Source organism: Listeria sp. Marseille-Q6474 (assembly GCF_946902005.1).
Taxonomy (GTDB): domain Bacteria; phylum Bacillota; class Bacilli; order Lactobacillales; family Listeriaceae; genus Listeria; species Listeria innocua.
On record NZ_CAMPPS010000001.1, the window covers coordinates 1,785,942 to 2,123,700 of the forward strand.

General features: G+C 38.2%; 335 protein-coding genes, 5 tRNA genes, 3 rRNA genes, 2 other RNA genes, 1 pseudogene, 1 CRISPR repeat array, 1 riboswitch and 2 other annotated features (1 of these 350 running past the window's edge). Of the genes and pseudogenes, 297 read left to right on the plus strand and 49 right to left on the minus strand.

Going from position 1 to position 337,759, the window contains the following annotated elements; genetic code table 11:
• From OC533_RS08880 to OC533_RS08935, 12 genes are all read left to right on the plus strand, one after another.
• Nucleotides 1-5,536: the 3' portion of an RHS repeat-associated core domain-containing protein gene (locus OC533_RS08880; protein WP_194323918.1), read on the plus strand. 3,704 nt of this gene lie to the left of the window's left edge; the window shows 5,536 of its 9,240 coding nt (coding positions 3,705-9,240); its start codon lies beyond the left edge, outside the window; it ends in the stop codon at nucleotides 5,534-5,536.
• Between the two features lie 12 nt (nucleotides 5,537-5,548).
• Complete coding sequence (locus OC533_RS08885) at nucleotides 5,549-6,007, plus strand: hypothetical protein (RefSeq protein WP_185501256.1); 459 nt, start codon at nucleotides 5,549-5,551, stop codon at nucleotides 6,005-6,007.
• A gap of 252 nt (nucleotides 6,008-6,259) precedes the next feature.
• On the plus strand, nucleotides 6,260-6,679 hold the full coding sequence (locus OC533_RS08890) for a hypothetical protein (RefSeq protein ID WP_070751842.1): 420 nt from the start codon (nucleotides 6,260-6,262) through the stop codon (nucleotides 6,677-6,679).
• Nucleotides 6,680-6,703: 24 nt separating this feature from the next.
• Nucleotides 6,704-7,090: a hypothetical protein gene (locus tag OC533_RS08895; protein ID WP_070751841.1), complete on the plus strand. Its 387-nt coding sequence runs from the start codon at nucleotides 6,704-6,706 to the stop codon at nucleotides 7,088-7,090.
• 295 nt (nucleotides 7,091-7,385) lie between these two features.
• Nucleotides 7,386-8,345 carry a hypothetical protein gene (locus OC533_RS08900; protein ID WP_226894239.1) on the plus strand — a complete coding sequence of 320 codons (960 nt, stop codon included), beginning with the start codon at nucleotides 7,386-7,388 and terminating at the stop codon, nucleotides 8,343-8,345.
• Nucleotides 8,346-8,354: 9 nt separating this feature from the next.
• On the plus strand, nucleotides 8,355-8,837 hold the full coding sequence (locus tag OC533_RS08905) for a hypothetical protein (protein WP_185501255.1): 483 nt from the start codon (nucleotides 8,355-8,357) through the stop codon (nucleotides 8,835-8,837).
• 172 nt (nucleotides 8,838-9,009) lie between these two features.
• Nucleotides 9,010-9,360 (plus strand): Imm40 family immunity protein, encoded by a 351-nt coding sequence (gene imm40, locus OC533_RS08910; protein ID WP_185501254.1) that lies wholly within the window; start codon nucleotides 9,010-9,012, stop codon nucleotides 9,358-9,360.
• A 218-nt stretch (nucleotides 9,361-9,578) separates the two neighbouring features.
• On the plus strand, nucleotides 9,579-9,866 hold the full coding sequence (locus OC533_RS08915; RefSeq protein WP_149120381.1) for a hypothetical protein: 288 nt from the start codon (nucleotides 9,579-9,581) through the stop codon (nucleotides 9,864-9,866).
• Nucleotides 9,867-10,196: 330 nt separating this feature from the next.
• The gene (locus OC533_RS08920) at nucleotides 10,197-10,607 is read left to right on the plus strand and encodes a hypothetical protein (RefSeq protein ID WP_228465965.1); all 411 of its coding nucleotides are present in this window, start codon (nucleotides 10,197-10,199) and stop codon (nucleotides 10,605-10,607) included.
• 33 nt (nucleotides 10,608-10,640) lie between these two features.
• Nucleotides 10,641-11,036, plus strand: a complete 396-nt coding sequence (locus OC533_RS08925) for a barstar family protein (RefSeq protein WP_221769920.1) — start codon at nucleotides 10,641-10,643, stop codon at nucleotides 11,034-11,036.
• A gap of 161 nt (nucleotides 11,037-11,197) precedes the next feature.
• Nucleotides 11,198-11,557, plus strand: a complete 360-nt coding sequence (locus OC533_RS08930) for a hypothetical protein (protein ID WP_061665477.1) — start codon at nucleotides 11,198-11,200, stop codon at nucleotides 11,555-11,557.
• On the plus strand, nucleotides 11,550-12,107 hold the full coding sequence (locus OC533_RS08935; RefSeq protein ID WP_194323920.1) for an RNA 2'-phosphotransferase: 558 nt from the start codon (nucleotides 11,550-11,552) through the stop codon (nucleotides 12,105-12,107). The genes OC533_RS08930 and OC533_RS08935 overlap by 8 nt, the downstream gene beginning before the upstream one ends.
• A gap of 217 nt (nucleotides 12,108-12,324) precedes the next feature.
• Here OC533_RS08935 and OC533_RS08940 read toward each other — a convergent pair whose 3' ends face one another.
• From OC533_RS08940 to OC533_RS08960, 5 genes are all read right to left on the minus strand, one after another.
• Nucleotides 12,325-12,573, minus strand: coding sequence for a hypothetical protein (locus OC533_RS08940; protein ID WP_003772821.1), 249 nt, complete (start codon nucleotides 12,571-12,573; stop codon nucleotides 12,325-12,327).
• Between the two features lie 204 nt (nucleotides 12,574-12,777).
• The gene (locus OC533_RS08945; protein ID WP_070752392.1) at nucleotides 12,778-14,550 is read right to left on the minus strand and encodes an ABC transporter ATP-binding protein; all 1,773 of its coding nucleotides are present in this window, start codon (nucleotides 14,548-14,550) and stop codon (nucleotides 12,778-12,780) included.
• Nucleotides 14,550-16,271 (minus strand): ABC transporter ATP-binding protein, encoded by a 1,722-nt coding sequence (locus tag OC533_RS08950; protein WP_262265250.1) that lies wholly within the window; start codon nucleotides 16,269-16,271, stop codon nucleotides 14,550-14,552. Before OC533_RS08950 ends, OC533_RS08945 begins: the two co-directional genes overlap by 1 nt.
• Nucleotides 16,272-16,432: 161 nt before the next feature.
• Nucleotides 16,433-18,139: an aminodeoxychorismate synthase component I gene (pabB, locus tag OC533_RS08955; protein WP_194323922.1), complete on the minus strand. Its 1,707-nt coding sequence runs from the start codon at nucleotides 18,137-18,139 to the stop codon at nucleotides 16,433-16,435.
• Complete coding sequence (locus tag OC533_RS08960; RefSeq protein ID WP_194323924.1) at nucleotides 18,136-18,708, minus strand: anthranilate synthase component II; 573 nt, start codon at nucleotides 18,706-18,708, stop codon at nucleotides 18,136-18,138. Before OC533_RS08960 ends, pabB begins: the two co-directional genes overlap by 4 nt.
• Before the next feature lie 130 nt (nucleotides 18,709-18,838).
• Here OC533_RS08960 and OC533_RS08965 point away from each other — a divergent pair, with 130 nt between their 5' ends.
• The 3 genes from OC533_RS08965 (at nucleotide 18,839) to OC533_RS08975 (ending at nucleotide 21,148) form a co-directional block, all read left to right on the plus strand.
• Nucleotides 18,839-19,258, plus strand: a complete 420-nt coding sequence (locus tag OC533_RS08965) for a pyridoxamine 5'-phosphate oxidase family protein (protein WP_003772827.1) — start codon at nucleotides 18,839-18,841, stop codon at nucleotides 19,256-19,258.
• Nucleotides 19,259-19,310: 52 nt separating this feature from the next.
• Nucleotides 19,311-19,533: a binding site (T-box leader), on the plus strand.
• A 60-nt stretch (nucleotides 19,534-19,593) separates the two neighbouring features.
• Entirely contained in the window at nucleotides 19,594-20,877 is a 1,284-nt protein-coding gene (gene serS / locus OC533_RS08970) for a serine--tRNA ligase (protein WP_194323926.1), read from the plus strand.
• Between the two features lie 19 nt (nucleotides 20,878-20,896).
• Nucleotides 20,897-21,148, plus strand: a complete 252-nt coding sequence (locus OC533_RS08975; RefSeq protein WP_185484559.1) for a TfoX/Sxy family protein — start codon at nucleotides 20,897-20,899, stop codon at nucleotides 21,146-21,148.
• A 52-nt stretch (nucleotides 21,149-21,200) separates the two neighbouring features.
• Here OC533_RS08975 and OC533_RS08980 read toward each other — a convergent pair whose 3' ends face one another.
• Nucleotides 21,201-22,928, minus strand: a complete 1,728-nt coding sequence (locus OC533_RS08980; protein WP_003772831.1) for an ABC transporter ATP-binding protein — start codon at nucleotides 22,926-22,928, stop codon at nucleotides 21,201-21,203.
• Nucleotides 22,929-23,258: 330 nt separating this feature from the next.
• Here OC533_RS08980 and OC533_RS08985 point away from each other — a divergent pair, with 330 nt between their 5' ends.
• The 10 genes from OC533_RS08985 to OC533_RS09030 all read left to right on the plus strand — a co-directional run bounded on the left by OC533_RS08985 (nucleotide 23,259) and on the right by OC533_RS09030 (nucleotide 30,942).
• Nucleotides 23,259-23,948, plus strand: a complete 690-nt coding sequence (locus tag OC533_RS08985) for a Crp/Fnr family transcriptional regulator (RefSeq protein WP_003764343.1) — start codon at nucleotides 23,259-23,261, stop codon at nucleotides 23,946-23,948.
• A gap of 144 nt (nucleotides 23,949-24,092) precedes the next feature.
• Complete coding sequence (gene fsa, locus OC533_RS08990) at nucleotides 24,093-24,737, plus strand: fructose-6-phosphate aldolase (protein WP_194323928.1); 645 nt, start codon at nucleotides 24,093-24,095, stop codon at nucleotides 24,735-24,737.
• An 18-nt stretch (nucleotides 24,738-24,755) separates the two neighbouring features.
• Nucleotides 24,756-25,103, plus strand: coding sequence for an SH3 domain-containing protein (locus OC533_RS08995; protein WP_070752385.1), 348 nt, complete (start codon nucleotides 24,756-24,758; stop codon nucleotides 25,101-25,103).
• Between the two features lie 116 nt (nucleotides 25,104-25,219).
• Complete coding sequence (gene lde, locus OC533_RS09000; protein WP_194323930.1) at nucleotides 25,220-26,428, plus strand: multidrug efflux MFS transporter Lde; 1,209 nt, start codon at nucleotides 25,220-25,222, stop codon at nucleotides 26,426-26,428.
• Complete coding sequence (locus tag OC533_RS09005; RefSeq protein WP_194323933.1) at nucleotides 26,418-26,708, plus strand: helix-hairpin-helix domain-containing protein; 291 nt, start codon at nucleotides 26,418-26,420, stop codon at nucleotides 26,706-26,708. Before lde ends, OC533_RS09005 begins: the two co-directional genes overlap by 11 nt.
• Nucleotides 26,701-27,390 carry an NAD-dependent protein deacylase gene (locus tag OC533_RS09010; protein WP_194323935.1) on the plus strand — a complete coding sequence of 230 codons (690 nt, stop codon included), beginning with the start codon at nucleotides 26,701-26,703 and terminating at the stop codon, nucleotides 27,388-27,390. Before OC533_RS09005 ends, OC533_RS09010 begins: the two co-directional genes overlap by 8 nt.
• 92 nt (nucleotides 27,391-27,482) lie before the next feature.
• Complete coding sequence (locus OC533_RS09015; protein ID WP_003772838.1) at nucleotides 27,483-28,817, plus strand: hemolysin family protein; 1,335 nt, start codon at nucleotides 27,483-27,485, stop codon at nucleotides 28,815-28,817.
• A gap of 67 nt (nucleotides 28,818-28,884) precedes the next feature.
• Nucleotides 28,885-29,841, plus strand: coding sequence for a LacI family DNA-binding transcriptional regulator (locus OC533_RS09020; RefSeq protein ID WP_010991425.1), 957 nt, complete (start codon nucleotides 28,885-28,887; stop codon nucleotides 29,839-29,841).
• Between the two features lie 107 nt (nucleotides 29,842-29,948).
• Nucleotides 29,949-30,317, plus strand: a complete 369-nt coding sequence (locus OC533_RS09025) for a hypothetical protein (protein WP_003764329.1) — start codon at nucleotides 29,949-29,951, stop codon at nucleotides 30,315-30,317.
• 13 nt (nucleotides 30,318-30,330) lie between these two features.
• A complete protein-coding gene (locus tag OC533_RS09030; protein WP_070752383.1) occupies nucleotides 30,331-30,942 on the plus strand; it encodes an HAD family hydrolase in 612 nt (203 codons plus the stop codon).
• A gap of 43 nt (nucleotides 30,943-30,985) precedes the next feature.
• Here the strand turns inward: OC533_RS09030 and OC533_RS09035 are convergent, their stop codons facing one another.
• The 3 genes from OC533_RS09035 to OC533_RS09045 form a co-directional block, all read right to left on the minus strand.
• Nucleotides 30,986-31,390 carry a cupin domain-containing protein gene (locus OC533_RS09035; protein ID WP_185501246.1) on the minus strand — a complete coding sequence of 135 codons (405 nt, stop codon included), beginning with the start codon at nucleotides 31,388-31,390 and terminating at the stop codon, nucleotides 30,986-30,988.
• Nucleotides 31,390-31,845, minus strand: a complete 456-nt coding sequence (locus OC533_RS09040) for a MerR family transcriptional regulator (protein WP_003764326.1) — start codon at nucleotides 31,843-31,845, stop codon at nucleotides 31,390-31,392. The genes OC533_RS09035 and OC533_RS09040 overlap by 1 nt, the downstream gene beginning before the upstream one ends.
• An 84-nt stretch (nucleotides 31,846-31,929) precedes the next feature.
• Nucleotides 31,930-32,811, minus strand: coding sequence for a helix-turn-helix domain-containing protein (locus tag OC533_RS09045; protein WP_070752380.1), 882 nt, complete (start codon nucleotides 32,809-32,811; stop codon nucleotides 31,930-31,932).
• Between the two features lie 169 nt (nucleotides 32,812-32,980).
• Between OC533_RS09045 and OC533_RS09050 the strand changes: the two genes are divergently transcribed.
• From OC533_RS09050 to OC533_RS09060, 3 genes are read left to right on the plus strand one after another with little or no spacing between them, the layout of a single operon-like run.
• Nucleotides 32,981-33,430, plus strand: a complete 450-nt coding sequence (locus OC533_RS09050; RefSeq protein ID WP_003768632.1) for a MarR family winged helix-turn-helix transcriptional regulator — start codon at nucleotides 32,981-32,983, stop codon at nucleotides 33,428-33,430.
• Nucleotides 33,427-34,779: an MATE family efflux transporter gene (locus OC533_RS09055; RefSeq protein ID WP_003728607.1), complete on the plus strand. Its 1,353-nt coding sequence runs from the start codon at nucleotides 33,427-33,429 to the stop codon at nucleotides 34,777-34,779. The genes OC533_RS09050 and OC533_RS09055 overlap by 4 nt, the downstream gene beginning before the upstream one ends.
• A gap of 57 nt (nucleotides 34,780-34,836) precedes the next feature.
• Nucleotides 34,837-35,280, plus strand: a complete 444-nt coding sequence (locus OC533_RS09060; RefSeq protein WP_003772844.1) for a VOC family protein — start codon at nucleotides 34,837-34,839, stop codon at nucleotides 35,278-35,280.
• Nucleotides 35,281-35,297: 17 nt separating this feature from the next.
• On the opposite strand, the gene OC533_RS09065 is transcribed toward OC533_RS09060, so the two are convergent.
• Both OC533_RS09065 and OC533_RS09070 read right to left on the minus strand, forming a co-directional pair.
• A complete protein-coding gene (locus tag OC533_RS09065; protein ID WP_185482395.1) occupies nucleotides 35,298-35,759 on the minus strand; it encodes a GNAT family N-acetyltransferase in 462 nt (153 codons plus the stop codon).
• 53 nt (nucleotides 35,760-35,812) lie between these two features.
• A complete protein-coding gene (locus OC533_RS09070) occupies nucleotides 35,813-36,547 on the minus strand; it encodes a MerR family transcriptional regulator (RefSeq protein WP_194323937.1) in 735 nt (244 codons plus the stop codon).
• A gap of 78 nt (nucleotides 36,548-36,625) precedes the next feature.
• Between OC533_RS09070 and OC533_RS09075 the strand changes: the two genes are divergently transcribed.
• A complete protein-coding gene (locus tag OC533_RS09075; protein ID WP_070752377.1) occupies nucleotides 36,626-37,345 on the plus strand; it encodes a glucosamine-6-phosphate deaminase in 720 nt (239 codons plus the stop codon).
• A 41-nt stretch (nucleotides 37,346-37,386) separates the two neighbouring features.
• Here the strand turns inward: OC533_RS09075 and mbcS are convergent, their stop codons facing one another.
• Nucleotides 37,387-38,964, minus strand: a complete 1,578-nt coding sequence (gene mbcS, locus OC533_RS09080) for an acyl-CoA synthetase MbcS (RefSeq protein ID WP_194323939.1) — start codon at nucleotides 38,962-38,964, stop codon at nucleotides 37,387-37,389.
• Between the two features lie 195 nt (nucleotides 38,965-39,159).
• On the opposite strand from mbcS, the gene tadA reads away from it, so the two are divergent.
• The 10 genes from tadA to OC533_RS09130 all read left to right on the plus strand — a co-directional run bounded on the left by tadA (nucleotide 39,160) and on the right by OC533_RS09130 (nucleotide 50,940).
• Nucleotides 39,160-39,630 (plus strand): tRNA adenosine(34) deaminase TadA, encoded by a 471-nt coding sequence (gene tadA / locus OC533_RS09085; protein WP_003764308.1) that lies wholly within the window; start codon nucleotides 39,160-39,162, stop codon nucleotides 39,628-39,630.
• 382 nt (nucleotides 39,631-40,012) lie between these two features.
• The gene (locus OC533_RS09090) at nucleotides 40,013-41,419 is read left to right on the plus strand and encodes a cytochrome ubiquinol oxidase subunit I (RefSeq protein WP_003722078.1); all 1,407 of its coding nucleotides are present in this window, start codon (nucleotides 40,013-40,015) and stop codon (nucleotides 41,417-41,419) included.
• On the plus strand, nucleotides 41,406-42,419 hold the full coding sequence (cydB, locus tag OC533_RS09095; protein WP_003727651.1) for a cytochrome d ubiquinol oxidase subunit II: 1,014 nt from the start codon (nucleotides 41,406-41,408) through the stop codon (nucleotides 42,417-42,419). Before OC533_RS09090 ends, cydB begins: the two co-directional genes overlap by 14 nt.
• Nucleotides 42,419-44,143 (plus strand): thiol reductant ABC exporter subunit CydD, encoded by a 1,725-nt coding sequence (gene cydD, locus OC533_RS09100; RefSeq protein WP_194323941.1) that lies wholly within the window; start codon nucleotides 42,419-42,421, stop codon nucleotides 44,141-44,143. The genes cydB and cydD overlap by 1 nt, the downstream gene beginning before the upstream one ends.
• On the plus strand, nucleotides 44,143-45,882 hold the full coding sequence (cydC, locus tag OC533_RS09105) for a thiol reductant ABC exporter subunit CydC (protein ID WP_194323943.1): 1,740 nt from the start codon (nucleotides 44,143-44,145) through the stop codon (nucleotides 45,880-45,882). Before cydD ends, cydC begins: the two co-directional genes overlap by 1 nt.
• A gap of 141 nt (nucleotides 45,883-46,023) precedes the next feature.
• Nucleotides 46,024-46,986, plus strand: coding sequence for an LPXTG cell wall anchor domain-containing protein (locus OC533_RS09110; RefSeq protein ID WP_185501238.1), 963 nt, complete (start codon nucleotides 46,024-46,026; stop codon nucleotides 46,984-46,986).
• A gap of 41 nt (nucleotides 46,987-47,027) precedes the next feature.
• Nucleotides 47,028-47,966, plus strand: a complete 939-nt coding sequence (locus tag OC533_RS09115; RefSeq protein ID WP_194323945.1) for a GW domain-containing glycosaminoglycan-binding protein — start codon at nucleotides 47,028-47,030, stop codon at nucleotides 47,964-47,966.
• A gap of 111 nt (nucleotides 47,967-48,077) precedes the next feature.
• Nucleotides 48,078-49,592, plus strand: a complete 1,515-nt coding sequence (locus tag OC533_RS09120) for a gluconokinase (RefSeq protein ID WP_194323947.1) — start codon at nucleotides 48,078-48,080, stop codon at nucleotides 49,590-49,592.
• Nucleotides 49,593-49,877: 285 nt separating this feature from the next.
• Nucleotides 49,878-50,144, plus strand: an RNA gene (gene ffs / locus OC533_RS09125) — signal recognition particle sRNA large type.
• Nucleotides 50,145-50,298: 154 nt separating this feature from the next.
• Nucleotides 50,299-50,940, plus strand: a complete 642-nt coding sequence (locus tag OC533_RS09130; protein WP_010991411.1) for a hypothetical protein — start codon at nucleotides 50,299-50,301, stop codon at nucleotides 50,938-50,940.
• A 44-nt stretch (nucleotides 50,941-50,984) separates the two neighbouring features.
• Here OC533_RS09130 and OC533_RS09135 read toward each other — a convergent pair whose 3' ends face one another.
• On the minus strand, nucleotides 50,985-51,140 hold the full coding sequence (locus OC533_RS09135; protein WP_003768596.1) for a hypothetical protein: 156 nt from the start codon (nucleotides 51,138-51,140) through the stop codon (nucleotides 50,985-50,987).
• A gap of 442 nt (nucleotides 51,141-51,582) precedes the next feature.
• Between OC533_RS09135 and OC533_RS09140 the strand changes: the two genes are divergently transcribed.
• The 8 genes from OC533_RS09140 to OC533_RS09175 all read left to right on the plus strand — a co-directional run bounded on the left by OC533_RS09140 (nucleotide 51,583) and on the right by OC533_RS09175 (nucleotide 57,330).
• Entirely contained in the window at nucleotides 51,583-52,947 is a 1,365-nt protein-coding gene (locus tag OC533_RS09140) for a PTS sugar transporter subunit IIC (protein ID WP_010991410.1), read from the plus strand.
• A gap of 133 nt (nucleotides 52,948-53,080) precedes the next feature.
• A complete protein-coding gene (locus OC533_RS09145; protein WP_003721028.1) occupies nucleotides 53,081-53,302 on the plus strand; it encodes a hypothetical protein in 222 nt (73 codons plus the stop codon).
• A gap of 2 nt (nucleotides 53,303-53,304) precedes the next feature.
• On the plus strand, nucleotides 53,305-53,487 hold the full coding sequence (locus OC533_RS09150; protein ID WP_003728589.1) for a DUF3188 domain-containing protein: 183 nt from the start codon (nucleotides 53,305-53,307) through the stop codon (nucleotides 53,485-53,487).
• A 17-nt stretch (nucleotides 53,488-53,504) separates the two neighbouring features.
• Nucleotides 53,505-53,969 carry a DUF3284 domain-containing protein gene (locus tag OC533_RS09155; RefSeq protein ID WP_003739909.1) on the plus strand — a complete coding sequence of 155 codons (465 nt, stop codon included), beginning with the start codon at nucleotides 53,505-53,507 and terminating at the stop codon, nucleotides 53,967-53,969.
• 311 nt (nucleotides 53,970-54,280) lie between these two features.
• Nucleotides 54,281-56,020 carry a DNA polymerase III subunit gamma/tau gene (gene dnaX, locus OC533_RS09160; RefSeq protein ID WP_160464606.1) on the plus strand — a complete coding sequence of 580 codons (1,740 nt, stop codon included), beginning with the start codon at nucleotides 54,281-54,283 and terminating at the stop codon, nucleotides 56,018-56,020.
• A 29-nt stretch (nucleotides 56,021-56,049) separates the two neighbouring features.
• Nucleotides 56,050-56,367: a YbaB/EbfC family nucleoid-associated protein gene (locus OC533_RS09165; RefSeq protein ID WP_003772859.1), complete on the plus strand. Its 318-nt coding sequence runs from the start codon at nucleotides 56,050-56,052 to the stop codon at nucleotides 56,365-56,367.
• 109 nt (nucleotides 56,368-56,476) lie between these two features.
• Nucleotides 56,477-57,073 (plus strand): recombination mediator RecR, encoded by a 597-nt coding sequence (gene recR / locus OC533_RS09170; protein ID WP_003764287.1) that lies wholly within the window; start codon nucleotides 56,477-56,479, stop codon nucleotides 57,071-57,073.
• A 14-nt stretch (nucleotides 57,074-57,087) separates the two neighbouring features.
• The gene (locus OC533_RS09175) at nucleotides 57,088-57,330 is read left to right on the plus strand and encodes a YaaL family protein (RefSeq protein WP_003764285.1); all 243 of its coding nucleotides are present in this window, start codon (nucleotides 57,088-57,090) and stop codon (nucleotides 57,328-57,330) included.
• A gap of 43 nt (nucleotides 57,331-57,373) precedes the next feature.
• On the opposite strand, the gene OC533_RS09180 is transcribed toward OC533_RS09175, so the two are convergent.
• Nucleotides 57,374-58,216 (minus strand): aldo/keto reductase, encoded by an 843-nt coding sequence (locus tag OC533_RS09180; RefSeq protein WP_194323948.1) that lies wholly within the window; start codon nucleotides 58,214-58,216, stop codon nucleotides 57,374-57,376.
• Between the two features lie 119 nt (nucleotides 58,217-58,335).
• Between OC533_RS09180 and OC533_RS09185 the strand changes: the two genes are divergently transcribed.
• Nucleotides 58,336-58,782, plus strand: a complete 447-nt coding sequence (locus OC533_RS09185) for an NUDIX hydrolase (protein ID WP_185562787.1) — start codon at nucleotides 58,336-58,338, stop codon at nucleotides 58,780-58,782.
• A gap of 22 nt (nucleotides 58,783-58,804) precedes the next feature.
• Here OC533_RS09185 and OC533_RS09190 read toward each other — a convergent pair whose 3' ends face one another.
• From OC533_RS09190 to dhaK1, 5 genes are all read right to left on the minus strand, one after another.
• A complete protein-coding gene (locus OC533_RS09190; RefSeq protein ID WP_194323950.1) occupies nucleotides 58,805-59,644 on the minus strand; it encodes a Cof-type HAD-IIB family hydrolase in 840 nt (279 codons plus the stop codon).
• Between the two features lie 116 nt (nucleotides 59,645-59,760).
• Nucleotides 59,761-60,612, minus strand: a complete 852-nt coding sequence (locus OC533_RS09195; protein ID WP_033533796.1) for a MurR/RpiR family transcriptional regulator — start codon at nucleotides 60,610-60,612, stop codon at nucleotides 59,761-59,763.
• A gap of 105 nt (nucleotides 60,613-60,717) precedes the next feature.
• On the minus strand, nucleotides 60,718-61,092 hold the full coding sequence (gene dhaM1 / locus OC533_RS09200) for a dihydroxyacetone kinase phosphoryl donor subunit DhaM1 (RefSeq protein WP_003772863.1): 375 nt from the start codon (nucleotides 61,090-61,092) through the stop codon (nucleotides 60,718-60,720).
• 3 nt (nucleotides 61,093-61,095) lie between these two features.
• Nucleotides 61,096-61,692, minus strand: coding sequence for a dihydroxyacetone kinase ADP-binding subunit DhaL1 (dhaL1, locus tag OC533_RS09205; protein WP_003764276.1), 597 nt, complete (start codon nucleotides 61,690-61,692; stop codon nucleotides 61,096-61,098).
• A gap of 21 nt (nucleotides 61,693-61,713) precedes the next feature.
• On the minus strand, nucleotides 61,714-62,703 hold the full coding sequence (gene dhaK1 / locus OC533_RS09210) for a dihydroxyacetone kinase subunit DhaK1 (protein WP_160464603.1): 990 nt from the start codon (nucleotides 62,701-62,703) through the stop codon (nucleotides 61,714-61,716).
• Between the two features lie 183 nt (nucleotides 62,704-62,886).
• Between dhaK1 and OC533_RS09215 the strand changes: the two genes are divergently transcribed.
• The 3 genes from OC533_RS09215 to OC533_RS09225 all read left to right on the plus strand — a co-directional run bounded on the left by OC533_RS09215 (nucleotide 62,887) and on the right by OC533_RS09225 (nucleotide 65,382).
• Nucleotides 62,887-64,266, plus strand: coding sequence for an aminotransferase class I/II-fold pyridoxal phosphate-dependent enzyme (locus OC533_RS09215; RefSeq protein ID WP_194323952.1), 1,380 nt, complete (start codon nucleotides 62,887-62,889; stop codon nucleotides 64,264-64,266).
• A gap of 52 nt (nucleotides 64,267-64,318) precedes the next feature.
• Nucleotides 64,319-64,945 (plus strand): dTMP kinase, encoded by a 627-nt coding sequence (gene tmk, locus OC533_RS09220; protein ID WP_194323954.1) that lies wholly within the window; start codon nucleotides 64,319-64,321, stop codon nucleotides 64,943-64,945.
• Nucleotides 64,946-65,052: 107 nt separating this feature from the next.
• Nucleotides 65,053-65,382: a cyclic-di-AMP receptor gene (locus tag OC533_RS09225; protein ID WP_003739897.1), complete on the plus strand. Its 330-nt coding sequence runs from the start codon at nucleotides 65,053-65,055 to the stop codon at nucleotides 65,380-65,382.
• Between the two features lie 216 nt (nucleotides 65,383-65,598).
• Here OC533_RS09225 and OC533_RS14925 read toward each other — a convergent pair whose 3' ends face one another.
• A complete protein-coding gene (locus OC533_RS14925) occupies nucleotides 65,599-65,685 on the minus strand; it encodes a putative holin-like toxin (RefSeq protein WP_220089436.1) in 87 nt (28 codons plus the stop codon).
• A 751-nt stretch (nucleotides 65,686-66,436) separates the two neighbouring features.
• Entirely contained in the window at nucleotides 66,437-68,221 is a 1,785-nt protein-coding gene (locus OC533_RS09230; RefSeq protein ID WP_194323956.1) for a 1,4-beta-N-acetylmuramoylhydrolase, read from the minus strand.
• A 162-nt stretch (nucleotides 68,222-68,383) separates the two neighbouring features.
• Between OC533_RS09230 and OC533_RS09235 the strand changes: the two genes are divergently transcribed.
• From OC533_RS09235 to OC533_RS09250, 4 genes are all read left to right on the plus strand, one after another.
• A complete protein-coding gene (locus tag OC533_RS09235; RefSeq protein ID WP_003772870.1) occupies nucleotides 68,384-68,950 on the plus strand; it encodes a TetR/AcrR family transcriptional regulator in 567 nt (188 codons plus the stop codon).
• Nucleotides 68,951-69,052: 102 nt separating this feature from the next.
• A riboswitch (M-box (ykoK) riboswitch) is annotated at nucleotides 69,053-69,220 on the plus strand.
• Nucleotides 69,221-69,504: 284 nt separating this feature from the next.
• Nucleotides 69,505-72,075, plus strand: coding sequence for a magnesium-translocating P-type ATPase (mgtA, locus tag OC533_RS09240; protein WP_194322752.1), 2,571 nt, complete (start codon nucleotides 69,505-69,507; stop codon nucleotides 72,073-72,075).
• Entirely contained in the window at nucleotides 72,076-73,206 is a 1,131-nt protein-coding gene (locus tag OC533_RS09245; protein WP_194323958.1) for an FtsW/RodA/SpoVE family cell cycle protein, read from the plus strand.
• A complete protein-coding gene (locus OC533_RS09250) occupies nucleotides 73,203-74,306 on the plus strand; it encodes an FtsW/RodA/SpoVE family cell cycle protein (RefSeq protein ID WP_003734238.1) in 1,104 nt (367 codons plus the stop codon). The genes OC533_RS09245 and OC533_RS09250 overlap by 4 nt, the downstream gene beginning before the upstream one ends.
• Nucleotides 74,307-74,752: 446 nt before the next feature.
• Here the strand turns inward: OC533_RS09250 and OC533_RS09255 are convergent, their stop codons facing one another.
• The 3 genes from OC533_RS09255 to OC533_RS09265 form a co-directional block, all read right to left on the minus strand.
• Nucleotides 74,753-75,055 carry a PTS lactose/cellobiose transporter subunit IIA gene (locus tag OC533_RS09255; RefSeq protein WP_003722042.1) on the minus strand — a complete coding sequence of 101 codons (303 nt, stop codon included), beginning with the start codon at nucleotides 75,053-75,055 and terminating at the stop codon, nucleotides 74,753-74,755.
• Nucleotides 75,056-75,091: 36 nt separating this feature from the next.
• Entirely contained in the window at nucleotides 75,092-76,399 is a 1,308-nt protein-coding gene (locus OC533_RS09260) for a PTS sugar transporter subunit IIC (RefSeq protein WP_070752337.1), read from the minus strand.
• Between the two features lie 136 nt (nucleotides 76,400-76,535).
• A complete protein-coding gene (locus OC533_RS09265; RefSeq protein WP_003739890.1) occupies nucleotides 76,536-76,841 on the minus strand; it encodes a PTS sugar transporter subunit IIB in 306 nt (101 codons plus the stop codon).
• 253 nt (nucleotides 76,842-77,094) lie between these two features.
• Here OC533_RS09265 and OC533_RS09270 point away from each other — a divergent pair, with 253 nt between their 5' ends.
• From OC533_RS09270 to OC533_RS09300, 7 genes are read left to right on the plus strand one after another with little or no spacing between them, the layout of a single operon-like run.
• Nucleotides 77,095-77,184 carry a potassium-transporting ATPase subunit F gene (locus OC533_RS09270; protein WP_031649714.1) on the plus strand — a complete coding sequence of 30 codons (90 nt, stop codon included), beginning with the start codon at nucleotides 77,095-77,097 and terminating at the stop codon, nucleotides 77,182-77,184.
• The gene (kdpA, locus tag OC533_RS09275) at nucleotides 77,181-78,866 is read left to right on the plus strand and encodes a potassium-transporting ATPase subunit KdpA (protein ID WP_003772875.1); all 1,686 of its coding nucleotides are present in this window, start codon (nucleotides 77,181-77,183) and stop codon (nucleotides 78,864-78,866) included. Before OC533_RS09270 ends, kdpA begins: the two co-directional genes overlap by 4 nt.
• Before the next feature lie 11 nt (nucleotides 78,867-78,877).
• The gene (gene kdpB / locus OC533_RS09280; RefSeq protein ID WP_160466364.1) at nucleotides 78,878-80,923 is read left to right on the plus strand and encodes a potassium-transporting ATPase subunit KdpB; all 2,046 of its coding nucleotides are present in this window, start codon (nucleotides 78,878-78,880) and stop codon (nucleotides 80,921-80,923) included.
• A gap of 14 nt (nucleotides 80,924-80,937) precedes the next feature.
• Nucleotides 80,938-81,510 carry a potassium-transporting ATPase subunit C gene (locus tag OC533_RS09285; RefSeq protein ID WP_045552795.1) on the plus strand — a complete coding sequence of 191 codons (573 nt, stop codon included), beginning with the start codon at nucleotides 80,938-80,940 and terminating at the stop codon, nucleotides 81,508-81,510.
• An 18-nt stretch (nucleotides 81,511-81,528) separates the two neighbouring features.
• The gene (locus tag OC533_RS09290; RefSeq protein ID WP_194323960.1) at nucleotides 81,529-84,219 is read left to right on the plus strand and encodes a sensor histidine kinase; all 2,691 of its coding nucleotides are present in this window, start codon (nucleotides 81,529-81,531) and stop codon (nucleotides 84,217-84,219) included.
• Nucleotides 84,216-84,911 (plus strand): response regulator, encoded by a 696-nt coding sequence (locus OC533_RS09295; RefSeq protein ID WP_185541249.1) that lies wholly within the window; start codon nucleotides 84,216-84,218, stop codon nucleotides 84,909-84,911. Before OC533_RS09290 ends, OC533_RS09295 begins: the two co-directional genes overlap by 4 nt.
• A 40-nt stretch (nucleotides 84,912-84,951) precedes the next feature.
• Nucleotides 84,952-85,764, plus strand: a complete 813-nt coding sequence (locus OC533_RS09300; RefSeq protein ID WP_033533583.1) for an alpha/beta fold hydrolase — start codon at nucleotides 84,952-84,954, stop codon at nucleotides 85,762-85,764.
• 1 nt (nucleotide 85,765) lies between these two features.
• Here OC533_RS09300 and OC533_RS09305 read toward each other — a convergent pair whose 3' ends face one another.
• The 4 genes from OC533_RS09305 to OC533_RS09320 form a co-directional block, all read right to left on the minus strand.
• Nucleotides 85,766-87,022, minus strand: a complete 1,257-nt coding sequence (locus tag OC533_RS09305; RefSeq protein ID WP_194323962.1) for a Y-family DNA polymerase — start codon at nucleotides 87,020-87,022, stop codon at nucleotides 85,766-85,768.
• Nucleotides 87,023-87,034: 12 nt separating this feature from the next.
• The gene (locus OC533_RS09310; protein WP_003772882.1) at nucleotides 87,035-87,376 is read right to left on the minus strand and encodes a hypothetical protein; all 342 of its coding nucleotides are present in this window, start codon (nucleotides 87,374-87,376) and stop codon (nucleotides 87,035-87,037) included.
• A 198-nt stretch (nucleotides 87,377-87,574) separates the two neighbouring features.
• A complete protein-coding gene (gene rpiB / locus OC533_RS09315) occupies nucleotides 87,575-88,030 on the minus strand; it encodes a ribose 5-phosphate isomerase B (protein ID WP_194323964.1) in 456 nt (151 codons plus the stop codon).
• A 45-nt stretch (nucleotides 88,031-88,075) separates the two neighbouring features.
• Complete coding sequence (locus OC533_RS09320) at nucleotides 88,076-88,546, minus strand: universal stress protein (RefSeq protein WP_003739880.1); 471 nt, start codon at nucleotides 88,544-88,546, stop codon at nucleotides 88,076-88,078.
• A gap of 115 nt (nucleotides 88,547-88,661) precedes the next feature.
• Here OC533_RS09320 and OC533_RS09325 point away from each other — a divergent pair.
• The 34 genes and pseudogenes from OC533_RS09325 to OC533_RS09490 form a co-directional block, all read left to right on the plus strand.
• Nucleotides 88,662-88,789, plus strand: a pseudogene (locus OC533_RS09325) (AraC family transcriptional regulator); the annotation flags it as partial.
• Between the two features lie 75 nt (nucleotides 88,790-88,864).
• Nucleotides 88,865-89,227 (plus strand): MmcQ/YjbR family DNA-binding protein, encoded by a 363-nt coding sequence (locus OC533_RS09330; protein WP_194323966.1) that lies wholly within the window; start codon nucleotides 88,865-88,867, stop codon nucleotides 89,225-89,227.
• 73 nt (nucleotides 89,228-89,300) lie between these two features.
• Nucleotides 89,301-90,113: a putative ABC transporter permease gene (locus OC533_RS09335; protein ID WP_003772885.1), complete on the plus strand. Its 813-nt coding sequence runs from the start codon at nucleotides 89,301-89,303 to the stop codon at nucleotides 90,111-90,113.
• A gap of 369 nt (nucleotides 90,114-90,482) precedes the next feature.
• The gene (locus OC533_RS09340) at nucleotides 90,483-92,552 is read left to right on the plus strand and encodes a BglG family transcription antiterminator (protein ID WP_033533579.1); all 2,070 of its coding nucleotides are present in this window, start codon (nucleotides 90,483-90,485) and stop codon (nucleotides 92,550-92,552) included.
• A 33-nt stretch (nucleotides 92,553-92,585) separates the two neighbouring features.
• Nucleotides 92,586-93,050 carry a PTS sugar transporter subunit IIA gene (locus OC533_RS09345; protein ID WP_003724974.1) on the plus strand — a complete coding sequence of 155 codons (465 nt, stop codon included), beginning with the start codon at nucleotides 92,586-92,588 and terminating at the stop codon, nucleotides 93,048-93,050.
• A gap of 57 nt (nucleotides 93,051-93,107) precedes the next feature.
• Nucleotides 93,108-93,389: a PTS sugar transporter subunit IIB gene (locus OC533_RS09350; RefSeq protein WP_003722023.1), complete on the plus strand. Its 282-nt coding sequence runs from the start codon at nucleotides 93,108-93,110 to the stop codon at nucleotides 93,387-93,389.
• 60 nt (nucleotides 93,390-93,449) lie between these two features.
• Nucleotides 93,450-94,721 carry a PTS galactitol transporter subunit IIC gene (locus OC533_RS09355; protein ID WP_003739874.1) on the plus strand — a complete coding sequence of 424 codons (1,272 nt, stop codon included), beginning with the start codon at nucleotides 93,450-93,452 and terminating at the stop codon, nucleotides 94,719-94,721.
• A gap of 36 nt (nucleotides 94,722-94,757) precedes the next feature.
• Complete coding sequence (locus OC533_RS09360) at nucleotides 94,758-95,810, plus strand: galactitol-1-phosphate 5-dehydrogenase (protein WP_003739873.1); 1,053 nt, start codon at nucleotides 94,758-94,760, stop codon at nucleotides 95,808-95,810.
• Between the two features lies 1 nt (nucleotide 95,811).
• Nucleotides 95,812-96,843: a zinc-binding dehydrogenase gene (locus OC533_RS09365; RefSeq protein WP_045553821.1), complete on the plus strand. Its 1,032-nt coding sequence runs from the start codon at nucleotides 95,812-95,814 to the stop codon at nucleotides 96,841-96,843.
• 194 nt (nucleotides 96,844-97,037) lie between these two features.
• On the plus strand, nucleotides 97,038-97,478 hold the full coding sequence (rpiB, locus tag OC533_RS09370; RefSeq protein ID WP_003764201.1) for a ribose 5-phosphate isomerase B: 441 nt from the start codon (nucleotides 97,038-97,040) through the stop codon (nucleotides 97,476-97,478).
• A gap of 8 nt (nucleotides 97,479-97,486) precedes the next feature.
• Entirely contained in the window at nucleotides 97,487-98,161 is a 675-nt protein-coding gene (locus OC533_RS09375; RefSeq protein ID WP_185482380.1) for a ribulose-phosphate 3-epimerase, read from the plus strand.
• Nucleotides 98,162-98,194: 33 nt separating this feature from the next.
• Nucleotides 98,195-100,210, plus strand: coding sequence for a transketolase (gene tkt / locus OC533_RS09380; RefSeq protein ID WP_194323968.1), 2,016 nt, complete (start codon nucleotides 98,195-98,197; stop codon nucleotides 100,208-100,210).
• Entirely contained in the window at nucleotides 100,207-100,851 is a 645-nt protein-coding gene (rpe, locus tag OC533_RS09385) for a ribulose-phosphate 3-epimerase (protein WP_185547649.1), read from the plus strand. Before tkt ends, rpe begins: the two co-directional genes overlap by 4 nt.
• A gap of 132 nt (nucleotides 100,852-100,983) precedes the next feature.
• Nucleotides 100,984-101,463 carry a GNAT family N-acetyltransferase gene (locus OC533_RS09390; RefSeq protein ID WP_194323970.1) on the plus strand — a complete coding sequence of 160 codons (480 nt, stop codon included), beginning with the start codon at nucleotides 100,984-100,986 and terminating at the stop codon, nucleotides 101,461-101,463.
• A gap of 15 nt (nucleotides 101,464-101,478) precedes the next feature.
• On the plus strand, nucleotides 101,479-102,876 hold the full coding sequence (locus OC533_RS09395) for a deoxyguanosinetriphosphate triphosphohydrolase (RefSeq protein WP_003772902.1): 1,398 nt from the start codon (nucleotides 101,479-101,481) through the stop codon (nucleotides 102,874-102,876).
• A gap of 192 nt (nucleotides 102,877-103,068) precedes the next feature.
• Complete coding sequence (gene rpsL / locus OC533_RS09400) at nucleotides 103,069-103,482, plus strand: 30S ribosomal protein S12 (protein WP_003720973.1); 414 nt, start codon at nucleotides 103,069-103,071, stop codon at nucleotides 103,480-103,482.
• Between the two features lie 30 nt (nucleotides 103,483-103,512).
• Complete coding sequence (gene rpsG, locus OC533_RS09405) at nucleotides 103,513-103,983, plus strand: 30S ribosomal protein S7 (protein ID WP_003722012.1); 471 nt, start codon at nucleotides 103,513-103,515, stop codon at nucleotides 103,981-103,983.
• 65 nt (nucleotides 103,984-104,048) lie between these two features.
• Nucleotides 104,049-106,136, plus strand: coding sequence for an elongation factor G (gene fusA, locus OC533_RS09410; RefSeq protein WP_003772905.1), 2,088 nt, complete (start codon nucleotides 104,049-104,051; stop codon nucleotides 106,134-106,136).
• 108 nt (nucleotides 106,137-106,244) lie between these two features.
• On the plus strand, nucleotides 106,245-107,432 hold the full coding sequence (tuf, locus tag OC533_RS09415; RefSeq protein ID WP_003739865.1) for an elongation factor Tu: 1,188 nt from the start codon (nucleotides 106,245-106,247) through the stop codon (nucleotides 107,430-107,432).
• A 245-nt stretch (nucleotides 107,433-107,677) separates the two neighbouring features.
• A complete protein-coding gene (locus tag OC533_RS09420) occupies nucleotides 107,678-108,463 on the plus strand; it encodes a hypothetical protein (protein ID WP_194323972.1) in 786 nt (261 codons plus the stop codon).
• Nucleotides 108,450-109,148, plus strand: coding sequence for a hypothetical protein (locus tag OC533_RS09425; RefSeq protein ID WP_194323974.1), 699 nt, complete (start codon nucleotides 108,450-108,452; stop codon nucleotides 109,146-109,148). Before OC533_RS09420 ends, OC533_RS09425 begins: the two co-directional genes overlap by 14 nt.
• A gap of 1 nt (nucleotide 109,149) precedes the next feature.
• On the plus strand, nucleotides 109,150-109,899 hold the full coding sequence (locus OC533_RS09430; RefSeq protein WP_194323976.1) for a hypothetical protein: 750 nt from the start codon (nucleotides 109,150-109,152) through the stop codon (nucleotides 109,897-109,899).
• 11 nt (nucleotides 109,900-109,910) lie between these two features.
• Entirely contained in the window at nucleotides 109,911-110,555 is a 645-nt protein-coding gene (locus OC533_RS09435; RefSeq protein ID WP_033533572.1) for an ABC transporter ATP-binding protein, read from the plus strand.
• Entirely contained in the window at nucleotides 110,552-111,034 is a 483-nt protein-coding gene (locus OC533_RS09440) for a hypothetical protein (RefSeq protein WP_194323978.1), read from the plus strand. The genes OC533_RS09435 and OC533_RS09440 overlap by 4 nt, the downstream gene beginning before the upstream one ends.
• Before the next feature lie 154 nt (nucleotides 111,035-111,188).
• Complete coding sequence (locus OC533_RS09445; RefSeq protein ID WP_194317567.1) at nucleotides 111,189-113,255, plus strand: BglG family transcription antiterminator; 2,067 nt, start codon at nucleotides 111,189-111,191, stop codon at nucleotides 113,253-113,255.
• A 193-nt stretch (nucleotides 113,256-113,448) separates the two neighbouring features.
• Nucleotides 113,449-113,883, plus strand: coding sequence for a PTS sugar transporter subunit IIA (locus tag OC533_RS09450; protein WP_010991380.1), 435 nt, complete (start codon nucleotides 113,449-113,451; stop codon nucleotides 113,881-113,883).
• 2 nt (nucleotides 113,884-113,885) lie between these two features.
• Nucleotides 113,886-114,158 (plus strand): PTS sugar transporter subunit IIB, encoded by a 273-nt coding sequence (locus OC533_RS09455; RefSeq protein WP_003726309.1) that lies wholly within the window; start codon nucleotides 113,886-113,888, stop codon nucleotides 114,156-114,158.
• 26 nt (nucleotides 114,159-114,184) lie between these two features.
• Nucleotides 114,185-115,483, plus strand: a complete 1,299-nt coding sequence (locus OC533_RS09460; RefSeq protein WP_003726308.1) for a PTS ascorbate transporter subunit IIC — start codon at nucleotides 114,185-114,187, stop codon at nucleotides 115,481-115,483.
• Nucleotides 115,484-115,553: 70 nt separating this feature from the next.
• On the plus strand, nucleotides 115,554-116,546 hold the full coding sequence (locus tag OC533_RS09465; protein ID WP_003772912.1) for a phosphotriesterase: 993 nt from the start codon (nucleotides 115,554-115,556) through the stop codon (nucleotides 116,544-116,546).
• A 12-nt stretch (nucleotides 116,547-116,558) separates the two neighbouring features.
• Nucleotides 116,559-117,308, plus strand: coding sequence for a creatininase family protein (locus tag OC533_RS09470; protein WP_185354820.1), 750 nt, complete (start codon nucleotides 116,559-116,561; stop codon nucleotides 117,306-117,308).
• Nucleotides 117,268-117,987: a KDGP aldolase gene (locus OC533_RS09475; protein WP_003772914.1), complete on the plus strand. Its 720-nt coding sequence runs from the start codon at nucleotides 117,268-117,270 to the stop codon at nucleotides 117,985-117,987. Before OC533_RS09470 ends, OC533_RS09475 begins: the two co-directional genes overlap by 41 nt.
• On the plus strand, nucleotides 117,988-118,731 hold the full coding sequence (locus tag OC533_RS09480; protein ID WP_194323980.1) for an SIS domain-containing protein: 744 nt from the start codon (nucleotides 117,988-117,990) through the stop codon (nucleotides 118,729-118,731). It begins immediately after the preceding gene.
• A gap of 78 nt (nucleotides 118,732-118,809) precedes the next feature.
• Nucleotides 118,810-119,622 carry an SMI1/KNR4 family protein gene (locus tag OC533_RS09485; RefSeq protein WP_194323982.1) on the plus strand — a complete coding sequence of 271 codons (813 nt, stop codon included), beginning with the start codon at nucleotides 118,810-118,812 and terminating at the stop codon, nucleotides 119,620-119,622.
• A gap of 26 nt (nucleotides 119,623-119,648) precedes the next feature.
• Nucleotides 119,649-120,635: a DUF4003 family protein gene (locus OC533_RS09490; protein ID WP_045552810.1), complete on the plus strand. Its 987-nt coding sequence runs from the start codon at nucleotides 119,649-119,651 to the stop codon at nucleotides 120,633-120,635.
• Nucleotides 120,636-120,684: 49 nt separating this feature from the next.
• Here OC533_RS09490 and OC533_RS09495 read toward each other — a convergent pair whose 3' ends face one another.
• From OC533_RS09495 to OC533_RS09515, 5 genes are all read right to left on the minus strand, one after another.
• A complete protein-coding gene (locus OC533_RS09495) occupies nucleotides 120,685-122,016 on the minus strand; it encodes a metallophosphoesterase (protein ID WP_033533567.1) in 1,332 nt (443 codons plus the stop codon).
• Nucleotides 122,017-122,106: 90 nt separating this feature from the next.
• Nucleotides 122,107-123,087: a polyprenyl synthetase family protein gene (locus tag OC533_RS09500; protein ID WP_115848527.1), complete on the minus strand. Its 981-nt coding sequence runs from the start codon at nucleotides 123,085-123,087 to the stop codon at nucleotides 122,107-122,109.
• Between the two features lie 21 nt (nucleotides 123,088-123,108).
• On the minus strand, nucleotides 123,109-123,651 hold the full coding sequence (gene eetB / locus OC533_RS09505) for a flavinylation system FAD exporter subunit EetB (RefSeq protein ID WP_003723627.1): 543 nt from the start codon (nucleotides 123,649-123,651) through the stop codon (nucleotides 123,109-123,111).
• Nucleotides 123,652-123,683: 32 nt separating this feature from the next.
• A complete protein-coding gene (gene eetA / locus OC533_RS09510; protein WP_010991376.1) occupies nucleotides 123,684-124,118 on the minus strand; it encodes a flavin-based extracellular electron transfer system protein EetA in 435 nt (144 codons plus the stop codon).
• Nucleotides 124,119-124,294: 176 nt separating this feature from the next.
• Nucleotides 124,295-126,181: an FAD-dependent oxidoreductase gene (locus OC533_RS09515; RefSeq protein WP_003772929.1), complete on the minus strand. Its 1,887-nt coding sequence runs from the start codon at nucleotides 126,179-126,181 to the stop codon at nucleotides 124,295-124,297.
• A 445-nt stretch (nucleotides 126,182-126,626) separates the two neighbouring features.
• On the opposite strand from OC533_RS09515, the gene pplA reads away from it, so the two are divergent.
• The 34 genes from pplA (at nucleotide 126,627) to OC533_RS09685 (ending at nucleotide 146,712) form a co-directional block, all read left to right on the plus strand.
• Nucleotides 126,627-127,526 (plus strand): extracellular electron transfer flavoprotein PplA, encoded by a 900-nt coding sequence (gene pplA, locus OC533_RS09520; protein ID WP_033533564.1) that lies wholly within the window; start codon nucleotides 126,627-126,629, stop codon nucleotides 127,524-127,526.
• Nucleotides 127,527-127,688: 162 nt separating this feature from the next.
• Nucleotides 127,689-128,771 (plus strand): FAD:protein FMN transferase, encoded by a 1,083-nt coding sequence (locus OC533_RS09525; RefSeq protein ID WP_033533563.1) that lies wholly within the window; start codon nucleotides 127,689-127,691, stop codon nucleotides 128,769-128,771.
• Between the two features lie 81 nt (nucleotides 128,772-128,852).
• Nucleotides 128,853-129,812 (plus strand): 1,4-dihydroxy-2-naphthoate polyprenyltransferase, encoded by a 960-nt coding sequence (gene menA / locus OC533_RS09530; RefSeq protein WP_194323984.1) that lies wholly within the window; start codon nucleotides 128,853-128,855, stop codon nucleotides 129,810-129,812.
• A 19-nt stretch (nucleotides 129,813-129,831) separates the two neighbouring features.
• The gene (gene fmnA / locus OC533_RS09535) at nucleotides 129,832-130,632 is read left to right on the plus strand and encodes an FAD export ECF transporter transmembrane subunit FmnA (RefSeq protein ID WP_033533562.1); all 801 of its coding nucleotides are present in this window, start codon (nucleotides 129,832-129,834) and stop codon (nucleotides 130,630-130,632) included.
• Between the two features lie 360 nt (nucleotides 130,633-130,992).
• Nucleotides 130,993-131,301, plus strand: a complete 309-nt coding sequence (gene rpsJ / locus OC533_RS09540) for a 30S ribosomal protein S10 (RefSeq protein ID WP_003720954.1) — start codon at nucleotides 130,993-130,995, stop codon at nucleotides 131,299-131,301.
• Nucleotides 131,302-131,335: 34 nt separating this feature from the next.
• Nucleotides 131,336-131,965 (plus strand): 50S ribosomal protein L3, encoded by a 630-nt coding sequence (gene rplC, locus OC533_RS09545; protein ID WP_003772936.1) that lies wholly within the window; start codon nucleotides 131,336-131,338, stop codon nucleotides 131,963-131,965.
• A gap of 25 nt (nucleotides 131,966-131,990) precedes the next feature.
• Complete coding sequence (rplD, locus tag OC533_RS09550; protein ID WP_003727695.1) at nucleotides 131,991-132,614, plus strand: 50S ribosomal protein L4; 624 nt, start codon at nucleotides 131,991-131,993, stop codon at nucleotides 132,612-132,614.
• A complete protein-coding gene (gene rplW / locus OC533_RS09555) occupies nucleotides 132,614-132,898 on the plus strand; it encodes a 50S ribosomal protein L23 (RefSeq protein ID WP_003728540.1) in 285 nt (94 codons plus the stop codon). The genes rplD and rplW overlap by 1 nt, the downstream gene beginning before the upstream one ends.
• A 40-nt stretch (nucleotides 132,899-132,938) precedes the next feature.
• Nucleotides 132,939-133,772, plus strand: a complete 834-nt coding sequence (gene rplB, locus OC533_RS09560; RefSeq protein WP_003727696.1) for a 50S ribosomal protein L2 — start codon at nucleotides 132,939-132,941, stop codon at nucleotides 133,770-133,772.
• A gap of 87 nt (nucleotides 133,773-133,859) precedes the next feature.
• Nucleotides 133,860-134,138 (plus strand): 30S ribosomal protein S19, encoded by a 279-nt coding sequence (gene rpsS, locus OC533_RS09565; protein ID WP_003720946.1) that lies wholly within the window; start codon nucleotides 133,860-133,862, stop codon nucleotides 134,136-134,138.
• A 20-nt stretch (nucleotides 134,139-134,158) separates the two neighbouring features.
• Complete coding sequence (gene rplV / locus OC533_RS09570) at nucleotides 134,159-134,515, plus strand: 50S ribosomal protein L22 (RefSeq protein WP_003727697.1); 357 nt, start codon at nucleotides 134,159-134,161, stop codon at nucleotides 134,513-134,515.
• 3 nt (nucleotides 134,516-134,518) lie between these two features.
• Complete coding sequence (rpsC, locus tag OC533_RS09575; protein ID WP_003720944.1) at nucleotides 134,519-135,175, plus strand: 30S ribosomal protein S3; 657 nt, start codon at nucleotides 134,519-134,521, stop codon at nucleotides 135,173-135,175.
• Between the two features lie 2 nt (nucleotides 135,176-135,177).
• Nucleotides 135,178-135,612, plus strand: a complete 435-nt coding sequence (gene rplP, locus OC533_RS09580) for a 50S ribosomal protein L16 (RefSeq protein WP_003720943.1) — start codon at nucleotides 135,178-135,180, stop codon at nucleotides 135,610-135,612.
• On the plus strand, nucleotides 135,602-135,793 hold the full coding sequence (gene rpmC, locus OC533_RS09585) for a 50S ribosomal protein L29 (RefSeq protein WP_003720942.1): 192 nt from the start codon (nucleotides 135,602-135,604) through the stop codon (nucleotides 135,791-135,793). The genes rplP and rpmC overlap by 11 nt, the downstream gene beginning before the upstream one ends.
• A gap of 27 nt (nucleotides 135,794-135,820) precedes the next feature.
• A complete protein-coding gene (gene rpsQ, locus OC533_RS09590) occupies nucleotides 135,821-136,084 on the plus strand; it encodes a 30S ribosomal protein S17 (protein WP_003720941.1) in 264 nt (87 codons plus the stop codon).
• 79 nt (nucleotides 136,085-136,163) lie between these two features.
• Nucleotides 136,164-136,532: a 50S ribosomal protein L14 gene (gene rplN / locus OC533_RS09595; protein ID WP_003723686.1), complete on the plus strand. Its 369-nt coding sequence runs from the start codon at nucleotides 136,164-136,166 to the stop codon at nucleotides 136,530-136,532.
• Between the two features lie 37 nt (nucleotides 136,533-136,569).
• Nucleotides 136,570-136,881, plus strand: a complete 312-nt coding sequence (rplX, locus tag OC533_RS09600; RefSeq protein ID WP_003720939.1) for a 50S ribosomal protein L24 — start codon at nucleotides 136,570-136,572, stop codon at nucleotides 136,879-136,881.
• A gap of 26 nt (nucleotides 136,882-136,907) precedes the next feature.
• Entirely contained in the window at nucleotides 136,908-137,447 is a 540-nt protein-coding gene (rplE, locus tag OC533_RS09605; RefSeq protein WP_003720938.1) for a 50S ribosomal protein L5, read from the plus strand.
• A 30-nt stretch (nucleotides 137,448-137,477) separates the two neighbouring features.
• Complete coding sequence (locus OC533_RS09610) at nucleotides 137,478-137,663, plus strand: type Z 30S ribosomal protein S14 (RefSeq protein ID WP_003723684.1); 186 nt, start codon at nucleotides 137,478-137,480, stop codon at nucleotides 137,661-137,663.
• A 30-nt stretch (nucleotides 137,664-137,693) separates the two neighbouring features.
• Nucleotides 137,694-138,092, plus strand: a complete 399-nt coding sequence (gene rpsH / locus OC533_RS09615) for a 30S ribosomal protein S8 (RefSeq protein ID WP_003720937.1) — start codon at nucleotides 137,694-137,696, stop codon at nucleotides 138,090-138,092.
• A gap of 30 nt (nucleotides 138,093-138,122) precedes the next feature.
• Entirely contained in the window at nucleotides 138,123-138,659 is a 537-nt protein-coding gene (gene rplF, locus OC533_RS09620) for a 50S ribosomal protein L6 (protein ID WP_003749693.1), read from the plus strand.
• Between the two features lie 39 nt (nucleotides 138,660-138,698).
• Complete coding sequence (gene rplR, locus OC533_RS09625; protein ID WP_003764129.1) at nucleotides 138,699-139,058, plus strand: 50S ribosomal protein L18; 360 nt, start codon at nucleotides 138,699-138,701, stop codon at nucleotides 139,056-139,058.
• A 21-nt stretch (nucleotides 139,059-139,079) separates the two neighbouring features.
• Nucleotides 139,080-139,583, plus strand: a complete 504-nt coding sequence (gene rpsE, locus OC533_RS09630; protein WP_003772938.1) for a 30S ribosomal protein S5 — start codon at nucleotides 139,080-139,082, stop codon at nucleotides 139,581-139,583.
• Nucleotides 139,584-139,599: 16 nt separating this feature from the next.
• Complete coding sequence (gene rpmD, locus OC533_RS09635) at nucleotides 139,600-139,779, plus strand: 50S ribosomal protein L30 (RefSeq protein ID WP_003720933.1); 180 nt, start codon at nucleotides 139,600-139,602, stop codon at nucleotides 139,777-139,779.
• 57 nt (nucleotides 139,780-139,836) lie between these two features.
• The gene (rplO, locus tag OC533_RS09640) at nucleotides 139,837-140,277 is read left to right on the plus strand and encodes a 50S ribosomal protein L15 (RefSeq protein WP_003764125.1); all 441 of its coding nucleotides are present in this window, start codon (nucleotides 139,837-139,839) and stop codon (nucleotides 140,275-140,277) included.
• On the plus strand, nucleotides 140,277-141,572 hold the full coding sequence (secY, locus tag OC533_RS09645; RefSeq protein ID WP_003772941.1) for a preprotein translocase subunit SecY: 1,296 nt from the start codon (nucleotides 140,277-140,279) through the stop codon (nucleotides 141,570-141,572). The genes rplO and secY overlap by 1 nt, the downstream gene beginning before the upstream one ends.
• A gap of 59 nt (nucleotides 141,573-141,631) precedes the next feature.
• Nucleotides 141,632-142,279 carry an adenylate kinase gene (locus tag OC533_RS09650; protein ID WP_003768462.1) on the plus strand — a complete coding sequence of 216 codons (648 nt, stop codon included), beginning with the start codon at nucleotides 141,632-141,634 and terminating at the stop codon, nucleotides 142,277-142,279.
• Nucleotides 142,280-142,666: 387 nt separating this feature from the next.
• The gene (gene infA, locus OC533_RS09655) at nucleotides 142,667-142,885 is read left to right on the plus strand and encodes a translation initiation factor IF-1 (RefSeq protein ID WP_003720929.1); all 219 of its coding nucleotides are present in this window, start codon (nucleotides 142,667-142,669) and stop codon (nucleotides 142,883-142,885) included.
• A 103-nt stretch (nucleotides 142,886-142,988) separates the two neighbouring features.
• Nucleotides 142,989-143,102, plus strand: a complete 114-nt coding sequence (gene rpmJ / locus OC533_RS09660) for a 50S ribosomal protein L36 (RefSeq protein WP_003720928.1) — start codon at nucleotides 142,989-142,991, stop codon at nucleotides 143,100-143,102.
• A gap of 18 nt (nucleotides 143,103-143,120) precedes the next feature.
• Complete coding sequence (gene rpsM, locus OC533_RS09665) at nucleotides 143,121-143,486, plus strand: 30S ribosomal protein S13 (protein WP_003723677.1); 366 nt, start codon at nucleotides 143,121-143,123, stop codon at nucleotides 143,484-143,486.
• A gap of 22 nt (nucleotides 143,487-143,508) precedes the next feature.
• Nucleotides 143,509-143,898, plus strand: coding sequence for a 30S ribosomal protein S11 (gene rpsK / locus OC533_RS09670; protein ID WP_003720926.1), 390 nt, complete (start codon nucleotides 143,509-143,511; stop codon nucleotides 143,896-143,898).
• A 109-nt stretch (nucleotides 143,899-144,007) separates the two neighbouring features.
• Nucleotides 144,008-144,952, plus strand: a complete 945-nt coding sequence (locus OC533_RS09675; protein ID WP_003723676.1) for a DNA-directed RNA polymerase subunit alpha — start codon at nucleotides 144,008-144,010, stop codon at nucleotides 144,950-144,952.
• A gap of 16 nt (nucleotides 144,953-144,968) precedes the next feature.
• Nucleotides 144,969-145,376, plus strand: a complete 408-nt coding sequence (gene rplQ / locus OC533_RS09680) for a 50S ribosomal protein L17 (protein ID WP_003768456.1) — start codon at nucleotides 144,969-144,971, stop codon at nucleotides 145,374-145,376.
• Nucleotides 145,377-145,617: 241 nt separating this feature from the next.
• On the plus strand, nucleotides 145,618-146,712 hold the full coding sequence (locus tag OC533_RS09685) for a winged helix DNA-binding domain-containing protein (RefSeq protein ID WP_194323988.1): 1,095 nt from the start codon (nucleotides 145,618-145,620) through the stop codon (nucleotides 146,710-146,712).
• Nucleotides 146,713-146,753: 41 nt separating this feature from the next.
• Here the strand turns inward: OC533_RS09685 and OC533_RS09690 are convergent, their stop codons facing one another.
• Nucleotides 146,754-147,653 (minus strand): acetamidase/formamidase family protein, encoded by a 900-nt coding sequence (locus OC533_RS09690; RefSeq protein WP_185541270.1) that lies wholly within the window; start codon nucleotides 147,651-147,653, stop codon nucleotides 146,754-146,756.
• Nucleotides 147,654-147,770: 117 nt separating this feature from the next.
• The gene (locus tag OC533_RS09695; protein WP_003772952.1) at nucleotides 147,771-148,433 is read right to left on the minus strand and encodes an MgtC/SapB family protein; all 663 of its coding nucleotides are present in this window, start codon (nucleotides 148,431-148,433) and stop codon (nucleotides 147,771-147,773) included.
• Between the two features lie 130 nt (nucleotides 148,434-148,563).
• Here OC533_RS09695 and OC533_RS09700 point away from each other — a divergent pair, with 130 nt between their 5' ends.
• The 14 genes from OC533_RS09700 to OC533_RS09765 all read left to right on the plus strand — a co-directional run bounded on the left by OC533_RS09700 (nucleotide 148,564) and on the right by OC533_RS09765 (nucleotide 162,483).
• The gene (locus OC533_RS09700; protein ID WP_185323008.1) at nucleotides 148,564-149,403 is read left to right on the plus strand and encodes an energy-coupling factor ABC transporter ATP-binding protein; all 840 of its coding nucleotides are present in this window, start codon (nucleotides 148,564-148,566) and stop codon (nucleotides 149,401-149,403) included.
• Nucleotides 149,379-150,245 carry an energy-coupling factor ABC transporter ATP-binding protein gene (locus OC533_RS09705; protein WP_003764109.1) on the plus strand — a complete coding sequence of 289 codons (867 nt, stop codon included), beginning with the start codon at nucleotides 149,379-149,381 and terminating at the stop codon, nucleotides 150,243-150,245. The genes OC533_RS09700 and OC533_RS09705 overlap by 25 nt, the downstream gene beginning before the upstream one ends.
• Nucleotides 150,246-150,247: 2 nt before the next feature.
• Nucleotides 150,248-151,045, plus strand: a complete 798-nt coding sequence (locus tag OC533_RS09710; protein WP_003764108.1) for an energy-coupling factor transporter transmembrane component T family protein — start codon at nucleotides 150,248-150,250, stop codon at nucleotides 151,043-151,045.
• 5 nt (nucleotides 151,046-151,050) lie between these two features.
• The gene (truA, locus tag OC533_RS09715) at nucleotides 151,051-151,797 is read left to right on the plus strand and encodes a tRNA pseudouridine(38-40) synthase TruA (protein ID WP_003764107.1); all 747 of its coding nucleotides are present in this window, start codon (nucleotides 151,051-151,053) and stop codon (nucleotides 151,795-151,797) included.
• 194 nt (nucleotides 151,798-151,991) lie between these two features.
• Nucleotides 151,992-152,429 (plus strand): 50S ribosomal protein L13, encoded by a 438-nt coding sequence (gene rplM / locus OC533_RS09720; RefSeq protein WP_003764106.1) that lies wholly within the window; start codon nucleotides 151,992-151,994, stop codon nucleotides 152,427-152,429.
• A gap of 21 nt (nucleotides 152,430-152,450) precedes the next feature.
• Nucleotides 152,451-152,843, plus strand: a complete 393-nt coding sequence (gene rpsI, locus OC533_RS09725; protein ID WP_003726075.1) for a 30S ribosomal protein S9 — start codon at nucleotides 152,451-152,453, stop codon at nucleotides 152,841-152,843.
• A gap of 435 nt (nucleotides 152,844-153,278) precedes the next feature.
• Nucleotides 153,279-157,283, plus strand: a complete 4,005-nt coding sequence (cas9, locus tag OC533_RS09730) for a type II CRISPR RNA-guided endonuclease Cas9 (protein WP_194323990.1) — start codon at nucleotides 153,279-153,281, stop codon at nucleotides 157,281-157,283.
• Nucleotides 157,284-158,150 (plus strand): type II CRISPR-associated endonuclease Cas1, encoded by an 867-nt coding sequence (gene cas1, locus OC533_RS09735; RefSeq protein ID WP_185513340.1) that lies wholly within the window; start codon nucleotides 157,284-157,286, stop codon nucleotides 158,148-158,150.
• Nucleotides 158,147-158,488, plus strand: coding sequence for a CRISPR-associated endonuclease Cas2 (gene cas2 / locus OC533_RS09740; protein ID WP_045554502.1), 342 nt, complete (start codon nucleotides 158,147-158,149; stop codon nucleotides 158,486-158,488). The genes cas1 and cas2 overlap by 4 nt, the downstream gene beginning before the upstream one ends.
• On the plus strand, nucleotides 158,478-159,140 hold the full coding sequence (gene csn2 / locus OC533_RS09745) for a type II-A CRISPR-associated protein Csn2 (RefSeq protein WP_194323992.1): 663 nt from the start codon (nucleotides 158,478-158,480) through the stop codon (nucleotides 159,138-159,140). The genes cas2 and csn2 overlap by 11 nt, the downstream gene beginning before the upstream one ends.
• 127 nt (nucleotides 159,141-159,267) lie before the next feature.
• A CRISPR array of direct repeats spans nucleotides 159,268-160,162; the repeat unit is 36 nt; unit sequence GTTTTAGAGCTATGTTATTTTGAATGCTAACAAAAC.
• 61 nt (nucleotides 160,163-160,223) lie between these two features.
• Nucleotides 160,224-160,682, plus strand: a complete 459-nt coding sequence (locus OC533_RS09750; protein ID WP_185504977.1) for a hypothetical protein — start codon at nucleotides 160,224-160,226, stop codon at nucleotides 160,680-160,682.
• Between the two features lie 19 nt (nucleotides 160,683-160,701).
• Entirely contained in the window at nucleotides 160,702-161,067 is a 366-nt protein-coding gene (locus OC533_RS09755; protein WP_160464572.1) for a hypothetical protein, read from the plus strand.
• Nucleotides 161,068-161,187: 120 nt separating this feature from the next.
• Complete coding sequence (locus OC533_RS09760; RefSeq protein ID WP_010991366.1) at nucleotides 161,188-161,610, plus strand: MerR family transcriptional regulator; 423 nt, start codon at nucleotides 161,188-161,190, stop codon at nucleotides 161,608-161,610.
• Between the two features lie 21 nt (nucleotides 161,611-161,631).
• The gene (locus OC533_RS09765; protein WP_045552820.1) at nucleotides 161,632-162,483 is read left to right on the plus strand and encodes an aldo/keto reductase; all 852 of its coding nucleotides are present in this window, start codon (nucleotides 161,632-161,634) and stop codon (nucleotides 162,481-162,483) included.
• Nucleotides 162,484-162,526: 43 nt separating this feature from the next.
• Here the strand turns inward: OC533_RS09765 and OC533_RS09770 are convergent, their stop codons facing one another.
• On the minus strand, nucleotides 162,527-164,053 hold the full coding sequence (locus OC533_RS09770) for a GW domain-containing glycosaminoglycan-binding protein (RefSeq protein WP_194323994.1): 1,527 nt from the start codon (nucleotides 164,051-164,053) through the stop codon (nucleotides 162,527-162,529).
• Nucleotides 164,054-164,316: 263 nt separating this feature from the next.
• Here OC533_RS09770 and OC533_RS09775 point away from each other — a divergent pair, with 263 nt between their 5' ends.
• The 12 genes from OC533_RS09775 (at nucleotide 164,317) to mdrT (ending at nucleotide 175,218) form a co-directional block, all read left to right on the plus strand.
• Nucleotides 164,317-165,345 (plus strand): Mrp/NBP35 family ATP-binding protein, encoded by a 1,029-nt coding sequence (locus OC533_RS09775; protein ID WP_194323996.1) that lies wholly within the window; start codon nucleotides 164,317-164,319, stop codon nucleotides 165,343-165,345.
• A gap of 283 nt (nucleotides 165,346-165,628) precedes the next feature.
• Nucleotides 165,629-167,178: ribosomal RNA gene (locus OC533_RS09780) — 16S ribosomal RNA — on the plus strand.
• A gap of 129 nt (nucleotides 167,179-167,307) precedes the next feature.
• Nucleotides 167,308-167,381, plus strand: a tRNA-Ile gene (locus tag OC533_RS09785).
• Between the two features lie 46 nt (nucleotides 167,382-167,427).
• A tRNA-Ala gene (locus OC533_RS09790) sits at nucleotides 167,428-167,503 on the plus strand.
• A gap of 172 nt (nucleotides 167,504-167,675) precedes the next feature.
• Nucleotides 167,676-170,607: ribosomal RNA gene (locus tag OC533_RS09795) — 23S ribosomal RNA — on the plus strand.
• 77 nt (nucleotides 170,608-170,684) lie between these two features.
• Nucleotides 170,685-170,800: ribosomal RNA gene (rrf, locus tag OC533_RS09800) — 5S ribosomal RNA — on the plus strand.
• Together the 16S, 23S and 5S rRNA genes with 4 tRNA genes alongside form the textbook arrangement of a ribosomal RNA operon.
• A 10-nt stretch (nucleotides 170,801-170,810) precedes the next feature.
• A tRNA-Asn gene (locus OC533_RS09805) sits at nucleotides 170,811-170,886 on the plus strand.
• Nucleotides 170,887-170,910: 24 nt separating this feature from the next.
• Nucleotides 170,911-170,983, plus strand: a tRNA-Thr gene (locus OC533_RS09810).
• Between the two features lie 431 nt (nucleotides 170,984-171,414).
• Nucleotides 171,415-171,951 (plus strand): matrixin family metalloprotease, encoded by a 537-nt coding sequence (locus OC533_RS09815; protein ID WP_194324099.1) that lies wholly within the window; start codon nucleotides 171,415-171,417, stop codon nucleotides 171,949-171,951.
• A 16-nt stretch (nucleotides 171,952-171,967) separates the two neighbouring features.
• Nucleotides 171,968-172,615 (plus strand): hypothetical protein, encoded by a 648-nt coding sequence (locus OC533_RS09820; protein ID WP_070752257.1) that lies wholly within the window; start codon nucleotides 171,968-171,970, stop codon nucleotides 172,613-172,615.
• A 133-nt stretch (nucleotides 172,616-172,748) separates the two neighbouring features.
• Nucleotides 172,749-173,636: a bile-regulated transcriptional regulator BrtA gene (gene brtA / locus OC533_RS09825; protein ID WP_003769200.1), complete on the plus strand. Its 888-nt coding sequence runs from the start codon at nucleotides 172,749-172,751 to the stop codon at nucleotides 173,634-173,636.
• Between the two features lie 100 nt (nucleotides 173,637-173,736).
• Nucleotides 173,737-175,218: a cholic acid efflux MFS transporter MdrT gene (gene mdrT, locus OC533_RS09830; RefSeq protein WP_194324097.1), complete on the plus strand. Its 1,482-nt coding sequence runs from the start codon at nucleotides 173,737-173,739 to the stop codon at nucleotides 175,216-175,218.
• A gap of 48 nt (nucleotides 175,219-175,266) precedes the next feature.
• Here mdrT and OC533_RS09835 read toward each other — a convergent pair whose 3' ends face one another.
• On the minus strand, nucleotides 175,267-176,109 hold the full coding sequence (locus OC533_RS09835; RefSeq protein WP_003768432.1) for an S-adenosyl-l-methionine hydroxide adenosyltransferase family protein: 843 nt from the start codon (nucleotides 176,107-176,109) through the stop codon (nucleotides 175,267-175,269).
• A 68-nt stretch (nucleotides 176,110-176,177) separates the two neighbouring features.
• Nucleotides 176,178-176,427: a binding site (T-box leader), on the minus strand.
• A gap of 180 nt (nucleotides 176,428-176,607) precedes the next feature.
• Here OC533_RS09835 and fdhF point away from each other — a divergent pair.
• From fdhF to OC533_RS14905, 8 genes are all read left to right on the plus strand, one after another.
• Nucleotides 176,608-179,595, plus strand: coding sequence for a formate dehydrogenase subunit alpha (gene fdhF, locus OC533_RS09840; protein ID WP_185551136.1), 2,988 nt, complete (start codon nucleotides 176,608-176,610; stop codon nucleotides 179,593-179,595).
• Nucleotides 179,595-180,071, plus strand: coding sequence for a DUF1641 domain-containing protein (locus OC533_RS09845; protein ID WP_185541105.1), 477 nt, complete (start codon nucleotides 179,595-179,597; stop codon nucleotides 180,069-180,071). Before fdhF ends, OC533_RS09845 begins: the two co-directional genes overlap by 1 nt.
• 61 nt (nucleotides 180,072-180,132) lie before the next feature.
• A complete protein-coding gene (gene fdhD, locus OC533_RS09850) occupies nucleotides 180,133-180,918 on the plus strand; it encodes a formate dehydrogenase accessory sulfurtransferase FdhD (RefSeq protein ID WP_194324095.1) in 786 nt (261 codons plus the stop codon).
• Between the two features lie 46 nt (nucleotides 180,919-180,964).
• A complete protein-coding gene (locus OC533_RS09855) occupies nucleotides 180,965-181,642 on the plus strand; it encodes a response regulator transcription factor (RefSeq protein WP_194324093.1) in 678 nt (225 codons plus the stop codon).
• Nucleotides 181,639-183,018, plus strand: coding sequence for a sensor histidine kinase (locus OC533_RS09860; RefSeq protein ID WP_194324091.1), 1,380 nt, complete (start codon nucleotides 181,639-181,641; stop codon nucleotides 183,016-183,018). Before OC533_RS09855 ends, OC533_RS09860 begins: the two co-directional genes overlap by 4 nt.
• A 78-nt stretch (nucleotides 183,019-183,096) precedes the next feature.
• Entirely contained in the window at nucleotides 183,097-184,185 is a 1,089-nt protein-coding gene (locus tag OC533_RS09865; RefSeq protein ID WP_194324089.1) for an ABC transporter permease, read from the plus strand.
• A complete protein-coding gene (locus OC533_RS09870) occupies nucleotides 184,185-184,856 on the plus strand; it encodes an ABC transporter ATP-binding protein (protein ID WP_194324087.1) in 672 nt (223 codons plus the stop codon). Before OC533_RS09865 ends, OC533_RS09870 begins: the two co-directional genes overlap by 1 nt.
• A gap of 350 nt (nucleotides 184,857-185,206) precedes the next feature.
• Entirely contained in the window at nucleotides 185,207-187,960 is a 2,754-nt protein-coding gene (locus tag OC533_RS14905) for an InlB B-repeat-containing protein (protein ID WP_194324085.1), read from the plus strand.
• Nucleotides 187,961-188,196: 236 nt separating this feature from the next.
• On the opposite strand, the gene OC533_RS09895 is transcribed toward OC533_RS14905, so the two are convergent.
• Both OC533_RS09895 and OC533_RS09900 read right to left on the minus strand, forming a co-directional pair.
• Nucleotides 188,197-188,481 carry a putative quinol monooxygenase gene (locus OC533_RS09895; protein ID WP_010991351.1) on the minus strand — a complete coding sequence of 95 codons (285 nt, stop codon included), beginning with the start codon at nucleotides 188,479-188,481 and terminating at the stop codon, nucleotides 188,197-188,199.
• Nucleotides 188,482-188,493: 12 nt separating this feature from the next.
• Nucleotides 188,494-189,369, minus strand: a complete 876-nt coding sequence (locus OC533_RS09900; RefSeq protein WP_185561659.1) for an alpha/beta hydrolase — start codon at nucleotides 189,367-189,369, stop codon at nucleotides 188,494-188,496.
• A gap of 114 nt (nucleotides 189,370-189,483) precedes the next feature.
• On the opposite strand from OC533_RS09900, the gene OC533_RS09905 reads away from it, so the two are divergent.
• The 12 genes from OC533_RS09905 (at nucleotide 189,484) to OC533_RS09960 (ending at nucleotide 199,569) form a co-directional block, all read left to right on the plus strand.
• A complete protein-coding gene (locus OC533_RS09905; protein WP_185513243.1) occupies nucleotides 189,484-190,311 on the plus strand; it encodes a Cof-type HAD-IIB family hydrolase in 828 nt (275 codons plus the stop codon).
• 130 nt (nucleotides 190,312-190,441) lie between these two features.
• The gene (locus tag OC533_RS09910) at nucleotides 190,442-191,353 is read left to right on the plus strand and encodes a cation diffusion facilitator family transporter (RefSeq protein WP_185322948.1); all 912 of its coding nucleotides are present in this window, start codon (nucleotides 190,442-190,444) and stop codon (nucleotides 191,351-191,353) included.
• 48 nt (nucleotides 191,354-191,401) lie between these two features.
• On the plus strand, nucleotides 191,402-191,674 hold the full coding sequence (locus OC533_RS09915) for a hypothetical protein (protein ID WP_070752405.1): 273 nt from the start codon (nucleotides 191,402-191,404) through the stop codon (nucleotides 191,672-191,674).
• 96 nt (nucleotides 191,675-191,770) lie between these two features.
• Complete coding sequence (locus OC533_RS09920; protein WP_112120026.1) at nucleotides 191,771-192,769, plus strand: zinc-binding alcohol dehydrogenase family protein; 999 nt, start codon at nucleotides 191,771-191,773, stop codon at nucleotides 192,767-192,769.
• Nucleotides 192,770-192,771: 2 nt separating this feature from the next.
• Entirely contained in the window at nucleotides 192,772-193,296 is a 525-nt protein-coding gene (locus OC533_RS09925) for a dihydrofolate reductase family protein (RefSeq protein ID WP_003768405.1), read from the plus strand.
• Nucleotides 193,297-193,929, plus strand: coding sequence for a nicotinamidase (locus tag OC533_RS09930; protein ID WP_003764055.1), 633 nt, complete (start codon nucleotides 193,297-193,299; stop codon nucleotides 193,927-193,929). It abuts the gene before it with no gap.
• Nucleotides 193,930-193,952: 23 nt separating this feature from the next.
• Nucleotides 193,953-194,567 carry an SdpI family protein gene (locus OC533_RS09935; protein WP_003764052.1) on the plus strand — a complete coding sequence of 205 codons (615 nt, stop codon included), beginning with the start codon at nucleotides 193,953-193,955 and terminating at the stop codon, nucleotides 194,565-194,567.
• A gap of 135 nt (nucleotides 194,568-194,702) precedes the next feature.
• The gene (locus OC533_RS09940; protein WP_262265251.1) at nucleotides 194,703-196,373 is read left to right on the plus strand and encodes a peptide ABC transporter substrate-binding protein; all 1,671 of its coding nucleotides are present in this window, start codon (nucleotides 194,703-194,705) and stop codon (nucleotides 196,371-196,373) included.
• Between the two features lie 145 nt (nucleotides 196,374-196,518).
• Entirely contained in the window at nucleotides 196,519-196,842 is a 324-nt protein-coding gene (locus OC533_RS09945) for a YxeA family protein (RefSeq protein ID WP_003764048.1), read from the plus strand.
• A gap of 23 nt (nucleotides 196,843-196,865) precedes the next feature.
• Entirely contained in the window at nucleotides 196,866-197,069 is a 204-nt protein-coding gene (locus tag OC533_RS09950; RefSeq protein ID WP_003764046.1) for a hypothetical protein, read from the plus strand.
• A gap of 317 nt (nucleotides 197,070-197,386) precedes the next feature.
• Complete coding sequence (lipL, locus tag OC533_RS09955) at nucleotides 197,387-198,223, plus strand: lipoyl-[GcvH]:protein N-lipoyltransferase (RefSeq protein ID WP_033533660.1); 837 nt, start codon at nucleotides 197,387-197,389, stop codon at nucleotides 198,221-198,223.
• Between the two features lie 23 nt (nucleotides 198,224-198,246).
• Nucleotides 198,247-199,569, plus strand: coding sequence for an HD domain-containing protein (locus tag OC533_RS09960; RefSeq protein WP_070752411.1), 1,323 nt, complete (start codon nucleotides 198,247-198,249; stop codon nucleotides 199,567-199,569).
• A gap of 38 nt (nucleotides 199,570-199,607) precedes the next feature.
• Here the strand turns inward: OC533_RS09960 and OC533_RS09965 are convergent, their stop codons facing one another.
• Nucleotides 199,608-199,793 carry a 2-hydroxymuconate tautomerase gene (locus tag OC533_RS09965; protein WP_010991343.1) on the minus strand — a complete coding sequence of 62 codons (186 nt, stop codon included), beginning with the start codon at nucleotides 199,791-199,793 and terminating at the stop codon, nucleotides 199,608-199,610.
• Between the two features lie 73 nt (nucleotides 199,794-199,866).
• Between OC533_RS09965 and OC533_RS09970 the strand changes: the two genes are divergently transcribed.
• From OC533_RS09970 to OC533_RS09990, 5 genes are all read left to right on the plus strand, one after another.
• Nucleotides 199,867-200,520: a site-2 protease family protein gene (locus tag OC533_RS09970; protein ID WP_003764039.1), complete on the plus strand. Its 654-nt coding sequence runs from the start codon at nucleotides 199,867-199,869 to the stop codon at nucleotides 200,518-200,520.
• Nucleotides 200,521-200,597: 77 nt separating this feature from the next.
• Complete coding sequence (locus tag OC533_RS09975; RefSeq protein WP_003723610.1) at nucleotides 200,598-201,047, plus strand: DUF1934 domain-containing protein; 450 nt, start codon at nucleotides 200,598-200,600, stop codon at nucleotides 201,045-201,047.
• Complete coding sequence (argS, locus tag OC533_RS09980; protein ID WP_185312103.1) at nucleotides 201,044-202,714, plus strand: arginine--tRNA ligase; 1,671 nt, start codon at nucleotides 201,044-201,046, stop codon at nucleotides 202,712-202,714. Before OC533_RS09975 ends, argS begins: the two co-directional genes overlap by 4 nt.
• A 366-nt stretch (nucleotides 202,715-203,080) precedes the next feature.
• Nucleotides 203,081-203,617, plus strand: a complete 537-nt coding sequence (rpoE, locus tag OC533_RS09985) for a DNA-directed RNA polymerase subunit delta (protein ID WP_003728401.1) — start codon at nucleotides 203,081-203,083, stop codon at nucleotides 203,615-203,617.
• 365 nt (nucleotides 203,618-203,982) lie between these two features.
• Complete coding sequence (locus tag OC533_RS09990; protein WP_010991341.1) at nucleotides 203,983-205,581, plus strand: CTP synthase; 1,599 nt, start codon at nucleotides 203,983-203,985, stop codon at nucleotides 205,579-205,581.
• 49 nt (nucleotides 205,582-205,630) lie between these two features.
• Here the strand turns inward: OC533_RS09990 and OC533_RS09995 are convergent, their stop codons facing one another.
• The gene (locus tag OC533_RS09995; RefSeq protein ID WP_194324083.1) at nucleotides 205,631-207,943 is read right to left on the minus strand and encodes a GW domain-containing glycosaminoglycan-binding protein; all 2,313 of its coding nucleotides are present in this window, start codon (nucleotides 207,941-207,943) and stop codon (nucleotides 205,631-205,633) included.
• 315 nt (nucleotides 207,944-208,258) lie between these two features.
• Here OC533_RS09995 and OC533_RS10000 point away from each other — a divergent pair, with 315 nt between their 5' ends.
• The 41 genes from OC533_RS10000 to OC533_RS10200 all read left to right on the plus strand — a co-directional run bounded on the left by OC533_RS10000 (nucleotide 208,259) and on the right by OC533_RS10200 (nucleotide 247,307).
• A complete protein-coding gene (locus OC533_RS10000) occupies nucleotides 208,259-209,179 on the plus strand; it encodes a diacylglycerol kinase family lipid kinase (protein WP_194324081.1) in 921 nt (306 codons plus the stop codon).
• Nucleotides 209,180-209,347: 168 nt separating this feature from the next.
• Nucleotides 209,348-210,202 carry a class II fructose-1,6-bisphosphate aldolase gene (gene fba / locus OC533_RS10005; RefSeq protein ID WP_262265252.1) on the plus strand — a complete coding sequence of 285 codons (855 nt, stop codon included), beginning with the start codon at nucleotides 209,348-209,350 and terminating at the stop codon, nucleotides 210,200-210,202.
• Between the two features lie 322 nt (nucleotides 210,203-210,524).
• Complete coding sequence (locus OC533_RS10010) at nucleotides 210,525-211,808, plus strand: glycosyltransferase family 4 protein (RefSeq protein ID WP_003764025.1); 1,284 nt, start codon at nucleotides 210,525-210,527, stop codon at nucleotides 211,806-211,808.
• Nucleotides 211,801-212,826, plus strand: coding sequence for a glycosyltransferase family 4 protein (locus OC533_RS10015; RefSeq protein ID WP_194324079.1), 1,026 nt, complete (start codon nucleotides 211,801-211,803; stop codon nucleotides 212,824-212,826). The genes OC533_RS10010 and OC533_RS10015 overlap by 8 nt, the downstream gene beginning before the upstream one ends.
• Nucleotides 212,827-212,830: 4 nt before the next feature.
• Nucleotides 212,831-213,904 carry a YbhN family protein gene (locus OC533_RS10020; protein ID WP_010991337.1) on the plus strand — a complete coding sequence of 358 codons (1,074 nt, stop codon included), beginning with the start codon at nucleotides 212,831-212,833 and terminating at the stop codon, nucleotides 213,902-213,904.
• Between the two features lie 117 nt (nucleotides 213,905-214,021).
• Entirely contained in the window at nucleotides 214,022-215,293 is a 1,272-nt protein-coding gene (locus tag OC533_RS10025; RefSeq protein ID WP_010991336.1) for a UDP-N-acetylglucosamine 1-carboxyvinyltransferase, read from the plus strand.
• A gap of 113 nt (nucleotides 215,294-215,406) precedes the next feature.
• Nucleotides 215,407-216,678: a transcription termination factor Rho gene (gene rho / locus OC533_RS10030; RefSeq protein ID WP_003772265.1), complete on the plus strand. Its 1,272-nt coding sequence runs from the start codon at nucleotides 215,407-215,409 to the stop codon at nucleotides 216,676-216,678.
• A gap of 80 nt (nucleotides 216,679-216,758) precedes the next feature.
• Entirely contained in the window at nucleotides 216,759-217,706 is a 948-nt protein-coding gene (locus OC533_RS10035; RefSeq protein WP_010991335.1) for a glycosyltransferase family 2 protein, read from the plus strand.
• Complete coding sequence (gene gtcA, locus OC533_RS10040) at nucleotides 217,703-218,140, plus strand: cell wall teichoic acid glycosylation protein GtcA (protein WP_010991334.1); 438 nt, start codon at nucleotides 217,703-217,705, stop codon at nucleotides 218,138-218,140. Before OC533_RS10035 ends, gtcA begins: the two co-directional genes overlap by 4 nt.
• Nucleotides 218,141-218,154: 14 nt before the next feature.
• A complete protein-coding gene (locus tag OC533_RS10045) occupies nucleotides 218,155-219,648 on the plus strand; it encodes a DUF6056 family protein (RefSeq protein ID WP_070752424.1) in 1,494 nt (497 codons plus the stop codon).
• A 139-nt stretch (nucleotides 219,649-219,787) separates the two neighbouring features.
• The gene (locus OC533_RS10050) at nucleotides 219,788-220,033 is read left to right on the plus strand and encodes a type B 50S ribosomal protein L31 (RefSeq protein WP_003726356.1); all 246 of its coding nucleotides are present in this window, start codon (nucleotides 219,788-219,790) and stop codon (nucleotides 220,031-220,033) included.
• A 221-nt stretch (nucleotides 220,034-220,254) separates the two neighbouring features.
• Nucleotides 220,255-221,541: a homoserine dehydrogenase gene (locus tag OC533_RS10055; RefSeq protein WP_003768381.1), complete on the plus strand. Its 1,287-nt coding sequence runs from the start codon at nucleotides 220,255-220,257 to the stop codon at nucleotides 221,539-221,541.
• A 2-nt stretch (nucleotides 221,542-221,543) separates the two neighbouring features.
• Nucleotides 221,544-222,599 (plus strand): threonine synthase, encoded by a 1,056-nt coding sequence (thrC, locus tag OC533_RS10060; RefSeq protein WP_003768378.1) that lies wholly within the window; start codon nucleotides 221,544-221,546, stop codon nucleotides 222,597-222,599.
• On the plus strand, nucleotides 222,599-223,465 hold the full coding sequence (gene thrB / locus OC533_RS10065; protein ID WP_003772274.1) for a homoserine kinase: 867 nt from the start codon (nucleotides 222,599-222,601) through the stop codon (nucleotides 223,463-223,465). The genes thrC and thrB overlap by 1 nt, the downstream gene beginning before the upstream one ends.
• Nucleotides 223,466-223,586: 121 nt before the next feature.
• On the plus strand, nucleotides 223,587-224,162 hold the full coding sequence (locus tag OC533_RS10070; RefSeq protein WP_003764010.1) for a thymidine kinase: 576 nt from the start codon (nucleotides 223,587-223,589) through the stop codon (nucleotides 224,160-224,162).
• A gap of 22 nt (nucleotides 224,163-224,184) precedes the next feature.
• Nucleotides 224,185-225,261 carry a peptide chain release factor 1 gene (prfA, locus tag OC533_RS10075; RefSeq protein ID WP_003764009.1) on the plus strand — a complete coding sequence of 359 codons (1,077 nt, stop codon included), beginning with the start codon at nucleotides 224,185-224,187 and terminating at the stop codon, nucleotides 225,259-225,261.
• A complete protein-coding gene (gene prmC, locus OC533_RS10080; protein ID WP_194324075.1) occupies nucleotides 225,248-226,099 on the plus strand; it encodes a peptide chain release factor N(5)-glutamine methyltransferase in 852 nt (283 codons plus the stop codon). The genes prfA and prmC overlap by 14 nt, the downstream gene beginning before the upstream one ends.
• 299 nt (nucleotides 226,100-226,398) lie before the next feature.
• On the plus strand, nucleotides 226,399-227,436 hold the full coding sequence (locus OC533_RS10085; protein ID WP_185511496.1) for an L-threonylcarbamoyladenylate synthase: 1,038 nt from the start codon (nucleotides 226,399-226,401) through the stop codon (nucleotides 227,434-227,436).
• Nucleotides 227,433-227,840, plus strand: a complete 408-nt coding sequence (locus tag OC533_RS10090; protein ID WP_194324072.1) for a low molecular weight protein arginine phosphatase — start codon at nucleotides 227,433-227,435, stop codon at nucleotides 227,838-227,840. Before OC533_RS10085 ends, OC533_RS10090 begins: the two co-directional genes overlap by 4 nt.
• A 135-nt stretch (nucleotides 227,841-227,975) precedes the next feature.
• Nucleotides 227,976-229,217, plus strand: a complete 1,242-nt coding sequence (glyA, locus tag OC533_RS10095) for a serine hydroxymethyltransferase (protein WP_003772282.1) — start codon at nucleotides 227,976-227,978, stop codon at nucleotides 229,215-229,217.
• A gap of 137 nt (nucleotides 229,218-229,354) precedes the next feature.
• Nucleotides 229,355-229,984, plus strand: coding sequence for a uracil phosphoribosyltransferase (gene upp, locus OC533_RS10100; protein WP_194324070.1), 630 nt, complete (start codon nucleotides 229,355-229,357; stop codon nucleotides 229,982-229,984).
• Between the two features lie 117 nt (nucleotides 229,985-230,101).
• The gene (wecB, locus tag OC533_RS10105) at nucleotides 230,102-231,241 is read left to right on the plus strand and encodes a non-hydrolyzing UDP-N-acetylglucosamine 2-epimerase (protein ID WP_194324068.1); all 1,140 of its coding nucleotides are present in this window, start codon (nucleotides 230,102-230,104) and stop codon (nucleotides 231,239-231,241) included.
• A 470-nt stretch (nucleotides 231,242-231,711) separates the two neighbouring features.
• The gene (locus OC533_RS10110) at nucleotides 231,712-231,879 is read left to right on the plus strand and encodes a hypothetical protein (RefSeq protein ID WP_077904850.1); all 168 of its coding nucleotides are present in this window, start codon (nucleotides 231,712-231,714) and stop codon (nucleotides 231,877-231,879) included.
• A gap of 193 nt (nucleotides 231,880-232,072) precedes the next feature.
• On the plus strand, nucleotides 232,073-232,471 hold the full coding sequence (locus OC533_RS10115; protein ID WP_185324464.1) for an ATP synthase subunit I: 399 nt from the start codon (nucleotides 232,073-232,075) through the stop codon (nucleotides 232,469-232,471).
• 6 nt (nucleotides 232,472-232,477) lie between these two features.
• Complete coding sequence (gene atpB / locus OC533_RS10120; RefSeq protein ID WP_003723468.1) at nucleotides 232,478-233,194, plus strand: F0F1 ATP synthase subunit A; 717 nt, start codon at nucleotides 232,478-232,480, stop codon at nucleotides 233,192-233,194.
• A gap of 71 nt (nucleotides 233,195-233,265) precedes the next feature.
• A complete protein-coding gene (gene atpE / locus OC533_RS10125) occupies nucleotides 233,266-233,484 on the plus strand; it encodes a F0F1 ATP synthase subunit C (protein ID WP_003723467.1) in 219 nt (72 codons plus the stop codon).
• A gap of 87 nt (nucleotides 233,485-233,571) precedes the next feature.
• Nucleotides 233,572-234,084 carry a F0F1 ATP synthase subunit B gene (gene atpF / locus OC533_RS10130; protein ID WP_003739784.1) on the plus strand — a complete coding sequence of 171 codons (513 nt, stop codon included), beginning with the start codon at nucleotides 233,572-233,574 and terminating at the stop codon, nucleotides 234,082-234,084.
• Nucleotides 234,081-234,620, plus strand: a complete 540-nt coding sequence (locus OC533_RS10135; protein WP_003772291.1) for a F0F1 ATP synthase subunit delta — start codon at nucleotides 234,081-234,083, stop codon at nucleotides 234,618-234,620. The genes atpF and OC533_RS10135 overlap by 4 nt, the downstream gene beginning before the upstream one ends.
• Nucleotides 234,621-234,646: 26 nt before the next feature.
• On the plus strand, nucleotides 234,647-236,161 hold the full coding sequence (gene atpA, locus OC533_RS10140) for a F0F1 ATP synthase subunit alpha (RefSeq protein ID WP_003739782.1): 1,515 nt from the start codon (nucleotides 234,647-234,649) through the stop codon (nucleotides 236,159-236,161).
• Nucleotides 236,162-236,198: 37 nt separating this feature from the next.
• Nucleotides 236,199-237,071 carry a F0F1 ATP synthase subunit gamma gene (locus OC533_RS10145; RefSeq protein WP_003723463.1) on the plus strand — a complete coding sequence of 291 codons (873 nt, stop codon included), beginning with the start codon at nucleotides 236,199-236,201 and terminating at the stop codon, nucleotides 237,069-237,071.
• 60 nt (nucleotides 237,072-237,131) lie between these two features.
• Complete coding sequence (gene atpD / locus OC533_RS10150; RefSeq protein WP_003772293.1) at nucleotides 237,132-238,553, plus strand: F0F1 ATP synthase subunit beta; 1,422 nt, start codon at nucleotides 237,132-237,134, stop codon at nucleotides 238,551-238,553.
• Between the two features lie 21 nt (nucleotides 238,554-238,574).
• Entirely contained in the window at nucleotides 238,575-238,979 is a 405-nt protein-coding gene (locus OC533_RS10155) for a F0F1 ATP synthase subunit epsilon (RefSeq protein WP_003723461.1), read from the plus strand.
• Nucleotides 238,980-239,101: 122 nt separating this feature from the next.
• Nucleotides 239,102-239,338 (plus strand): DUF1146 family protein, encoded by a 237-nt coding sequence (locus tag OC533_RS10160; RefSeq protein WP_010991327.1) that lies wholly within the window; start codon nucleotides 239,102-239,104, stop codon nucleotides 239,336-239,338.
• A gap of 180 nt (nucleotides 239,339-239,518) precedes the next feature.
• Nucleotides 239,519-240,811, plus strand: coding sequence for a UDP-N-acetylglucosamine 1-carboxyvinyltransferase (gene murA / locus OC533_RS10165; protein ID WP_003772302.1), 1,293 nt, complete (start codon nucleotides 239,519-239,521; stop codon nucleotides 240,809-240,811).
• A 162-nt stretch (nucleotides 240,812-240,973) separates the two neighbouring features.
• Nucleotides 240,974-241,969: a rod shape-determining protein MreB gene (mreB, locus tag OC533_RS10170; protein WP_010991326.1), complete on the plus strand. Its 996-nt coding sequence runs from the start codon at nucleotides 240,974-240,976 to the stop codon at nucleotides 241,967-241,969.
• Between the two features lie 21 nt (nucleotides 241,970-241,990).
• Nucleotides 241,991-242,425 carry a 3-hydroxyacyl-ACP dehydratase FabZ gene (gene fabZ / locus OC533_RS10175; RefSeq protein ID WP_003763977.1) on the plus strand — a complete coding sequence of 145 codons (435 nt, stop codon included), beginning with the start codon at nucleotides 241,991-241,993 and terminating at the stop codon, nucleotides 242,423-242,425.
• Between the two features lie 254 nt (nucleotides 242,426-242,679).
• A complete protein-coding gene (locus tag OC533_RS10180) occupies nucleotides 242,680-243,045 on the plus strand; it encodes a single-stranded DNA-binding protein (RefSeq protein ID WP_003763975.1) in 366 nt (121 codons plus the stop codon).
• Nucleotides 243,046-243,434: 389 nt separating this feature from the next.
• A complete protein-coding gene (locus tag OC533_RS10185) occupies nucleotides 243,435-244,265 on the plus strand; it encodes a LysM peptidoglycan-binding and 3D domain-containing protein (RefSeq protein ID WP_070752434.1) in 831 nt (276 codons plus the stop codon).
• A gap of 121 nt (nucleotides 244,266-244,386) precedes the next feature.
• A complete protein-coding gene (locus tag OC533_RS10190) occupies nucleotides 244,387-245,121 on the plus strand; it encodes a WecB/TagA/CpsF family glycosyltransferase (protein WP_003772308.1) in 735 nt (244 codons plus the stop codon).
• Nucleotide 245,122: 1 nt separating this feature from the next.
• Nucleotides 245,123-246,247: an o-succinylbenzoate synthase gene (gene menC, locus OC533_RS10195; RefSeq protein ID WP_194324067.1), complete on the plus strand. Its 1,125-nt coding sequence runs from the start codon at nucleotides 245,123-245,125 to the stop codon at nucleotides 246,245-246,247.
• 7 nt (nucleotides 246,248-246,254) lie between these two features.
• Nucleotides 246,255-247,307, plus strand: coding sequence for a glycosyltransferase family 4 protein (locus OC533_RS10200; protein WP_194324065.1), 1,053 nt, complete (start codon nucleotides 246,255-246,257; stop codon nucleotides 247,305-247,307).
• 38 nt (nucleotides 247,308-247,345) lie between these two features.
• Here the strand turns inward: OC533_RS10200 and OC533_RS10205 are convergent, their stop codons facing one another.
• The 3 genes from OC533_RS10205 to OC533_RS10215 form a co-directional block, all read right to left on the minus strand.
• Entirely contained in the window at nucleotides 247,346-248,395 is a 1,050-nt protein-coding gene (locus tag OC533_RS10205; RefSeq protein ID WP_185312113.1) for an LCP family protein, read from the minus strand.
• 174 nt (nucleotides 248,396-248,569) lie between these two features.
• Nucleotides 248,570-249,115: a GNAT family N-acetyltransferase gene (locus OC533_RS10210; RefSeq protein WP_181469979.1), complete on the minus strand. Its 546-nt coding sequence runs from the start codon at nucleotides 249,113-249,115 to the stop codon at nucleotides 248,570-248,572.
• A gap of 1 nt (nucleotide 249,116) precedes the next feature.
• Nucleotides 249,117-249,752 carry a YigZ family protein gene (locus OC533_RS10215; RefSeq protein WP_003772318.1) on the minus strand — a complete coding sequence of 212 codons (636 nt, stop codon included), beginning with the start codon at nucleotides 249,750-249,752 and terminating at the stop codon, nucleotides 249,117-249,119.
• Between the two features lie 383 nt (nucleotides 249,753-250,135).
• Here OC533_RS10215 and degU point away from each other — a divergent pair, with 383 nt between their 5' ends.
• The 46 genes from degU to OC533_RS10445 all read left to right on the plus strand — a co-directional run bounded on the left by degU (nucleotide 250,136) and on the right by OC533_RS10445 (nucleotide 300,790).
• Nucleotides 250,136-250,822, plus strand: coding sequence for a two-component system response regulator DegU (degU, locus tag OC533_RS10220; RefSeq protein ID WP_003722647.1), 687 nt, complete (start codon nucleotides 250,136-250,138; stop codon nucleotides 250,820-250,822).
• Between the two features lie 20 nt (nucleotides 250,823-250,842).
• The gene (locus OC533_RS10225; RefSeq protein ID WP_003763963.1) at nucleotides 250,843-251,694 is read left to right on the plus strand and encodes a DegV family protein; all 852 of its coding nucleotides are present in this window, start codon (nucleotides 250,843-250,845) and stop codon (nucleotides 251,692-251,694) included.
• A gap of 196 nt (nucleotides 251,695-251,890) precedes the next feature.
• Nucleotides 251,891-253,210, plus strand: a complete 1,320-nt coding sequence (locus OC533_RS10230) for a DEAD/DEAH box helicase (RefSeq protein WP_185513255.1) — start codon at nucleotides 251,891-251,893, stop codon at nucleotides 253,208-253,210.
• Entirely contained in the window at nucleotides 253,203-253,859 is a 657-nt protein-coding gene (locus OC533_RS10235; protein WP_194324062.1) for a ComF family protein, read from the plus strand. Before OC533_RS10230 ends, OC533_RS10235 begins: the two co-directional genes overlap by 8 nt.
• A 193-nt stretch (nucleotides 253,860-254,052) precedes the next feature.
• Nucleotides 254,053-254,616, plus strand: a complete 564-nt coding sequence (hpf, locus tag OC533_RS10240; RefSeq protein WP_003722643.1) for a ribosome hibernation-promoting factor, HPF/YfiA family — start codon at nucleotides 254,053-254,055, stop codon at nucleotides 254,614-254,616.
• A gap of 229 nt (nucleotides 254,617-254,845) precedes the next feature.
• Entirely contained in the window at nucleotides 254,846-257,359 is a 2,514-nt protein-coding gene (gene secA / locus OC533_RS10245; RefSeq protein ID WP_003772328.1) for a preprotein translocase subunit SecA, read from the plus strand.
• A gap of 85 nt (nucleotides 257,360-257,444) precedes the next feature.
• Nucleotides 257,445-258,546 (plus strand): peptide chain release factor 2 gene (prfB, locus tag OC533_RS10250; RefSeq protein WP_115848561.1). Its coding sequence is split into 2 segments (ribosomal slippage): nucleotides 257,445-257,516 and nucleotides 257,518-258,546, totalling 1,101 coding nucleotides; the frame shifts between segments, so codons are not numbered across the junction.
• Nucleotides 258,547-258,551: 5 nt separating this feature from the next.
• Nucleotides 258,552-259,415 carry a YitT family protein gene (locus tag OC533_RS10255; protein ID WP_070752443.1) on the plus strand — a complete coding sequence of 288 codons (864 nt, stop codon included), beginning with the start codon at nucleotides 258,552-258,554 and terminating at the stop codon, nucleotides 259,413-259,415.
• Between the two features lie 504 nt (nucleotides 259,416-259,919).
• Nucleotides 259,920-260,606: a cell division ATP-binding protein FtsE gene (gene ftsE, locus OC533_RS10260; RefSeq protein ID WP_003772335.1), complete on the plus strand. Its 687-nt coding sequence runs from the start codon at nucleotides 259,920-259,922 to the stop codon at nucleotides 260,604-260,606.
• On the plus strand, nucleotides 260,596-261,480 hold the full coding sequence (ftsX, locus tag OC533_RS10265) for a permease-like cell division protein FtsX (RefSeq protein ID WP_010991316.1): 885 nt from the start codon (nucleotides 260,596-260,598) through the stop codon (nucleotides 261,478-261,480). Before ftsE ends, ftsX begins: the two co-directional genes overlap by 11 nt.
• A 75-nt stretch (nucleotides 261,481-261,555) precedes the next feature.
• Nucleotides 261,556-262,752 (plus strand): NlpC/P60 family protein, encoded by a 1,197-nt coding sequence (locus OC533_RS10270; RefSeq protein WP_003772338.1) that lies wholly within the window; start codon nucleotides 261,556-261,558, stop codon nucleotides 262,750-262,752.
• 120 nt (nucleotides 262,753-262,872) lie between these two features.
• On the plus strand, nucleotides 262,873-264,186 hold the full coding sequence (locus OC533_RS10275) for a murein hydrolase activator EnvC family protein (protein WP_010991315.1): 1,314 nt from the start codon (nucleotides 262,873-262,875) through the stop codon (nucleotides 264,184-264,186).
• A 121-nt stretch (nucleotides 264,187-264,307) separates the two neighbouring features.
• Nucleotides 264,308-265,756 (plus strand): cardiolipin synthase, encoded by a 1,449-nt coding sequence (gene cls / locus OC533_RS10280; RefSeq protein ID WP_003768327.1) that lies wholly within the window; start codon nucleotides 264,308-264,310, stop codon nucleotides 265,754-265,756.
• Between the two features lie 30 nt (nucleotides 265,757-265,786).
• Nucleotides 265,787-266,962 (plus strand): S1C family serine protease, encoded by a 1,176-nt coding sequence (locus OC533_RS10285; protein ID WP_045554280.1) that lies wholly within the window; start codon nucleotides 265,787-265,789, stop codon nucleotides 266,960-266,962.
• 140 nt (nucleotides 266,963-267,102) lie between these two features.
• Nucleotides 267,103-267,813 carry a response regulator transcription factor gene (locus OC533_RS10290; RefSeq protein WP_010991313.1) on the plus strand — a complete coding sequence of 237 codons (711 nt, stop codon included), beginning with the start codon at nucleotides 267,103-267,105 and terminating at the stop codon, nucleotides 267,811-267,813.
• Nucleotides 267,813-269,588, plus strand: a complete 1,776-nt coding sequence (gene pnpS, locus OC533_RS10295; protein ID WP_003772345.1) for a two-component system histidine kinase PnpS — start codon at nucleotides 267,813-267,815, stop codon at nucleotides 269,586-269,588. The genes OC533_RS10290 and pnpS overlap by 1 nt, the downstream gene beginning before the upstream one ends.
• Nucleotides 269,589-269,843: 255 nt before the next feature.
• On the plus strand, nucleotides 269,844-270,752 hold the full coding sequence (locus OC533_RS10300) for a phosphate ABC transporter substrate-binding protein (protein ID WP_003763937.1): 909 nt from the start codon (nucleotides 269,844-269,846) through the stop codon (nucleotides 270,750-270,752).
• Nucleotides 270,753-270,845: 93 nt separating this feature from the next.
• Nucleotides 270,846-271,769, plus strand: a complete 924-nt coding sequence (pstC, locus tag OC533_RS10305; protein ID WP_010990005.1) for a phosphate ABC transporter permease subunit PstC — start codon at nucleotides 270,846-270,848, stop codon at nucleotides 271,767-271,769.
• The gene (gene pstA / locus OC533_RS10310) at nucleotides 271,766-272,650 is read left to right on the plus strand and encodes a phosphate ABC transporter permease PstA (RefSeq protein ID WP_003739753.1); all 885 of its coding nucleotides are present in this window, start codon (nucleotides 271,766-271,768) and stop codon (nucleotides 272,648-272,650) included. Before pstC ends, pstA begins: the two co-directional genes overlap by 4 nt.
• Before the next feature lie 27 nt (nucleotides 272,651-272,677).
• A complete protein-coding gene (pstB, locus tag OC533_RS10315) occupies nucleotides 272,678-273,493 on the plus strand; it encodes a phosphate ABC transporter ATP-binding protein PstB (protein WP_003763935.1) in 816 nt (271 codons plus the stop codon).
• A gap of 14 nt (nucleotides 273,494-273,507) precedes the next feature.
• Complete coding sequence (gene pstB / locus OC533_RS10320; protein WP_194324060.1) at nucleotides 273,508-274,287, plus strand: phosphate ABC transporter ATP-binding protein PstB; 780 nt, start codon at nucleotides 273,508-273,510, stop codon at nucleotides 274,285-274,287.
• Nucleotides 274,288-274,299: 12 nt separating this feature from the next.
• Nucleotides 274,300-274,959 (plus strand): phosphate signaling complex protein PhoU, encoded by a 660-nt coding sequence (gene phoU, locus OC533_RS10325; RefSeq protein WP_003772348.1) that lies wholly within the window; start codon nucleotides 274,300-274,302, stop codon nucleotides 274,957-274,959.
• A 272-nt stretch (nucleotides 274,960-275,231) separates the two neighbouring features.
• The gene (locus tag OC533_RS10330; RefSeq protein WP_010991311.1) at nucleotides 275,232-275,537 is read left to right on the plus strand and encodes an ArsR/SmtB family transcription factor; all 306 of its coding nucleotides are present in this window, start codon (nucleotides 275,232-275,234) and stop codon (nucleotides 275,535-275,537) included.
• 106 nt (nucleotides 275,538-275,643) lie between these two features.
• The gene (locus OC533_RS10335) at nucleotides 275,644-276,030 is read left to right on the plus strand and encodes a hypothetical protein (RefSeq protein ID WP_003763927.1); all 387 of its coding nucleotides are present in this window, start codon (nucleotides 275,644-275,646) and stop codon (nucleotides 276,028-276,030) included.
• A 21-nt stretch (nucleotides 276,031-276,051) separates the two neighbouring features.
• Nucleotides 276,052-276,699 (plus strand): HD domain-containing protein, encoded by a 648-nt coding sequence (locus OC533_RS10340; RefSeq protein WP_070752447.1) that lies wholly within the window; start codon nucleotides 276,052-276,054, stop codon nucleotides 276,697-276,699.
• Nucleotides 276,700-276,720: 21 nt separating this feature from the next.
• Nucleotides 276,721-276,960: a CsbA family protein gene (locus OC533_RS10345; RefSeq protein ID WP_003763924.1), complete on the plus strand. Its 240-nt coding sequence runs from the start codon at nucleotides 276,721-276,723 to the stop codon at nucleotides 276,958-276,960.
• A gap of 247 nt (nucleotides 276,961-277,207) precedes the next feature.
• The gene (gene uvrB / locus OC533_RS10350) at nucleotides 277,208-279,184 is read left to right on the plus strand and encodes an excinuclease ABC subunit UvrB (protein WP_033533639.1); all 1,977 of its coding nucleotides are present in this window, start codon (nucleotides 277,208-277,210) and stop codon (nucleotides 279,182-279,184) included.
• 7 nt (nucleotides 279,185-279,191) lie between these two features.
• The gene (gene uvrA / locus OC533_RS10355) at nucleotides 279,192-282,062 is read left to right on the plus strand and encodes an excinuclease ABC subunit UvrA (protein WP_194324058.1); all 2,871 of its coding nucleotides are present in this window, start codon (nucleotides 279,192-279,194) and stop codon (nucleotides 282,060-282,062) included.
• A 208-nt stretch (nucleotides 282,063-282,270) separates the two neighbouring features.
• A complete protein-coding gene (locus tag OC533_RS10360; protein ID WP_033533637.1) occupies nucleotides 282,271-283,524 on the plus strand; it encodes a DUF4097 family beta strand repeat-containing protein in 1,254 nt (417 codons plus the stop codon).
• 67 nt (nucleotides 283,525-283,591) lie between these two features.
• Entirely contained in the window at nucleotides 283,592-284,803 is a 1,212-nt protein-coding gene (locus OC533_RS10365; RefSeq protein WP_010991307.1) for a DUF4097 family beta strand repeat-containing protein, read from the plus strand.
• A gap of 23 nt (nucleotides 284,804-284,826) precedes the next feature.
• The gene (locus OC533_RS10370) at nucleotides 284,827-285,027 is read left to right on the plus strand and encodes a PspC domain-containing protein (RefSeq protein ID WP_003763914.1); all 201 of its coding nucleotides are present in this window, start codon (nucleotides 284,827-284,829) and stop codon (nucleotides 285,025-285,027) included.
• An 8-nt stretch (nucleotides 285,028-285,035) separates the two neighbouring features.
• Nucleotides 285,036-285,389: a phage holin family protein gene (locus OC533_RS10375; protein ID WP_003763913.1), complete on the plus strand. Its 354-nt coding sequence runs from the start codon at nucleotides 285,036-285,038 to the stop codon at nucleotides 285,387-285,389.
• Between the two features lie 186 nt (nucleotides 285,390-285,575).
• Nucleotides 285,576-286,514, plus strand: coding sequence for an HPr(Ser) kinase/phosphatase (gene hprK, locus OC533_RS10380; protein ID WP_003763911.1), 939 nt, complete (start codon nucleotides 285,576-285,578; stop codon nucleotides 286,512-286,514).
• A 91-nt stretch (nucleotides 286,515-286,605) separates the two neighbouring features.
• A complete protein-coding gene (gene lgt / locus OC533_RS10385) occupies nucleotides 286,606-287,439 on the plus strand; it encodes a prolipoprotein diacylglyceryl transferase (protein WP_003772355.1) in 834 nt (277 codons plus the stop codon).
• Between the two features lie 42 nt (nucleotides 287,440-287,481).
• Nucleotides 287,482-288,135: a pyrophosphatase PpaX gene (ppaX, locus tag OC533_RS10390; protein WP_003763908.1), complete on the plus strand. Its 654-nt coding sequence runs from the start codon at nucleotides 287,482-287,484 to the stop codon at nucleotides 288,133-288,135.
• A gap of 3 nt (nucleotides 288,136-288,138) precedes the next feature.
• The gene (locus OC533_RS10395; RefSeq protein WP_003772356.1) at nucleotides 288,139-288,636 is read left to right on the plus strand and encodes an acyltransferase; all 498 of its coding nucleotides are present in this window, start codon (nucleotides 288,139-288,141) and stop codon (nucleotides 288,634-288,636) included.
• 84 nt (nucleotides 288,637-288,720) lie between these two features.
• Nucleotides 288,721-290,196 (plus strand): tetratricopeptide repeat protein, encoded by a 1,476-nt coding sequence (locus tag OC533_RS10400; RefSeq protein ID WP_194324056.1) that lies wholly within the window; start codon nucleotides 288,721-288,723, stop codon nucleotides 290,194-290,196.
• A gap of 77 nt (nucleotides 290,197-290,273) precedes the next feature.
• The gene (trxB, locus tag OC533_RS10405) at nucleotides 290,274-291,233 is read left to right on the plus strand and encodes a thioredoxin-disulfide reductase (RefSeq protein WP_003772358.1); all 960 of its coding nucleotides are present in this window, start codon (nucleotides 290,274-290,276) and stop codon (nucleotides 291,231-291,233) included.
• A gap of 115 nt (nucleotides 291,234-291,348) precedes the next feature.
• Nucleotides 291,349-292,332 carry a UDP-glucose 4-epimerase GalE gene (gene galE, locus OC533_RS10410; protein WP_194324054.1) on the plus strand — a complete coding sequence of 328 codons (984 nt, stop codon included), beginning with the start codon at nucleotides 291,349-291,351 and terminating at the stop codon, nucleotides 292,330-292,332.
• Nucleotides 292,333-292,347: 15 nt separating this feature from the next.
• Complete coding sequence (locus tag OC533_RS10415; protein ID WP_194324052.1) at nucleotides 292,348-293,409, plus strand: aldose epimerase family protein; 1,062 nt, start codon at nucleotides 292,348-292,350, stop codon at nucleotides 293,407-293,409.
• A 44-nt stretch (nucleotides 293,410-293,453) separates the two neighbouring features.
• Nucleotides 293,454-295,184, plus strand: a complete 1,731-nt coding sequence (locus OC533_RS10420; RefSeq protein WP_262265253.1) for a phospho-sugar mutase — start codon at nucleotides 293,454-293,456, stop codon at nucleotides 295,182-295,184.
• Between the two features lie 108 nt (nucleotides 295,185-295,292).
• Nucleotides 295,293-296,168, plus strand: a complete 876-nt coding sequence (gene rapZ / locus OC533_RS10425; RefSeq protein ID WP_003763899.1) for an RNase adapter RapZ — start codon at nucleotides 295,293-295,295, stop codon at nucleotides 296,166-296,168.
• Between the two features lies 1 nt (nucleotide 296,169).
• Nucleotides 296,170-297,138 carry a YvcK family protein gene (locus tag OC533_RS10430; RefSeq protein WP_003768284.1) on the plus strand — a complete coding sequence of 323 codons (969 nt, stop codon included), beginning with the start codon at nucleotides 296,170-296,172 and terminating at the stop codon, nucleotides 297,136-297,138.
• Nucleotides 297,139-297,145: 7 nt separating this feature from the next.
• Entirely contained in the window at nucleotides 297,146-298,117 is a 972-nt protein-coding gene (gene whiA / locus OC533_RS10435) for a DNA-binding protein WhiA (protein WP_003768282.1), read from the plus strand.
• 25 nt (nucleotides 298,118-298,142) lie between these two features.
• Nucleotides 298,143-299,159 (plus strand): NADPH dehydrogenase NamA, encoded by a 1,017-nt coding sequence (namA, locus tag OC533_RS10440; protein ID WP_194324048.1) that lies wholly within the window; start codon nucleotides 298,143-298,145, stop codon nucleotides 299,157-299,159.
• 239 nt (nucleotides 299,160-299,398) lie between these two features.
• Complete coding sequence (locus OC533_RS10445; protein ID WP_070752465.1) at nucleotides 299,399-300,790, plus strand: amino acid permease; 1,392 nt, start codon at nucleotides 299,399-299,401, stop codon at nucleotides 300,788-300,790.
• Nucleotides 300,791-300,839: 49 nt separating this feature from the next.
• Here the strand turns inward: OC533_RS10445 and clpP are convergent, their stop codons facing one another.
• Nucleotides 300,840-301,436, minus strand: a complete 597-nt coding sequence (gene clpP / locus OC533_RS10450; RefSeq protein ID WP_003768278.1) for an ATP-dependent Clp endopeptidase proteolytic subunit ClpP — start codon at nucleotides 301,434-301,436, stop codon at nucleotides 300,840-300,842.
• A gap of 157 nt (nucleotides 301,437-301,593) precedes the next feature.
• Between clpP and OC533_RS10455 the strand changes: the two genes are divergently transcribed.
• Both OC533_RS10455 and OC533_RS10460 read left to right on the plus strand, forming a co-directional pair.
• Nucleotides 301,594-303,030 carry a lytic polysaccharide monooxygenase gene (locus tag OC533_RS10455; RefSeq protein WP_194324046.1) on the plus strand — a complete coding sequence of 479 codons (1,437 nt, stop codon included), beginning with the start codon at nucleotides 301,594-301,596 and terminating at the stop codon, nucleotides 303,028-303,030.
• A gap of 120 nt (nucleotides 303,031-303,150) precedes the next feature.
• A tRNA-Arg gene (locus OC533_RS10460) sits at nucleotides 303,151-303,222 on the plus strand.
• 53 nt (nucleotides 303,223-303,275) lie between these two features.
• Here the strand turns inward: OC533_RS10460 and OC533_RS10465 are convergent.
• The gene (locus OC533_RS10465; protein ID WP_003772372.1) at nucleotides 303,276-303,611 is read right to left on the minus strand and encodes a DUF898 family protein; all 336 of its coding nucleotides are present in this window, start codon (nucleotides 303,609-303,611) and stop codon (nucleotides 303,276-303,278) included.
• A gap of 190 nt (nucleotides 303,612-303,801) precedes the next feature.
• On the opposite strand from OC533_RS10465, the gene OC533_RS10470 reads away from it, so the two are divergent.
• The 18 genes from OC533_RS10470 to smpB all read left to right on the plus strand — a co-directional run bounded on the left by OC533_RS10470 (nucleotide 303,802) and on the right by smpB (nucleotide 323,605).
• Nucleotides 303,802-304,200, plus strand: coding sequence for a hypothetical protein (locus OC533_RS10470; RefSeq protein WP_003772373.1), 399 nt, complete (start codon nucleotides 303,802-303,804; stop codon nucleotides 304,198-304,200).
• Between the two features lie 16 nt (nucleotides 304,201-304,216).
• On the plus strand, nucleotides 304,217-304,825 hold the full coding sequence (locus OC533_RS10475) for a TetR/AcrR family transcriptional regulator (protein ID WP_010991256.1): 609 nt from the start codon (nucleotides 304,217-304,219) through the stop codon (nucleotides 304,823-304,825).
• A 78-nt stretch (nucleotides 304,826-304,903) separates the two neighbouring features.
• Nucleotides 304,904-307,066 (plus strand): MMPL family transporter, encoded by a 2,163-nt coding sequence (locus tag OC533_RS10480; protein WP_194324044.1) that lies wholly within the window; start codon nucleotides 304,904-304,906, stop codon nucleotides 307,064-307,066.
• Nucleotides 307,067-307,144: 78 nt separating this feature from the next.
• Nucleotides 307,145-308,071, plus strand: coding sequence for a dipeptidase (locus OC533_RS10485; protein WP_185550931.1), 927 nt, complete (start codon nucleotides 307,145-307,147; stop codon nucleotides 308,069-308,071).
• 150 nt (nucleotides 308,072-308,221) lie between these two features.
• Nucleotides 308,222-309,565 (plus strand): RNA polymerase factor sigma-54, encoded by a 1,344-nt coding sequence (rpoN, locus tag OC533_RS10490; protein ID WP_003763875.1) that lies wholly within the window; start codon nucleotides 308,222-308,224, stop codon nucleotides 309,563-309,565.
• A 441-nt stretch (nucleotides 309,566-310,006) separates the two neighbouring features.
• On the plus strand, nucleotides 310,007-311,053 hold the full coding sequence (locus tag OC533_RS10495; protein ID WP_003727920.1) for a sugar-binding transcriptional regulator: 1,047 nt from the start codon (nucleotides 310,007-310,009) through the stop codon (nucleotides 311,051-311,053).
• 33 nt (nucleotides 311,054-311,086) lie between these two features.
• Entirely contained in the window at nucleotides 311,087-312,097 is a 1,011-nt protein-coding gene (gene gap, locus OC533_RS10500; RefSeq protein ID WP_003726583.1) for a type I glyceraldehyde-3-phosphate dehydrogenase, read from the plus strand.
• A 134-nt stretch (nucleotides 312,098-312,231) separates the two neighbouring features.
• Nucleotides 312,232-313,422 carry a phosphoglycerate kinase gene (locus OC533_RS10505; RefSeq protein WP_070752472.1) on the plus strand — a complete coding sequence of 397 codons (1,191 nt, stop codon included), beginning with the start codon at nucleotides 312,232-312,234 and terminating at the stop codon, nucleotides 313,420-313,422.
• 45 nt (nucleotides 313,423-313,467) lie between these two features.
• Nucleotides 313,468-314,223: a triose-phosphate isomerase gene (gene tpiA, locus OC533_RS10510; RefSeq protein ID WP_003726581.1), complete on the plus strand. Its 756-nt coding sequence runs from the start codon at nucleotides 313,468-313,470 to the stop codon at nucleotides 314,221-314,223.
• A gap of 1 nt (nucleotide 314,224) precedes the next feature.
• Nucleotides 314,225-315,757: a 2,3-bisphosphoglycerate-independent phosphoglycerate mutase gene (gpmI, locus tag OC533_RS10515; RefSeq protein ID WP_185590652.1), complete on the plus strand. Its 1,533-nt coding sequence runs from the start codon at nucleotides 314,225-314,227 to the stop codon at nucleotides 315,755-315,757.
• 134 nt (nucleotides 315,758-315,891) lie between these two features.
• Nucleotides 315,892-317,184 (plus strand): phosphopyruvate hydratase, encoded by a 1,293-nt coding sequence (gene eno, locus OC533_RS10520; protein ID WP_003727923.1) that lies wholly within the window; start codon nucleotides 315,892-315,894, stop codon nucleotides 317,182-317,184.
• 102 nt (nucleotides 317,185-317,286) lie between these two features.
• A complete protein-coding gene (locus OC533_RS10525) occupies nucleotides 317,287-317,460 on the plus strand; it encodes a hypothetical protein (protein ID WP_010991252.1) in 174 nt (57 codons plus the stop codon).
• Between the two features lie 131 nt (nucleotides 317,461-317,591).
• Entirely contained in the window at nucleotides 317,592-318,311 is a 720-nt protein-coding gene (locus tag OC533_RS10530; RefSeq protein ID WP_010991251.1) for an alpha/beta fold hydrolase, read from the plus strand.
• Between the two features lie 182 nt (nucleotides 318,312-318,493).
• Entirely contained in the window at nucleotides 318,494-319,237 is a 744-nt protein-coding gene (locus OC533_RS10535; RefSeq protein ID WP_003763862.1) for an alpha/beta hydrolase, read from the plus strand.
• 89 nt (nucleotides 319,238-319,326) lie between these two features.
• Nucleotides 319,327-319,560, plus strand: coding sequence for a preprotein translocase subunit SecG (secG, locus tag OC533_RS10540; protein WP_003739713.1), 234 nt, complete (start codon nucleotides 319,327-319,329; stop codon nucleotides 319,558-319,560).
• Nucleotides 319,561-319,963: 403 nt separating this feature from the next.
• Entirely contained in the window at nucleotides 319,964-320,710 is a 747-nt protein-coding gene (locus tag OC533_RS10545; RefSeq protein WP_185484864.1) for an alpha/beta hydrolase, read from the plus strand.
• A gap of 33 nt (nucleotides 320,711-320,743) precedes the next feature.
• On the plus strand, nucleotides 320,744-323,125 hold the full coding sequence (gene rnr, locus OC533_RS10550; protein WP_031649562.1) for a ribonuclease R: 2,382 nt from the start codon (nucleotides 320,744-320,746) through the stop codon (nucleotides 323,123-323,125).
• A gap of 15 nt (nucleotides 323,126-323,140) precedes the next feature.
• Complete coding sequence (gene smpB, locus OC533_RS10555; RefSeq protein WP_003723350.1) at nucleotides 323,141-323,605, plus strand: SsrA-binding protein SmpB; 465 nt, start codon at nucleotides 323,141-323,143, stop codon at nucleotides 323,603-323,605.
• A 55-nt stretch (nucleotides 323,606-323,660) separates the two neighbouring features.
• Here smpB and OC533_RS10560 read toward each other — a convergent pair whose 3' ends face one another.
• Nucleotides 323,661-324,569 carry a helix-turn-helix domain-containing protein gene (locus tag OC533_RS10560; RefSeq protein WP_185482628.1) on the minus strand — a complete coding sequence of 303 codons (909 nt, stop codon included), beginning with the start codon at nucleotides 324,567-324,569 and terminating at the stop codon, nucleotides 323,661-323,663.
• 382 nt (nucleotides 324,570-324,951) lie between these two features.
• Here OC533_RS10560 and OC533_RS10565 point away from each other — a divergent pair, with 382 nt between their 5' ends.
• From OC533_RS10565 to OC533_RS10595, 7 genes are all read left to right on the plus strand, one after another.
• On the plus strand, nucleotides 324,952-328,227 hold the full coding sequence (locus OC533_RS10565) for a TIM-barrel domain-containing protein (RefSeq protein ID WP_185511538.1): 3,276 nt from the start codon (nucleotides 324,952-324,954) through the stop codon (nucleotides 328,225-328,227).
• Between the two features lie 55 nt (nucleotides 328,228-328,282).
• Nucleotides 328,283-332,215 carry a TIM-barrel domain-containing protein gene (locus OC533_RS10570; protein ID WP_194324041.1) on the plus strand — a complete coding sequence of 1,311 codons (3,933 nt, stop codon included), beginning with the start codon at nucleotides 328,283-328,285 and terminating at the stop codon, nucleotides 332,213-332,215.
• Nucleotides 332,216-332,267: 52 nt separating this feature from the next.
• Entirely contained in the window at nucleotides 332,268-333,320 is a 1,053-nt protein-coding gene (locus OC533_RS10575; RefSeq protein WP_194324039.1) for an internalin N-terminal domain-containing protein, read from the plus strand.
• A gap of 115 nt (nucleotides 333,321-333,435) precedes the next feature.
• Nucleotides 333,436-333,805, plus strand: a transfer-messenger RNA (tmRNA) gene (ssrA, locus tag OC533_RS10580).
• 162 nt (nucleotides 333,806-333,967) lie between these two features.
• Nucleotides 333,968-334,537 carry a YdcF family protein gene (locus tag OC533_RS10585; protein WP_194324037.1) on the plus strand — a complete coding sequence of 190 codons (570 nt, stop codon included), beginning with the start codon at nucleotides 333,968-333,970 and terminating at the stop codon, nucleotides 334,535-334,537.
• 40 nt (nucleotides 334,538-334,577) lie between these two features.
• Entirely contained in the window at nucleotides 334,578-335,474 is an 897-nt protein-coding gene (locus OC533_RS10590; protein ID WP_194324035.1) for a helix-turn-helix transcriptional regulator, read from the plus strand.
• Nucleotides 335,475-335,528: 54 nt separating this feature from the next.
• Nucleotides 335,529-335,912, plus strand: coding sequence for a GyrI-like domain-containing protein (locus tag OC533_RS10595; RefSeq protein WP_194324033.1), 384 nt, complete (start codon nucleotides 335,529-335,531; stop codon nucleotides 335,910-335,912).
• Nucleotides 335,913-335,944: 32 nt separating this feature from the next.
• Here OC533_RS10595 and OC533_RS10600 read toward each other — a convergent pair whose 3' ends face one another.
• Nucleotides 335,945-336,286, minus strand: coding sequence for a YxeA family protein (locus OC533_RS10600; protein ID WP_010991240.1), 342 nt, complete (start codon nucleotides 336,284-336,286; stop codon nucleotides 335,945-335,947).
• 122 nt (nucleotides 336,287-336,408) lie between these two features.
• Here OC533_RS10600 and OC533_RS10605 point away from each other — a divergent pair, with 122 nt between their 5' ends.
• Nucleotides 336,409-336,921, plus strand: coding sequence for a ClbS/DfsB family four-helix bundle protein (locus tag OC533_RS10605; protein WP_194324031.1), 513 nt, complete (start codon nucleotides 336,409-336,411; stop codon nucleotides 336,919-336,921).
• An 18-nt stretch (nucleotides 336,922-336,939) separates the two neighbouring features.
• Here OC533_RS10605 and OC533_RS10610 read toward each other — a convergent pair whose 3' ends face one another.
• Nucleotides 336,940-337,350: a VOC family protein gene (locus OC533_RS10610; protein WP_185511548.1), complete on the minus strand. Its 411-nt coding sequence runs from the start codon at nucleotides 337,348-337,350 to the stop codon at nucleotides 336,940-336,942.
• Between the two features lie 268 nt (nucleotides 337,351-337,618).
• Here OC533_RS10610 and OC533_RS10615 point away from each other — a divergent pair.
• A partial coding sequence (locus tag OC533_RS10615; protein WP_316044170.1) for a CAT RNA binding domain-containing protein occupies nucleotides 337,619-337,759 on the plus strand: 141 nt, incomplete at its 3' end.

Sequence of the window (337,759 nt, forward strand, 5' to 3'; positions counted from 1 at the left end):
TGGTCGTTTGAGTGAGGAAACGAATCCACTAGGCGGCGTGACAAAGTATAAATATGACGGAAATGGCAATAAAATTAGCGAAACAGACCCACTCGGTAACACGGAGGAATTTAAGTATGACTCGCAAAATCGGATGATAGAAGCGATTGCGGCAGACGGCTCGGTCATTACTTATCGTTACGATGCACTTGGTCAAAAATTATCCGAGGAAACCGAAGATGGTCAAAAAACAAGCTATCTATATGATGCAAAATCAGGCTATAAGACACAAGAAACAGACCCACTTGGTAACAAGACAAGCTATGCCTATGATGCAGACGGCAATGTCACGAAAATCACCTATCCAGACGGGACAACAGAAGAGTTTAGCTATGATGCAATGGACAATATTACACGTTTTGTCGATCAGGCTGGTAACGTTCAGACGTATGAATTTGATGCGAACGGAAACACAACAAAATTAAAAGAATCCGGACGTGTTTCGACATACAGCTACGATGAAAATGGTAGTGTAACCTCAGAACAAGATGCAGCTGGAGGAGTAAAGCGCTATAGTTTTGATAAAGTTGATCAAATAGAAATCGAAACCGACGAACTTGGCGAAAAAACCCACTATGTATATGACGCAGACGGCAATGTCACGAAAATTACGGACGGAAATGGTCATACTATAACAATGGCATATGATAACGCTGGTAATATGATTCGCCAAACGGACGCAGAAGGTAATACCACAAAATATACCTATAATGCGCTCCATTTAGTCGAAACGGAAATTTCACCAACAAACGATATCACTCAATATCGCTATAACAAAAACGGCGATTTAATCAAAGAAATAGATCCATACGGTAACGAAACAAGCTATCGTTACACAAAAACGGGCGAAGTGTCTAAAATCATTGATGCCCTAGGTAACGAAACAACGTATGACTACGATAATCGTGGCAATTTGACAACAAGTACTGATCCACTCGGTCGAAAAACAACCTACAGTTACGATAAGGCGGACCGTATCATCGAACAAAAAAATCCAGATGGCACAAAAGCAACGTACACTTATGACAAAATGGACAGACTGCTAGAACAACAAGACAATACAGGTCAAAAAGAGAGCTACACATACAACGCAACTGGTGATGTGACCCGTATTGCCGATCGTAAAGGTCGCACTGAATCCTACACCTATGACACATTCGGCAATGTCAGCAGTAAAACCGACATGCGAGGCAATAAAACAAGCTACGAATATGATGCAGCCAATCGCCTAGTGAAGCAACAAAACCCAACAGGCAAGGCGCAAAGCATCGACTATAACAAACGTGGCGATATTACCTCGGAAGTTTTACCAAATACTGGGAAATACACTTATAAATACGATGCAGAAGGTAATTTGTTGTCAGAAACAAATCCGCTAGGCGAAACAACAAGCTATCAATACAATGGCAACGATGAGCTGATTACGACAACGAATCCAGCAGGCGCTAAATCTAGCGTAACTTACGATGCAAATGGCAATGTCACAGCAGTTACCGATGAAAATGGCGGCATAACAAAACAAACTTTTGACGCAACAGGTTTAGTCACAAGTCAGACAGATGCAGAAGGAAATAAAACACAATTCGGCTATGACCAATTAGGGCGCCTAACAACCGAAATAGATGCAGCAGGATTCAAACTCCTGAACAGCTATGACGCAGCGGGACGCCTTATCACCGAAACAGATAAGCGCGGCAACACAACGAAATACACGTATGACAACGCAGATAACATTTTGACAGTCAAAGAGCCTTATGGTACCACATCGAAATTTAAATATGATCTACGTGGTAATGTGACCAAAGAAATAGATGCAAATGGCAATGCGACCACTTATAGCTACGATAAAGACGATCAACTTTTATCTGAAACGGACCCGATTGGCTATAAACAAAGCTACAAATATAACGAATACGGCGACCTTATTGAAGAAAGTGATAATCAACAGAAAAAAGCGATTGCCAGCTATACGTATGACAAATTGGGTCAGCAAACGACGAAAAAAGATATTCAAGGTCGAATCACGCGCTACACATATGACGATACCCAGCGCATGACGCAAATTACGTATCCAAATAAACTTGCGGTCGGCTATACGTACGATAAACTAGACCGTGTTACTACAATGCGAGATGTTCGTGGCAATGATACTAAAATTCAGTATGACAAAGTCGGCAATGTTACCTCCATGATTGATCCAGGTAACCAAGTCTACAAATATACCTACGACAAAAAAGGCAACATGACCAAAGAAATCGACCCACTCGCAGCAAGCACAGAGTATCGTTACAATAAAAACGACCAAGTTATCAGCATCAAAGACCCAACAAACGCAATAACTAAATACCAATATGATGCGCGTAACTTGCTAACTTCTATAACAGATGCCAAAGGTCACACAACAAAAATGGCTTACGATGGCAACGAGAATCTTAGCGAAACAACAGACGCAAAAGGAAACAAAGAACGCTTCGAATACGACGCACTAAATCGCATGACAGCAGCACAAAACCGATTAGGACAAAAATCAACTTACACTTACGACAAAGTAGATAACGTCAAGGAAATCAAAGACGCCAAAGGTTTTGTCACAAAATATAGCTACAACGATCGCAGTGACCTCGTCAAAGAAGTAACACCAGAAGGCAAAACCGAAAAATACGAATACCAATTAGATGGTTCTTTAAAGTCTAAAACGAAGCCAGATGGTGAAAAAACAACTTTCAAATACGATGAATTAAACAATTTAGTCGAGCAACAATTTGATGGTGGCAGCTACAAATACACGTATGACAGTAATGACGACGTAAAAACCGCCACATCAAAAGACGGAACATCCAAGTTTACCTACAATAAATTCGGTGACGTACTATCAGTCAAAGATGCAAACGGCGAAACGTTGAAATACGAATATGATACAATCGGCCGCAAAACAGCGCTCATTTATCCAGATAACACACGCGTATCTTACCGCTACAATGACGCCAACTTGCTAACCGATGTCATCGAATCAGACGGCAAAAAAACCAGCTACACTTACGATGCGAACGGCCTACCACTGACCATTCATTACAGCAATGGCACAACGACCAGCTATAAATACACAGCAACTGGCGAAACCGAGCAAGTCATCACCAAAAATAAAGCTGGAGAAACCATCGCGTCATTTGACTACAACTATGACGAAAACGGTAACGTAGCCAAAGAAACCATCAATCAAAGTGGCGAAAAACAAACCAAGAGCCACACCTATGATGCCGATGACCAGCTGATGGAAACAACAATAACCAAAGGAAAAACTACCGAAAAAATTACGTATATCTATGATGCTAACGGCAACCGAAGTAAACTTTTACGTAATAAAAACGGTAAGAAAACCACGGAAAACTATCATTACGACGATGACAACGCGCTCACCATGATTAAAGCAGATGGTGATAAAGACACAACCTACACGTATGACAAAAACGGTAACATTACCAAAAAAGCCTTACGAAGTGGTAAAGTAGAAACATACACGTACAATGGCGAAAACCAACTGATTCAATCTGCCGACAACGAAGGCAACCAGACGACATACACATATGACGCATTTGGTAATCGCATAGGCAAACAAACCATCACAGACAAAACTAAGTCCTTCAAAGGGTCGCTCAGTGAATGGATTACAGAATACGACAAAGATAGTCAAAAAGGCAAAACAGAAACACTAGCGGCACAAATAGAAACTCGCGCCAATGAAACATCTAAAGGTTGCTCAGCGTATGCAGAAGCAAGTACACAAAAAGTTACTAAAGATGGCATGCAAGGGAAAACCGAGCTTAAAGCAAGCGATAGCAGCGGAAGCAAAACCAGTCAGCGCACCACGAAAATGACCCAAACAGTTGGCTATCAAACGGTAAATACCATTCGCTATGTCAACGATTTAACGCAAGAGTACACCCAAGTCGCTCAGCTTAACGAGACGACAGAAGACGACGGCGAAACAAGCACTACCAAGACCGCTTTCCGTTTTGGTGACGACAATCAAATAATCGGCACCGAAGAAGAAAGCTATCACGAAAACGGCCTAACCGACATCACAACAACAACTGACGGCGAAACAAGTACCGACTATGATTATACCGACTATGGTACCGCACTTGCGACAGCTCCAGTTGCGAATCAAATCGGTTATCGCGCGCAAATGCACGACACAAGCGATACACAAAACTTGCGTGCTCGAAATTATGACACAAACACCGGTCGTTTCCAACAAGCCGATAACTACAGAGGATCCCTAGACGACCCACGTAGCCAAAACCGCTACATTTACGGTGTCAACAACCCGATGTCATTCGGCGATCCAAGCGGAAACATACCAAAATGGCTTAAAAAAGCAACCAAAAAAGTCAAAAAAGCCGCGAAAAAAGTAAGCAAAGGCATCAAAAAAGCCAAAAAAGTCATCAAAAAAACCGTCAAAAAAGTAAAACGCGCCGTGAAAAAAGTCAAAAAAGCCATCAAGAAAACCACCAAAAAAATCAAGCGCGCTGTCAAAAAAGTAACCAAAAAAGTCAAAAAAACAGTAACGAAATTCAAGAAGGCAGCTAAGAAGTCGATTAAGCAAGCTCGAAAAACAGTCAAGAAGGTCTATAAAAAAGCCAAACAGACTGTCGTGAAAAAAGTAAATAAAATCAAGAAAACTACTAAAAAAGTTGTTAAAACAGTCAAAAAAGCCGGAACCAAAGTAATAAATAAAGCTACTAGCAAAATCAAAACAGTCGGCAAAAAAGCCAATGCAAAAATAGCCGCAAGTAAAGAAGCCGCAGCTAAAGCAAAAAAAGAAAAAGCTGATCGAAAAGCCGCAGCCAAAGAAGCCTTATGTAAAAACCAAGAATTCTTAGAAAGTCAAAAGAAAGGCTATAGCGATCCAACCTACGACTACAAAGCGGGCTATCCAAAACCAGATGAAGTATGGGCTTTTGATGCGAACGGAAATATTGATAAGGAAAAAAGCGCAGAACTTGCTGAAAAAATGGGCTTTTGGAGCTCTATTGCAGTTGGATTTATTCCAGGACCACTAGAAATAGTATTAGGTAAGGTTGCAGGCACAATTGTAGTTAAAGTTGGAGGGAAGATTGGTTCGAAAATAACTTCTTGGGGAGCGACTAAGTTTGGAGCTAAGGGAGCGGCTAAGACTGCAACTAAGGAAGCTAGCGAAATTATCATTCCAAAAGCAACTGATTTGAAAAATAGTAATACAGTTCAAAAGCATATAGAGGAAATTGTTAAGAAAGGTGCTAATAAGGGTCAGCTATCAAGGCCTTATATTGATACGGATGGGACAACTTTACTTTTAGACGAGATAATGAATGCAGCTTCCCCTGTGAAAGACAGTGTGTTATCAAATGGCCTTCGATGGGATGTGGAAGGGGTATTTAGAAATTCTAAAGGTACATGGGAACTAGTCGTTGATATGTCAACAAATACAATCGTTCATTTTAATTTTGTAAATTAATGAGGTGAGAAAATGTTTAAACTAAATGTGAAACTTGAGGATAAAATAATTAGTGGACAGGTAGAGTACAATAATGAAGATGGAAGTTTAGATTTTATCCCTAGAGTAAACTCGGATATTTCATTACTTATCAGTTATATAAATATAGGATTTGACTCTATTCTAATGACTGCTAATCAAGTATGGGGGTTTACACCAAGAGAAAGTTGGCATGAAGAAAAATTAACTTTACCGTCTAACATACAGAAGGGAGAAATCAGTCTAGAAGAGGATTTTGAACCAGGATCTTGGAGGTTAGATAAAAAAGAAATGTGGCTTGCTTACTATGATTCAGAACAAAAGTGGCTATGCTTTGGGAATTTTACAAATAATAGTGATGATAAATGCGTTGAGTTTCTTAAAAATGTAGTGGCTGTTATTGATAATGAGCAGCATTTAAAATCTTTGTGGATAAAACCAGATTTCAAATGAAAAAGAAACCTTAATCCCAATTGCTGCCAGGAAAGTAAAGCTTTAACTTTTTACTAATCAAAGAGCTTTCTTACTGGCATTGGCGGAATAGTAGGAGGCGGAACACTTGCGGGCGTAGGTGTAGGACTAGATACAACAGGAGTAGGAGCAGTAGCAGGAGTCCCAGCCAACATAGCAGGAGTCGCCATAGCCACAGGAGGAGCAGCACTAGCCTCAAACAGCGGAGCCAACTTTGTCCAAGACGCGAATGATTTGTTTTCGAATATTAAGAAAGGGAAAGACAAAGCGAAAAGTGACAACGCCACAAAAGCGGCAGAGGAAGCTAGTGAGGCTGATTTTTCAAAACCAAAACATTATTTAGATGATGCTTTGAAGCAACAAGGGTTAGATAAAGTACCTGAAAAATTGAAACAGAAATGGGAACACGGTGATTATAATTATGAGGTGAGAGTACATCCTGGAGACCCTAAATATACAGATGCTAAAACAATATATAGAGTTTCAAGAAAGGCAAAACCAGTCCAGGGAAAACAAGGGTCAGGTGTGGAGTATATGGATAAAAATGGAAAATGGTGGCATCAAAGTGAGTTAAGAGAATTTAATGGAGATGGTACTCTTAATCCACTCTTTAATCAGGATGCTGCAAAAAATACTCATATTCCTACAGACTAACAACTAATAAAAGGAGAATTTAAAATGGAAAAAAATGAAATTATAAATGAACTGGACAAAATTAATGAATATTTGAAAAAATGTATGTGGATGGATTTTGAATTTGCTCAAATGAACGCAAGTAATGTAACTATAGGTGGTAGAAAAGATGTAAGCTATGATGAATGGGCTATTAATATTGATTTTGGTAATCCTTTTTATGCTACAACTTTATTTTATTGGCAGTTAGATAATTCTAATCCTTTTATTAAATTAGTAGAAGGTGATGAAATGTGGGATATTATCAATAAATATCAAGTAGAAGAAGGTAATTATATTTTTAAAATTAACGCTGAAGATTTTGAAACGGCTCCAATAATTATTGCAAGTAAAAGCATTAAATGTGAAATTGTAAATGAAAAACCATTCTAAAAATAAAAAAGACACTCAAACACAAGACGGGTAATCAAGTTGCCAATAGCAAATAAAAGCTAGCGCATAAGGATTCATCTAAGAGAGCTTGAAAGAGCTCTCTTAAATGCGTATAAAGTAATACTTTTATTAAATTAAGATTCAAATAAAAAAATGCATTACGTTGATTCTTAATACAAGCACATCTCAAAATGGCTTTAAAAAGCAACCCAAAAAGTCAAAAAAAGTCATCAAAAAAACCGTCAAAAAAGTAAAACGCGCTGTCAAAAAAGTAACCAAAAAAGTCAAAAAAACAGTGACGAAATTTAAGAAGGCAGCTAAGAAGTCGATTAAGCAAGCTCGAAAAACAGTCAAGAAGGTCTATAAAAAAGCCAAACAGACTGTCGTGAAAAAAGTAAATAAAATCAAGAAAACTACTAAAAAAGTTGTTAAAACAGTCAAAAAAGCCGGAACCAAAGTAATAAATAAAGCTACTAGCAAAATCAAAACAGTCGGCAAAAAAGCCAATGCAAAAATAGCCGCAAGTAAAGAAGCCGCAGCTAAAGCAAAAAAAGAAAAAGCTGATCGAAAAGCCGCAGCCAAAGAAGCCTTATGTAAAAACCAAGAATTCTTAGAAAGTCAAAAGAAAGGCTATAGCGATCCAACCTACGACTACAAAGCCGGTTATCCGAGACCGGATGAAGCATGGGCCTTCGATGCTAACGGAAATATTGATAAGGAAAAAAGCGCAGAAGTTTCTGAGAAAATAGGTGAATGGAGCACTTATGCACTTATGCTTGTCATACCGGGTCCAGAAGAACTATTAATTGCTGGATTTTTAGTCAAAGTTGGAGGAAAAGGTGGCACAAAACTGGTTTCTAAGGCTGTGACTAAGGAAGTCAGTAAGTTGGATACTCCAAAACCACATGTGGGAATTGTTCAATCTAGAATTAATTTGGCTGAAAATCCAACAAGATTTAGTCCGTCTAATAATGCTGGAATGAAACATGTTAGAGATAGACATTTTGATCCATTAAAAAATGCTGGACAATTCTCAATATCTGAATTGGAGTTAAAGGCTATATTGCAATCCAAAAAAACGGTAAATACAACTGTAGTTAATTTAGGTGAAGGTAGATTTGAAAGAGTAGTAGACATTAGTGAAAGTATTGGGACTGTCAAACCTAGTTTAGGCGGAGAAAAGACAACATGGTTAAAAGTGATAACAGATAAAGCTGGAAATGTTATTACAACTTTTCCGATTCCAAAACCATAGGAGGTTATTATGAATACAGATATTATAAAAATCTATGATGATTTTGATAAAAATAAGTTAAATAATTTTTTTGATAATCTTATTCAATTTGTGAATAAATACGAATCTGAATTTCAGAAATACACATCATTAGATTACTTAAAATCAATTAGAAAATTTAAATCTCAAGATTTTATTCTAGGTCATTCAGATGATAATCTAGAAGCAGGTATATTTTTTTATAAAACAAAAGTCGAAGAAAACCGAGAAGATATTTGCAACCAAGTTGCAGCATTAATATGGGCACTGAGTGCATATATGATTGATGAAGTATGCCCAGTTTGCTCTGAAAGTAACATGCGTTTAACCGTTATTGCTGGAGAGAGTGATCCAATTATCAAATTTTGCGATGAATGTTTATATACAGGCGTGGATGGTAAGTATGTTGAAATTAAAGAAGAGTTAATTCCAGCATCTAAAAATCTGGTAAAATCTTATTTAAATATGAAATAGAAGACTCATGGAGCTATATGAGAATAAATAAGTAAATAAATGTAAATGGGATTCTAGTGGGTCTAATATTAAAGAAAGTGTCTAAAGCTTTACAACTTCAAAAAAGGCACTTTATCATTTAATTACTAATTAAGTGATAAAGTGCCTTAAATAATAGAAGGAGGAAATTGATATGAATAGTAATCATTTGAAAGCTATTCAAAAAATCATTCCAAAATCCACGTGGTCTAAAAAAATTAATTTAGAAGATAGCCTGGGCGTTAATGAAGTTGCTTGGCATTATAGTGATATCGTGCAGGTAATCAATATTTTAACGAGAAATGGATATATAATATTAGGTGGAGATGTGTATCAACTATTGAATGATAGTATTGAAGTAACATATGATAATTGGTATATTAATGCAGAAAAAAATAAAGAGGGCATTAGGCTTTCAGAGAAAAAAGCAAAAGATTATTTAGAATCTTATTATGAAAGATTTGGAGAGAATTTTATATACTCTATAGTTTATAAGAAAATATAAGATTGTGTTTATACAATTTGTTGGCATGGATAGAACCTGTTATTAAAATAAGTGTAGAATGTAATCGCGCGGAAGAGGAATTGTAACAAAATTATTCTGTAATAGTTGACGCTAGAAAAACTATAGGAATCAAGGCAGAAAACTTAATTAAAGTTGTATTATCAGAAGATGGAGGTATGTTATCATCTTATCCAGTAAAATGGAAAGGTGAGATTATTATGGATGTTTTAGAAGGATTTTTGCAGGCAGAAATTAATACACAGGAATTATATGAAGATATAATGTCTTTTATAACTTCATATCATATCAGATGTGGAGAATTTGAAGGAAATGAATATATAATAAAAAAAATGGATCAAACCAATTTTATTTTATTTCCGGAATATATAGATACAGATGGTGAAAGAGAAATACATAGAGCAAGATCAGTTTATAGAAACAATTTAATCAAAGAGATTAATGACTGTGCTCAGGTTAAAGGAATACAAGTAATTGATGTAAATTAGTAGTTACTAAGAAATGATTACAGTTCGAAAATGTAGTCTCATTGAAAAGAGAGATTCTCTTAGATAAACTTTCATAAGTGAACCTATAGGGCGAATTTTCTCTGTGGAGTATACTTGTGGGAGTTTAAGAGGTTGGAGGCTCGTTCAATTAGGAAACGGCTTTTGCAATCGGATGAATGATTATATGTATGATTAAAAATCCACTTTGAATATTAACTACATTGTGGATTTTCTTTTTTATTATCTTTCAACAGTTGACTATTAGTTTTATTTTCAAGCATTAAGCAGATTCAACTGTTTCCAAGACGCGAATGATTGGATAGTGATATTATGCAAAATGAATTTCAACTTTTAGAAGACAAGAAAAGTATAGATCAACTTATGTTAACGTATTTTTCAATAATAAGTGGAAGATATTTGAAAAAGGCTTTGTCTGCTTTTAAAGAAAAAGAAGGATACGGACAAGAAATAGTTTTTATTTCCTTTAAAAACGACTTAGATGATTATGATATAGCGCAATTACCAAGACCGTTAGATGATAAACATGTTTTAGTCGAATTAGGATTCCCAGCTGTAGAGATTGACCAAATAGCTTACTTAGATTTTAAAACATTTTATGCTTATTTAGATGAGAATGTAAAAAAAGAGGCAGAAAGAAATCCAGAAGGAAATGCCTATAAAGGACTGCTTGGAAATGTGTTGATTCCTAATACGAGAATAACGAAGCTGAAATGCCAATAGTACAGTGGAACGCCTTAAATAGAGGGAGTATCTATGATGAAAACTGAAATTTCAAGAGTAAATACAATAGATATTTTAGAGTTAGAGAAGAACGCAAAAGAGAATGAGTGCTATATTGTTAATATCCGGGGAGGTAATATTCAAACCAAAAAAAGTTTTCTTGAATTAATGACGGAAAAATTTTTACTGCCTGATAGTACTGGGTGGGATTCATTTACAGACTGGATGACTGATTTAAGTTGGATTGATAATCCATGTTTTTGTATTATAATTAAAGATTATACAGATTTCTTAAAAAAAGATACTGAGTCCAAAGAAATTGTAATGGAAATTTTTAAAGAAGATATTTTACCTTTTTGGGAAAACGGTGTAACTCAAACGGTTGTTGAGGGGAAACCTCGTTCGTTTAAAGTATATTTAGTTAAATAGCATATTCATGTAATTAAATGAAATAATAGTCCTTTGAAGAGTTATTATAAAGGACTATTATTTTTAGGTTATTATTAAAACAGGGTTTTCCCCACCCCAAGAAATCCAGTGGGGGTAGTTAGATTTAGAAAAAATGAAATAGAAGGAATGTGCTTATAGTTATGAAGAAATTTTATATTGAAGAAGATGTATTTATATACCCTGAAGCCTATAATAAATTAATTGAATTAAACTTGGTAGATTTTGATGTGTGGTATTTAATTGAGTCAGGTCAAGCAACTAGAAGGTACCATGATTTGAAAGAAAGGTATCCTAATAGAAAGTTAATACCCTTTGCAAGAAGAGGCGATAATGATGATATAGCTTGTTTTGAGATTGGAAAAGAAAATAGAGTTCAATTAATTCATGATTTCACTACAGAAGGTTTTGAACAAAGAGGTGAATTTGACGACTTATGGGAATGGGTAGAATCTGCTGTTAAAACAATGGTCGAATATAATCGGGAGGAAGAAAATGTCTAATAATATAAACTATACAAAATTGAGTAAAGAAGTTTCTTATGCATTGCGTCATGCTCCTTGGGAATATGAGTTAGAATTAGATAAAAATGGTTGGGTGCAGATTGACCAATTATTACAAGCCTTTCATCAGTTTAATGAATGGCAAAATGTAGAACTTGATGATTTAAAAGTAATGATCGAGAAATCAGAAAAAAAGAGGCACGAAATCCAAGGGAATAGTATTAGAGCTTTCTATGGACATTCTATACCAATGAAAATAGTAAAAGAAGAAGCTATTCCTCCTGAATTTCTGTACCATGGAACTGCACATAATTTTTTATCTGAAATTGAAAAAAAGGGTTTAGTCCCAATGTCTCGACAATATGTTCATTTGTCTGAAGATATAGAAACGGCAAATTTAGTAGGGAAAAGAAAAGATAAAAATCCCATTATATTGGAGGTAAGTGCATTAGAAGCACGGAATGAGGGAGTAAATTTTTACTACGGTAATGAAAAAGTATGGCTTGCAGATGCGATACCTAGTAAATTCATAGTAATCAAAGATAAATAAGCACGCGCTATTAGGAAAGGCTCATTTATAAAATAGGAGAATGGTTTAATCGTGAAGATAAAATATTTATGTGGAAACCAACTTCATGATGAGACTTTGGAAACAACGAATCCTTTAATGATTTTTCCAGATAATTTGCCTATACTTACATCAACGAAACTAGATTAAGAACTAATTTTAAAATGCTGGTTTAATTAACATAAAAAAGTCGATTTCCTTAACTAGGAAATCGACTTTTTTTATTTGTTTGATAGTCTTTATAAAACCATAGTAAGAAAAAAACAATACTAATAGTAAAAAATATAATTGGCACTATAATAAGCTTTGTGCCCAGTAAACTCTGATTGACGCTCCCATCCATAAAACCAGATTGAATCAATAACCCTCTTACAACCCCTAATACCTGGATGACAAAAAGTAAAATAAGACCAATAAAACCACTTCTAACAAAAAGATTAAAATTCATATGTATGTTCACCTCTGTTTTTATTTTTCTGTTCTAAATTACGTTAACATAAAATTGCTGACATGAAAATGAAAAGAAGACTTTGTATGCTAGAAAAAACCACTCAAAACTAAGAAACTGATGAAGTAAAAAAAGAAGTTCCCAATGTTTAACATTTGAGAACTTCCTTTTTTCTGTTTATTTCAGCCCGCAAAAAGCGTCTATCTACTCAATAACAAACTGATTATGATAAAGCTCAGAATAAAATCCTTCCGCCTTCATCAGCTCATCATGGTTACCTTGTTCAATCACTTCGCCTTGATGTAGCACGACGATATGGTCGGCATCAAGGATAGTTTTTAAACGATGGGCAATGACGAAACTAGTTCTACCGGAGATAACGTTGTCCATAGCTTTTTGAATGCGGCTTTCGGTTACGGTGTCTACGTTACTAGTTGCTTCGTCAAGAATAAGAAGAGACGGATTTGTAATAATAGTTCTCGCAATACTCATAAGCTGCTTTTGACCAACACTGAAAATATTGTTTTCATCACTGATTTCTGTTTCATAACCTTTTTCTAGGTTCATAATGAAGTCGTGGATGTTAGCTTGTTTTGCAGCGTTGATTACTTCGTCGTCGCTTGCTTCCGGCTTACCGAAAACAATGTTATCGCGAATGGTTCCCGTAAATAGTACGGAATCTTGTAGCACGATACCGACTTGTTTACGAAGGGAATCAAGGCGAATGTCGCGGATGTCGATATCATCAAAGAGAATCGCTCCTCCATCGACATTATAGAAGCGGTTAAGAAGGTTCATAACAGTTGTCTTACCAGAACCAGTTGGTCCAACAAGCGCCACCATTTTACCTTTACTTACATCAATTGACACGTCTTTTAGAACTGGTTTTTCAGGGTCATAAGCGAAATCAACATGATCTAGTTTAACACCTTTATTAATACCATCAATTGTTTGTAAGTTCTCGCGTTCAACTTCCTCTTCCTCTGCAAATACTTCACTAACACGGCGAGCACCAGTGATTGCTAGTTGTAGCAAGCTGTACTGGGACGAAATTTGTGTAAGTGGCATATAGAATTGTTGTGAATATTGAACGAACATAACGATTAAACCAAGAGCGGCTGTGCGTTCAAGGTCGCCGTTTAGAGCTAACCATCCACCGAAGAAGATAACGATAGCTGTATTTAATAATGAAATACCTTGCATCATTGGGAAAAGTAAACCGGAGTAAACTTGACCTTTGTAAGTTGCGTTTTTAACAACATTATTTTGTTTAACAAAGCCCTCAATAGTTTCTTCTTCTAAGCCATTTGTGATAATAATTTTTTGACCAGAAATTTTTTCGTCAATGTAGCCGTTCAAAACACCCAATTCATCTTGTTGAATATCAACGAATTTGCGGGCTTTTCGAATGATTATAGTCGCAATAATAATCGCAAATGGAGCAGATATTAAAGTAACAAAGGCTAGTTCCACATTTTGCTGGAACATCATGATTATGACACCAATCATTAATGCAATGTTTGATAGCACTTGAATCAATGCTTGGTTGAGTGTGTTAGAAATGTTATCCAAGTCACTAGTGAAGCGACTCAGCATTTCGCCATCATTGCGGCTATCGAAGAAACGAATCGATAGTTTTTCCATCTTGCGGAAAAGCCCTATACGCATTCTGTTCGTCGATTTACCAGCTACCCCTGTCATAATGATACTTTGGATAAAAGTGGCAGCAGCGAGCAGTACGTAGCAGAGAATCAGCATCCAAATGATATGGATGAAGTCGCTCTTGTCATCAACACCTGTTCGCATTAAACGAACAACATAATCACCAAGCTCTTGAACAGCATTACCAATATATTGTGGTGCTTTTACTTGAAGGTATGTCGCAAAAACTACAGCAATTAAAATGACAAAAAGTTGAGGTTTATAACCCCGCAGATAGTGCCAGAAAAAGCGGCTAATTTGTTTAAACTCTTTCATTATGCGGTTACCTCCTTGCCTTTTTGAGTGTCGTAAATTTCACGGTAAGTTTCATTTTCTTTCAGAAGTTCTTTGTGGGAACCAACGCCAACGAGTTTACCTTGATCGAGCACGAGAATTTTATCTGCTTGAATAACAGAAGAGATTTTTTGTGCAATGATGAAAGTAGTTGTGTCGTCTAGCTCTTTATTAAGTGCTTCTTTGACTAATTTCTCGGATTTTGCATCAAGGGCACTTGTGCTGTCATCAAGAATTAGTACTTTCGGCGAACCGATAACTCCACGTGTAATGGATAGACGTTGTTTTTGTCCACCAGAGAAGTTATTACCGCGCTCAGAAACAGGAGCTTCATAAAGTTTTGCTTGTTTATCAATAAATTCTTTCGCTTGTGCTATTTTACTTGCATGTTCCATTTCATCGGTTGTCGCGTCTTTTTTACCATGACGTAAATTGTCTGCGATTGTTCCTGAGAAAAGGATTGCGCGTTGGAGCACGAAGGAAACGGTGCTACGAAGTGTTTTCTTATTGATGTCTTTTAGGTTAGTACCACCAACAATAACTTCCCCTTCAGTTGGATCGTAAAGGCGTGGAATTAGCTGGGCAAGAGTCGATTTACCCGAACCTGTTGCGCCAACAATACCAACCATTTCACCAACATTTGCTTTAAAAGAAATATCTTTAAGAGCAGGTGTATCGTCACCATCATATTTGAAACTAACGTTACGGAACTCAACAGTACCTTCTAAATCTTGTTCAGGCGCATTTTCATTGTATGTAATATCTGGTTCTGTTTCGAGAACTTCAGTAATACGTTTCAAGGAAATAAGCGCACGAGAGGCCATCATCATTAGTATACCGCCGATAATAATTGCCATCATGATTTGCATTAAATAGTTCATAAATGATGCGATAGCTCCGATAACTTCTGGGTTTTCAGCAGCCATATCACCTACAAAGAAAATAGAAACAACAATTGCTAAGTTAGAAACGAGCATAAATGCAGGAATCATGACAGAAAAAAGAGTTCCTACAATGATAGTGTGACGAGTTAGTTTGTCACTGACAGTTGTGAAACGTCCGATTTCGTTATCTTCTTGAACAAAAGATTTAACAACACGCATTCCGGCAAGGTTTTCTTTTGCGATAGAATTTACGCGGTCAATTAACTTCTGGATAATTGCAAAGTGTTTACCCATAGAGCCAAATGTGAAGACAACAATCAGCACTACGAGTACAACAAGCACAATAATTACCCACCATAATTCAGGTAGAGTAAACATCGCTAAAATAAATGCCCCGATAAACATAATCGGAATTCTTGTTAGCGACTGTAGTGAAAGCATCACTAAATTTTGTACTTGGGTAATATCGTTTGTTTGTCGAACAACTAGATTACCTGTCGAAAGTTTTTCAATGTTACTAAATGAAAATGTTTGGATTTTACGGAAACTAGATTCACGAATATCTGCGCCGACACCTTGAGCGACTTTGGCAGAAAGAATCGTGTTTAGAATCCCAGCGATAAGGCCAACTGCGGCAATACCGATTAGAAGTGCGCCTATGGAAGAAATTTCATCCATATTATCTTTCATGATGGCGTCTAGGTCTTGCTGAAGTAATTTTGGTTGCCATAGTTGTGAGATAACCATGACTACTACAAACAAAGTAGATAGTGTTGCTTGTAGCTTGTAATTTTTAAGATGGTGAAACAATACTTTCATGATTTTCCTCCCTTGGAAAACGGAAATAAAGACGTGCGAACACATATTCTAATATAGTTTGTGAAAATTTGCAAGTAATTTTTTCACTAATTCTAAATATGGCGAAAATATGGCAAATATACTGTCGAAAATCGTTTTTTAATTGTGAAAAAACCTGTTGATTATTGTTGGATTTCTACTTCTACAAATCCTCTTACACTATTTATTAACCACACAAAGTCAGCCTCGAAAAGGTCTTTTTTCATTAGTGTTTTTTCGGAAATTTTGTTTTTTGCTAATAAATCTGCTCTCATAGTACCTGGGAGAAGACCTGAACTCACTAGTGGTGTGAAAAAACAGCCTTTTATACCTAGAACTATATTCCCGGTAGTAAACTCTGTCAGCTCGCCTCGCTCATTCCAAAGCAATGTCTCCTCGGTTTCAGTGCTTTTCATGTCTTCATAAACAGATCTATTAGTGGTTTTATGATAAAGGAATAAATCATCAGTTGAGACGGGACTTTTTGCCAGTTGCGCGGTTATTTGCTGATTTTGCGTACTTATTTCGGTTAGTTCTAAAAGGTGCGTGCCATTTGGATGGAGTAAAAATCTTAATTTATATGTTCCAGCTGGATTGTTTCGTGCTGTTTCCCGCCATAATTCCCCAATTTTTTCACCGTCAAAAGGAACACCGAAAAAATTTGCGCTTGCTTGAAGCCGTTTTAGATGAAAGTCTATCCGGGAAAGCGCTCCGTTTTCAAGGCGTAAACATTCAATTAAAGAAAACTTGGTTGCTTTTTCTAAAATGGCTGATTTTGCATGAATCTCGGAAAATTCACTTTCGGCATCAGAATCCCAAACAATACCGCCACCAACACCATAAGTTGCTTTATTATCTGCAATGGAAATCGTTCGGATTGGTACATTAAAAATTGCATTTCCATTAGGTTCTAGGAATCCAATCGCGCCGCAGTATACGCCTCGAGGTGAATCTTCTAGCTCTGAAATAATTTCCATTGTCCGGGCTTTTGGGGCGCCAGTTATTGAACCACAAGGGAAAAGCGCCTCGAAAACTGCGGTTAAACTAGTATCAGGAGGTGTTTCTGCGGTAACAGTAGACGTCATTTGCCACACTGTTGGGTAAGGTTCTAAAGTCATTAATTTAGGCACTTTTACGCTACCAGGCACCGCAATCATCCCAAGGTCATTTCGTAGTAAATCAACAATCATCACATTTTCAGCACGATTTTTAGGATCGTTTTTTAACCAATCATGTGCTTCTAAGTCAGCTTGTTCCGTACTTCCGCGGCGAATGGTGCCTTTCATTGGACGTGTCGTCAAAATGTTTTCCTTCCATTTAAAAAATAGCTCGGGTGAAGCTGAGATAATTTGAAATTCATCCGTTTCAAGTAGCGCTGTATAATTTGCTTTTCCAACTTGTTGCAGCGATTCAAAAGTGGCTTGAGCGGAAAAATCACTTGGTACATCACTTTGGAGCCGAACAGTGTAGTTGATTTGGTACGTGTTTCCAGCAGCAATTTCCGCTTTAATCTGTGCTATTTTTTCCGCATAATTCTGGTAATCCGTATCCATTTTAAAAGAAAGTGGTGCAGTGTCTGAGTTTTCGGTAGGTGCAGTCGTGAAATTATCGTATACACCAAACCAGATAAGCGGCATGTTCTCGGCAGGTTGTTTGGTTTTTAAATTGCTACGAAAAGCAGGAGCGGCCTCATAACTAACAAAACCAGCTACGTATTTTCCGGATTTTTGGGCTTCCTCGGCCGCTTTCATTATAGGAAGTACTTCCGATAAATCGCGTGCCACCAGTTCGCGAATTGGCTTTTCAAAAATCTTTACCGAACCTTCAAAATCAAAACGTAATAAACTCATTTGGCAGCTCTCCCCAGTCGTACAAAGTTTTCTAAAATTGCGTGTCCGTTTTCAGATAGGATTGCTTCAGGATGAAATTGGACACTGTAAATCTCTTTTGTTAGATGCTCTAACCCCATTAAAACCCCATCATCTGTTACAGCGGTCACTTTCAAATCAGCTGGCACAGTATTTGGGTCAATGACTAAAGAATGGTAGCGGGCAACTGAGAATCTCGAATCAAGTCCGGCAAATAATCCTTCACCGTGATGCGAGATAATACTAGTTTTTCCGTGAACAGGAAGGTCCGCCTGAACCACTTTTGCCCCGAAAAAATGACCAATCATTTGATGGCCAAGGCAAATCCCGAGAATGGGAACGTTAATTTTGTCTAGTAGAGCTAAACTTTCTGGATAATCATCTGGAGAACCAGGTCCGGGTGAAAGAATAACCATTTCAGGTGCTAATTGGTCGAATGCTTGAAGCGAAAAATCTCTAGCAGAAACTACCCGCACATCTTCCTTAAGCTCTAAAAAATATTGGTATAAATTATATGTAAATGAGTCATTATGATCGATTAATAAAATCACTTCAAATCCCCCTAGTTAAAACGGTTATACTCTTTTATAGCAAATAGCTACGGAGATAACAAGCCTGAAATGTTTGAAGCCTGAAAACAAGTGGAAATGTACACTAAATAACCAAAGGAAGGTGTTTTAGATGGAAAATGAACTAGAAGATAAAATTCTCGCCATTTTAGAACAACATCAAGTTGGGGTATTAACCTCTGTACAAGGCGATTTTCCGCACGCTAGATATATGACGTTTCTTCATGATGGCTTAACACTTTATACACCATCTGGAAAAGAACTACCGAAAACAGAGGAAGTCCGTAGAAACCCGCACGTATGCGTTTTAATTGGCTATGATAGCCCCGGATCTGCGTTTTTAGAAATTAATGGTTTAGCATCACTGGAAGAAGATGAATCTATCAAAGAACGCATCTGGGAAAACATCTCTAAAGACTGGTTTCAAGGCGAAGATTCACCATCCTTTGTCGTTATAAAAATTGTTCCGGAACAAATTAGAATACTGAATTCTGATGATGACGGTCCAGACACGCTCGATTTAATTGGTTAAAGATTTGCTTGTAATTTAAGCAGATATGCGATAGAATAACTTTAAATTAATACGAAAAGCGAAGACAAGAAGTAGTAATGAGGTAGAATTTCTAAAGAGAGCCAGTGGTTGGTGCGAACTGGTGAAGTTTCCTTATGAATCCATCTTGGAGTGAGTGGTGGAAAGCATAGTTTTGCGAGTAAATCATTCCGGCTGGGTCCGTTAAACCTAAATGAAGCTGGGGATTTTTTTAAGTCCCAATAAGGGTGGCAACGCGGTTAACTCTCGTCCCTTTCCTGTTAATTCGGGAAAGTACGGGAGTTTTTTATATGGAAAAAAATAAAGGAGGAGTTAGCATGTTAGATGTTAAATTGTTACGTAATAATTTTGAAGAAGTAAAACAGAAGTTGCAAAATCGCGGGGAAGACTTAGGTGAATTTGAGAAATTTGGCGAGTTAGACAAACGTCGTCGTACACTGATTGTGGAAACAGAAGCGCTAAAAAGCCAGCGTAATGAAGTATCTCAAGAAATCGCTAAATTAAAACGCGAAAAACAAGATGCTGATGCTAAAATTGAAGAAATGCGTGTCGTTGGTGATCGTATTAAAACATTAGACATCGAATTAAGAGAAATTGACGAGAAGTTAGATACGATTTTAATGTCGATTCCAAATATTCCGCATGAGTCTACTCCGGTCGGTGAATCGGAAGACGATAACGTAGAAATCCGCAAATGGGGCGAAGTTCGCGAATTTGGTTTTGAACCAAAAGCTCATTGGGATTTAGGAACTGACCTAGACATTCTTGATTTCGAAAATGCTGCAAAAGTAACTGGCAGCCGCTTCGTTTTTTATAAAAAATTAGGTGCAAGACTGGAACGAGCGCTAATTAACTTTATGATGGACTTGCATTCGAATGAACATGGCTATGAAGAAATGCTTCCACCGTACATGGTAAACCGCGCGAGCATGACTGGAACTGGTCAATTGCCGAAGTTTGAAGAAGATGCTTTCCTAATTGAAGCGGAAGACTATTTCCTTATTCCAACAGCGGAAGTACCAGTAACGAACTACCACCGCGAAGATATTTTAAAAGCAGAAGATTTACCAAGAAAATATACGGCATTTAGCGCTTGTTTCCGTTCTGAAGCGGGCTCTGCAGGTCGTGATACACGTGGCTTAATTCGCCAACATCAATTTAACAAAGTGGAATTAGTTCAATTTGTTAAACCGGAAGATTCCTACGCGGCGCTTGAAAAATTAACTGGATGCGCAGAAGAAGTATTGCGTCGCCTAGAATTACCATATCGCGTACTAAGCATGTGTACTGCTGACTTAGGTTTCACTGCTGCTAAAAAATATGATTTAGAAGTTTGGATTCCAAGCTATGATTCTTACCGTGAGATTTCTTCTTGCAGTAACTTTGAAAGCTTCCAAGCAAGACGCGCCAACATTCGTTTCCGCCGTGAACCAGGAAGCAAACCCGAATACGTGCACACATTAAATGGTTCCGGGTTAGCACTAGGTCGTACAGTCGCTGCTATTTTGGAAAACTACCAAGAGGAAGATGGTTCTGTACGCATTCCGAAAGTACTACAAGGTTATATGGGCGGTATCGAAAAAATCGAATTACCAAAATAAAAAGGAAGAAGGAACTGTAATGGCGAACCTTAGCGAATTACCAAACATTGGCAAAGTACTGGAGCAGGACTTAATAAAAGCTGGGATAAAAACCCCAGCTGAGCTAAAAGATGTTGGAAGCAAAGCAGCCTTTTTACGTATTTGGGAAAATGATTCAACTGTTTGTTTAAGTGAACTATGTGCGCTTGAAGGAGCCGTACAAGGCATCAGGTGGCATGATTTAGACGAAGCAAAGAAAATCGAACTCAAAAAGTTTCATCAATCCTTATAAAAAAACGACGATGCATATTCGCATCGTCGTTTTTTTATTTCCCGGGAAATAGTTATTTTAATTGTTGTTCCGCAAAAGAGGCGTAGAGCGGATGAGAAGCCACTAATTCGCTATGTGTGCCCCGACCAGTTATTTCCCCGTGTTCAATAAAGAGAATTTGATCGGCATTAACAATAGTGGAAAGGCGGTGAGCGATAACAAAAGTAGTGCGCCCCTCCATCAAGTTCGCTAAAGCTTGTTGAACTATTTGTTCGGATTGGCTATCTAAGCTTGCTGTTGCTTCGTCTAACATGAGAATATTCGGGTTGCGTAAGAAAGCTCGTGCAATTGCAATTCGCTGTCTTTGGCCTCCAGAGAGCTTCACTCCACGTTCGCCGACTTCGGTTGCCATTTTGTCAGGAAGTTCAGAAATAAAGCCGTCTGCATAAGCCAGTTTTGCTACATTCCAAAGCTCTTCTTCGTTAATTTCTCGATCCAGTCCGTAACAAAGATTGTCGCGAATGGTGCCTGAAAGCATAGCACTTTCCTGTGAAACGTAACCAATTTGTGAGCGCCATGAGTTAATAGAAATCTCAGAAAGAGGAATATCACCCACTAAAATTTCTCCCGTTTTCGGTTGATAGAAACGCTCTAAAATCGCAAACAAGGTAGATTTACCGCCACCACTTGGACCAGCGAATGCGATAACTTCCCCTGGTTTTGTATCAAAAGAAACATCTTTTAAAATCGGTTCACCTTCATTGTAAGAGAAGGAAATATCCGTGGCGCGAATCGTTTTTCCGCTCACATCCACTTTTTTACCAGCATCGAAATCTTCTTCTGCTTCATTTAAAATATCTGCAATGCGTTCTGTCGCTCCCTTTGCTTTTTGAAGTTGCGCGAAGAACGTTGCAAAAGAGGTTACTGGGACGATAATTTGGAATAGATATAGCAAGAATGCGATTAATGTACCAGTAGTCATAGTTCCAGCTGAAACTCGAATTCCGCCGTAACCGATGATACCAACAATAACTCCCATTACGACAAAGAAAATTAAAGGCCCAAGTACAGCAACAACTTTCGCCTCACGAATACCGAATCCGAATAGACGATTGATTCCTTTATGACCAGCTTCCGTTTCACGTGTCTCAGCGTTAGATGCCTTTACGAGTCTCGCTTCAGAAAGGGTTTGACTAATAGAACCAGTGAAGTCAGCTGTTTCATTTTGAAGACCTTTAGAGATTTTAAACATTTTCTGACCAAGCGGCGCAACGACTAGCGCTGTAATCGGAACAGCTATTAAGATAATTAGTGTCATTTTCCAGTCCATAAAGAATAGGATAATAATCGCACCAACCACAGAAATAATCCCTGTTACAAATTGCGGTAAATGATCGGCAATTAGTTCCTTGACTACGACTGTATCGTTCACCATGCGGCTCACCATTTCACCCGTTTTTGTATTATCAAAATAGGAAACTGGCAAGTGCACGATTTTTCGCCATAAACGTTCGCGGATGGTAGCTACAACTTTCTGCCCCATATAATTAAGCAAGAAAATCGAGAAACCGTTTGTTATAGCTTGCAAAATAAATGCAAGAACAATCAAAGCCACCATTTTTACATCTAATGAAGCTATTGAAAAGCCATCAATTAAGTTTTTTGTAAAAAGTGGGACTACAAGGCCAGCAACTGTAGTTACGACACTGGCGATTAAAGCGCAGAATATTATCCAATTTGCAGGTTTTGCACTAATAATTAACTGGAAAAAATTCCGCCAACTATATTTTTTCTGATCCATTTATTTCACCCTTCCTAATTTTCCCATCCATATAATGCTTACTTTTTAAGTATAATCAATTTACCAAATAATAAACCAGTCTAAAGTGGTAGTTATGGAATTATTTTCTCGATTTGAATATTTAAAGAAAAGTAACAAAAAATTCGAATTTATGTCAAAAGCTCACATTTATAAGTGATAAAAATTAAGAATTATAATAAACAATGTAATATAGTTATCTTAAATTGAGTTTTCAGCATTTTTTGAAAGCCTATGAATGAGATTTCCAATATAGTGTTTATGATATAATTACGAGTAGTTTTTTCAATATTATATAGCAAAGGAGAGAGTATGCTATTCTTAAAAGAGCTTGAATCCAATCTAACGGTTAGCAAATTAATGGAGCTGTGCTTTGAACATCCAAATTACAAAGACTACTGCTCGGTTATCAGCACGAAGAAGGGTGAGGTTCTAGAAAGTTTAAGTCCGACTGGGACAAAAGTATATTTTGTTCTAAGTGGCATATACGGGATGATTGTAGAAAAAGATGCAGAATTGGAAGAAGAAAACTGTAAAGAATGCATTGTTCGTTTCTTGCAAAAAGGAGATAGTTTTGGACTTTACCATTTGTTTTATGATGAATGGAGCCCGCATGTTTCGATGCAAAGTCTAGGTCATGGAGAGGTTATGGAAGTAGATAGTAATTTCTTGTTTTCCGTGTTTGATAAGGAAGATGAGAACAACTTTTTCATGATTAAAGTAATGGCAGAAGAACTACGGGAAGCACATACTTTTGCAAAACTAAGCTTTTTAAAGAAAGAAGAACGAATTCGCAAAGCCATTCTCAAATGCGCTCAAACTCTAGGAACGTTTTCTGATAACGGGATATTGCTACCAAAAGAAGTCACGCAAGAAGTTCTTGCAAGATACACCAATACATCACGTGAATATGTGGCTCACACAGTCATGCATTTAATTAAAGAGGATATAATTAGAAATAGACCTAAACCTCTACTAGTGATGGACAAAACTCGTTTATAACTTTGTTTCACGTGAAACTTTTTTAGAATGCTTCAGTTGCATTCTTTTTTTTGTGGAAAAAAGCACTTCGAAAGCATTATTTTATCTTTTGCGTTATAATGGCTCTGTAATTGAAAGCGCTTGATAGAAAAGGAGGATGTTTCAATGAGATTTTTTATCGATACAGCGAACGTAGAAGAGATTAAAAAGGCGAATAGAATGGGTTTTATTGCTGGTGTCACAACGAATCCATCACTAGTTGCCAAAGAAGGCCGCGATTTTAATGAGGTTATTCAAGAAATTACATCCATTGTTGACGGACCGATTAGCGGCGAAGTAGTAAGTTTGAAAGCGGAAGAGATGATTGAGGAAGGTCGAGTTATTGCTAAAATCCATCCAAATATGGTTGTTAAAATACCTATGACAGGTGAAGGTTTGGCAGCAGTAAAAGTTTTGACGGAAGAAGGGATTAAAACTAATGTCACGCTAGTCTTTTCTGCTACACAAGCATTACTGGCAGCGCGGGCAGGAGCGACATACGTGTCCCCGTTTTTAGGTCGTTTAGATGATATTGGTGACGACGGACTGTTGCTCATTCGTGATATAGCAGAAATTTTTGAAACACATGGTATCCCGACAGAGATTATTTCAGCAAGCGTGCGCCATCCGATTCATGTCATTGAATGTGCCAAGGCAGGAGCAGATATTGCTACAGTCCCTTATAAAGTATTTGAACAAATGTTAAAACATCCTTTGACCGACAGCGGAATTGATAAGTTTCTTGCAGATTGGGAAGCTGCTAAAAAATAACGAGGAAGGTTTCTAACTATGAATCAAACATTTATCGTAAAAAAAGAACACATTAGCAAGTATCCAAATCCACTTTTTGTTAATAAAAATGAGTCTATTTGGGTGTTTGATGAAGATACAGAATACCCTGGCTGGATTTTTTGCAAAGTGAAGTCATCGGATAAAGAAGGCTGGGTACCAAAACAAATCATTCAGTTAGGTACTGATGGAAAAAGTGGAACCGTGACAGAAGATTATTCGGCGCGCGAATTAAATGTAAAACCTGGGGATAAATTAGAAAGTAATCGAGAGCTTAATGGCTGGGTTTGGTGCGTAACGGAAGATAATGAAGCTGGCTGGGTACCACGAGAAAATCTTGAATCCTAAATTGTTTCACGTGGAACATTTTAAGTAAATATAGCAAAAAAGCGAAGGGTTTAGTTTTACTTTCGCTTTTTTTGTGGAATAATTAAGGATAACGATAGAAGAATCTAGGTGAACTTATGGAAAATTGGAAGAAGAATTTGTATGTTGTTTGGGTGGGGTGTTTTCTTACCGGGACTGGATTAAATTTAATCATGCCATTTTTACCATTATATATTGAAGAACTTGGCGTACATAATCCTGATCAAGTAAGTTTATGGTCAGGTGTGGCACTGAGCTCAACATTTTTAGTATCAGCAATTATGTCGCCGATTTGGGGCAAATTAGCGGATCAAAAAGGGCGGCGCATTATGCTTTTACGTGCTGCGCTTGGAATGGCGATAGCGATGATTTTGATGGGACTTGTCAGCAACGTTTACCAATTTGTAGGTTTACGTTTATTGATGGGGATATTTTCAGGATACATTTCCACGGCTAATGCGCTAATCGCCACACAAGTTCCGCGTCACCGCAGTGGATGGGCGCTCGGTGCTTTATCAACAGCAGCAGTATCAGGCGTATTAATCGGTCCATTAATTGGTGGAGCGCTATCTGACTCATTTGGCGTTAGACCAGTGTTTTACATTACAGGCGCTCTTTTATTAGGTAGTTTTTTCTTAACACTTTTCTTTGTTAAAGAGAAATTTACACCAGTAGAAAAAAAGGAAATGCGGTCAGGAAAGGAAGTTTTCTTATCATTAAAAAATCCTGGCTTAATTATCTCGCTGTTTATTACGACAATGATGATCCAAATTGCATCCAATTCCGTGAACCCTATTTTGACATTATATGTACGGGATTTAGCGGGAAATGCGCAAAATATTGCCTTTATTAGTGGGATGATTGCTTCAGTACCAGGGGTTGCAGCCTTGATTGCTGCACCACGACTTGGAAGGTGGGGCGACCGAATTGGCTCAGAACGAATACTGCTAGGCGCGCTCATCGGGTCCATGTTGCTGCAAATACCAATGGCTTTCGCTCAAAATCCGATGCAACTTGGTATTTTGCGTTTCTTATTAGGTCTCACAGATGGTGCTTTACTTCCAGCAGTTCAATCACTACTAACTAAAAATACACCTCGCGAAATTTCCGGTCGAATTTTTGGTTATAATCAATCTTTTCAATATATTGGGAATGTCATCGGACCGCTTGTTGGATCAAGCGTGGCGGCGCATTTTGGCTACGGAGATGTCTTCCTTGTAGTTGCTGGTTTTATTTTTATCAATGTACTAATCAGTTTTTATTTTAACCGAAAAATGCATAGAGAGAAGGGAAATCATGCCAACTGATCTAATAAAATTACCAGGAATAGGCAAGAAAATGGTATTAATGCTGAATGAAATTGGGATTGAAAAAGTTGCTGACTTAAGAGGAAAGAATCCACTTGTTTTATACGAAAACACTTGCGATAAACGAGGCGAAAGAATGGATCCTTGTGTGTTATATACGTATCGATGTGCGGTATATGTCGCAGAAACCGATGAAACCGAGCAAAATGCAGATTTACGAAAATGGTGGAACTGGAAAGATAAACAGCATACAAATGAAAGGAATTTAAAAGATGAATAATTTGAAAGAAGCGATTAAACAAGCAGAACATATTGTTTTTCTAACGGGAGCGGGCGTTTCAGTGCCCTCAGGAATTCCGGATTATCGTTCGGAAAATGGCTTGTATGCGGGGATGAGTAGCCCTGAATATATGCTTAGCCATACGTGTCTTGTGCGGGAACCCGAGAAGTTTTATCAATTTGTCACAGAAAATATGTACTATCCAGATGCTGTCCCAAACACTATTCATCGTAAAATGGCTGAAATCGAAGCGGAGAAAAACGTCACTGTTATTACGCAAAATATTGATGGCCTTCATGAAAAAGCTGGCTCTAAGAAGGTAGTTAATTTTCATGGTAGTTTGTATCACTGCTATTGCCAAAAATGCGGAAGAAGTGTTTCAGCAAGCGACTATTTACAGTCAGACATCCATGCTGATTGTGGTGGGGTCGTTCGGCCAGATGTGGTGCTTTATGAAGAAGCAATTTCTGAAAGTGCGATAGACCAGTCACTTGCAGCTACTCGGGAAGCGGATTTAATCGTTATTGTTGGCACTTCTTTCCGCGTGAGTCCGTTTTGTAATTTAACGGATTATCGGAATAAAAAAGCGCGAATTTTTGCTGTGAATAAAGAACGAATTTCGCTTCCATATCCTTTTGAAATGATAGAAAATGATGCTGTGAAAGTTTTTGCGGAGATTTGAAACCTTGCAGTAATGGGGGTGGCGTGATAAAATTTTCTTAACCGGGAAATTGTCCGGAATATTTTGAGAAAATAAGGAGTGGAGAGTTCCATATGAACCCTGACCCCGAGAGTCAGCAGATTATCTTGCAGTTAATTCTTATTGTGGTGTTGACAATGCTCAACGCGTTCTTTGCCTCAGCAGAGATGGCCCTTGTATCACTGAACAAAAATCGGGTGAAAAACCAAGCAGAAACCGGTGACAAAAAAGCCGTAATGCTTGCTAAACTCGTAGATGATCCAAGTAAATTTTTAGCTACTATTCAAGTTGGTATTACGCTTGCTGGATTCTTCTCCAGTGCGTCAGCCGCGACTAGTATTGCGACTAGACTTGAATCGGTTTTTGGCGGAAGCAGTTTTGCGAAAGAGTTATCCATTATTGTCGTAACTATTGTGCTATCTTATATCACGTTAGTTTTCGGTGAGCTTTATCCAAAACGTTTAGCACTCCAAAAATCAGAAAAAATTGCCCGTGTTTCTGTACGACCAATTATGGCAGTTGGTGTTGTGCTTCGTCCGTTCGTAAAATTCCTATCTTTTTCAACAGATATTCTTGTGAAATTAACGAGAATGGAGAAAAATACGGATAATGAAAAAATGACGCGAGAGGAAATGCAGCTACTGATTGAAACCGGTCGACGTGACGGCATTATTGAGGTAGAAGAATTACAAATGCTTCGTGGTGTATTTGAAATGGATAATAAATATGCGCGTGAAGTGATGGTACCACGGACAGATGCGTTTATGATTGATGCCGAAACAGAATCGGAAGAACTTTGTGACGCATTATTAAGTGAGAATTTTTCAAGAGTTCCCGTCTATACAGGCGACCAGGACTCGGTGCTAGGTATTCTGCATATGAAAGATTTTTTTGCGGAAGCGAGAAAGTCAGGCTTTGAAAACATTGATGTGAAATCGCTCGTTAAAAACGCGTATTTTGCCCAAGAGACGATGTTTATTGATGACTTACTTAAGAATATGCAAAGAACTAGAAATCAAATGGCAATTTTAATGGATGAATATGGTGGCGTAGCAGGTATTGTCACTGTAGAAGATTTATTAGAAGAAATTGTTGGCGAAATTGACGATGAAAATGATGTGTTTTCTGATGAAGTCAAAAAAATTGATGATAATACATTTATCGTTGAAGGCCGCATGCCACTAGATGATTTCAACAAAATGTTTCACGTGGAACTTCCAGCGCGTGGAGTTGATACTGTAGCTGGCTTTGTGCTTACTTTAACTGGGACAATTCCAGAAGAAGATGATAAAGTAGTAGTAGAATATGATACCCTTCGATTTACAGTAGAAGAAATGAATGATGCTAGACTGGTTTCGGTTCGTGTCGAAAAAGACATTCAAACAAGCGAACTCGAACAGCTGGCTTAATGATAAAAATAAAAGTGCGGTATGAGAAATCTGTCCGCGCTTTTTTCTTAGGAATGAGGTTTTTAAAATGCCAAATATTAAAGACATAGCCAAATTAGCGGGAGTTTCAGTGACGACAGTATCACGTGTGCTCAATAACCATCCGTATGTTGCGGAGGAAAAAAGAGCCCGTGTGCAAGCTGTTATTGATGAATTAGACTATTCTCCTAACCGTAGCGCCATGGATTTAGCGCGTGGTAAAACAAATACGGTTGGCGTGATTATACCTTATAATGATCATCCGTGGTTTGACAAAATTGTGAATGGTATTTTAGAAGCAGCTTTTAAAAATCGTTATTCGGTGACACTTTTCCCAACAGGATATGATCCGAAAGAAGAAGAAAAATATCTAATGCGCTTGAAAACAAAGCAAGTTGACGGACTAATTATTACTTCGCGTGCCAATAATTGGGATGTGATTTTGCCATATCTTGCTTATGGTCCGATTATTGCATGTGAATACGTGGAGTCCAAAGATGTATCTTGTTCCTATATTGACCGAGTAAAGGCCTACCGCGCGGGGTTTCAATTTTTACAAGATGAAGGTTATAAAAAAGTGGCATTCACAGCAGGACGGGCCTCGCGGGAAAGCACAAGTACATATGGGAAAATTAACGCATATGAGCAGGTTTTTGGTCCAGTTGGTGAAAATCGTTTTTTAAGTGAGTGCTATACGTTAGAAGATGGTGTAAAAGCTGGAAAATACTTTTTTGCTGAAGGGAAAGACTGGCCTGATGCGATTTATGCGAATGGTGATGAGGTTGCAGCAGGTGTTATGTACCATGTGAAGGAGCTTGGGTTACGCGTGCCAGAAGACGTCGCTATTTTAGGGCAAGAAAATCTCCCAATTGGTAAGGCTCTTGAAATCACAACGCTTGATCATAACCTAAAAAAATTAGGAGAAAATGCTTTTTCGATTTTTGAACAAGGAAAATTACAACGAATTAAAGTGGAACATGAATTAATTAGAAGGAAAACGGTATAAAAGCTAGTCGCCGCCTCATGTTTAAAATATTTTTATAAAATTGCTTGACATGAAACCCATTTCATCATTTAAAACTAATATATAAGGTGATGAAGGAGGCGAATGGTATGAAATTAGATGGAGTATGCAAAATTAGTTCAGCCCTAGGAATGGAATATCAATTCGGAGAGTTTTACATCGATAGAGATTATCTTGTTTTTGACCAAAACTTCAGCTTAGGTATGAAAAAACGGCAAACTTTTCCAGTTGCGAAATTAGGACAGATTGCTTTAGTTCGAGAAGAAGAGGAAATCCTGCTCACTTTTAGCTGCGATAATATCGAATTTGAAATAAATGGGAATTCTCATGCTAATTTGCGCGAATTTCGGGATTTGCTTCAAAATAAAGGCACTAATAGCTCAGATATTCAAAAGGCTGAAAATAAGAAAAAAGCGAGATACACAACTCACCATTATCACAACTTCGCTAAATCTTGAAGGAGGAAATTATATGTATAAAGCAATAATTTTTGACGTAGATGGAACGATTCTAGACACGGAGAGAGCTGTTTTGCATTCTCTTCAAGCGGTTTTAGCCGAAGAAGGATTAAGTTATGAACTAGATGAATTACGATTTGTACTTGGAATTACTGGGGCAGCTGCGGTTGAACAGTTAAATATTTTGGATCCAGAGAAAGTATTGGACAAATGGATTGAACGTGAAGCAACTTTTATTGAAGAAGTAGAGGTTTTCGAAGGTATTCATAAAGTTCTGCATGCCATTCCAGAAAGCGGCGTAGTTACTTCGAAAAATGCGTTAGAAATGGAAAAAGGTTTCTATCCATTTGATATTCAGGATCATTTTCAAGCAATTGTTTGTGCGAGTGATACGGAAAACCATAAACCTCATCCAGACCCACTTCTGAAAGGGTTAGAAATTCTTGGAAGAGAGCCACATGAGGTGCTTTATGTCGGTGATTCTTCTTATGATATGAAATGCGCCCATGCGGCCGGAGCTCATTTTGGCTTAGCGCTATGGGGTGCAAAGACAACTGATGGCTTTGAAAAGGCTGAACTTGTCTTCGAAAAACCAGAAGATATTTTAGCGTATGTAAGCAAATAAGTAAAACCCGCCAACCTTGAAATAAGGCAAGCGGGTTTTTTCATTATAAATTATTGTAATGTTCATCGGAAACGGGCTCTAGCCAAGTAGTTCCGCCTAAATACACATTTGTCGAAATGGCTAAGTGGACAAACCAACTATCTTTCGTAGCTCCGTGCCAATGTTTCACGTCTTTAGGAATAGTAACCACGTCGCCCTCTTTAAGTAACTGAGCGGGTTTTCCTTCTTCTTGATAGTAGCCAGTTCCGCCGGTTACAAGCAAGATTTGCCCGCCGTCGTGTTTATGCCAGTTGTTCCTGGCTCTCGGTTCAAACGTAACGTTCCCAATCGGACAATTGTAAACCGTATCTTCTGGGACAAGCATTTTTAAATAAGCATTACCGGTAAAGTAGTCATTTGTAATCAACTCACCTTTATCAAAAATAACGCTGTTTTCTAGTGTACTCATTATAAATTACCCCTTTCGACATTAAAATCTTTTAGTTCTTTTTGAGCCGGAATGAGGTGGGTATCGTAATTATCTATTTTGAAGTCAAGTCTATCAAGCGCTTCTTGCATAACATCAATGCGATTTTTCAACTCCATGCGTTGTTCTTTCAGCAATTCGGCGCGAGCTTCTAGCGTGTGTTCGCCTTCTCGGAAAAGTGCCAAGTAATCAATTAATGCTTCAATAGATAAACCAGCGCGGCGCATTTGACGACTAAACAAAATCCAGCGTATGTCTTCTGCGCCAAATTTACGAATGCCATTTTCATTACGATATATAGGTGGAATTAAACCAATGCGTTCGTAGTAGCGAATTGTATCAGCAGAAACACCACTTTTTTCACTCGCTTCTTTGATATTCATTGTTAAGTCTTCCGAAGCATCCACCACATAAAAGCTAATTTTATTTTTGGTCATAGCCATTCTCCTTTACTGATTTTCTATAATGATTGTATTCCTTGGAGTTAACTTTAAGTCAAGCGAAAAAGCAACCATGATCATTTATTCATGATTGCTACTATTTGTTTGAAGTGTAGACAGATAAGCTAAGAGCAACCCATCCATTTTGCGGAGTGATAAGTTTGTTTGTTCATAGAATTTGTCCAAACGATATTGAATTGTATTTCGGTGCATAAAAAGTTCTTTGGCAGTAAGGCTGATGTTTCCTTGGTTTTTAAATAACGTATGAATTAAAGGAATCCAAGTATCATCTTGATGGAAAAGGTTGTTGAGTTCACTCGTAATTAAACTTTCTTTCATCCTTAGCGCGATGACTTTTAAACTTTCGGAAGCGACAGTTTGGACAACTTCACGATTATTATGGTCAAAAATGGTACGTTCCTCTGCAAATAAGCCACGTAATTTAGCATTTAACGGGTGGAAGAGCCCCATAAAGAAAGTAGATTGAATATAAAAATCATTTTCAAGTGTACCGGCAACGGCAATAAGTTCTTCTTCCCCGAGCAGAGAACCGGTAGATTTTTCAATAATCACACCATAACTCGCCGAAAACATAATTAGTTCAGCATCTGGACTAAAGAAGCTGAGTAGCGCTTTTTGCCATTCTTGCAACATGCTTTTGGTGGTTGCGGTTTTAATATGAAACTGTGTTATCCGGTAAGTTTCTTTTTCACTCGTAATCGTGACAGCTTCATTTCCAAATAACAAATCGAACCAAAACTGAGTAGATTCTTTTGTAAATGTGGGTAAAGGTTCAGGAAATAACGTATGTAGTAACGCCGCTTCTTCTTCTGAAAGGTCACTTTTGGGGATAGTAAAATAATACGGTTCCTCGAAAAAAGAAAACGTATCTGTAGTTGATTTTATTGGGTTTTTTGAAACGACTATATTGGGATATCTATTTTTTAATATTTTAATCTGCACAGTGGATAGCACCCCTTCTCTACTCTTTATTTTTACAAAAGAAAGATAGGAAGTCAAATTATTGCCCGGGAAATAAAAAGGTTGCGCAGTCAACCAAATTACTGCTATACTATAATGGTTGACGCCGCAACTAATTATGTGGTGGATTTTTTTATGAGGAGTCGGATAAATGGCAGATAGACATGAAAGTTTAGCGAAAGCCATCGCAATTATTCATCGTTCGGAAAGCACTTTTAAAAATAAAAAGTTACTTGAAACTGGTCTTAATATAGGTCAATTGCGGTATTTATGGACGCTTTATAAAGAAGATGGTATTTCTCAAGAATCAATGGCAAAAAGGTTTATGGTGGATAAAGCCAGTGTGACGCGCCATATAAAGCGCCTTGAAGATCTTGGGATGATTCGCCGAGAAATGGATACAAGAGATAGACGTATTCAACGGATTTTCGTGACTGAAACAGGATTTAAAATGCGAGAATTAATTGAAGAAGTTACAGCTGAATGGTCTGCACTTTTAACGGCAGGGTTTAGCGAAGAAGAAAAAGATGACTTAATGCATTTGATAGGACGACTTTCTGATAATGCGATTATGGCAGTTGAAGGAGGAGAGGTCGAATGAAAGAACAGAGTAAACGATTAGGTGAAGATAGCATTCCATCACTCATGGCGCGTTTGTCGATTCCGGCATTTATCGGTATGTTTGTTATGGGAATGTATAATATTGTTGATACGATTTTCGTGTCATATGGCGTTGGTCCATCAGGGGTTGCAGCACTTTCGATTGCTTTTCCCGTTCAAATGATACTGATGGCGATGGCAGCGATGTTTGGTATCGGTGGCGCGTCGATTATTTCCCGCTCGCTCGGTGCTGGGGAACAAAAACATGCGGATAAAGTATTCCATCAAGTTATTTGGTTAGTACTTATTTCCAGTATTTTTATTGCAATTGTAACCTTTATATTTTTAGATCCACTTATTACGCTTTTCGGAGCACCGGCGGATATTCATGATATTGCGAGTGATTTCTTATCGCTTATTTTACTAGGCGCAGTGTTCCAAACCTTTGCGATGGCGATGAATAATATCGTGCGTTCGGAAGGTAATGCGAAAACAGCGATGTTAACCATGATTATTTCCGCTATTTTAAATATGATTTTAAACCCGATTTTCATTATGGGATTCGGTATGGGTGTTCGTGGTTCAGCGCTTGCAACCGTTATTGCGCAGGCTGTTGGCGCGATTTGGCTCTTGATTTACTTTTTATCAGGAAAAAGTACTTTATCTTTAAAAGGGTTCTCATTCCGAATGGATTTCCCGCTGATTCGCCGGATTATGGCAATCGGGTTCCCGTCATTTATTATGATGTCAGCAGGTAGTATCGTAACGGTTGCGGTAAACTGGATGCTTAATATTTATGGCGGAACAATGGCGATTGCGGTTTACGGAATTGCCAACAGAATTGCTTCTTTCGTAATTATGCCGATCAATGGTGTAACACAAGGGATGCAACCAATCGTTGGCTTCAACTACGGATCGAGACAATTCGAACGTGTAATGAAAGCTGTCAAAGTATCAATGATAGCAGCAACTGTCATGTCACTAATTGCTTGGGGCTTGGTAGAAATTTTCCCAGGAATGCTCGTACGAATTTTCTCTAATGACCCAGAATTGATTGCACAAGGAACAAATGCTGTTAGATTTATGCTTCTAGCTGCGCCAACAATTGGTTTCCAAATTGTCTGCGGAGGGCTATATCAAGCGCTTGGTCGAGCACGGATTTCCTTTATCATTTCCTTAATGCGCCAAATCATCTGTTTAGTACCACTTTTACTTATTTTGCCGCAGTTCTTCGGTTTAGATGGCATTTGGTATGCTTTCCCATTAGCAGATTTAGGCGCGTTCACCGTCTGTCTTGTGATTATGAGCAAAACATGGCGCCGAATTTTTAAAAATCCCGAGATAGTTTAAGGTAAAATGAATTGGGTATTTTCTAACTAGTGTCTCAAAAACAAAGGAGCGATTTTTATGGCAAAAATGTACCCGTATTTGGCTTTTGAAAATGCAAAAGAGGCTTTAGGATATTATGAAGAAGTGTTCGGAGCAACGAATATTTCAAGGCTTCCAGTAAGTGAGGAACAAAGCGAAATGTTTGGTCTAGCAAAAGAAAACCTAGAGAACACAACAGTTCACGGTGGCTTTACCGTCCTTGGGGCAAATTTATTTTGTTCAGATTCATTCGGCAAAGAAGTAAAACCATCCAACCAAATCTCGATTATGCTCGATTCTAACAGTGAAGACCCTGTGGCTGTAGCAGATGCAGATGCTTTCTTTGAAAAAGTAAGTTCATCGGGAAGAGTGACAGTAACTTTACCATTTGAAGAGCAATTTTGGGGCGGTAAAATGGGACAATTCGTCGATGAGTACGGAATTTCCTGGATGATTCATACGCAACCTTATTCTAAACTATAAAAAAGTGGACCGAGATATTAGCTATCTTGGTCCACTTTTTCATTTGGATTCAATTTTGTCATTAAGTAGTGTTCGCCAATGCCAGGAATGACAAACGATTTGCCAACTTTACGATAGCCATGTTTTTCATAAAAACCAACAGCGACAATCCGCGCATTGCACCAAATAATATCTGCGCCGTGCTTCCAAATTTCCGCTTCACCTTCTGCAAGTAATGCTGTGCCGAGGCCTTTCAAGCGCATCCGACGTTCTGTTGCCACACCGCGAATTCGGTACTGAGCAGGATTATTAATAATGGCTGATTTTTCCGGATAAAAACTCGCAACTCCAAGTAAAACATCCTTTTCAAAAGCGCCTAAATGAAAAGTACCTTTCATTTCATCATTAGGGTAAATTGCGTTTTCCTCAGGTTGTTCTGGGCGAAGAACCCGGTGCCTAATATCTTGCGTGTCTTTTGCTTTGATTTGCTTGATTTCCACGGCGCCCACCTCCACGTTATTTCTTTCTATTATAACCAATCTTTCTAAAATATCTATTCAAAAGTCAATTTTGTTTCATAGGAATAACCGTGAACCAGCTCTTGGTTAATCCAAGCCACCGTTTCTTGTAAAAGGTAATTTTCATTTTCTGGAGACGTTTCTAAGTTTTGCGGCGTGACAAAAGCTTGCCGCTCACTTGATAATAAACGCCGTTCACCAGGTGCGCCAATAGAATGATCTAGTTCAATGAAAAGGTAAGCCTGCCCATCTAACATAAAAAAACCTGGAAACTGCTGATAGCTTTTTGAAAGACCGAGGCGACTCACAGTTTTCTGAACTTCTTGATGGAAATCTGGGTCGTTTAAAATATCCACATGAACAGGTGTTAGAAGTGGCTCTGTAAGCAAAAGTCGGGCAGTTGTTAGGAGCTGTGTTGTTTCAGTTTCCCGTTTTAATAAACCTTGATAACGGTCAATAAGCCACTTTTTACGGGCAATGCGAGCTTCTTCATCCATTAGTTTTTGTTGATATTTAATAAGCAAATCGGGTAAGCTTTCCGATGTATTTTTGTCGAGATATTGTTTTAGTTCTTGCAAGGAAAACCCCATATACTGCAACGCTTGAATGAGGTTGAGTTGTTCTTCTTGAGCCGTTTTGTAGTAGCGATACCCAGAAGTCGGATCGGTAAAAGCGGGGACCAAAAGCCCAATTTTATCATAATAGCGCAGTCGTTGAATGGAGAGTTGGCTTTTCTTTGCCATTTCCCCAATGGAAAAAAACGGTTCCACATTTATCACCCTTTCGTCTTGACTCTATAGTTACTATACACTTTATCATAAAGGTAATTCAAAGCGAGAGGTGAAAAAATGAAAATTATTGTGGAAAAAGATTACGAAAATATGAGTAAAACAACGATGCAACTGCTTCTAGGGAAAATGTATCAAGACAAAAAGGTTCATTTGGCAATCACAGCAGGCTCGACACCGAAGCGAATGTATGAACTGATGGTAGAAGAATTGAAGGATAAAGCGCCACTGAAGAATGTCAGTTATTATAATTTTGACGAAATTCCAATTGGAAACGAAAAATATGGCGTAACTATTGGTAATTTAAAAGCGATGTATTTTGATCCGGCGGGCATTCCTGAAGAGCAAATTCACATGTTAGATACGAAAAACTATACAGAACATGAAGCGCATTTGAAGGAAGTTGGTGGCTTGGATGCGATTTTAATCGGGATTGGTGAAGATGGTCACTTCTGCGGAAACTTACCAGGTGTAACCAAATTCGGCGATGAAACGCGACTTGTTTCCGTCCAATCGCGCCCAGATATGTTCGATATTTTGCTCGGAGAAGTTGGCGGCGATGCAGAAAAAGTCCCAGAATACTACGTAACAATGGGACCAAAAAGCGTCATGCACGCAAAAGAAGTCATCCTATTCGCAAACGGCAAGAAAAAAGCAGCAATTATCAAAAAAGCACTACAAGGCCCAGTAACAGAAGACATTCCAAGCTCGATTTTCCAGTTGCACCCTAATTTCACAGTGGTGCTGGACGAGGAAGCGGCGAGTGAGTTAAATATTTAAAAGAAAACCCAACCTTCTGTTTAGGAAGGCTGGGTTTTTGATTATCCATGCACACTAGCAAACTCAGCATCACGTAACTCAACGCGGCGAATTTTACCAGAATCAGTTTTCGGTAACGCTTCAACAAACTCAATCCGACGCGGGTACTTATATGGAGCCGTTTGTTCTTTCGTAAATGTTTGTAATTCATGCACAAGGTCTTCTGTGCCGTCGTATCCATCTTTTAAGACGATGAATGCTTTTACGACCGTACCGCGGATTTCGTCAGGACTTGCGACAACGGCGACTTCTTTTACGGCTGGGTGATGTGTGAGCGCGTCTTCTACTTCGAACGGTCCAATCGTGTAGCCAGAGCTAATAATAATATCGTCATTTCGTCCTTGGAACCAGTAATAATTGTCTTCATCGCGGATAGCACGGTCACCAGACACAAAATAATCACCGCGAATCGCTTTTTGCAAACGTTCTGGTTCTTTATAATACTCTTTGAAAAGTGCTGGGAAGTCTCTGCGCATTGCGATGTCCCCAATTTCACCGACACCGACTGGATTTCCTTCAGCGTCAATAATTGCCATGTATTCTGGCATAATCGGTTTACCCATCGAACCAGGGCGGATTGGCGTATCAACCAGTGTCCCAATCAATAATGTACTTTCCGTTTGACCATAACCATCACGCACTTTAATATCAAAATTGTCTTGGAAAACTTGAATAACTTCGCGGTTTAAAGGTTCTCCTGCTGATACGGCGCTACGAAGTGAACTTAAATCATGTTCGCGTAAATTGTTTACTTTAGCCATTAAACGATATTCTGTTGGTGTACAGCATAGCACATTGATTTTTTCTTCTTCCAGTAAATGTAGTTGTTTTTCTGGAATGAAGCGACCGTTGTAAATGAAGCCAGTCGCACCTTTTCCAAGTACAGAAAGGAACGGAGACCAAACCCATTTTTGCCAACCAGGACCTGCTGTAGCCCAAACAATATCGTCCTCATGAATGTCTAACCAATGATCAGCTGCGATACGAATGTGCGCGTAACCCCAACCGTGAATATGTACAACACCTTTAGGATTACCAGTAGTTCCACTAGTAAATGCAAGTAGGCAAGCGTCATCGCGAGACGTTTCTACGCGTTCAAATTCAGTCGATGCAGTTTCCATTAGTGTTTCGTAGTGATCCCAGCCCGATAATTTTTCGCCAACAATAATTTTTTTCGATACAGAAGGAATATTTTCAATTTTATCAAATTCAGCAGTCATTCCATTGTAAGAAACGATAGCTTTTACGTTAGCGTGGCGGATGCGGTATTCTAAGTCATGTGCTTTAAGAAGCTCGGATGCCGGGATGATAATGGCACCAGCTTTCCATAAACCCATGTAAATGGCATAAGTTTCTAGTAGTCTAGGCGTCATAACAATGACATGATCGCCTTTTTTTACGCCCGCATCTTTTACAACGTTAGCAAATTTGTTCGCTTGTTCCAGCAAGTGGCGGTAACTCCAAGTTTTTGTTTCATTGTGTTCGTTTTTCCAAATTAAAGCAGTTTTTTCAGAACTAAATTTAGCAATCTCGTCGGTGATATTATAAAGTTCTGGAGCAATTAATTTCTCTGAATTCATAATGATTCTCCTTTGCAAGTAGATTGTATATTTTGATAATTTTGTTTTAGTACCTAGTATTAATATATGGTAATATAAATGCCTTATGAAAGCAACTAAAAGTATTCCTGTGAAAATTTGAGCAGATTATTCTTACATCTAATACAAGCTATGATAAAATGGCAGTGAGTGATTTTTGAGAAATGAGGTGCATAGATGGAACAAGATTTCTTTATGCAACAAGCGCTTGAGGAGGCGAAGAAGGCACGGGAAATTGGAGAGGTTCCAATTGGTGCAGTTGTTGTTTTAGATGGAGAAATTATTGGTCGCGCACATAATTTACGCGAAACTACCCAGAATGCTGTGACTCATGCGGAGTTACTTGCAATTGAAGATGCTTGTAAACACCAAAATTCTTGGCGTCTTAGTGGCGCAGAACTATATGTCACGCTAGAACCATGTCCGATGTGCAGTGGAGCAATTTTACTTTCGCGAATTGACAAAGTTTATTACGGAGCAAAAGATCCAAAAGCCGGAACAGCAGGCTCATTAATGAATTTATTACAGGATGATCGATTTAACCATACGTGTAAAGTAGAAGCTGGATTATTAGAAGCCGAAAGCAGCGCGATGTTAAAAAGTTTCTTCCGGGAATTGCGAAAACGTAAAAAAAAGAATAGGTCTTAATACTCATTATACTAAATCATGCTTTTACGATTTCTATTGTGAAATAAAAAGCAATAAGTCTTATCAACATTTACAGCCACTTAATAATTGCGAAATTTATCACAATCTCTCAAAAATAAAATAACATCTAAAGTACTAAATAAATTTACCTTAAAATAGGATAAAATATACTCCAGATAGAACTCATTATAAAGTAAAAATCTTTCTTAACTAGTTCCTAAACCCGTGAAAAATAAGGATTACATATTATTTTATTATGCTTTGTGAATTACAGAGCAACTGGGCGCATCACTTTGGGCGGTTTTTCACAAGGTTTTTAAGAAAGAAGCAAAAAAGCAAGGGACTAAACAGCAATTTTAAGCATAAAAAGGAGGAGAAAAGGGTGGATAAACTATTTTTAGCCCGTTTTCAATTCGCATCAACAACGATTTTCCATTTTTTATTTGTACCACTTTCAATTGGACTTGTATTTATGGTTGCTCTTATGGAGACGTTGTATGTCGTGAAGGGGAAAGAAATTTACAAAAAAATGTCGAAGTTTTGGGGACACATATTCCTTATTAACTTCGCGGTCGGTGTCGTAACCGGTATTATTCAAGAATTCCAGTTTGGGATGAACTGGTCGGATTACTCTAGATTTGTTGGGGACGTATTCGGAGCACCACTTGCTATCGAAGCGTTACTTGCATTCTTTATGGAATCTACGTTTATCGGACTTTGGATTTTTGGTTGGGACAAACTTGGCAAAAAGCTTCATTTAGCTTGTATTTGGCTTGTTTCAATCGGAACAATCATGTCTAGTTTCTGGATTTTAGCTGCAAACTCATTTATGCAACATCCGGTTGGTTTTGAATTTAAGAACGGCCGCGCAGAAATGAATGATTTCTTGCAACTTATTACTAATGGACAACTGCTCGTGGAATTCCCGCACGTTATATTCGGGGCATTTGCCACTGGGGCCTTTTTCATTGCTGGTGTCAGTGCGTATAAGATGCTCAAAAAACAAGATGTCGCCTTCTTTAAACGATCATTCCAAATTGCAATGGTCATGGCGGTAATAGGTGGTTTTGGTGTGGCTTTCAGTGGTCACTCGCAAGCACAATACTTAGTTAAAACTCAACCTATGAAAATGGCTGCAACAGAAGGGATATGGGAAGATACAGCCGACCCAGCCCCTTGGACAATGATTGCCAAAATTAATCCGGAAGAGAAGAAAAACGAATGGGAAGTCAATGTCCCATACGCGCTAAGTTTCTTATCTTACGGAACATTAACTGGTAGCGTGGAAGGTATGAACACGCTGCAAAAACAATATGAAGAAAAATATGGTGAAGGTGACTACATCCCACCAGTTAAAACAGCATTTTGGAGCTTCCGTATCATGGTTGGCGCAGGTATGTTAATGATTCTATTCGCATTAATCGGTATCGTGCTTGCTTGGAAGAAAAAACTCGTTAATGCAAAATGGTATTTACGTTTCATGATTCCAATGATTGGCTTCCCGTTCCTAGCGAACTCCATGGGTTGGATTATGACAGAAATAGGGCGACAACCATGGGTAGTTTTCGGTTACATGAAAACCGCTGATGCCGTATCGCCAAACGTTTCATCAGGACAAATTTTGTTCTCGATAATTGCGTTCTCGACAATTTATACGATTTTAGCCATTCTATTGGTTTACTTATTTATACGTGAAATTAAAAAAGGACCAGACGGACACAAACCAGAAAAAGCAGAGATTTCCGTAGATCCATTTGATAAGGGGGATGAAAGCTTTGTCACTAAATGAGTTATGGTTTCTATTAATCGCCATCTTATTCATTGGATTCTTCTTCCTTGAAGGTTTTGACTTTGGTGTTGGGATGTCTACACGATTTATGGCTAGAAATGCACTGGAACGCCGCGTACTCGTTAATACGATTGGACCGTTCTGGGATGCAAATGAAGTATGGCTATTAACTGCAGGGGGCGCGATTTTCGCGGCTTTCCCAAACTGGTATGCAACAATGTTTAGTGGGTATTATATTCCACTAGTATTCTTATTACTTGCTTTAATTGGTCGTGGGGTTTCTTTTGAATTCCGTGGTCAAAAAGATTCACCACTTTGGATAAAAACGTGGGATTGGGTTATTTTCTTCGGTAGTATTTTACCGCCATTCCTATTTGGTGTATTATTTGCTAGTTTGATTCAAGGTATGCCGATTAATAGTGATATGGATATGTATGCTGGTTTCTTTGATTACATTACCGTATTCTCCGTGTGGGGTGGCGTGACGATTACGCTTATGTGCCTACTTCACGGGTTACTATTTATTACTTTACGTACAGAAGAAGATATTCAAGACCGTGCTCGTCGTATGGCGAAACGTGTTTGGTTTATTACTGTACCAGCTCTAGTAATTTTCGTTGTACTTGCTTACTTCAATACAGATATGTTCCAAGTTAGACCTGTACTTGTACCACTGATGATTGGAATTGTAGTCGTTATGTACGTGCTATCTGCCCTGTTTATTTGGAAAGATCGTGATATTTTAGCATTTACATTCGGCGGACTTGGAATTGTCTTCACGATTGCGACGATTTTCGTGTCACTATTCCCACGTGTAATGATCAGCTCTATCAACAGTGCGTTTGATTTAACTATAGAAAATGCAGCTTCCGGACAATATTCGCTAAGTGTGATGACGATAGTTGCCGTTACGCTATTGCCGTTTGTTCTTGGTTACCAAATTTGGAGCTACTATGTTTTCCGTAAGCGCGTTTCTAGTAAGGAGAAAATGACGTATTAATGGGAAAAGATTTAAGGAACTACAAAGGAATTAAAAAAATAATGGCGATTCTCGCAGTTTTCACGCTTGTTCAAGGTGCTGCGATTATCGTGATGGCGATAACTTTAGCTCGTGCGATTACTGACTTATTTCACGAGCATCCATTTCAATCAGTCACAATACAAATAGGTCTCTTCGCGGGGGCCTATTTCTTGCGTCACTTTTTGAACGTATGGAAAAAACAAATCGTTTATCGCTATGCTGCAAAACTTGCGAAGACAATGCGAGAAGAATTACTAGATAGTTTGTTCGCGCTTGGACCGCGTTTTGCACGGGCGGAAGGAACTGGGAAAGTTGTAACGATGGTAATGGAAGGTGTAGCTGACTTCCGGAATTATTTAGAACTGTTTCTACCTAAAATGATGAATATGGCTATTATTCCAGCGATGATTTGGGTTTATATTGCTTTTCAGGACTGGACTTCCGCTTTTATTTTGATGATTACTTTGCCAATTTTAATTGTGTTTATGATTATTCTGGGATTAGCCGCGAAAAAACAAGCTGATTCGCAGTTTGAAACATATCGTGTGCTGTCCAATCACTTTGTAGATTCGTTAAAAGGCTTAGAGACTTTGAAATACTTAGGATTAAGTCATGACCATGAAGGAAAAATTGCTTCGGTTAGTTCGCGCTACCGGAAAGCTACGATGAAAACGTTACGTGTGGCATTTATGTCTTCATTTGCGCTAGATTTCTTTACAATGCTTTCAATTGCGCTTGTGGCTTTATTCTTAGGTCTTGGTCTCATTGATGGCAATATGAACTTGCCGATTGCGCTAAGTGTTTTAATCCTTGCGCCAGAATACTTTTTACCAGTTCGTGAAGTTGGCTCGGATTACCATGCTACACTTGACGGGCAGGAAGCGGGTCGAGTTATTCAAGGGATTATTGACCAAGCTAAAGCGGACAAGTCAGAAACGGACGCTTTACCGCTAACTCCATTTGCTGAAAATACCGAGTTCTCCTTTGAAAAAATTACTGTGAAGCACGGAGCGGATGATGCTGAATCGCTACATGAAGCCAGTTTTACTGTGAAAGGTTTTGAAAAAATTGGGATTATCGGTGCAACTGGTGCTGGGAAATCGACGTTAATCGACGTTTTGAGCGGTTTTTTGACGCCAACCTCTGGAGATTTTCGCTGGAATGGAAAAACTGGTGCGGCGCTTGCTTCAACTGATTGGCAAACCCAAGTAACTTATATTCCGCAACATCCGTACCTTTTCCATGATACAATCGCTGGAAATATTCGCTTTTATCATCCTAATTCTACCGAAGAGGAAATGAAAAAAGCAGCGGAATCAGCTGGTTTAAACAAACTTGTAGCCGGGCTTGAAGATGGCTATGAAACGCTTGTTGGGGAATCAGGGCGGATGCTTAGTGGTGGGCAAGAACAACGTGTTGCGCTTGCTCGGGCTTTCTTAACGGATCGTCCAGTTGTACTAATGGATGAGCCAACAGCGCACTTAGATATTGAAACAGAATATGAACTAAAAAAACCAATGCTAGACTTATTTGAAAATCGACTTGTCTTTTTCGCGACGCATCGCTTGCACTGGATGCTTGAAATGGACAGAATTATCGTTTTAGATCACGGGGCTGTGGTCGAAACAGGAACGCACGAGGAACTACTGGCGCGTAAAGGGTTCTATTACAATTTAGTCAAAGCCCAATTGGAGGAAGTATGATGCGGAAAAGTAGCTGGATTATCCCATATATTAAAGAAAATCGCGGCTTGTTTTTACTTGTCATTTTCCTTGGAACGCTAACTTTTGCCTCAGCTGGAGCGCTTATGTTTACATCGGGTCATTTGATTTCAAAATCGTCCCTGATGCCAGAATCAATTATGGCTGTCTATATTTCGACTGTCGGAGTGCGCGCATTTGGTATTATGCGCTCGGTTTCACGCTATGTAGAACGACTTTCGAGCCATTCGCTTGTCCTTCGAATTTTAGAAAAAATGCGTGTTCGACTGTATCGTTTACTTGAACCACAAGCTTTACTACTAAAATCACGCTATAAAACTGGCGATATTCTAGGTTTGCTTGCTGGTGATATTGAACATTTGCAAAACTTCTATTTGACTACGATGCTACCGGCAATTGTTAGCCTTGTACTCTACGCAATCGTCGTTATTTCACTTGGAGCATTTTCAATTCCATTTGCGGCGCTTTTCGTACTTTTAATTGGACTACTCGTGCTTGTGTTACCATGGGTCTCCCTTTTATATGCTCGCGGCAAGAATGCTTATTTAAAACAAGGTCGAAACAGTTTGTATCAAAAATTTACTGACGCTGTTTTTGGTATTAGCGATTGGAAATTTAGCGGTCGTGAAAAAACATTTATTACGAATTATGAAAAAGACGAGGCGGATATGCTTCGAACTGAAAATAAACAGTTTCATTTTGTTAATTGGCGTGATTTCTTTAGCCAGTTAGTTGTTGGTTTTATGGTTATCGTGATGGTCTATTGGAGCACAGCTGAGTCTCGTGATGGCGCGTTTTCTGGAACAATGATTGCTGCTTTTGTTTTAGCTATAATGGCTCTTGCAGAAGCGTTTGTACCAGTTTCAAGCGCTATTAGTGATAAATCGCTCTACCAAGATTCGCTAGCCCGTCTAGACAAAATAGAAGACCCGGCGCTTCCAACCTTTGAAGAAGAAACGAAAGAAATTGCCCGTATTAATACTGAAAATGTAGTTTTAAAAGCAGAAAATTTATCTTTCGCTTACGATAAAAAGTCGCCTAAAATCTTAGACGGTTTTGACTTTACACTTGAACAAGGTGAAAAAGTGGCGATTATCGGTCGAAGTGGTACAGGGAAATCAACTTTTCTTAAATTGGTTCAAGGAGCTTTACTACCAACAGCTGGAAAAGTAACAATGAACGGTGTTGAGGTGGAGAATTTAAGACCGCAAATCCCTGAAATTACATCAATGTTAAATCAAAAAGCACATCTTTTCAGTACAACGGTTTTAAATAATATTCGCTTAGGAAATCAAGATGCCACCGATGAGGAAGTTTATGCGGCGGCAAAAAAAGTTCAGTTACATGATTTTATTATGAGTATGCCAGATGGCTACCATACACAAATGAGTGAGATGGGCGAGCGTTTTTCTGGCGGGGAACGTGGTCGGATTGCACTAGCTCGGATTTTACTTCAAAATACGCCGATTGTTATTTTAGATGAACCGACAGTAGGACTTGATCCCATTACAGAACGAGATTTGCTAGCAACTATTTTCGAAACATTAGCTGATAAATCACTCATTTGGGTAACGCATCATTTAGTCGGAGCAGAGAAAATGGACCGAGTATTATTTTTAGAAGAAGGAAAAACATTGATGGAAGGCCGCCACGCCAAATTAATGGCAGAGGAACCAAGATATAAACGGCTTTATCAATTAGATAGACCTATTGAATTATAGAAAAAAGCTTGCTAAGAAAAAACTTAGCAAGCTTTTTTGTAGTACTTTCTTAACATTTGTAACAGTATTGTAATTTAAAATTGACTTTTGACTCATTTCTGCTTATGATTAATATATGAAAAAACGAAAGGGGAATTTATTATGAAAAAATTCCACGGGCTGGTACTTATAGCTTTGTTAACTAGTCTTATCATTCCATTTTCATTGGCAGCAAGCGCTGAAACAAATGAAAATGGTAACAATGTAACTCCAACAGAAGATAAATCAACAGATACTACTAAAAATACAATCACTGAAGATCCTTCAAAAACACCTGAACCGCCAAAAGAAGCACCAAAGACTAAAACTACTGAACCACAAAAGGCTACTGAACCACAGAAGAATACTACACCAACAACTATCGACATTACCGATTCAGCTGAAGTTTATTCCTATGAACAAAACGATAAAATTGCGCTAAAAGATTTTACAGACACATTAACAACACATACAGGTACTAAATTAGTAAATTATCGCTTAGCAGAGAATTCTAAACTGAATACAGCAGAACCAGGTATCCATGTCATCACCTTACTTGGGGAAAATGAAGAAGGCAAAACTACAGCAGTCAAATTAAATTATTTAGTAAAAGAAAAAACAGCCCAATTAACTGTCACAGATATGAATTTTGATTTAGAAACAAAGATTTTTACTGGAAAAACGAAACCATTCGCAAGTGTCTACATTACTTCTCCCGTAGATGAAAATTTTGGCGAGGGAGTAACAAAAGCAGATAAAGATGGCAATTTTTACGCTCAGTGGGGTACACTGCCGAAAAAAATCTTCGCTTATGCTTTCGATGAAGCGGGTAATTTCAGCGAAGAAGTAACCTATGAAGTTCCAACGAAAAAAGAAAATGACGTGGTTGTTAAAGCTCCGGCAAACGTGAAAAAAATCGAAACAACTAACGCAGTAAAAAGCGCAACGGCTAAACCAAGCACACCTAAAGCATCCAAAGAAGACTTACCTGCAACAGGGGATCAAGGCGTGGAATGGATTTTCGTTGTAGCAGGTGTTATAGTTATCCTTATAGCAATATTATTATTACGCAAACGAAAAAAATAAGCTAATTGTCATAGGGAATAACTCGAAAAAAGGAGCGAATAATGAAGAAGTTATTAAGCGGTTTAATTATTGTTCTAATGGTTAGCCTCCTTGGTCACTCCTTTAACGCCGAAGCAGCAACATATGAAAAAATCATTTACGACAAAGCAGTTAATTTAAAAGGAGTAGTCAATCAGTCGAAGCGAAACGATGGTATTAATAGCAAAATATACAAGACTAGTAGTAGTGTAAAATATCTCGGTTCGGCAAAAAAGTATGATAAAAAGACACTCATTATTACTCGCGAAGGAAAAACAGCTAGAGCAAAATGGTATTATTGCAAGCTCGGAAATACGAATATTGGTTGGATTGACGCCCGAGCTTTCACGAATATCGGCAAACCAACTATCGCTGACACCGTTCCAGCACTTTGGAATAGTAAAAAAGCAATTATTACAACAAAACCAAAAAGCACTACAGCAACGACTTACTTTTTCCAGAAAAATAGTGCCGGCAATTGGTATGAAGTTCGCCATTTTACGAGTCATATTGGAAAATGGGGTTTTGATCCAAAGTTCTCTGAAAAAAGCTCAGGGACACCAGTTGGCGTTTACCGCACAGGCATTGCTTTTGGTCAAAAAGGAAATCCAGGTACGAAATTAACTTTTAAAGCAATTACTAATCGCAGTTATTGGATTTCTAATTCTAAAGATAAAGCTTATAATACCTGGCAGGAACGTTCTTCTTCTAGTTCTGCCGACGAAAAAATGAAAATCCCACAATACATTTACGGGATGGAAGTTAAATACAATGCTAAACGTATAAAAGGAAAAGGTTCTGCTGTGTTTTATCACGTAGACTCCCCGAAATATAATTATACTTTAGGTTGTGTAGCACAAAGCATAGCAAACACAAAAGAAGTACTTAAATTCGCCGATAAAAACACATTAATAGTGCTAGGCGAAGAAAGCCGAATTAAAACATTTAATACGATAAACTAAGCTAGAGAATTTCTCTAGCTTTTTCTTTTGCAAAAATCCAAGTAGCCTAGCCCCAAAATTTATACTATTTGACGTATAATGAAAAGAAACAAAGATATGAGGTGAAATGTTTTGACGAGCAAATCTTACATAATGGGCGTAGATATTGGGACTTCAAGTACAAAAGCAGTACTTTTCAATGAACGTGGTGAGGTCATTTGCCGGGAAGCTACGCATTATGAATTAGTGACGGATGAAACGGGGAAAGCGGAAGAGAGTCCTACTGAAATTTTTGAAGCAGTCATAACATCTATCCAAGGCGTAATGAAGGATATAGATAAAACAGAACTAAGAGGCATATCATTTAGTTCGGCGATGCATAGTTTAATTATGGTAGGAGCAGACGGAGAGCTTTTAACTGAATGTATCACTTGGGCGGACGGACGAAGCAGTGAGGCGCTTGAAAATATAAAAAGGGATAATTACTTGTTTCAACTATATGAAGCGACAGGGACGCCAATACATCCAATGAGCCCCTTTGCTAAAATTTGTTGGCTAAAAGAAGATGAACCACAATTATTCCATCGCGCGGAGAAATTTGTCGATATTAAATCTTACATTCTGAATCGTTTGTTTGGCGTCTGGGTGATGGATGAATCGTTAGCATCAGGAACCGGACTTTATAACATTTTAGAACATGACTGGGAATTTGAAGCAATGGAAATCATCAAATTAACCCCAGATTATTTGCCAAAAGTAGTTCCAGAAACCTACCAATTACATGGCGTGAAAAAAGAATACGCGGACTTAATGGGTATTCCGGAAAACTTGCCATTTATTGTAGGTGGAAGTGATGGAGCGCTTGCGAATATTGGTATTCAAGCGACTGGACGAAATGATGTGACGATTACTTTAGGCACGAGCGGGGCAGTTCGGAAATTAACAAATGAATTTCAGGTGGACTCGCGTGGTCGGACATTTTGTTATGGTGCCGGGGATGGCTATTTTATCGCTGGTGGAGCCGTCAATAATGGCGGAAAAGTAGTGGAATGGGGATTACAGCAATTCGGATCTGAAAGTGAGATTATGAACCGCGATTTTGCAAGTTTCATTGCTCATATAGATGAAGTAGCTCCTGGCGCATCTGGATTGCTCTTTCAACCTTATTTACTTGGCGAGAGGGCTCCGTTTTGGACTAACGATATTCGCGGGGGCTTTGTTGGGCTTACGATTAATCATTCCAAAGCACATTTTGTTCGCGCGATTTTAGAAGGAATTGCGTTTAATCTTGCGGAAGTCTATGAAGCAGTTTCGGCTCCGGATGATATTATTTATGTGACGGGTGGTATTTCTGGGCATGAGGCTTGGTGCAGATTGCTGGCTGATATTTTAGACCGGGAAGTTCGCGTGCCACATACAATTGAAGGTTCTAGTTTAGGCGCTGCAATTATCGGAATGCGCTCGCTGGGAATTTTAAAAACGTTGAATTTGGAACAAACGCTTCCAATTAAAGCAGTCTATCATCCTAGTGAAAACACGAAGAAATATGCAGAATTACGCCCAATTTTCAAACAAGTAACAACACAATTAATGGCTAGCTACAGTATGCTAAATAGCTGGCAAAAGAAGTTTGATTATAACAGCTAATTTTTGTGTTTCATGATATAATCACTAAAAGAAAAGCGATAATGTGAAGTAAGGGGGAGAAGACTATGAATAAGAAAATAGTATGGATAGCTTTAACATTAGTAGGTATTTGCGTAGTTGGAACAATTATTGCAGCAATCATGAGTGTTTACTTACGTTAAAAAATATTTCCCCGTTTTCTACTTGCACTTTTTACACTAAAAAGGTACACTAGTAATTGAGCTCTTTTCAGAGTTTGCGCTAAATATCTTTTTATTTGGCACTTAATTATTGGTAGCAAATTTGTCGTGCTAGACGGGGAGGTAGCGGCGCCCTGTAACCCGCAATCCGCTCTAGCGGGGTTGAATTCCTCATTTGAGGCATCGTAATTGTTTGGTCTGCCCTTGACAAGTGGTGTTGAAGGTTGGGTCTTGCGCAATGGGAACCTGTGAACCATGTCAGGTCCGGAAGGAAGCAGCATTAATCAGTGCTTCTCATGTGCCGCGAGGTTGCCTGGCCCGAGCTAACTATCAAGGTAACGCAGGTGATTGCATGTCGATGTGAGGTGCGCGACACTAATTTTAAATATATTAAGGACTATTTTGCTTATCGCGAAATAGTCTTTTTTCTACAAAGCAGCTACTAAACTTATAAAAGTAATGTATAATCCTCCATAAACTGGTACAATATAATTTAGTAAAGCAATTCATGACAAAGGATGAAAATAATGCAACAACTAAAATCTAAAAAGAAATGGCTGCCCGCTTTAATCATTGCAGTTTTAATAGGAATCCTTGTAATCTTAGCAATTATGTTTGGCTTTTTTCAGCGCCAAGAAGTATTCGATAAATACGACGTTGCTTACGAAATAGACGGCAAGTTATATGAGGTTTTTCCAATTAGTGCAACCGATATCGGGGTAGATAAAAAATCTAAAGACAAGCACCTCTACTTCCGTGTAAATAGTTATTACAATATCGATTATTTATTCCGTCTAGCGTATAAACAATATGAAATAAATGAACCTTCGACAAATAAATATTACTCAGGTTTGATTGACTACAGCGTGGCCGATAATGCTTACGTTACACAAAAAGATGTGTATATCACAAACAATGAATCTTATGCAACATATGACTTTTTTGATAAAAATGGCAAGAAAATCTATTCTTATAATCCTGAAGAAACCTCAAACGATGATTATATCGTCCGGATTAAACCTACCATTTTACAAGGTTACGAAAAAAGCGACATTGGTAGTTATGATGATTACTTAGATATTACAAGCTTGTTTAAGGACAAACTTGGTATGAATGTAAAAGTTCGAATTGATGAGGATAAAGAAATGGTCATCTTTTCTATTAACTAAAAAAAGAGCCCCGGTAGCGGGGGCTCTTTTTTGTTTGAAGTGAGTTAATCGTCGTCTGTTTCACGTTCGGCTGGCTTTTTCTTTTGTTCTTCCGCGGTTTTTGGTTCTTTTATATCATCTGGAAATACAATCGAAAAATGCTCTTTTTTCACCACTTTACTATTTTTCGATTCTTCCGGCATATCTCGTTTTACTGCCATATTTATCACCTCGAATTGTTGGTATTACTTAGCTTATGCTCATTATAACACAGAAAGAAGAATCTATGAATTAAGTGAAACTGTGTAATGTTAGCGCTTACTTACACAGTTTTTTAGGTATGTGTGTAATAGTGCTTCGTTGGTATAAATGATAACGATTACAAGCGATAATCGTATATTTTCTTACTCTTAGATACTTGGCACGGAAATTGCAATAGATTAAAGTGAATCTAAATGTAAGCCTTATCATGAAGCGGAGAGGAGGACTCCCAAAATTTCACGAGGTCCTGCAAAGATTCCATCTGATTTGTTTTAGCAGTAGGGATTGCTAAAACAACGTAAACAGATATAGTTGATAAACCTAAAGGGGAAGATACATAGAAATTATATTTTGTTTAAAGAGATGAGCAGTAAATAAAAAAGGTTAATGGGAGGATAAAATATGAATGGTTTGACAGCATTTTTAGAGAAATATTTTGTACCAGTAGCTGCTAAAATTGGTTCGCAAAAACATTTAGTGGCGCTACGTGATGCTTTTATTTCTACAATGCCAATTACAATGGCTGGGTCAATTGCAGTACTTTTAAATGCGTTTTTTAGGGATTTTCCAACTGACTGGGGATGGACAGGATTTGTGGAAGCAATGCAACCACTTATCGGGATTAATGGATATGTATACAATGGGACGTTAGCAATTGTTTCAATTATTTTTGCATTTTCACTAGGTTACAATTTATCAAAAGCGTATGAAGTAGATCGATTAGCTGGGGGGCTAGTTTCTCTTGCTGCTTTTGTTATGAACTTAACTGTTACTGTAAGCTTAGACGCAGTAAAAGCTGCTATTGCGGCTTCTAATGCTAATTTTGATGTCAATACTTTACCAAAAGAATTTGCTGGGATTTACGGGTTCTTTAATCTTAGTCAAGTAAATGGTACCGGATTGTTTACTGCAATGATTTTCGGTTTTATATCAACTATTATTTATGCGAAATTAATGCGCAGAAATATTATTATCAAAATGCCAGATTCTGTTCCACCGGCTGTAAGTAAAGCTTTCGCGGCAATCATTCCTGCGTTAGTTGCACTTTATGTTGTTGGTATTATTGACTGGGCATTCTTCAAAATCACAAATATGGACGTTATTACTTGGATTTCCAAAACAATTCAAGAGCCGTTATTATCACTATCGCAAGGGTACGGAGCTGTTTTACTAGTTACTTTCTTAGTACAACTACTATGGTTCTTCGGGATTCATGGTCCGAACGTACTTGCTCCGGTTCTAGAGTCACTTTGGGGTACAGCACAACTACAAAACATTAGTGCAGCACAAGAAGGCGCTAAATTACCATTCGAATGGGTACGTGGTTCTTTCGATGCGTACGTATGGATGGGTGGATCAGGCGGTACACTTGTACTAATTATCGCTTTACTAATGTTCTCGAAACGAGCGGATGCACGAACAGTTGCGAAATTGTCTCTTGCACCAGGTATATTTAATATTAACGAACCAATCATGTTTGGTTTACCGATCGTATTAAATACAATTTACTTAATACCTTTCATTATCGCACCAATGGTAATGGTAACAATCGCTTACTTTGCAACAACACTTGGCATTGTCGGCCCAGTTAAAATTGCAGTAGTTTGGGTAATGCCACCACTTCTGAATTCCTTCTTAGCAACCGGGGGAGATTGGATGGCACCAGTAATTTCACTCATAAATATGGTCGTCGCGTTCTTGATTTGGGTACCATTTGTTATTACCGCAAATCGCGTTGGTGTACCAGAAGAAGAGATGAAAGCTTAGAAAATAATAAGTTTCTGGCTAGGTGCAGCTAATTGTGCCTAGCCAGTATATCATGTAGGAAATCCTGCGCCATTTTTATTCATTGCAAGAAGCGAAATATAACGTTAAACTATAGAAAAGGAGGTTTTTTTAAATGATTATTCTTAATTGTCCAATGAAACGTGATTATATTACTGAATTACTTGAAACATACGATAAAGACGGTGTAACTTTTAAAAAAATTGCTGAACAAGGTATGAAACTTACTTTTGAAACAAACATTGAAGACGAAGAAAAAGCAGCAAAAATCGCCAAAGAAACAATAAAAGCAACTGAAATAGGCTCTGTACTCTATTTCCAAGTTAGTGTGGGTTGAAAATGAAAATTGTTAATGCACTATTTATTATTAGTATAGGTCTTATTATTATTATGTTTAGTCCTTCTTATGGAAAAGATGGGATGGCTAGTGTACCTCTTCTAGTTACAGGACTTGCGGTTGTTTTAATTGGCTGTGTATTCATCGTGCTAAAAATCCGTAAAGATAAGAAAGAAAAGAATTAGAAGGAGTCGATTGAAAAGTGAATGTCACACAGAAATTATATATTTCTCAAAAAGAATGCTTTGATACACTAGTTAGCTCAGCCATTTATGATGTGAAAAATGCCACTGGTAAAACGCTTCAGATGCGCAAACTAGAAGGATATAAATACCAACGAACAATGTCTAACGGCGCACTTGCTACTACAAAAATTTTGAAAGTAACTCCTAATGAGTTATATCAATTTGAAACAAGCAGTCGAGTAAACACGCATACGACGACTTATACGATAAAGTCAACAAGTGAGACAACTTGCGAAGTGACTTATAACGAATTAATTGAAACGGAAAAAACAATGAATAAAATGAATAATATTATTGTTGGTTTTATGTTTGGCTTCTTCCGGAAAAAACGTGTGAAAAATTTGCTGAAATCAATTGAGCTTTCGGTTATTAATGAGAGTAAGAAGAAGCAGGAGAAATTGGCTGCTAAAAGTGAACAGTAAGGTTTGGAATCGGGCTTTTTCGGGGGTCTGGTTCTTTTTTTTGGGTTTTGGTGGTGGTGGTTGTTGAGGTTAGCCCGACTCAGGACGGTTTGAAAGTTCTGGTAGGGATTAAATCATCGCTGCGCTCGGATTTATATTGAAGAAGTAGATCAAAACAAAGTACGTTTTGAAACTTCTATTAGGGATTAAATCATCGCTTTGCTCAGATTTATATTGAAGAAGTAAATCAAAACAAACAACGTTTTGAAACTTCTTCAACAATACGTTATAATAAAACTACTAAAATGGTTTTAGGTGAAGGAGAGTGGCAGATGGCGTATCAGGCTTTGTATCGGGTTTTTCGGCCGCAGTCGTTTCAGGATGTTGTTGGACAGGAACATGTGACGAAAACGCTTAAAAATGCCATTGTGCAAAATAAAACTTCGCATGCTTATTTATTTTCTGGGCCTCGGGGGACGGGGAAGACTAGTGCGGCGAAGATTTTTGCGAAGGCGATCAACTGTGAACACGGCCATGACGGGGAGCCTTGTAACGAATGTGAGATTTGTAAAGGTACGACGGATGGTTCTATACCAGATGTTCTTGAAATCGATGCTGCCAGTAATAACGGGGTTGAAGAAATTCGAGATATTCGGGAAAAAGTAAAATATGCGCCCACTGTGGCGAAATATAAAGTATATATTATCGATGAAGTGCATATGTTGTCGACGGGAGCCTTTAATGCGCTACTAAAAACGCTAGAAGAGCCGCCGAAACATGTCATTTTTATTTTGGCAACAACAGAACCACATAAATTACCACTAACGATTATTTCACGGGTGCAACGGTTTGATTTTAAACGAATTACAACCCAAGATATTATCGGACGTTTGAAATTTATTCTAGAAGAAGAAAAAATTCCTTATGACGAAAAAGCATTGATGATTGTTGCGCGTGCCGCTGAAGGTGGAATGCGTGATGCGCTTAGTTTGCTCGATCAAGTTATATCTTACGGGTCGGAAGAAGTTACAGTGGAAGACGCGTTAGAAATAACGGGTTCGGTTGCTCAAAATCTCCTTACAAAACTAGTAAGTGCAGCGTTTGACGGCGACGCAGCAGAAGCGATTTCGACTTTAACAGCCTTACTTGCAGAAGGAAAAGACCCAGTTCGTTTAGTGGAAGACTTACTCGTATTCTTTAGAGATGTGCTGCTGTATCAAAAAGCGCCAAACCTTGAAGAAACATTAGAACGGGCTTTGATAGATGATGATTTTGTTGCTTTGGCAAAACGAGCTGATTCACTAAAAGTCTATGAGTTTGTTAAAATTTTAAATACAGCTCAGCAACAAATGCGTTTCTCGAATCATCCGGGAATTTATGTAGAAGTAGCGCTTGTTCAGTTAACGCAAGCCGGGCAATCAGCGGTAAGTGGCGGGAATGTATCAGCGGACGCAGCTTCTGGAAGTGACTTTGCGGACTTAAAACGCCAAATGGAGCAAATGCAGCAAGAACTTCAAACACTAAAAAAACAAATTGCGAGTGGAGCAGTTACCACCCAAACTGAAAAACCAGCACAAAATCGTGGTGGATCTAAAAAAGCCATAAACAACGGCAAGCAATTTAAAGCACCTATTGGTAAAATCAACCATGTGCTTGGTGAGGCTAAGAAAGAGAATTTACAGTTAATCCGTGGTTGTTGGGGCGAGCTTTTATCCATGTTGATGGCATCCCAGGCAGCACTTTTAAATGATGCAGAACCTGTAGCTGCATCTCAGGATACTTTTGTGTTAAAATTTAAGCATGAGATTCACTGTCAAATGGCGATGGATAATCCGAACTTTGTTGAAACGATCACGTCGAGTATTGCACGACTTACACAAGTAAATTATACTTTTATTGGAATCCCAGAAGATCAATGGGCTGAAGTAAGAGAAAATTTCCTTCATAGTCATGGTAGCGACGGTGATGCGGAGGAAGGTACAAATCCAGAAGCTAGAAAACCGGCGGAAGATCCTTTTGTTGCAGAAGCCGCAAAACTCGTTGGTGAAGATTTGCTTGAAATTAAAGATTAAAAAACAATAGAAGAAAGAGGAGATTATTCATGCGTGGAATGGGAAATATGCAAGGTATGATGAAACAAATGCAAAAAATGCAAAAGGAAATGGCGAAAGCTCAAGCTGATTTAGAAGCTCAAGAGTTCACTGGAACAGCTGGTGGCGGAATGGTTACAGTAAAAGCTACTGGTAAACGCGTCATTACTGATGTTGTTATAAACGAAGAAGTAGTTGATCCAGAAGACATCGAAATGCTACAAGATTTAGTACTTGCAGCAACAAATGATGTATTAAAACAAATTGAAGATACAACTTCACAAACAATGGGCAAATTCACACAAGGATTAAATCTCCCTGGAATGTAATATTGTTTGGTTTGAGACTCTTGGCTTAATTACAAGAGTCTCAACTATTTTTCAATAAAATGTTCCACGTGAAACATTGTGTATTTTGAAGGTGAGAGGAAGACGAGATATGCATTATCCTGAGCCGATAACGAAATTAATGGACAGTTTTATGAAATTACCGGGAATCGGACCCAAATCGGCAGCAAGACTGGCTTTTTACGTGCTAGATATGAAAGAAGACGATGTATTAGACTTTGCAAAAGCACTTGTGGATGCAAAGAGGAATTTAAGCTTTTGCTCTGTTTGTGGTCACATTACAGATAAAGATCCGTGCTATATTTGCTCGGACACATCCCGCGATCGCAGTGTTCTTTGCGTGGTGCAAGAATCTAAAGATGTTATCGCAATGGAAAAAATGCGCGATTTTCACGGGCTATATCACGTGCTTCACGGCACAATTTCGCCAATGGACGGAATTGGCCCAGAAGATATTAATATTCCTGATTTGCTTAAACGTTTGCAAGATGACACCATTGAAGAAGTTATTTTAGCAACCAACCCCAATGTTGAAGGGGAAGCCACTGCGATGTATATTTCGCGGTTGTTAAGACCTTCAGGCATAAAAGTAACAAGAATAGCTCATGGTCTGCCAGTAGGTGGAGATTTAGAATATGCGGATGAAGTCACGCTTTCTAAAGCCATGGAAGGACGAAGAGAAGTATAAACAGAGGTGATAAAATGGAGTCCAGAAGTAATAAGTTCGGTCGGAAGAAAAACAAGAAAATCGGAAAACTACACAAATCCTATGATGCTTATCTGATGGAATTGATTGAAGTCACGCAAGAAAAGTGGCATAAGCAGAAAGTTTTAATGCGAAAAAGTTTTGAGTACGATCCTAATTTAGAATATGAGGAGAAAAAGGCGGAAGCTCGCTATTTTTACCTCTTTAAAGAAGCTCGTGCACGTCAATTAAAGAAATAAAGAAAAAATCTACTAGACCATATTGGAATAGTAGATTTTTTTATTAAATTTCAGAACGGACATACATTACATCTGGCGCATGGCTAACTCGCTCACCACTATTTAAACGCTCGACTTGGCGCATATCTGCTTCTGTTAATTCAAAATCATAAATATCTGCGTTTTCTCTTATTCTTGAAGGCGTTTCTGATTTTGGAATGATTGAAATATTATTTTGCAAATGCCAACGAAGAACAATTTGGGCAGGAGATTTACCATGTTTTTTCGCTAAATCAATCAGAATTTGCTCTTGTAAAACGCCACCTCGGCCAAGCGGGCTCCAAGCTTGATGAACGATATGCAATTCCTCTAAATAACGATGTAACAGCTGATTTGGAAAGTGTGGATGTGTTTCCAGTTGATCGACTACTGGAAGAACGTTGGCACTTGTACGAAGCCGGTCTAAATGGTGCGCTTCAAAATTACTCACGCCAATCGCGCGAACAAGCCCTTCGTCATATAATTTTTCCACAGCTCGCCAAGTTTCGAAAAAAGTATCTTGTTTCGGCCAGTGGACTAAATATAAATCAACTTGGTCTAATTGTAGTTTTTTCTGAGATTTTTCAAAAGCACGGAGCGTTTCATCGTAACCTTGCTCCGTATTCCACATTTTTGTCGTTACAAAAAACTCGTCCCGTTTTAAGCCACTTGACGCAAAAAAGTCACCGAGTTCTTTTTCATTATGGTAAAATGAAGCCGTATCAAACAAGCGATAACCGACATCTACCGCAGTTTCTAGTGCAGTACGCATGCGCTGTTCGTCCGTTAGTTTGTAGACCCCAAAACCATGTCTAGGCATTTCGATTCCGTTGTTCAGTCTGTATGTATCCGAGAAAGAAAGTGTCATTTAATTAACCTCCTACTTTAGTTTACTAACTTAAGCATACCAGAAAATGGATAATTTCTGTAGAGTGAAGGGGTTGATTTGGAGGATTTTTTACAATAAAGAAAAAAGGAAGTGGGATAATGAGACAACCTTTTCAAATTTTAGTTATACCGTTTATTAAAAATGAAACCAATTATCAGTTTGGGACTTTATTGAGAACCGACGTAGCTGTTTGGCAGTTTGTTGCTGGCGGAGGGGAAGACGGAGAGACAATCATAGAGACTGCCAAGCGTGAAAGTAAAGAAGAGCTAAACTTGAAGGGGCCGTTTGAAATGTATAAATTGGATTCATATTCTACTATACCTAGTTTTCATTTTTCATTTAGTAAGCCTTATGTAGTTCCAGAATATTGTTTTGCCATTGATTTAACGAGTTTTTCAGGTTATATCGAATTATCCATAGAGCATCAAGAGTTAAAATGGCTTTCTTATGAGTCGGTGATTCAGCTGCTGGAGTGGGATAGTAATAAGACGGCGCTTTATGAGCTGAATGAACGTTTGAAAAATAATGATATGCAGCCAATATAAAAAAGGCTGAAACTCAGCCTTTTTAATTCGTAATTAAACTATTTAATACGTGCGCAATTCCGTCTTCATTGTTGGATAAGGTGATGGAGTTGGCAGCCGCTTTTAATTCGGGGACGGCGTTACTCATGGCGATTCCTGTTCCGGCGTATTCGACCATGGTGATGTCGTTGTGGCCATCTCCAAAAGCAATGATATTTTCAGCGTGTATTCCCATTGGTGTTAAAACCGTATCGAGTGCTTTGGCTTTATCGATGCCTTGAGCTGTGAATTCAAAGTAGAAATCTGCTGTGAAGACACAATTAAGTGTATTTTTGAAAGGCGCCATCATTGCTTGATAATTTTCTTGCATATAAGCTGGATCGCCTGCCGTTAGTATTTTACTTAGACGGTAATCTAAAAATGCGGCTAAATCATCTTTTTCACAGAGTTTAAAATTTCCTCCGCGAGACTCATATTGAATTATATTTATTACTTCGCCGCGGTAAGGGACGTAGCAGTCGTACACATCATTTGTATACATATAATCCTCTTTATCAATCATTACTTTCACTTCAAATTGTTTCATATGTTCCAAAACGGCTTTTCCTTCTGCAACCGTAAGAGCTTGGTTGAATAATTCTTCATTTGTCGCGCAATCCACTACTTTAGCGCCGTTGTATGAAACGAGCAAGCCGTGGTGTTTTTCCATTTCTAATTGTTCAGCGTATGCGTGCATCCCAGTTGTTGGTCTGCCGGATGCGAGGATAAGTTTCACGCCATTTTGTTGCGCGGTGATGAGGGCTTTTTTTGTTTCGGGTGAAATTTTTTTGTCGTCGTTTAATAAAGTGCCATCAATATCTAAAATAATTGCTTGAGTTGTCATGTAGTTTAGCTCCTTTTTTCTTTATTGTATCATTAGAAAACAAGAAAAAGGCAGGAGCGTCGCATATTGAGAGCTTTTTTTCATTTTGATAGGAAATAGGTGCTTTTTTTGAAAAATCATTCCAATTCGCTATTCATTTTTTGATAATTGGTTGTTTTATATTGAATGTTTTTTTCATAATCGTGATTAAAATAAACAGAATAAAGCGTGTCGAAAATACTTAGTAATGACTGCCGTGTTGAGAAGGAAGAGACTTTGTTGTAATGATTTTCGGCGGAGGCCATATAGATTTTATGAGTGGCAAATTCGACTAAAGGGTTTGCTTGCATGGAAGTAATTAAGATTATATCGACATCGTTTTCGGAGAGGATTTTGACTACTCTTTGAAGGGTTCGGCTTCGTCCGCCGTAGGAAACAACGATAGCAATATGATCTTTGTCACTATTTGCGGCGGACAAACTTTGAATATAATCTTCCTCAGGGACATTGACTAAAACACCGATTTCCTGCATTTGAAATTTGAAGTTTTGCGCGAAAAATAAATTAGCGGAAGCGGCGTAAACATCAATTGTTTTTGCCTTAATTAATTTTTCGCCAATTTTTACAAGTTCTTCTGGATCGGCGTTGTTTAATGTTTCGTCAATGGTTCCTTTGTAGATTTGGTTCAGATTGGTCATTATTTGATAAGGCGTATCTGACTCTAAAATAGGATAATCATAGTTTATTTCTTTTTCTTCGTTAGTTTCGCGAAGGCTTGAGGCGATTTCGATTTTTAGTTCGCCAATGCCGTTCAGCCCTAGTTTGTTGATTAAGCGATAGATTGTTGCAGCAGAGACGAATGCGGCTTGGGCTAGCTCTTTAGGCTTGAATTGAAGCGTTTTTTTCGGATTTGCCACAATGTAATTGGCAAGTTCTTTTTCACTATTAGTTAAATTAGTTAGTTCGCGTATTTTAATTAAAATATTCATCGTTTCAAATCCTAACTTTTTAGAATGGGAATTTATTTTAAGTAATTATACCATTAAATAAAAAAGTCCCTCTAGACAAAAAAGCATCTAAAGGGATTTTTTCAGTTATTTAATTTCGATTGTTTTAAGATTTGCTGCGATTACTTCCGGTTTTTCGTCCATTTGAATTTGAGCAGCAGTAGCATAAGCTCCCTCTAAAATGGGGGCGTTAAAAAGAATAATTTCTTTTTCACTAATTTCTTCTACTGTTTCAATGTTCATTTTGGCGCTTCCAAGGTCATAAAAAGTGTAGACTTTGTCGGCTTCATTGCTTTCAATCGCTTCGTTTACTGTGTCGAAACTTGTGCCAATGCGACCATCTTCTGTTCCACCAGCATGCGTAATAGATACGTCAGGTGCGATTTCTTTAATGATATCATGGACACCTTTTGCAACATCTTTGGAGTGAGAAATAATGACAACTCCATAAGGTTTAGCCATAATTCAGCTCACCTCCGTTTGAAGCATTGCGTGGAATAGGAGAGCAGAAGAGTAGGCGCCGGGATCGAGATGCCCGATAGACCGTTCACCTAGATAGCTGGCACGTCCTTTTGTTGCTTTTAAATCTTTTGTTTTTTGTAAAGCTGCTTCAACAACATCATCTGTTAAATCTTCCTGATGAAGGGCATTCACAACTGGTTCCCAAACATCAATCATTGTTTTCTCGCCAGCATGGGATTTACCGCGTTTTTCGATACCTTCAAGTCCTGCTTCAATCACTTTGGTTAAGCCTTCCGCGTCAATTGTTTCTGAATCGACCGCTTTACTCATGTTTAAAAAGGCTGTTCCATAAAGTGGTCCAGATGCGCCGCCGACCTTGCTAACCATTGTCATCCCAGCGGTTTTAAATACATCTTTTAAATCTGCTGGCTCTTTCTCGGTAAAAGCTTTTTTGAGTTCGCTTAGTCCGCGAGCCATATTGATTCCGTGGTCTCCGTCGCCAATCGCTTGGTCGAGATCACTTAATAATTGTTTATTTTCTTGTACGCGTTCGCCGAAATCATTTAACCAGCGTAACGCCCAATCTTTATCATAAGTCATTATTCATTCCTCCAAATCTTTTTACCAAGCAATTGTGTCTACTGGAAGTTTCAACATATCGACCCATTTTTCATCTTCTAATTTCAAAATGGTAAGGGATAATCCGGCCATTTCAAGTGAAGTCATATAATCGCCAACGAGTGTTTTTTCAACTTGAACACCGGCATTTTTTAGAAGTTCATGGACATCATTTGCGAAAACGTATTGTTCCATTAGTGGTGTTGCGCCCATGCCGTTAACAAGGACAACCACTTTATCTCCAGCTAGGAGTTTGCTTTCATTACTAATACGTTCATAAAGTTGTTTAGCAAGGCTAGCGGATGGCATAATTTTTTCACGCGTAAAGCCAGGTTCGCCGTGGATACCAATGCCAAGTTCAATTTCGTCGTCTCCAAGCTCAAAACCAGGATGTCCAACCTCGGGAACTGTACAAGGAGAAAGAGCAACACCAAGCGTTTTAACAGAAGCAATTACTTTTTCGCCGAGTGCTTTTAGTTCTTCAAGGGATGCGCCTGCTTCTGCGGCTGCCCCGATAATTTTATGCACTAGAACCGTCCCAGCAACACCACGACGTCCAGTTGTAAAAGTACTGTCTTCAACAGCAATATCATCATCTACTACAATTTGTTCTACTTTAATATCATCGGCATCCGCTAAATCTGCCGCCATTTCAAAATTCATTACATCACCGGTATAATTTTTTACGATTAAAAGCACACCAGCGCCTTGATCTGCGGCTTTAATACCTTCATAAATTTGGTCGGGAGTTGGGGAAGTGAAAACATCGCCGCACACAGCCGCAGATAGCATTCCGCGACCAACATAACCAGCATGAGCCGGCTCGTGACCAGAACCTCCGCCGCTTACTAGCCCGACTTTTCCTGGACGTTTATCATTTCTTGCAATGACGCGAGTTCCTTCGACACGGTGAACAACATCTGCGTGCGATTTAACTAAACCTTCCACCATCTGTTCTACTACTTGATCTGTACCGTTAAGAATCTTCTTCATCTGACAAAAAACCTCCTTTAAAATTGTCCTCTTACCTCAATTTCCCTTTACTAGAAAGTCAAAACGTGGTTGCTGTCTTTATTATACAACTTATAAAATGAAAACGCTTTAAAACTGCAAGAATGTGTCATAAATCCAGCAAAATGGTACAATGAAGAAGAGAATTTGAAAAGGGGAATTGTTATGCGAGATCAATCTAAAATGCCTTTAGTGGAACGGTTAGATGCTCATGCTAAATCCTGCCCAATATCACTCCATGTCCCAGGCCACAAAAGTGGAGCCATTTATCCAGCTGTATGGCAAAATTTATTAAAATGGGATGTAACAGAAATCACCGGGATGGACGACTTACATCACCCAGAAGACGTGATTTTGGAAGCAGAGGAGTTACTTTCTGAATGCTATGGAAGTAAAGAAAGCTATTTTCTAGTCAATGGGACAAGCGGAGGAAGCTTGGCGGTTATTATGGCAACGTTAAAGCGCGGGGAGAAAGTTTTAGTGCCAAGAGATGCACATAAATCAATCTTGCATGGCATCGAACTCGCCGGTGGAAAACCGATTTTCTTAACTCCGGCAACCAATAAAGAAGTCGGCGTCGCGAGTGGCGTGACAACCGAACTTCTCGAAGAAACATTACATAATCACCCAGATGTAAAACTATGTATTTTCACTTATCCGAGCTACTACGGAACGACTTTTAATTTGGAAAAATGTATTCGAATTGCGCATCAGTATGGCGCGGTTGTGTTTGTCGATGAGGCGCACGGGGCACATTTTTTAACGAGCTCTGAGTTTCCAAAAAGTGCAGTGGAGCTTGGTGCGGATGTAGTTGTTCAGTCGGCGCATAAGACGCTACCGGCGCTAACGATGGGATCCTATTTACATGTCGTGAATGATTTACCGGTTTTTGAAAAACTAGCTTATTATCTGCAAGTATTTCAAACGAGTAGCCCATCTTATTTAATCATGGCGTCACTGGATGCGGCGCGGAAATATGCGGCAACTTACACAGCAGCAGACGTTGAAGCTTTTTGGAAAATGCGCGCCAGATGGATTAAATGGCTAACAAAAAATAAATTTGAAGTTATTTTGCCGGATGATCCGCTTAAAATCATCGTCCGCAAAACAGGCTACACGGGCTACGAACTGCAAACGATTTTTGAAGAAAGTTCTTATTTCCCAGAGCTTGCCGACGAGTCACAAGTGTTACTGATTTTACCATTAATTAAAAAAGGGATTGATTTCACACCGATTAGTCGGATTCATTCTCCGTCGAAAAAAGAAATCGCGAAAGAACCATATGAAATGTCAGTGCCTTGCGCGTCAGGTCTTGCGTTAACTTACGAAGAAATGCACGCCCGCGCGACCGAATTTGTGTCATTAGATGAAGCTACGACACGCGTTTCGGCTGAAACAATCTCGCTTTATCCGCCGGGAATCCCAGCTATTATCCGCGGAGAAAGTATCACAGAAAAACATATCCGCGAACTAAAAAGTATTCGCACGCGGCACTACCAAGGCGGCGAAAAACTAGCCGAGAATTACATCCGTATATTCCGCTAATTTATGCTATAATCAAACAGAAAGCGACGCGAAAGGGAAAGGAAATTACGAAATGAAAGCAATTTTTATTACACTTGAAGGTCCAGATGGTTCTGGAAAAACAACTGTCGGCACCCTGTTAAACCAAAAAATGGAAGAAGCGGGCATTGATTTCATTAAAACCCGTGAACCAGGTGGCAGCCCGATTTCAGAAAAAGTAAGAAATATCGTCCTCGGAATTGGCAATGAAGAAATGGATCCAAAAACAGAAGTACTGCTTATTGCAGGCGCACGCCGTCAGCATGTTGTTGAAACAATTCGCCCAGCTTTAGCAGCAGGGAAAACAGTACTTTGTGACCGCTTTATGGATAGCTCTCTTGCGTACCAAGGAGCCGGACGTGACATGAATATGGAACAAGTTTTACAAGTGAATTTATATGCGATTGAAGATACAATCCCTGACCGGACTTACTATCTTGATATACCCGCAGAAGTCGGCTTAGCTAGAATTGCTGCTAACAAAGGCCGCGAAGTTAATCGCTTAGACAAAGAGGACATTACTTACCACGAAAAAGTACAAAATGGTTATGAGAAAATTATCCAAATGTTTCCAGATCGTTTCATGCGAGTGGATGCAACAAAGACGCCAGAAGAGATTACTAATATTATTTTAGCAGATATTTTAAAGCAACTAACTTAACATTCCATGTGACTTAAGTACCAATCCATAAGTGCATATCGCTCTTTAAAAAAGGATTTGTTTGCTATAATAGAAAAAAGATAGATTTTTAGGAAGGGTTGATTTCTTTGAAACTCATATTTGCGATAGTCCAAGATCAAGATAGCAACCGTTTGTCTGACGCACTAACAAAAGGCAATTTCGGTGCGACAAAATTAGCTACTACGGGTGGATTTTTAAAAGCAGGAAACACCACATTTATTATCGGAACAGAAGATGAACGTGTAGATGATGCACTAGCGATAATCAAGGAAAACTGTAAAGCACGCGAACAAATGATGACACCATCCGCTTCCTTAGGTGTGACGGTAGATACGTATGTGCCTTACCCAATCGAAGTACAAGTTGGCGGCGCAACAGTGTTTGTAATGCCAGTTGAGAGTTTCCATCATTTTTAGGACAGATAGTGGGAAAGCAGGTTTGCGATAAGGGCTACCTGTTTTTCTTTTTTTTCAGACCTTGGCAAATCAGTTTGAAATGTGTTACTATGTAAATGAAAAGAGAGCCATGCGCTAACATGACTCCCAAACAGCAGCACCGTTAAAAAGACGGTGGACAAGGTTTAAAAATTGATAGATAATCGTCTTTTCGCACCCGTCAAAGTGTAAAGACGATTATTTTTTTGGTTTATTAAAGTCTAGTATCAGCACAACCAATGTGGCAAAAGCCAACATTAAAGTCATTGCTTCAAATACAGACATGCTTTATTCCTTTCTAGGAGTAAAACCTTTGTAAACCATAGGCATCACCCCCTACTGAGGATTAGCCACCGTCTATTCACTTTGCTACTGCATTTACTATTAGAGCATTCAAAATTCTTTGACAAAAGTTATGTATTAAAAAATTTTCTTAATGACATACAGCAGAGATAAAATCTAGCCATACAATAAACTAGATAAAATATGGCATATACGCCTCCACTAGAAATAAGACGTGCACGATGGACTTAATTGCGAGTATAATATTTTCAATCAGATTAACTAAATTTAGATAGTAAGAGAAAATAAATATTATTAAGAAAGAAGGTTGTTATTCTGGGCTTAGAATGGTCAATAAAATCAAAAGAAGATTATGAAGAAATTTTGAAAATTATAGAAAAGAGTATTATTGATTCGGGGATAAAAGATGTGAGGTCATACTTCAATGGTTTTTGTGTGCCCTCTGGTATCGAAAAGTGGCCCGATTTAATGGATTTCAACATCTATCACACTAATGAAGAAACTTATATATATTGCTTATTAAATTCAAGCCTAGCAGAAGCCGAGTTAACGATGAAAAAGATTAAATGGGAATTGGATGCTTTAAACTATCAATGCGAGATAGATGAATTATAACCAATAGGCTCTGCTATTCAGGAACTGTTTAGTTTAATAAAAAAACCGCAGACAAAGCAATTTCTCGCTTTATCCGCAGTTTCAGACCTACCTCGCTCAGGAGTTAGGTTTTTTATATTCACTTAATCGTCAATTTCTGACCAACATGAATCATGTTGCTTGTTAATTTATTCCAAGCTTTAATATTATCTACAGTTGTTTTATATTGTCTTGAAATGGCCCAAAGTGAGTCACCTTTTTTGACAGTGTATGTTTTTACTGCGGAGTTGCTTGGTTTATTTGTGCTTGGTTTAGCAACGTTTGTGTTGTTTGTAGTTGTTCCAGCGCTAACTTTAAGTTTTTGTCCTGGGTAAATGAAATCGGATTTCAGGTTGTTCCAAGATTTTAAATTGGCGATTGTTACTTTATGGTTAGTCGCGATTCTCCAAAGCGAGTCGCCTTTAGCAACCGTGTAAACTTTAGCGTTGGTGCTAGTGCTTGGTTTTGATGTGTTGGTATTTGTGCTCGGTTTTGATGTGTTTGTGTTGTTTGTAGTTGTTCCAGCGCTAACTTTAAGCTTTTGTCCTGGGTAAATGAAATCGGATTTCAGGTTGTTCCAAGATTTTAAGTTAGCGATTGTTACTTTATGGTTAGTCGCGATTCTCCAAAGTGAGTCACCTTTAGCAACCGTGTAAACTTTAGCGTTGGTGCTAGTGCTTGGTTTAGATGTGTTGGTATTTGTGCTCGGTTTTGATGTGTTTGTGTTGTTTGTAGTTGTTCCAGCACTTACTTTAAGCTTTTGTCCTGGATAAATGAAATCGGATTTCAGGTTGTTCCAAGATTTTAAGTTGGCGATTGTTACTTTATGGTTAGTCGCGATTCTCCAAAGCGAGTCGCCTTTTACAACTGTATAAATTTTAGCGTTGGAAGTGTTTGTATTTCCAGTGTTTCCGGTATTACCAGTATTCCCTGTGTTACCAGAATTTCCGCCAGTTGTTTTGCCGCTATCGTATTGTGTTAAATTATATCGGCTAATTAGGTCGTTTAATTTCGTTGCATAGGCTGTATCCGTTGCATAAGTTCCCGTTAAAGCTTTGGTTGCGTCTTTGTAGGACTTAGTATTACTTTTCCAAACTTTGGAGTAGTAATTTGAATTCCAGCTTGGGCCGTTACGAATAACTTTGGCATAGTCTTCAAGTGATTGATGGTAAGAAGGGTATTTTCTGAACTTAGCTGTGATTGTGTAGTAGTTTCCTTTACCGTCATCTTCTAATGTTTGTTTAGTGTATGATTGGCCGTTGTAAGCTCCTTTAATTCCAAATAGGTTATAGTTAGGAGCAGAGCCTAATTCACTTGTTCCATAAGCACTTTCTAAAATTGCTTGGGCGATCATGACAGATGCGTATAAGTCATTAGCTGCTGCGATTTGGGAAGAGGATGCTTGGATAGAATTAATAAAGCTTTGGATTGTAGCTCCTGAACGTAGCGCTGTTTTTTGTACTAAATTATAAGTCGCTGGAGTAGGAGAACTTGTTTTGTCATCTGGATTGCTGACTGTTATGGGTTCAGCTGGTGCTTTTTCAACTTGTTTTGCAACTGGTGCTTTTTCTGTAGGCGTAGTGGCTTGTTCTTTTGTTTCGGTTTGTTTTGTTTCGGTTTTATTTTCTACTGTTTTATCAGGTGTTGCTGTTTCAGTATTTGTGTTAGTTTCTGTTGAAGCAGTTGGATTGGCTGTTTTAGAAGATTCGTCTGCGGGTGCTGTTTCATCAGCGCTAACCATTACTTCAATTCCTGGAACAGTAACAGAGGTCGCTATGGCTGTAACTCCAGCAATTGTTGCCCCAGTTTTGAATTTGTTACTTTTTTTATTCTTCTTTTCTTCTTTCAAAGCTTCTAAAATACGTTCTTTTCTCGTTTTTTGCATGGTAAGTCACTTCCAATTCTTTTAAATATTCTACCTCCATTATTACACACTTCACATATCTTATGACTGTTATCGACAAATTGTAATTAAATTGTCAAAAAGGTCGGTATTTGTTATACTTAATATAAGCAAGTGCTTACTTAGTTGAACGGGGGTAAAATAATGATTACAAACGAATCCATCATGGATGCAACGCTTTGTATGATGGCAAAAAATGGCATAAAAGGCTCCACAACAAGACAATTAGCAGAAGCCGCTGGAATAAATGAAGCAACAATTTTTAAAAAATTTAAGAACAAAGATAATTTAATTCATATGACTCTTGAAGTGCAATTTGAAAGTATGAAAGCCGAAATCAATCAATTTTTTGATAAAGATTTTGAAAGTACTAAAGTATTTTTACGTCAAGCAAGTCAGTTTATTTCAGATATTTATGAAAAATATCGTGATTTCATGGTGATTTCTGTTCGGGAAATGGGCAGTAAAGATATGGAATTTATTGATCCGTCAATTGTCGAATATCTATACGAACGGGTTAATCAAAAAGTACAAGAAATGGTTCCAAGTAAGAACTCATCCCAAGAAGCAGATGCAATTTCTTTAATTTTAAATAGTGTTATTTTACTAATCATGGTGGAGAAAGTGCGAGATGATATTTATAAACGCCCGCCAACGATTACGACAACTGCAGATGCCTTAGCAGATGTTTTGTTAAAATTATTGAAATAAATCACGAAAAGTTAAATAAAAGTTAAACATTTTACATTTTGTCTTGCGAGCATAGATTTTCTATGTTAAACTCGTAGACGATTAGAGCGATAATAAATATGTAGTTTTGCCTGTTAGGTGAGGCTCCTATGCAAACACAGGCCACTGCCCAAAAATGTCCAAAGACGCCAATGGGTAGAACAGGGATTGTCGGATTAAGGCTTTCCATAATGTGGCTAAGAGTAATTCTTTACGTTGTATAGTGCCAAAACTTTAGCGAGGGGAGTCTGTTTTAGTATGCGTATGAATTCAGAAGTCCTTGCCAAGGTTTTGGTAAGGACTTTTTTCATGTTTATTATGAAAATAATTATCTGGAAATGAAAATCTTTTTTTCAGACAATTACGCTTAAGTAAAATTCGGAAGGAGATGAAGGCAATGGCCCACCATCAGGAAGATGAAGTAGAAGAACCGGACTCGTATTATAGTAATCAAGCTGCAAGAGTGACTAACCTTCATCTCTGGCGCACATAAACGTTATTCTCAGCTTGCCTAGAAAGAATTGGAGGCAAGGAAAATGAAAAAAACACACGTAAAAATGCAAGGTAACAATTTGCTCAAAGAATCACAAATGGATAGAAATAAGATTTTAGAAAAATTAGGTGTAATGGAAACAGGACTAACGAACGTAGAGGTTACAGAAAGACTAGCCGAATTTGGTCCTAATCAAACAGTGGAAGAAAAGAAAGTATCGAATTTACGGTTATTTATCCGGGCGTTTAATGATCCTTTTATCTATATTTTAATCATGTTAATGGTGATTTCGTATTTAACAGATGATATGGAAGCGACAATAATTATGTCATTAATGATCTTAGCTAGTGGAATTCTTGGATTTGTTCAAACGAGTAGAGCAGAGCGGGCTAGCTACGCGTTAAAAAATATGGTGAAAAATAAAGTGAACGTTATTCGGAACGATGAAATGATTGTAGTAGCACAAGATGAAATCGTACCCGGAGATTTAATCGAAGTTTCAGCGGGGGATATTATTCCAGCAGATGCACGCGTTATTTCGGCGACAGATTTATTAATTAATCAGTCAGCACTTACAGGCGAATCAATTCCTTCTGAAAAATTTGTGGAAGACAAACGCGCCAATCCGGAGCTTTTTGAACGGGAAAACTTATTATTTATGGGGACAGATGTGTTAAGTGGGCACGGCAAGGCGGTTGTTTTACGAACAGGAAGCGCAACATTTTTCGGCTCATTGTCAATCGCAGCTACAGAACGTCGCGGCGACACTAGCTTTGATAAAGGCGTTAAGTCGATTTCGAAATTACTATTTTATTTTATGGTTGTAATGGTTCCGATTGTATTTATGATTAATGGTCTTATGAAAGGCGAGTGGTTAGAAGCATTTCTTTATGCGGTAGCGATTGCGGTTGGGCTCACACCTGAGATGCTACCGATGATTGTCAGCACGAACTTGGCAAAAGGCGCTATCAATATGTCGTCGAAAAAAGTAATTATGAAAGAGCTGAGTGCAATTCAAAATATCGGCGCGATGGATATTTTATGTACGGATAAAACAGGCACGCTCACAGAAGATAAACTAGAACTTGTAAAATACATTGATAGTGCTGGTGAAACTTCCGAAAGTGTTCTAAACATGGCTTATTTAAACAGCTACTTCCAAACTGGCTGGAAAAACGTATTAGATCATGCTGTTATTGCCAAATTGGATGAAAATACTGCATCAGGATGGACAAAAGTTGGTGAAATCCCGTTTAATTTTGATCGGCGTCGTCTGAGTGTAGTAGTGGAAAATAATACAGAGACAAAGATGATTACAAAAGGCGCGGTAGAAGAAATGCTCACAGTATGCACTCATAAGGAATTTGGCGGTACTATTTCTACACTAACTGAATTAGAAAAGAATGAGCTTCAAGAAATGTGTGCAGAAATGAATCGCTCAGGAATTCGAGTAATTGGAGTAGCGTATAAAACTGGAAAAGCCGGCGAATCATTCACTAAAAAAGATGAAGAACAGATGATTATTGCAGGATTCCTAGGGTTCCGCGACCCAGTAAAAGCATCGACGAAAGAAGCAATTACACAGCTATTTAAGAACCAAATTAACGTGAAGGTTTTGACAGGAGATAACGAAATCGTTACGAAACGGATTTGTGAGGAAGTAGGTATACCAGCGAATGGATTTTTACTTGGCGGGGATATTGAAGACTTATCTGATGAAGAACTCACGCGCGAATTACGGAAATACCACATTTTTGCTAAATTAACACCAATGCAAAAATCGCGTATCATTGGTTTGCTGAAAAAAGCAGGACATACTGTTGGCTTCCTTGGAGACGGGATTAATGACGCGCCAGCACTTAGGAAAGCGGATGTTGGTATTTCTGTTGATACAGCGGCAGATATTACAAAAGACGCAAGCTCAGTAATTTTACTGGAAAAAAGTTTAACGGTATTAAATGATGCGGTTATGGAAGGGCGTAACGTATTTGGTAATATTTTAAAATACTTGAAAATGACAGCTAGTTCCAATTTTGGTAATGTGTTTAGTGTTTTGGTGGCAAGTGCATTTATTCCCTTTTTACCAATGCTATCTTTACATCTTTTACTACAAAATCTGCTTTATGATTTCTCACAATTAACGCTCCCTTGGGATAAAATGGATCGGTCGTTTTTGAAAAAGCCGCATCAATGGGAACAAAAAGGCATGTTGCGCTTTATTCTATGTATTGGGCCAGTAAGTTCGATTTTTGATATTGCGACGTTTCTAATTATGTGGTTTGTATTTAGTGCGAACACGGTAGCAGAGCAAGCTTTATTCCACAGTGGTTGGTTTGTTGTCGGCTTACTCACTCAAACTTTAGTTGTGCACATGATTCGGACAGAGAAAATACCTTTCATTCAAAGTCGGGCAGCTGCTCCGGTAATGATTGCGACACTTATTGTGATGGCATTAGGTATTGTGATTCCGTTTACCGGATTTGGTCACAGTATCGGTTTTGTAAGCTTACCAGGTAGTTATTTCCCATGGTTAATCCTTATTCTTGTTGGTTATATGGCTACGATGCAACTAGTGAAAACTCTTTACATTCGGAAATTCCGGGAGTGGATTTAAATGCGTGCGGGCCGACTGCTCTTTGTAACGTATTTGCTTCTGGCAGTATGGAGTTTGCTACTTGTTTATAGCACGAGTTATGGGGTTGCAATCATGCGTTACAAAGTGGATCCTAGTTATTTCTTTAATAGGCAGCTCCTCTTTTATGGTCTTGGTCTTTTGGGCTTGCTTATTTGCTCGCGTATAAATGTGAAATTATTTTATCACCGGGTGACGTTGCGTATTCTTTCTTTGGGACTTCTAGGTCTATTAGTTTTAGTGCTTGTAACTGGTAATGCGGCTAATAATGCCCAAAGATGGCTGTCTATTTTCGGAGTGACATTCCAGCCTACTGAAACTGTCAAATTGCTATTAATACTTGTGATTGCGACTGTTTTCTTGCGGAAAGGCTGCGGGGTGCGAGTACAACATTGGGTGCTAGGCTTTTTGTTTCTTACTATAGCATTAGTCTTCTTACAGCCGGATCTCGGCACGGCTTTAATTTTAGGTGTTATTGGGGTCGCTTTGTTTTTAACAAGCGGAGTCGGCCTCTCGCGCCTTGTCCGGGTGTTTATCTGGGCTTTTGGTCTGATAATACTTGTAGCAACCCTGATTTACTTCTTTCATCCTGATTTTTTTAGCGCAGCAAAATTGGGCAGATTTGCTTTTTTGGATCCTTTTAACCTTGAAAACTTAGATGCTTCTTATCAACTTAGAAATGGCTACTATGCGATTGGAAGTGGTGGGGTATTTGGAACTGGATTAGGAGGTAGCATCCAGAAATTAGGCTATTTGCCGGAGCCGCATACGGATTTTATTATGACGGTTATTGCGGAAGAACTTGGTGTTTTTGGTGTTATTTGGACGATTTTTTTATTAATGTTAATTAGTTTTACCGCACTTTATATTGCTGTTTGTAGTCATTTTATTTTCGATTCGATGGTTTGTATTGGAGTTGCCGCTTGGATTTCGGTGCAGATGTTTTTGAATCTTGGAGGAGTGAGTGGGATTATTCCGCTTACTGGAGTTCCGCTACCGTTCATTAGTTACGGGGGTAGTTCGGTTGTCATGCTTTCGTGCGCAGTTGGGTTTGTAATGGCTGCTGCAAGGCGGAACTTATTAGCTAAATCTAGAGAGGTCGTGTATTTATGAAGCGGGATATTCAGTATAATCGAATTATTTTATCGGTGTTCTTACTGTCTTTAGTGAGTTGTGTAGCGATTTATTTTGCTCAGAAGACAAACCAGTATGATACCAATTTTTTAGGAATGCAGTTGGTGTTTTTGGTAATTGGGGCACTTACCTGTTTTGGTGTTTCGCGCCTGCCGGTAGAGTTTTTGCGACACCATGCGATTTGGCTCTACGTCATTATGGTGATTACACTACTTGGAATACTCATCCCAAACCCTTTAGTCCAAAATATAAACGGGGCAACGCGGTGGTATCGCTTCGCTGGATTGTCTTTCCAACCATCTGAAGTTGTCAAATCGATTTTTATTTTTGTATTGGCACATTTTGCTGTAAAATATCAAGCGCAGAAATGGAAACAGTTAGGCATTTTAGCGGCGCTTACTGGGGTTGTTTTGCTATTAATTATGAAACAACCAGATCTTGGTACGACAATTGTTTATGGAGTTACGGCACTTGCGATTATTTTGCTCGCTATAAAATCAACTAAATTGATGGTTGGCATTATAACTCTCATTTTAACGACAGTGACGGTTGGAATGTATGTAGTCGTTTATCATATTAGTTTACTGGAAAAAATCGGTTTTCATGCGTATCAATTTGCGCGAATCCAAACGTGGCTTGACCCTACTACTGACCCAGATGCGGTCTATCAACTTAATTTATCGATGAAGGCTGTTGGTTCGGGGATGATGACAGGTAGTTCTGGTACAAACGCTTATATTCCTGAAAGTCATACAGATATGATCTTTAGTACGATTGGTCATCAATTTGGCTTTGTTGGTGTCAGTTTGTTGTTAATTTTATTTATGCTACTTATTCATCAATTAATTATGGCAGCTCTTTTGATGAAGAATACTTTTTCTTCGCTAGTTTTAGCAGGTTTTGCTGTAAGTTTTGCATTTAATATTTTTGAGAACATTGGTATGACAGTCGGACTTATGCCGCTTACGGGGATTCCGCTTCCTTTTATTAGTTATGGTGGGAGCGCGGTGCTTGGTAATTTCATTGCAATAGGTGTTGTATTAGCGATTATCCGGTCAGACGCCGATTTAGTAGAGTAAAAAAACAGCTGTTTGAACTATCCCCTAAAAAACATTAATTTTAGGGGTAGTCCAGACAATGTTGATGAAGGATTTTTTGCTTGGATAGAGAATACTGTAATTATATGGTATAATCCTTGTGAAATAGAAAACAAACTCAGTAAGTGGAAATTAAATAAAGGGAGGCAAGAAGTATGTCTTGGATAACACCTTACGTCCCAATTATAATAGAAGCTGTGTTAGTTATTGGTATTGTTTTTATAGGATTTAAGCTTTATAAAAAGTTTCGATTATCAAAGAAATAACATGAATAAAAAAAGATTCCTAAAGTTAGTTCTGAAAATCTAACTCTAGGGATCTTTTTTTCATATTATTAAATAAAAAGTCACATAAAAATAGAGTGGAAAAAATCCACTCTATTAATAGTTTAACTTTAGGGGGTCACTACATATATGACAACCCTGTTTTTATTTGTTCTTATAAAGGTCTACAATTTCTTTCGCTAAATCTTTGAAAGTGATTGCATTCATTAAATGATCTTGTGCGTGAACGAGTAGAAGGGAAACTTCTGTTTTTTCGCCACGTGCTTCACCTTGTATAAGTTTTGTTTGAGAATGATGCGCTTCAAGTAGTGCTTGTTCTGCTTGGGCGATTTGTTCGTCTGCTTGAGCGAAATCCCCTTTTTTAGCGGAATCAATGGCTAACATAGCGTCACTTTTGGCATTACCACCGAACACGATCAAGCTCATAATAGTTTGCTCTAAATCCATCTGTAAACACGTCCTTAAAGTTTTGGTTTTTAAAAATTATTCAGCAGTAACGCCTTCAGCAGCAAGTGCTTCTCTTTCACGACGTAGCTCTTGGATTTGAGCGATTTTCGCGAATGGAAGGAAGATTAGGATAGATAGACCTAAGTTTACAGCTGCAAGTACGCCACCAGCGATACTTTGTGTTGCAAGTGCTCCACCGATAATTGGTGGTGTAGTCCAAGGAGTTACGATAGTACAAGCTGGTACCCAACCAATAGCTGTTGCAAAGTAAGCTACAGTTACAAGTACAAGTGGTGCCAAGATGTACGGAATGAACATAATTGGATTCAAGACGATTGGAAGACCAAACATCATTGGTTCGTTAATGTTGAAAAGACCTGGCGCTGCAGACAATTTAGAAACTGTCATGTACGCTTTGTGTTTACGAGCTACGATAAAGATAGCAATGATTAAACCGATAGTTGCCCCAGTTCCGCCTAAGTTAACGAAAGAGTCAAAGAAAGGTTTGTTAACGATGTAAGGAAGTTCTTTACCAGCTTCTAGTGCTTTTACGTTAGCTTCGATAGCTGGGATGTTGATTGTTTGCATGAACGGGTCGATAATGTTCGCACCGTGTAAACCAAAGAACCAAAGGAAAGCAGAAACGAATGCCAAGAGTAATGCTGCTGGCAAGGAGTTTGCAAGACCCATGAACGGTTCTTGTACTAATTCATAGAAAGAAATTACTAAGTTAGTCACACCAGCTGCTTGGAAGAACGCAGTGATAAGACCAAAGATAGAAACAGTGATCATTGCAGGGAATAAAGCTGCGAATGAACGAGAAACTGCCGGTGGAACACCATCAGGCATGTTGATAACTAGTTTCGGGCTACCACTTAAACGAGTGAAGATTTCAGTGGAAAGAATTGCAATAATAAGTGCTAAGAAAAGACCAGTTGATCCAAGACCACCAGTGTTTGCAACGCCGTCAGCACCTGGAGCAATTGCGCCAATAGTGAAGAAAGTTGCTACAGAAACTACTGCGGAAGAAAGTGGATCTTTGTCATAAGATTTAGCTAAGTTGTAAGCTACTGTGAAAGCGATAAGTAATGCTAAGATAGCAAAAGTACCGTTCCAAACGTTTCCGCCAAATGCTTGCCAAGTTCCTTCACCAAATAAGTTATTCATGAATTTTTGGTAAGCTGGAATTGGGAAGTTGTTAATTAAAACGGCGAAAGACCCTAGAATCATAAGTGGCATAGTTGTAATGAAACCATCACGGATTGCTACTAAATGACGTTGTCCACCAATTTTGGCAGCGTAGGGAATGAAATATTTCTCCATAAATGCGATAAAACCATTCATTTTTTATTCTCCTTTTTTGAGGGATAAAGTAATAGCCGGGTTAAGACGAATACATAATTTCTAAAACATGGCGTTATTACTATACCTCTTTAGTTTTTTATAATTTTCAGCTAGCTAGCTGTAATTACCCTCTTTTTTACTTCATTAAATCTAATGCTTGTTCTAAAACTTTGTCGCCTTTCATCATTCCATAATCAACACTGTTAATAACAGCTAATGGAATACCTTTTGGCTCCAATTTTTTCTTCATGTTTCCTTCTAAGAAACGTACTTGTGGTCCAAGTAATAAAACATCAATTTCGTCTAAATGGTTAGCTGCTTCTGCTTCGGCAACTGCAAAGATTTTTGCTTCAAGACCTTTTTCTGCAGCGGCTTTTTCCATTTTTGTAACTAGTAAGCTGGTAGACATACCTGCTGAACATACTAACATGATTGTTTTCATGATTATTTCCTCCTCTAGATAATTCTCTTAACACTTATTATATATGCAAGTACCGTGCCAACTTTAAATGTGGCTATAAAAGGGTTTTCATTTTGTTTTTTGCTTACACATTGGCTTTTTTTGTGTGTAAATTTTACACACATAGAGATATTAACGGAATCTTTATGCGGAGCTTTAGAATCTTAACACTGTCTTTATGCATTTGTTGTTAGGATAAAGGGGTGGAAAGAGTACTTTGAAGGGGTGAACGGAAATGGGTGTTGTTCTAGTGATTGCTGGAATAATCGGTTTAGGGTTATTGGTATATTTATTTTATGTGTTATTTAGAGGTGAGAACTTATGAAGTATATCGTGATGCAAGATGTGTTTTTTATTGTATTGTTATTAGTTTTAGCAGTACCTCTAGGAATTTATATGTATAAAGTAATGATTGGTGAAAAGGTGTTTTTGTCAAGGGTACTTGAGCCAGTTGAACGATTTGGTTATCGGTTGATGGGTGTGAACGCGGCTGGGATGTCAGCGAAGCGTTATGCTGGATCTGTTCTTGCTTTTAGTGCGGTTGGTTTTATATTTGTGATGGCGGTGCTGATGTTACAAGGGTTTTTACCGCTTAATCCAGAAGGTATGAAGGGGCTTAGCTTTAGTCTTGCGTTTAATACGGCGGCGAGCTTTGTGTCGAATACGAACTGGCAAGCTTACTCTGGTGAGGCGGCTTTATCGTATTTTTCGCAGTCAATTGGCTTAACTGTACAGAATTTTGTTTCAGCGGCGACGGGGATTGCGGTGTTATTTGCGGTAATTCGTGGCTTTATATGGAAGAAACAGAAAACCGTGGGCAATTTTTGGCAAGATTTATTTAGGGTGACGCTTTATATTTTACTACCGCTTTCGCTTGTTTTGGCAATTCTTTTGGTGTCACAAGGTGTGGTGCAATCATTCGCTGATTATTCGGTGGTTGAATCGCTTGAAAATGGAGCAAAACAATTGATTCCGCTTGGTCCAGCTGCAAGTCAAATTGCGATTAAGCAACTGGGAACGAATGGTGGAGGCTTTTTCGGGGCAAATTCGGCGTTTCCTTTTGAAAATCCGTCGAGTTTTACTAATTTATTAGAGATGCTTGCGATTTTGCTTATTCCTGTGGCACTTGTTGTGATGTTTGGACGTGCGGTGAAGGACAGTAAACAAGGGCGTGCGATTATGACAGCAATGATGATTGTGTTTGTTGTTGGGGTAGTTGCGATTACGATTTCAGAACAATTCGCTGGTCCAAGTTATCAAGGTGTTACTACTTCTGGAAGTATGGAAGGTAAAGAGGTGCGTTTTGGTGTTGGCGGATCGTCGCTTTTTGCGGCTTCTACGACGGCTGCTTCAAACGGCGCTGTGAATGCGATGCACGATAGCTTAACTCCGCTCGGTGGGCTAGTTCCAATGTTCTTTATGCAGCTTGGTGAAGTTATTTTTGGCGGTGTTGGTAGCGGGCTTTATGGAATGATTGGCTTTATTATTTTGACGGTGTTTATCGCTGGGCTTTTGGTTGGGCGGACACCGGAATATTTAGGGAAGAAAATTGAACCATATGATATGAAAATGGTTTGTTTACTCATTTTAGTTCCACCGTTATTAACTTTATTTGGAACTGCGGTTGCGGTAATGATGCCGAGTGTGCAAGCTTCCGTTTCGGCGAGTGGGGCGCATGGCTTTTCTGAGGTGCTCTATGCTTTCACCTCTATGGGAAATAATAATGGTAGTGCTTTTGCTGGATTTGCGGCAGATACGACGTTTACAAATATGGTCGGCGCGGTAATGATGTTGCTAGCACGATTTATCCCGCTGATTGCGGCACTTTACCTGGCTCAAAATATGGCTGGAAAGAGTCCGGTTGCAGCAAGTAGTGGAACGTTATCGACGAAAAATGGCATGTTTATCGGTCTTTTAATTGGAGTAGTAGTGCTTGTTGGCGCACTTAGTTTCTTGCCGGCGCTTGCACTAGGACCGATTGCGGACTTCTTTACAACTTTCAAATGAGGTGAATGGAAATGATGGAAAATGGTATTTGGAAAGATGCATTAATTCAGTCGATGAAAAAATTGTCTCCAAAACTACAAGTGAAAAATCCAGTGATGTTACTCGTATATGTTGGCGCGATTTTAGCAACAAGTCTTTATTTTCTTGGTTTTTTCGGAATTTCAGATGAGAAAGCTGGTTATACGCTCGCAATTGCGCTGATTTTATGGTTTACTGTTTTGTTTGCAAATTTTGCGGAGGCAATTGCAGAAGGGCGTGGCCGTGCTCAAGCAGACAGTTTAAAAATGGCTCGAAAAGACGTTTTAGCTCGGAAATTAAAAAATTTAGAAGATAAATCTGATGTTATAGAAGTAGCTTCGAATGATTTGAAAAAAGGGGATATTGTTTACGTGCTTGCGAATGAACAAATCCCGATGGACGGTGAAGTTATTGAAGGTGCGGCCTCTGTCGATGAAAGTGCGATAACGGGGGAATCCGCGCCGGTAATTCGCGAGTCTGGTGGCGATAGAAGCGCTGTTACAGGAGGAACTACCCTTGTTTCTGACTGGCTTGTTATTCGTGTGACGGCTGTTTCTGGGGAAAGTTTCTTAGATAAAATGATTGCGATGGTAGAAGGTGCTTCACGGAAAAAAACACCAAATGAGATTGCGCTACAAATTTTACTTGTGACACTGTCAATTATTTTCTTGGCAGTTTCAGCGACACTTTTACCATTTACCGAATTTGCGAGTAAACAAGCAGGGGCGGGATCGGCAATTTCGATTACAAATGTGATTGCTTTACTTGTTTGTTTAGCACCAACCACTATTGGCGCATTGCTTTCGTCCATTGGGATTGCTGGAATGAGCCGTTTAAATCAAGCGAATGTTTTAGCAATGAGCGGCCGGGCGATTGAGGCAGCTGGTGATGTGGATGTACTTTTGCTTGATAAAACTGGAACGATTACGCTTGGAAACCGGAAAGCGAGCGAATTTTTACCGGTGGATGGGGTGACCGAACAAGAGTTAGCAGATGCGGCTCAACTGTCCTCTATTGCGGATGAAACTGCAGAAGGTCGAAGCATTGTTGTATTAGCAAAAGAACGTTTCGACATTCGCGGACGAGATTTCGCGGAAATGCACGCAGAATTTGTACCTTTCACTGCAACGACACGAATGAGTGGAATCGATTATCAAGGAAACACAATTCGAAAAGGTGCGGCTGATGCAGTTCGTGCGTATGTATCTGCAAATGGCGGCACGTACCCAAAAGAATGCGATACGATTGTAAGCAAAGTGGCTGGCGCTGGTGGAACGCCGCTTGTAGTAGTCCGAAATAATAAAGTGCTAGGCGTTATTTATTTAAAAGACATCGTGAAAAATGGGGTGAAAGAACGTTTCCTTGATTTGCGAAAAATGGGTATTAAAACCATTATGATTACCGGTGATAACCCAATGACCGCGGCGGCAATTGCGGCAGAAGCTGGAGTGGATGATTTTCTAGCTGAAGCAACTCCAGAAGCAAAATTGGAATTAATTCGCGAATATCAACGAGAAGGGCATTTGGTTGCAATGACAGGAGATGGCACAAACGACGCACCAGCTCTTGCGCAAGCCGATGTTGCTGTGGCGATGAATACAGGGACGCAAGCTGCCAAAGAAGCGGGAAATATGGTGGACCTTGATTCTAGCCCAACTAAATTAATTGATATTGTTCGCATCGGAAAACAACTTTTAATGACTCGCGGAGCTTTGACTACATTTAGTGTTGCTAACGATTTGGCGAAATACTTTGCGATTATTCCTGTGCTTTTTTACGGGATTTTCCCACAACTTGAAGCACTTAACTTGATGAATTTAACAAGCCCTACGAGTGCGATTTTGTCCGCGATTATTTATAACGCAGTGATTATTATTTTCTTAATTCCGTTATCTTTAAAAGGCGTGAAGTATCGTGAAATGCCAGCTGGAAAATTATTAAGTCGCAATATGTTGATTTACGGCCTTGGTGGTTTAATTGCACCATTTATTGCAATTAAATTAATTGATATGCTGTTAACTGTTTTAGGAATCGTTTAAGAGGGGGAGAGAACATGAAAAGATTTATGCAAATTTGGAAGCCGGCAGTAGTGGGATTTCTACTTTTAACATTGGTATGTGGCGTGATTTATCCAGGGGTTGTCACAATTATTGCAGGTGCGGCTTTTCAGGACAAAGCAAATGGCAGTATAATAGAAGGAAAGTTAGCAGACGGGGAATCAGGAAAATATGGTTCTACCGAAATTGGCCAAACATTTACTCAGCCTGAATACTTAATCGGGCGAGCTGCGAGTGACGGGGCGGCGACTAATTTAAACCCAACTAGCGAAGAACAAAAACAATTAGTAGAAAAACGAATTGCTTGGTGGCACAAACTAGACCCAGCTAACAACCGCGTTATTCCAATGGATCTTGTAACTGCATCAGCAAGCGGAGTAGATCCAGACATTTCAGAGGCAGCTGCGGCTTATCAAGTAGACCGGATTTCTAGAGAACGTGGAATTTCTACCAAAGTGGTTAAAGAAATCATTGCTGAAAACACAAGCAAGCGATTGTTAGGTTTTTGGGGTGAGCCGACCGTGAACGTATTACAAGTGAATGTGGCATTAGATAGTTTGAAAATGTAAGTAGTTGGAGGCGAGCATATGGAGACGAATCGTCCAAGTCCGGATGCGCTACTCGTGAATTTGCAAGAAGAAGCAGATTCATCAGTAGGTAAATTAAAAATATATTTTGGATTTGCAGCAGGTGTTGGGAAAACTTACGCCATGTTAAGTGACGCCAAAGATCAGTTAGCAGCAGGTGTGGATGTCGTGGCGGGTTATATTGAACCCCATGCCCGCGAGGAAACTCTGAGAATGTTAGAAGGAATTCCGATTATCCCTCCTAAAGCAATCAATCATAAAAATATCGCGCTCAAAGAATTCGATTTGGACGAAGCGTTGAAACGAAAACCAGAACTTATTTTGGTAGACGAACTCGCACATACGAATGCATCAGGCGTACGCAATAAGAAACGTTTCCAAGATGTGGAAGAATTGCTTCAAGCGGGAATTGATGTGTATACGACTGTCAATGTACAACATATTGAAAGTTTAAATGATATTGTAGAAGGCATTACCAAAGTAGCTGTTCGCGAAACGATTCCTGACTATGTTTTTGATGAGGCGGACCGAGTTAAGTTAATTGATATTGAACCCGATGAACTTTTAAAACGGTTAGAACAGGGTAAAATTTACCAACCAGCACGCGCAAAAACAGCGATGCAGAACTTCTTCACTAGAAAAAACTTAAAACTCTTGCGTGAAATTGCGATGCGAAAAGCGGCCGATCGAATTAGCCATGAATACGATCAAACAGGGATTTATCCAGAAAAACGGGCGAGTAGTAAATGGCTAGTCTGTATTGGGACGTCGCCTTCGTCTGCAAAACTCATTCGCTGGACAGCGCGCACCGCCGAAGCTTTCCGCGCACCGTGGACTGCCCTTTATATTGAAAATGAAGAAAATGATTACATGACTAAAGCGGAGAAAAAATGTTTGCGGGAAACGATGGAACTCGCTGAACGACTTGGCGCGGAAATTGTTACCCTTGCCGGACACGACATTGCAGAAACAGTAGCTGAGTACGCCCGGTTGACTGGTGTGACAAATATCGTTGTCGGGAAATCGCGTCGCCGCATGGGTTTAAGGTCTTTATTTGAAGAGGATTTTGAGGATCGTCTCATTACGCACCTTGATAACGTCGATATGCATATTATTCCCTCAAGCCAACCGCAAACTAAAAAACGTCGAATGAAAATACGTTTTAAAAGCTTTCTATCCTGGCATGATATGGCGAAAATGATTTTACTTCTAGCATTGGCAACGGCGATTTGTGTCGGTTTAAGTGAATTCGGCATTGGTGATCAAAATGTTATTATGGTATATATTTTATCCGTGTTAATTATTTCTCGCGTAACAAGTGGCTATGTTTATGGCGTTATGGGTTCTATCATTGGCGTTATGTTATTTAATTTCTTTTTCACGACGCCACTTTATACGTTTAATACAATTCAAGCGGGCTATCCGGTGACGTTCGGAATTATGCTTTTAGTTGCTCTTATTACGAGTGCGCTAACTGTCCGAATTAAAACGCAAGCTAGCCTGGCCGTTGAGCGAGAACGTCGAACCGAAGTGCTTTATGAAATCAATAAGCGCCTATTAGTTACCCGTAATTTAAAAGGAATTATTGATTTAACCAACGAATATATTTTGCATTTATTTAGCCGCTCCGTTATTTTTTATTCTGCGGATCCTGCCAAAAGTAATAAAGGGATTTTCGTGCAAGCAGAAGGAAAAGAAGATGCGAGTGCGCTTCTTAGTGCGGATGAAGAAGCTGTCGCGCATTGGGTATTTAAAAATAAAAAGCGGGCGGGTGCCGGGACGGATACGCTAATGGGGGCATTTGGTTATTATATGCCAGTGATGTCACAAGGAAAAGTGCTTGGTGTGATTGGCGTTTCTTGCTCCCCAGAGGATGGTCCACTTACACAAGATAATCGGATCTTTTTACGAATGATTAGCTCTCAAGTGGCGCTAGCTTTAGAACGGCAATATTTATCCGAAGAACAACGCCAAATCGTCATCGAATCAGCAAAAGAAAAAATGAGAAGCAATTTACTTCGGGCGATTTCGCATGATTTAAGAACACCGCTAACTGGTATTGTTGGAGCAAGTTCTGCCTTACTTGAAAAAGAAACTGAGTTAGATAAAGAAACGGAACATAATTTAATTAAAGGTATTAAAGATGACTCTGGCTGGCTCATTCGGATGGTTGAGAATTTACTTTCTGTGACGAGAATTAGTGAAGGATTAGTGAGTTTGGAACGAGCTCCAGAAGCCGTAGAAGAAATTGTTGGTGAGGCTGTCGGTCGAATCAAAAAACGTTTTGCAGACCGAACAATCCATGTCAAAGTACCGCGCGACCTTCTTATGGTTCCGATGGATGGCACGTTAATTGAGCAAGTCCTTATTAATTTAATGGAAAATGCGTTGCGACATGGTGGATCTGATGCGGAAGTTTGGGTGAACGTGACGAAAACGAAGAAAAGTGCGATTTTTAGTGTTCGTGATAACGGAAAAGGCATTCCAGAAAATCGCTTGCCAGATTTATTTGATACTTTTGCTGTGGAAGCGAGAGAGCGTTCGGATATGTCACGCGGATTAGGACTTGGTTTATCGATTTGTATGTCGATTATTCGAGCGCATGACGGGACTTTAGAAGCGAAAAACAACGAACATGGTGGGGCGACATTCTGGTTCACTTTGCCACTAGACGGAGGAGATGGAAAATGAACAGCAAACGACTTGTGCTAATTGTGGAAGATGAAGAAGGCATTAGTAATTTTATTTCAGCTGTTTTGACGGCGAGCGATTATGCGGTAATTAAAGCAGTGAACGGTAAAGAAGCGCTAGAACAGACGGCCAGCCATTCGCCGGATGTAGTGTTGCTTGACCTAGGTTTGCCAGATGTGGAAGGACTAGACGTGCTTCGGGATATTCGCGTTTGGTCGAAAGTGCCGATTATTGTCGTATCCGCGCGCGATCATGAACGAGAAAAAGTAACTGCACTTGATCTTGGCGCAGATGATTATATCACGAAACCATTCGGCACATCGGAACTACTGGCACGCATTCGAACTGCCCTTAGACACATTCAACCGAGCAGTAAAGAAGCGTCAAATGACCATATTATTCGCATTCAAGACCTGTATATTGATGACGACCGCCGACTTGTCAAAATGGGCGATACGGAAATTCACTTTACGCCGATTGAATATAAAATTTTGCTCCTATTAGCACGTCACGCTGGAAAAGTCCTCACGCATGACTATATTATCCGAGAAATTTGGGGACCTTATTCAAGTGAAAATCAAGCACTTCGGGTAAACATGAGTAATATCAGGCGTAAAATCGAACAAAATCCTGCTGAACCTGCGTACATTTTGACAGAAGTCGGGGTTGGATACCGGATGGCAGAAGAATAATAATATGTTATGATAAAAATAAACGCCAGGAGGAATTAATATGCATAAAACAATCCGTAGCGTAGACGTTTATTATGAAAAATATGGTGAAGGAATACCAATAATAATGATTCATGGCTTTGCACCTGATTCGCAGCTGATGATTGGTTGCATGGAGCCAGTCTTTGATAAGGAAAGTCCATTCTCGCGCATTTATTTGGATTTACCAGGAATGGGGAAAACCGAGAATTACGACTCAATTCAAAATGCTGACCATGTACTCACTCTTTTACTAGAATTTATTGAAGCTGTAATTCCGGGCGAGCAATTTGTACTCGCCGGAGAATCGTATGGTGGTTATTTAGCTCGCGGAATCGCAGCGAAAATGCCAGATAGAGTACTTGGAGTCTTGCTTATTTGCCCAGTCATTTATCCTGAAAAGGAAAGAAGAACTTTACCCGAACAAAAAGTCATGTACCAAGATGATACGTTTGTACGGTCGCTATCCAAAGAAGACCGAGCGTACTTTTCAAAAAGTGGCGTTATTTTAACAGCAAGAAACTGGAATCGTTTCTTGGCGGAAGTGATGGCGGGAATGATTAATGCAGATGGAGAATTTTTAGACCGATTATCCGCGAATTATGCGCTTAGCTTTGATCCAGACGAAAAAGCGCAATTCGATGTACCGGGATTATTCTTGTTTGGTCGTCAAGATGATCACGTGGGATACGCAGACGGGCTTACATTGCTTGAAAAATATCCACATGCTTCTTTTGCTATCCTTGATTTTGCGGGACATAATTTACAAATTGAACAACCAAAAATATTTACAACAATGGTAGAGGATTTCTTGTTCCGCGTGAAACCAGAATAAGTTAACCTTTGTGACCACCAACCATTTCAGAACGTTTTAATCCAGTCGCTCCATTTAGTAAGCTACTCGCATGCATAAGTGATTTAAAACCATAGCGAGTGCGAATTTTATCGACAGTTACTTCTAATTGCTCGTGATTTAATGTGCGGGTGGCATCCTCAAATAGATTGAGTTGCAGTCCGGTTTTTAAAGTGAGTTTACCACACGAAATCGCAATGGAGCGCACGGGTTCTCGTTCATCGTAACGTCTGAATAGTTGCAGGAAATAAGGAATAAGAGCATGACTACTACTAGTAGAAGGGATTTTAGCTTGATGGCTGAATCCTTTTTTTATGCTGTATTTACTGTAGCCGATACTTAAATGAATAACCTCCGTATCCACATGGTTTTGTCGTAAGCGCATCGCTACTTCCTCAACCATTTCACGAATAACTATCTCCACTTCAGCGGGAATATGATAGTCTTTTTCAAGAATCTGGCTTTTCCCGTAGCTTTTACTAACTGGAACATATTTTTCGTTTAAAAGGCTGTAATCAATTCCGTGTGCGTGATAGTAAAGCTGTTCACCAACAACTCCCATTGCGTTTTTTAATACTTGCGGCGGAGTTTGACTAAGTTGATACATATTGAAAATCCCCATTTTTTGCAGTCGAATGGCAGTCCTCCGACCAATTCCGCATACATCATCCAAATGTCTGATTTTCCAAATGGTCTCGGGAACATCTTCATAGCGCCATTCAGCGATGCTGTCATCCCGGTTTTTTGCCACATTATCGAGCGCGAGTTTGGCAAGAAGAGGGTTGTCGCCAATACCAACCGTAACATACAGCCGCAATTCCTCTAAAATATCACGCTGGATTTTGCGAACAATTTCTTCCGTGCTACCGAATAACAGGTGCGATCCGGTGATGTCTAAAAAACATTCATCAATACTATAAACATGAATAAACTCAGCGGGAACATAACGTCTGAAAATAGCTTGAATCATCGCGTTTACTTTTAAATATAGTTTCATTCGCGGTGGTGCGATAATAATGCGCTTATCCCAAGTCGGGAGTTCATACATTCTTGAGCCAGTTTTAATGTGGTGTTCTTGTTTCATTTTTGGCGTTGCAGCTAAAACGAGACCACCAGCCCGGTCGGCGTTACTCATTACTACTAAATAAGCTTCAAGTGGATTCAGCCGACGTTTAACACACTCAACAGAGGCGAAAAAACGACTTAATATCGATGCACAAAATATCACGGCGCGGTGCACGGCTATAATCTTCTACTTGTACCATTTGTCGACACTCCTTTCTTCTACATTTCGAATAGCAGAGAAGGAAAGTGGGACAGTCCCCTCAGAGTTTTTAATGTAAATGGTGTTGTTCTCCACGCCTGAAATACGACCAATAATATCATTTTCAGGAGCAGATTCTGGGTTTAATGGCTTTTTCTGGATAACAAGCGTAGACTGATGTGTCATCGCGCTAGCTAGCACGCTTTCGATAAATTCTGTAGTCATAGCTTCTTTCCATACTAAAGTTGGTTCAGCGTCTTGCATTGCTTCTGTATGCTCGCTTAATAAAAAACCGCCCCATTTCTTCATGCCGCGATCTTGGTAGCTCATATGATGACATCTCCAATATTTTCAAATAATTAGCTGTTGCTTAAATATATTATACGAACAAACGTTCTTATTTACAATGTGTAAATGTCCTCATTTATGCTAGCAAAACGGGAATAAATTACTATTTGTGAACTATTAATAAAGTGGACATAAAAAAAGACCAAGCCTATAAAATTAGACTTGGTCGTTATTATTATTTTAAGCGTGTCTGTCTTCGTATGCTGTGATTTGCCCAACACGATTTGCGTGTCTGCCACCTTCATATGCTGTTTCTAACCAAATTTTGACAATATCTTCTGCTAGTCCCGGACCTATGACTCTCGCTCCAAGTGCAAGGACATTTGTATCATTATGTTCGCGCGTTGCATGGGCGCTAAATGTATCGCCAACAAGTGCGCAACGAATGCCTTTTACTTTATTGGCTGCGATACTCATACCAATACCTGTGCCACAAACTAAAATCCCGCGGTCGACTTCATTATTCACGACTTTTTCGCTGACCGTAATCGCGAGCCCCGGATAATCCACTGATTCTGGTGCTTCGGGTCCGAATTCTTCATAACTAATTCCAACGCTTTCAAGATAAGAAATAATACTTTTTCGTAACTCAATTCCGCCATGGTCTGAAGCAATGGCAACTTTACTAACTGTCATTTTTTCTCCTCCTGCCGTATAATCAATACCTTCATTATACATGAATTAGAGTTTTTCGACAGTCTTTCTGTTACGCCATGGTTTTGCATGAACAATAATTACGTCGCATGGTGCATGAGCGGCCGTATATTCAGAAACACTACCAAGAATAAATTGCTCTGTTGCTGAAAGTCCAGTTGCACCAACTAAAATTAAATCAGGTTCAAAATTTCGAGTTATTTTTTTATTAAAGGTAGTTTTTGGTGTGCCAAAGTGAACAAAAGTTTCTACATGCGTGACACCAGCTTTTTCGGCCTCTTTTTTGTACATTTCAACTAATTCTTCTCCGTATGCTTTGGCTTTTTTGGCATAGGTTTGTTCATAATCAATTAGTGGTGCAATTCGGCGTACATCGGCAACAAAACCAATACCAAGCGTGGCACCATCCATTTTGGCAAATTGAACAGCTCGTCTTAGTGCGGCTTCCGCTTCGTTTGATCCATCAACACCAACAAGAATCCGTTTGTAAGCAGACATTTTGTATCACCCTCTCAAAAGTTTTTCCCTTATTTACTTAATACCCGTAAATAAAAGAAAGAAGCATGATTGAAGATAAAAATTTGTGGTACTATGAGAAAAAGGAGGTTTCTTTATGGCAAAGCTAGAAACGTTTTATCCCATTGTAGCTACACCAAAGTGTGCTGGCTATAAAGAATATCTACCGAGTGTGCAGATGATAGAAATTTCCCGGGAAATAATTTAGTAGGTCCTGATTTATGTAATGCAACAAAATGTCGCATATATACAATGAAAAACGAACATGCTTTTTTAAAATAACAATATGGAGGGCTTACAATGATTAATGAATTTGCTTGGGTACGGGAGGAAATCAGTGGCCTTATAGGAGTCCAGTATTCTTTTAAAGAAGAATGGGGAGCGGAGCGCTATCATGTTTTGGATCAGCTAATGGCAATGCGCGGAACGAATAAAGAAGGACAGCCCATTTTAACCTTGAAGTGCGATGCCGGAAAAAGTGAGCAACTTCGCGCAGAAAATCCAGCCATCGTTCCCGGTTATTACATGAATAAACGAGTTTGGATTTCTGTTTTATTGGAAGAAGAACGAGATAAAGACTTGATTTGCGCATTAATCCAGCATGCATACTCAGAAGCGAAGAATAAGTTACCAAAATATAAACAAGCGGAACTTTTTGACTAATTTAGTTAAGAAGTTCTTATTTCTGTTATAATGAAATTGATTGTGAAAAAGAAAACAAAAAGGAGATGAAAAGATGGATATTAATATGTTTATCTTATACTTCTTTATTTATTCTGTTCTTGGATGGGCTTGGGAGGAAGTTTTTTGCTCGATTTCAGAGAAGAAGTTAGTGTATCGTGGTTTTCTTTATGGTCCATATTGTCCCATTTACGGGTTTGGGGTAACGACAGTTTTAATGATGATTTTACCGTTTCAAAACAATTTATGGGCTTTATTCATTTTTTCGATGATTATTTGCACAGTGATTGAATACATAACCGCAACGATTTTGGAAGCAATGTTCCATACAACGTGGTGGGATTATCACAACTGGCCGCTCAATGTAAAAGGACGGATTTGCTTGCCGATTTCGATTTTTTGGGGATTTGCTTGTATTATCGTTGTACGCTTCTTGCATCCACTTGTCACCGAATTCGCGGATTGGGTTTTAAGCTGGGGAGGCTGGATTATTCCTGCTCTCATCGTGGTTCTTATGCTTATTGATACGATTAAATCAGTCACAAGCATGCTGTCATTCCAAAAAGCACTTGCTGAATTTAATGAAAAACTAACTGCCCAAGCAAACGAACTAAAAGCGAGCGTAAAAGAACGTGCGAAAGAATTTGAAGAAGGACTTTTGAAAAAACAAGAAAATGTCGATATGAAAATTGCTGAAATGGAAGCAAAAAGAAAACAAGACAAAGAACTTGCTGCTAGTATGCGTAAACTTAAATTTAATGAGCGAAGAATGCTAAAATCTTTCCCTAAAATGAAAGTGAAACGCGCAGCACCATTTAAAAACTTTAATAAAAGTATTCTCAGAGTCGATAAACAAAAAAGAAAATAAAGCTATGGATTATGACGCAAATGGTAAAATTTATCATTTGCGTCTTTTTTTGTGCTATTTTTTACGAAACGTATAGAAAGAATAGACCATCTTTTGTATGATTAAGAAGAAAGAGCTCCTCGCAAAACTCCATTACTTGATTCTCATTTTTGTTTCAAAGCAGATTTCACACGTCATAAAAAAGTTTGCCAAATAGATGATAGGGCAAGCTTTGAAGGCAATAATTAATCATTTATAAATAGTGGGCTTGTTAAAAAAGTCACAAGTAAAGCCCAATGATGTACATTCTTTCCGCAAGTTATTGGGATGAAAGCGTGTACATTTTTATTAGAATTAGATTTATAATTAAAACGAACAGGAGGGAACGACATGTATTTGGATGAGAGAAGTAATTCACTTTTAAAAGAACTTTTACGACATCCTGACACATCGAGTACAAACTTACAAGCCAAATTCGGTTTAACTCGAAGACAAGTCGACTATAGTTTCCAAAAAATTAACAACTGGCTAGAAGAACAGACTTACCCGAAGATTCATCGTGCCGCAAATGGTCGATTTATCGTAGAACCTGACCTGTTTCAAATCATTGGTGAGGAAGATGGCGAAAAAACAGATTGGTACATTCCATCAGAAAAGGAACGCGCCAGTCTAATCATCCTCATGCTAACAACAGGAAGTGAAGAGTTATCCCTTAATCACTTTATAAGCGAGCTGGAGGTGAGCAAGAACACCGTATTACGAGACTTGAAGCTGGTACAAAAAACACTTGAAAAATTCAACCTCGAAGTTAAATATTCGCGGATGCGTGGATATTTAATTGACGGAGACGAGTGGAACCAGCGGACGGCACTCATTTATGCGGCAGAACACATCATAGAAAGTTTTGGCGGCGAAGAGTATTTACAGGATTTTATGCAAGTGGACGAAGCGAGAATTAAAGAGCTTCGGGAAAAATTGGAACAAGTCGAGCATCATCTGAATTTGCATTTTATTGACAATAAAATGCAAATACTGCCTTACATTTTAGAAGCTGTTTTTCGGCGGATGAAGAAGGGGCAAACAATTACGACATCTTTCCTGATTGACTACAATGAATTGTCAGATACTCGGGAATACGGAGCAGCAGAGATTTTTATTGAAGAAGAGCCGAATATGCCAGAAGCAGAGCGAATGTACATCACATTACAACTTTTAACTTCCAATGTACTTCCGAAACAATATTTGAAATCGGAGGAAACGCACAAGTTAAGGCTGGCACTGGAACAAGTTCTAAGTGAATTTGAGAAAAAGGCTTGTATTCAACTAGTAGACAAAGAATCGTTACTTGAAAAATTATTTGCACATATTAAACCTGCGTATTATCGGATTAAGTATCATCTTACAACAGATTACAGCATTTTAGACAAGATTGATCAAGAATTCCAAGCCGTGCATTACATCGTGAAAGAGTCGTTAGCACCATTAGAACGTTTTATTGGTAGCAAAGTTCCTGAAAATGAAAGTATATTTATTACCCTTTTCATTGGAGGACATTTAATCGAATCCACGGAGAAATTACAAACGAGACTTAAAGCAGTCGTGGTTTGTCCGAACGGATTGTCGATTTCGAGATTGATGGAAAAAACATTACGAAGCCTTTTCCCGGAAATATTTTTCTATCAAGCGATGTCGATTCGAGAATTTGAACAAACAAAGTTAGGTTATGACATTGTATTTTCCGCAGTGCCACTTTCGACCGATAAGAAATTTTTCCTAATTAATCAATTGATGGATGGAAAAGAGCGACTCGAGCTTAGGCGCCGGGTGATGCGGTCGGTTTACTTAGTGGATGAGGTGAATATCAGCGTCGATCAATTAATGAAAACTATTTCCAAATTTGCTGATATTAAAGATGCTGCCCGTCTTGAAAAAGTGTTAGCAGACTATTTAATGCCAGTTCCAGAAGAAAACACATCCAAACACGAAGGCAAAAGCTCACTCGCAGATTTGCTTGAAGTAACACGAATCACACGTAAGAAATCTGTGAAAGACTGGCATGAAGCAATTTATCATGCGGCTTTACCGTTACTTTCCGCGGGAGTGGTTGAGCCAGCCTACGTGGATGAAATGAAACGGCAATATCCGGCACCGATTATGAACATCATTCTCCGTAATACGATAGCTATCCCTCATGCTGAAACGGAAAAAGGAGTAAATAGCCTCGGAATGAGCTTGCTTTATCTAGAAGAAGGCCTGCCACTTGAAGGCGGTAAAGAGCTACATTTTATCGTTGTCATTGCAGCCGTAGATAAAAACGCTCACTTCACAGCTTTACTGCAATTGATGGAATTATCGGAGAACAAAAAAGAACTGAAAAAACTTGCGGATGCCAGAAACACAGAAGAAATGCACCAAATAATTAAAAACTTCACGGACTTGGAAACAAAAAAGACAATGTAGAGAAGTCAGAAAGAATTACAGGAGGATTTCGTAATGGATTTAGTACAATTTTTGAAAAAAGGAATGGTTTGGGTTCAATCGGATATCGAGAAACAAGAGGACCTATTCCAAATGGTCGCAGAAAGTGGAAAGTCTGAAGGGTATGTAACGGATGACTTTTTAACAAGACTAACAGACCGTGAACAAACCTTTCCAACGGGGCTAAAATTAGATGGATACGGCGTGGCATTACCGCACACGGATCCAGAATGCGTTACGGAACAATTTATCGCCGTAATCACTGTGAAAGATGGCATTCCATTCAAATTAATGGAAGATGCTGGTCAAACGGTTGAAGCGAATTTGATTTTCGTACTCGGACTAAATGAACCTCACAGCCAGCTCGCGGTACTTCAGCAATTGATGGGGACGATTCAGGATAAAGACAATGTAGCCGCATTACTCAGAGCGAAAGATGAAGACGAAGTAAAACAAATTTTAGAAACTATTACCGTTTAAAAAAAACAGGAAAATTAGCCGCGGGAAATCGCAGCAATTAATTAGGAGGAATTTATCATGGGACAATTTAAAATTTTGGTAGCTTGTGGAGCAGGAATTGCAACATCAACAGTAGTAACGGACAGAGTAGAACGTTTGGTAAAAGAAAACAATGTGGATGCAGAGGTAAAACAAATTAAAATCTCAGAAGCAGCATCCATGCAAGACGGAGCAGATTTAATCGTATCAACAACTATTTTACCAACAACTTACAAAATCCCAGCTATTATTGCAACTTCTTATATCACTGGTATGGGTATGGAAGAATTAGACGAAGAAATACTTGCGCACCTTAAATAAAGGCTGCGCAAGGGAGTTTAACATTTATCATTAAACAGAGAAAAAAGGAGGAAATATTAAATGGATACACTTCTGTCAGGAGTACAGTATGTTTTAAACTTGGGGCCTACAGTTATTTTGCCTATTATGATTTTCTTTATTGCATTAATTTTCCGAGTACCAGCAAAGAAAGCGCTTCGTTCAGCGATTACGATTGGTATCGGGTTTGTAGGTATTAACCTTGTTATTAGTTTACTATCTAATAACTTAGGTCCGGCAGCGCAACAAATGGTTGAGCGTTTTGGACTGAATTTAACAATTATTGATGCAGGTTGGCCAGCAGCAGCCGCGGCTTCATGGGCTTCTCCAGTTGCAGCGATTTTAATTCCAATCTGTTTGGTAGTCAACTTAGCACTTATTTTCTTCAAAGTTACGAAAACACTCGATATTGATATTTGGAACTACTGGCACTTTATCGCAGCAGGTGCGACTGGTTATATCGTAACTGGTGGTAACTGGTGGTTCGCGATTCTTTGTGCGATCATCTATGAAGTTGCTGTTCTTTGGATGGCAGACAGAACACAACCTATGGTAGAAGAATTTTACGGCTTAAAAGGGATTTCCTTACCAACAGGTTCCACAGCAGCATTCGGTTTCATCGGTATTCCAGTTGGTTGGCTAATCGCTAAAATTCCTGGTATTAAAAACATCCACGTTGACCCAGAAACTATTCAAAAACGTTTCGGTATTTTCGGGGAACCAATGATGATGGGTCTTATTCTAGGTATTGCAATCGGTATTCTTGCAGGCTATGACGTTGGGGCAGTTGCACAACTTGGTATGTCCATGGGTGCGGTAATGTTCTTAATGCCTCGTATGGTTAAAATTTTAATGGAAGGTTTAATTCCAATTTCAGAATCCGCTCGTGATTTCATGAAATCTCGTTTCAAAGGCCGCGAACTTTATATCGGGCTTGATGCAGCACTTTCAATCGGTCACCCAGCGAATATTTCTACTGGTTTAATCCTTGTTCCAATCACTCTTTTCTTAGCTGTTATCATTCCTGGTAACAAAGTACTTCCTTTTGGTGACTTGGCAACTATTCCATTCTACGTATCATTCGTAGTAGCATCTCGTAAAGGTAACATTCTTCACTCTGTTTTAGCTGGAACTGTAGTTATTGCACTAGCGCTTCTTATGGCAACTGACTTCGGTCTTGTTCATACAGAAATGATGAAAGGTGTTTACGAATTCCCTAAAGGAGCAACACAAGTTAGTACACTTGATATGGGTGGTAACTTCTTTAACTGGGCTATTCTTAAATTCTCTCAAGCTTGGGCAGCTATTTTCTAAGTTTTGTCTTAATGATATAGAAGAGGTGATAGTAACATGAGAGCAGCTGTGTTATACGAGAATAATGTAATAAAAGCAGAACAAATTGATGAAGCGACTTGTGGGAAAGATCAAGTTCGTGTTGAAGTAAAAGCAGTCGGCATCTGTGGATCGGATATTCATAAAATGCAGACTCGCTGGAAATACCCACTGCCTGCTGTAATGGGACATGAATTCGCAGGTGTAGTTACAGAAATTGGTAGCGAAGTAACAAATGTAGCTATCGGTGACCGTGTTGCAGGGATTCCGCTTGAGCCTTGTATGGAATGTAATTATTGTAAAGCAGGAGACTTCGCACTATGCGACAACTACCGGATGGTGGGATCACATTTCCACGGCGGATTTGCTGAAAATGTCGTAATGAAAGCAGACAATGTCATTTCTATCGGTGACCTTGATTTTGAAGAAGGTGCAATGATTGAACCACTTGCTGTATCAATGCACGGGGTACTCGGGATTGAACCGAGACTTGGCGATACGGTCATTGTCTTCGGGATTGGAACCATCGGAATCTTGGTTGTACAATGTTTACTTCTTGCGGGCGTGAAAGATATTATCGCCGTCGACATCAGTGATAAAAAGTTAGCAGATGCACGGGAATTTGGTTGTAAATATACCATTAATCCTAAAAACGAAGACTTAAAAGAACGCGTTTTTGCTTATACAAATGGTCTTGGAGCTGATATCGCGCTCGAGTGTGCTGGTTCAAAAATAACGCAAGAACAATGCCTTCTTGTAACGAAGAAAAAAGGTAAAGTTGGTTACTTAGGAATCGCCTACGCAGATGTACTTTTACACGAAGAAGCTTTTGAAAATATTTTTAGACGTGAACTTACGCTTAAAGGTTTTTGGAATTCTTACTCAGCACCATTTCCAGGTGAGGAGTGGCGTACGTCGATTGAATTCGTAAAACAAGGTCGAATTAAGCTGAAACCACTAATTTCGCATCGTTATAAGCTAGAGGAAACGAAAGAAGCTTTTGATATGATTCTTTCCAGAGAGCATGATTATAACAAAGTGATGATATTGCCGCAGAAAGGTGACGATTAATTTGAAAGCAGTAGTAAAAACAAACCCCGGATATGATCAAATGGAGCTAAGAGATGTAGAAGAACCACAAGTCTATGGCGACAAAGTAAAAATCAAAGTAGCTTTTACTGGTATTTGCGGATCAGACATCCATACGTTTAAAGGTGAATACAAAAATCCAACAACTCCCGTTACACTGGGACATGAATTTTCTGGTGTTGTTGTAGAAGTTGGGCCAGATGTAACGAGTATCAAAGTGGGAGACCGCGTCACAAGTGAAACAACTTTTGAAACTTGTGGAGAATGTATTTATTGTAAAGAACGTGATTACAATTTATGTAGCAATCGTCGTGGTATTGGTACGCAAGCAAATGGTAGTTTTGCAGAATTTGTTTTATCTCGCGAGGAAAGTTGTCATGTGCTTGATGAGCGAATTTCACTTGAAGCGGCAGCACTAACAGAACCGCTTGCATGTTGTGTGCATTCAGCGCTTGAAAAAACAACGATTCGTCCAGATGACACAGTACTTGTTTTCGGACCAGGTCCAATTGGTTTATTACTAGCTCAAGTTGTGAAAGCGCAAGGGGCAACGGTGATTATGGCAGGAATTACCAAGGATAGCGACCGCTTACGTCTAGCAAAAGAACTTGGAATGGACCGGATTGTCGATACTTTAAAAGAAGACTTGGCTGAAGTTGTGCTCGGCATGACAGATGGTTACGGAGCTGAACGCGTATTTGATTGTTCCGGCGCAGTACCAGCAGTGAACCAAGGATTACCTCTAACGAAGAAAAAAGGCGATTTTATTCAAGTAGGACTTTTTGCAGAAAAGAAAAATGCGATTGACGAAGAATCCATTATCCAACGTGAAATTGCTTATATCGGTAGCCGTTCTCAAAAACCATCTTCATGGATTTTAGCGCTCGACTTACTTGCTAATGGCAAAATTAATACGGATAAAATGATTACCAAAGTATACGGCTTAGATGACTGGCGCGAGGCTTTCGAGGCAGTTATGGCAGGAAATGAAATTAAAGTATTAGTGAAATCTTAATAATGGAGGATGGGCTGTATGAAAAAACATCAAAAAAAGGATAACCGTGCAAACGAATCCAAAGCTTCTCGGGCTCAGATGTTTTACAGTAGTCATCCTTAGAAATGAGCCGAGAACATATTCGCGTATGTTCTCGGTTCCATTTCATTATAAGACGTTAAAAGAAAAAAATCTATTAATGAAGGTGAAATTAAATGAAATTAACAATTGGTTGCGACCACGGCGGACGTAGACTAAAAGATGCCATTGTGAAACATTTACGTGAAAAAGATATTGAAGTTGTTGATATTGGAACATATACAGATGAAAGTGTCGATTTTCCATCCTATGCAGAAGAGGTTGCGAATCAAGTAGTAAGCGGGCAAGCTGATCTTGGGATTTTGTGCTGTGGAACTGGAATAGGTATGAGTATCGCTGCGAATAAAGTCGATGGAATCCGTGCAGCAGTTGTTTCTGATACTTTTTCCGCGCGTGCCACCCGTGAACATAATAATAGCAATGTTCTCTGCCTAGGCGAACGCGTCATCGGCGAAGGATTAGCACTTTTACTTGTTGATACTTGGCTTGAGGCGTCTTTTGCAGGAGATCGTCATAAACGTCGCTTGGATAAAATTACTGAACTTGAAAGAAAGTGAGGATGAAGATGAGGAAAATAGCCGCTTCAATTATGTGTGCAGACCAACTACATTTAGGTGAAGAGCTCCGGCGCCTCGAATCTGCTGGTGTGGAACTACTACACTGCGATGTGATGGATGGTATATATGTGAATAATCTAGCACTAGGTCCAGAATATTTGGAAATAGTACGAAATAACACAGAAATCCCCTTAGACATACATTTGGCTACGATTACCCCACTTAAATATATTGACATGTATGCCACTGCGAAACCTGAATATATCTCGTTTCATGTGGAAGTAGCAGAAGATGTGTCAGAAGTAATCCGGAAAATCCGTTCTTACAATATTAAACCATCGATCGCGATAAATCCGGAAACTCCTATTGAAGCCATTTATCCGTATTTAGATGAGGTCGAAATGGTGTTAATGATGACGGTAAATCCAGGTTTTGCAGGGCAAAAATTCCAAACAGATGTATTACCAAAACTGCATGATTTAAAAGCAAAACTAGAAGGAAAAGTGCATGCACCACTTATCGAAGTAGACGGCAATATTAATAAAGAAACAGTAGGCTTGATGCGAGATTGTCTACCAGATATTTATGTACTAGGCACATCCGCGTTATTTCATGACCGAGATAAAACGAGTTATGCAGAAAGACTAGTACACATTTGGTCAGACGTAGAGAAATATGTGTAATAAAGCACAAACAATTTAAGGGAGATGACAGTTTTGAAAAAAACATTAGATAGACAAGCTGTGGACACGATTCGTTCGTTATCCATTGATATGATTGAGAAAGCAAACTCAGGGCACCCAGGAATGCCGATGGGAGCAGCTCCAATGGCGTATATGCTATTTGCGAAACATTTAGTATTCAACCCAGCCAACCCAGAATGGTTTAACCGCGACCGATTTGTCTTATCAGCAGGGCACGGGTCCGCGCTACTTTATAGCATGCTTCATTTATTTGGATATGATGTAAAAATGGAGGACTTAAAACAGTTCCGTCAATTAGATAGTTTGACACCAGGACATCCTGAATTTGGATGGACTGCAGGAGTTGATGCAACGAGTGGCCCACTTGGACAAGGGATTGGTATGGCCGCTGGTATGGCGCTGGCAGAATCTCATTTAGCGGCGGAGTATAACCAACCAAATTATCCAATTGTCGACCATTATACGTATGCGATTTGTGGTGACGGGGACTTGATGGAAGGTGTGGCATCAGAAACAGCCTCACTTGCAGGACATTTAGGACTTGGAAAATTAATCGTATTGTACGATTCCAATGATATTTGTTTAGATGGTGATTTAAGTGCAACGTTCAGTGAAAATGCAGCAGATCGTTTCCGTGCATACGGCTGGCAAGTTTTACGCGTAGAAGATGGCAACAATTTAGCAGCAATTCAAGAGAAAATTGTTCAAGCAAAATTAGAAACATCAAAACCAACGCTAATCGAAGTGAAAACAGTCATCGGTTACGGTGCGCCAACAAAAGCAGGAAGCTCTGCAAGTCACGGTGCTCCGCTTGGTGAAAAAGAAGCGAATGGCGCGAAAGAACATTATGAATGGACAGAAGAACCTTTCACAGTACCAGCTGAAGTTCGTGATTATTTAAGAAATTACAAAGCTCGCGGGGAAAAACTAGAGGGCGCTTGGAACACAATGCTCGCTAATTACAAAAAAGAATTCCCAGAACTTGCAAGTCAATTAGACCGCGTGTTAGCGGGAGAAGTAGCTGCCGATTGGAACGCTAATTTGCCAACTTTTGAAGCAGGCACAAATATCGCAACACGCTCTGCTTCTGGAAAAATGATTAACGCAATTGCAGCCGAATTACCGGAACTTTTCGGGGGATCCGCTGACTTAGGTTGCTCGAACAAAACATTTATTGATGCGAGCCCAGCATACAGCATTCAAGACCCAGCTGGTAAAAATATCTGGTTCGGTGTGCGGGAATTTGCGATGGGAGCAATGTTAAACGGAATGGCGCTTCATAGCGGTTTACGAGTATTTGGCTCCACTTTCTTCGTCTTCTCAGACTATGTGCGTCCAGCGATGCGGATGGCTGCTTTAATGCAACTTCCAGTAACGTATGTATTCACGCATGACAGTATCGCTGTAGGTGAAGACGGCCCGACACATGAACCAATCGAACAACTAGCCTCGCTCCGTGCCATGCCAGGCCTAACAGTTATCCGCCCAGCCGATGCCAAAGAAACTCGCGCTGCTTGGGAAATTGCTGCAACTAACACGCACGGTCCAATCGCACTTGTACTATCACGCCAAGACTTACCAGTACTTGAAAATGCACAAGAAGAAGTAGATGCAGGCGTCGAAAAAGGTGCTTATATCGTAGCACCAGCAAATAGTTCCAAACCAGACGCTATCATTATCGCAACAGGGTCCGAAGTGTCCCTTGCAATTGAAGCGAAAGCCGAACTCGCGAAAAAAGACTTAGACGTGTCGGTTGTAAGTTTATCAAGCTGGGAACGCTTTGAAAAAACAACAGATGCTTATAAAGAAAGCATTTTACCAAAAGAAGTAACAGCGAGATTTGCGATTGAAGCTGGGGCAACATTTGGTTGGAAAGAATTTATTGGCTCAGAAGGCGATATGTTAGGAATTGACCATTTCGGCGCATCTGCCCCTGCGAAAGATTTGTTTAACGCTTATGGCTTCACGCCAGAAAATGTGGCGAATCGTGTCGAAGCTGTGATTGCGAAGGCCGGTGTGCGCGTATGACATTCGTAGCGCCATCTTTACTTGCAGCTGATTATATGAACATGGCAAACTCCATTAAAGAAGCAGAAGATGCCGGAGCTGACTACCTTCATATCGATGTCATGGATGGACATTTTGTGCCGAACCTGACGTTTGGAATTGATATGGTCGAACAAATTGGCAAAACGGCGACTATCCCACTTGATGTCCACTTAATGCTCTCAAACCCAGAAAACTACATTGAAAAATTTGCAGCAGCTGGGGCGCACATTATTTCCGTGCATATCGAAGCCGCACCGCACATCCACCGCGTCATTCAACAAATTAAAGCAGCGGGATGTAAAGCGGGAGTCGTGCTTAATCCGGGAACTCCGGCGAGCGTGCTGGATGCTATTTTGGGCGACGTAGATTTAGTTTTACAAATGACAGTAAATCCTGGATTTGGCGGACAATCATTCATTGATTCAACGATTGAAAACATGCGCTATCTGGATAATTGGCGCCGAGAAAATAACGGCAGCTATGTGATCGAAGTCGATGGTGGCGTAAATGCCGAAACCGCAGAAAAATGTAAACAAGCCGGCGTAGATGTCCTCGTTGCCGGATCGTACTTCTTTGGAGCAACAGATAAAGTAGCTTGTATTAAAGGCTTAAAAAAATAAAATACGAAAAAACTAGGTTGCCCAAAAAAAGCGCCTAGTTTTTTTCTATTATATAGAAGCTATTTTTTAATTGATACATCCCCCGCACTAGCCTATACTTAAATAAATACGACAACGAAAAGGAAGAGATATATGACACAACTAGCATTTCGAAACGGGACAGAAAAGGACACGAAGTTAATTCTTCGTTTTATTACCGAACTTGCAATTCATGAAGGCATTGAAAAAGATGTAATAGCAACAGAATCCGGCTTACACAAAGCCCTTTTTCAAGAAAAATCTGCCGAAGTAATTATCGCTGAATATGAAGGTGAGCCAGTTGGTTTCGCACTCTTTTTCCATAATTTTTCCACATTACTTGGCAAAAAAGGCTTATACTTAGAAGACCTTTACATCATTCCAGAAATGCGCGGAAAGGGCTTTGGGACACAATTTTTCAGCTATTTATCCAAAATTGCCCTAGCACGTGATTGCGGTAGATTTGAGTGGTGGTGCCTAAATGAAAACAAATCAGGCATGGATTTTTACGAAAAAATTGGCGCAGAAAAAATGTCAGAATGGACCGTACATAGGCTCTCTAAAGCCGAAATGGAAAAACTAAGCAACCTATGAAAGGATGAGATTTAAATGAAATGGGATAAACTATTAAATGACAAACGCCGCCGCGAATCCGGTGTCACTCGCTCGAAAAACACCGACGTACGTAGCGCTTTTGAAAATGACTTTCAACGTATCGTCATGAGCGCATCATTTCGCCGTTTACAAGATAAAACCCAAGTATTCCCACTAGAAAAAAGCGATTTTGTTCGTACACGACTAACCCATTCAATGGAAGTAAGTACGATCGCAAAATCAATGGGAAACATGGTTACACACACGATTCAAGAAGAAAAATTAGACCAAGATTTTACAAAAGATCATGCGGACAAAATTCCAGAAATCCTTGCTTGTGCAGGACTTTTACACGATATGGGGAATCCGCCGTTCGGTCATTTTGGCGAAGAAAGTATCCGTGAGTGGTTCCGCGACAATTTAGCAACCATCACTTACAAAAATAAAAGCCTAGCAGAAATCTTAACACCGCAAATGAAAGAAGACTTTTACTACTTTGAAGGTAATGCGCAAGTGCTCCGCGTAGTTTCCAAACTGCATTATCTTTTCGACCAATACGGCTTAAACCTAACATTTGCCACTTTAAATGCGGTCATCAAATACCCAGTTTCTTCCTTAAAAGTAAATAAAAAACAAATCAAAAGCAAAAAACTAGGCTATTTTTACGCGGATGAATCACTTTTTAATGAAATAACAACAGCGACAGAAGCGCTTGATAACCGTCATCCGCTCACTTATTTACTAGAAGTGGCAGACGACATCGCGTACCTAAATGCTGACCTAGAAGACGGCGTGAAAAAAGGCATCGTCAACATCACGCAAATCTTAAAAGGTTTTGAAGAAGTAGAAGAGCATAATAAAGTAACTGCCGCATGCTACAACGAACTCAAGAAAAAAAGCGAGCGTTACGAAGGACAAGAAGAAAGTTTCATCGTACAACAATGGCTCGCATCGAACGTCCGCGGTCAATTAATCAACCGCTCACTCGAAGTGTTTTACGAGAACTACGACGCAATCATGGCAGGCACATTCAACGACTCACTTATCGATGCTTCAAGCGCCGAACAACTCGTACAAATTTTACAAAGCCTATCATTCACGTATATTTACCAAGATAAAGGTATCGTCGAATCCGAAATCGCCGGCAACGAAATCATCTCCAAACTCCTTGAAACGTTCATCCCAGCTGTCATTTACTACGATAGCGAAACCCCAGAACGCCAAACAGCCAAAGATAAACGCCTACTAACCTTGATTTCCGACAACTACCTAGGCTGCTACCGCAAAAACGCAGAAGGAGAAAGCGAAACAATGAAACTTTACCTGCGATTACTTCTCGTAACAGACTTCATTTGCGGCATGACCGACAGCTACGCGAAAGATTTATATCAACGTTTGAATGGACTTAGCTAATTAACTAAATTTCAAGTAACACCTTGACATCTAAACCTCAAGGTGTTACTATATTCAAGGTGCCTCTACTATAAACAGAGGTCTGAAAATAAAACAGCGTTGTAGGTCGAACTTACAGCCATTTTATTTTACCGAAAAAATGAACCACCTGGATGTGTGGAACTACTAAACAAGGAAGGAGGAATTTATCCCATGCCTACAATTAACCAATTAGTACGCAAACCTCGTCAATCTAAAATTAAAAAATCTACATCACCTGCTTTGAACAAGGGCCTAAACAGTTTTAAAAGAGAACTAACAGACGTTAACTCTCCTCAAAAACGTGGCGTATGTACTCGTGTTGGTACCATGACTCCTAAAAAACCTAACTCGGCGCTTCGTAAATATGCCCGTGTACGTTTGAGTAATGGTATTGAAGTAACAGCTTACATTCCTGGTATTGGTCACAACTTACAAGAACATAGTGTTGTTCTTATTCGTGGTGGACGTGTAAAAGATTTACCAGGGGTACGTTATCATATCGTTCGTGGAGCGCTTGATACAGCTGGTGTTGAAAATAGAGGACAAAGCCGTTCTAAATACGGTACGAAAAAACCTAAAAAATAATACTTATAAAATATGAAAGGAGGATATCCGATGCCTCGTAAAGGTCCTGTTGCTAAACGTGACGTGTTACCAGATCCGATTTATAATTCGAAACTAGTAACTCGTTTAATTAATAAAATGATGGTTGACGGAAAACGTGGAAAGTCTCAAGCTATCCTATATTCCGCATTCGATATCATTGCACAAGAAACTGGTAAAGATCCGATGGAAGTATTTGAACAAGCTATGAAGAACATTATGCCTCTTCTTGAAGTTAAAGCTCGCCGTGTAGGTGGTGCTAACTATCAAGTACCTATCGAAGTACGTGCTGACCGTCGTTCTACTCTTGGTCTTCGTTGGTTAGTAAATTATGCTCGCCTTCGTGGAGAGAAAACAATGGAAGTACGTGTTGCTCGCGAAATCATGGATGCTGCCAATAATACTGGTGCTTCTGTTAAGAAACGCGAAGATACACACAAAATGGCTGATGCTAACAGAGCGTTCGCTCACTATCGTTGGTAAAAAAATCACTAACAAATTCCAGGCGTATTGCCTGAAAAATTGTTTTATGGAAGGAGAAATACAACATGGCTAGAGAGTTCTCCTTAGAAAAGACTCGTAATATTGGTATCATGGCCCACATTGATGCGGGTAAAACTACCACTACTGAACGTATCCTTTTCTATACAGGGCGTATTCACAAAATTGGTGAAACCCATGAAGGTGCTTCTCAAATGGACTGGATGGAGCAAGAGCAAGAACGTGGTATTACTATCACTTCTGCTGCGACAACAGCTCAATGGAAAGGCTACCGAGTAAACATTATCGATACACCAGGACACGTAGACTTCACAGTTGAAGTTGAACGTTCGCTTCGTGTACTTGATGGTGCTGTTGCGGTTCTAGATGCACAATCTGGTGTAGAACCACAAACAGAAACAGTTTGGCGTCAAGCTACTACTTACGGGGTTCCTCGTGTAGTATTCGTCAACAAAATGGACAAAATCGGCGCAGACTTCCTATATTCTGTAGGTACTTTGCATGAACGTTTGGCTGCCAACGCGCACCCAATCCAACTCCCAATCGGGGCCGAAGATACATTTGAAGGTATCATTGACTTAATCGAAATGAACGCGTTGTATTACGAAGATGATTTAGGAAATGACCCTCATATTAAAGAAATTCCAGCTGATCTGAAAGACTTAGCAGACGAATACCGCGGTAAATTAGTGGAAGCCGTTGCTGAACTTGACGAAGAGCTAATGATGAAATACCTAGAAGGTGAAGAAATTACAAAAGAAGAACTTAAAGCTGGTATCCGTAAAGGAACACTTAACGTTGAGTTCTATCCTGTAGTTTGTGGTACAGCATTCAAAAACAAAGGTGTTCAACCAATGTTAGATGCAGTACTTGATTACCTTCCAGCACCAACAGATGTTCCAGCTATTAACGGCGTATTGCCTGATGGAGAAGAAGCTGCTCGTCACGCTGATGATTCAGAACCATTCTCTTCCCTAGCATTCAAAGTTATGACTGACCCTTATGTTGGACGCTTAACTTTCTTCCGTGTTTATTCCGGTACTTTGAATTCCGGTTCATATGTACAAAACTCGACTAAAGGTAAACGTGAACGTGTTGGACGTATCCTTCAAATGCACGCTAATCACCGTGAAGAGATTTCGATCGTATACGCTGGTGACATCGCTGCTGCCGTAGGACTTAAAGATACAACTACTGGGGACACTTTATGTGATGAAAAAGAACAAATTATCTTAGAATCCATGGAATTCCCAGAACCAGTTATCCAAGTCGCTATCGAACCTAAATCGAAAGCTGACCAAGATAAAATGGGGCAAGCTCTTGCGAAACTAGCGGAAGAAGATCCAACTTTCCGTGCTGAAACTGACCAAGAAACTGGCCAAACTCTTATCTCCGGTATGGGTGAACTTCACCTTGACATCCTTGTTGACCGTATGAAACGTGAATTCCGCGTTGAAGCTAACGTTGGTGATCCACAAGTTTCTTATCGTGAAACATTCCGTAAATCTGCTCAAGTTGAAGGTAAATTCGTACGTCAATCCGGTGGACGTGGACAATATGGTCACGTTTGGATTGAATTCGGACCAAACGAAGAAGGTAAAGGATTTGAATTTGAAAATGCAATCGTTGGTGGGGTTGTTCCACGTGAATACATCCCAGCTGTACAAGCAGGTCTTGAAGGCGCACTAGATAATGGTGTACTTGCAGGCTACCCACTGATTGACATCAAAGCAAAACTTTACGACGGATCTTACCATGACGTCGATTCCAATGAAATGGCCTTCAAAGTGGCTGCTTCAATGGCATTACGTAATGCTGCTAAGAAATGTGATCCTGTAATCCTTGAGCCTATGATGGCTGTAGAGGTTGTTATCCCAGAAGAATACCTTGGTGATATCATGGGTAACATTACTTCCCGTCGTGGTCGTGTAGATGGTATGGAAGCTCGCGGTAACGCTCAAGTTGTTCGCGCATTTGTACCACTTGCAAACATGTTTGGTTATGCAACTCACCTTCGTTCAGGTACGCAAGGTCGTGGTGTATACACTATGCAATTTGACCACTATGAAGAAGTTCCTAAATCTATTGCTGAAGAAATCATTAAAGCTAATGGTGGAAACAACAAAGAAGATTAATTGATTTTTTTCGCAACATCAAGTATAACTTTAGTTAGAAGTATTACTTAGTTTAAATTTAAGCTAAGTAAAAAATAATTATTGAATTATCGAGGAGGATATTTTAAAATGGCAAAAGAAAAATTTGACCGCTCTAAACCCCATGTTAACATTGGTACTATTGGACACGTTGACCATGGTAAAACTACTTTAACAGCTGCAATTACAACTGTACTTGCTAAAAAAGGCTTTGCTGATGCACAAGCTTATGATCAAATTGATGGTGCTCCAGAAGAAAGAGAACGTGGAATCACAATCTCTACTGCTCACGTTGAGTACCAAACTGACAACCGTCACTATGCACACGTTGACTGCCCAGGACATGCCGATTACGTTAAAAACATGATCACTGGTGCTGCACAAATGGACGGAGCTATCTTAGTAGTATCTGCTGCTGATGGCCCAATGCCACAAACTCGTGAACATATCTTACTTTCACGTCAAGTTGGTGTTCCATACATCGTTGTATTCATGAACAAATGTGACATGGTTGACGATGAAGAATTACTAGAATTAGTTGAAATGGAAATTCGTGATCTATTAACTGAATATGAATTCCCTGGCGATGACATTCCTGTAATCAAAGGTTCAGCTCTTAAAGCACTTCAAGGTGAAGCTGACTGGGAAGCTAAAATTGACGAGTTAATGGAAGCTGTAGATTCTTACATTCCAACTCCAGAACGTGATACTGACAAACCATTCATGATGCCAGTTGAGGATGTATTCTCAATCACTGGTCGTGGAACAGTTGCAACTGGACGTGTTGAACGTGGACAAGTTAAAGTTGGTGACGAAGTAGAAGTTATCGGTATTGAAGAAGAAAGCAAAAAAGTAGTAGTAACTGGAGTAGAAATGTTCCGTAAATTACTAGACTACGCTGAAGCTGGCGACAACATTGGCGCACTTCTACGTGGTGTTGCTCGTGAAGATATCCAACGTGGTCAAGTATTAGCTAAACCAGGTTCGATTACTCCACACACTAACTTCAAAGCTGAAACTTATGTTTTAACTAAAGAAGAAGGTGGACGTCACACTCCATTCTTCAACAACTACCGCCCACAATTCTATTTCCGTACTACTGACGTAACTGGTATTGTTACACTTCCAGAAGGTACTGAAATGGTAATGCCTGGTGATAACATTGAGCTTGCAGTTGAACTAATTGCACCAATCGCTATCGAAGACGGTACTAAATTCTCTATCCGTGAAGGCGGACGTACAGTAGGCGCTGGCGTTGTTTCTAACATCAGCAAATAATATCTGATACGATTCAAACCGACAAAGTCATTTGGCTTTGTCGGTTTTTTTGTGCAAAAAAAATTGAAAAACTATTTATAAAGAATTGGGTTATATTTCAGAAAAATTAGTTATATACAAACTTTTCGAACTATGCTATATTTGTCACATACATAAATGACTTACAATAGGAGAGAGATAATGAAAAAGAAATTTAGTTTTTTAAGATTGGCAGGCACGCTATTTTATCGGGAATGGTTTTTAATATGAGTCGATTTTTAAAAATAGAATTTAATAGAGTTTTTAAAAGTAAATCATTTCTTGCTGCTCTTGCACTTGGATTTCTTATCGTGCTGGTGCAACAAATAACTGTAGCACGCTATTATTCCTTGGCAGAAGAAAATGTATTTTTATATTTAACGGGTTATGATACAACTGGGCTTGGGACAAACCTATATTATTTATTGTTACCATGTTTAGTGGCTTTAGCTGGTGCGGATTTATTAGGTGAAGATCGGCGTAGTGGCTTAGATATATTTTCGCGAATAAGAGGAAATGATAAACAGTATTATTTTTCGAAGAGCATCGTTGCTTTTATTGCTGGTGGGGTAGTATTTTGCTTGCCTTTAATTATGGAACTTTGTGCATTAATGTTAGTGTATCCCTCTGCACCACTTGATTATTTCGTAGCAGAAGTACCGGTTACATATGGCGCGATGTTTTCGAATATATTTTATAACAGTCCGCTTACGTATCAGTTGATATTCCTTGTAATGGGCTTTGCTTACGGAGGATTATTTGCCTTAATTGGAGTTCTAGTGTCCTTTTTTAGTTCTAGTAAATATGTAGTTTTATTGAGTCCACTAGCTATTTATTATGGTGTGTGGATAGTGTTTTCTTTGATTGGTTATCCAGAGTTTAGTCCGTTTGGTTTCTTAACTCCAAAGCAAGGTTACCCCTTAAATTTCCATATTATTTGGATAGAATTTCTACTTCTTTTAGTAGTGATAATTATGGGTATTATTTGGAGTGTGAAAAATGAAAAATCATAATTTAGTCCGGTTGAATTTTGATTTTGAAAGAAGAAAATATTTACTGCTTTTATTGATATTTGTTTTTATAATTGTATTACGCTTGTTGTACACAAGAAATGTCGAGACAGATGTCCTTTACATTGTACAGAGTTCCGTATCAGTTGAAGTTCTATTTATAATTTTGAGCCCGTTCTGTTTATGGATGAATCAAATATTGTGTTTTCAACATAGGGAACTAGCTGTTGTTCGGATTAAGAACAAATATACACTTTGGAAAGTTAATGTAACCGTCATTTTGTGGAATGCCTTTTTGCTTGCAGTATTAACTAATGCCTTAAATTATGCAAATAGTGTTATTGTATTGAATTCCCAAATAGTACAAATTTACATTTATTCTTTTATATTATTTGGTTTAGGTTTAGTTCTTGTAGGTGTTTTACAGAATATACTACTTGTTATTACAGGTAATAAGGCAATTGCTTTTTTTGTAGTATTTCTGGTATTTTTCTTTGATACTAGCACAATCAAATTGCAGCTAATTTCCAATCTGTTTATAGTGAATCCTAATGATCTTACTGATTTGTTGTCATTTGCTGGGCGAGTTTTTTGCTTGGTCGGTGGGATTATTGTTTTATTTTTAATAAGCTGGATACTTACAGAGAAAAAAGATATGTTTCGAACCTCGAAAAAGAAGGTGCGTTAATATGTGGTTATTTTTTAAACGGGATATATTATGGTTCCTTCAAGGGAATAAATTGAAAATAATAGGCTTGGTAATGCTTATGGTATTAGCGATTTTGATAAGTGTTGTTAATACGAAAAATGTATCGGGTACGATAGCAGATGTTTTTCTAGCCTTTTTAAAACAAGAAAATGGAGCAGAAAATCCACTCACAAGTAGCTTGAATTGGATTATCATTCAAAGTGTGCCGGTTTTTCTATTTGGAAGTTACTTTTATAAGGAATTGTTTGCGCTAGAGGAGTTTATTACTATTCGCTTTAATAATAGGATACTCCCCTTTCTTTCCAAAATTTTACTAATCATTACGCTGATGTTGCTTTATTATTTAGTAATTATTGGATTAGTGGTGTTTATTAGTTTTCTTTTTGGCATTCGTTTGGATATAGAGCCGACTGTATTGTTCATAGGTTTAAATATGCCACTTTATGAAATTGGGTTGTACTTTTTTGTTGGTGGGCTAGCGCTTACCATGCTTCAATTGTTGCTTTCAATAATAATTAAGCCATTTTACGCTATTACGGTAGTGCTTGTCATTATTGTCACCAACTGCTTTATTACTAACTCTTGGATTATAGGAAGCATTTCAAATGTTGCTGGATTTACTGATGCAAATAATTGGCTGTTATTTAGTATTCAATTGGTATATATTATTTTGGCAATACTCATTGGCGGAAATATTTATCGAAAGACAGATTTATATAAACTAAACTAGGGAGAATATCGATGAATTATATAAAAGTTAACCATTTAACAAAAGTAATCAATAACCATACTATCTTAGACGATATTGATTTTGAATTAAAGCAAGGTGGAATTTATTCGTTCATAGGTCATAATGGCTCCGGGAAAACAATGTTATTTAGAGCTCTGTGCGGTTTTATTGCGCCAACAAGTGGTGAGGTTACAATTAATGGCGTAAGTATTAGTAAAACTAAATCTTTCCCAGAAAAGACCGGAATTATTATTGAAACGCCAGGTTTTTTAGCGAATTATACAGGTTATAAAAATTTGGAATACTTGGCTTCTATTAGAAATCAAATAGGTGAAAAGGAAATACTTGATGCATTAGAAAAAGTTGGGCTTTCTGGAAAAGAGGATTTAAAAGTAAAAAAATATTCACTTGGAATGAGACAACGCCTGGGTATTGCTCAAGCTATCATGGAGAATCCAGATTTATTAATATTTGACGAACCAACAAATTCACTAGATAAAGCTGGTAGTCAAAGTTTTATTGACTTGATTTTAGAGTTAAAAGAAAGAGGAAAAACGATTCTCTTGGCAAGTCATCACATTGCCGATATTGATGGCATATCAGATGAAATATTTGAAATGGAAGCAGGTCAGATAATAAATAGGAGAAAAGCATGAAAAAAATACTTGGAGGGATCTTAATTATTTTAGTAATAGGCCTGTTTGCTTGGCGTGTGTATGATGTAAACGCTAATTCTTTTTCATATGAAAATAAGACACATGCTGAACAGGAAAAATTTCAACTAGGAAGCGCAACAATCAGTGCTAGAAAAGCATTTGTTGTGAGTGATGCGGACTTAAATAAATATGTGACAAACGATTATTTTAAACAGGAGAATAAGACTCTTTTGCTCGTTCAACTAGAATCTACAGAAAAAGAGATAAGAATTTCTGATTTTCAGTTAGGGTATAAAGAATTTGTAACGTTGTCAGATACTTCGGCATCAAGTTATGAATTCGAAGACGGGGTGTATAAGCATTTGGTAGGTTTTAATATCCCTAAAGAATTACTAGCAACTAAAAAGACATTCACATTAGTTACTCCAAGTAAATATTGGAAGAACGGGGCAAGAGATGTTGTGAATATTAGTTTATAAAAAATAATACGATTCAAACCGACAAAGTCATTTGGCTTTGTCGGTTTTTTTGTGCCTGAAATAAAAATTAACTTGAAAAATATCACATTTTCGCATAACCTTAAAGTAGACATATCTTTTTACCTTCTAGACCGAAATCAAGGAGGTAGGCCAAGTGGTACAATTTGATGCTAGAAATATGATGCTGCTCGAATCGCTCGTCGTGGCGAATGTATATCTTGCACCCGAGAAATTACAAGAAGAACTAGGCATTTCCAAACGAACACTACAATATGATGTTGAAAAAATTAATAAAGAATTAGACGATATAGGGCTCGATGGTATTCAATCCGTTCGCGGACAAGGTTATTATTTATTAGAAGATGAAAAATCGACAATTAAAGAAATCCTTGGAAATAGGGAAGCGAGCCACAAAGTCTTTTCAGCAAGTGAGCGTCGTATCCGTATTTTATTTTTTCTGCTTGTAACAGATGCGCGAGTAATTATTGACACAATTAATGAGTGCAATGAAGTTAGTCGTAACACTAGTTTACAGGATATTAAACAGTTAAAATTAGCGCTCAAACAGTTTAACTTAGAGCTCGCTTATGACCGGAAAAATGGTAATATGGTTCTTGGTGATGAACGTAGTATTCGTCAGTTTTTCATTCATTATTGTATGAATAACGAAGAAATAGCCACAGCAGACCAGTTACTCGATTTAATGAAAATAAATCCAATGATTAAAAATAAAGAACTTTTCCCACATTTAGATACAATTTTTGAAATATTGGCAGTGACAGAGAAAAAAATCGGTATTCGTTATACAGACGAGGTCATTGAACGAATCGGAATTATGATTTTCTTCTTTAAAGAACGAATGAAACGCGATTGTTATTTAAATGAGCACGAAGAACATGAGGTAGAATCTTTTAATATTGCTCAGGAAATTTACGAGCAATTACAGCAAAAAGAGCATTTTAAGATCAATCATGCGGAAATTACTTATTTAGGCAAACTTTTACTTGGCGCTAGTCGCTTGAATGATGATGCAGCTGTTGAAGGAAAGTTAGATATAATTGTTGAGAAAATTATTGCCGAATTTGAACGCCTTGCTTGTGTGAATTTTGAAGACCACCGTAATTTAAAAAAAGATTTATTGCTCCATTTACAACCAGCATATTATCGGCTTAAATTCCAAATTGAATGGATTAATCCGCTGCGAACAGATATTAAGCAAAGTTATAGTGACGTGTATGAGATTACGAAAAAATCATTAGAACCACTAGAAGATTTACTCGGTGAAAAAATCCCCGAAGATGAGATAGCGTACGTAACAATTTTGTTCGGCGGTTATCTTTCTCGCAAAAACAATACTTTAGTTGAACGGAAGAAACTTTTAATTGTTTGCTCGAAAGGGGTAGGAACGTCGCGGATGATTGAGCGGCAACTTGCACAATTACTCGGTGAACGTGTTGAGATATTAGAACCAATTTCCATCCGTGAATTTGAAAAAGGGTTATACGCGCCAGACTTTATTGTGTCGACTTTGCCAATTATGGAACCGAAAGCACCAGTTTTCATTGTTAGTCCGATTTTGACTGAGGCGCAGAAGCAACAACTGATGAAGGCGATTGCCCCGCACGTTTTGCAAAAGGATTCGGATGCGCGCATGTTGTCTTCTGTGCTTGATGTAGTGGATCAATATGCCAAAGTGGAAGACCGCGAAAAATTGGCGGCCAAGCTGAAGTCGGTATTGTTCCAAGTGCAATCGGACAGCCAACTTGAAAAATCGCCAACACTTGAAGAACTGTTGCCAAAAGAACGAATTATTTTTAAAGATAGTGTGGCGGATTGGCATGAAGCTATCCGAGTTGCGTCAAAACCACTACAACAAGAAGGCTATATATCAGGAAACTATCAACAAGCTATGATTGAAAACATTGAAAAGCTAGGACCATATATCGTTATTGCACCAGGGATAGCACTGCCACACGCGTCGGTGGATGACGGCGCATACCGAGTCGGAATGAGCTTACTGCGCTTAAATCAGCCAGTATCATTTTCAAGTAAAGCGAAAGATCAAGTGAAGTTAATTATTGTGCTCGCTTCCATTGACTCCTATACACATATTAATGCGCTAAGCCAGCTCACTAATTTAATCATGAAACATCACTTACTTGAGCAGATTGAACAAGCCGAATCAGCAGCAGAAATTGCCGCAATGTTAACCATAAAATAAGCGATAAAGCCAGTGGGGCACCAAGATGCCGCGCTGGCTTTTTTGTACGCTCGCTAACAACGAAATGTAACAGTCTATTCTTTGCACTTTCGAAAAGAAAGGAATTGGGCTTTTTTAAACAGAGAGGCTACAGCTATAATAAGAGTGTAAGTTATTGATAGCGCTATCAATTAGTTAGAAGGGATGAAGAGATATGTCTTTTTTGGATAAAGAGCTTGTGAATCTGCACGGATCAGCTAAAAATGCTGATGAAGCTATCATGCAAGCAGGAGAATTATTAGTAAATGCAGGTTATGTGAGCGAACAGTACGTAGAAAAAATGGTGGAATCTTATCATGAAAATGGTGCGTACTTTGTCATTGCACCTCAAATAGCAATTCCTCATGCAAGACCAACTGATGGTGTTGAAAACTCTGCAGTATCGCTTGTCGTACTAAAAGATGGCGTGAATTTCGGACACGCCGCGAATGATCCCGTACGATTAGTATTCGGACTTGCAGCAACTTCAAGTGAGGCACATTTAAAAGTCATTCAAAAAATTGTCTCCTTGCTTAGTAACAGCGATAACATTGAAAAAATGATTCATTCAGAAGATTATCAAGCAATTGGAGAATTAGTGGAGGGATAACGATGAAAATTTTAGCAGTGTGTGGACTTGGTCAAGGAACAAGCCTAATTTTAAGAATGAATGTAGAAACAGTTTTACGCGACATGGGAGTAGATGCAGACGTGGAGCATATTGATGTATCAGCTGCGCGCTCGATGAATGTGGATATTATTGTAACAAGTCAAGAATTGGCGGAAACACTTGGAACAGATACAAGCGCCAAAGTAGTCATCGTCAACAACTATTTTGACAATGCAGAAATTAAAACGGCTTTATCTGAAGCAATCAATAGTTAAATAAGACAAAAAAAGGTGGGAAAAAAATGGAGATTATTACGTGGATTGCCAATAACTTTTTTGGAACCCCAGCCATACTTTTAGGTTTTATCGTACTTCTCGGGTTACTTTTACAGAAGAAAAATTTAAGCCAAGTTATTAGCGGAACGTTCAAAGCAATTATCGGATTCTTAATTATTAACGCTGGTGCGGCTGTTATTACTGGTTCCCTTGGGATTTTTGAACCAATGTGGAAAGAAGTATTCGGACTTGAAACACCGCCACTTGCAGGGTTTTTAGGACAAGAAGCCTTTAATGCTAAATTTGGTAGTGCGGTAACGCTTGCGATGACACTCGGATTTTTAGTCAACGTATTATTAGCAAGATTTACACCATTTAAGTATATTTATTTAACTGGTCATATGATGTTCTGGACAACAACGATTTTTGCTGGGATTACTGTTCAAGCTGTCGGTGGAGATATTCCATTCTGGGGCCTTGTACTCTTCTTAGCGGTAATCATGGGTCTTTACTGGACATTACAACCAGCGATTACACAACCATTCCTACGTAAAATTACTGGAAATGATAATGTTGCATTAGGGCACACTTCATCCAGTGTAGCGATTCTATCGGCTTTACTAGGAAAAGTATTTGGAAATAAGAAAAATGATGCAGAACATATCAATTTACCGAAAAAATTAGAGTTCCTACGTGACTCTAACGTTATTACAGCTCTTACAATGGGAATTCTGTTCGTAGTTGGTGCAGTGATTCTGATGGTGAAAAAAACACCAGGAGCAGAAAAATTAATCGCAGAAGCTGGAAATCAAAGCTTTATCGTATACTCCATCGTTCAGTCCTTTACGTTTGCAGCTGGTATCGCCATCGTTCTTGTAGGTGTGCGGATGTTTATCGGTGAAATCGTACCGGCCTTCAATGGTATTGCAACAAAACTTGTACCAGGTGCGAAACCTGCACTGGATGCGCCAATCGTTTATCCATATGCGCCAAACTCCGTAATTATCGGTTTCGTGGGTGCGTTCATTGGAGCGATTATCTGGTTAGTAGTACTTGGAAATACAGTTGGTTACGTGTTTGTGCCAACAATGATCGTTCTCTTCTTCCACGGGGCAGTTGCTGGTGTATTCGGTAACTCAACTGGTGGTGTGAGAGGAGCATTGATAGGTGGATTCCTAACGGCAACAGTTGTCGCCTGGGGTCAATATATCATGGTTACATTCTTTATTAATACGACTGTGCCAGATACAGCAATGTGGGCAGCCGACTCAGATATGTTTATCCTCGGCCCAATTGTCAGCATGTTAGCGAAGTTATTCTTTTAAGTAAAAATCAAAACCTCTTCCTTGTCTAGCATTCAAGAGGAAGAGGTTTTTTGAAAGGAAGTTTTAGAAAATGAGTTTTATTCGTACTTTTTATGGAGATATTGCCCCTGAACAACTAGGATTTACTTATTCACATGAGCATATTGTATGTGTGCCGGCTTACTGGCAAGAGCGAGATGCCGACGATTTACTTTTGGATGATAAAGAAAAATCACAACTTGATGTACAAGATTTCGCGGATTTAGGCGGAAAAACAATTGTCGATGCAACCGCGGTTGATTATGGCAGACGCGTCTTAGATGTGGCGCAAATTTCCAAAGAAACAGGCATTCAAATTGTTGGAACAGCTGGTTTTAACAAAAGTTTTTTATGGGACGGAAAAATTAAACCAGAACTGAAGCCGATCATAGGCGATTTTGAAACATACTATGAATGGATTGAAAACACTTCTATAGACAAACTAACGGAATTCGTTGTAAATGAAGTCGAAAATGGGCTTGAAGGAACGCCATATAAGGCCGGTCAGGTGAAATTTGGAACTGGCTACAATATGATTACACCTTTAGAAGAAAAGACGATACGCGCGGTTGCAAGAGCACATCACGAGACAAAAGCACCAATACATTCTCACACCGAAGCAGGAACGATGGCTTTAGAGCAAATTGAGATTTTAAAACAAGAAAATATCCCGTTAGAATACCTCTCTATTGGACATATGGACCGCAACTTAGACCCGTATTATCACAAACAAGTTGCTAAAACAGGCGCATTCATGTCATTTGATGGCATCGCAAAAATCAAATACGCACCAGAAAGTGCTCGGATTGCAGCGATTCTATATCTAGTCTCGGAAGGCTTTGAAGATCAAATTTTAGTCAGTGGTGATACAGCGCGCAAAACTTATTATAAACATTACGGCCACGGACCAGGACTTGAATATATTGCCAAAAAATGGGTGCCACGCTTTATTGACGAAGCTAACGAAAAAGGCTTTGACGGAGAAAAATTAGTTAAAAAATTCTTCGTGGATAACCCGGCAAGATGTTTTACTTTTAAAAAATAGGAGGCGAAATCTGTGTTATATGCAGATGAAAATTCTTTTGATATTGGCGCAAAAATCACGAAAACAAAACCAGTCCTTTTGCCAATAGGAGCAGTTGAAGCCCACGGACCGCATTTGCCGCTAGGGACAGACAATATTTTAGCGTCAGAATATTCAGCAAAAATAGCGGCGGAAACAGATGGATTTGTGCTTCCCGTATTACCCTATGGCCAAGTTTGGAGTTTGCAAGATTTCCCGGGAAGTTTAACGCTATCAAATGAAACGGTAACGAAAGTAGTTGTAGAAATCGGTGAAAGTCTATATAAACAAGGATTCCGCCTGTTTGTCCCAGTGAGCGGACATCTTGGAAATATGGCGGCGCTAAAAGATGCAGCGCGCGAACTATATGCCAAATTTCCGGATATGATTATCTTGCACATTTTTTACCCAAATATCCAAAAACTTGCAATGGACGTGCGCGAAGGAAAAGCAAACCATCATACCTATATTCATGCTTGTGAAATCGAAACATCCCTCATGCTCTACTTATCACCGGAAAATGCGGATATGAGTCGTGCCATTGATGACCCGCCAATTTTACCAATTGATGCGGATTTCACACCAACACCGTGGCAAAACTTCACCAAGACAGCAGTTTTAGGAGAAGCAACTTTGGCAACAGCAGAAAAAGGCGAATACTTGATCGAAAAAACGTTAAAAACATGTGTGGAGTTGATAAAGCTTGAACAAGAAAAAATTCGAAAATCTACCGAAATGGAATAATTTTGCGCTATTTAATTTTTTAGCGAAAGATAAAGAAAATAGCTTGGAAGTCATGGAAGCATCACGCGGTTTTGCAGTACCAGGAATCGTGGCGACAAATTATGAAACACCAGAAGAAGCTGCAAATGTGGTGAAAGAACTACAAACAACAGCTGAGGTCATCAGTGTTGGTCTTGGTGGTGGCGGCGACTGGCACAATTGGCGGGATGTTCTTCATATCGCGCGCCTCGTACCGAATAGTCATATTAACCAACCAATCGAAACAGCGGGTTTAACAAATGACTTGCTTCCAGAAACATACACCAATGCACTCGTTCGACCAACCGGAAAAGTCGGTATTGTCAAACTATCTTCCGGCGACGAAATTACCGCTGAAGAAGCTGTCGATTATTGTCTATCCGCAAATATTCCGTCAATCAAATTTATGAGCATCGAAGGAACAAAGTATTTAGACGAACTTGTTTATTTAACAAAAGTTGCAGCGGAAAAAGGGATATACGGCATTGAGCCAGCAGGAGGGATTGGCGCCGAGAATATCCTTGAAATAACAACTGCCATCAAGACGACCGGCATTCCGTTTTTCATGCCACATATCTTTGGAAAAACAATTGATAAAGCTACAGGTCGCACTAAACCAGAAGAAATCGAGAAAATTTTTGCAGCTTTGGAGGGGAAATAAATGATTAATAACTATATCGATATTACGATTCGCTTATTAGAAAATATTCTTGATAATGAAGCTGATTATGTAAAAGAAGCAGGAGCGAAGGTAGCCGAGTCCATCGAAAACGACGGTGTGATCCATTTATTTGGCTGCGGTCACTCGCATATTTTAACAGAAGAAGTATTTTACCGAGCTGGTGGACTTGCTGCGATTCATCCGATTTTACACGAACCACTTATGCTTCACGAAGGTGCTGCGGCTTCTTCAGTACTCGAGCGTAAAAATGACTACGCAAAAACATTTATGGCTGAGGAAGATATTCGCTCGGGTGATGTGATGATTGTATTATCCACATCTGGCCGCAATCCTGTTCCAATAGATGTTGCTGAAATTGCCCGTGAAAAAGGCGCATTTGTCATCGTTATTACTTCATTACAATATTCAGCTAGCCAAAAATCACGCCACACATCTGGTAAACGCTTATCCGATACAGGTGACATTGTAATTGATAACGGCGCTGTTAAAGGGGATGCAGTATTAAAATCAGCTAACTTTGACATAGCATTCGCGCCGACTTCCACGGTAACTGGCGCTGTCATCTTGCAGTCCATTTTTGCCGAAGCGATTGAAAAAATGGTGAACGATAACTTCACACCACCAGTATTTATAAGTGGTAATGTCGAAAATGCCGATGAGCACAACCAAGCACTTGTTGATAAATACAATAAACGAATTCCGTTACTTGGAATGAATTTATAAAAATAGCGTCCCTAGGGTTTTTGTTTCCCTAGGGTTTTTTTAGTATAATAAAGTTAATAAGATTAGTGGAGGAATAATATGCTTACAACAAGAAAAGCATTATATTATTTAGATAAAGGAAAAACAAAAGAGGCGATTCATTTACTTGAAACTTGTTGGAATCAAAAAGTGACAGCCGAAAATAAAAGAGATATATTTACAGCAACGGTATTACTTAGCGATGTGCTCTACCAAAGCGGTGAACGTTTTCCAGAAATCTATCAAAAGCTCATGTCGATTTTAGAAGAGATGCAAGATTTAGAAGCAGTCGATTTCGAACGTGAAAAAGCTAAGCAAATTTTCGCCGAGTTAGATGAATATTTTAGTGAGGTCGGGACATTTTTCCAAGGGCATAGTTTAGCAGAGCTTTGGTTGAAGTTTGACTCTGAAAATGACTATAAAGATGTGTACCCTACGCCTCAAAGAGTGGCTGCAATCGAAGCAGAACTAGGATATAAGTTACCTAAATCCTATATCTATTTAATGCGTCATACACAAAATGGAGGCATAGTTTCAACGGGTTCTGTCCCTACGACAGAGCCAAGTTCATGGTCGGAGAATTGTGTAGCTATTACTGGCATTATGGGAATAGGAGACTGTGGAGAATCTACATTGAATGGTATGCACAACACAAATTTTTGGACAGAAGAGTGGGGTTATCCCGATGTTGGTTTAGCTATTGCTGATTGCCCATCAGCCGGACATGACATGGTTTTCTTAGATTACCGAAATTGCGGAAAAACAGGTGAGCCCGCAGTCGTTCATATTGATCAAGAAGGTGATTATAAAATACTTAAGCTAGCTGATAATTTTGAAGAGTTTATTTTGAGTTTGTACAGAGAGGAATATTAATTCAAAAACAAGAAGGAGTGCGGCCGATGGATTCAGCATATGTATTTGATAGCGAACAAGCAACGAAATTATTAATGAAGAACTACGAGTTAGTAAAAACAAGTGGCGTTAGTTTTATTGATAAGCGGATTCGATTTTTGATTGCTCGTCTTTTTGCGGGAAATAATGAAATCGTTCAACCAGAAAAATTCTATGAAATAAATAAAGAATTTAAACGACAACTAGGTATGTTTACAGCGTTAAATGGTAATGTTCGCGCATCGCTTGTCGGCTTACTGATGGCAAGTGATAATGCGAAACGGGATAGTGTTCGTCAAGTGATTTCCAATTACAACACACTCATCGAAGCCGGCTTTAAACGCACAGAATACACCTATTTCGCCGCTTACTTATTACTAGAATCAGAAAATCCAACTCTGACAGCCAAAAAAGCCAAAACCATTCACCAACTTTTCAAAAAAGACCACCCATTTTTAACCAAAAGTGAGGACGTAACAACAGCTGTTTTCTTAGCTAATCTTAAAGAAGAGAATGTAGAAAAATTAGCTGAAGTCACAGAATACTATTTCCAAGAATTTGCCGCAAAAGGGTTCCGAAAAAATGATAGCTTGCAGTTTTTAGCTACAACAGGAACACTTTTATATGGTGAAAAAGACAGCAAATTTATTAGAAGAGTAGACAATGTGGTGGAAGAATTGCGTCAAAAAGGTGTGAAAATCAAGCCATTACATTACTCAAGTATCGGAATTTTAGCATTTGTGATGGATGGGCGCAAAATTGACTCTGGCTTGGTGAACTTAATTGATGACTTGCAAAATCAACCTGGTCTGCGCTTTGGCCGCGAGTTTGTAACAGCACTGGCAATCAGTCTTTATACAGAAAAACAATCGGGTCAAATGAGCAAAGAACAATTAGAAGGATTAATGGTTAATGTGCATATTTTAATTGCGATGGAACAAGCAGCCGCAATGAGTGCAGCCGCAGCAGCAAGTGCGGCCGCGGCATCAAGTTAATAAAAAAATCTGGAAGCAGAATAAGTATGCTTCCAGGTTTTTTATTATTTTAAGGACTAACATAATAATCATTACTTTGTTTTGGAGGAACAGAACTACTTAAAACATAATCTTTTAAAAATGAATTAGGAGCACTATCCCATAAATCCATTCCAGCCGATTTAGGTGGAGCGATGCCTGCAAAGAAAGCCATGTTGTTTAAAGCCATGGTATCGGCCATTTTTTCTTTATCAGTTTGACTATAGTTTTTATAAGATTCACTCGTCATTAAGTCCATCATAGCTTTATCATAACCACTATTATAAAAAGTCTCATAATCGTATGCATCAAAGTTAAGCAGATTTTTGTCTGATGTTCCAGTTTCTTTTGCCCAAGCTTCTATGTCTAATTTTTGAGATTGGTAGGTGAATGTTTTGTTTTTTGCGCTGTAGGTAAGGTTCCCATATTTATGTGGATAGACGGAAAGAGCATTTGTCACAATATCAGTAATTTCTTTGCCGTCTGAACTTTTGGCAGATCGAATGTTTTGGGTGTGAATATGCCCACTCAAAGAAAAATTCATATTGCCAGCTGTCAGAGCATCGATCACTTGTTGATTGTAATTGATTGTGTAGCCCTTTTGAATAACATCATTATGATCGGTTAAATTGTGGTGCATAACTGGAACAAGTTTCACGCCATTTTTTTTCGCTAAGGCGCTACATTCTTTAATCCAATCTAACGTGCCAGCTGTTAAACCGCCTTCTGTCGTTGGGGAGCCTTGCTGCATATTGGTTTTATAAATAGCTGTATCAAGCATGAGGAGCCAAACCTTGGATGAAGGTGCTGCTAAATAGCTTAGCGAAAAATCATCTTCAGAAATAGCATCTTCGTAACCAAAATGATTATAAATTTTGCTGAAATCTGCTGGTGATACAGTATCGGTCGGTAGTTGTTTGTCTTTCTCGAATTTTCGAGCCCATGGATTGTTTATATCGTGATTACCAGGAACAACGAATACTTGGGTGCCTGTTTTTTCTACTTGCGCTAGTTTTTTAGCTAATTCTTCATGGCTAGTTTTTTCGCCATTATTAGTCAAATCACCGCTAATAATTAAAACGTCAGCCTTTTTAGTCTCAACATCTGCTAAGAAAGCATTGGTTATTTCATCGCTATATGCCAATTGCTTTCCATCTCCAGCGGCTAGATATTTTTGGAATGCCTGCCCGCCATCAGTGAGTGATGGAGCAAAATAATGAACATCGGTCGTTTCAATTATTGATAAATCACGGTCTTTTTCAATCGGAGCAGTAATTTTTTTCGTTTCTTCACTTGCAGAACTACAGGCAACTAAGGAAAAAGATAAAAGAATAGGTGTCACTATTTTAAAAAATCGAATCACGTTAAATCACGCTTTCATGTTTGTATTTTCACAAATTGAGGTAAAATTTAGAACAAAACTCGGTAAGCAAAGAGCAATGTTCTAAATGTATTAAATATCTCTATCTAATATGCTTTTCGTCAAGCGGTACATATCATCACGATACGCGCCAGCTGGTAGTTTTTTAATTTCACGAAGGGCTTTATTCGTATATTTACTTGCAAGTTTGAATGCCTGTTCGACACCCTTATATTTAGAAATAAGTGCTAAAACTTGTTCAGAAGCATCATCAGTCATATCTAGTTTTTGAGAAAGAAGCGGCTCAAATTCAGCCAAGTGACCTTTCATTGCATAAATTAGCGGTAGCGAATAAATACCTTGCTTCATATCATTTAAAACAGGTTTACCAAGACCTTCATCAGTACTTGTATAATCCAAGACGTCATCAATAATTTGGAAAGCCATGCCAAGATAATGACCGATATTATAACATTTCGCTACAGTCATGCGTGGTGCTTTACTGCCCGTTGCACCAGAGTAACAACTAAGAGCAAATAGTTGAGCTGTTTTGCCAGAAATACGCGATAAATATTCGCGAACTGTTACATTCATTTTATAACTTGTGCGCATTTGATCCAGTTCACCCATTAAGATTTTTTCGATATTTTTACTGTTAAATTCGATATTTTCAACGGAAGAAGCATGTGCGGAAAGAATCTTAAAACAAATACAGAATAAATAATCCCCTGTATAAACGGCATAATTACGACCATATTTTGAATGGATAGTAGGGATGCCGCGACGTAATGGTGAATCATCAACGACATCATCATGAATCAACGTCGCCATATGGAGCACTTCAAGAGCAGCTGCGATAGAAACCGCGCGTTCTTTATCAAACTCAGGTCCAGCTTGAGCAGATAATAGCGCAAAAGCAGGGCGGAGTAATTTTCCACCAGCATGAATTAAATCTTTCACGTTTTTCTCTACATGTTTATCGCGAATTTGAATGTTGCTTTCAATTGTTTGTAATACTTCTTGTAAATCTTTGGAAAGTGCAGGATAATCATCCCACATAGCATGAAGTTGCATATTGAACTCCTTTTTTTAAAATTATTTTTGTGCTGCTTGACTTTGTTTAGCATCAGCGAACATCCGCAAAGTTTGGACATTTTTCAGCAAGTAGTTTGCCGCAATCCCAACCGCGATTCCAGAAAGAATACCGATAAAAGATAATACAGGTAAATAGAGCATAACCGACCAAGTCCCCGCAATCCAACTTGCAATAACGAGTTGTCCGACGTTATGTAAAATCCCACCGGTAACACTAACGCCAATGATGCTCACACGTTTCGGTCCAAGTTGTTGTACAAGCCACATCCCAAGAAAACTCAAGATAGCTCCCGCCGCACTATACATAAATGTTGAAATAGTCCCACCAAGCAAAGTGGACAATACCAATCTAATACATATAATCATAAATGTATCTTTTGCTGATAACGTATAAAGCGAAATACAAGTAATAATATTAGCAAGACCGAGTTTCGCTCCAGGAGCAAACGCAAATGGAAACGGAATGGCTCTCTCAAGTAAACTAATAACAACAGCTTGTGCAGCCAGTAGCGCTATATATACTAATCGTCTGTTTTTTGTCATAAAAACACTTTCCTATCTATTAGAGGATAAGGTCAGGAAGAGATAATTGGATCATCTGCATCTCCTGAACTCCCGTCACTCGCTTTTACTTCAATCACTAACTTATGTGGAAGACAAACGACTGTATCACCTTGTTTATCAATTGCCCCAGTTCGAACGCAAACTTGATCGTTGCAATTAGCTTTACTGATTCGAATTTCTTCCCCCGAAACCTCAATCGTGTTAGTATGTCCATCTGGCTGTTTCACATCAAAGCTTTCAGTCCCTTTATGCCCAGTAAGCGTAACGGTTTTATATTCCTTACTATCAACCGAAATAACCGCAACAAGCTCTTTTTTTCCATTAGCTGGAGCAGGTTCATTCGCTTTTACATATGAAAAAATAGCAATCGGCAAAAAGGAAAGTATGCAAAGAGATAAAATAATTATAATATCCCAGCGTTTCACCATATAAAAGTACTTTTTCACCGCATTGCCTCCTTTCCAAATGTCATGTACAAATCCTATTTTAAAGGATAACGCCTAAATATAATAGGAAAAAGTTCATAAAAATAAACAAATAATAAAAACGGAAGCACCTCCTATGCCAAAACTGGCTTTTGGATGCACTCCCGATTTTTAATTTAAAATTTTAACTAGCTAATTTACTTGTCTCTGTAAACGGACCTCGGCTTACCGTACCACCAGTGACCAAGATGTTTTTGGAACCAAGGAACAGCCCAATAATCAAGACCGAATGTACGTCCAGCACCATTTAGAAGTGCGATAGAAGCTGGTAACGCCCAGAATTTGTCCCAACCAAGCATAGCGCTTAGAGTGAACATTACTAGGAATCCAGCACTTCCGATACTTACAAGCCAAGTGAATAGACCAACTACCATAGCAAGACCAATTGCAAGTTCAACAAAAGGTACAACTTTTTGCATTACTAGAGCAACGTCAAGGTTTGGCATAAGAAGTTTCATAATCCATTCAAACCAACCAGGCATATGGCTAAGAATTGGTGTAGTTACGTTTGTCGCAGCGGCACCAGCAGCATCACCGGCAGCTTGACTAGCGCCAGATGTTGCAGCAGTTTGTAACCATTCAAAAGGCATTTTTGAACTAGTTGCTGTTAACCAAGAATCAGAACCAATACCATTAAATAGAGGTTTTAAGTTAGTAATACTTACTTTATCCCATGTAGTTTCACCGTAGATTTTAGAAAGAGCTTCGTCAATCCAGAACCAACCTAGATATACACGTAAAGGAAGAACCCAAAGTACGTTACCGTAACGAGAAGTCCAACCACGGAAGATGTTACGGTGATCTTTAATGTGGAAGAATTCGTGCATAATATATTGCCACATGTAATAACCACTGCGAATACCAAAGAAGTAATAAAGGTTAACCATATGTTTCATTAAAATAGCGAACCAACCAGATAGATGCATGCCACCAAGGTGAGCAACACCGTATTTAGCCCCGATAGATACCATGACACCATGATATTTACCTTGGAATGGTTCTTTTTCGCCAGTACCACTCATTTCAACGATGATGCTTTTCGCTGCAGTTAATGCAGTTTGTTCAGCACCTTCAACGATTTGTGGAGTTGGCTTGCCATCTTCATCTTCAAAGTAAGCAAGGTCACCAACAACATAAACGTCTTTAAGACCTTCTGCTTCCATATATTGATTTACTTTCAAACGTCCTGCACGAGCAGATTCCATGCCATAATCTTTTGTATCAGAGTTAGCACGAACACCAGCAGTCCAAATTAATGTACTTGTTGGAAGCTCTTCGCCAGATTTAAGAACGATGCTTTCAGGTTTAACTTCAACAATTGCAGCGTTTTTCATGATTTCAATACCTTTTTTAACCATGTAACGTTCTGCTTTGTCAGCGTCTCTTCTTTCAAGCATGTTTAGGATTGTTGGAGCAGCTTCTACTACAACTAGTTTAATTTCAGATGCGTCAATTTTGTTATCTTTAGCTAGACGATCTTTCCATTCTAAAAGTTCCCCAACCATTTCGATACCAGTAAATCCAGATCCACAAACAACGAATGTTAACATTGCTTTACGTTTTTCAACGTCTTGTTCGCGGGATGCTTTAGTTACTGTTTCTTCAATATGATTGCGTAATTTAACAGAATCTTCCCAAGACCAAAGTGTAAAGCCGTTTTCGCCAACACCAGGAGTCCCGAAATCATTAGGTTCGCCGCCCATACCAAGTACTAGGTAATCGAACGGATAGCTTCCGTGTTCTGTTGTTACAACTTTCTTATCGTGATCTACATGTGTCACGTTGTCAGTTACAAGATTAACTTTTGTTCTATTAAACAAGCGACGTAAATCATATTGAATTGCAGTTGGTTCAACACGACCACCAGCAACCTCATGAAGTTCAGTCATCATTGTGTGGTACGAATGACGATCGATTAATGTAATATTGACGTCTTTGTCTTTCTTGTATTTCTTAGCTAATTTCTTAGCAGCGTGTACACCTGCATATCCTGCCCCAATTAAAACGATATTCTTTTCAGGCATATGCTTCCTCAACTCCTTGTAAGTTTATTCACAAAAATAAAATGAGTCCAAAATTCCCCACAGTATTATTATAACCTATCATAGTTTAACAGAAACATCCTACTAATGTCTAGATAGTAAAGAACAATTCTAATCTAAAAACCGAAAAATAGGACTTTATACAAAATTTATATATTTGAGCAGGCTAAAAGTCCTTGTTTTATCTAGGTTGTTAGACATTTTTGTATGCTATTTTGCTAGAAAATGATGGTTTTACCCAATTTTTATGTATCAATAGTCATTATTTTGAAAATTAGATGAATTATGTCTTTAGAATTACAGTAGACAAAAGCGCACGCTGATGGTATCATTTGTATTGTAAAAGTGATATCGCTTTCGCAGACTATCCGTTTGTGTTCACGTTATCACAAACAAGGTTTTAATAAAACAAAAGGTGGGAGCAAATATGAAATTGAAAAAAGTAGCAATGGGTATTACCGTAGTAATGGCTTCAAGTTTATTACTAGTAGGTTGCGGTAGTAACGATGACAGCAGCAAAGATAAGAAGAGCACAGATACAAAACAAACAGAAACAAAGAAAACAGCTAAAACAGACGGTACTATGACTGATGGTACTTACAAATTAGAAGAAAAGAATTTCGACGACAAAGGCTGGAAAGGTTTCATGTCAATCGAAGTTAAAGATGGTAAAATCACTAAAGCTAACTACGATTACAAAAACAAAGACGGCAAACTTAAATCTGAAGATGCAGACTACGAAAAAGCAATGAAAGACAAAGTAGGAACTGGTCCTCAAGAATACTTGAAACAATTAAGCGATTCCCTTGTTAAAGGACAATCTGCATCATCTGTAGAAGTAGTTTCAGGAGCAACTCATTCCTCTGACGCTTTCATCAACTATGCAAACCAATTAATTCAAGCAGCTCAAAAAGCTGATACAACTACAATCTCCATCAACAACCTAGCTAAAATGGAAGATGGAACTTATAAATTAGAAGAACAAAACTACGCACATGGTTACCGTGTAGTATTCAGCATGGACGTTAAAGATGGCAAAATCACTAAATCTGATTACAACTATGTTGACAAAGACGGTAAACTTAAATCAGACGACGCTGACTATGAGAAAAACATGAAAGCTAAATCTGGTACTGGTCCAAAAGAATACATCCCAGCACTTAATAAATCTCTAGTAGAGAAACAAGATGTTGCTGCAGTAGACACAGTTTCTGGTGCTACTAACTCTTCTAACCAATTCAAAATCTACGCAGCTCAACTTCAAAATGCTGCACAAAATGGTAACACTGATACTATCAAAGTGTACAACCTAGTAGAAGCTGAATAATTAGCACAATGAAAAGCACAAAGCGGCTGGCCCTAAATCTGGGGCTAGCCGATTTTTTTATCGCAAAACAGAGGAATTAAGCCTTTTTACTGTAGATTTATTCCTTTTTTTACGCTATAGTTATTCAAGTAAAGATCACGGATTAGAAAGGTGAAAAAGCTAATGAAGAAATGGAAAATAATACTTTCAGTTATCGTATTGGCACTTGTTGTGTCGGCATGCGGAAATTCTAATAACGATTCAAAAAAAGAACCAAGTGATTCTAAAACACTTTTGGAACAGCCTTACTCTAAAACTGATTTCCTAATGGGAACAGTAGTCACACTTAAAATCTATGACAAAGGCAAAGAAGACGTTCTAGACAAAGGTTTCGATCGCATTAAAGATTTAGCTGCTAAAATTACTACAAGCGATGCAGAAAAAACATCGGAAGTTGACAAAATAAATGAACAAGCTGGAAAAAAACCAGTAAAAGTTTCTAAAGATGTCTACTATTTAATCCAAGAAGGACTGAAATACTCGGAAAACTCTGGTGGTAGCTTTGACATTACCATTGGACCTCTTACTTCTTTATGGCATATCGGTTTTTCCGATGCGCGCAAACCTTCGCAAGCGGAAATCGATGCAGTTTTACCATTAATTAATTATAAAGACGTAAAAATGAACGACGAAGAGCAAACAGTCTACTTGGAAAAAGAAGGCATGGAGCTTGATTTAGGAGCAATTGCAAAAGGGTTCATCACTGACGAAACATTAAAAGTGTTCAAAGATAACAAAGTAACTACTTCCATAATTGATTTGGGCGGAAATATTTATGTTCAAGGGAAAAATCCTAATGGCAATAAATGGAATGTTGGAATACAAGATCCGTTTTCTCCGCGTGGTAGTGTGATTGGGAAGCTTCCAGAATCTGATATGTCGATTGTAACTTCGGGTATTTATGAACGTTACCTAGAAGTGGACGGAAAAACATATCATCACATTTTAGACCCAAAAACAGGGTACCCGTTTGATAATGATATTGCTGGCGTGTCTATCGTATCTAAAAAATCTATTGATGGCGATGGCTTATCAACAGCTACTTTCTCCAAAGGAATTAAAGGCGGAATGGATTACATCGAGCAGTTTAAAGGTGTAGACGCTATCTTTATTAGTAAAGAGAAAAAAGTATACGAAACATCCGGCCTAAAAGGGCAATTTGAATTAACAGATAAAAATTTCCAAATGGACACTTTGAAAAAATAGACTATTATATATAGAAGAAAGTGAGCAGACTTCTAACCGAGGTCTGCTCATAATAAGGTAGAGAGGGGTTAAAAAGGGGTTATGTCAATATCATCATTCCTGAAGTTGGTTGAAATCCAGACGAAGATAGCTAGCGTATTTCCGTTTATGTTAGGGATGCTATTTGTTGTGTATCAATATGATATGTTTAAGCCTATTAATACGTTGATATTTTTTGGCTCTATGCTAATTTTTGATTTAACAACTACCGCAATTAATAATTATATGGATTACCGTAAAGCCACAGATAATCATGACTACGACTACAGGACAACAAGCAACGTTATCGGGCAACAACAAATTCCAGAACGAACAGTTATTATTACTATTTTTCTGATGTTTTTCATTGCAACTGGTTTAGGTGTTTGGCTTGTTTTCCGCACTGATTTGCTAGTGCTATTAATTGGATTTGTATGCTTCTGTATAGGTATCTTGTATACATTTGGTCCTGTGCCACTTTCGCGTATGCCGCTTGGAGAGATTTTTTCAGGGGTTACGATGGGATTCGGGATTTTCTTCTTAGCTGTTTATGTAAATGCGTACGATGCCGGAATTGCGAATTTACTTTGGCAAGGAGAAATGGTAACCATCCAGTTCAATCTAATAGAAATCATCCGGATAGGTGTGGTATCCTTACCATGTATTTTCACGATAGCGAATATTATGCTAGCCAATAATTTGTGCGATTTAGATGAAGATATTAGAAATCATCGTTATACACTTCCTTATTATATAGGTAGAAAAATGGGCGTTCTTCTTTTTAATGCACTGTACTATGCGTCGTTTTTAGCAGTGGTTGTTTCGGTATTTATTCATTTCTTGCACCCAATCATGCTAGTGTCCGTGCTGGCTGTTTATCCGGTCTATCGTAATTTAGTTAAATTTAATAAAGAACAAGTGAAATCAAAAACATTTGTTATTGGTATACGCAATTTTGTGCTGGTTAATGCGACGTTAACAATCTTAATGGCGGTTAGCGTTGTAATTCAACAATTGACGTGAGTGAAGGGGGCTTCTTTGAATGATAGAAAAACTGATATTAGGTCGTTTTGTTCCAGGGGAGTCCTTAATTCACGGACTTGATGCGAGAACGAAATTGCTAGCTGGGTTTTATTACATTGGAATTTTATTTCTAGCGAATAATTGGTGGACATACGCTTTAATGGTCTTATTCACGCTAATGATTGTTCAAATGACGGGGATAAAGTTGAAAGTGTTCATAAAGGGAGTTAAACCGCTTATTTGGTTAATCTTATTCACCGTTGTGATGCAAATTTTGTTCGCGAGTGGTGGAACAATTTATTTTGACTGGGGTCCTTTTACAATTTCGTCTTTCGGTCTTTTGAATGGTGTTTTTGTGTTTTTACGCTTTGTATTAATTATTATTATGTCGACAGTCATTACTTTAACAACTACCCCGATGAACTTAACAGATGCAATTGCGTATATCCTTCGTCCTTTTGCGGTGCTCAAAGTACCTGTTAACGACATCGCCTTAATGATCTCCGTTGCGCTACGTTTTATTCCGACACTTATGGGTGAAACGGATAAAATTATGAAAGCTCAGCGCGCACGTGGAGTTGATTTTGGTGAAGGAAACTTATTCGAACAAATGAAAGTGGTTGTTCCGATTTTTATTCCGCTTTTCGTTAGTTCCTTTAACCGGGCCGAAGAGCTAGCCGACGCAATGGAAGCTAGAGGTTATCAGGGCGGGGAAGGACGAACTCGTTTTCGGATACTTCACTGGCACTTTGGCGATCTTGTTGCGCTATGTGTCATGTTGCTTCTAACAGCCGGACTTATATTGCTTCGTACTTCTTAAAAACATTCGAATTATCGGATGTTTTTTTATTTTATTTAAAAACCAAAGAATACTGCTATGAAGCGTTTTTCGTCAGATAATAAACCGAGATTCTTCTATATAATAGCTTCTATGAAAATAACTTAAAACTTTTTTCAAAAAGCGGTTGATTACTACCCCTAACCCGTGTATAATAGATAAAGTGCAAATGGACAGGCATTGGTCTGCCCTTTTGACAACGAGCACCCCGGTATTGCCGGGAATGCCCATGTGATGAAGTGAAAGGTTGCTGACACACCCGGCCGCTTTGCCATGGCGGATGTTCAGGTAATTTTCACGGAGAATGTCTACTTTGAAAGTAGGCGAAAAGGAGGGAAAGTAATGGCAAAACAAAAAATTCGTATTCGTTTAAAAGCGTATGATCACCGTATTTTGGATCAATCAGCAGAAAAGATCGTAGAAACAGCGAAACGCTCAGGTGCTTCCGTATCTGGTCCGATTCCACTTCCGACAGAGAAGTCTATCTACACAGTCTTGCGTGCGGTCCACAAATATAAAGATTCTCGTGAGCAATTCGAAATGCGTACACACAAACGTTTAATCGACATCGTTAATCCAACACCACAAACAGTTGATAGCTTGATGCGTTTAGACTTGCCAAGCGGTGTGGACATCGAAATCAAACTATAATAAGAATATATTAAATTAACAGGAGGTGTGACTCATGACCAAAGGAATCTTAGGTAGAAAAGTAGGGATGACACAAGTTTTCACTGAAAACGGCGAACTTATTCCAGTAACAGTAATCGAAGCAGCACAAAACGTGGTACTTCAAAAGAAAACTGTTGAAACTGACGGCTATGAAGCTGTACAAATCGGTTTCGAAGATAAGAGAGCAAAATTGTCAAACAAACCCGAACAAGGTCATGTAGCAAAAGCCGATACTACTCCTAAGCGCTTCATTCGCGAATTCCGCGATGTAAACTTAGACGAGTATGAGATTGGTGCAGAAGTAAAAGTAGACGTATTCGCAGAAGGTGACATCATCGACGCGACAGGCGTATCGAAAGGTAAAGGATTCCAAGGTGTTATTAAACGCCACGGACAATCACGCGGCCCTATGGCCCACGGTTCCCGTTACCATCGTCGCCCAGGTTCAATGGGTCCAGTAGCACCTAACCGTGTTTTCAAAAATAAACTACTTCCAGGTCGTATGGGTGGAGAACAAATCACTATCCAAAACCTAGAAATCGTTAAAGTAGACGTTGAAAAGAACGTTCTTTTAGTAAAAGGTAACGTTCCAGGCGCTAAAAAAGCATTAGTTCAAATTAAAACTGCTACTAAAGCAAAATAATTCATTTGGAAAGGAGGACTAACGAATGCCAAAATTAAGCTTACTTAAACAAGATGGAACAAACGCTGGCGAAATTACTTTAAACGACACTGTTTTCGGTATCGAACCAAATGAAAAAGTTGTTGTTGACGTAATTTTGAGCCAACGTGCATCCCTACGTCAAGGGACTCATAAAGTGAAAAATCGTTCAGAAGTACGTGGTGGCGGACGTAAACCATGGCGTCAAAAAGGTACAGGTCGTGCCCGTCAAGGTTCAATCCGTTCCCCACAATGGCGCGGCGGTGGTGTCGTATTCGGCCCAACACCTCGTTCATATGCTTACAAATTACCTAAGAAAGTTCGTCGTTTAGCGATTAAATCGATTCTTTCTTCTAAAGTAAATGAAGAAAAATTAGTTGTACTTGAAGGTTTGACTTTCGATGCACCTAAAACAAAAGAATTTGCGGCTTTTCTTAAAAATATCTCTGTAGATACTAAGGCACTAATCGTAGTTGCTGGTGAAAGTGAAAATGTAGAATTATCTGCACGCAACTTACAAGGCATTACAGTTATTCCAGCTGAAAGTATCTCAGTACTAGAAGTTGCTAAACATGATAAGTTAATTATCACTAAAGCAGCTGTCGAAAAAGTAGAGGAGGTGCTCGCATAATGGATGCACGCGACATCATTAAGCGCCCAGTTGTAACTGAAGAATCTACAAGCATTCTCGACGATAAGAAATATACATTTGAAGTAGATACTCGCGCAACTAAAACGCAAGTAAAATACGCAATTGAAGAAATTTTCGACGTGAAAGTTGCTAAAGTAAACGTAATGAATTACAAAGGCAAACTTAAACGTATGGGCCGTTATGCAGGTTACACTAACAAACGTCGTAAAGCGATTGTTACTGTTACAGCTGACAGCAAAGAAATTCAATTCTTTGAAGTATAATTCGACTAACTTTAAATAATTCTAACGAGGAGGGGAAACAATGGCGATCAAAAAGTATAAACCTACCACTAACGGGCGCCGGCATATGACAAGTTCAGATTTCGCTGAGATTACTACAAGTACTCCAGAAAAATCTTTACTACGTCCTCTTAAAAAGAAAGCCGGACGCAATAACCAAGGTAAGTTAACTGTTCGTCATCACGGCGGTGGCCATAAACGCCAATACCGCGTGATTGATTTCAAACGTAACAAAGATGGTATTCCTGGACGCGTTGCAACGATCGAGTACGATCCAAACCGTTCTGCTAATATTGCTCTAATCAACTATGCTGATGGAGAAAAACGCTACATCATCGCAGCGAAAGGCCTTGAAGTAGGTCAAACAATTTATTCAGGAGCAGAAGCTGACATTAAAGTTGGTAATGCACTAGAATTAAAAGATATTCCAGTGGGTACTGTTATCCACAATATCGAAATGAAACCTGGTAAAGGTGGACAATTAGTACGTTCTGCTGGAACAAGTGCTCAAGTACTTGGTAAAGAAGGCAAATACGTATTAATCCGCTTAAACTCCGGTGAAGTTCGCATGATCCTTGCTACTTGCCGTGCTACAATCGGTCAAGTTGGTAACGAACAACACGAACTTATCAACATCGGTAAAGCAGGTCGTTCACGTTGGATGGGTAAACGCCCAACTGTTCGTGGGTCTGTAATGAACCCGAACGATCACCCACACGGTGGTGGTGAAGGTAAAGCTCCAATCGGTCGTAAATCGCCAATGTCTCCATGGGGTAAACCAACTCTTGGATACAAAACACGTAAGAAAAACAACAACTCCGATAAATTTATCGTACGTCGTCGTAAGAAAAAATAATCGGATTAATAGATTGAATAAAATTGGTAGCAGGATAGCGAGGACAAGCGTTCTCAGCTTCCTGACTATGCGAAGGGAGGTTCCGTCATGGGTCGTAGTTTGAAAAAAGGACCTTTTGTTGATGACCACTTGATGAAGAAAGTGGAAGCAGCAGCAGAAAGCGAAAAGAAACAAGTAATTAAAACTTGGTCTCGTCGCTCCACGATTTTCCCAACTTTTGTTGGACAAACAATCGCAGTATATGATGGACGTAAACACGTTCCTGTTTATGTTCAAGAAGATATGGTAGGACACAAACTGGGCGAATTCGCACCAACTCGTACGTACCGCGGTCATGCGGGCGACGATAAAAAAACTAAACGCTAATTTGAGAGGAGGATATCCTAATGGCAAGTGAAGTTACAAGCGCAAAAGCCGTTGCCAAAACGGTTCGTATTGCTCCTCGCAAAGCTAGAATCGTCATTGATTTAATTCGAGGCAAGCAAGTTGGCGAAGCAATTGCAATCTTGAAGTATACTCCAAGATCAGCTTCCCCAATTATTGAAAAAGTATTAAAATCCGCTATTGCTAACGCAGAGCATAACTATGATTTAGACATTAACAACCTTGTAGTAGAGGAAGCATTTGTTGACGAAGGTCCAACACTTAAACGTTTCCGTCCACGTGCACAAGGTCGTGCAAGTGCAATCAACAAACGTACTAGCCACATTACAGTTGTGGTATCTGAAGTGAAGGAGGGATAATTCGTGGGTCAAAAAGTACATCCAATAGGTATGCGTATCGGTGTCATCCGTGATTGGGACTCCAAATGGTACGCGGAAAAAGATTATGCGGACTTCTTACATGAAGATTTACGCATCCGTGATTATGTTGCAAAACGTTTATCTGACGCTTCTGTTTCTCGCGTAGAAATCGAACGTGCAGCTAACCGTGTGAATATCACTATTCATACTGCTAAACCTGGTATGGTTATCGGTAAAGGTGGTTCTGAAGTTGAAGCATTACGCAAAAACTTAAACGAACTTACTCAAAAACGTGTTCATATCAATATCGTAGAAATCAAACGTGCTGACCTAGACGCAAAATTGGTTGCTGAAAACATCGCTCGTCAATTGGAAGGTCGTGTATCTTTCCGTCGTGCGCAAAAACAAGCTATCCAACGTACTATGCGTGCTGGAGCAAAAGGTATCAAAACTCAAGTATCTGGTCGTCTTGGCGGAGCGGATATCGCTCGTGCTGAACACTATAGCGAAGGAACAGTACCTCTTCATACATTGCGTGCCGACATCGACTACGCATGGGAAGAAGCTGACACAACTTATGGTAAACTAGGCGTTAAAGTCTGGATCTACCGTGGTGAAGTCCTTCCTACGAAGAAAAACAATGTGGAAGGAGGAAAATAATAATGTTAGTTCCTAAACGTGTAAAATACCGTCGTGAATTCCGCGGAAACATGCGTGGACGCGCGAAAGGCGGAACTGAAGTTGCATTTGGTGAATATGGTCTTCAAGCAGTTGAAGCTTCTTGGATTACAAACCGTCAAATCGAAGCAGCTCGTATCGCAATGACTCGTTACATGAAACGTGGCGGTAAAGTTTGGATTAAAATTTTCCCTCATAAATCTTACACTTCTAAACCAATCGGGGTTCGGATGGGTAAAGGTAAAGGTGCTCCGGAAGGTTGGGTAAGCCCAGTCAAACGTGGCAAAATTATGTTTGAAATCGCAGGTGTTCCTGAAGATGTAGCGCGTGAAGCATTACGTCTAGCAGCACACAAACTGCCGGTCAAAACTAAGATCGTTAAACGTGAAGAAATTGGTGGTGAAGCAAATGAAAGCTAATGATATCCGTGATTTATCCACTACCGAAATCCAAGATCAAGAAAAAGCTTTGAAAGAAGAGCTCTTCAACCTGCGCTTTCAATTAGCTACTGGTCAATTAGAAAACACCGCACGTATTCGTGAGGTTCGTAAAGCAATTGCCCGTATGAAAACAATCGTTCGAGAAAGAGAACTTGCTTAAAAAAGAATCGTAAGGAGGTTTTAATACATGGCTGACCGTAACCAACGTAAAGTTTATACTGGTCGTGTTGTATCCGATAAAATGGATAAAACAATTACCGTGGTTGTTGAAACGTACAAGAAACATGGTTTGTACGGTAAACGCGTGAAGTATTCTAAAAAATTCAAAGCGCATGATGAAAATAACATTGCAAAAACTGGCGATGTAGTTCGTATTTCCGAAACTCGTCCATTGTCTGCAACTAAACATTTCCGTTTATTAGAAGTTGTAGAAGAAGCAGTAATTATCTAAATCAAAAGTTAAAAATAGATTGTGAAAAGTTGCCGAGTGCAATTTTTCCGACCCGTTATTCTGGAAGGAGGGTGTCCTAATGATTCAACAAGAAAGTCGTATGAAAGTGGCTGATAACTCTGGCGCACGTGAAGTGTTAACTATTAAAGTGCTAGGTGGATCAGGACGCAAAACTGCTAACATTGGTGATGTTGTCGTGTGTACCGTTAAACAAGCAACACCAGGCGGCGTTGTCAAAAAAGGTGAAGTTGTTAAAGCAGTAATCGTTCGTACTAAGAGTGGAGCACGTCGTCAAGACGGTTCTTACATCAAGTTTGATGAAAATGCATGTGTCATTATCCGTGACGATAAAAGTCCTCGTGGAACACGTATTTTTGGACCTGTTGCTCGCGAACTTCGTGAAAACAACTTTATGAAGATCGTTTCTTTAGCTCCAGAAGTTCTTTAAAAAATAAGTTCCAAGAAATCAAGGAGGTGCTATACCAATGCATGTCAAAAAAGGTGATAAAGTAAAAGTTATTACTGGTAAAGATAAAGGCAAATCCGGCAAAGTGCTCGCAGCATTTCCGAAAAAGGACCGCGTACTTATCGAAGGAATCAATATGGTTAAAAAACATACTAAACCTTCCAACATCAACCCGCAAGGCGGAATCTTGAATGTTGAAGCACCAATCCATGTTTCAAACGTAATGCTAATTGACCCTAAAACTGGCGAACCTACTCGTGTAGGCTACGAAGTTAAAGGTGATAAAAAAGTACGCGTAGCAAAAAAATCCGGTGAAGTAATAGATAAATAATAGTCGTAGGAAGGAGGGAATATTACATGAATCGCCTTAAAGATCAATATCTTAAGGAAATTGTTCCTGCTTTAATGAGCAAATTCAATTATGACTCCGTAATGGAGGTTCCAAAAATAGATAAAATCGTAATCAACACTGGTGTTGGTGACGCTACAGCAAATGCGAAAGTGTTAGACAGTGCAGTGGAGGAGTTAGCTCTTATCACTGGTCAAAAACCTGTTATCACAAAAGCAAAAAATTCTATCGCTGGTTTCCGTCTTCGTGAAGGAATGCCAATCGGTGCTAAAGTAACATTGCGTGGTGAACGCATGTATGATTTCTTAGATAAATTAGTTACTGTTTCACTTCCACGTGTTCGTGATTTCCGTGGCGTATCGAAAAAAGCTTTCGATGGTCGTGGTAACTATACGTTGGGTGTTAGAGAGCAACTTATTTTCCCTGAAATTGATTACGATCAAGTATCAAAAGTACGCGGTATGGACGTAGTAATCGTTACAACTGCCAAAAGTGATGAAGAATCTCATGAGTTACTTACTCAACTAGGGATGCCATTTCAAAAGTAATCAAAACTAATTTAGTAGGGAGGCGAAAACGTGGCTAAGAAATCCATGATCGCGAAGCAAAAACGTACACCAAAATACGCTGTTCAAGCATATACTCGTTGTGAACGTTGTGGTCGTCCACATTCCGTTATTCGCAAATTTAAATTATGCCGTATTTGTTTCCGTGAACTTGCCTATAAAGGTCAAATTCCCGGCGTGAAAAAAGCAAGCTGGTAAGAAAGAGTTTAAGGAAGGAGGGTATTATACATGGTGATGACAGATCCAATTGCAGATTTTCTAACTCGCATTCGTAATGCAAACATGGTTAAACATGATAAATTAGAACTGCCTGCATCCAAAATCAAAAAAGAAATTGCTGAAATATTGAAGCGTGAAGGTTTTATCCGTGACGTTGAATATATTGAAGATGACAATGCTGGAACAATCCGTGTTTTCTTAAAATATGGAGCGACTGGCGAACGTGTAATCACTGGTTTGAAACGTATCAGTAAGCCAGGTTTACGTGTATATGCAAAATCAACTGAGGTGCCTAAAGTACTTAACGGTCTAGGTATCGCAATCGTGTCTACTTCCCAAGGCGTTTTAACCGACAAAGAAGCCCGTGCTAAACAAGTCGGCGGAGAAGTACTAGCATACGTTTGGTAAGAAAAAGTAAACCATAAGGAGGTGCAATAAATGTCCCGTATAGGTAAAAAAACTATTGTGATTCCTGCAGGTGTAACAGTTACACTTAATGGATCAACAGCAACAGTTAAAGGTCCTAAAGGTGAACTTGTAAAAGAGTTCAACCCAGAAATTACTATTAATATTGAAGGCAACGAAATTAACGTTTCTCGCCCGACTGATAATAAAAACCACCGTGCACTTCATGGTACAACTCGTGCTATTCTTAATAACATGGTTGTCGGAGTTTCCGAGGGTTATGAAAAGAAATTAGAACTTATCGGTGTTGGTTACCGTGCGCAAAAACAAGGAGACAAACTTGTTCTTAACGTAGGGTACTCTCATCCAGTAGAGTTTGTTGCTCCTAAAGGCGTAGAAATTGAAGTTCCTGCAAACACTCAAGTGATTGTTAAAGGATACAACAAAGAACACGTTGGCGAGTTAGCTGCAAACATTCGTGCCGTACGTCCACCAGAGCCATATAAAGGTAAAGGTATTCGTTACGAAGGCGAACATGTACGCCGTAAAGAAGGTAAAACTGGTAAATAATGCCGCTTAATTAGGCAAATGAGAGAAGAGGTGAGTCGTGTGATTACCAAAATCGACAAAAATAAAGTACGTAAAAAAAGACATGCTCGTGTTCGTTCTAAGATTTCTGGAACTGAAAGTCGTCCACGTTTAAACGTATTCCGTTCAAACAAAAACATTTATGCTCAAGTTATTGATGATGTAAATGGTGTGACACTTGCAAGTGCGTCTAATTTAGATAAAGATTTCGGTTCTGCTGAATCCAAAGTTGATGCAGCAAGCAAAGTTGGCGAACTAGTTGCTAAACGTGCTTCCGAAAAAGGTATTACTTCTGTCACTTTTGACCGTGGAGGATACTTATATCATGGCCGCGTAAAAGCTCTTGCTGAAGCAGCTCGCGAAAATGGACTAGAATTTTAATAAGAAGGAGGGACATATTACATGCCTGAGCAAATTGATGGAAACAAATTAGATTTAGAAGAACGCGTTGTTACAATCAACCGTGTTGCTAAAGTAGTTAAAGGTGGACGTCGTTTCCGTTTCACAGCACTTGTTGTTGTTGGAGACAAAAATGGTCATGTTGGTTTCGGTACTGGTAAAGCACAAGAAGTTCCAGATGCAATCCGCAAAGCTGTTGAGGATGCTAAAAAGAACATGGTGTTTGTACCAACTGTAGACACAACTATTCCACACACTGTAGTCGGACATTTTGGTGGCGGAGAAATTCTTCTTAAACCAGCTAGTGCCGGTTCTGGTGTAACTGCTGGTGGTCCCGTTCGTGCGGTCCTAGAACTTGCTGGTGTTGCTGATGTATCTTCCAAATCGCTTGGATCTAATACACCAATTAACATGGTACGTGCTACAATCGACGGAATTAAACAACTTAAAAACGCTGAAGATGTTGCGAAACTTCGTGGCAAAACAGTAGAAGAATTGTTAGGATAAGGAGGGAATTATCATTATGGCGAAGTTAGAAATTACTCTAAAACGTAGCTTAATCGGACGCCCTCAACCACAACGCAAAACTGTTCAAGCATTAGGTCTTGGTAAAACAAATTCTGTAGTGGTTAAAGAAGATAATCCTGCAATTCGTGGGATGATCACTAAAGTAAGTCATTTAGTGGACGTCAAAGAAGTTTAAGCTTAATATAATAATATGTAATTGATAGAATTTGTTAAATAGGAGGAGGTGCTTGACATGAAACTACATGAACTTAAACCTTCAGAAGGTTCTCGTAAAGAACGTAATCGTGTTGGTCGTGGAACAGGCTCTGGTAACGGCAAAACTTCTGGACGCGGTCATAAAGGACAAAAAGCTCGTTCCGGTGGTGGCGTACGCCTAGGTTTTGAAGGTGGACAACTTCCACTTTTCCGTCGTATTCCAAAACGTGGATTCACAAATATCAACCGTAAAGAATTTGCTATCGTTAACTTAGATGTTTTAAACCGCTTTGAAGATGGTACAGAAGTAACACCAGAACTTTTAATCGAAACTGGAATAATTCGTAACGAAAAATCCGGGATTAAGATTTTATCTGATGGAAATATCGAGAAAAAACTTACTGTGAAAGCGAACAAATTCTCTGCAGCTGCAAAAGAAGCTATTGAAGCAGCCGGCGGAAAAACTGAGGTGATCTAATGTTTCAAACGTTAGCGAACTTCTTCAAAGTAGCAGACATCCGTAAAAAAATACTATTTACATTAGCTATGCTAGTTATTTTCCGTATTGGTACATTCGTGCCAGTACCGGGAGTTAACGCAGCTGCTTTACAATCTAGTATGGATGGCGGTATTTTGGGGTTCTTAAACACATTTAATGGTGGGGCTTTAAAAAACTTCTCAATTTTTGCCATGGGTGTAATGCCTTACATTACATCTTCCATTATTGTTCAGTTACTTCAAATGGATGTTGTTCCCAAGTTAACTGAATGGTCTAAGCAAGGGGAAATGGGTCGTAAAAAACTCAATCAACTTACTAGATACATGACGATTGGACTTGGTTTAATCGAAGCATTCGGTATGGCATACGGGTTTAACCGCATGTCATCTGCTGGTTTGGTTATCGAACCGTCCATCGGTAGATATGTGATTATTGCAATCGTATTAACTACCGGTACAATGTTCTTAATGTGGTTAGGGGAACAAATCACTGTTAAAGGCGTTGGTAATGGTGTTTCCATCATTATCTTTGCAGGTATTGTTGCTCGTATTCCTGATGGAGTGCGTCAATTATATGTTTCGCAAATTGAAAACGCTGGTGATCAACTGTTCTTACACATTTTAACGTTAGCAGGTGTGGGAGTTGCGATTCTAGCTATTGTTGTAGCTGTTATCTTCTTCCAACAAGCACTTCGTAAAATTCCAATTCAATACTCTAAACGTGTAGCAGGAGCAAAACAATCGGGCGCGCAAGCAACTCATTTGCCATTAAAACTTAACTCTGCTGGAGTTATCCCAGTTATCTTTGCAAGTGCATTTATTATTACACCGCAAACAATTCTTACTTTCTTTGATCAAAGTAACGATATTGTAAAAGTATTGAAAGACGTGTTTGATTACACAAAACCAATTGGTATGATTTTATATGTTGCACTAATTGTTGCTTTCACTTATTTCTATGCTTTCATTCAAGTGAACCCTGAGAAAGTTGCGGACAACTTGAAAAAGCAAGGTGGGTATATTCCTAGTAAACGTCCTGGTCGGGAAACACAAGCTTATCTTACATCGGTACTTTATCGATTAACATTTGTTGGTGCGATTTTCCTTTCAGCGGTTGCTATACTTCCAACTATCGGTACTACTGTGTTTAGTTTACCGCAGTCACTTGCCGTTGGTGGTACAAGCCTACTAATTGTTATCGGGGTAGCATTAGATACTACGAAACAACTCGAAGGACAACTTGTAAAAAGGAACTATCGGGGATTTATCAAATAACACGCGGTTCTTGTTAGGATTTCCTAGCAGGAGCTAGCGCGTAATAAGGGGCGAAACAGTTGAAATTAGTATTAATGGGACTGCCCGGCGCCGGAAAAGGCACACAAGCGGAACAGATTGTTGAGAAATACAACATTCCTCATATTTCCACTGGAGATATGTTCCGAGCAGCTATGAAAAATAATACGGAATTAGGAAAGAAAGCTAAATCCTTTATGGACAATGGCGACCTTGTTCCTGATGAAGTAACAAATGGTATCGTTCGTGAACGTTTGGCCGAAGATGATGCTAAGAATGGTTTCTTGCTTGATGGTTTTCCGCGTACAGTGGAACAAGCAGAAGAGCTAGAAAATATTCTAAGTGATTTAGGGACAGAACTTGATGCTGTCATTAACATTGAAGTTGATAAAGATGTTTTAATGAAACGTCTTACAGGTCGTTGGATTTGTCGGACTTGCGGTAAAACTTACCATGAAATCTATAACCCACCAAAAGTTCCTGGGAAATGTGATTTAGATGGCGGAGAACTTTACCAACGCGAAGATGACAAAAAAGAAACTGTTGAGAATCGACTAAATGTCAATATGAAACAGACCAAGCCGCTTCTTGATTTTTACTCTGAAAAAGGTAAACTTCATAGCATAAACGGCGAGCAAGATATTAATGACGTTTTTGTAGATGTGGAAAAAATTCTTGCTTCTTTTTGAGGGGTAAGCTGTGCTGAAATCACTGTCAAAATCAATGCGTGCAAATTGATTTGATTTGTAGTATAATGGATAATTGGCAGTGGAATTAAAGGCATCTAAGCAAATCATGATGAACGAGAGAACCGTTTGAAGATCATCCGAATGACGTATATGTTCTACCCTGATCTGTTCAGCCGCAATGCTTTTGCGAGTGACAGTTCTTCTGGTTTTTACGGATTTCACTTTTACAGGTTGTCTGCAAAGCTGGCGAAATGTGTTGCCTTTTATTGAAGTGCATCCATTTTTGCATGTTTTACGTTTTTTTCATGTAAGAGAAATAGTTACACTGAAAGGATTAGGCCTGCATCAGGAACAAATCCAAGAATACAAGAAGGAGGTAGCAAACATATGGCAAAGGAAGATGTTATTGAAGTAGAAGGCGTTGTGCAAGAAACTCTACCAAACGCGATGTTCAATGTTGAACTCGAAAATGGTCATAAAGTACTGGCAACTGTTTCTGGTAAAATTCGCATGCATTACATTCGTATTTTACCTGGAGATAAAGTGACAGTAGAGCTTTCTCCATACGACCTGACACGCGGAAGAATTACTTATCGTTTTAAATAATTTGCACTCCGAAATTGAATTTATATACCGGTCTGGTTTATCCAGCTTAGAAATTATCGGTTTATAGAGACATTTTCTCTAATAAACAAGGAGGTATATCTATATGAAAGTAAGACCATCAGTGAAACCTATGTGCGAAAAATGTAAAGTTATTCGTCGTAAAGGTAAAGTAATGGTAATTTGTGAAAATCCAAAACATAAACAAAAACAAGGATAAGAGGAGGTGCTTAAGTAAATGGCACGTATTGCAGGTGTGGACGTTCCACGTGAAAAACGTATTGTTATTTCCCTGACTTACATTTATGGTATCGGTAAACAAACAGCTAAAGAAGTTCTTGCTGAAGCTGGTGTTTCTGAAGATACTCGTACTCGTGATTTAACTGAAGAAGAGCTAGGTAAAATCCGTGAAATCTTAGACCGCATTAAAGTTGAAGGTGACCTTCGTCGTGAAGTAAACTTAAACATTAAACGTCTAATCGAAATCGGTTCTTACCGTGGCATGCGTCACCGTCGTGGACTTCCAGTTCGCGGACAAAATACAAAAAATAATGCCCGTACTCGTAAAGGCCCGTCCAAAACAGTAGCAGGTAAAAAGAAATAATAGTAAAGGAGGTAGTTAGTGAATGGCTCGTAAAACAAATACTCGTAAACGTCGTGTGAAAAAGAATATCGAATCTGGTATTGCACACATTCGTTCTACATTTAATAATACGATCGTAATGATTACTGACACACATGGTAATGCTTTAGCTTGGTCAAGTGCAGGTTCTCTAGGATTTAAAGGTTCTCGTAAATCTACTCCTTTCGCAGCGCAAATGGCAGCTGAAAGTGCAGCAAAATCAGCACAAGAACATGGTTTAAAAACATTAGAAGTAACTGTTAAAGGTCCTGGTTCAGGTCGTGAAGCGGCTATCCGTGCACTACAAGCAGCTGGTCTTGAAGTAACAGCTATTAAAGATGTAACTCCAGTTCCACATAACGGATGTCGTCCTCCAAAACGTCGTCGCGTATAAGTGGTCGTTTTCTTTTGCCAATAGTAGATTTTTACTGTCTTAACTATCAAGGCAGAGAGTTTGACATAAAGACTGATATTCTAGACGTTTTGAAGGAGGGTAAATTTGAATGATCGAAATTGAAAAGCCAAAAATCGAGACGATTGAGATCAGCGATGATGCCAAGTATGGAAAGTTTGTTGTAGAGCCACTTGAGCGTGGATATGGTACAACTTTGGGTAACTCCTTACGTCGTATTCTATTATCTTCTCTTCCAGGTGCAGCAGTAACCTCTATCCAAATTGATGGAGCTTTACATGAGTTTTCTGTAATTGAAGGTGTAGTAGAAGATGTAACAACCATGATTTTAAATATTAAAAAACTTGCGCTAAAAATCTATTCTGATGAAGAAAAAACATTAGAAATCGATATGCAAGGTCCTGGTGTAGTAACTGCAGCTGACATTAATTATGACAGCGACGTTGAGATTTTAAATCCCGACTTACACATTGCTACATTAAGTGATAATGCTAAATTTCATGTGCGTTTAAATGCGACTCGTGGTCGTGGTTACACACCTGCTGATCAAAATAAACGCGAAAATATGCCAATTGGTGTACTTCCAGTCGATTCAATCTTTTCACCGGTTATCCGTGTGAACTATCAAGTGGAAAATACACGTGTTGGACAATCAACTAATTATGATAAGCTTACGTTTGATGTGTTAACTGACGGAAGTATCAGCCCAGAAGAAGCAGTTTCACTTGGAGCTAAAATTCTTTCTGAGCACTTAAGTATCTTCGTTAATTTAACAGATGAAGCACAAAAAGCTGAAATTATGATTGAAAAAGAAGAAAGCCATAAAGAGAAAGTGCTTGAAATGACTATTGAAGAATTAGACTTGTCTGTTCGTTCATATAATTGTTTGAAACGCGCTGGAATCAACACAGTACAGGAACTTGCTGACAAATCCGAAGACGATATGATGAAAGTCCGTAACTTGGGCCGTAAATCGCTTGAGGAAGTTAAAGTAAAACTGGCTGACCTTGGCTTATCTCTAAGAAACGAAAACTGATAAAGGAGGCAATTCCATGGGTTACAGAAAATTAGGTCGTACAAGCTCACAACGTAAAGCGTTACTACGTGATCTTGCAACGGATTTAATCGTACATGAACGTATTGAAACAACAGAAGCTCGCGCTAAAGAGATTCGTAAAGTTGTTGAAAAACTAATCACTTCTGGGAAAAAAGGAGACTTGCACGCTCGTCGTCAAGCAGCTGCTTTCATCCGTCATGAAGTTGTAGAAGTAGTACAAGTAGATGCTAAAGGTAAAGATGGTTCTACTGTGAAGAAAAACCGTCCTGTATACGCTCTACAAAAACTATTTGATGATGTTGCTCCACGTTACGCGGAACGTCAAGGTGGTTACACTCGTATCTTGAAAAAAGGTCCACGTCGCGGTGACGGCGCACCAATGGTTATTATTGAATTAGTTTAATAATAAAACGTTTAAAGCAAGTGGAGTGTCATGATATGGAGACTTCGTGTTTCCTTGTCTAGCTCTGTGTTTCCTAGTCTATTTAATCGTAGGCTAGGAGGCAGGCTTTTTTTGTTTGACCTGCTTTACGGACATGCTTCGTGTGTGGGTCAAACTTGAAAAGCTATATTTTTTCACTTGCCTTTTATTCTGAAAGCATCTATAGTAAACCTCAAAGATTTGTTTCGAGGGGGAACTAGGTATGCAATCAGTCACTAACTCGCAAATAGCTCAAAATCGGTTATACAATTCAGGTCTATTACAAAATAAATTTTCTAGCGCACCGGATGCTTCTCGTGCGTTATTTGGCATTCAATCACAGTATCAACAGTTTGGTGAAATCAGTTTGTTTAACCGGGTGCCTGATCTCACAAAAGAAAAACTTCAATATGATTATGATCAAAAAGATTTAATTAAAATATGGGGTCAAAGGATGACTGTACATATGTATACGCCTTCTGACTGGTTTTTTGTGCATGATGTTTATTCGGATAAGAATAATTGGTTAAAAAAGCACGCTGACTCTCTAGGGCATGATTTAGACTTACTGCTGGAGGATATGGAGCAACTTCTTTTAAGCGAAGAGAAAATACCGAAAGAAGCATTTGCCGAATTATTAGGACAGCACGCTAAAGAACTTATGCTATGGGGTGGTGTTTTTATTCAAGGATCGCTTGATGGCACGCTCTTTTGTGTACCGGAATCACCTAAAACAAGATTTTATAGTCATAGAAATTGGATTAGTGCAGAAAAACAAACTAATTGGCTAGAAACTGGTCGTAATGAAGGTGGACTTGAGGTAATGATTGACCGTTACTTTAGCGCGTACGGTCCAGCTACAATTCGGGATTTCAAACACTGGACAGGCCTGCGGAAGTATGAATTCCAACAAACACTTGAGGAGGCTCTTGAAAATTATTTTAGTTACTTAGGTGAGGATGGTCAGGTTTACTATAGCAAAACAGAAATTCAAACTGACTTAGAACAACAACGGCCACTTTTATTAGGAAAATTCGATCCACTTTTTGTTAGCTACGGGAAAAAAGACTGGTTAGCTGATGCAACTGAAACAAGTTTGATTTGGCGTCCGGCTGGGCAGATTGAGGCTGTTCTAATTGTAAATGGCTTATTTTACGGAACTTGGAGATATAAGATAACAGGGGATAACGTAACGTTCACCTTCTTTCTTACTAAAAAAATGACGAAGAAAAACCAAAAATTTGTTGAAACGGAAGCGAGAAAATTAGCGAAATTTCTTCATAAAAAATACCAAGGAAGTTTTTTTGAACAAATTTAAAAGAAGCCCGTTCGCAAAAGCTATCGCGAACGGGCTTCTTTTTATAGGAAAGGCATCTCTGGGAAGCTACTTAATGGAAGCTTGATACTTGTTGTGACGTTTGCTTTATTCAGCCTGCAAACTTCAAAATCAGCTTGTAAAGATAATAAAAATATTGCATCTTCTAGTGTTATTTTATCTGATTCCATTAGTACGTTTAACATGTTTTGTAATGCCTTTTTTGTTGCCTTTTCGGTAGTAAGTTCAGAGCCGAGGCAGATTAGGTTGTTTTTATGAATAATAATCGGTGTTGGGGCTGTTTTGTTTTTGAGTAATTGTAGCCGTAATGTTACTTCTGCAGGGACTTCTGCGCTGGTTGATGTTGTTTTTCCGAAACCTGTAGTTGCTCTTATATCAGCTACATGGAGCATTGCCCCGAATTTTTCTACTGGTAAAAATATTGTAGCGCCTTCTGTTATATCGGGAGAGTCAAGTGTCCCGCCGTGTTTAGTAGGCATATGAAATGGTTTTGTTTGATGAATGGATTCGGTTTTTAATAGACCAATTGTTTTTTGTAATTGTACGTGGATTTCATCGGAATAAATAATCTTATTCTGTTTGATTTTATAGCGGCGGATACAATTATTTGGTAGTAAATCATCTGTTACACCGATAGTAGGTCCATTTAATAAAACGACATCTTTACTTGTGAGGGTGATTTTTTCAATGGTTACTGCGAGTAAGTCCCCTGGGCGCGCTTCTTCAATACAGATTGGGCCTGTGGTGGGCGAAAACTGCTTCCAATCTATTTCCCCGTAGTGAAGCTGTTCTTTGTTGATTTGGCCATTGAAGTGATCTTTTATTTTTATTGTCACAACGGAGCCATCTTTGACTGTAAGCACAGGTTGTGTTGATTCATCCATCTTATGAATCGAACGTTCTGAAGTTACAAAGTTTTTCATCTCATCCCTTCTCTCTATTCTGTTAGTGTTGACGGGTGAATTATAGCAAAACGAGAAGATGTAAGTAAATGGATATTCTGTGAACAAATTAATTAAAATGTGCTATAAATATCTAATTTATTCCATTTTTTCAATCGTGACATCGGGAAGCGTTTGAATAAAGTGAAATAGTTCATATTCGTCGTTCTTATTCTTGGTTTTTACAACGATATTGACCCGGATAAATAGACTTTTTCCGACCAATTCTTTTTCACTAGAGTACGAAATTATTTGTTGTTTATTTTGCTGGATTTTGTCAGTGATTTTTACTAAGTTTTCTTGTTTATCAGTGGAATAAATAAGTGACGTTGTATGGAGCGAAACGGATTTAAAGACGATACTGAGAAATTCTAAACCAATTAGTGTGAGTAATGTCGCGGCAATTCCAACCCAATACATACCAGCACCAACAGCGAGACCAATCCCTGCTGTAGCCCAAAGTCCTGCCGCTGTCGTTAATCCACGAACAAATTTCTTTTGAATAATAATCGTACCAGCGCCAATAAAGCCAATACCACTTACCACTTGGGCAGCGACACGACTAGGGTCAAATGATACAGTTTGCATAGTGGCGATTTCGGAAAAACCGTACTGAGAAACAATCATAATTAAAGCACTACCAAGTGAAACGAGAAAATGTGTCCGGAAACCGGCTTCTTTTGCCCGAATTTCTCGGTCAAGTCCAATAACTGCTCCAAGGAGACCAGCAACAACAAGGCGTAAAATAAAATCTGCTAACATAGCTATCACATCCTTAACGTTAATATATTCCCGTTAGCTAAAAAGCAAAACAATCAAAAAGGAAATTTTGCGCCAGATGGATGTTTATACTATAATAAACAATGAATGGTCAAAAAGTGAGGTGTTAAGCGTGGCAGAAAGTTTTGTGAGATTAGAGCACGTTTTTTATAAATATGAGGATACGGAAAAATATGCAGTCAAAGATGTATCAATTTCTGCTCAAAAAGGGGAATGGGTCGCGCTAGTTGGTCATAATGGTTCAGGTAAATCAACTATTGCAAAATTACTAAACGGCTTACTTTTTCCGGAAGATGGCTTAATTAAAATCGGACACTTTGTTTTGTCTGAAAAAAATATATGGGAAATTAGACGACAAGTGGGAATGGTTTTTCAAAATCCAGATAACCAATTTGTCGGTGCAACTGTACAGGATGATGTTGCGTTTGGGCTAGAGAATCACGGAGTCCCACATGATACGATGGTGGAGCGAGTGGAATCGGCGCTTAATGAGGTTGGTATGCAAAGCTACGCGCTACATGAACCCGCTAGACTTTCTGGTGGTCAAAAGCAACGTGTCGCTATTGCGGGTGTTTTGGCGCTTCAACCAGATGTGATTATTTTGGACGAAGCAACTTCCATGCTTGATCCAAGAGGGCGCGCCGAAGTAATGGAGACTATTCGGATTATGCGCGAACAAGAAGATATTACCGTTATTTCTATTACGCATGATTTGGATGAAGTGCTTTTTGCGGACCGGGTCATTGTTATGAATAATGGAGAAATACACAGTGAAGGCACGCCGCAAGAAATTTTCGAGCAAGCAGATGCAATGCGCGCAATTGGCTTAGGTGTTCCATTTATTATTGAATTACAAGAAAAATTAGTTGCAGGTGGCTTTGAAACAGGGAGTACCGTGCTATCGGAAGGAGCATTACTAGATCAATTATGGAAATTAAACTCGAACAACTAGGTTATTGTTATCAAAAAAATAGCCCTTTTGAAAAGAGAGCATTGCTTGATGTAAATGTTTCCTTTGATTCTGGTAGCTATTCTGCAATTATTGGTCATACTGGCTCTGGGAAATCAACATTGCTACAACATCTTAACGCGCTTTTGATGCCAACTGAAGGTAAAATCACGGTTGGCGATAGAGAAATTGTCGCGGGAGTTAAACAAAAGAAACTGCGCGATTTACGCAAAAAAGTTGGGATTGTTTTCCAATTCCCGGAAGCACAACTTTTTGAAGAAACGGTGGAGAAGGATATTTGCTTTGGTCCAATGAATTTTGGCGTTTCTGAGGAAGATGCGAAACTTCGGGCTAAAAAAGTAATTTATGAAGTAGGGCTGACAGAAGAAATTTTATCTCGTTCGCCGTTTGAACTTTCTGGTGGACAAATGCGCCGGGTAGCAATTGCTGGAGTTTTAGCGATGGATCCAGAAGTACTTGTGTTAGATGAGCCAACTGCAGGACTAGACCCTCATGGCCGCGAAGAAATTATGGAGATGTTCTATAACCTTCATAAAGAAAAAGGACTAACGACAGTCCTTGTCACACATAGTATGGAAGATGCTGCACGTTACGCTGAAAAGATTGTTTTAATGAAAGCTGGAACGGTTCTGAAAATTGGATCGCCGCGGGAAATTTTTGCGAAGCCAGATGAACTTGTGGACCTTGGCTTATCTGTTCCGGATGTGGTGAGATTCCAAGGGCTTTTTGAGCGCAAGTTTAATGTTAAATTAACAAAAACTTGTTTAACAATTGCTGAATTAACAGCTGAAATGGCGCCTTACTTAGCGAAGGGCGGGGCTTAATTATGATGGATAAAATGATTCTCGGGCGTTATATCCCGGGAAACTCTTGGTTACATCGAATTGACCCACGTGCGAAAATCACTGCTGTTATGGCGTTTATCGCGATTGTCTTTTTAGCGAACAATTGGCTGACTTATGCGCTTATGTTCGCGTATGTTTTGTATTTAGTCCTAACCTCGAAAGTGCCATTTTTATTTTTTATTAAAGGGTTACAACCGATTTTTTGGCTTATTTTAATTACTTTATTGCTGCAAGTCTTTTTTACAAAAGGCGGGACAGTTTTAGTTGATTTAGGACTTTTACAAATAACAACACTCGGACTGGCGAACGGGGCGATGATGTTTTGTCGTTTTGTTCTCATTATTTTTATGACGACGCTACTAACATTAACAACAAGCCCGATTGAGCTGACAGATGGTCTTGAGAAAATTTTGGCGCCGTTTCGATTGGTACATTTACCAGTGCATGAACTGGCTTTAATGCTTAGTATTTCCTTGCGATTTATTCCAACATTGATGGATGAAACGGAGAAAATTTTAAAAGCGCAAAAAGCTCGTGGCGTTGAATTTACGAGTGGAAAATGGAGTGACCGGATCAAGGCGATTATTCCGCTACTCGTGCCACTTTTTATTAGTGCGTTTAAACGTGCGGAAGATTTAGCGATTGCAATGGAAGCCCGCGGTTATCGTGGTGGTAAAGGGAGAACGAGATTTCGTTTGTTACGCTGGCGATTCGCGGACACATGCTTGTTAATTTCTTTAGCGGTGTTAAGTGGATTATTATTTTGGTTGCGGAGTTGAAATGGATGACACGATATAAAGCAATAATTTCTTATGACGGAAGTGGTTTTTTCGGATACCAAGTGCAGCCGAATACACGGACGGTTCAAGCAGAAATTGAAAAAGCGCTTGAAAAAATGCATAAAGGTAAGAGCGTTCGGATTACAGCTTCAGGAAGAACAGATACCGGCGTTCATGCGAAAGGTCAGGTAATCCATTTTGATTCGGAACTGGATATTACAGCAGAAAAATTCCAAAAAGCTTTGCAAGTGATGACGCCGTTTGATATTAGTTTTTTAACGGTTGAGGAGGCCCCGGCTGATTTTCACGCTAGATTTGGCACGGTTGGAAAAGAATATCGTTATGTTATAAAACGGACGAAAATTTTTGATCCTTTTAGTCGAAACTTTGCGCTACATTATCCATATGAATTAGATATTGCAAAAATGAAGCAAGCAAGCGAACGCCTAATTGGCGAGCATGACTTTACTAGTTTTTGTTCGGCTAGAACGGAGCGGGATTCTAAAGTGCGGACGCTTTATAGTATCGACTTTTATGAAGAGGATGCCGAGACATTAGTGATTGCGTTTCAAGGGAATGGCTTTTTGTATAATATGGTGCGGATTTTGACAGGGACTTTGCTTGATGCAGGTCAAGGTCGGATTTCTCCAGATGATATTACGAAGGCCTTATTAGCGCATGATCGCCAAAAATTAATTAGTAAAACTGCGCCGCCACAAGGGTTGTATTTATGGCGAGTTGATTATGAATAAAAATTGGATGTTTTTTTACAGAACGCATTGACTTTTCACTCTAAAAACTGTATTATGGACTATGGTATTGTTTGCCCCACAATAAGCCCCGGAAGGTTGTTGTGTTTAAACAATAAAAATATAGAATAGCATTTCGGGAATTAGGAACAGTTTTCGGGAGCTAATTTGTTTCAATTTATTTAGGAGGGTAATTCATGCGTACAACTTATATGGCGAAACCCGGCGAAGTAGAACGTAAATGGTACGTTATCGACGCTACTGGTGTTTCTTTAGGACGTTTATCCAGTGAAGTTGCTTCAATTCTTCGCGGAAAAAACAAACCACAATTTACTCCACATATCGACACTGGAGACTTTGTAATCATCATCAACGCTGGTAAGATTGGTCTTACTGGTAAAAAAGCTACTGACAAAATTTACTACCGTCACTCTCAATATCCAGGCGGTTTGAAATCTCGTACTGCAGGTGAAATGCGTACAAACAATCCTGAGAAATTATTAGAACTATCTATCAAAGGTATGCTTCCAAAAAATTCTCTTGGACGTCAATTATTCAAAAAATTACACGTATATGGTGGATCTGAGCACGAACATGCAGCTCAAAAACCAGAAGTATACGAATTACGCGGTTAATTAATAAAGGAGGAATACTAAGTGGCTCAAGTACAATATTACGGAACTGGTCGTCGTAAAAGCTCTGTAGCTCGCGTACGTTTAGTACCAGGCGACGGCAAAATCGTTATTAACAATAGAGACTGGGAAGATTACATCCCATTTGCAGCTCTTCGTGAAGTTATCAAACAACCTTTAGTAGCTACAGAAACTTTAGGTAACTATGATGTACTAGTAAACGTTCACGGTGGTGGTTACACTGGTCAAGCCGGTGCTATCCGTCATGGTGTAGCTCGTGCACTATTACAAGTGGCTCCTGAGTACCGCCCAGCACTTAAATCTGCTGGCCTACTTACTCGTGACCCACGTATGAAAGAACGTAAAAAATACGGACTTAAAGGCGCGCGTCGTGCACCTCAGTTCTCAAAACGTTAATCAAATCGTTTCAAAGCACCAGCTTTTGCTGGTGCTTTTTTTGTTTGCTTAAATATACGAGAAAAGTAAAAAAGAACCATGCAGAAACACGATTCCGAAAAAATTTGGTTTGAATGTTTTATTGTGATTATTATAACAAATTTATCCAAATATGCTATAATAATTTAAGGTTCATAATAGTTAGATAAATAGATGGATGAAGTGATTACTAGTATAAATGGTATATCTTAATATACATAGAAATAAGGGATTGTTGCAATTTTTAGTTCTTAAAAAATGCACAAAAAAAGCGCCGAAACAGCGCTACTTAATTAAAAGTTGATAACGGACAAAGCCTTATTTTAACTTGCTATGTTATTTTGAATACTAACAATACATACATTGTACCAAATTATAAAAAGAATGCAACTAAAAATTATTGAAGGGATGAAAAAAATGAAAAAACCGTACACGATTGGACTAGACATAGGAACAAACTCGGTTGGATGGGCAGTGTTAACAGATCAATATGATTTAGTGAAGAGGAAAATGAAAATTGCTGGAGACTCTGAGAAAAAACAGATAAAGAAAAATTTCTGGGGAGTTAGACTATTTGATGAGGGTCAAACGGCAGCTGATAGAAGAATGGCTAGAACAGCTAGAAGGAGAATAGAGAGAAGACGCAATCGTATTTCGTATTTACAAGGGATATTTGCGGAAGAAATGTCTAAGACTGATGCAAATTTCTTTTGCCGATTAAGTGATAGCTTTTATGTTGATAACGAAAAAAGAAATAGTCGTCATCCTTTTTTTGCGACTATAGAGGAAGAAGTAGAATACCACAAAAACTACCCGACCATTTATCACTTGAGAGAAGAACTCGTTAATTCTTCAGAAAAAGCTGATTTAAGATTAGTTTATTTAGCTTTAGCTCATATTATAAAATATCGAGGGAACTTTTTAATTGAGGGGGCATTAGATACCCAAAATACTTCTGTTGATGGAATATATAAGCAATTTATACAAACATATAATCAAGTATTTACAAGTGGTATTGAAGATGGTTCGCTAAAAAAATTGGAAGATAATAAGGACGTAGCTAAAATTCTCGTTGAAAAAGTTACGCGAAAAGAAAAACTTGAGAGAATTTTAAAATTATACCCTGGTGAAAAATCTGCCGGAATGTTTGCTCAGTTTATCAGCTTGATTGTAGGCAGTAAAGGGAATTTTCAAAAGCCTTTTGATCTTATTGAGAAATCGGATATTGAATGTGCGAAAGATAGCTATGAAGAAGATTTAGAGTCTTTGTTAGCGCTAATTGGAGATGAATATGCGGAACTTTTTGTTGCAGCGAAAAATGCATATAGTGCTGTGGTGTTATCTAGTATTATCACAGTGGCTGAGACTGAAACAAATGCGAAGTTATCCGCAAGTATGATTGAACGTTTTGATACACATGAAGAAGATTTAGGGAAATTGAAAGCATTTATCAAGCTTCATCTACCTAAACACTATGAAGAAATATTTAGGAATACCGAAAAACATGGTTACGCAGGTTATATAGACGGTAAAACAAAGCAAGCAGATTTCTATAAATACATGAAAACAACATTAGAGAACATTGAAGGCGCCGATTATTTTATTGCTAAAATAGAAAAAGAAAACTTTTTAAGAAAACAACGGACGTTTGATAATGGGGCTATTCCGCATCAATTACATTTAGAAGAATTAGAAGCCATTTTGCACCAGCAAGCAAAATATTATCCTTTTTTAAAAGAAAACTATGATAAAATCAAAAGTTTAGTAACTTTTAGAATTCCATATTTTGTTGGTCCATTAGCTAACGGACAGAGCGAATTCGCATGGTTAACAAGAAAAGCTGATGGTGAGATTAGACCGTGGAATATAGAAGAGAAAGTGGACTTTGGTAAGTCAGCGGTCGATTTCATTGAAAAGATGACCAATAAAGATACATATCTGCCTAAAGAAAATGTATTGCCTAAACATAGTCTCTGTTATCAAAAATATTTGGTTTATAATGAGTTAACCAAAGTTAGATACATTAATGATCAAGGGAAAACTAGCTATTTTTCTGGGCAGGAAAAAGAACAGATTTTTAATGACTTATTTAAGCAAAAGCGTAAAGTTAAAAAGAAGGATTTAGAGCTATTCTTACGCAATATGAGCCATGTTGAAAGTCCGACTATTGAAGGGTTGGAAGACTCGTTTAATTCAAGTTATTCTACCTACCATGATTTACTCAAGGTGGGGATAAAACAAGAAATCCTTGATAACCCAGTAAATACAGAAATGCTAGAAAATATAGTCAAAATTTTAACTGTGTTTGAAGATAAACGTATGATTAAAGAGCAGTTACAGCAATTTTCTGATGTTTTAGATGGGGTTGTTTTGAAAAAATTAGAACGACGACATTATACAGGATGGGGAAGGTTATCAGCTAAGTTATTAATGGGAATTCGTGATAAGCAATCTCACTTAACTATTTTAGATTATTTGATGAATGATGATGGACTTAATCGTAATCTGATGCAACTTATAAATGACAGTAATTTATCATTTAAATCAATAATTGAAAAAGAACAAGTAACTACAGCAGATAAAGATATTCAAAGTATTGTGGCAGACCTTGCTGGTAGCCCGGCTATAAAAAAAGGTATTCTACAAAGCTTGAAAATTGTCGATGAACTTGTTAGGGTAATGGGCTACCCACCTCAAACTATTGTTGTGGAAATGGCAAGAGAAAATCAAACAACAGGAAAAGGGAAAAATAATTCTAGACCACGTTATAAATCATTAGAAAAAGCGATTAAAGAATTTGGTAGTCAAATTCTAAAAGAGCATCCGACTGATAATCAAGAATTAAGAAATAATAGATTGTATTTATATTATTTGCAAAATGGTAAGGATATGTATACTGGACAAGAATTAGATATTCATAATCTTTCTAATTATGATATTGATCATATTGTGCCACAGAGTTTTATAACAGATAACTCCATTGATAATCTTGTGTTAACGAGTTCAGCTGGGAATCGGGAAAAAGGGAATGATGTTCCACCGCTAGAAATCGTTCAGAAGAGAAAAGTATTCTGGGAGAAGTTATACCAAGGGAATTTGATGAGTAAACGTAAATTTGATTATTTAACTAAAGCTGAACGTGGTGGTCTTACAGAAGCGGATAAAGCGAGATTTATCCATAGACAATTAGTGGAAACCCGTCAAATAACGAAAAATGTAGCTAATATTTTACATCAACGTTTTAATCATGAAAAAGATGATCATGGGAATAGTATGAAGCAGGTTCGAATTGTAACATTAAAATCTGCGCTGGTTAGCCAATTCCGTAAGCAATTTCAATTGTATAAGGTGCGTGGAGTTAATGATTATCACCACGCTCATGATGCTTATTTAAATGGGGTAGTCGCGAATACGTTATTAAAAGTATATCCTCAATTAGAGCCGGAATTTGTTTACGGCGATTACCATCAATTTGATTGGTTTAAAGCGAATAAAGCTACGGCGAAAAAACAATTTTATACAAACATCATGTTATTCTTTGCGCAAAAAGATCGAATAATAGATGAAAACGGTGAAATTCTTTGGGATAAAAAATATTTGGATACTGTCAAAAAAGTCATGAGTTATCGACAAATGAATATTGTTAAGAAAACAGAAATTCAAAAAGGAGAATTTTCAAAAGCTACAATTAAGCCCAAAGGAAATTCCAGTAAATTAATTCCTAGAAAAACTAATTGGGACCCGATGAAATATGGTGGTCTTGATAGCCCTAATATGGCATATGCAGTGGTTATTGAATATGCAAAAGGGAAAAATAAATTAGTTTTCGAGAAAAAAATTATCCGTGTTACTATCATGGAACGTAAAGCATTTGAAAAATATGAGAAAGCCTTTTTAGAAGAACAAGGTTATCGTCAGCCTAAAGTCCTCGCGAAATTACCGAAATATACGTTATATGAATGTGAGGAAGGACGCCGGAGAATGCTGGCTAGTGCTAATGAAGCTCAGAAAGGAAATCAGCAGGTATTGCCAAATCACCTGGTAACATTACTACACCATGCGGCAAATTGTGAGGCAAGTGATGGGAAAAGCCTTGATTATATTGAAAGTAATAGAGAAATGTTTGCTGAACTACTAGCGCACGTATCAGAATTTGCCAAAAGATATACGTTAGCCGATGCTAATCTAAACAAAATTAATCAGCTTTTTGAGCAAAATAAAGAAGGTGACATCAAGGCAATTGCACAATCTTTTGTTGATTTAATGGCATTTAATGCGATGGGCGCGCCGGCGAGTTTTAAATTTTTTGAAACCACTATTGAGCGCAAAAGATATAACAATCTTAAAGAACTATTAAATTCCACCATAATCTACCAATCAATCACAGGACTATATGAATCACGAAAAAGGCTGGATGACTAAATGGGATGGCGGACAGTTGTTGTAAATTCTCATTCGAAACTATCGTATAAAAACCACCATCTTGTTTTTAAATCTGCCTATCAACAGGAAATGATTCATCTATCAGAAATTGATGTACTTATATTAGAGACAACAGATATTACTTTGACTACGATGTTAATTAACTGCTTAGTAGCTGAAAATATTTTGATTCTTTTTTGTGATGATAAGCGACTGCCTATTGGAAAGGTGCTTCCTTTTTATGGGCGGCATGACAGTAGTTTGCAATTATCGAAGCAATTGGAATGGAAGTTTGAGTCGAAGGCAACTGTATGGACTGAAATTATTTCTCAAAAAATCTTAAATCAGAGTACATTTTTATCTATGCTAAATTACGATGAGAAGGCAGATTCATTGATAAAGCTACATGAAACTTTAGAGACATTTGATCCGACCAATCGTGAAGGACACGCAGCTAGAATATATTTTAATCAACTTTTTGGAAATGATTTTACAAGGGAACAAGAAAATGACATTAATAGCGGGTTGAATTATGGTTATACATTATTGCTAAGTGTTTTTGCGAGAGAATTGGTGAAATCTGGATGTATGACGCAATTTGGTTTAAAGCATTCTAATCAGTTTAACGATTTCAATTTTGCCAGTGATTTAATGGAACCATTTAGACCACTAGTGGATCAAATCGTGTATGAAAAACGCAACGAGGATTTTCAAGTAATCAAACGCTCATTATTCGAAATGTTCATCAAGCAGTTTGACTATAATAACCAGCATATGTTTTTAACCAATATTGCAAGTGATTATACTAAGAAGATAGTAAAGGTCTTAAATGAAGAAAGGGAAGGAGTTCCTGAATTTAGGATATGAGTTATCGATATATGAGAATGTTATTAATGTTTGATATGCCGACAGATACCGCAAAAGAAAGAAAAGCCTATCGTCAATTTCGACGCTTTATATTAAGTGAAGGCTTTATTATGCATCAATATTCCGTTTATAGTAAAATTTTATTAAATGGCACAGCTAGTAAAGCTATGCTAGCTCGCTTGAAACAGCAAAATCCTAAAAAAGGGTTGATTACTTTATTAACTGTGACGGAAAAACAATTTGCGCGCATGGTATATTTAAGTGGAGAACAGAATAAAAGTGTAGGTAATTCGGATTCGAGACTTATTTTCTTGGGAGATGATATGGATGAATTTTAATTTCAAACTGCTTGACGAACCTGTAATTATTGAAGATTCGACCATATTTGCAATAGAAGATGTGCGTGTTTTTGCCAATGTTACTAAGTGGTTGTATCAATACGACGAAACAGAAGAATTAACGATTTTTGGTGCGAAACAACAGCCTTTAAAAAGTAGCGAACTAATGTTGATTACAGATGTATTGGGACATGATATTAATTCTCTGGCAACTTTAAAATTAATTTATGCTGATTTAGAACAGCAACTTAATGAAAAGCCGGAAGTAAAATCAATGATTGATAAGCTGACTGCGACGATTAGTGAGTTGATTGGTTATGAGCTTCTGGAGCATGAACTGGATTTAGAGGAAGATGAAATTACAGTTATTGAATTATTCAAAGCTTTAGGTATCAAGATAGAGACAAAAAGTGATACCGTTTTTGAAAAATTAATTGAAATAGTACAAGTCTATAAATACTTATCAAAGAAAAAATTGTTGGTTTTTATTAATGTATGTGCCTATTTAACAGAAGATGAGTTACTAGAGCTAAGGCGCTATGTCTCGTTAAACCAAGTAAAAGTTTTATTTGTTGAACCTAGAAAAAAAGAAGGATTTTCGCAGGTTATTCTAGATTCAGATTATTTTTTACAAGTGGAAAAAGGAATGTAGAGTTCAAATGATCTTTGAAAACTAAATAGATTTTATGTGAACCATAAAATAAGCATTCAAAATTGAAATCTTGCTATGGATAAGTGGCGCGATTACGAAATCTAGGAGAATAAAAAAATTCTACGAGGTTTTAGAGCTATGTTATTTTGAATGCTAACAAAACAGCTTGGCACGGAACTGTTTAGAGTTGGTTGTTTTAGAGCTATGTTATTTTGAATGCTAACAAAACGAAGGCTGTTATTGAACTGGCGACTACTTTGTTTTAGAGCTATGTTATTTTGAATGCTAACAAAACAGGCGACACAAGCGTTAACACAGGACTCGAGTTTTAGAGCTGTGTTATTTTGAATGCTAACAAAACAAAAATATCAGCGCCGACAATGTTCTGGCTGTTTTAGAGCTATGTTATTTTGAATGCTAACAAAACATTCAGTTAACAACTCAATTCCATAAAATAGTTTTAGAGCTATGTTATTTTGAATGCTAACAAAACACAACAATAAGCTAACAGGGGAAAACAACAGTTTTAGAGCTATGTTATTTTGAATGCTAACAAAACTCTTGACACAGATTACTTATTAACTACGTTGTTTTAGAGCTATGTTATTTTGAATGCTAACAAAACCCGCGGCAATCTCGGCTATTTTTGGAAGTCAGTTTTAGAGCTATGTTATTTTGAATGCTAACAAAACAATTAAGACAAGATTCAAGCTATATTGTAGGTTTTAGAGCTATGTTATTTTGAATGCTAACAAAACTCAATGCAGAGGAAAAAGTAAAAGAATTGGGTTTTAGAGCTATGTTATTTTGAATGCTAACAAAACCGTGATCGTATCACGTAAAAACAACGTAGGGTTTTAGAGCTATGTTATTTTGAATGCTAACAAAACTCTGAGCTTTACGAAAACGATGGTCAACTTGTTTTAGAGCTATGTTATTTTGAATGCTAACAAAACACAAGTGGAAACATTAGTATCTATGCAATAGTTTTAGAGCTATGCTATTTCGAATACTAAAAACCACATCTCTTAATCTACTCCAGCTAGAAAAAGTTACACCATTATGAAAGAGAAGCCCCAACAAATGACACAATACCACTACCTCGCCTCAAAAGCAGCACTAAAAACTACGACACACGAAAATAAGACAGATTTTATATATCAAAACGACTTAGACTTCCTGAGTTTGAACTTTGAAGAAAACGTTGATGAGCGTACAAATGAAAAATTTTCCTACTCCAAACATTTTAACCCAACTTGCAATTTTCAAGTCGCTATAAGTGAAGGGAAATTACCGTTAAAAGGTGAAGAGCAAAATAATGATTATGAATCTAAAAGTTTAAAAATACTACACGATTACATTATAAAAGCTAGTAAAGAAAGCGATACTCTTGAACTATACACTTCATGGAACGGCGAAGAAAATTTACCTTTGACGAATAAAACAGAATTAACCATAGAAAATTTAACCCCAGAAAATTTGATTTTAAGAGACAGAGAACTATTAATAATTAAAAATAAGACATTTACATACACCACTTAAAATAAAAAGGAGAAACCTCATGAAAAAAACCTCAATCATTTTTATTTTATGTATAACCGTACTACTGACAGCATGCTCCACCACTGAAAAGCAAACAAAAATAGAATATACAGAAGCAACAGGTACCATAGAGCAAGTAGAAACGAATGCAATTTTAATTAACAATTTCAAAGAGAAAAATGATAAGGATAATCCGGAATCCGCCATACGTTTTGGCATCGGGGACAAATATTACGACAAAAACGGAAACAAAATAAAACTAACCGAACTAAACAAAAACGACAATGTCAAAATCATTTTAACCAAAAATTACCCAATCCAAGAAACCTCGCCGGGACAAATAGACCCCAAATACATTCAAAAAATCATCTTGCTAAACAAATAAAACTCTCTCACCCGCAGAGAGTTTTTTCTTTCCTTAAAAAAATAAACCTAAAACCCTTGCCTTGGTGTGAACTCCAGGGTTTATAATTCAATATGTAAAGACGAAGTGAGGTGATCGATGATGAATATCAAACAAGCGGCCGAGATGTTTGGGCTTACGGTCGATACATTGCGTTACTATGAGCGAGTTGGGGTTATTCCGCCTGTCCATCGTAATGAAAGTGGCTATCGGGACTATAAGACAAGTGACTTGAACTGGGTTTATCTTGTGAAGAGTTTGCGGAATGCGGGGTTGTCGGTAGAATCTTTAATTGAGTTTGCGACACTTGCCCAACTAAGAGAAACAGAGAATGTCGAAGCTGCTCAAAAACAAGTTTTAATTGACCAACTAAAAGAATTAGACGAAAAACTAGCTGAGATGAAACAAGTTAGAGATTTACTTGTATACAAAATCGATACGTACGATAGTCACATTGCCCAGTTTAAAACAGGGGAACTAACTGCAGATAATGTAGAAAAATTATGGGAACGGGACAAATTTTAAAGATAAGAGGAGGATTTTTAAATGAAAACAGTGAAATTAAATAATGGTGTAGAAGTACCTATTCTTGGTTTTGGAACGTACCAAATTACCGATGCTGGTGAAGCGGAACAAGCAGTAAAAGAGGCGATTGCTGCTGGGTATCGTCATATTGATACTGCGCAAAGTTATATGAATGAAGAAGCGGTAGGACGCGGGATAGCCGCATCTGGTGTGGATCGCAAAGAGTTATTTATCACAACAAAGATTTGGGTGGAAAATGTTAGTTATAAAGGAGTCATGAGTTCGTTTGATCGCTCATTAAAACGTCTTGGGCTAGACTATATTGACTTATTACTAATTCACCAACCATATAATGATGTGTACGGCGCTTGGATGGCGATGGAAGAATTACAAGCTCAAGGTAAAATTAAAGCTATTGGTGTATCGAATTTTGGTGTAGATCGGGTAGTTGATTTAGCGGCGTTCAATGATATAACACCTCAAGTTAATCAAATCGAAATCAACCCTTTCCAACAACAATCAAAGAATATTGAAGCTTTACGAAAAGAAGGCGTGGCTGTTGAAGCATGGGCGCCGTTTGCGGAAGGGAAAAATGATATTTTCACCAATCCGATTTTGACTAAAATTGCCGAAAAATACGGAAAATCAGTAGCACAAGTGATTTTACGTTGGTTAATAGAACAGGATATTATTGTTTTAGCTAAGTCTGTAAAACCTGAACGAATGGCGCAAAATTTAGCTGTATTTGATTTTGAACTGTCCGAAGAAGATAAGAGTGCGATTGCGACCCTTAATCAAGGCGAAAGTCAATTTTTCTCTCATGCAGATCCAGAAATGGTTAAATGGATGGCGAGTCGCAAAATAAATATTTAATACAAGAAAAGAGACCCGAGCATTTATCTGGGTCTCTTTGTTATTAACTTTGAATATCTGTTGCTTTAATCCAACCGAGGGAGTTATTATTTTCTTTAATATGCACCCACTGTTCGTCTTGAATCGTCGCTTCTTTATCCACTATTAGCAGTTTACCATAATAGAAACCGACTGCTTTTGTTTCAGCACTCGCTGCTTCGACTGGTTTGTTGTAAAGCATTGCTGCGGGATTTTTTAAATAGGAGACTTGGGTTGTTGGTTTTTCGGATTCAGGAGTATAAATGATATTTACATCTTTTTCACTAACCCAACCAACTACTTCGCCATCTATTTTAAATTCGTACCATAGCGTGTTTCCGACTTTAGCTCGTGTAACTAATTCTAGTTTTTGAGTGTCATAGTCACTAAGCGGGGCAAGTTTCTCCGCATTTTTTGTATTGAAAGGGGCGCTCCAGACATTATCTGTTGCCGCCTTACTTACAGTTGCGTAGCCATCAAAGCTATTTTGTTCCGTGATACGATCATATAAGCGGTCGTTCAATTTGTCTGAGCGAACCCAGCCGATTACTTTACTACTTTCGGAAAGACGGAACCATGCATAACCATCACGTGTTATTTTCTTATCAGCGTGAAGTGCTTTTCGGTCATATTTTGCAATTGTACCATTGTCAAACTGCTGTTCCGGATTAGGTAAGCGATAAATATGAGCATTTAAGTCATCTACATATTTTGTTGTATCAACATTTTCGTCGTTATTTTGATGATAACTCAAAGTAAGCGCCGAGCTATTTACCCAACCAATGTCTTTATTGTTTTCACGTAAAAAATACCACAAACCTTTTTCTGTTTTCGCTTCCCAAGAAATTTCTAAATTGCGATTTGTATAGTTCGCTAATGTTCCGACTTCCTCAGAATTAGTAGTATTAAATGGTGCAGACCAAATCGTTTCTTGTTCTTTATTTGCATTGACTGTACCTATAGCAGTGATTTTATTTTGGTATTCAATTTTATCATAAACAACATCGTATTGATCCAGATTGTAACGTTCAATAATAGCAACTAATTTAGAAACATAATCGGGCGCAGTAGCATAACCGCCATCTTTTATCGCTTGTAAGGCTTTACGATAATCAGTTTCGCCTACAGCACCTTGATAGCGTGCATTTTGCGTAATTAAGTTTGTATGGTCTTCAATTGATTCTTTCCAGCTAGGATAAACGCGGAAATCAGCCGTAGTTGCCCCAGATGCTTCCATCGTCCCCATAGAAACAGATTTACCTTCATACTGACCTTTAATACCAAATAAGTTATTAGAATTCTTGCTTAAACCACTTTTACCCCAGTTAGATTCTAAAATAGCTTGGGCAAGAGTTACACTAGTCAAAAGCTTGCCATCTCGGTAACCGTCTTCTGCAGCAGGTAAAATCTCATCGATAAATGCTTGTTGCGAAGAAGTTAATGAATTTTGAGCAACTCTTGAATTTCCCGTTTCTGCTCCAACATTTAAAGAAACTACTAAAAATGCCACAATGAGCAAGATAATCCCTGGTTTTATAAACTTTCTCTCCAAAATCGAACGCACTCCTTTTTACTATAACTGCGCTTATTTTAGCAATAAATAAAGAAATAGTTCTATTACAGTTCGATGACGAAACAAAGACAAAATGCTGAAGTGACTGGTATATATAGCTTTAACGTCAATTGCCAAAATGTGTAAAATTTGTGAAATTATTTATAGAGTGAAGTACATAAATATTGAATATGTGAAAAAAAGAAGGAGCCATGCTATAATATTCAGTATGTCAGCGCATTCATTTATGGAGGTTTGTAACTATGTTAAACGAACAACAAATTACTAGATTATTATATCGACTGCAAGATCCTGTTTTGGAAGCTAGTTTGGAAGAAACAGAAGGTATTTTAGAAGTGCAAGTCCTTGGAGAAAGCGCAAATATCAAAATTGCCTTAGCGGATCCAGCGATAGAAACAGATCATTTTGTTCATAATATAGAAGAACTTTTAACACAATTCGGTGTAAATGAAATCAATATTGAACTTGAATACTTGCCGGCTGCAGTAATTGACCGTATTTTTCAAGCGAGAGATAACATCCTTTCAGAAACTAGCCAAACTAAATTTTTAGCAATAGCAAGTGGCAAGGGAGGCGTTGGGAAATCGACTGTCGCAGCAAACCTAGCGATAGCCTTAGCTCAACAGGGTAAAAAAGTAGGCTTACTTGATGCGGATATATATGGTTTCAGTATCCCAGTATTACTTGGAACAACAGAATCCCCACGTAAAGAAAATGGACAAATTATCCCTGTAGAAACAAACGGTATCCAAATGATCTCGATGGATTTCTTTGTAGAGTCTGGCGAACCAGTTATTTGGCGTGGTCCGATGCTAGGAAAAATGATAAAGATGTTTTTAGAAGAAGTGAGATGGGGAAAATTAGATTACTTGTTAATTGACTTGCCACCTGGAACTGGAGATGTCGCTCTAGATATTCACACCTTAATTCCAAAATGCAATGAAATTATCGTTACAACACCACATTTCGCAGCGGCATCAGTTGCATCACGTGCGGGATATATGGCTTCGAAAAACAACCATAACATTATTGGCGTAATTGAAAATATGTCTTATCTAAAACTTGAAGATGAACAAACCTTAAAAATATTTGGACAAGGTGGCGGAGAAAAAGTTGCTGCTGACCTAGAAACACAACTTTTAATTCAATTACCAATCGAACAACCAGATTTCAATGGAAATGGCTATACATCAGCTATCTATAGCGAGTCTAGTGAAGCGGGAAAAGCCTATAAAACTCTAGCAGAGAAAATAATTCCATATTTATTATAAAAACTTTGTAAAAAGTATTGACGAAAGGCAAAAATCTTGGTATATTTATAAACGTTGCTGATACGGACAAACGCTTTAGCAGCAAAAGAAACTGACCTTTGAAAACTGAACAAAAAAGAAGACGAAAAGCAATGAGACGTAAAGTCTCACTGGTAATCGCAGGGCAGAAAACAGAAAGCTGTTTTCAACAAAAACAAACTAGTAATTTAATTGCTAGCGAAGTCAATTTGACGCAAGGAATCTTATTCACGGTGTTGAATAAGTATTCAAATTCAATTTATATTTTAAAGAGAGTTTGATCCTGGCTCAGGACGAACGCTGGCGGCGTGCCTAATACATGCAAGTCGAACGAACGGAGGAAGAGCTTGCTCTTCCAAAGTTAGTGGCGGACGGGTGAGTAACACGTGGGCAACCTGCCTGTAAGTTGGGGATAACTCCGGGAAACCGGGGCTAATACCGAATGATAGAGTGTGGCGCATGCCACGCTCTTGAAAGATGGTTTCGGCTATCGCTTACAGATGGGCCCGCGGTGCATTAGCTAGTTGGTAGGGTAATGGCCTACCAAGGCAACGATGCATAGCCGACCTGAGAGGGTGATCGGCCACACTGGGACTGAGACACGGCCCAGACTCCTACGGGAGGCAGCAGTAGGGAATCTTCCGCAATGGACGAAAGTCTGACGGAGCAACGCCGCGTGTATGAAGAAGGTTTTCGGATCGTAAAGTACTGTTGTTAGAGAAGAACAAGGATAAGAGTAACTGCTTGTCCCTTGACGGTATCTAACCAGAAAGCCACGGCTAACTACGTGCCAGCAGCCGCGGTAATACGTAGGTGGCAAGCGTTGTCCGGATTTATTGGGCGTAAAGCGCGCGCAGGCGGTCTTTTAAGTCTGATGTGAAAGCCCCCGGCTTAACCGGGGAGGGTCATTGGAAACTGGAAGACTGGAGTGCAGAAGAGGAGAGTGGAATTCCACGTGTAGCGGTGAAATGCGTAGATATGTGGAGGAACACCAGTGGCGAAGGCGACTCTCTGGTCTGTAACTGACGCTGAGGCGCGAAAGCGTGGGGAGCAAACAGGATTAGATACCCTGGTAGTCCACGCCGTAAACGATGAGTGCTAAGTGTTAGGGGGTTTCCGCCCCTTAGTGCTGCAGCTAACGCATTAAGCACTCCGCCTGGGGAGTACGACCGCAAGGTTGAAACTCAAAGGAATTGACGGGGGCCCGCACAAGCGGTGGAGCATGTGGTTTAATTCGAAGCAACGCGAAGAACCTTACCAGGTCTTGACATCCTTTGACCACTCTGGAGACAGAGCTTTCCCTTCGGGGACAAAGTGACAGGTGGTGCATGGTTGTCGTCAGCTCGTGTCGTGAGATGTTGGGTTAAGTCCCGCAACGAGCGCAACCCTTGATTTTAGTTGCCAGCATTTAGTTGGGCACTCTAAAGTGACTGCCGGTGCAAGCCGGAGGAAGGTGGGGATGACGTCAAATCATCATGCCCCTTATGACCTGGGCTACACACGTGCTACAATGGATGGTACAAAGGGTCGCGAAGCCGCGAGGTGGAGCCAATCCCATAAAACCATTCTCAGTTCGGATTGTAGGCTGCAACTCGCCTACATGAAGCCGGAATCGCTAGTAATCGTGGATCAGCATGCCACGGTGAATACGTTCCCGGGCCTTGTACACACCGCCCGTCACACCACGAGAGTTTGTAACACCCGAAGTCGGTAGGGTAACCTTTATGGAGCCAGCCGCCGAAGGTGGGACAGATAATTGGGGTGAAGTCGTAACAAGGTAGCCGTATCGGAAGGTGCGGCTGGATCACCTCCTTTCTAAGGAAAAGGAAACCTGTGAGTTTTCGTTCTTCTCTATTTGTTCAGTTTTGAGAGGTCACTCTCTTGTATGTCAGATAAAGTACGCAAGGCAACATGCATGGAGCATAGCGCCACTACATTTTTGACGGGCCTATAGCTCAGCTGGTTAGAGCGCACGCCTGATAAGCGTGAGGTCGATGGTTCGAGTCCATTTAGGCCCACTTTTTCTTTCTGACACGAAGAAAACATTCAATTTAATTCCTTTTAGGGGCCTTAGCTCAGCTGGGAGAGCGCCTGCTTTGCACGCAGGAGGTCAGCGGTTCGATCCCGCTAGGCTCCACCAAAATTGTTCTTTGAAAACTAGATAAGAAAGTTAGTAAAGTTAGCATAGATAATTTATTATTTATGACACAAGTAACCGAGAATCATCTGAAAGTGAATCTTTCATCTGATAGGAAGTATCATCGCTGATACGGAACATCAGAAAAACAACCTTTACTTCGTAGAAGTAAATTGGTTAAGTTAGAAAGGGCGCACGGTGGATGCCTTGGCACTAGGAGCCGAAGAAGGACGGGACTAACACCGATATGCTTTGGGGAGCTGTACGTAAGCGTTGATCCAGAGATTTCCGAATGGGGGAACCCACTATCTTTAGTCGGATAGTATCCTTACGTGAATACATAGCGTGAGGAAGGCAGACCCAGGGAACTGAAACATCTAAGTACCTGGAGGAAGAGAAAGAAAAATCGATTTCCTGAGTAGCGGCGAGCGAAACGGAAAGAGCCCAAACCAAGAAGCTTGCTTCTTGGGGTTGTAGGACACTCTATACGGAGTTACAAAAGAAAGTTATAAATGAAGCGGTCTGGAAAGGCCCGCCAAAGACGGTAACAGCCCGGTAGTTGAAATGGCTTTCCCTCCAGAGTGGATCCTGAGTACGGCGGAACACGTGAAATTCCGTCGGAATCCGGGAGGACCATCTCCCAAGGCTAAATACTCCCTAGTGACCGATAGTGAACCAGTACCGTGAGGGAAAGGTGAAAAGCACCCCGGAAGGGGAGTGAAACAGTTCCTGAAACCGTGTGCCTACAAGTAGTTAGAGCCCGTTAATGGGTGATAGCGTGCCTTTTGTAGAATGAACCGGCGAGTTACGATTTGTTGCAAGGTTAAGCGGAAAAAGCGGAGCCGTAGCGAAAGCGAGTCTGAATAGGGCGCATAAGTAACAGGTCGTAGACCCGAAACCAGGTGATCTACCCATGTCCAGGATGAAGGTAAGGTAATACTTACTGGAGGTCCGAACCCACGCACGTTGAAAAGTGCGGGGATGAGGTGTGGGTAGCGGAGAAATTCCAATCGAACTTGGAGATAGCTGGTTCTCTCCGAAATAGCTTTAGGGCTAGCCTCGAGGTAAAGAGTCATGGAGGTAGAGCACTGTTTGGACTAGGGGCCCTTCTCGGGTTACCGAATTCAGATAAACTCCGAATGCCATGTACTTATACTCGGGAGTCAGACTGCGAGTGATAAGATCCGTAGTCGAAAGGGAAACAGCCCAGACCACCAGTTAAGGTCCCCAAATATATGTTAAGTGGAAAAGGATGTGGGGTTGCTTAGACAACCAGGATGTTGGCTTAGAAGCAGCCACCATTGAAAGAGTGCGTAATAGCTCACTGGTCGAGTGACCCCGCGCCGAAAATGTACCGGGGCTAAACATATTACCGAAACTGTGGATGAACCTCTTCGGAGGTTCGTGGTAGGAGAGCGTTCTAAGGGCGGTGAAGTCAGACCGGAAGGACTGGTGGAGCGCTTAGAAGTGAGAATGCCGGTATGAGTAGCGAAAGAAGGGTGAGAATCCCTTCCACCGAATATCTAAGGTTTCCTGAGGAAGGCTCGTCCGCTCAGGGTTAGTCGGGACCTAAGCCGAGGCCGATAGGCGTAGGCGATGGACAACAGGTAGAGATTCCTGTACCAGTGCTAATTGTTTAACCGATGGGGTGACACAGAAGGATAGGGAATCGCACGAATGGAAATGTGCGTCCAAGCAGTGAGTGTGAGAAGTAGGCAAATCCGCTTCTTGCGAAGCATGAGCTGTGATGGGGAAGGAAATTAAGTACGGAAGTTCCTGATTTCACGCTGTCAAGAAAAGCCTCTAGGAAGAGTAGTACTGCCCGTACCGCAAACCGACACAGGTAGATGAGGAGAGAATCCTAAGGTGAGCGAGAGAACTCTCGTTAAGGAACTCGGCAAAATGACCCCGTAACTTCGGGAGAAGGGGTGCTCTATTAGGGTGCAAGCCCGAGAGAGCCGCAGTGAATAGGCCCAGGCGACTGTTTAGCAAAAACACAGGTCTCTGCAAAACCGTAAGGTGACGTATAGGGGCTGACGCCTGCCCGGTGCTGGAAGGTTAAGAGGAGTGCTTAGCTTCGGCGAAGGTACGAATTGAAGCCCCAGTAAACGGCGGCCGTAACTATAACGGTCCTAAGGTAGCGAAATTCCTTGTCGGGTAAGTTCCGACCCGCACGAAAGGCGCAACGATCTGGGCACTGTCTCAACGAGAGACTCGGTGAAATTATAGTACCTGTGAAGATGCAGGTTACCCGCGACAGGACGGAAAGACCCCGTGGAGCTTTACTGCAACCTGATATGGAATGTTTGTACCGCTTGTACAGGATAGGTAGGAGCCGAAGAGACGTGTGCGCTAGCATACGAGGAGGCAATGGTGGGATACTACCCTGGCTGTATGACCATTCTAACCCGCCACGCTAAGCGCGTGGGGAGACAGTGTCAGGTGGGCAGTTTGACTGGGGCGGTCGCCTCCTAAAGAGTAACGGAGGCGCCCAAAGGTTCCCTCAGAATGGATGGAAATCATTCGCAGAGTGTAAAGGCACAAGGGAGCTTGACTGCGAGACTGACAAGTCGAGCAGGGACGAAAGTCGGGCTTAGTGATCCGGTGGTTCCGCATGGAAGGGCCATCGCTCAACGGATAAAAGCTACCCCGGGGATAACAGGCTTATCTCCCCCAAGAGTCCACATCGACGGGGAGGTTTGGCACCTCGATGTCGGCTCGTCGCATCCTGGGGCTGTAGTCGGTCCCAAGGGTTGGGCTGTTCGCCCATTAAAGCGGCACGCGAGCTGGGTTCAGAACGTCGTGAGACAGTTCGGTCCCTATCCGTCGCGGGCGCAGGAAATTTGAGAGGAGCTGTCCTTAGTACGAGAGGACCGGGATGGACACACCGCTGGTGTACCAGTTGTTCCGCCAGGAGCATCGCTGGGTAGCTATGTGTGGCAGGGATAAACGCTGAAAGCATCTAAGCGTGAAGCCCCCCTCAAGATGAGATTTCCCATTTCTTCGGAAAGTAAGATCCCTGAAAGATGATCAGGTAGATAGGTTTGGAGTGGAAGTGTAGCGATACATGGAGCGGACAAATACTAATCGATCGAGGACTTAACCAAAAAATGAAACGAAGTTACCTAACTGAACCCTTTCTTCTCTAGTTTTGAGAGAGCAATCTTTCAACAACTTCATATTGTCTGGTAGTTATGGCGAGAAGGTCACACCCGTTCCCATCCCGAACACGGTAGTTAAGCTTCTCTGCGCCAATGGTAGTTGGGGGCTTCCCCCTGCGAGAGTAGGTCGCTGCCGGGCAATTTATTATTCCACAGTAGCTCAGTTGGTAGAGCAATCGGCTGTTAACCGATCGGTCGCAGGTTCGAGTCCTGCCTGTGGAGCCATTTTTTTATTTGAAAGGCTTTGCTGCCGCTTTAGCTCAGTTGGTAGAGCACTTCCATGGTAAGGAAGGGGTCGTCGGTTCAAATCCGACAAGTGGCTTAATATAATATGCTTGTACTTAGAATGTTTCGCTAGTATGCGAGGCTTTTTTTATTTGTCTAAAAATAATAAACTCCTTATCAGAAGTATACATATGCATTATTATTCAATGTGTTTTTATAGAAAATGTTAATTAATTAAATAAGTATCCAATTTTCTTGGATTTATTATTATTATATTGAGGAAAATATGTATTTTTCGACATAAGTAAAAGGTTGGTTGTATAAAATATGAATAACAAGCTAATATGTGTAGGATTTTAACAATGAAACAATTATAAAAGTCAATTTGTGTGGAAATAAAACAAAATTTTCTTTATTTTTTAGTAGTCCGTTACAAGAAACAGCCCTTTTCTTTCGTTTTCGGTCATACATCGCATTATTATGATACCTTATATATGTGTAAGAAAATTTTAAAAAGGAGATAACATCATGAGAAAAAAAACTGCGGTAATAATTTTGCTTTTTATTGTACTATTGACAACGATTCTAATGCCAACGAATGCAAATGCCTATACTAAATTAGGTTATTCTTTAAGTAAATCAAATGCTAAAAATTTTAAATTTTATATTAATGGGTCGGCGATGGGTTATAAAAATATAATTATTAATGGAGCAAAATCTTGGAATGCTTCTCCATATTTAAATACGGTAAGTAAGGGACAAGATGCAAAACCTCACTTTATAATTAGTAGTTCAACTCAGGACAGAGGGGCAACTATTGCTGTCTGCGAAACTTGGGCATATAAAGGGTCTAAGTTAGTAGCCAAAAATGAAATAACTACTTTTAAAGCTTTTAGATCTTTATCTGTAGGTGATAAGACTGAAACTATAGCTCACGAATTTGGCCATGGCCTTGGTTTAGGACATGTGAAAACGAAGAATGCAATCATGCTAGATGTTGGTTTTACAAAGAAAATAAAACCACAAAGGGATGATTTAAACGGTATTAAAGCAATATATAAATAAAAAGGAGGATTGAAAAATGAAGAAAAGCATTATAGTTATCATAGGATTATTGATTATAGTTGGATTGATGGGTTGTACTAATGATAAAAATATAAATGAAAAACAAATAGTAGGAAAAGAAATCGAAAAAGTGGAACAAAAAAGTAGTATAGTTTCTTATAATGGAAAGTATCTGGATCTTGCAGAAAATATTGAAGAACTAGAAGAAAGTTCCCCTATTATTGTCACTGTAACGAAACGCTCTGAAAAAAAATCTATTACAAAAGAATCAAAAAATAGTAATGTACCCACAGAATTTTATACTATGAGTGAAGTAGTTATAAATAATATAGAAAAAGATGAAACGAAGACTTTAAAAGAAAATAAAACGATTAAAGTATTAGAAGATAGTGTTGAAAATGTTAAAATCGATGGACAAGAATACGATTTAACGATTGATGGGTATAAAAATATGAAAGAAGACGAAGAATATACGCTATTTATAAGGAAAAGTACATCTGGAGATAATTATGTACTTACAAATGCTATGTTAAGTAAATATCCTGTTGCTGAGTTGAGTGAAAGTGAGCTGTTCCTTGAAAATGAGGAAAACAAGGAAGAAGCGATAGATATGAAAGATACGTATAAGGATATATATAAGGAAGTTCTAAGTGATTATAACTAAAAAAATAAGTATCTTATGACCCTGGGAATAAAACTGGGGTCTATTTTTATGGAGGCTTTATTACATATCTTGAATAGGTCGTATAAATAGATTATACTAGGGGTATAAATACAAGGACGGATGGGGTGTTTTTTTGAAGGAGAAGAAGCAGCGGATTATTAAGTCAGCTAAAGAGGTGTTTCAAAAGCAAGGGTACTTGAAGACTTCTGTACAAGATATGGTGGATGCGGCTGGGATTTCTAAGGGGACTTTCTATAATTATTTTACTTCGAAAGAGGAGCTGGCCATTGTCATCTTTAAGCAGGAGTATTCTGTATTGCATCAGCGTTTGGAATATACGATGGCGCTAGATGGGACGAAGAAAGATAATTTTACGGAATGCTTGAAAATTATTATTCATTTTTATACGGAAAATGGGGAGATATTGAATATTACTTTTTCGCAGACGATGATTGATGATGACTTTAATGCGTTCTTGCAGAATGTTCGACTTAAGAATATGGAATGGGTTAAAAATCAGCTTTTAGAGGTTTATGGAAAGGAAACGGAGCCTTATATTAACGATATTACGATGCTCTTGAGTGGGATGGCGGCGATGTATGTCTTTGCGAGCGGTAGTAAAAATGTTGACTCTGGTTTAATTGAAAGAGCCATTCCGTATGTTGTGAGAAGGCTAGATGCGCTTGTTAAAGATATATTGGAAAGCGGAGAAATTATTTTTACTGAGGCTGATACAGAGAACTTGGTGCCAGATCAAACGATGATCCGCAAGAAGCGTCTTGCTAAGTTACGAGAAGCGCTTGAGGAGCTTAATGTAGGAATTGAGAATGCGGATATTGCTGATTCGGATAAGTGGCAGTATAAAGAATCGATGAATGCACTTGTTGGCGAGATTAATAATAATGAAGCGCCGAGAGATTTCATGGTTCAAGGCACACTTTTATATCTTAAACAGCACGTACCGGCGACTTTAACCAAAGAAGTGAATAAATTAGAAGCGTGCGTGAACGGGCTTTTATAAATTTTAGACTAACTAGTCACTTTTTATTGACTTGTTGGTCTTTTTTTATTATACTTCTATTATTCATCTGGAAATTTCCACATGGGAAGGGGTATTAATTTTGAATAGTATAGCAGTAGAACGGCCCGTTGATGTTAATGGGAAATCTTATAGTAGAAGTTTATTAGTAGTAACAATGATTATTGGGGCATTTGTAGCGATTTTAAATCAGACGTTACTAGCAACGGCGCTTCCAATGATTATGGATGATTTGCATATTACAGCAGCAACAGGGCAATGGTTAACAACAGCTTTCTTGCTGACAAATGGGATTATGATTCCGATTACAGCACTTTTAATTGAAAAAATTAGTTCAAAAACGTTATTTATTACGGCGATGACTGTATTTACAATTGGTACAATTATTTCGTCTGTGGCGGGTTCATTCCCGATTTTACTTACTGGTCGTATTGTTCAAGCGGCTGGTGCAGGTATTATGATGCCTTTACTTCAAACGATATTCTTGCTGATTTTCCCTCGTGAAAAACGTGGGGCAGCGATGGGGCTGATGGGACTCGTTATTGCGTTTGCTCCAGCGATTGGTCCAACATTATCAGGTTGGATTGTGGATTCATATGATTGGAGAGTATTATTTATTATTTTAATTCCAATTGCGGTTATTGATATTATTTTAGCCTTTTTTGGAATGAAAAAAGTAGTGAAGTTAACTGATACAAAAATTGATTTTCTTTCCATCGTGATGTCTTCAATTGGTTTTGGGGCGTTACTTTACGGATTTAGTTCAGCTGGTAATGATGGTTGGGGAGATGCGACTGTTATTACGACATTAATCATTGGTGTCGTTGTTATTGCGTTATTTGTATGGCGCCAACTTGTTATTGAAAATCCAATGCTTGAACTGCATGTGTTTAAATATCCAGTATTTTCATTGTCTGTTATTCTTGGTTCAATTGTAACGATGGCAATGATTGGTGCGGAGATTGTATTACCACTTTATATTCAAACGATTCGCGGGGAGTCTGCGCTTCAATCTGGATTACTATTACTTCCAGGTGCGATTATTATGGGGATAATGAGTCCAATTACAGGGATTATTTTTGATAAAATTGGAGCGAAATGGTTAACGATTACTGGGGTTACCATTTTGACTATCGGTACGATACCATTTATGTTTTTAACAATGGATACGCCGCTTTGGTATATTGTTGTGTTTTATGCCGTGAGATTCTTCGGGATTTCGATGGCGATGATGCCAGTTTCGACTGCGGGGATGAATGCACTTCCTAACCACTTGATTAACCATGGTTCAGCGGTAAATAATACAATTCGTCAAATTGCTGGTTCGATTGGGACTGCGGTGCTGATCACTGTGCTGACGAATGTGACGAAAGATAATATGCCTGGTAAAGCGCTTATGGCGACTGATCCAGCTGGTTTTGCTCAAAAAGCGCAAGATGCTAGTCTGGACGGAATGCGTGCGGCGTTTATGGTTGCAGCAATCTTTGCGGCTTTAGGGATGATCTTAAGTTTATTCCTTAAAAATAAAAAACAAGAGCCAATCGTCAAAGAATATACCAAATAATATCAAAACAGGGTCAAACATCCAATTTGGATAAATGACCCTGTTTTTTTATATTTTTTTAAGAGAAACTTTCCAGCTGGTGCCTGTTCCTACCGAATATGCGTCTACGAAGGAACCTTGATTGATGCCGAGCCCAAGATTATCAAGTGAGTTTACATAGATGAGTGCTTCTCCAATGCGTAAGTCTGCGAATGAGCGGCTATAGGTAACGAAATTTTTATAAACTACGCGGTCGTGGTGTTTGATCAGAACTTCGATGGAATCGCCGTATTTTGCGCCAAGTTGCAGGAAATCAGTCCGACGAATATTTGTCCAAAGGTTGCCAAATGGGCGGTCGATTATATCAATTGTTCCATAAGCCTGTTCATCTTCTAAATAAGAGTCACTTAGGCTTAACGAAACAATGGATTCAGGTGTGGCTTCAGGACCAATATCTTCAAAACTAATCACACCAGCAGCAAGTCTCGCCGCAGTATAGGCAAAAATATCTCTACCGTGGAATGTATGAGAAGCACCTGACCTTGGAAGGCGATTTTTCTCTTCATCAATCAGACGAACCGCTTTAATCGTTCCGTAATGGGCAATATGTGTTAAAGTTCCGTTATCTGGTGTAATAATATAATGACCATCCTCTGTTAAAACAACTACACTACGACGTTTCGAACCAACACCTGGGTCGACAATAGATACAAAAATCGTAGCTTCAGGCCAGTAGGGAACAGTTTGTAAAAGACGATAAGAAGCTTCCCAAATATTAAATTGAGGAATTTGATGCGTTAAATCGTATATTTGTAAATCACTACTAACACTATTAATCACACCATACATAGCACTAACTGCACCATCACTAATACCAAAATCAGATTGTAAAACAAGTAGCTGTTTTGTCATTTTAAACTCCTCCATTTCGGGCAATTTAGGGTAAAATAAAAACTCGCCCTCGTCCAAAAAACTCTTGGAATAAGGGCGAGAAAAATTTCACGCGGTACCACCTTAATTTATTTTCAGCTTACACTGAAAACCTCAAATAAGCATTTATGTAAAATACTTAGGGCGTTTGATAACGGACGCCAAATCCGTTGTGGCTTACTTATTTTCAGCGACAAAGCTCAGAGGCCATTTTCGGACATTGTTTTTTGTTCCTTTTCAGCAGTGGGAACTCTCTTTTTGAAAAAACGGATGTCGTACTTTTCTCATCATAGCTTTGTTATAAAGAATACAGAAAAGTTGGATAAGTGTCAATGAATATAGCATGATTTGTGAGGGAAATCGCATAGTAGTGCTATTTGAGAACGATTATCAACTGTCTTTTTACTGTGATTTTTAAGTAAGAACTGTTATAATATAAGCGAAAATTGTAAACGCTTTCTCTATTTAGGAGGTAATGTGATGGGCGCAAAAGTATCAGTGCGAATTAATGGTGAGGCGCGGGATGTGGTGGAAGGAACGCGAATACTGGACTATTTAAATGCAGAAGGAATACAGCATCCGCATATTTGTTATAGTGAGCAAATCGGTCCTATTCAATCTTGTGACACGTGTATGTGTGAGGTTGACGGGGAGCTTATGCGGGCGTGCAGCACGAATCTTACAGATGGGATGGAAATTAAAACAAATTCAGAACTAGCTAAAGATGCTCAGTTAGAAGCAATGGACCGGATTTTGGAAAATCATTTACTGTATTGTACGGTTTGTGATAATAATAATGGCAATTGCAAAGTACATAATACAACAGAACTGCTTGGCGTCGAGAAACAAGACCGCCCATACCGGGAAAAGGGCTACTTAAATGATTTTTCGCATCCATTTTATCGCTATGATCCGGATCAATGTATTCTTTGTGGGCGCTGTGTGGAGGCTTGTCAACAAGTTCAAGTGAATGAGACGCTTTCGATTGATTGGGAAAGAAGTCAGCCGAGGGTTATTTGGGATGATGATCGTCCAGCGAATTTATCATCTTGTGTTTCGTGCGGACTTTGTGCGACAGTATGCCCATGTAACGCTTTAATGGAAAAATCAATGCTTGGTCAAGCTGGCTTTATGACCGGACTTGATGAAGACATGCTAGAACCAATGATTGATATGGTGAAAAAAGTCGAGCCGAATTATCAAACCGTTTTTGCAGTGTCGGAAATGGAAGCGGCAATGCGGGAAACGCGGACGAAAAAAACGAAAACGGTTTGTACATTTTGCGGGGTTGGTTGTACGTTTGAAGTATGGACGAAAGACCGTAAAATATTGAAAGTCGAGCCAACTGGGGAAGGTCCTGTGAACAAATTTGCTACGTGTGTGAAAGGGAAATTTGGTTGGGATTTTGTTAATAGTGAAAAACGCATTACGACCCCACTGATTCGCGAAGGAAATGAATTTGTGCCAGCGAGTTGGGAAGATGCTATTCACCTAGTTGCAACCAAACTACGCGAAATTCAAGCTAAATATGGAAATGATTCGCTTGGTTTTATTAGCTCCTCGAAAACGACCAACGAAGAAAATTATTTGATGCAAAAACTAGCGCGCCAAGTCTTTGAAACGAATAATATTGATAATTGTTCGCGTTATTGTCAGGCGCCTGCTTCGGATGGACTTACTCGTACAGTTGGTATTGGCGCAGATTCAGGGACTGTAGAAGATATTGAAAGTGCGGGACTCGTGATTATTGTTGGCGCATCTCCAGCAGATGGCCATCCGGTACTTGCCAGCAGAATTAAACGAGCACAAAAAACACGCGGTCAAAAACTGATTGTTTCAGATTTGCGGAAACACGAAATGGCGGAGCGCTCAGATTTATTTATCCATCCAAAACAAGGAACTGACTTTGTTTGGTTAACAGCAGTCGCTAAATATATTATTGACCAAAATTGGCATGATCAGGTCTTTATGGAAAATCGAATTAGCAATGTGGCGGATTATCTAGCATTTTTAGAACCATTTACACTGGAATACGCGGAAAAAGAAACGGGATTACCGGTTGAAACACTTAAATTAGTGGCGGAAATGATTCATGAAGCAGATGGGACAGCGGTTTGTTGGGGAATGGGAGTTACGCAAAACATTGCGGGATCGCATACATCATCAGCTATTGCTAACTTGCTTCTTGTAACTGGAAACTTTGGAAGACACGGGGCGGGTGCTTATCCGCTTAGAGGTCATAATAATGTTCAAGGCGCTTGTGATATGGGCTCATTACCAAATGTTTTACCAGGAATTCAGCCACTTGGAAATGATGAAGTTCGCGCTCGTTTTGAAGAAGCTTATGGGGTGTCAATTTCACCAGAACCAGGATTGAAAAATAACGAGATGCTTGATGCGATTGAAGCAGGAACACTTCATTCTATGTATGTCATTGGTGAGGAAATGGCTTGGGTTGACTCTAACTCCAATCACGTGCAAGAAATCCTTTCGAGCCTTGATTTCTTTGTTGTTCAAGATGTATTTCTATCAAAAACGGCTCAATTTGCCGATGTTGTTTTCCCAGCTGCTCCATCACTTGAAAAAGAAGGAACATTTACCAATACAGAGCGCCGTGTACAACGACTTTATGAAGTTTTAGAGCCGCTTGGAGATTCTAAACCAGATTGGTGGATTATTCAAGAAGTGGCAAGAGCATGTGGAAGAACAGATTGGAATTATGACCACCCGAGTGAAATTATGGACGAAATTGCAAGTTTAGCACCATTTTTTGCAGGTGTTCGTTATGATCGGATGCAAGGATTTAATAGCCTTGTGTGGCCAGTTAGTGCGGACGGGAAGGATATGCCGCTACTTTATGAAGAACGATTTAATTTCCCTGATGGCAAAGCACAGTTCTCGACATTGCCATATATTGCGCCGATTACTTTCCCGGAAGAATTTAATTTAACGCTTAATAATGGCCGTTTATTGGAACAATTCCATGAGGGTAATTTGACGGATAAATCAAAAGGCTTGGATTATAAATTACCGGAAGTATTTGTGGAGGTTTCGCATGAATTAGCTAAAGAACGCGATATTGAAAGTGGTTCGCTCGTTCGTTTAAGTTCGCCGTATGGTCGCATCAAGCTTCGGGCGGTTGTTACTGAGCGGATGAAAGGCAATGAAGTCTATGTACCGATGCATTCAGTGAGTAGCGAAACAGCGGTAAACCTTTTAACTTCAAGTGCTGGGGACGTTCGGACAAAAACACCAGCATATAAACAAACCAAAGTAAATCTAACTGTACTTGAAAAAACTGGGAAAAATCCACTTCCAGATCACAATCCGCGGAACCGTAAAAGATTCCCGCAAAATGGGGCTGAGGTGGAGCGCAAGTGGTCAAGAGAAGATTATCAACCGATTTCTAAAGTGAACTGCGCCTGTGGTGGAAACTGCGGATGTGGGGGGAAAGGGAGGAATCATTGATGGCGGAACCAATTTCAACGATTCGTGATACAAAAAAGACACCAGAAGAACTGGAGCAAGAACGTTTAGCGCAAATGAAAGCTGACATTGCTGAACAAGATTCTGGTTTTATCGAAATAGTAGAAACGGTAAAATTATTGCAAGAGTCTGGAGCGCTAGAAGCTTTAAATAGCGCGATTAAGGCACGGGGGGATATTACGAAAACATTTTTAAATGAATGGCGTAAAGAACCAATGACAAATGCGATAAATAATATGATGATTTCAAGTAAACTGCTAACCGATACAAAACCAGAGCAGACCGAGGAAATGATTTCAAATTTAAAGGATGCAGCGAAAAAAGCAGAAGAAAGTGCAAAAAACGACGAAATCATGGGTATGTTAGCGATTATGAAGGCGCTGAAAGACCCAGATATTAACCGGGCGCTCCGTTACGGCATGACTTTTTTGAAAGAAGCAGGGAAAACATTAAAATAATCATTTGAAACAGCGAGACTTTCTAGTATCGCTGTTTCGGCTTAGAGAGGAGTGGTTTTTGATGGATATTGTATCGCGTCAAAAAATCCGCCGTTTTGAAGCTGGCACTTTTCAAGAAATCGAATCAAGTGTTGCGACCGAGTATCCGCTAACTATCTACGTTAACGACCAAGAACTCGTGACCATCGTTTGCACACCCGAGCATTTAGAAGATTTAGTCGTAGGGTTTTTAACTTCGGAAGGCATTGTTCGTGGGCCGGGAGACATCGATTCCGTGGATATTATTGAAGCGACTGGTCATGCCAAAGTTAGCGCCAACTTTGTGAACAAATTCAATGCCAAATACCGCGGCAAACGTTATATTACCTCATGTTGCGGCAAGTCGCGGGAAAATTTCTACTTTCAGTCAGATGCCTCACTCGTCAACGTGAAGAAAAACTCAAATCTGAAACTCACAACAGACAGGATTTTCCGCCTAATGGAAAAATTTGAGCAAAATTCCGCAACGTTTCACCAAACAGGCGGGGTTCATAATGCGGCGCTATGCAGTTCGGCGGATATTATTTATAGCCGGATGGACATTGGACGTCATAATGCACTTGATAAAATATATGGTCGTGCTTTAAAAGACGGGACAGCTACAGATGATAAAGCGATTATTTTTAGCGGGCGAATCTCCTCAGAAATCCTCGTTAAGACAGCTAAATTAGGATGCGGAATTATTTTATCTCGCTCTGCACCTACTGAACTGGCGATTAATATGGCAGAAGAATTGAACATTACGACAGTCGGCTTCATCCGCGGGGATCGGTTAAATGTCTATTCTGGATTTGAACGAATCACTTAAGTTTGATATGATGCAGTAAAATAGGACGGTAAGGTGAATAGAGAAAATGAAACAAATTTTAGTAGTAGATGATGACCGGCACATTCTTAAACTTGTAGGGCACTATCTCCGGGCAGAAGGTTTTCATGTGTTAGAAGCTAGTGATGGCGTAGAAGGAGAAAAGATAGTGGAAACGGAGCAAGTTCATTTGGCGGTGATTGATGTGATGATGCCCAACATGGATGGCTTTGAACTATGCAAAAAACTGCGCATAAGCTATCCTGATATCCCCGTTATTATGCTGACAGCCAAAGATGCACTTGCAGATAAATCGCGCGGTTTTGAAGTGGGAACGGATGACTATGTCACTAAACCCTTTGAACCCGAGGAGTTGATTTTTCGAATACGGGCTTTACTTAGACGTTCCAATCAGGCTAGTGAAGCAAAAATCACTATCGGAAATATCACCATCGACCAAAAAAGCTACGGCATAAAAATTGGCAACCAAGAGCGAATGATTCCCGTAAAAGAATTTGAACTGTTATATCAATTAGCGAGCTACCCCGGTCGGATTTTTACTCGGGAAGAATTAATTGAACGGATTTGGCAACGAGATTACGACGGCAGTGACCGAACAGTAGATGTACATATTAAACGTTTGCGCAACCATTTTGATGAGGAAAAGGACGGGATTCGGATTGTCACGGTTCGCGGTGTTGGCTATAAATTGGAGGAAACAACATGAAGTCATTATATAGTCGAATAGTTGTGACGATGCTAGTTGTCATTCTTTCCAGTAGCCTGCTCGGTTTTTTCTTTGCGAACATTTATTACCAGATAAAATTAAAACCTTTTAATGATGAAAAAACGGCTAAGATAGCGCAGGAAGTCCAACAATTTTATCAGTCGAATAGGGCGATTTCTCTAAAAGAGTACTTGGAAAATGTAGGTGAACTTGGCTATGAACTGTATCTGACGGATGGCAAAGATCAATCGAGTTATTTCGGTGGTGCGTTTCGAAAAAAAGATTTACCTAACAAAACAGTTCAACAAGTGTTAGCGGGCGAGACTTATCACGGGATTGATACGTTTGATACGGGCATTTTTATCACAGGATTTTTTGATAATGATGTTAGGAATACAATTGGTGTTCCAGTTAAGGCGGACGGGGAGCAATTGGCGCTTTTTATACGTCAAGATCCGGAACAGCAATTCGGTGAACTTAGAATCTTTTTCGCGATGATACTTGTTTTCACATCTATTATTAGTATCTTATTTGTGCTTATTAGTGGCAGATACATAGTGAAACCAGTTGTGAAGCTTACGAATGCTACGAAAAAAATCCGGAGAGGAAATTACGATGTGGCGCTCGAAGTCCGGCGTAAAGACGAGATTGGTCAGCTGGCGGACTCGTTTGCCAAAATGGTGAGCGAACTCGAAAAATCTGAAGCAGCCCGTCAGGAATTTGTCGCAAATGTTTCTCATGAACTACAATCACCACTTACATCGATGCAAGGTTTCGCCAGACTTTTAGGTTCAGGAACACTAACCGAAAAAGAACAAAAAGAATATTTAACTGTTTTATCCGAGGAGACGACACGCCTTTCTTCTTTAACGAAACAGTTACTTACACTTGCTTCACTTGACCAAGAATCTGAGTTACGGAAAAAAGAACCAGTGCAATTAGCGAAACAGTGGCGCCAACTAATCCAAATGACTGAATGGAGTTGGCGAGAGAAAGAACTAACAATAAATCTAGAGTTAGCTGATATAAACTATTCTGGAGATGCCGAATTACTTTATCAAGTCTGGTCTAATTTATTAAACAATGCAATTAAATATACACCACAGGGCGGGGATATTCAGGTACGCCTTTATGAAGAAACGACCAATGTTTTTGTCGAAGTCTGGAATAGTGGCGCTGGCATCAGCAAAGAAGATATGGCGAAAATTTTCGAACGTTTTTATAAAGCAAGTCAAAGTCGCACCCGAGAAGAAGGTTCAAGCGGCTTAGGCTTATCCATTTGCAAAAAAATAATTACGTTACATCATGGTGAAATCAGTGTTGAAAGTAATACTGAAAAAGGCACCTCATTTATTGTTAGACTACCTAAAAACTAAATTTGTAAAATCCGATTCACATTCCGTTTACAAAACTTCTTTAAACTAAGTATATGATCTTAGAAGGAGTTGAACGGAATGTTTTTGGCATTAAGAGAATTAAAACACTCAAAACTACGCTATATTTTAATCGGATTAATTATGGTATTAATTGCTTGGCTCGTTTTGTTTGTTACAGGACTAGCGAATGGACTTGCAAATGATAATGGAGCAGCGATTTCATCAAATAAAGCAACTTATTATGTACTGCAAAAAGACTCAGATAATCGCTTAACGAGGTCCAATTTAACCGCGTCCGAAACAGAAAGCGTAGCAAAGCAACTTAAAAAATCTGAAAGCACCAACTTAGGTGTGCAAATGGGTACAATCACACCACCCAACAAAGACAAGAAAACAGACATCACTTTTTTCGGTATAGATAAAACAGGCTTTATGAAACCGACCATCTCAGAAGGAACAGAGCCAGAGAAAACAAAAGAAGTAGTAGCTGATATTTCTTTAAAAGAGTCTGGTTATAAATTAGACAGCAAACTCAAAGACAGTGCAACAGGAGAAACGTTCACTATTACTGCCTTTACGAAAAATAACACATTTAGCCATTCCCCGGTTATTTTCGTTGATTGGGATGCTTGGAAATTAGTTCACCAAACAAATCAAGCCGCAGAAGGAGAATATAACGCTGTAGCACTAAATGTCTCTCGGGATACTGCTAAAAATCTATCAATCGGCTCGATGGAATTGTCCTCAAGTAAAGAAGTACTCCAAGGCATTCCAGGTTATTCAGAAGAACAAGGATCGCTACTGATGATGATTGCCTTTTTATTCGTTATCGCTGCATTTGTTCTAGCTGCTTTCTTTTATGTCATTACGATTCAAAAAATCAATCAATTTGGTATTTTAAAAGCAGTTGGCGCACGAACAGCCTATTTAGGTCGGAGCATCGTTACCCAAGTTGTTTTCTTATCAGTCGTCAGCTTATTGATTGGAAATGGCCTAACATTTGGACTGGCGGCAATTTTACCAGCTAGCATGCCGTTCACACTTAGTCCAATACTTGCAATCGGTTGTTCCGCATTATTCCTAGTTGTAGCAGTCATCGGATCAATGTTATCACTCTACCGTGTAGCCAAAGTGGACGCGTTAGAAGCAATTGGGAGGGCAAACTAATGACTTTAATGATGAAAAATATTTCTAAAAATTATCAAGATGGCGAGCAAGTCATCGAAGTATTGAAAAATGTTTCTTTAGAAGTAGCGCAAGGAGAATTTGTTGCAATCGTCGGCCCATCTGGTGCGGGGAAAAGTACCTTTTTATCAATCGCGGGAGCTTTATTATCACCAACAGAAGGCAAAATTGCCATTGGTGGAACGACATTAAATAACATGTCTGGAAAAGCATTAACGAAGGTGCGACTCGACAAAGTTGGCTTTATTTTCCAAGGTGCCAACTTAATTCCTTACCTAAATGTTCGTGACCAACTACTCGTCATTGCGGAATTGTCCGGTGAAAAAGGTAGCGCTGCGAAAGAAAGAGCGGATAAATTGCTTCAAGAATTAGGCTTAACCGCTCGTCAAAACAATTATCCAGAAAGCTTATCCGGCGGTGAAAAACAACGTGTTGCTATTGCTAGAGCGCTGATGAACGACCCCGATATTATTTTAGCAGACGAACCAACAGCTAGTTTAGATGCAAACCGCGGGCACAAGGTAGTTCAAATGATTGCAGATGAAGTAAAACGGAAAAATAAAGCTGCCATCATGGTTACACATGACGAACGAGTATTAGATTTAGTCGATCGTGTAATTCGAATTGAAGATGGCTATTTAAAAGCAGAATAAAAATTTGGTCCTCTTGTGGGGGCCAAATTTTTTTAGTTATTTATTGAAATCCTAGCTTAGAAACAGGCCATGAAATGTAAGAGTACTAGAAAAAAGTCTTGAAATAGTACACGAAAATAACGGATTTTAAGCTATTTACTTAAAAATAGCTTATTTCGTCACTGAACCGTCACAAAAAACATAACAATAAGTCTGTTTTTAGTATTCTTTAACGACCTTACTCAAGATATAATCTTAAAGTGAATAAATAATTGGACGCCTTTAACGAAAATGCAGGTGCTTTTTAATTATGAACAATGAAATAAAATTAATTATAAATCTAATTTTGCAACCTAGATGAGGAGGATCATATGAAAAGAAAAATATGTTTACTAATTGCAGTAGGAGTAATCCTTTTACAATTAAGCGCAGACCCATTTGCTATATGGGCTTCAGAAAATAATGGAAACAACGTAAATGCGGCAGAAACAGAGACGACAAAATACAAATTGATATTATCAACCCCTACACGTGATCATTTAATGGGAGAATATGAAGCAGGTGAAGTAATTAAATCTGCCCCAGCAAATCCAGTTCTTGAAGGGTATAAATTTTGGGGATGGTTTGAAGAACCAAATGGTTACGGAATAAGATGGTATTTTCAGGACAATAAAATGCCGGATCATGATGTAACTCTATACGCAAACTTTACAATAGAGTCCTACAAAGCTACATTAATCAATGAAGAAAAAACAGCTACGCAAACAGTTGTTTATCAAAAGAAAATTAATGAACCTACAAAACCAGTAAAAGATGGTTATACATTTATTGGGTGGTATGATGCAGAAACAGGCGGAAAAAAATGGGATTTTGCTAACGATTTAATGCCGGGGAAAAACATCACACTATATGCTCAATTTGCTTCTAAAACATATCCTATGACCTTTGATAACGGCGGGGTAACAACGACAGAAACAGTGGACTATGATGGTCTTGCAGAAGAACCAACAACGCCAACGAAAGCTGGTTACACATTTGATGGTTGGTATGATGCGGAAACAGGCGGTAAAAAGTGGGATTTTGCTCAAGATAAGATGCCTGCAAATCCAGTAACTTTATATGCCCGTTTTACAATGAATAATTACACTGCGACTTTTAATAACGATGGAACAACGACAACGCAAACAGTCGATTATCAAGAAGCGCTTACAGAACCAACTGAACCGACAAAAGATGGTTATACGTTTGAAGGTTGGTACGACGCACAAACTGGCGGAAACAAATGGAATTTCGCGACGAACAAAATGCCGGGGAACAACATCACACTATATGCTCGTTATAGCGCTAAATCTTATACAACAACATTTGACAAAGAAGGAACAACAACGACACAAACAGCTAATTATGATAGTCTTCTGACAGAACCGACAGCCCCAACAAAAACCGGTTACACATTTGATGGTTGGTATGATGCGGAGACGGGCGGAAACAAATGGAATTTTGCAACCGACAAAATGCCTGCCAAGAACATCACACTGTACGCTCGTTTCACAGTCAAATCATATACAGCGACATTTGATAAAGACGGAACGACAACGACACAAACAGCTAATTATGATAGTCTTCTGACAGAACCGACAACGCCAACAAAAGAGGGTTACACATTTGATGGTTGGTATGATGCGGAGACAGGCGGAAACAAATGGAATTTTGCAACCAAAAAAATGCCTGCCAAGAACGTCACACTGTACGCTCGTTTTACAGTCAAATCATATACAGCAACATTTGACAAAGACGGAACGACAACGACACAAACAGTCAATTATGATAGCCTGATTCAAGCACCGACAGAGCCAACAAAAGCCGGTTATATATTTACTGGTTGGTATGATGCCGAAACAGGTGGAAACAAATGGGATTTCGCTGCGAAAAAAATGCCAGCGAAAAACGTCACATTATATGCCCGTTTTAGTGCAAATGCTTATACAGCAACATTTGATAAAGACGGAACAACAACGACACAAGCTGTTGATTACGATAGTCTAATTACAGAACCAACAGCCCCAACAAAAGACGGCTACACATTTGATGGTTGGTATGATGCCGAAACAGGTGGAAACAAATGGGATTTCGCAGCGAAAAAAATGCCAGCGAAAAACATCACATTATATGCCCGTTTTAGTACAAATGCTTATACAGCAACATTTGATAAAGACGGAACAACAACGACACAAGCCGTTGATTACGACAGTCTGATTACGGAACCAACAGCACCGACTAAAGACGGCTACACATTTGATGGTTGGTATGATGCCGAAACAGGCGGAAACAAATGGAATTTCGCAGCGAAAAAAATGCCAGCGAAAAACGTTACATTATATGCCCGTTTTAGCACAAATGCTTATACAGCAACATTTGATAAAGACGGAACAACAACGACACAAGCTGTTGATTACGACAGTCTGCTTACAGAACCGACTGCACCAACAAAAGAAGGCCACACATTTGATGGTTGGTATGATGCGGAAACAGGCGGCAGTAAATGGGACTTTGCAGCAAATAAAATGCCAGCAAAAGACGTTACGCTATATGCTCGCTTTACCGTTAAATCATATACCGCCACTCTTAATGGTGAAGAAGTAACAACACAAACAGTTGACTACCAAGGATTACTACAAGAACCGCTAGCACCGACAAAAGCTGGTTATACATTCGATGGTTGGTATGATGCAGAAACAGGCGGTAATAAATGGGATTTTGCTACAAACAAAATGCCTGCTAATGATTTAGCCTTATATGCGCACTTTACCCAAATTCCAGTAGTTCCGGTAGACCCGGTAAATCCGATAAACCCAGTAAACCCAGTAAAACCAGTAAAACCAGTAAACCCGATTCAACCAGCAGATCCAGCACATCAAGACGATCTGATGGATGACATTTTACCGGCAACTGAGAATACAAACATTACTGCTACGATAAAACCAGCTAATGACCCTGTTAAGAAAACAAAACAAAGTAAAGAATTACCAAAAACAGGCGACCAAGAAAATATCCTTTATCTATTAATAGGATTATTACTAATCGCTGGGACGTTTGGCCTTTTCAAAAAAATGTCTCATAAATAAAAATTGAAAGCCGCGTATGAAGCACGATGTTCATATGCGGCTTTTTTTCTCTTTTACTAGTTAAATTAGTCTCTGTAGGGAATTATCGGAAAAACTAGTTTGATTTAACAAAAACTTTGCAGCACCAACTGTTTTCGTGCGCCTGGAAAGATTGTAATTCTTGTAAAAATACTTCGTTTACAAAAAAAGATGGCCTCTATGAAAATAGAGGCCATCTTTTTTAATAAAATCATTTTTTAAATTTTAGTGAGTACATCCACTTCGGTCGGGAATGCTAAAAATGCAGGAATTTCCCGTTTAAATCGTTTATAATGCTCTGTTGAATTATGGAATTGAATAGCAGCTTCATCTGCCCATTTTTCTAAGAGATAGAAGGTAGATGCGTTTTTCACAGAACGAACTAATTCATAGCCATGGTTTCCGGCTTCTGAGAGCGAATTTTGGATGACTAGCTCCACTTCTTTTAAAAATGATTCTATAAAGTCTGGTTTCACTTGGATTTTCGCTTCTATGTGTATCAACTGCTATACCTCCTATTTGTAATCTAATTGGATAACTGTTTCATCTGTTTTGAATTTTTCTAAAAACCAATATGTTTTCTCGATGCTTTTAGGTGTTTCGTGTAATGTTTGGTGAACCGCGTCTTCTCCAACTTGAATATCTTCTATATAAGCTTTGGCACTTCCTGGTATAAAGAGCCTGGTTGCGAGTGAACTAATCGTTGGGACAATCCCGTCTGTTGGGTTGTCTTCGCTTAATTCACCTGCAATTGCAAGTACTTCTAAATCAGGACTTACCTCTGTCTGATTTTTAATAAAATAATCCATTTGAGGAGTACTATTTGGCAACTTTTTAAATGATAGATCCATTCCGTTATCGTTTGGGTCTAAGTCATTAAATGGTGAACCAATTGCTACTAACTTACGCAAACTTGGCACGGTTTTATCTCCCGCGTAATCTTCCGCGTAATAAGTTAGTGCTAAACCTCCATTGGAATGCCCTACACCGTCCATTTGTGTAAAGCCGTATCGTGATTTTAAATCTTCCATCGCGATTTTTAACCATTTGGACCAATCGTCGGGGGTTGCTTGATTTTGCTCGAAGCCGAATTTTATAATTGGGCGTTTGGCATCTTTTGTAAGCTTACCTTCGAACTTGATTTTTCCTTCTGAATTAACAGACATAGTCAATGCTTCATTAGAACTTCTATATTCGTTCATTAGTTGGTCTGCCATTTTATCAAGAGAACTTGTATTACCACCGCTCCCATGAATTAAAATAATTGGTATTTGATCTTTCAAATCTACTTTAGGAGGCTCGTAATTATCTGCCTCATCGCTATTTTGGCATGCAGCAAGAATTAGCGTACCAAAAAGCAAAATCATGATTGTAATAAAATATTTCTTCACTAAGTATCTTCCTCCATTCCAAATTATTATACCAAAAATCAACGTGACAATCATGTGAAACTCGTCTATAATCGAAATACATACTAACGGAATTATAGAAAGGTGCGAAAACTATTGACAAATATAGCGATTGATACAGTTATTACAGACATGGACGGAACATTACTCGTAAAAAAAGGAGATCAAATTCATCCCCTAAATAAAGAAGTTTTAATAAATTGGCAAGCAGACGGGAAAAAACTTTTCCTTGCGACAGGTCGACTAGACTTAGCTATTTTGCCATTTATCCATGAACTCAATATTAAAACACCTGTTATTTCTTGTAATGGTGGATTAGTACGTGATTTTACGACTGGAGAAATTTTATATAAAAGTAATATTGAGTTAGACCTAGTGCATACTATATTAGAAACGCTTGAACCATTAGGTGTTAACTACCATATTTATACAACAGAACGAATTCTCGGACCAACAAATACTGGCAAAATCGCTTTTTTCAATGAGCTAAATAAAACTTTACCAGAAAATGAGCAAGTTCCAATTACTTTAACAACAGATCCTTTCAGCGTGCTCCGCGAAGGTGAGTTCCCGCTAAAAGTTCTCGTAATTGAGTCTGACTTAGAAAAACGAGCAGAAATCAAAGCAGCTCTGCAAGGTTTACCGCTATCTGTCCTAGCTTCTGCGTCTAATTTAATTGATATTATGAATGAAGGTATTGATAAAGCAAAAGGCCTTACATACCTAGCAGATAATGGTTACATTAATTTAAATTCAACTATCGCTTTTGGTGATAATGAAAATGATGTTGGCATGATTGAACTAGCAGAGATTGGCGTAGCTATGGAAAACGGTATTCCGCTTGCTTTAGAAAAAGCTGATAAAATTGCAAAACATCATGATATTGGTGGATTAGGCTTATTTATGCAAGAAGAAATTTTATAAAATATGTGTGAAACTTCCACTTAAATCAAGAGTGGAAGTTTTTTCTTTGAAGAAAGCTTGCGTTAAAAATGTATATATGCTAACATATGCATATAAAGAAATTAGGTCTTTACAGAGGGGAAGTAATCATATGGCACATAATCACGATCATGCACATGGTCACAACCATAACCATACGCATAATGCCAACAAAAAATCATTATTTATTAGTTTTATCCTAATCGCTACTTTTATGATAGTTGAAGTTATTGGTGGAATTATGACCAATAGTTTGGCACTACTTTCTGATGCTGGACATATGCTTTCTGATGCTGTGGCATTAGGTTTAAGTTTGGCTGCATTTAAGTTCGGTGAAAAAGCAGCAAGTTCTGATAAAACCTATGGCTATAAACGCTTTGAAATTTTAGCAGCATTTCTGAATGGATTGACGCTCGTTGGGATTTCTGTTTTTATTTTCTATGAAGCAATTGGACGTTTCTTTGATCCACCACAAGTAATTGGAGCAGGAATGATGACTATTTCTGTCATTGGATTGCTTATTAATATTTTAGTTGCTTGGATTTTAATGAAAGGTGATACGAGCGAAAACTTGAACATGCGTAGTGCTTTCTTGCATGTGCTAGGTGACTTGCTTGGATCTGTTGGTGCTATCACTGCTGCACTACTCATTATTTTCTTCGGCTGGAATATCGCTGACCCAATCGCTAGTGTTATCGTTGCAGCGCTAATTTTAGTTAGTGGCTGGCGCGTGTTAAAAGACGCTATCCATATTTTGATGGAAGGGAAACCTGCGAACGTTGATACAGAAGAAATCAAAACTTTCTTCCAAGAACAAGATGGCGTGACTGAAGTGCATGATTTACATGTATGGGCGATTACTTCTGATTTTAACGCTCTTACAGCTCATTTAACCGTAGCTGAAGACGCAGACCGAGATAAAATTTTAAGTGATATTGAGCATTATTTACAAGAAAACTTCTCGCTAGAACATAGTACGATTCAATTAGAAGGAAGCCATGCTCACCATCATCACTGCAATTAATACAACTTCATGATATGATTACTATATCAATTAGAGGAGTTGGTTTAGATGGAAGAACAAGTTGATTTAGGTCATTTTTTGAAAAAAACTTTTATCGCTGTAGTTGCCGTAACCTTAGTATTTATCGGGGTTCTAGCAATGTTCACAATCATCGGTGTTATTATCGCTATCCCACTACTAAAAAAAGCTGGCAAAATGCTTCTTACTAAAAAAGAAGATAGCGACCATACTCATTCACACGGCGGCAAAATAAAAATAAAATGCCCAGCTTGTAATGCAAAAATGAAATTCAAAGATAGCGAAATACTCGACGAAAAATAACTTTTAAAGCCTTCTCTATAAAATTGAGGAGGCTTTTTTATGTAAATGTGCATTATTTTAAGAAATTCGGGAAAAGGAAACGAGAGGTGTTGTCAAATGAAAGTGGTAGGATTAACAAAGGCATCAACTGATTTCGTGGATATGGAAATTAAACAACCAGTGCCAGAAAATCATGATTTATTAGTAAAAATTAAGGCGATTTCCATCAATCCAGTAGACACTAAACAACGCGAAGCAACCAAACTAACCGGAGATGAAGTAAGGATTTTAGGTTGGGATGCAGTTGGTGAAGTAGTGGAGATTGGTTCAGAAGTGACTTTATTTAAAACAGGACAAGAAGTGTATTTCGCAGGTGATGTTACAAGGCCTGGCGCATATGCTGAATTCACGTTAATTGATGAACGGCTAGTCGGTTTAAAACCCAAACATTTAAGTTTAGAAGAAGCCGCTGCGATGCCACTGACAACTATTACTGCATGGGAAGCTCTTTTTGACCGTTTGGGAATTGTTGAAGCCGATAAAGGAAAATCCATTTTAATTATTAATGGAGCTGGTGGAGTGGGTTCGATTGCGACTCAACTAGCTGCCAACATTGGGCTTAATGTCATTGCTACAGCATCACGTGAAGAAACAATAGAATGGACGAAGAAACACGGTGCAAATCACATCATTAATCACCGAGAAAATTTAACAAAACAATTGAAAGAACTTGGTTTTGAACAAGGTGTCGACTTTATTTTGTGTTTGCATAATACAAATGCTCACTGGGATGACATGCAAGAAGCAATTCGACCACAAGGAAAAATTTGTTCGATTGTGGAACTTGCTGAACCAGTGAAGATGTCTCTTTTAAAAGACAAGAGTGCTACTTTCAGCTATGAATTTATGTTTACTCGTTCGAAATACAATACAGAAGATAAAATCAAACAGCATGAAATTCTTACAGAAGCGGCGCGCATGCTAGATAAAGGAGACTTAACATCAACATTAAATAAAGTCTTATCTCCTGTAAATGCAAAAACGATAGAAGAAGCTCACAAAATTATCTCATCCGGAAAAATGATTGGAAAATTAGTAGTGAAAGGATTTGAGTGATTATGAGTGAAAAACAAGTTGCGCTATATATCGCAGTGAGTTTGGACGGCTACATTGCGGATGAAAACGGCAGCGTAGAATGGCTAGAATCTGTTGATAGTGAAGGTGATGCAGGTTATGAGGCCTTCTTTGATAACGTGGATACAGTCGTAATGGGACGAACTACGTATCAACAAATTTTCTCGCTTACAGATACTTTTCCATATAGTAAAAAAGATGTCTATGTTTTTTCTAACACAAAAGCAGGGACAAAAGACGAATACGCTGATTTTGTCGCTGGCACAGTAGATACGTGGCTAAACAACATCGATGGTGAAAAAGTCTGGCTTGTCGGCGGCGCGCAGTTAGTGAAACAATTTTTAAAAGAAAAGGCGATTGATCGGTTTGTTATTACGATTGCGCCTATCATTTTAGGAAAAGGAATTCCGTTATTTGAAGAAGACCAAGAACATGCGTTAGAACTTGAAGAAGTGACTCGTTTCGGACAGTTTGCACAACTTACTTATAAAAATTTGGAGGAAAAGTAAATGAAAATTGCGGCTTTTGATATTGATGCACAAAAAGGCTTTACACCACTTTGTCCGGATGAATTACCAGTTTCGGGCGGTGACAAAATTGTGCCTGAACTTAATTTTATGGCAAGTCTTGCTTCTCTGCGAATTGGTAGTAAAGACGCGCATCCGCATAATGCCGTATGGGTAGTTGATTCCAAAGACGAAATGCTGGCTGAACTCGAATATCCAAATGCGGACCGGACTTGGGTTAGACACTGCGAGCCCGGTACGAAAGGTTTTGAATTATTAGACGGATTGCCAGTTGTGACGGATTATGATTACTTTATTTGGAAAGGGATGGAGCCAGATATTCATCCGTACGGCGCTTGTTATCACGATATTGTCGAACAGCTTTCAACAGGTGTACTAGAATATTTAAGAGAACAACAGGTGGATTTAGTTCTTGTTGGAGGTTTAGCATTTGATTTTTGTGTGAAAACTACGGTTATACAGTTAAGTAGGGCAGGCTTTTCTGTATTAGTTTATTTACCAGCGACACGTGCATTATCTGAACAAGGTTTTGATGAAACAAAAGAGCAATTAGCGAATACCGAGAAAGTTCAACTTATCGAAACAAGGGAGGAACTTGTCGCCTACTGCCAGTAATTATATTGGAAGAGGTGAGGGGAATGAGGAAAGTTGGTTTATTTCCTAGTATGATAATTCTTTTCACAGTAGGAATTTCTGCTGTGTTATATCCGCTACTACCTTCTGAAGTGGCGGTGCATTTCGGTACGGACTTCTCCCCAGATATGTTTATGCAAAAGTGGCTCGGCTTAATACTGATTCCCTTTTTAATGATTATGTTTACAGGAACGGAATACTACGGGAAAGAAAAAGTGAATCAAGAGAGTTTATTAGAATTTGAATACTGTTTTAGACTGTTACTCGTGTTACTTACGATTATTCAAATGAGTATAATTGTATATGCGCTAGGTTATGATATTCCAACTGGCAGACTATCGCTAGTGACAGCAGGAGCATTTATGTTTGTTGTCGCAGCTTACATTCAATATTCTAAAAAACTCTTTAAATTTTTAACGATGATTGGTTTTAAAAAGATTGATGCATGGTCAAGAAATCTACTTAGAAAAATTACAACTGTTACACTTAATATAGCTGGTACAATCTGTTTTATCCTAGCTTTGTTTATGCGAAATGATCCCAGCTACTTAATGTTAGCAATGTTAATGACGATGTGTGTTATTGTTGTTGGCTCTGGAGTTTATCTTAATAAGAAATAAAAATATAACAGTTTTTATTTACAATTGATACAGTTTCGGTTTATAATGGTGGCGGAAGTTCTGCGCGAATTTGGCAGGAAATCCGTCATTTTTTTGCGTAATCAAAAAGCGCTTACAAAAAGAGGAGGAGAAATTTTGCATAAAACAGCCAGAAAAATGGTAGTGGCACTCAGTTTGTTATGTTTACTAGTACTTACAGCATGTCAGTCTGGCGATAAAGGGGAAAGTGAAAAAGTAACATCAGAAAAGAAAGCAAAAGTTGTTAACATCATGGAAACGAGTGGAATTCCAAATGCAAGTCCAACACTCGCAGACAATAGCGTAAGTTTTCGAGTAATCAATCAGATTTTTGAAGGATTATATCGATTAGATAAAAATGGGAAACCTGCGCTAGCACTAGCTGCCAGTGAACCAGAAGAAAAAGATGGCGGGAAAACACTTATTTTCAAAATTCGCGATGATGCGAAGTGGTCTAACGGCGACCTAGTGACGGCCCATGATTTTGAGTATGCTTGGAAAAAAGTAGTTGATCCAAAAACAGCAGCCGCATACGGACCGCAAATGGAAGAAATCGTCAAAAACGCAACCCAAATTTTAAAAGGTGAAATGTCCCCGGATGAACTTGGGATTAAAGCGCTAGACGACAAAACACTTCAAATCGAATTAGAAAATCCTGTACCAATTTTCAAAGAGCTCTTAACGACTGGCACGTTCTTCCCACAAAACCAAGCATTCGTGGAAAAACAAGGTGACCGTTACGGAACAAAAAGCGACACTTTAATTTCAAATGGTCCTTACAAACTAGAAAATTGGAATGGCACAAATATGACTTGGGACTACGTTAAAAACCCAACTTATTGGGATAAAAAGAATGTTCCTACAGAGAAAATCCATGTAACTGTCGTCAAAGATACCAATGCGGCCTTAAATTTATACAACACAAATAAATTAGACCGAGTAGAGCTTGACGGCGAATTTGTTAAACAATATAAAGATGATAAAAATTTCCATAAAGAAGCAACTGGACGCTCTGTCTATATGAAGATGAATCAAGGTAAAGATGGCGTGAAAACGGATTTAGCCAACTTGAATTTACGTCGAGCTCTAGCAATGGCTATTGATAAAACAGGCATGGTCAACACACTTCTTGCTAATGGTTCTAAAGCTTTAAATGGCGACGTTCCTGCTGATATTATGTTTGATCCAGAAACAAAAGAAGATTTCCGTAAACAAAATGGTGATTTACTCAAATTTGATCAACAAGAAGCAATAAGCGCTTGGAAACAAGGCTTAAAAGAAATTGGGAAATCAGAATTAACACTGACTTTAACAAGTGGTGATACGTCCTTACAACGCAAACAAACAGAATTTATCCAAAATCAATTGGAAGAAAACCTTCCTGGACTAACTATCAAACTAAAAAATGTTACGAACCAAGCTAGTTTCCAAGCGGACGTTACGCAAGACTTTGAACTACTACTTGGGGGCTGGGGAGGCGATTATCAAGACCCACTAACATATCTCAACCTATTCCTTACAAACAGCCCAGGAAACCATACAGGCTTCTCAGACGCGAAATACGATGAACTAGTCCTTGGCGCGAAAGGTAAACTCTCAGCAGACCCGGAAAAAAGATGGCAAGCCCTACTGGAAGCTGAACAAATCTTGCTGAAAGATAACGCCGTCCTCATTCCGCTATATCAAGGCGGCCGAGCATACTTGCAAAAAAGCAATCTTAAAAACTATACAACCTATCCAATTGGATCAGAAAACTACAAATGGATTGAAAAAATTAATTTAAAATGAGTCTAGTTAACTTTACTAGACTCATTTTTTTGTACCCGAATGAAAATAAGACTTAGGATGTACCAATTTTCAGCCTAGAGCCGTTCGTTCCTTTTTTGAATCTCCCCTATAATAAACCTATCAACAAAAAAGGACGGTAAAAACAATGAAAAAGGGACTTTTCGGTTTACTGGCTGCAATTTTTGTATTAACAATGGTTGTAATTGAATTTTCGGCACCAGTTGGATCAGCAGCAAATACATATTACGTTACAATCAAAAACGATGGAAAAGAAGTTACCAAGTCAAAGTTCAAAGGGTATTCTTTCCGCGAATCGTGTCTAGATAATCAAGGAAACAGTCACAAAGTTAACTTCATGTCAACCACTCAACTTAAAAAGAACAAACAGTATAAAATCGTCGTTCAAGACAACGAACTACTCGTTCAAGCCAAGGAAATAAACAGTGTTCCACTTGCAAGTAGTAAATAAAAATTAGAAATGAGGAATTGAAAATGAATAGTTTTTGGAAAATATTTTTTACAGTTATTTTAGGATTTATTGCACTTAATATCGTACTTGATATTGTTGGAATTACACTTCACTTCTTATTCCCAGTCCTTGTATTAGGTGGAATTGGATATTTACTTTATCGCATGTGGGGAAATTCCCCGAAACATACAAGTCAACGCGACAATAAAGACCGTTACGACTGGTAATCTTTTGCTAAATAAGCTCCCTAGGCTTTTAGATAGACAGAACCTAATTTCTTTTACAGAAGTTAGGTTTTTTTGTATGGTAAGTTTGTTATAATAAGGTAGAGGAAATGAGGCGATGAAAATGAAAAAAGATATAATTACCAAATCTATTGTTATATCAATCATTACAGCCCTAGTTTTCAACATCAGACGTAAAAAAGTAAAATAACTACCCAAAAATCAAAAATAACGATTAAATGGCTATTTTAAGCCGTTTGTAACTAAAGTCGGAACGGATATGCTATAATAACAAAAAGAAATTCTTGGAGGACATAGAGATGGACATTGAAAATACACTACTAAAGCAAGAAGCATGGCGTTTCATTGATAACACGACAATCAATCCAGCTTTTGATGCTATTCAATCTTTTGCGACTGACGATACGTTATGTCGTTCAGTTGGAGCAAGAATGGTGCCGCCCACTGTTCGAGGCTGGGTTCATGAAAAAACAGTTTCCCTTGGAATACAAGATTCCAAGTTACCGGATATAGATAAAGGAATTGCTTTTTTGCAAGAACAAGGTTATCGAGTCGTTGTTCGAAATTCCGGTGGTTTAGCGGTTGTTCTTGATTCAGGAGTGCTTAACTTGTCAATGGTACTTCCAGATGCCGAACGTGGAATTGCGATTGAACGAGGTTACGAAACCATGTTTACCCTAATTAAAGATATGTTTGTAGATTGTAATGAAGTAATTGAAGCGAAAGAAATCGTGAATTCTTATTGTCCTGGAAGTTATGATCTTAGCATTCAAGGGCAGAAATTTGCTGGTATTTCACAGCGCAGAATGGCTAAAGGCGTCGCTGTTCAAATTTATTTAGCTGTGGAAGGCGATCAAGCTGCGCGCTCGGAACTAATTCGTGATTTCTATACAATCAGCGGAAAAGATAAGCAAATCAAATACAGTTTTCCAGACGTAAAGCCAGAAGTTATGGGTACATTGTCAGACTTAATGAAAGAGAATATGACTGTTAATGGATGTTTAGTACGATTATTTAATAGTTTGCGTCATTATGCAGGAAAACTTGAATCAGGCACTCTGACTTCAGAAGAACTCGATTTATTTCCAGCCTACTATGAACGTTTAATTGCCCGAAATGATAAAGTGCTTTCTTAAATTACATAAAAGGAGAGGGTAGCGTGAGTTATTTAACGGAAAAATTAATTGAAGAAAAAGTGTTCAAAGATCCTGTTCATGGTTACGTACATGTTTCTGATAAGTTAATTTGGGATTTAATTGCAACAAAAGAATTTCAGCGGTTGCGACGAATACACCAATTAGGCACGACTTCGCTTACATTCCACGGAGCCGAACATAGTCGTTTCAATCATTCTTTAGGTGTGTATGAGATTGTTCGTCAAATTATTGATGTGACTTTTGCAAAAGAACCACAATTAGATTCTGAAGAACGAATGGTTGCTTTATGTGCCGCGCTTTTACACGATTTAGGTCATGGTCCGTTTTCTCATGCATTTGAGAAGGTTTTTGGCACGGATCATGAGGAGTATACACAAGCGATTATTATTGGCAATACAGAAGTTAGCGAAGTGCTTTCACGAGTTAGCGATGATTTTCCGCTCAAGGTGGCCTCGATTATTAAGAAAAACTATCCTAATCAAACGCTAGTTAAGTTGATTTCAAGCCAAATTGACGCTGACCGAATGGACTACTTACTACGGGATGCGTATTATACAGGGGTTAGTTATGGGAAGTTTGATTTAGAACGGATTTTACGAGTACTTCGACCTAGCCCTGATGGTAATGGAGTTATTGTGAAGTACTCCGGAATGCATGCTGTGGAAGATTATATTATGAGTCGTTACCAAATGTATCAGCAAGTGTATTTTCATCCAGTGAGCCGTAGTGGGGAAGTATTGTTATGGAAAATCCTCGAACGAGCGAAGAAGTTGTATTGCGCGGGTTATGATTTTAAAGTTCCTCCAATACAAGTTTTACCGTTTTTTGTAAATGAAGTGAGTTTGAAAGACTATATTGTGCTTGATGATATTGTTTTAATGTACTATTTCTCAATTTGGCAAGAGGAAACGGATCCGATTTTGAGCGATTTATGCAGCCGCTTTTTAAATAGAAGATTGCTCAGGTATCTTAATTATAATCCGAAAGAAGATGCCGAACTATACGCTGAATTAAAAGGATTGTTAGAAAAAGCTGATATCGATCCCTCGTACTATTTAGTAGTTGATTCCTCTAGTGACCTGCCGTATGATTATTATCTTCCAGGCGTTGGTGGTGGAAAAGAACCTATAAAACTGCTCATGGGAAATGGCGAACTGCGTGAACTGTCGACTGAATCACCAGTTGTTGAGGCAATCGGGCGGGAACGTCGAACAGACATCAAGCTATATTATCCGCTTGACTTCATTGAAAGTGGACGAGTGGAGCCAGAGATAGCCGAAAGAATGATTTCATTAATCCATGCACATTCATTAAAAGAAAAATAAAAGAAGCAAGGCGATTAAAACCTTGCTTCCAGTAATGCTTAAATATCAGATTTTCTTACGCCGCCAACACCGTAATCAGTTTTTTTCATTTCTTCTAAAATTACGTGAATATTTTCTTTTGGCGCCTTTAGGTTTTTAGAAACTACGTCAGTTACTTCGCTGACTAAAGCTTTCTTTTGGTCATCACTACGACCTTCTAAGAATTGAATGGTAACAAATGGCATTTTCTCACCTCGATAAAAGTTTTTTTCATTATAGCACATAAAAATTACTCTATAAAAGATAAAGGAGGCGCTTATGCCTAGTTTTCTCGCTTATCCACTTGAAATGATACCTTATGTTGTAGTTACACTTTTAATTGCCTTTACGATTCACGAATGGGCGCATGCGTTAGTAGCTCTAGCGTTTGGTGATGATACCGCAAAAAATCAAGGTCGTTTATCCCTAAATCCACTTGTACATATTGATTTGTTTGGCTTATTAATGATTTTAATTGCTGGATTCGGTTGGGCGAAACCAACCCCAGTCAATCGTTTTAAATTAAAGAAAAGACGTCTTGGTAGTATTCTTGTCACTCTTGCTGGTCCAGTAAGTAACCTTCTACTAGCAATGATTGGTGTTGGTTTGTACGCTCTTTTTCTGAACTATGCATTTTTCACTTACGGTTCAGTGACGGAAACGTTTTTAATGATTTTTGTGCAATTAAATCTTGTTTTATTTGTATTTAATTTAATTCCAATTCCACCGTTAGATGGTTACCAAATATTAGTAGAATTCTTACCGATGTCAGCTAGAGCTAAACTTGAGCCAGTGGAACGCTATGCAATGCTTATTTTCTTAGTTATAGCTTTAACACCAATTTCCAATTTTACTATTCAACCAATTTTCGACACTGTTATTCCGTTTGTTTTTGATATAATATTGATGATTTTCGGACTATCAGCATTTTAACCTGTTGCTTTTCATGCTATTTTTCACTATAATATAATGCGTCTATTCTTCTGACCGGAAAGGGGTAAATAAGCGATATGACAGCCAATCAAATGGAACGAAAAAAAGTAACTATTCATATCACCAATGTCATCCGTCAGATGGATGCAGAAGAGAAATCCGATATGTCTGTTTCGGGTGTTTTCTACCGCGATAAAGGGAATCGCTATCTGCATTATGAGGAAAAACAATTAGCTGGAACGATTCGAACAGTGCTTAAAATTGCTGACAACGAGCTGCTTTTGATGAGAAGCGGTGCTGTAAATATGAGAATGCACTTTTTCCGAGATAATAGGAGAAGTACTGCTTCTGTTGATTCAGGGGCGGGGAAATTACAATTAGAATCAGAATTAGTATCAATGGAAGAACTATATGAAAATAAGCCAGATGTGCTTAGTGAAGTTGCATTTCAATATGATTTGCTTAGTCACGGCGAATACATCGGCTCATATACTGTTTTAATGAAAATAGAGGAGGACGCAGAATGAATGTCATGCAAGAGAACCAAATCAAACTAATTGAACATATCAAACAAGCAGTTGTTCAAGCGGTTGGTTTAGAAGAAACAGAAGTACCAGAAATTTTACTCGAAGTACCAAAAGACAAGAAGCATGGAGATTATTCGACTAATATTGCGATGCAGCTTGCTAGAGTTGCTAAGAAAGCGCCTCGTCAAATTGCCGAAAGTATCGTCCCTGAGCTAAAAAAAGATAACAAATTAATTAAAGAAGTAGAAATTGCTGGACCTGGTTTTATTAATTTTTATTTAGATAATGCTTACTTAACCGATTTAGTACCAGTCATTCTAACGGAAGATAAAAAGTACGGAGAGTCAGATTTTGGTAAGGGTGAAAAATTCCAAATTGAATTCGTTTCGGCTAATCCAACTGGCGACTTACACCTTGGACATGCCCGTGGAGCTGCAATTGGAGATTCTCTTGCAAACATTATGAAAATGGCCGGATTTGATGTTTCCAGAGAATATTATATTAATGATGCTGGAAATCAAATCAATAATTTAGTTCTTTCAGCAGAAGCGCGCTATTTTGAAGCGTTAGGCTTAGAAGCTGAATTTCCAGAAGATGGTTACCGCGGTTCAGATATTATCTCACTTGGGAAAGATTTAGCCGCTAAATACGGGGATAAATATGTGAATGCTAGCGAAGAAGAGCGCCGTTCCGTTTTCCGTGTGGATGCACTTGCATTTGAAACAGGAAAACTACGGGCTGACTTAGAAGAATTCCGTGTTTCTTTTGATGAATGGTTTTCAGAAACGTCATTATATGAAGAAAACAAAGTACTACCTGCCTTAGAACGTTTACGCGAAAACGGCTATATTTATGAGCAAGACGGAGCTACTTGGTTAAGAACAACTGATTTTGAAGATGATAAAGATCGAGTTTTAATCAAATCAGATGGTAGTTACACTTATTTCTTACCAGATATTGCTTATCATTTAAATAAATTAGAGCGTGGTTTCGATGTATTAATTGATATTTGGGGAGCGGATCATCACGGTTATATTCCGCGGATGCGTGCTGCGATTGAAGCGCTTGGTTACTCACCGAATCAATTAGAAGTAGAAATCATTCAGCTGGTTCACTTATTTGAAGACGGCGTGCAAGTTAAAATGAGTAAACGTACTGGTAAATCTGTTACAATGCGTGACTTAATTGAAGAAGTTGGTCTGGATGCGACGAGATATTTCTTTGCAATGCGTAGTTCTGATACTCATATGAACTTCGATATGAGTTTAGCAAAATCAACGTCCAATGATAATCCTGTTTATTATGTACAATATGCCCATGCGAGAATTTCTAGTATTTTACGTTCTGGCAAAGAGCAAGGCTTGGAAGTTTCAAAAGATGCTAATATGAGCCTTTTAGAAACTGAAGCAGAATATGACTTATTAAAAGTATTAGGTGAGTTCGCAGATGTTGTTGCTGAAGCCGCAGTAAAAAGAGCGCCACACCGTATCGTTCGCTACTTAAATGATTTAGCGACAGCATTCCACCGTTTTTATAATAGTAATAAAGTGCTCGATATGGATAACCTAGAAGTTACAAAAGCGAGACTAGCACTGATTAAAACAGCACAAATTACCCTTCGAAATGGTTTGACCCTTCTTGGTGTATCTGCACCAGAAAAAATGTGATATCCTAAAAATATAGGTTACTCGTTGACGTCATAACCAAAATGTACTAAAGTTAAAAGAAACATAGGTAATTGAAAAAAACGGGGAGAGCATATGATGAAGCGATTAATAATTTTGGCGCTGCTTTTCGTGTTTCTGTGCGTCGCAGTCTATATTCTCTACGACTTTCAACTTGGATCAATCCCAATTCTTTTAATGGCCATCCTATTCTTTTACATCGGATATAAAATAGTCAAGAAGAATTGATGTAATTAAGAAAATTTAGGTTGTACTTGCCAGAAATAACATGTAAAATAGTGAAGTTGGGCTGAACGAAAAAATAACAGCTAAATAAATTGGAATTACGATAGAAAGGGCGTGCCAGTTTTGGATTTAAAGAACTTAACGCAAGAAGAACGTAGTGAACTATCTTTAATTGATGTTGCACATTTTATTTTGGAACAGCGGAAAGAAACCATTCTTTTCCCTGAATTAGTGAAAGAGATTCAAGCGTTCCTAGGTTTGAAAGATGCAGAAATAAGGGAGCGTCTTGTTCAATTTTATACAGATATGAATATTGATGGTAACTTCATTTCACTAGGAAATAATACGTGGGGACTTCGTGCATGGTATCCAATGGATGCAATTGATGAGGAAGTTCAAACGCAAACAACTCCGAAGAAAAAACGTAAATCAGATGATGATGACGATGAAGATGAAGAAATCCTGGACGATGACGTGGACTACGATGATGAAGAAATCGTGGAAGAGCTTGGTGAAGAAGAAATCTCTCTTGCGGATGTCTTACTTGATGAAGACGAAGATGACGATGACCACTTGCCAGACGGTATCGAAGGCGATTTAGCTACAGTAGAAGATGATTATACTGATGGAGATTATACAGAAGACCCAGAAGATAAATAATAACTAAATGTTAATCAGATAGATGCGTCCATTTTTATGGAAAGCGTCTATCTGATTTTTTTTAACGTGTTTAATGGGTTGATGGCGGTTTCAAAAAATAAAGACTTGACTTCTATCGCTATCATTAGTAGTATTTTATTTGGGCTCCCTTTTATAGGGACGGATATTTATGAGAATCAGCGCTCCCTTACTTTTAAAAAGTAGGCGGAGTGTTTTTTATTTTGGTTTACAAAATACTTGAAATTGTGATTAGTACGCTAGCAAGATAATCACAATATTGTTTTATCTGGCAATTTCCCACCCCAGCAGGAAAATCGTCAGACCCTGCAAGTTTTTCATTTCAGGAAGGAGTAGATTTTTTTAACATGACAAAGTATATTTTCGTTACAGGTGGCGTAGTTTCGTCAATCGGAAAAGGAATCACAGCAGCATCGCTCGGACGTTTGCTGAAAAATCGTGGACTTAGTGTAACCATTCAAAAATTTGATCCATACATCAACGTGGATCCAGGAACAATGAGCCCATATCAACACGGGGAAGTTTATGTGACAGATGATGGCGCAGAAACAGACCTAGACCTTGGCCATTACGAACGTTTTATCGATATTAACTTAAATAAATACAGCAATGTAACAACTGGGAAAGTTTACTCAGAAGTTATTAAAAAAGAACGTCGCGGGGATTACTTAGGTGGAACAGTGCAAGTTATTCCACACATTACAAACGAATTAAAAGATCGTGTTTTCCGTGCAGCTCGCATGACCAATTCAGATATTATTATCACAGAAATTGGTGGAACTGTTGGAGACATCGAATCATTACCATTCTTAGAAGCAATTCGTCAAATTAAAAGTGATGTTGGTGCGGAAAACGTACTTTACATCCACACAACTTTAATTCCTTATATCAAAGCAGCTGGTGAAATGAAAACTAAACCAACTCAACATAGCGTTAAAGAACTTCGTAGCTTAGGAATTCAACCAAACATTATCGTTGTTCGTACAGAGCAACCAGTTTCTCAAGAAATGAAAGATAAGATTGCGCTATTTTGTGATATTAAAGCTTCAGAGGTTATTGAATCTCGTGATGAAGAAACACTTTATAACGTACCGCTTTCTTTACAAAAACAAAAAATGGATGATATTGTCCTAGAACACTTGCAATTAGAAGCACCGCAAGCTGAAATGACTGATTGGAAAAACTTAGTACACCGCGTGAAAAACCTATCCAAAAAAGTTCGTATCGGTCTAGTTGGTAAATATGTATCCTTACAAGATGCTTATCTTTCTGTAGCAGAAGCACTTCGTCATGCAGGATATGAGCACGATGCGGAAATCGAAATCGACTGGATTGATTCCGAAAAAGTAACAAAAGAAAATGTTGCTGAAATAATGAAAGACGTTGATGGTATTTTAGTTCCTGGTGGTTTTGGAGATCGTGCCATCGAAGGTAAAATTGCTGCTATCGAATATGCACGCGTAAATAAAGTGCCTTATTTTGGTATTTGTTTAGGTATGCAACTAGCAACAGTCGAATTTGCTCGTAACGTGCTTGGCCTTGAAGGAGCACATTCAGCAGAAATCGAACCAGAAACAAAACATAACATCATTGATTTATTACCAGAACAAAAAAATATCGAAAACATGGGTGGAACACTTCGTCTAGGACTGTATCCAGCACGTATTAAGCAGGGCACTAAAGCTGAGGCTGCTTATGGTACAACTCTTGTAGAAGAGCGTCACCGTCACCGTTATGAGTTTAATAACGAATATAGAGAACAAATGGAAGAAGCTGGCATGATTGTGTCTGCAACAAGCCCAGATGGCCGTCTAGTTGAAGTAGTTGAATTAGCTGATCATCCTTGGTTTGTCGCTTGTCAATATCACCCAGAATTCATTTCCCGTCCAAATCGTCCGCAAAGCTTGTTTAAAGATTTTGTTGGTGCTGCGCTTAATAACAAATAAGGTAATAAAAAAATCTCCCAGCCATTTATGGCTGGGAGATTTTTTATTATTATTTAGTAGCACTAAGGTTCGAAGCTTTTGTCCAACCAATAAAGGTGGAGCTTGTTCTTATTCGATACCAAAGTTGTCCTTCGACCGTTGCTTGTTTATCCACGGTGAGTTTTTGACCTTTGTAAGCAGCTAAAGTGCCCCATCTAACATCCGCATCTACAACAGGAACTTTGTAGTACGCTTCGTTTACTTTGTTCGCAATCACATAGCGAGTTAAATTAGTATCTTTCTCCATGCTTTGTTTGTAGAAGGTATCAAGTGCACGCGTGTCGACCCAACCGATTACTTTTCCATCAATACTAAATTGATACCAAGTAGTAATTACGGTTTTAGCTTCGCGCAGAATCCGCATGTTTTTGCCTTGGTAGACCGAAAGTTGATTAACAAGTTTAGAGCCTTCCGTTCTGTAAGGTTTCGTCCAAACAGCGTTGCCTGGAGCAGTTTTCACTCTAGCATAGGCTGTGACACCTTTATCATATTCGATTGCATCGAATGGAGGGGTAGTTGTTAAGTTTTCAGCTTTAGTCCAACCGATAAAAGTAGTGCTTGTTCTAACTCGGTACCAAAGTTGACCTTCAACAGTCGCTTGACTATCTACGGTTAACTTCTCATTTTTATAAGTTGCAAGTGTACCCCATTTGACATCTGAATCAGCTACTGGAACTTTGTAATAAGCTTCGCCTGTTTTATTGGCAGTGACATAACGAGTTAAATTAGTCGATTGCTCCATGCTTTGCTTATAGAATGTATCAAGTGCACGAGTATCGACCCAACCGATTACTTTTCCATCAATGCTAAATTGATACCAAGTAGTGATTGGTGTTTTAGCTTCGCGCAGGATACGCATGTTTTTGCCTTGATAGACCGAAAGTTGATTAACAAGTTTAGAACCTTCCGTTCTGTAAGGTTTCGTCCAAACAGCATTGCCTGGCGCCGTTTTTACTCTAGCATAGGCTGTGACACCCTTATCATATTCGATTTTATCAAATGGAGAGGTAGCTGTTAAGTTGGATGCTTTCGTCCAACCAATGAAGGTAGACCCAGCTTTTACACGGTACCAAAGTTGACCTTCCACAGTTGCTTGTTTATCGACGGTTAGTTTTTCGCTTTTATATGTGCCTATAGTGCCCCATTTGACATCTGCATCTACAACCGGAACTTTGTAGTACGCTTCACCTGTTTTGTTGGAAGCGACATAGCGAGTTAAATTAGCATCTTTCTCCATGCTTTGTTTGTAGAACGTATCAAGTGCACGAGTATCGACCCAACCAATTGTTTTGCCGTCGATGCTAAATTGATACCAAGTAGTGATTGGTGTTTTAGCTTCGCGCAGTATCCGCATGTTTTTGCCTTGGTAGACCGAAAGTTGATTAACAAGTTTAGAGCCTTCCGTTCTGTAAGGTCTTGTCCAAACAGCATTGCCTGGTGCTGTTTTTACTCTAGCGTAGGCTGTTACTGCTTTATCGTATTCGATTTTATCATAAGTAATTTTGCCGCTTTGAATTGCTTTGTATTTTTCATTAATCAACGTAACAAAACTGTTGAAATTATAGCCCCATTGGTTGAAATAACCTACAGGATCGGTATGTGTAGTTCCACCTAAATAGCGTGTAACTGCATCATGAGACCAAATTGTTCCTTTACCATCACTGTGCGCACTATCCACTGGAAGTTTATATTGATCCAATAGGTAGGCCGCATAATAAGCATAATTATTGATAGAGCGTGCAAATTCATCAAATGTCTTCGAACGAACTAATTCCACTTGGATAAAACGAGCGTTGGCATATTGACCTGCTCCCCATACCCCATTTTCAGTTGGGTGGATTTGAATGATACGAGATTTATCTACAAATGAATGAACGAATGCATTATTGTAGTTTCTGCTCATATAACTAATTTCGCCCTCAATAGTGGATGAATTATTTGCTGTTTCATGAATGACGACGCCTTCTGGTTTCCCGTAACCATTACGGTAATTAAATTTAGGGAATTGGCTTTTTAATTGTTTTTCAATGGAAGCTGTTGAAAATTTATTCGATTTAATATAGGCATTTACATCAGGATATCCTGTTGTGGCGCGAAGTAAAGATGTTGTCTTTAGTACGCTATTAGTTTCATCTTCAAAGCCGTCATGTTCTTCCGTAGCAGTTCCATCCCTAATGCCTTGGGGAATGTAAATAGATTGATCATCTACCTTTTGTACTGTTTCGATGGAAGAAGCACTTGCTTTCTCTGTAATCAAGGTAGCGGACGTGCCAATTAAAGCAAGGCCAGCAATAACAACTGCCGATTTTACTAATTTTTTCAAATTTTAAATCCTCTCCTAACTGCTATATTTATTGCTAATAAATAAAATTATTCTACATTAATTATGACAACACGTTAAGTGGTAGTCAATGGCTAAAAGCAACAATGAACCTAATTGCACATGTTTTTTAATGTAAAAGTAATATAATTAAAAAATGGGGCGAAAAATGTAATTTAAAACATGATGAAAGATGTATTTTGTAATAGGTATAAAGGCTCGTTTGGCGACTTGCTCCCACATCCAGTCAAACAAGTTGACATCGCCCATTTAAAATAGGAAACTAAACAATATCTAAAGGAAAGAGGGAGCAGCAATTTGCAGAAGAAAGCGATGATTATATATAACCCAGCAGCGGGGAAAAATAAATTCAGAAAATTACTTCCAGATGCCGAAAAAATTTTAACAAATGCGGATTTCGAAGTAACTTTAGTCCCGTCAACACCAGCGCCAAAAAGCACAACTTTAATCGCGAAACAAGCAGCAGAAGCAGGATATGAGGTAGTGATTGCAGCAGGTGGAGATGGGACTGTGAATGAAGTTGTTAACGGACTAATGCAAGTAGAGAAAAGACCAAAATTAGGTATCTTGCCAGTAGGTACAACAAACGATTACGCAAGAGCACTAAATTTTGCAAAAGATCCGCTAGAAGCGCTTCAAATAATAGCTAAGCAAGAAACAATCCGAGTAGATATTGGAAAAGCAAATGAGACGGAATTTTTTATTAATAATGCAGCAGGTGGACGAATTACGGAAATAACTTATGCCGTAAAAGAATCAATGAAGTCTAAATGGGGCAGACTTGCATATCTCTTTAGTGGATTAACCGTTCTTCCTAAGTTGTCCCCTGTTAACGTTGAAATAACTTACAATGAAGAAACTTTTAAAGGTGAGATATTACTATTTTTCGTAAATAAAACTAATTCTGTTGGCGGGATGGAAACGTTATGTCCACCAGCTCAATTAAATAGCGGTATGTTTGAGCTTTTAATTTTAAAGAAGGTTTCTCCTAAAAAATTATTCCAATTATTTGCTTCTATAAAAAAAGGGATACATCTAAATAGTCCTCATGTTATTCATGCCCGTACAAATAAAGTTACTATTAAAAGTGACGCAGATTTAAATGTAAGTTACGATGGGGTTTATGGTGGAAAAGCGCCTTATACGTTAGAGGTGATTCCAGAAGCGTTAGAAGTATTTGCTGATGAAAAAAGAATTTCAACCCGTCTTAGAGGCTAAAGCGTTTTCACCAGAAAATTTTCTAGTTTTTATGGTAAATTCATCACAAATCTGTTATCATAAGTTTGTTAGGGGAAAATAGCTGCCACTATTTTTCACGGCGGAAATTCAAATCTTAGGGGAAATCAAAAATGGTTTTCCTAAATTCCTGAGGGAGGAAATTGTATTATGCCTATCGTTAACATGACAGACATGCTGAAAAAAGCATTAGCTGGAAAATATGCTGTTGGTCAATTCAACATCAACAACCTTGAATGGACTCAAGCTATTTTGAAAGCTGCAGAAGCAGAAAAATCACCAGTTATTTTAGGAGTTTCTGAAGGAGCTGCTAAATACATGGGAGGATTCAAAACAGTTGTAAAAATGACTGAAGGACTTGTAGAAGACCTGAAAATCACTGTACCTGTTGCGATTCACCTTGACCATGGTTCAAGCTTTGATTCTTGTAAAGCAGCTATCGATGCAGGATTCTCTTCTGTAATGATCGACGGCTCTCACCACCCAATTGATGATAATATTGCAATGACTAAACAAGTTGTTGATTATGCGCATGCTAAAGGCGTATCTGTAGAAGCTGAAATTGGAACTGTTGGTGGAGATGAAGACGGCGTTACTGGTGGAATCAACTATGCTGATCCACAAGAATGTTTACGTGTTGTTAAAGAAGCTAACATTGATGCACTTGCTGCAGCATTAGGTTCTGTTCACGGTCCTTACCACGGCGAACCAGCTCTTGGTTTTGACGAAATGAAAGAAATCTCCGAACTTACAGGTGCTCCACTTGTACTTCATGGCGGTTCTGGAATTCCTGAACACCAAATTAAAAAAGCAATTGAACTTGGTCACAGCAAAATCAACGTTAACACTGAATGCCAAATCGTTTGGACTGCAGCTGTTCGCGAAAAATTAGCTACTGATGACAAAGTTTATGATCCACGTAAAGTAATCGGCCCTGGTGTGGACGCGATTATCAAAACTGTAACAGAAAAAATTCAAGAGTTTGGTTCTAACGGTAAAGCGTAAGACGAACTTTATGATGATATAAAAAATAACTGGTTAGAATCACTTGTTGATTTGGCCAGTTATTTTTTATGTAAAGTTTAAGTACTTATAGAAGGAAATTAATTATCGTTATCAAGATGAATATGGTATGATAACTATAGCTTTCGGTCAAAAGAAATCAAGATTTGTAATTTCCCGATTAAAAATCATGCTTCAGGCGCATGTTTTATCTAGATAAATGAGCCATAATGTAGTTAGTTATGTGATACGACTTACTATAGTTATGTTATAATAGTATATTAAATGATGAATGAACCAACGAGGAAGAGAGTAGGCGATAGTAATGAATATAGGGATTTTTACGGATACCTACAGTCCGCAAATTAGCGGTGTAGCTACATCGATAATGATTATGGAAAACGAACTAAGAAAACAAGGGCACACTGTATATATTTTTACAACGACGGATCCTAACGCTGATAGAGAAAGCGAAGAAGGACGTGTGTTTCGTTTACCTAGTATACCGTTTGTCTTTTTTCCAGAACGTCGCGTAGCAATTGCAGGAATGAATAAGTTTATTAAGCTAGTAGGTCGCTTAAATTTAGATATTATCCACACACATACAGAGTTTTCATTAGGTCTTTTGGGTAAGCGAATTGCTAAAAAATATAATATTCCATCTATCCATACCTACCATACAATGTATGTTGATTACTTGCACTATATTGCAAAAGGTAAAATTTTAACGCCTTCAATGGTTGGTAAAATGACAAAATCTTTTTGTGATAGCTATGATGCCATAATCACTCCAACTGCAAAAGTAAGACATCACTTAGAAGAGCAAGGCATTCATAAATTAATGTATACAGTTCCAACTGGTACAGATATTTCGTCATTTGCTCCGGTTGAAAAACAGCGAATTCTGGATTTGAAACAATCACTTGGAATTGAAGAAGATGATTCTGTTATTCTTTCGCTTGGAAGAATTGCTCATGAAAAAAATATCGATGCCATTATTAATGCGATGCCAGAAGTCCTTGAAACGAAACCTAATGCAAAACTAGTGATTGTTGGAGACGGGCCGGTACGCAAAGACTTAGAAAAATTAGTAGAAACCAAACAATTAGAAAATCATGTTATTTTCACAGGGGCAGTTGACTGGGAAAACATTAGTTTATATTATCAATTAGGTGATTTATTTGTTAGTGCTTCAACGACAGAAACACAAGGTTTAACTTACGCAGAAGCAATGGCGGCCTCGTTACCAGTTGTTGCAAAACGTGACGAAAGTATTGAAGGCTTTTTAGCAGATAAAGAAACAGCCTTTTTATTCGATAAAGACGAGGAACTAGCAAGCCTATTAATTAAAATATTTTCTGATAAAGAAATGGCGACTTTAGTAGCTACAAATGGAAGAGTAAAAGTAGAATCAATTTCCGCGGAACAATTTGGCATCAATGTTGAGTCTACATACAATGAGGTTCGCGAAATATACCGTGTAAAGCGACAAAACGGCACGATTAAAGTAAAGCCGACATTAATAAAAAGTAAAATTGCTTCTCAAGTATTTTCACTTTCGTCCTCTACGCACGTACAAAGGAAAGAGAGGTCATCGCGGCGTGATTAAGTTGACAATGCTATCTTCAGCAGAAAAAGTAAAAGGACAAGGTGTAGCATCAGCTTATCGCGAACTTGTGAATTTACTAGAAGAAAGATATACAAATGAGATTGATATGAAGATTAATAGTTTTGAGAAATCGGATATCACGCATTATCATACCGTTGATTTCCGTTTTTTTCTTTCGACCTTTTTTAAGAAGAAACGCGGAGTGCGAGTTGGTTATGTGCACTTTTTGCCAGAAACAATGGAAGGTAGTTTGAAATTACCTTGGATTGCTCGCGTTGTGTTTTATAAATATTTAATTAGTTTTTATAAGCGAATGGATGAAATAGTTGTTGTTAATCCCTCGTTCATTCCAAAATTAACTGCATATGACATCCCGGAAGAAAAAATCCATTATATACCTAATTTTGTCTCGAAAAAAACTTTTTTCCCAATTTCTACGGCAGAAAAAAAGCTTGCTCGTGAAAAATATGGAATTCCGGCTGATAAATTCACCGTAATTGGGATAGGGCAAGTTCAACATCGAAAAGGTGTACTCGACTTTATTGAAGTGGCAAAACAATTGCCGCATATCCAGTTCGTGTGGGCGGGAGGATTTTCTTTTGGGAAGATTACTTCGGGGTATGAAGAACTTAAGAAAATTTATGATAATCCGCCAGCAAATGTGAAATTTATTGGTATTATCGATCGTTCAGAAATGAATGCTTGTATTAATATGGCGGATTTATTCTTTATGCCATCGTATAATGAGCTGTTTCCTATGGCGATTTTAGAAGCAATGAGCGCGGATGTTCCTATATTGCTTCGAAATTTAGAATTATATGAAGAAATTTTAACTGGCTATTATGTAAAAGAAGTTGATAATCCTGGTTTTATACGGGCTATAGAACGCTTGGAACATGATACTGATTATTATAACGAAATGTTGCAAGCTGCTAAAGAGGGCGCAACCTATTATTCAGAAGATCGTTTGGCAAAAATATGGTTTGCCTTTTATCAAGGATTATTAACGAAGGAGTGAGCATATGAGTGGAGGCGCGAAGAAGAATCTATTTAATATAGCTATTGTACTGGCGATTAGTATCGGCTTCATTATTTGGCAATTTCAAGGCGTAGATATTTCCACATTCTTTGCTTCGATGTTAAAAGTCAATCCGTGGTGGCTTCTAGGTGCATTTGCGGCGATGTTTATTTATTGGTTTTTAGAAGCAGTCGTTTTACAAACCGCTTCAAAGCCTGCAAATAAAGACCAACGATTCTTTTCTTCTTTTCGGATAACGATGATTGGTCAATTTTTTAATACGATTACTCCGATGGCGACGGGTGGGCAACCGGCACAGCTCGTAATGTTAACAAAACAAGGCATGGATGCTGGACGAGGAAGTTCTGTGTTACTCGTGAAATTTATTATTTATCAAGCGATGGTTGTACTTAATTTTTTAGTTATTTTGATTTTCGGTATTCATTACTTGATGACAGGGGTAACGCAACTTAAATTTCTTGTTTTGCTTGGTTTTGGCGTCCACGTGGTAGTTATCGTAGCCTTAATTTTAGTCGGTAGAAGTCAGAAATTCACCACAAAATTAGTACATGTGCTATTACTTCCGACTAGATTATTTATGAAAAAAGAAAAAGTCGCGAATTTAAAAAATACACTAGACGAAAAAATTATTACTTTCCATGAAGAAAGTAGTCGGATTGGGAAAGATTGGAAATTAATTGTGCGCTGTTGTTTTTATACGACGCTCCAATTATGGATATATTTCTCAATACCTTTCTTCATTTTACAAGCAATTGGTGTAACTGGCATTGGGCTGTATATGGCGATTACTTATCACGCCTTTATTATTATGTTTGCTACTGTTATGCCAACTCCTGGAGGCGCAGGTGGTGCTGAGTATACATTTACGTTGTTGTTTGGTATGTTGCTTGGACCAGCAAAACTATTGATGGCGCTCGTTTTATGGCGAATTATTACCTATTATAGTTGCATTGTTTTTGGGGCAGGAGCCTTATTAATTAAAGACACAGCTTCTAAAAAAATTAAACCTCATATAGAAGCATTAACAAAAGCACCAGTAAAAAATATTTCGTCGTAATGAAAAGCTTGGAATGAACTGTTCCCGGCTTTTTTTTGAAGAAAGAATCTTGCAAAGTAAAACAATTTAATGGATAATGAAAAAGTATTACATGCTTCAGGAAAGAAGGGTACATTTGTGACGAATAAATTGATTATACAAGGTGGCAAAAAATTAGCCGGAACTTTGCAAGTAGACGGTGCAAAAAATAGCGCAGTTGCCTTGATTCCAGCTGCAATTTTAGCGGAATCTGAAGTAGTTTTAGAAGGTTTACCAGATATTTCAGATGTTTATACACTTTATGATATTTTAGAAGAACTTGGCGGCAGTGTCCGTTATGATAATAAAACAGCGGTAATTGATCCAGCAGATATGATTTCTATGCCACTTCCAACAGGAAATGTGAAGAAATTGCGTGCGTCTTATTACTTAATGGGAGCAATGCTAGGTCGGTTTAAAAAAGCAGTTATCGGGCTTCCAGGTGGCTGTTATTTAGGTCCGCGTCCAATTGATCAACACATTAAAGGTTTTGAAGCATTAGGCGCAAAAGTAACGAACGAACAAGGGGCTATTTATTTGCGGGCCGATGAATTAAAAGGAGCTCGTATTTACTTAGACGTTGTAAGTGTAGGCGCGACTATAAACATTATGTTAGCAGCTGTTCGTGCAAAAGGAAAAACGATTATTGAGAACGCTGCGAAAGAACCAGAAATTATTGATGTTGCAACGCTTCTTTCCAATATGGGAGCGATTATTAAAGGTGCTGGGACAGACACTATTCGAATCACTGGTGTGGAGCATCTTCATGGCTGCCATCATACAATTATCCCTGACCGAATTGAAGCAGGAACTTTTATGGTACTTGCCGCAGCATCGGGGAAAGGCGTACGAATTGAGAATGTTATCCCAACTCATTTAGAAGGAATTATCGCAAAAATGACAGAGATGGGAATTCCGATGGATATTGAAGAAGACGCTATTTTTGTTGGGGAAGTAGAAAAAATCAAAAAAGTAGATATTAAAACATATGCGTATCCAGGTTTTCCGACTGACTTGCAACAACCGTTAACCGCACTTTTAACCCGTGCAGAAGGCAGCAGCGTTGTTACCGACACGATTTACCCGAGCCGTTTTAAGCATATAGCTGAGATTGAGCGAATGGGCGGGAAGTTCAAGTTAGAAGGTCGATCGGCGGTTGTAAGTGGGCCTGTTAAACTCCAAGGTTCTAAAGTTACAGCAACTGATTTACGTGCCGGAGCTGCTCTAGTTATTGCAGGGCTTTTGGCGGAAGGAACAACAGAAATTCATGGTGTTGAACATATCGAACGCGGTTATAGTAAAATTATCGAAAAGCTTTCTGCAATTGGCGCTGATATTACTCGTAGCACTGCAGCAGAAACTAAATTATAAAAAAGAGAGGCTGAGCGAATCAGTTCGCTTCAGCCTGCCCTCGATTTCACCTCATTTTCCACTTATTCCTAAAAACTTATAAAATATTATTAACTCAAAAAGGTGGTACACATATGGCAAAACTGTCCATTGCATACTTAGAAAGTTTAACAATAAAAGATATTTACGCTTTGGCAAAAGAACATAAAATCGCATATTATAGCAAACTAACAAAAAGAGAACTTATTTTTGCTTTACTAAAATCAAATGCCGAAAAAGAAGGTTTCTTTTTTATGGAAGGCGTTTTAGAGATTATTCCGAATGAAGGTTTTGGTTTTTTACGGCCAATTAATTATTCTTCTAGTTCGGAAGATATTTATATTTCGGCTTCTCAAATTAGACGTTTTGAATTAAGGACTGGGGATAAGGTTTCTGGAAAAGTACGTCCTCCGAAAGAAAATGAACGCTATTTTGGCTTGCTACATGTGGAAGCAGTTAACGGTGAAAATCCGGAAGTAGCCAAAGAAAGAGTGCATTTTCCAGGACTTACTCCGCTTTATCCTGATCGTCAAATTCATTTGGAAACTGGAAAAATGCCAATTTCGACACGGACAATTGATTTGATTTCGCCAATTGGTTTTGGACAACGTGGGCTGATTGTAGCGCCACCAAAAGCAGGTAAGACTGTTTTATTAAAAGAAATTGCGAATGCGATTACAACTAATCATCCTGAGTCTGAACTGATCGTTTTACTAATAGATGAACGACCTGAAGAAGTAACTGATATTGAACGCTCTGTAAAAGCAGATGTTGTTAGCTCTACCTTTGATGAAGTTCCAGAAAATCATATTAAAGTAGCAGAATTAGTACTGGAACGTGCGATGCGTTTAGTAGAACAAAAACGAGATGTTGTTATTTTAATGGATAGTATTACTCGATTAGCAAGAGCATATAACCTTGTCATTCCGCCAAGTGGTCGTACACTTTCTGGTGGTATTGATCCAGCTGCTTTCCATCGTCCTAAACGCTTCTTTGGTGCAGCACGTAATATTGAGGAAGGCGGAAGTTTGACTATCCTTGCAACCGCACTAGTTGATACCGGTTCACGAATGGATGATGTTATTTACGAGGAATTCAAAGGTACTGGTAACATGGAATTACATCTTGACCGACAACTTGCTGAGCGCCGCGTCTTTCCTGCCATCGATATGCGCCGTTCTGGAACAAGAAAAGAAGAATTGCTATTATCTAAAGAACGCTTAGAACAACTTTGGAAAATTCGGAAGGCAATGCCAAAACAAAGTGATGGATTAGATATTTCAGAACGATTCGTCAGATACTTGAAAAAAACCGAAAACAATGAAGCGTTTTATGAATTATTACAAGAGGAAATGTTTAAAAAATAAACCAAACCTGTACTTTTCTTATTAATTTTGATACTATCATTTGTAGGGTAATGAGCGAAGTAATAAGAAGGAGAAAGATAATGAAACTAATTACAATATCTGTTCCTGCATATAATGAACAAGAATCCGTTGTTAAATTGTATGAAACTATTGTCGAAGTAATGGGAGCTATTAAAGATAAATATACGTTTGAGTTATTATTTATTAATGATGGTAGTAAAGACAATACACTGGAAATAGTAAAACAGTTACATGAAAAAGATGATCGAGTAGGTTTTGTGGATTTATCGAGAAATTATGGGAAAGAAATAGCAATGGCTGCTGGTTTTGACTATGCCAAAGGTGATGCTGTTATTACTATGGATGCAGACTTACAACATCCACCAGAGTTGATTACACAAATGGTTGAGCTCTGGGAATTAGGTTATGAAGATGTTTATGCAAGACGAAATAAACGTCACGGAGAAAGTTGGTTAAAAAAAGCAACATCAAAATCTTATTATAAGATGTTACAAAAAGTAACTAAAACGCCGGTTCTACCAGATACTGGTGATTTTCGTTTGCTTGATCGACGTTGTGTAGATGCTATAAAAAAATTAAGAGAAACTCAACGTTATACAAAAGGGCTTTACAATTGGATTGGATTTAAGAAAGTAGAAGTGACTTTTGATGCTGCGCCGAGACATGCTGGTGAAACAAAATGGAATTATCGTTCATTGATTAATTTAGCTCTTGAAGGAATCACATCCTATACCACATGGCCTCTAAGATTGTCTACTATTGCAGGTTTTGCAATATCACTTGGAACGTTTATTTATTTGATTTACATCTTAATTAAAACATTAATTATGGGTTCTAACGCTAGTGGATTCCCGACATTAATGATTACAATACTATTTTTAGGTGGAATTCAATTAACAAGTATAGGTATAATTGGAGAATACTTAGGCAGAATTTTTAATGAAGTGAAAAAACGGCCGCTTTATTTTGTAGAAGAATATAACGGAGAGAAAGAAGATGTCAAATGAGTAGAGTAAGGCAGTTGCTAGACAAATTACCATGGTATACAGACAATATACATAGTATTTTGATGTATCTAATTATGGGTGGATTTACAACACTTATAAATATTGTAACTTTTTGGTTATGTACAGATGTATTAAACTGGGATTATAGAATTGCGAATACTATAGCATGGGTAGCATCTGTACTGTTTGCATATTTTTCTAATAAAAAATATGTCTTCGAAAGCTACACACCTACTTGGAAAGAAAAGGCGAGAGAAGTATCCTCTTTCTTTGGCTTTAGATTTTTAACATATATTGTTGATTTCTTAGTAATGATTCTGTTAATTAGTGGACTAGGAATAAATGAACTATGGGCAAAGATATGGACAAATGTAATAGTATTAATATTAAATTATGTATTTAGTAAATGGATTATTTTTAAAGTGAGAAAATAAAGGGATGTGTATCTATGATAAATAGCATAAAAAAAGATGGCGTCAAGATTGGAATTTTTAGTTTTATTGTTTTTTTGTTTTACTTATATCTGTCTTATTGTACCCCGTTAACTCATGATGACTGGACTTGGGGCATACGACTTGGAATGAATCGTTTTTATGATGGTTTTAAAGACTATAATGGTCGTTATTTTGGTAATATATGTGAATTAATAATTACTAGAGTAGATTGGTTCCGCTTTTTAATCATGGGAGTATTTGGAGCTGCAATAGTAGTAATACCCCTTTTAATTGCAAAAGCAACAAAGTTAACTATCGCTTTTCTAAGTCTATTCTTGATGCTAGGTGTTTCCAGTGATATGTTTTCTTCTACTTTTGCGTGGGCAGCTGGTTTTGCTAACTATAATACTGCAACGATTTGTATTTTAGTATATTTACTAATTGTGAAGAATATTTTTTATGAAAAAAATCCTAGTTATTCAGTTTGGTTGGTAATATTTGCTGTTCCACTTGGGATTGGCTCTCAATTGTTTGTAGAACATGCTACAATTTATAATGTATTTGCTGGTGCGTTTGTTATAATTTATAGCTTTATGAAATTTAGAAAGTTCTTCTATTTCCATGTTGTATACCTTATTTCAGCCCTCATCGGAGCAGTTATAATGTTTTCTAATGGTGCCTATGTAAAAATATTTACTGGCGCAGATAATTATCGAACAATTGATACTGATATGGGAATTTTTGAAAAAATTTATTCAATTTTCTCAACTAGCATGTATAAGTTTTTAATTATGAACAATATTTTATTGAACTTTGCATTGGCTATATTTTGTATTTTCTTGTTAGTGAAAATTGGAACTAATCTACCTATTTGGAAGGTATGGGTTAAAAACATTTTCATGGTAATACTAACTATATATCCTTTCTATCGACCACTTATTGTTGATAGAATGCAGTTAAGTATTTTTACGGATGTAGCTAAGACTTCAGAACTTGAAGCTTGGATTTCATTATTATTTTACTTAACTATTCTATTTACTATTATTTTATTTTTCCGAAAGAGTTCTTTAAAAGTGGAGCTAAGTTTTTATCTAATTTCTGCAGTATTCGTTGCAGGACCGTTATTCTTTGTAACTCCTTTTGGATCAAGATGTTTTATTATTTCCTATACATTTTTTGTTTTATTTATTATACGACTTCTTGTTTATTTTGTGGATGAGGGATATGTTAATCTAAATGCTATCAGTGTTCCGATTATAACTCTTTCTTTATCTTTAGTAGTCGCGTATGGTATTATTTTTGCTCAAATAAAAATATCTGATAATGACAGAATGGATAGTATTCAAAAACAAATTGACGAAGGTAAAAAAGTGGTAACTGTTAAACCACTAAAACATGAGAAATTCTTATGGAATAGTAGGTTAATGATTCCTGGATTCCAAGCAGATAACTTCAAGATTTTCTTTAACTTACCTAAAGATATAGAACTTAAAAATGCGCCTAAGTAAAAATTAAAGCAAATGGATTATCTAAAGCACAAAAATAATCTTGCTTGTTTGCTTCAACATTGTTATAATATTTATACTGTGTGTAAAAGCACTTAATTACTCTGTTTCAGATGATTCAGGGCGAAGGAGTTGAAAAGAAATGAAAACTGGAATTCATCCTGAGTACCGTCCAGTGGTATTTGTTGATACTAGTACTGATTTCAAATTTTTGTCAGGTTCTACTAAGAGCTCAAGCGAAACAATTAAATGGGAAGATGGCAACGAGTATCCATTACTTCGTGTCGAAATCTCTTCTGATTCGCACCCGTTCTATACTGGTAAACAAAAACATGCGACTGCAGATGGCCGTGTGGACCGCTTCAACAAAAAATACGGTCTCAAATAAGACTGTATGTAACGAACGAAATAATTTGCGCACTCAGCTTTTGCTGGGTGTGTTTTTTTATGGAAATTTTCCCCGTAACTACTAAAAATAAAAACTTTCCCTTCAAGGGTTTACTTTTCCCTGTGAAGTTGCGTATAATATCACTAATTACTTTTTTTATGAGTAGGTAATAAAAAAGTTAAATTTTCTGTTTTGTTAAACAATAATAAGGAGGTTTTCAAGTGGAAGCAAAGTTACAAGTAGGTGTGTTAGGATTTGGAACGGTAGGTAGCGGTGTTATTCATATTTTAGAAGAGCATCAAGAAAAAATTAGTCAAGTAACTGGCTATCATATTTCTGTAAAGAAAGTGCTAGTTCGTGACTTAGAGAAAAATCGCCGTTATGAAACAAAAGGTTTTGAACTAACCACCAATCCGTCTGATGTACTGGATGATCCAGAAATTGCTGTTGTTGTCGAGGTTATGGGCAGCATCACAACTGCGCGGGAATACATTTTGCAGGCCTTGAAAGCTGGAAAGCATGTTGTAACTGCGAATAAGGATTTGATTGCGCTACACGGCGACGAATTAGTGGCAGTTGCACAGGCTAATAACTGTGATTTGTTTTATGAAGCAAGTGTTGCAGGTGGAATTCCAATTTTACGTACAATCGTAAATAGCCTTGCAGCTGATAAAATTCAAAAAGTAATGGGAATCGTCAACGGGACGACCAATTTCATGCTAACAAAAATGACGACAGAGAAAAAGTCATATGAAGAAGTTTTAGCAGAAGCCCAAGCATTAGGTTTTGCAGAATCCGATCCAACAAATGATGTGGACGGCATTGATGCAGCAAGAAAAATGGTTATTATGACAAGACTTGCATTTGGTATGAATGTGAATTTAGATAATGTAGAAACTAGTGGTATCCGCGGAATTTCTCCAGAAGATATTGAAGTGGCATATCAACTAGGCTATAAAATTAAACTAGTAGGTACAGCAGAAGAAACAAATGGAACAGTTAATGTAAATGTCGGACCAGTGTTATTACCAAAAGCACATCCGCTTGCAGGCGTTAACTATGAAAATAATGCTGTATTTGTAACCGGTGCAGCCGTTGGGGAAACCATGTTTTATGGCCCTGGAGCTGGTGAATTACCAACAGCAACCAGTGTTGTTAGTGATTTAATTACCGTTGCAAAAAACAGCCGTCTAGGTACAAACGGCAATGCTTTCAATAGTTATAAACATGAAACGAAACATACGCCGAAAGAGCAAGTTTTCTCAAAATATTATCTACGTCTAACAATGGATGATAAAACAGGAACTTTCCTTAAGTTAACACAAATTTTTGCAGAAGCAGGCGTCGGTTTTGATAAAATTTTACAACAACCATATGATGATTTTACAGCGACAGTTGTTATCGTCACACACTCAACAAGTCAAGCGCAATTAGAACAAGCTATTACTAGAGTGAAAAATGAGCCAGAAATGCAAATGCTCGCAAAATATTCCGTTGTGGAGGGTTAATTATGTATAAAGGTTTGCTAGAAAAATATAAAGAATATCTACCAGTAACTGAAAAAACGCCAATGATCTCACTTGCGGAAGGAAACACACCACTTATCCCCTTACCAAACTTATCAAAAGAACTTGGAGTAACTTTATATGGAAAATATGAAGGGTTAAATCCAACTGGTTCTTTTAAAGACCGCGGAATGGTTATGGCTGTGGCTAAAGCGAAAGAAGAAGGTGCGGAAGCGGTTATTTGTGCATCGACTGGGAATACTTCAGCAGCGGCGGCGGCATATGCAACACGTGCGGGATTAAAAGCATATATTGTTATTCCAGAAGGTAAAGTTGCTTTAGGGAAATTAGCACAAGCAGTCATGTATGGCGCTGACATTATCTCGATTCAAGGTAATTTTGATGAAGCTTTAAAATCTGTTCGTGAACTTGCTGAAACAGAAGCAGTAACGCTTGTAAACTCAGTAAATCCTTATCGTTTAGAAGGCCAAAAAACGGCTGCATTCGAAATCTGTGAGCAATTAGGTTCTGCTCCAGATGTTCTTGCAATTCCAGTCGGTAACGCCGGAAATATTTCTGCATACTGGAAAGGTTTTAAAGAGTGGAATGAGGCCAAAGCTTCTGGACTTCCACGGATGCATGGATTTGAAGCAGAAGGAGCGGCTGCAATTGTCCAAGGGAAACCGATTGATAACCCGGAAACAATTGCAACAGCGATTCGTATCGGAAATCCAGCTAGTTGGGAGCTTGCAGAAGCAGCTCGCGACGAATCTGGCGGATATATCCATTCTGTAACAGATGATGAAATTGTTAATGCTTATAAAAAAATTGCAGCACAAGATGGAGTCTTCATTGAGCCAGGTTCTGCTGCATCACTAGCTGGAGTTATTCAACATGTGGCGAATGGAACAATTAAACAAGGGGAAAAAGTCGTTTGTGTCTTTACTGGAAATGGCTTAAAAGATCCAGATACAGCAATGAGCGTACATGAAATTCCGATTTCCCATGTAGATGATATTGAAGCAATGCGTACACATTTACGTTCAGGAGTGAAAGCTTAATGCGTATTCGTGTCCCGGCAACAACGGCTAATCTTGGGCCTGGTTTTGATTCGTGTGGTTTAGCATTAACGTTATATCTTACTTTAGACATTGGCGAAAAAGCGGACTCTTGGTATATCGAACATAATATTGGCGGTGGGATTCCGCATGATGAAACCAATGTGATTATCGAAACTGCCTTAAACCTAGCGCCTAATTTAACACCGCACCATTTAGTGATGACATGTGATATTCCGCCCGCTCGTGGACTTGGTAGTAGTTCGGCAGCGGTTGTTGCGGGAATTGAATTAGCCAATACACTTGCTGAACTTAACCTTTCAAAAGAGGAAAAAGTCCGGATAGCTGCTGAAATAGAAGGTCATCCTGATAATGTCGCGCCAGCTGTTCTTGGAAACTGGGTAGTTGGAGCAAAATTAGACGGAGAAGATTTCTACGTACGTCATTTATTTCCCGATTGTGCTTTAATTGCTTTTATTCCAAAAGCAGAACTGTTAACTTCGGAAAGTCGCGGCGTTCTTCCTGAAACACTTCCTTTCAAAGAAGCGGTCAAAGCAAGTAGTATTGCGAACGTGATGATTGCAGCTATACTGCGCAATGATATGACTCTTGCTGGAGAAATGATGGAACGCGATTTATGGCATGAAAAATACCGTAGTAAATTAGTGCCACATTTAACACAAATTCGAGAAGTTGCTAAAAACAATGGTGCTTATGCTGCTTGTTTAAGTGGCGCTGGCCCAACTGTCTTAGTATTTGCTCCGCGAGACGTTGCAGATACGCTTCAAACATCTTTACAAACACTTGAAATTGATGCAGACGTTCTTCTTCTTGATGTTGAAGGAAGCGGCGCAGAAGTTTTTCGTTAAAATCAAGCTATGTCCACTTGCGGCATAGCTTTTTTCATGAAGACAAAACTATATGTCCCAATTTGTACGGCTCTATGATAAAATAGGAAAAGAGTTTATAAAGTTAAAGGGAGCGGTCTTAATGGCACAGTTATTTTTCCGTTATGGTTCCATGAATAGTGGGAAAACCATTGAAATTTTAAAAGTCGCACATAATTATGAAGAACAAAATAAAACAGTCGCTATCTTTACTTCAGGTATTGATGATAGAGACCAAGTAGGTTTCATTTCAAGTCGAATTGGACTGAAACGAGAAGCAACCCCTATTTTTAGTGACACAAATATTTTTGAAATCGTAGCGAATATTAAACCGAAACCAAATTGTGTTCTTTTAGATGAATCCCAATTTCTAGAAAAAGAACATGTTTTTCAATTAGCAAAAATAGTGGATGACTTAAATATCCCAGTAATTGCTTACGGTCTGAAAAATGATTTTAGGAATGAATTATTTGAAGGCTCGAAATACCTGCTGCTATACGCGGATAAATTAGAAGAAATGAAAACAATTTGCTGGTTTTGTGCAAAAAAAGCAACGATGGTTCTGCGCGTTGATGACAAAGGAAAACCAGTTTATACAGGCGAACAAATTATGATTGGCGGAAATGACCACTATTATCCAGTGTGTCGCAAATGCCATGCCAATCCACCAATAAAATAATTAAAAGAGGTGTTGAAATACAATGTATGATCGATTACAGGCGGTGGAAGACCGTTACGATGAACTAAATGAATTATTAAGTGATCCAGATGTAGTATCTGATCCAAAGCGACTACGCGACCTTTCCAAAGAACAGTCAGGAATCACAGCAACAGTCGAAACCTACCGTGAATACAAAAACGTGAATGAACAAATTGATGAAACAAGAGAACTTCTAGGAGAAAAATTAGACGATGAAATGCGCGAAATGGCAAAAGAAGAATTCGCGGAACTTCAAAAAGAAAAAGCTGAACTAGAAGAACGTCTAAAACTATTACTCGTTCCAAAAGATCCTAACGATGATAAAAACGTTATTTTAGAAATTCGCGGGGCAGCTGGTGGAGATGAAGCGGCTTTATTTGCAGGCGATTTATTCCGGATGTACAGCAAGTACGCTGAATCTCGTGGTTGGAAAGTCGAAATCATGGACGCTAACCCAACTGGTATTGGCGGTTACAAAGAAATTATTGCGATGATGAACGGCAATGATGCTTTTTCTCGTATGAAATATGAAAATGGGGCGCACCGTGTTCAACGTGTTCCAGAAACCGAATCTGGTGGCCGAATTCATACTTCCACAGCGACAGTAGCCATTTTGCCAGAAGCGGAAGAAGTGGAGATTGAGCTACACGACAAAGATATTCGCACAGATACATTTGCTTCTACTGGTGCAGGTGGTCAAAGTGTCAATACGACGATGTCAGCAGTCCGACTAACCCATATTCCAACCGGGATTGTTGTTTCGATGCAAGATGAACGTTCCCAGTTAAAAAATAAAGATAAGGCGATGAAAGTATTGCGCGCGCGTGTTTACGATAAATTTGAACGTGAAGCTCGCGAAGAATATGATGCAAACCGTAAATCGGCTGTAGGAACTGGTGACCGTTCAGAGCGAATCCGAACTTACAATTATCCGCAAAACCGCGTAACCGATCACCGTATTGGCTTGACTATCCAAAAACTAGATCAAATTATGGAAGGTAAACTCGATGAAATCATTGATGCACTTATCCTGGAAGATCAAACAAGTAAATTGGAGCATTTAAATGACGCAAATTAATCAATTGCTAAAAAATGCAGAAGCCATCCTTCTTGAAAAAGGATTGGATCAAAATGCAGCGGAAATTTTACTAGAAACGAGAATGGGACTTACGCGTTCTGAACTTTGGATGGAAATGAGCCGCGAACTTGAACCAAATCACGAAAAACAGTTTCAAGAGGACTTTGCAAGATATTTAGCGGGAGAACCGGTTCAATATATTTTGAAGACAGCGCCTTTTTATGGATATGATTTTTTAGTAACAGAAGATGTGCTAATTCCACGACCTGAAACAGAGGAACTTGTAGCCACAGCAGAAGCTTTTTTGAAAAAACATCCGCTTGTGAGTTTGCTTGATGTTTGTACTGGAAGCGGGATTATTGCCATTGCGCTAAAAAAAGCATTTCCTGATATGACAGTGACAGCTTCGGATATATCGGCCGCAGCACTTGCGATTGCTAAAAAAAATGCTTTATTACTAAATGCCGATGTGCGTTTTGTAGAAACTGATTTACTCGAATCCTTCAAACAAAATAACGAGCGATTTGATATGATTGTTGCTAATCCTCCATATATTTCTGAAGCCGAAAAAGCAGAAATGTCGGATTATGTCTTAAAAAATGAGCCATCGATTGCTTTATTTGCCGAAAATGATGGGCTAGCAATTTATGAACGTTTTGTGGATAACTTAAAATATGTGCTGAATCCGTCCTTTTGGGTGGGTGTGGAGATAGGTTATACACAAGGTGAACGAGTAAAACAACTATTTGAAAAAAGTTATCCACATGCAACGGTCCTTATCCACAAAGATATTAATTCAAAAGATCGTTACGTAACATGCTCTAATATACTGGTATGAAGACGTTTCTGTAAAAGGGACGTCTTTTTTTAATGAAAGTTATCCACAAAACTGTGGATAAAATGTTGTGCAAAAAAATATTTTAATCAAATCTTAATAAAGAAAATGGCTTTTTTACTTAGTTTTAAGAATTATCCACATTTCACAAGAAGTTATCCCCATTGACAAAGTTATTATCCACAGTTTGGGGATAACTCGTGTTCAAAACTTAGCATTTTCCAAAATAAAAAACAATACTGTAAAAATAGCTTAGAAAACGTTAAAATATAATAGAAGTTATGTAAAGGGGACTGGAAATCATGCAAACCATCCATTGGAAAATAAATAAGCAACAATCAAATAATTTAATCTATCAAAAAGCAGCAGAACTACTTCAAAATGGAGAATGTGTGGCTTTTCCGACCGAAACTGTTTATGGACTGGGAGCAGACGCGACAAATCAAGCTGCCATTCAAAAAATATACGCAGCAAAAGGGCGTCCGTCAGATAACCCGTTAATCGTCCATATTGCTAAGCGTGAACAAATGGATCAATTTATCGCGAGTTATCCACCAAAAGCGCTCCAACTAATGGAAGCATTTTGGCCAGGTCCGCTAACGGTTATTCTCCCTTTAAAAAAAGACAGTCTAGCAGCTAATGTTTCTGCTGGGTTATCCACAGTGGGCGTCCGCATGCCGGAACATCCAGTAAGCCTAGAATTAATAGCAACAGCGAATATTCCTATAGCAGCCCCGAGCGCCAATCGTTCCGGAAAACCAAGCCCAACCACAGCCGAACATGTAATAGAAGATTTAGACGGAGAAATTGCCGGTATTATTGACGGCGGTCCTACGGGTGTTGGTTTAGAATCAACTGTGATAGATTGCTCGCTTGATGTACCCATTATTTTACGTCCGGGTGGCATTACTAAAGAACAAATCGAGCAAGTCATCGGCGCAGTTGATTTATCGACCAATAGCACGACAGAAACAGAAAAACCAAAAGCGCCAGGCATGAAATACACTCATTACGCGCCAAAAGCACCAGTTTATCTTGTAGAAGGTTCTAGCCAATTTTGGCAGAGTGAAATTAATAAAGTGGAAATCGCGGGGAAAAAACTGGGTATTTTAGCTACAAAAGAATTGACGAGCAAATTGGCTACAAGTGCGGTCATTCAATCAACCGGCAGCATTAAAGCAATGGATGAGATAGCTACGAGTCTTTACAAAGGCTTACGGGCTTTTGACCATGCTGATGTTGATATTATTTTTGCCGAAGTCTATCCAGAAACAGAACTCGGAGCAGCGATTATGAACCGATTAGAAAAAGCTGCTGGGAATAGGAGGATTAGCGAATGAATATTTTATTTGTCTGTACGGGAAATACTTGCCGAAGTCCATTAGCCGAAAAAATTTTACAAAATATGCGACCTGATTTAGAAGTTCGTTCAGCAGGGACGCGCGCATTAGACGGGGACACTATATCGGAAAACGCTCGCGAGATACTTCTGCAAATGAATTTACCAGGGGCACATGCCGCAAAGAAAATTACAGAAGCCGATATTGACTGGGCTGACGAGATTTATGTAATGACCAAAAATCACCAAGCTGAGCTAAAAAGTATTTTTCCGGCCGCGAGCAACAAAATTCAATTGATTTCTGAAGATGAAACAGATATTACAGACCCATTCGGAGGACCAATTGAACAATATGAAATTACCTATTACGAACTTAAAAGTGCAATTTCCGAACGTTTTCAATAAGTGAAGCGCTTCACTATCGGAAATTGCGTTTTTTTACTCCAAAATACTTGCTTTTCTACCCAATTTAAGTAATTATTAAAGATAATACATAACAGTTCACTTGAAAAATTTATCAGAAAAGGATGGGGTCCACAGATGGTCTATTTACAAAAGCAAGATAAGGAAGTTTTTGATGCAATTAAGTTAGAACTTGGTAGACAACGCGCGAATATCGAATTAATCGCATCTGAGAATTTTGTTAGTGAGCAAGTAATGGAAGCAATGGGTTCTGTATTAACGAATAAATATGCAGAAGGTTACCCTGGAAAACGTTACTACGGCGGATGTGAATTCGTGGATATTGTGGAAGATTTAGCACGCGACCGGGCGAAGAAATTATTTGGCGCTGAATATGCGAATGTTCAACCACACTCAGGCGCTCAAGCGAACATGGCAGTTTATCATACTGTGCTTGAACCAGGCGACACAGTGCTTGGTATGAACCTTTCACATGGTGGCCATTTAACACATGGTAGTCCAGTGAACTTCAGTGGTGTTTTATACAATTTTGTTGAATACGGTGTTCGTGAAGATACGAAAGAAATTGACTATGAAATCGTTCGTGAAGCAGCATTAAAACATAAACCGAAAATGATTGTAGCTGGTGCAAGTGCTTACCCACGTAAAATTGATTTTGCTAAATTCCGTGAAATTGCTGATGAAGTTGGCGCATACTTAATGGTTGATATGGCGCATATTGCTGGTCTTGTTGCAGCAGGTTTACATCAAAATCCAGTTCCTTATGCTGATTTTACAACTACAACCACTCATAAAACCCTTCGTGGACCTCGTGGCGGAATGATTTTAGCAAAAGCTGAATGGGAACAAAAATTAAATAAATCGATTTTCCCAGGAATTCAAGGTGGACCATTAATGCACGTAATCGCAGCGAAAGCCGTGGCATTTGGTGAAGCATTACAACCTGAATTCACTGCGTACTGTGAACAAATCATTCGCAACTCTAAAAAATTAGCAGAAACACTTCAAGCTAATGATGTTGCTGTTTTAACAGGCGGTTCGGATAATCATTTACTATTAATTGATTTAAAACCACTTGGCTTAACAGGAAAAGCTGCTGAAAAAGTATTAGATGAGGTTGGTATTACCGTGAATAAAAATACCATCCCATTTGAAACAGAAAGCCCATTTGTAACAAGCGGTATCCGTGTAGGAGTTGCGGCAGTTACAACACGTGGCTTCGATGAAGTAGCTATCGAAAAAGTGGGAGTGCTTATTTCTGAAGTGCTACACAACTTAGAAAATGAAGAAGTTTTAGCAGATGTAAAAGCTCGTGTAGCTACTTTAACAAATGAATATCCGCTTTATCCAAGTTTATAAAATAAGTGAGCCGGTTTTTTCTGAATTTTAGAGAAATCCGGTTTTTTTCATGTATAGCAAATTAATCCTTGCACTTGTGTCTTGTTCTGATACAATAAGAGAAGGAAATTTTCAATATCAAAGGAGCGAACTAATCGATGGCAAACGTACACGTAATTAATCACCCTTTAGTACAACACAAATTAACAATTATTCGAGATAAAAATACGGGAACAAAAGCATTCCGCGAACTTGTAGATGAAGTCGCTACATTAATGGCGTACGAAATTACACGTGATATGGAACTTGAAGACATCCAAGTTAAAACACCACTACAAACAACAACTGCAAAAACACTTACAGGTAAAAAATTAGGTGTAGTGCCTATTTTAAGAGCTGGTCTTGGTATGCAAGATGGCATTTTAAAACTTATCCCTGCTGCTAAAGTAGGTCATGTAGGTCTTTACCGTGATCATGATACACTTGAACCAGTGGAATATTTTGTAAAACTACCTTCTGATGTGGAAGAACGTCTTTTCATCGTTGTAGATCCAATGCTTGCAACTGGTGGATCAGCAATTATGGCTATTGATTGCTTGAAAAAACGCGGCGCTCGCAACATGAAATTTATGTGTCTAGTAGCAGCTCCTGAAGGCGTTAAAGCTCTTCAAGAAGCACATCCTGATGTAGAAATCTATGTGGCTGGCTTAGACGAGAAGCTAGACGAAAATGGTTATATCCGTCCAGGCTTAGGAGATGCTGGCGATAGATTATTCGGAACTAAATAATTAACAATCTCCTCGGTTTAGTGAGATAAGGAATTATAAACAGTGCTGCTTTTTGGCAGACTGGAAAATTTTTTGTCGAGCTATTTCTGAGGAGTTTTTTTATAAGGAGGTTCGCAATTGGCTAAAATCAAAGTAATGAGTATCTTTGGAACAAGACCAGAGGCAATCAAGATGGCGCCGCTCGTTTTGGCATTAGAAAAAGAATCAGAAACGTTTGAGTCAACGGTAGTTATTACCGCGCAACACCGTGAAATGTTGGATCAAGTCTTAGAAATTTTTGATATAAAACCTGATATTGACTTAGATATAATGAAAAAAGGGCAAACCTTAGCTGATATAACTTCACGCGTAATGAACGGAATTAATGATGTTATTGCTAAGGAAAATCCTGATATTGTCCTAGTTCACGGTGATACGACTACAAGTTTTGCCGCCGGACTAGCTACTTTTTATCAACAAAAAAAGCTTGGACATGTCGAAGCGGGACTTAGAACTTGGAATAAATATTCGCCGTTCCCAGAAGAAATGAATCGTCAATTAACTGGAGTAATGGCGGATATGCATTTTTCTCCGACGAAGCAAGCTAAAGAAAACCTGCTTGCGGAAGGGAAAAATCCAGCTACTATTTTTGTAACAGGAAATACTGCCATTGATGCCCTTAAAACAACCGTTCAAGAGGATTATCATCATCCTATTTTAGAGAATCTTGGTGATAATCGCTTAATACTGATGACTGCTCATCGGAGAGAAAATCTGGGAGAACCTATGCAAGGTATGTTTGAAGCTGTTCGCGAAATCGTCGAAAGTCGTGAGGATGTGGAACTTGTATATCCGATGCATTTGAATCCAGCTGTCAGAGAGAAAGCGACGAATATTTTAGGCGGTCACGAACGTATCCATTTGATTGAACCACTGGATGCTATTGACTTTCATAATTTCTTACGCAAATCTTATCTTGTTTTTACTGATTCAGGCGGCGTACAAGAAGAAGCGCCTGGCATGGGAGTACCTGTTTTAGTTTTACGAGACACAACAGAACGCCCAGAAGGCATCGAAGCAGGCACGTTAAAACTAATTGGGACGAGTAAAGAAAATCTCATAAAAGAAGCATTAGAATTACTTGATAATAAAGAAAGCCATGATAAAATGGCGAAAGCGGCCAATCCATATGGTGATGGACTTGCTGCAAATAGAATTTTAGCAGCAATTAAAAGTCAGTTTAATGGAACGGAGCGACCAGAAGATTTTATCGTGTAAAACACAGTGGAAAACTAGGCGTTAAAAGTCTAGGTTTCCTCTTTTTTTAGAATGAAAGCGCCTTATTGTTACAGATATGTTACACGCTCGATTTTCACTAGTTCTTTTATGTTACATGTGATAAGATGGTCAATGTTATTAATATAAGAGCCCAAAAAATAGCTTGTTTTTAGCATAGGGATAGAAGACTGCGCTCAGTATTCACTACAATCCCGCCGACGCTAGGTTTCGCGTTGACTGAATTGGAATTTATACGGGCACTCTATATCAAAATGCAACTCATGATAAGTGAGTCCGGCTGTTTTTTCCGTTCTTTTTCTTGGGAAAAGAACTTTCGGTCGCGTAATTTGCGAATAATCGTATCGAATTCTTTTACCAAAAGTGGTAGAAGTTTTTTTATTTGTGCGAAAGAGAGTTTTTGTCACCTTTTTTGTGAAATATCACACGAACAGGAGACGAGTTTTCCAACGATTACGGAGGTGTTGATTGCTGTTAAATGGACAAAAATAATTCTGGCGGAGCAATCTAAGAAACGACTAGATTTTGAAATCAAAAAAATCTCAGAAATAATGGGCTATTCTTTTATGGATAGGGTCAATTGTGGTACTATTAGTAATAGATGTACGCACAATTTGTGAAAGTGTATTGACTTTTCTCTTTTGGCTGTTGTATGCTAAGAACTGACACGCTGATAAGGCTTTCATGTGTGTTTGGGATTGGGATGAATTGGGAAAAATGTGCTTGTTTTCACAAACCAAACTTACTCCCTGAGATTTCAAAATGGTCATCTGGAAAGAAAAATCTTTTGAAAAAGAAAGGATTGCGCCCCGAATGTTAGAATCGCTAATTGGCATGTATCATCGTCATCAAAAGTATATGGTTCTTTTTATTGCTGTTTGTCTTTGTGGATGGTTTTTAACCCCTTACATACATATTTTCTTGGGACTTAAATTGGGTTTAATCATCGGCTGGTTTAACTACTGGTTATTAATGAGGCGTACACAATCAATGACTAGAGCTTTGGCTGAAAATCGTTCTTTTTATGGTATGGGAATGCCATTTAGAATGGGGAGCGTGTTATTTGCTACTATTATAGCGACGCAACTGCCGGAATATTTTCATGTTTATAGCATGGTAATCGGACTTGGGCTTGCATATGCAATTATTTTTCTAGATTTTTTTGTGTATTCCATGTACCGCAGAAAAAAGTTTTTAAAAAGAGAGGGGTGAACCTAATTGGAAGAGGAATTTCCAACGATAAGCCTATTAGGGATCGACTTTAATCTATCTAATATTTTGATGATTACTGTGACTTGTGTCATCGTTCTTCTAATAGCCATTATCTGTACCAGAAATCTGCAACGCCGACCTACCGGAAAGCAGAACTTCATTGAATGGGTTATGGATTTTGTCAGAGGTATTATTAATAGTAATATGGATTGGAAAACCGGTGGGAGATTCCATGTGCTTGGTATTACGCTACTAATGTTTATTTTCGTAGCTAATATGCTAGGATTGCCATTTCAAATCGCGATTAACGATGAAGTATGGTGGCGTTCACCTACAGCGGATCCAATTGTCACATTAACACTTGCGATAATGGTTCTTGGCTTAACGCATTACTATGGTATTAAAATGCGTGGTTTCAAGCACTATTTTGTTGGTACTTACTTTAGTCCAATGAAATTTTTATTCCCACTTAAATTAGTAGAAGAATTTGCTAATACTTTAACGCTTGGTTTACGTCTTTACGGTAATATTTTCGCCGGCGAAGTTTTGTTAACCATCATTGCAACACAACTTGCTCATATGAACATATTTGTAGGTGTGCTAGCAATAATTCCTGCGTTACTATGGCAAGGATTCTCAATTTTCATTGGGGCAATTCAAGCGTACATTTTCACTATGCTGACCATGGTTTACATGTCGCATAAGGTAAGTGACGAACATTAAACTAACTTTCAAATAAGTCATTTATAAAAGTAATAAAAAATAATATTTAGAAAAATTAGGAGGATAATTATATGTCTTTAGGTGTTATTGCAGCTGCTATCGCTGTTGGATTAGGTGCATTAGGTGCGGGTATTGGTAACGGTCTTATCGTATCAAAAACTGTCGAGGGTGTTGCGCGTCAACCAGAAGCGCGTTCTATGCTACAAACAATCATGTTCATTGGTATCGGTCTTGTTGAGGCCCTTCCTATCATCGCTGTAGTTATTGCGTTCATGGTTCTTAATAAATAATTTGAAGGAAGTTGAGGAAATAAAACCTCATCTCTTTCGTTTTGAACGAATAATTCAAGCGAATGTATAGAAAGGAGTGAAACTGGCGTGTTACAACCACATTTAGTAATTGGTTCCGCATTTACGTTTGGTGATGCATTCTTCACACTTTTTGCTTTCGCGATTTTGCTAGTTTTAATCCGAATTTATGCTTGGAAACCTCTTATGGGAGTTATGAAAGAGCGTGAAGAGCATATTGGTTCTGAAATTGATGCGGCTGAAGAAAGCCGTGCTCAAGCAGAACAACTACTTGCCGAACAAAAAAGTGTTTTACAACAAGCTCGTGTTGAATCTCAAACAATGATTGAGAATGCAAAACAGCTTGGTGAAAAAGAACGCGAAGAAATTGTCAAAACTGCTAGACGTGAATCAGAACGTATAAAAGAAGAAGCAAAAGCCGATATTGCACGTGAAAAAGAAGATGCTATTTCTGCTCTTCGTGAACAAGTCGGTTCCTTATCTGTTCTTATTGCATCGAAAGTCATCGAAAAAAATCTGGATGAAAAAGAACAATCTAACCTTATCCAAGATTATATCGAAAGGCTAGGGGATGACAAATGAGTAAAGATTTGGAAGTTGCAGGTCGCTATGCCAATGCGCTTTTTCAAGTAGCTCAAGATAAAGATTTAGTCGACGTTTTTTCAGAAGAACTAACTGAATTAAAAGCGGCATTAAATGCAAATAAAGATTTTGTAAAACTACTTGAAAATCCTACTTTCACGACCGAGCAAAAGAAAAATCTTGCCAGCGCTGTTTTTGAAAAAATCAATCCGACATTAAGAGATTTTATTTATCTTTTAATTGACCGTAGCAGAGAAGATTATCTTTCTGTTATTGCGGACGTTTACCAAAAACGCGTAAATGACTTGCGCGGAGTTGCGGATGCAGATGTTTATTCTGTTGTCCCGCTTTCTGAACAAGAACTTACGGCGCTCTCGAGAGTATTTGCTGCGAAAATGAACAAAACAAAATTAAACATTCAAAATCACATTGATAAATCCCTTCTTGGTGGAGTCAAAGTGGTTATTGGAACCCGTATATATGATGACAGTCTAAAAACGAAATTAAAGGACATGGAACGGCAAATTAAAGCCTAGTTTCCGTTTAACGAGGGGTGAAATCAATGAGCATTAAGGCTGAAGAGATCAGCTCAATCATAAAACAGCAGATTGAAAATTATCAATCTGAACTAAAAGTGAGTGATGTTGGTACGGTTACCTACATTGGTGACGGTATTGCGCGTGCTCATGGACTCGATAATGCAATGGCTGGTGAATTGTTAGAGTTCTCAAATGGTGTAATGGGTATGGCCCAAAACTTAGAAACAAATGATGTTGGTATCATTATTCTAGGTCCTTACACTGAAATCCGTGAAGGCGATGAAGTTCGTCGTACCGGTAAAATCATGGAAGTTCCTGTTGGCGAAGCGCTTATTGGGCGTGTAGTTAACTCATTAGGTCAACCAGTTGATGGTTTAGGACCTATTGAAACAACTGGAACTCGTCCGATTGAAGCAGTAGCACCTGGTGTTATGCAACGTCAATCGGTAAACGAACCACTACAAACAGGTATTAAAGCAATTGATGCACTTGTTCCTATTGGTCGTGGTCAACGTGAGTTAATCATTGGTGACCGCCAAACTGGTAAAACATCTGTAGCAATTGATACTATTCTAAACCAAGCTGACCAAGACATGATTTGTATTTATGTTGCTATCGGTCAAAAAGAATCTACTGTTCGTAATGCCGTAGAAACATTACGTCATCACGGTGCGTTAGATTATACAATCGTCGTAACTGCAGCAGCATCTCAACCAGCGCCACTTCTTTATTTGGCACCTTATGCTGGTGTTGCTATGGCTGAAGAATTCATGTACAGCGGTAAACACGTTTTAGTTGTATATGATGACTTATCCAAACAAGCAGCTGCTTATCGTGAGCTGTCTCTATTACTTCGTCGTCCTCCAGGTCGTGAAGCTTATCCAGGGGATGTTTTCTACTTGCACTCCCGTTTACTTGAACGTGCTGCAAAATTAAATGATAGCTTAGGTGGCGGATCCATTACGGCTCTTCCATTCGTAGAAACACAAGCCGGAGACATTTCCGCTTATATTCCTACAAACGTTATCTCGATTACTGACGGACAAATCTTCTTGCAATCTGATTTATTCTTCTCCGGAGTACGTCCAGCGATCAACGCCGGACTTTCTGTATCCCGTGTAGGTGGATCAGCGCAAATTAAAGCAATGAAAACTGTTGCCGGAACACTTCGTCTAGATCTTGCCGCTTACCGTGAGCTAGAATCCTTCTCACAATTCGGTTCTGACTTAGACGCAGCTACTCGTGCGAAACTAGAACGTGGTAAACGTACAGTAGAAGTTCTAAAACAAGATTTGCACAAACCTTTGAAAGTTGAAAAACAAGTATTGATTCTTTATGCACTTGTTCATAAATATCTGGATGATGTACCAGTTCATGATGTTCTGCGTTTTGAGTCCGAAATGAATACATGGTTTGATCATAATCACCCAGAGCTTTTGGAAGAAATTCGTACAACGAAAAAACTTCCTGACGAAGCGAAACTTGAAGCAGCATTAAAAGAATTTAAAAATACATTTGTTCCTTCTGAAGAAAAATAATTTAGACTCGGAATAAATTCAAAGGTGGTGAAAATCTTTGGCATCTTTAATCGATATTAAACAACGAATAACTTCTACTCGTAAAACAAGTCAAATTACAAAAGCAATGCAAATGGTATCAGCAGCAAAACTAGGTCGTGCAGAATCAAACGCTCGTTCATATGAGCCTTACGTTTCTAAAATTAAAGACGTAGTAACACATGTTGCTAGCACTGGTAACAGCAGCGACCATCCAATGCTTGTATCTAGACCTGTTCACCGTACTGGTTATATCGTACTTACTTCTGATACTGGACTTGCAGGTTCTTACAACAGTTCCGTAATCAAAGAAGTATTTCAAGAAATTAATAAAAAGCATACGTCAAGTGATGAATATGCAATAATCACTGTAGGTAGATCTGCTCGTGACTTCTTCAAAGCGCGCCAAATGAACGTGGTTTTAGAAGTACAAGGTATTACAGATCACCCGATATTTGCGGAAATTAAAGATATTGCTAGTAACACAGTTCAAATGTTTGAAGATGGTGTTTATGACGAGGTTTTCATTTATTATAATCACCATATCAATTCTATTTCTAGTGAACTGAGAAAAGAGCAACTACTACCACTGACGGAATTTCACGAAAAAGGTAAAGAAACGGATGTAGATTTAACTACTTACGAATTTGAGCCTTCCGAACAAGAAATCCTGGAAGTATTATTACCGCAATATGTGGAAAGCCTAATTTTCGGAGCACTTCTGGATGCCAAAGCCGCTGAACATGCTGCTCGTATGACTGCCATGAGAAGCGCGACAGATAATGCATCCGATTTAATCAGTGACTTATCACTACAATATAACCGTGCTCGCCAAGCTGCGATCACGCAAGAAATTACCGAAATCGTCGGAGGAGCAGCCGCACTAGAATAGAAGTCGGCGTTTCTTGTAACGTCCCAATAAATGGGAAGGTAAGTGAGGAGGAATAATTGCATGTCTAAAGGACAAGTAATCCAAGTTATGGGTCCAGTTGTAGACGTTAAATTTGAAGGTGGAAACTTACCTGAAATCTACAACGCCCTAGTTATTGAATATAAATCTGATGCAGAAGAAGCACCAACTAGCCAACTTACTTTAGAAGTAGCCATCCAATTAGGTGATGACGTTGTTCGTACAATCGCAATGGCATCAACAGATGGTGTTCAAAGAGGTATGGAAGTTATTGATACTGGGAGCCCAATTACCGTTCCAGTTGGTACAGTAACTCTTGGTCGTGTATTTAATGTATTAGGAAACACCATCGATTTGGACGAACCACTTCCAAGCGATATTAAACGTAATAAAATTCACCGCGAAGCTCCAACTTTTGATCAATTAGCAACAACAACAGAAATTCTTGAAACAGGAATTAAAGTAGTTGACTTGCTAGCTCCATACTTAAAAGGTGGTAAAATCGGACTGTTCGGTGGTGCCGGTGTAGGTAAAACCGTTCTAATTCAAGAGCTTATCCATAATATCGCACAAGAACACGGTGGTATTTCAGTGTTCGCAGGCGTTGGAGAACGTACTCGTGAAGGGAACGACCTTTACTTTGAAATGAAAGATTCTGGCGTTATTGAAAAAACAGCGATGGTATTCGGTCAAATGAACGAGCCACCAGGTGCGCGTATGCGTGTAGCCTTAACTGGTTTAACAATTGCTGAGTATTTCCGTGATGAAGAACATCAAGACGTACTTTTATTCATTGATAACATTTTCCGTTTCACACAAGCTGGTTCAGAGGTTTCGGCTTTACTAGGTCGTATGCCATCTGCGGTAGGTTACCAACCAACCCTAGCTACTGAAATGGGTCAATTACAAGAACGTATTACATCTACTAACGTTGGATCCGTTACTTCTATCCAAGCGATTTATGTGCCAGCCGATGACTATACTGACCCGGCTCCGGCTACAACTTTCGCCCATTTAGATGCAACAACTAACTTGGAACGTAAATTAACGGAACAAGGTATTTATCCAGCGGTAGATCCACTTGCTTCTACATCCCGTGCTCTTTCTCCTGATATCGTAGGTGAAGAACACTATGAAGTAGCAACGGAAGTACAACGTTTACTACAAAGATATAAAGAACTTCAAGACATTATCGCTATCCTTGGTATGGATGAGTTATCTGATGAAGATAAACAATCTGTTTCTCGTGCGCGTCGTGTACAATTCTTCTTATCTCAAAATTTCCACGTTGCAGAACAATTTACAGGCCAAAAAGGTTCTTATGTCCCTGTTAAAGAAACAGTTAAAGGATTCAAAGACTTATTAGCCGGAAAATACGACCATATTCCTGAAGATGCATTCCGTTCAGTTGGACGCATTGAGGATGTTCTTGAAAAAGCAAAAGATATGGGCGTTGAAGTCTGATAAAAACAGGAGGAAATACGTATGGGTTCATTAAATGTTAGTATTGTTACTCCAGACGGCCCTGTTTATGAAGGCGTTGCTCAAATGGTTATTGCTAGAACAAAAGCAGGTGAACTCGGTATTTTACCTGGCCATGTTCCACTAGTTGCTCCACTCAAAATCGACATCGTTCGTTTAAAAGTTGAGTCTGGTGAGGAATGGGTCGCTGTAAATGGTGGCTTTATGGAAGTAAACGGTGAAGAAGTTAACATTCTCGCGGATACTGCTGAACGCGAACAAGATATTGATATTGATCGCGCTGAAAAAGCAAAACAACGTGCAGAAGAAGAACTTAGCCGAGCAAAAGAACAAAAAGTGGATGAAGTAATGGCTCAACTAGCACTACAAAGAGCTATCAACCGAATTCACGCGAAAGAACACAATTAATAATAATTTAGCTTCCTGGTTTTTAGCCAGGAAGTTTTTTTATATAACCATAAGTGCATTAACTGTTTTTTCCTCCCTGTATTTGTTAAAATGAGTAATAGCAAAAAATGAGGAGCGAACACATGTATAATATTATTATGGAATCACCATATGTCATCATCATTTCACATTTACTATTTATCGTTATTACTTTTTGGTCCTTGCAAGCAATCAACTACGAAAAATTCATTAAGAAAAATCATGTAACGCAAGCTAGACTACTATTTGTGATTATTTCGATTGTGCTCGGTTATACATTAAGTAACTTTTTCTTAGACTACTTAGCGGCATCTAAGCAGTTAATTAATTTTTTTGGTTAGAAAAAGTACTATTGTAGTAAAAATTTAATATAAGCTTATAACAAGTTTAATATTAGGTTAAAATCAGTTGATATTTTAGGGTGATAAGTGGTAGAATTACTAAGATATGTTTTAATTTTAAATTTTGATTAATAAAATTCGATAAATGATTTAGTTATTAGTAACGCGGAGGGGTTCTTTTTGGAAAAAATTATTGTACGCGGTGGAAAACAGTTAAATGGTTCTGTAAAAATGGAAGGTGCCAAAAATGCTGTATTACCGGTAATAGCTGCTACATTACTTGCGAGTAAAGGTACTAGCGTATTAAAAAATGTCCCAAATTTGTCTGATGTATTCACAATTAATGAGGTACTTAAATATTTAAATGCTGATGTTTCTTTTGTAAATGATGAAGTAACAGTTGATGCAACAGGAGAAATCACTTCTGATGCACCTTTTGAGTATGTTCGAAAAATGCGTGCTTCTATTGTTGTCATGGGACCACTATTAGCTCGTACTGGTTCAGCTCGTGTAGCTTTGCCAGGTGGATGTGCAATTGGCTCAAGACCAGTAGATTTACATTTAAAAGGCTTTGAAGCAATGGGCGCAATTGTAAAAATCGAAAATGGTTATATTGAAGCTACTGCTGAAAAATTAGTAGGAGCTAAAGTATACTTAGATTTCCCAAGTGTTGGAGCAACTCAAAATATTATGATGGCTGCTACATTAGCTGAAGGAACAACAGTGATTGAGAATGTTGCTCGCGAACCTGAAATTGTAGATTTAGCGAATTTCCTTAACCAAATGGGTGCCAGAGTTATTGGAGCAGGAACTGAAGTAATTAGAATTGAAGGAGTTAAAGAATTAACTGCTACTGAACATTCTATTATTCCTGACCGTATTGAAGCTGGTACGTTTATGATTGCTGCAGCGATTACAGGAGGAAATGTTTTAATTGAAGATGCAGTTCCTGAACATATTAGTTCATTAATCGCTAAATTAGAGGAAATGGGCGTTCAAATTATTGAAGAAGAAAATGGCATTCGTGTCATTGGACCAGATAAATTGAAAGCAGTGGATGTTAAAACAATGCCACATCCTGGTTTCCCAACTGATATGCAATCACAAATGATGGTTATTCAAATGCTAAGTGAAGGTACAAGCATTATGACAGAAACTGTTTTTGAAAATCGCTTCATGCACGTTGAAGAAATGCGTCGAATGAATGCAGATATGAAAATTGAAGGACATTCTGTTATTATTTCCGGTCCAGCAAAACTACAAGGAGCTGAAGTTGCGGCGACTGATTTACGTGCAGCAGCAGCACTTATTCTTGCAGGTCTTGTTGCGGATGGTTATACACAAGTAACGGAACTTAAATACTTAGACCGTGGCTATAATAATTTCCACGGAAAACTTCAAGCGCTTGGTGCAGATGTAGAACGTGTAGATGATTCTAAAATCGATGTAACGAATTTAGCTTCTCTATTCTAAAATTAAATTTGTTAAAACCGTATCTTTTGGTACGGTTTTTTTTATTATCGTGAAAAAAACCACGTTGTCATGAAATATACATTTCAGCATAACGTAAATTATGCTATAATTCAGAATGAGATGTAAAATTAGGTGTACACCACGAAAGGAGTTAAAATGTAAATGGCAAAAGATGTTGGTATCGATTTAGGTACAGCTAATGTATTAATTCATGTTAAAGGAAGAGGAATCGTTGTTAATGAACCTTCAGTTGTCGCTATAAACAATAAGACTGGACAAGTTCTAGCAGTTGGAACAGAAGCTAGAGATATGGTTGGTAGAACTCCAGGGGATATTACAGCAATCAAACCTATGAAAGATGGGGTTATTGCTGATTTTGATATTGTTCAAGAAATGCTACGTTTCTTTATACAAAAGTTGAACCTGAAAACCTTTTTTTCGCGTCCTCGCATTTTAATTTGTTGCCCAACGAATATTACTTCTGTTGAGCAAAAAGCAATTAGAGAAGTTGCTGAAAAAAGTGGTGGAAAACAAGTGTTTCTTGAAGAAGAACCTAAAGTTGCAGCTATTGGTGCTGGCATGGAAATCTTTGAGCCTTCTGGTAATATGATTATTGACATCGGTGGTGGAACTGCGGATGTAGCCGTATTATCTATGGGCGACATCGTAACAAGCCAATCCGTAAAAGTGGCCGGCAATAAATGGGACGCTGATATCTTAAATTATGTTAAAAGAAAGTATAACGTACTTATTGGTGAAAGAACTGCTGAAAATATTAAAGTAACTATTGGAACTGCTTCCCGAGGTACTAAAGAAGAAACTATGGAGATTCGCGGTAGAGACTTAGTAAGTGGCTTACCTAAGACTATCTCCATTACTAGTTCTGAAGTAGAAGAAGCTATTCATGATTCATTGAACTTAATGGTTTTAGCAGCTCGACAAGTTTTAGAGCAAACACCTCCAGAACTTTCAGCAGATATTATTGATAGAGGAATTATTATGACTGGTGGCGGTTCATTATTACATGGTTTAGACGAATTAATGTCTGAACAATTAAAAGTTCCGGTTCTAATTACTGAAAATCCTTTAGATGTTGTAGCTCTCGGTACTGGCATTTTGCTTGAATCACTAACAAATAAAAAACGTGGTCGTATCTAAATTTGAATTTGGGGGATTTATATGTTAGATATTAAGAAAATCAAAGAAATTTTACCTCATCGTTATCCATTTTTATTAGTGGATAGAGTTATTTCTGTTGAAGAAGGAAAAAAAGTAACTGCTATAAAGAATGTAACAGCTAATGAAGAATTCTTTAATGGCCATTTTCCGGAGTATCCAGTAATGCCGGGTGTCCTAATTGTAGAAGCACTTGCTCAAACAAGTGGGATTGCAATGATGCAAAGTGAAGCTAATAAAGGCAAAATTGGTTTGTTTGCGGGAATTGATGGATGTCGCTTTAAACGCCAAGTTGTGCCAGGTGATCAACTCTTACTTGAAGCAGAAATCACTCGAATGAGAGGCGCTATTGCCAAGGCCAAAGTTAAGGCTACAGTAGAAGGCGATTTGGTCTGTGAAGCTGAAATTATGTTCGCCTTGTCAGATTTACCACAATAGAAATAATGAGCACTGAAGTCCAAAATGGATTTTGGTGCTTTTTTGATGTTCTCAGAATAGCATGTGCTAAAAAAAGTTGCAATTTAGTAAAATAGTGTTTTGCATTCATTAGCTCTCTAGAAAAGTATGATTTTCTTCTAGCAGAAAACGGCTTTTTTGTTTCTTTAACCCCCATGAAAATGGAACTTTAGCTATTTTACAAAGAAATTTTTATCAAATATAATCGCTTTACACCAAAAGAAAGAGGCGATTATATGATTAATCAAGTAACTTTAGTAGGACGTTTAACAAAAGAGCCAGAACTGAAATGGACCACAGAAGATAGGGCTGTTTTGAATTTGACAATAGCTTTAAATCGTTTTGGAAAGAATAAAAGAGTCGACAATGATGCAGATTTTATTCAATGCGTTATTTGGGGAAAGCGAGCAGAAGCAACTGCTGAATTTTGTAGTAAAGGACAATTAGTAGGTGTAATCGGAGAACTACAATCTAGACAATATTTGAATAAAGAGGAACAGAAAGTCTATATTACTGAGGTGTTAGTTCACCAAATTAGGTATCTATCAAGTAGAGGTAAAGGCGAAAATGTAGTTAATATCTCTCATGAAGAAGATGAATGATGTAATACTTTGTTATAAAAAGCTAGATTTAACTTATAATTTATAAAAATTTGGTTGAAATAGCGATTAAAAGCGTTGATTTTAGGAGTTATTTGTAATGGAAAAATTTTCCAATTCTATCTTTTAAATATAAATAGTTTATTTTATGAAGTATTTAATTGGGATATAAAAGAGGCGTGAACTATAACGGCGAGTTATGTTGAAAGAATTTGAGAACCAATTGAAGGTGTAAACAATAAAAATCAGACAATAATGGTAATTTACAAATATTGCAGGATTCTCGGGGCTATTCAGGCGCCTGTCATACATGCTTAATTTTTTAGTAACCAAGTCTAAAGTTTCATGTGGTACGATTGTTCTCGAAAGTAATCAAGGAGGGAATTAATTACATGAAGAAAACAGTAGTAGCCATTGCGGCTGGTTTAATTATTGCAGGATCTGGTTCAACTCAAGCTTTTGCGGCTGAGTATAAAGTTCAAGACGGTGACTCACTTTGGAAAATCTCAAATGAAAATAATATCTCTATAAAACAATTGAAAGAAGATAACAACTTAAGCTCAAACTTAATTTTTCCAAACCAAACGTTACAAGTAAATAGTGGCGAGAAAAAAGCTGCTACTAGTAACGGTGCGAAATATACAGTTGTAGCTGGTGACACACTAGGACATATTGCATTAGATAACGGTGTGACAGTTAACCAATTAAAGGAATGGAATAATCTTTCATCTGATTTAATCATAGTTGGTCAAAAATTGTCTGTAGGTGAAAATGCTAAAGCTAGTGAAAGCACACCTTCTGAAAACAACAAATCAGAAAGTAATGCTACAGAACAACCAGCACAGCAACCAAAAGAAGAAAAATCAACACAAACAACTCAAAAATCAACAACATCTAATGAATCGTCAAATAACTCTTCGTCAGCTCAAGGAAATGTTTCAAAAGAGCTAACAGTTACAGCAACTGCTTATAGTAAAGCTGAACCAGGAATGAGCCATATGACAGCAACAGGAATTGATTTAAACGATAATTCACGTGTTATTGCAGTTGATCCATCTGTTATTCCTCTAGGTTCAAAAGTGTATGTTGAAGGATACGGAGAAGCAATTGCAGCCGATACTGGTGGCGCAATTAAAGGTAATAAAATTGATGTACATTTAAACTCAGTACAAGAAGTTAATAACTGGGGTGTAAAACAAGTTAAAGTACAAATTTTAGATTAATCTACTCCATATCGAAAAGCTGCAAATGGCTATGCTATTTGCAGCTTTTTTTGATTAAAAATAGGAAGAGGCTCTTTTTTATGATAAACTTATACATAATAAAGTTTTTTAGGAGATTCAAATGAAAAAGCAGGAAATTTCAATTTTAAATATACCTTTTTATAATACAACCCAAGCTGAATTTATTGAGGAATTACATAATGTTGCTCAAAATGGGGAAAGACGTTTTGTTGTAACTGCTAATCCTGAAATTGTAATGCATGCTCGGACTGATAAAGAGTTTGAGGGGATTTTACGTCAAGCTGATTATATTGTTCCGGATGGTATTGGTATTATCATGGCTTCTGAAAAACTTGGGAATCCGCTAAAAGAACGAGTGACTGGTTATGATACAATGATTGGTTTATTAGAAAAGCCGCTACGTTGTTATTTTTTAGGGGCGAAACCAGAAGTTAGTCAAGGCGTGGAGAGTAAAGTGAACGAAAAATACCCGCAAGCAATCGTTTGTGGTGTTCATCATGGTTATTTTGATGCGCTTGAGAGTGAGGCTATTGCTAAAGAAATAATCGCTGCTGAACCGGATGTTATCTTTGTTGCTCTAGGTTCACCTGCTCAAGAAAAATGGATTTTATCTCAGATGGCTAATTTTTCCAAAGGTATTTTTATTGGTGTTGGTGGGAGTTTTGATGTATTAACTGATAATGTAAAGCGAGCGCCTAAAATTTGGATAAAGCTGAGACTTGAATGGGTATACAGATTGCTAGCGAATCCTTCTAGATGGAGACGTTTTTTTGCAATACCTCAGTTTATGCTTGTTATTCGAAAAGAGCGTAAACGTTTGAAAAAGGGTGAGTAGAATGTATTTTCAGAAGGCAAGGTTAATTCATGCTGAACTACCGCTTTTGGCGCCGTTTAAAACTAGTTATGGCGAATTGAAAAGCAAAGATTTTTATATTATTGAATTAATAAATGAAGAAGGAATCCACGGATATGGTGAATTAGAAGCATTTCCGTTACCAGATTACACTGAAGAGACACTTAGTACAGCTATTCTAATTATTAAGGAGCAGCTACTACCTCTCCTCGCTCAAAGAAAGATTCGTAAGCCGGAAGAAATACAGGTGTTATTCAGTTGGATTCAAGGTAATGAGATGGCAAAGGCGGCTGTTGAACTCGCTGTTTGGGATGCTTTTGCTAAAATGGAAAAAAGATCATTAGCTAAAATGATTGGGGCTACTAAAGAATCTATCAAAGTTGGAGTCAGTATTGGTTTACAACAGAATGTGGAAACTTTACTTCAATTAGTTAATCAATACGTCGATCAGGGCTATGAACGAGTGAAACTAAAAATCGCACCAAACAAAGATATTCAATTTGTTGAAGCTGTTCGTAAAAGTTTTCCAAAACTAAGCTTGATGGCAGACGCGAATTCAGCGTATAATAGAGAAGATTTCTTGTTATTAAAAGAACTAGATCAATATGATTTAGAAATGATTGAGCAGCCATTTGGAACTAAAGATTTTGTGGATCATGCCTGGTTGCAAAAACAATTAAAAACGCGAATTTGTTTGGATGAGAATATTAGATCCGTAAAAGATGTAGAGCAAGCGCATAGCCTTGGTAGTTGTCGGGCTATTAATTTGAAGCTGGCACGTGTTGGAGGTATGTCATCTGCCCTTAAAATAGCAGAGTACTGCGCGCTAAATAAAATACTAGTTTGGTGTGGGGGAATGCTTGAAGCTGGTGTCGGCAGAGCTCATAACATTGCACTAGCAGCGAGAAACGAGTTTGTTTTTCCAGGGGATATATCTGCCTCGAATCGTTTCTTTGCAGAGGATATTGTAACGCCTGCTTTTGAATTAAATCAAGGTAGACTCAAAGTGCCAACGAACGAAGGCATTGGTGTAACGCTAGATTTAAAAGTATTAAAAAAATACACTAAATCAACAGAAGAAATTTTGCTAAATAAAGGATGGAGCTGAAAAAATATTGCTAATATGGAGTATATTGATTAGCTTTGCTGTTGGTATTATCATGGTGCCAATAATTAGAAAGTTTGCATTCAGAATCAATGCGGTTGACACGCCGCGTGAAAGACATAAACATACAAAAACAACAGCCACACTAGGTGGATTAGCTATTTTTATAAGTTTTTCAGTGGGGATGTTCTTAGTACCAATCGATAAATCAGGGTTTGTTCCAATTTATTTTGGTGCTCTAATCATTATTGCAACAGGGTTTATTGATGATATATTTGATTTATCTCCTAAATGGAAAATGGTAGGGCAGATTTTAGCTGCTCTTTGTGTCACTGTTTGGGGCGAAATAACAATTAATTTTATTAATATTCCTTTCTACGGGGAATTGGACTTTGGATATTTTGCGATACCATTATCTATTGTTTGGATTGTGGCCATAGTCAATGCACTTAATTTGATAGATGGGTTAGATGGGCTTGCTGGTGGGATTTCTATTATTGCTTTAATGACAATTGCAGGTATGGCTCTACTTCTTAAAGATGCATTTGTTGCTCCAGTCGCACTTATTCTTGCCGCATCAGTTGCTGCATTTTTAATTTACAACTTTCCGCCTGCAAGTATTTTTATGGGAGACACCGGAGCTTTATTTTTAGGCTATATGATAGCTGTTTTATCACTTATGGGCTTTAAGAACGTAACTTTTATTTCTTTGTTAGTGCCACTTATTATTTTAGGTGTTCCTTTATCAGATACATTTTTCGCTATCGTAAGGCGGTTGAAAGAGCGCATGCCTATATCATCTGCGGATCGCTCGCACATCCATCATAGATTAATGGCACTTGGTTTTACAGAAAAACAAACAGTGTTGTTAATTTACTGCATGGCGCTACTATTCTCTATGACTGGTTTTGTATTCTCTTTTTCTACAACTTGGGGAGCATTACTATTACTCTTATTACTAATTTTTTGTATTGAAATTATTGTTGAATTTATCGGTTTAATTGGCGAAGATTATCGACCAATCTTAAATTTACTTCAAAAAATACATCGAAAACGCAAATAAAAAAGCCAACAACTAATTATTAGTTGTTGGCTTTTTTGTTAATTTGATGCAGTGGAACTTTCATCTGAATAAGGTGCTGCGCCAGGGAATGGTTGTTTAATTCCCAACTCACTAGCAAATTCATTCGAGATGCTTTGAACGGAGGATTCATTCAGTTTGTAATAATAAATGCCGTCCATTGGATTACTATCGCCTTTAAGGTTGAGCGATTTAACATCAATCTTATTAGACATTCCGAATTTTGCAATTGAAAGCATTTGGTTGAAAGTTAGGTTGGTTTTCATGTTATCGCCAACTACTTCAATAATATCAGAGTATTTGCTAACGGAAGAAACAGAAGTCGCTTCACTAAGAATAGATTTAATAATAAGTTGTTGTCGTTTACCACGTTCAATATCACTATCAATATGTCTAGTACGTGCAAGGGCTAAGGCTTGTTCAGCATTAAGGTGTTGAGGTCCTTTTTTAAGCGTAATTGCATTTTGATTATCTTTTGAATCTTGTTCAGTAAAGTTTACTGGCACATCTACATCGATACCATCTAAAGCATCAATGATTTTGAGGAAAGCATCAAAGTCAAATCGAACATAGTAATCGATGGGGATTTTGAATTCTTCTTCTACTGTTTTCATGGTAAGTTCTGGACCACCATATGCATGAGCTGCATTGATTTTCGTGTATTTATTAATCTCTTTTGCAGAATCTTCAATGTGTACATAAGAATCGCGGGGAATACTTGTCATTTCTACGCGCGCATCTTTTACATTAAATGTTGCTAGGATAAGCGAGTCGCTACGAGGGTTTCCGTTAGCTGCTCTTGTAGTACTTGTATCAACGCCAATAATTAAAATAGAAAAACTATCTTTTATAGGTTCAACATCATTTGTTCGAAGTGTGGAAGCTTTTCCGTTCCTCACGTTATCGAAAGAGTTGTCTGCTGCGAGTTTCGTCTTGCTAAAAAGGTAAGTGCCGTATCCGACACCTGCAAGTACTAAACACATCACAGGAATTAGAATCCAGAATAAAATTTTTCTTCTACGCTTGTATTTCTTGCTGCTTCTTCGGCTATCATCAGTGCCTTTACTCATATATTAATTCTCCTTATAGTCACTTTTCTAAGTTTTATTGTATCATTTGTTGAACTAAAGAATGTTACGTGTTATTTACGGTTTCTTTAATTTTTCAACTTTGATGTTATTATACAGAATTTCATTGAAAAAAAATACAAAAAAGATGATATCTTTCAAAAATGTAATATTTGCCTACTCGAGTATTAATTGGTAATTACTAATTTCACAAATTTTGCCGGAGTGTAAATCGAGTTCTTGTCCCGTTGAAACGAGCTCAAAACCAAGCTTAGTAAGTAGTTTTATGGAAGCAATATTTTCCGGGAGTACTTTGGCGGTAATTGTTTTGTATGGGAGGTGAGTTTTAGTTGTATTTAAAAAGGTTGTTAAAATCTCGAACATAAGCCCTTGCCGCCAATGACTTTTGGCTAATTCATAACCGATTTCAATTGTTTGGTTGTTTTTGTTAATATCGTTTATGCCCAGTGAGCCGATTGCTTTTAAAGAATTATCCATAGTAAAAATTGTATACCTACAAGCATTTGGTTCGTTTTCGATGGCTTGAATCATTTCCTCCGCTTGAAGGATGGTAGAAAATTTTTCGATATTCATAAACTGAGCAACGTCATTGTCAGACCAAATATCAAATAAGGTAGTTGCATCTGCAAAAGAAGTTTTTCTCAAAATAGTTCGTTCCGTAGAAATAGTGGTGGGTAAATGTAAAAATATGTTTGTGGACATTCTAAGTAACATCCTTTTCTCTATATTTTTGTGGGCCTTCTTTGTAAGTAACTTGGCCATTTGAAACCTCTGTTATCCAAGTGGAAAAAGTTGAAAGATCCTCATTATCAACAAATACTTGAAGTACGACTTTTTCTGTGAATTCTTTATGAACGATTTGATAATTTTTCTGCTCAAGTGCATTCTCTATTTTTCCTAAAAGTGGATAAGCAAAAGAGCACTCAATAATAGTAGCTAATTTGCATTCGACTATACCGATAGTTTGGATTGCTTCACTGACAGCACCACCATATGCACGGACAAGGCCCCCTGCGCCGAGCTTAGTTCCTCCGAAATAGCGAGTAACAACCACAACAACATTTTTTAAAGCTTTCTTTTTTAAAACTTCTAACATAGGAACCCCTGCTGTTCCACTTGGTTCACCATCGTCATGTGCTTTTTGAAATTGGTCATTTTCTCCTATAATATAGGCAGAGCAATTATGAGTAGCATCACGGTGCTCTTTTTTGATTGTTTGTATGAATGTCTGTGCTTCGGATTCTGTTTTTATTCGCTTAATATGGCAAATAAAGCGAGATTTTTCAATTATTATTTCATGTTTTCCATCGCTACGAATGGTTAAATAATGATCCAACATAAGGAACCTCCATAAGTTGATACATTCAGTCTGCTTTTATTTTATCCGAAAGCAAAGCGATTGTATAGATATTTTTCTAAGTGCAGCGGGTGAAGTGGTGGCAAATTCGTGTTATAATAAAAACTACTATTACTTTAGACTGGTTTTCGATTGCATTTTATAGGCATATAGAAGTAATTTTCTAAAACTTTGCTGTATAATTGAGCTACAGTTTGTAATGAAAATAGGTTAGTTTGAGTAAATAGTACTTAAAAGAGAAAAGTTTATTTGCCAATTTTATGGCAGGGATTATAAGGTTAAGCGTTTTGCTACTTAAAAAGGATGATGTTTTCGATTGCAAAGTGGCTTGGTGAAATTAGATAAGTGAAGGAGGAGTAGTCATTATGGCACTCAAAATCATGATTGTAGATGATCATCAGTTGTTTCGCGAAGGTATCAAGCGAATTTTAGAGTTGGAAGATTCTTTTGAAGTCGTAGCGGAAGCTGAAAATGGTAAGAATATCGTAGCAAAAGTTCGCGAATATAAACCAGACATCGTTTTAATGGATATTAATATGCCAACTGTTAATGGGTTAGACGCAACAGAAATGTTAGTACGTCAATTCCCTAGTATCAAAGTTATCGTATTGACTATTCACGATACAGATGAGTACGTAACAGAGGCACTTAGAGCAGGAGCAGTAGGTTATTTATTAAAAGAAATGGATGCACATGAACTCGTAGAAGCTGTTAAAATAGTAGATAATGGGGGCGCGTATATTCATCCGCGTGTAGCGATTAAATTAATTCGCGAATATCGACATTTAGCAAGCACGAATACTTCGCAAGGGGTTTATGGTTACCAGCAACCCGAAGTGAAAATGCCTTTGCATATTTTAACGCATAGAGAGTGTGAAGTATTACAGCTTCTTACCGATGGAAAAAGTAACCGCGGAATTGGGGAAACGCTTTTCATTAGTGAAAAAACAGTAAAAAATCATGTTAGCAGTATTTTACAAAAAATGAAAGTGAATGATAGAACTCAAGCGGTGGTAACGGCAATTAAGCACGGCTGGGTTTATATTCGCTAAAGAAATTTCAGGGGGACTATATGAACGAAAAAATAGCAGTGGTTACTGACAGCACCACTTATTTGCCAGATGAAGTGAAAGAGCAGCTACGAATTAATGTCGTACCACTTTCCGTAATAATTGATGGAAAATCTTATCGTGAAGGAGAAGAACTTTCTACGGCTGATTTTTACAAAAAAGTAAAAGAAGCAGAAAATTTTCCAACTTCTTCGCAACCTGCCCCTGGTGAATTTATTCAATTGTTTGAGAAACTAAAAGAACAAGGTTTTGATACAGTAATTAGTATTCATCTATCCAGTGGCATCAGCGGGACTTTCCAAAACGCAGCTTCTGCAGGTGAACTAATTGATGGCTTGAATGTAGTTGCTTATGATTCAGAGCTTTCATGTATGGCGCAAGGGATGTTTGCTGTTAAAGCGGCTGAAATGGCTTTAGCAAATGAACCTTTAGAACGAATTATTTCCGAATTAGATAAGATTAAAAAGGCGCAAGATGCATATTTTATGGTAGATGATTTAAATAACCTGCAACGCGGTGGTCGCTTAAATGGGGCACAAGCGCTTGTCGGTAGTTTGCTTCAAATTAAACCAATCCTTCATTTTAATGATAAGCAAATTGTTCTTTTTGAAAAAGTTAGAACTCAAAAAAAGGCATTAAAACGGATTGAAGATATTCTTGAAGTAGCTATCAAAAATAAAAATGCAGAAAAAGCCTACGTTATCCATGGAAATGATCCGGAAAAAGGAGAAACATGGCGCAAACATTTAGAATCCAAGTTTCCAGAAGTGGAGTTCGAGTTGAGCTATTTTGGCCCAGTTATCGGCACGCATTTAGGTGAAGGCGCACTGGGATTAACCTGGTCAATAAAATAATAGAATCTCTAGCTTTTTAGCTAGAGATTTTTTTATTTAGGCTAAAGTTGTATTTTCGCCAATTTCACCTATTGAAAATGGTTGTTTTGCCTTTAGCGAAAATAGTATTTTATGGTCATATTGAGGCTGGAAAATAAGAAATTAACTTCTGCAAAGAAATCTAAAAAAGTGTATAACTTAGGAGAGGTGAAAAGTGATGGATATTTTTCCTGGAAGGTTATATCTAAAGAAGGAAGTCGAAACAGTTGAGGGACTACAGGAAATTCTTGCTATTTCAGCTAATCGTTGTTTTCGTTGTGGAAATACAAATCCATTTTTATTCGGCAAAATGACATGTGCTTCTTGTGATAGGGAGGATTGTTTGTACTGCAGAAACTGTATAGTTATGGGGCGGGTAAATAGTTGTCAGAAGTTATACTATCAAAAAGCAGACATTCTGCCGGAAAGAATAGAATCTTGTTTGGGCTGGGAAGGAACTTTATCGCCAGGACAAAAAAAGGCTTCAAGTGCAGTTGTTTCAAGTATTAAGCAGAAAGTTGATATGCTTTTATGGGCAGTCGCTGGGTCTGGTAAAACAGAAATGATGTTTGAAGGAATGGATTTAGCATTAAAGCAAGGTTTTAGAATTTGTATAGCTTCTCCGAGGGTTGATGTATGTTTAGAATTATATCCGCGTTTGCAAGCTGTTTTCAAAGAGGTAGATATAGTTTGTTTGTATGGAGATTCCAAAGACAAATATCAAGGTGAACAATTTGTGGTTGCTACAACACATCAATTAATCCGTTTTTATGATACATTTCAAGTTATTTTTATAGATGAAGTAGATGCTTTTCCATATGCAAAAGATCCTTTTTTAGAATACGCTGTTAGAAAGGCTAGAACTAAAGTAGGTTCAACAATTATAATCACAGCAACTCCAGAGAAAAAGTGGCAACAAGAATGCGCGGCCGGTAAACGGAACTTTGTAAAAATCCCTGCCCGCTACCATAGAAAGCAGCTACCTGTTCCTAGAACTTGCTGGATTGGTCCGTGGAAGAAAAATTTAGCTCAAGGAAAAATAACCCTTAAGTTGATTAATTGGATAAAAAAAGCAGAACTTAAAAATCAACCAGTATTAATCTTCTTTCCAGAAATTGAAGCAATGAATCAATTTGCTGAAGCGCTCGTAAATTATGATTTTACTCGCCCAGTGACCGTTCATTCGGCAGATCAGTTACGCAAAGAAAAAGTTGAGTGGCTACGTGAAGGCAAAATCAAGCTACTACTTACGACAACTATATTAGAAAGAGGGGTCACTTTTAAAGATGTTCAAGTAGCTGTTTTTGGAAGTGAGGGGAGGATTTTTACAGAAGCTGCATTAGTGCAAATAGCTGGGCGTGCGGGAAGGAAATTAACTCATCCAACTGGCGATGTTTGTTTTTTTCATTATGGCAAGACTACAGAAATGAATCGGGCTATTACGCATATTAAAAAAATGAACCAATTAGGTTTTAAAGAAGGATTATTAGATGATTAACTGTTTGCTTTGTTTACAACCTGTTAAACAAGCAGCTAGTTGGGAAATTAGTTGGTTTCTTAGCGAGGAAGTTTTGTGTTGTTCCGATTGTATAGCGGGCTTTGAAAAATTAACTGGACCGCTTTGTAATATGTGTAGCAGGGAATCATCTGATGAATTTTGTAAAGATTGCCAAGGTAGAGAGTTTTTTCTAGATAGTAATCGATCTTTGTACCAATATAATGATTTTGCCAAAGAATATATGAAAAAATTTAAGTTTCAAGGTGATTATATCATCGGAGCTATTTTTCAAAAGGAACTAAAAAAATACTTCGCCGCGAACAAAACGACTATTGTCCCAATCCCGGTAAGTGAAGTCCGCAAATTAGGGCGAGGATTTAATCAAACAACAGCAATATTGAAACAATCTAATCTTCACTATGAGGAAATTTTAGCAAAAAAACACTCTGAAAAACAATCTAAGAAAACAAAGCGAGAACGATTAGAAACAGAACAAGTATTTTATGTAGCTGAAGAGATTGGAAGCAGTGAAAAGGAAATAATTTTATTTGATGATATATACACTACAGGTAGTACTCTTAACTTAGCGGCGCAAGCGTTAAAAGAATCAGGCATGAAAAAGGTAACCTCTTTAACCATATTTAGATAGTTGAGATTTATCGCCAAAAGAGGTTTGCGAAAGGCTTTTTAGTGGAATAAAATACTAAATAAAGATAAGTAGATAAACGCTTCTTTACTCTTTGTGCAAATGTTTGCAAAAGGTATCGTTTTCACGTAGACTAAGGGTAAGAAGAATACTCTTCTTTATCGTTATTTTGTTTTATTTCAAAGGAGGAATTGCTATGCTTAAGTACAACATTCGTGGTGAAAATATTGAAGTAACGGAACCGATTCGAGATTACGTAGAAAAGAAAATCGATAAACTAGAACGATATTTTACAGAAACTCCAGACGCTAACGTTCATGTTAATTTAAAAGTATATTCCGATAAAAATGCGAAGGTTGAAGTGACCATTCCTCTCCCAAATCTTGTGCTACGTGCAGAAGAAACTAGTGGAGATTTATATGCTAGCATCGACTTGATTGTGGATAAATTAGAGCGTCAAATCCGTAAACATAAAACAAAAGTAAATCGTAAATTCCGTGATAAAGGTGCAGAAAGAGATTATTTTGCATATTCGGATGTTAACGGCAGCACACCACCAGAAGAAAATGAAGGAGATTTTGATCTTGAAATTGTAAGAACAAAACAATTTTCTTTAAAACCTATGGACAGTGAAGAAGCTGTTTTACAAATGAACTTGCTAGGACATAGTTTCTACGTATATACTGATGCTGAAACGAATGGAACTAACATTGTGTATTCACGTAAAGACGGTAAATATGGATTAATTGAAACTAATTAATAGTACAAAGATAATGAGCATGGGGGCCAAAATTTTGGCTCCCATTTTTATTAGGAATGAAGAATCTATGACGTTTTTGCATTTTTATTTGTTAAAAAGAGATAACCAGTTGTATATTTTATCTAATAAGTGATAGAATTAGTGTGTATATTTTAAGAGAAGATAATTCCTGAAAGTTATCATAGATGAAACTGCGCGACGACAGCGAAAACAGTAGAGGAGAATTTAAATGGCTGGACTATTGAAGAAGATTTTTGAATCAGGAAAAAAAGATGTTAAATATTTGGAGAGAAAAGCAGATGAAATTATTGCTTTAGCAGACGAAACTGCGGCTCTTTCAGATGAAGCTCTACGCGAGAAAACAGTAGAGTTTAAAGAACGTGTTCAAAAAGGTGAAACGCTAGACGACTTATTGGTAGAAGCTTTTGCTGTTGCCAGAGAAGGTGCTAAGCGTGCCCTAGGACTGTATCCATTTAAAGTTCAATTAATGGGTGGTATCGTTCTTCACGAAGGTAATATTGCTGAAATGAAAACTGGTGAAGGTAAAACATTAACAGCGACATTACCAGTTTATTTAAATGCGCTTTCTGGTGAAGGTGTACATGTAGTTACGGTCAATGAATACTTGGCTCACCGTGACGCAGAAGAAATGGGTGTTTTATATAATTTCCTAGGTCTTTCTGTAGGGCTTAACTTAAATGCTTTATCTAGCACAGAAAAACGAGAAGCTTATGCATGTGATATTACGTATAGTACAAATAATGAATTAGGATTTGACTACTTACGTGACAACATGGTGGTTTACAAAGAAGAAATGGTACAACGTCCATTAGCGTTTGCCGTTATTGATGAAGTCGATTCTATTTTGGTCGATGAAGCTAGAACACCTTTAATCATTTCTGGTGAAGCTGAAAAATCCACTATCTTATACGTTCGTGCTAATACATTCGTACGAACTTTGACAGAAGAGGAAGATTATACAGTTGATATTAAAACTAAATCTGTCCAATTAACCGAAGATGGTATGACAAAAGGGGAAAACTACTTTGATGTAGAAAACCTTTTTGATTTAGAAAATACGGTGATTTTACATCATATTGCTCAAGCGCTTAAAGCAAACTACACGATGAGTTTAGATGTAGATTACGTAGTTCAAGATGATGAAGTTCTCATTGTTGACCAATTTACAGGTCGTATTATGAAAGGACGCCGTTTCAGCGAGGGCTTACACCAAGCGCTTGAAGCAAAAGAAGGCGTTACTATTCAAAATGAATCTAAAACAATGGCAACTATTACATTCCAAAACTATTTCCGTATGTACAAAAAACTTGCTGGTATGACCGGTACTGCGAAAACGGAAGAAGAAGAATTCCGCGATATTTATAATATGCGTGTTATTGAAATTCCAACAAACAAAGTAATTATTCGTGATGATCGTCCAGATTTAATTTTTACAACGATTGAAGCGAAATTTAATGCAGTAGTAGAAGATATTGCTGACCGTCATGCAAAAGGACAACCAGTTCTTGTTGGTACTGTTGCGATTGAAACATCAGAGCTTATTTCGAGCAAATTAAAACGCAAAGGAATTAAGCACGATGTCTTAAATGCCAAACAACATGAACGTGAAGCGGATATTATTAAAAACGCTGGTGAACGTGGTGCAGTAACAATCGCAACCAATATGGCTGGTCGTGGTACGGATATTAAACTTGGTGAAGGTACTATTGATGCTGGTGGTCTAGCTGTAATTGGTACAGAACGTCATGAATCACGTCGTATTGATAACCAATTACGTGGTCGTTCTGGTCGTCAAGGGGATCCGGGTGTAACACAATTCTATCTTTCTATGGAAGATGAACTGATGCGCCGTTTTGGCTCTGATAACATGAAGAGCATGATGGAACGTTTTGGTATGGCTGAAGATGCAATCCAAAGTAAAATGGTGAGTCGTGCCGTTGAATCAGCCCAAAGACGTGTGGAAGGAAATAACTTTGATTCACGGAAACAAGTTTTACAATATGATGATGTACTTCGCCAACAACGGGAAGTTATTTATAAACAACGCTATGAAGTAATTAATGCAGAAAACAGTCTTCGCGAAATCATTGAACAAATGATTCAGCGTACAGTGAATTTCATTGTTTCTAGTAATGCATCAAGCCATGAACCAGAAGAAGCGTGGAATTTACAAGGTATTATCGATTATGTCGATGCTAACTTACTTCCAGAAGGTACAATTACGCTAGAAGATTTACAAAACAGAACAAGCGAAGATATTCAAAACCTTATTTTGGACAAGATAAAAGCGGCATATGATGAAAAAGAAACATTGTTGCCTCCTGAAGAATTTAATGAGTTTGAAAAAGTAGTATTGCTTCGTGTTGTTGATACGAAATGGGTTGATCATATTGATGCAATGGACCATTTACGCGATGGTATCCATTTACGTGCTTATGGTCAAATTGATCCGCTTCGTGAGTATCAATCAGAAGGTTTCGAGATGTTTGAAGCAATGGTATCATCCATTGATGAAGACGTGGCTCGTTATATCATGAAAGCAGAAATTCGCCAAAACCTTGAGCGCGAACAAGTAGCTAAAGGTGAAGCAATCAATCCTGCTGAAGGAAAACCAGAAGCGAAACGCCAACCTGTTCGTAAAGACCAACATATTGGACGTAATGATCCTTGTCCTTGTGGTAGCGGCAAAAAATATAAAAATTGTCATGGTAAAGAAGCATAGATTGAAACAACTAAAAAAGCGCCTGCAAGACGGCGCTTTTTGCTATGAAAGTTTGTAAGTAAATTCAAAAAAGGTGGAATTAAGAATGGAATTAGCAGAAATTCGTAATGAACTAGAAAAAACAGCACAGCAAATCAAAGACTTTAGGGGGTCTCTTTGACTTAGACAGCATGGAAGTTCGAATTGCTGAGTTAGAAGACCAGATGTTGGATCCGAATTTTTGGAACGACCAACAAGCGGCTCAAAAAGTAATTAATGAGTCAAATGGATACAAAGAAACATATCAAGCTTTTCATGCGCTTGAAGAAGAACAAGAAAGCATGGAAATCAGTTTAGAACTACTAAAAGAAGAAGCGGATGAAGATTTACAAGCAGAATTAGAAAAAGATATTAAAGCATATATGGCGACGATAAGTGAATTTGAACTTAAGTTAATGTTAAGTGATCCATATGATAAAAATAATGCTATTTTAGAATTGCATCCAGGTGCTGGTGGAACAGAATCACAAGACTGGGGCTCAATGTTATTACGCATGTATCAACGTTGGTCTGAGAAAAAAGGTTTTAAAGTCGAAATGCTCGATTATCAAGCGGGTGATGAAGCGGGTATTAAAAGCGTTACATTACTCATCAAAGGACACAATGCATACGGCTATTTGAAAGCAGAAAAAGGTGTGCATCGTTTAGTTCGTATCTCGCCATTCGATTCATCAGGTAGGCGTCATACATCTTTTGTTTCAGTGGATGTTATGCCAGAATTAGATGATGATATTGAAATTGAAGTACGTACAGAAGATTTGAAAATTGATACGTATCGTGCAACTGGTGCTGGTGGACAGCATATTAATACAACCGATTCAGCAGTTCGGATGACACATATTCCATCCGGGATTGTAGTAACCTGCCAATCAGAGCGTTCGCAGCTTAAAAACCGTGAACAAGCAATGAAAATGTTGAAAACAAAACTATATCAAAAAGAACAAGAAGAAAAAGAACGCGAGCTAGCAGAAATTCGTGGTGAGCAAAAAGAAATTGGTTGGGGAAGCCAAATTCGTTCGTATGTTTTCCACCCTTACTCCATGGTGAAAGACCATCGTACAAATTACGAAACCGGTAATATTCAAGCGGTAATGGATGGAGATTTAGACGACTTTATCAATGCATATTTGCGTTCTAGGATTGGATAAGAACGATGACAAATAAAAGGAAAAAGCAACCTTTATCCCCAATGGTTTCTAAATTAATTGAGTATTTATATGTTATTATTGGTGCTGCTTTAATTGCACTAGCCTTCAATGTTTTACTCTTGCCTAATCATGTTGCTTCTGGCGGTGTGAGTGGGATAAGTACGATTATTAACTATTTAACTGGTTGGAATCCAGCATTTATCCAGTGGGCTTTTAATATCCCTTTATTTCTTGCTGGATTATTCTTCTTAGGGTATCAATTTGGTTTGAAAACTTTTGTTGGTACAATGCTTTTACCTTTCTTTGTGTATTTAACACAAGGATTAACCCCGTGGACACATGAACCGCTAGTCGCTGCTCTATTTGGGGGTGTGCTAGTAGGAATGGGACTTGGAATTGTTTTTCGTGGCAAGGCCTCAACTGGTGGCACGGATGTGGCTGCCCAAATTTTGCATAAATATTCTCATTTAACATTGGGGATATGTGTAGCTTTAATTGATGGCTTTGTAGTTATCTCGGCAATGTTTGTTTTTGATATTGAATCTGGACTTTATGCACTTATTGGTCTTTTTGCAACTAGTAAAACAATTGATTTAGTGCAAGTGGGGCTTAATCAATCCAAAACAGTGTTTATTATTTCAGAGAATCAAGAAGCTATCAGACAAGCAATCCTCTTTAAAATTGATCGTGGTATTACTCGCCTTTCAGCAAAGGGCGGCTATACTGAAGATGACAAGCAAATCTTACTTTGTGTTATTGCTCAAAGTGAGTTTTCTAGACTAAAAGAAGTAATAAAAGAAATTGACCCAGAAGCTTTTGTCGTTGTAATGAGCGCAAGTGAAGTAATGGGGGAAGGTTTCACGTCATAAAAGGCAACATTTTCTCCTCTTTTTAGGGGAGAAATGTTGCCTTTTTCAAGTTTTTTACCTCCCTATTTAACAATTTGATGACAGGAACCTTTAGCGTAATAGTAGACTTGAAGCAGTTTTGTTCTAATTGGTCTATTCCGGTAGCGATAACTGTAATGTTTTTTAATCTACCTGTAATGTTATTTAGGATAAAAACAAGTTACAATGTTAGCAGTAGAAAAGACCAACACAGGTGCTTTTTTATTTTGTCTTAGAAAATAAGAACCACGGATAACTTTTCAAAAGAATTTAAAATCAAAAATTGTGTTTCCTATTACAATAATCGAGATATTGTCATACCCTGAAATATAATTGTAATGCAATTAACCTATAGATGAAAAACTGTCATGGTATAATTAAGCTTATGTTGTGAGTTTAAATTCGAGCCAACAAACAGTTCATCTTCATGGTTACCATGCATTACCTAAAATGTAACTCAGTAGAAAGGCATAGTAAGGTGATAAAATGATATTAATGGAAGATGTTTATAAGAAATACCCCAATGGCATAACTGCCGCTAATGGACTCAATATTAACATTGGCGAAGGGGAATTTGTTTATGTAGTAGGCCCGAGTGGTGCTGGTAAATCAACCTTTATTAAAATGATTTACAGAGAAGAACGAGCGACGAAAGGCAAAATCATCGTAGACAAATTTGATTTGATTAATATGAAAAATCGTGAAATCCCATATTTACGTAGAAACGTAGGCGTGGTATTCCAAGATTACAAATTACTTCAAAGCAAAACTGTTTATGAAAACATTGCTTATGCGATGGAAGTGGTTGAAACTGAGCCAACCGTAATTAAAGAACGTGTTATGGAAGTGCTAGATTTAGTCAACCTCAAGCATAAAGTAAGAATGTTGCCGGATGAACTTTCCGGTGGTGAGCAGCAGCGGATATCCATTGCCCGCTCGATTGCCAATATGCCTAAAGTATTAATAGCAGATGAGCCGACCGGTAACCTAGATCCTGATACTTCATGGGAAATCATGAATATCCTTGAAGAAATAAGCAATCGCGGAACAACCATTGTAATGGCAACCCACAACAAAGAAATTGTTAACACGTTGAAACACCGGGTAGTAGCTATCGAGAATGGAAGAATTGTTCGAGATGAGCAGCAAGGAGAATATGGCTATGAAATTTAGGACTGTAGGAAGACATATAAGAGAAAGTTTTAAGAGCCTTTACCGGAATGGTTGGATGACCTTTGCAGCAGCAAGTGCAGTAACAGTAACACTTATCTTAGTCAGCGTGTTTTTTGCAATATTGATCAACATGAACAAGCTTGCAACAGATGTAGAAAACAATGTACAAATTAACGTACATATTTCTCTAAGCGCAGACAAGAAACAGCAGCAAGAACTTGAGAAAAACATTGAGAAGATTAATGGAGTTGATAGTGTCAGTTTTTCTTCCAAGGATGATGAGTTGAAGAAATTAGTTGGCGCGTACGGCAAAAACTTCGAATTGTTTAAACAAGATAATCCACTATACGATGTGTTCGTTGTAGAGGCTAAAGAGCCAACACAAACGAAGGCGATTGCTCAAAAAGTAGAAAAATTACAGTACGTAGATAATGTAGAATATGGTGAGAAAACAGTCGACAAATTGTTTGATACCTTAAAATGGGGACGATATGCTGGTATTATCCTAAGCATTGGATTATTACTAACAGCGATGTTCTTAATATCAAACACAATTAAGATTGCGATTTTCTCCCGTCGTAGAGAAATAGAAATTATGAAATTAGTAGGAGCGACCAACTGGTTCATACGCTGGCCTTTCGTTTTAGAAGGTGCATGGCTTGGGTTAATTGGTTCGATTGTCCCGGTTGTATTAACATTTATAGGCTATGTTAATATTTACAACTTGGTAAATCCGAAGTTGGTGACAAGTTCACTATCACTTCTGCCTCCAACACCGTTCGCCTATCAAATCAGTGCTTTGATTATTGCAATCGGAGTTCTAATAGGAATTTGGGGTAGTGTTATCTCTATCCGTAGATTCTTGAAAGTCTAACTAAGAAATTACTTAACTTGAAATAAAAATAATTTAAAAGAAAAAGCTTAGGGAGCTTTTTAGGAGGTAAACTTTTTGAAAAAGAATACGTTTATTGCGATTTCACTCGCAGCAGTTATCAGTTTGACGCCAGCCTTTACAACAAATGTTTTTGCAGACGTAAATACAGACATTCAAAATCAAGATAAAAAAATCAATGACATTAAGTCTAAAAAAACAGGGTTACAATCAGATCTTTCTAGTTTAGTAGCAGATCTTGAGAAAGCTCAAGAAAAAGCGAAATCTTTACAAGGAGAATTTGACCAAACAGGCAAAGAACTTAAACAACTTAATCAAGATATTAAAGATATCAATGAACGTATTAAAGAACGCGAAACTGTTTTAAAAGAACGCGCTCGTGCAATGCAAAAAACTTCTAATTCTAATGCCTATCTTGAAGTAATCTTAGATGCAGAAAACCTTTCTGACTTAGTAGGTCGTGTTTCTGCAGTAAACCAATTAGTTGATTCTGACAAATCTATTTTAGAAGATCAACAAAAAGATGAAAAAGCTTTAAAAACTAAACAAACTGCAGTAAAGAAAAAACAAGAAGAACAAGCAACTGCAATTCATGAATTCGAAGCACAACAAAATAAAATTGAAGCACAAAAAGCTGAAAAAGAAGCAATCGTTGCTCAATTAGCAGCTGATCAAGCAAGTGCTGAAAACGAAAAAGCTGGTCTTGTAAGTGAACGTGATAAAGCAGCGAAAGAAGCAACTGCTCGCGCAACTGCTTTACGTGAAGCTACTGATGCAAATGTTGGACAACAAACAACAAACACTAATGCTTCATCTAACAGCAAAACTTCAAACAAAGTAGAATCAACTAACAATAGTGAAGCACCAAGCGCTGCAACTCCATCAGGTGGTGGATATTCTGCAATGATCGCAGCAGCAAGAGCTCAACTTGGAAAACCTTATAGCCTTGGAGCAACTGGCCCGAGCGCATTTGACTGTTCTGGATTTACATCTTATGCTTTCCGCGCTGCAGGAGTTTCTCTACCAAGAACTTCTGGCGGACAATATGCAGCAGCTTCCAAAATTAGTGCTAGCCAAGCAAAACCAGGTGACTTAGTGTTCTTCAACTACGGTGGCGGAATTGCTCACGTTGGAATTTATGTTGGTGGTGGTCAAATGATTAACGCTCAAAACAACGGTGTTAAATATGACAACATCACTAGCGGTTACTGGGCTAAATATCTTGTAGGATATGGCCGCGTAGCTAACTTCTAATAAGTATTGAAAAGTTAAGAAGCACCTTTGTCGTTTTAAAAACAAAGGTGCTTTTTTATATGGAACGTTAAGGGAATGAAGAAGTTCCTAGTCAAATAGATAATAGAAAAGGAGCTTATTATGCTTAAAAAATATGGGGTAGTAACAGCACTTAGCCTTTTGATTATTTCTGCACCATTAACAAGTGTTAAGGCGGAAAGTATTAATGACATGCAAAAACGCCAAAGCGAAATAGAGCAAAAAAAATCAGAGCTAAATAAGAATCTAGACACAAAAAACTCAGAATTAAACCATTTAGAAAACGCTGAAAAAGACGCTGCTAAAGAATTAGAATCACTTTTAAATAGCATTGATGAAACAAATAAAAAGTTGAAAGAACAAGAAGATAAAGTTGATTCTGAAAATGAAAAGCTGAAAAAACTAAAGAAAGAAATTGAAAAGCTACGCAATGATATTCGCGACCGTCAAAAAGTGCTTGATAGTCGAGCGAGAGCTATTCAAACAACTGGAACTGCCACATCATACTTAGACATGATTTTTGAAGCTGATGATTTTAAAGAACTTATCGACCGCGTGACAGTTGTATCCGCAATTGTTAAAGCGGACCAAAATATAATGCAAGATCAAAAAGACGATCAAAATAAACTAAAAGTAGCAGAAAATAGTTCAGAAAAAAAATTAGAAAACTTAAAAGTGCTAGCAGTTGAGCTAGAAGTATCAAGAAACAACATGGAAAGCCAAAAACAAGAAAAGAATGACTTAGTGATGGCTCTTGCAAATAAAAAAGACTTAACGAAAAGTGAACAAACACTTTTAACTAATGAACAAGGTGCTCTTTCAGACGAACAAAAGAAACTTGCTTCTAATATTGCTGGTGAAAAAGCAAAACAAGAAGCTGCAATTAAAGCGGCTGAAGAAAAACGCATGCAAGAAGCAGCGGCTAAAAATGCCACTGTCGCAGCGCAGCAACCAAGCTCTGTAACATCTTCAGCAGGAACTGGCGCAACAGATACAGTAAGTTCTGGTGGCGGGCAGTTTATCAAGCCAGCATCAGGAATGTTAACATCTGGATTTAGTGAGCGTACTAACCCAGTTACTGGAAAATATGAATCTCATAAAGGTCAAGATATTGCGGGCGGAGGTACGATTACAGTATCCGCTGCGGCATCTGGTAGAGTCGTATTTTCAGGATTTGGCGCAACAGGTAGTGGCTTTGGAGGTTACGGTTACGTCGTGAAAATTGATCATGGTAATGGCTTCCAAACATTATATGCTCATATGCGTGCCGGTAGCTTGAAAGTAGTAACTGGTCAACAAGTATCACAAGGACAACCAATTGGTATTATGGGATCCACCGGTCAATCAACCGGACAACATCTTCATTTTGAGATTCACAAAAATGGTATTCCAGTTGATCCAGCACCTTATATTTAATTTGAAAACCATTGATGATAAATCAATGGTTTTTCTTAGCTAAAAACGAACTGGAATAGGCTAAATACGGTTTTTATGATATGATACTACTATCAGTTTGTGTAAGAAAAGGGGGAACACAATGGGACTATTAGCTTATTTATTAGTCATTTTGCTGATTTTAAACGTATTCTTTGCGGCAGTGACGGTCTTCTTAGAAAGACGCGATACATCCGCCACTTGGGCTTGGTTACTAGTCTTAACTTTTGTTCCAATATTTGGATTCATTATCTATTTAATTTTTGGGAGAAAGCTTTCAGGGAAGAAGATTTTTGATTGGAAGGGACAAGAAAAAATCGGGATACAAGAGTCAACAGCAAATCAAATAGAAATGATACGTCAAAAAGAATTTCCATTTAGCGATCCAAATGTAAAAAAACATCGCGATTTAATTTACTTATTGCTTGTTAATGATGGAGCTATTTTGACGCAAGATAATGAAGTAGAGCTTTTTATTGACGGTCACGAAAAATTTGATGCTTTAATAGCAGATATTGAAAAAGCAAAAGATCATATTCATCTCATCTACTATATTTTTCATTCGGATGAGCTTGGAAACCGTTTGATGCGAGTGCTTGAAAGAAAAGCAGCAGAAGGTTTAAATGTAAAAATTATTTATGATGCAATGGGTTCACGGACGACGAAAAAATCATTTTTCCGTACTTTTGAAAAAAATGGCGGTTTAGTAAGACCATTTTTCCCATCTAAATTACCATTAATTAATTTCCGTTTAAATTATCGTAATCACCGAAAATTGGCGATTATTGACGGAGATGTTGGTTATATTGGTGGCTTTAATATTGGTGACGAATATCTTGGTCGTTCGAAAAAATTTGGTTATTGGCGCGATACACATTTACGCGTGCATGGTAAAGCGGTATATGCTATGCAAACCCGGTTTATCATGGACTGGAATTCGGCATCATCTACTCATAAAATTGACTATAAAGCGAGATATTTTCCAACATTTCACGGTAAAGGCCATACAAGCATGCAAATTGTGTCTAGTGGTCCTGATTCCGAATGGCAACAAATCAAGAATGGTTACATTAAAATGATAAATGCTGCTAAAAAAACGATTTACTTGCAGTCTCCATATTTTATTCCAGATGCGAGTTTGCTTGAGGCGATAAAAATTGCAGCACTTTCAGGAGTCGATGTTCGTGTCATGATTCCGAATAAACCTGACCATGCTTTTGTTTACCGAGCAACAACTAATTACGCCGGTGAACTTATGGAAACAGGAGCTAAAATCTTCATTTATGATAATGGTTTTATTCATGCAAAAACCTTAGTAGTTGATGGCGAAATTGCTTCTGTAGGAACTGCCAATATGGACTTTAGGAGTTTCCGCTTGAATTTTGAAGTCAATGCTTTTATTTATGAAAAGAAAATGGTTCAAAAATTAGAAGATGCATTTTTAGAAGATATTTTGAAATCGTACCAATTAACACCTGAATTATATGCAAAACGATCTTTATGGATTAAATTTAAAGAAGCGGTAAGTCGACTTTTATCGCCTATATTATAGAAGTAACTTAAGGGAGAGCTGGTGTAGAAAATGGATATTTTTAGTGAAATACTTAATGGAATAGGGAGACTACTTCTACAACCAGCATTGTATGTAGGAATTATTTTAGTGATAATTGCTGGTTTTAATCGAGTGAAGTGGGAGCGGAAATCGTTTAGTATTAGCATTTATTCGCCGTGGTTAGAACTGAAGAATTTCTTTGGCGTGAGTTTGTTGTTTGGTCTAGTGCTATCCATTATTACTACACTTATTGGATTTAGTGTAATGATTGAATGGATTGCGATTTTTAATGCCGTTGCTTGTTTCTTATTAATTGTCGGGATGTTCCGACTTAGCTCTACTGCTTTTACTATTGGAATTACAAGCTTAATCTTTTATTTCTGCTATTATTTCGATGTTAACTTGTCACCATTTACCAATCTAGAGTTTACATATGATGCAATATTTATAGATAATTTTATGATTTCGATGACATTTTTACTGGCGATTTTGCTGTTTGTAGAAGCTTTCTTGATTCAATATACAAGCGCGAAAAATCCGTCACCATCTCTTCGTAAAAGTAAACGCGGTAAGTTAGTCGGTTCATTTCAGTTAAGAAAATTATGGTTTGTACCACTTGTTGTTTTTATTCCTGGAGATGTGTTTACGAAGATTTTTGAGTGGTGGCCTGTGTTTACAATTGGGTCCGAGTCATATTCGTTAATTATTTTGCCATTATTCATTGGTTTCCAGCAGCAAGTACAAGCGCAATTGCCAGAAGAAGCTAGTAAAAAAATTGCCGTTCAAGTAACTACACTAGCAACGATTATTGCTGTAGCTGGTTTGATTGGAATCGTAATGCCAGTACTAACACTTTTTGCGTTTATGTTCGCTGTGATCGGTCGATTTTGGATTTCCTATCGTCATTACCGCTCCGAACAATTACTACCGAAAAAATTTGGTCCGCAACCTGATGGGCTTGTAGTTCTTGGTGCCCGTGAAAGCACTCCTTCAACCCGTTTGAATTTAAAAGCAGGCGAAAAAATTACAGAAGTTAACGGACAAAAAGTGCACAATCGTGAAGAACTATACGAGGCGCTTAACTTAAACCGCGCATTTTGCAAGTTAAAAGTAATTGATAACGCTGGTGAGCCACGTTTTGAACAAACAGCACTTTATGAAAATGAATCTTTTGAACTGGGTTTATTATTAGTTGAACCGAGATGATTTTAAAACACCAGTGGCAGCATTGGTGTTTTAAGTTTTTGTAAAGATAAGATTAATATAAATGCATTTCTACCCGAAAATAGTTAATTCATGCTATATTTTAGATAAAAGGGTTACATAAAGAAGGGATGGGAAGTAAGTTGGTAAAAATTCTTGTAGTTGATGATGAGGCTTCTATTGTTACCTTGTTGCAATTTAATATTGAAAAAGCTGGGTTTGATGTAGTCACAGCTGAAGATGGTAGAACTGGGTACGAACTTGCTCTATCGGAAAAACCAGATTTAATTGTACTTGATTTAATGCTTCCTGAAATGGACGGAATTGAAGTAACGAAAAAACTCCGCCAAGATAAAGTTGGAGTTCCAATACTAATGTTAACTGCCAAAGATGAAGAACTAGATAAGATCATTGGTTTAGAGTTAGGTGCAGACGATTATATGACAAAGCCGTTTAGCCCTAGAGAAGTTGTCGCAAGGATTAAAGCTATTTTAAGACGGACAGAAGGCAAGGCCGAAGTTACCGAAGAAAAAACGGAAGATACAGAAGCGACTATTTTAATTGGTGATTTGAAAATTTTACCGGATAGTTATGAAGTATATTTGCAAGATGATTTATTAGATTTAACGCCGAAAGAATTTGAGCTGCTCTTATTCCTAGCCAATCATCGCGGCAAAGTTTTTTCGAGAGATCAATTGCTTGATACGGTTTGGAATTATGATTATGTAGGTGAAACGCGGATTGTAGATGTTCACGTTAGCCATTTACGCGATAAAATTGAACTAGATACTAAACAACCGAAATACATTAAAACAATACGTGGATTCGGTTATAAAATGGAGAATGTAAAATAATGAAAAAATTATGGCTGAAAATCGGGTTATCTTTTTTTATCTTATTTTTCGTTGTGATGGTTATTGTAGGTATTTTCTCTGGGGAATTAATGAAATCCACTTATTTAACGATGAAAGAAAACCAGCTAGAAGATGACGCGAAAATCTTACTGCAAACAACTAACATTGAGAATTTAAATTTGGATGAAGATGCAGGAACGATTCAAAAAACACTTGATCCGCTTGGGGATGAAATTGATGCTCGTATTACGGTGATTGATAATGATGGTGATGTTGTAGCTGACACCAAAAAAGATCCTGATAACTTAAACAATCATATGAACCGCCCGGAAGTAGCTGATATTCTTGAAAAAGGAAAGAGTGTTGGCATTTCAATTCGGGAAAGTGATTCACTTGGTTATAGTATGCTTTATGTTGCGGTTCCCGTTAAACATCAAGGGAAGACAGACGGCGTTTTAAGGATTTCAATTTCCCTTGAGTCGGTGGATGCAGCAGTTGCTAAACTTTGGGGCAATTTAGCTCTGATTTTCGGTATTGCTCTAGTCATTATCGCAGCCATCAGTGTTTTCATCGCCAGAAAAATTACTAGACCAGTGAATGAAATTATTGAAGTTTCGACCGATTTGGCTAATCATAAATACGACAGCCGCATTCACGGTAAAGTAAGCGGCGAACTTCAAGACCTTTCTGTCAGCGTTAATATGTTAGCAGAAAGTTTAGAAACACAGATGTTCGAAATTAAGCAAAATGAACAACGACTGAATGCTATTGTTCAAAACTTAGTGAGCGGCGTAATGCTTATCAATGTCGATAAACAAGTAATCATGACTAACCGAACAATGTACCAAATTTTAGGAGAAACCGAAATTACTGGAAAACCATTTTATGAAGTAATTAAAAGTTTCGCACTTAGTCAATTAATCGATGCAACTTTTGAAACAAAAACGATGCAACAAAAAGAAATCATTCTTTATTTCCCGCGGGAGATGATTTTAGATGCAAGTGTTTCGCCAATTTTAGCAGAAAACGGTGAAATTACCGGGATTATCTTACTACTACATGATATTACTCAAATCCGCCATCTGGAAAATGTCCGTTCTGAATTTGTAACAAACGTATCCCATGAACTAAAAACACCAGTAACTGCACTAAAAGGATTCGCGGAAACACTACTAGACGGCGCAATGTACGATGAAATGCTACTCAAAAAATTCTTAACGATTATCAAAGAAGAAAGTGATCGACTTCATCGATTGATAATGGATATTCTCGCACTTTCTAGAATTGAACAAAATCCTGTGGCAGAAAACACTGAGCCAGTAGATGTAGATGAAGTTATCGAACAATCTTCCCGGACTATTTTTGAAATGGCGACCGAAAAAAATATCCAAGTATCTGTTCCAGAAAAAACAATTCCTCCAATCATTATTGAAACTGATCGTGATAAATTGCAGCAGATTTTAATTAATTTACTTTCTAACGCGATAAACTACACCCCAGTAGATGGGAAAGTTGAAGTTAAATTAATTAATCAAGAAGCAGAGGTTATAATAGAAGTAACCGATAACGGAATTGGAATACCTGCTAAAGATATTGACCGCGTGTTTGAACGATTCTACCGAGTGGACAAAGCGCGTAGCAGACACTCTGGTGGTACTGGACTTGGACTTTCCATCGTCAAACATTTAGTTGAAAACTGTGGCGGACGAATCGAAGTAGAAAGCCAAGAAGAAGTTGGCTCGACCTTCCGCGTCACTTTACCAAAAAAAGCCTAATAAATATCCTGTTTGAAAGAATGTAATCTTTCGGACAGGATATTTTTATTTTATTTACGAAAGACACAAATTTGGTGTAATAATTTACCAGTTTGCCTTTTATTTGAAAGATATTCATAAAAAAGTTTACATTTTCGACAAAAAATGCGGTAATTTACAATTACTTAACATTAGCTACACACCACCTTAAATCTCACGCGTTATAGTGATACTTGTAAGGAATAACTATTAAAAAAACAAGGTGGGAATAAGATAATGAAAAAGAAGTATTTGGGAATAGTAGCAATGTTAGCAGCAGTAATGCTTGTCTTCGCAGCATGTGGAAGTGACAGCAGTTCAAAAGATAAAGCAAACGGATCAACAAAAGGGGATAAAGAAGTTTCTGGCTCATTAACAGCAGTCGGATCCACTGCACTTCAACCACTCGTTGAAGCAGCTTCCAAAGAATTTACAAACACTAACCCTAAAGCTCAAATCAATGTTCAAGGCGGCGGTTCTGGAACTGGTTTAACACAAGTACAACAAGGTGCAGTTGAAATTGGTAACTCGGACGTATTCGCTGAAGAAAAAGACGGCGTAGATGCTTCAAAACTTGTTGATCATCGTGTAGCAGTTGTTGGAATGGCACCTGTAGTAAACAAAGATGTAGGCGTTAAAAACATTACTAAACAACAATTAATCGACATTTTCACTGGTAAAACAACTAACTGGAAAGACGTTGGCGGTAAAGACGAAAAAATTACAATCATCAACCGTGCGGAAGGAAGCGGAACACGTGCTACTTTCGAAAAATGGGGACTTGATGGTAAAACACCAGTTAAAGCACAAGAACAAGATTCATCCGGTACAGTTCGTAAAATCGTAAGCGAAACTCCAGGAGCAATCAGCTACCTAGCATTCTCTTACATTGACGCTTCCGTAGTTGGTCTTTCATTAGATGGCGTTGAACCAACAGAAGAAAAAGTTGCAACTAACGATTGGAAAATCTGGTCTTATGAACATATGTATACAAATGGCGAACCAAAAGGCCTAACAAAAACTTTCTTAAAATATATGACTTCTGATGAAGTACAAAACAATATCGTACCACAACTTGGTTACCAATCAATCAAATCCATGAAAGTGGAACGCGATGCATCTGGTAAACTAACTGACGTAAAATAAAAAGAATGAAATGGGCGTCTATCCTAGTAATATCAGGATAGACGTATACCCATGTTAGGAGTAAACATGGGAGGAGAAAGGAGCTTACGTGACTTGGAAGCGATAAAAGAAAAGAAGCTTACACAAACTTCTAAAAAGGCGCATCTAGAAACTAGAGGCAAAATTATTACATTCATCTGTATTTCTATCATGGTTATTGCCGCAGCGTCTATTTTGTTTTTTGTTATATCGAAAGGTTTAGCAACATTTACTGTCAATAAAGTGTCTTTTGTTGATTTTATAACTGGAACAGACTGGAACCCTTCGCAAAAAGATGCAAGTGGAAATCCATTAGTTGGCGCTTTGCCAATGATTATTGGTTCTTTTGCAGTAACGCTTTTTGCCGCTTGTATTGCAGGACCACTTGCAATCGGTGCAGCCATTTTTATGGTAGAAATTTCACCTAAGTTTGGTAAGAAGATTTTGCAACCAGTTATGGAACTTTTAGTTGGTATTCCATCTGTTGTTTATGGATTCATTGGACTAAGCGTTGTCGTTCCATTTATTCGCGACCATATTTCGGGAAGTGGGTTTGGTATTGCAGCTGCGACCGTTGTTTTAACAGTAATGATTTTGCCTACTGTTACTTCACTCAGCGTAGATGCGATTAAATCAGTTCCGCGTCATTACCGAGAAGCTTCTTTGGCGCTTGGAGCAACACGTTTCCAAACGATTTGGAAAGTAGTGCTTCGTAGTTCGCGTTCAGGGATTTTGACGGCGATTGTATTTGGGATGGCTCGTGCATTCGGTGAAGCCCTTGCTGTACAAATGGTTATTGGGAACTCTGCTGTTATTCCAACATCCTTATTTGAACCAGCTTCCACGTTAACTAGTATTTTAACAATGGGAATGGGAAATACGGTTATGGGTACGCTTGATAATAATATCCTTTGGTCACTTGCAATGGTGCTACTCGCAATGTCACTATTTTTCATCATTGTGATCCGTTTCATCGGACGTAGGAGGAAAGTCAAATGAATGTAAAAACAAAAGATAAAATCGCGACAGGCGTTTTCTATGCCATTGCTGTATTAATTGTCATTATCTTAGCTGGTTTACTCGGCTATATTTTAGTAAAAGGTGTTCCGCAACTTAGCTGGAAGTTTTTGACGACCCCACCACAGTCGTTCCAAGCTGGCGGCGGAATCGGTCCTGAAATCTGGAACTCATTTTATATGCTCGTTATCACGATGATTATTTCTGTTCCTATCTCGCTCGGTGCGGGAATTTATATGGCAGAATATGCACGTAAAAATTGGATTACAGATTTAATTCGTACAACGATTGAAGTGCTTTCCTCACTTCCATCTATTGTCGTAGGGCTATTCGGTTTCCTTGTTTTTGTTATTCAAATGGGGTGGAGCTTCTCCGTTATTTCCGGGGCGCTTACACTAACGATTTTCAATTTACCACTATTAATTCGTGTTGTCGAAGAGGCGCTTAATGCTATTCCAAACACGCAACGTGAGGCAGGACTTGCTCTAGGGTTATCCAGATGGGAAACAATTACGCGAGTACTTGTTCCAGCGGCATTACCAGCAATTATTACCGGGGTTATTTTAGCAGCAGGACGGGTATTTGGTGAAGCAGCAGCGTTAATTTTCACAGCAGGACAAAGTACACCTATTCTTGATTTCACTGACTGGAATCCGGCCAATCCAGCTTCACCACTAAATATTTTCCGCCCAGCAGAAACGTTAGCTGTTCATATTTGGAAAATTAATGGTGAGGGAATTATGCCAGATGCGCAAGCTGTTTCTGACGGAGCATCTGCTGTATTAATTCTTTCCGTATTACTTTTCAACGTTCTAGCTCGCTTGCTTGGAAAATTTGTTTATAAACGCATGACCTCGTCTTAAAAAGCCAGGAAAAGGAGATTTTAAATGATGTTAACGAAGAAACCTGAAATTAATACAATTTTACAAACAACACCAGATCCTCACTCACTTCCTGCTGCGATGGCGACAGAGGATTTGCACGTATATTATGGCGATAATCACGCAATTAAAGGTGTCGATTTAACCTTCCCGGAAAATAAAGTAACAGCTTTAATCGGACCATCTGGTTGCGGGAAATCAACTTATTTAAGAGCATTAAATCGGATGAATGATGAAATTGACGGTTGCCGTATGGAAGGACAAATTTTATACGATGGCATTAATATTAACCGCAAAGAAGTCGACTTATACAATGTTCGTAAAGAAATAGGCATGGTATTCCAAAAACCAAATCCATTCACGAAATCTATCTATGAAAATGTTGCTTTTGGACTTAAACGCCATGGTATGAAGAACAAAAAAGAAATCATGGAGCGTGTTGAAAAAAGCCTGCGCCGTGCTGCTCTTTGGGACGAAGTAAAAGACGATTTAGGAAAAAGTGCACTATCACTTTCCGGTGGACAGCAACAACGCCTTTGTATCGCTAGAGCTGTAGCAATGCAGCCTAAAGTATTGCTACTTGATGAACCTGCTTCAGCCCTAGACCCAATTTCCACAAGTAAAATTGAAGATTTAATCAATGAATTGAAAAATAAATATACCATTATTATCGTAACGCACAATATGCAACAGGCAGCACGGGTTTCAGACTATACTTCTTTCTTTTATCTAGGAGAAGTCGTGGAATTCTCAGGAACATCCGAACTATTTACGAATCCACAAGAAAAACAAACCGAAGACTATATTTCTGGTAACTTTGGCTAGAAAGGAGCTTTTTTATGACAACCGAAACTGCTGAAAAAGTAGAGTACATTATTGAAACAAAAGACGTAGATTTATTTTATGGTTCCAAACAAGCACTACAAAAAATCGATTTAAATATTAAAAAGAATCAAGTTACCGCATTAATTGGGCCGTCGGGATGTGGAAAATCTACTTTTCTAAGGACGCTTAACCGGATGAATGATTTAATCCCAAATGTAAAAACAACTGGCGAAATCCATATTGGCGGAGAAAATGTCCAAGATCCGAAAATTGATATGGTTAATTTACGAAAAAAAGTGGGTATGGTCTTTCAACAAGCCAATCCATTTCCATTTTCAATTTATGATAATGTAGCTTATGGTCCACGGATGCACGGTATAAAAGATAAAAAAGTGTTAGATGAGATTGTTGAGAGAAGTTTGCGTCAGGCGGCTCTTTGGGAAGAAGTTCATGATAGATTAGATCGTTCGGCAATTGGCATGTCAGGTGGGCAACAGCAACGACTTTGTATCGCACGTGTACTTGCAGTTAAACCTGATGTTATCTTGATGGATGAGCCGACTTCTGCACTAGATCCGATTTCGACAGCGAAAGTAGAAGATTTGATTTTAGAATTAAAGAAAGACTATACGATTGTAATTGTGACGCACAATATGCAACAGGCATCCCGGATTTCGGATGAAACAGCCTTTTTCCTTAATGGCCGCATCGTGGAATTCGCGGATACGACAAGTATTTTTACCAACCCAGCAGAAAAAGAAACTGAAGACTATATTTCAGGAAGATTTGGATAAAGGAGTGTTATTATGGTAGTCAGAAAAATTTTCACAGAACAGTTAAACGACTTACATCAACATCTAATGGAAATGGGAATGCTTGCGAATGAAGCGATCTTTAAAGCAGTAAAATCACTCGTACATCGTGACACGGAGCTTGCTAAACAAGTAGTCGCAGAAGATAAGGCAATTAATAATATGGAGCTCTCACTGGAACAACGCTCTTTTGAGTTAATCGCTTTGCAACAACCAGTCGGTATGGATTTACGGAAAATTGTTACCGTGCTCAAAACAAGTTCGGATTTAGAACGTATTGGTGATCACGCAGTAAGTATTGCCAAAACAGCTATTTTAATTGGCGAAAGTAAAGTTTTAAAGCCGATTCCTGAAATTCCAGAAATGGGTGAAATTGTAAAATCAATGCTGCAAGATGTCTTAAAAGCATATCTTTCGGAAGACGATGAGGCTGCTCGTGAAATAGCAGCACGTGATAATGAAGTAGATAAACTGCATAAAATCGTTTATCAAAAATGTATTAATTTTATGCAAGAAGAACCAGAGCACATTGAAGACGTATCGCAATTACTTTTAGTTTCTCAATACATTGAACGCATTGGTGATTATGTGACGAATGTTTGTGAATGGATTGTTTACTTGAAGAGCGGTGAAATTGAAGATTTAAATAGATAAAAAAAAAGCCCGATTTTCCTTTCCACAGGTTAATCGGGCTCTTTTTGGTGTGTGTTAGGCGGTTTAAATAACTTCTCAAATATTTAAAACCTTAGCTATCCTCCAATACTCCTTTCGTTGTTATAAAGAAATTGTATCATTTTAAGAGAGAATATTACTTTTTTGCTCATATTTAATCATTTTTGAATGAAGAGGTAGTTAAACTTGCGGAATCATTCCTATTTAAGTATCATATGAATATATGACCATATATGAAGAATGGGGTGATTCTGATGGAAAACGCAAAACAAACTTTAGATGAAGAGACGCTTTTTAGTGTAACGCAAATTTTCAAGGCGCTTTCTGATCCGACACGTGTTCAAATTTTAAATCTGCTTCAAGAGCGAGAATACTCTGTGAACGAAATTGCGCGAACGCTGACTTTTAATCAAACAACGGTTTCACACCAGCTCCGTTTTTTAAAAAACTTAAGGCTTGTGAAATCAAGACGTGAAGGCACTACAATTTATTATATGCAAGATGATAATCACGTATTAGAATTACTGACCCAAGCAATTCGCCACGTGCACCATCACTAACAACAAGCGCTCAGAAAACCTTTTTAGGAATGATGGGTGTTTTTTATGCCAAATAATGAGAGATTATGATAAAGTAGTTAACAAATAAAAATTTGGAGGAAACATTTTGAGCAAATTATCGCCAGTGCAAAAATTTATCGTCATTGCGGGAATAGTTGTCATGGTTATTATTTCTATTTTAGCAGTTATTTGGAATAGCAATCTTGCGGCAGTTATTGGTTTGTCGGTTGCACAATTTATTATTATTCAGTTGGTATGTTATGTAGGAATATATTCGCATATGAAAGTAGGAACAGCACGAGGTACGAAACTTTTTAGTTGGGGAATATTAACGACACTTCTGTTTTCAGCAATTATTTTTATTTTTGCTACAGATAATTTTAGAACCTATTCCGCAGCAATGATCGCTCTAATTGGTTACTGTGCAGCATTAATGATGCGCGAAATCGAAAATACTAATCCTGCCAATAAAAAACAAAAAAGAGAGGAATAAAACGAAGAATGGAGTGATAGTATGGGAATTCATCAATATTTCCAAAGTTTATCGGATTTAGAGAACATTTATCGTTGCCCGGGAAAATTTAAGTATCAGGAGCATTCAGTTGCAGAACACTCTTACAAGGTTACTTCTATTGCACAATTTTTTGGAGCTGTAGAAGAAGATGCGGGCAATGAGGTTAATTGGCGTGCTTTATATGAAAAAGCATTAAATCATGACTATTCAGAGCTTTTTATTGGTGACATTAAAACACCTGTAAAATACGCAACGACAGAACTAAGAGAAATGCTCTCTGAAGTGGAAGAAAGCATGACTAAAAATTTTATTAGCCGCGAAATACCAGCAACTTTCCAACCTATTTATCGGCACTTGTTAAAAGAAGGGAAAGACAGTACGTTAGAAGGGAAAATTCTCGCTATATCTGATAAAGTAGACTTGTTATATGAGTCCTTTGGCGAGATCCAAAAAGGTAATCCAGAAAACATTTTTGTTGAAATTTATAGTGAAGCACTTGCGACTATTTATGAATACCGAGAAATGGCCAGTGTAAAATACTTTTTAAAAGAAATTTTACCAGATATGCTTGCTGAAAAAGGTATTGAAAAGACGGAATTACCACAACTTACTACAGAAATAACGACAAAAGCATTGCGTGAAGAGTAAAAAATTGGGGAGGGAAGTAAGATGGATCAAATTATATCTGCACTTATTTTCCCTTGTCTGCTTGTCATTCTCTTTGCGCGCATCACGTATAACCGTTATGTCGCCTTAGTGCTTATGGTGGTTTTGATAGCCGCTTCTGCCAAATTGGGTTACACAAGTTCGTTTTGGCTAATCACGATAGACGCCTTTTCGATGACAATTGGTTTTGTCGTAGCCACATACATGTTACGACGTTTAAAGAAAAGCGGCAGTGACTTTTAAAGAGCAAATAGATAGGTAGAATACTTTAAAAGTGATAAAATAAAGAAAAGCGTAATCTACAGGTTGCGTTTTTTATTTTCAAACGAATACGAAAATATGTTCGGTTTTTGCTAGGCTAATTAAAATATTTATGATAAAATAGAAACATTAACGGATCTGAAAAATCCGCTTTTTGCTTTGCTGGATATTTTACAGTTAAAGCTTTTAGATGCCAGAATCGGACCGATAAGGAATGGGGGAATCCGAGTTGAAGGATAAATTTGAGTTAGTTTCTAAGTATAGCCCACAAGGAGACCAACCTAGAGCAATAGAACAATTAGTTGCGGGATTAAAAAAAGGCTTAAAACACCAAACCTTACTTGGGGCAACCGGTACAGGGAAAACTTTTACTGTATCTAATGTAATTCAAGAAGTAAATAAACCAACTCTTGTTATGGCACATAATAAGACGCTAGCGGGACAATTATATAGTGAATTCAAAGAGTTTTTCCCGAATAATGCAGTGGAATACTTTGTTAGTTACTATGATTATTACCAGCCAGAAGCTTATGTACCGCAGAGTGATACCTACATTGAAAAAGACGCTAGTATCAATGACGAAATAGATAAGCTTCGTCACTCCGCTACAGCAGCACTTTTTGAACGTAGAGATGTAATTATTATCGCCAGTGTATCTTGTATTTATGGTTTAGGTTCGCCGGTCGAATACGGAGAAATGCTAGTTTCGCTTCGGGTAGGCATGGAGATTAGCCGAGACCAATTGTTACGCAAGCTGGTTGATATTCAATATGACCGAAATGATATTGATTTCCAGCGCGGTCGTTTTCGTGTCCGCGGAGATGTGGTCGAAATTTTCCCGGCATCTAGAGATGAACACTGTATGAGAATTGAATTTTTTGGCGACGAAATTGAACGTATTAGAGAAGTAGATGCCCTTACTGGAGAAATCATAGGCGACAGAGAGCACGTTTCTATTTTCCCAGCATCTCACTTTGTTACTAGACCAGATATTATGAAAAAAGCAATTGTTAATATAAAAGCAGAACTTGAAGACCGCCTTAAAGTCTTAAGAGCAGAAAATAAACTACTGGAAGCACAGCGTCTTGAACAGAGAACCAATTACGATTTAGAAATGATGGAAGAAATGGGTTATTGTTCAGGCATTGAAAACTATTCAAGACATTTATCGCTGCGTCCAGCGGGAGTAACTCCATATACATTGCTAGATTATTTCCCAGATGATTTCCAAATGGTTATTGATGAATCACACGTAACGATGCCTCAAATCCGTGGCATGTTCAACGGGGACCAAGCCAGAAAGCAAATGCTAGTCGATCATGGTTTTAGGTTGCCAAGCGCACTTGATAACCGTCCACTTCGATTAGAAGAATTTGAAAAGCATATTAATCAAATTATGTTTATCTCTGCAACCCCAGGCCCATACGAATTAGAAAAGAATCCAGATGTAATTGAACAAATCATTCGACCTACCGGACTACTAGACCCAATTGTCGAAATACGTCCTATCCAAGGTCAGATAGATGATTTAATGGATGAAATCAATGATCGAGTTGAGAAGAACGAACGAGTTCTAATCACTACCTTAACGAAAAAAATGTCGGAGGATTTGACGAATTACCTAAAAGAAGCCGGCGTAAAAGTTCAATATTTACACTCTGAGGTAAAAACATTAGAGCGAATTGAAATTATTCGTGACCTTCGATTAGGGGTATACGATGTTATTGTTGGGATTAACTTACTTCGTGAAGGAATCGATTTACCAGAGGTGTCCTTGGTAGCAATTTTAGATGCCGACAAAGAAGGTTTCTTACGTTCAGAACGTTCCTTAATCCAAACGATGGGACGAGCTGCCCGTAATGAAAATGGACGAGTAATTATGTACGCAGATAAAATGACAGATTCCATGCGCAATTCGATTAGTGAAACTGAACGTCGTCGTAAAATTCAAATTGAATATAACGAAAAACATGGCATCACACCAAAAACAATTAGAAAAGAAATTCGTGGCATTATCGCAGCAACTTCTGCCGCAGATGAACGAGAAGCAGTAAAACAACATGATTTAAGTAAAATGTCTAAGAAAGAACGAGATATTTTCATTGAAGGTATGGAACACGAGATGAAAGAAGCAGCCAAAGCACTTGATTTCGAACGTGCAGCTGAACTTCGTGATGCTTTACTGGAAATAAAAGCGGAAGGATGAAGCGGAATTGGATAAAGAAAAAATAGTCATTCAAGGTGCAAGAGCCCATAATTTAAAAAACATTGATGTAGAGATTCCAAGAGATAAATTAGTGGTGATGACCGGGCTTTCTGGTTCAGGAAAATCTTCGCTAGCTTTTGATACAATTTATGCAGAAGGACAAAGACGTTATGTAGAGTCTTTGTCTGCTTATGCTCGCCAATTTTTAGGTCAAATGGATAAACCGGATGTAGATTTAATTGAAGGGTTAAGCCCAGCTATTTCTATAGATCAGAAAACTACTAGCCGTAATCCGCGATCTACCGTTGGGACAGTTACAGAAATACATGATTACTTGCGTTTACTTTATGCGCGAGTGGGGCATCCAGTGTGTCCAAACCACGGCATTGAAATCACTTCGCAAACAATCGAACAAATGGTAGATCGTGTGCTCGAATACCCAGAAAAAACACGTATTCAAATTATGGCGCCTATTGTTTCTGGTAAAAAAGGAACACATAAGAAAACGATTGAAGAAATTAAAAAAGAAGGCTACGTACGTATTCGTGTTGATGGAGAAATATACGATATTAACGACGAAATCGAAATCGAAAAAAACAAAAAACATTCCATCGAAATTATCATCGATCGTATTGTCATTAAAGAAGGAATAAATACCCGACTATATGATTCTATTGAAGCTGCTCTTCGCCTGGCTGATGGATACGCAGTAGTGGACATTATGGGCGATAAAGAATTACTATTTAGCGAACATTATGCATGTCCTTATTGTGGTTTTTCAGTTGGTGAATTAGAGCCAAGAATGTTTTCTTTTAATAGTCCATTTGGCGCTTGCCCTACTTGTGATGGTCTTGGAACAAAATTAGAAGTAGATGTGGACACGGTTATTCCAGACAGAAGTTTAACATTAAATGAAGGCGCGATTGTTCCGTGGAGACCAATTAGTTCCCAGTATTATCCACAAATGTTAGCTTCTGCTTGTAAAGAATTTGGAATTGATATGGATACGCCAATAGAAAAACTATCAAAAGAAGCATTAGATATTATTCTAAATGGTTCAAAAGATAAAGAATTTTACTTTGAATATAAAAATGATTTTGGTATGACACGAGAAACTTGGATTCCGTTTGAAGGAATTCTGCCAAACATCGAACGTCGTTACCGTGAAACTAATTCAGATTTCACTCGCGATCAAATGGCGCAGTATATGACAGATTTGCCTTGCCCATCTTGTAAAGGATATCGTCTTAAAGAAGAAACACTTTCTGTCAAAGTGAACAATCATCACATAGGGCAAATTAGCGAGTTTTCCATCAATGAAGCTCTTGATTTCTTTGATAGCCTAGAGCTTTCAGAAAAAGAAACGCAAATCGCGGCGCCAATTTTCAAAGAAGTGCGTGCTAGACTAGGGTTCTTAAAAAATGTTGGACTTGATTATTTAACAATGAGCCGTGCTGCTGGAACTTTATCAGGAGGAGAGGCACAGCGAATTCGACTAGCAACCCAAATTGGTTCGAGATTGACTGGCGTACTTTACATTCTTGATGAGCCTTCCATTGGACTTCATCAGCGTGATAACGATCGATTGATCAACACACTTCAAAGTATGCGAGATATTGGAAATACGCTTATTGTCGTGGAACATGATGAAGACACAATGATGGCAGCAGATTATCTGATTGATATTGGTCCAGGTGCTGGAGAACATGGCGGGCGAATTGTTGCAGCCGGAACGCCAGAAGAAGTGGCGAAGAACAAAAACTCTATCACCGGGGATTATCTTTCTGGCAAAAAATTCATTCCTGTTCCTGCCAAAAGAAGAAAAGGAAACGGACTTGAATTAGAAATCATCGGAGCAAAAGCAAACAACTTAAAAAATGTAAATGCCAAAATACCACTTGCTACTTTTTCATGTGTGACTGGGGTATCCGGTTCCGGAAAAAGCTCATTAGTCAATGAAGTACTAAGAAAAGCACTAGCGAGAAAACTTAATCGGAATCACGCCAAACCAGGCGAACATAAAGAAATAAAAGGAATCGAAAACCTAGAAAAAATTATTAATATCGATCAATCACCAATCGGTAGAACACCAAGATCTAATCCAGCAACTTATACTGGTGCGTTTGATGATATTCGTGATCTATTCGCGAGTACCAACGAAGCCAAAGTTCGTGGTTACAAAAAAGGCCGTTTCAGCTTCAACGTAAAAGGCGGTCGTTGCGAGGCATGTAAAGGCGACGGTATTATCAAAATCGAAATGCACTTTTTACCAGATGTTTATGTACCTTGTGAAGTTTGTCATGGTAAACGCTATAATGGCGAAACTTTGGATATTCGCTACAAAGGGAAAAACATTGCCGAAGTGCTAGAAATGACTGTGGAAGAAGGGTTAGAATATTTCACTAACCAACCGCGAATTGCTCGCAAACTGCAAACCATTGTCGATGTGGGACTTGGCTATATCCGTCTCGGTCAACCAGCAACAACTCTTTCTGGTGGTGAGGCGCAACGTGTGAAACTAGCGTCCGAACTTCATAAACGCAGCAACGGTAAATCATTCTATATCCTTGATGAACCAACGACTGGACTCCATGCAGATGACATCGGTCGTTTACTAAAAGTATTGCAAAGACTTGTAGAAGAAAACGGCGATACAGTTCTTGTTATTGAACATAATTTAGATGTTATTAAACAAGCTGACTACTTGATTGACTTAGGTCCAGAAGGTGGCGATGGCGGCGGTCAAATTATCGCAACTGGCACACCAGAAAAAATTGCTCGTTCTAAAAAATCATACACAGGCAAATACTTAAAACCAATTTTAGAACGTGACAAAGAACGCACAGAAGAACGTATTGCAACAGCTAAGAAAAAATAAATCTAAATCCCGCTTATATTTTAATAAGCGGGATTTTTTTCTTGTGCCGAAGACCAAACCACCCAAAGTCTAAACAAATAATCATCCTCTGGTTGTATGACAGAAATTATTTTTTCCTTCATAATAGAGTCATAGATAAAACAGATAGATTACTTGCACATGAAGCAAGCCTAAAATAGCTAAACCGAAAAATTAGGAGGAAATGAAAATGGAAAATGAACGTAAACGTATTCTCGAATTAGTGAAACAAGGTATCATTTCTACTGAAGAGGCCCTTACCCTACTTGAAAATATTTCTAAAAAAGAAGGTAAATCCGCAGCAAAAGAAAATATCCGTCGTTCTACAGCACCAAGAGAAGAACGTGTTGAAGAACCGGAAGAAGAACCAACTTATGATTATAGCAAAGGTTGGAACAATGAAGGAAATCCTTACACTGCTCCGAAAAGCCGTAAGAGACGCCCAGAACCAACTCCAGAAAACCATGAGCACCAAGAAGAAGGAAATGAAAATTCTTCTAAAGACCGTGAAGACTCCATGCGCAATATGGTCAATGACTTATCACAAGCTGGTGAGAAAATCGGTTCTTTCCTAAACAGCGCATTTAAACAAGTAAAAGATATGCCGTTTCCATTTCTTACATCTACTAAGATTGAACGTGATTTCATTTACCACGACACAACGCTTTCAATTTTAGAATTTGAAATTGCTAATGGTAATGTTGAATTTAAACCATCCGACTCAAATGATATTAAAGTTCACGCGATGATTAAACTTTTCAAAGAATATCCAGAAGATGAAGCACTTAAAATCTTTTTTGATAAAACGACTTTACGTGTAGATGAAGAAACATTGCGTTTTGAATCAACATCGAAACAAATCGTTACGAACTTAACTGTGTACTTGCCTCGTCGTGAGTATGATTATGTTTCTGTAAAAATGCTGAATGGTAATTTCCACATGGATGAATTATCAGGCCGCGATTTATTTGTAAAAACAACAAACGGTAATGTTAGCATTGGTACACTAAACGCTACTTTAGCTGAAATTGAATCGATTAATGGGAATGTTCGTATCCAAAATGGTGAAATCCGTGATGTAGCACTTAAAACATTTAACGGTAATGTAGCAGTAAAAGGTAATTATTACTCAACAAACTTGCAAACTAAAAATGGTAACGTTAATTATCAGCTAACTGGCAATGAAGCTACTTTCTTAAAAGCTAAAACGGGTGCCGGTAATATCGAAGTAATCGTACCAACAACTATTGGTGTAGATGGTCGCTTCCATACAAACCTTGGAAAACTATATTTAGACTTAAAAGATGCCGAAGTACTTCAATCAAAAACTGAATCAGTAAGTAAATCAATTGTATTTACTAAACTACCAACAGCAGCTGATTCTTCACTAAAAATCGAAGCAGAAGCAACTACAGGTTCCGTTAAGATTCGTGATGCAAAATAATAAATTGAAATCTAGCGCGGAGAAAGCGCGCTAGATTTTACATAGAAATAAGAAAGGAAGAGCTAACATGGATAAAAAATTAAGAAGATCAAGAGTGGACCGGAAAGTCGGCGGTGTTTTTGGCGGACTAGCCGAATTTCTAGGAATAGATGCCACACTTCTACGCCTTATCTATATTATCATCACGATTATTACGATGAAAACCGGTATTGCGATTATTGCTTACATCGTTGCCTTGTTTGTGATTCCTTCTTCTGACACAAGTAATGAGGAAGTACTTGAACGGCACCGTCGCCGCGTTGATGAAAAAAGAAGACGCCACGCTGACCGGAATGAAGCGAGACAGGAAGTGCGAGAAGCGATGAGAAATAGCCGTCATCACAACAGACAAAAACCAGTTAGGCCAGAACCAATCCATCACGGAGCAAGAAGAAAAGAAGCTCGTCCTCGTCCAGTGCGAGAATTCAATTTTGACGATGCAACTTTCCGCTCTTTTACAATTAGAGTAGCTACCGGAGATGTTATTATCCGTTCTTGGGACAAAGATCAAATGAAAATTCGTGCCGTACTAGCTGTACACGAAAAAGCACGCTCCATTCGTCAATTAAGTGAAGAAAAACTCTGGGATTACTTCTTTAGCCAAACAATGCTAGACATTTCACCAGATAGTTTCACTTTTGAATCAAAAAATGAATTACTAAAAACAGATTTAGTTGTTACTATTCCAAAACGTTTATATGAACAAGTAAAAATTCAATTACTTAATGGTAATTTGAAATATGATGATACAGCTGCAGAAGATGCTATTATCAAAACACGTCACGGCGATATTCGTTCTTCAGGAGCTAGTGGTAAATTCCTCAGCACGGAATCCAAAGACGGCGAAATTTTCTTCAAACGCAGCTCAGTTGAAAATGTAGATATGTCTACTGCTAAAGGAGACATTGCTCTTCAAGGTAATTTCCATACAACAATTGCTAAGGCGGCTCAAGGGGATGTTGAATATATTCTCGAAAATGAAACTTCCTCAGCTGCAGATTTAGAAGCACCAAATGGCGATATTCGGATTCAAATCCCGCCAACGTGGAATGTTGATGGAACACTCGGAACGAAAAAAGAAAAAATTTACTTCGACTTAAAAAATGCAAAAATTTGGGATGACGCAGAAAGAACTTTTGTTTTCACTCAAAATGCAGAAGAAATAAGCATGGCAACACTTCAAGCGAAAGTAGGAAATGGAATTATCAAAGTTTCTGAACTCGAAACAAAGAACGTTTAATAAAATGAAAGGAAGGGAAAACAATGAGAAAGTTATATAAATCTTCATCACAAAAAATGTTTGCTGGTGTTTGTGGTGGGCTTGCAGAATACTTTGGTATTGAAGTAACAATCATTCGTTTAATTTGGGCTGGATCAGTTCTATTCTTAGGTACTGGGATTTTACTTTATATTCTAGCTGCGATTATTATGCCAAAAGCAACACCTGAATCAGAATGGGAGTGAACTAAAATATGCGTTGGATTATAGGCGTAATCATTAACTCGGTGCTTTTTGTAGCATTATCTGGATTCTTTACAAGTTTCCACGTAGATGGATTCACGACGGCGCTACTAGCGAGTTTTATATTAGCAATTCTTAATATGCTAATTAGACCTATTTTACTCCTTTTAACTTTACCGATTAATATATTTACACTTGGGCTTTTCACCTTTGTGATTAATGCAATTATGCTTGAAATGACTACTTTCTTTATTGGAGATTCTTTCCAAATTGATGGTTTTGGTACAGCGTTGATTATTGCAGCAATTATGGCTTTTGCAAACATGATTATTAATTCCGTTTTATGGGGTAATAAAGAAAATTAAACATTCCAGTTACATTTTTAGGCTTCAAACGGCCTTTTAAATGTAGCTGGTTTTGCTGTGTAGAGCCATTTGGGAAGAAAGAGGTAGCTTGATTCTCTCTAAAGTGCTAAAATGATAAGGAGCTTTCTAAACAATATTTTGTAGCGAACAGTAATGGACTTTTATAATTCATTTGGAGGTACTTGCATGACAAAATCGGTTACGGTAAAGGATTTAAAGGAACGACTTAATTTAGAGCTAATTTGTTCAGAAACGGGACTTGAAAGACCAATTTTAACAAGTGATTTATCTCGGCCTGGTTTGGAACTTACTGGATTTTTCTCGTATTATCCAGAAGACCGTGTGCAGCTTTTTGGAATGACGGAAATTTCTTTTTCAGAAGGTATGGAGCCGGAAGAACGACTTAAAAGATATAAGCAAATGTGTACGAAACGGACGCCTGCTTTTGTGATTTCTCGAAATTTAGAAGTGCCGAAAGAATTAGTAGCAGCAGCGAAAGAAGCAGATATTCCAGTTCTTCGTTCGCGCTTAAAAACTACGCGTTTATCCGTTTATATTACGAACTATTTAGAAAGCAGATTGGCACCTGTTATCTCAATGCATGGTGTTTTAGTAGATATTTACGGACTTGGCGTTTTAATTACAGGTAGTAGTGGTGTTGGTAAGAGTGAAACAGCGCTCGAACTTGTAAAACGTGGACATAGACTCGTAGCAGATGATAATGTAGAAATTCGTCAAGAAGATGAAATGACGCTCATCGGTTCATCGCCAGCAATTATCGAGCATTTACTAGAGATTCGAGGCCTCGGAATTATTAATGTAATGACTTTATTTGGAGCAGGAGCTGTACGTTCCAGTAAAAAAATTACTATCGTTGTGCACCTTGAAAACTGGGACCCAGATAAGCATTATGATCGCGTTGGGTTGGACCAAGAGAAGACTAAAATCTTTGATATGGACATTCCAAAAATTACTGTTCCTGTTCGTCCAGGGCGAAATTTATCTGTTATTATAGAAGTAGCAGCAATGAATTTCCGTTTGAAAAATATGGGCTACAATGCGGCAGAACAATTTACACAAGACCTAAACAATTTAATAGGTCATAATAGTAGCATGAATGATTAAATAAATAGAGAAAAGTTCTCCGCAGCCTAAACAAACAGTACGATAATCTTGTTTGGTTGCGGAGTTGTCTTTTTTTGAAAGTAGGGGAATTATGGGTAATGGTGTTCAGCCACTTGATCCGGTGGCGATTCAAATTGGTAGTATTTCCGTAAAATGGTACGGAGTTATTATCGCTTCAGCTGTTGTAATTGCGTTACTTCTTGCACTTAGTGAAGCAAATAAACGCAAAATGGACAAAGAAATTATTGTGGATCTACTAATATGGGCGATTCCAATTTCGATTATCAGTGCTCGGATTTATTATGTTATTTTTGAGTGGGATTTTTATAAGAATAATTTGGGCGAAATAGTGAAGATTTGGCATGGTGGAATCGCGATTTATGGTGCGTTAATTGGTGCCGTGCTAACTGCAGTCATTTTCTCGCGGATTAAGAAAATTTCGTTTTGGAAACTTGCGGATGTTGTTGCACCTAGTTTGATTATTGCTCAGGCGATTGGTCGTTGGGGTAATTTTATGAACCAAGAAGCTCACGGGGCGGAAACGACTCGAGCATTTCTTGAGGGCTTACATTTGCCAGAATTTATTATCAACCAGATGTACATAGATGGTGCTTATTATCAGCCGACATTCTTATATGAGAGTTTATGGAATGTTCTTGGTTTTATCGTGTTATTAATTATTCGTCGGACCAAGATACGTAGTGGGGAACTTTTTCTTAGTTATGTAATTTGGTACTCGTTCGGAAGATTCTTTATCGAAGGAATGCGAACAGATAGTTTAATGTGGGGCGACTTTAGAGTTTCGCAGGTTTTATCTTTACTGCTAATTGTGTTATCCATTGGTTTAATTATTTATCGTCGCGTGAAAATGAATCCGCCGTATTATATGGAAGATAAATTGGGTAAAGTAGCTAAAAAGAAATAAAAAGTTGGAGATTTTCGAGTTTGTATAAGAAAGGAAGAAATTATGACTGGGAAAATTACTACATTGTTATTTGACTTAGATGGGACACTGATAAATACGAATGAGTTGATTATTAAAACTTTCCAAGCAACATTACAAGAATTCTTACCTGACCGCGTTTTTACAAGAGAAGATATTTTACCGTTTATCGGTCCTTCACTAATGGAAACGTTTCGGGAAATAAATCCAGCACATGCGGAAGAAATGCGTGTGTTTTACCGGGAATATAACTTGAAACATCATGATGATTTAATTTTAGAGTATGATGGAGTGTATGAAGCGATTCGAGCTTTGTATGAAGAAGATTATAAACTAGGAATTGTATCGACGAAAATGTACGATACGATTATGCGAGGTCTTAAAGTGACTGGCTTGGATAAATTTTTCCAAGTGGTGATTGGGTTAGATCAAGTATCTAATGCGAAACCAGATCCAGAAGGTATTGAGATGGCTCTTTCTCTGCTAAATGCAACGAAAGAAGAAGCCATTATGATTGGTGATAATTATCATGATATTGAAGCTGGGAAAAATGCGGAAACGTTAACTGCTGGAGTAGCATGGGCGATTAAAGGGCCAGAGCATTTGGCTCAGTTCCAACCAGACTTTATGTTAGAAAAAATGAGTGACCTGCTTGCTATTGTAAGGGACGAGGAATAAATTTTGAGACGGCTGAATAGGTTTAAGGCGCCGGATGAGAAAGTCAACACGCTTTTCCAGGTTTATAAAACCATTTCTTTTTGGAAAGTCGTAAAGAATACTGTAGTAGTTGAATTTGGACGTTTTTTTCCTTGGATGGGTGGTAAACGTAATATTTACCGTGCTTGTCTTGGAATGAAAATTGGTAAGAAAACTGCTATTGCCTATAAAGTTATGCCGGATTTATTTTTTCCTGAGAAGATTACGATTGGAGAAAATTCTATTATTGGCTATCATACGACAATTTTAACTCATGAATATTTGTTGTCTGAGTATCATGTTGGAGAAGTCGTTATTGGTAAGAATGTGATGGTTGGGGCAAATGTAACCATTCTTCCTGGAATCGAAATAGGAGACGGGGCGATTGTTGCTGCTGGGGCAGTCGTTTCGAAGGATGTTCCACCAGAAAGTTTTGCGTATGGTAATCCTTTAGTAATAAAAGAAAAAGCTGCTTTTGAGTGAAATCAGAGTAGCTTTTTTTCTTGCCCAAAGAAATAAATTCTATGTTATACTCAGAAGAATAAGGATATTGTTGGAGGTGGGAAAATGGAAAAAGACAAAAAAACAACTGCAAAAATTTATCCATTTTATCCAAATGGTCAATTTTATTTTGAGCGTGGAGTAGAGGCGTTTCGTGAGCAAAGAATCAAAGAAGCGATTCGTTATCTAGTACGAGCGTCAGAACTTGAACCTGGAGAGCCAGTGATACTTTGTCAATTAGCAATTTGCTATACGGAAATCGGTCAATTTCATAAATCAAATCAATTACTAAGAGAGATAATGGAAAAACGTCTTGGTAATATGGAATACTGCTATTATTTTATAGCCAATAATTTTGCTTATATGAAAGATTATCGTAGGGCGCTTCAATATGCAAGTCGTTATTTAGAAATAGCAGCTGATGGAGACTATGCCGAAGAAGCTAAAGATTTAATTGAAGTATTACTTGAAGAAACGCCATTTGGTGAAACAATTGAAAATGGTTTTTCTAAATTAGAACAGGAATTTTATTCATATAAGAAAGAAATTAATCGTTATTTAGCGGAAGAAGATAGTGCTTCTGCATGTGATATTTTGAAAAAAGTTATTGATGAGAAACCAAACTTTTGGCCTGCCTATAATCAGCTAGCTGCACTTTATTTTGAGCAATTAAAAGAAGAGGAAGGCGTTAAGGTATTAAGTGATTTAATTGCAAGAAACCCGGGGAATTTATTGGGTTTATGTGACTTGTTTATTTATCATTTTTATAAAGGTAATCGGGAAGAAGCTGACTCACTTTACTCGGAGTTGCGGGATGTTTTGCCAGTTCTCTCGCATCATAAAGAAAAAATCGGTTTAATTCATGCGATGATGGGCGACTACGAAGAAGCAGATGATTTACTTGAACAAGTGGCGGATTTGGAAGTTACGGAGCGTAGTAAATACTATTATTATCGCGCAAAATCAGCATATTATTTAGATGAAGTTGAAGAGGCGAAAATGTTTTGGCATTCCTTTTTAGAGTGCGATTTATATGAAGATACTAGATTTCCTTGGGAGCAAGAGGCGGATTTAACCAATGATACTCGTTTAGTTTTAGAAATGCTTCAAGCGGAAAGTGATATGACGCATCTTCTTGGAGTCTACGCGATGACAGTCTCGGGAAATCGACCGGAATTTGTCCTGTTTCATCCACTGCTTGATATGAGTAGTTGGTCGTATATGGAGCACTTGATGTTTACCGATTTTGATTATTTTCCAGATGGGAACGTAGAACAGAACTGCTACTTAATTATGAAAGCAATGACTATTTTACGAGAAAATGGGCTTTTGTTAAATGAAGAAAATCTTTCTTTATACGAAATGGTTTTTTCATTAGTCTTGATGGAAAATAGAAAAGAGCTCATTCTTGGTCGCTATACGATTGAAACGGTTGCTAGCGCGATCGCAAAAATATTTTTACCTGAAATGAAACTCGCTTCGGTAGATGAATTTGAATGTAGCAAGTGCGCAAGAGATATTGAGCAAGTTCTGAGCAGATAAATAGACCTTTTTGCTATTCCGTATTAGGATTAATTTAGACTAACTATTGTATACACATTAATGAGGAGGGCAAAAGGATGGCTAGTGAAGAAAAAATTTATGATGTGATTATTATTGGGGCGGGACCTGCTGGAATGACAGCGGCTTTATATACTTCCCGTGCAGATTTAGATACATTAATGATTGAACGTGGTGTACCAGGCGGACAAATGGTAAATACAGCAGAGGTAGAAAATTACCCTGGCTTTGACAGTATTTTAGGACCAGATTTATCCGACAAGATGCTTAGCGGGGCGAAACAATTCGGCGCTGAGTACGCTTATGGTGATATTAAAGAAGTTATTGACGGCAAAGAATTTAAAACTGTAACAGCAGGGTCAAAAACGTATAAAGCTCGTGCGATTATTATTGCGACAGGAGCTGAACACCGTAAACTTGGCGCAGCTGGTGAAGAAGAGCTTAGCGGACGCGGCGTTTCTTACTGTGCAGTTTGTGATGGAGCATTCTTTAAAAATCGTGAGTTAGTCGTTGTTGGTGGCGGTGACTCGGCGGTTGAGGAAGGAACTTATTTGACTCGCTATGCGGATAAAGTAACAATTGTACACCGTCGTGATAAATTACGTGCACAACAAATTCTACAAGATCGTGCTTTTAAAGATGAAAAAGTTGATTTTATTTGGAATAACACGGTGGAAGAAATTATTGGCGATGGCAAAAAAGTTACAAGTGTTAAACTCGTTTCTACTGTTGACGGTTCAGAATCAATTATGCCAGTTGATGGTGTCTTCATCTATGTTGGTCTTGTACCACTTACGAAAGCATTTTTAAGTTTAGGTATTACTGATGAAGAAGGATATATCGTAACAGACGAAGAAATGCGTACGAATCTTCCTGGTATTTTTGCAGCAGGGGATGTACGTGCGAAAAGCTTACGCCAAATCGTTACAGCTACAGGCGATGGCGGACTTGCTGGACAAAATGCGCAAAAATATGTGGAAGAATTAAAAGAAGCTTTGGAAGCAGAAGCAGCTAAATAATAAAAAAACAAAAATGGATCTAAAGATTATTTATCTTAGGTCCATTTTTTTGCGTGACTACCTTGACCTGGGTAGTGTAAAATGAAATACAAAGACTAGTTAGGAGAGATAAATGATGAGTATTGTTGTACTTGGTGGAGCGGGCTATATTGGTTCTCATGCTGTAGATGAGCTGATTAATCGAGGTTATGAGGTAGTTGTGGTAGATAATTTAAGGACAGGTCATAAGGAATCTATTCACAAAAAAGCAAAATTTTATGAAGGTGATATTCGGGATAAAGCTTTTTTAAGTACTGTTTTTGAAAAAGAATCTATTGATAGTGTGATTCATTTCGCTGCGAGTTCGCTTGTTGGTGAGTCGATGGAAGTTCCTTTAGAATATTTGAATAATAATGTATACGGTACGCAAGTTCTTTTAGAAGTTATGGAACAATTTGGTGTTAAACATATTGTATTTTCTTCTAGTGCTGCGACATACGGGGAACCAGAGCGAGTTCCAATCACAGAAGATATGCCGACAAGTCCAGAAAGCACTTACGGTGAGACAAAGCTAATTATGGAAAAAATGATGAAATGGTGCGATAAAGCTTATGGAATGAAGTTTGTCGCGTTACGTTATTTTAATGTCGCTGGTGCAAAAGCGGATGGATCAATTGGTGAGGATCATAAACCAGAAACTCACTTAGTACCGATTATTTTACAAGTTGCTCTTGGTCAACGAGAAAAATTAGCAATTTATGGCGATGATTATAATACACCTGATGGTACATGTATTCGTGATTATGTCCAAGTAGAAGATTTAATTGATGCGCATATCCGCGCGCTTGAATATTTGAAAAAAGGTGGAGAAAGTAATATTTTCAACCTCGGCAGCAGCAAAGGCTTTTCAGTGAAAGAAATGCTTGAAGCAGCTCGAATTGTAACTGGTAAAGAAATTCCAGCTGAAGTGGTGCCGCGCCGGGCTGGTGACCCAGGGACGCTTGTTGCTTCTAGCGATAAAGCGCGTGAAATCCTTGGCTGGCAACCAACGTATACGGATGTAAAAGATATTATTGCTACTGCTTGGAACTGGCACGTGTCACATCCAAATGGCTATTAATAACTACGAAAGAATGTGGTTTATATCAAAGTATTAAAAGAACATTTTGGACGGTTTGAAGAAAATGATGTATGGCAATGGACGTTAATAAATGACCATGGGATGAAAATGAGCGTTTTAAATTATGGCGCGATTGTTACTTCCATTGAAACGAAAGATAAATTTGGTGAATTTGCTAATATTAGTCTAGGTTTTTCGAATTTAGAGGATTATTTAGCATATTCGCCGTACTTTGGTGCAACGCTTGGTCCGGTGGCTGGGCGTGTCACTAAAGGTCAATTTTCTTTGGACGGTAAAAAGTTTCAATTAACGCAAAATGAAGGCGCTAACCATCGTCATGGCGGGAAGCTTAATTTTAGTAAAAAGCTTTGGGATGTTTCAGTCGAAGAGAAATTAGATGAAGTGATTATGACGTTTACATATCACATGGCAGATGGCGAAAACGGCTATCCCGGGAATATTGATGCTACAATGACTTATACACTGAATAATAAGAACGAATGGCTAATTCACTATGAAGCAAAAACGGACAAACCAACTATTTATAATCCAAGTAATCATATTTATTTTAATTTAACAGGCGAGGCTGGTACGGATGTGTTAGCGCACCAACTTTGGGTAAGTAGTGAGGCGTTTCTACCAATAAATAATGAATCTTTGCCAACTGGAGCTATCGTGCCGACAGAAAATACTATTTTTGACTTGCGAGCAGGTCGTGAAATTGCTGAAATTACTAGGAGTCAAGACGAACAAATAAAACTAGTTGGCAGTGGACTGGATCATGCCTTTATTCTAAAACATGAAAACGGGCGACCTGATGCAGTGTTGTTTGATACGCAGTCGGGGCGGCGAGTAGAAATGGAAACAGAAGCTGACTCCGTGTTAATTTATACAGCTAATAGTCTAACTGGTAACTTTTCTATTCAAAACAAACCAGTACCGAAATATGCGGGTATCACGATGGAAACACAAGGATTGGTGGATGCGATTAATCATGAAGGATTCGGCAATATCATTTTAAGACCAGATCAACCATTTAAATCGAAAACAGCTTTTCGTTTTGCGGTTGAAAGCTAAGAATGATAAAAATGAAAGTAGCATAATGTGAAGGAGTGTCGGGAATGAACTGGCAAGAGGAATACCAAAAATGGATTACAAATAAAGAATTAGATGAGTCGCTAAAGAAACAATTAGTAGATATAGAAAAGAATGAAAAAGAATTAGAAGATAGTTTTTATTGTAATATGGAATTTGGTACGGCGGGGATGCGTGGTGTTCTAGGAGCTGGAACAAATCGGATGAATATCTATACTATTCGAAAAGCGTCACTTGGTTTAGCGCAATTTGTAGCTGAAAACGGTGAAGAGGCTAAGAAACGCGGAATTGTTATTGCTTACGATCCTCGTCATATGTCGCGTGAATTTGCCTTTGAGTCAGCGGCGGTTTTAGGGCACCATGGTGTTAAAAGTTATGTGTTCGATGCGCTTAGACCAACACCGGAACTTTCTTTTGCAGTTCGATTTTTAAATGCATTTGGTGGGATAGTAATTACAGCAAGCCATAATCCACCAGAATATAATGGCTATAAAATTTACGGAGAAGACGGTGGTCAAATGCCACCAACTGGTGCAAGTGCCGTAATAGATTACATAAGTGCCGTGGAAGATATTTTTTCTGTAGAAGTAGCAGACCAAGACGAATTAATTGAAAAAGGTTTACTTGAAATAATTAGTGAAAAAGTGGACCGCCCTTATTTGGAAAAGTTAAAAGAAGTAATTGTTAATAATGAGTTGGTGCAAGAACGTGGTAAGGATTTGAAAATTGTTTTCACGCCATTACATGGTACAGGTGGGATTTTAGGCGTTCCTGCGCTTGAAAGTGTCGGCTTCACGAATATCGTTAAAGTAGAGGAACAATTTGTGAACGACCCTGATTTCGGTACTGTAAAATCACCTAATCCAGAAAATAAAGAAGCATTTTCGCTCGCAATTGAATATGGCAAAAAACATGATGGCGATATATTAGTAGGAACTGATCCGGATGCTGACCGTTTAGGAGTTGCAGTACGGAATAATGACGGGGAATATGAGATTTTATCCGGTAATCAAATTGGTGCGATAATTTTACATTACTTGTTAAAACAAAAGAAAGCGCAAAATGAACTACCAGAAAATGCGGCTGTTTTAAAATCAATTGTAACAAGTAATCTTGGGACGGAAATCGCGAAACACTTTGGCGCACAGATGATTGAAGTTTTAACAGGGTTCAAATTTATCGCGGAACAAATCAAGCATTTTGAGGAAACAGGGAAGCATACATTTGAATTTGGTTATGAAGAAAGTAATGGTTATATGGTTAAGTCGTTTACTCGTGATAAAGATGCTATTCAGGCAGTTCTTGCGATTTCTGAAGTGGCACTTGTGAGCAAAACGGAAGGGCGGACTTTGCTAGAAGAGTTAGAACAAATTTATGCTGAATTTGGTTATTATAAAGAAGATTTAGTTTCGCTTACTTTAAGTGGAAAAGATGGATCAGAGCGCATCAAAGAAATTACAAGTGGCTTTAGAGAGCAACTTTCTACAAGTATGGGTGGTTTCCGAATTGAGCGCGCGGAAGATTATTTAAGAAGCGAAACTACTTGGATTGAAACAGGTAAAACTGAAGAAATCCATTTACCGACCGCAGATGTAATTAAATGTTATTTTGAAGATGGTTCATGGTTCTGCTTGCGTCCATCAGGCACCGAACCGAAAATCAAATTCTATTTTAGCATTCGCGGTGAAAATGAAGCAGAAAGCACGCAAAAACTTGAAAAAGTAAAAGCTGATTTGATGCAATATATCGAAGCTTAAAAAAGAAAAATCCCGGAAACTCTATTTAGAGACTTTTCCGGGATTTTCTAGTGGGAAGTGTGCTAAAATGAAAGGTAGATATTATTTGTGCGAAAGGATGAGGCGTATATGGCTTCTAAACAATTAAAATTAGTAATTATTACTGGGATGTCTGGGGCAGGGAAAACAGTTGCAATGCAGTCTTTAGAAGATCTCGGTTATTTTTGTGTAGATAATTTACCGCCAAGTTTACTTCCAAAATTCTGGGAGTTAATGAAAGAAAGCGATAAGATGGATAAAATCGCGCTCGTAATGGATCTTCGTGGTCGTGAGTTTTTCGACTCCATTGAGCCAGCGCTAGATGAACTAGATAATACCAATTTTATAACAACGAAAATCCTCTTTTTAGAGGCTGATGATAAGGTACTTGTTTCGCGTTATAAAGAAACTCGCCGCCACCATCCACTGGAGCCTAATGGTTCTGTGCTTGACGGAATTAATGCTGAGCGTGAACTGCTTAGTGATTTAAAAGGGCGCTCACAGTTAGTAATTAACACTTCCAATATGGCGCCGCGTGAACTTAGAGAACGAATTAACAATGAATTTCAAACAGAAGACAAGGATGTTTTCAATGTCCAATTAATGTCGTTTGGTTTTAAATATGGTATTCCAATTGATGCCGATTTAGTATTTGATGTTCGTTTCTTACCAAATCCGCATTATATTGATAAGATGCGCCCACTGACAGGCCTTGATGAAGATGTTTATGAGTACGTGATGAAATGGCCAGAAACAATGGCGTTTTTAGATAAATTAGTTGATTTATTAATGTTTACTCTTCCTTTTTACAAACGAGAAGGAAAAACGCAGCTTGTGATTGCAATTGGATGTACGGGAGGACAGCATCGTTCTGTTGCTTTAACAGAATATGTTGGTAAAGCAATCCAGCAAAAATATGAAACAACGATTTCACACCGAGATATGAAACGTAGAAAGGAACGCTAATATGAGCAAAGAAACGAAGCCGAAAGTAGTCGTTATAGGCGGCGGAACAGGTCTCCCAGTCGTTTTAAAAGGGCTTAAGAAAAAAGAGATTCATTTAACAGCGATTGTTACAGTTGCTGATGATGGCGGTAGTTCTGGTAAAATTCGCGAACAAATGGACGTTCTTCCTCCTGGAGATATTCGTAACGTCATGCTTGCTTTATCTAATGTTGATCCGCGTGTAGTAGACTTGTTCCAATATCGTTTTGCTGTAGATGGGGATTTATCAGGTCATGTGATTGGTAACTTGATTTTGACAGCATTATCGCAACTTAATGATAGTTACGTTGATGCAATAAATGTTCTTGCTACCGTACTAAAAATTCGTGGTAAAGTCATTCCAGCAACCGACCAACCACTTATTTTAAATGCAGAAATGGAAGATGGATCAATTGTCCACGGCGAGTCGCTTATTCCACTTCAAGGCAAACATATTAACCGAGTATTTATAGAACCAGAAAATGTGAAACCATATCCAACAGCAGTAGAAGCAGTCAAAGAAGCAGATTTGATTGTTATTGGTCCTGGAAGCTTATATACAAGTATTTTACCTAATTTATTATTAGAAGAATTAGCTGATGAAATTACAGCAAGTAAAGCCCAGAAAGTATACATTACGAACATTTTAACGCAAATTGGGGAAACGGACTTTTTCTCAGATGCGGATCATATTAAAGTCATCCACGAACATGTTGGTAAATCTTTTATCGATAAAACATTAATTAACACTACAACTGTTCCAAAAGAATTACTATTTCCTGAAGATGTGGCCCAAGTGGAGCATAATGCGGAAGAAATGGAAAAACTTGGAGTAGAAGCTATTTATCAAGATTTTCTTTCTACAGAAGATGGCCTTGTGCGCCATGCAGCTGATAAGGTGGCGGATGCGCTTTTAGCAATGTTGCCTAATAAAAATAATGAAAAGGAGTGAGTAAGCCATGTCATTTGCATCGGAAACGAAGAAAGAATTAACCCATATGGACGTAAGTGATAGCGATGCAAAAGTGGAACTCGCAGCTTTTATTCGAATGAATGGCGCAATCTCGTTTTCGAATCAATTAGTTATAATGGATGTCCAAACAGAGAATGCAGCTATAGCTAGACGAATGTACCAATTACTAAAAGATTTGTATGAAGTGCCAATTGAACTTCTAGTACGTCGTAAAATGAAACTTAAAAAAAATAATGTCTATATTGTGCGATTAAAGTCTGGCACGCGGGGGATTTTAGAAGATTTACGAATTCTTGAACCTCCAATGACGTTTACGAAGTCGATTGATAGGGGATTTGTTAAGAAGAGGAGCGCCAAACGTGCTTATTTACGTGGAGCCTTTTTGGCAAGTGGATCAGTTAATAACCCGGAAACTTCATCGTATCATTTAGAAATTTTTTCTGTTTATGAGGAGCATAATGAGGCGATTTGCGCTTTAATGAATCAATTCGACCTCAATGCGCGAACGCTTGAACGAAAAAACGGTTTTATTACCTATTTGAAAGAAGCGGAAAAAATCACGGAATTCTTAAGTATTATTGGTGCAACTAGTGCGCTTCTTCATTTTGAAGATGTTCGGATTATGCGCGATATGCGGAATTCAGTGAATAGGTTAGTTAACTGTGAAACAGCGAATCTCAATAAAACTATTAACGCTGCTGTTAGGCAAATTGATAATATTAAGTATATCCAGTCAACAGTTGGACTTGAAGCTTTACCAGAACGACTGCGTGAAATTGCCGCGCTTCGGATTGCAAATGAAGATGTTACTTTAAAAGAGTTGGGTGAAATGCTAACAACTGGCCAAGTAAGTAAATCAGGCATTAACCATCGTCTTCGCAAACTGGATCAAATTGCAGAACGACTCAGAAGCGGTGAAACTCCAGCGCAAGTAGGGTTAAAAGTTAGCAATAGTTAATTAAAAGAAAAGGATGCGAATTAGAATGTCAAAATTATTTTCAGAATATAAATTAAAAGATGTAACGCTAAAAAACAGAATTGTTATGTCGCCAATGTGTATGTATTCAGTGGAAAATAAAGACGGGATGGCAACAGACTTTCATTTTGCGCATTACGTTTCAAGAGCAGCTGGCGGTACCGGTCTTGTAATATTAGAGGCTACTGCGGTTCAAGAAGTAGGTAGAATTTCTGAATTTGATTTAGGTTTATGGAATGACGAGCAAGTACCAGCTTTAAAACGACTTGTAGATGGACTTCATTATCACGGAGCAAAAGCAGGTATTCAATTAGCGCACGCTGGTCGAAAAGCTGTTTTACCAGGCGAAATTGTAGCTCCTTCTGCAATTCCTTTTGACGAAAAATCTGCTAAACCAGTAGAACTTACGAAAGAAGCAATTAAAGAAGTTGTCGCTGATTTTAAACGGGCAGCGTACCGGGCTAAGGAAGCTGGCTTTGATGTAATCGAGATTCACGCCGCACATGGTTATTTAATTCATCAGTTCCTTTCCCCAATTTCAAACCGTCGCGAAGATAATTACGGTGGACCTGCTGGCAATCGTTATAAAATTTTAAGTGATATTATTAAGGCGGTAAAAGAAGTATGGGATGGCCCGATTATTGTTCGAGTTTCCGCTACTGATTATGCACATGGCGGCTTGCAATTAGAAGACCACATTCCTTTTGCCAAATGGATGAAAGCAGATGGCGTGGAATTAATTGATGTAAGTACAGGTGGTTTGGTCAACGTAGCACCACCAGTTTTCCCGGGTTATCAAGTACCGTTTGCTGATGAAATTCGCCGCGGGGCTGGCATTGCAACTGGAGCGCTTGGGCTGATTACACGAGGTGAGCAAGCAGAAGAAATTTTATGCAACGAACGAGCAGATTTAATTATCATCGGTCGAGAATTATTACGAAATCCTTATTTTGCCAAAGAGGCTGCTGAAACATTAGGTGAAACAATCGAAGCACCGAAACAATATTCACGAGCTTGGAAGTAATTAATAAAGCTTGAAGACGACAAGTTGTGGTCTTCAAGCTTTTTTATTTAAACGGATTGGATGAAAATGTAATTTCAAGTAATACAACACTAAAAAATTTTTTACATTTTAAATAAAGTTATACATATGTGGTATATTTTTCAGTATGTTTGTGGTAGTATGAATAATAGTTTTCTAGTTAGTTTAAAAATACACAAATAAATTAACTGAAAATTGGAATATAAGTAGGAGGGATTTTTATGACGAAAGTTAATTCTTTTTTCAGAAAAAAGAGTTTTCATAACCCATCGACAGATAAACATCATTTAAATAAAACTTTAGGCGCATTTGATTTAACAATGCTTGGAGTTGGAGCGGTTGTTGGGGGTGGGATATTCATTCTTCCAGGACAGGTAGCTTCTGTCATAGCAGGACCAGGAATTATTATTTCATTTATTATTGCAGGCATTGCTTGTTGTTTGGCGGCTCTTTGTTATTCGGAATTCGCTTCAAAACTGCCAGTCGCAGGTAGCGCTTATACATACAGCTATCACGTGTTTGGAGAAGGAGTAGCGTGGATTCTTGGATGGTCGCTTATTTTGGAATACGGGCTTGCGGTTGCAGCGATTGCAAGTGGTTGGTCATCTTATATGAAGAGTTTGCTAGCGGGTTTTGATTTACACATACCAACAGCTATATCTTCCGCTTATAACCCAAGCGCAGGTACTTACTTTGATTTACTCGCTTTTGTAGTAGTTATGGTTATTGGAATTTTACTTAGTTTTGGTATTCGCGAATCTACGAGAGTAAATAATATCATGGTGTTAGTAAAAATTGCTGTTGTTGTTTTATTTATTATCGTAGGTGCATTTTATGTGAAACCAGATAATTGGACACCGTTTTTACCATTTGGAGTGCAAGGTGTGATTACGGGAGCTTCTACCGTTTTCTTTGCTTATATTGGTTTTGACGCCGTATCTAGTGCAGCAGAAGAAGTGAAAAATCCACAAAAAAATATGCCGATTGGGATTATCGCTTCATTGGCAGTGTGTACGTTGCTTTATATTTTATTATCGGCAGTTCTAACAGGCATTGTTCCGTACACTGATTTAGTTGGAGTTAGTGCACCAGTTGCTTTTGCGCTTCAAGCGATTAATCAAAACTGGATTGCAGGCTTGCTTTCAGTTGGAGCAATTGTAGGAATGACAACAGTTGTGCTTGTTATGTCATACGGTGGAACTAGATTATTGTTTGCGATGGGACGTGACGGACTACTACCAAAATCTTTTTCAAAAATCAGCAAGAACGATACCCCGGTTAGAAATACGATGATTTTTGCGACAGTAATGGGCTTGATTGCCTCAACAGTACCAATGGAAGATTTGGCACAATTAATTAATATCGGTACACTATTTGCTTTTGCGATGGTTTCAGTCGGAATTTTCTTCTTACGTCGCAACCCTGAGCTTAATCAAAAAGGCTTTAAGACACCGTTTTATCCAGTGGTACCAGCACTTTCGTTTTTACTTTGTGTCTACTTAATGCTTAATTTATCTAAAACAACTTGGATTGCATTTGGTGTTTGGTTTGTACTTGGGATTATTGTTTATACATTCTATGGAAGAAAACATTCTGCTTTACGTATAAAATAAGGCAAGAAAAAAAGTGGGCTTGTAATTACAAGCCCACTTTTTTATTTAATTAGCCTTTTAAGCCGGATTTGTTAACGATGATGTCATCAATTAAACCGTAATCTTTTGCTTCTTGAGCAGTCATGAAATTATCACGATCGGTATCGCGAGCGATTACTTCATAAGGTTGCCCAGTTTTTTCAGCCATAATCGTATTCATACGTTCTTTGATTTTTAGAATATGACGAGCAGCAATTTCAATTTCAGTTGCTTGACCTTGAGCGCCGCCTAGTGGTTGGTGAATCATGATTTCTGCATTCGGTAAAGCGAAACGTTTACCATTTGCACCGGCTGTTAATAAGAATGAGCCCATGGAAGCAGCCATCCCCATACCGATAGTTTGCACGTCAGCTTTAACGAAATTCATTGTGTCGTAAATTGCCATCCCTGCTGAAATACTTCCTCCTGGAGAGTTGATATATAAGAAAATATCTTTTTCAGGATCTTGTGCATCTAAGAATAATAATTGGGAAACAATTGAGTTAGCAACGTTATCATCAATTGCAGAGCCTAACATAATAATTCTGTCTTTTAATAAACGAGAATAAATGTCGTATGCGCGTTCACCGCGGCTAGTTTGTTCAATTACTGTTGGAATTAAGTTCATATCAAGATTCCTCCTGTTAAATTGTATATTTTAATTTAGCTTTGTTTATATCATACACGAATGGTCAAATTAGGTCAAATGATAAAGTTTGGAGCAAACTATTTTAAAAAAAATTAACAAAAAGGTATAATGAACTATACTGAAAGGAAGGTGCACCATGAATAAATTTTCAAAAATTGGAATGTTTTTTGTTGTTGCAATATTATCTGTCGTCCTCTTCGAAACAAGTGCCGCTGCCCATGGATACATATCTAAACCAGCGAGTCGGGTATACTTAGCTAATCAAGGGATTAATACGGGAGTTGGAGCAGCACAATACGAGCCACAAAGCGTAGAAGCACCAAAAGGTTTTCCAGCAAGTGGCCCTGTTGATGGCAAAATTGCAGGCGGAGGAAAATACTCACTGTTAGATGCTCAAACACAAGATCGATGGGCAAAAGTAGATGTAGAATCAGGCCCATTAACTGTAGAATGGACTTTAACAGCGCCACATAGAACAAGTAGTTGGGATTATTTTATTACCAAAAAAGGTTGGGATCCAAATAAACCTTTAACACGAGCAGACTTTGAACCGTTAGCGACAATTACAGCTGATGGTAGCGTACCTGATAGACTATCAAAACAAGAAATAACTATTCCAAATGATCGTTCTGGTTATTATGTTATCTTAGGTGTTTGGTCAATTGCGGATACTGGAAATGCATTTTACCAAGTTATCGACGCAAATATCATTAATTCTGATATTGAACCAATTGTAGACAATGAAGCACCTACTGAACCGACTAATTTAACAGGAACAACCACTGCTAAAAAAGTAAGTTTAACATGGACTGCTTCTAAGGATAATGTAGGAATTAAAGGATATGAAATTTTACGTGATGGAAAAGTAATCGGGGAAAGTCAAGTTGCCGCATACGAAGATACAACTGTAAAAGACAATACAACCTATACGTATACAGTGCGTGCAAAAGATTTTTCTGGTAATGCATCTTCACTTAGTAACAGCGCTAAATTAACAACGAAAGAAGCACCAGCCGCTGATAAAGAAGCTCCAACAGCACCAAAAGGTTTAATGTCACATGCACAAACAGACACTACTATTGCACTTTGTTGGCAAGCGTCAACGGATAATGTTGAAGTGAAAAATTATGAACTATATCGAAATAATACGAAAATCGCAACAACGACTTCCACGATGTTTGAAGATACAAAACTAGAAAGTGATACAAGTTATAGCTACAAAGTATATGCAGTTGATACATCAGGTAATCGTTCACTAGTAAGTAACGAAATCACAGCCAAAACTAAACCACTAGACCCAATGAACACTTGGAAAGCTGATCGAATTTATAATGCAGGCGACCAAATTTATTATAATGGGATAGCTTACACAGCGAAATGGTGGACTAAAGGTAACGCACCAGATACGAGCGATGTATGGAAATCAAACAGCACCGAATTGCCAGTTTGGAACACCCAAAAAGCCTATAATGGCGGAGAAAAAGTTTCATACAATGGTAAAATCTACCAAGCAAAATGGTGGGTACGAGGTGAAAAACCAGATAGTTCATCTATTTGGATAGTGGTAAATTAACTATTGAAGCCAGCAAATCTCAGGATGCGCTGGCTTCTTCATTCAAAATAAAGCTTGTAAAAACATACGAATTTCGCTATAATTATTATTCGTACGGTAAACATTTTCTTTGTACATAAAGCCCTCGTGGTGCAACGGATAGCACGTAAGATTCCGGTTCTTAAAATGGGGGTTCGATTCCCTCCGAGGGCATAAAAAAACATCTCACAATTGGCGAAAGCTCATTTGTAAGATGTTTTTATTTTTTATTTAAAAATCGTATTTTTTACTTTCCAATCTTCTAGCTTAATAAAAACCCAGAAACCATAAATTCCGATAGTAATAATAGTTAGAAGTAACCATTTAATCCAATGTCCAAAAAGTCCAAAGGCTGATCCTTGGAATTTCAAACGTTTGCCTTCGATAACAGTATGATTAATTTTCCAACCATAAACCATGCATAAAGCCCATGGATAGCAAATCCCAATGGTACAAATCGTCACCAAAGTGCCAAGTATTGTCCAACCAATATATTGCAGTAAACCTCCATCGAAAAATGATGTTCTCCCGTTTCGTGTTTCAATGATGTGCTGTTCTTCCATTCTCTTACCAACTTCCTTTTTAATATTTATATAATCGCAATAACGTTTATACTAACTTTTTAAATGCCAAGATTGATATTACCATGTTTAGTAGAAGAGATAAATACCTTATTTAACTTTCTGCTAAAATTAGTCTACTTCAACCCAGCATTTTCTGGTAAAATATAAATCAGCAAGGGAGGCGCTTATTTTGGCTGCTAGTTTGAAAGAACGCTTAGAAAAAGAAGTAAGAACATATAGCGAAGATAATCATTTGAACGTTCAAACAATTGATTTTTTATATGCAGGACCTCATATGCGAGGACGCCACTCGCTTATTTTAGCCTTTACGGAAGCTGGAATATTTACATTTGTTTTCAAATTAAGTGACGCAGAAATGCACTTTTTAGATGCAAAAACGATTCAACAAATTGCGCTAGTTAAAAAGAAATTGGTGTACCGTTTATTTATCCGTGCGGTAACAGAGGACGGCGAACTAGAAGAAGGAAAATATCTTGTAAGTAAACGAGTTCTAGGACGGAAATGGCACAAAGAAACTTTACAAAAATTAATTGATAAAAACATACAACTACTTACTACAAACAAATGAGAAAGGTGGGGTAATGATGGAAAAGAAACGAACTCGGGCAGAAGAACTAGGAATAACAAGAAGAAAAATTCTCGACACAGCGCGGGATTTATTCATGGAAAAAGGTTACCGGGCAGTGTCAACAAGAGAAATTGCTAAAATCGCCAAAATTACCCAACCAGCACTTTATCATCATTTTGAAGATAAAGAATCACTTTATATTGAAGTAGTTCGTGAACTGACGCAGAATATTCAGGTGGAAATGCATCCGATTTTACAATTGAATAAGCCGAAAGAAGAACAGTTACATGATATGTTGATTATGTTAATTGAAGAACATCCGACTAATATTTTACTAATGATTCACGATATTCTTAATGAAATGAAGCCGGAAAATCAGTTTTTACTATATAAGTTATGGCAACAAACATATTTAATGCCGTTTCAACAATTTTTTGAGCGCTTAGAAAATGCAGGAGAGTTGCGCGCGGGTGTCAGTGCTGAAACGGCCGCACGATACTGCTTGTCAACTATTAGCCCACTATTTTCTGGTAAAGGTAGTTTCGCGCAAAAACAAACGACTACAGAACAAATCGATGAATTAATCAATTTAATGATGTTTGGTATTTGTAAAAAAGAGGTATAATTTAGCGTGCTTCTTTTTTTGATGTTTCACTTATCGTTTGATAAACGAAAAAACAAGCAAACTAAAGGGGGATTTATAATGAAAGATGGATTTTTAAGTAAAATAGCCAGTTTTGTAGGTGGCAAGAAAGGTCGATTTATAACACTAGGTATATGGATTATCGCTATTATTATTTTACAGTTTTTCTTTCCAAAGGCTGCTGATTACAAAGACGATGCAGCGAAAGATTTACCTAGTTCAGAGCCTTCTGTAGTTGCTCAAAAACTAATTGATGATAAATTTGCTGGGACAGACGGGACGCCCGCACTTATTACTTGGTATCGTTCAACTGGTTTAACAACAGCAGATTTAACTAATATTCAAAAATACAGCAAAGAATTAATTAAAAACCCAGTTGATTTCCAAAAAATGGCAGTTCCATACGATAAAATGCCACCGGTTGCGTTAAAACAACAAGTTTCTAAGGATGGGACCACTTTTATTCAAACCGTTATTATGAAAGATAGTGCGACGTCAGATCAACTAGCTGAGAGCTTTAAACAACTCGAAACAACTGCTAAAGAAACGATTGGCGAAGATCCTTTTGCGAAGAAAGTATCAGCTGATGACACGCTTGTTGCTCGGACAACGGGGCCAGCTGGCATCAGTGTGGATGCGAGCGGATTATTCAAAGACGCAGATGTTTCACTGTTAATTGGGACGGTTCTACTTGTTCTAGTCTTTTTATTAGTTATTTATCGTTCGCCAATTTTAGCATTAATTCCTTTGATTGCAGTAGGGTTTGCTTATTTAGTAATTACGCCGATTCTTGGATTACTCGCAAAAGAAGGGATTATCACATATGGTTCACAAGGACTCTCGATAATGACCGTATTACTATTTGGTGCTGGAACAGATTACTGTTTATTCTTGATTGCTAGATTCCGAAGCCATTTACACACAGAAAAAAATCGTTTCCAAGCATTTAAAGAAGCTTTTAGTGGGACAGCGGGCGCAATTGCGCTTAGTGGCTTGACTGTTATGGCAGCGCTACTTCTACTTTTAGCTGCCGAATATGGTTCGTTCCATAACTTTGCTGTACCTTTTAGTTTAGCGATTTTCATTATGATGATTTCTTCGTTAACACTTGTACCAGCGCTACTTGGCTTATTTGGTCGTGTTTCATTCTGGCCATTTATCCCAAGAACAATAGAAATGGAAGAAGCCCGTGCAAAGAAAAAAGGGAAAACACCGAAACACCACAAAGAAAACCGTTTTTGGCATAAAATTGGTGAAATGTCTGCAAAACATCCCGTGCGTATTTTGATTATTACTTTAATCATTCTAATTGGCTGTGGAATTTTCACGACTCAAGTCAAATATACGTATGATACACTTTCGACATTCCCAGAAGACATGCCATCTCGAGAAGGTTTCACGCTAATTAGTGATCATTTCGGTGCTGGTATGCTCGCACCAATGGAAGTGGTTGTTAATTCCAAAGAATCGATGAAAAGTTCGCTTGAAAACGTGAATGGAGTAGCTTCGGTTACTGGGCCAGAACGAAGCAAGGGGTATCAAAAATACACACTTATTTTGAAAGACAATCCTTATAGTAATGAAGCAATGGATGTCGTACCAAAAGTTCGCGCCGCTGCTGATAAAGGTAATGATGTTTATATAGCTGGCCAAACAGCAACACAATATGATGACCGGGCAGTGACACAACATGATGAAAAAGTGATTATTCCACTCGTGATTGCCTTAATTGCCATTTTACTACTTTGTTATTTACGTTCAATTACAGCAATGCTTTACTTAGTGGCAACAGTTCTACTTTCATTCGTTGGAGCACTCGGACTTGGTTGGGTCATTATCCATTATGCAATGGGAGTAGAGGCTATTTCTGGCTTGATTCCACTATATGCCTTTGTCTTTATTGTGGCACTCGGAGAAGATTACAATATCTTTATGATTTCTAGTATTTGGAAAAACAGCAAGACAATGCCGCTTCGAAAAGCCATTACAGAAGGTGTTGGTCAAACTGGTGGAGTTATCACTTCCGCAGGTTTAATATTAGCGGGAACGTTTTGTGTCTTAACCACGCTGCCAATCCAGCTATTAGTACAATTCGGTTTAATTACTGCGATTGGTGTATTACTAGACACATTTATCGTTCGTCCATTCCTTGTTCCATCAATTACCGTACTCCTTGGAAAATGGGCGTTTTGGCCAGGTAAACAACATAAAATGACAAAATAATAATGTCCTAAATAAACTTCTTGTCTATTCCTCTGAAAGGTATATAATAGATGTATCTAAAAGGAGGAACGACAGAAAATGAGAGTAATTGATACCCACTGTGATGCGCTTTATAAGTTACAGGCTGGAAAAGGAAAATACACTTTCCAAGATGCTGAAGAACTTGATGTGAATTTTGAACGGCTTATAGAAGCTAAAATGTTATTACAAGGATTCGCCATTTTTCTTGACGAAGAGGTTCCTGTTGAACATAAATGGAAGAAAGCAGTTGAGCAAGTTAATATTTTTAAACAACACGTTCTTCATAAAGGCGGAATGATTCAGCATGTGAAGAAATGGTGCGAATTAGAAAATCTGCCGGAAGATAAAATCGGTGCAATGTTAACATTAGAAGGCATTGAACCAATCGGACGTGACCTAGATAAACTAACACAATTGCTTGATGGTGGAGTATTATCTGTCGGTTTAACTTGGAATAATGCTAACCTGGCAGCGGATGGAATCATGGAAGAACGCGGTGCAGGCTTAACTCATTTTGGCAAAGAAATCATCCAGCTTTTAAATAAAAGAAAAGTATTCACAGATGTTTCGCATTTGAGTGTGAAAGCTTTTTGGGAAACTTTAGATAAAGCTGAGTTTGTTATTGCCAGCCATTCAAGCGCTAAAGCAATATGCTCTCATCCAAGAAACTTAGATGATGATCAAATTAAAGCGATGATAGAGCATGATGCAATGATTGATGTTATTTTCCACCCGCTATTTACTACGAACTCCGGTGTGGCTGATATGGAAGATGTTATTCGCCATATTGATCATATTTGTGAACTTGGTGGATTGAAAAATATTGGTTTTGGCTCGGATTTTGATGGTATCCCAGATCATGTCAAAGGACTGGAACATGTCGGTAAGTACCAAAGCTTCCTCCAAACATTAGAGAAACACTATACGAAAGAAGAAGTAGAAGGATTTGCATCTCGCAATTTCTTAAACCATTTACCAAAATAAAAAAAGTCCAAGCACTCTAACTGGTGCTTGGACTTTTTTCAAATATAATGTGCTGTATTTTGAAAAATGGCATGTTATAATGAAGACTAGAAATGGAATATAATCCAGTTTGGTAGTAGTATCAGACTGATTTTTAATGGAGGTTTTAATGTGCGTTTAGAATCTAATTTCGTCCAAAAGCAACAACAAAAACAATCGCTGAAATTAAATATGACGCAACAATTGTCACAGTCTATTGCTATGCTTCAATTTGCGACAGCTGATTTAGTGGCATTTTTAGAAGATAAAGCACTCGAGAACCCATTAATAGAAGTGATTCCAGGCTCGGATTTTGCAACAGATTTTTCCTATAGTAGCCGTAAAAGCTCTGGAAGCTCTGATGATACAGATTGGTTAGAACAAATAGCCGATAACAAGCTGACGTTGGCCGATGCGCTGAAAGAACAGTTGCATTTAATGGATGTAACGCAAACCCAAAAAATTATTGTTTTATATTTAATAGAAAGTTTAAATGACAATGGTTATTTACAAATAGATTTAAAAGACGTCAGTGCAGCACTTCTGATGGACGATTCCAGTGTTTTAGAAGGACTTGAAATTTTACAAGGGATGGAACCTGCTGGGGTTGGAGCGAGGGATGCGAGAGAATGTATTTTACTACAAATCGAACGTTCGCCTGATGCTCCATATATTGCTTACGATGTCATCCAAAAATTCTTCACGGAATTCGCGGAGAAAAAATGGAAGAAAATCGCCTCAGAAATGGATGTAAGCTTGCAAGATATTCAAGAAGTTTCCGATTACATCCAAACATTAAATCCTAAACCTGGCTCTGAGTTTGAGTCAGAACGTGTCCAGTATGTAGTCCCAGATTTAATTTTACTCCAACATGGAAATGAATTTACAGTATCTTTGGCAAAACAATTTCTACCACAAGTCAGGTTCCAAGAGGCTTATTATGAAACAATGCGAGCAACAGAAGAAAAAGACGTGGCCCAATTTCTCCGTGAAAAAGCGGGTGAATTTGATTGGATAAAAAAAGGAATTGAACAACGGGAAAACACATTACAAAGAGTTGGTGAGGCAATCGTAAGTCACCAAAAAGCCTATTTTCTCGACAATTCAGCCCATTTACAACCCCTAACTTTAAAAGAAGTGGCAGAAGAACTTGGGGTGCATGAGTCTACTGTAAGTCGTGCGGTAAATGGTAAATATATGGAAACAAATACCGGCGTGTACGAACTAAAACGCTTTTTTGCATCTGGTTTACAGAAAAAATCTTCGGAAAACGAAAATGTTGGCGACATCTCGAGTACCACGATTAAAAAACTAGTACAAGAATTCGTAGCAGCAGAAGATAAACTAAAACCACTTTCAGATCAAAAAATAGTTGATATGCTCGCAGAAAAAGAAATTCAAGTTTCAAGAAGAGCTATCGCTAAATATCGCTTGGAGTTAAATATTCCATCATCTTCCAAAAGAAAAAGATTTTAAAAGACATTTTTTGCCTCACAACTAGGCTGTGGGACAAAAAATGTCTTTTTAAAATAAAAAAATCAGCAAGAGCATGTTTCATTTTTAATAGACGTGGAAAACAACTAGTATAGCCTAGTTAGAAGTTTACATTTTAAAACTTAATTGTAAATTTCAGGTGAATATTTCATAAATGTCCCACTTAACACTTGAAGATTTGTGCCAAGACTGTTAGAATAGGGAACGTAGGGTAGTTAAAGAACATTAAAAAAGATTCACCAGCGTAAGCAGAAAGAGAAGGGGTAAAAATCACATTGAGAGACACTTTGTTAACAAGCTGAAGTAGCTAGTTTAATAGTCTTGAAAGTTGTAAAAACCTCTATCTCTACTTTTTTTAGTTCTAACGGGACGCCAGATGACTAAGTGGGTCGTAAAGCGTCCAAAGATGAGGAGCAATTAAAAATGTCAGACTTAATTAACATTCAGAAAAAGTTATTGCCCGACGTTTTAATGATTATGCAAAAACGCTATCAAATCCTACGCTCGATATATTTTTCTGAACCAGTTGGGAGACGGACACTTGCCGGAATGTTAGGCATGAGTGAACGCGTCCTGCGCGGCGAAGTAGAATTTTTGAAAGCACAAGGTTTAGTAGAAATTGCTTCTTCCGGAATGACCGTTACTAAAGAAGGCTTGGTCGTTTTTCGTGATTTGGAAAATGTCATGAATCAGCTTTCAGGGTTACATTCAATGGAAGAACAATTAGCGAAAAAATTGCAAATCAAAAAATGCTTGGTAGTGCAAGGTGATAGCGATGATACTCCATGGGTCCGCGAAGAAATGGGACGTGTGGCGGTAGAACAATTAGACATGGCGCTCACCGAAAAAAGAAACATCGTCGCAGTTATGGGCGGCTCTACAATGGCAACTGTTGCCGAAATGATGACAACTGATTTCGCAAAAGGCAGAGAACTACTTTTCGTTCCCGGTCGTGGAGGTATTGGTGAAGACCTTGACAATCAAGCGAATACAATTTGTGATAAGATGGCAACAAAGACAAACACAAAACACCGCGTTCTCTATGTTCCAGAGCAATTAGGCGAAGAAGCCTATCGTTCTTTACTGAAAGAACCGGCAATTCAAGAAGGCTTACGATTAGTACAATCCGCAAATGCTATTATTTTAGGCATAGGTGATGCGCTCGCGATGGCGAAACGCAGACATACCGGCGAAGATGTACTTGAAAAAATCATCCGTCGTAAAGCTGTTGGTGAAGCATTTGGTTATTATTTTGATGAACAAGGCGAGGTTGTACATAAGGTCCCTACATTCGGTCTTCAGTTCGAAGACTTAGCGCAAATCCCGCACATTATCGCTGTTGCAGGCGGTACATCAAAAGCCAAAGCAATCAAGTCGTATATGAAAAGCGCTCCGAAAAATACGATTTTAATCACGGATGAAGGAGCAGCAAAATCGCTTTTAAAAGGGAGTAATACCCTTTTGAAATAAAAAAAACACTATTTTCAAGGAGGAAATTGACTTATGACAGTTAAAGTTGGTATTAATGGTTTTGGACGTATCGGACGTCTAGCATTCCGTCGTATTCAAAATGTGGAAGGAATTGAAGTTGTTGCAATCAACGACTTAACAGACGCTAAAATGTTAGCTCACCTGTTAAAATATGATACAACTCAAGGCCGTTTCGACGGTGAAGTAGAAGTACATGATGGTTTCTTCAACGTAAACGGTAAAGAAGTTAAAGTATTAGCTAACCGTAACCCAGAAGAACTTCCATGGGGGGACCTAGGAGTAGACATCGTTCTAGAATGTACTGGTTTCTTCACAGCACAAGACAAAGCTGAATTACACATTAAAGCTGGCGCTAAAAAAGTTGTTATCTCCGCTCCAGCAACTGGCGACATGAAAACAATCGTTTACAATGTAAACCATGAAACATTAGACGGAACTGAAACAGTTATCTCTGGCGCAAGCTGTACTACTAACTGTTTAGCTCCAATGGCTAAAGTTTTAGAAGACAAATTTGGTGTTGTTGAAGGTCTAATGACTACAATTCACGCTTACACTGGTGACCAAAATACATTAGATGCTCCACATCCAAAAGGTGACTTCCGTCGTGCACGTGCTGCTGCCGAAAATATTATCCCTAATACAACTGGTGCTGCTAAAGCTATCGGTGAAGTATTACCAACACTTAAAGGTAAATTAGACGGAGCCGCTCAACGTGTTCCAGTTCCAACTGGTTCCCTTACTGAGTTAGTAACAGTTCTTGACAAAAAAGTTACTGTTGATGAAGTAAATGCAGCTATGGAAGCAGCTTCTGATCCAGAAACATTCGGTTACACTAGTGACCAAGTTGTTTCTTCTGACATCAAAGGTATGACTTTCGGTTCATTATTTGACGAAACTCAAACAAAAGTTCTTACAGTTGGCGATCAACAATTAGTTAAAACTGTAGCTTGGTACGATAACGAAATGAGCTACACTGCTCAATTAGTTCGTACTTTAGAATACTTTGCAAAAATCGCTAAATAATTAGCAGATTAATTTTACTGAAGTGCTAGTCACATCAGCAATAACAAGAATAAGCGGAGACACTATTGTTTCCGCTTATTTTCTGAAATAACGGGGGCGACCCCAATCCTTTAAAATTAATGGAGGAACTTTAAATGGCTAAAAAAGTTGTAACTGATTTAGATTTAAAAAACAAAAAAGTTTTAGTTCGTGTTGACTTTAACGTGCCAATGAAAGACGGCAAAATCACTAACGACAACCGTATTGTAGCTGCACTTCCAACAATTAAATACATCTTAGAACAAAACGGTAAAGCAATTCTATTTTCTCACCTTGGAAAAGTAAAAACAGAAGAAGATAAAGAAGGAAAATCTCTTCGTCCAGTAGCCGCTCGTTTAAGCGAATTACTTGGAAAAGAAGTGAAATTCGTTCCTACTACTCGTGGTCCAGAACTTGAAAAAGCAGTTGATGAGTTAAAAGACGGCGAAGTACTTCTTTTTGAAAATACACGTTTTGAAGATATTGATGGTAAAAAAGAAAGCAAAAATGATCCAGAACTTGGAAAATACTGGGCTAGCCTTGGCGACGTTTTCGTAAATGACGCTTTCGGTACTGCTCACCGTGCGCACGCGTCTAACGTTGGAATCGCTTCTAACTTAGAATCAGCGGCCGGATTTTTGATGGAAAAAGAAATTAAATTCATCGGCGGTGTAGTTGATAATCCAGCACGTCCACTAGTAGCAATCCTAGGTGGCGCAAAAGTTTCTGACAAAATCGGTGTTATTGAAAACTTACTTACAAAAGCAGACAAAGTTCTTGTCGGCGGCGGAATGACTTTCACTTTCATGGCAGCTCAAGGTCAAGAAATTGGTAAATCTCTTTTAGAAGCAGATAAAGTTGAACTTGCTAAAGGCTTACTTGAAAAAGCTGGCGATAAATTAGTATTACCAGTTGATGCAGTTGTATCTAAAGAATTCAGTAACGATGCTCCTTTCCATACAGTGAGTGCAGATAGCATTCCAGCTGATGAAATGGGACTAGATATTGGTCAAGCTACAATTGACTTATTCACAAAAGAACTTCAAGGCGCTAAAACAGTTGTATGGAATGGTCCAATGGGCGTATTCGAACTTAGCAACTTTGCTAAAGGTACAATTGGCGTTTGTGAAGCTATTGCAAACTTAACGGATGCAACAACAATCATCGGTGGTGGGGATTCCGCAGCAGCAGCTATGGACTTAGGCTTTGCTGACAAATTCACACATATTTCCACTGGTGGCGGCGCATCTTTAGAGTATCTTGAAGGTAAAGAGCTTCCTGGCGTTGCTTCTATTAGCGACAAATAAGCTGAACCAAAAATAATTTTTAATATCGAGAGGATGTTTATCCAAATGCGTAAACCAATTATTGCTGGTAACTGGAAAATGAACAAAACTGCTGCAAAAGCAGGACAATTTGCAGAAGACGTAAAAAATAACGTGCCATCAAGCGATGCTGTTGAATCAGTAGTTGCTGCACCGGCTCTATTTTTACAAGAATTAGTTCGTCTTACTGAAGGAACTAATCTTCGCGTTGCTGCACAAAACTGTTATTTTGAAGACGAAGGTGCTTTCACTGGCGAAATTAGCCCGTTTGCACTTGCTGACTTAGGTGTTTCTTATGTTATTATCGGACACTCTGAACGTCGTGAGTATTTCCACGAAACAGACGAAGATATTAACAAAAAAGCACACGCAATCTTCAAACACGGCATGACACCAATCATTTGCTGTGGTGAAACATTAGATCAACGTGAAGCTGGTCAAACAGATACTTGGGTACGTGGTCAAATCCGTGCAGCTCTTGCTGGATTAACGGAAGAACAAGTAATCAAATCTGTTATTGCTTATGAACCAATTTGGGCAATCGGTACTGGGAAATCTTCCACAAGTGCTGATGCAAACGAAACTTGTGCAGTTATTCGTGCAGAAGTTGCTGACGCTGTATCTCAAAAAGCAGCAGACGCAGTTCGTATTCAATACGGCGGTAGCGTAAAACCTGAAAACATTGCTGATTATCTTGCAGAGTCCGACATTGACGGCGCTCTTGTAGGTGGAGCAAGCTTAGAACCAGCATCGTTCTTAGCATTATTGGAGGCAGTAAAATAAAATGAGTAAATCACCTGTAGCAATTATTATCCTCGATGGTTTTGGTAAACGTGCGGAAACAGTAGGTAATGCTGTAGCTCAAGCAAACAAACCAAATTTTGACCGTTACTGGGCTAATTTTCCTCACGGGGAACTTAAAGCTGCTGGCCTTGATGTTGGTCTTCCAGAAGGCCAAATGGGTAACTCTGAAGTTGGCCATACAAACATCGGAGCTGGACGTATTGTCTACCAAAGCTTAACTCGTATTGATAAAGCAATTGAAGAAGGCGAATTCCAAGAGAACAAAGCCCTAAACAATGCTTTCACTCATACAAAAGAAAACAACTCGGACCTACATCTTTTCGGTTTACTATCAGACGGCGGCGTGCATAGTCACATTAATCACCTCGTTGCACTTTTAGAAACTGCGAAAGATAAAGGCGTGAAAAACGTTTATATCCATGCATTCCTTGATGGACGTGACGTGGCTCCACAATCTTCACTAGAATATTTAGAAACACTAGAAAAAGCTATTAGTGACTTAAACTATGGTGCAATTGCTACTGTTTCTGGACGTTTCTACGCGATGGATCGTGATAAACGCTGGGAACGTGTTGAAAAAGCATACAAAGCAATCGTAAGCGCTGAAGGTGAAAAATTTGAAGATCCAATCGAACTTGTCAAAGCTTCTTACGCTAATGACAAAAATGATGAATTCGTTGTTCCTGCTATCATTACTAAAGATGGCAAACCTGTTGCAACAGTTAAAGACAACGATGCAGTGATTTTCTTCAATTTCCGTCCTGACCGTGCGATTCAGCTTTCTAATGCATTTACTGATAAAGAATGGGATCATTTCGACCGCGGGGCTAACCACCCTAAAAACATCAAATTCGTTACAATGACTCTTTACAACCCAAGCATTGATGCTGAAGTTGCTTTTGAGCCAATTGAAATGAAAAATGTAATCGGCGAAGTACTTTCTAATGAAGGCTTATCGCAACTGCGTATCGCTGAAACAGAAAAATATCCACACGTAACATTCTTTATGAATGGCGGACGAAATGAAGAATTCCCTGGTGAAAACCGGATTCTAATCAATTCGCCAAAAGTAGAAACATACGATTTAAAACCTGAAATGAGTGCATATGAAGTAACAGATGCGCTTGTTGAAGACATTAAAAACGACAAACACGATGCGATCATCTTAAACTTCGCTAATCCAGATATGGTTGGACATTCAGGTATGCTTGAGCCAACGATTAAGGCAATCGAAGCAGTAGATGAAAATCTTGGTCGTGTAGTAGACCTTATTTTAGAAAAAGGTGGCTCAGCTATTATCTTTGCTGACCATGGTAACTCTGAAACAATGTCTACTCCAGAAGGAAAACCGCACACTGCGCACACTACCGTTCCAGTTCCAGTAATTGTAACGAAAAAAGGTGTAACGCTTCGTGAAGGTGGTCGTCTGGCTGACGTTGCGCCAACAATGCTTGATTTACTTGGCATTAAAAAACCTGCCGAAATGACAGGCGAAAGTTTAATTCAAAAATAATTTTAGTTATTACTTTAGTTTTTTTGCAAACAGAGCTACAATAAAAACGAATTTAAAAACGGATGGGTCTTTGATTTGAAGTGAATATCTTGTTCATTTCGTTCAATTAATCCCAACAAAGGAGAGAATTATAAATGTCTATTATTACTGAAGTTTATGCTCGCGAAGTCTTAGATTCCCGCGGTAACCCAACTGTTGAGGTTGAAGTTTATACTGAAGCTGGTGCGTTTGGTCGCGCTTTAGTTCCAAGTGGTGCTTCAACTGGTGAATACGAAGCTGTAGAATTACGCGATGGCGACAAAGCTCGTTACCTTGGAAAAGGTGTTTTAAAAGCTGTTGAAAACGTAAACGACATTATTGCTGACAAAATTATCGGTTTTGACGTAACTGATCAAATCGGAATTGACAAAGCAATGATCGAACTTGATGGTACACCTAACAAAGGTAAATTAGGTGCTAACGCTATTCTTGGTGTTTCTTTAGCTGCTGCTCGTGCTGCTGCTGACGAACTAGGCGTACATTTATATGAATATCTTGGTGGAGTGAACGGTAAAGTTCTTCCAGTTCCAATGATGAACATCCTTAACGGCGGAGAACATGCTGATAACAATGTCGACGTTCAAGAATTTATGGTAATGCCTGTTGGAGCTCCAAACTTTAAAGAAGCTCTACGTATGGGTGCTGAAATCCTACATGCACTTAAAGCGGTTCTTAAAGGTAAAGGCTTAAACACTGGTGTTGGTGATGAAGGTGGATTCGCTCCAAACCTTAAATCCAACGAAGAAGCTCTTGAAACAATCATGCAAGCAATTAAAGATGCTGGTTACAAACCTGGCGAAGAAGTTAAACTTGCGATGGATGCTGCATCAAGTGAGTTCTATAACCGCGAAACTGGTAAATACGAACTTAAAGGTGAAGGCGTAACTCGTACTTCTGAAGAAATGGTAACTTGGTATGAAGAAATGATTACTAAATACCCAATCATCTCTATTGAAGATGGCCTAGACGAAAATGACTGGGACGGATTCAAACTACTTACAGAACGTATTGGTGACCGCGTTCAATTAGTAGGTGACGATCTATTTGTAACTAACACAACTAAACTTAAAGAAGGTATCGAAAAAGGTATCGCTAACTCCATCCTAATCAAAGTTAACCAAATCGGTACTTTGACTGAAACATTGGATGCAATTGAAATGGCTAAACGCGCTGGCTACACTGCAGTTATCTCTCACCGTTCTGGTGAAACAGAAGATTCCACAATCGCTGACATTGCAGTAGCTACAAACGCTGGTCAAATCAAAACTGGTGCGCCTACTCGTACTGACCGTGTTGCAAAATATAACCAATTACTCCGCATCGAAGACAATTTGGCTGATCTTGCTGAATATCATGGTAACGACACTTTCTACAACTTAAAAAAATAAGTTGATTGAATAAAACGCTAAACTCCGCGAAAAGTAACATTTTCGCGGAGTTTTTTCTGTTTTAAAAATAGATAGAGGGGTAATGATTTGGAAGAGGAGGTAATGCTGATGAAAGTAAAAAATAGTCAGGCCTCAAAAGTGCTCGAAACTCCGAAAATCAAAGACGCTGTGGTGCATGAAAAAAGCCACCCCTTAGCCGAAAAGCGCTCTGTACCAAAGAAAATTATTGATGCAGACGTACCGCAACAACAATACCATCGTAGACTTATGAAATAAATAGTGCGCCTGATTCTAGCTTGATTAGAATCAGGCGTATTTTAATATATTAGAAGCATTTTTATATGAAATCAAGTATAATCAGGTGTAAAATAAGAGTATTAGAAGTCTCGAGCAAGGAGAAATGCTTTATGATAACAAAAATCAATGGAATTAACTTGTTTTATCAAATATACGGGACTGGCGAACCGATTCTTCTTATCCACGGGAATGGTCAAAGTCACCGTTCCTTAAAACGAATTATTGATGACTTAGCACTTGATCATCAAGTAATCGCTGTAGATAGTCGCGCACATGGTAGAAGTGACGCAGGAAATATGCCGCTTGATTTTGAAATAATGGCTCTCGATATGCTTTCATTACTCGATTTTTTGAAAATTGATAAATATAAAGTCGTTGGTTATAGCGACGGTGGTATTGTTGCTCTTGTCATGGGTAAAATGCAACCAAAACGTCAAATCGCCTCAGTCGTTATTGGCACAAATTATCATGTAAACCAAATCCGCTTTTTACCAGATTTGTTTTGCCGCGTTGCTTATGGAGCTACAGTTCTCTTAGCTCCGTTTAGCCGTTTTTTTGAACGTATGAAACAGCAACTTGCTTTAACCATCTATCATCCACATATGTCAGAAGCGGATTTAAAGAAAATAAGCGCACCCCTTTTGGCTGTTGTTGGTGAATACGATTTGATTTCTTCTAAAGATACGAAGAAAATGGTACATTCTGTTCAACACGGCGAAATGGTTATTGTTAGAAATGGGCTTCATTATTTACCTAGGCAAAAACCAAAACAATTGTTACGATTAATTCATACTTTCTTTTCCAATTTAAGCGCGGAAATTCACAAATAGAAACACCTTAAAACCCTTTAATACCAACGTGTTTGAGGGGTGCGAAAAAAGTATTTGACAAGTTCCTTGGATAGCGTTAATATTGGTCTATTGGTCAGAACTCAAAAGGTAGCTTATTTAGTTCAGATGGGCTACAATAGAGTGGATTATAAAAGTGATGATATTAGGAGGATTGCGTAAAAATGAGTGCGGATCGTAGCTTTACGTTAAAAGCGGGAAATCGTGCTGTTTTGCTCTTGCATGGCTTTGCAGGGACTACAGAAGACGTAAGAGAACTTGGAGAAACTCTAGCAGAAAATGGATACACAGTACATGCACCAAACTTCAGAGGTCACGGGGATGAACCCGCTATTTTCTTGAAAACAACACCGGAAATGTGGTATGAAGATGCGGTGGCTGGATATCGTCAACTTGAAAAAGACGGATATAATGAAATTGCAATTGTCGGTGTGGCAATGGGCGGTGTTTTTGCGCTTAAAATGGCAGAATCGTTTTCACCAAAAGCGATTGTTCCTTTATGCGCCAATGTAAACCGTAAAATGCGCTATATCCCAATCGAAAACTATTTAACTAAACAATTAAAGAAACAAGGTATAGTAGAACAAGAAGCAGATGATATGTTAAAAAACTACCTTCCTGAAATAGACGTAATGACGGAAGCACGTGCTACTTTCTACAAAAATGTTGCGCGTGATATTGAAAAGATTCATGTGCCAACGATGATTGGTCAAGGCTGTCAAGACGAAGAAATCGACGCAGATAACGCCAATTATATCTTCAAACACATTCATACAAACGATAAACAACTATGCTTCTATGCAGGTTCAGGTCACGATATTGTGAACGACTGTGAAAAAGATATTTTAGAAGAAGACTTGATTTACTTCTTAGACGATCTAGTTTGGCTTGAGGAAAAAGTTGTTTAACTATTGTATAGAAACAAACCTTTACGTATAATACCAAATATGGTAAAATTAACCTTAGTCAAATTGGGCGGTTTTAGGAGGAAAGAACAATGAGTACAGTTTTAACGGTCTTACTCATCATCGTATCAGTACTGTTAATTACAGTTATCATACTTCAACCAGGTAAAAGTGCTGGGCTATCCGGTGCCATCTCTGGTGGAGCTGAGCAATTATTCGGTAAGCAAAAAGCAAGAGGACTAGAACTTATTCTACATCGTACAACCATCGTTCTATCCATTGTTTTCTTCGCAATACTAATTGCACTGGCATATTTTGTACAGTAACGAGATGTTAACCACCTGAATGAAAATTTAGGTGGTTTTTTATTATTGTAGTTCTCCAGAAGCGTAGTCCGCTTCCCTAGAACTACAATACAAGGTGTAGCGTAGCGGAACGTTGTTTCCATTAAAAAGTGGACGAACAACCCAAAAAGGGGAGCACAAATTTTTAAGTACAACAAATCCCCTAGAACTACAATACAAGGTGTAGCGTAGCGGAACGTTGTTTCCATAAAAAAAGTGGACGAACAACCCAAAAAGGGAAGCACAAATTATTAAATACAGCCAATCCCCTAGAACTCCAATACAAGGCGTAACGTAGCGGAACGTTGTTTCCATAAAAAAGTGAACCACAAACCCACCCCAGATCAACCAAAACTCCAAAAAGAACCAAGGAGCGATATTTACTATGAAAATAACACCACCACAACCATTCCTATTCGAAAAAGGCAAAAGAGCAGTGTTACTCTTACACGGTTTCACAGGTAGCTCAGCGGATGTACGAATTTTAGGTAGGTTTTTACAAGAAAACAATTATACTTGCTATGCGCCTCAATACAGAGGCCACGGTGTATCTCCCGACCTACTGTTAAAAACAGGACCAAACGATTGGTGGGAAGATGTTCTTGAAGCCTATGATCACCTAAAATCACTTGGCTACACTGAAATTGCTGTAGCGGGACTTTCGCTCGGTGGACTTTTTTCACTAAAATTAGGTTTTTCTAGGCCGTTAAAGGGAATTATAGCCATGAGTACTCCAACAAGAATGGACAGCTCATCGCCAATAATTCAAGGCTTTTTAGATTATGTGCGTAATTATAAAAAATTAGAAGGTAAAACGCCTGAACAAATCGATGCAGAAATGGTCGCCTATAAAGACGCGCCAATGAATACTATCGCTAAACTAAAAGATGAAATTAATGGCGTCGTGTCTGAAATAGATATGATTTATGCACCAATCATGGTCGTTCAAGGTGAAAAAGACGATATGGTTGATGTGAGCGGGGCACAGCTGATTTATGATACAGTAGAATCAACAAAGAAAGAGTTACACTGGTTTAAAGAATCTGGTCATGTCATAACATTAGACAAAGAAAGAAAAGACGTAAACCAAGCAATTTTAACATTTTTAGATAGCTTAGATTGGCAAGAATAAACAATTTTTAAAACAGAGAGAGGAGGGATAGAAGTGGAACAAAAACAAATGGAAGAAAAAATTATGAATCTATTAACTTCAGCGCCTGATAAAACATTTGCGCTAGAAGATTTAGAAATAGAAATAGCTTTAAACAATGCGGATGATTTTAAATTAATGGTGAAAGCTTTAGTAAAACTGGAAGATTCCGGAACTATTGTCCGCTCAAGGAAGAATCGGTATGCATTACCAGAAAAAATGGACTTAGTAAAAGGAACATTTCGCGCACATGAACGAGGTTTTGGCTTTGTTCTCCCAGAAGAGAAAGAAATGGACGATATTTTTATCCCGCCAAATGAAGTTAAAGATGCAATGAACGGTGATTTAGTTTTTGCGACGATCACGAAACGTAAAGGCGATAATTTGGCAGAAGGTACGATTAAGAAAATTGTCGAACGGAAGACAACACAAATCGTCGGAACTTATATGGAAGACTTAGCTGGTACTCCAATTGTGATGCCAGATGATAAACGACTTTTCGGTGAAGTAGAAATTGATTTAGAGGATGGCTTAAAACCGGTAGATGGTCATAAAGTTATCGTGGAATTAACTGAATATGCAACTGGACATGCTAGGGCTCGAGGTGTTGTTAAGTCAATTATCGGCCACCGTAATGATCCAGGAGTAGATATTTTATCGATTATTCATAAACATGGAATTTCGATTGCTTTTCCGGAAGAAGTTATGGAACAAGTAAGTAAAGCACCTGATGTGGTCGATGATTCTGATATTGGCAATCGTCGAGATCTTCGTGACCAAATGATAATTACAATTGACGGGGCAGACGCCAAAGACTTGGATGATGCAGTTACTGTCAAACAATTACCAAATGGCAACTGGAAGCTAGGCGTGCATATTGCAGACGTAACGCATTATGTAACAGAAGGCTCGCCACTTGATAAAGAGGCGCAAGACCGCGGTACAAGTGTTTATTTGGTCGACCGAGTAATTCCAATGTTGCCACATAAACTTTCGAATGGCATTTGCTCACTTAACCCACAAGTAGACCGTTTTACAATGAGTTGTGAAATGGAAATTGATCAAGAGGGCCACGTGGTTAATCATGAAATTTTTGAAAGTATTATTAAAACAACGGAACGAATGACTTATACAGACGTTAATGATATTTTAGTTGAAAAAGACGAAGCGTTGCGTGAAAAATATGCGCCAATCGTTCCAATGCTTGAAGCGATGCAACATTTAGCTGAAATCCTTCGCCGTAAACGTGAAAAACGTGGTGCGATTGATTTTGATTTTAAAGAAGCACGTGTAGTCGTTGATGAAGAAGGTCATCCAGAAGCAGTCGTTATGCGCGAACGTTCAGCGGGAGAGCATTTGATTGAAGAATTTATGCTTGCTGCCAATGAAACAGTTGCAGAACATTTCCACTGGATGGATGTACCATTTATTTATCGTATTCATGAAGATCCAAAAGAAGATAAATTAGCACGTTTCTTTGAATTTATTACTAATTTTGGCTTAATTGTCAAAGGAACTGCCAATGATATTCACCCAGCAGCCCTACAACAAGTACTAGAAGAAGTAAAAGGTAAACCAGAAGAGATGGTTGTTTCGACTGTAATGCTACGTTCGATGCAACAAGCGAAGTATGATACAGTAAGCGCGGGACACTTTGGCTTGTCTACTGATTTTTATACACATTTCACGTCGCCAATTCGTCGTTATCCGGATTTAATCGTTCATAGGCTTATTAGAGAGTATTTAATAAACGGGGATGTTCGTCCGGAAACTTTAGAAAAACGCGCTGAGGAGCTTCCTGAGATTGCTGAACACAGCTCGAAAATGGAGCGACGTGCAGTAGAAGCTGAACGTGAAACTGACGAACTGAAGAAAACAGAATTCATGGTTGATAAAGTGGGCGAACGTTTCATCGGAATCATTAGTTCGGTAACCAATTTTGGTTTATTTATCGAACTTCCAACTACGATTGAAGGTTTAGTTCATGTGAGTGCAATGAAAGGCGATTACTTCAAATTCCATCAAAATCAATTAGCGATGATTGGCGAAAGAACAGGCCAAATTTATCGTATTGGTGATGAAGTGGAAGTAGAAGTAACAAAAGTCGACGTAGATGCTCGTGAAATCGATTTTGCTCTTCGTAGTGAAGGCAAACCAGGTCCAGTGAGCGATAAACAAAAACGTCAACGTGAAAAACCGATTGATAAAACTAGAAACTTTAAGAGTAACCAAAAAAAAGGTCGTAACAAACGTAGAACTGGTAAATCAGAAGACGTGAAACCAAAATCAGAACGTAAAGAAGACGAATGGTATACAAAACCTAAAAAGAAAAAGAAGAAAAAACCTTTTTATCAAGGTGTAGCAAAAGAAAGCCCGAAGAAGAAAAAACGTCGCTAGAAAGGATGGGGAGTTATGCCAAAAGGTGATGGTAAACTAGTCGCGCAAAATAAAAAAGCGCGCCACGATTACGCAATTGAAGAAACTTTTGAGGCTGGCATTGTCCTGCAAGGTACTGAAATCAAATCCGTCAGAAACGCACGGGTAAACTTAAAAGATTCCTATGCACGTATCGACAAAGGGGAAATTTTCTTACACAATATGCACATTAGTCCATATGAACAAGGGAACCGTTACAATCATGATCCACTAAGAACGCGCAAGTTGCTTTTACATAAGAAGCAAATCAGCCGTTTAATTGGAGAAACGAAAGAGTCCGGTTATTCGATTGTTCCACTAAAAATGTATATTAAAGATGGCTACGCAAAAGTACTCATCGGTGTAGCTCGAGGTAAAAAGAAATACGATAAACGCCAAGACTTAAAACAAAAAGAAGCAAAACGTGATATTGAACGTGCCTTTAAAGAGCGCCAACAATAAAAGCCTGAATCTAGTCATTCAACAACCGTTGAAAAAGCTAGATTCAGGCTTTTTTTTATATGTCTATTTTTGTAAATTCATTCAAAGAGAGGTTATGCATCTCATCATGAAGAAAATAATCGATTTCATTTTTAATCCCGCTTAAAATACGTTCTTCTTCAAGTACTTTAGCCACTCTGAGTGCTCGTTGCATAAAGTGTTTACCTTTTTGTTTTTGACCTAGCTTATACAGCACAATTCCTTTTTTCGCAACAGCCATGCAAAATTGTAAGTAATAATGGTTATGCTTAGCGATTTTAATAGATAATTCAATGTAGTGCAAAGCTAGTTCATATTTTTCGTCCAGAATTAAATAAGTAGCACGATTAACATGAAGCGAAATCTCAATCGAAAGGGTTGGATATAAGTAACGATATTTTTTAAGTTGAGAGATAAGACGATTTACAATATGTTGAGCGGTTTCATTTTCAAAAATAAAGAAAATGTTTCTTAATATTAATATGTCATTCCAAAATAATTCATCAGCTTCCGAAAGCCTGTCCCAAATGTAGGTTACTTTCTTTCGAGCAAGTTCAAAATTATGTTCTTTTTCAGCTAGTAAAATGCCTTCAAGTGAGGCTTTAATGTCAGAGATAAAAATATCGTTGTGGGTTTCTAAGTAGTCGTCGCATTTGGAAATAACATTAAGTATCATATCTGTTTCTGAGGAGGTAATAATCTTGGAGTATAGATAAAGGATATTTTCTTTTGGAGAAGGTGTAAAGTCTCGTTTTATAAATTCAAATTCTTCTAATGTCATATTGAAATTAAGTAAGATTTGAATAAAACGGTCCATACTAGGCATGATTTTATTATTTTCGATTTTTTGATAGTTAGAACGACTGAGAGCATTCGTACAGGCCTCTTGTTGTGTTAAGTTTTTACTTTTCCGAATAAATTTTAATGTATCACCAATATTTTGCATAAAACTCAGCTCCATTTGTTCAAATTTGATGCTTTTTAATTTTATGTAAGATTTGTGAGTTAGTATTTCAGTATAGATGAAAAAGGAGGGAGAAGACATGTTAACTTTGTTAAAAAGTATTAACTGGTTGTTTTAAAGTTTTTTAAGCAAGGTCTTCTGATGAACGCAATTATTGTTTTTCCATGAAGAATGGTCTGGCATAGTTGCGTTTTTTTGTAGGATTATTAGTAATTTGAACTTTTTTAGTGTATCTGTGAAAGAATTATAACATTATGTGATTATTTCTACAATCATAGATATGCAAAAATTAATAATTTTGCGAAATAATACATCAAAAGTAATATGTTTTTAGTAAAAATATACATTAAGGGAGGAAAGAGAGATGAAGCAAAAGGGAAGAAAATCTAGTTTGATTTTCATTTTGACCATACTAATATTTAGTTGTTTAAGTGGATTTGGGACAAACGTTTTCGCGATGGATGGGGAATATCACTCGCCATATGGGGATGATGATCTATATACTGTCCAACCAACAGAACGTTCTCCTAGAGATCCAAAAGCTGGTGAAGACGTGACATTAAATATTACTACCTGGCCAATTGAAGATGGACAAAGTGTTTGGGTAGAATGGACTAAAAACGGGGTAGCACAAGAAAATGTTACAGCAGCTTATGATTATAATAGCGGGAACAATACTTACTGGAAAGCAGATTTAGGAAAATTTGAAAAAGGCGATGAAATTACTTATACAACAAAAGGTTCTACTGACGGAGGAACTGAATATGAAAGTGGTCCGTTTACATTTTACGTGACGGATTGGGAGTATGTGCAAGATGTCAGCAGCGTCGTAGATAATGGAGATTCTATTACATTAAATATGACAGCTACTGCAGGTGAATTCACTCCAAAATTATATCTTTCGTTTGAGGATTTAGATACACTTCGTATGGAACTATCACCAACCGGTAAAGAAACTGGACATGCTGGAAAAACTGGTTACACAGTAGATGATGGTGCAGATAAAGTAACAGTTACAACTGACGATTTGCGAGTAGAAATCCAAAAGTCTCCTTACCGCATGGAAGTGTACCAAGCAGATGGAACTTTACTTACAAGTGAATATACAACTGCCAACAGCTTAGGTTGGTTGACAGATGGCAAAAATGTTATCAATCAATATCAAAATAATTTTATGACGCCAAGTGATGAGGCGTTCTATGGTTTTGGTGAACGTTACGATACTATTAATCAACGAGGCAAAGATGTTGAAACCTACGTTTATAATGAGTACCAAGACCAAGCACAAACTGAACGAACTTATTTAGCAGTACCGTTTTTTGTAAGTGCAAATAAATATGGTATGTTTGTGAATTCTGATTTTCATTCACAATTCCAAATGGCTTCAAAAGTAGAAGACAAATATAGCTTTATTTTAGATAATGATGGCGATATGACGAATATGCTTGATTATTATGTCATCAGCGGAAAAGATCAAAATGATATTGTAAATAACTACACAGATATTACTGGAAAAACTACATTATTACCAAAATGGGCATTCGGACTTTGGATGTCAGCAAATGAATGGGATAGAGAATCTGATGTAAGTACAGCACTTTCTAATGCAAAAGAAAATGAAATTCCAGCAACGGGATTTGTATTAGAACAATGGAGTGATGAAGAAACTTACTACATTTGGAACGACGCGACATATACTGCGAAGAAAAATGGTGAACCTTTTGCCTATGATGATTTTACATTTAACGGGAAATGGACAAATCCAAAAGCAATGGTAGACAGCGTACATGATGCAGGAATGAACATTGTATTATGGCAAGTTCCTGTATTAAAAGATGATAATACAGTGTATGAACAAAGAGATAATGATGAAGACTACATGATAAGTCAAGGGTACAGTGCGGACGATGGAACAGGGGCGCCTTACCGAGTTCCAGCATCTCAGTGGTTTGGTAACGGGATTTTACTAGATTTCACAAATAAAGATGCGGTAAATTGGTGGACATCTCAACGTGAATATTTACTAACAGATGTCGGAATTGATGGATTCAAGACAGATGGTGGAGAAATGGTTTGGGGCCGTGATACAACTTTTTCTAACGGGGAAAAAGGGCAAGAAATGAGAAACCGTTATCCAACAGATTATGTTTCCAGCTATTTCGATTTTGCAAAAAGTATAAATCCAGAGGCAGTTTCCTTTAGCCGTTCTGGAACTTCAGGGGCACAAAAATCGGGCATTTACTGGTCTGGAGATCAAACTTCTACATTTGATTCTTTCCAAGCATCCGTAAAAGCAGGTCTTAGTGCATCAACATCAGGCGTTTCTTACTGGGCATGGGATATGGCAGGATTCACAGGAAATTATCCAACAGCAGAACTTTATAAACGCGCAACAGCAATGGCAGCTTTTGCACCGATTATGCAGTTCCACTCGGAAAAATCAGATCCATCGCCAAGTGAAGAACGCTCACCGTGGAATGCAGTAGCTAGAACTGGCGACGAAACGATTTTACCAACATTCCAAAAATATTTATATACACGTATGAATTTACTTCCTTATATTTATACAGCGGCAAAAGATACTGCTGATAATGGAAAATCTATGATGCGTCAAATGGCTATGGATTATCCAGAAGATATTAATACGCGTAATTTAGATGAACAATATATGTTTGGCGATGATTTACTTGTAGCACCAATTGTACAAGAAGGCCAAACAGAAAAAGAAGTTTATTTACCAGAAGGCGAATGGATAGATATTTGGAACGGCGGTATCCATCCAGGTGGCGAAACAATTTCTTACTATGCAGATGTTGATACGCTACCTGTATTTGCAAAAGCTGGAGCGATTATTCCAATGAATATGACAGATGGTTATCAACTAGGACAAAATGTAGGTAACGATTTAAAAGCATATGATAATTTAACGTTCCGAGTTTATCCATCAGGAAACAGCGAGTACAGTTTCTATGATGATGTAAATGGTGGCGAGATGCGTGATATTAGCGTTTCTGAAGACTTTGCAAATGAAAAAGTTACGGTCAATCTTCCGGCAATGGCAGATGAAACAACGATGCAAGTTTTCAGTACAGAGCCAACAAGTGTAACAGTTGCAGGAACTGAGGTAGCTAAAGCAGACACACTAGATGCCTTTAATGAAGCAACGAGCGCTTATTACTATGACACTGTACAAAACTTAACTTACATCAAAACTGCAGCAACAGACACTACTCAGGCTATCGTTTTAAATGGTGTAAATCATGCACCTTATGAAGCGGAATTCGGGCATTTAACAAATGTATCAACTGCAAGTGATCATGCTGGCTACACTGGAACTGGTTTTGTAGCTGGATTTGATGAAGAAAAAGAAGCAGTTGAGTTTGATATTGATGCAGTTGATGGCGCATCCGATTATACGATGGAAGTGCGTTATAGCGCGGGTGTGGAAGATGCTACAAGAACGGTTTATGTAAATGGCAACAAACAACAAATTGCTTTACCGAAAACGACTGACTGGGATACTTGGGGCGTAGTGGAAGTGCCAGTAACCTTGCAAGATGGTATTAACCAAGTCGTCTTTGATTTTGAAGCAGGCGATACAGCGGGAATTAACTTTGATCATGTTGTAATTAAAAAATAAACACATTGCCACCCTTTTCGAGTGAAGAGGGTGGTGCTTTGAAAGGAGCGAGATGATGAAAAAAGGGATGAAGCAAGTTTGTGTCAGTATGGCTGTTGTGCCGCTTGTTTGGTTGAATTTAGGGATAACACAACCATTAGAAGTGGAAGTTAACGCAGAAGAAACAGAGAAAAAAGAAGTGAAACAACAAGCGAATGGAGAAACTGCAAAACAACTTAGTAAAGAAGAATATGCGAAGTTAAGTGCAGAAGAAGGGCTTGGAAATGTTTTAGAGGCAACTGTAACAGACAATGTTATCACGCTGAAAATTGATAACGGGGATGAAGCAGAAGATGACTACTTAGAAATTTCACCACTTGCCAATAATCTGCTTAAAGTTAATTTACGACCGCGAAATATCGAAAATAGTGAGTCGACACCGATGATTGATCCTAATGCAACTTTTACAGCAATTGGGGCTAAGATTGATTTAGAATCCGATCCTATGGTTATTTCAACGGATGAATGCACACTTGAAATTTCTAAAGAACCAGCGCGAATGACTTTTAAAGATAAAGAGGGAAAAACTTTATTATCTGAGTCGGTTGATGGTGGGATTTTCGATGGTGGTGTGAGATTTAAACGCGGTGCAGCTGACCATGTTTATGGGGCTTATGGTATTAGTTTTAGTGACGGAGACCTTGGGATGGAGCGAGATAATACAGCTGCAAATAGCGGAAAGACAGCTCAAGCAGGTCAACAAGGTAATGCTGGTGGCCCGTTCATGTGGTCTACAGCAGGTTATGGCCTTTTAGTAGACAGTGACGGGGGTTATCCTTATTCTGTTTCAGACGAAGAAAAGCTGGAATTCTATTACGGGGATACGGTTGTAGAAGGCCGTCGTTACGAAAAAGAAAATGTAGAAATGTACTTGATGTCAGGGGAACCTGAAGAAATCATGTCCTCTTACGCTGATGTAACTGGTCATACTCCTATGATGCCGAAATGGTCTCTTGGTTTCTCCAATTTCGAATGGGGAACAAATGAAGATGAATTCCGTAAAAATATTGATACGTATCGTGCTAAGGGAATTCCGATTGATTCTTTTGCTTTTGACTACGATTGGAAGTTTTACGGAGATCCTGTTTATGGAGGGGATTACGGTGAATTTGCTTGGAATACAACTAATTTCCCATCCGCAAAAGACACTACTTTAAAAAATGATATGGATGCACTAGGTGTAAAAATGATTGGTATTACTAAACCTCGTGTGGTAACTAATCTACAAGATGGAACGGAAACGCAACAAGGTAAAGATGCTGAGGCAAATGGTTACTGGTATCCAGGCCAAGAAGCATATGAAGATTACGCATTCCCAGTTACTGTTAGAAGTATCGATCCGTATAATCCGGATGAACGTAATTGGTGGTGGTCTCATTCTGAAGATGCGCTGGATAAAGGTATCGTCGGTTGGTGGAATGATGAAACTGACAAAGTATCCTCCAATGGAGCGGATTATTGGTTTGGGAATTTCACAACAGGTTTTACATCTCAAGCAATGTATGAAGGTCAACGTGATTACACAAATGAACGTGTTTGGCAGACTGGAAGAACATATTATCCAGGAGCTCAGCGCTACTCCACATCTATTTGGTCAGGCGATATCGGCGTCCAGTGGAAAAAAGGCGAAGTAATTGACTGGGCAAATGGAATGCAAGAACAACCAAGTACGATGTTGTCTACTATCAATTTAGGTCAAACTAAATGGGGTATGGACACAGGTGGTTTTAATGCCAATTCTGGACAAGTATTAAATCCAGATCCAGAACTTTATAGTCGTTGGATGGAGTTTAGCTCTCTTGTACCAGTATTTAGAACACATGGTAATGATAATCAACAACGCCAACCTTGGTATTATGGCGGGACTGCAGAAGAAGTGGCGAAAAGCAGTATGACTTGGCGCTATTCAATGATTCCATACATGTATGCCTATGAAAGACAAGCTTATGAATCTGGAGTAGGACTTGTTCAACCACTTACTTTTGATAATCCAACAGATGAAAATGTAGTTAACCTAACAAATGAATGGATGTTTGGTGATGCTATCCTTGCAGCTCCTATTTTAGAAGAGGGTGCTGGTTCGCGTGAAATCTATTTACCAGCGGGAACTTGGGTAGACTATAATCGTGGTGATGTCTACGATGGGAACCAAACTATCAATTATGAAGTAAATGACGAAGACTGGACGGATGTTCCGATGTTTGTTAAGCAAGGCGCAATTATACCAATGCAACAGCCGCAAAACTATGTTGGTGAATCCGCAGTTAAAACCGTTTATTTAGACACATTTGCTTCTGAAAAAGATACTTCATTTACCCATTATGATGACGATGGAAAATCTTTTGATTATGAAAAAGAAGTTTATTTGAAACAAAAAATGACAACATCGAAAACAGCAGATACTACTACTTTCACAGTTGGCGCGAAAGAAGGAAGTTACAAAGCTGACACAGAAAATTACATTGTAAAACTACACGGAAATGCTGCTGAAAGTGTCCAAGTTAATGGCACTGATAGCAAATTATACGATGATTTATCTGCACTCGAAAATGCAGATGGAAGTGGTTATGCTGTTTCTAGCGATATTTATGGTGCAGTAACTTATGTGAAAGTACCAGCTCAAGGAGACACAGATACAGTCATCACAGCAACCGGTTCTAAAAGCGTGGAACAAACTGGAACATATGAAATGGAAAAAGGTTCTAGTTTTGCAAATACAGTTGCCGAGAAACCTGTAACTGAACAAACCTATGTAGATGGATATGATTCAGATGGCTCTGGAACAACAATTTACGCAAATGTAAAAGATGCTGGCGATTATAATGTTGATTTAACATACAAAAATGCTTCCGAAGATAATCAATCATTAAGTATTTTTGTAAATGGTGAATATGTAAAACAAACAACTTTAAAACCAGCAGCAGATTGGACTGTTCAAGCGGAAAACTTACCACTTGCAGCAGGGAAAAATAGTATCTCTTATAAAGTGGTTACAGACACAGGCGACAAAGCAGATCAAGTCGCATTAGACAAAGTAAATATCGGTTTCACTCCAACTGTAGCAAAAGTAGAAGCGGAAGAAGCAGCTCTATCTGGAACTTTAAAAGTGGCAAATGATCATTGGTTCTATAGTGGAGAAGGCTTTGTTGGTGGCTTTGGAGCAGCAGGAGATGAAATCAAGTTTGAAGTGGATGTGCCAGCGGACGGGGAATATGTGCTAAATACCCGAACTGCAAATGGAAGTGGGATGCCGCAAACGCTTGATTTGTACACAAATGGTACTTATAATTCTCGCGTAACTTTCCCTTCAGAAGGGGCAAACTGGAATATTTGGACTGATACAGAAAAAGCTGTGAATTTAAAAGCGGGTACAAATAAAATCACTTTCTTAATGGACGGTGAAACTACAGGAAATATCAATATTGATAGAATCCTTGTCTCAGCGGATCCGATTAACAGTCCCGTTCAATCAGAAGTAAATCTACTTGATAACGGGGGTTTTGAACGTGATCCTGCTGCAACTACTAATTGGGTAGAGTCTCATCCAGACGGTCAGGATAAGGCATACGGCGTTGATAGTGGTTCAGGTGTCAATCCTCCAGAATCACCAGCTTTTGGAAGTCAGAGCGCTTATTTCTACCTACCAGGAGCTTACCAGCAAACACTAGCGCAACAAATCGCAGTTCCGACTAATAATGCGAATTACGATGTGGAAGCTTGGGTTAAAGTAAGTAAAGATGATACTGCAAAAGCACAAATGACAGTTAATAATTACGATAGCAGTGAAGGTCAGACTATTGATTTAGTAGCAGATAATGTTTGGCACTATGTTTCTATTAAGGATGTCAAAGTAACAACAGGAAATATTAATACAAGTTTTGTGATGGACTCTAAAGGTGGAACAAGTATCCATATTGATAATGTTAGAGTTATGCCATCTGCCAAATAATTAGATAGAGTGGGATGATATATCCCGCTCTTTTCTTTAAGGAGGAGAAAAGATGAAAAGACTATTTATAGTATTTAGTTTGATTATTATTGGAGTTGTCAGCTTTAATACAATGGATGTAAATGCTAGTGTGACAGATGTATATCCATTACCAGCCAGAATAATTGATGTTTTTCCAAATGAAAACTTAGCAGAAGATATGGTAGAAAACTTGCACAAAAGTGATGTTACAGACGTCATTACGCAAGATGATATAAATGCAGCGACATCATTAGGATTGGGCTATTTTACAAATTACTTAACAGATGAAACTTTAGAAATGCTAGGAAATGCTTATTTTACCAATGTAAATAATATTATGATTTATCCTACCCAAACAAAGTTCACTAAATTTCCGGATTTACCGACTTTACCTCTATTAGATACTTTAAGAGCAGAAGTAAGTATAACAAGTGAAATACCACCTGAAAATATTACCGTACCAGATTATCAAAACTATCCAGAATTAAAGTACCTTAATTTTGCTAGTAGAACTATTGTGGGGGGCTTGCCTGACTTTTCTAATATTCCTAAACTAGAAACGTTGTTGCTAAATGAATGTGGCCTTGCTTCAGAAGATGTACCTGATTTTACAAACTTGAAAAATTTACAGGAAGTAAACTTTGAGTCGAATCAATTCACAACAGAAATGACAGATTTCACTCATTTGGATAGTTTGGTAAGTATGGATTTGAGCTATAATTATTTAAACATACTACCACCTACTATTGTTGATAAAATAACTGTACTCGGCCAAATTGGAACTTTACCAGATCAAACGGTTGCTTATGGGGAAGATGCATATATCACACTACCAATTTATACACAACTGTATGATTTAAAGGATATTAATGGTGTTCAAGAAGTGTGGATTCGAAATTCAGATGATGATAAAGTGTTTGATTCATTTAAAGTAAATTATGATGAGGACAAGGCGCAAATTATTGTTCCTACAAGCAATCTTGATAAAGGCGAGTACACGATTGGTATTGATTTTAATGGAATAGAGCCCTATATTGAAGAAGGCGAAGTTATGAAATACTCACTGAAATTAACTATCAATTAATTGAAAACTTGTGGCATGCTAAATAATAGTTGTACATTTGGCTGTGTCACAAGTTTTTTCTGTTTGTAAAGGCTCGTTTTTTCCTGTATAATATCTAATGTTAGACTTTAACTCTGGGGATGTTACGGATTCGACAGGGATAGTTCGAGCTTGAGTTGCGAGTCGGGGGGATCGTCCTCGTTATCAACGTCAAAGCCAATAATAACTGGCAAAGAAAAACAAAACCTAGCTTTCGCTGCCTAATAAGCAGTAGCATAGCTGATCCTCCGTGCATCGCCCATGTGCTACGGTAAGGGTCTCACTCTAAGTGGGCTACGCTAGTTAATCTCCGTCTGAGGTTAAATAGAAGAGCTTAATCAGACTAGCTGAATGGAAGCCTGTTACCGGGCCGATGTTTATGCGAAACGCTAATACGGTGACTACGCTCGTAGATATTTAAGTGCCGATATTTCTGGACGTGGGTTCGACTCCCACCATCTCCATATTTTGAAACGCGTAAAGAAAGTCCTATCTTCTTTAATGGTGTTATTAAGCCATTTAAGGAATATAGGACCTTTTTTTATTTTCCATTAACTTGATTATTTCTTTCTCTTTTATTAAGAATCATTTGCTAAACTAAAAAAAGAAGTAAGGAGAGGAGAAATAAGATGCTACGCTTTAAGAAATTTTTTGTTATTTTAATTGTAATTGGATTTATATATGTCTTGATTGTAGCGGCATTTATGTTTAGCGGGACGAGGGCCAAACCTGATGAAAACGTAAATACGGTACTTATTTTAGGTGCGAAAATTAATGGGGATCCAGCTAGCCCGTCGTTAGTTTTACAGGAAAGATTGGATGCGGCAGTGGCTTATTTGAATGAATATCCAAAGACAAAGGTGATTGTTAGTGGTGGGCAAGGTGCTGATGAAAGCACGACGGAAGCTGAAGTTATGGAAGAATATTTGGTTAATGAAGGAATTGCGAGAAATCGGATTAAAAAAGAAACTAAATCCAAAAGAACCGAAGAAAATATTAAATATAGCAATGAAAAATTTGAACTAGGAAAAACATTGATTGTGACAAGTGATTATCATATGTATAGGGCATTAATGCTAGCAAAACGCCAGGGAATTGATGCATCAGGTCTCCCATCAAAATCTCGGACACCTGCCAAGTACAAAGGAATGGTGCGCGAAGTTTTATCCATCACATATGCATGGGTTTTTGACCGATAATACATGCTATAATAAGGCTAAAAGAGCTGGAGGTTTTGGGATGAAACTAGAGCGGATTTTAGCAATACTAGTAATGATTTTGGAGCGAAAAGTACTGGCAAGTGAGCTGGCTGAAAAATTCGAGGTAAGTACAAGGACGATTTATCGCGATATGGATACGCTCCTTTATGCGGGATTTCCAGTTGTTGCTTTACCGGGGAAAAATGGCGGATTTACGATGCTTGATACATATAAATTAGCAACGTTTACTTTTTCGGAGGAAGAGAAGCGGATTTTGCTTGAAGCTTTAGAGGCACGTTCGGAATTTATGTTGAATGATAGCCAAGAAACTTTACGAGAAAAAATCACTTTATTACAAACAGAAAAACCAACTAGCAATTATATTTTCTTTGATTCAGCGACACAACATCGCAAACAAATTGAGGCTGAAGTAAAACGAAAAATCGCCTATATTCAAAAAGCTTTTACGATGAAAAAACAGTTAGATATAACATATATTGCGATGGACGGAACAGAAACAAACCGAGAAATTTCACCTCAAAAATTAAACTTAATGGATGGCAGTTGGTATTTAGAAGCATACTGTCACAAAAGAGCAGCCATTCGCCACTTTAAATTATCAAGAATAACGTCTTTGAAAGAAACGAGTAAAACTAGTATGAAAATAGAAGAAGACCAAAAACAAGCTGAAGTAACAGAAAAAATTGTTTTAGAGTTTCCGAAAAATCAGCTTGGAAAATTACTGGATTACTTTTTGTTGGAAGAAATGCAAATTGAGTTAGATTTGGTTCGTGTAACGTTTCAATATGATCCTGAGCGGAATATCATCCCGTTTTTATTGATGTTTGGGAGCGCGGTGAAGATTTTAGAACCGGCTTCACTACAAAATGAATATAAGTCCGAAGTGGAAAAACTTTATTTTAATTTGAATTCTTGACAGATAGTTGTCAAGTTTTAATCGCTATAATGATGTTAGAGGAGGCGGCAAATAATGAATTTACAAGAAAATAAAGTGATTAATGGCAAGCAAATACGAGCAAGTAATAGTGATTTTAGTCCGATTGCAGAACTCTGGGGTGAAGTCATGGTTGAAAAGCCAGCCGGAGATATTTTTGCGGTGTACAGTAATTATGCGAGTGATTTTACGGGTGAATATGATTTATTAGTAGGAACTAGCGACTGGGATGAAGAAAAAAGTACAGAAATTGAAGCAGGAGAATATCTCGTGTTTACTGTTGATAATACGAATCATAAAGGCGTGGCGGAAGTTTGGCAAGAAATCTGGGCGAGGGATAGTGAATTCCAGCGCGCTTATAAAACAGATTTTGAATGGTATCATACGAATGTAAAAATAGAAGTTTATATTTCTATTTAAAAAAATCCCCTCACAAGGAGGAGATTTCGTCATTATTTAAGTTTTTCTGCTGCTTTAGCTGGGACTTCTTTTTCAGGCACTTCTTCAAATGAAGTTACGCCTTTGTCTTCTTTAATATAAAGTTTTAAATAAGCACCTTTACGTAATTCTTTATCTGCAGAAAAAGTAACTTCTGTTTCTTTACCATTTTCGTCATATGCAGGAAGAGTATAATTATTGTTGAAGCTTATTTCATTACTTTTTGTGGGATCTTTTGTAATTTTAACATAGGAAGCATCTGCACCTATTTTGTTGGCGTTTTTAAAGTAATATACGCCACCGATAATTCCACCAAGTAATAGTACGCTTATAATAAGTATAACGATTTTTTTCAAGTCAATCATCCTTTGCTGAGTTATTACACTTATTGTATAAGAAAAGAGCGGGACTAACCCTCGCAAAAGGCAACGAAATGGATTTTTAAACTTACATATTTGTTAGAAAGGAGTAATATTTCATGACGAGACCAAAAAATAAAGAAGAATTGCTTCAACAAAGTGCGGAAAGTTATCAAAAGCTATTGAATTTAATTGACTCTATTCCAAAAGAAAAACAGAACCTTGCGTTTCCGTTTGAGGATAGGGATAAGAATATTCGTGACGTTGTGGTGCATTTGCATGAGTGGCACAATATGGCGCTTGATTGGTACCAAATTGGGATGAGGGGCGATAAACCTTTTATGCCGGCGGAAGGTTATACTTGGAGGACCACGCCAGAACTGAATTTGGTTATTTGGCAAAAGTACCAGGAAACGGATTTAGAGAAGGCGATGGAATTACTAAATAAAACGCATCAAGCGGAAATGGAAATTATCGCGGAACACTCGGATGAAGAACTGTTTACAAAAAAATATTATAAGTGGACGAATACAACGTCGCTTGGTGCTATTTTTATTTCAAGCACAACGAGCCACTATGAATGGGCTATGAAGAAAATACGGAAATTTAAAAAAGCCGCTGGAATCAAATGAATTCCAGCGGTTCTTGTTTTATTTTAAAGCGGATTCGTCTAAATAAGCAATTTCCCATAGATGGTTGTCTAAATCAAGAAAACTTCTGCTATACATGAAATCGAAGTCTTGTGTTTCGCCTGCTGGTTTAGCGCCGATTTCAAAAGCACGATCAACTAGTTTGTCAACGGCTTGGCGGCTATCTTGGGTGATGGTGATGAGGACTTCGCGTGCTTTTGTTGTGTCAGCGATGCCTTCTTTATGGAAAGTCTGGAAGAAATCTTCTTTCAAGAGCATGGCGAAAATATTTTCTCCGATGAGCATTTGGGTAGCATTTTCGTCTGTGAATTGAGGGTTAAATTCGTAGCCAAGTTCAGTGAAAAAAGCGACGGTTGCTTGTAAATCTTTTACAGGCAAATTTATAAAAATCTGTTCCGAGCGTGTTGCCATAATTTATCACCTCCAGCCAAAAATAGCATGCAGAAAACTTCCTGTCAATGAATAAGTTATGTTAAAGTAGGGAAGATATAAAGTAATCCAAAATTGAATATCAAAAATACCCCTTGTAATCGGTTTCTTTTTGTACTATAATGTTAGAGAAAAGAATAGGATTGTTACTGCTGAGGCAGGCAAAACCTAGATTAATTCAAGTGCTATTTTGATATTAATAGCGTTGGAATTAGTTTGGGTTTTTTTCTTTTGAAAGAGGTGAAAATGCATGATTATCAAAAAAATACTGAATAACAATGTCGTAATCGCCGAGGGTAAAAGTGGCAAGGAGTCTGTAGTGATGGGCCGTGGTCTTGCTTTTCAAAAGAAACTTGGAGATGAGGTGGAGGTATCCAAGATTGAAAAAACA

What these genes read in the sequence shown, in the direction of transcription:
- OC533_RS08885 (WP_185501256.1), top strand. Translation starts at nt 5,549, where the DNA reads ATGTTTAAACTAAATGTGAAACTTGAGGATAAAATAATTAGTGGACAG.
- OC533_RS08895 (WP_070751841.1), top strand. Translation starts at nt 6,704, where the DNA reads ATGGAAAAAAATGAAATTATAAATGAACTGGACAAAATTAATGAATAT.
- OC533_RS08905 (WP_185501255.1), top strand. Translation starts at nt 8,355, where the DNA reads ATGAATACAGATATTATAAAAATCTATGATGATTTTGATAAAAATAAG.
- imm40 (WP_185501254.1), top strand. Translation starts at nt 9,010, where the DNA reads ATGAATAGTAATCATTTGAAAGCTATTCAAAAAATCATTCCAAAATCC.
- OC533_RS08915 (WP_149120381.1), top strand. Translation starts at nt 9,579, where the DNA reads ATGGATGTTTTAGAAGGATTTTTGCAGGCAGAAATTAATACACAGGAA.
- OC533_RS08920 (WP_228465965.1), top strand. Translation starts at nt 10,197, where the DNA reads ATGCAAAATGAATTTCAACTTTTAGAAGACAAGAAAAGTATAGATCAA.
- OC533_RS08925 (WP_221769920.1), top strand. Translation starts at nt 10,641, where the DNA reads ATGATGAAAACTGAAATTTCAAGAGTAAATACAATAGATATTTTAGAG.
- OC533_RS08930 (WP_061665477.1), top strand. Translation starts at nt 11,198, where the DNA reads ATGAAGAAATTTTATATTGAAGAAGATGTATTTATATACCCTGAAGCC.
- OC533_RS08935 (WP_194323920.1), top strand. Translation starts at nt 11,550, where the DNA reads ATGTCTAATAATATAAACTATACAAAATTGAGTAAAGAAGTTTCTTAT.
- OC533_RS08940 (WP_003772821.1), bottom strand. Translation starts at nt 12,573, where the DNA reads ATGAATTTTAATCTTTTTGTTAGAAGTGGTTTTATTGGTCTTATTTTA.
- OC533_RS08945 (WP_070752392.1), bottom strand. Translation starts at nt 14,550, where the DNA reads ATGAAAGAGTTTAAACAAATTAGCCGCTTTTTCTGGCACTATCTGCGG.
- OC533_RS08950 (WP_262265250.1), bottom strand. Translation starts at nt 16,271, where the DNA reads ATGAAAGTATTGTTTCACCATCTTAAAAATTACAAGCTACAAGCAACA.
- pabB (WP_194323922.1), bottom strand. Translation starts at nt 18,139, where the DNA reads ATGAGTTTATTACGTTTTGATTTTGAAGGTTCGGTAAAGATTTTTGAA.
- OC533_RS08965 (WP_003772827.1), top strand. Translation starts at nt 18,839, where the DNA reads ATGGAAAATGAACTAGAAGATAAAATTCTCGCCATTTTAGAACAACAT.
- serS (WP_194323926.1), top strand. Translation starts at nt 19,594, where the DNA reads ATGTTAGATGTTAAATTGTTACGTAATAATTTTGAAGAAGTAAAACAG.
- OC533_RS08975 (WP_185484559.1), top strand. Translation starts at nt 20,897, where the DNA reads ATGGCGAACCTTAGCGAATTACCAAACATTGGCAAAGTACTGGAGCAG.
- OC533_RS08980 (WP_003772831.1), bottom strand. Translation starts at nt 22,928, where the DNA reads ATGGATCAGAAAAAATATAGTTGGCGGAATTTTTTCCAGTTAATTATT.
- OC533_RS08985 (WP_003764343.1), top strand. Translation starts at nt 23,259, where the DNA reads ATGCTATTCTTAAAAGAGCTTGAATCCAATCTAACGGTTAGCAAATTA.
- fsa (WP_194323928.1), top strand. Translation starts at nt 24,093, where the DNA reads ATGAGATTTTTTATCGATACAGCGAACGTAGAAGAGATTAAAAAGGCG.
- OC533_RS08995 (WP_070752385.1), top strand. Translation starts at nt 24,756, where the DNA reads ATGAATCAAACATTTATCGTAAAAAAAGAACACATTAGCAAGTATCCA.
- lde (WP_194323930.1), top strand. Translation starts at nt 25,220, where the DNA reads ATGGAAAATTGGAAGAAGAATTTGTATGTTGTTTGGGTGGGGTGTTTT.
- OC533_RS09005 (WP_194323933.1), top strand. Translation starts at nt 26,418, where the DNA reads ATGCCAACTGATCTAATAAAATTACCAGGAATAGGCAAGAAAATGGTA.
- OC533_RS09010 (WP_194323935.1), top strand. Translation starts at nt 26,701, where the DNA reads ATGAATAATTTGAAAGAAGCGATTAAACAAGCAGAACATATTGTTTTT.
- OC533_RS09015 (WP_003772838.1), top strand. Translation starts at nt 27,483, where the DNA reads ATGAACCCTGACCCCGAGAGTCAGCAGATTATCTTGCAGTTAATTCTT.
- OC533_RS09020 (WP_010991425.1), top strand. Translation starts at nt 28,885, where the DNA reads ATGCCAAATATTAAAGACATAGCCAAATTAGCGGGAGTTTCAGTGACG.
- OC533_RS09025 (WP_003764329.1), top strand. Translation starts at nt 29,949, where the DNA reads ATGAAATTAGATGGAGTATGCAAAATTAGTTCAGCCCTAGGAATGGAA.
- OC533_RS09030 (WP_070752383.1), top strand. Translation starts at nt 30,331, where the DNA reads ATGTATAAAGCAATAATTTTTGACGTAGATGGAACGATTCTAGACACG.
- OC533_RS09035 (WP_185501246.1), bottom strand. Translation starts at nt 31,390, where the DNA reads ATGAGTACACTAGAAAACAGCGTTATTTTTGATAAAGGTGAGTTGATT.
- OC533_RS09040 (WP_003764326.1), bottom strand. Translation starts at nt 31,845, where the DNA reads ATGACCAAAAATAAAATTAGCTTTTATGTGGTGGATGCTTCGGAAGAC.
- OC533_RS09050 (WP_003768632.1), top strand. Translation starts at nt 32,981, where the DNA reads ATGGCAGATAGACATGAAAGTTTAGCGAAAGCCATCGCAATTATTCAT.
- OC533_RS09055 (WP_003728607.1), top strand. Translation starts at nt 33,427, where the DNA reads ATGAAAGAACAGAGTAAACGATTAGGTGAAGATAGCATTCCATCACTC.
- OC533_RS09060 (WP_003772844.1), top strand. Translation starts at nt 34,837, where the DNA reads ATGGCAAAAATGTACCCGTATTTGGCTTTTGAAAATGCAAAAGAGGCT.
- OC533_RS09075 (WP_070752377.1), top strand. Translation starts at nt 36,626, where the DNA reads ATGAAAATTATTGTGGAAAAAGATTACGAAAATATGAGTAAAACAACG.
- mbcS (WP_194323939.1), bottom strand. Translation starts at nt 38,964, where the DNA reads ATGAATTCAGAGAAATTAATTGCTCCAGAACTTTATAATATCACCGAC.
- tadA (WP_003764308.1), top strand. Translation starts at nt 39,160, where the DNA reads ATGGAACAAGATTTCTTTATGCAACAAGCGCTTGAGGAGGCGAAGAAG.
- cydD (WP_194323941.1), top strand. Translation starts at nt 42,419, where the DNA reads ATGGGAAAAGATTTAAGGAACTACAAAGGAATTAAAAAAATAATGGCG.
- cydC (WP_194323943.1), top strand. Translation starts at nt 44,143, where the DNA reads ATGCGGAAAAGTAGCTGGATTATCCCATATATTAAAGAAAATCGCGGC.
- OC533_RS09110 (WP_185501238.1), top strand. Translation starts at nt 46,024, where the DNA reads ATGAAAAAATTCCACGGGCTGGTACTTATAGCTTTGTTAACTAGTCTT.
- OC533_RS09115 (WP_194323945.1), top strand. Translation starts at nt 47,028, where the DNA reads ATGAAGAAGTTATTAAGCGGTTTAATTATTGTTCTAATGGTTAGCCTC.
- OC533_RS09130 (WP_010991411.1), top strand. Translation starts at nt 50,299, where the DNA reads ATGCAACAACTAAAATCTAAAAAGAAATGGCTGCCCGCTTTAATCATT.
- OC533_RS09135 (WP_003768596.1), bottom strand. Translation starts at nt 51,140, where the DNA reads ATGGCAGTAAAACGAGATATGCCGGAAGAATCGAAAAATAGTAAAGTG.
- OC533_RS09140 (WP_010991410.1), top strand. Translation starts at nt 51,583, where the DNA reads ATGAATGGTTTGACAGCATTTTTAGAGAAATATTTTGTACCAGTAGCT.
- OC533_RS09145 (WP_003721028.1), top strand. Translation starts at nt 53,081, where the DNA reads ATGATTATTCTTAATTGTCCAATGAAACGTGATTATATTACTGAATTA.
- OC533_RS09150 (WP_003728589.1), top strand. Translation starts at nt 53,305, where the DNA reads ATGAAAATTGTTAATGCACTATTTATTATTAGTATAGGTCTTATTATT.
- dnaX (WP_160464606.1), top strand. Translation starts at nt 54,281, where the DNA reads ATGGCGTATCAGGCTTTGTATCGGGTTTTTCGGCCGCAGTCGTTTCAG.
- OC533_RS09165 (WP_003772859.1), top strand. Translation starts at nt 56,050, where the DNA reads ATGCGTGGAATGGGAAATATGCAAGGTATGATGAAACAAATGCAAAAA.
- recR (WP_003764287.1), top strand. Translation starts at nt 56,477, where the DNA reads ATGCATTATCCTGAGCCGATAACGAAATTAATGGACAGTTTTATGAAA.
- OC533_RS09175 (WP_003764285.1), top strand. Translation starts at nt 57,088, where the DNA reads ATGGAGTCCAGAAGTAATAAGTTCGGTCGGAAGAAAAACAAGAAAATC.
- OC533_RS09180 (WP_194323948.1), bottom strand. Translation starts at nt 58,216, where the DNA reads ATGACACTTTCTTTCTCGGATACATACAGACTGAACAACGGAATCGAA.
- OC533_RS09185 (WP_185562787.1), top strand. Translation starts at nt 58,336, where the DNA reads ATGAGACAACCTTTTCAAATTTTAGTTATACCGTTTATTAAAAATGAA.
- OC533_RS09190 (WP_194323950.1), bottom strand. Translation starts at nt 59,644, where the DNA reads ATGACAACTCAAGCAATTATTTTAGATATTGATGGCACTTTATTAAAC.
- OC533_RS09195 (WP_033533796.1), bottom strand. Translation starts at nt 60,612, where the DNA reads ATGAATATTTTAATTAAAATACGCGAACTAACTAATTTAACTAATAGT.
- dhaM1 (WP_003772863.1), bottom strand. Translation starts at nt 61,092, where the DNA reads ATGGCTAAACCTTATGGAGTTGTCATTATTTCTCACTCCAAAGATGTT.
- dhaL1 (WP_003764276.1), bottom strand. Translation starts at nt 61,692, where the DNA reads ATGACTTATGATAAAGATTGGGCGTTACGCTGGTTAAATGATTTCGGC.
- dhaK1 (WP_160464603.1), bottom strand. Translation starts at nt 62,703, where the DNA reads ATGAAGAAGATTCTTAACGGTACAGATCAAGTAGTAGAACAGATGGTG.
- OC533_RS09215 (WP_194323952.1), top strand. Translation starts at nt 62,887, where the DNA reads ATGCGAGATCAATCTAAAATGCCTTTAGTGGAACGGTTAGATGCTCAT.
- tmk (WP_194323954.1), top strand. Translation starts at nt 64,319, where the DNA reads ATGAAAGCAATTTTTATTACACTTGAAGGTCCAGATGGTTCTGGAAAA.
- OC533_RS14925 (WP_220089436.1), bottom strand. Translation starts at nt 65,685, where the DNA reads ATGTCTGTATTTGAAGCAATGACTTTAATGTTGGCTTTTGCCACATTG.
- OC533_RS09230 (WP_194323956.1), bottom strand. Translation starts at nt 68,221, where the DNA reads ATGCAAAAAACGAGAAAAGAACGTATTTTAGAAGCTTTGAAAGAAGAA.
- OC533_RS09235 (WP_003772870.1), top strand. Translation starts at nt 68,384, where the DNA reads ATGATTACAAACGAATCCATCATGGATGCAACGCTTTGTATGATGGCA.
- mgtA (WP_194322752.1), top strand. Translation starts at nt 69,505, where the DNA reads ATGAAAAAAACACACGTAAAAATGCAAGGTAACAATTTGCTCAAAGAA.
- OC533_RS09245 (WP_194323958.1), top strand. Translation starts at nt 72,076, where the DNA reads ATGCGTGCGGGCCGACTGCTCTTTGTAACGTATTTGCTTCTGGCAGTA.
- OC533_RS09250 (WP_003734238.1), top strand. Translation starts at nt 73,203, where the DNA reads ATGAAGCGGGATATTCAGTATAATCGAATTATTTTATCGGTGTTCTTA.
- OC533_RS09255 (WP_003722042.1), bottom strand. Translation starts at nt 75,055, where the DNA reads ATGGATTTAGAGCAAACTATTATGAGCTTGATCGTGTTCGGTGGTAAT.
- OC533_RS09260 (WP_070752337.1), bottom strand. Translation starts at nt 76,399, where the DNA reads ATGAATGGTTTTATCGCATTTATGGAGAAATATTTCATTCCCTACGCT.
- OC533_RS09265 (WP_003739890.1), bottom strand. Translation starts at nt 76,841, where the DNA reads ATGAAAACAATCATGTTAGTATGTTCAGCAGGTATGTCTACCAGCTTA.
- OC533_RS09270 (WP_031649714.1), top strand. Translation starts at nt 77,095, where the DNA reads ATGGGTGTTGTTCTAGTGATTGCTGGAATAATCGGTTTAGGGTTATTG.
- kdpA (WP_003772875.1), top strand. Translation starts at nt 77,181, where the DNA reads ATGAAGTATATCGTGATGCAAGATGTGTTTTTTATTGTATTGTTATTA.
- kdpB (WP_160466364.1), top strand. Translation starts at nt 78,878, where the DNA reads ATGATGGAAAATGGTATTTGGAAAGATGCATTAATTCAGTCGATGAAA.
- OC533_RS09285 (WP_045552795.1), top strand. Translation starts at nt 80,938, where the DNA reads ATGAAAAGATTTATGCAAATTTGGAAGCCGGCAGTAGTGGGATTTCTA.
- OC533_RS09290 (WP_194323960.1), top strand. Translation starts at nt 81,529, where the DNA reads ATGGAGACGAATCGTCCAAGTCCGGATGCGCTACTCGTGAATTTGCAA.
- OC533_RS09295 (WP_185541249.1), top strand. Translation starts at nt 84,216, where the DNA reads ATGAACAGCAAACGACTTGTGCTAATTGTGGAAGATGAAGAAGGCATT.
- OC533_RS09300 (WP_033533583.1), top strand. Translation starts at nt 84,952, where the DNA reads ATGCATAAAACAATCCGTAGCGTAGACGTTTATTATGAAAAATATGGT.
- OC533_RS09310 (WP_003772882.1), bottom strand. Translation starts at nt 87,376, where the DNA reads ATGAGCTACCAAGATCGCGGCATGAAGAAATGGGGCGGTTTTTTATTA.
- rpiB (WP_194323964.1), bottom strand. Translation starts at nt 88,030, where the DNA reads ATGACAGTTAGTAAAGTTGCCATTGCTTCAGACCATGGCGGAATTGAG.
- OC533_RS09320 (WP_003739880.1), bottom strand. Translation starts at nt 88,546, where the DNA reads ATGTCTGCTTACAAACGGATTCTTGTTGGTGTTGATGGATCAAACGAA.
- OC533_RS09330 (WP_194323966.1), top strand. Translation starts at nt 88,865, where the DNA reads ATGATTAATGAATTTGCTTGGGTACGGGAGGAAATCAGTGGCCTTATA.
- OC533_RS09335 (WP_003772885.1), top strand. Translation starts at nt 89,301, where the DNA reads ATGGATATTAATATGTTTATCTTATACTTCTTTATTTATTCTGTTCTT.
- OC533_RS09340 (WP_033533579.1), top strand. Translation starts at nt 90,483, where the DNA reads ATGTATTTGGATGAGAGAAGTAATTCACTTTTAAAAGAACTTTTACGA.
- OC533_RS09345 (WP_003724974.1), top strand. Translation starts at nt 92,586, where the DNA reads ATGGATTTAGTACAATTTTTGAAAAAAGGAATGGTTTGGGTTCAATCG.
- OC533_RS09350 (WP_003722023.1), top strand. Translation starts at nt 93,108, where the DNA reads ATGGGACAATTTAAAATTTTGGTAGCTTGTGGAGCAGGAATTGCAACA.
- OC533_RS09355 (WP_003739874.1), top strand. Translation starts at nt 93,450, where the DNA reads ATGGATACACTTCTGTCAGGAGTACAGTATGTTTTAAACTTGGGGCCT.
- OC533_RS09360 (WP_003739873.1), top strand. Translation starts at nt 94,758, where the DNA reads ATGAGAGCAGCTGTGTTATACGAGAATAATGTAATAAAAGCAGAACAA.
- rpiB (WP_003764201.1), top strand. Translation starts at nt 97,038, where the DNA reads ATGAAATTAACAATTGGTTGCGACCACGGCGGACGTAGACTAAAAGAT.
- OC533_RS09375 (WP_185482380.1), top strand. Translation starts at nt 97,487, where the DNA reads ATGAGGAAAATAGCCGCTTCAATTATGTGTGCAGACCAACTACATTTA.
- rpe (WP_185547649.1), top strand. Translation starts at nt 100,207, where the DNA reads ATGACATTCGTAGCGCCATCTTTACTTGCAGCTGATTATATGAACATG.
- OC533_RS09390 (WP_194323970.1), top strand. Translation starts at nt 100,984, where the DNA reads ATGACACAACTAGCATTTCGAAACGGGACAGAAAAGGACACGAAGTTA.
- OC533_RS09395 (WP_003772902.1), top strand. Translation starts at nt 101,479, where the DNA reads ATGAAATGGGATAAACTATTAAATGACAAACGCCGCCGCGAATCCGGT.
- rpsL (WP_003720973.1), top strand. Translation starts at nt 103,069, where the DNA reads ATGCCTACAATTAACCAATTAGTACGCAAACCTCGTCAATCTAAAATT.
- rpsG (WP_003722012.1), top strand. Translation starts at nt 103,513, where the DNA reads ATGCCTCGTAAAGGTCCTGTTGCTAAACGTGACGTGTTACCAGATCCG.
- fusA (WP_003772905.1), top strand. Translation starts at nt 104,049, where the DNA reads ATGGCTAGAGAGTTCTCCTTAGAAAAGACTCGTAATATTGGTATCATG.
- tuf (WP_003739865.1), top strand. Translation starts at nt 106,245, where the DNA reads ATGGCAAAAGAAAAATTTGACCGCTCTAAACCCCATGTTAACATTGGT.
- OC533_RS09420 (WP_194323972.1), top strand. Translation starts at nt 107,678, where the DNA reads ATGAGTCGATTTTTAAAAATAGAATTTAATAGAGTTTTTAAAAGTAAA.
- OC533_RS09425 (WP_194323974.1), top strand. Translation starts at nt 108,450, where the DNA reads ATGAAAAATCATAATTTAGTCCGGTTGAATTTTGATTTTGAAAGAAGA.
- OC533_RS09430 (WP_194323976.1), top strand. Translation starts at nt 109,150, where the DNA reads ATGTGGTTATTTTTTAAACGGGATATATTATGGTTCCTTCAAGGGAAT.
- OC533_RS09435 (WP_033533572.1), top strand. Translation starts at nt 109,911, where the DNA reads ATGAATTATATAAAAGTTAACCATTTAACAAAAGTAATCAATAACCAT.
- OC533_RS09440 (WP_194323978.1), top strand. Translation starts at nt 110,552, where the DNA reads ATGAAAAAAATACTTGGAGGGATCTTAATTATTTTAGTAATAGGCCTG.
- OC533_RS09450 (WP_010991380.1), top strand. Translation starts at nt 113,449, where the DNA reads ATGTCTTTTTTGGATAAAGAGCTTGTGAATCTGCACGGATCAGCTAAA.
- OC533_RS09455 (WP_003726309.1), top strand. Translation starts at nt 113,886, where the DNA reads ATGAAAATTTTAGCAGTGTGTGGACTTGGTCAAGGAACAAGCCTAATT.
- OC533_RS09460 (WP_003726308.1), top strand. Translation starts at nt 114,185, where the DNA reads ATGGAGATTATTACGTGGATTGCCAATAACTTTTTTGGAACCCCAGCC.
- OC533_RS09465 (WP_003772912.1), top strand. Translation starts at nt 115,554, where the DNA reads ATGAGTTTTATTCGTACTTTTTATGGAGATATTGCCCCTGAACAACTA.
- OC533_RS09480 (WP_194323980.1), top strand. Translation starts at nt 117,988, where the DNA reads ATGATTAATAACTATATCGATATTACGATTCGCTTATTAGAAAATATT.
- OC533_RS09485 (WP_194323982.1), top strand. Translation starts at nt 118,810, where the DNA reads ATGCTTACAACAAGAAAAGCATTATATTATTTAGATAAAGGAAAAACA.
- OC533_RS09490 (WP_045552810.1), top strand. Translation starts at nt 119,649, where the DNA reads ATGGATTCAGCATATGTATTTGATAGCGAACAAGCAACGAAATTATTA.
- OC533_RS09500 (WP_115848527.1), bottom strand. Translation starts at nt 123,087, where the DNA reads ATGCAACTTCATGCTATGTGGGATGATTATCCTGCACTTTCCAAAGAT.
- eetB (WP_003723627.1), bottom strand. Translation starts at nt 123,651, where the DNA reads ATGACAAAAAACAGACGATTAGTATATATAGCGCTACTGGCTGCACAA.
- OC533_RS09515 (WP_003772929.1), bottom strand. Translation starts at nt 126,181, where the DNA reads ATGCCTGAAAAGAATATCGTTTTAATTGGGGCAGGATATGCAGGTGTA.
- pplA (WP_033533564.1), top strand. Translation starts at nt 126,627, where the DNA reads ATGAAATTGAAAAAAGTAGCAATGGGTATTACCGTAGTAATGGCTTCA.
- OC533_RS09525 (WP_033533563.1), top strand. Translation starts at nt 127,689, where the DNA reads ATGAAGAAATGGAAAATAATACTTTCAGTTATCGTATTGGCACTTGTT.
- menA (WP_194323984.1), top strand. Translation starts at nt 128,853, where the DNA reads ATGTCAATATCATCATTCCTGAAGTTGGTTGAAATCCAGACGAAGATA.
- fmnA (WP_033533562.1), top strand. Translation starts at nt 129,832, where the DNA reads ATGATAGAAAAACTGATATTAGGTCGTTTTGTTCCAGGGGAGTCCTTA.
- rpsJ (WP_003720954.1), top strand. Translation starts at nt 130,993, where the DNA reads ATGGCAAAACAAAAAATTCGTATTCGTTTAAAAGCGTATGATCACCGT.
- rplC (WP_003772936.1), top strand. Translation starts at nt 131,336, where the DNA reads ATGACCAAAGGAATCTTAGGTAGAAAAGTAGGGATGACACAAGTTTTC.
- rplD (WP_003727695.1), top strand. Translation starts at nt 131,991, where the DNA reads ATGCCAAAATTAAGCTTACTTAAACAAGATGGAACAAACGCTGGCGAA.
- rplW (WP_003728540.1), top strand. Translation starts at nt 132,614, where the DNA reads ATGGATGCACGCGACATCATTAAGCGCCCAGTTGTAACTGAAGAATCT.
- rplB (WP_003727696.1), top strand. Translation starts at nt 132,939, where the DNA reads ATGGCGATCAAAAAGTATAAACCTACCACTAACGGGCGCCGGCATATG.
- rpsS (WP_003720946.1), top strand. Translation starts at nt 133,860, where the DNA reads ATGGGTCGTAGTTTGAAAAAAGGACCTTTTGTTGATGACCACTTGATG.
- rplV (WP_003727697.1), top strand. Translation starts at nt 134,159, where the DNA reads ATGGCAAGTGAAGTTACAAGCGCAAAAGCCGTTGCCAAAACGGTTCGT.
- rplP (WP_003720943.1), top strand. Translation starts at nt 135,178, where the DNA reads ATGTTAGTTCCTAAACGTGTAAAATACCGTCGTGAATTCCGCGGAAAC.
- rpmC (WP_003720942.1), top strand. Translation starts at nt 135,602, where the DNA reads ATGAAAGCTAATGATATCCGTGATTTATCCACTACCGAAATCCAAGAT.
- rpsQ (WP_003720941.1), top strand. Translation starts at nt 135,821, where the DNA reads ATGGCTGACCGTAACCAACGTAAAGTTTATACTGGTCGTGTTGTATCC.
- rplN (WP_003723686.1), top strand. Translation starts at nt 136,164, where the DNA reads ATGATTCAACAAGAAAGTCGTATGAAAGTGGCTGATAACTCTGGCGCA.
- rplX (WP_003720939.1), top strand. Translation starts at nt 136,570, where the DNA reads ATGCATGTCAAAAAAGGTGATAAAGTAAAAGTTATTACTGGTAAAGAT.
- rplE (WP_003720938.1), top strand. Translation starts at nt 136,908, where the DNA reads ATGAATCGCCTTAAAGATCAATATCTTAAGGAAATTGTTCCTGCTTTA.
- rpsH (WP_003720937.1), top strand. Translation starts at nt 137,694, where the DNA reads ATGGTGATGACAGATCCAATTGCAGATTTTCTAACTCGCATTCGTAAT.
- rplF (WP_003749693.1), top strand. Translation starts at nt 138,123, where the DNA reads ATGTCCCGTATAGGTAAAAAAACTATTGTGATTCCTGCAGGTGTAACA.
- rpsE (WP_003772938.1), top strand. Translation starts at nt 139,080, where the DNA reads ATGCCTGAGCAAATTGATGGAAACAAATTAGATTTAGAAGAACGCGTT.
- rpmD (WP_003720933.1), top strand. Translation starts at nt 139,600, where the DNA reads ATGGCGAAGTTAGAAATTACTCTAAAACGTAGCTTAATCGGACGCCCT.
- rplO (WP_003764125.1), top strand. Translation starts at nt 139,837, where the DNA reads ATGAAACTACATGAACTTAAACCTTCAGAAGGTTCTCGTAAAGAACGT.
- secY (WP_003772941.1), top strand. Translation starts at nt 140,277, where the DNA reads ATGTTTCAAACGTTAGCGAACTTCTTCAAAGTAGCAGACATCCGTAAA.
- infA (WP_003720929.1), top strand. Translation starts at nt 142,667, where the DNA reads ATGGCAAAGGAAGATGTTATTGAAGTAGAAGGCGTTGTGCAAGAAACT.
- rpmJ (WP_003720928.1), top strand. Translation starts at nt 142,989, where the DNA reads ATGAAAGTAAGACCATCAGTGAAACCTATGTGCGAAAAATGTAAAGTT.
- rpsM (WP_003723677.1), top strand. Translation starts at nt 143,121, where the DNA reads ATGGCACGTATTGCAGGTGTGGACGTTCCACGTGAAAAACGTATTGTT.
- rpsK (WP_003720926.1), top strand. Translation starts at nt 143,509, where the DNA reads ATGGCTCGTAAAACAAATACTCGTAAACGTCGTGTGAAAAAGAATATC.
- OC533_RS09675 (WP_003723676.1), top strand. Translation starts at nt 144,008, where the DNA reads ATGATCGAAATTGAAAAGCCAAAAATCGAGACGATTGAGATCAGCGAT.
- rplQ (WP_003768456.1), top strand. Translation starts at nt 144,969, where the DNA reads ATGGGTTACAGAAAATTAGGTCGTACAAGCTCACAACGTAAAGCGTTA.
- OC533_RS09685 (WP_194323988.1), top strand. Translation starts at nt 145,618, where the DNA reads ATGCAATCAGTCACTAACTCGCAAATAGCTCAAAATCGGTTATACAAT.
- OC533_RS09690 (WP_185541270.1), bottom strand. Translation starts at nt 147,653, where the DNA reads ATGAAAAACTTTGTAACTTCAGAACGTTCGATTCATAAGATGGATGAA.
- OC533_RS09695 (WP_003772952.1), bottom strand. Translation starts at nt 148,433, where the DNA reads ATGTTAGCAGATTTTATTTTACGCCTTGTTGTTGCTGGTCTCCTTGGA.
- OC533_RS09705 (WP_003764109.1), top strand. Translation starts at nt 149,379, where the DNA reads ATGGAAATTAAACTCGAACAACTAGGTTATTGTTATCAAAAAAATAGC.
- OC533_RS09710 (WP_003764108.1), top strand. Translation starts at nt 150,248, where the DNA reads ATGATGGATAAAATGATTCTCGGGCGTTATATCCCGGGAAACTCTTGG.
- truA (WP_003764107.1), top strand. Translation starts at nt 151,051, where the DNA reads ATGACACGATATAAAGCAATAATTTCTTATGACGGAAGTGGTTTTTTC.
- rplM (WP_003764106.1), top strand. Translation starts at nt 151,992, where the DNA reads ATGCGTACAACTTATATGGCGAAACCCGGCGAAGTAGAACGTAAATGG.
- cas9 (WP_194323990.1), top strand. Translation starts at nt 153,279, where the DNA reads ATGAAAAAACCGTACACGATTGGACTAGACATAGGAACAAACTCGGTT.
- cas1 (WP_185513340.1), top strand. Translation starts at nt 157,284, where the DNA reads ATGGGATGGCGGACAGTTGTTGTAAATTCTCATTCGAAACTATCGTAT.
- cas2 (WP_045554502.1), top strand. Translation starts at nt 158,147, where the DNA reads ATGAGTTATCGATATATGAGAATGTTATTAATGTTTGATATGCCGACA.
- csn2 (WP_194323992.1), top strand. Translation starts at nt 158,478, where the DNA reads ATGAATTTTAATTTCAAACTGCTTGACGAACCTGTAATTATTGAAGAT.
- OC533_RS09750 (WP_185504977.1), top strand. Translation starts at nt 160,224, where the DNA reads ATGACACAATACCACTACCTCGCCTCAAAAGCAGCACTAAAAACTACG.
- OC533_RS09755 (WP_160464572.1), top strand. Translation starts at nt 160,702, where the DNA reads ATGAAAAAAACCTCAATCATTTTTATTTTATGTATAACCGTACTACTG.
- OC533_RS09760 (WP_010991366.1), top strand. Translation starts at nt 161,188, where the DNA reads ATGAATATCAAACAAGCGGCCGAGATGTTTGGGCTTACGGTCGATACA.
- OC533_RS09765 (WP_045552820.1), top strand. Translation starts at nt 161,632, where the DNA reads ATGAAAACAGTGAAATTAAATAATGGTGTAGAAGTACCTATTCTTGGT.
- OC533_RS09775 (WP_194323996.1), top strand. Translation starts at nt 164,317, where the DNA reads ATGTTAAACGAACAACAAATTACTAGATTATTATATCGACTGCAAGAT.
- OC533_RS09815 (WP_194324099.1), top strand. Translation starts at nt 171,415, where the DNA reads ATGAGAAAAAAAACTGCGGTAATAATTTTGCTTTTTATTGTACTATTG.
- OC533_RS09820 (WP_070752257.1), top strand. Translation starts at nt 171,968, where the DNA reads ATGAAGAAAAGCATTATAGTTATCATAGGATTATTGATTATAGTTGGA.
- OC533_RS09835 (WP_003768432.1), bottom strand. Translation starts at nt 176,109, where the DNA reads ATGACAAAACAGCTACTTGTTTTACAATCTGATTTTGGTATTAGTGAT.
- fdhF (WP_185551136.1), top strand. Translation starts at nt 176,608, where the DNA reads ATGGGCGCAAAAGTATCAGTGCGAATTAATGGTGAGGCGCGGGATGTG.
- OC533_RS09845 (WP_185541105.1), top strand. Translation starts at nt 179,595, where the DNA reads ATGGCGGAACCAATTTCAACGATTCGTGATACAAAAAAGACACCAGAA.
- fdhD (WP_194324095.1), top strand. Translation starts at nt 180,133, where the DNA reads ATGGATATTGTATCGCGTCAAAAAATCCGCCGTTTTGAAGCTGGCACT.
- OC533_RS09855 (WP_194324093.1), top strand. Translation starts at nt 180,965, where the DNA reads ATGAAACAAATTTTAGTAGTAGATGATGACCGGCACATTCTTAAACTT.
- OC533_RS09860 (WP_194324091.1), top strand. Translation starts at nt 181,639, where the DNA reads ATGAAGTCATTATATAGTCGAATAGTTGTGACGATGCTAGTTGTCATT.
- OC533_RS09865 (WP_194324089.1), top strand. Translation starts at nt 183,097, where the DNA reads ATGTTTTTGGCATTAAGAGAATTAAAACACTCAAAACTACGCTATATT.
- OC533_RS09870 (WP_194324087.1), top strand. Translation starts at nt 184,185, where the DNA reads ATGACTTTAATGATGAAAAATATTTCTAAAAATTATCAAGATGGCGAG.
- OC533_RS14905 (WP_194324085.1), top strand. Translation starts at nt 185,207, where the DNA reads ATGAAAAGAAAAATATGTTTACTAATTGCAGTAGGAGTAATCCTTTTA.
- OC533_RS09910 (WP_185322948.1), top strand. Translation starts at nt 190,442, where the DNA reads ATGGCACATAATCACGATCATGCACATGGTCACAACCATAACCATACG.
- OC533_RS09915 (WP_070752405.1), top strand. Translation starts at nt 191,402, where the DNA reads ATGGAAGAACAAGTTGATTTAGGTCATTTTTTGAAAAAAACTTTTATC.
- OC533_RS09920 (WP_112120026.1), top strand. Translation starts at nt 191,771, where the DNA reads ATGAAAGTGGTAGGATTAACAAAGGCATCAACTGATTTCGTGGATATG.
- OC533_RS09925 (WP_003768405.1), top strand. Translation starts at nt 192,772, where the DNA reads ATGAGTGAAAAACAAGTTGCGCTATATATCGCAGTGAGTTTGGACGGC.
- OC533_RS09930 (WP_003764055.1), top strand. Translation starts at nt 193,297, where the DNA reads ATGAAAATTGCGGCTTTTGATATTGATGCACAAAAAGGCTTTACACCA.
- OC533_RS09935 (WP_003764052.1), top strand. Translation starts at nt 193,953, where the DNA reads ATGAGGAAAGTTGGTTTATTTCCTAGTATGATAATTCTTTTCACAGTA.
- OC533_RS09945 (WP_003764048.1), top strand. Translation starts at nt 196,519, where the DNA reads ATGAAAAAGGGACTTTTCGGTTTACTGGCTGCAATTTTTGTATTAACA.
- OC533_RS09950 (WP_003764046.1), top strand. Translation starts at nt 196,866, where the DNA reads ATGAATAGTTTTTGGAAAATATTTTTTACAGTTATTTTAGGATTTATT.
- lipL (WP_033533660.1), top strand. Translation starts at nt 197,387, where the DNA reads ATGGACATTGAAAATACACTACTAAAGCAAGAAGCATGGCGTTTCATT.
- OC533_RS09965 (WP_010991343.1), bottom strand. Translation starts at nt 199,793, where the DNA reads ATGCCATTTGTTACCATTCAATTCTTAGAAGGTCGTAGTGATGACCAA.
- OC533_RS09970 (WP_003764039.1), top strand. Translation starts at nt 199,867, where the DNA reads ATGCCTAGTTTTCTCGCTTATCCACTTGAAATGATACCTTATGTTGTA.
- OC533_RS09975 (WP_003723610.1), top strand. Translation starts at nt 200,598, where the DNA reads ATGACAGCCAATCAAATGGAACGAAAAAAAGTAACTATTCATATCACC.
- argS (WP_185312103.1), top strand. Translation starts at nt 201,044, where the DNA reads ATGAATGTCATGCAAGAGAACCAAATCAAACTAATTGAACATATCAAA.
- OC533_RS09990 (WP_010991341.1), top strand. Translation starts at nt 203,983, where the DNA reads ATGACAAAGTATATTTTCGTTACAGGTGGCGTAGTTTCGTCAATCGGA.
- fba (WP_262265252.1), top strand. Translation starts at nt 209,348, where the DNA reads ATGCCTATCGTTAACATGACAGACATGCTGAAAAAAGCATTAGCTGGA.
- OC533_RS10010 (WP_003764025.1), top strand. Translation starts at nt 210,525, where the DNA reads ATGAATATAGGGATTTTTACGGATACCTACAGTCCGCAAATTAGCGGT.
- OC533_RS10020 (WP_010991337.1), top strand. Translation starts at nt 212,831, where the DNA reads ATGAGTGGAGGCGCGAAGAAGAATCTATTTAATATAGCTATTGTACTG.
- rho (WP_003772265.1), top strand. Translation starts at nt 215,407, where the DNA reads ATGGCAAAACTGTCCATTGCATACTTAGAAAGTTTAACAATAAAAGAT.
- OC533_RS10035 (WP_010991335.1), top strand. Translation starts at nt 216,759, where the DNA reads ATGAAACTAATTACAATATCTGTTCCTGCATATAATGAACAAGAATCC.
- gtcA (WP_010991334.1), top strand. Translation starts at nt 217,703, where the DNA reads ATGAGTAGAGTAAGGCAGTTGCTAGACAAATTACCATGGTATACAGAC.
- OC533_RS10045 (WP_070752424.1), top strand. Translation starts at nt 218,155, where the DNA reads ATGATAAATAGCATAAAAAAAGATGGCGTCAAGATTGGAATTTTTAGT.
- OC533_RS10050 (WP_003726356.1), top strand. Translation starts at nt 219,788, where the DNA reads ATGAAAACTGGAATTCATCCTGAGTACCGTCCAGTGGTATTTGTTGAT.
- thrC (WP_003768378.1), top strand. Translation starts at nt 221,544, where the DNA reads ATGTATAAAGGTTTGCTAGAAAAATATAAAGAATATCTACCAGTAACT.
- thrB (WP_003772274.1), top strand. Translation starts at nt 222,599, where the DNA reads ATGCGTATTCGTGTCCCGGCAACAACGGCTAATCTTGGGCCTGGTTTT.
- OC533_RS10070 (WP_003764010.1), top strand. Translation starts at nt 223,587, where the DNA reads ATGGCACAGTTATTTTTCCGTTATGGTTCCATGAATAGTGGGAAAACC.
- prfA (WP_003764009.1), top strand. Translation starts at nt 224,185, where the DNA reads ATGTATGATCGATTACAGGCGGTGGAAGACCGTTACGATGAACTAAAT.
- prmC (WP_194324075.1), top strand. Translation starts at nt 225,248, where the DNA reads ATGACGCAAATTAATCAATTGCTAAAAAATGCAGAAGCCATCCTTCTT.
- OC533_RS10085 (WP_185511496.1), top strand. Translation starts at nt 226,399, where the DNA reads ATGCAAACCATCCATTGGAAAATAAATAAGCAACAATCAAATAATTTA.
- OC533_RS10090 (WP_194324072.1), top strand. Translation starts at nt 227,433, where the DNA reads ATGAATATTTTATTTGTCTGTACGGGAAATACTTGCCGAAGTCCATTA.
- glyA (WP_003772282.1), top strand. Translation starts at nt 227,976, where the DNA reads ATGGTCTATTTACAAAAGCAAGATAAGGAAGTTTTTGATGCAATTAAG.
- upp (WP_194324070.1), top strand. Translation starts at nt 229,355, where the DNA reads ATGGCAAACGTACACGTAATTAATCACCCTTTAGTACAACACAAATTA.
- OC533_RS10115 (WP_185324464.1), top strand. Translation starts at nt 232,073, where the DNA reads ATGTTAGAATCGCTAATTGGCATGTATCATCGTCATCAAAAGTATATG.
- atpE (WP_003723467.1), top strand. Translation starts at nt 233,266, where the DNA reads ATGTCTTTAGGTGTTATTGCAGCTGCTATCGCTGTTGGATTAGGTGCA.
- OC533_RS10135 (WP_003772291.1), top strand. Translation starts at nt 234,081, where the DNA reads ATGAGTAAAGATTTGGAAGTTGCAGGTCGCTATGCCAATGCGCTTTTT.
- atpA (WP_003739782.1), top strand. Translation starts at nt 234,647, where the DNA reads ATGAGCATTAAGGCTGAAGAGATCAGCTCAATCATAAAACAGCAGATT.
- atpD (WP_003772293.1), top strand. Translation starts at nt 237,132, where the DNA reads ATGTCTAAAGGACAAGTAATCCAAGTTATGGGTCCAGTTGTAGACGTT.
- OC533_RS10155 (WP_003723461.1), top strand. Translation starts at nt 238,575, where the DNA reads ATGGGTTCATTAAATGTTAGTATTGTTACTCCAGACGGCCCTGTTTAT.
- OC533_RS10160 (WP_010991327.1), top strand. Translation starts at nt 239,102, where the DNA reads ATGTATAATATTATTATGGAATCACCATATGTCATCATCATTTCACAT.
- mreB (WP_010991326.1), top strand. Translation starts at nt 240,974, where the DNA reads ATGGCAAAAGATGTTGGTATCGATTTAGGTACAGCTAATGTATTAATT.
- fabZ (WP_003763977.1), top strand. Translation starts at nt 241,991, where the DNA reads ATGTTAGATATTAAGAAAATCAAAGAAATTTTACCTCATCGTTATCCA.
- OC533_RS10180 (WP_003763975.1), top strand. Translation starts at nt 242,680, where the DNA reads ATGATTAATCAAGTAACTTTAGTAGGACGTTTAACAAAAGAGCCAGAA.
- OC533_RS10185 (WP_070752434.1), top strand. Translation starts at nt 243,435, where the DNA reads ATGAAGAAAACAGTAGTAGCCATTGCGGCTGGTTTAATTATTGCAGGA.
- OC533_RS10190 (WP_003772308.1), top strand. Translation starts at nt 244,387, where the DNA reads ATGAAAAAGCAGGAAATTTCAATTTTAAATATACCTTTTTATAATACA.
- menC (WP_194324067.1), top strand. Translation starts at nt 245,123, where the DNA reads ATGTATTTTCAGAAGGCAAGGTTAATTCATGCTGAACTACCGCTTTTG.
- OC533_RS10205 (WP_185312113.1), bottom strand. Translation starts at nt 248,395, where the DNA reads ATGAGTAAAGGCACTGATGATAGCCGAAGAAGCAGCAAGAAATACAAG.
- OC533_RS10210 (WP_181469979.1), bottom strand. Translation starts at nt 249,115, where the DNA reads ATGTCCACAAACATATTTTTACATTTACCCACCACTATTTCTACGGAA.
- OC533_RS10215 (WP_003772318.1), bottom strand. Translation starts at nt 249,752, where the DNA reads ATGTTGGATCATTATTTAACCATTCGTAGCGATGGAAAACATGAAATA.
- degU (WP_003722647.1), top strand. Translation starts at nt 250,136, where the DNA reads ATGGCACTCAAAATCATGATTGTAGATGATCATCAGTTGTTTCGCGAA.
- OC533_RS10225 (WP_003763963.1), top strand. Translation starts at nt 250,843, where the DNA reads ATGAACGAAAAAATAGCAGTGGTTACTGACAGCACCACTTATTTGCCA.
- OC533_RS10230 (WP_185513255.1), top strand. Translation starts at nt 251,891, where the DNA reads ATGGATATTTTTCCTGGAAGGTTATATCTAAAGAAGGAAGTCGAAACA.
- OC533_RS10235 (WP_194324062.1), top strand. Translation starts at nt 253,203, where the DNA reads ATGATTAACTGTTTGCTTTGTTTACAACCTGTTAAACAAGCAGCTAGT.
- hpf (WP_003722643.1), top strand. Translation starts at nt 254,053, where the DNA reads ATGCTTAAGTACAACATTCGTGGTGAAAATATTGAAGTAACGGAACCG.
- secA (WP_003772328.1), top strand. Translation starts at nt 254,846, where the DNA reads ATGGCTGGACTATTGAAGAAGATTTTTGAATCAGGAAAAAAAGATGTT.
- OC533_RS10255 (WP_070752443.1), top strand. Translation starts at nt 258,552, where the DNA reads ATGACAAATAAAAGGAAAAAGCAACCTTTATCCCCAATGGTTTCTAAA.
- ftsE (WP_003772335.1), top strand. Translation starts at nt 259,920, where the DNA reads ATGATATTAATGGAAGATGTTTATAAGAAATACCCCAATGGCATAACT.
- ftsX (WP_010991316.1), top strand. Translation starts at nt 260,596, where the DNA reads ATGAAATTTAGGACTGTAGGAAGACATATAAGAGAAAGTTTTAAGAGC.
- OC533_RS10275 (WP_010991315.1), top strand. Translation starts at nt 262,873, where the DNA reads ATGCTTAAAAAATATGGGGTAGTAACAGCACTTAGCCTTTTGATTATT.
- cls (WP_003768327.1), top strand. Translation starts at nt 264,308, where the DNA reads ATGGGACTATTAGCTTATTTATTAGTCATTTTGCTGATTTTAAACGTA.
- OC533_RS10285 (WP_045554280.1), top strand. Translation starts at nt 265,787, where the DNA reads ATGGATATTTTTAGTGAAATACTTAATGGAATAGGGAGACTACTTCTA.
- pnpS (WP_003772345.1), top strand. Translation starts at nt 267,813, where the DNA reads ATGAAAAAATTATGGCTGAAAATCGGGTTATCTTTTTTTATCTTATTT.
- OC533_RS10300 (WP_003763937.1), top strand. Translation starts at nt 269,844, where the DNA reads ATGAAAAAGAAGTATTTGGGAATAGTAGCAATGTTAGCAGCAGTAATG.
- pstA (WP_003739753.1), top strand. Translation starts at nt 271,766, where the DNA reads ATGAATGTAAAAACAAAAGATAAAATCGCGACAGGCGTTTTCTATGCC.
- pstB (WP_003763935.1), top strand. Translation starts at nt 272,678, where the DNA reads ATGTTAACGAAGAAACCTGAAATTAATACAATTTTACAAACAACACCA.
- pstB (WP_194324060.1), top strand. Translation starts at nt 273,508, where the DNA reads ATGACAACCGAAACTGCTGAAAAAGTAGAGTACATTATTGAAACAAAA.
- phoU (WP_003772348.1), top strand. Translation starts at nt 274,300, where the DNA reads ATGGTAGTCAGAAAAATTTTCACAGAACAGTTAAACGACTTACATCAA.
- OC533_RS10330 (WP_010991311.1), top strand. Translation starts at nt 275,232, where the DNA reads ATGGAAAACGCAAAACAAACTTTAGATGAAGAGACGCTTTTTAGTGTA.
- OC533_RS10340 (WP_070752447.1), top strand. Translation starts at nt 276,052, where the DNA reads ATGGGAATTCATCAATATTTCCAAAGTTTATCGGATTTAGAGAACATT.
- OC533_RS10345 (WP_003763924.1), top strand. Translation starts at nt 276,721, where the DNA reads ATGGATCAAATTATATCTGCACTTATTTTCCCTTGTCTGCTTGTCATT.
- OC533_RS10360 (WP_033533637.1), top strand. Translation starts at nt 282,271, where the DNA reads ATGGAAAATGAACGTAAACGTATTCTCGAATTAGTGAAACAAGGTATC.
- OC533_RS10365 (WP_010991307.1), top strand. Translation starts at nt 283,592, where the DNA reads ATGGATAAAAAATTAAGAAGATCAAGAGTGGACCGGAAAGTCGGCGGT.
- OC533_RS10370 (WP_003763914.1), top strand. Translation starts at nt 284,827, where the DNA reads ATGAGAAAGTTATATAAATCTTCATCACAAAAAATGTTTGCTGGTGTT.
- OC533_RS10375 (WP_003763913.1), top strand. Translation starts at nt 285,036, where the DNA reads ATGCGTTGGATTATAGGCGTAATCATTAACTCGGTGCTTTTTGTAGCA.
- hprK (WP_003763911.1), top strand. Translation starts at nt 285,576, where the DNA reads ATGACAAAATCGGTTACGGTAAAGGATTTAAAGGAACGACTTAATTTA.
- lgt (WP_003772355.1), top strand. Translation starts at nt 286,606, where the DNA reads ATGGGTAATGGTGTTCAGCCACTTGATCCGGTGGCGATTCAAATTGGT.
- ppaX (WP_003763908.1), top strand. Translation starts at nt 287,482, where the DNA reads ATGACTGGGAAAATTACTACATTGTTATTTGACTTAGATGGGACACTG.
- OC533_RS10400 (WP_194324056.1), top strand. Translation starts at nt 288,721, where the DNA reads ATGGAAAAAGACAAAAAAACAACTGCAAAAATTTATCCATTTTATCCA.
- trxB (WP_003772358.1), top strand. Translation starts at nt 290,274, where the DNA reads ATGGCTAGTGAAGAAAAAATTTATGATGTGATTATTATTGGGGCGGGA.
- galE (WP_194324054.1), top strand. Translation starts at nt 291,349, where the DNA reads ATGAGTATTGTTGTACTTGGTGGAGCGGGCTATATTGGTTCTCATGCT.
- OC533_RS10420 (WP_262265253.1), top strand. Translation starts at nt 293,454, where the DNA reads ATGAACTGGCAAGAGGAATACCAAAAATGGATTACAAATAAAGAATTA.
- rapZ (WP_003763899.1), top strand. Translation starts at nt 295,293, where the DNA reads ATGGCTTCTAAACAATTAAAATTAGTAATTATTACTGGGATGTCTGGG.
- OC533_RS10430 (WP_003768284.1), top strand. Translation starts at nt 296,170, where the DNA reads ATGAGCAAAGAAACGAAGCCGAAAGTAGTCGTTATAGGCGGCGGAACA.
- whiA (WP_003768282.1), top strand. Translation starts at nt 297,146, where the DNA reads ATGTCATTTGCATCGGAAACGAAGAAAGAATTAACCCATATGGACGTA.
- namA (WP_194324048.1), top strand. Translation starts at nt 298,143, where the DNA reads ATGTCAAAATTATTTTCAGAATATAAATTAAAAGATGTAACGCTAAAA.
- OC533_RS10445 (WP_070752465.1), top strand. Translation starts at nt 299,399, where the DNA reads ATGACGAAAGTTAATTCTTTTTTCAGAAAAAAGAGTTTTCATAACCCA.
- clpP (WP_003768278.1), bottom strand. Translation starts at nt 301,436, where the DNA reads ATGAACTTAATTCCAACAGTAATTGAACAAACTAGCCGCGGTGAACGC.
- OC533_RS10455 (WP_194324046.1), top strand. Translation starts at nt 301,594, where the DNA reads ATGAATAAATTTTCAAAAATTGGAATGTTTTTTGTTGTTGCAATATTA.
- OC533_RS10465 (WP_003772372.1), bottom strand. Translation starts at nt 303,611, where the DNA reads ATGGAAGAACAGCACATCATTGAAACACGAAACGGGAGAACATCATTT.
- OC533_RS10475 (WP_010991256.1), top strand. Translation starts at nt 304,217, where the DNA reads ATGGAAAAGAAACGAACTCGGGCAGAAGAACTAGGAATAACAAGAAGA.
- OC533_RS10480 (WP_194324044.1), top strand. Translation starts at nt 304,904, where the DNA reads ATGAAAGATGGATTTTTAAGTAAAATAGCCAGTTTTGTAGGTGGCAAG.
- OC533_RS10485 (WP_185550931.1), top strand. Translation starts at nt 307,145, where the DNA reads ATGAGAGTAATTGATACCCACTGTGATGCGCTTTATAAGTTACAGGCT.
- OC533_RS10495 (WP_003727920.1), top strand. Translation starts at nt 310,007, where the DNA reads ATGTCAGACTTAATTAACATTCAGAAAAAGTTATTGCCCGACGTTTTA.
- gap (WP_003726583.1), top strand. Translation starts at nt 311,087, where the DNA reads ATGACAGTTAAAGTTGGTATTAATGGTTTTGGACGTATCGGACGTCTA.
- OC533_RS10505 (WP_070752472.1), top strand. Translation starts at nt 312,232, where the DNA reads ATGGCTAAAAAAGTTGTAACTGATTTAGATTTAAAAAACAAAAAAGTT.
- tpiA (WP_003726581.1), top strand. Translation starts at nt 313,468, where the DNA reads ATGCGTAAACCAATTATTGCTGGTAACTGGAAAATGAACAAAACTGCT.
- gpmI (WP_185590652.1), top strand. Translation starts at nt 314,225, where the DNA reads ATGAGTAAATCACCTGTAGCAATTATTATCCTCGATGGTTTTGGTAAA.
- eno (WP_003727923.1), top strand. Translation starts at nt 315,892, where the DNA reads ATGTCTATTATTACTGAAGTTTATGCTCGCGAAGTCTTAGATTCCCGC.
- OC533_RS10525 (WP_010991252.1), top strand. Translation starts at nt 317,287, where the DNA reads ATGCTGATGAAAGTAAAAAATAGTCAGGCCTCAAAAGTGCTCGAAACT.
- OC533_RS10530 (WP_010991251.1), top strand. Translation starts at nt 317,592, where the DNA reads ATGATAACAAAAATCAATGGAATTAACTTGTTTTATCAAATATACGGG.
- OC533_RS10535 (WP_003763862.1), top strand. Translation starts at nt 318,494, where the DNA reads ATGAGTGCGGATCGTAGCTTTACGTTAAAAGCGGGAAATCGTGCTGTT.
- secG (WP_003739713.1), top strand. Translation starts at nt 319,327, where the DNA reads ATGAGTACAGTTTTAACGGTCTTACTCATCATCGTATCAGTACTGTTA.
- OC533_RS10545 (WP_185484864.1), top strand. Translation starts at nt 319,964, where the DNA reads ATGAAAATAACACCACCACAACCATTCCTATTCGAAAAAGGCAAAAGA.
- smpB (WP_003723350.1), top strand. Translation starts at nt 323,141, where the DNA reads ATGCCAAAAGGTGATGGTAAACTAGTCGCGCAAAATAAAAAAGCGCGC.
- OC533_RS10560 (WP_185482628.1), bottom strand. Translation starts at nt 324,569, where the DNA reads ATGCAAAATATTGGTGATACATTAAAATTTATTCGGAAAAGTAAAAAC.
- OC533_RS10565 (WP_185511538.1), top strand. Translation starts at nt 324,952, where the DNA reads ATGAAGCAAAAGGGAAGAAAATCTAGTTTGATTTTCATTTTGACCATA.
- OC533_RS10570 (WP_194324041.1), top strand. Translation starts at nt 328,283, where the DNA reads ATGAAAAAAGGGATGAAGCAAGTTTGTGTCAGTATGGCTGTTGTGCCG.
- OC533_RS10575 (WP_194324039.1), top strand. Translation starts at nt 332,268, where the DNA reads ATGAAAAGACTATTTATAGTATTTAGTTTGATTATTATTGGAGTTGTC.
- OC533_RS10585 (WP_194324037.1), top strand. Translation starts at nt 333,968, where the DNA reads ATGCTACGCTTTAAGAAATTTTTTGTTATTTTAATTGTAATTGGATTT.
- OC533_RS10590 (WP_194324035.1), top strand. Translation starts at nt 334,578, where the DNA reads ATGAAACTAGAGCGGATTTTAGCAATACTAGTAATGATTTTGGAGCGA.
- OC533_RS10595 (WP_194324033.1), top strand. Translation starts at nt 335,529, where the DNA reads ATGAATTTACAAGAAAATAAAGTGATTAATGGCAAGCAAATACGAGCA.
- OC533_RS10605 (WP_194324031.1), top strand. Translation starts at nt 336,409, where the DNA reads ATGACGAGACCAAAAAATAAAGAAGAATTGCTTCAACAAAGTGCGGAA.
- OC533_RS10610 (WP_185511548.1), bottom strand. Translation starts at nt 337,350, where the DNA reads ATGGCAACACGCTCGGAACAGATTTTTATAAATTTGCCTGTAAAAGAT.